The organism is Arthrobacter sp. SD76 (genome assembly GCF_049726125.1).
Lineage (GTDB): Bacteria > Actinomycetota > Actinomycetes > Actinomycetales > Micrococcaceae > Arthrobacter > Arthrobacter nitrophenolicus.
In genome coordinates this window covers 452867-911966 of sequence record NZ_JBNBLR010000001.1, presented here as the reverse complement: position 1 = coordinate 911966, position 459100 = coordinate 452867, and the positions used below count along the sequence as shown (strand labels likewise).

Here is a 459100-nt window from a genome sequence, read left to right as displayed (position 1 = left end):
GCAGCGTTGATCACGACGGCGATGACGTGGCCGGCCGAAGTGGCGGCTGTCGCCTGGTCCACGCTCTTGGAGTTCCTGCCCACATCTACAGGCTGGTACCCGGCCACTGCATAAAGAAGTGACTAAGGTCCCCCGGCTGCCCCCTTATAAAAAATGCGGGGTCAGGTCCCTCCCCGGTAATGGGATAGGACCTGACCCCGCGCGGGAGCGTGGAAGAACTAGCGGGTGCTGCCGGCGAGGAGGCCGCGGCTGCGCAGGAGCCGCTTCTCGATGGGGGCGAACACCAGCAGTTCGATGAGGATTCCGACGCCGAGGATCAGCAGGATCGCGGACATCACCACTGACATGTCGGACAGCACGCGGCCCTGGTCCAGCAGCGAGCCCAGGCCGAAGCCGATGGTGCCGCCCACGGCGATGATTTCAGCGGCCATGAGTGATCGCCACGAGAAGGCCCAGCCCTGTTTCAGCCCGCCGAGGTATCCGGGAAGGGCGGCCGGGAGGATGACCTGCAGTGCCATCTGCAGCCGTGACGCTCCCAGGACGGTGCCGACGCGGCGGTACTGCGGCGGGATCTGGTCCACCCCGGAGATGAGACCGTTGATGATGGACGGGATGGCGCCCATGAACACCACGAAGTAGACGGTGGCGTCCGTCAGGCCGAACCAGATGATGGCCGCAGGCACCCAGGCCACGGACGGCAGCACCTGCAGGCCGGAGATCAGCGGACCGAAAGCCCGGCGCAGCGGAGCGACCTGGGCCAGCAGCAGGCCCACTGGTGTGGCAATGGCGACGGAGATGATGAAGCCCACCACGCCGCGCTGCAGCGAGGTCCACATGGCCTCCTGCAGCTTGCCTTCATTCCACAGAAGGCCCATCTGCCCCATAACGTCCAGCGGCCCGGGGACCAGGTCGCGGCGCTTGACCCCAAGGGACACATAGAACTGCCAGATGAGCACCAGGACCACCAGGGCAGCGACGGGCAGCAGGATCCGGCTCCAGTCGATCCGGTGCTTGCGCTCGGCGTCGGACTGCAGCGAGTCCAGCCCGGACTCAAGCTCCCGCAGGTCCTCATTCCCGGTGGAAGTCCGGGTCAAAGCGGCATGCACGTGCTCGCGGGTTTCGACAGGCTCAACCACCGGTTCTGACTCAGCAAGAGGCGTGGGGTTACTTGGCATGGCGGCGAATCTCCTCCCGCAGCCGGGCGGTGATGACCCCGGTCAGCTGGCCGGCGAGCCCGGCGTCGGTTCGGTGTTCCTCGGTGACGGCCCATTCCTGGACCACGCGGCCGGGGCGGGAGGACAGCAGCAGTACGCGCTGGCCCAGCCGCACGGCTTCACGGACGTTGTGGGTGACGAAGACGATGGTCCGCCCGGTTTCCTTCCAGATGCGTTCCAGTTCGTCATGGAGGAGGTCGCGGGTGATCGCATCGAGGGCGGCGAACGGCTCATCCATGAGCAGCAACTGCCGGTCCTGGGCGAGCGAGCGGGCCAGGGACACGCGCTGGCGCATGCCGCCGGACAGTTCGTGCGGGCGCTTGTCGCCCGCGGCGCCGAGGTGCACCAGCTCCAGGAGTTCCTGGGCCTTGGCACGCCGCTCGGCCTTGCCTACGCCGCGCAGCTTCAGCGCCAGCTCGATGTTCTCCCGGGCCGTGAGCCAGGGAAAGAGTGCTGCGTCCTGGAACATGAAGGCGGCACCGTCGCTGGGTACTTCCAGGGCTCCCGACGACGGCGCCTCCAGTCCCGCGATGATGTTCAGCAGGGTGGACTTGCCGCAGCCGGAGGCACCGAGGAGGGCAACGAACTCGCCCTTTTCGATGTTGGCGTTGACGTCGTCCAGTACCGGGGCGCCGTCGCCGAAGCGCTTGCCCAGGTGTTCCAGTACGACTGGCATGGTGCCGTCCTTAGGTAGTGGGTTAGTCAGTCCTGGCCGAGGCCGGCCGCGGAAATCTTGCTGGTGCCGGCGACTTCATTGAGTGCCTGGAGGTCGAAAAGCCCGCTGATCTCTGCCTGTCTGGTGGTGCCGGCGTCCACGCCGTCCTGCAGGAGCCGGGGGTAGGCACCCGCCAGCGGGTCAAGCGTGAAGGTGATGTTGGCCAGGGACCGGGCCAGGACGTCGTCGGCCAGCGCGGCGCCGGCGGATTCCTCCAGCGCTGAGTTGATAACCGCTGCTTTCTGGTCCGCGGGGGCTTCGTTCAGCCACGCCACCGACTTCGCGTGGCCTGCGAGGAGGGCCTTCACGGTGTCCGGGTGCTCGGCCGCGAACTTCTGGTTCACGATCAGGATGGTGGTGGGGAACTCGCCCGGTTTGCCGGTCCCGGTGCCGTCCCACAGGTCCTTCTCGTCCACCAGCACCTTGGCTCCGGCCTGGAGCACCAGGCGTGACGCCCACGGCTCGGGCAGCCACGCGCCGTCGAGCTTTCCGTCCTGGAACAGCTTGAGCGTCTGGGCGTTGTCCGTGGGGTTGATGGCCACGTCGCCGCTGCCGTCCACGTTGGTCTTGTAGCCTTGGGAGGTGAGCCAGGCGCGGAGGGCCACGTCCTGGGTGCCGCCAAGCTGCGGGGACGCGATGGTCCTGCCCTTGAGGTCGGTGGCCGAGGTGATCTCCGGCTTGACCACCAGCTGGGCGCCGCCTGCCGCGGCCCCGGCGATGACCCGGACGGATTCGCCCTGGCTCTTGACGAACGAGTTGATGGCGGGGTTGGGGCCGATGTAGGCGGCGTCGATGGCACCGGCGTTCAGCGCCTCGATGGCCGCCGGGCCCGCGTTGAAAGTCTCGGTGTTCAGGGTGGTGCTGCCCAGCGAGTCGGCGAGGAAGCCTTCTTTGATCCCCACCAGCGCCGGGGCGTGGGTGACGTTGCCGAAGTACCCGAGCTTCAGTTCGGCTGCGGGGGTGGGGGCAACGGCTTGCGCCTCGGTGTTGCGCGAAACGGTGGACGCGACCACGGCTCCGACGGCGATGAGCAGGACCAGTCCGATGGCCAGGGCGGCCTCGATGGCACGCTTGCGCTTGGGTACCGCGCTTTCGCCTGCCACGATGCGGGTCATCCCGGGCTTGGAACTAGTCATTGTTTCACCATAGGGAGTGACATATTCGCGTTCAATGAAGCCTAAACGGGGGGTCACGCACGTTCATCTAGCGTCACATTCGGACGCGGTGGCACCGGGATTGCGCGGTTCAGTTGCCCTTCACGTTGACCAGCTGCCGCAGCTTGTGCCGCACCGTCACGAGGTCCGCGGCGTCCTGCATCACTTGGTCGATCGGCTTGTACGCGGCGGGAATTTCATCGATGAATGCCTCCGACGCGCGGAATTCGATGCCGCGCATGGCCCGCTTGAGTTCCGCCAGGGTGAATGCCTTGCGGGCGGCGTTGCGCGAGTACTCCCGGCCCGCCCCGTGCGGGGACGAGTTCAGGGACGCCGGGTTGCCCAGGCCTTCCACCACGTACGACGCCGTGCCCATGGATCCGGGAATGAGTCCGGGATCGCCGGGCTCGGCTTTGATGGCGCCCTTCCGGGAGACCCAGACCGGCTTGCCGTAATGCGTCTCCTGCTGGGTGAAGTTGTGGTGGCAGTTGATCCGCTCGCGCTCCTGCACCCGGCCGCCCACCCAGTGGCCGAACTGCGCACTCACGCGGTCCATCATTTCCTCGCGGTTCAGGAGTGCGAAGTGCTGGGCCCAGCGCAGTTCGGCTATGTACCTGTCGAACTGGGGCGTCCCCTCGTCAAGGTACGCGAGGTCCGGGTCCGGCAGGTAGACCTGCTTCTTCCGGCTGACATGCTGTGCCACGCCGATGTGGTGCTGGGCGATCTTGTTGCCGATGCCGCGGGAACCAGAGTGAAGGAACAGCCAGACGTCCTGGTTTTCATCGGCACAGATTTCGATGAAGTGGTTCCCGGAGCCCAGGGAACCCAGCTGCAGCTCCCACTTCTCGACGTACTGCGCCGGGTTGAAGCCGGCCTTCGCAGCCAGTCCCTTGAGCTCGGCAATCCGGGGTTCCGCAGTGGGAAGCACCTTCTTGTTGTTGTGCCCGGCGGAGAGCGGGATGACGCGCTCGATGTCCTCCCGGATCCGCTTGAGGTCCTTCGGAAGGTCCTTGACCGAGTACTGGGTGCGGACGGCAATCATGCCGCAGCCGATATCCACCCCTACCGCAGCCGGAATGATCGCGCGCAGCGTGGGAATGACCGAACCAACGGTGGCGCCCTTGCCCAGGTGCGCGTCGGGCATCAGCGCCAGGTGCGGGTAGATGAACGGCAGGCCGGCTGTCTTCACGGCCTGCTCGCGGGTTTGGCTGTCCAGGATGGAGGCCCAGTTCAGAAGCTTCGGGCTGATGGTTTCCATGCTCCGCCTCCCACTGCACGGCCCAGGACTAACGTAAGTCCTAGGCTAACCCGCACGTTAGAAGGAGATGCAGCATGGTGGACGTCCAGACCGAGATTGTCATCAACCGGCCACGCGCCGAAGTTGCCGAATACGCGGCCAACCCGGACAACGCGCCGAGCTGGTACGTGAACATCCATAAGTCGCAGCGGCTGACCGCGGGCCCCATCGGCACGGGCTCCAGGGTGGCGTTCACCGCCAAGTTCCTGGGGCGGGAGCTGAACTACACCTACGAGTTCGTGGAGTACGTCCCCGGCGAGAAGCTGGTGATGCGGACCGCGCAGGGGCCCTTCCCGATGCAGACCACCTACACATGGACGGACCACGCCGGCGGGACCCGGATGACGCTCGGCAACACCGGCAAGCCCTCCGGGTTTTCCAAGCTGGCCGGGCTGGTCATGGAGCCGATGATCCGCCGCGAGACCCGGAAGGACCTGGAACGGCTCAAGTCGATCCTCGAGGGGCAATCCGCATAACCGGCCCGGCACCGCATAACCGTTGCTGGGCAGCACCGGTTATGCGGGCAGTGGCCGGTTATACGAACAACACGAAGGCCCCGTTCCGGATAACTCCAGCGCGGGGCCTTCATGCGCAAACTTAGATGCTGTAGCGCTCGTCCTCGTGGTCGCCCGGGTGGTCCTTGACCAGGCCGGCGGCAAGTGTATTGCCGTCCAGCGGGTCGATCACCAGGAACGCACCGGTGCGGCGGTGGTGCAGGTAGTTCTCGAGCGGCAGCGGCGCGGCGAGCCGGAGCTGGGCGTGGCCGATGTCGTTCAGTTCCAGGGTGGATGCCGGCTCCAGCTTGAAGGACGCGAGGTCCAGCTTTCCGGAGACGTTGCGGACCAGTGCCTGCACCGTGCGGGTGCCGTGCTTGACCAGCACCTTCTGGCCCTCGCGTAGCGGCTTCGGGGACAGCCAGCACAGCGCTGCGTAGAGGTCTGCGGACGCTTCGCGGACGGTGCCGGCGGCAGCGATGGTGTCACCGCGGGCGACGTCGAACTCCTCCGCCAGGCGGATGGCGACGGACTGCGGGGCGGCGGCTTCCTCCAGCGAGGAGCCGGCGAAGTCGATGCCCACCACGGTGGTGGTGCGCGGGTCCTGGCCGGGTGTCAGCACGGAAACCTTGTCCCCCACCTTGACCGAGCCCTCGGTGATCTGGCCCGCGTAGGCGCGGTAGTCGCGGTAAGCCTCGACGTCCAGGCCGGCGGCAACGGCGTCGGAGCCAGGGCGCCCTGCGGCCGGATGACCAGCTGCACCGGGAAGCGGAAGCTCTCCAGGTGGCTTTCCAGTTCGTCCGCAGCGGGCAGGGTCTCCAGGACCTCCAGCAGCGCCGGGCCGGTGTACCAGGGGGTGCGCTCGGACCGGTCCACCACATTGTCGCCGTCGAGGGCGGACACGGGGATGACCAGCAGGTCGCTGATTCCGTCGGAGCCGAGGCCGAGTTCGCGGCCAACCTGCTGCACGTCCGCTTCAATGTCGCGGAACACGGACTCGCTGAAGTCCACCAGGTCGATCTTGTTCACGGCCACGATCACGTGTGCCACGCGCAGCAGCTGCAGCACGGACAGGTGCCGGCGGGTCTGCTCCAGGACGCCCTTCCGGGCGTCGATGAGTACGACGACGGCATCCGCGGTGGATGCGCCCGTCACCGTGTTCTTGGTGTACTGCACGTGCCCGGGGCAGTCGGCCAGGATGAAGCTGCGGCGGTCGGTGGCGAAGTAGCGGTAGGCCACGTCGATGGTGATGCCCTGCTCGCGCTCGGCGCGCAGGCCGTCGGTCAGCAGGGCGAGGTCGATCCCGCCCTTGTCCCCGCCGAAGCCGCGGTCCGCTGAAGTGCGGGCAACGGCGTCGAGCTGGTCAGCCAGGATGGCCTTGGAGTCATGCAGCAGGCGGCCCACCAGGGTGGACTTGCCGTCGTCGACCGATCCCGCGGTGGCGAACCGGAAAAGCGTGGTGGGCAGGGCCGTTTCGAGGTCGGCGGCCAGGGTGTCGGTGCTCATTTAGAAGTACCCGTCCTTCTTGCGGTCTTCCATGGCTGCCTCGGAGATGCGGTCATCTGCGCGGGTGGCGCCACGTTCGGTCAGGGTGGAGGCGGCGACTTCGACCACGACGTCGGCCACGGTGAAGGCGTTGGACTCGACGGCGCCAGTGCAGGACATGTCGCCCACCGTGCGGTAGCGGACGGTCTTGGTGATGACTTCCTCGTGCGGCAGCGGCTGGGAGACCTCGCCCACTGCGCGCCACATGCCGTCGCGGGCGAAGACCTCGCGCTCGTGGGCGTAGTACAGGCCGGGAAGCTCAATGTTCTCACGCTCGATGTAGCGCCAGATGTCCAGCTCGGTCCAGTTGCTGATGGGGAACGCACGGACGTGCTGGCCCACGGTGTGGCGGCCGTTGTACAGGTTCCACAGCTCGGGGCGCTGGTTGCGGGGGTCCCACTGGCCGAACTCATCACGGAGGCTCAGGATGCGCTCCTTGGCGCGGGCCTTGTCCTCGTCACGGCGGCCGCCGCCGAAGACGGCGTCGAACTTGTTCTGCTGGATCGCGTCCAGCAGCGGAACGGTCTGCAGCGGGTTGCGGGTGCCGTCGGCGCGCTCAGCGAGCTCGCCGCGGTCAATGAACTCCTGGACGGAGCCCACAACGAGCTTCAGGCCCAGGCGCTCCACGGTGCGGTCGCGGAAATCGATGACCTCGGGGAAGTTGTGCCCGGTGTCCACGTGCAGCACGGGGAACGGAACCTTGCCGGGCCAGAATGCCTTGGTGGCCAGGTGCAGCATCACCACGGAGTCCTTGCCGCCGGAGAACAGCAGCGCGGGCTTCTCGAACTCGGCAACAACCTCGCGGATGATGTGGATGGCCTCGGATTCGAGGGTGTCCAGGCTGGAGAGGCGCGTGGAAACGGCGGCGTCAGTCACCTGGGTGGTCTCCTCGGTCAGTGAAGTGCTCATACGTGTAGTCCGCATTCTGTCTTGTTGGTTCCTGCCCAGCGGCCGGCGCGGGGGTCCTCGCCGGGAGCCACCTTGCGGGTGCAGGGCTGGCATCCGATGGACGGGTAGCCCTGGGACAGGAGCGGGTTGACGGGCAGGAGGTTGTCGTCGGAGTACTGGACCAGCTGGTCGAACGTCCAGGCGGCCATCGGGTTGACCTTGACCAGGCCGTTCTTCTCATCCCAGGTCACCAGCGGGGTGTTGGTGCGGGTGGGGGCCTCGTCGCGGCGGACACCGGTGAACCAGAGTTCGTACTTGGCCAGGGTGCGCTGCAGCGGGGCCACCTTGCGGAGCGCGCAGCACTGGGCCGCGTCGCGGGCGAACAGGTCCTTGCCCAGGAGGCGGTCCTGCTGCTCCACGGTGTTCTCCGGGAGGACGTCCACCACGTTGACGCGGAGGTTCGCTGCCACCTCGTCACGCGTGGCGTAGGTTTCCGGGAAGTGGTAGCCGGTCTCCAGGAACAGGACGTCGACGCCGGGCATCTGGTCCGCGACGAGGGCGGGCAGGACGGCGTCGGCCATGGAGCAGGCTACGGCGACGGCGGGCAGGTCGAAGTTGCGCTCCACCCAGGCGATCACGTCGCGGGCGGGGGCGTCCCAGCCGAGCTCGGCGGCACCGGCTTCGGCGATGGCCTTCAGCTCTTCCTTGGAACGGAGCTTCGGGGTTTCGGCGGCCTTGGTTTCGACAAGGTCAACCACCGCCGCTTCCGCTTCGGCCGGTGCGGCCACCGGATCTACACCAAGTGCATGCTTACTCATTACTGAAGTGCCTCCTCGTCTGCTGCGTGGGCCCACTCTGCGAAGGTCTGGCCTTCGGAGCGCTGGGCCACGAACGTACGGACAACGCGCTCCACGTAGTCCGGCAGGTCGTCGACGTACACCTTCAGGCCGCGGACGGTCCGGCCCAGGCCGGCTTCCTCGCGGTTGTTGTTGGCCAGCCCGCCGCCCAGGTGGACCTGGAAGCCCGGGGAAGGATCGCCGTCGGGCGTGGGAAGCATCATGCCCTTGAGGCCGATGTCCGCCGTCTGGATGCGGGCGCAGGAATTGGGGCAGCCGTTGATGTGCAGGGACAGTGCCTGCGGCAGTTCACCGGACTCGGCGAGGTCCGCCAGGCGGCGCTCCAGCTCGGCAACCGCGGTGGCGGCGGTGTGCTTGGTCTCCACGATGGCCAGCTTGCAGTACTCGATGCCGGTGCAGGCGATGGTGCCGCGGCGGAACACGGACGGGCGGGCGGACAGGCCCAGGGCGTCCAGCTCGGCCACCAGCGGCTCCACATGGTCCTTCTCGACGTCCAGGACAACGAGCTTCTGGTGCGGGGTGGTGCGCAGCCGGTAGGAACCGCGGGCCTCGAGGGTGTCCGCGAGCTTGACCAGCGCAGCGCCGGACAGGCGGCCGGCCACGGGGGTGGCGCCGATGAAGAACTTGCCGTCCTTCTGCTCGTGCACGCCCACGTGGTCGCCGGGTGTGGTGGGCTTGGGCGCGGCCGGACCGTCAGCCAGCTTGTAGCCGAGGTATTCGTCCTCCAGGATCTGGCGGAACTTCTCCGGACCCCAGTCGGCCATCAGGAACTTCAGGCGGGCCTTGGTGCGCATGCGCCGGTAGCCGTAGTCACGGAAGATGCTGGTGACGCCGAGCCACACGTCGGCGGCCTGCTCGGGCTTCACGAAGGCGCCCAGGCGCTTGCCGAGCATCGGGTTGGTGGACAGCGCGCCGCCGGCCCACAGGTCGTAGCCGACGCCCAGCTCGGGGTGGCGGACGCCCACCAGCGCGAAGTCGTTGATCTCGTGGACCACGTCCTGGCTGGGATGGCCCGTGATGGCGGACTTGTACTTGCGCGGCAGGTTGGACAGCAGCGGGTTGCCGATGAACCGCTCCCCCAGCTCCTCGATCAGCGGCGTGGGTCGATGATCTCGTCCTTGGCGATGCCGGCCACGGGCGAACCGAGGATGACGCGGGGCACGTCGCCGCAGGCCTCGGTGGTGGACAGGCCAACAGCCTCCAGCCGGTTCCAGATCTCGGGGATGTCCTCCACGCGGATCCAGTGCAGCTGGATGTTCTGGCGGTCGGTGAGGTCGGCGGAATCGCGGGCGAAGTCCACGGAGATCTGGCCGATGACGCGGAGCTGCTCGGTGGTGAGCGCGCCGCCGTCGATCCTCACACGAAGCATGAAGTACTTGTCTTCGAGCTCGTGCGGTTCAAGGGTTGCGGTCTTGCCGCCGTCGATCCCGGGCTTGCGCTGGGTGTAGAGGCCCCACCAGCGGAAGCGGCCGTGCAGGTCCTGGCCGGGGATGGCGTCGAAGCCTTCCTTGGCGTAGATGGTCTCGATACGCTCGCGCACGTTGAGGCCGTCGTCTTCCTGTTTCCAGGTTTCGTTGGCGTTCAGGGGCGTTTTGCCGTCAACTTTCCACTGCCCGTGCGGCTTTGCAGCGGGACGGGCAGGGCGGGCGGGGCGCTTGGTGGCAGCGGAGTCCGCGGACGCTCCGGCTAGAGCTGTATCAGTCATGCATCGACTGTAGGTCCCGCCGGAATGGCGTCACAAAGGCCCGGAAACGCTAAGTCACCTAGGGAAATATTTCGTCACGAAACGCCGGACGGCCTTGAAGAAGCCATCCTGCTGTGCATCGGCCGGCGCCGTTTCCTGGCGGTCAACGGGCTCTTCCGCGGGCACGCCGGCAGGTGCCGCGGCGGCTGCTTCCAGGGCTTTCGCGACGGCGGCGTCGTACCGTTCCAGGGCGATCTCGGCGAGCACGGGGGACGGCAGCAGCGGCTCGGTCACCAGGTCGGCCCCGGCCTTGGCCAGCTGGTCGTGGAAGAAGCCAGGTGCCAGGAGGTAGGAGGCAATCACCACCCGCCCGCCGACGTCGACTCCTCCCGCGGACTCCCCCGCCCCGGCACCTCCTGCCAGCTCCTCGCGAAGCATGGCGACGGCGTCGGGCACGGACGGCTTGGCGGAGGCACCATAGGCGGCCACCATGCGGTTGGACCGCAGCTGCCGCAACTGCCCCAGCAGCTCTTCCACGCTCTTGGCCGCGTTCGGGTTGGACGAGCCGGCTGCGGCGAGGACCACCACGTCGTTGTCCGTGACGCCAGCCTCGCGCAGCCGCTGGTCAAGCAGCGCGGCGAGGCGCGGATCCGGCCCCAGGGGTGCGGCGGCCGCACTTCCGGGCCGGCTCTTCACGGCCCGCGCAATGTCTACCTTCACGTGATAGCCCACACTGAGCAGCAGGGGCACTACGACGGCGGACTCCCCCGCCGGAAGCCCCGCCACCACATCCACCAGGTCGGGCTGCTGGACGTCCACGTACGCTTCCCGAACGTCCAGGCCGGGGCGGAGTTCGGCAATGGCGGCACGCAGCGCGTTGACCTCGGCCGCTCCCTGTGCGTTGGACGTCCCATGGGCGCAGGCGATCATGATGGGGCTGTTCATAGGGGCTAGCGTAACGTTGGAGCCGCCCTGTCCGAACCTCTTTGAATTGCCGGGACGCTCCATGACATTCGCTTTTGACATCGCCCTGGTCTGGCTGGACCTGGCGGGTGTCTTTTTCTTTGCGGTCTCGGGGTCCCTGCTGGCGGCGCGGAAGCGGTTCGACATCCTGGGCTCGCTCCTCCTGGCCTCGCTCGTGGCCCTGGGCGGCGGCGTCATCCGCGACATCATCCTCAACACCGTTCCGGCGGCCTTCACCAACCCCGCCTACCTGGTCCCGCCGCTGCTGGCCACGGTCCTCGTGTATTTCCTCTTCTCGAGCGTCCAGCGCTTCACCTCGCTGCTGGTCCTGTTCGATGCCGGCGGGCTGGCGCTGTTCTGCATCACGGGGACGCTGAAGGCGCTCTCCTTCGGCATGAACCCGTACGCGGCAGTCCTGCTTGGCGTGGCCACCGCTGTGGGCGGCGGGCTGCTGCGGGACATCACCGCGAACGAGGTGCCCCAGCTGTTCAACGCCCGGGAACTGTACGCGCTGCCGGCGTTCAGCGGGGCGGCCCTGACCTCCCTGCTGTGGGTCTCGGGCTTGTTCAACACGGGACCGCCGTCCTTGTGGCGGCTGTGGTTTTTGCCTTCCGGGTGGTGGCGTGGCGCCGGTACTGGTATGTTCCGCTGGCTGTCCGGGGGTGGCACCGCAACGGCTCCGACGGCGGCGAATCACGGGGCGGCGATTAGCTAGGATATGAGCATGACTGACATGTTCCTCGAGAAGTTCCGCGCGCTTGTTCCGAAGTATCTCGAGGATGAATGGCAGGAAGCGGACGGGCTGTCCGAGGAGGAGCTGGACAAGGCCCTGGCCGAGCACCAGTTCCAGATCCCGCTGGTGCTGCGCGAGTTCTACCTGGCGCTGGGCGGCTGCGAGGACCTCATGGAGGCCTACCACTACTTCTGGGACCCGGACGAGCTCGAAGTGGACGACGAGGGATTCCTCATGTTCCTCGAGGATGAGGACGAGGAGTACACCTGGGGCTTCCGCGTGGGCGACCTCAGCGTCCCGGATCCCATCGTCTACCGCCGGAACAATGCCCGCGGCCAGTGGAAGTCCGAAGAGGGCACGTTCTCGGAGTTCGTGTTCGACATGTTCGAGTGGGCCTTCGAGGACGACGAGCACGAGGACTAGGGCTTTCAACTCTTTTGGCGCCCACTCCCCGCGGCGATGCTGGGGCACTTTGACACGGACACGCCGTGCTCCGGCCTGGTTCCCCGTTTGTGCCTGCCAAAGTGCCCCACGACGGCGGCACTCAGCAGGGATTGAAGGCTCCCCGCCGGCTCTGCTCCAGCACGGCCAGTACCTGGGCCACCATGCGCTCGGGGTGATGGACGACGTCGGCGTACCCGAACCGAAGGCAGAGGAGTCCACCGATAACGGTGGCATTGTTGCGTGCCCGGTCTTTCTTGACCTGCTTGGGCTCCAGGTGCGTGACGCCGTCCGTCTCCACCACCAGGCACTCCTCAATCAGGAAGTCCACTTCGCCCACGCCGGGAACCTGGACATGCCGCCGGACATGCAGGCCAGCCCTCCGGAAGTGGTAGTTGGCCAGCACCTCCAGGAGCGAGTCCGCGCGTGGAATCACGTAATCCAGGACGGCCCTGGCGCGCGCGTTGCGGTTGCCGGGAAGCTTGCGCCGCAGGAAGTCCAGGGTGACATCGCCCTGCTGAAGTGGGGTTTGCACCAAGACCAGCGCCTCGATCTCAGGCAAGCAGTGCAGGGCATGGATCAGGACATCGGCCAAACCCGCAACCGGCAGCAGCGGGTGGACCCGGTGAAGGAGGCGGCCGTGGGTCAGTGTTCCCGGAATTGTCTTCTTGTGGCCCGGACTCAGATGCGCCACCTCAGCCTCCCGCAGGGCCCACAGCCCATAAATCGGCGCCGCCGACAGGCAGGTCAGCCGTGCATTGTGCCGCAGCGCCAGCCCGAGTACTCCTCCTTCATCCGGCAGGCTGTAGACGCCGCGGCGGACCCGGGTGATCTGGTTGGCCTCGAGTGCTTTCGCCAGCCGTGTTCTGGAATATCCGGCCGTCGCGAGGGCGGCTGTGCGGGCGGCGCCACTCCGGTGGCGGAGGAAAGTGTCAATGTCCATGAATCCACGGTGGCCGGACCACCGGTTCGCGGGCAGTCCGGAGCTGCCGTAAGTGGACAAGCACCGGTCAAGGGGCACATTGACACGGACACACCGGGATATTGGATCCCGGGTCCAAATCACGGGCTGAATGTGCCCCATGACGGGCGGCAGGAGCGCCGAAAACACTGTGACACCGGCCGTAAATTATCGCTTGCCTTTTGTGACAGATCTGTCATAGACTGTTTCCGGATCCGCTAAACGCCTCCGGCGGGTCTGATGCGAACGGAGAGATAGTCCCGGTTCACAGCAATGCAAGTTGCCGCGGACCGGGCTATCCCGTTTAACCGGCGCTACCGGATTGTGGGTCGGCAGCGCCGGAAAAGCAGAAGCCCGGCGCCTGGGGGAGCCGGGCTTCTGCCATCGAAACTGGCTGGTGCGGGACCTAGCTGGCGCGGTCCACCACGGCCAGCGCAAAGTTGCTCAGCGACTCCTTGACCACGCCCTCGGGCAGCGGCGCCAGCGCGGCGATCGCCTCGTTCGCCCATTTCCGGGCCACCACCCAGGACTCGGCCGTCACGGGGTGCGCGCGCAGCCCGGCAACGGCCTCGGCCAGCGCCTCGTCCGAGCTCAGGTCCCCGTCCACCAGCTTCAGAAGTTCGACGGCGGACTGGTCGCCGTCCTCGGCAGCCTTGCGCAGGAGCAGCACGGGCAGGGTGGGAACACCTTCGCGGAGGTCCGTTCCGGGCGATTTGCCGGACTTGACCTTGACCCCGGTGACGTCGATGACATCGTCGGCGAGCTGGAAGGCCACGCCCACCTTCTCGCCGTATTCCACCAGCACGGCTTCGTACGCGGGATCGGCCTGGGCAAAGATGGCGCCGAGCTGGCCGGACGCCGCTACCAGCGAGCCGGTCTTGTCAGCGATCACCGATAGGTAGTGCTCCACCGGGTCCTCGTCCGGCCGCGGGCCCACGGTTTCATGCAGCTGCCCCAGGCAGAGCCGCTCGAAGGTGCGGGCCTGGATGCCCAGTGCTCGCGAGCCCAGCTCGGACACCAGGATGGAGGCGCGGGCGAAGATCAGGTCGCCGGTGAGGACCGCCACGGAGTTGCCCCATACCTCGTGGGCCGTGGGGGCACCGCGGCGGAACGGCGCGGAGTCCATGACGTCGTCGTGGTACAGCGTTGCCAGGTGGGTCAGTTCCACCACGACGGCGGCCTGCACCACCGCAGGCAGGGACGCGTCGCCCAGGTGGGCGCACAGCAGGGTGAGCAGCGGCCGGATGCGCTTGCCGCCCGCCTCCACCAGGTGGCGCGACGTCGCGTCAGCCAGCGGGTCCGAGTTGGCGATGGCCTCGCGGAGCTTCTTCTCCACCTTGGCCAGGTTGTTGGTGATGGCCGGGCCCAGTTCTGCATCTTCGGCGATGGCGGCGAATCCCGCGGGGAGCTGGAGTCCGGTGGCAATGGCGCTGGTGTTGAGGCTTGGTTCAGCGTCGGTCATGCCGTGTCCGGCGTGGGTCCAGCTGTGCTCTGCGGGTTTGGTCACGGGTTAACCCTAACTTTTTGTTGCGGATACCGCTGATTGGATGCTGCCGGGGTGGGCGATGTATTGGATGTGGCCGGGACAAGCGACTCGAGGACCCGGATCACCCGGTCCTCGAAGCCCTTCGCGGACGGGTCCGTCAGGTTGGCCAGCAGCCGCACCACGAACCGCATCAGCACCGGGATGGGCATGCCGGTGCGCAGTGCGAGCGTCATGACCGCAGGCTTGCCGATCAGCGCGGCGAACACCCGGCCCAGGGTGAAGTGGGAGCCCCACTGGCCCCTCACATAGTCCGCGTAGCGCGCCAGGTGCGCGTCGGCGTCGTACGTTCCGCCCGAGGAGGCAAGGCGGGCGGAGGCGTCGATGATGAACTCGGCGGCGAAGCGTGCGGACTCCATCGCGTAGGAGATGCCCTCGCCGTTGAACGGCGAGACCATGCCGCCGGCGTCACCCAGGAGGAGCAGGCCGGGTGAGTAATGCGGGGTGCGGTTGAAGCCCATGGGCAGGGCGGCGCCGCGGATCTCGCCCACCTGGTTTTCGGGCGTGAAGCCCCAGTCGGCGGGCATGCCGGCGGTCCATTCGCGCAGGACCTGCTTGTAGTCGAGCTTGCCGAATTCCTTCGAGGAGTTCAGGATGCCGAGGCCCACGTTGGAGGTCCCGTCGCCGACGCCGAACACCCAGCCGTAGCCGGGCAGCAGCTTGCCGTCCCGGCCGGGAAGCTCCAGCCAGCCTTCCATCCAGTCGTCGTCCGTGCGCGGGGAGGTGAAGTAGGTGCGGACCGCCACGCCAAGCGGCCGGTCGTCACGCTTCCGGATGCCGAGGGACACAGCGGTGCGCGTGGAGTTGCCGTCCGCAGCGAGTACGACGTCGGCAGGAAAGTCGCGCGTCTCCCCCGTCTTGCGTCCGGACTCGTCCAAAAGCGCTGCGCGGACACCGGTCACGCGGCCGTCTTCCGCATGCAGGGCATCAGTGACGCTGTGCCGCTCGAGGATGGTGGCACCCGCGGCCTGGGCGTGGCGGGCCAGTTCCTCGTCGAAGCCCAGCCGGGTGCGGATCAGGCCGTACTGCGGGAAGTCGGACACCTCCGGCCACGGCAGCTCGATGGTCCGGCCGCCGGCGATCAACCGCAGGCCCTTGTTCCGGCGCCAGCCGTCGTTCTCTGGGTGCGACAGGCCAAGCTTTTGGATCTCCCGGACGGCGCGCGGGGTCAGCCCGTCACCGCAGACCTTCTCCCGTGGAAACGACGTCTTTTCCAGGACCGTGACCTCGAGCCCGGCCCTGGCGAGGTAATACGCAGCGGTGGATCCGGCCGGACCCGCACCGACAATCAGTACCTTCACGCCGGTCAGCGGGTGATGTTGCGGCGGAGCTTGGCCACCGGGCCCTTGTGCGCGGCGATGGCGGCAGCAGCGCCGTCGGGCGTCCTGTCGGCCGCCTTGAAGGCGCGGTGCACCGCCACGATCCCGCCCGTGAGGTTGCGGTAGGTGACGTTTTCCCAGCCGGCGTCCTGCAGCCACGCTGCCAGGTGGTCCTGGTCCGGCCAGGCGCGGATGGACTCGGCAAGGTAGACGTAGGCGTCAGGGTTGGAGGCAACCTTCACCGCAATGGCCGGAAGCGCGCGCATGAGGTACTCGGTGTACATGGTGCGCCAGAGCGGAACCACGGGCTGGGAGAACTCGGCGATGACCAGGCGGCCGCCGGGCTTGGTGACGCGGAGCATCTCCTGCAGTGCCTTCTTGGGTTCGTTCACGTTGCGGAGACCAAACGAAATGGTGGTGGCGTCAAACGTGTTGTCAGCGAACGGCAGGTTGGTGGCGTCGCCGGCGATGAAGTTGATGTCCGGGCGGCGGCGCTTGCCCACCTTGAGCATTCCGAGGGAGAAGTCACAAGCGACGACGTCTATGCCTGCATCGGCATATGGCTCGCTGGATGTGCCGGTTCCGGCGGCCAGGTCCAGGACGCGCTGGCCCTTGGACACTTCCATCGCTTCCACCACAACCTTGCGCCAGCGGCGGGTCTGCCCCATGGACAGGACATCGTTGACAACGTCGTACTTCGGTGCGACGTCGTCAAACATGGTGGCTACTTCGTCCGGACGCTTATCCAAGGATGCTCGGTTCACCATGTCATTGTCTCAAATGTTCGGCTGGCCCCGGACCACCGGCCCTGTGACTCCCGGCCTCTTCCCCCGATGCCCTATGATCTGTCCCCCGAAGCCGGCTTTGCGGTCGGGAGTAGTGTTGTCTCATCATGACGAGCACGATCCGCACCCTGACAGTCCCCCTGGATGGCACCGCATTCCCCGGGGGGCTGCCTTCGTTTCTGGTGCGGGACGATGTCCTTTGCTGGACCCGCCGCGAGGCCGGCCTGGCGGGCTTCGGCGAGATTGCCCGCTTCACGGCCACCGGCCCGGAACGGTTCCTCGAGGCCGACATCTGGTGGCGGCACCTGGTGATTGAAGCCGACGTCACCGACCACGTGGAGTTGCCCGGCACCGGCCCGGTGGCCTTCGGGTCCTTCGCCTTCTCCAAGACCTCCGCGCACGAGTCCCGGCTGATCGTGCCGGAAGTCGTGGTGGGCGTCCGGGACAGCCAGGTCTGGGTCACCCAGCTGACGCTCGGCGACGGCGAGCTCACCGAACAGAGCGCCCTCGCCGCCCTGGACCGCTGGCTCGGCAGCGACTCCGCGGACACCCCGGCAGCCTTCGCTACCGTCACGACGGCGGCAGCGGACTCCGCCACGGAAGCGCAGCAGGGCGCCGTTCCCGGCCGGGCGGGCGCCGCCGTCGTCCGTCCCCTCCCCCTGGCAGCAGGCGCAACACTCCACACCGGGTCCCTCAGCGAGGAAGCCTGGATGGAGGCGGTAACCGCAGGGGTTGCCGAAATCCGCACCGGGGCGCTGGAGAAACTGGTGCTTGCCCGCGACGTGGTGGCCACCATCCCCACCGGCGTGAACGCGGCAAAGGTGCTGCGCGAACTGGCCGCGCGGTACCGCGAATGCTGGACCTATGGGGTGGACGGACTGGTGGGCGCCACACCGGAGATGCTCATCCAGGTGGAGGGCCGGACAGCCCAGGCGCGCGTGCTGGCCGGAACGCTGGACCGGCGCGACGCGCACGGCGAGGACGGCCTCCCGATGGACTACGCCACGCGGGTGCTGGCCGGATCCGAGAAGCAGCGGCACGAGCACGAGATTGCCATCCAGTCACTCACCACACAGCTGGCGCCGTTCTCGGAGGCCATGAACGCGCACGATGAGCCCTTCATCCTTGAGCTGCCCAACGTCTGGCACCTGGCCTCCGACGTCAAGGCCGAACTCACCGAGGTGGAAGGCCACGTCCCTACCTGCCTGGCGCTGATCAACGCACTGCACCCCACCGCGGCCGTGTGTGGAACACCCACGCAGGTGGCCGGCGCGCTGATCCGCAAGCTGGAGCACCTGGACCGCGGCCCGTACGCAGGTCCGGTGGGCTGGCTGGATGCGGCAGGGAACGGCGAGTGGGGCATTGCCCTCCGCGGGGCTGTGATCGAGGGGCCGGAGACAGTCCGGCTGTACGCCGGCTGCGGCATCGTGGACGGATCCCAGCCCGAGGCGGAGCTGGCTGAAACGTGGGCCAAGTTCCGCCCGATGCTGGAGTCGCTCGGCATCAGCAGCTGAGCTGCCCATCCGAGCCCGAGTCTGGAATAGCAGACAACTTCGTGCCCGATACGCTTGATTTCTTGTGTGGTTTAGTTATCCAATAGTGAAACTAAGTTTCCTGTGATGCACATCTCATAATCGGCGCTACACTATGAACCGATTTAGAACCGCATACCCCTGCAACAAAAGGTAAAGAAACATGCAGCTCAAGTCCCTGGCCACGGCCAAGATCACCGCCAAGGCAGCAGCAGTCTTCGCCGTCGGCGCCCTTACCCTCACGGCGTGCGGTGGCGGCAGTTCCACGCCAGCCGCGTCCGAAGGCGGCATCCAGCTGATCAACGCAGGCAAGCTCACGGTCTGCTCCGACATCCCCTACGAGCCGTTCGAGTTCGAAAAGGACGGCCAGACGGTCGGCTACGACATCGACATCGCCAAGGAAGTTGCCAAGGACCTCGGCGCAGAACTCAGCATCGTGGACAGCTCCTTCGAAGCAATCGAAACCGGCACCGCCCTGACCCAGTGCGACCTGGGCATCTCCTCGATCTCCATCACGGACACCCGCAAGTCCGTCATGGACTTCTCCACCCCGTACCTCGACGACGACCTGGCCCTGTTGCCAGCGAGGACTCGGGCATCAGCAGCCTGGACGACGCCAAGGGCAAGAAGGTGGGCGTGCAGCAGGCCACCACCGGCGCCGACTACGCGCAGGAACAGGGCCTTGAGGCGCAGCAGTTCGAGGACACCGGCCTCCTGGTCCAGGCCCTCCAGGCCGGCACCATCGATGCTGCCCTGGGCAACCAGTCAGTCCTTGGCTACGCCATCAAGGACGACCCCAAGTTCAAGAGCGTTGAGGATTTTGCCACCGGCGAGCAGCTGGGCATCTCCGTGAAGAAGGGCAACACCGCGATGCTGGAGAAGGTCAACGGCACGCTTGAGCGCCTGGAAGAGGACGGCTCGCTGGAGAAGTTCAAGACCACCTGGTTCGGCGAAACCGCCAAGTAGCCAGAGCGCGGGCCTGGGGCATCCCTGGCCTCTACGCCCTCGCGGCCCTGAGAACCACGCAGTTGGGGCCCCGGACACGCTGTTCTGCAGTCCGGGGCCCCAGCCACGCATAATGAATGTGAGCACCCCATGGCAATGACCGCACGTCAACGCGCCAGAGTAAGCCTGTACGTCCAGGCCGGAATCTTTGTAGTGGCCATCGCCGCCCTGATCCTGGCCACCGACTGGGAAACCATCGGCAACAGCGTCTTCAACTTCGCCAAAATCGGCCCGATGTTCCCGGGCATCTTCGTCACCGGCCTGGTCAACACCCTGATCTATACGTTCCTGGGCTTCATCGTGGGCCTGTCCGGCGGCTTGCTGCTGGCCCTGATGAAGCTATCCAGCTTCCCCTCTACCGCTGGATCGCCACCGGCTACATCGAATTCTTCCGCGGCATCCCGGCCCTGCTGGTGTTCATCGCCTTCGGCTACGGCGTCCCCCTGGCCTTCGGCGTCTCGTGGAACGTCACCGTGATCGTGATGATCTCGCTGGGCATGGTGGCCTCGGCCTACATCGCCGAGACCCTGCGCGCCGGCCTGCAGGCTGTGCCCAAGGGACAGATGGAAGCCGCCCGGTCGCTGGGCATGCCGCAGTGGCGGGCCATGGTGACCATCGTGATTCCACAGGCGTTCAAGATCGTCCTGCCGCCGCTGACCAACGAAATCATCCTGCTGACAAAGGACTCCTCGCTGATCTACGTCCTGGGCCTGACCGCCTCGCAGTACGAGCTCACCAAGTTCGGCCGCGACGGCATCTCCAGCCTGGGCGCCGGCCTGACGCCGCTCCTGGTCGCAGGCGCCTTCTACCTGGTCATCACCATCCCCCTGAGCCTCCTGGCCCGGAAGTTCGAAAGCCGCTCCGCGCGGACCAAGCGATAGGCAGGGAAGCCATGAACGACGTCGTACATCCCGCCGGCAGCACCGGCACCATCCACGCGGCAGGCGTATCCATCAAGGACCTGCGCAAGGCCTACGGCTCCAACGAGGTCCTCAAGGGGATCAGCCTGGACGTGGCACCGGGCGAGGTGGTGTGCCTGATCGGCCCCTCGGGGTCCGGCAAGTCCACCCTGCTCCGCTGCGTCAACCTGCTGGAGCAGCCCAACCAGGGCAGCATCCACGTGGGCGGCTTCGAAGCCACCGATCCGGACGTGGACATCGACAAGATGCGCCGCAAGGTGGGCATGGTGTTCCAGCAGTTCAACCTGTTCCCGCACCTGGACGCCAAGAAAAACTGCTCCATCGCCCAGACCAAGGTCCTCAAGCGCTCCCAGGCGGAGGCGGACAAGGTGTCCATGCACAACCTGGAGCGCGTGGGCCTGGGGCACCTGGCTGACCGTTTCCCGGACCAGCTCTCCGGCGGCCAGCAGCAGCGCGTGGCGATCGCCCGTGCGCTGAGCATGAACCCCGAGCTGATGCTCTTCGACGAGCCCACGTCCGCCCTGGACCCCGAGACGGTGGGCGATGTCCTCTCCGTCATGCGGAACCTGGCCAAGGAGGGCATGACCATGCTGGTGGTCACGCACGAGATGGGCTTTGCCCGCGAAGTGGCCGACCGCGTGGTCTTCATGGACGGCGGCGTGGTGGTGGAGGAAGGTGCGGCCGAGCAGGTCATCAGCGCCCCCACCCAGCCGCGCACCAAGGAGTTCCTGCGCCGCGTGCTCGATCCCACGCACATCGAAATCGAAGAGTAGGCCCTCCCCGCTTTTCGCCACGCACAGTCCCCGGCGCTACGGATTTCCGCAGCGCCGGGGATTTTGTGCGTCACGGGGCAATCTGCGCTTCGCTTCCGGGCGGAGCGTACGACGGCGGCACGCGCCTTTCGTGGGGCCATTTACTTCCGCGGTGCCCGGGCACACAATAGGTCCCACCACAGCCCTGGCTCAGCAGCGCGCTGCCCGTCCGGCCGCCGTCCCCACCCGGCGGCGCATCCAGGAGCGCAGACATGAATTTCCAGTCCCCACGACCTCCGGCGGCAGTCTCCGAACGCGCCGCGCGGCTGGCATCGGTGCCTTCGTTCCAGCGGGTCGACTCCTTCATCCGGCGGTACCTCAACCCGGGGAAGGACCAGCGCACCGTCTGCGACTTCACGTTTGGTAACCCCCACCAAATGCCGCCGGACCGCTACGTCAACACCCTGCGGGACGCCCTCGTTCCCCGCGATGACCAGTGGTTCGCCTACAAAACGAACGTGGAGTCGGCGCAGGAGGCGGCCGCGCAGTCACTTGGGCGGCTGCTGGACGTGCCCTTCAGGACAGAGGACATTTTCCTCACCACCGGCGGGTTCGCCGCGATCGCCCTTGCCTTGAAGACCGTGGCGGATCCCGGCGACGAGGTGGTCTACAGCCTGCCGCCATGGTTCCTGTACGAGCCGCTGATCCTCGAAGCCGGCCTGGTGCCGGTGAAGGTGAAGGTCAGCACCGCCACGTTCGACCTGGATCTCGCCGCCGTCGAAGCGGCCATCACGGAGCGGACGCGGGTGGTCATCGTCAATTCGCCCAACAATCCCACCGGCCGGATCTATCCCCCCGAGCTGCTGCGCCGGCTCGCCGACCTGCTTGAGAATGTGTCGGCAAGGATCGGGCGGCGCATCTACCTGATCTCGGACGAGGCCTACAACCGCATTGTGTTCGACGGCGCGCGCTTCCACAGCCCCGCGGAATACTACCCGTACACGCTGCTGGCCTACTCCTACGGCAAGACCCACCTCTCCCCGGGCCAGCGGGTGGGCTACCTGGCCCTGCCGCCGGCCATGCCGCATCGGGAGGAGATGGCACCGGCCATCAGCGGCCTGCAGGTGGCGATGGGCTGGGTCTACCCCAACGCGCTGCTGCAGCACGCGCTTCCCGAGCTGGAGAAGTTCTCCATCGACGTCGGCCAGCTGGAGCGGCGCAGGAACCGCCTGGTGGACGCGCTCGGCAGCATGGGCTACCGCATGCAGCCGCCGGAGGGCACGTTCTACCTGTTCGTCAATTCCCCAGGTCCGGATGACGAAGCCTTCACCGAGTCCCTCGCCCGCCGCGACGTCTTCGTTTTCCCGGGCACGCTGTTCGAGACGCCCGGGTTCTTCCGGATATCACTGACAGCCAACGAGGACATGGTCGAGCGGAGCCTGCCCACATTCGAAGCAGCGATCAAGGAAAGCAGGAGCGGAACATGAGCGGACGGACGTACCCTCCGGGGGTCCCGTGCTGGATCGACACCACCCAGCCGGAAATCGACGCGGCAGCAACCTTCTATGCCGGACTCTTCGGCTGGACGTTCAGGGAGGCAGCCCCGGGCGGCGGGACGGACCGCTACCTGGTGGCCCAGCTGGACGGCGCGGACGTGGCAGGGATCGCCAGCGGCCGCGAAGATCCAACGGCGTGGAGCACCTACATCGCGGTCGGGGACGCGGACGCCGAGGTGGACCGGCTGGTCGCTGCCGGCGCCGTGCTGCGGTCGCCGGTAACGGATGCGGGCGAGGACGGCCGCAGTGCGGCGCTGGCAGACCCGGAGGGCGTGGAATTCCGCCTCTGGCAGCCGAAGCGGCAGGGCGGGGCGCAGTCCGTCAACCAGCCCGGGACGTGGAACTTCAGTGACCTCCACACATGCAACCCGGAGGCGGCTATCGGCTTCTACCAGGGCGCGTTCGGCTGGCAGGTGGACAAGGTGGGCTTCGGGGCGGACGACGCCGACTTCGGGCTGATGGTCCGCGTGCCCGGATACGGCGAGCTCCTTGAAAGGACAGTCGATCCGGAGATCAGGGCACGGCAGTCCGAATTCGCGGCTCCACCCGGCTTCGCGGACGCCGTCGCCTGGATCGTGCCCATTGCAGCCGACCGGACACCGCACTGGCACGTCACGTTCGCTGTGGCCGACCGGGACCGGACGGCCCTCGACGCCGAACGGCTCGGCGCCCAGGTTCTCCGGCAGGACGATACGGGGTGGACGCGCGAGGCCCTGATCCGGGACCCGCAGGGGGCTGTCTTCACCGCAAGCCAGTTCACGCCGCCAACGGGCTGACCGGCCCGGCAGGAAAACCTACGGGACCAGTACTCCGACCACAGCGGCGGCCACGGCCTCCTTGATCCGCGCGTGCAGCTGCCGCAGGGAATGACGGTCGGTGCGGACTTCCACGATGGTGCGTCCGGACACCGGCCGGGCGAGCGCCTCGGCGAGTCCCGCCGTCGTGCCCACCGCCGAATGGCGGACGCCGTACGCGGCGGCGAGTGCCGCGATGTCCACCGAGTGCGGGGTGCCGAAGAGGCGTTCGACGGCGTCTCCGTACTTTCCGCCTTCCTCCACCGCGCCGTGCTCGAGCAGCCCGAAGATGGCGCCGCCGGCATCGTTGAGCACCACCATCCGCAGATCCGGCTGCTCCTCCCCGGCCCCGAGGAGGAGGCCGCCGGCGTCGTGCAGGAAGGTGACGTCGCCGAGCAGGACAGTGGTTTCCTGCCGCCCGCCCAGTGCAATGCCCGTGGCGGTGGAGATGGTGCCGTCGATCCCGGCAAGGCCCCGGTTGGCGTACACGGTGGCGGACGGCTCCGGCGCGGGCAGGCCGGCGAGGTCCACGTCGCGGATGCCGTTCGACGAGCCCAGCAGCAACTGCCCGCGCGCGTGCCGCCACACCAGCGCACCGACCGAAGGACCGGTGGCTGCTGCCTCCGCCGCCAGGACACCGTCCAGGGCGTGCTGCGCGGCGGATCCGGCGAGCAGCCAGGCATCCAGCCAGGCGGAGGTGCCGCGGCCGGCGAAGTCGGCGAGGTCGGACAGGTTCTCCAGCGGCAGTTCGGTGCGCCGGCCGGGCTCGTACCAGGCCACCGGGACGGGCTGGTACAGGGCGGACTGGACGTCGGGCCGGGCCAGCAGGGCAGCGACCGGGCGGGAGAGGGTGGGCCGGCCGAACAGCACCACGCGTTCAATGGGCTGCCCGGAATCCGGCCCGAAATGTTCCAGCAGCAGCCGGTACGGGCCCACGGCATTCGGGCCAAACCGGGAGTTGGACGATGGCTCGGCGAGCAGCGGGAGGTTGTGGGCGCGGGCGAAGGCTTCGGCCACGGGACCGGCGTCGTGCCCGGCCAGGACCACTGTGCGCCGTTCCGGCAACTCATCAGCCACCGGGGGCAGGTTCATGACCAGCGGCTCTGTCCCGATCCGGTAGCGCTGCCGCTCCACCGCCGTCGGGAGCCCTTCGTCCGGGGATGGCACCAGCGGATCCCGGAACGCGAGGTTAAGCTGCACCGGCCCGGGCGGGATCTCGGCGAAGGCGCCGGTGGCCGCGGAAAGCCCGGTCTGGATGGCACGTTCGGGGTCGCTGCCCGCGGGGACGTCCGCCGCGAACCGGACCTGTTCGCCGAAGAGGTCCGGCTGGACGGTGGTCTGGTTGGCGCCCGTTCCACGGAGTTCGTCCGGCCTGTCAGCGGACAGGACGATCAGCGGGACGGCGGCGTGGTTGGCTTCCATCACCGCAGGCAGCAGGTTTCCGACGGCGGTCCCGGACGTGGTCAGGACGGCGGCCGGGGAACCGGTGGACAGGGCAAGGCCCAGGGCCGTGAACCCGGCGGCGCGCTCGTCGATCCTGACCAGCAATTCCACCCGGCCGGCCGCGGACGCCTCGGCCAGCGCATACGCCATGGGGGCCGACCGGGAACCGGGCGAAACCACCACGTGCCGCACCCCGCCGTCGAGCAGGATTCCGACGGCGATCCGCGCCGCCGCGAGGGCGGTGAGCTCAGGGGCGGTGTCCGTAGCGTCGGGGGCAGCGTCTGGGCAGAGTCGTTCAGCGAAGTCACCAAACCAGTCTGCCACCCCTCCCTCCCTGCGTTGCCCTATCACTTATGGTTCCCAAACAGAGCTTTTAGGGACCAATAGTGATAGGGCAACGGGTGGGCTAGGCGCGGATGGGGAAGACCTGGATCACGGACGGACGCGGGGCGCGCGCCTGGCCGGGAGCCGGCGTCGTGCCTGCCGCAACGTAGTCCGGGAAGAAGGACACCTGGTTCTCGAAGGTGCCGTCCTCGCCCGGGTGCTGCACGGCGACGAACACGCTGCGCTCCTCGTCATGGATGATGGGGCCGCAGGTCTCGGCGTCGCGCGGGACGGCGAGGAACTGCTCGACCTTGCCGCGCTCGGCGCCCTCCAGCGTGACCTTGAACAGGCCGTCCGCCCGGCCGATGCCGGAGGGGGCGCCGTCGGTCGAGATCCAGAGGTTGCCGACGGAGTCGAACGCCAGGTTGTCCGGGCAGGAGATGGGCGAGACCTTGTCCACCGGGAAGCCGGAGAAGTAGGTGACGTCGCCCTGGGCCGGATCGCCGCAGACCATCAGCAGGTTCCAGGTAAAGGCTGTGGAGGTCTGGTCGCCGGTTTCGGTGATCTCCACAATGTGGCCGTCGCGGTTCTGGTTGCGCGGGTTGACCTCGTTGGCGCCCTCGTTCGTGCCGGTTCCGCGGTTGGAGTTGTTGGTGCAGGCCACGTAGACCTTGCCCGTGTGCAGGCTCGGCTGCACGTCCTCGGCGCGGTCCATCTTGGTGGGGCCCACCTTGTCGGCGGCCAGGCGGGTGTACACCAGGACCTCTTCCACGGACATGCCCGGCACGGCGGACTTGCCGTCAAGCACCAGCGGGAGCCACTCGCCGGTGCCGTCGAAGGCGCCGTCGGAAGGGACTGCGCCGGTGCCGGTGATTTCGGCGGCGGGCGAGTTACCGGTGAACTTCGCCACGTAGAGGCTGCCGGCGGACAGGAGGGTCATGTTGTGCTTGCGGTCGCCCTCGCGGTACTTGTCCTTGGACACGAACTTGTACAGGTAGTCGAAGCGCTCGTCATCGCCGGAGTAGGCCACCACGTGCCCGGACTTGGCGATGATGACGTTGGCGCCCTCGTGCTTGAACCGGCCCAGCATGGAGTGCTTCTTCGGGGTGGAGGTGGGGTCGAACGGGTCCACCTCCACGATCCAGCCGAAGCGGTTGGCTTCGTTCTCGTAGCCGGGGTTGCGGGTGTCCCAGCGCGGTTCGTCCAGTTCCCACTGGCGGGCGGTGGGCTTGGACGTGATGCCGTAGCGCTTGTCGCCGGCGGACGTGCCGTTGCCCACGAAGTAGCCCTGGAAGTTTTCCTCACCGGACAGGATGGTGCCCCACGGGGTGGTGCCGCCGGCGCAGTTGCCCAGGGTGCCCTTGATGAAGCGGCCAGCGGGGTCTTCAACAGTCTTGACCAGGGCGGAGCCGGCGGCGGGACCCGTGAGCTCGTACACCGTCGAGTTCAGGAAGCGGCGATTCAGTTCCGCACCCTTGACGTAGGTCCACGGCTTGTTCTTGTTCTGGCGCTCCAGCTCCACCACGGACAGGCCGTGTGCGGCTGCCCCCACAGCGCGCACCTGGTCTGCCGGCATGGTGGGCGGGAACATGATGGCGTCGTTGGTGTACTCGTGGTTCGAGAACAGCACCGCGCGGCGGCCCTTGCTGCCCGGGATCTCCAGAATGTCCGTGTAGTCGTTGTTGTAGCCGAACTGCCTCTCCTGCGCCGCCGCCGTCTGGTTGGCCAGGTCGAACTCCGGCGCGTCCTTGAACATCGGGTCGCCCCAGCGGATGATCGGCTGCCACGTGAAGCCGTCCGGAACGGTGACGGCGTCAACCATCGCGTCGATGGACGGGATGGCGGTGAACTGGAGCTTGGACTTGCCGAAGCCTTCCTTGGCTGCCTTGGACAGTCCGGCCGCGGAGGCGGAATCGGCGGAGCTCACCGCTGAACCGAGGACGACGGCGAGCGCACCGGCGGCGCCGAAGCCCAGGGCGGCGCGGCGGGACATGGTGGCGGAGGCAATGTCGCGGAAGTAGCTGTTGGAGCTGGTGTTGCAGACGTCGCCGGCGCAGGCGTTGTCGCACTTCAGGGCGCAGGTGACGGCACTACGCTTGCCCTTGGTATGGCCGAGCATCGGCAGCAGCGTGAATTTGCGGGTGGGCGTTTCAGACATGAGGGTGCCTTCCAAAATGTTCCTCTGGGGTCCGTGCCACCCTGTCAGGTGCTTTCTACGGGGAAACGTCAGACAGGTGAAGCCAGGGTTAACCGCATGTGACCTGCAGGAATGTTGCTCGAGTGGGAGAGCGTCCCGGGGGAAGCCGCGGGTAGTGGAGAGCGTCTCAGGCGGCGAGGACGGCGTGGACCCGGCGCAGCCGGGCCAGCCACCACTCCCGCCGCTCCGCGGAGGCCGCGTACCGCTCCAGCAGCCCGGGATCGGCCGCAACGTCGCGCACGCGGATGGCGCCGTCGTCGGCCGTCAGGGGGTCCAAGGGTGACGTCGGACTCGAACAGGGACACCGTCCCGAGTCCGCACGCATACGGCAGTTCGGGCAGTGCGGCGGCCAGAGCGAGGCCGGCGCGGATGCCCACCGAGGTGTCCAGTGCGGAGCTGACGACGGCGGGCAGGCCGGCCTGCGCCACGATGTCCAGGGCGCGCCGCACTCCCCCGAGCGGCGCCACTTTGACCACCACGAGGTCGGCGGCGCCGGCACGGGCCACGCGGAGCGGGTCGTCCTCCTTGCGGACGCTTTCGTCGGCGGCGATCAGCACAGGGGTGCCGGCGGCCCGCAACTGCGCGCGCACTTCCGCGAGGCCCTCGATGGTGGGCACCGGCTGTTCCGCGTATTCGAGCCCGACGGCGGACAGCCGGGTGAGTGCCTCGACGGCCGTGGGCACGTCCCATCCGCCGTTGGCGTCCACGCGCAGGGCCGCATCCGGCAGGGCGGCCCGGACGGCGGCGAGGCGGGCAACGTCGTCGTCGAGGGTATGGCCCTGCTCGGCCACCTTGACCTTGACGGCGTCCACCCGCCCGAACCGGGCCAGCACCTCCGGCACCCGGTCCGCCGGAACAGCAGGTACGGTGGCGTTCACCGGGATGGACGTCCGCAGCGGCGCGGGGAACCCGAGCCAGGCGGCTTCGACGGCGGAGGCAAGCCAGCGGGAGGCCTCGGCGTCGCCGTACTCGGGGAACGGACAGAACTCACCCCACCCGGCCGGGCCCTGCAGCAGCAGCGATTCACGCTCCAGGATGCCCCGGAACTTCACCCGCATGGGCAGGCTGACCACGTGTGCGCCGGCCACAAGGTCCTCCAGCGGGGGCAGGTCCGGCAGGGGCGCGGCGGTGGCAGGCATGGCATTTACCCTACCGGCGCTGCGGACCCTGACGCAGGACGGCGGCCAGGTGAGAGGTCTTCAAAACATATCAATATGGATATACGATTGCTTCATGGCACGCGCAGCTACCACAGAGGACGCCTTCAATGCGGTGGCCGAACCCCGGCGCCGCGAAATCCTTGACGCCCTGGCTGCCGGCGAGCACACGGTGGGCGAACTCGTGGACCGGCTTGACCTTGCCCAGCCGCACGTTTCCCGGCACCTCCGGGTCCTCCGCGAAGTGGGCGCCGTACACGTGCGGGACGAAGGCAGGCAGCGCATCTACTCGCTCAACGCAGAGGCCCTGAAGCCCATCTACGCGTGGGTGGCCGGCTATGAGCACCTCTGGGCGGAGCGGTTCGACCTGCTCGAGGACGTGCTCGACGAAATGAAACACCAGGACAGCTAGAAAAGGAGCAGGGCAGTGGCACAGACAGGCAGCAGCACCATGGACGTCACGTTCCCCAGCGACGAGGAAATCCTGATCACCCGCAAGGTCAACGCACCCAGGCACCTGGTCTACCGCGCCTGGACCACGCCCGAGCTGGTCAGGAAGTGGTGGCCGGGCCGCCGGGGCGAGATGACGGTGGCGGACATGGACTTCCGGGTGGGCGGCACCTGGCGGTATGTCATGGTGGCCCACGGCGGCTTCGAGGTCGCCTTCCACGGCACGTACCGGGAGATCGTCCCGAACGAGCGGATTGTGCACACCGAGGTGATGGAGATGCCGGAGACGTCGCCGGACGGCGAGGAGGGCGCCGTGGTGAACACGGTCACCTTCGAGGAGGCCGACGGCGGCGGCACCACGGTCAGCATCCGCACCAATGCGGGCAGCAGGGAGATCCGCGACATGATTGCCCAGTCCGGCATGGAGGGCGGCGTCCGCGAACAGTTCGAGATCATCGAGAAGCTGGCAGCGGCTTCCGACTGATCCCGGCTGCCCCGTCGGCGACAGAGGAGCGGGCCTGCTCCAGCGCGGCGGCACGCCCGGAAGCCCAAGCACTCTCCCAGCTTTCTGTGACACCCTTAAGCCGATGACAATTTCACGGCAGGCAGGCACCAGGACAGCATCCCGACCAGCTCCGGGCTCGGGTTTCCTGTTCGTGCTGGCCACCCTGGCCTGCGTGGCCGGGCTGCTTGCCACCTACTACTACTTTGTCCAGACCACCACTGGACAGTTCATTGACGAGTCAGCGCTGGTGGAGGCCGTGGAGATCCATGGCCCGGCGGGCAAGGCGAGCACCAGGTTCCTGGACCTGCTGCCCACCATCTCGCTGGTGATGGCCGCCGTCGTGGTGCTGTTCGTGACGGTGATCCGCAAGCGCTGGGCAGAGGCCGGGATTGCCGTGGCGGCCTGCGTCGGCGCCAACGTGGCCACCCAGGTGCTCAAGGCCCTGCTGCCGGCCCGGCCGGATCAGGGCGTCGTGACGCTGGACATCAACTCGCTGCCGTCCGGGCACACCACGCTGGCGGCGTCGGCGGCGGCCGCGGTGTTCCTGATGGCATCCCCGCGCTGGCGGCCGATGGCGGGCTTCGTGGGCGGCACGTTCGCCATCGCATCCGGGGTTTCGACGCTGATCAACCAGTGGCACCGGCCCGCGGACGTTGTGGCGGCGTTCCTGCTGGTGGGCGCGTTCATGATCCCTGCCGGCTGGCTGATCGTCCGGCGGGGCGCCTGGAACGCCTGGGACGGCTTCGGCGGACATATCGGTTCGGCCCGGATCTGGCTGACGCTGCCGGTGCTGCTGGGACTGGCATCGGCCGCCGTCGCCATGTACTCGCTGATCCGCATCGCGCCGAGCCCCTGGCAGGAGGCCAGCACCACCAACTACTTCTGGGCCGGGATCTCGCTGATTGTGATTGCCGGGTACCTGGCCACGGTAGCCACCACCTCGCTGTTCGCCTTCGCGGCACGACGGCGGGGCTCCCCAGTCCGCTAGAAGGAACCTTTAGAGCACCAGGCCGCGGTCCAGGCTGGCCGCCCGGCCGATGCGACGGTGCCACGCGGCATCGGACACTCCTGCAGGGAATTTGACCGTTTCTTGATGACCTTGGGGGCTCTTTATTGATCCGCCCATTGGATAGTTGCTGTTGCCAGGCCGAAAGGCCCGGCCGGATGGCTCTCCTGCAAGCCATCACTCTCCTGGCGGCGTCTTGAAGTGGGCGCCGCCAGGTACCCGACCTCCGGCCCGCACCTTTTGCGCCCCGGACCCGTTTTCCTCACAGCGCGCCGCCATGCAGCTCCGCCGTGACCCCCATTTCGCTGGAACGCTGCGCACTCGCTGTATCGGAACAGCGATCCTGCAGGGAACCGTCGAATTGGCGGCGGCCCCCTTACGCAGCTGGTCCCCATTTCAACGCGGACCCTTAACGCAAACCAGCTCGGCAGGAGCTGGCGCCGCTATGTGGGGGGGACATAGCGGCGCCTGCTTCCGCCGAGCTGGCGCGGTGCCTACAGCCGCGGTACCTGCAGCCGCGGTACCTACAGCGACGTGGAGACGCAGGTGACCTTGTTGCTGTTGTTGCCTTGTTCCAGGTCCAGCACCGCCGTGGCGCTACCCGTCGACTGGTCGCTGTAGGTGGCGGTCACGCGGATGGTCAGCCGTGCCGTGGACCGGTTCGCGACCACGATCGGCGACGTGATGTCCAGGGTGACGGTGCTGGACGCTCCCAGCGTCACGGCCTGGTTGTACGAGGGACCGTAGCTGCCGTCGGCCTGCAGGGCCGCGTACGTAAGGGATACAGGAGTTTTCGTCCCGGTGGCGGTCAGGGTGGCGTGGGTCCGGTTGTTGTTGTTGGTGCACGTGAAGGCGGTGAGGACATCGCCCGGCCAGGTTGCTGCGGCACTCACGGTCATGGTCGCCGTCGCGCTTTGCTGCCACAGGGCCGACGCCGACGCGCCGCCCACGCCCAGCGTCACCGTCAGTGCGAAGGCGCCGACGGCGGCCCCGGCACCCGGGAGGTCCCGGAACTTGCCCATCAGGACGCCCCAGCCATGCGGGAGTTGCGTGACTTGCGTACTGACGTGAAGACCGTGACGGCGCCGTAGCCGATGAGTCCGATCGCTGCGACGACGGTCCAGGTGCCGCGGTCGGAGTTGCCCAGCGCGTTGGCCACGAAGCCGACGTACGGGACTGCGTAGAACAGCTTGCCCTTGACCTGGATTTCCCGGACGGGTTCAGGATCGTTGGCGCCGTTGTTGTCGCCCCGCGTGATGAGCGTCTTCTCGCCCTGCTGCGTGGCGCCGAAACCGACCACCCGGTGCGTCTCCACCTCAGGCCGTCCCGAGTACAGCTGGAACGTCACCACGTCGCCGTACTGGATCTGGTCAAAGTCGACCGGCTTCATCACCAGGAACGTGCCCGGCGGGAACTTGGGCGCCATGGAGTTGGTGAGCACGGTGTACGTCTGCGAACCCGTTGCCACCGGCAGCACGATCAGGACCAGCGCGGCGAACAACGTGATCATCATGGCGGACATGCTGGCGATACGTCCGACGGCGGCCCAGGCACCGGAGCGCTCGCCCCGGCCGGTTGCCGTTTTCGACGGCGGCTGTTCCGTCTGGGGCGCGTCCTGCCCGTGCGGGGTGTGGCCGACGATGGGGCGTTCTGTCAGGTCAGCAGCCACCGGGCACCCCGCACAACTGACGGGCGGTGAGCGGAAGGGTGATGTTCACTGCTTGTCCTTTCACGGTGGTGGGGGCGGCCGGGCTGAGGCTGGCCTGGAAGCAGAAGACGGTGGATCCGCCTTTGGCGACGGGCTGCGAAACGAGTCCGGCAGAACCCACCGGCGCGTAACTGCCGGTGGCGTTGCATTCCGCGGCGGTGGCTGCCGCCTTGGCGCTGACTGTCACGTACTGGGCAAGGCTTCCGCCGGACACATTCGCCACTGCCGGCTGCCCCGCCGTGACGGTGGTGTTGAAGGTCCCGCCGGCGTTGGTGTTGTTGGTGACTGTCACTCCCCCGTACACCGACGTTCCGGGCGAGAGGGTGGCCGCCGGGTTGATGGCCAGGTTTGCCGACTGCCCGTTGGCCAGCGTCATGTTCGTGACCTGCCCGGACGGAACCGCGCTGAGCGCCACATCGAACGACGCCGAGGCAACAGTCCCGGGGGCGGCCGACGCGCTGGCGCTCCAGAGGGCGTACGTGCCCTGCACCGTCAACAGTCCCAGGAGCACTGCCGCGGCGATGAGTGCCGCCGCCTGCAGTGAGCGCTTGGTGCGCATCGGTCTTCCTCCTGGTCCTGTTCCTTGGTCCGACGGGCGGGTGGCCGTTCAGCCACCCGCCGCGGCAGGTTAGGGGGCCACCGTTGGCGCAACCAGCCCGGAACCGGCAACTACCTGCTCCAGCTGGAAGGCCACGTCGTTGAAGTTGTAGGTCTTGGTAACGTCGCCGCGGCCGGACGTAGTGGACAGGAACTCGAAAGTGATGGTCGCGGTGACCGTCTGTGCGGATCCCGTGGGCTTCAGCGGGTTGGAGACGGGGGTGGTGCCGACCGTCAGCGCAGGACCGGTCACGGAAACGTTGGCGGGAATGAAACCGTTGGTGGCTGTGATGCCGGTTGTGCCAATGTTCGCAGCCATCTTGTCGCCTACCAGGGTCACCGTCAGGTCCTGGGTGTAGGTGAGCTTGTCACCCGGAACTACCTTGTAGGCAGCGATGTCGATGGTCGCACCGGCGCGGTCCTTCCACACCCCAGCGGTGGTGGCGTTGACCACGTTCAGGTCGCCGGCCACGATGGTGCCGGGAGTCTGCGTAGCTTCGGCGTTCCAGGCCGCCAGAGTTCCGCCGCCGCCCAGCAGCAGTGCTGCACCTACGGCGATGGCTGCGGTGCCCTTGACCAGAGTGCTGTTCTTCATGACATGTCCCCTCAGACTTTGATGTGCGTGTTGTCTAGCTGGGGACCACTTTGCACGGCCAAACTCAGGAACTAAGGGGTGAAAGCGTCAAAGAAGGCTCAAGTTATCTGAAAAATTGAAATGGCCCCTGACCTGCGCTTTTATCCCTTGGCCGGTCCTGGATGGCCCGGTTCATAAAGGTCGATGATCGGCAGGTGCCCGTCCGTGCGGATGGCGTCGCCGCCGCCGTTGCGGTGGTGGTAGCCGGTGGAGTAGTTGAGGATGACGTGGACCGACTCCACGGCACGGGCGGCCCGGAGCGTCCCGATGATGAAGTCCCGTTCCTCGTCCGTGCGGTCGGCGATCTTGTGCGTGATCTGGAACGTGAAGAGGGACAGTCCAACGCTCCGGTCGTAGGTGCCGGCACCCACGAAATCCACCGGGATTCCGCCGGGCAGCATCCACCCCTCGGGGCATTTCCAGAACCGGACGTGGTGGCGCTTGCGCGGGTTGCCGTCGATCTCGCGCTGGAACGCCAGGTCCTGCCGGTTGCCGAACACATACAAAGAACTGACCGGCGCTTGCGGGTAGCTCCGCCCCAGAACCGTGGACGTCAGGGTGCGCCAGGCCGTGGCCGGCGTGATGGGGTCCGCCTCCACCCATCCTGCGGACAGCATCGCCCGGCGCAGTTCGTCCCCGGTCCCCACCACCGCCAGGTTCACGGGGTCGCCCAGCACGCCGTCGCCGGTCCTGGTCCGGCCGATGAAGTAGTCCGGAATGTAGAGGCTGCTAAGGATCTTGTGGATGCGCGGCAGCAGGGCGTACGCCAGGATCAGCCACACCGGCAGGAACACCCACGCCTGCTCCGGGCCGCGGGACAGCCGCGACAGCAGGAAGAACCACACGGCCCATCCGACGGCGACTGTCACCAGCAGGTACAGGAGCCGCTGCAGCACCGCCAGCGCGGTGGCCCACCGGCTCTGCCGCCGCTCGCTGGAACTCTCCGGACGCGAATGGTCAGGCTCCTGCGGGGCCGGCCGCCCGGCGTCGTAATTCCTCTCCAAAGAGCTCACGGCTCGTCGGGGGTCAACTGCTCCACGATGATGCGGGCCGTCTCCGGATCCCCCAGGATGCGGAAGTGCCCGGCCGTGGGCAGTTCGATGTTGGTGGCACCCGGCAGGATGCTGCCCTCCGGGATGTGTGGGTCGAACGGGCCGTAGATGGACGTGATCCGGCTGTTGATGGTTTCCTCGCGGGCCAGTTCCAGGGTCAGCGCGTTGCGCGGCGAGAAGATCCGCAGGCTCGGCAGCAGCATGTACCGCGCGTAGGTGGAGCCGGAAAAGGGCGTGCACACCGCGATCATCCGGGAGATCCGCTGCTCCGGGTCCAGGTTGAGCATGGCGTACTTCCCGATCAGCCCGCCCTTGCTGTGCGCCACGATGGCCGCGTCCCGCAGCCCGGCCTCCTCGATGTGCTGCGCCACCATCCTGGCCGCCGCCGGCACCTTCAGCTTGTTTCGCTGCAGCACTGTGACCACGTGGACGGGATGGCCGGCGTCGTGGATGGACTGGATGAGGGGCAGCATGAACTGCCAGTTCTCGTATACGCCCGGGATGATGACCACAGGACTGCGGTGCCCCTGGTGGAACGAGCCCGGCTGCACGCGGGACAGCATGCCCTCAACCTGGCATATGGCTGCGTACGCGTAGTCCTGCAGCCACCACAGGCCCTTCTGCAGCGCACTGATCCGAGTGGGAATCCCCGTTTCACCCATCTGTCGAGGATAACCGCCCCACCCGTTGCTCTATCACTTATGGTCCCTAAACCAGCGTTTTAGCGACCAGAAGTGATAGAGCATGTCAGTAGTTGCGGCGGTGCTTCAGGCGGGGAATCACGACGGCGAACACAGCCGCCGCTGCGAACCCCAGGACGCCGGTGGCCGAGATCCCCGCGCCCAGCGAGGCCAGGGCCGTCACCCCGGACAGGAGCACCGGCCCGCCGGTGGAGCCAGCGTCCGCCATGAAGCGCCACAGCCCCAGGAACTGGCCCCGGCCGCGGTCGGGCGAGAAGTCGGCACCGAGGGTCATCACCAGCCCGGAGCTGATGCCGTTGCCGAACCCGATCAGCAGCGCCGCCAGCAGCAGCCCCACGAAGGATCCGGTGAGCGGGATCAGGAGCAGCGCCATGCCCATCAGCAGGGTGGACGGGACGGCGACGAACTGCCGGCCCCTGCGGTCCATGAGCTTGCCCGCCGGGTAGAACACCAGCATGTCGATGGCCCCGGACAATCCGTAGATCAGCGAGGCGGAGGTGGCGTCCAGGCCCAGGTGGTCCGCCCACAGCGGGATGACCACCTGCCGGGAGGAACGCAGCGCGCTCAGCAGCAGGATCCCGACGCCCAGCGACAGGAAGACCCCCGCATGGGACACCGCCACACTGCGGAGCGTGGGCTGGGGGCCGGCCGTCCCGCCGTCGTGCATGTCCGCCGCGGCCAGGTCCGGAATGGTGAGGGACAGCAGCGCCGCGGCCGCCATCGCCACCAGGCCCACCCAGTACGCGCCGCCGATGCCGGCGAACTGCATCACGGCCGCGCCCAGGAACGGGCCGATGAACACGCCGATCCGGTTGACCCCGCCCAGGGTGGACAGCGCCCGGGCGCGGAACTCCACCGGCACCGCCTCGGTGAGGTACTTCTGCCGCGCCAGGCCAAAGACGCTGCCGGCCATTCCGACGACGGCCATCGCCGCTGCGAGCAGCCACAGCCCGTTGGGAACCACGTAGGACAGCCCGCCCGCGGCCATGGCCAGGCCGGCGGCGACGGCGGCGCCCACGATGGACCACCGCTCACCGAACTTGAGGGTCACCAGGGATGCGGGCAGGTTGAAGAGCCACGAACCGAGCCCCATCAGCGTGACGATGAGGGCCGCGACGGCAACAGAGGCGCCGAGGTCCCGGGCCGTCAACGCCACTACCGGAAGGATGGCGCCCTGCCCGATCCCGAAGAGCAGCGTGGGCCCGAAGGCGGCCACCGCGATGCGTCGAAGGCTGAAGGGCTGGGGGTCGTCCGGGGAAGTCATCAGATTTATCCTATGGCCGCGCCCCGGACGGGTTGTCAGCGGTGGTCGGCGCCCCTCATGCGGACGGCCACCACCACGCCTGAGGCAGCGGTGAGGCCGGCCACCACGGCGATGGCGGCCGGGATGCCAAGGGCGTCAGCAACAATGCCGGAGAGCAGTGCGCCGGCGGCAAAGCCGCTGTCCCGCCACAGCCGGTACACCCCTATGGAGCGCGCCCGCCACGATGGATGGGCCACATCGCCGATGGCCGCGAGCAGCGTGGGATAGACCATGGCAGTACCGATTCCGAGCAGGACGGCAGCGGCGAGCCAGGTTTCGAAACCCGTCCCTGCAGCCACCATGGCCAGGGCCGCGGCCTGCACCAGCATGCCGCCCGTGATCAGCGGCTTTCGCCCGTACCTGTCGGACAGTGCGCCGGTGACGAGCTGCGCGGCTCCCCACACGGCCGGGTAGGCAGCCGCAAGCAGGCCCACTTTGTCCACGCTGAGGCCCCCGGCGAAGAAGAAGACGGGGAAGAGGCCCAGGCCAGCCCGTCGTTGAGGTTGTTGACCATCCCCGCCTGGCTGACAGCGGACAGCGACCTGTCACGGAAACTGGTGAGGATGAAGACCTCCCGGCTGCCCAGCCCGGCATGGCGGGCGTCCCGCGGCCGGTGGGTTGCGGCTTCGGCGGCGGCGTGGTGGTGGGTTTCGCGGACTGCCAGGACGGAGAGGCCCAGGCCGACGGCGATGAAGGCGGCACCGAGGAGGAAAGGCCCCGGGCGCAGCCCGTGCATTGCGGCGATGTAGCCGGTGGCCAGGGCGGTGCCGGCCACGCCAAGATAGCCGGCCGCTTCGTTGAGGCCCATGGCCAGGCCGCGGCGTTCGGGCCCGACGAGATCCATCTTCATCATGACGGTGGTGGACCAGGTCAGGCCCTGGCTGATGCCCAGGATGACGTTGGCAGCAACAATCCACCCCCACGAATCACCGAAGATCAGCAGCAGGGGAACCGGCAGGGCTATGAGCCAGCCTGCCACGAGGACAGGCTTGCGTCCGAACCGGTCGGACAGGGTGCCGGCGAGGTAGTTCGTGGCGGCTTTCGCCACCCCGAACGCAAGGATGTAGGTCAGTGCCGACGAATACAGGCCCACGTTGAAGACCTGGCTTGCCAGCAGGGGCAGGACGGTCCGTTCCTGGCCCAGGGTCCGCCCACCAGGGCGTTGACCGCGACGAGGAGCAGGAATTGGGCAAGGTTCTGGCGCAGGCCAAGTACGACGCCGGGACCTCCTGCCGCGTCGGAGCCGGGTGGGGTGCCCCGCATGTCACGCTCCATTCGGTTGTTGGCGAACGTCCCTGGATGGAAGGTGCCCGGGCAGGCGGGGACCTGCCCGGGCGGGAAGCCCGTGCGGGAGGGGGGACCCGCCGGGCAGTTTTCGGGTCAGTTCGCCGTGACGGCGTTCTGCTCTTCCTGCTGCCAGGCGCTCCACGCGGCATAGCTGCCATCCAGTTCGGCGACGTCGTAGCCGGCCCTGCGCAGCGCGCTTGCGGCTACGGAATTCCGCACACCGCTTTGGCAGTACGTCACGATGGTGCCTTCGGCCGGGAGCTTGTTCAGGTGCCACATGACACGGCCGCCGCTGAGCTGGTAGGACCCGGGAATGTTGCCGGCGATGTGTTCGCTGCGGTTGCGGACATCGAGCACCATGGCGGCGTCGACGTTGCCCAGGTCTTCAGGCCGGACCAGTTTTGGAACGAAGGTGGGCAGGCCCTCGATGCCCGTGACGTACCCGGCCACCTTGTCGATGCCCACGCGAACCAGGTGGTCCCACATGTCCTGCGCCGCTTCCTGGTCGGGCCAGGAGCACCAGCGGATTCTTGTCGGTTTCGGGGTTGACCACCCAGGCGCCGTAGCTCGCCACGGATTTGCCTGCCGGAACGTTCAGTGACCGGACCACAGTTCCCTTGTGGACCTCCTGGTTGGGCGGGTGTCGATAAAGGTGACGAGGTCCTGGTCGAGGTCCCGGGCGACGTCCGACGTCTCCAGCTGCGGGAGCGGGGCGCGTTCGCCCAGCACAGCAGGACCTTCACGGTTCTCACGCTTCATGCGGCCAAAGTAGGCGTGCGCGTCGGGCTGGCCGTCCAGGAGTTCGGCAATGAAACCGCCCTCGTCGTTGGCGGCAAGGTAGGGACCCCACCACGAATAGAGCCGTTCATAGCCCACCGTGGAGGACGGGATGGCACCGAGCGCCTTGCCGCAGGCACTGCCCGAACCGTGGGCTGGGTGGACCTGGACGTAGTCCGGCAGGGTCAGGAACCTGTCCCGCAGGCTGGCGAAGAGTTGCCTCGCTCCCTCGAAGCGGGTGTCCACTCCCCCGGCGGCTTCATCCAGCAGGTCCGGACGGCCCAGGTCGCCGGAGAAGACAAAGTCTCCGGAGAGCAGGTAGCCCGGCTGGTCGCTGAACGCGCCGTCGGTGACCAGGAACGAGAGGTGCTCAGGGGTGTGGCCGGGGGTGTGCACTGCCTCGATGGTGATGTTGCCGATGCTGATTTTGTCCCCGTCGTAGAGCCGCTGTGCATCGAATCCGTACTGCCAGTCAGGCCCGCCCTCGCCGGAGACGTAGATCTTTGCGCCGGTCGCGGCGGCAAGCTCACGGGTGCCGGAGAGGTAGTCGGCGTGGATGTGGGTCTCGGTGACGGCCACGATCTTCATGCCGTTCTTCTCGGCGAGGTCCTGGTAGACGGCAATGTCCCGCCGGCCATCAATGACCACGGCGGTGCCGTTGGCCTGGCAGCCGATCAGGTAGCTGGCCTGGGCGAGGTCGTCGTCGTAGATACGTTCAAAAAGCATGGGGTCCTCCTGGGACGTTGCGACTGGGGGCCATGTGGCCAGGTTCGGGTGTGGGTGCCGGCAGCGGCAGGACCGGATCCGGTCAGCTGGCCTGCTTGGCGGCTTTGGCACGCAGGGCATCCAGGTCCAGGTTCTTCACAGCCTGGATGACCTCTTCCAGGGCTGCTGCGTTGAGCGCCCCCGGCTGGGAGAAGACGAGGGTCTTGTCCTTGAAGGCCATCAGCGTGGGGATTGAGGTGATCCGCGCTGCCGCAGCCAGGGATTGTTCCGCTTCGGTATCCACCTTGGCGAAGGTGATCTCCGGGTGCCGTGCGGCGGCCGCGGCATAGGTAGGGGCGAACATGCGGCAGGGGCCGCACCAGCCGGCCCAGAAGTCAACGAACACGATGTTGTTGTTCTCCAGGGTCCCAGCGAAGGTCTCTTGAGTGATATCGATGGTTGCCATGACTAAATTTTATACCCCCCTGGGTATCGAGTAAAGCTGGATGGGACAGGACGGGTTCCTCCGGCAGGGAGGAGCCAACTGGCGCGGTCAGACGGTGGGAAGCCCGGCGCGGGTCCACGCAATCATGCCGCCGGCCATGGTGTCGGCGTTGAAGCCGGCGCGGTTGAGGGCGTCGGCCACTGCGGCGCTGCGGTTTCCGCTGCGGCACACCACGATGACGGGTGCGGCCGGGTCGAGTTCAGGCAGGCGGGCTTGAAGCTGGCCCATGGGAATGTGCAGGACTCCCGGCACCATGCCTTCGGTGACTTCGAAGTCCTCGCGGACATCGAGGATCCGGGCCTGGTTCAGGCGCCGGTTCGTCTCGGCAACGGTGATCTCAGCCATGGTTCTTCTCCTTCTCTTGTTGTTGAATGTCAGGCCGGCGAAGGCCGGCTGCTGCTTCGCCGCCTGTTCCTGCCGATGGTGCGGAGCGGGCAGGAGTTGACGAAAAGCCAGCAAATGCCCGCACCTGCAAGCGTCAGGGCGACGACGGCAGCGATGATGATCGGGCGCAGTTCCCCGGGAGCCTGCTGGGTGAGGACGAATGTGCCCATCGCCAGGACGAACCAGCCGAACGCCTTGCGGAGCGCATCCTCCGGAATGCGGCCCGCAATCCGTGAACCGACAAGGGTTCCCGCGATTGCGGCTGCGGTAACAGCCAGGACCAGGCCCCAATCCAGCTGGACCGAGGTGAGGTAGCCGGCCAGCCCGGCGAAGGACTTCATGGCGATGACCACCAGCGACGTGCCGACGGCGGCAGCCATGGGCAGGCCGCCCAGCAGCGCCAGGGCCGGGACCACCAGGAACCCGCCACCGGCGCCCACCAGTCCCGTGATGAGCCCGACCACCGCGCCGTCCAGCAGGACCCTGCCAAGCGGCAGTTCGTGCTTAGCAGGCGCCGCGCCGCCGTCGTCCTTCTTCTTCCTCCCCCGGAGCATGGCGATGGATGTGGCCACCATCATGACGGCGAAGGCAATAAGCAGGATCTGGCCCGGGATGTGGCCCCCAGCAGACCCCCGACAAAGGCACCCGCCATGCCGGCCGCGCCGAAGAGCAGGCCGGTCCGCCACCGTACCCGGCCCCTGCGCGCATGGCTGACCACACTGACCGCCGAGGTGACACCGACGACGAACAGGGAGGCTGCGATTGCCTCCTTGGGCCCGAACCCGGCCACGTAGACCAGGATGGGGACCGTCAGGATGGAACCGCCGCCGCCCAGGACGCCGAGCGACAGGCCGATGACCAGGGACAGCGCCAGGACAAGGATCACGGCGGAACTCACGACGCCTTGGCCTCAGCTCCGGCTTCGGAACTGACGGGCAGCTGCAGGATGGCGCTCTCACGGGTGGGCTCCTTGGCGGCCCTGTTCCACGGCATCGCGGAAAGGGCCGTGCCCATGGCACAGGTGTTGGTGGCTGCGGAGAACGTCAGTCCGGCCCCGATCGCCCCGGCGAGCATCCGGACTTTAGGGGAAACGAACCTGCCGCCGGCCAGGCCCAGGACAACGAGGGAGCCGGCAACAGGCGGACCTGCCGCTCCAGGTCCCACCGTGCCCTGCCGCGGACAACGTCGCCGCCGGCGGCAGCAAAACCCGGGACACCGCCGGTGAGCACGAAAGCCGTGCCGATACCCGCTTCACCAAGCCGCTGGCGCGCCTGCTCGGCCCTTACGCCGGACTGGCAAACCAGCACGACGCGGCTGCCGAGCCGTTGCGCCAGTTCATCGGTGTGCTCCGAGAGCAACGGCAGCGGCACGTTGTAGGAGCCGCGGATGTGCATAGATTCGAACTCCGCGGCGGAGCGGACGTCGAGCACCGTCAGGTCCTGGTGCCGGCAAGCCAGCTGCGGAGTGTTTCGGCGCCAGGGAGGTGACGGCGGTTGAACGGTTGGAAGAGGAGGTCATGGGAGTCCTTTCGGCAGCGGAAGTGGATACCCCACCGAGTATTACGGATACCCCCGGGGGTAGTCAAACACACCCCTGGGGTATAAGCTGGTGCGGACACTTCCCGGATTGGAGATCCCCATGCAACTTGATGCCACTGAACTGACGCCCGTGGTCAACCGCCTGAAGCGGGCCCAAGGCCAGCTCGCAGCCGTCACTCGGATGCTTGAGGAAGGCCGGGACTGCAAGGACATCGTCACGCAGCTGGCGGCGGTGTCCAAGGCACTGGACCGGGCCGGTTTCGCGATCATCGCCAGCGGGCTGGAGCAGTGCATCGTCCGCAAGGATGCCAGCATGGACACCAAGGATCTGGAAAAACTCTTCCTGTCGCTTGCCTGATCTCCCGCCATCTTTCCTGCCCACCAGACTGAGGAGGAGCAATGACCTATACCCACACCGTGACCGTCCCGTTCTCCTGGGAAGAGGCCGTGGAGCGCATGCGCACGGCCCTTGCCGGCCAGGGTTTCGGGATTCTGTCCGAGATCAACGTCCGCAACACTTTCGAGGCGAAACTTGGCACCGAAGCCGCCGAGGCCCTGGGCCCCGATGTCATCCTGGGCGCCTGCAACCCGCAGTTGGCCAGCAAGGCCCTTGCGGCGGAACCAGACCTCGGTGCGCTGCTGCCCTGTAATGTCGTGGTCCGCCGCGGCACGAATGACACCGTGACCACAGTCCAGGCAATCGATCCGCAAACCATGGTCCGGCTCAGTGACAGCGCCGCCGTGCGCGACGGTGCCAACGATGCCGACGCCAGGCTCCGGGCGGCCCTGGCAGAGCTCTCCGCCACTGCCCCGGCAGGCTGACCGGCCGCGCCCCGAAAACCACGCGAAATCGCTCAAATTCGGGGGTCACAAACGGCCCACACAGGAGTAGCGTTCGCCTTATGGGGCGCTGATCCGCGCCCATAGCCAAGGGGAGGTCATTCGATGGGTGAAGTGTGGATCCGAACGCTCGGCAACGGGCTGGTCCGGGCAGACAGAGTCACCGAAATTTCATCCACGCGCGGGTCGTTGCATGAGGACCAGGGGTATTCCTTGAAGGTCATCGTGGACGGCAAGGGCCACGTCCTGATCGACGACGCCGATCTGCAGGGCAGCATGGCCGAGCGGCTGGAGTACGCCCGGCACATGGAGGACGCCCTGCTGCTCGCCATCGATGAAGCCCGCGACAGCGACGCCTCCGTGGTGATCTCCTATGAGCCCGAACGCGAGCGCTGGTCGTCGGCCGCCGTCTCCGAATTAACCGGCAGCCTTCCCCAAGTGGTCGTCTGACCCGGCGCGGGCTCCCGCAACGCCGGAACAGCCGGCGCCTGGACATCCTGGACTGCCGTCCGCGCCGGCAGTCCGCTGATGCTGGTGCGCGTGAAGCACAGCGCCCAGAGCGCAGCAACCAGCACCACCACCAGGACCCACGGCAGGTCCGGCCACGCGAGCATGAACGGCACGGCCACTGCCACCACCGTCACGATCAGCAGGTACCACGCCACGGACCACCACGGGCTGGCCGGGCCGTTGCGGGCGGGGTCGCTTGATTGCCGGACGGACGGCTTCCGCCTGCGTTGGAGCCGGTTGTGCAGCACGCCCCACACCGGCCCGTTCAACAGCCCCACCAGCACGCCGGCGAACACGGCCGTGGTCACCGCCAGCACGCCCCAGCTCTGCCAGTGCCCCCAGTGGTAGGAAGGGCCGGAGCACACCCAGGAGGACCACCACGGGTCCTGGCCGGCCCCGGGCGGGCCGCACTGCACCAGGTTCCGCGCCCACCCCTGCGAGCCCAGCCAGGCCAGTGCAGCCGGGGCGCTGAGCGCTGCGGTGAGCACCGAGAGAAGCCGCGTCACCCCCAGGCTCTTGACCATGACGCGGTGCGGACGGAGGCGCCGGTCGCCGTCGAGCCCCCGCAAGGCGAGGCCGTGCGGGTCGGAGGGCGGGTCCAGGATCAGCCGGGCCAGCGGATCCAGCACCTCCACCCTGTTGCTGGAGTAGACGATGTGGTCGTAGATCAGCGCGGAACGGTTGTAGACCGGGTGCTCCTCGGGGCCGGGGCCGCCGTCGCCCGCGGTGTCCCGGGCGTAGATCTTGCCGAAAACGGGCAGCGGGCCGTTGGCGTGCGTTGAAATGGGGCCGGCCGGCACGAAGTCGAACTTGCCCCACACATTGATCCAGCGGGGCCGGTCCGGGTTCGCCAGCCAGTCGGTCACCGGGTCCTCCCCCGTTCCGCCGCCCCACTGCGCGTACCCCAGCAGGTCGAGCCCGCTGCCCACACTGACGAAGTTCGTGGCCCGCGCCTGGTTCTGAAACAGGACCTGCCCGGTGATCGCTGCGCCCTGGCTGTGCGCCACCACCGTCACCTGGGTGCCGCCGTCGTGGTCCCAGCGCTGCAGGGTGTCCACCACCCGCTGCCGCATCGCGGCGGCCTGGAGGGGCTTGCGCTTCCACACCTGCGGGTCGCCCAGGAACTCGGCGAACAGGGAGACGATCTTGCCGATCCACCGGCCGGGCCCGGGAATCCAGGCCAGGACGATGGTCAGCAGCAGCACCACCAGCACGGCCAGCAGGATAAAGAACCCGGCAAGCGCTGCCAGCGCGGTCAGGAGCGCCTGCCTCAGGCGGGCGCCCAGCCAGGCGAGGCTGGCGCGCCGCCTACCGGGATAGAGGTTCCACCTGATCAGCTGCAGGGACCTCTTGTAGACCCGCAGTGCGGTGCGCAGCGCCCAGGAGTACGTGGACGCGGCCGACGCCGGCTCGAAGTCCCTGCCCCAGGATGCCTCGGTCATGAGCACCGTGAGGTAGTCCGGCTTAATGCCTGCACAGCCGCGCAGCACCTTCACCCAGACCTCGGGTGCATCGCCTACGGCGTTGGCTTTGGTGATCACCAGGTGCGGGTGCGGGGCGTCCGGCACCATGTCCAGGGAAAGGTCGTGAAGGCTGAGCATCAGCGGCTGGGCCCACTCCTGCAGCGTCCCGCCTTTCAGTGCCCGGCCCATGCCGTGGACAAACACCACCGCGTGGTCCGGGCGGCTGCGCGGACTACCCAAGCTGCCGTTTTCTGTTGTCGCGTCCCCCAGGCCGTCGCTTGCGCGCTTGCCCATGGGCTAATGATGGACCTGCTCCCGGCCGGAAGGAAGCTTCGAGGGGCTGGCATGGCGGCACTTCCGGAACCCCGTCACGAAAGAACAGACGATGTAATAAACATCTCCATGTTGCGTGCGTCACATCCTGCCCCTACTCTGGTTGAGGCTGATGCAAACGGCCATAGCAAGAAGCTGCAGCGTCGCAGCCAATGCCGGGGAAGGCTTTACATTTTGAACTCAAAGCTCAACATTGTTGTCCGTATCGATCTCGACCACGCACGAGCCAAGGTGATTGCAAAGGGGCATATCACCGTCCATAGCGTCAACGCCCTCTATGTGGTGGCAAAACGGGCCAACTCCCTGCGGGAAGGCCTGGATCTGGAACTGGATATCTCACACGCCCGCGTGGATGATGCGGCACTGGAGATGCTCCGGACCTCATCGGAAACACATCATCTTCCAACCAAAATCGATCCGCAGCAGGCACCGTGCACCATCAGCGTGCTGGCGCCGCGCAGGAAGGCCGCCGTTCCGGCTGCCGCAATGGCCGCATAGGCCAACTCCAAGGCAACTCCCAGCGCCCAGTATGGGGCCCAGAGCCTGCCACCTTAACCTTCGATTTACAGTCTTTCGCCCTGCCCTCCAGCACGGTTGTACCCGCCTATCCGGGTAGCCGTACCGGGCAGGGCGGAATAGTCTTTTCCTCTCGTGATGTCCGGCCGCCGTCGTTCAGGCACTGACGGTCAGGCACTGACCGGCCGGCCGCCCAGGTTGGCCTGCAGCCATTCCTCCAGGAGCGGCGCCGGCAGCGGGCGGGCGAAAAGAAACCCCTGGGCAAGGTCGCAGCCCATGGCCCTCAGCGCCTGCTCCTGCCCGGACGTTTCCACACCTTCGGCAACGGCACGGATGCCCACGGCGTGGGCCAGGTCGATGCAGCTGCCCACGATGGCGGCGTCACCGGAATCCGAGCCGAGTCCCGTGATGAAAGACCTGTCGATCTTCAGTTCGTTGATGGGGAACTTCTTCAGGTACGTCAGGCTCGAATATCCGGTTCCAAAGTCGTCAACAGCCAGCCCGACGCCCAGGTTTTTCAGGGCGGTCAGCGACTCAAGCGCGGCCGCGGGATCGGACATGAGTGCCGTTTCCGTAATTTCCAGCTGCAGGAGCGCCGGATCCAGCGTCCACAGCTGAAGGGCACCCTTCACCGTGTCCACCAGTTCGGGATCGTTCAGCTGCCGGGCGGAAAGGTTGACGGCGAATTCCAGGCGCGCGTTCCGGGGGTCCTGCCGCAGGGCCGCCGCCTGTTTCAGCGTCTCGTTCAGCACCCAGGCACCCAGGGGGCGCACCAGCCCCGATTCCTCAGCCATCGTGATGAATTCCGACGGCGGCAGCAGGCCGCGCGTGGGGTGCTGCCACCGGACCAGGGCCTCCACGCCGCTGGCGGTGCCGGTCCGCAGGTCGATCTGCGGCTGGTAATGGACCCGGAGGGCGCCGTCCCTGATGCCGCGGCGCAGTTCGCCCAGCGCGCGGAGCCGGTCCACGGTGGGATCAGTTTCGGCGGGCTCGTGCAGCTCCCACCGGCCGCGCCCGCGCTCCTTGGCCCGGTACATGGCGATGTCCGCCCGGCGGATCAGGTCTTCCAGCGTTTCCTCCGCATTGTCCGCCACCGCAATCCCGATGCTCGCGGAGGTCACAATTTCCAGGCCCTCAATCTGCATCGGCGCGCGCAGGACATCCAGCAGGCCGGCGGCCAATGCCACTGCCGCCGGGGTGTCGACGGCGGTCCGCGCCACCAGGAATTCGTCACCGGAGAGCCGGGCAACGGTGCCCGTTCCCGGGACCGCGGCCCGCAGCCGGTCCGCCACGGCCATCAAGAGCTCGTCCCCTGCCGAGTGCCCCAGGCTGTCGTTGACGGCCTTGAAGTGGTCCAGGTCGAGGAACAGGACGGCCAGTGTCACCTTGCCGCTGCCGTCCAGGAGCGGCTCGAGCGCCATCCTTAGCCCTGCGCGGTTGGGCAGCCCGGTCAGGGAATCATGCAGGGCGAGCCGCTGCAGTTCCTTCTCCGCCTGGCCCCGCCGGACTTCGGATTCCTCTGCGGCCCGGAGGGCGGCGACCAGCTCCTTTTCGAACATCCTGCGTTCATGGGCGCTGAAGATGATGACGCGGACACTGCCGGGTTCCTGCCCGGAGCCGGGGACCCGCTGCGCCGAGAGCAGCGCGGCGCGGCGTTCCCCGCCGGCGTCGATGATCTCCACTGCGATCTCCGAGACCGAGCCGTTGATGCCGAGCTGGGGAATGCAGTGGGTTGAGTAGAGGATCTGGTCACCGACCGGCATGAGGTCCTGCAGCCTGCGGCCGAGAAGCTCGGGCCGCGCGAAACCTGTCCACCGCACAAAGGTGTCATTGACCGCTGTGATGCTGCCGCCGTCGTCCGTTACCAGGTATCCGCACGGGGCCTGATGGAACAGGGCTTCAAAGTCATCCGGCGGTTTGTCATGGCCCGCGGGCGGGCCGGGGGCGTCGGTCACGGGCGGGAATCAAGGTAGTTCAGGATGGCCCGGGCGGTGTCCCCGGGCGCGCTGACGTGCGGGCAGTGGCCCGTTGCCTGCAGTTGCACCAAGGTGCTCTGCTCAAGGTGCCGGTGCACGTAGTCGCCCACCTCCTGCGGCGCGAGCAGATCATCGGAGCGCTGGAGGATCAGGCACTCACAGCCCGCCTTGTCCAGCACGGGCCGGCTGTCGGAGAGGAAGGTGACCCGGGCGAAGTGCCTCGCGATCGAGGGGTTGGTACGGCAGAAGCTGCTCCGGAGTTCCTCCGCAAGCTCGGGTGCGTCCGGGTTGCCCATGGCCATCGGCGCGAGGGCTTCGGCCCAGGCCACGTAGTTGCTGTCCAGCGAGGCGAGCAGGCCCTCGATGTCCTCCTCCGAGAACCCGCCCACGTAACCGTCTGCGGCGTCGTTGGTGTAGCGGGGCGACGGGGCCACCAGGACCAGCCGGGCGAACCGGTCAGGTTCCCGGACGGCAGCGATCAGCGCGATCATGGCGCTCACGCTGTGGGCCACCAGGATGACGTCCTTCAGGTCCAGGACGGCACAGATTTCCAGCAGGTCCTCGGCGTAGCCGTCCAGGGTCCCGTATTTGCCGCGGTCATAGGCGTCCACATCGGAACGGCCCGCACCCACGTGGTCGAAGAGCACCAGCCGGTAGTCATCCGCAAAGTACGGCAGCAGCCGCCGCCACATGTCCTGGTCGCAGCCGTACCCGTGGGCGAACATCATCACGGGCCCGTCTGCGCGGCCGGCCTCTGTGACATTGTTCCGGCGGACCACCAGCGAAGCTGCCTCGGTTGCTGCTGTGACCATCTGTACCGACCCCCGGGGTTAGTAAGCAGGGTGATTTTCCTATCTCAGATAGTAGCGGCGGGAGAAAGCGAAACGCTCACAATTGCGGAAAGGTTGCAGCCCCCGCCCGGGATAAAGCTAGACGTGAATACATTGCAGGCTGTACAGTCACTTCCGTGAAAACCCTGACCCATGCACCGGTCCTGGCGCGCTTCGGCTATGCGGTGTCCGATCCCACCCGGGCCCGGATCCTGCTGGCCCTGGCCGACGGCCCGGGCTACCCTTCCGACCTTGCCGAAGCTTTGGGTGTCTCCCGCCAGAGCATGTCCAACCACCTGACCTGCCTGCGCGGCTGCGGCCTGGTGGTGGCGGTCCCGGACGGGCGACGGACCAGGTATGAACTGGCAGACGGCCGGCTGGGCCATGCCATCCGCGACCTGCTGGGCGTGGTGCTGGCGGTTGATCCGGCCTGCTGCGCCCCGGACGGGACGTGCACGGCATGAGCGGCCTCCAGCTGTCACCGGCTCCCGCCCGGCGGGCGGTCCTCACCCGGCGCATCCGGATCCTCGCGGCGGGCACCATCACCTACAACGTTATCGAAGCCGCCGTTGCGCTCTGGGCCGGCGGGGTCGCGGGCTCGGCGGCGCTGATCGGGTTCGGGCTGGACTCCGTGATCGAGGTGGCATCCGCTGTCGCGCTGTCTTGGCAGTTCGCCTCGAAGGACCCAGAACGCCGCGAGCACCTGACCCTGCGGATCATCGCCCTCTCCTTCTTCGCCCTCGCCGCCTTCGTCTCCTTTGACGCCGTCCGGGCCCTGCTCAGCGGCGAACCGGCCGAACATTCGACGCCGGGCCTCGTCATCGCCGCGCTGAGCCTGGCCGTGATGCCGGTGCTGTCGTGGCTGCAGCGCCGGGCCGGCCGCGAACTGGGATCGAGGACGGCTGTTGCCGATTCCAAGCAGACGCTGCTGTGCACCTACCTCTCGGCCGTCCTCCTGGTGGGCCTGGTTGTTAACAGCACCCTGGGCTGGTGGTGGGCCGATTCCGTGGCGGCCCTGGCCATCGCGGGCATCGCCGTGCGGGAGGGCATCAATGCCTGGCGGGGCGATGCCTGCTGCGCCGGCTGCGCCTGACCTGCCTTCCCTTCCCCACACACGCCCTCTCACATATCGCGCCTTCCACCCATACGCCCTCTCACATATCGCGCCTTCCATCCAGACGCCCGCTCACTTGCCGCGCGCCGTCGGCAATCATTCGCCGCCGTCGATATTCAGGCGGCACCGAGCCGGAGGCGGTAGTTCAGCAGCACGATGCCGGAGGGATAGGGCCGGCACTCCGCAAGTTCCAGCCTTGTCCATCGCGCAATACTGCCGAAGAACGGGACGCCGCCACCCAGGATGACCGGGATGACGGCAACCCCCAGTTCGTCCAACAGTCCGGCATCGATGAACCCGGTGACAAGCTGGCCGCCGCCATAGACACAAATATCCTTCTCGGCCGGAAGGGACGCCTTGAGCCGGGCCACCAAAACGGCCAGGTCGCCGCTGAACAGGAGCGTGTTCTTTGGCGTGGCAAGGGTTTCGTCGTGGGTGACCACGTAGGTGGGGACGGACGAACCTCCAACACCCATGCCGGCCACTTCACGGTAGGTGTTGGCGCCCATCACGTAGGCGCCGGTGCGCTGCTCCGTGGCCGCGAAGCCGTAGTCCTCAGCCTTCGACATAGCGTCATTCAGCCAGGACAGGTCCCCACTGACGGAGCGGATGTAGCCGTCGAGGCTGGCTGCCATCCCGCCGAACACGATGGTCACACCTGGACGTTAAGCACTGCTTCATTTCCGGTCAAGAGGACAAACATTGCGGCGCCCTTAAGGGAAGCGCGTTCACCTTCATCCCTGCGACTGGAATGAAGGTGAGCGGGCGTCCCGGGTTTACGCGCCAAAGGTGAGAGGGGGTCAGCCGGTGACGCCGGTCAGCTCGTTCGGGGTGTCCTCCAACGTGCCCGTGCCCGTGACCTTGCCGGACTCGACATCCACGGCGTGGATGGTGTTGGTGGCCGGGTCCGAGATGAAAGCGGTGTGGCCGTTCACGTAGATGGTGGGCCGCGGGTCCTGCCACTCCAGCGGCTCCTCCCAGGCGGGGATCACCGGGAAGCTGTTGGTGACCTTGGCGGTGTCGGGGTCGATTACGTGCAGGGCGCCGTCGGTGCCGAGCACCAGGGCCTCGCCGTGCGGTCCGCGTGCCAGGGAACGGAAGCTGTAGCTGGTGCCGAGGTCAACCAGCGTCAGGGACTTGGCTTCGGTGTTGATCAGCGAGATCTGCTCCGGCCGTTCCAGCTCCGCGTCCTTGTCCTGCTTGTAGTCGCCGAGGGTCACAACGGACTCGTCGGAGCCTGCCTGTTGCCGATCCGGCCGTATTCGGTGGGGCTGTCCAGCTTGGTGATGGCGCCGTCGGCGTAGATCAGGACGCCGGTCTGGCAGCCGATGACCACGGCCTCGCCCGCCGCGGTGGCCTCGCCGTGCACGCCCGGGCAGTCCTCGTTCCGTGCGATTTCCTTGCCGTCCTCGTCCAGCACCACGATGCCGGGACGTTCCTCGTCGTTCCCGAGCGTGAGGACCAACTCGCCGTTGGAGAGTTCGACGGCGACCCCGTGGTGGGCTTCTTCCGCCCGGTGGGTTTCCACCTCGGGCTGCCCCGCGGCAAGGTCGTCGGATTCGAAGACGGTCACTTCCCCGGCACCGTCGCTGAACAGGATGGTCTTGCCCTCGTGCCGGACCACGTGGCCGGGCTTGCTGGTGGGGAACGCGGTGTCCGTCATGGCCGGGTCCTGGGCGTAGTGCTTTCCGCCGTCGGACCAAACGCCGGTGTCCAGGACCTCGAAGCCCTTCGCGGTGGAGATGATGACGTGGCGCCCGTCCCCGGCCGGGTTGATCCGGTTGAAGCCCTCGAGGGCGAAGTCGCCAAGCACCTCGAAGGTTTCGGGTCCAGCGACTTGGACGCCGCCGTCGTACGTGGTGACAATCCGCGGGGTGGCCGCATCAACGGTGGCAGCGGAGGCGGTGGAGGCGACGTTTCCGGCCGGGGTGGCGCCGGCGCAGCCGGTGAGCATCAGGCCGGCAGCGGCGAGTGCAGCAAGCAGGCGGACGGGCGGGGTGCGGTGTTGCATGGAGTTTCCTTCTTGTCAGGGGTGCGGGTGGAACTTACGACAATGCTTGGGTGATGCTTTCGGTGTTGGCGCGCATCATGTCCAGGTAGGTGGCGCCGGCGGACCCTTCAGCCCCCAGCGATTCGGTGAACAGCGGGACCACGGCGATGTCCTGGCCCGCTTCGGCGGCGAGCACCTGGGCCAGCCGCTCGGGCTGGGAGGAGTCGGCGAAGATGGCCACCACCCCGGCTGAGCGTATTTTGGAGGTGAGGTCGTTGAGGTCCGCGGAGCTGGGCGAGGCGAGCGTGGTGCCGCTGGGGATGACCGCGCCGATCACTTCAAACCCGAAGCGCGCAGCCAGGTAGCCGAACACGTGGTGGTTGGTGATGAGCTTCCGCCTGGCAGGCTCGATTGCGGCGAAGCTGGCCTCCATGGACGCCTCAAGCTCGCCGAGCTGCTGCACATAGGAGCCTGTCTGGGCCCGCATGGCGTCCGGGTCCACGCCGTCGACATGTTCCAGCACGCTCCCGGCGATCGCCTCGGCGGCCTCCGCCACCCGGGCGGGATCGGTCCAGAAGTGCGGGTCCTGCGCGTCCCCGCCGCCGTCGTCGTCGCCGTGGGTGAACGCCAGGGGTTCGACGGCGTCCATCGCCGCCACCGTCGGCACACCTTCCGCGGCGGCTGCCTCCACGTGGTTGAGGATTCCTTCCTCCAGCCCGCCGCCGTTGTGGACGATCAGGTCCGCGTTCTCGATCACCGCGGCCTGCCTGGCCGAGATGCCGAAGGAGTGCGGGTCGGCGTTGGATTCCATGAGCACCACCACCTCGGCCTGGTCCCCACCAGGTTCCGGGTGACGTCGCCCAAGATGTTGGTGGTGACCACCACGGTGGGCCGTTCGGCGGCGACGGCGGAGCATCCGCTGAGCGCCAGGCCCAGCACCACCAGTGCGCCGGCCAGCCGCGCCAGCCGTGCCGGGACGCCGCGCCTCACAGCCCGGTCTCCAGCATCAGGTCCGCGGCGGGCACCTCGAAGGTCCGCGCAACCCGGAGCCCGTCCGCGTAATCAATCTCATGGACAACGCGGCGGGCGGGGTCGCTGACGTAGGCGCGCGAGGCGTCGATCCGCAGCTGCGGAACCGCGTCCCCGGCAGGCGCCCCGAGCAGCGGAACCTGGGCTCCCACTTCTCCAGTGGCGGGGTTCAGCGCGAGGAGCGACCCGTCGGCGCCGGCGGCCAGCACCCGCTTCCCGTCGCCCACGGCCGACGCCGCAACCACGGGGACCGGGGTGGGAACGTGGGTCCAGGTCCGCTTGGACACGTCCAGATGCCAGGCGCCGTCCTCCCCCGCCGCCCCGGCAAGTTCGTTCGAGCCGGGACGGTGCGCGAGTCCCGCTGCCGGCGGATGGCCCGCGCCGCCGTCGGGGTAGGGGATCTTTTCGGCGGCGAAGGCACCGTCGTCCCCGGTGACCAGCAGGGCGCCGTCGGTGCAGGCGAACACCACACCCACGCGGGTGGTGGCGTGGCCGGACAGGCCGGGGCAGTCCTGCGCGGCCAGGACGGTGTGGTCCTCCGCGTCGCGGACCTCCACCCCGCCGGCCGCGGCAGGCACGGCGGCGGAAGCGACGGATGCCAGGAAGTGCCCCTCGTACGGCACCACGAGTCCCCCATGCGGGGTGCTGGTGATCCTCACGGACTCCTGCACGTTGCCGGCGTCGAGGTCCTTGTGCCTGAACACGGACGCGTAGCCGCCGGATGTGGAGAAGACGGCGATGGCCTTCCCGTCCCCGGCCACAGCGCCGGCGGCCGGCACCGCCGCAGTCCCCACCAGGCCGGGTTCGGCGCTGTAGTAGTGCTTGTGCTCGCCGTGGTCCACGGTCCAGGCACCGGTGTCGAACACCTGGACGCCGCCCGCCGTGGTGAGCAGGGCGTAGCGGCCGTCCTGGTAGGCGGCGCCAATGGGGCCGGAGGTGCCGGCGTCGGACGTGTCACCGGTGAGGAGGGAGAGCAGCTGCCCCTCCCCTGTCTCCGTGTTGAAGGTGAGCAGGCCGGTCTGCGGCTCTGGGTTCTCCTGGGCTCCGGCGACGTAGCCGTGCGGCGTGGCGGTTTCGTCCCGCTGCGGTTCGGCGGCGGGTGCGGCGCAGGCGGACAGGAGCAGCGGAAAGCCAAGCAGGAGGGCGGACAGTCTAGGCGTGGTGCGGGGCACGGGGAAGCGGTTCCATTTCTAGCGAGGGGACGGGTTCGACGGCGGGGGCGGGCCCGGTGCCGGGCTTGCGGCGGACTGCGCCGCGGGCCAGGGCGGAGATGAAGTAGGACAGGGCGGCCACCAGGGCGATGGTTGCGCCGGCGGCTGTGGATGCGTACCAGGAGATCCAGAGGCCGGCCGCCACGCTGGCGGCGCCAATGAGGGAGCCGAGGATCATGACGGTCCTGATGGACGTTGCCCAGACCAGCGCGGCGGCGGGCGGGGCGATGAGCAGCCCGAACACCAGGAGCGTTCCCACCACCTGGAAGGACGACGCGACGGCCAGGGTGACAAGGCAGAGCAGCACGAAGTGGGTCAGCCGGGGACGGAGCCCCAGGCTGGCAGCCTTCTGCGGGTTGAACGCCGCCGCCAGGAAGGCCCGGTGGAACACGGCCGCGAGGGCCAGGACCACGAGTCCGACGGCGGCGAGCACCATGATGTCGCCTGTCTCGACGGCCAGGACGTCGCCGAACAAAGTCCCGGTAAGGTCCACGGCGAACGAGCCGGAGGCGGACACGATGATCACCCCGGCGGAGAGCATGATGACGAACAGCAGCCCGATGGCGGTGTCCTGCGAGACGCGCCGGTTCCGGGTGATCGCGGAGACGCCGGCCGCCGTCGCCGCCGCGCTCAGGGCTGCGCCCACCATCAGGTTTCCACCCACCAGCGCCGCGATGGCGATGCCGGGCAGCAGTCCATGGGACATTGCATCGCCCAGGAACGCCATGCCGCGCACCACCACCCAGGTTCCGACGACGGCGCACACCACCGCCACCAGGGCCCCGCCCAGCAGGGCGCGCTGCACGAATGAGGCATTCAGGGGATCAAGTAACCATTCCATCGCGGTTCATCGTACAGTATTAAATGAGACTCATTCGCAACAAGGAAAGGCGGCGCCGTGCAGACGCTGACGCTCACCGGGGTGGGGTTTGCGTACCCCGACAGGCAGGTGCTGGAGGACGTGTCACTGGCCCTCGCACCGGGGACGCACACGGTTCTGACCGGCCGGAACGGGTCCGGGAAGTCCACCCTGCTGGCCCTGGCGGCGGGGGTCCTCAAGCCTGCGCGGGGCACGGTGCAGGCCGCCGCCCGCCCGGCCTTCGTCATCCAGCACACCCGGACGCCGGAGACCATGCCGTGCACCGTCCGCCAGGCCGTGGAGATGGGGCGGTGGCCGCACCGGCGCGGACTGCTTCCCCTGCGGCGGACGGACCGGCTGAAGGTTTCCGAGGCCATGGAACGGATGGAGATCGCGGACCTGGCAGGCCGGCAGCTGCAGGAGCTCTCCGGCGGGCAGCGGCAGCGGACCCTCATTGCGCAGGGGCTGGCGCAGGAGTCCGGCATCCTCATCCTGGACGAGCCGACCGCCGGCCTGGACAGCAGGGCGCACGGGCTGATCCGCGCGGCCGTGCAGGATGAGCTGCGGCGCGGGGTGACCGTGCTGGAATCGAGCCATGACGCCGGGGACATCAGCCGGGCGGACCGGGTGGTGATGCTCGACGGCGGCCGGGTCACCGCAGCCTCGCAGGCGGACCAACGGCATTAACGAAAACATCCGCCGGCGCCCCGGGGGAGGCACCGGCGGACGTTTCGAGACCTCGGGATGCTTTCCCGTTGACTGTCCCCCCAGCCCGGCTGGCCGGGCAGTGCCGCATCCTGCTGCACGGCGTGAAAATACTGTCGCCCCCGCTCCTCAAGAAACGGTCAAGGTGGGCGCAAGGTTTTGCGAGTCTTCTGAACCGCCCACCCGTGTTTTACCTGTTCAGGGCGGTTTAGGGGCATCGATTAGGGGGAGCCCGGGATTGTTTCGGCCGCCTTGTGCAATGACACTGTACGAATTGGAAATCGGCGGTGTCAGTAGTAGGCCCGGGAGCAAAATTGATGGACTTTCAATTTTTTCGTCAGAACATGCGCGGCAGTGGCTCCAGGACTCCCTGGCGACAGGTGAGGCCGGGAGCCCATCGTTTGGCTGGTCATCGCCGGCGCCGGGTACCGGATCTGCGGTTCAACGCATTGCTGGCAGCGCTCCTGGTTGTCTTGGGCAGCGTCCTGATGGCACCCCTGCCGGCGACCGCTGAACCGGGGGATGTGGGGGTTGAAGGCCCCTCCCATGCGGGAACAGGAACGCCCACCGGTACCAAACGGGCCAGCAGTTCCTTGTGGTTCAACGACGGCACCTGGTGGGGGAACCTGTGGAACACTGCCACGTCGGACTTCGAGATCTTCCGGTTCAACCCGGCGACGAACTCGTGGGCCAGTACCGGAGTGATGACAGAAACGCGGGCAAATACGCACCATGACGTGCTGTGGGACGGGACAACCCTGTACGTGGCCAGCTACCGGTTCGTCAACGACGGGCTGCCGGCCGAGCCGGGCTTTCCCACGAACATGCGCCGCTACAGCTACGACCCGGGCGCAGATCAGTACACGCTGCTGGGCTCCACCCAAATCAACAACTCCAAAGTTGAACTCCTGACCATCGACAAGGATTCGACCGGACGGGTATGGGCCACCTGGCAGGAGGGAAACCGGATCTACCTCAACGTCACGGGCACAGACGGCGCCACATGGGGACCCCCTTCGCGCACCCGGCGGCGCTAAGCAACGTCTCCGTGGACGACACGTCAGCCCTGATCGCGTTCGACGGAAACAAGATGGGCCTCATGTGGAGCCGCCAGGTGGGGGACGCCACCGACGGCGTCTACTGGAGCTACCACGTGGATGGAGCGGCAAATTCAGCCTGGACGGATCCGGTCGCAGCCGTTTCCGGGCTGCGCAGCGGTGACGACCACATCTACCTGAAATGGCTGGATGCCTCCGCGGGCGGAAAAGTGTTTGCAGCCATCAAGACGTCCAACACGTCCGCGTCCCAGCCGTTGATCCAGCTGCTGTCGTTGACCGGCACGACGTGGAGCGCGCACACCATAGCGACGGTATCCGAATGTCCCAACCGGGTGATCGTGCTGATCGATGAATACGCACAGAAGATCCGCACCTTCGCCACCTACCCGAAGCCCGCCGGCACCCTGAACGCCGGGGTGTGCTCCACCACGGGCGGCGCGATCTACGAGAAGTCCACGCCGCTGGACACCATCAGCTTCACTACTGAGAAGACGGCCCGCATCGTGGATGCAGACCAGTATGTGCACAACGTGACGTCAACCAAGCAGAACGTCAACAGTGCGGCCTGGGGCACGGCCAACAGCGGCCTGCTGGTGCTCGCCGATGGCAATGCCACAAGCCAGTACTGGCACTACTATGACCCCACCGGGGGCGGCGGCGGCACCACCGACACCGCGCCCCCGACCGTGACGGCGACGGCTCCCGTTGCCGGTGCCACCGGAGTGGCGGTGACGGCGAACGTGACGGGGACGTTCTCGGAGGCCATGGACACGGCGACGATTACGTCGGGCACGTTCACCTTGGCCGCGGGCACGACGCCGGTGCCTGCCACCGTGACGTACAACAGCACGGCCAGGTCCGCGACCTTGGACCCGGGTGCGGATCTGGCGGCGGGAACGGTGTATACGGCGACGATCAAGGGTGGCACCAGCGGGGTGAAGGACGCCGCCGGCAACGCGCTGGCAGCTGACAGGACGTGGACCTTCACCACGGCAGCAGCCCAGCCCGTGCAGTCCCCCATCGCAGCCAAGGCGGAGTCACTGAACGGCGCCCTTGGAGCAGCCACCACCCCAGAGGTGTACGGCCTCAAGGACAACGGCGGGTACCAGTGTTTTGAACGCGGCTGCATCATGTACTCGCCGGCATCAGGGGCCCACGTCACCTTGGGCGCGATCCGCGCGAAGTGGGCGTCTGCAGGATTCGAAAACGGCCCGCTCGGCTACCCGGTCACCGACGAAATCGGCGGCCTCAAGGACGGTGGAGTCTTCCAGAACTACCAGGGCGGCGCGATCATTTTCTCGCCGGCAACCGGTGCCAACATCTCCATGGGGCCAATCCGTGAGAAGTGGGCGTCCACAGGATTCGAAAACGGCGCGCTGGGCTACCCGGTCAGCGACGTCGTGGGCGGCCTCAGGGACGGCGGGGCCTTCCAGAACTACCAGCGCGGCGCCATCATCTACTCGCCGGCAACAGGGGCCCACATTTCCATCGGGGCAATCCGCGAGAAGTGGGCGTCCACAGGGTTCGAAAACGGCAGGCTCGGCTACCCGGTCACCGACGAAATTGGCGGCCTCAAGGACGGCGGGGTCTTCCAGAACTACGAACGGGGCGCCATCATCTACTCGCCGGCAACCGGTGCCCACATCTCTATCGGAGCAATCCGCGACCGGTGGGCGGCCACGGGCTTCGAAAACGGCAGGCTCGGCTACCCGGTCACCGACGATATTGGTGGGCTCAAGAACGGCGGTGTCTTCCAGAACTACCAGGGCGGCGCCATCATCTGGTCTGCTGCGACCGGGGCCCAGATCTCCGTAGGGGCCATCCGCACCATCTGGGCGTCCACAGGGTACGAGTCAGGCCGCCTCGGTTACCCCACAAGCGGTGAGTACGCCACAGGCAATGACGGAAGCGTTGCCCAGGACTACCAGGGAGGCGTCATTCACGTCGGCCCGAACGGTTACTACATCACCTGGCGGTAACCCGCCGGGGGCACGGAGGGGTCCCGCAAGTTAATAATTTCAAGGTGGCACGCTGAATTAAGATAGCCTTACCTTGCTAAATTATCTTGCGGGAAACCCGCCCCCCTGAAAGTAGAGCTCCCCTCCGTGCCCATTCGACGCCTGATCGCAGCCACCGCAAGCCTTGCCGCCGTCGCGGCCGCCCTGACGGGCTGCGGCATCATCGGAGGGCAGCCGGCCGATCTCCAAATTTACTCCGCCCGCCACTACGACCTTGAGGGCGCGTTCGGTGAGTTCACCGACGAGACCGGCATTTCCGTGGAGTTCATCACCGGCGACGACGCAGAGCTCCTGGAACGCCTCAAGGCCGAGGGCGAGGACAGCCCGGCGGACGTATTCATGACCGTGGACGCGGGCAACCTGTGGAACGCCGCCCGCCAGGACGAACTCGCCGCCGTCGACTCCGCCGCGCTCAATGAGGCCGTCCCCGAGGACCTGCGCGATCCGCAGGGCCGGTGGTTCGGCCTGGCCATGCGCGCCCGCACCGTCACGTACAACCCCGGCAACGTGGATCCCGCCGAGTTTGACGCTGTGGACACCTACGCCGGACTGGCCGACCCCAAGTGGAAGGGGCGGCTGTGCATGCGCGACGCCACCTCTTCCTACACCCAGTCGCTGGTGGCCAGCCTGATCGACCTGCACGGCCGCGAAAAGGCCCTGGAGATCGCCAAGGGCTGGGTGGCCAACGAGGTGCAGATCATGAGCAACGACGTCCTGCTGCTGGAAGCCATCGACGCCGGCACCTGCGACGTGGGCATCAACAACCACTACTACCTGGCCCGCACGCTGGAGGAGAAGCCGGACTTCAAGGTGGACCTCTACTGGGCCAGCCAGCAGGGCGCAGGCACCCACGTGAACATCTCCGGCGCCGGACTCGTCGCCGGCTCGGACAACGCCGGGGACGCGCAGCGGCTCATCGAATGGCTCGCCACCAAGGGACAGAACGCGTTCGTGGACGCCAACCACGAGTTCCCGGTCAACCCGGCGGCCAAGCCCGAACCGGTCATTGCAGGATTCGGCGAGTTCAAACGGATGCCGCTGAATGCCGAAGCCTATGGCGACCTCAACGCCGAGGCCGTCGACCTGCTCGCCGAGGCCGGATACAAATGACCGAAACGGCGGTCCTCGCGCAGGCGGGGACGCCGAAGCGCCGTCCCGGCCGGACGGCCGGTGCCGGACGCCCGGCGTGGTCCGCCCTGGTTGCCGTTGTGGCCGCCGTCGTGGCCACGCCCGTCCTGGCGGTGGTCTTCGACGGCCTGGGCAGCCTGGGCAGCACGGCGCCGCCGCGCGGGCTTGCCGGCATGGTGGCCACCACCCTGCTCCTGATGGGCGGCGTGGCAGCGGGATCGCTGCTGGTGGGCGGCGGCCTGGCCTGGCTGGTGACCGCCTACCGTTTCCCGCTGCGGAATGTCTTCGTCTGGCTGCTGGTCCTGCCGCTGGCCGTGCCCGCCTACATCCTGGGCTTCGTGTTCCTCTCCGTCTTCGACGTGTCCGGGCCGGTGCAGTCGGCCCTGCGCGGTTTCCTGGGCGCGGACATCTGGGCGCCCGAAGTCCGCTCCCTTCCGGGCGCGGTGCTGGTGATGTCCCTGTCCCTCTACCCCTACGTCTACCTGCTGGCCCGCACGGCGCTCCTCGAGCACTCCCCCGGCACCTATGATGCGGCCCGCACCCTCGGCGCCGGACAGGGCCGGACCCTGCGCAAGGTCCTGCTCCCGCTGGCCCGGCCGTCGCTGGCCGCCGGCATGTCCCTGGTGATGATGGAGACGCTGACGGACTTCGCCACAGTGCAGTACTTCAACGTCCAGACCGTCTCCGTGGGCGTCTACCTGGTCTGGAAGGGCACCTTCAACTTCCATGCCGCCACGCAGCTGGCGGTCCTGGTCCTGCTGTTCGCCGTCGCGGTCCTGGCGGCCGAGCGGGCGCTGCGCGGCCGGGCGCGCTACCACCGGCAGGGCGGCCGCGGGCAGGGCCTGCAGCCCAAGCGGCTCCAGGGCGGACGCGGCTGGGCAGCCACTGCCGTCTGCACGGTGGCAGTCAGCACCGGTTTCCTGATCCCCGTCATCCAGCTCCTGCGCCTGGGCCGTGGGCGGAGCGGCCAAAAACCCGGGCTTCCTGGCCGATCCCCGTTTTGGCGAATACATCATCAACACGCTCCTGGTCGCCGCGGTCACAGCCGCAGCCTGCGTTCTCCTGGCCATGACCGTGGGACACGGGGTGCGCCTGAACGGCGGACGCTTCGCCTCCGCCGCGGCACAGGTAACCACGTTCGGGTACGCCGTCCCCGGTGCCGTGGTCGGCATTGGCGTGCTGATCTCCTTCGCCACGCTGGACACGGCCCTGGAGAGCGCCGGTGTTCCCGGCGGCACCGGCCTGCTCGTCACCGGCTCGGTCCTCGGAATCCTCTACGCCTACGTGATCCGTTTCCTCGCCCCCGCCTACCAGGCCGTGGACGCCAGCTTCACGAAGATCCCGGCAACCATCACCGCCTCCGCGCTCAGCCTCGGCGCCGGCCCCCGCCGCATCCTTGCGCGCGTGCACGTCCCGCTGGCCCGGTCAGGAATCGCCGTGGCCCTGATGCTGGTGGCGATCGACGCCGTCAAAGAACTTCCCATCGTGCTGCTCCTGCGTCCCTTCGGCTTCACTACGGCCTCCGTCTGGGTCTACGAGCTGGCGCGGGAAAACTTCTGGGAGAAGGCCTCGCTGCCCGCGCTGGTCATTGTCGCGGCCGCCGTCCTCCCCGTCCTCGTCCTAGTCAGGCAGGCCCGCCGGGCTGAGACCGACCGAAAGGCCCGTCCATGACCATCCGTGCGAGTATCAGGGCGCACCGGGCACCGCGTCCGCAGCACGACGGCGGTGCTCCCGCCGCCCTGGTGTTTGAAGGCGTCACCAAGCACTACGGCTCGGCCGTGGGCGTGGAATCCCTGGACCTGGCAATCCCGGCCGGCGAACTGGTGACCCTGATCGGCCCGTCCGGCTGCGGCAAGTCCACCACGCTCCGCCTCGCCGCCGGACTCGAGCGCCCCAACGCGGGCATCATCCGGGTTGCCGGTGACGTGGTGGCGGACCGACGCCGGTTTGTCTACCCGGAGCAGCGCCGGGTGGGCCTGGTGTTCCAGGACTACGCCCTGTTCCCGCACATGACGGTGGCCGGGAACGTCGAGTTCGGCCTGGACCGGCTGGGCCGTGGCGAGCGCCGGGCCCGGACGGGTGAAGTACTTGACCTGGTCCGGCTCTCCCATCTGGCGGACCGCTACCCGCACGAACTTTCCGGCGGCGAGCAGCAGCGTGTGGCGCTGGCCCGCGCCCTGGCCCCGCGGCCCGCCGTCGTACTCCTCGACGAACCCTTCTCCAGCCTGGACGAATCCCTCCGCGCGCAGGTGCGGCGGGACACCGTGGCAACGCTGAAGGAGGCCGGCACCACCGGCGTCCTGGTGACCCACGACCAGACCGAGGCCCTGTCCGTGGGGACCCGGGTGGTGGTCATGCGCGGCGGCGTCATCGAGCAGGCGGACACGCCGGAGAAAGTCTTCGAGCAGCCGGCCACCCGCTTCGTCGCCTCGTTCATGGGCGACGCCGACTTCCTCCCGGCCAAGGTGCACCGGGCCCTGCTGACCTGCGAGATCGGCGTCGTCTCAACCGTTCCCGGGTGGGCCGACGCCGACGTCGACGTTGACGTGGTGCTGCGGCCGCACGAGGTGGCGCTGCTCCCGGACCCGGCGTCCTCCGCCCGGGTGTCCGCCGTCGAATACCACGGCGCGTTCGTGCTGCACTACGTCACGCTGGCCTCCGGGCGGACCCTGCGGTCCTGGCAGCCGCACAGCGTCCGCCATCCCGTGGGTACACCCGTCGCCGTGACGGTGGCACCGGGCACCACGCCCACGCTGCTGCTCGGTGACAAAGCCATCACCTCCCCGCCTCCCGGCAGTTCCCTCAAGCAGCGCTCCTCCGAGCCTGCAGCTTAGTTAGGCCCTTTCCATGTCCCTTCACCCCAGCCGGGCTGCGCGATGACCACGCAGCCCGAACTCGCCCGGGTCGCGTTCACCGACCTCGCCCGGCACGGCGACCGCCCGGCGGTCCTCACCGCTGACGGCACCGTCACGTACCGCGAGCTCGCGGCCCTGGTGGACCGGACTGCCGCCAGGCTGGGAACCGAGCGCCGGCTGGTGGTGCTGGCAGCCGGCAACAGCCTGGACTCACTGGTGGGCTACCTTGCCGCGCTCTCCGGCGGACATCCGCTCCTGCTCGCCCCGGCGGACAAACCCGAGGCCCTGGCCTCCCTGGTCAGCGCCTATGACCCCGACGCGCTGCTGTGGCCCGGCGGCGGCGACGGCACCCCCATGCTGCAGGAGCGGCGGCCAGGCACCCGGCATGACCTGCACCCGGATCTGGCGCTGCTGCTCAGCACCTCGGGGTCGACGGGCTCGCCGAAACTCGTCCGGCTCTCGCACACCAACCTGTCGGCGAACGCGGAGGCGATCGCCGAGTACCTGCACATCGGCCCGGACGACCGTGCCGCCACCACGCTCCCCCTGCACTACTGCTACGGCCTGTCCGTGGTCAACAGCCACCTTGTCCGCGGGGCCGGGCTGGTCCTCACAGACCTTTCCGTGGTGGATCCCTGTTTCTGGGACCTCTTCCGGGACCAGGGCGCCACCTCCTTCGCGGCGGTCCCCTACACCTTCGACCTGCTGGAGCGGGTGAGGTTCGCGGACAAGGACCTGCCGCGGCTGCGGTACGTTACCCAGGCCGGCGGCCGGCTGGCGCCCGAGAAGGTCCGGACCTGGGCCGAGACCGGGCAGCGCCGCGGCTGGGACCTGTTCGTCATGTACGGTGCCACCGAGGCCACCGCCCGGATGGCGTACCTGCCACCGGACCTGGCAGCGGACCATGCGGAAACCATCGGCGTCCCGGTGCCGGGCGGCACGTTCCGAATCGACCCGTGGAGGACCTGGCGGACGGGGAACTGGTGTACACCGGCCCCAACGTCATGCTCGGGTACGCCGAGTCCCCTGCGGACCTGGCTTTGGGCAGGGAGATCCATGAGCTGCGGACCGGCGACCTGGCCCGCCAGCAGGAGAACGGCCTCTACCAGGTGGTGGGCCGGCGCAGCCGGTTCGTGAAGATCGTGGGCCTGCGCGTGGACCTGGGGCAGGTGGAGCGGATCCTCGCGGGCATGGGCATCACCGCGGCCGCGGCCGGCACCGATGACCTGCTCGTCGCCGCCGTCGAAGGCGGGCACGACGGCGGCATGCTCGCCAAAGTCCTGGCCGGCAGCCTGGGGCTGCCGCGCGCCGCCGTCGTGGTCCACGCCGTAGAGCAGCTCCCGCGCCTGGCAACCGGCAAGATCGACTACCCGGCGGTCCGCTCCCTGGCCGCCCCGGAGGCTACCCCTGTCCCGGACAGCGACTCCGGCGCCGCCGCGGCTGTTCCCGGGGCGGCTGTTCCCGGAGCTGCGCCCGGGGGCCACGCTGGCATCCGGCAGATTTTCATGGACGCCCTGGAGTGCGACAGCGTGGCGGATGACGACACGTTCGTCTCCCTCGACGGCGATTCGCTCTCCTACGTGGCGGTCTCCGTCCGGCTGGAAGGCGTGCTGGGGAAGCTGCCCTCCGACTGGCACCTGCTGCCCGTCAAGGAGCTGGAACGCCGGCGCCCGGCCCGGAAGAAGCGCTTCTTCTCGTTCCTGGAGACCTCCCTGGTGGTGCGCGCGGCGGCGATCGTGTGCGTGGTGGCCACGCATGTGGAGCTGTTCACCTTCCAGACCGCGCACCTGCTGTTCGCTGTGGCCGGGTACAACTTCGCCCGGTTCCAGCTGGCCGAGGAGCGCGTTCCGCGGCTGCGGCGCCAGTTCCGCGGGCTGGCCCGGATTGTGGTGCCGTCCGTGCTGTTCATCGCCGTGGCGTACCTGCTGACGGACCACTACACCGTGGCGAACATCTTCCTGCTCAACGCCATAGTGGGCCCGGAGCAGGTGACCACCCAGTGGCACTTCTGGTTCGTGGAACTGCTGGTGTACATCCTGCTGGCGGTGGGCGCTCTCATGGCCAGCCCCTGGGTGGACAGGTGGGAGCGCCGGGCGCCGTTCCTCTTCGCGCTGGGCCTGGTTGGCGTTGCGCTGCTGAGCCGGTACGACCTGGTGGATCCCGGCCTGCCCAAGCCCCCGCCCGTGTTCTGGATCTTCGCGCTGGGCTGGGCGTTGGCACGCGCCCGCACCAACCTCCACCGGCTGACGGTTTCCCTGATCACCGTGCTGGCCCTGCCCGGGTTTTTCAACAGCACGGTGCGGGAGGTCACCGTCGCCGCAGGGATCCTGCTGCTTGCGTGGGTGCCGGCGCTGCCGGTGCCGGCCCTGCTCCGCCGGGTAACCGGGTGGCTGGCCGCGGCGTCGCTCTATATCTACCTCACCCACTGGCTGGTCTACCCGGTGCTGCTTCCGGTCAGCCAAGTACTGGCGGTGGCGGGGTCCCTGGTGTTCGGGGTGGGCTACTGGGCGCTGTGCCGGTGGGCCCCCGGGGCCTGGACCGCGGTGAAGACCCGGCGGAAGCGGGCCAGACCAGCCCTCGCCCGGACCGGCCCCTGACGCCCGCTCACATCTTGCGGGTTCCGCGCCATCCCGCTCTCACTTTGCCGGCGGTTCGTGCAGGCCAAAGGCCGACCCCTGATCGTCCCGGCAGAGCTTGAACCTGCCGTACTCGGCGACGGTGCTCTCGCTCTCGCCCAGGTCCGTCTCGTCTACGGAGCCGCCAAGGTCCCGCACCCGTGCCAGCGCCTCCTCCAGGTTGTCCACCCTGAAGAACAGGTAGGGCGAGGCGCCCCGGTCACCGCCATGGATGCCCCCTGGGATTCCGGCCGTTCCGATGGAGAAGCCGGCGCCGGACGGTCCCGGGCTCAGGGTCCAGCCAAAGAGTTCACCGTAGAAGCGCTTCCCCCGTTCGGCGTCCTCCACGCCGAGTTCAAAAAACACAGGTTCACCGGACATGCTGCCTCCTCTGTTGACGTGCTGGAGCAAGAACCCTAGTCCTTTTCCTGGTGGCCGGACAGCGGCGGGAGAAGCTCCGGCGGAAGCGGGGCACATTGACACGGACACGCCGGGTTTAGAGCACCCAACACCCCGGCAGGCCGCCAATGTGCCCCACGACGGAGGAAAGAGTACGACGGCGGCCGGCGCCTCGGCGTCGTACCCTCGCCGGAAAGATGGAGCCTCAGCCCTCGGCGGGTTCGCTGGACGCCTTGGCCTCCGCGGCCGCCTCTGCATACTCGGCCGAGACCCGACGGTAGACCGGGGTGAGGAACGCCAGCACCGCCGCGATGACCATGATGATCCCGGCCACCAGGAACACTAGGGCGATGCCCCGGGACGTGCCCTCGCCCAGCAGCGGCGCCAGCTGGGCCGCGCCTTCCGTGGACCTGGCATACGGGATGATCCAGAACTGCGCGATCGGCGCGATCAGGAACGCCGTGACGGGCGCGGCGGCCGACTCGAACGCCATGGCAAAGCCGAACACCCGGCCCTGCTTGGGCAGCGGCACCACCTGCTGGATGACCGTCTGCTCGGCGGCCTCCACCACGGGCACCAGGGTCAGGTACAGCCAGATGCCCACAACGTAGAGCCAGGCCCACTCGCGCAGCGTGAACACCGCGCCGAGGAACCCCATGGCCACGACGGCGAGGAGCAGGGTCCGCAGCGGGTTGGCGCCGAGCCCGAACTTCCCGATCAGGGCGCCGCCTACCAGGAACCCGCTGGATCCCACTGCCAAGAAGATGCCCCACAGTTCCACCGGGAACATTTCCAGGCCGTACGGGTCCATCAGGGCCATGTAAACGCCGCCGATGAAGTTGTTGAACGTGGAGAACAGGATCAGCGCGAACAGCCCGCCGATGGCCAGGACGGCGGCGAGCGCACCCCGAAGGTCGAAGCCGCCCTGGGCGTCCGTGGCGGCCGCCCGCACTTCCTCGGGCATGTGCAGGGTAAGCAGGTGCCCGAAGGCCAGGGCGGTGAGGACAATGGCGACGGCGATGGTCCAGCCCATGCCCAGCAGCCCCACGGACAGCCCGGAGAGCACCGAGGTAACAAGGAACATCAGCCCCTGCACCATGCCCACCAGCCCGTTCGCGTTGGCCCGCCGGTCGGGTTCGATGAGGATGGTGACGGTTGTGGACAGGGCGATGTTCCGCAGGTTCTCCACCACGGCGCCCACCAGGATGATCATGGTGAAGAGCCAGAACCACGGCTGCGTCAGGTCCAGCAGCTGCGCTTCGGGTGTCAGCAGGAACATCACGCCGGACAGCATGAACATCAGCAGCGTGAAGACGGCGGCGAAGCGCATCACGGCCAGCTTGCGGTACCGGTCCACGAACGTGCCGAAGCTGATGCTGGAGAGCGCGATCAGCAGCATGTAGGCGCCGCCCACAACACCGGTGGCGATCACGTTGCGGGTCTCCAGGTACACCCAGAACGTCAGGGCGAACCACAGGTAGCTGGTGGTGATGTTGGCGACCCCGGTGTTGACGCAGGATCCCCAGGAAGGTACGGTAACGCTGCTTCGGAGTCCGCACGGAGGTGTCGACGGCGCCGGGGTCGGCGAGGCGCGCCGCCTCGCCTTCCTCATCCACCGCCTGGGCCATGGCCGGGTCGTCCGAAAAGTTTGCCCCGCCGCCGGGAGTAACTGCAGCACGACCCCCGGCCGGCTCCTGCTCAGTCATGCGTTCCAGTGTAGTGAGAAGCGTCCGGCGGCACACGGGTCAAAGATCCCATTTATGGACACATCCGGACTTGCTGGGAGTCCAGGAGGACTTTGGACCCTGTCCCGTCGGTCAGCGGCAGGCGATCCTTGCTCCAGACCCACATGCCAGTTACGCTCCCCGGTGCGGGAGCTGGGAGCGAGATCGCATGGAACAGCTCATTCCATGGCTCATATTCTGCATCGCCATTTTGGCGCTTTGTCTTTTTGAGGCCCAACGCAGCCCGGATCTTTACCGGGGTTTTCTTCATCATCATGGCCATAGCCGTCAACGTCGTGTTGAGTTTCGCCGCCCCAGACCAATTCGTGAAGCTCGGGACGGACTCGCCACTGATTCCCCTTTATAACTGGTTCTTCCAGATGGTTGTTGCCCCGGCGCCCCAGGTTGTGGGGATCGTGGCCGCAGCGGGCGAGACCGTAATCGGACTGCTGATACTCAGTGGGGGCAGACGGGCAAAAGTGGGCCTGATCGCCGCCATCGTCTTCCTGGTCGCCATCACGCCTTTGGGAATCTGGACCCTGCCAAACCTGGTTTTTGCCGCCGGCCTGGTACTGCTGCTGAGGAAAGACCACCCACGGAATGTGCTGCATGCCCTCCGTCCGTCCCGCGGCCGCCCGCCAGCGGAAACCCGGTCCACTGAACCTCGGTGAAATGCCGCCTCGTCATTCTTCATCGGGGCGCTGAAAGGATGGAATGGTGACTGCAAGGCGACGTGTGGTTATCGGCTTGCTGGGCCTTGCCACCGCTGTTCTCTACGGAAGGGTCTGGCGCCCCTGGCAGCTGACCTGGGGCGCAACCCGCGAGGAGGTGGCCCGGGACTTGCCCGGGGATGGCCTGGTTCGATCCCCGACGTTCAATGCCACACGGGCAATCTCGATCGGCGCGCCGCCTGAACAGGTGTGGCCTTGGCTCGTCCAGGTTGGAGCAGGGCGGGCCGGCTGGTACAGCTATGACCTGCTGGACAACCTTGGACGCCATAGCGCGGACCGGATCCTCCCCGAGTGGCAGGATCTCGCGCCGGGCGACATCGTGCCAATGAGCCCCGACGGCAAACACGGCATCGAGGTCTACTCGGTCGACCGCCCCCGCTCCATGGTGTGGGGAACGCCCGGCGACACTTCCTGGGCCTGGTGCCTGGAGCCCCAGGCGGACGGCACTACGAGACTGCTCACGCGGATCCGTTCCCGTCCCCGGTTGACACCCGTGTCCATTGCCTTCTCCGCACTGTTGGAGGTTGGCGACTTCTGGATGATCCGCAAGATGCTCGTCGGCCTGCGCGGGCGGGCAGAGAACGCCGCATCATCCGCCACCATTAAGGCGGACGTGCAGGTACCTATCCAAAGGGAGCTTGCATAGGAGTATTGGGACCCGGCCGGCCGGAAAACTCGAGTACCTACTACTCGTGTCCTGCGTACCGCGGGCCCGTAGCGTCCTTCCTAGGCCTGGGGGCAGTCAGCGGTTCTTCTTCGTGACGGGGAGGAGGGCCACTCGCTCCTGGCGAAGGGACAACTGCCAATGCAGGACGAAAACCTCCCCCGGCCCCTCCTTGATCCGTCCGTGCTCGAACGGCTGCGCGCCGAACTTGACGACGATGAAAGCATCTGGCGGTTCTTCGTGGAGAACTACATCAAGGAACTGCCTGTCAGGACAGAGCGCCTGCGCCTGACGCTAACCACCGGTGACCTGCGGGGAGCGGTGGATGCGGTACTCAGCCTGAAGACGTCCAGCCAGATGGTGGGCGCCGAACGCCTGGCCGGCCTGGCGCTGAACCTGGAAGGGGAGCTGCGGCAGGACTCCTCCCGGGCCGATCCCGGTGTTGAACTCCCCCACCTGGCGGCAGCCCATCTGCGCCGAATCATGCAGTGCAGCAAACAGACCCGGTATGCCCTCCGTGCGCAGTTGTGACATGGACGGCAGGAGGCACCGGGCGGGCATAGGATTTTCCCTATGAGGATTGCCGTTGCAGGGGGAACCGGTACCGTTGGGCGCCACGTGGTGGAGCTCGCCAGGGAGCGAGGCCATGACGTGGCCAGCCTCAGCCGCGCGGAGGGCGTGGACCTGGTCAGCGGCCGGGGGCTGGATGAAGCCCTTCGGGGCGTGGACACGCTAATTGATGTGTCCGGGATCAACAGCACGGCCACCAAAAAGGCCGTGGACTTTTTCACCAACGCGTCGCAGAACCTGCTGGCCGCCGAGAAGAAGGCCGGCGTGCAACACCAGGTAGTGCTCTCGATCGTAGGCATCGACAAGGCCACCTCGGGCCTGTACGCGGGCAAGCTGGTCCAGGAGGACATCGTCCGGCACGGCGGCGTGCCGTGGACCCTGCTGCGGTCCACCCAGTTCCACGAGTTCGTGCCGCTCGTGGTTAAGACGGCGTCCGCCGGTCCTGTGGTGCTGGTGCCCAAAATGTTCACCCAGCCGGTGGCCGCCCGCGAGGTGGCCGAGGCCCTCGTGGCGGCGGCGGAGCACGGGCCGCAGGGACGCATCACGGACCTGGGCGGCCCGCGGCTGGAGGAGCTCGACGGCCTGGTCCGCGCCTTCCTGGACAGGACGGGGCAGCGGAAAAGGGTGGTGGAGGTCCCGTTTCCCGGCCCCATGGGAAAGGCCATGCGCAGCGGTGCGCTGATCCCGGCGCCGGGTGCCGCCGTCGGACGCCAGACCTTCGTGGAGTGGCTGGAAGCAAGTAGCGGCAAGTACCGGCAGGAAAAGTAGAGTACCCGCTACTCGTGCCCCCTCCCGGGGCATCCCCCTAGATTCGACTAAAGCCTGCTGCGGCGGGCATGACCTGACGTCGATTGGGGAAGAAGAATGGCCGTACAGCCGGTATCCGGAGGCAAACGGACGGGACACGCCGGCCTGCTGTTGGACCTGGTGACCGGCGCCGAGACGGACCTTGACTCAGTGCAGCGGCTGGTCGAGTCCGCGGCGGCGGCGCTCAGCGGTCCGGCCGGCATGGCCTGCGCGGCCACCCTGCACCGGGCAGGGACGCCACCGGTGACGGCCGGGAGCACGGTCACGGCGGAGTGCCTGGCATCCTCCGAAGAACGGTACGGTGACGGTCCGATGATGCAGGCCGACGCCGGGCCGGTGCAGGTGGCGGCGGACGGTTCCTCCCAGCGGTGGGACGCATACCGACGGCGGCTGGTGGCGTCCGGCTACGGCGCGGCACTGGCGGTGCCGCTTGATGTGGGGACGCGCATTCCTGCACCCTGGTGTTCCTGGGCCGGAAGGTTTTGATTTCACGCCGGAGCTGGTCAGCGAGGCCACTTGGTTTGCCGGGGTGGCCTCGCAGAGCATGCAGCTGGCCCTGGAAGTGCGCAGCATCCGGTCAGCCGGGGACAACCTGAAAACGGTGCTGGAAAGCCGCACCTCAATCGACGTGGCCTGCGGGGTGGTCATGGCGCAGACGCGCTGTTCCTACACGGAGGCATTCAGCAAGCTTGCGGGAGTGTCCCGGCAGCGGAACCTTAAGGTCCGGACCGTCGCCGAGAACATCCTCAAAGCCCTGGCCGGCGGCACCCCGGCAGCCCGGTTCGAGCCCCCGGCGCTGGCCTAGGCATACTGCCCAGGGCTAGCGGGTCAGCACGAAAATGGCGATGGCCAGGCCGACCACCAATACAGCGTTCACCACGACGTAGGGTTGGACGCCCCGCTTGGCCTCTGTGGCCATCCTGCGGCGCCCGTGCTTGCGATTGATTACTTCAGCCATGCCCCGAATCTATGCAAGCCCCCGGCGCCGGCACCCGCGTAATCCCTACTCGTTTTACTAAACCCCACTACGTGCTTTCCGGATCCGGCGGGGTTTTCCCCTCCTACATACCGATCGCCGGGGTGGCCCGGAAGGCGTTGACGGCCTTGTCCAGGACAACCTGGGTGTCGCTTCCGGAATCAAGGATTGTGTTCCGGGCTGATGCGGAGTCGACCATGACGGTGGTGACGGCGAGGCCTTCCGTGGCCTCGGTGGTGAGCAGGGCGTCCACCTGGGCCGCGAAGCAGGAATCACTCGATTTCGCGGAGACGTCCATGGCCACCACATGGTTGTTGGAGACAAAGTTGCCCGTCCCCGCCGCCAGCCGGATGATCACAGGTGTGCCGCCCGCCGGCCGGATGCTCTCCGAATCGATGACCTCGGAGAAGTGGTTGCCCACCACGGAGTTGTTGCTGCCGCTGATGCTGAGGAGCCCGGTCAGGTCGTCCAGCCCGTTGTCCACTCCCAGGAAGGGCGTCCAGGGCTCATGGTCGCGGAGGAAGTGGTTCGTGGCCACCAGGTTTTCGGAGCTGTTGTCCTCGAGGAGCACCATCCCCGGGTAGAAGGAATGCAGGCGGTTGTTGGTGACGCTTGACCGGGTGACGCCTTTGAAGTGGACGCTGCTTGCACCCCGGGGGAAGACGTTGTTCGCGGTGACCAGGAGCCCGCCGTGGTTCTCGGCGTAGATCGAGTGGCCCTTGAAGCCGGCGCCCACCAGGTTGTCCGTGATCTTTGAGGCCTGTCCCCAACCCCGCAGTTCGATGCAGCTTCCGCATTCGGCGATGAAGTTGTCGTGGATGGACAGCGCGTCCGCGTGGTAGATGGTGAGGGCGTGCTCCAGGTAAACGAACCCCATGCCGGTGATGCGGAATGAGTCGTTGGCACTGGCGGCGTAGATGCCGGTCTTGCCGTTGACGTAGGTGTTTTCCGCCTGCAGTCCGGAGCCGTCCGGGACGAAGTGCAGCCCGTCGATGCAGAAGTTGGAGAATTCCACCGAACTGATCCGCGGGCTTCCGTTCCGCTCGACATAAAACGCGGCGCCCTTGGCTTCCTCCCCGTCCCCGGCAGCGGGAAGGTCCACGATGACCCGGCTTCCGCCCGGCCACAGCTCGTGCAGGTCCGGCCACTCGTCTTCGGGCACGTTGAAGCGGATGCTCGACGACGTGAAGCCGTGTCCCGAGCCCTCGATCCGGAGGAAGCTGACGTCGATCAGCACCTGGGTGCGAAGGTGGTAATCCCCCGGCGGAAGGTAGATCACAGCGCCCGGCTTGCCGCCGTCGTTCACATCGGTGGCAGCCTGCCGTTCCTTGATGTCGGCGATGATGCTGTTGATCACTTCGCCCACGTCCTTGGCCGGGTTGCCGACCGGCCACGTGGTCACGTCGTAGTAGTTGTTGCTTGGCATGGGCTCTTCCCTTTGTGTCCTGGTTCTCATGGTGCCACTGTTTGATGCTCCGGGAGCTCGGCCTGCAGCTCCTCTGCCGTCGGCGGGTTGGCGCCGGGGCGGCTGACGGTGATGGCCGCTGCCCGGGAGGCCATCCGTCCCAGCGACTCCAGCACTGAGGGCGCCAGCCCGTCCGCCCCGCGCATGAGGAGTCCGTAGACCAGGGCGGACATGTAGGAGTCGCCGGCGCCGATGGTGTCCGCGACGTCGGTCGTGACCGGGGGGACCTCCACCTGCGCGCCCGCCGTGGTGAGCAGCGATCCTTCCGCTCCCCTGGTGACGGCGACGAGCCCGGCCCCGAGGTCCAGGATGCGCTGTGGGATGTCCGCCAGGGACAGCTTCGGGTAGAGCCACAGGGCGTCCTCGTCGCTGAGTTTGACCACCTCGGTGAAGGGGACGAGTTCCTCGAAGATGGTCTTTGCCTCGAAGTGGCTGCCGAGCAGGGCAGGGCGGATGTTGGGGTCGTAGGTGACCATGCACCGCCGGTGCGACTGCTCCAGAAGCTCCCTTACCGCAGCCGCCCCCGGCGCCAGGAAGGTGGCGATGGAGCCGGTGTGCAGGACTTTGGGCAGCGTGGCCGGGGCGATCCGCGGCAGATCCCAGCGGATGTCGAAGTCATAGTACGCGGACCGGTCGGACGCCAGGGTCGCCGTCGCCGTGGCGGTCCGGCCGGGCCCTTTGGAACCGGGCAGGAGTTCGACGCCGGCGCTGCGCAGGTGCTGCTCGATGGCCGCGCCCCGCGGGTCGTCGCCGATCGAGGTCAGCAACGCGGTGGCCGCGCCCAGCCGCCCGAGCCCGTAGGCCACGTTGGCCGGTGACCCGCCGGGGTGCTCCACAGTGCCCGCGGACGTGACAACGATGTCCACGAGGGCTTCACCGACTACTACGACGTCAGGGCCCGGCTGGGGTCATCGTTCGTGTGCATTTTTCGGGACCTTTCTTGAATTGCCCAACCTGCCGTCAGTTGAGGGTTGAGACCGTGAGTTTCTGGATTGTTGCCGGGCCTCCCGCGGCCGCCAGCCAGTTCGCCTGGCTTTCCGCGCCGGGGAAGACGAGGTCTGTCAGGACCACCGCGCCGCCCTGCGCGAAGACCTCCACCGAGCAATGGTCGACGACGATCTGCAGCTTGAGCACGCCGTCCTCAAGGACCAGCGGGGCTGACTCCGCGGAGGAGAACTTTTCGTGGAAACCCGTGTCCCCTGACCGGCTGCGGTCAAGGACGAGCCGGCCGGTGGCGGCGTGGTAGCCCAGCACCGTGCCCGTGCTTCCGTCCTCGCTGGCGAAGAGGTGGAAGGCCACGTGTTCGGCGCTCCCGGGCAGGATCTCCGCCTCGATGACCTGCGCGCTGCCCGGTGCCGCAGCCGGCAGCAGGAGGACCGAGTCCTGCAGGTCGGACGGTTCCCTGATGATCTGCTTCACGGGAGCAAGGGCAGGCGGCTCCTGTCCGGCAGGGTGGCCGGGCAGGACGGGCTGCTGGACCAGGCGCGCCGAGCCGTTGGCTGCGATGAGGCGCACTTCGCGGGCGAGGGTCATGGAGGACCGCCAGGGGCGGTGGGCAACTGGTTGGCGTAGTCCCAGTTGTTCATCCAGCCGATGATGATCCGCCGCCCACCGGGGACGTTGCTGAAGGAGACGGAGGCATAGCAGTCGCGTCCCCAGTCCAGCCACAGGCATTGCTGCAGGGCGGCAGCGGCCGCGGCGGAGTCACCCAGGGCGCTCACCCCGGCCGGCGCTGCCACTGAAGAGGCGTCCGGTATGAACCGCGCGCCGTCGAACTGGCCCACGAAGTACTGGCCGCCGGACCCCCCGGCCACCGCGCCCGGATTGACGTTGACGATCAGGACCCATTTGACGTTGTCCGGGTCCCCGTCCACGGTCAGGGGAAGAGATCGGGGCATTCCCATTCGCCCTGGTCTGCGTTCATGGGGCCAAGTCGCTGAGGAAGTCCCAGGTCTTGAGGTCGTCCGAACGGTAGAAGACCACCTTCTGGTGCTGAGCTTCGACGGCCACCATGATCCAGCAGGTGCCCTGCCCGCCCTCGTAGCGGAAGACTTTGGGGTCGCGGAAGTGCGGGGAGTTCCGGGCGAGGACAGGGTTGTTGCCGTACTTGTGCCACGTCATGCCGGCGTCGGTGCTGTAGGCCAGGGACTGCGCCTGCGTGCCGTGGTGCTCGGAGGCTGCCTTGTAGGCGCTGGTGTAGATGGCCACGAGGGCCGGTGCGTCCGCGGTGCCGAAGCCGGACGTGTTTCCGTGGTCCACCACCACGGAACCGGAGAAGATGTCCTCGCTTTCGTCGCAGGCAATGGCGACGGGGTGTTCGGTCCAGTGGAGCAGGTCCCTGGAGGTGGCGTGGCCCAGGACATGTTGCCCCACACGTTGCCGTAGGGGTTGTTCTGGAAGAAGAGGTGGTAGAGCCCGTCGTGGAAGACCAAGCCGTTGGGGTCGTTCAGCCAGGTGTCCCGGGCCGTGAAGTGGACGGCGGGACGGAACCTGGCGGTACCGGCCGGAGGCGTTTCCGGGCGTGCGGCATCAAGGAAGGTGGACATGTTTGGTGCGGTCCTCTGGGAAAGTGGAAGGGGCTGGCTGCTAGGGCCGGGGAGCCGCGATGGAATCGCGGCGCACCAGCGGGCAGCCCAGGATGGTCGGGTGGAGTGCCATGAGGGTCAGGTCTGTCTTCCCTTCGACGGCGTCAATCAGGTGCTCGGTGGCCCAGGCACCCATCTCGTAGTGGGGCAGGGCCACGGTGGTGAGGCCCGGGTGGAGGTTGGCGGCGATCAGTTCCTGGTCATCGAAGCCGACCACTGAAAGGTCGCCCGGGATGCTGAGTCCCAGCTCGGCGGCGGCGCGGTAGGCTCCCATCGCCATCCGGTCGTTGTAGCAGAAGAGCCCGGTGGGCCGGTCCTCACGTGCCAGGATCCGCCGGGCCGCCTCGTAGCCGCCATGCACCTCGGAGACCTCGGACTCGACAGGTGCCGCATCGCCGTCGAGCCCTGCTTCGGTCAGCATGGCCCGGAAGGCCTGGAGCCGCTCGCGGGTGGCCGGGACGTCGTCGGTGTTATTGATGAAGCCCACCCTGGTGTGGCCCGCTTCGAGGAGCGCGCCGACGGCGGCCCGTGCACCGCCGTCCTCGTCCGGGATCACGGCGGTGATGTTTCCGCCTTTGGCCACCGAGTCCACCAGCACGGAGGGCACGCTGCCCAGGTTGGCCGGCAGCTCCACGTTGCGGTGGTACATGGTGGCGTAGAGGATGCCGTCCACCCGGCGTTCCAGGAGGGCGTCGACGTCGGCCCGCCGGGATTCGAGGCTGGCCGAGCCGGAGGTGTTGATGATCATAAGGCCGTAACCCCGGGCCTTGGCGGCCTCGTCGGCGCCCAGGATAATGCGGCCGGCGTGGGCGTGGTGGCGATATCCTCGCTCACCAGGCCCAGCATGCCGGTCCGCTGCGTGCGCAGCGCCTGGGCCAGGCGGTTCGGGACCGTAGCCGAGCTGCTCGGCGGCGGACTTGACCTTGTCCCTGGTCTCGGGGCTGATCCGGGCGTAGGAAACCTCGTTGAGCACGTGGGAGACAGTTGTCACGGAAACGCCGGCGGCGACGGCCACGTCTTTGATGCCGATGTTCTTGTTGGTCATCTGTGTCCCACGTCCTTATGGATTGTCCGGTATGAGTAGGCTACCGACGAATGCCGGCGGCCCTGGCTAGCCCTTGACCGCGCCGAGCGTCATGCCCGCCACGATCTTGCGCTGCAGGAGAAGGGTCAGCAGGATGACCGGGATGGAGTAGACGGCGGCCAGCGCCGTCATGGATCCCCAGTCCAGGCCGAACTGGGTCTGGAAGTTCGCGATCACCACGGGCGTTGTCTGCGAGCGGATGGCGGTCATCAGGAGGGCGAAGAGGAACTCGTTCCAGGACGCCAGGAAGGCGAAGATCGCCGTGACGGCGATGCCGCCGGAGACCACCGGGATAACAACCCGCCAGAGGGCGCCGAGCCTGCTGCAGCCGTCCACGGTTGCCGCCTCCTCCAGGTCCTTCGGGACCGCTTCGAAGAAGCTGGACATCAGCCAGATGGAGAGCGGCAGGGAGATGGTGGTGTGCGCGATGGACAGTGCGATGGGGGTATCGGCCAGGCCCACGGACCCCATCATGGAGGCCAGCGGAATGCCGATCGCCACCGGCGGGACCATGCGGGTCACCAGGGCGGCCATGATGAAGATCCGGCCGCTCAGGGTCTTGTACCGGGTGATGCCGTAGGCGGCGGGCACCGCCAGGACCAGGGAGAGCACGGTGCTGATGATCGCCGTCTGGATGCTATTGATGAACGACGCCGGCACACCGCTGCGGCCCAGCGCGTTGACGTAGTTCTCCAGCGTCCACTCCCGCGGAAGGATGGTGGGCGGCACGGCGATGGTGTCGATCGGGGTCTTGAAGGACGTGAACAGCAGGTACAGGAACGGGAATCCGTAGAGCACCATGGCTGCCGCGAGGAGGATCCACAGCAGCGTGCGGGTGCTCCGCCGGCCGGCCTCCAGCCCTTCCCGGTTGACGCTGCGGCGCTTGCGGGGAGGGACGACGGCGGCTGCCGCGGAAGGTGCCGCGGATGCCGTTGCCGGGTGCCGCCGTCGTGCTTTGTTCGTTCAGCGAGGCGCATCAGGTGTCCTTTCCTGGCCGCCAGATGGTGGACACCGCGACGAACGCGACGGCCAGCATCGCCAGCAGGTAGATGGTGCCCATGGCGCTGGCCAGGCCGGGATCGCCGAAGCGGATCATGGTCCGGTAAATCAGCAGGCTCATGGTTTCCGAGGCGGACTGCGGGCCGCCGTTGGTCTGGATGAGGATGGTGTCAAAGGCCCTGGCCGCGTCGATGCCGCGCACCACCAGCGCGACGGCGATGACGGGGCGGAGCAGCGGAAGGATGATCCGGAACAGCAGGGCCGGGGCGCGGGCACCGTCCAGCCGCGCGGCTTCGATGAGGTCGCCGGGGATGTTCTGCAGTCCGGCGAAAAGCACCAGGCACATGAACGAGGTGGTCAGCCAGATGTCGGGGATGGCCACCGAGTACAGCACGATGCCGGGGTCTGACAGCCAGCCGATCTGGTTGGGGTTGCCCAGGATGCCGGCCTGGTGCAGGAGGGTTCCGATGAGGCCGAAGTTGTCGATCATCAGGAACTTCCAGAGCAGGCCTGCAACGATCGGGGCGATCATAAGCGGGTACATGAACACGGTCCGCCAGATCTGGGAGCTGCGGCCCAGCATGGTGAACAGCAGTGCCATGCCCAGGCCGAGGGCGAACTCGAGGGTCACCACCACCAGGGTGTAGGCCAGGGTCCGCCAGCCCGCTCCCGTAAAGGCCTCTGATGCGAAGGCGCGGAAGTAGTTGTCCAGGCCCACGAAGTCGCGGGGGCCGCCGGCGATCGGGGAGATTTTGTAGAAGCTGTCCGCCACCAGGCGGAACAGCGGGAAGGCCACGAATCTTGCCAGGAACAGCGCCGCTGGTGTCATCAGGAACAATGCGAAGCGGCGGTCGGAGATGCGCACGGTTTTCTCTTCCGCTGGTTGGGGCCGCGGCCGGCACCGGTACACAGGTGCCGGCCGCGGTGGTCTTACTTGAGGAGGTCCTCGATCTGCTTCTTGGCGTCGGCGAGGAGGGTGGCGGAGTCACCGCCGGCAACGGCCTTCTGCAGCATCGGCACCAGGACGGTGTCCACAATCTGCTGCCACTTCTCGGTGGCAGGGCGGGTGGCGGTGGCTTCCCCGTTGAGGGTTTCGATCAGCGGCTTGAAGCTCTCGTAGCCTTCCTTGTCCTGGTACTTCTCGAACGCGGAGATGCGGGAGGCCAGGCCCAGGCTGGATTCGATGCCCTTGTCGTTGTAGTCGTAGGCGCACTTCACGAACTTCTTGGCCGCCTCGGTGTTCTTGGTGGCCTTCGGCACCGTGAGGTACCAGGGGCCGGGAACGCCGCCGACGCCGGCGGATCCGGCGATCATGGGGGCTGTGCCCACCTTGCCCGCCACCGGGGAGTCCTTGGGGATCTGCCGGTAGGCGTGGGCCCAGAACCGGGTCATGGCGGTCTGGCCCTGGTTGAACAGGTTCTGCGCTGCGGCCCAGTCCACCTGGGCTGCGCCGGAGGGAGCGTACTTGGCCAGGCCCACGTAGAAGTCCAGGGCTTCCTTGTGCGCGGCGTTGTCGATGACCACCTTGTCGCCGTCCAGGACCATGGGCGAGCCGGCCTGCAGGACGTGGGCCAGCCATTCGGTTTCCACGCCGCCCTTGACGTCCGTGCCGTACATGCCGTCCTTGGTGAAGAACTGGGAGATGTCCTGGTACTGCTCCCAGGTGGTGGGGGCAGCCAGTTCATAGCCGTACTTGGCCTGGAAGTCGGCCTTGTTCTTGGCGTCCTCGAACAGGTCCTTGCGGTACAGGATGATTTCGGCGTTGGTCCAGGCGGGCAGGCCCACGAAGTGCCCGTCCACGTTGGCTTCCTTGACCAGGGCCGGGAAGATGTCCTTCTTGGCCTCGTCCGTGAAGATCTCGTCAATGGGCTGGAGGGCGTCCTTGAAGCTGGGCAGCCACACGGAGTCCAGGGCGGCCACGTCGAAGGAGACATTGCCGGAGGAGAATTCGCTGGAAAGGCGGTTGAACATGCCGTCGTAGGGCAGTTCGACGAAGTTGGCGCTGACGCCTGTTTCGGTCTTGCACTGTTCGGCAACGCCGGTCAGCTCGGCGTGGCCGCCGGCTTCGACCAGGACGTTGACGGTGTTGGTGCCGGCGCTTCCGGTAGACGTGGCCGGGCCTCCTGCGCCGCACGCCGAGGCGGACAGTGCGACGGCGGTGCAGATGCCGCCGACGGCGAGCCTGCTGATGAATGTACGAGTGGACATCGCTGTCGACTCACTTTCTCTTGAACGGAATGGTGAGAGTGACTCGGTCTGAAAAATCGTTTTGCCAAAACGACTTGGCACTCACCATAGGACGAGAATCGAAGAAGTGTCAAGGCTCACACCTTTTGTTGGCTGGGCCGCAACGGCAGGTTTTCGACCCGCTCATTGGTCCTCGACGCGCATCGGCCTTCAGGAGGCCGGAATTTTGGGTGCGCCCGTGCACATGCGAGTCATTGCCGCAACCGTCCTGCCCGGACAAAAAGAAATCCCCCTGCATAATGCAAGGGGACCGGCAGCGCCTTCTGGGCACAGCATTCACTGCGAGCAGACCACCGGACATGGGGAAAGCCCCTCCTAGGAGGGGCTTTCTACGTAGTGGTCAATTGTCATTCGGTATAGGTCAGCGGTGATGCACTCCCCCTTCCCGGACGCCCCCGGCGTCCATCCGGACTATGACAGAAACGATGTTAATAAGCCCGTCCCGGCGCGTAAAGGGGTTTGGGCGAGAAACTTCACCGGATGTTCGCCGTCGCGAATCCTCCCGTTACCCGGCCAGGCACGCGAGGCATTCACGTACGACGGTGGCGCGCGCCGCCGTCGTACGTCCCACCCCGCCCTTCACGCTGGGTCCCGCGAAGGAAACGGTCAGTGGCGGGCTTTTGCGCGGATCACTCCGGCTGCCAGGAGACCGGCAGCCCCGAGTGAGGCCAGCATGCTGCCAAGGGCTACAACGTATTCAGTAAGCGTCATTGCTTCCACTCCCCTTCGAACCCGAACTGCCTGATGGGCCCAAGCTACGCCGGGCACGTCAAGGAAGCCCGAAGGATCGCCGAGGCTTGGGTCAAGATCTCTGCAGGTGCGCGGCAGCCCATCCGGAACGGGCCGTGTCCCCGAATCCCTTGGGAGCACCGCAAGAGGTGCCGCCCCCAGCAGCTGTGAAAGGACACCATGATGCCTGACCTGCAAGCCCTCGCCCTCGTCTGCACCCTCACCCCCTCGCCGGAACCGTCCAGCAGTGAACTGATGGCCCGGCACATCCTGGACGAATTCGAGCACCAGGGCGTCCAGGTGTCCTCGCTGCGGGTGGTGGACCACATCGTGAAGCGCGGGGTCCAAGTTGATATGGGCGACGGGGACGAGTGGCCGCAGCTGCGGGAGCGGATCCTCGCGGCGGACATCATCCTGCTGGCCACGCCCATCTGGATGGGCCACCCGGCCAGCGTGGCCCAGCAGGTCCTGGAACGGCTGGACGCGGACCTGTCCGAGACGGACGACCAGGGCCGGCCGGTCATGTACGGCAAAGTGGCGACCGTCGCCGTCGTCGGGAACGAGGACGGCACGCACAAAAGCATCGCGGACATAATGCAGGGCCTGAACGACGTCGGCTTCAGCATCCCGGCGCAGGGCGGCACCTACTGGGTGGGCGAAGCCATGCAGACGGTGGACTTCAAGGACCTGGACAAGGTGCCGGACGCCGTCGCCACCGCCAACACAGCCCTCGCCCGCAACGCCTCGCACCTTGCCTGGCTGCTGCGGCGGCAGGAGTATCCGGCCACGTAGGCTGCCCGGACTCGCGGCACTGGGTGTTTCGGCCAAAGCTGCGCAGATCCTGTGCCGGTTTGGTCAGGAGGGCTCCCGGGGATCCGGACACTTAACAAGGGGGTCTTTCCGTCCGGCCCTTGTCCTCTGCAGCGGCCGCACTCCTTCCACCGGGCCGGCCGCTGCCGGATCCCGTTGGAGGGTTTATGAAGCTACTCAGAACACTGGTCTCCGTGCTGGCCCTGCTGTCGGGCGGCACGGCATGGATTGCGACGCCGGTCCACGCCGCCACCGCCATCGTCACCCTGAGCCCGGACACCGGCCCCGCCGGCACCTCCGTGACCGTGACCGGCACGGGCTTCCCGAAGAAGAGTTCGGGAACCATCAGCGCCGGCACCGCCACCGCCGCGTTCAAAACCAGCGCGTCCGGCTACTTCACCGCGGAGCTGGTCATGCCGCCGACCGACGAGCCTGCGCTTGCTGTCCGCGCCACCTCGGGCGCGGCGAGCGCCGCCGCTACGTTCACCTACACCTACAGCTCCCCCTCCGTCACGGAGGAGGACCCGACCTGGCGCCGGCCCCCGCCCCGGCTCCCGCGGCTCCGGCCCCGGCGCCCGCCGTCCTGCGGTTCGGCGTGGGCACCCCGGGAGGCCCGCTCGCCTCCGCGGAACTCGACGCCGTGACAGCCCTGGCGGGCGAGGCGCCGTCGATCATCCTGTCCTACAAGGACTTCAACCAGGCCGCGCCGATCAGCGAGCTCGAGGCCGTCCGCGCCCGCGGCGCGCAGACGCTGCTCACCTGGGAACCGTGGACGTGGGGCGGCGGCACCGAGCAGCCCGCCTACTCGCTGGACCGGATTGCCGCCGGCGACTTCGACCCCTACCTCCGGCAGTGGGGCCAGGCCCTGGCCGGCTGGGGGCATCCGGTGATGCTCCGGTTCGGGCATGAAATGAACGGCAACTGGTACCCGTGGTCCGAACAGATCAACGGCAACGGCAGCGGCGACTACGTCGCGGCCTGGCGCCACGTCCACGACGTGGTCGCGTCCACCGGCGCCACCAACATCACCTGGGTGTGGAACCCCAACGTCCCCTACTGGGGCTCTATCCCGCTGTCCGGCCTCTACCCGGGGAATGCGTATGTGGATGCGGTGGCCCTGGACGGCTACAACTGGGGCACCTCCGCCTCCTGGAGCAGCTGGCAGTCACCATCCCAGCTCTTCGGCGACGGCCTCGCCCAGCTGCGGACCCTGGCACCGGGCAAGCAGATCCTGATCGCCGAGACGGCCTCCGCCGAGCAGGGCGGCTCCAAGGCCGACTGGAACACCGCGCTCATCAGCTACCTCGCGGCCCAGCCGGACATCACCGCCATCACCTGGTTCCACTTCAACAAGGAAACCGACTGGCGGATCAACAGCAGCACGGCGTCCGCGCAGGCATTCGCCGCGGCCCTCGCCGCCCGGCCCAGGTAGCACCCGCGGTGACGGACGACTGGGGCACGCGCCCGCCGTCGTACGTCGCCCCACCCGTCGGCCAGCTTGTGAAAACCTGATCAAGCCTTGACCGTTTCTTGATGGCAAGTGCGCCGCTCCTTGAGGATGACGGTCCAAAGTAATCCCTGAGAGGCGGCGGCGCATGGGGGTGCAGCTGGAGCTGGGTCCAGTAGTACCGCAGCCTTGAGTCGGGAAACCGACGGTTTCAGCGCTTGGCGGTGTTGAGTAACCAGCACCGCCAAGCGGATCCCCGCCGCCCCGGTATCAGACCGGGTTGTTGGCCTCCGGATCGTCCTCTTCCCCGTAATCTGTGGCCGATGCCAGGCCTGCCACCTGCTGGCCGGCGTTCGTCAGTCCCGGCGTGAAGTGCCTGTCTTCGGCGGGTCCGGGCTCATCGCCAGACGCCCCCGCCACGTCGTTCCGCAGGTGCTCGTCATCGGGAAGGTCTTCGGTGCGTGCTGCTTCATCGCTCATTCCTACAGCGAACCATCCAGGTGGCGGGAGGGCAACGGGATGGTTCGCTGCCTTCGGCAAATAAGTGAGTGTTGACTCCCCATGACGGGGCAGGCAGAAGCTTTGGGGATGCCGCGAGAACCCGAAGCGCTCCTGGCCCTGACAGACCGGCTCGCCGAGCGCTTTCCTGAACAGCATCGCTCGGTCATCGAGCAGGTGGTTGCCGAGGAGCACGCCCTGTTCGACGACGGGCCCATCCGGGACTACGTACCCGTCCTGGTGGAACGGGCCGCCAAGCTGCGCCTCAGCCATTTGCGGCCGTTGTCCGGCGGGAAGCCAAGCGATAGCATGCTCGCGGGGAGAGGGCCTGGTCTCACAACGAGTTAGGGGCCCATCATGACCGACTTCTTCACCATGCAGCCCGGCGAGACCGCCGCTCCCCTTCCCCCGGGGCCGGTCCTGTGCGGCGGGTCAGCGGCGATGCGGCGGATTCACCGGTTCTTCCTGTGGGCTTACAGCGAGGCGCCGGGACTGGTCCGCTCCGTCGACGCCGGAGACACCGCCCGTGCAGCGTATGTGGGCGAGGTGCTGGGCAACTTCGACAAGGTGCTGCACATCCACCACGAGGGCGAGGACCTGCTGATGTATCCGCAGCTGGAGCAACGGGCCCCGGCATGCGTGCTGCATGTGGCGCAGATGCTCGAGCAGCACCGGCAGGTCACCCAGCGGCTGGAGGCCATCGAGCCGCTGCGCCTGCGCTGGATGGGGACGGCGGACGCTGCAGCGGGCAACGAGCTCGTTTCCCTCTATGAGGACCTGGCCGCCGTCCTGAATGTGCACCTGCGGCGCGAGGTCACCGAGGTGATGCCCGTCGCCGACCGGGTGATGACCGAGGAAGAAAGCAAGGCCATCGGGCAGCACGGGGTCAAGCAGTTCGACAAGAAGTTCATGGTTGCCTACCTGGGGATGGTGCTGGCCACGAACCCTCCCGCGGACCGGAAGGAACTGTTCAACGAAATCCCCGCACCGGTCCGCCTTGCGTACAAAATCGTGGGGCGCCGGATGTACCGGAAGCAGTATGCAACGCTCTTCCCGGGACGGCCCATCCCCGAGACGCTTTAGCCGCACAGGCTCCCGGCCGTCCCTCTACCCCAGCTTGAATCTTGAGGAATTCTTGACGGTTTCTGGCCCTGTTCTTGAGTTGTGGAGTGCAAAGTGATGCCTAAAGGGCTGGTCTGCGAGACCAGCAGCCCTTTCGATTACTTGAGCAACAGACTGGGGCCGGTGACGGAGGCGGCGGATCAGCGTGGATCCGCAAAAAAAGTCACCGGTCCCCTCATCTTTGAGCACCCCGCCCGCGACGCCTTTGCAAAAGTAGGGGGTACCCGGTCCTCAACCCTCTACCCGTAGCAGGATTCCGGCGGCTTCCTGCCAGTCTCGCGGTCCGCCGTCCAGGACGCTGATGCTGCGTCGTCCAGCGGCCGCAAGGATACTGGCCGCGGTCATGGCCCTTTCGCCATGGCTGCACATGACGACGACGGGCCCGTCGGGCACCTCATTGAGGCGACCCACCAGGCTGCCAAGCTCGATGTTCCAGGCGCCGGGAACATGGCCGGCGGCGAATTCGGATGCCTGCCGCACGTCCACGACCGGCACAGCAGGAGGCGCTAGGCTCGGAGGAACAAGGTTGGGATCCGATGCAGCCGGAGCCAGACCGGCGGCGCGCCAGGCCGCCATGCCGCCGGAGAGTTCCCCGGCGAGACTGTCGAAACCGACCTTGGCCGCCGCCCACACAATCTCCGCCGGGTCCTGCCGTGGATCCCGGACGATGATGACGGGCTTGTCCGGGTTGGTAAGCCAGCCCAGCCAGGTGGCGAAGGCCGGCCGCAGGTGGCTGGAGATGGCACCGGGGATGTGACCGGACGCGAACTCGGTGGCGGCGCGGACGTCCACCACCTGTGCACCCTGGGCCTGCATGTGCCGCACGCTGCCGGCCGTGAGACCCCTCAGGGGCGGAGCCGTCCGGAGGACAGCTGGGCCATCCCGGTTGACGGCGGCGAGACGGAGAAAGTACCCCGGAAAAGTCCCAAGCGTCCCGAGCAGCAGCTGCACGAATTCGTCCTCGCCGCCCGCCTGCAGCAGCGGATTGGTGGCGCGCTCCTTCCCTATCGTGGTCACGCGCTCCCGTCCCCCGGCTGCCGAGCAGAACGAGCCGGCACCGTGCGTGGGCCAGACCGGCGTCTCATCCGGAAGTTCCATGAGCCGCTGCAGCGAGTGATACTGGGCCCGGGCCAGGGGAACTGTCTGGTCAGGGCTTACCAGGTCGGTCCGTCCGGCAGTGCCCACCATCAACGACCCGCCAGTGAAGACGCCGGCGACGGCCCCGCCGTCCAGGACAAGGTAGGACAGGTGTTCCGGGGAGTGGCCGGGCGTGGCCAGCGCTTGCAGTGCCAGGCCGCCCAGGTGGACCGTCTCGCCGTCATGCAGTTCGCGGACCGGGAAACCGCGCGGCCGGACGTCGGGGGCCAGGACCTCCGCGCCGTCAACTTCCGCCAGTTCCCTGACTCCGGAGATGAAGTCTGCATGAAGATGGGTTTCCGCAGCGTAGGCGATCTCAAGCCCCAGCTGCCGGGTGCGGGCGCGCACTTCACGGACGTCGCGCTCAGGATCCAGCACGAGGGCACGGCCGTCACCGAGATCGAGGATGAAGGCGGAATTTCCCAGGCCCTTGTCAACGACCGGAACGACGTCCAGTTTGCCCATGACTGCCTTCTCCATGGTCCAGCGTTTCAGGCCCCGTTCCCGTGGCTACGGGTAGATTGGCCGCGGCCCATTCGGGATATCCGGCTTCCAGCCGGGCGGCTGGGATCCGTGCCCCTGGAGCATGCGCACGGCCTCGTCAGCGAACACGCAATAGGGGCCACGACAGTACGCCACCACCGTCTGCCCGGCAGGGATTTCATCCAGCCGTGCCGCCAGCTTCTTCACTGGAATGGAGACGGCACCGGCGATGTGGCCGGCGCGGAACTCCGGTTCCGGCCGCACATCGAGCACCACAACGTCACCGGAAGCCATCCGTTCGCCGAGCTCGTCCTGGGTGAGGGTGTCCAGGGCCGAGCGGTCCCCCAAGTAGGAGGCGGCAAGCCTGTCGAGTTCGCTCACATGCTCGGCCGCAACCCGGCGGACTGCGGCCCAGAGGTCTACTACGGCCGGGCTGCTGAGCCGGTAATGGATCCGGGTCCCTTCGCGGCGGCTGGCGACGAGCCCCGAGCGGAGGAGGTTCTGCAAATGCTGGGAAGTATTGGCAACACTCTGGCCGATTTCACCGGCGATTTCGTCCACGGAGCGCTCACCCTGCGCCAGGACGTCCACGATTTCCGCCCGCCGTCCGCTTCCCAGGACCTTGGCGACCGATGCGAAAGCGTCAAAGAGGGCATCTTTTGCTTTCCTGTTGCCCATGAGCGGCGCTGCCTCCAAATTCAAGTAGATGCTTGACAACGTACACCGACCGGGTGTCAAATTCAAGTATTCAAGCTATCGCTTGAATATGCTTATCCCCAAGAGGCGAGCAGGAAGGAAGCACCAGCGATGACTGAGACAGCAACCCAGCGCAACGGCATAGATGCGGACGGGCTCCTCGCCACTATCGACGCCGTGAAGCAGGACCCCGCCCTGGGCAGTTTCACCTTCAAAGCCATAAGCGCGTGGCGCGGAGGGACCCGCAACAGCGGGCGCATCCGTGGATTCATCCAAGCAGGACAGCCGGACGGGAGCAGGAGTGAGGATTTTGTGCTGGAGGGGGACGAACCTCCGGTTCTCCTGGGCAGCAACGCCGGCCCCAACGCCGTCGAGCTTCTCCTCCAGGCACTTGGCTTCTGCTATGCCGTGGGCTATGCCGCGAACGCCGCAGCGCAGGGCATCGAGCTGACCGCGCTGGAATTCGACGTGGAAGGTGACCTGGACGTGCGGTCTTTCCTGGGGCTTGAAGGCCCGCGTCCCGGATTTACGGCAATCCGCGCCACAGCCCGGGTGTCCAGTCCCAACGCCACGCCCGAACAGCTGCAGGCCCTCTGCCGGTACGTCCAGAAAACCTCGCCCGTCAGGGACTGCCTGGCCAACCCTGTCCCCGTCGAGACCGCACTGGAAATCCGATGACCACCCAGGCCGCATCCGACACGGCGGCAGCAGTAAACCGCGGGGAGCTGGAGGCAAAGGTCAAGGAAGTCTACCGGGCAGTAGCACTGCACCCTGAGGGCCGGTACCACTTCAGGATGGGACGCGAACTGGCCCGGGAGCTGGGGTATCCGGACGAACTGCTGGACAAGGTGCCGGCCGGGGCACTCGAATCCTTTGCCGGCGTCGGGTACTTCTTTGGGCTGGCGGCCCTGGCGCCGGGGAAGCCGTGCTGGACCTGGGCTCCGGCTCGGGGACCGACGTCTTCGCCGCAGCTTCGGCTGTGGGCACGGGCGGAAAAGTGGTGGGCCTGGACATGACGGAAGAGCAGATGGAGAAAGCGGAGCGTCTCCGGCGGGAAGCCGGGCTGCCGCAGGTCACCTTCTCACGCGGCTATATCGAGGACCTCCCGTTCCCGGACAACTCTTTCGACTGCATCATCTCCAACGGCGTGGTCAACCTGTCGGCGGATAAGCCCGCCGTGTTCCGGGAAGCGGCCCGCGTACTGCGCCCAGGTGGCCGCCTGGCGCTGGCCGACATCGTCACCGAGAGGCCGTTGACTCCCGAGATTGTCTGCAACGCCGACCTGTGGGCGGCATGCGTCGGCGGCGCGGCGCAAGCCGGTTCCTACCGCAGTGCCATAGCCGACGCCGGATTCACCATCGAGCAACAGGAACGGAACAATTACGGGTTCCTTTCCGGCAGGGCACGTGCCGCCACAACCACCTACGGAGTCATGTCCCTGTCATTCCTGGCCCGGCTGTCGGAATAGCCGGCGGGTCACCTGCTGAACACCGCCGCGGGCTCCCGTTCCGTCCGGAGCGCGGGTGAGGAAGGTACGACGGCGGGCTCCAGCCTTTCGTTTGCCCAGCGCCGGAGCGGACGCTCCACCAGGCGGAAGGACGCCCAGGCGAACAGCACGGTCAGGGCTGCCGAGAGCGCGATGCGGAGCGGCAGCTCCGGAACCAGGGGCATCAGCAGCAGGTACACGGGGATGTGCCAGAGGTACATCCCGTAGGAGAGGTCACGGCCGGGGCCGGCAAGCCAAGGGTGGCTGAGGAACCGTGCCATGAACCCGGCGGGCTGCAGGACAAGGGCGCCGAGCAGCACAGCTGTCAGCAGGGAGAGCACCGTGGGGCCAAGGGTCCAGAAGGCGCTGAACCACAGGCCCGGCGTGTGCGGTTCCTCCAGCAGAAACAGGGCGGCCAGCAGGATGAGGGCGGCTGGCAGTGCGGCCCGGCGGGACACCGCCTGCAGGGAAACGTGGGCCCGCGAACCCGGCCGAATGCACGTCAGCAGCAGGGCCAGCGCACACCCGATCAGCAGTTCGTCGGCCCTGGTGTCCGGTCCGTTGTACAGCCGGCCCAGCGGCGCGCCGGCCATGACCAGGACGAACCGCTCCAGCAGGAAGGCCGCAGCCAGGCCGGCGGTGGCCCACGCAACGATGCGGACCCGCCAGAACCGCAGCATCACCAGCAGGAGCAGCGGCCACACGAGGTAGAACTGTTCCTCCACGGCGAGGGTCCAGGTGGGGCCGAGGGTTTCGCCGGTGATGGAGTTGCCGAACACGCCGAAGTGCGCCAGGTTCATGACGTAGCCTGCCGCCGGCAGGATGAACTCGGCCTGCCCGCCCCAGCCCGATTCGGGAAAGACAAAGCCCACCGCGAGGATCACCGCGCACAGGGCCAGCAGCGCCGGCCAGAGCCGGGCCAGCCGCTTCGCGTAGAAGACACCCAGCCGCAGCCCGCCCGTTGCCTGCCACTCCTTCATGATCAGCAGGGTGATCACGAAGCCGCTCAGGGTGAAGAAGACGTCCACCCCGATAAATCCGCCGGGCATCTGTTCGGTCGCCGTATGAAAAAAAGAAGACGCCCGCCACCGCGATGGTGCGGAGCCCGTCCAGGGCATGCTTGCGCCCCGAAATCAGCCCGCCTTCCGGGCTTGAGGGACGTTCCAGAACTGACGAATTTCCGCTGCTAGACCTAAAAACCACTAAGCAAGCATATATAACGTTTCGGTAACCGCGCTGAATGAAGTCTGGGCGCAGGCTGGGAATCGACCCCCGAACGCACGACGGCGGCGCGTCTGGCCGCCGTCGCTGCTCCTTGGGCCGGGGGTGATTCTGCGGCCGGTTCCCGCGCCTTAAGGGTTGACGTAACCTGCCGCGCAGGCTGCGTCCGCGGCCGGGGTGCCGTAAACGTAGAGCGCAATGTTTTCGCCCGCCCGGCCCTGGTGCACCAGCACGTGGAGCGGATGCGTCCGGTTCGCCGCTTGCGCGATGTCCACATTTGGGTTGTGGTCGAAGACGGCGTCCGGGAGGTCGACTCTCTCCTCCCCTGCGCCTTCCGCCATCACCACGCATTCGCCGTTGCCCACTACCTTGGCGTGGGTGTGGTCCGCGACCGCGGCGCCGGAGGAAGCAAGAAGCAGCAGCGCTGCCGCAGCTGACGCCGCCCCTACCGTACCGAGTGTCCTGGTGGTTTTCATGGCCATTCCTTTCGACGTGACAGGCACCATCGTGGCCACAGGAGACCCGCCCGTCAATGGGCAACCACTGCGACTGCGGACAGAGACCCGAAGCAGGGCTTTTCGCCTGCCCTCACTCAGAGTTGTTGGGTGAGGGCGGCCCAGGACTCGAGGAACTTCTCGGCAATGTGGGCGTGGCCGGCGGAGTTCGGGTGGGCGCCGTCGAAGTCGAACCCCGGGCTGTTGGCAGGAGTGAACCAGCCGGCGTCGATGGCGTCCACGAACGGGGCGCCGGCGGCCTCTGCTCCGGCGCGGACTGCGGTGTTCGTGGCGCGGAGCTCCTCCCCCAGCGGCTGGGGTGCCGACGGTCCCAGCACCACCACCTGGACCCGGGCCAGAACCGGCGCGCCGCCAAAACGGTCTGGGTGGTGGCGGCCTTGACCTCCTCGGCGTTGGGGAGCTGCGCGTCGTTCTGGCCGCCCTGCAGGATAAGGACGTTGGGGACGAAGGACGGGGTGGCGGCGATCTGCTGCAGCCGGAGTTCGTACTCGCCGCCCAGTTCATCCTGCGCGCCTCCGCCCAGGCGAACCCGGTGCCGCCCACGCCGTCGATGTTGGTGGGATACCCCAGCGCATTGGCAACGGGTAGGCCCACCCCTGGTCCGGCGAATCAGCGCCGTCACCGGCCGTGTAGGAGTCGCCAAGGATCAGGACCACAGGTTCGGCCGGCAGCTCGATTCCAGCCGGCGGGGCAGTTGCAGTTGCCGTGGACGCGGGAGTGGCCGTGGCGGTGGGAACCGCCGGAGCGCTCGGGGAAGCAGTGGCTGCGGGTGTGGCCACCTGGACGCTGGCGGGAAGGGGCTCCGCGGCCCCGCCCAGTCCACCCGGGTTCATCAGCGCAAGCGCCGCCACCCCGAAGGCAAGGACCGCCAGCACCGCGAGTGCAGCGTACTTCATCCAGTCCTGCATGCGCCCGCCGTTTCTCATCACGCGGCACATCCTACCGGTCCGGCGCCGCCGCCCCCGTGAGGGCGGCCGCCGGGACAGTAACGGAGCAGTAACGGTGGAGTAACGCCCGTCTGATCGACTGGTTCCTGTGTTCCCTCGCGTGTGAGGACGGTGATTGATGGGGCAGCCGTGGAGTTCCCTCCGGGTGGCAGGTGTGGCACTGGACGTCCCGGAACAGCTGGCCCCCTCCCAGGAACGCGCCATCGAGGGCGGCGCCGCCGTGCTTGAAGGCGCGGGCATCAGGCTGACCGTCGACGCGAGCCCCTTCGCTGACCCCCTCACCCGCTACACGGCCAAGCCCGGCTACGAGCACTGGCAGGAAAACGTGGGCAGCGCCACCGCGGACTTCGTCTCGTTCGAGGAGGAGGGAATCCGCACCGTTGCCGCCAACTTCCCCGGCCGCGCCACCGCCGTCGTCCATCTGTCCCCCGGCGCGGAACGGGACACCGCACTGCAGATCCTGCGAAGTATCCGAACAGATCAAGGAGAGTCCAATGACTGAAGAGCAGTACCGCGCGGCCCCGTACCTGGCCGCCGTCGAAAACACCGCCCCGGGGAACGCAGTCCGGGATTCAGCAAGGTCCAAAGCTACCTTGAGCGGTTCGGCTACCTGGGTGAAGCAACGCCCCGGGAGCTCGGTGTCCTGGACGACCCCACCGAAGGGGCCCTGAAGAATTTCCAGGAATTCTTCCACCTGCCCGTCACCGGTGTCTTCGACGACGCCACCCGCGACGTCATGATGCAGGCACGCTGCGGCCTTCCGGACATGCGCGGCGGTGAACTCGCCTTCGCCACCCAGTGCGCGTGGAACGACCGGACCCTGACCTACGCGTTTGATACCGGGACCGACGACGTTGCGGGCACCGCCGATTTCGACGCCATCCGGCGCGCCATCCAGACTTGGCAGAACGTGGGCGGACTGACCTTCACCGAGGTGGCCCTCGGCTCCAGCCCGGACATCCGCATCGGCTGGCGGCCTGCAGCGGACCCGGACCACTCGATGGTGGGCGGGGTCCTGGCGCACGCCGACTTCCCGCCCGGCTGCAGCGTGGTCACCAACACCCTGCCCAAACCGGTCCACTTCGATGACAGCGAGCACGTCTGGAGCGTGGGTGCCGCGGCGAGCGCGTTCGATATCGAGACGGTGGCGCTGCACGAGTTCGGCCACATCGTGGGGCTGGCGCACTCCAGCGTGGCCAACGCCGTGATGGCCCCCACCGTGTCCTCCAACTTCACCAAACGGGCCCTCACCCAGGACGACATCGACGGGTTCCGGGCCCTGTACCGGCAGCCCCGCAGGCCTGGTCCGGCTGGGACTCCCTGGGCGGCGTCATCACCTCGGACATCTCCGTAGGCAACAACAAGGACGGCCGGCTGGAGGCCTTTGCCCGCGGGACCGACGGCGCCGTGTGGCACCGCTGGCAGATCGCGCCCAACGGGAACTGGGCCGGCTGGAACTCCCTGGGCGGGGTCATCACCACCGAGATCGCCGTGGGCAGCAACCAGGACGGCCGGCTGGAAATCTTCGCCCGCGGCACGGACAACGCCCTCTGGCACCGCTGGCAGACAACCCCCAACGGCAACTGGGCGGGCTGGAACTCGCTGGGCGGCGTCATCACCGGGCCGCCGGCCACCGGCCGCAACGCGGACGGCCGGCTGGAGGTTTTCGCCCGCGGGACCGACGGCGCCGTCTGGCACCGCTGGCAGACCGCCCCGAACGGCAACTGGTCCGGCTGGAACTCCCTGGGCGGCGTGATCACCTCGGAGATCGCGGTGGGCAAGAACAAGGACGGCCGGCTCGAGGTCTTCGCCCGCGGCACGGACAACGCCCTGTGGCACCGATGGCAGACAGCACCCAACGGCAACTGGTCCGGCTGGCATTCGCTCGGCGGCATCCTCACGTCCAACATCACCATCGGCAGCAACAAGGACGGCCGGCTGGAGGCGTTCGTCCGCGGTACGGACAACGCGCTCTGGCACATGTGGCAGACGGCGCCGAACAGCGGCTGGTCCGGCTGGCATTCCCTGGGCGGCATCCTCACCTCCGATATCGCGGTGGGCAAGAACGCGAGCGGCCGGCTGGAGGCCTTCGTCCGCGGCACCGATAACGCGCTCTGGCACATGTGGCAGACCGCGCCCAACAGCGGCTGGTCCGGCTGGCATTCCCTGGGCGGCATCCTCACCTCGAACATCACGGTGGGCAGCAACGCCGACGGCCGCCTGGAGGTCTTTGTCCGCGGCACGGACAACGCCATGTGGCACAGGTGGCAGAACATGCCGTTCCTCACGGAAGAGTCCACCGCGGCCGCGGCGATGGCGGGCGGCACGGACATATCGTCCGACGGCGGCGCTCCCCAGAGCATCGAGATGCCGCTTGGTGCCATGGCCGGCAGCGTGACAACCAACGGCCACAAGGGTGCCGCGGCCCAGGAGATGCCCGCGGGGACGATGGACGGCGCGGAGAAGGAGCCCGCGACTGCCGAGGATTCCGGAGGCGGCCAGGAGACCGCCGGCGAGGGCACGTCGGAACAGGAGAAGCCGGATCAGGGGAAGTCAGATCAGGAGGCCTCGTCCGGGAAGATGCCGGCTGGAGGCATGCCGGCAGGCGTCTGACAGGCACCAAGGCGGGACGTACGACGGCGGCGCGCGGCCGCCGTCGTACGCTTGCCTTGCGGGTTTCCGCAGACTTCGTCTGGAGGCCCTTTTCCCGGCGCCTCCCGTCCGTATCATTCAAGGATGCAGCCCGGCTCAAGATCGCACAGGTTGTCGTTGGCTCTCCCCCGAGGGGAGGACTGGTAATGCTCAAAAGGACCGAAGCCCAGGCCATCGCGGCCGCGGTGGACCGGCTCGCCGAGCGGTTCCCCGATGAGCCCCGCTCCGTCGTCGAGGACGTGGTGGCCGAGGAATACAGCCTCCTGGACGGCTGCCGGGTGCGGGACTACGTCGCGATCCTGGTGGAACGCGGCGCCAGGCGCCGGCTGGTCCGCCGGCAGCTCAGCGCAGACTTCGCTAGTGCTCCCGGCGGGTCTCCTGGAGCCGCTTGATGAACCAGCGCGACTGCTCCGGGCCGTAGGGCAGGACGGGGATCGCCTTGGTGGCGTCGCTTGGGGTGTCGCGGATGGACTGGCGCGCCTGGCGGACGGCGGTGGTCATGGTGTCCGCCATGGTCTTCACGAACTGGTCGCTGCACGGCTTCCCGTGCCCGGGAATCAGGAACTCGTAGCGGTGGCGCAGCGCTGAAATGTGCCGCAGCGCGTCCGCCCACTCCTCCGGATAGGAGTCCTCGAAGGACGGGTGCGCTCCCTGCTCCACCAGGTCGCCCACGAACAGGGTGGTGGGGGTGCCCACCAGGAGGTCGCCGTCGGTGTGGCCGCGGCCCAGGTAGAAGAGCGTGGCGGTGAGGCCGCCCAGGTCCACCAGCACGGGCTGGTCCTTCACGATCGCGTTGGGGACCACCAGTTCCACGTTTGCGCCCTCACCGGTGGACATCTCCGGTTCCAGGGTCCCCACGAAGCGACGCTGCACGTCCCCGCGCTCATCGATCTCGGCGGCGCAGTTCTGGTGCGCCCAGAACTCCGTGACGCCGGCCTCGGCGAACACCGCGTTGCCGAAGAAATGGTCGTAATGCGCGTGGGTGTTGACGACGACGAGCGGCAGCTGGGTCTTTTCCCGCACCGCGTCCAGGATCTCCCTGCCCTGCCGGGGGCCGCAGCCGGTGTCGATCACCATGGCCCGTTCGGATCCCACGATCAGTCCGGTGTTCAGCAGCGATCCTTCGGTGACCAGCACATAGTTGTCCGCGCCGACTTCGAGCCATTCCGACATTGTTTCTCCGTACCTCCGGCAAAGCAGTGTTCGTTCGTCTGGCTCCCGATTGTACCCAGCACTTCCTGAAGTTCCCGGGAAGCGCACCTACCGGAAGGTGAGGACAAGCTTGGGTGCGGTTGTGCTGCCAGCCTCCTTCGAGTTCAGTGCCAGCCCGTCGGTGCTGCCGGTATCCACGCCCAGGGTGAGCTGCTGGCCAAGCTCGCCGGCCAGGTCCGCAGTTGTCAGCGGGATGCTGTAGCCGGTGTTCACCGCCGTGGGGCCGAGGGTGCCGAGGCTGCCGGTGCCGAGCGCAGGGCGGTTGGTGTAGGTGATCCCGCTTTCGGTCCAGCTGTCGTCCGCCACCAGCTTGACGTTCTGCTTGCCGCCCGACGCATTGTCCCCAATGCTCAGCTGCAGCGCCGCGCTCTCCAGCGTCCTGCCGGCGTAGGCTGAGAGGTCGAACTTCAGGTACACAGCCTCCACCGGGCTGTTGTCCACCCACATGACGGATTTCTTGCTGTAGTTCGTCCCGTGCCGCGGCTGGACACGTAGCTGTCGGCGGTGGCGGTGAGCGTGACGGTGTCCGGGCCGGGGCCGGCCGCGGGAGCAGTGGTGAAGGTCCAGGTGTGGTCCGATGCCAGCGCGTTGCCGGCGGTATCCTTCACCCCTGCCGCGCCGCCTCTGATGGTTGCCGTGTAGGCCGTGTCCGGCGCCAGGTCCGAGTCCGGGTCCAGCGTGGCAACGCTGCCGGTGCCGCTGTACGTCACAGCGGCCGGCACCGCCGTCGTCCCCGCTGCCAGCGTGAACGTGTCCGCGGTGACCGTGGACGCATCCAACGTTTCCGAGAACTGTCCGGTCACGTTCGCCGTCACTGCCACATCGGCAGCGCCGGCGGCAGGGGACGTCGCCGTCACGGCCGGGGCGGTGGTATCGCCGGTGCCACCGCCGCCGCCCGTGCCGGCGGGTGGCTCGTAGAAGTGCCAGTACCGGCTGGTGGCGGTAACCCCGGCGAGCACCAGCAGGCCGCTGTTGGCCGTGCCCCGCGCCTCGCTGTTGAGGTTCTGCTTGGTGGAGGTCACGTCGTGGGCGTACTGGTCGGCATCCATGATGCGGTTGGTCTTCGTGGTGGTGAAGCTGATGTTGTCCAGCGGTGTGGACTTCTCGTAGATGGCGCCGCCCGAGCTGGCACAGGTGCCGGCGTTGGTGGTGCCGGCCGGCTTCGGATAGGTGGCGAACGTCCGCAGTTGCTGGGCGGTCTCGTCAATCAGGAGCATCACCCGGTTGGGGCACTCGGCCACGGTGGCGATCGTGTGCGCTGTCCAGTTGGTGCCGTTGAGCGCCAGCAGCTGGATCAGCGGCTGCGTGGATGACGTGAACGAGGTCTTGATGGCGGCGAACACGCGGTCGCCCGAGGAGTCCAGCCACTTCAGGTTCATATGGTCGTCACCGCTGCGCAGGCCGGACACCGCCGCTTGAGGATCGGACCAGTCAGTTTCCGGCGCGCCGTCCACGTGGAAGCTCCAGTACATGCCGTCGGTAGCGTCATCCTTCTGCCGGCTCCACATGACACCGACCTTCCCGTCGAACGCGATCAGGGCCGAGTTGTCATCGACAGACACGTCGCCCAGCGTCGAAGGATGCGCGAACGGGGTGCCCCAGGTGGCGCCGTCCGTTGCCGTGGCGTTCAGGTAGATCCTGTTCCCCTGCTGCCAGGTGGCCCAGACCCGGCCGGTGGAGTCCTTGTCGATGGTCAACGTCTCCACGCGCTGGTTGTTGATCTGCGTGGCACCCAGCAGGGTGTACTTCTTGACTCCTGCGTCATAGCTGTAGCGCCGCATGGTGGTGGGATAGTTCGGTTCGGCCGGGACGCCATCGTTGACGAACCGGTAGCTCGCCACGTAGAGCGTGGTCCCGTCCCACAGCACGTCATGGTGCGTGTTCGACCGCGGATCGGTGGCCACACCCGTGTCCACCCAGGTGCTCGTGGCGGAATCGAACCGGAAGATGTGGAAATCGGACGTGGCGGTGTCCCAGAGGTTTCCCCACCAGGTGCCGTCGTTGAACCACAGTGAGCTCGTGGCCCGCTTGGTGCCCGTGGGCGTCCCCGTCCCAAGGTGCGACGGGCCCTCAACCCCAATGTCGCCGTCGGCCGCGGAGGCCCCCACCGGCACCGCGAGGACACCGGTTATGCCAAGGAGCAGCACTGCCAGCACTGCATGGAGCCGGAGGTACCGGCGGCGGTCCAGGTTCACATCAAGCACAATCCACCCTCTTCAGCTAGAGCGTGCCCCCTGCCCACACTGATGCCCCACCGTACCAACGGGGCTTCCGGCCGATCACCAGTAGCGCCTACTCGCTTACCGGGCGGCCGCTACCTGCCGGGCAGGGTCTGATACCCGGGTGGACCGCTGCTAGTTCCTGGCCCAGATGGCCACCCAGTCAACGTAGACGTGGCCGGCAGTTTCGGGTGCCGGGCAGCCGGTCAGGCAGGATTCGGTCTGCAGGATGTAGCGCATGGGCGTGTCCGGGACCATGGACGTTGCCACGCCGATGGATTTGCCGTCCAGGAAGAATTCGATGCGGCCGGGAGTCCACTCGGTGGTTGCCACATGCCAGTCGGTGAACGGAACGCTGGGACGGAAGACGTCGAACGTGTGGTTGCCGTCCGGGCCGATGCCGTGCAGGGCGGCGTAGATGACCTTGGACAGGTCCCCTTCCGGGAAGTCGACTTCGCCGTCCTGCGGCCACTGCTTGCTGACCGGCCAGAGCAGCCAGGCCACCTTGAAACCGGGGAGGGAATCGGCCTTGAAGCGCACGGAGTAGCGCCCGTACAGCTGGCTGTTGTAGGGCGGCTGGGTGGCTCCGCCAACTACCGGCGAGGGGGCCGCGCCCATGGAAACACCGTTTTCGGAGTGCAGGAACATGTCCAGGACGCCGTCGTGGACACTCAGGACCTTCGACGGGTAATACCCGGACGTCCGCGCATCCTTGGGCTGCGTTTTGCCATGGGTGTCCGGCGTGCCGTCTTTGTAGGTCTCGTGCCATCTCGAGCCGTAGATGCCGGGAAAACCGCCAAGGGGCACATCCCCGTCCGTGAAGTCCTCCACGAAGACCTGCCGCCACCCATCCAGGTCACCTACCGGGACGGACTGGTAGAAGGCCGGAAACTCGGGCTTCGGAGCCGGCTCGGAGCCGCTGCCGTTGGCTGGCGCCGGGGAGTTGGTTTCGGCCGTGGCCGCCGGGGTGCTCGCCTCGACACTCGGCTCAGCACTTGGCTGCGGGGAACTTGGCTCGGACGTTGGCTCCTGGGAAGGAGCATCCGTGGTGGGCCGGGCAGACTCAGTCACCAGGGTCACGGGCTCGCCGCCCTGCCCTTCGGCGGTCTGTGCCCGCGGGGCATTGGCCGCAACGCTGAGCGTGCCGATGGTCAGCGCCAGGGAAACGACCATGAGGACGACGCCGCCGGTCCGGGCACGGTTCTTGACCGGTTTCGCGGGCAGCGCTTCTTCCTCAGGCACGAGGTGCCGCGGTGTCCCCTGCCCGCCCATCCAGGCAAAGCGGGAGTTGCGCGGGCTGTCTGCCATGGTGTCCTCCCAGCATGGTCCGGCCGGGGACTGCGGGCAAGAACGGAGCGCCCCGGCCTTATCCCCTTTGGTTCAGCGTAAGAGGGGCGCCGCAGCAGGTCACGAGTACCGAGTACTCATATTTGGGATTCACCTCTCGTGCAGGTACTTGGTCTTCCGCCATGTGGGAGAACCCCGGAGCGGTCAGGAATGGCCGCTGTTACACTCTGCTCATGATCGGGCTTCCCTTCGCGGGAGACGGGCTGGTGCACGCTGGCTTATTGGGGCTGGGAATCCTTGCAGCCCTGCTGTTTTACGCCTACGAAAAGCGCCGCAGAGGCCTTACCGATCCCCGGCTGTGGCCCATCGCAGGTTTCGCCATCGCCTTCGGCGCCATCGGCTCGCGTTTGCTGACGTGGGATTTTTCCCGGCAGATGTCCCTCGTTGACTGGTGGGGCAACGGCGACCGCAGCATCCTGGCCGGACTGGTGGGCGCATGGTTCGGCGTCCATCTGGGCAAGCGGCTGACAGGTTACCGCCAGTCCACCGGGGATTTGCTGGCGCCAACTGTCGCCCTGGCATTGATCATTGGGCGCGTCGGGTGCCTCCTCACGGAATTGCCCGGCACCCCGACCGGGGGGATGTGGGGGCTGATGCTTACTCCCACGCAGGCTGCAATGTTGGGTGGAGTTCCCGGGGTGGGGCTGCACCCTTCCTTTGCCTACGAGATCGTGTTCCATGCGGCCGCGTTCGCTCTCATGTGGCGGTACCGGGACCGCCTGCCCCAGTCCGGCGACCTCTTCATCTGCTACGTAACCTCCTATGCCCTGTTCCGCTTCGGCGTCGAATTCGTCCGCGGCAACGAGGTGCTCTGGCTGGGAATGAGCCGTCCCCAGTGGTTCCTCCTGGTGGTTCTTCCCCTGCTGCTCTGGCGGACGCTGCGGGTCTTTGGGAAACCGCTCCGCCCGAAGTTGGAGGAAGCAGCACCATGAGCGAGGGCTACCCGCCACGCCAGGAAGAGAAGGAGGATGAGCCCCCTGAACCGGCCCTCGGCCCCATGGGGTTGGGAATCCTGCTGGGGGCTACTGCCCTGTATGTCTTCTATCTCTTTGCGCTCTCCTCCATGCATTTCCTCGCCGGGCCTGCAGCGTTGATTCCAATCGGCGTCTACCTCTTGGTAGCAGTTGTTCTGGCGGTCCGGCCGCGCACGTCCCGGCTTGGTGCGGGGCTGCTGATTGGCCTGGGAATCTTCACCCTGCTCGGGGGTGGGATCTGTGTCGGACTCCTCGCGCAGATGAGGCCCTTGAGATGAACCCCGTCACCGTTGATATCCCCCTGCTGCTCCGGCGGACGCTGCGGGTCTTCGGGAAAGCACTCCGCCCGAAGTTGGAGGAGAATGCGGCATGAGCGAGAACTACGTATCGTCCCAGGAAGAGGAGAAGTCCCCTGACCCAAGGCGCGGGCTCTTCATGCTGCTCGGAATTCTGTTGGGGACTCCTGCCCTTTATGCCCTTTATTTCGGGACAACAGCCGGCATCGCCCCGGATCAGGGGTATAAAACCCCTCTCGCCGGACCTGCGGCGTTGATTCCCATCGGCGTCTACCTGGCGATAGCCGGCGTTTTGGCAATCCGTCCGCGCACGTCCGGTTTTGGTGCTGGCCTGCTGATTGGTTTGGGGATCTTCGTCCTGCTCGGCGGCGGGGTCTGCGTCCTGTCCCTCTCGCAGATGAGCGGCCGGATATGAACCCGTCCTCTTCCCGGCAGGCGCTGCCCGGTCCCGGCCAGCCTCTTCGCGGGGACCGCATCCACCGGTACGTCACCGCCTTCTGTCCCCGCTGCCACGAGGCCAACCCACCGCTCGCGCAGGTCCGGCGCCTCTCCGGTGCGCTGCTGATCCGCGATGGCCGGGTATGGCTTGAACGCGGCTGCCCGGACCATGGACTCGTCAGGACGCTCTACGACGAGTCCCCGGAAATCCTGCGCTACCTGGAGAGGTGGCAGGCCCCGACCAAGCAGCACATCCCGGACCAGGCCGGCAACTACCGCCAGATACCCGAGGCCTACGCCTACGGGCTGCCCGCCATGCAGACGCAGCACACGTGCATCCTCTTGCAGGACATCATCGAACATTGCAACCTGCGCTGCCCCACCTGCTTCACCGCCTCCGGACCCCAGCTGCAGGGAGTGGCACCGCTCAGCGAGGTCCTTGCCAATATCGACACCCGGCTTGCCCGCGAAAACGGGCGGCTGGACGTGCTGATGCTCTCCGGCGGTGAGCCGACGCTGTACCCTCATCTGGCTGAACTCCTGGATGAGCTCGTCGCCCGGCCGATCGTCCGGATCATGGTGAACAGCAACGGCATGCTCATTGCCACCGACGACGAACTCCTCGCGCTACTGGCTGAACACCGGGACCGGGTGGAGGTGTACCTCCAATACGACGGCCCGTCCAAGGAAGCATCCATCCACCACCGGGGCGGCGACCTGACCCGCTTCAAAGACATGGCCATCGCGCGCCTGTCCGAGGCCGGCGTGTTCACCACCCTGACCATGACGGCGGCCCTCGGCGTCAACGACGGCGAGGTGGGCGCCGTCGTCATGCGGGCCTTGGAAACCCCGTTCGTAGGCGGGGTCGCGCTGCAGCCGGTGTTCGGTTCCGGGCGCGGCCACGGCATCGATCCTTTGGACCGGCTCACGCACACTGGCGTGCTGGACCGGCTCGCGGAGCAGACGAACGGAGTGGTGTCCTGGCACGACCTGACGGCACTCCCCTGCTCACATCCGCACTGCGCCTCGGTGGGCTACATGCTGAAGGATGACGCAGGGGTCTGGCGTTCTCTGACAGCCCTTATCGGGCACGACCAGCTGCTCGCCTGGCTGGAACTCAATCCCGACACCATCGCCAACCGCATCGCCGACAGCGCCATCCCCCTCGAGCTGCGCAACCTCATGAAGACCTCCCTCCTGGATCTTCTCAGTGAGCAGTCCTCGCTGTCCCACCCGCGGACAATGGACCTCTGGAAGAACATCTGCACCCAGTGCGACCTGGGCATCGGCACCCTCACCACCCTGGCTGCCGGCAAGCTACCAGGGCAGCAGCAGCGGTTGCGCCGGCTCCTCGGCGAACGGATCACCCGGATCATGGTCAAGCCCTTCATGGACATCTCGACCATGATCGAGGAACGGCTCACCCAATGCTGCGTCCACGTGGGCACAAAGAGCGACGCCGGCGATCACCAGTGTGCCCCGTTCTGCGCTGTCCAGGCCTGGCCCGCCCTGGCCAGGCAGCGGATGAGCACAGCCACGGGCACGCGGCTCCTCCCGGTCCGCCAGGTCTGAGCCACGGATAAGGAGGAATGATGAGTTCCGCTTCCGACGCACGGCGGATTGCCGCGGGGCCATCGCCGTCGCATCTTGTGCGCTCCAAGCATTCAGCCCGGCATGGACACCGGCCTGACCCCGACGCCGATCCGCAGTCACCGCCGCCCTTCGATCCGCTGCGGCTCTGCATCTTCGCGACCATTGCCCTGCTGGGCTGGGTAGCCGGCCCGGTGGCCCTGGCCGTGTTCGCCGCCGTCGGATTCGCAGGCTATTGGAAGGCCCGACGGCGGGGCCTTACGAAGTCGAAGTGCTACCTCCGCGATACCAGGCTGGTCCTGGCCTACCTGGGTGCCCTCCTGGCAGCGGGGCTATGGGGGATCTACTCGCTGGCGGCCCAACTGCTCGGCTCCTAGCGCCTCCTGGATTCACGTTCCGCGCGGTCCATGCGCAGACGACGGCGGCAGATGCCGCCGTCGTCCATCATGGGGTTACTGCGCCTTCGGTCGGAGCGGGACCAGCCATCCTGCCCATTCCCGGGCGGAGCTGAAGCTCCACGTTTTCGCCCCGCTTGCCCCTGCCGCCGCCTGGACACCGTCGGCAACCTCGAACCGGCGGGCGCCGGCCTCCACTGCCTGGACCATTCCGGCCGGCGAGTTGAGGGTGACCGAGCTCGAATTGACGCTCATGCATCCGACGAGCATCGCGTTCGCGGTGGTGGTGGTGACTGACGGGACGGTTCCGGAGGATGCTGCCCCGCCGGCCGCAGTGGTGGCGGTAGCGTCAGGCCCTGAAGCACCGGAGTACCTCGCAATGGCACCGCCGCTCGTCGTCGACGTCGTAGTCCACGAATAGCCCGTCGGCTCGGAAGCGGTGGCCACCTTGTAGTAGCCGTAGACCTTCGGATTGGCGACGCTGGTCACCGATGCTATCCGCGTCCACCCGGCAGGGGCACCCGTCAAGGAGATGGAGCCGCCGTTCAGGGCCACACAACTGACCAGCACATCGCCTGGGGCGGTGTTGGCCGGTTTGGGAATCGTGAGCGTGCTGCTTGATGTGGTGTTCGTTGCTTGGCTGACGGATTCGCGAACGATAGTTCCGGTGCCGCCCGGTGCGCTGGTGGTGACGTTCCAGGTCTGCGCGGCCGCCGTCGCGTCGGTATTGCCGGCTGAGTCCGTGGCCCAGACATTGAAGGTGTGGGACCCCACTGCCAGCCCCGTGTAGTTCTGGGCGAGGTGCAGGCGGCGCGCGGCGCGCCGTCGAGGCTGCATTGGAATGTCGAATTGGCTTCATTAGAGCTGAAGGCGAAGGAGGCGCTGGTCGACGTTGTTGATGCGGGCGGCCCGGATGTAATGGTCGTTTCTGGGGCGGTGGTGTCCCCCGACGGCGGTGCAGTGCTCACTGTCCACGTGTAGCTGGCAGGCGTCTGATCAACTCCGTTCTGGTCAGACGCCCGGACCTGGAAGGTGTGGGCACCATCGGCCAGACCCGTGTACGAGACCGGGCTGGTGCAGTTGGTAAAGGCTGCGGAGTCGAGCGAGCATCCGAAGGTGGCGCTGGCCGACGTCGAGGTGAAGCTGAACTGGGCCGAGGAGGAACTCGAAGGGTTGGCCGGCTGGCTGGTGATGGTGGTGTCAGGCGCAGTCGGGGTGGGCGTGGGGGTCCCGCCCCGATCTTCCGGGGATCGAAGGCCGTATCAACGACCAAGGCCGGTGAATATGCGGCAGCGATGGACTGCCATGGAACCACTTTGAAGTTCTGGTTTCCAGTGTCGTTGGAATGGTCCTGCGTTACAAAGAAGCCCTGCGGGAAAGGTCCACCTACTCCAAAGTTGGTGACGTCTATGCCGTCCATGCCTGTAACAGCATCGATCCCATTTCCGGCAGGGATGGCGAAGGATCCCAAGGGCCTATTGTCATCTCGGGTATAGACGTGGAACCGGTGGGATCCTTGGCTCACGGCCAGCAGGTAACCGGTGCCACCGCTGCCGTAGTAGATGGCGATGCCCTTGATGTCCTGAACTATGTCGCCGCCATTCTCGATGGTGCTGACAACCTTCGTGCCGGTGGTCGGATCCCCGGGTTCGGCGCCGTAACGCCAGATCCCGCCGACGTCCTCCTGCGCCAGATAGATCCGCTTCATCTCGTCATCAGCAACCAGGCCCTCCGTGTGTGCCGGGCCGCTCACTGTCCAACTGCGTACGAGTTTGCCGGTGACTGACCCCGTCGAACCATTAAGTTCCCACTGCTCAACTTTTCCGATGTCGGTGACATACGCGTAGTACTTACCCGTGTCCGGAGAGACATAGAAGGAGAACCCGCGGGGAGTGCCGATGTTGGCCGTGGGCAGGAAGCTTCCGACCTTCGTCAAAGAGCGGTCTGATTCGTTGACCTTGTAGAAGTCAAGGCTTCTTTCCCGGTTCGATACACCTACCAGGCCAACTTTGCTGCTGCCGAGCGGGAAGTTGTAGCGGACATCCACGTTGTTCATGCGTCCGTCGGGGTAGTAGAACAGTTCCTTTCCGGACAGGTCGTAGACCACAAGGCCGCGTCCGTCCCGGCTCTTGTCCGTGCCGATGATGGTGCTCTTCGACGGATCGGTGGGGTGAATCCAGATGGCCGGGTCATCCGCGGCGTCTCCCGATCCGTGCATTGGCGCCGTTTCAACAGTCGCCAGCACCTGGGCGACGGCGGCCGTTGCCGCCGGAGTGGTTAGCCCCATAATGAGGCCTGCCACCGCCAGGACAGCAGCACACCTGGATTTGAGTGTCATTTTTCCTCCAACGCTGGATGCCGCACGTCCCGGGCGGTGGTTGGACATTAGCCCTCTGATTTGGGCAGTGGGAAGGACTGGGTAGGAAGTAGGGGGCACGAACATGGAAATAGGGGGATCTGCGGGCCCTCCCGCCGAAGCGGTTAAGGCGCAGTTAAGCGGCAAGCAGGACGCTTAGAACGCAAAGGAAAAGCCAGCCGGAAGTCACTCATAAGCCGGCATAGTCCAGGGAAAAGGCCGCCCTCAACAGGCGGCACCGCACGAAAGGAGCAGTACGTTGTCCGCACTAATTGGAGATCATCGAGCAACCGGGCACGAGACCGGGCCACTGTCTGCGCACGACGTGCGGTTCGCCCGGAAACACAGGGGAAGGCGGGCCGCTGCCTTCGCGCTGGCTGCCGCCGCTTCGCTGTCGACGGCGGTGCTGTCCGCCGGACCTGCCCAGGCCGTTTCCGCGCATGGCTGGGTTGACTCCCAGGCCGTCTCGGTTGTGCTGCCGTTCACCGCTGCGGAAATCAGCGCCCTGCAGGAGCTTGGCGACTTCCTCGGCGCCAACTCAAGAATCACGGCTGACCGCTACGCCTCGGGCAACGCCTACCGGAGCTGACATCGGATGGTCCAGGGAATCTGGGCTTGGCGGGACAGGGTCGCGTACATGCGGACCTGTCCCGCTCCCATGACGTCGAACCACTATAAAAGTAGTGACACTCCACTACATAAGTAGTAATCTGGCCCCGTGGCCACACACTCATCGGGATCCAGTCCGGAAGCGCCGGCCCCCGGCGCCGGCGGGTCCTGCCAGATTTCCCCACGGAGGCCAGCCATGACCGATTTCTTCACCATGCATCCCGGCGAAACCGCGGCGCCCCTGCCGCCGGGGCCGGTCCTGTCCACTGCGTCCACCGGCATGCAGCGGGTCCACCGCTTCCTGCTCTGGGCCTACGACGAGGCGCCCGGCCTGGTGCGTTCCACCGGCCCCGGAGACACCGCCCGCGCCGCCTACGTGGGAAAAATGCTCAGCAACTTCCACAAGGTGCTCCTCGTCCACCAGGACGGCGAGGACCTGCTGATGTACCCAAAGCTGGGCGAACGGGCACCGGCGAGCGCACCGCACGTAGGGCAGATGCTCAGCCACCACAAACAGATCAGGGACCACCTGGAGGCCATCGATCCCATCCTGAAGCAGTGGATGCAGACGGCGGATGCAGAGACCAGGACCGAACTCATCCGGCGCTACGAGGACCTGCAGCCGGTCCTCAACGAGCACCTGCGCCGCGAGGTCACCGAGGTGATGCCCGTCGTCGACCGGGTGATGACCGAAAAGGAACTGATGGCACTCCCCAAGCACGGCGTGGAGCAGTACGACAAGAAGTTCCTGGTCTCCTTCCTCGGCATGGTCCTGGCCACGAACCCGCCGGAAGACCGGAGGAGGATCTTCTTCGACGAGATCCCCGCCCCAATCCGCCTTGCCTACCGGCTGGTGGGACGCAGGATGTACCGGAAGCAATACGCGGCGCTCTTTCCCGGGCGCCCCATCCCCGAGACACTGTAGGCCGACGACGGCGGCCCGCGCCCGCCGTCGTACCTTCCGCGGCCGGCGGGACGGACCGCCGTAACGCCGGGGTAACGCGTCGTCCGGTCCACTGGGTCTTCCGGAAAAGCTGTCGAGGGGGCGGAGTACAGGCACGGGCTGGAGCGGCTGGTTCAACCTAGGTGAACCTGCGGGCGGTTAAGGACGCACTGTAGGAACCAAATGTTCGACGGCGGCACGCGGCCGCCGTCGGGAAGGTAAGGGGTAGGAATTATGAGGACTTTACAGACCCCGCAGGCATCGGCGGGCTCTCCTGCAGGGCGCATCGGGGCAGTGGCCGCCGCGGTCATTGGCCTGCTGGCCGGCCCGGCGGCCATTCCGGCGGCGGCCTACGACGACGGGCCGCTGGACTACGTGGCCTTCGGGGATTCATACACGGCCGGCATTGGGGCGGGAGTTCCTCGCCTATCGCTGCTCTACCCCATTGATCCTGCGGACCCTAAGCCGTGTTACCAGGCGTCACCGGGTTATGTGGATGTGCTGGACGCACTGGACGACATTGACCTGGCCGTCAACGCGGCCTGTGCCGGCGCTACCGCTGCTGCGACCACGGCTGTGGCACCCACGGTACCGGAGCAGATTACAGTGGCGTCCGACGCCGGTGATCTGGATTCAGAAACAGACCTCGTCACCATCACTGCCGGCGCCAATGACGTCAATTTCATCAACGCACTCCTGGCCTGCTTGACGCGCAGCGAGGCGGAATGCAGGACTGCAGTTGGTGCCGCCGAGGCCCTTGCCCAAAGCGTGTTGCCAGCTGTGCTGGCCCAGGATTACGGAGCTATTCAGACCAAGGCACCCAACGCCACGATCGCGGCGCTGGGATATCCGTACTTGTTCGCTCCGGAGTTTGCCGGTGGCGCACTCGTCGAGAACATCGAAATCTTCAACGCCGGTACCGATACCCTCAACAAGATCATCAGGGACGCCGCCAAGTCCTCCGGCGCCGTCTACGTCGAAATTACTGACGACTTCGCTGGTCACGGCATTGGTGCGGAGGATCCCTGGATCAACTTCAATCCAGCAGACCCCCCTGTTCGGCAGCAACTTCCACCCAACTGCCGAAGGTTATGCCAAGGGATATGCCGCAGCAGTCGTGGAGGAAGTGGAGATCGGCGAGTTGGCGCACTGACGGGTCAGGGCAAACCCTTCCCCTGAAAAGTCAGGAAGCCTCCGCTTAGCGTTCGACGCTTAACAAATGCATCAGCAAGGCCCGCCGCGGGTTGCCCGGATTGTCGAGGACATGGAATTCCAGTTGGCGGCGGGCCTCCGCTTCGCCGCTGGCCGTGTCTGAGAGGATCTCATCAATAATTTCCTGCGCCTGTTGCTCCAGGAGGACCACTTCCTGATCAGCTTCAGAAAACACCGTGCTGTTATTCATATTCAGCCTTGTCATGTCCGAGCAGGCCCTTATCAGGCCTGCATCCCAGGGCTCCCCAGCCCACTCCAGAATGTTCGGACATTACAAGGCGTCTGGGAGATGCCCGGACAATGACACGCAAATTCCCGGACAAGAATTTTCTGGAAGATGGCACTCAGTTTTTCGATTTTCGATTCGCAAACTGTCCAGCGCGGCCGAAATACGGGTAGCGCCAGCAATTTTCAATAGCGGCATAAATTTTGCGCAGCGAAATCGACCGGACCGCTGGATAACATGGCGTGCCCGAGGCTTTGATCAGCGGACCTTCGCCTTGGTCACGGTGATCGTGATCGGGTCCGTGACCGCGTCGGGGCTGAGCCCGTTCGTGGCGGTCACACTGAACGTGAACCTGCCGGCCTTGGTCGGTGTTCCGGACAAGACTCCTGTGGTGGTATCCAGGGTTAGGCCTGGGGCAAGGCACCGGAGGCAACATGGAAGGTCGGGGCCGGGGCACCTGTAGCGGCGAATGTGTAGCTGTAGGCGGCACGCGTGTTCGACTTGGTCGGCGGTGTGGCCGCGGTGAACACGGGAGCTGCATCCACAGTGATGACCGACACCGTGTTGGAAGCCGTGTTGACGACATAAACCCTCGACCCGTTCGGGGCAACAGCAACGCTGGTCGGAGACGCCCCGACCGTGATGGTGGAAGTCACCGCGCCGGAGACCACGTCGATGACAGACACCGTGTTGGAACCGGAGTTGGTGACGTAGGCTGTCAACCCGTCCGGGGCAATCGCCACACTGTCCGGGGCCCACCCGACCGGGATGGTGGAGGACACAGTTCTGGTTGCCACGTCGATGACCGACACCGTGTCGCCCTCGTTGTTGGCGACGTAGGCTTTGGACCCGTCCGGCGTGAACGCAACGCCGGTCGGAGAAGACCCGACGGGAATGCTGGAGGTCATCTGGCTCGTGCCCACATCGACCACCGACACCATGTTGGAATCCTGCCCGTTGGTGACGTAGGCCGTTGAACCGTCCGGGGTGAACGCAACGGCGTTCGGAAGCGGCCCAACCGGGATGGCGGAGGTCATCGTTCCCAGGGCTACATCGATGACCGACAGCGTGTAGGTACCAGCGCTGGTGACATAAGCCTTCGACCCATCCGGCGTGAATGCAACGGCAGTCGGAGTCTCTCCCATCGAAATCGAGGAGGTCACCGTGCCCGACGCCACATCAATGACCGACACCGTGTCAGAACCGGTGCTGGTCACATAGGCCTTCGACCCGTTCGGGGTTACCGCAACACCGATGGGAAACGGCGCGACCGGGATCGTGGAGGCCGCCGCGCCTGAGGCAACGTCGATGACGGACACCGTGTCGGATTCGGCGTTGGTGACGTAGGCCTTCGACCCGTCCGGCGTGAAGGCGACGTCTCGAGGGCTCGACCCAACCGGGATGGTCGAGGTCACCGTTGTTGCAGCGGTTGCGGGGAGATTGCCGGCCAGCATGAGCGCCGCAACAATTGTTCCGACGACGGCCGCACGCCGCCTGCGCGGGCCGGCTTGCCTAACTTGAGCCGCAGGTCGGACCGAGTGTCGCCGGGACCGTGTCTTTAGTAGCTGCATCAGATTTCCCCTTTTAACGGCGGGCCGAAACGACGGCTTTCGCCGGAGTTTATAGACCGGGAAATCTACGGTCACCGTTGGTTGGTACCTGTCTTTTGCGACGGCGCTACCTGTTGCGGTGGCGGCTAAGCAGAAGGCGTGGGCAGACGCTCTAGCCGATGATGGGCCGTTCTTCGGGGAGGCGGTAGAGGCGCGGGCGGGCTGAGAGCGCCAGGGCTGATGCCACTGCTACGGTGCCGATGCGTCCCGTGAACATGAGTGCCATGAGAACCCACTCGGCGGCCGGCGGGAGGTTGTAGGTGATGCCGGTGCTCAGACCCACCGTGCCGAAGGCGGAGATGGATTCGAAGAGGACCTTTTCCAGGCTGTAGTCGGTAAACATCAGCAGCAGCATGGTTCCGGCGACGACGGCGGCTATCCCGAGGAGAGCCACGGACAGGGCCTGGCGCTGGGATGACGAACTGACGGACCGGTGTGCGATGGTCACCTGGTCGCGGCCGCGGACTTCGTTCCAGATGGCGAAGCCGAGCACCAGGAAGGTTGTGATCTTGATGCCGCCTGCGGTGCCGGCGCTGCCGCCGCCGATGAACATCAGGATGTTGGTGACCATGAGTGTTTCCGGTGCTGCGACGCCGTAATCGATGCTGTTGAACCCGGCGGTGCGGGGAAATACACCCCCTGCGAAGGAGCCGAGGATTTTGCCGGTGAGGGACAGCTGGCCAAGGGTTTCGTTCCTGTTCCATTCGAAGGCGCCGAACAGCAGCGTTCCGGCGAGCAGGAGCAAGAGCGTTCCGTAAATAGTGAGGCGCAGGTGGATGGTCCAGTTCCTGGGGTGGACGTCACCGCGGGTGAGCTGGATAATCACCGGGAACCCAAGTCCGCCGGCGATGATGGCCAGGCAGATAGGTGTGATGATCCAGGGGTCTTCGGCGAAGCCGATGAGGTTGCTGCTGTAGAGGGAGAAGCCGGCGTTGTTGAACGCGGACACGGCGTGGAACGCACCGTGCCACAGTGCGGTAGCGGGATTCGAGTCATAGGCGATCCAGAACCGGATGGTCAGGACCAGGGCCGATGCGGCTTCGAAGGTCAGCATGATCTTCGCTACCCGGGTGAGCACGGCCCTGACGTCGCCGAGGTTCAGGGTGTGTGTTTCCGACTGGGCGACGAGCTGGCCGCGCAGCCCGATGTTCTTGCGGACCAGCAGCGCGAGCAGGGTTGCCAGGGTCATGATGCCGAAGCCGCCCACCTGGATGAGCCCGAGGATGATGCCCTGGCCCAGCGGGGTCCAGAACGTTGCCGTGTCCACGGTGATCAGGCCCGTTACGCAGACCGCCGAGACAGAGGTGAACAGGGCGTCCATGAACACATCTGCCGACTGGTCGGTCCGGGCCGCCGGGAGCATCAGCAGTGCCGCGCCAATGATGATGACCAGCAGGAACGCCACGGGAACGGCCCTGACGGGATGGGACATTAGCCGGCGGAAGACGTTGTCCTTCCCGGGCTTGCCGTTCCTGGCTTCCCGCAGCATCTTCTGCACGGTGGCCACACTGGCAGGGTCCAGCCCCGGGTTTCGAGTTTCCGACGGCGGGGGGCCGCCTTTGCGCAGGCTCATCCCACGTGGATGCCCGGACGGCGGTCCGGGTCCGGCTCGTTCTTGCGGATGATTTCGCGGACCACCGGGGCGGTGTCGCCGCGGCCCAGGAGCAGGTACCGCATCAGGTGGGCGAGGGGGTTTCCTTCCGACCATTCGAAGTAGGCGTGCGGCCGGACACCGGTGGCATCCCGCAGGGCCAGGAGGATCGCGGCGATGGCGTTGGGGGCGGCCGGGCTCTGGGCGCGGAGCACCCGGTGGCCTCCCACTTCCATGCCGTGCACTTCGAGGGTGTCGCTGAATTCGGAGGGGTCTGTGATGTTCACTTCGAGGAAGATGACATCGGCAGTCCCGGGCACCGGATTCATCTCGCGCTGGGCGGCTTCCTTGCCCGCGTATTCTGAGGCGCTGCGCGCTTCCGGGCGGTGGGCGATGAGGTTGATCCGGCCGTCGAAATCCAAGGTGTCGCTGATGAAGCGGCGGGCAACGCCGTCGAACACTATGCGGTCGACGCGCAGCTCGGTGGTGCGGCTGACGCGGGAGACAAGGGAGACGGCGATGATGCCGAGGATGAAGAAAGCGGAGATGGTGATGCCGTCAGGTTTGGCCACCACGTTTGCTGCCAGGGCGTAGAGCATCACCAGAGTCAGGACCGTGAAGGCAACGGCTGCTGCGCGGTGTTTGCGGCGGATGGCGGAGATGGTGACGGCGATGGCTCCGGAGACCATCATGGCCAGGATGCCGGTGGCGTAGGCGCCGGCCTGGGCGTTGACGTCGGCGTTGAAGCCGATGGTGATCAGGACGCTGATGGCCGTGTACACGAGCACCACCGGGCGGACGGCGCGGGACCAGTCCGGAGCCATGCCGTAGGACGGCAGGTAGCGGGGGACGATGTTGATGAGTCCGGCCATTGCGGAAGCACCGGCGAACCAGAGGATCAGGATGGAGCTGACGTCGTAGACGGATCCGAAGCCGTTGCCGAGGTGCTCGTGGGCCAGGTAGGCCAGGGCCCTGCCGTTCGCCTCGCCGCCTGCCTGGAACTCCCCGGCGGGGATCAGCACGGTGGTGACGAAGCTGCTGCCGAGCAGGTAGACGCTCATGATCACGGCCGCCGTCGTCAAAAGCCTGCGGGTGTTTTTGACCCTGCTGGCCAGCTTTTCGTCCGGTGTGGATCCTTGGGACGCCACGAGGGGCATCATGCTGACGCCGGTCTCAAAACCGGACAGGCCCAGGACCAGCAGGGGAAACGCCATCAGCGCCGGCCCAACGACCCCGCTCAAGCCGCCGCCGGACGACGTGAGCGCGTCGGTCCACCCGGTGAGCGCACCGGGTGTGGCGAGGATTTCGACGATTCCGGCGCCGATGATGATGGCGTTCATGCCGAGGAAGACGGCCACGAGGGGGATGGCGATGGCTACCGCTTCCGAGAACCCCAGCAGGAACACCCCGCCCAGGATCAGGAGCAGGACAACGGTGATCGCCACGGCCTGCCCATCCAGGAAGGGCGGCAGGTAGGGATTTTCGAGCAGGTGCACCGTGGCGTCAGCCGCTGAAAGGGTGATGGTGACGATCCACGACGTCGCGACGAACCCGAGCAGGACCAGCACGAAGATCTTTCCGCGCCAGAAGGGCAGGAGCCGTTCCAGCATCGCCACGGACCCCTGCCCGTGCGGGCTTTCCGTGGCCACCCGCCGGTACATGGGCAGCATCCCGAGCAGCGTCAGGGCCACGATCAGCAGCGTGGCCAGTGGGGACAGCGCGCCCGCGGCCAGGGCTGCGATGCCGGGGAGGTAGGACAGGGTGGAGAAGTAGTCCACCCCGGTCAGGCACATGACCTTCCACCAGCTCTGCTGGGATGCGTGGGTGTCCGAGGTTTCCGGGCCAACAGGCTGGTTCACCCGGTGTTCGAGCAGCCACCGGACCAGCGGACTGCCGGGTGCGGATTTTCGTTCCGGGTTGGGAACGGTGGCAGGGATGGAAAACCGGGCGGAAGCCGTCAAGGACGTGTCTTTCTATACTGCCTGCGACGGGCACAAACAGCCCCGTTTCAGGCGCGACGCTGTGCTGATAACCACCGGAGCGTAGCACCGCGTTCATCCCGTATTCCGGGCGTTTCCGCGGATCTTAATGCTTTCTTAACGCCCTCCCGCTGAGCCCTCCAGGGGCAGCTATTCCCGGAAGCGGTATCCCAGTCCGGCCTCGGTCAGCAGGTGCCGGGGATTCGCCGGATCGGCTTCGAGCTTGCGCCGCAACTGTGCGAGGTAGACCCGCAGGTAGCCTGTTTCCTCGGCGTAGGCCGGGCCCCAAACCTGCCGGAGGATTTCCTCGTGCGTGACCAGGGCGCCGCTGTTCCTGACCAGCAGCTCCAGGATGTTCCACTCTGTGGGGGTCAGACGGACGGGAACTCCGCGCCGCGTCACCTGCTTGGCGGGGAGGTCGACAGTGAAGCCCTCGGTTTCGATCACCGGAGCATCCCCGGATGATCCCCTCCGCAGTGCCGCCCGCAGACGGGCCAGGAGCTCATCCATCCCGAAGGGCTTGGTGACGTAGTCGTCAGCGCCGGCGTCCAGCGCCTGGATCTTGTCATCGGAACCGTGCCGGGCTGACAGGACCACAATCGGGACGTCGTTCCAGCGCCGGAGCCTGCGGATCACTTCAACCCCGTCCAGGTCAGGAAGCCCAAGGTCCAGGATAATGACGTCCACCGGATGCTGTGCTGCGCGCTCCAGAGCATCGTTCCCGGTCAGCGCGGTCACCGTCGAGCAGCCCGGGCGGTCAGGTTGATCTGGAGGGCACGGAGGATCTGAACCTCGTCGTCAACGATCAGAACTGTGGCCACGCTGTCCTTTCGTGCCGGATGAAGGCGCTACGCCCGTGGAGAGCGGCAACCGGACCACCATCGTCAGGCCCCCGCCAGGTGTGGGCTCGGCCAGCAGGACCCCGCCCATGGCCTCAGTGAACCCCTTCGCCACGGCAAGGCCAAGACCGATCCCCGTTCCCGGCGTCGTGTCATCGGCGCGCTGGAAGGGCCGGAACATTGCCAGGACCTCATCAGCCGGGATGCCCGCGCCGCGATCGACGACGGTCAGTTCGCTGGCAGGAACGTCCCCAATTCTTGCACTTCCGGCACCGCCAACAGTTCCGGAGATCACCACATCGGACCCGGGGGCGTACTTCAGGGCGTTTTCCACCAGGTTGGCGATCACCCTCTCCAGCATTCCGGGGTCGGCATCGACAGGGGGCATGTTGTCCGGCAACAGCACGCGGAGCCGCGCGGAGTCCGTGCCGCGGAGCGCTTCACCCACGGCGTCTGCCCAATAGACCGGACGGATCAGGGGTGCCACGGAGTCAGCCGTGATCCTGGACATGTCCAACAGGTTGCTCACCAGGCGGTCCAGCCTGTCTGCCCCTGACTCCACGGTGGCCAGAAGTTCCTCCTGCTCCTCCGCGCTGAAGGTAATGGTCTTGTCCCTAAGGCTGCTGGAAGCGAGCTTGATGCCGGCCAGAGGAGTGCGGAGATCGTGGGACACGGCCCGCAGAATCGACGTCCGCATGGTGTTGCCTTCGGCAAGACGAAGGTTTTCACGCTGGCTCGCCGTGAGCTCTTCGCGCTGGACCATGGCCAGCAGGTGGGCGCCGAAAGCGGTCAGCAGCCGGCGCTCATCATCAGTGAGGTCCCTTCCGGTAAGTGTCATGATCCGGTCCCGGTCCAGCGGCTCCACAACGTCAGCCGCCGAAACGTCACCCGGCTGCGGTGCACCAGAGGATTCCTGAAGCTCCCACACCACGGTCCCGCCCGGGTCGGTTTCCCGTTTGGCCCACAGGCCGGCCCCCACCACCTGGAAATGTTCCCGGACCTTGTCCAGGAAAGCAGGGATGCTGTTTCCCTCGGCCACGGCCCTCCGGCTCAGATCGCTGAGGACCGCTGCTTCCGCTCCTGCCAGGCGGGCTTCCTTGCTGAGCTTGGCCGAGCGGTCCACCACCAGTGACACGGCCACCGCCACCGCCACAAAAATGAACAGCGCCAGGACATTTTCGGGATCAATCACCGTCAGCGACCCCACCGGGTGGACGCTGAAGTAGTTCACGATCAGCCCCGCGATGACGGCCGCCAGCACGGCAGGCCAGAGCCCCCCGAGCAGCGCAACACCCACAATGCCGGTGAGGTGTACCAGCATGTCCGTCGACAGCTGGTCGTGGGGAAGGAGGTCCAGGAGGAACTGCAGGAGCGGCGGGAGCCCCAGAGCGAGGATGAATGCCGGGATCTCCCGGCGCCGTCCCAGCCGCGGGCGCCTGCGCCCCCTGCGCTCCCTGCCAAAGATGCGCCGATTACCCCGTGCCATGCCTCTATTGTTCCCCGCGCGGAAGCTCGACCCCCCCCCCCCGCGGCGCTGAGTTTTGGGCAGATATGGCGACTTGCGGGCTGTTGAGGTCGCTTTATCTGCCCAAAAACTCCTGCCGGAGGACCAATTCCTGATCACCTTAGAAAACACCATGCTGTTCAGACGGACGGAGCCGGGCGTCAGGGCCCTGCCCCGTCAGCACGACGGCGGCACTCTCGATTTTCGCTACGCAAACAATGTGGCGCGGCCGAAATACGGGTGTCGCCAGCCATTCTGAGGATCGAGAAAAAACTGGCGCGTCGAAATCGTGGAAGCACCGTGGTGAAGTCACAGATCAAACGGCAAGGCACGACGGCGGCGCGCACCGCCGTCGTACCTCCTCCTTCTGGCCGGGCCGGCACGCAGGGTGTCCGCGGCTTCGGGCTTATCGGACCTTCGCCGGGCGGCGCCCAAAGGGGAAATGGGCAGTTCACAACGCAGGCATTAGGGGATGACTCATCCGCAAATTAGGTATAGGGGTTTTCACCTAATTCTTGAGGCTGGACATAGATGAGTACGTGCTTCTGGTCTAGCCTTTGCCTAACTGGAATTTGAGCGTCGTTATTTCTGGGTCGACGCTCGTACAATCCAGGCCAGCGAGGGGCAAGAAGTGATGTTCTGGCGTAAATGTTTAGCGGCTGCGTCATCGATTCTGGTTGGGGTCGCAATTACTACCCCGATGCCGGCAAACGCCGCAGCAACCACCTCGTTAATCATGGACACCTACGTCCAGGCGGACAAGGCGACCAGCAACTTTGGGACCAGCGTCCGCCTGTCCACTGAGGGCCGAGCGAACATCTGGCGGAACTCCCTCCTGCGTTTCAACGTGCAAGTGCCAGCCGGAGAGCATGTCGTATCGGCAAAACTGCGGCTGCACTCGGAGTCATCCACATCCTCCACCGAGTTCGTAGATGCTTTTACGACGTCCAGCGCTTGGACCGAGCGGGGAGTCACTTGGAACAACGCACCGGCACGCGGGACGTGGCTGGGGAAGATTGGAGGGTTCGCTGCCGGCTCTTGGGTTGAATGGGACGTGACCAAGGGCGTCGCTGCAAAAGGTGGCGAGCAGAATTTCAAGCTGGAAAGCAACGCCCAGAAGTGGGTCGGGTTCAAATCCAGGGAATCGTCGAGTTCGGCCCTGCGCCCAAAGCTGGTGGTCACCACCGCGCCTGACACTGTAGCTACTGAGGCGGCAGTAATTAAGGGGTGGGGCACGCCCATAGCTGGCGACGAATTCAATTACACCGGTGCTCCAGATGCCACGAAGTGGAATGTGTACAACAGCCCGGGCCACGCGGGCAACGGCATCCGGAGTCCCCAGCAGGTGACGGTGGACGGTTCCAAGATGGTCATCAATGGAACCGCGGACGGCACAACTGCCGGCATGGGAGCGAAGTTCGCAAACCAGAAGTACGGGCGATGGGAAGTCCGTGCTGCCGGCTCCGGTGACAATGAATACCACATGGTGTCCATCCTGTGGCCGGATAGTGAGAATTGGCCTTGTGACGGCGAAGTGGACTACGCGGAGACGACGGGCGATTGGAACGTCATTAAGCTTCTTCCACCACTACGGGTGCTCGAACTCGCAGACGTGGGCCTCCAGGCCTCTCGACGTTACCCAGTTCCACAACTACGCCGTTGACTGGTCCCCAACTGGGATCGTCGGCTACGTCGACGGAGTCGAGTGGTTCCGCGACACGGACCCGGCACACCAGCCTCCCGGTTCCATGCACCAGACTCTGCAACTTGACTGGTTCCCGGACAGCACTGCGGACGGCGTTGGCGAGATGCGTGTTGATTGGATTTGGGTGTACGCAGCGGCTTGAACGGCCTAGACCCCAAGGAGTAGCCTGCACACGGGGCTGCCGTCGCGAGGAACACGTGGCAGCAGGCAAAGTCGGCATATATTTTTATCAATTCTGAACGTCTTCGTCGGGCGCTGGCGGGTCGCCCCAAAACTCCCGGCCCTACCCTCAAAATGCGTGAGATTAGAGCGCCATATTGCAAGCGATAGCGCTGTCGCTGTTCAAAAACTTCCCATGATTTAGTCCGTAATATTTGCCCGCGCCGTAGCGCTGACGGCATTGTTCGCCTAACTTGGGAGTCTGGCTAAAGCAGATGGTCGGGCTGGGGTTATCAATTGGTCTCCTGAATTGAAAGGCACCAAAATGAGAACCAAGAATGCCATTGCCATTTGCGCTGTCCTGGCCGCTAGCTCCATTGGCCTTGCAGCACCGGCGAGTGCGGACCCCACGGGAACTGGCTGCCCTGAGGGCTTTGATTTGCTACCTGTGAAAAAGATCATCAAGGAGTACGCGGCGCCCGGATTCGACAAAGCAATTAAGAGTGAGGACCGGAACGAAGACGGTCTCCTCTGCATCAAGATTCTGCCTCCCGCTGTTGACTTCTATGATCCCACCTTCTTCTACCAGGACAATGATTTCCCAGTCACAGCGTAACTTTAAAGGTTGATTTAGCTGCTTATGGAAAGGGAGAAGACGGCGGCATGCACCGCCGTCTTATCCCTTTGAATCCGAAATGCCTTGTTGATCTAAAGATGCAGAATTCGGGCCAAAAGTCATTGATACCTGGCCAGGAAATCCACACGACAGCCGTGGACGTTGCCGCCACTAGTGAGCGAGCGTTCGGAAGGGGCGGTGGTTGAGCCGGTCGAAACCCGCGGAGGTTTCGACAGGCTCAACCACCGGTTTCCGCAACTACAGGTCCGCGAGGAGGGACGTGGGGTTTTCCATCGCGTCCGCCACGAAGCGGAGGAAGCCGGCAGCCGTGCCGCCGTCGCAGACGCGGTGGTCGAACGTCAGCGTCAGCTCGGTGACCTTGCGGACCGCCAGCTCACCGTTGACCACCCAGGGCTTGTCGATGATCCGGCCGACGCCGAGGATGCCCACTTCCGGATGGTTGATGATCGCCGCGGACCCGTCCACACCGAACACACCGTAGTTGTTCAGCGTGAAGGTGCCGCTGCCCAGCTCGGTGGGGGTCGCCTTGCCTTGGCGTGCGACGTCGGTCAGCCGGCGGATCTCCGCGTCCAGTTCGCGCGCACTCAGCTTTTCGGCGCCACGGACGGAGGGGACCACCAGGCCCCGGTCGGTCTGGGCCGCGATGCCGAGGTTGATCCCGTTGAACGCGACGATCTCCTGTGACCCGTCCTCCGCGGTTTCGATCCGGGTGTTCAGCTCGGGGTACTTTTTTAGCCCGGCTGTGACAAAACGGGCGATGAACGCGAGCAGGCCCGGGACGTCCGAGCCACCGGCCTTCATTCCCTCGCGCAGTTCGAGCAGCGCGGTGGCATCCACATCCACCCACACCGTTGCCTCGGGAATCTCCGAGCGGCTGCGGGCCATGTTGGCGGCAACCGCCTTGCGGACGCCGCGGACCGGTGTACGGGAGGAGACGGGCAGACCGGTGCGGGCGTCACGGCCCTGGGTTTCGACAGGCTCAACCACCGGACGAGGCTTGGTTTCGACAGGCTCAACCACCGGAGCGTTGGTTGAGCTTGTCGAAACCTCAGGCTTGGTTTCGACAGGCTCAACCGCCGGGGCATGGATCGCCTTTTCCACGTCGCGGCGCATGATCAGCCCGCTGTCGCCGGAGCCATGAAGCTCGCCGAGATCCACGCCGTGTTCCTTGGCCATCCGGCGGACCAGCGGGGAGATCACAGCGCCGAGCTTCCCGGGCACGCGGGTGCGCAGGAGTGAGAGGTCGTCCTCTTTGGTTTCGACAGGCTCAACCAACGCCGTTGAGGACCTCCGGGCGCGGGTGCGGCGGGCGGTGCCGTGGCCGCCCGGCGTTCCGTAGCCGATCAGGACATTCCCGGAGCCGGCCTTCTCCTCTTCGCGGTAGGACTGGGCGACTTCGGTTTCTTTGGTTTCGACAGGCTTGGTTTCGACAGGCTCAACCACCGGGTCGCCGAGTTCGGTTTCGGCAGGCTTGGTTTCGGGCTCGGCAGGTTCCGGGGTTTCGACAGGCTCAACCACCGAGATGAGGGGGCGGCCGACGTCGATGGTCTCCCCCGGCTGCCCGTGCAGCTCGGCTACAACCCCGGCGTAAGGTGACGGCACCTCCACCGTGGACTTGGCCGTCTCCACCTCCGCGATCGGCTGGTCCACCGCGATGGTGTCCCCCACGGCAACGTGCCAGGACACCAGTTCGGCCTCGGTCAGGCCCTCGCCCAGGTCCGGCAGCAGAAATACTTTCGGAGTGCTCATGGAATCAGTCCTCCCACTGAAGATCGTCGACGGCGTCGAGGATGCGGTCCACGCCGGGCAGGTAGTACTTCTCGAGTTTTGGGGCCGGGTACGGAATGTCGAACCCGGTGACGCGGCGGATGGGGGCGGCCAGGTGGTGGAAGCAGCGCTCCTGCACCCGGGCCACGATCTCGGAGGACACGGACGCGAAGCCGTGTGCCTCGGCGATCACCACGGCGCGGCCGGTCTTCCGCACGGACTCACACACAGTAACGTCGTCGAACGGGACAAGGGTCCGCACGTCGATAACCTCCAGCGAGCGCCCCTCCAGCGCGGCAGCCTCGGCCGCAGCCAGAGCAGTGGGAACGGAGGGTCCGTACGCGATCAGCGTCGCGTCGGTGCCGGGACGCGCGACGGCGGCCCGCCCCTCAGACACAAGGCCCGCCGTCGTGCCTTCCTCATAGGAAGCGCGCAGGGACGCAGGTCCACCAGGTCCTTCGACCAGTACAGCTTCTTGGGCTCCATGAACATGACGGGATCGTCCGAGTCGATGGCCTCGCGGAGCATCCGGTACCCGTCCGCCACGGTGGCCGGGGTGTAGACCTTCAGGCCGGCGGTGTGGGCGTAGTAGGACTCGGAGGAGTCGCAGTGGTGCTCCACTCCCCCGATGCCGCCGCCGTAGGGAACCCGGATCACCATGGGCAGCTTCACGGCACCGCGGGTGCGGTTGTGCATCTTGGCCACGTGGCTGACGATCTGCTCGAACGCCGGGTAGGCGAACGCGTCGAACTGCATCTCCACCACCGGGCGCATCCCGTTGATGGCCATGCCCACGGCCATGCCCACGATCCCGGACTCGGCCAGTGGCGTGTCGAAGCAGCGCTGCTCGCCGAACGTTCTGGTGAGCCCGTCGGTGATGCGGAAGACCCCGCCCAGGGTGCCCACGTCCTCGCCGAAGACCAGGACGGAGGAGTCGGCGGACATGGCGTCCACCAGGGCGGTGTTGAGGGCCTTGGCCATGGTGACCGGCTGCGGGCCGGCGGCTTCGGCGGTGGCCGCGGCGGAGGCGGCGGCCCGGGCGGTGGCGGCGGACACGTTGCCGTTGGCCTCGGACGAGGTGGTGACGGTGGGGCTCACTTGGCTGCCTCCTGTGATGATGCTGCGGCGTCGCGGGCGATTTCGTCGGCGAGCAGGGCGGACTGTTCCTTCAGCTGCGGCGTTTGCCGAGCGAAGACGTGGCGGAAGAGTTCCTGCGGGTCCACGGGCACGTCCTCGCTGAGGCCCTCGCGGAGCTGCGCGGCCACGGCCTCGGCCTTTTCGGCGATCCGGGTCTCGCCCGCGGAGTCCAGCAGGCCCCGGTCCGTCAGGTAGGTCCGCATCCGGTTCACCGGGTCCTTGGCCCGCCACTCGGCAACCTCGGCGCTTTCCCGGTAGCGGGTGTCGTCGTCGGCGTTGGTGTGGGCCTGCATGCGGTAGGTGTTGGCTTCCACCAGCAGGGGGCCGGAGCCTTCGCGGGCAAGTTTCACGGCGCGGTCCAGGACGGCGAGCAGCGCGACGACGTCGTTCCCGTCCACGCGTTCGCCCGCCATGCCGTAGCCCACGGCCTTGTGCGCGAGCGACGGCGCCACGGACTGGTGTGCCAGCGGCACCGAGATGGCGTACTTGTTGTTCTGGACGAAGAAGATGACGGGCAGGTGGAAGACGGCGGCGAAGTTAAGGGCCTCGTGGAAGTCGCCCTCGCTGGTGGCGCCGTCGCCGCACATGGCCAGCACCACGGTGTCCTCGCCGCGGAGCTTGGCGGCGTGCGCGACGCCGACGGCGTGCAGCAGCTGGGTGGTGAGCGGGGTGCACTGGATGCCCACGTGGTGCTTGAGGGGGTCAAACCCGCCGTGCCAGTCGCCCCGGAAGATGGTCATCACCTGCACGGGTCCACGCCGCGGGTCATCACGGCGACGGCGTCCCGGTAGGTGGGGAACATCCAGTCGCCCTTGGAGAGGCACAGGGCGGCCGCCACCTGGCAGGCCTCCTGGCCGTGGCTGGACGGGTACACGGCCATGCGGCCCTGCCGGACCAGGGCGGAGTTCTGGTCGTTGACCCGGCGTCCGACGACGAGCTGCTCGTACGCTGCCAGCAGTTCCTCATCGCCGGGCAGGGGGTATTCGTGGCCGGGTTCGGTGCCCTGCTCACCTTCCGCGATGAGCCGGCCGTCCGGGGCCACCATCTGGATCTGGTGCCGGGCCGGGAGCATGTAGTCCTCGGCCGTGATGCCGAACTTCTTCACGGCTTCGGTGAGCGCGTCCTCGTGCTGGACTGCGCCAGCCTCGCTGGTGCTTGTTGCGTCCCGTGCCGTGTGGTCTGCGGAGATCGTCATTGGTCCGTTCCTTCTGTTGCCACTATTCCTTCCCAGTATTGACCTGCGGAAGGTTTCGTATCCAGCACCTGCGGAAATCGTGGAGAAGCTGTACGAATCGGGTCCAGCTGGGAGACGAATCGTAAGTGTGACGCGCATTACGCGCCGAACCGGTGGACAGATTGGCGGGGTTGGATGCGCTGCCCGCTACCAAATGGGCTCGACCTGCCCTGCGGCAGTTGCCCTCTCTTGAGGGCGATATAAGGTGCAGCGGGACAGCGCGGCCGCCTTCGCCTTTGCGGGGCAACCACCATTTAATAGGGACTGATTAAAGTTGGGAATCTGCCTACACTCCATGACCCAGGTGGCGGACAACGTCCACATTTAAGGGCACACGCCCATACCGCCATATGCCGAACCTGGGTTACATTCCGGGCCTCCAGGGCCTGCGACGCAGACGGCGGCGCCGGTGTGGAATTTGCGAAGCCCCGAAGTGCTAGGGGGAGGTCACGGTGAGGATGAGTTTGGGCCTGTTCTCAGGGGTGGTGTTCTCGCTGGAAGCAAAGTCCAACCCGTCGCCGCTGGAGGAGTCCAACGCCAGTGACAGCTGCTGGCCCAATTCCGCTGCCACTGCATCCGTGTCGAGGGTGACGCTGTAGGTAGCAGCGCTGGTTGGACCGGTCAACGTCCCTACCAGGGCGCCGGGTAGCGGGCGGGAGTTGTAGCGAATCGCGCTCTCGGTCCAGTTGTCGTCCGAGAGCTTGACCCTCTGGCTGCCAGAGGAGCCGTTAGTTGCCCGGAGCTGCAGCTTGGCCGCCGTGATCGTCTTACCCGCGTGAAGGCCAAGGTCGAACTTCAGGTAGCTGATCTTGATGGGGCTGCCATCCACCTCCAGCACCGTGGCTGAACCATAATCGGTCGTGGTGGCGCCACTGGACACATAACTGTCCTCGAGCGCCTCGACGGTGATCGTCTCGGTTGTTCCGCCGCCACCGCCGGTAGCGGCGGCGGTGGCGAAGCTCCACGTCTTGGCCGTGGCCAGGGCGTTACCGTTGGCGTCCTTCACTCCTGTGCTAATGGACGCGGTGTAGGTTGTGGAAGCGGCAAGGTCCGCGGTCGGGTCCAGGGTGACGGTCCTGCTGGGGGCGTCATAGGTCACAGTGGCCGTCACAGCAGCCCCGGCCGCGTTCCTCAGCGCCACGGTGGTGGCGTTGATCGTGGCCGCGTCCATCGCCTCGGAGAAGGTCCCCGTCACATTGGTGTTCACCGCCACCCCGGCCGCCCCATCCTCCGGCGACACAGCGGTCACCGTCGGCGCGGTGTTATCCCCGCCGCCCGAACCCTCCCCGCCGAGGGTGAGGATGAGTTTGGGCCTGTTCTCAGGGGTGGTGTTCTCGCTGGAAGCAAAGTCCAACCCGTCGCCGCTGGAGGAGTCCAACGCCAGTGACAGCTGCTGGCCCAATTCCGCTGCCACTGCATCCGTGTCGAGGGTGACGCTGTAGGTAGCAGCGCTGGTTGGACCGGTCAACGTCCCTACCAGGGCGCCGGGTAGCGGGCGGGAGTTGTAGCGAATCGCGCTCTCGGTCCAGTTGTCGTCCGAGAGCTTGACCCTCTGGCTGCCAGACGAGCCGTTAGTTGCCCGGAGCTGCAGCTTGGCCGCCGTGATCGTCTTACCCGCGTGAAGGCCAAGGTCGAACTTCAGGTAGCTGATCTTGATGGGGCTGCCATCCACCTCCAGCACCGTGGCTGAACCATAATCGGTCGTGGTGGCGCCACTGGACACATAACTGTCCTCGAGCGCCTCGACGGTGATCGTCTCGGTTGTTCCGCCGCCACCGCCGGTAGCGGCGGCGGTGGCGAAGCTCCACGTCTTGGCCGTGGCCAGGGCGTTACCGTTGGCGTCCTTCACTCCTGTGCTAATGGACGCGGTGTAGGTTGTGGAAGCGGCAAGGTCCGCGGTCGGGTCCAGGGTGACGGTCCTGCTGGGGGCGTCATAGGTCACAGTGGCCGTCACAGCAGCCCCGGCCGCGCTCCTCAGCGCCACGGTGGTGGCGTTGATCGTGGCCGCGTCCATCGCCTCGGAGAAGGTCCCCGTCACATTGGTGTTCACCGCCACCCCGGCCGCCCCATCCTCCGGCGACACAGCGGTCACCGTCGGCGCGGTGTTATCCCCGCCGCCAGGGGGTTGTTCCACCACCGAGAGCTATGTGGGCGTGCCAGTAGCGGGAGTTGGTCCTTGAGGCTGCCAGCACTACCAGACCGGTTTGGCTGTTGACGTTTTGTTTTGTTGAGGTGGGGTCGTTGATGTCTTTGTCGGTGGTGCTGCTGATGATGGGGGTGCCGGCGCCGGGCGCGAAGGAAGGGTTGGTTGTTGAGGTTGTCTTGTAATAGATGGTGCCGCCCTCCTCGGGCGCGACCGCGAACATCCAGATCTTACTGGCCCCCGTGGCCATCTCTTCGATCATGACCATGGGCCGGGTGTGTTCGTCCTCGACGACGCCGTACTGCGCACTGGTCCATTGGCCCTTGCTGTCGCGTACCAGGAGGGCCACAAAGGTCTGGCCGACGTTCTGGTGGGCTGTCTTGATCGCTGCGTAGAGGCGGCCGCTGCCGTCGCTGGTGAGCTGCTTGAGGTTTAGATGGTCGTTCGCGCAGCCGCCGCTGCAGTTGACTCCGCCGCCGTAGGCAACTTCTGTCTGCCAGGAGTTCACTGGCTGGCCGTCCTGGTGGACGGCAAAGTAGAACCGCTTATGCCCTGTCCGCTGGTTGCTCCACATGATGCCGATCTTGTCGCCCTGGAAGGACGTGACTGCAGAGATGTCGTCGTGGTGCACCTGGGCGTTGGTCGTCGGCAGGACGAATGGAGTGCCCCACTCCGTGTCGCTGGTTGTTGAGTGGTTGACGTAGACGCGGTTGCTGTTGTCGGACGCAACGAGGGTGTAGGTGATCCAGAGTTTGCCGGTGGAGTCTTTGGCAACCGTGATCGATTCAGTGCTTCCGTTGTGAAGGGTGACGGGGAATCCAGCGTCCCGTGAGTAGGTCTTCGCCACCGGGTCGTAGCTGAACCGGTGAAGTGCTGCGGACCCGGACGTCACCGCGGTCTGGGATGGTGGCGAGCTCCATTCCGAGAGCACAGTGGTGCCGGAGACGACGTAGAGTTTGTTGCCCGTTGCGTCCCAGAGCGCGTCGCCGCGTGCGCTCACCCGCGTGTCGACGACCGTTGTTGTTTCCTGCCACTGCTGCGTTGTGCCGTCGAGCTTGTGGATTTTCGTCGCATTTGCTGACGCGCTCCATAGCAGCCCCCACCAGCTGCCGTCCTGGAACCAGAGCTTGCTTTGGGCCTTGTCCGCAGTCGGCGTTCTCACCCCGTCGCCTGCATATGATGGCCCGGGCACTCCGAGATCGGCCGCCTGGGCAGGGACGGGGAGCGCGACAACGGCGGCCGCGGCGAGAAGCAAAGCGGTGAAAAGACGGAACAAACGCATAATTGTGCCCTCGGAGTCATGTCTGTGGAGGGCATCGACCGAGGAAAGGATGAGCCCGCGCGGCCTGTGCCCTAGCACGCCTATTTCCAGTTACGCAACGGTAGGCCGGTGCGAAAGACCACACAACAGTCCTCAGTACCTGATTTCTATAACCCCTGTACCTACCTAGCCGAGCGGCCACCTAACCCCTTCAAACCCCTTGGCGGCTCAAGCATTGCCAGTGGGCGATGCAATCCGGCGCCCGCCTGCATCATCACCCCGGGCGTCGCGGCCTCCATCACCTACGCGGCCGATGGCGCCGCGTGTAACCAGACAGTGCGGATCGACACGACGGCGCGCGCCGCACCCGGACTGGATGTCCCGGGCACAGCCCCCTTCCCGGGATCAACGGCCTACAGGTTTTGGCCGCTACCGAAACGTCCGTCTTGGCTGGATGCCCACGTGGTGCCTGAGGGGGTCGAACCCGCCGTGCCAGTCGCCGCGGAAGATGGTCATCACCTGCACGGGTCCACGCCGCGGGTCATCACGGCGACGGCGTCGCGGTAGGTGGGGAACATCCAGTCGCCGTCGGACAGGCACAGGGCGGCCGCCACCTGGCAGGCCTCCTGGCCGTGGCTGGACGGGTACACGGCCATGCGGCCCTGCCGGACCAGGGCGGAGTTCTGGTCGTTGACGCGGCGTCCGACGACGAGCTGCTCGTACGCTGCCAGCAGTTCCTCTTCGCCGGGCAGGGGGTATTCGTGGCCGGGTTCGGTGCCCTGCTCACCTTCCGCGATGAGCCGGCCGTCCGGGTCCACCATCTGGATCTGGTGCCGGGCCGGGAGCATGTAGTCCTCGGCCGTGATGCCGAACTTCTTCACGGCCTCGGTGAGCGCGTCCTCGTGCGGCATGCCTGCCTGGCCGGCGGTTGTTGCATCCCGAGCCGTGTGGTCTGCGGAGATCGTCATTGGTCCGTTCCTTCTGTTGCCACTATTCCTTCCCAGTATTGACCTGCGGAAGGTTTCGTATCCAGCACCTGCGAAAACCGTGGAGAAGCTGCACGAATCGAGCCCAGCTGGGAGACGAATCGTAAGTGTGATGTGCATTACGCGCCGAACCGATGGACGAAATGCCAGGCATGCCGGGCGGGAACAACCCGCAGCGCCCGGCGCGCCGGTGCCGGGGAATGGGTTTGACGGTTTGAGAAGAGGCCTTGACCTCTCCCTGCACGGGGAGCACACTCTGATGAGCCCGATTGACGAAAAGCGTCTATCGGCCAATATTCGGGTATCTTTTCCACTCATCACAGGGAGAAGATTCCGCACAGGCGACTGGTCTCCCCTACACGGGGATCTCCTGGTGCGGCCGAGACGCGGAGGGGACACTGCGGTCCCCTCCGTCTCACATCATTCATGCATAGGGAAATTACAAAGGGCGGGGATCTGTAATGGACATTAAGCAGCTGTGGGACCGGCTCGACCAGAGACGCGGCATTGGCTGGTGGACAATCCCGGCTGCCGCATCCTCCCCCGGACCGTTGCGGCAGAGATCAAAAAGGCCACCGGAGCCGAGTTCGAACAGGACCGGCACGGCGAAAGCCTCCTTTCCCCAGCGACTGCGACTTCATCCGGAGGGCAGCGGAACTCCACGACGCCCGGCGGCGCTGAGTCGTCTAGACGTGATCCCGGTTCGCTGCGCCTGGGTCAGACGCGTACCAGGGCGGCGCCCACTACGGCTGCGGTGAGGACCAGGAGGACGGCGAGCACGGCGTAGCCCTGCCATTTGGGGCGGCCCTTATGGGGGTTGATGTCGACGTACGGCATGTCAGGCGCGGTCCTTGCGTCGCGCGGCGGGAACAGTGGCCCGCATGGCGCGCCGCTTGAGCCTGAGCAGCTGGTGCACGGCGAAAAAAAGGAACGAGCAGGGTGCCCAGCAGCAGGCTCAGGGCTAGGGCGTACTCGGATATAGCCACACCAGTCTCCATCGGTCAGAGTGATCTACGATCACCCAGACCTAAGCACGTGACAAGGGCAATGACAAGTCACGTCGACAGCACCGCACCGCCGGCAGGTGTTACCTCCGCAACGCCATCGCCACAACAGCTACCGTCGCGACGGCCAGGGCAGCCAGCAGAAAATAGGAAAGTACCCTTATTTTCCGCTGCCTCAGCTCCCGCCGCGACTGCCGCACGCTGTAAGTTCCCCATATCTCCCCATGCCGCGATGCTACAAAACACACCCTCAAGGTTTGATCAAGTCACGCCCAGTATTACGAATCATCAGTGTCCATCAGGGCCCGGAAGCCGCCCCGCTGTTCCCGCTGCCAAGGGTCCCCGGTGCGCTCTGCCGGCGGCCCAAGTATATGGTCGTGGCCGGGCTCGCTGAGCCTGTCCTCGCGCAGGGCAATGGAGGGACTTTTCGTATCCGGTGCGCGCCTGAATCGTGGAGAAGCTGCTCCGGCCTGCCTAAGCTGGGAGACGATTTGCAAATGTGGGCCGGATGACGAGTAGGGGCCGTGGAGAAAATGCCAGCAAAAGAAACCCGGACGGAGCCGGTGCCGCTGGACGACATCGACCGCAGCATCATTGCCGAGCTCACCCGGGACGGCCGGATGTCCGTGACCCAGGTGGCCGAGAACGTCCACATCTCCCGGGCACACGCCTACACCCGCATCGCCCGGCTGACCGGCGAAGGGGTGCTGTCCCGGTTCACAGCCGTGGTGGACCCGATCAAGGCGGGGCTGAAGTCCTCCGCCTACGTGACCCTGAAGCTGAAGCAGGACGCTTGGCGGGAACTGCGCGACCAGCTGGGTGCCATCCCCGAGGTGCACCACATTGCCCTGGTGGGCGGCGACTTCGACGTGATCCTGCTGGTCCGAGCCGTGGACAACATCGACCTGCGCCGGGTCATCTTCGACCAGCTGCAGTCCATGCCGGGCGTGCTGGACACCCAGACGTTCCTGGTGTTCGAGGACGTGGATACGCGATGAGTGTGGGTCGTCGCCCCCTCCCGTGGCAGGACTGGGCGTGAAGACGGAGAGTCACTTTCTGCCAATTATGTCCCCAAGGAGCGGGCGCGTCTGTCTGTGGCGGCATCCGACTCCGCGGCGCTGATGAAGAAGCTTGCCGACTACGTTTGCACAGGAACGGGGGGACCTTGCCGTGATTCAGGCGGCGGACGCCCTGCCTGATGACAACGCAGTATCCGGTGAGATCGGGTGCTTCCCAGCAACTACGTCGATGCCACGGACACCGTGATGTCCCTCGGCTCCCCGTCTTACGCGACGCTCAACCCGCGCAAGGTTATGCGCTTTCACCGCGGCGCCCGCATCAACGTGTCGAGCCGCACGGGGCGCACGGCCATCATCAAGGTAAAACCTCCGGGCTGCCAGATCATCAACCCTAACGTCGCCGGCAATACTTCCTTCGGGAACGGAACGGGCATCGCCGTCGGCGGCGACGTCGCCACCTTCGGAGGGCGATGGGACCGCGTCTGCAACCGCGCTCGAATCGATAACCCGATCATCTCCAACATGGAAACCGGCATCGAGTTCAGCAGCATCGACGGCGGACCCGGCGTCGGCGGCTCAGGATTGGCATCAAAGATCAGCATGCCGGTCAGGGCGTGGTTAGTCTGGAGGGCCAACACCATGAACATATCCGAGTGCCGGGGATGCGGGGCATGTAGATTTCACCCTGCGCTGCCGCGTCGATGCTCAGTGCGGTGTTGCTGGGGATCGTGTTCGGCCCGAAGGTTGTCCGCTTTGTGACGTTGTTCTTGCTCAGCGAGGACGCTTCCATGCGGGCAAAGGCCGTTGAGAGTACGGCGCCCGCTGCTGGAAATCAGCAGGTCGTCAATGTCAAGGCCAACGGACCCGACAATCCGTACTGCGTAAGCCTCATTCAGGAGCTGAACACGAGTGGTGCCCGTGAAGCGCGTGTTATGTGCGGGCACGGTGTATCTCATTGATGCGCCCCCATCAGCGGGCCTGTCCGCCACTGACGTGCCGGTATAGTTTCGACAATGACGACCTTCTTCTCGTACGCCCCTGCGTGGGTACTCGCCGCGTATTGGATTGCGGTGGCAGTGACGTTTGCTTACACCGCTTGGAAGGTCGCCGCCCGGAAGTACCTCTTCAGCCCGTACACAATTGTGGTCTACACCTTCGCGTTCGCGCTGCTGGTCGTAGCACCCTACCAGTACAACGATCAGGCGTGGTTCGTACTCAGCCCTACCCTGTCGGCCGGGCCGTTCTCGCCGTATCTTGACCTGAGCATCGGCGTGAATTCTTTCGGGTTCTCGTTGATCGTCGCCATGCTCTGGTTCGTGGAAAGCCGGAAGTCGGAGCGGCGAACTCCGCCACTGGTGTCCAGACCCCCGTTCATCGCGATAACCACTGTATCGACCGCGCTGTTCATCGGTGTGCTCGCCTTCGCGGGCTGTCTGATTGTGGTGGGCGCCATCCCGCTGTTCGGCAGCCGTACGGTGTTCAATGATTACGAGAGCCTGCGCCCGGTCTACAACTTCGTGAACTACCTGATCCTGTTCACCACGTCAGTACTCGTTGTGTGGAGCTTCATGGCTAGATCCCGACGATACGCGCTCTTGATCATCGCGGGGCTCGTCTGCATGCTCTTCACAGGCGGTCGTACGTCCTTACTTTCTGTTGCTCAGCTCGTGATCCTCATGTGGGTATACCGCCGTTACCAGAACCGGGCGGGAAATGGGACGGGGCTTATTCTCGGAAGCCTAGTGCTGCTCGGAGTAGCTGGCTTGTTCCTCGCTTCCTTCAGGGCGGGCGGCGAGTTCCAACTAAGCGGAGTCGTTGACGACTTCCTGTACGGCAACACATTCTCTGACGTGCGCGACGGCGCGTATGTCGCCGCGGGCTGGGATCAGCGGATGGCCGGTGAGCAGCTTGGCGGGAACACCTATCTGGCCGGACTCATGTCCTTCATACCCTCATCGTTGTCCGAATTCCGTGGGACGTGGTCCTGGGAGATCTTCACGACGTCCAACTTGTTCGGGTGGGAAGACCATTATGGCTTCCGCGGCGGCTGGTCGCTTGAGATGTTCATGAACTTCGGGCCGGCTGGGGTTATCGTCGCTGCTCTCGCATGTGGCTGGTTGCTGGGCCGGCTGGAGGCAATGTTCCACTCCGGCGTGATCAGCGCGCAGGGTAACTGGTACCCTAACGCATACCTCTGGAGCTGGCTCGGCTACGGCGTGTTCACAGTGCTGATTGCGTCTAGCGCAACCTACAACCTGTACTCGCTGCTCGGCATCATCGCCTTGCTCAAGGTGATGACGATGCTTCGCGAGGGCCTCCACCGGTCGCTCGGTATTCACGGGCGCCCAGGCTTCGATCTGACGATTCCGATGGCGGGCAACAGCACGCGTTAGATGCCCTAGCCCTTTCGTCGTGGCCAGACGGAGATAGGTGGCCTGCTCCTCACCCCGGCGCCAGACTCGAGTATCGCCGATGCCAAACGAGTGCCACCCTGGCCGACAAGACACGTAACTTCCACGGTGGTTGTGCAAGCTCAGGCCAAATAGCTTCTGAACATGGCCAAAGAGATCGGCATCGGGGATCAGTCGGCATCGCCCGAAGTAAAGCGACGGGGGCTCCTTATATCGGGGACCGTGATAACTGCGCTAACGGGCGCTTCCGCATTTTCAGCTATGTCTGCCGACAGCGCGCATGCTGCCCCTGGGGGCGATAAGACGTCTCCCAACACGTATATCCCGACGGCTGAAAAGGCGAAACCCTCGGGCGTTGCAACCTTGGACGCGAACGCCAAGATTCTCCCCGAACAACTTCCTAACCTTTCTGACACGTATGCCAGTCAGTTGAAGATCACGAACACGACTACGGCGGCCGACATTACGGCCTGGCTGGCGTCAGCGAGCGCGTTGGGGGTCAAGCGGTCGGTTGGTGACGCGACCATCACAGGCCCGGTGGTGCTTTCCTCGAACCTGAACTGGGACGCTACCGGCACCACTCTGACCCTGGCGGCCGACGCTGCCCAGTCGATGGTGACCAACGACTGGGCCAACGGCAACAGCAACATCAAGATCACCGGGCTCACGCTCAACGCCAGCCGGACCACGGATAGTGATCCAAGGCCCCCGGCAAGCTGGCACGCGATACACCTCAAGAAGATCACTGGTCTGACCTTGGACAACGTCACTGTGCTGTGGCCACTTGCATTTGGAGGGCTGATCACCGACAGCACGGACATCTACCTGACGAACTACCGGACCCACAGCGAGCACATCAACCAAGACGGCATCCACTTCTTCGACTGCCAGGACGTGACCATCGACGGCATCCACGGGGTAGCAGGCGATGACCTATTGGGCATCTCGGCCCAGTATAGGGACGTCCGGAACTTCACCGTCTCCAACGTGATCGGAACGTCCAAGCACGCCTCCTTGGTCCGCATAAACCAGACAAATCGCTCCGTAGCTGCCGCCGAATCTCGGACCATCGAGAACATGGCATTCACCGGACTAGTCGGCTATGACTGCGCCAACAAGGGCTTCACGATCAACGACGTGCACAGCTCATCCAAGGTGAGCAACATCCGGGTGACGGACTCGACATTCATTCGCACAGCCCGCAGTGGCGTGGATATCGTTCGCGCTCAGGATTCCGAGTTCGATGTGACCCTTATTGATTGCGGCACCGGACTTGGAGTTACGGACTTCTTCACCCTGCACCCGTTCTACGCTGTGACTCTGGTCCGCTCCCGAGTGCACGTCCGCGTGATAAACGTCAAGGGTGGGTACAACGGAATCCACATCGCTGGCGGCAACAGCCTCATCATCAACCCGGAAATCCAGTACCCTACCGCTGGGCTGACGAACGCGCAGAACTGCGTGTTTCTGGGCAGCATCACCGACAGCCTCGTGGCGGACGGCTACACCGATGGTGGAGGGCGCTCCGTACAGCTCGGCAGCTCAACGCTATCCACGCAGCGCACCCGTGTACGCGGTCTGCTCATTCGCAACAACACCGGCTTCAGCATTGCCGAGGGCAGCATCTCGGACAACAACCTCATTGAGGGAAACCTGATCCGAAACGGAGGCGTCAGCAAAGCCGGAGCGAGCACCCGGGTGCGCCGGAATGATGGGGTCTACGTCACCGAGAACGAGGGGGTCGCCACCATCGCATCCGGCGGCACGAGCATCACCGTCAACCACGGCCTGAACGCCACACCCGTGGTAGTCATGCTCACCGGGCGCGGCCCCGAAACCGCTGACGCCTACGTAAACACCATCTCGTCGTCCCAGTTCCAGATCATGGTTCCGACCGCGGTTACGGCCAACCGAGACGTGATGTGGGAAGCGCGAGCCTAACCGTTTAGAGCGGTAACGGTTCAACGGCGTTTCCAGTTGTCAGGCCAGGGCGTGACAAATAATGACCGGAGAAGTTATCTGTTCGGTCTACAACTTGAGCGCCGAGGCGACCAGCGGCCCGAGATTAGAAGAGTAACTACTAGTCAGATGGCTTTTGTCAGCATAAACCGGAGTGGTACCTACGAAACCGGGACAATAATTGCCGGAACAGAACCAGTCACGAGTGCGGATCACTTCAATATTCTCGTCTGGCATTGCCTCCGCGGCGCCTCTCACGACGCTAGACAGTTCGTCATAACCATTGTCCGGCGAGGCAACGCAATCAGCGGGCTTGCTCACCCTCGTGACGCATTCCTACAAGCCCTTGCCACCCGGCGGTGGGTCCAGCATCACTATGCGGCCCGCCGCTCCGGTCAAACTGGCCAGCGTTGCAGCGGTGCCCGTCTGCCACTCAGTAACAGCTGCCATACTTTCGGCCTTTGACGCCAACCTTCGGCTAGCGTCGACAGAGTCAGAGAGGATGAGTAGATCAGGTTTGGACGACTTCACCTGTTCAAATGCCCATTGTCGGAACGGATCGCAACGCGGGTGCTCATAATTATCGCTGCGCATCACGGTCACCGTGGTAGCCGGAAACAGTTGCATTGTATAGACAGCCACTTATGCCGGAAAGGGAGTGGAGACTTCCAAGCTGAATAAGACCGAAGCGGCGACAACGTATGAGGCAAAGGCGCGGCGACATCAGCGTTCGCCCCCGCGCTGCAAAAGATCGCTGCGGGCACCAACGATGTGAACATTCTCATCGTCGGTGACTCGACCACCGCCAAGTACACCGGCCTAGACCAGACCGGCGTCCAGGTGGATACTTGGGGAGAGCGCCTGCCCGCCGCCCAGTACCCCACGCACACCATCTCCAGGCGCTAGTACAACGACGGCACATCGACCTATGACGCTGCCGAAACAATCGCAGGCACCGGGGCGCGGACAATCCACCTGTGGATGGGCGCGGTAGCTGGCAAGGACACCGGCTACCCCCTCATCAAATGGTCTTCGCTGCTGGTGACCCCGGCTACGTCCGGCGTGGACCTGATGATCATCGCGCACGGGCACAACAAAAAACAGCATTGCACTCAACATGGGCATCGACGCGGGCACGGACCCGAAACTCCGCGACCGCTACGTCGCCAACGTGTGTGCGCAGCGTTCTACGCAGACGGGCGCACCATCGCTAACACCCTCGTTACGGCGGACGGCCTACACCCGTCCAACGCTGGAGCCGTCGTCTGGCTGTACGCCATGATGAAACCCCTGTTCTTGAAGAACACCGCCGCGCGGCCGCTCAGCCCCGCGCTCCCCGCGTTCCTTGAGACGCGCCGCAACTTCCTGACCAACCCCAACGACGTCACCGCCACACCGGAATCAGACATCGCCACCTTCAAGGAAACCAAGGCGTTCTCCGCGCAGCTCGTCAAAACCACGGCAGGCTCGACGGCCAAGCTGGTCCAGAACATCACCGCGCAGGCGAAGCTCATGGCGGGCAAGGACGTGACATTTGCCGTGCGGATGTACAGCCCGACCGGGACACCGCAAACCGCAACGCAAATCTCGCTCAACGATGGCCCGCAGCTGATCATCTCGGACCAGTGGAAGCCCATCAACGATGTGTGGTTCTGGAAGATCATGAGGATCCGGTGCCGTGCTGCTATGACGGTTCTGACCTGCAACATTCAGCTCGATTCGAGCGGGACAGGCAGCAACGAAACGATCTACGCTGACCGCGCCTCACTGGCCATCGGGAAGTACCCGGCTGACTCGTTCTAGCGGATAGCCTTCGACCGCTCGTCTTCGTCCTCCGCATCCGCATCCGAATCGGGAATGCGGGGGATTCCGTCTGACCCAGATGCCAGCACTGACGGTAGCAGCGAGGATGAGTGCGAAGACGGCGAAGGTTAGAGGTTCCATGCTCATGAGTCCTCGGTGCCCTGGCTGCTAAGGGCAGCGACGGCGTCCGTAAAGACGGGTACCAGCAAGGCCGCGTACTGTTTCGTCGTGTGGACAGTGTCGCGCTTAACCGGGGTATTGCCGACAAATGAAGGGCAATAACCGGACGAGCAGAACCAGCTGCGGGTGTCAATCATCTTGGCGCCCGCAGCTTCGGCGGCGGACTGCATGGCCGCAGCCGTTTCCACGAAGTTCGAGTTGACCTCGTACATGCAGTCACGCGGCGTGCTGGTTCTGGTTGCACACTCGGCGGGCGACTTCCCACCCGGCGGTGCGGTTACAATGACGAGCTTGGAGCCGCTAGGCTTCAGAGCTTCGAGCAGCCGGGCAGTGCCCATCAACCATTCCTGCTGAGCCTCCGTGCCCCGTGCATTGGAAACGAGGGAGCCGAAAACACCGGAGGTGTTTGTAATGAAGACAATCGCCGGCTTAGTCCGATTGATTTCCTCGATTGCCGCCGCCTTGAAGGCGGCGCAATCAGCCATGAATCCCGGGCGGTCGTCTAGAATTTCCAAGTCCAGCGTGACGCAACCGGCCTTTGTCATGCCGCGCACGTTGTAGTCGGTGCCCATTGCGGCGCGAACGGTTGGCAGCAGGGTGATGCCGGTTGAGTCGCCGAGGACTACAGCGGTTTGTGGCTTCTCGGTGCCGAATACGCACCCGCCCGCGGCAATGTCGGTGTTGCCACAGCCGGCGTCCTCATCAGGTTTACCTTCCGCGAGGATGTTGTCGAACGAGGGCGATAGTTCTGGCCACGCCGGCGCGGCAAGGGCTGCATCGATTTGTGCTGTAAGGCGCGTGGCGTTTGTTTCCTCTGCGGGGGTTGAGGGCTTCAGCGTTCCGAATGTGACCGGGACCGGTGAGGCTTCAACTGCTGCTGTCTTCTGAAGCGCGAGCGGCAGCACGATTGCCAATGCTATTGCGAGCGTTCCGAGGCCAAGGTACTGCCAGCGCTCCATGTTCGGCGCGCTCTTCCGCTTCCCGGGACGGACGCCAAGTGCCGCCCTTGTACATAGCCATCAGTCGCTTCTGTGCCGGCTTCTCCACGAACTCAAAGGACGCGACGGCGAGGAAGCACATCAGTAGAACCATCACGACGTAAAACGTGATGTCCTCGGTGGGCCAAAGGGCGCCGCCGATGATGATCACGGGGAAGTGCCAGAGGTAAAGCGAGTATGAGGCGTTTCCGATGTACTCGGAAACGCGGTTCGTGAGGAACTGGAATCCACGGATCGGGCCACCGGTCCCGGCAAGGATGACTATGGCGGTGGAGACAACCGGGAGTGCGGCCCACGGTGCCGGGAACGTGAAGGACTTGGCGATGATCGCAATGCTCGCGGCTATGCCAGCGATGCCCGCCCATCCCAGCGTGGACCGGAGTGCATAAGGAATGTGCTTGAACAATGGGTTGAGGACTGCGAGCAGCGCGCCGACGGCAAGCTCCCATGTGCGGGAGGGCGTGGAGAAGTACGCCCACGACGCATTGTTTGCAGTTTCCGCCAAAGCCCACGCGAAGGACAGTCCCACAATTGCAGCCAGGACCGCAGCCAGGGTGACGCGGCGTGCACCGATGGATGCTCCAAGGCGGGCAGCGAGCCCCAGGACCAGAACAAGCACCAGAGGCCACAGGAAGTAGAACTGCTCCTCTACGCCCAGGGACCAGTAGTGCTGCAACGGCGACACCGGCGCGTCCTCAGCCCAGTAGTCCGTTCCTGTCATGGCAAAGCGCCAGTTAGCTGAGAAGAGGAACGCCCACAGCCCGTCTTGCATTATGCTGTTGGCGCGCTCCGCGAAGAACGCGATGTAGCTGACAGTCACTGTGGCAACGATGGTGAGGATGCCAGCGGGCAGGATGCGTGCCACCCGGCGGAAGTAGAAGTCCTTGAAAGAGAGGTGGCCGGTCGTCTCGTGCTCTCGTATTAGGCCGAGGGTAATCACGAAGCCCGAGATGACAAAAAAGATGTCAACGCCGACGAAGCCGCCGCCAGGGAATCCGATCAGGTGATTGGCGACAACTGCCAAGACTGCGATGGCACGAAGCCCTTGGACGTCCAGGCGCTTTGCGTGGGGCTGTTTCCGGGTCGGAGACGAAGAGCGGTTTTTGGTCAGCGTCAATTGCGCCATGATTCCCCCATGTTGGATCTAAGACTGGGCTAATTCTACGGCCCCGTTAGAGGCAAGTAAGACCGCGCGTTGACTCATTGGAAAGGTCCGCGTGGCGGGATACGTTGCCTCATTGGAAAAGGTCCGGGAAGATCCGGGCGCGGACATCCTTGAGGGATGGGACTGACGATGAGCCACCGCAGGGCCGTCATGGTGGTCAAGGCCCGGGCGTATGCCCGCGGGAGCCGGACGGAGAAGGTGCGGATCCTGGATGAGCTTGTGGAGCTGACAGGCTGGAACCGGGACTATACGCGGCGGGCTTTGAGGCAGGCGTTGGAACTGCGCCCGGTGCGTGCGCGTCCGCCGCGGCCTCCGGTTTATGGTCAGCGGGTGATCGAGGCGCTGGTGGTCTGCTGGGCGGTGCTGCGGGCTCCTGCCGGCAAGAGGCTGGCGCCGATGTTGCCGGTGCTCGTGCCCTTGCTGCGCCGGGACGGGGAACTGGAACTGACGGACGCGGAGGCGGTGCTGCTGATGCGGATGAGCGCGGCGACGATTGACCGGAAGCTTGCTCCGGAGCGGGCAAAACTGGTGCTGCGGGGCCGGTCGCATACCAAGCCCGGGTCGTTGCTGAAGTCCCAGATCCCGGTAAGGACGTGGGCGGACTGGGTTGACGCGGCGCCCGGGTTCGTGGAGATCGACCTGGTCGGGCATGACGGCGGGATGGCCTCCGGACAGTTCTGCTTTACCCTGACGGTGACTGATATCGCGACCGGATGGACGGTGAACCGGTCGGTTCCGAACAAGGCCCAGAAGTGGGTGTTCGCAGCCCTGCAGTACGCCTTGGGGCGGTTCCCGTTTCCGATTCTTGGGATTGACTCTGACAACGGGTCCGAGTTCATCAACGACTACCTGCTGGAGTACTGCCATGCCCGGCAAATCACCTTCACCCGTTCCCGGCCGGGAAACAAGAACGATGGCGCCCATGTGGAACAGAAGAACTGGGCGCGTGTGCGTGAGCTGGTGGGTTACTACCGTTACGACACAGCCGCTGAGCTGGAGAAACTCAACGCCATCTGGGAACTCGATGCGCTGTTCACCAACTACTTGTTGCCCCAGCAGAAGCTGCTTTCAAAAGAACGCCACGGGGCCAAGGTGGTCAAGAAACATGATGCCGCCCTCACGCCGCATCAGCGCGCCGCCCGCCATCCGGGCGTCGGCAAACGCCCCGTCATCACCATGGACGCGCAGTTCAAACGCCTCAAACCCGCGGCACTGTCACGGCAAATCCTAGGCCTGACCGGACAGCTTGAAGCGCTTGCCCAAGCGAAAGCCGCTCCCCGCGACTACAAGATCAACATCTGGTTCAACTCGTATCCGAAACGGACCTTTCCGGTGAGGCAACGAAATAGTCGCCCCCGACCTATTGACGTGAGGCAACAGGGACCGGTTAAGTTCCGTATATTTGCCCGGCCGGGTGCAATCAACCTTCCGATACTGCCGAGGCAGTCAATTCTCCAGACAGCCACAATCCGCTCAGGCGCCCGGCACTTTACCGCAACTGCAGGACAGTTGACGTCCCTCATTCAAATGTTCGAAAACGTGGTTATCTCCCAAACGGCCTGGGTGTTGGCGCCGTGTCTACCATAGGCCTTACAACGAACGCCGGGCCGACGTCCTCCACTTAGTTGCTCCTCAAACATGACAGGACGCTGAGTAGAACTACCGGTACCCGTCGACGATCGCCGCAGCGATTTCCTTGTAGGCCCGCCGGGTTTCCGGCTTGAGCACGTCGAGGGTGACCAGGTCGCCGTCCGCCACCCCGCGGTCGTGCGGGACGGCGATCAGTTCACGGCAGATCCCGGCGAGGTGTTCCTCGATGGCGTCCTTGTCCACGCGCGAGGACACCTCGTCCTTGTCAGTGATCACTACGATGGCATTGCGTGCCAGATCCTCGTATCCGTGGCTGGCCAGCCAGTGCAGGGTGCTGCGGGCGCGCTTGGCACCGCTCACCGCGTAGCCGGCAGCAATGACCAGGTTGTCGGCTGACTGCAGGATGCCGCTCATCGCGTTGTGCGTGACCCCAGTACCGCAGTCGGTCAACGCAACAGAGTAGTAGCTGGAGACGAGCTTGCGGATCCGCAGGTATTCCTCGGCGGTCAAAGAGTCAGAAACCTCCGGGTCCTGCTCCCCCGCTATCAGGTGCAGCCGGCCGGCATGGTGCATGTACTGCGCCAAGGCGGTCAGCGAATCCACGGACTCGATGTTCTTGAGAAGATCTGTAATCGTACGGGGGCTGGACTGCTGGTAGATGCCCTCCCCCAGTGCACGCTCTACCAAGTCCCCCGAATCCGGGTTGGCGTCGATCGCGCAGGGGGCGTCGCCCCGGTACTCCGCCAGAGTCAGGCCAACACCTACTGTCGTCGAGGTTTTCCCGATGCCACCTTTAAGGCTCAGTACGGCAGTGTTATAGCTGCCATGCAGCTGCCGGGAGATGCGCCGGGCTAGTTCGTCTTCCTGGCGCTGCTTCGCACCGGGGCCAAGGTTCCAGGCACCGCCCGAGAGCTTGTAGAGGGCACCGCGGAATCCGCCGACAGGGCGCGGCTTTTGTTCCTTGACGAACAGCCCTGGCGAGCTGATGAAGTCCGGCATGGGACTGTCCGCAATGGTATCAGCAACAGTGGGCCGGCTGCGCCGGAAGGCCGGGGCGTCCGAGGGAGCATCTGCCGGCATCGGGGGCACATGCCGGGCAGTGTCGGGCTGCCGGGAGGAAGTGCTGTCGGGAGTCGCTGGCTCTGCAGATGACGGCGCCCGCGTGGGGGCGGGCACGGGAGTGGGCTGCTTGGCTTCATCGGCTGCGGCTGCCGCCTCGGCCCAAGAGGTCCGGGGCGTGGCCGGCAAGCCGGCATCAAGCTGGCTGGAGGTGTCGGGTGTTATGGCTGGCATGGTTCCTGTCCGGACATCCGTCAGTTCATCGTCGGTGCGACGAAGGTCGCGGCGACGGCGCTGCGGCTGGCCTGCATCCTCTGCATGGGCGCGTGCGTTCTGATCCGCCGGATCGGGCATGTCTGTCCCCCAGGACGTTCGGCTTAGGTTCTGCGGCACTGATTCAAACAGTAAGTCTAGGGGGTCTCGATCCTGGGCAGGTCAGAGGCGCAAAAGTGCAGCAGCCACGACGGCGGCTGTGAGGATCAACAGAACGGTTAGGACCGCATAGCCCTGCCACTTAGGGCGACCTTTGTGGGGATTGATATCAACGTACGGCATGGCTAGCGGCGGTCACCTCGTAGTGCGGGGGTGGAAACGGTGATCCGTACGGCTCGCCGCTTAAGCCGCAGCACTTGGTACAGGACAACGAAGGGAACCAGCAGGGAGCCCAGCAGCGCACACAGCGCCAAGGCGTACTCGGAAAAAGCCACAATAGCCTCCATTGGTCATAGTGATCCCCATCGCCATGACCTAAGCATGTGACTGAGTGAATGACAAGTCACGTCAATAGCAGGAGCAACGCTTGCGGCATCTACCATTTCAGAGCCATCAACACGACAACCACTGTTGTGGCTGTCAAAGCAAAAAGCAGAAAGCAGGGAAGTACCCTTATTTTCCGATGTTCCAGCTCCCATCGTGAACACGACCGGGCGTACGCGGCCCCCAATCGCCCCATGCCGAACGCTACAAGACAAAACCTTGAGATCTGATCAAATTGATAGCTTTTGTTACGCAGCAACTACCAGGCAGATACCAACGTGGTGACGGCCATGATCGTGCGCAGAACTTCCAGCATCCTGTTCAGCACCAGAGCGATCACAGATAGGAGTGCGCCCGCTCCAAACTCCCCCCGCACACGACCCGCCAGGGCGAAACGACGTGGGACTGTTCTTCCACAGCCACGACCAAAGGCGAAACGGGCACACGGCAGTCTCCGCTTACAGTCCGTGCTGAGCCAACTTAGGTCGCCTGCTGAGTCTCCCCCCCCCCCTCATCCGGATTCTGGGACGTTGTCCGGCCCAGTTTCGCAACCGTGGCCGTAGGTCCCATGTCAGGCGCACCATATTCCTGTACTGGTGTAATGGGAAATACAAGTACTCGTCAGCTATAACCATTTCTTAGGGGTTATATTCTCCGCCCTAGGCGATTGTGCGTACAGGCCATTCCGGAGTGCTGGAATTACGATTGCCCTCTCTACACTCGGATCGGGCAATACAGCGTAGTGACGCACATCTGCAACATCAGCCGCAATGACGTAAGGGTAGTCCTCAATAGGACAGCGGCGGGTTACCATGCATGCTGTTCGCCCGTCGGCAGGGCTTCGCCATGCTAAGGGACGCCATTCCTTCTCGCAGGAGAAACCATGTTGGGCGGAGGGGCCGGCGGCCCGGAGCGCTCCGTCAATCAAGCGCTTCCCGGCGCTCGGGCACTTTGCTGATAGGTACAATACTGTGGACCGCACGAATATTGCCGTTCTGGTGGCGAGCCAAAGGCAAGCCCCCCAGACGAGAGGCCAGGGGGACCCGTTTTGGACCTACGCGACTATGTCCAGGTATTACGTCGTTGTTGGATTTTGATTTCTGCCTGCACTGCCGCCGGTCTTCTCATCGCCGGCAGCGCGGTGCTGCTTACCAAACCCTCATACACTGCTAGCACTCGGCTTTTTGTTGCGATACAGAGCTCAGGAAGTGTTCAGGAACTCCAGCAAGGAAACATTTTCACGCAGGCAAGGGTTCAGTCGTATGTCAAGACTGTCAGCACGCCTGTAGTCCTGCAGCCAGTGATCGATTCACTAGGCCTGGATGCGACGCCAGAACATCTGGCTGCCAGGATCAAGGCCAGCAATGACGTGAATACTGTGATTATCAATATCGCCGCTACTGACTCGTCGCCCGTTCGAGCGGCAGCTATTGCCCAAGCCACTGGAGAAAGTCTCGTGCGCGCAGTGGAAACCCTCGAGAAACCAAGAACAGGCGGCGAGTCACCCGTACGACTTTCTGTAGTAGCACCCGCTACCGCGCCTTCCGTTCCTTCGGCCCCGAACACCCGACTCATACTAATTTTGGGGCTGCTCCTGGGACTGGTGGCGGGGGTTGCTGCTGCAATGCTTCGCGCGCTCCTCGACACGAAAGTCCGAGGCGAAGCGGATTTGCGCCGCGTTACTGACGCACCTGTTCTTGGTGGCGTTGCGTTCGACTCCGACGCGAATGAGCGCCCCCTCTTGACGCAGATTTCGGCGCACAGCGCGAGGGCGGAGTCATTCCGGCAACTCCGCACCAACCTGCAGTTTGCTAACGTTGCCGGTGCGGCCAAGTCAGTACTTGTAACATCATCTCTTCCAGGGGAAGGCAAGAGCACCACGGCAACAAATCTGGCCATCGCTTTGGCGCAGGGAGGACAAAGCGTTTGCCTCGTCGACGCTGACCTGAGGCGACCAATGGTGAATGACTATTTAGGTCTGGATCGCAATGCCGGACTGACAACTACCCTTATAGGTGCCGCAGACGTGAATGACCTGTTGCAACCCTGGGGTGAAGACAATCTCTACGTTCTAACCTCAGGATCCATTCCCCCGAATCCGAGTGAGTTACTGGGCTCCGCTCAAATGCACGGCCTTCTCGACATGCTGGAGCAAGCGTTCGATGTCGTTGTAATCGATGCACCGCCTCTGCTCCCAGTTACTGACGCCGCAGTACTAGCCCAGCGGGTGGGAGGTGTCATTGTTGTCGCAGGTGTTCAAAAGGTGAAGCGTCAAGACTTGGAAAGGTCCCTGAAGGCTTTGGACATGGTCGGCGTACAAGTTCTTGGCATCGTCATGAATCGCCTCCCCATCAAGGGGCCGGACGCATACTCTTACACTTACTATTCTAATGAAACAACTAAAGCAGACAGCGCGCCAAAATCGAGCCGGCGGAACCGAGACAACGCCAAAGCCCCTGCTTACTCCGAGTTGTCGCTCGAAAATCTTCCGGCAGATTCTTCAACGACACGAGTACCTGCGAATTACCCAGGCCCTACCGCGAATCAACTACAAGCGAACACTAGGAGCTATTGAGCCTACAATGTCCGCTGAATAGTGAAAATTGGCTTTGACGATAATTAATGGCGTCAAGTATCAACGCTAAACGCTGCTCAGCCTAACCACTCTGCGTTAGCGAAGAAAGTTTGCAATGAGACGAATGGGTAAACCTCGCAATCGAAAGTGTCATCGACGAAGCAAAGATACTTATTTAACTGCCGCGGTTCATCAAAAGACCCACCGTCACGCCTTCAGCTTGTACTGGCGGTGATATTTATTCCCGCTAAAATACCGCGGTTAAGTCGAAACGTTTCTCGACGTTTCTATAAGCATTTCCAACTCTTGCTAAATAATTAGCTATCTCGTATTTATACATTGACCTAATGGGGGACTTGCATGAAAATAACCATGCCTGCGCGAATTCTAGACCGTAATGTTGGGGGGAACACAACATACGCCCGAAATATAGCCCGCGGACTTTACGAACGCGGCGTAGAAGTCAATCGCATACCAGTCGGAAAACATCCCGTCCATACAGCCATTCTTGAGACGCTAGAGGCGCTTCGTCCACCTACCCGAGACCGGGTGATACATTTCGTAGCCGATACTGGGCCAGTCGTTGCAACGAAGGGCCCTTCCTTGGTGACCGTACATGGGGTAGCAAGCCGGTGGATATCAACAGCTAGGACCAGTCGGCAGGAATACGTTTGGCGAAAGCGCGTGGCAGCAGCTATCAGAAATACCAACAAAGTAATCACGGTATCTGAATCCAGCGCTGACGACATTTCAGCCGTTTTCAACGTGCCTCGGGATCGCATTACGGTAATCCATCACGGTATCGACGGCACCGCCTTCAATACGGCGACTGCGCTTTCCGATGAACTTGCTCAGAAGCTTCCCAATGAGTTTGCCCTGTATTTGGGCAATGTGGAGCCGCGAAAGAATTTAGTAGAACTCGTTGAAGCTATCAATGCTAATGCGACCTCAAGCACTGCTATTCCGCTTGTGATTGCCGGTCGTCAAGCCTGGAATTATCACGAGAGCATGCGCGTCATTTCCGATTCGCCAAACGTAATTTATCTCGGCTTCGTAAACGACGAGGATAGGCGCGCACTAATGCAAAAGTGTCGCATCTTCGTATTCCCGAGTCTCTATGAAGGTTTTGGCTTCCCCATACTTGAAGCGATGGCAGCCGGCGCCCCCGTTTTGACTACCGATAAAGGTTCACTGGCCGAAGTTTGTGGGCCCGCGAATATCATCAAGGGAACCGACCGTCATAGCATTCAACATGCTCTGTCTTCAGCACTGGTAGACCAAAAATGGCTGGATAGAGCGCCCGCTGAAGGTCGGGCTTGGGCGGGCCGTTTTAGCTGGGACAAGAGCGTGAATGCCCACATGGACGCTTACAGGGAGCTCCTCAGATGATTCGTGTTTTGGTTGCAAATGCCTATAGCTCTGAAAACAGCGGAGATGGTCTGTTGGTCGATGAGACTCTGGATCTAATCCATGAGGCATTTGGCGACGACGTTCAAGTAACGCTCCTTGCTTCGTATCCGGAGTCTTTCAATCATCTGGGTATTCCAGTCATACGCAGCAAGCCGAACCCGACAGGTTATGACCCGGCATATAGGGCCCTGCTGAGGTCAAAGTTCAGGGACTTTGACCTGATTGTGGGAGTGGGCGGTGGATATTTAAGAGCAGGATCGTGTACCGAGCTTGTGAAGACTGGACTGGTAATGGGACCGCAGCTTTTTCAGGCTGCCCTCAGTTCTACCCCGTCCGTTTACCTTCCCCAGAGTATCGGTCCTGCCCGGCTCGGGAGCCGGCGCCTCCTTTCGGCTCTGCTCAAACGACTATCAACAGTTTGGGTGCGAGACGAGAGGAGCCTGGAGGAGTACGCGTTGGCAGGCGTACAGCGCTCACCGGACTTAGCCATCCTTGGCATGAATCGTGCAGTTCTGCCTTTCGACTCCGATGCTCCGATAGTTCTCACCGTTCGTAGCCATCGTGGTGGTGTTCCACAGGCCGTATACCCACTTCGCGCGCAACTGGGAGTAATCGACAGTTTCATTCAGAGTACCGTTGGTGGAAATAACGATACGAAGGCCGTTGAATCCCTTCTGCCTAGAAAAGTGCTGGAATCGAAAGCACTCATGACTGGAGCATCGTCCGCTAGAGTAGTCGTTGCTATGCGACTGCACGCTGCTCTAATGGCTCTGCGTGCGGGCCACTACGTCATCCACCTTTCTTACGAGCGAAAAGGGTTTGGCGCCTTTGCAGATTTGGGCCTCGAGGAATACGTCTTCAACGTCCATGATTTTGATCCAAATCGCGTGGCTAAACTTGCTCAAGATCTGGCGGCGAATGAAGAACGCCGCGACGATTATGATCTGGCCATAAAGGATGCGTTCAGCGCTGTTAATTCGCATCGTTCGAAAATTGTATCTTCACTGCGGAATGCCGTTGGACAAAGAGTACGATGAAGAGCCCCTTTGAAGCCAGGGAGACTGCGACAAACCTAGGTAGGCACGGCTCTAGGAAAAATAGAGCGAGCCCGTCGAAGAGGGGTCGTCTTATTCTGGGTTTCATCGATCAAGGAATAGTCAGCGCAAACGGGCTGCTCACCTTTGTTGTTGCTGCGCAATTTCTGGCCCCAGTGGATCTTGGTTTCTTTTCCTTTGGCCTAGCTACGTGTCTCCTGGTAGTTAGCCTCTGTCGGGCAATATGTGGGGAACCACTTTTAGTCCGGTCGGTTGGCGCCTATACTGGCCGGCCATCGATTGGTCGTGATACTCGATCGATGTTGGGCCTGACCGTGATCATCGCCCTCGTATCAGCTATCGTGTGCGCATCGGCAGCTTACTTGAGCGGCTCATCCAGTGGACCACTATGGGCGGCAGCCATCGCAGCGCCTGTTTAGTGCTCCAAGACTCCCTTAGATACTGCTTTATAGCTCAGCAGCGAACGCGATCACTAATTGCGAATGATGCAATTACCTTGCTTTCCGGCTCTACGAGTATTGCTGTTGCTGGATTCATCAGCCGTGACAGCTCGCTGATGCTTGCATTTTGGGGACTGGCATCCCTCGGGGTGGGAATCATAACGTTGTTCTGGACGGCTACAGTCCCATCACTTCGGAATGCATTTCCTTGGTTGAAATCTACGTGGAAGAGCAGCTCAGCTTACTTTACCGAAAACGCAATGGGAGCCCTTGCTGGATACACGATTGTCGTTATTTTAGCCTTGTTTGTGGCGCCGGAAGAGGTTGCAGCATTTCGCGCCACCCTTGTAGTGTACGGAGTTGCAAATCTGGTTATTCATTTCCTGCGCACTCAAATTCTCCGCGAACTGCACTTAGACATGATTAGTTCAATGGGCGGCCTAACCCGCACCTCTGGCAAGCTGGTTATACCGGTAGCCATTACGATTTCATGCATGCTCGGGGCTCTCATGCTGCTGCCGCAAGACTTGGGAGAGCTACTCCTCCAGGACACTTGGCTTCTAGTAGCCGCACTCTTGCTTCCTGGAGCTCTAAACCGGTTCGCCGCTGGCTTGTCAATAGTTCCAACAATAACTCTGCGTATTCAAGGAATTGCTTGGAAGGCAACCATCATAAAGATGGTGATCCTTGCAGTCTCACTGGTAATAGGTCCGCTTGGTGCTCTCTATGCTGGAGCTGCCGGCGCCTTGCTGGCCGATTCGATATCTTATGCATTGACCGCGATTTTGCTGTTTGCTCTATCCCTACGAGAGGCCAAACGAGCTAAAGCGGCCAAGGATAAGCCTTCGCGCTAACCTCGGATTAGCTGATTGTATAGCGACCCTCACTGTCCCGCGAGATGATTACCGCAATTGGATCCCCTCGCTCGAGTGTGCTTGTCTTCCCTGACTTTCGGAAGATGACACCCAGCAGCTCCGACTGTTTTCCTCAGTTGACGAGGCAGGCCCTGTCCAGCCGTTAGCTTTCCCGACCATGCGCTCCGAGGTACACGGGCGGAACAGTCGCACGGGACTGTGCAGTTACTGGAGTCTGGCGGGGGCTTGGGACTTGCAACGGCGCTGGTCGACGGAGCCGCTCTTCGCTGTGTGTGGTCGGGTCACTAGGGACCCAAAACCCTTCAATTCAATTTGCCAGGGCATATAACTCTTCAAGGGTCTGTCGCTGTTGCTTATCATTGCAGTCCGCTAAAGCTTCATTCACTGCCATTGCCACCTGATCCCTGTATTCTGGGATATCGAGCTTCTGCCAGAAGTCCAGCAGGTCGGACGGCGAGCTGATCCTTAGGGGCATATCTACGCCCTCGAACGCAGGAATGTCCCTCACGACAATGGCGAGGCCCGTAAGTGCTGCTTCCAACACCGCTATCGGAAAGCCTTCCCATCTGGCTGTATGGATATAGACATCCGCTTGGGCAAGATTTTTCAGCGTGTCACTTCGAGAGAGCCATCCGGTTGTGGGGATGCCGGCTTCCTGGAGTAATGCTTCCTTCTCTGCATCTCCTCCTCCGATCCAAAGCGGGTCAATGGCAAACCCGCCCAGCCGCAAGGCATCCACACAATCCCTAAAAAACTGCGGATCCTTTTGTGGTCCCAATCGTCCAGCTCCGACTACACGCAGGGCTGAAGACTTGTCTCGTACCGAGGCGCTCTTGCCGATGTCTCCAGTAGGCACATTAGTCAGAAAAATACTCCTGCTTGAGCTCAGCGGCCATTTGGAAAGGGACTGTTCTCTTCTTGAGCAAGCGGCAAAGATGGTCGTATTAAAGGCCAAAAGCCACTCAGCTACCCAGAAGGTTGATCGGCGAAACAGGCCAACGTCTCTTCTCTCGAAGCCATAGCAGTGGGGAGTGTAGATGATCGGTCGCCTGTCAGTCTTGCGAACAGCAAGACGGGCATAGAGGCCACCAAAACTGGAGTGGGCATGGATTATTGCCTTCGGAAACTGCTTCGCGTGGCGCCGGATACAGGCCACCCTGGTTAGATGGCCCCCATCCATCTTGATCACCTGAGCGAAGCCCGCCATTAAGGACTGATCAACAGGAGCATCTTCTCTTGGGGCATAAATCAGGTGATGCTCCGCACGCGGGTAGTTCCGACCGTAGTCCCTGATCGCACTCGCTACCCCGCCACCATAGCTTTCCGTGACATGGATCACTACCTGTTTTTTGGCTTGCAACTGTTCCCCCAGCCTACGGCTCTTTCGCCCTCTATGGTTTGCAAACAACCTTATCAACATTGCTTCTCGTCGGGGTGTGCGGACGACAACACGATGAGTCGATCTAACGCGCATGACGTCGGTACGTCACGCTTTTACAATCCATTTTGCGACAGAAGTAATTTGCATGCCGTGGCCCGGATAGGCGACGATTATGCGCGTGGTGTCACGACATGCTTGACACTGCACAACGTGTCTGCAGGATGACCATCCGGCACGTAAGCGATAGGGCTCAACGGGGACTGAGCGCCGAGCTATACAACTCCTAACGCCCCGATGATGAAATGAGGGTCTTTGAGTCAGGGCACGGATTGGCGGATTCGATCGTCCAGGCTTCTGGGTGTGGTGGATGCCCTTGTTCTTACCTGGGCGGTTGTAGGCGCTTTTGTCATTCGTTTTGGGGCCGAGGCCAACGTAATGACCGGAAATGAAGCCGCTTACGGCTGGGGGTCCGCAGTACTCATTGCAGTCTGGTGGATCATGCTAGGCGCTTGGAACAGTCGACAAAGCAGAATACTGGGTTCAGGTGCCGATGAGTACAAGCGAGTTGCCGCAGCTTCGTTATGGCTCTTCGGACTCATCGCGATCTTCTCCTACGTATTACGAATAGACACTGCCCGAGGCTATGTGGGAATCGCTCTTCCCGCCGGCCTTCTTGGCCTGTTATTAGCGCGCTGGCTGGTGCGTCAGCACCTGAATGTCGACCGGAACAGCGGCAACAGTATGTATAGGTTGATGCTGCTGGGCGGACCAGGCGCCGTGGCTCACTTAGCAAATTCTCTCAATGGCTCAAAGCAGTCAGGGTATCTTCCGGTCGCTGCTTACACCCCGGGCTCAGAGTCTTCTTCGCAGGTGGATGGGGAGTTCTCCCTACCGGTGCTCGGCAATAGCACGGACCCGAAGCTGATTCTTGAAGCGATCGACAGCTGTAAGGCAGATGCTGTTGCAATTTCAGCAGGAGTGCAGCTCCATCCGCAGGTGCTCCGTCATCTGGGGTGGGAACTGGCATCTAAGAATGTCAGCCTCATCATGGCTCCAGCTTTGACTGATATCGCGGGCCCGCGCATCCACACGCAGCAAGTTGCCGGGCTCCCCTTGATTCACGTGACGACGCCGACCCTTCAAGGCGGGCAAAGGGTAGCCAAGCGACTCTTTGACGTTGCAGTTTCGTGCGTCCTCATCCTTTTGGCATCTCCCTTGATGCTGGTGGTTGCATTGCTTGTCAAACTCGATAGCCCGGGCCCCATTCTGTTCAAACAGGAGCGTGTCGGAATCGAGGGCAAATTATTCAAGATGCTCAAGTTTCGTTCGATGGCGGTCGATGCTGAACAGCGTCTCGCTGAATTGCAGAACGCGAACGAAGGTAGCGGTTTGCTGTTCAAGATGAGGGATGATCCGCGAGTGACGAGGGTGGGGCGAGTCATTCGGAAACTCAGTATCGATGAACTCCCGCAGTTGTTCAACATATTCGGCGGGTCTATGAGCCTGGTGGGGCCGAGACCTCCACTGCCACGAGAAGTCGCTGCCTACGAGCGCGACGTCCGTCGCAGACTGCTTGTGAAGCCAGGACTCACTGGGCTGTGGCAGGTGAGTGGTAGATCCAACTTGTCTTGGCAGGATTCAGTCCGACTCGATTTGTACTACGTCGAAAATTGGTCATTGACCGGAGACTTGGTCATCCTGCTGCGGACGGTCAGGGTTGTCTTGAACAGCACAGGGGCTTATTGAACTGCAGGCATTAGCCTCCCACCCTTTAACTAGCCCGTGATCATGACCTTCCGAGCTGGCAGACCATTGCCAGCCAGAGGGCACTGCCGACGTAGGCGACAAGCGCGCCACTTCACAGCGGAACCATCGAAAGTAAGGAAGTGAGCCGAATGTCCATCAGGCGAAGCGGCGGTAGGCTTTGGAAGATCTCCACACCCATCGTTGTTTTTTTTTGTGTTGATAGCGGCATCGGCAGCTTGGCTGCAAAATAGAGCTGGCGTAATTAGAGACGAACTCACGGCAGCAACAGACTTGATGGAACAACTTAAGGACGATGTTGCATCGAAAGACGCGCAAGCTGCATCGTCCGCTGCAGGTGAGCTACGAGCTCACACCGCTGCAGCCAGAGAGGCTGCAAACGATCCCTTATGGACCCTGGCAACAGCCATCCCAGGGATCGGCGCCAACTTCGGCGCCATATCGGAGGTTACTCGGTCTGCAGAGGATGTAGCTGTACTTGGTGTCTCTCCGCTGGTAGACATCTTTTCCACTCTCAAGTGGGAAAAGCTCGTACCTGGCAGCTCTGGGGCGGACCTCGAAGCTATCAAACAGGCTGCACCAAGAATCGCCTCAGCCGCGCATGCTGTGCGAGAGTCCACAAACCGACTGGATGCAATTCCGGTTGAAGGACTGCTGCCGCAAGTATCGGAACCTCTCATCAAAGCACGAGAAGAACTCGCGGCTACAGTCGGTCCTCTGAATGCAGCAGCCAGCACGACGTCACTGGTCCCAGCAATGATGGGAAGCGAAGCCCCTCGCAACTACCTCCTGATGATTCAAAATAATGCCGAAGTTCGTTCATCGGGTGGGATACCTGGGCATTGGCAATTTTGACCTTGGAGGGCGGGAAGATGTCTCTGACCGCTCAAAGCAGTGCTGCGGATGTGGGAAACATGTCACCAACTCTTGCTGTTGATCCTGAGCAAACACAGATCTATACGGGCCGACTTGGTAAATACATGCAAGACGTGAACCTGACGCCAGATTTTCCGACGGCTGCCAGCACCGCACAGGCAATGTGGGAACGAAAGACAGGACAACGCGTCCAGGGTGTGCTGTCCATCGACCCAGTCGTCCTGAGCTACCTTCTATCAGCAACTGGGCCGCTAACCCTGAATGATTCGGAACTAGCAACTGGAGTGGGACTTCCACCCGAACTCACCAGTGAAAATGTCGTCTCCACGCTGCTCTCCGATGCATACGTAAAAATTAAGCGGCCAGAAGATCAAGACAAATACTTCGCCGGAGTTGCTAGGGAAATTTTTGCGTCCCTCTCCGAAGGCCGAGGCGATGCGTTGAAGCTCGTTGACGGCATTGTCAAGGGTGTTGGCGAGGGGCGCGTTCTCGTTTGGTCAGATAGCTCTTCTGAACAGGCCATCCTCGCCAAGTACCCGATCGGGGGTTCCATAACTGGGCCCAGCGTCGCCCCCGCACAGTTTGGGGTTTACTTCAACGACGGAACGGGGGCGAAAATGGACTATTACGTAAAGCGGACTGTGCAACTTCTTGGCACATGTTCCAAGGACGGCTATGCGCAAACCATGGTACGGGTCACCAGCACAAATACAGCCCCGCTTGACGCCGCAACCTCCTTGCCGGCGTATGTAACAGGGGACGGAGTCTTCGGAGTACCTCCTGGAACAGTTCAAACCAACCTGGTGGCCTATGGACCTGCCCAAGCTCATATCCAAACCGTTGATGTTAACGGACAGAAGACGAACTTCGCACCACACAAACATGGTGACAGGCCCGTAGCGGTATTAGCTACGCGATTGGCTCCAGGTGAGACCACGACCGTGGACTTCACGTTTGACAAAATCGTGCAGCATACCGAACCTAACGTGGTTGTCACACCCACTCTTCAATCTGTAAATGAGGTCATACTGCCGTCCAAAACGGCGACCTGCAGCTAGTTTCATGGCCAACCCGTTAACACTATGTAAACCGACTGGATTGAGATTGCCCACAGCGAAGAACAGATGGTACGGTCTTTTTTGGGATACATATCCGTAGTTCTGCACAGGGTCTCGTGCGGAGGGGAATACTCCCCAAAATCGGGTACATCAAAAACTTAAACGTCTCCGGGGGGACACATGAAGAAAACACTCGCAGCACTAGCACTTGCCGGTTCTATCGCACTCGTAGGCGCGGCTCCTTCAATGGCAGCAACCTACCCCGCCCTTCCGCCGCAGGCCGCCGTTTCTGACGGCGTCGTCGGCCCGGGTGAAGACTTCATCTTCAGCGGCCAGGGCTTCCTTGCCGGCGAAACTCTTACCATTACCGTCACCCCGGGCCAGGCGCCGGCTTCGGACGGCGCGAGCATCGCTGGCGGCGCAGCTGTGGCAGCCAAAATCAACCTGTACCTCGCCCCGAGCACTCTCAGCACCACGGCTGACGCCCAGGGTCGCTTCTCGCTGCCCATCGCGATCAGCGAAGCAGGTACGTACTCCATCACGGCAACAGGCAATACCTCTGGCGTCACCGTGGGTCCCGTTACCGTAACTGTTGCGGCTTCCCTGGCTAACACCGGTGGTGCGCCGCTTGCAAACACTGGCGGCAGCTCGGCCACTGGCTTGGCCAACACGGGTGCCGACTCCGGCCTGGTTCTGTGGACCCTGGTTGGTGCCGGCGCACTGGCTGCTGGTGCAACTTCCGTAGTGGTTGTTCGGCGCCGGGCCAAGGCAGAGGCTGCTGCCTAACAGCATCACTCGCCAACACCGAAGAAGGTGGGTGGTCTCCGGAAAGGAGACCACCCACCTTCTTGGTTTAAGGTTTCGACAAGCTCAACCACCGGGCTCGACAAGTTCAACCACACGGGCCCGAAAGATCAACCACCGGGCTCGACAAGCTCAACCACCGCAGTTCTAGGGGCAGATGAGACTTCTCCACAATCGTCGCTTCTGGCGAATCACACTCGGCGTCATGCTCATTCCCTTAGCTTTCATAGCCTATTGGCCTAGCCCGGTAGATCAACCCATTCAGGGACAGCTCGCCAGCATCCTGGGTTTCCTTCATCGTCATGGAATGCCCAACTGGTTCAGTTACATGTTCATTGAGGCCTCTGCCAATGTGGCGTTATTTGTGCCGCTTGGATTCGCCGGTGCCTTCGCGTTTCCGGAAAAACGATTGTGGCAGCTGGGGGCTTTCGGGTTGCTTATTTCCTGCTGCATGGAGCTCGGCCAGCTTCTGTTTCTCCACAACCGCTTTTCAAGCCCCGTGGACCTGGTGACAAACACGTCAGGAGCAGTCATCGGCGCCCTGCTGGCTGCTGTGGCGGTTAAAGCCTGGAGGCCCGGCGCCTCTCGGCAGCGGACCTCCAGTAGGTTGAACGGGCCGGCGCTAGTTTACAAAGCCCTTCATCCAGGTCTTCAGATCCTCACCGAACTCAACGCGCTCAGATGCCAGCGTGATGACGGCCTTGAGGTAGCTCAGTTTGTCTCCAGTATCGAAACGGCGGCCCTTGAAGACCACACCGTACACGCCGGAGCCTTCGCCCTCGCCGGCAGCAAGTGTCTGCAGGGCATCGGTCAGCTGGATTTCGTTGCCACGGCCGGGCGGGGTGTTCTCGAGAACGCCGAACACGGACGGATGCAGCACGTAACGGCCGATCACGGCCAGGTTGGACGGCGCCTCGCCCACGGCCGGCTTCTCCACCAGGCTGTTCACGCGGACATAGTCCTCGCCCTCAATGGCTGTTATGTCCGCACAGCCGTAGGCACTGATCTGTGAGGGATCCACCTCGATCAGGGCGATCACCGAACCACCGGTCTTCTGCTGCACCTCCATCATGGTGCTCAGCAGGGTCTCGGCCTCGTCAATGAGGTCATCGCCTAGCAGGACGGCAAATGGCTCGTTGCCCACATGCTGCTTAGCGCACAGGACCGCGTGGCCCAGGCCCTTGGCCTCGCCCTGGCGGACATAGTGGATAGGACCCAATTCCGAAGCGTATTGGATAGACTCCAGGCGCTCCTTGTCGCCCTTCTCCTCCAGCACACGTTCCAGGCCAGGAGCACGGTCGAAGTGGTCCTCCAGGGCACGCTTGCTGCGGCCCGTAATCATCAGGACGTCGTTGAGGCCCGCGTTGACAGCCTCCTCCACCACGTACTGGATGGCCGGACGGTCAACCACCGGCAACATTTCCTTCGGCATCGCCTTAGTGGCGGGCAGGAAGCGAGTTCCCAGTCCGGCAGCAGGAATGACGGCTTTGGTAACAGCTTTCCCCATAGTCATAGGTGAACCTTACAAATTTCGCGGACGGAAAGGCAATTTTGAGGGGTTTCGACAGGCTTGGTTTCGACAAGCTCAACCTCCGGAGGCTTGGTTTCGACGGGCTTGGTTTCGACAGGCTCAACCGCCGGAAGCTGGGTTTCGCCAGGCTTGTTTCGACAAGCTCAACCACCAGCTCTGAGGTCCTTGGCGACTTGAGGAAGGGCGCGGAGGAAACGAGCCCATCTTGCCCGGTGCTGCGTGACCTGCCCGCGCCACGACATGTCCGCATAGATGTTTCTGCCTAGGAAGGCCTGCGGCTGCGGGAAGGCTGCACGCCACAGCAGCCCGGGTTTGGCCCGCCACGGGGCCTGGACAAGGGCTACGAGCCGGGCGCTGCCCGGTTCCCTGGCCAGCAGGCGGTTGCGCCATTCTATGGACGCCTGCGGCCACGCCACAGTGCGCGGATCCTCAAGGAGGCCCTCCAGGAAGGGCCGTACCGCCGCGAGGGAGCCTGTGGCTGCGGCGATCTCCATAAGGCCGGGGACTAGGGCCTGGCGCTGGACCAGTTCTGCCAGGTACGCAAGTTCCTGCCGGCAGGCAGGCAGGTGTGGCGACCTGAGCGCATGCAGTGCCAGGATCTGGATTGCGAGAGCAGGCGACGGAACCCGTATTGTCTGCCCTGCCAGGTCAAACTCTCCCGTGTGAGCCCACATCGCCTCGAAACACTCAGCGGGATCAGCCTCCATCCCAGGAAACCGGAAGTGGACGTCAACGCAGCACGGCCACTCCGGGTGATGAAGGGTGACAGCGTGTTTGGGAAACGTGGTCGTGTCCGGGTCCACAGGGCGCTGGCGCCAGCCACGCTCACGCAAGCCCTGAAGCACGGCCTCGAGGCCGGCAGGGTCCACGAAAACATCCACATCAGCTGATGTTTTGGGCTGCCGAAGCCCTTGCAGCACACTGGCTGGTCCCTTGATGAAGAAGGCGCGGACGCCCAAGCTGTCCGCCACGCGTGCCACCAATGCATGAGCCAGCAGAACCCCCTCGGGGACGCTGAGTTGGGCCTTGTCTGTTTGGTCTGCCACGGACACCGCTTAGCCCTTTGCCCGGCGTCCGCTCAGGGCAGCTTCCACGGCGCTTTCCGCTGGCGTATCCAGCACGGGGCGCGCGGCCTGGGGAGCAGCTGCAGGCATTGCGGCAGGAGTGGAGGTGTACGTGCCGTAGTAGGAGTACGCGTCCGTCCCCCGGGTCGGCACGTAGTTCAGGACAGCACCCAGCACGCGGCCCTTGACCTTGTCCAGGTTCCCCAGGGACTGGGCCAGCTGCTCCTGCGTGGTCCTGCCGGTCCGGATCACCACGATGGCGCCGTCTGCCACGCGTGAGAGGACGGCGGCGTCCGTCACCGGAAGGAGCGGCGGGGCGTCGATCAGGACAACGGCATTTTCGGCGAGGGTATTGAGCATGGTTTTCATGGCCCGAGACCCGAGCAGCTCGCTGGGATTCGGGGGTATGCGGCCCGAGCCAAGGACTGACAGGTTGGGCAGGGCGCCCCACGGCTGCAGGACATCGTCAAGCTCCGCGGTGCCGGTCAGGACATCCGTGACGCCCGCGCCCGGAACCAGGTTGAAAACGTCCACCAGCGTGGGCCGGCGGAGGTCGCCGTCGACCACCACCACGTTCTCGCCGGCCGCCGCCATGGTGACGGCGAGATTGGCGGTGACGGTGGACTTGCCTTCTGCCTGGACGGAGCTGGTCACTACGATGATCCGGGGCGGCTGGTCGACGTCCAGGAAGCTGAGGTTGGTGCGGAGCTCGCGCAGGGCCTCGGCCATCGCTCCCCCGGCGTCGTGGATCTGTTCGGCGGTGCCGGTGTCCAGGACGCTGCTCCTGCCCTCAAGTCGACGGTCCGCGGGAAGGGTGCCGATGGCGGGGACCCCGAACAGCCGCTCGATCTCGGACGCCTGGCGGATGCGGCGGTCGAGGTGCCGGCGGACCACCGCGTAGGCCATGCCGAGCGCCAGGCCCACCAGTGCGCCCAACCCCAGATTCAGCTTGGTGTTGGGGGACGAGGGGCTGGTGGGGAGGACGGCCTTGCCCAGCGGGAGCACCCGGACAGCCGTAGCCGTGGCACCCGCCGGCGTCCCGGCGTCGGGCGTTGCCGCGGTCCCGGACTCGACGGCCGCTTGGGCCGGCGGCACTGTCTCAATCGCTTCCACCTGGGCGGCGAGGCCGTTGACCCATGCATCGGCTACGCGCTGCGCCGTGGCCGGATCAGTCGACTGAGCCGTTACCCGGATCTCCGCGGTGTCCAGCGGAACCTTCACCGTGACGCTGCCAAGGAGCGCGTCAGCCGTGGTCTCCAGCCCCAGGGTGGCGATGACGCGGTCCGCCACAAGCCGCGACTTCGCCACCGACTCATAGTTCTTGACCTTGGCCTTGGCCAGGCTGTCGCCAGCCAGGGAAAGGCTGACGTTGTCGGAGCCGGGCGTCACCACGATGCCGCTGGAGTCCGACGAGTAGATCTTGGGCTGCAGCACCGTCCAGCCAAGCGCCGAGAGCGTGGCCAGCAGGGTGAGGGCGACAATCCCCTTCCAGTACGCCCGGACCACGCGGAGGTAGTCCGTCAGGTCCAGGCCGGGAGGCGCTTCCGCGGCGGCGGCTGGTGTGGTCATGGTGGTTTCCTTACTTTTCCAAAACTGATTCGGCGGCGAGCTGCTGTGCGGCCCGTTCGACGGCGGCCGGGTAGCCTTCCGGCGTGCCGTGTACCCTGGCAACGGCTTCCATCAGGTCCTCCAGCGGGACCGGGGCGGCGGCTGCTTCCCAGATGGCCGGGCCGATCCCGCTGAGCCGCACCACGTGGTTCTCCAGCATCACCAGGAGGTCGCCCCCGACGGCCACGGCATCCTGGGCTGGTGCGCGCCGGAAGGCGTCCTGCGGGATGTCTTCTGTGCCGGCACTTTCGGTCACTTTGGCTTCCCATTCCGGCTCCGGCCGCGGCTGTTCGCGGAACAACGGTTCCAGAACCGCCGGCAGGTCTTCAGCTTCCGAGTAGGTCACCTGCCACACTCCCCCGACGTCGTCGATCAGGTGGCAGAGCGACTGCAGCGGCGCCCCGATCTTGGCCTGCGAGGACGTCTCCGGGAGCAGGGCGAGCACGGCGTCGGCCAGCGGGACTTTTTTCAGTACCGGGGCCATCGGGACGCCGCCTTGGACCCGGTCAAGCAGCACGATGGACTGGATGAAGGGCATGGCAATGACCGGCAGGAGCCCCAGCTCGTCCGGCCCCACCTGCCGCTTGTACGGACTGCGGCCGTGCTTCACGGACAGCGGCTTGGGGTACGGCACCACGGAGCCGTCATGGGCGATGGCCACTGTCTCATCCGTGACGTACCCGTAGCTCTTGGCCAGCACGGACGCCGCGGTGGTCTTGCCCGATCCCGACTTGGCCACCAGCGCCACCACGGCGCCCGTCAGAGGATCCGCGACACCGCACGCATGCAACATCGTCAGCTCGCCCGCGTTGGCCAGGATCGCGGCCAGCGTGAGCCTGGTGGTGAGGGTCTCGGCCAGCTCCTCAAAGGAAGCTGCCTGCAGGTGGAACGTGCCGCCGTCGTGCGTCACGGACCGGTGGGCAACGGACGCCGTGAACGGCAGGTCAGCGGTGGGTTCCTCGGGGAGCGGCGGCAGCATGCGCTGGCGGACGCTGGCGCAGCGTGACCACGCCGCGCTCATGCCCTCCCGCTGCTGCCGGGTGACAGCACGGCCCCACCGCACACCGAACTGCACGCCCAGGACGTCCACGCACAGCAGGTCGCTGCCTTTCGCCAGCTCCTCGAACAGCCGCTTCTCCCAGGAGACCAGCGCATTCCGCACCGTGCTCCCGGGGAAAAAGCTGCTAGTGGCCACTGCCGGGCGCAGCCTCGATCAGGCGCTGTGCCTCCAGGCTGGCCAGGAAGTCTTCCACCTGGGAGTGCATCTGCCCTGTCCGGTCCTCGAAGGTGGCCTCAAGCTCCGCGAGGATGGACTGCTCTGTCCGCTGGCCGTCGATCAGGTCCCAGATGACCGCTGCCGGGCCTTCCAGGACCACGGGCTGGGTTGCGTCCACATGGAGCAGGGCCACCCGGCTCCGGCGTTCGCTGCATACTTCGGCCACCAGGCCGCCACGTTTCCAGACCATCAGTAATTGACCGTGATGGTGCCGGTCAGGACCCGGTCCGTGTTGTCGGGAAGACGCAGGGTGATCGTCAAAGTGTAGGTGTAGGTGGTCTTGCTCGGCCCTGATCCCGTAAGCCGCTGGTACTGGTAGGTCATGGGGAAGTTCAGCGTCTGGCCGGCCGTCATGCCGCCGGCGTAGACGAAGGTGGCGTTGTACTCGAACGTGTTCGTGTATGGCACTGCAGCCGGTGTCAGCGTTGCAGTGGACAGGGCTTGAAGCCCTGCGCCCGCAATTACTGTTCCCACCGGCTTGATGTTTACGGTGCCGCTGATCACGCCCGTGAAGGCACTGCCGGCATTGGTGACCTGAAACCCCGTGGGGCCGGTTCCGGTGTGGTTGGTTCCTGATCCGGTGCCGGTTGAGCTCACAAACGAGATGGCCGATCCCGTGCCCACCAGCGCTGTGGTCGCGCTGATGCCGGACGCTGCTGCCGCCGGCGCGGCGATTGCTGTTGCGATGACAGGCAGGGACCAGGCGACACCTGCGACTACCCTGCGGCGGCTCACACCGCTTTCGTTGGCAACGACTTCTTCCTGCAAGATCTCAGACAAATAAGCCCCCAGAGTAGTTTTTGAGCATGGTCAGCTGCCTCTAGCCGACGCTGTGCTTTTTTGCCGGCGAACTCCGGCCTCTTCTACTCTTTCCAACGGGGATAAAGATCCCTGCAAGTGGGACTCAAGCTTCAGTCAAGATCTCCTTTCGGTTACATCAATAATTTGCCTGCAATATGCGACATTCTCGACCTAAAATTCGATTCATCGAAGCCATCACGGCTGAGAGTGACAATCTGTCTCAGGTCGCGTCAAAGGGGAACACGATGAGCACCGGAATAACACCACCACCAGCACCCAGTCAGCCGCCGGTCGGCGAAAGTCAGAAAAAGCCGCTCTGGAAAAAGAAGCGTTTTATCATTCCGGCGGCAATCATTGTGTTTTTCATCATTGTTGGTGCGTGCAGCGGCGGCAATCGGCAATCGAGCACAACCGTTGATTCCGCGCCGACATCTACCGCAGCGCCGACACCGGCAGACGCTGCTTCCCAACCGCCTACCGAGCAACCGCCCGCCGAGCAACCACCCGCAGCCAACGAGCCCAACGGGACCCCGGCACAGCTTCAGGCCTTGGCGGCTGCGAAGGGATACCTTAGCTCCGGCATCGGATTCTCTCAGGCTTCTCTCACCGCACAGCTAACCTCTAGCTTCGGAAATAAGTTTGCGCAGGCGGATGCCGAGTGGGCCGTGGCAAATTCTGGCGCCGACTGGAACGATCAGGCGCTCAAAGCAGCGAAGGGTTATCTGACCTCGGGAATTGGCTTTTCCGAGGCCTCGCTTACCAAGCAGCTGACCTCAAGCGCCGGCAACCAGTTCACGCCAGAGCAGGCCGCCTACGCAGTAGCAAACTCGGGTGCCGACTGGAATGAGCAAGCCGTCAGAGCCGCAAAGGGATATATGGACTCAGGTATGGGCTTTTCCCGCGAAAGGCTGATCGATCAGCTGACCAGCCCTTTCGGCAACCAATTCACGCCGGAACAGGCTGAATACGCCGCCACCCAAGTGGGGCTCTAGTACGGAGACGTATATGCGAGAGCTGGGCGCTGCGGGGGAACTATGTCAGGTTTCCGGCGGCGCCCAGCTCGCTCTTGAGTCGTCTCTGTTGTGACGAAGGGGCCGAGCCTATACTCGTGGTACCGAAAATCGCTGCATTGCAGGGACGGGATCGTTGGAAAGGTCGCGGTCAGCCGTGGTCGGAAACCCATTCAGGAACAGCCACCGCTCCCACAAAAGTGAGGCTAAAGAGGGCCCTCAGCGGACATCCTGGTTGAAGCGCGAGGACGCCGCCATCGCCCACGGCCACAGCAGCCTCTTCTTCCTGGCACACGACAATCCACCCCCTCCCTCTGCTACGTGCATTCAGGGACACGAGCTTTTGCCGGGGAAACCACCTGCAGCCACGGCCACCCAGTCGGTTGACCTTGCAGGGCGATAGCCGCCGGGCCTTCTAGTTCCAGACCAGAAGGCTGGGTCGCAACCGCCTACCACCACCGGCGTAACGCCCAACCCTCGGAAGCGCCATCCCCGCCATAAGCGTCTTTACCGCAGCGCAGGCATCGTTTGTAGAGGTCCCCGTCGTCGGTATGTTCACCATGCCATTGATGGTGGATATTGAACTTGCACAGCATTGCAGCGAGCACGGTCCTCTCCCATCCGCCGGCGGCCGCTCAGCCCGACAACCAACAGCGCTATAAAGCCAATGATGGCCCTCTTGCAGGCTAGGGAGAAGAGACGGAAATAGCGGTTATCCCTTAAAGACCGGTTCGCGCTTCTCCTGGAACGCCCGGAACCCTTCGGCATAGTCCTCGGTCTTGCAGAGCCGTGCCTGCTCGGCATTTTCCTCCTGCATGGCCTCCCACAGGCCCAGGCGCTGGTCCCGGATGTGCGCCACCAGCTCCTTGCTGGCCACGAACGCGCCGGTGGCACCGGAGGCCACCCGGGCCACGATCTCCCGGGTGCTGTCCAGCAGCGTGTCCGCAGGCATGGCCCGGCTGAACATTCCCTGGGCAACAGCCTCGGCGCCGGAGATCAGGTCCGCCGTGTAGATCAGGTCCAGCGTCCGGTGCATGCCCAGCCGCTCGGTGAAGTACCAGTGCCCGCCCGAGTCCAGCGTGGCGCCCAGCTTCGCGAACGGGGAGCCGAACTTCGCGTTCTCCGCCACGTACACCACGTCCGTGGCCAGCACCAGCCCCAGCCCCACGCCCAGGCACGCGCCCTGCACCGCAGCGAACGTCGGTGCCGGGAAGTCCGCCATCTTCTTCAGCAGCGGCTCCACCAGCCCGCCCAAGTACGCGGCGGCGTCGTCGCTCTCCGGCGTCACGTGCTGGATGTCGCGGCCCGCGCAGAAGGCGCGTCCCTCCCCCCGCAGCAGCAGCGCCCGCACCTCACCGCGCTCGGCGGCGGCAGCAGCGTCGTCGTACGCCTGGCGCAGCTCGTTGAGCGCATGCTCGTCCAGCGAGTTCAGCTTCTGCGGGGCGTTCAGGACAACTTCGGCCACGCCGTTGCTGATGGAGAGGGAGATCATGGGTCCTTCTTTCTGGGTTTCGACAGGCTGGGTTTCGACAGGCTCAACCACCGGGTTTCGACGGCTCGGTTTCGACGGTTTCGACAAGCTCAACCACCGGGTCTTGGTTTCGACAGGCTCAACCACCGGCCGTTAGACGTCGAAGTCGACGGTGACTTCCTTGCTGGTGGGGTGGCTCTGGCAGGTCAGGACGTACCCCTTGTCCAGCTCATCCTGCTCCAGCGCGTAGTTTTCGTCCATGGTCACGCTGCCGGTGACCACCTTGGCCCGGCACGTGCCGCACACTCCCCCGGCGCACGCGAACGGCACATCCGGCCGGACCCGCAGCGCTGCGTTGAGGATCGACTCGCGGGCGTGCGTGGGGCTGGCCACCTCGCCTTGCAAGCCGTCCAGCTTGAACGTGATCTTGTACGTCTCCTTGGACTCGTCCACCAGCACGGGACGGCCGGCGTGGCCCTCCGGGCGGTCCGGCTTGCCGGGGGTGAACAGCTCGAACCGGACGTTCTCCGGCTTCACGCCGCGCTCGGCCAGGGTGTCCCGGCACAGCTGCACCAGCTCGAACGGCCCGCACAGGAACCACTCATCCACGTCGTCCGCGTGGATGGCGGTGCCCAGCAGCTGCTGCAGCTTCTCGGCATCGATCCGGCCGCTCAGCAGCGGCGCGATCCGCTGCTCGCGGGACAGCACGTGGTGGATGGCCAGCCGCTGCGGGTACTTGTCCTTCAGGTCCGCCAGCTCCTCCAGGAACATCACGTCCATGGCGGCTTTGTTGGCGTAGATCAGGTCGAACCTGGTGTCCGGGTTCGCGGCCAGCAGCGTCCGGGCGATCGCGATCACCGGGGTAATCCCCGAGCCGGCCGCGATGGCCACGAACGTGCCCGGCTCGCCCGCCAGGTCCTCCGGGTGGTTCATGGAGTTCATGACGTTCTGCTCCACGGCCACACCGTCCCGGCCGTGCTTGGACACGAACGCGCCCATGGGGCTCATCACGTCCAGGGTGTCCCCGGCCTTCAGCTCGGCGTTGGCCCACGTGGAAAACAGCCCGCCCAGGTCCTTCTTGATGGCCACCCGGATCTCGCTGGTGCCGTCCCCGAAGCTGCGCGGCTCGGCGCAGATGGAGTAGCTGCGGCGGATTTCCTTCGGCTCGCCGGTCTCGTCCGGCAGCGTGGTGCGCAGCGCCACGTACTGGCCGGGCAGGTAATCGAACTGGCCGGCGAGCTCCGCCGGCACGTGGAAGGAGACCTCGATGGCGTCATCGGTCAGCCGGCGCACCTCCTTCACCACAAGGGCGTGGAAGGACGGACGACGGCGGCCGGTCACCTGAGCCTCTTCGGCGGCGGTCTGGCGGACAACAGGCATGGGGCTTCCTTACAGGACTTTGAAGTAGTCGAACGGTTCCTTGCAGTCATTGCAGACGTACAGCGCCTTGCAGGACGTGGAACCAAAGCGGGTGAGTTCCCGGGTGTTCAGGCTGGAGCACTGCGGGCACTTGACGGCCATCTTCAGTTTGATGGGGCCCTGGTGGCCGGCCTTGCCGGTGGGCGGGGCAATGCCGTACTCCCGGAGCTTGGCCTTGCCGGCCTCGGTCATCCAGTCCGTGGTCCAGGCCGGGGCCAGGACCAGGTCAACCTCGACGTCGGTGTACCCCTCCTTGGCGAACGCGGCCTTGAGGTCGTCACGGATGGCGTCCATGGCCGGGCAGCCCGAGTACGTGGGGGTGATGGTGACCCGCACCTTCGGCGCGGTGCCCGCGGAGGCGGTGCCGGCGTCGTACGCTGCGTTCTGTTCCTGCGTCACCTTCACGTCCCGAAGGATGCCCAGGTCCTCGATGGTGAGCACCGGGATCTCCGGGTCGCACACCGTGGCGGCGATCTCCCACGCCTTCTGCCGCGGGGTCCGGGTCCGGGTTTCGAAGTCCGAGATGTACATGGCCGCAGTCACCAGCTGGCTCCGGGATGCTCGCGGGCCAGCACCTGCATCTCCGCAAGGATGTAGCCCAGGTGCTCCGAGTGCTTGCCGTGCCGGCCGCCGCCGGGGGCCGCCGGAACGTCCGGCACCTCCAGCTCGGCCTCGCGCAGGACCTCGCCGGTCAGCCGGTCGAAGTCCTCCCGCAGGCTGGACGGAGCGACGGCGGCGCCCGCCTCCGCGAGCCGTTGCGTCAGGTCGTCGTCCTGGAACAGCTCGTTGACGTACGGCCACATCAGGCGCAGGCCGTGGATCATCCTGGTTCTTGATTCGTCCGTGCCGCCAGCCAGGCGGAGGATCCACTGGGCGCTGTGGTCCCGGTGGTAGTCCACTTCCTTCACGGCCTTGGCGGCGATGGCGGCAAGTGTCTCGTCTGTGGAATCCGTCAGGCGGCGGTACAGCTCGAATTGGTAGTAGCTCACCACGAACTGGCGCGCGATGGTGGCCGCGAAGTCGCCGTTGGGCTGCTCGAACAGCTGCACGGAGCGGAACTCGTGCTCGCGGCGGAAGTAGGCCAGGTCATCCTCTGACTTTGTGCTGCCGTCCTGGTTGGTCAGCCCGCCGCCGGCGTAGCTGAGGAAACTGCGGGCATGGCCCAGCTGGTCCAGGGCGATGTTGCCCAGTGCCACGTCCTCCTCCAGCTCGGGGGCACGGGAGATCCAGTGGCCCAGGCGCTGGGCGAGGATCAGGGCGTCGTCACCGAGCCGCAGCGCGTACTCGGCGATGTCCCCGCTGGGTTTGGCCAGGCCGGTCTTGACTTCCAGAGCGATGTCCTCGGGGCGGAGGGCATTGCCGGGGGTGATCCTGGTGGCTGACGCGTTGCTGTCGCCGCCTGCGACGCCGGTGGAGATGTCGCCGTGGCCTGTTGTTTCCGTTGCTTCGGTGTTGGTTCCGGGGGTGCTCACAGGTGCTTCACCCCTTCGCTCTTGGTGTAGTATGTGGCGTGCCGGTAGTCCTTGCCCTGCGGGCTTTCGAAGAAGGCGCCCTTGGAGTCGGGGTCGCTGGAGGCGATGGCTTCAGCCGGGACAACCCAGATGGAGACGCCCTCGTTGCGGCGGGTGTAGAGGTCGCGTGCGTTGCGCAGCGCCATGGCGGCGTCCGGCGCGTGCAGGGACCCGGCGTGGACGTGGCTCAGGCCGCGGCTGGACCGGACGAAGACCTCCCAAAGGCCCCAGGCGGAGCGGTCGTGGTGTGAGCTGGTCGAAACCTCGTTGGTTGAGCCTGTCGAAACCTCGTTGGTTGAGCTTGTCGAAACCTTCGGGGCTTCGCGCTTGATCTCTGCGGCCGAGCTGGCCGGCTCTTCCGGGTTGCCGTGGGGGCTCATGCTGCGTATTCCTTCTGCTTTGCTGACTGTTTTGCTCGCTGTTTGCCCGCATAGGCGGCGGCTGCTTCCCTTACCCAGGCGCCGTCGTCGTGCGCTGCCCTCCGGCGCTCCAGGCGCTGGGCATTGCAGGGGCCGCGGCCGGCGAGGACCTCGTGGAACTCGTCCCAGTCCAGGGGCCCGTGCTCCCACTTCTTGGTGTCCTCGTTGAAGCGGATCTGGTCATCGGGGAGGGTGAGGCCCAGGACCCTGACCTGCTCCACCATCATGCCGACGAAGCGGCTGCGGAGTTCGTCGTTGCTGAAGCGCTTGATGTTCCAGGCCATGGACTGCTTGGAGTTGGGGGAATCGTCGTCCGGCGGGCCGAACATCATCAGGGCCGGGGCGTACCAGCGGTTCACGGCATCCTGGGCCATCTGCTTCTGCTCCGGCGTTCCGTTGGAGAGTTCGAGGAGGATCTCGAAGCCCTGGCGCTGGTGGAAGGACTCCTCCTTGCAGATGCGGACCATGGCGCGGCCGTAGGGTCCGTAGGAGGCCCGGCACAGCGGGACCTGGTTGCAGATGGCTGCGCCGTCCACCAGCCAGCCGATGGCACCCATGTCCGCCCAGGTGAGCGCCGGGTAGTTGAAGATGCTGGAGTAGCGGGCCTTGCCGGCGATGAGGGCGTCCATCATCTCGTCCCTTGTTTGGCCAAGGGTTTCCGCGGCGCTGTAGAGGTACAGTCCGTGGCCGGCCTCGTCCTGGACCTTGGCCATGAGGATGGCCTTGCGCTTGAGGCTGGGGGCGCGGGAGATCCAGTTGGCTTCGGGCTGCATGCCGATGATCTCGGAGTGCGCGTGCTGGGAAATCTGGCGCAGGAGGGTCTTACGGTAGGCCGCCGGCATCCAGTCCTTGGGCTCGATGCGTGAGTCCTCGGCCATGACGCGGTCGAAGTGGGCCTGGGCCTCCGCTTCTGCCGCTTCGCTGGTTCCGGCTGTTGGCTCAGCGGGCACTGACTGCAGGTTCTGCGCTGCCATGGTTGCTCCTATGCAATGACCTTCTGGGACGTGCGGAATTATTTACCGACCGTTCGTTCAGGATATGCGGAAGCGTTTAGGGCCGTCAAGCGCCGCCCTCCCCCAGCGACGCCCTCTCACTCCCTGCGGCTTTCCCGGCGACGGCCTCTCACCTCCTGCGGCCATCCTGGCAACGCCCGCTCACCCATCACGGCCCGTCTTCCGACCCCCGATCCCCTATGGCGGCCACTCCCTCGACGCGCAAATCCAATTTCGACGCGCATCTGCCAATTCGCACGCCAAATTCCAGTCGCGCCAGGGCACATGCGAGTCTTGGCGGCAGGTGCGCGTCGTCAGCGTCCCGACGGCTGGCGACGCAACCCGCTCCCGTGGTGGGCCTGGGCTGGATGGCGAGCGCCGCCGTCGTACGCTCCACCCTCCGGCTCACCCCTCACCCTCGACGCGCACCTCCACTTTCGACGCGCATCGGCCGATCCGCGTACCAAATTCCAGCCGCGCCAGCGCACATGCGCGTCGGGAATGCGGGGGCGCGTCGGGAATGCGGGTGCGCGTCGTCAACGAAGACCGGGACTGCATGCGGATGAACCGGGCTCAACGTCCGGCGAAAAACTGAGCCGCCAGCTTTTTCGGCGCCCGCGCTGCCCAGGCTTCGACGATGATCTCGGCCAGTTCGTCGCGCGCGATCTCGCCCAGCCGTGACTCCTGCACCAGGACAGCGTTGTAGCCGTCGAAATGCGGAACGGTGAAGAAGGGCACGGACGGGTCCTCCACCAGGGCTGCCTTCGCGGCGTCATCCGGGACGACGATGACCAGCAGGTCTTGATAGGGCTCGCCGGTCTCCGGGTCCACGGCCGTTTTATGCGGCGCCCGGTACATGACAAAACCGCGCCCTTTCGGCCCGCGGGGAACCTTGTACGTTGGGCGGTCACCCAGGACGTCCCGAGTTCAACCTCCGGCAGGCCGCTGCAAATGGCGTCAATATCACCTGGTACGGCCATGCGATCCATGGCGACAAGGTAGCCCCGCTTGTGATGAGGGGCAATACCGGCAGGTACGGCTGGCAGGCGCGTGCCGCCGACGTACGCTCCGCCCCCCCCCCCTGCCCCCAACACTCGACGCGCAAATCCAATTTCGACGCGCATCTGCCGATCCGCGTACCAAATTCCAGTCGCGCCAGTGCACATGCGCGTCGGGAATGCGGGTGCGCGTCGCCAGCAGTTCTCCACATAGCGGCGCCAACCCCTCCCGTGCACCGTCCAAGGCTGGCAGGTTCGGAATATGCCAGACCTTCCGCCGCTTTTCCTGTCCCGCGACCGCATCCTGCGCGGCCTGAGCTCCAACGAGATTGCCAAGCGGGTGAAGTCCGGCGGCCTCGTCCGGGTCCGGCATGGCGTCTACGTGGACGGGGAAGCGTGGCGGGCCATGAAGCCGTGGCAGCAGTACCGGCTGCGGGTCCAGGCCGCCGGGGAAACGTTCGAGAAGCCCACGATTTTCGCGCGGCACTCCGCCGCGAGCATCTGGGACGTGCCCACCATCGGGGACCATCCGGTGGAAGCGCTCACTTTGAAGAACGACGGCGGCCGGTCGCGTGCCGGAGTCAGCCGCCACTATGCGGCGCGGGCGGGCCTGAACGTGGTCCGGCGTGAGGGCCTCCTGGTCACCGATAGGATCCGCACCGTGTTGGACCTCGCCGCATTCACGCCGTTTACCCACGCCGTGGCGCCAGTGGATCACGTGCTTCGGCCGGACAGGGGCCGCGGGCTGCCGGCCCTGACCAAGGCTGAACTGGAGGCTGGGATTGGATCGATCTACTCCGCTGCTGCGTGCCGAAGGATCCGGGCGGTTCTCGGGTTTGCCGATCCGGCCTCGGGCTCGGCCGGGGAGTCGTTGAGCCGGGCCTTCATCCACGCCGCCGGGTTCGAGGCCCCTGTCCTTCAGCAGCAGTTCTCCGATGCCTCCGGACTGCTGGGTTACACCGACTTCTACTGGAAGAGGTCCAGGGTGGTGGGCGAGTTTGATGGCGAGGAGAAGTACGTCAAGCCCGAGTTCCTCAAGGGCCGGACGCCGTCGCAGGCCGTGGTGGAGGAGAAGAACCGGGAGAACCGGATCCGGGCCCTGGGCAACAATGTGGTGCGGTGGGACTGGGCGGAGCTCATGGAACCCGGGAAGCTGGAACGCAAGCTCGCGGCGGCCGGCGTGCCCCGCCGTCGTCCCCGGTCCGCGGTTCTCGACACGCAAACGCGGCTGTGACGCGCAGAATCCCCAGCGCCCCGCATATTCACGCATCGACAATGAACCTCCGCAGCGGCCAGTGAGCGGGGTTCAGTCGCCGTTTCCCTTCCCGGGGTTGCTCGGCTTACCGTCTTTTGCCTTGACGACGTGGGAGGAGCCGGCGTTGTTATCCGCGTCCGTCGCGGGCTGCTCCTCCTGCTGGTCGGCACTGTTGTCGTCAGCGTATTCGGCGGCGGGAGCCTGTGGCTCGATGATGACCGGCAATGGTTCTGCGATGGGGACAGCGTCCGGACTGTTGAGAGATGAGGAATCGGCGCCGGCGGGAACCGCTTGAACCGTTGATCCGCCAGTGGCGGCGGCGATGGTATCAAGGTCGAGCCGGACCATGCGGATGGCGGTGGTTATGCCCTTGTATTGCGCGAACGTCAGGCCACCGGCGGCCGCTTCGTCAGCCACATCCCGCTCAAGCCGGTCCAGGTGACGAAGGGCGGCCTCCAGGTCGTTGGTGAGCACTGCCTGGGCCAACTGGCTGAGGGCCTCCCGGGATACCGCGGACGGCGCGAGGGCGGCTTCAAGCTGGTCCAGGTGAAAGTCCACCGGATTGTTGTGCACCGGCTGTATTGGGGCAGCCGGTTCTGTCTGTTCAAGAGGCTGGTTTGAGCCGGCACCGCCGAACGTGGCGGTGGTGGCCACCCCGAGGATAACCGCTGCAGCGCACGCCCCTGCTGTTGCCCGGGCACGCCTGCCCAGTATTCTCCGCCGCGGACGGACTGCCTTCGGCAGGTGCGGCGGCAGGTCCGGCTGTGGCCCAGGAACAGGCGAAAGCACCTGCACAGCGCCGGCAGGGGCCGCGGCCGCTTCAGGCTGGCTCGGCCTCACGGCCAACTGCCGCAGAACAGCCGCAGCTTCTGCCGCGGTGGGCCGGTTCGCGGGAGTCCTCGCCGTCATGGCAGCCAGCAGGGCCTTCCACTCTGGACCGATATCGTCGGGAATGACGGCGTCCCTGTTGAGGCGTGCCACGCCTGACTCGATTTGGCTTCCCGGGAACTCAACGTGCCGGGTAAAGCATTCCAGAAGCACCAGTCCCAGCGAGTAGACGTCGCTGGCCCCACCCACACTCTCCCCGAGGGCCTGTTCCGGGCTCAGGTAGGCGGCAGTGCCCACCGTGCGGCCCGTCCCGGTCAGATGCTCTTCCTCCATCACCCGGGCGATGCCAAAGTCAGCTAGTTTGGCCCGCCACGGGGAATCCGGCTCGCTGGGCCGCTGCTTGTAAAGAAGCACGTTACCCGGCTTAATGTCCCGGTGGATCACGCCGCGGCCGTGTACATAGTCCAGTGCAAAGGCAAGATCCGAGCCCATGCTGGCGATGCTGGCTGCCTCGATAGGCTCCTCGCGGAGGAACTGGCGTAGGTCCGGGCCGGACACGTACTCCATCACCACAAAGCTGCGTTCCATCGCCGCATCGGTGCCGGCATCAAACAGCGTCACCAAACCGGGGTGGATCAGGGAGGCAAGAATCCGGATCTCAGCCTCCTGCCGGGCAAGCAGTTCGGGTTCGCCGGCCTCCTTGACGAAGATCTTGACCGCCACTTCCCTGCCCAGGAACTCGTCGAACGACCGGTACACGCCCGCAGCTGCTCCGCGGCCGACCAGCTCCTGGAGCCGGTAACGGCCCCCGAGCAGCTGGCCCGTTGTGCTTTGCTCCGGCATGGCTCATATTCCCTTCAGATCACGAGGCTTGACGCTCAACGCCATCCGGGTAGCTGGGATGCGGCAAGGCCCGGCCTGCAGCGCATTGCATTAATGAAACAGTAAGGTTGCTTAGCATTACATCACACAGCCGCTGCAAGCACTACCGCCGGGTAGGGCCGACGGAACCGCCCACGGAAGCCGGCGTGCCCCGCCGTCGTCCGCGGTCCGAGGTTCTCGACAGGCAACCACGTCTGTGACGCACAAAATCCCCCGCGCACCGGATATTCGCGCGTCGAAAATGAGTGTGCGCAGCGGCCAGTGATAAGCGCAGCGCAGACCGGTGGGGCTTCCGGGGATCGCGGCCGCCCAGCTGCCGGGCTACCTGCCCGCGAGGCGTCCTAGTTCTGTGTATTCCCCGGCAGTGAGCGCGAGGATGGAGCCGTGGCTGGCGCCCGGGGGCATGGCCGCCGGTACCGGGTCCAGGTGTCCGATGCGGGCGAATCGCTGGTGAAGGCGGTGTAGCGGCGGTGGCCGAATTCGTCGATGAACAGGAACCATGAATCGGGTCCCGGTCCGCGGACGATGATGGGACCCTCGCCGTGCACGAGTTCGTTCTTGCCGATCCCGGTGGCGACCACGGAGTACTGCGTACTGTCCAGGTTGTCCGAACGCTCGGCGGTGATGAACTTGGCGTCCGGGGAGGATGAATCCGCGGAGAGTTCGTCCTTGCTGAAGCGGTAAAAGTAGCCGTCTGTCTGGACGACGGTGGAGTCGATGACCGACCAGCCGCGGTCGATCCAGACACGTGCGGGCGTGAAGCTCTTGAAGTCCGTGGTGTTGGCGCAGAGCATCCGGTGGTATGAACCTCCGTCACCGGAAGCCGGGTTGAGCGTGGAGGCCCAGTACACCAGGTACGTCCCGCTTGCGGCGTCGTAAGCAGCTTCCGGTGCCCAGGCGTTTCCCGCGTCCGCCGGGGCGACTTCCACGAGCCGGGGGTCGGTCCAGGACACCAGGTCTTCGCTTTCCCAGACCACGATGGAACGGCTTCCTGCCCGGATGCAGTCCTCCCAGGCGGTGGCCGGGTTCCTCCTGGCGATGCAGAGGTCCGTGGCCAGGAGGTAGTACCGGGCACTCTCACCGGGGAGGCCGGCCGCGCGGAGCAGGAACGGGTCCCTGACGCCCTCCTCCCCCACCGTGGAATGCAGGACCGGCCTGCCGCCGTTGAGGACCTGCCAGTCCAGTGGCTGGGGACCCGCGCTCAACGCGAAACGCACCTGTTCGCCGTCGGACTCGGCCGCTGAGGTGAAGTAGGCGAAGAGGTAGCCGGCCGGGTCTTCGGTCATCCCTTGACGCTTCCGCTGACGAGCCCGCTGACGATGTGCCGCTGCATGAAGATAAAGAACACCACCATCGGGATCAGGACGATGACGGTCAGGGTCATGAAGGACGGCCAATCGGTGGTGAACTGCCCCACCGCCGAGTAGACCTGCAGGACCAGTGTTTGTTTCTCTTCCGAGCTGATGAACACGTTCGGCGTGATGAAGTCGTTCCAGACCCACATGGTCTGGAATACCCCGACGGTGACCAGGATGGGCCGGATAAGGGGCAGGACGATCATCCAGTAGATGCGGAAGGGCCCGGCACCGTCGATCCTGGCAGCCTCCAGGACCTCTGCCGGGATGGTCCGCATGTAGCCGAGGATCAGGTAGTAGCAGAAGATGGAGCCGCAGCTGTAGATCACGATCAGCCCTTCGAGGGAATCCACCAGTCGTACGCCGACGAGCATCCGGTACAGCGGGACGAGGGTGGCCTGGCCGGGGATGATGAACGCGGCGATGAGGACTGCCCCGATGATCTGGGAGGTCCGGCTGCGTCCGGTGATCTGGCCGAACGCGGCGAGCGATCCGATGGCGAGCATCAGGAAGATCGAGATGGCCGTGACGTACACCGTGTTCATCAGGCTTTGGAGGATCTGGGTGCCTTCGAAGACCTTGATGTAGTTGTCCAGGACCCAGGTTGTGGGGAGCGCCAGCGGGCTGTTGGTGGTCTCCTGCTGGGTCTTGAACGTGTTGACGACGATGTAATAGAAGGGGACGCTCATGAGGCCGGCAAGCGCGATCATGAGCACGGACGTCAGGGCGTGCCGGGTCTTGGTCATGAGTATTTCCTTTGCAGTGCGTTCGAGAGGGCCATTTGGCCCAGCACGACGAGGCCGACGACGATCAGGAAGAGGACGGCGAGGGCTGAAGCGGCCCCGACGCGGGACTGGGCGATGCCGTCCTCGATCAGTGACTGGGTGAGGGTCCTGGTGGAGAAGCCCGGGCCGCCGCGGGTGAGGGTGAACGGCAGGTCGAAGACTTTCAGTCCGTTGGTCATCAGCAGCAGCTGGCTGACGGCCATGGCCGGGATCAGCAGGGGAAGCGTGATGTAGCGGAAGCTCTGCCAGCTGCTGGCGCCGTCGATCTTGGACACTTCGTAGTAGTCGGCGGGGATGGCCTGCAGGTATGCCAGATACAGCACCGCGTGCCAGCCCGTGAGCGCCCAGATAGTGACAGCCACGGTGGAGAGCTGGGCAAGCGTGCTGTCCGAGAGCCACGGGATAGGACCGAGTCCGGTGAGCGAGCGGATGATGCTGTTCAGGACGCCGGAGCCGAGCGGGTTGAGGATGAAGCCCCAGTACCAGGCCCAGGATGGCGACGCTGGGAACAGCGGGGAAGAAGAACGCCGAGCGGACGAGGTTGCGGCCGAAGAACTTCCGGTTCAGGGTCAGTGCCAGCGGGATGGCCGTCACCGTGACCAGGATGGTGGTGGAGACCGCGTAGAAGATGGTGTAGCCGAGCGCCGAGAGCATCGACGGGTCCTTGAAGAGCTCGGCATAGTTGTCGAAGCCAACGAACGCGGGGTTGCTGACGTAGCCGTCGAAGTCGGTGAAGCTGTAGTACAGCGACTGGGACATCGGAATCACGTAGAGCACCACGAAGACCACTGCGATGGGGGCCATGAAGACCCACGAGGTGACGGAGAGCCGGTGCGGCCGTTTCCGCGTAAGCGTCCTGTTGCTGCTCGTTTGCGGCTGCAGTGGCTGCAGGTCGGGGGTTGTGGAGAGTGCCAAGGTAAAGCTGCCTTTCTGGGGAAGAGGGGCCGACGGCGGTGCTGCCGCCGCCGGCCCTTCGGAGTGCTACTTGCCTTGGAGCGACGCCAGCTTCGCGTCGAGTGCCGATGCGACCTTTTCAGGAGTGGTCTGGCCCTGGATGAGCTGCTGGAGCAGGGAGACGGTCTCGCTGTTCAGGGCTGCCGAGTTCGTGGGCCAGGTGACCTGGGGAAGGTAGAACTTGCCATCGCGCACTGCCGGCACCATCGAGGACAGGGCAGGATCGAGTTCGGGCGTGAAATCCTTTGTGGTGGTGATTGCTGCGTTCTGCTTCTGGTAGAGCTCGACGCCGGTCTTGCTCTGCAGGAACTCCACCAGCTTTTCGGCCGCGTCCGGGTTCTTGGCCTTGGCGTTGACCGCGTATCCGGGTGAGACGGCGCCCGCCCAGTACGTGCCGGAGTCACCGGGGACCGGCATGAACTCCAGCTTCATGTCCGGCGCTGCCTTCTGGATGCTGCCCAGCGCCCACGAGCCGGTGCCGATCATCGCCACGGAGCCCCGCTGGAACTCGGAGGTGATCTGGTCCCCGGTCAGGCCGGCCACGGACGGCGAGACGAGATCCTGCCTGAACAACTCGGACCAGTCCTTCAGCGGCTCGGTCCAGGTTTTGGCGAAGGAGGTCTTCCCGGCCCAGATATCGACATCCATCGTGCCTCCGCTGGCTTCGTTCTGGAGCCCGACAAGGGCCGCCAGGCTCACCGGCATGCCGTCGCCGCTCTCGTAGAACGGGGTGATGCCTGCATCCTTGAGCTTCTTGCACAGCGCCAGGAAGTCGTCCCAGGTCTCCGGCGGATTCGTGAACCCGACCTTGGCCAGAAGGTCCTTGTTGTAGAGGATGCCGCCGCCCCAGGAGGCGGTTGCCGCGCCGTACACCTTTCCATCCTTGGTGTAGGTGGCCTTGGCGGCATCAGCAATGTTGCCGATCCAGGGCTCGCCGCTGAGGTCCTTGGCGAACCCGCCTTCCATGATTTCCGTCTTGTTCTCGGCGGTGATGATGAAAACATCGGCCGCGGTCCCGCTGTTGATACGGGTCTGGAGGGTGGAGATGTATCCCTGCACGGGGGTGCCGTAAGAGACCTTGAGGTCGATCGTGGGGTTCTGTTTCTTGAACTCGTCCAGGACCGGCTTCATGCTTGCCTCGTTGTCCCAGGAGTAGAAGCTGACCGTGTTGTCCGATCCGGACCCCCCGGAGGAACCGCACCCCGTCAGGGCGGCCGCGGCTGCGACCACGGCGCCGAGGACTGTCAGGCGCAGGGAGGTTTTGCGACGGCGCTGCGGGCTGTTTGTGTGGTTAAGCATGGCAGGTGCCTTTCTAGTGCTATTTTGATGCGTTTTCGGATTGAGTGCGATAGCCGGCCAGATCCCTCACGATGGGTTCGCGGGAGGGAATGACCTTTTGGAGCAGGCCGTCGTCGGTGTGGACCAACGGATCGATTGCCAGTTCCCGGCGGTAGCCGGTCCCGCCGGGGATGGCAAAGCGGTGGTAGGCGATGAGCCATTCGTCGGTGTGCGGGATCCTGACGATGGAGTGGTGCCCGGTTGCCCGGATACCCCGTTGGGGAGCCTTCTCCAGGAGCACGCCCCGGTCCGTCCATGGTCCGAACGGGCTTGTGGAGGTGGCATAGCGGACCCGGTAGTCCTCGTCGCGGGTGTCGTTTTCCGACCAGGAGAGGTAGTAGACATCCCCCCGCCGGTGGAGGTTGACCGCCTCGCGGAAACCGGTGGGAATCCAGGACACCACGCCGGAAGGGTTGAAGGAGACCATGTCCTCGTTCAGCGGCACCGTGTGGGCCACGCTGTTGCCCCAGCAAAGGTAGGCGGCGCCGTCGTCGTCGATAAAAATGTTCGGATCGATGGCCCGGCCGGGGTAGTCCCCCTCAGCGACCAGCGGCCTTCCCAGGTCCGTGAACGGCCCGGTCGGGGACGAAGCCACGGCCACGCCGATGTTCTCCCGCTCCGCGGTGTAGTAGAGGAAATAGCGCCCGTCCCGTTCCGCGACGGCGGGAGCCCACGCATGTGCCTCCGCCCAGCGAGTATTTTCCGGTAGCGAGAAAACGACCCCGTGATCGGTCCATTCGGTCAGGTCCGTGGACGAAAAGGCCCGGAAGGACGTGGCCCCCCATTCATTGCTGCCGTCGGTGGTGGGATACAGGAAGTACCTGTCGCCGAAGACGCAGAGGTGCGGGTCCGCGTAATAGCCCTCAATGAGGGCCGGGACGGCGGGGTCCCCGTTGAAGTGGTCCAAAAGATTCTCCTTAGAATATTTATCGATACAAGGTTTGTGGATCGATACAAGGCTTTGGCGTACGCTGAGCTGAAGACAGGCCGGATTGCTACGGGAAGAAGGAAGACGATGGCAACCATCCAGGACGTGGCCAAGGCAGCCGGGGTTTCGCCGATGACCGTTTCGAATGTCCTCAACGACCACCCCCACGTGAAGAGCAGCACCCGCGCCAAGGTGGTCAAGGCGATGGAAGAGCTGGACTACCGCGTCAACCATGCCGCCCGGAACCTGCGCTCCGGCCGGACCTTCACCATCGGGCTCGCTGTCGCTGAATTCGACCGCCCCTACTGGGGGCAGTTCGCGGCCCGCGTCATTGAGGAGGCCGCCGCGCACAACCTCCGCGTCCTGGTGGAACAGACCGGCCGCAGCAAGGAAAACGAAATCAGCGCCCTGGCACTGTCCCGCAACCGGATGTACGACGGACTGATCCTGAGCACCGTGGGCCTGAGCGCCAGCGATGCCAACATGCTGCGGGTCGACTACCCGATCGTGATCCTCGGCGAACGCATTTTCTCCGGTCCCGTGGACCACGTTGCGATGGCCAACGTGGAGGGGGCGGAGGCAGCCACCGCGCATCTGATTGAGCGCGGCTGCCGCAGGATCGCCGCCGTCATGGGCCCCATGGGAGCCGACCCGGACGCGTCCTCGCTCCGGTTCGCCGGCTACCGGCAGGCCCTGGCAGCCGCAGGAATTGACACCGACCCCGCGCTGCACATCACCATCAATGAATGGACATTGAAGGGCGGGCATGAAGCCGTTAGCCGCCTCGTCGGTTCCGGCGTCCAGTTCGACGGCCTGTTCTGCGCTACGGACACCGTGGCCCTTGGCGCTCTCCGTGCCCTCCACGAGGCCAAGCTCCGCGTTCCGGAGGACGTCAAAGTCATTGGCTTCGACAACCTCACGGAGGGCCAGTACAGCACCCCCACCCTTTCCACCGTTGACCCGGACAGCGCCGAAATGGCCCGGATGGCGGTAAAACTGCTGGTGCAGCGGATTTCCGGCGGCTCGGCCAAGCGGGAGCCGACGGAGTTCGTGAGCTCCGTCCGCATTGTTGAACGGGAATCCACCGCCGCCCTGTGATGCACGGGCGTACGGGAACGAGTCCCGGTACATGCCCTGAAGCTGCTGCATCTTTCACCTCCGTCCGCACTGACGTTACGTTTACTGAAAAACTTGTATCGATACATATCTTGCGTGATCCACGCCACTGCTGTCAAGGGCGGTACGGCGCATCTTCCGATGACCTGCCGACACGCAAATGCGCCCTCGACCCGCATATTCCCTGACGCGGCCATATCTGGGGTGCGAAGGGAAATCTGCGAGTCGGAAATGAAGGAACGCGTCGCCAGCGCTCGCTCCGGACAGCCTCCCCTTCGACGCACGCTCAGTTATGGCCGTTCTCCCGCCCCCGCTCACTGGAGGTACGCAGCAAAGGCGAGGGCCGACGTCGTCCCTTCCGATGCCCTGCCGACACGCAAATGCGCCCTCGACCCGCATATTCCGTGACGCGGCCATATATGGGGTGCGAAGGGGAATCCGCGAGTCGGAAATGAAGGAACGCGTCGCCAGCGCCGGGGGGAGGCGGCGGCGGCCTACTCGCCTAGCTTGACGTTGTTGGTGGCTGGAGGCGCCGAACGCGAGGGTAAGTCCCGGGCCGTGGCCGATCCCGTCGGGGTGGAAGTGCCGGTTGGCGTTGCGCTTCCGGTGGCCGTTGACGTTGCTGTTGAAGTTGTTGTGGCCGTGGCCGTTGGACCGGGTGTAGGTGCGACGGTTCTCTTGGCGGGCGCGGCCGTGCTTGTTGCCGGTTCGAGCGGGACCGTAATCCGTTTGGTCGAGGCACCGGTGTCGCCGGGCTTGGAAACCGCAACATTGAGCGTGGCCGCCTTCGCCCCTGCAGCCAGCCACTCGCCGCGCACAATGCATTTCTGACCCGGCTTTACACCCGCCATGCAGGTATCCTCAATGATCCTGAACAGCGTCTTGTTCAATCCCACGTCCGGGACGATCTCCCCGCCGGTGTCATTCACGATCTCGAAGGACTCAACGGCGCCGACACCCGCACCCGCGCGGCCTGCGTCGGGTTCGACAATCCACTGGTTTTCCCCGATATTGACCCGGTTGGTCACCGCCACGGCGGAAGAGCCACCGTTGGGGCTGCCATTTCCCGACGGCCCGCCACAGGCACACAGGACCGCCATGGCCGCACCTGCCAGACCTCGGATCGCACCGTGCCGCATCCGCCTATCCTTCCCCTGGTTCAAATTCCACCCGGTATTCCGGGCTTTCCTCAAGAACGATGGCCACACCCCGGCCGCGCGACCAGTCGGCGGGCAACAGGAAGTACTTGTCGGAACTGAGCGTTACGAACTTGAGGCCCGTGTACTTGAAGCCGTACTTGGCTCCGGGGGCGGTGACCTTCTCCTCGCGCACCGAACTTCCGAGGGCCAGCGAGTGCAGGCTGTAGACCGTCACCGAGGGGCGCTTGTGCAGGTCCCGCGCATAGTCCCGGGACCTGCCGGTTCCCAGGGCACCGGCATACGAGGAACAGGCCCAGAACAACGCGAGCACCACCAGCAGGACCACCGACACGTAGCCGAGCTTCTCCCACATAGGCAGCCGCCTGCCCCGCTGGCCGGCGAATGCAACCCGCCGCAGCACCCAGAAGGCGTACGCACTGACGGCGATGCCACCGCCCAGCGCGGCCGGTTCGAAGAGGAACGGGACGGCGAAGGGAAGCTCTTCGAACATGGTCCAGACCCCGAGGGCCGTGACGGAGATTCCGGCCAGGAGCACAGTGCCCGCACCGATTTGAACGAAGCCAAGGCCGGCGCCGCGCCGGATGATGCTCGCCGTCAGGGCGTGGATGGCAACGCAGACGATGGTGATGAGCAGGATGAAGATGGCGGGAACGATCAGGGCATCGGCGCTTCGAAGCAGGTAGTCGACGGTGGAGTACTCAAGGACGCTCTGGTCGATTCCGAAGTAGGCCGTGCGGGTGGACGTCATGGTCCAGCCGAACCAGAAGGCGAGCGCGGTGGCAATGGTGGTCAGCGGCGCGATAATTGCGAACCACTGCAGGACCGAATGGCTCAGATCGGCGCCGCTGGTGCCGGCGGTACGCCGCGCCGGAGCGGAACGGATCCGGCGCGACGCCGGCACACGGAAGCCGCGGCTGAAGCCGGACCGCAGTTCAGCCCTGCGCACTTTGCCCGGATCCACTGGCTGCCTCCTCAGCCCGCCAGCCGGTTTCCGTGTGATTTCCCGGCCGGCATCACTATCAAAAGCTCCTTCCCATCTGGTCACAGCACGCGTTACTCCGGCGTTACCGGTGGCCCGCGTGAGGAGCCACATTTTCGGCGCGTATATTCCCTGACGCGTCCATATACCGTGCGCACCACGAAATCTGCGAGTCGCAAATGTGCACTGCCGGCCAGTTCGTCTCGTCCGATTTCGTCCCGCCGCGGCTCCTGTGCCAGGACGGCGTTGGAGGGCTGACTGAGGGTGGCGCGGGACGCCGTCGAACGTTCTTCCTTTGGAACCGACGCGCAAATCCGCTTTCGACTCGCATCTTCCCCTTCGCACCCCATTTTTGGGGTGCGTCGGGGCACATCTGAGTCGTGTAGGAATATGCGCGTCGAGGGGGCTACGCCTGCGCAGCTGACGTACCGGACCCGACGCGTAAACCCGAAGCAGTAGCGGTCCGGCGATCCCGCGATCGCGCCCTGCTTCCGGCGCACGGCGCAGCGGGCTAGCCTGAGTCATGGCCAGCGGAGGGCCCAGCCAGGCAGTGCAGCTGCAGGCGGGGCTTCAGACTGAACTGCGCGCGCTGCCCGGGCTGCTGAAGGCCATGGGCATGCTGGCCATGACGCATGAGGAAGTGCACCAGGCCACCGAGCACCTCCTGGCCGAGAACCCCGTATTGGAGCGGGCGGACGGGCATCCCTGCCCGGGTGCGGCCGGCACGTCGCGTCCGGGTCCTGCTCCCGCTGCCGGGGACATAGCACCACATCGCGGTTCGACGACGGTGTGGAGCAAGGCGTGGACCCCTTCGGCACCCTGCAGTCCGCTGCGCGGCTGGAGGTCCGGGCGGATTGCCGGGACGCCTTGGACCTGGTGCTGGCGCACCTGACCCGGCGCGGAATTCTCGACGCCGGCCCTGCCGAGATTGCCGGCCTGCACGGACTGGAACCGGGCCAGGTCGGGAGGCGCTCCGGGCCATCCGCGCCGCGGGTCCACCCGGGATCGCGGCTGCCAGCGTCACCGAACTCCTGGCCGCACAGGCCGCCGCCCTGGCCGGCCAGGGGCAGGCGCCCCACTGGCTCCCCCGCCTGGTCCGTGAGCACCTGGGCGACCTGGCCGCGGGAAGCACCGCCGCCGTCGCACGCGCCATGGGGCTGACGGAAGCGCAGGTCCTGGCCGGGCTGGCACTGGTCCGGGAGCGGCTGCGGCCGTTCGCCGCTGCAGACACAGAGCCGGAGGCCGCAGCGGTTCCGCCGGCGGACGTCTTTCTGTATCGCCAGCCGGACGGCACGCTGGAGGTGGAGGTGCCGGCGAGCGCCTGGTTCGGCCTCACCGTGGTGGACCTGTCCGCGGGCCTGCCTGCGTCCGCCCAGGCGAAGCAATGGCTGGCGGAGCACGAACTCGCCGCCCAGCGGCACCTCTACCAGATCGACCGCCGCGCCAGCGCCCTGCTGCGCATCACCGAGTGCGCGGTGGCCCACCAGAAAGCCTTCCTGGACCACGGCGCCGGGCACCACCAGCCGCTGACGCGCACCGCCGTGGCGCAGGAAATCGGGCTGCATCCTTCCACCGTCAGCAGGGCAGTCAGCGGCAAACGGCTGCGCATGCCCACCGGCGCCGTCACGGACCTGTCCTGCCTCTTCGGCAAGGCCACGGCTGCGCGGGCCGCGCTGCAGGATTTGCTGACGACGGCGGCGCCCGGCTTGTCTTCCGACGAGCACCTGCGCGAGGCGCTGGCCGGAAACGGCTTCGCGGTTGCCCGGCGGACCGTGAACAAGTACCGCCGGTCGCTGCAGCCGGGCAACTGAACAGGTCGCCCGCACGGCCGGGAGCAGCGAACCGCAGTTCGCCGCCGCGAAATCTTATTCGGTTCCGGCTTCGCCGAACCCCCAGTTCCCGCTCCCGGACGCCCCGGAACACGTTGGCACGAATTGTGCAGTAGGAGGGTATGCGGTGTTCCGCGAGGGTGCCGCGCCAGGGCACCCGCAAGACTCCGGGAAGGACAAACTCATGCACGACATCGATAGGGCACTGTTCGAGGGGCAGGACGAGGGCACCTGGGCGAGGTGATGGATGAAGAGTCCGGCTACGCCTTCGAAGAGGAACAATCTCCGTTCCAGGGCGAGGACTCCTACGAGGCCGGCGGGCTCTGGGGCGAGGCTGACAGCCAGGAGACTGAAGAACTCGCCCTCGCCGCCGAGCTGCTGGCCGTCACCGACGAAGGCGAGCTGGACCAGTTCCTGGGGAGCCTGGCCAAGCGGGCGTTCTCCGCGGCAAAGGACTTCGCCGGATCAGCGGCCGGCAAAGCCGTGGGCAACATCCTGAAGTCCGCAGCCCGGAAGGCCCTGCCGCAGCTCGGCCAGGCTGTGGGCAACTGCCTTGTCCCGGGAGCGGGCGGCCAGGCCGGCCAGCAGGTGGGCAAATGGCTGGGCAGCAAGTTCGAGTCCGGACTCCAGCTTGAGGGCCTCTCGCCGGAGGACCGCGACCTGGAAACCGCCCGGGCATTCGTCCGGTTCGCCACCTCCACTGCCCAGCGGGCGGCCGCCATGCCCCGGAGCATTCCCGCTCCCTTGGCGGCACAGAAAGCAGCCACCGCCGCAGCCCGGCAGCATCTGCCCGGCCTTCTCGAAAACTCCGGTGCATCCGGCCCCGGGGGTGCCAACAGCGGCCGCTGGATCCGCCGGGGCCGCAACATCGTGATCCTCAACGCCCGCTAACCCGCGAAAAACCAAGCAAAGGACAGTGACATGAGCACCAACTACTACGAAACCGAGTCCCCTTCCCCTGGGCGCAGGAGGAAGAAGAAGGAGAGTTCAGCGGCTATGAAGGCGAGCAGGACAATGAGGAGAACCTCGAGTCCGAGCTCGCCATGGAGCTGCTGAGCATCAGCTCGGAGGAGGAACTGGACCAGTTCCTGGGCAAGCTCGCCCGGAGCGTGGTGCGGAACGCCTCAAAATTCGTCAAGTCACCGATCGGCAGGGCCCTTGGCGGGGCGCTGAAATCGGTGGCCAAGAAGGCGCTGCCGATCGTGGGAGGTGCCATCGGCTCCTTCGTGGCGCCCGGCGTCGGGACTGCCATCGGAAGCAAGCTCGGCTCACTGGCCGGCGGCCTGCTGGAGGTTGAAGAGGCCGAGTCCATGGACGAGGCGGAAGCCGAGGAAGAGGCCGCCCGGCGGTATATCCGGTTTGCCCGGGCGTCCTACCGCAACGCCGCCCGCACCCCCGTGTCCGTCCCGCCGGGAGCCGCGGCCCGCGCCGCGGCCACCGCAGCGGCCCGCCGGTACGCCCCCTCGCTGCTGCGCGCCCGCCAGGCATCACGCCGGCGCTACCGCGGCGGGACCCGGATCTACGGCGACCAGTACGCCGGCGCCGTCTGGGGTGCACCCGACGAGGGCTGGGACAGCCAGTCCGACGGCGGCAACGGTGGCGCGAACGGCCGCGCCGACGAGGGCCGGTGGATCCGCCGCGACGGCCGCGTCATCCTCCTGGGCGTGTGACCGGCCCGCGGGGAGGCGGAAGGAAGGCGAATCCGGTGGACACGAACACCATCAGTACCGGGCTCATCGAGAGCGAGGCCACCGGCCTGCTGGCCCGGCTGGACCAGATCAAGCCCTTCGTCATGCACGAAACCATGGTCCTCGCCGCCGCCCTGCCCCGGGACGCCCAGCTGCTGATTGAACGCTTCCTCCACACCGGCCGCAACGAACTCCGCGGGCAGCTCGCCCACTTCCTGGACTGGCTGGAGACTGACGGCCGGGAGTCCTCCCCCGCCGAGCAGCAGCGCCGGTTTGTCCTCATCCGGCTCCAGTTCAACGTGATCCTGGCCCAGTTCGACCTGTTCACCGAAGTGGTTACCCAGCGCAGTGAGCACGCCACGGGCGTCTGGCTGTCCGGGCTGGACATCGTGGCGCAGGATGCGTTGCGGCTTGAAACGGCCGACGACGGCGACACCCGCCTGGTGGTTTACCTCGCCAGGGGTGCCGGTGCTGCCATCCGGCGGGCGAAGACGCGCCTGCCCGGCGGTAAGCCGAACCCGGTGGGGATCATCCGGCTTCCGCGGGAGCGCATGATCGGCAGCGGAATCGCCTCCAGCCTGGTCCACGAGGTGGGCCACCAGGGGTCCGCCCAGCTCGACCTGGTGGCGTCCCTCCGGGCGGAGATCGAGCGGCGCACTGCCCGGGACCCGGACGGCGGGTGGGACGTCTGGTCCCAATGGATCAGCGAGATCGTGGCCGACATGTGGTCCGTGGCCACGGTTGGCATCACCTCCACCATCGGGCTCCTGGCCGTGGTCAGCCTCCCCCGGTATTTCGTGTTCCGGCCCGGCGGCACCGACCCGCATCCCATGCCCTACCTGCGGGTGCTGATCTCCGCCGCCATCGGCAACGCGCTTTACCCCCACCCGCAGTGGCGCGAGCTGGCGGCCGTGTGGCGGGCGATGTACCCGCTGGCCGGGCTGCCGGCAGGGCACGCCGCGTGGATCAGGAACTGCGAATCCCGGATCGGGGACCTCGTGGACCTGCTCCTGCACCACCGGGTTCCACTGGCCGGCGGCCGGGAACTCGGCACCATCTGGCCGGTACGGGAGCGGCAGCCGGAAAGGCTGCTGCGCCTCTACGAAACCTGGGGCGGCGACTTCGGGGTCATGGCCCGCCAGCGGCCGGCCCTGGTATTCGCAGTCCTGGGCCAGGCCAAGGCGGCCGGGCGCATCTCGCCGGCCGACGAAAGCTCCCGGCTGTCCTCCCTGCTTACAGCGTGGGCCGTCAGGGGCAGCCTGGACGTCCTCGACTCTCCCGCTCCCGCCGGGAGCCGCACGATGCACAACTTCACCCCAACAGCACTACCAAGGAGATAGCCATGGAATTCACCCGACGGCCGGTTACGCCGGTGTATGCCGGACAGGAAGTTGCCCTGCGTTTTGAACTGCGGGACTCGGAGCCGGCAGGACAATTCGAGTTTCAGATCATCAACACCCGTGGCGGGCAGCCCATCCCGATCGATGGCGGCAAGGGCGGCGTGGTCGCCCGGAACCTGAGCTCGGGTGAGGAGTTTGAGCGGATGGTCTCCATCCCGGAACCCGGCGAATACCAGGTCCAGTTCCGTGCAGTCCACCGGGTGGAAGCGGGCAAGAAGGCGGAGGCGGGCAAGGACAACTGGGAAGTCCTGGACACCTTCACGGCCAGGCGCAAGGAAGCCCCTCCGATTGTCCGGGTTGCCCTGGAACCCAACGCGCGGCCCGGCAGCGAGCATGCGCACCTGTGGAACTTCATCCAGAACGTCACCAGGAACCTCCGGTTCGAGCGCTTTGCCGGATTCGCCCGGCACCGGGCCGGCAGGTTGACGGAGTTCCCGGGCTACGGGTCGTTGAGCTACGAGCGGCTGCACGAGCTGGCAACGGAGTTCGTCACTGAATCGTCCCTGGGCAATTCGTTCAGTCCGCCGGACTGGGACCCGGAGAAGGGCCGGGACGCCGCCATCAACGGCTCCTACGTCAGCGAGGAACGGAAGACGCAGGCGGATCCGTTCCCGCCGGACTTCCCGCAGGGCCAGGACTATCCCTTGCGGCTGGTACCTTTCGCTGAGCTGATCTACGTCTACTGGCTTGAAGAGGGCATGCTGTTCCAGAGCCTGAACCGGGTCCTTGCCCGTTTCCAGAACCGGCGGGTTGTGACCGGCGGGGATCCGCTGTCCAGGCTGGCGGTCAGCCCGCTCCTGCCGTTGCGCGGGATCCTGTGGGGACTCGCGGAAGCCGAAAAGGACCGGCTCTCCCTGCGGCGCCGGGCTGCCGAGTACGAATACCAGTACGGCCTGCAGCTGATCGGCCGGGCCATACCTCCGGCGCAGATGCTGGTGGAGCGCAGGACCCAATTCCTCAGCGCCTTCCACAGCCTGCTCCACGACTGCCATCACTTCTACAAGGAGCACAACGACAAGACCGTGGATGCGGACGCGTTCCCGCTGCTCAGCAGCCTGCGGGAGCTTCACCTGGTGCTGGCCACCGGGGCGAACAACCAGTACGCCGACATGTCGGTGACGGCCCGGATCGAAACCATGGAGGTGCAGTGGATGCTGGCCCAGCCTGAAATGCGCGAGTTCCTGGGTGGACGCACCATGGTGCCCTATGACGAGGACTGGATGGACCGGGTGGATGCCATGAAGCAGCTCCAGGGCTGGTCCGACGCGAGCATCACGCATTTCTACGACCTCGCGGTCCATGGTGAACAGTTGCTGCTTTCCGTCCGCCACGGACGCTGGAATGAATCCGACATGGATGGCGATGACGCAGAGAACTGGGCCATCAAGTGGAAGCCGTCGATCCAGCGGTACGTCCACGCCTACCGGGCAGTGACCGGGGTTGATCTCAGCGAGCGTGTGGACACCACCATGCCCTCCACGTTGCTGCAGCGCCGGCTGGCCCGGAAGCTTGTCCGGTACTGAGCATGTGTGCAGCATCCGGCAGGCCGGACTTCACCTCCGCGCTGTTCCTGGGCCAGCACCATCCCAGTGCCGGGCTCCGCCCGTGGAACGAGTTCACCACGGGCGTCCCGGCGGTGCTGCGGGAACTCCCGGCGGCGAAAGAACTTGCCTCAACCGTAGCCAGGCGGCAGCAGGCAGAGGCAGGCCTGGTGGCCCGCTCAGCCCTGCACGGGATGATGGATGTCCTGCAGGCTCTCCCGCGTCCCGGGGACCTGCTTTTGGTGGACGGGGGCGCCTACCCCCTGACCCAATGGGCGTGCAACGCCGCCGCGGCCCGGGGCGTGCGGGTGGTGACGTTCCCGCATTTCCGTCCTCCCGCCGTCGTGCCTTCCACGAGGTCTTCGCCTTCCACCCGCACCTGGCTGGTGACGGACGGCTGGTGCCAGGGGTGCGGCCGGCCCGCGCCCCTCGGCCTGATGAGGGCGGCCGTTGAAGGGACGGGCGGGCAGGTGGTGGTGGATGATTCCCTGGCGTTCGGGGTACTGGGGCAACGGGATTCCGACGGCGGTTTCGGGGACGGGACGGGCACGGCACGATGGCAGGGGCTGACCCATGACGGCGTGGTGTGGCTCGGTTCGCTGGCCAAGGCGTACGGCACGCCGGTCACGGTGATCACCGGGGACCGGGGCGCCATCAGCAGGGTGGCCCGCCGGGGCGGGAACCGGCTGCACAGCAGCCCACCCTCGGCAGCGGATCTGGGCGCCGGCCTCAGCGCCCTCCGCAACGCCCGCATCCCTGGGCTGCGGGACCGGCTGTGGCGGCTGACGCGCTGGCTGCGGCAGGCCCTCCGCAACCTCGGTCTGATCCCGCACGGGCTGCCGTTTCCCGTTGTGGGAGTCCACGTTGACCCGCCGCTGCTGGCACGCGAGTGGAGGGCCGGCCTGGCGGCGCGCGGACTGCAGGTCCTGGTCCAGCTGCCGCGCTGCCGGCCGGGCGCACTGCTGTCAGCGGTGGTGCGGGCGGACCACTCGCAGGCGGACCTGGACCGGCTGGTGCGGGGACTTGCCCTGGTTGCCCGGGACAGGCGGGCGGCCTGATGATCGTGGATTCACATGTCCATGTGGGCACCGCCGGTGTTCCGCTGGGCCCCGCAGACCCGGAGACCTCCTTCGCTGTGTGGCGGAGCCGGGCCGCCGCCGTCGGAATTTCCCGCGCTGTCCTGATGGCGGCGCCGGTGGGTTCCTACGCGGCTGCCAACCGGGCCGTTGCACGGCTGGCACAGCGGGAACCGTCCAACTGGCTTTGGTACGTGTTCGTCAATGCCGTTGCGGACCGCGGCCATGTTGGTGCCGTGGTAGCTGCGGCCCATACGCAGGGGGCCTGCGGCATCAAAGTGCACTGGTCTGACGGAATGGCCACGGACGAAGTGGCACTGGCCGCGTCCCGTTTCGGGATGCCCGTGCTCTTCGACCCGCGGGGCGACGTCCAGGTTGTCGCCCGGCTGGCGGCCCCGGCACCCCGGGGTGCCCTGGATCGTGCCGCACCTGTCCTCCTTCGCGGACGACTGGCGTGCACAGCAGCGGCTCATTGATGTCCTGGTTCGCGAGCCCAACGTCTTCGCGGACACGTCAGGCGTGCGGTACTACGACCTGCTGGAAGAAGCCATTGCCCGCGCCGGTGCCCGGAAGGTGCTGTACGGCAGCGACGGGCCGTACCTGCATCCGGCGCCGGAGCTCGCCAAGATCCTCGCCCTGGCCTGGCGCCGAAGACCGGGACCTCGTCCTGGCCGGCAACGTGCTCCGGCTGACCGGCCCGGCGCGGAAGGCCGGCCGCCACGTCATCCCTTCCATCTCCAGGAGGAACACAGCATGGGTCTGACCGGATCACCCGTTACCGCGGCCGGGCTTGCCGAGATCAAGCCCCACAACGACGCCGCCATCAGGAAGGGCCTGTACCAGCTGCGCGCCTACCTGCTGCAGAGCAAGGCCGCACGCGTCGCGGGCACCAGGCCGGCGCGCCGCCGTCCACGGCAGCGAAGCGGCCGGCCTGGATCGCGGGCAGCGAGCCTGAACGGGCCTCCGTGTGGCTGGTGACATATTCGCCCTGGTCGCAGAAGGGCCCACCCACGCACGTGCGCGTGTTCGCCCACGAACTGAAAGCCGCAGAGCTGCTGAAGAAGGGTCCCCTGCCCGCGCTGGACCGTCTCCTGGTTTCGCGCCGCGAACTTCCCAAAATCGAACTGCCGAAGGTGATGCCCTTCCCCACCCATCGAAGCATGGCCTGTTCGGGCTGGCGGTGGAGCCGCTGGTGCGCGACAGATTCGCCGGCGCCTTCCAGCGGCCCCTGGCCGGGCGCCAGCGGGTCCGCAGGAAAGGGCCGGACGTCCTGTGGCGTGAGCTTGGGGACCTCTTCCGCGAACTTGCCGACGAAACAGGGGACGGCTATTGGCGCGAGGTAGCGGACGCGTTGCCCGGGGCCTAGCTGCCGCTGCCGGCCTTCCTGGCCTGCCGCTGCTGGATGGCACGGTCAGTGAGCCCGAGCATGGCGGCCGCTGCGTGCACGTTTCCCCCGCTGCGTTCAACTGCCACGTCCACCGCCACCTCCACCGCGCGGTCCTTGATCTCGCGCAGGCCCAGGCCCATGTCCACGGCCCAGGCCACCGCTGACCGGAGCGGGTCGGCCGCGCTGATCGCGGCGGCAGCCGTTGCAGCGGGCGTGACGACGGCGGGACGGTCTTCGCGGGGCAGGTCACCGGGGGTGATGGCCCCGGGGCCCACGTGGCGGGCCGCGATGCGGAAGGCCAGCTGCCTGAGGTCGCGGAGGTTCCCTGGATAGCTGCGGCGGAGCAGGACGTCCTGGACGGCAGGGTCCACGTCCGGATCCGTCCGCGTCGCGGTGGCTTCCCGGCAGAAACGGGCGAACAGGCACGGAATGTCCTCCAGCCGTTCCCGCAGCGGCGGCATGGTGACCACCGACGCTGCGATCCGGTGGTAGAGGTCCGTGCGGAAGTTCCCTCCGGCAACCTCCATGGCCAGGTTACGGTTGGTTGCACAGATCAGGCGGAACTTGCTCTGCAGCCACCGGTCGCCGCCAACCCGTTTGTAGGTTCCTTCCTGCACCACGCGCAGGAGCTCGGGTTGCAGGTCCAACGGCAGTTCGCCCACCTCGTCAAGGAACAGGGATCCCTGGTCGGCGCCGGAACAGGCGCCGGTCCGCACGCTTACGGCACCGGTGAAGGCACCGCGCTCGTGGCCGAACAGCTCGCTGCCCATCAGGGTGGGAACGATGGTGGTGCAGTCAAAGACCACCAGGTTGCCGTGCCGGCGGCTGACGGCGTGGGCAACCCGGGCAGCCAACTCCTTGCCCGTCCCCGTCTCGCCCTGGATCAGGATAGGGCCGCGCCCAAACCGTGCAGCCACCACCAGGTCCCGGAGCGCCGATTTCAGGGCGTGGCTTTGCCCTGCGAACTGCTCCCGGACCTCTACCGAGTCCAGAACCGCTTCAACCTCCTCCACACGTTGCAGCCACGCTGATACGGCTGCCACCTGGCCGAGCCATGCCACGCACTCCGCGGCGCCAGCCTCCAGCACGGGCCATGGCTTCAGCCTTCCGTCCGGGGGGCCGATCACCACCACCCGGCTGCAGCCGTATCCGGCAGCCGCTAGGGCAGCCCTCACGTCATGGGAATCGGATGCCGCAAAAATAATGCCGGCCGGACCGGTGCCGGTGGTCTCCGCCACCTCGAGGTTCACCATTCCGGCACGCAGCGCGGCAACGGCTTCCTGAACCCAGTCCTGCCGGCCAGTCAGGTCCATCACCCACGGCATAGCATCCCCCCCGCAAAGTCCGGCTGCGCGTTCCGTCCAACCCGAGGAAGCTGACCACGTGCGGCGTTACTGCCCCGTTACTCCCGACGGTGATGACAGCCGCGGGTGCAATCGGCAGAATATTTCCGGTTTGATGCAGTGCGTCTCCTCGCGGCCCAGTCCACGGTAGTTTCGGAAATATATTGCGAAGAATGAGATTCCGGGCCACACTTGGCAGAGGTGTGGGGTAAAACCAGCAGTATATTGCGGGAAAGGTGAACGGATGGGGGACGCTGCGGACATCGGGGCCAGCATCCGGCGTGCGCGCAAAGAAGCCGGCATCACCCAGGAGACCCTGGCGGACCTTATTGGCACCTCCGCGCGGACGGTGCACGCCATCGAGACAGGGAGGGGAAACCCGTCCCTGGCCACGGTTGCCGCGGCCGCCAATGCCGTGGGGCTTCACCTCAAGGCAGTCGATGCCTGACGATCTGCGCTACCTCAAGTTCGTCCGCAGCGCCGATGTGTACAAGGGCGGGCGCCTGGCCGGGCATTTGAACCGCACGGACCGGGGCAGCGTGGTGTTCTCCTACACACCTGGCTACCTGGAGGCCGGGGGCAAGCCTGTGGCCACCACACTCCCCCTCGCCTCCGGACCGGTGGAAGCTCCCAGCGGAGCACTTCCGGCGTTCTTCTCCGGGCTCCTGCCGAAGGCCACCGCCTGACCGCCCTCAAGGACGCCGTGAAGACGAGCTTCGGCGATGAACTCAGCCTGCTGCTGGCGGTCGGGGCCGACGTACCCGGTGATGTCCAGGTTGTCCCGGAGGGGGCGCCGGCGGCAGATCCTCCGGCCCTGGCGGACACCTCCCGTCCGGAGGACCTGGACTTTGCCGCCCTTGCCCACGCGGTGGATACCCACGGGCTGCCCGGGTCCAGGCGAAAGCCAGCGCCTCGATGCTGACCACCCCGCTCACGCTGGCCCACCACCGCTACCTGCTCAAACTCGATCCACCCCGGCACCCGAACCTGGTGGTGAACGAAGCCGCCCACCTGGCCGGGGCAAAGCGGCTCAAGATCCCCGTTGCCAGACACAGCGTGGTCACCGACCGGAACGGCCTTCCCGGACTGCTTGTTGAACGCTTCGACCGCGGCCAGGACAATGGCCTGGTCCGCCTTGCCCTGGAGGACGCAGCCCAGGTCCTGAACCTGCCGCCGGCGTCCAAGTACGCGGTCAGCTCCGAGGAAGTGGCGGTGGCGCTGGGCGGCCTGTGCAGGGCAAAGGCTGTAGCAGCCAGGAACCTGTACCTGCAGTTCGTCTTCGCCTGGCTGACGGGCAACGGTGACCTGCATGCCAAGAACGCCGCAATCCTCGAGGGCAGGAACGGGGGCTGGATGGTGGCTCCGATGTACGACATCCCCTGCACGCTGCTCTACGGTGACGACTCCATGGCCCTGCCCCTCGCCGGAAAGGTCAAGAACCTCAAGGCCCGGCATTGGCGGGACTTCGCCGCCGGCATCGGCCTGCCGGAAAGGGCAGCAGCAGCCGCCAACAAGGTGGCCCTGTCCGCAGCTTCGGCGATCGACCTGGAAGCCCTCCCGTTTACCGGCTCGCCCTTGCGCGGGACGCTGCGGGAACTGCGGTTCCGCCGGGGAGAGCTGGCCGGGAGCGCCTAAAGCCACGCCTCCCCTTTACCGGAAGTCGGCGGCGCTTTCCTTGGCAACCTCCAGCAGTGTCGTCTGGAACGCGACTTCAGCGGCCGCCCGCACCCTGTCATGGCGGTGCGCCAGAAGCACCCGCCGGGCCGGCGCGCTCGAGCCCAGGGACACGATGCTGACGCCGGGATGCTTGTTCACCACGGCCGTCCGCGGGGCAAGGGCTACGCCCAGTCCCACACTGACCATGGCCTGGGCCTCCTGGTAGTCGTTGGCGTGGAAGGAGATCCGGGGGACGAACCCCGCTGCCTGCGCACTTCGGTGCAGGACTTCGAGCACAGGGTGCTCCTCTTCCCGGACGATCCATTCCTCCTTGGCCAGGTCCGCCATGTCCACCTGCTTGCGGCGGGCCAGCCGGTGGTCCTTGCCGACGATCAGGGCGGTGGCGTCCTCGAAGACAGTCGTGAGCGCGAAGCTTTCCGGGTTGAGCCTGTTCCACTCGTAGTCCCACAGCAGGGACATCCCCACCTGGCCGTTCTCCAGCATCTCGATGAGCTCGTTGAAGCGGCTGCTCCGGACGTGCAGGTCGATGGCCGGGTACTGCGCCTTGAATCTGCTGATGACCAGCGGCAGGAACGAGCCTCCCAGGGTGGGGAAGGTTCCCATGGTGAGGCTGCCCCGGTTGAGGCCCGCGATCTCGGCGAGGTCCGCCTCCGCCGCCGCCATCTGCCGCAGGATCTTCCGGGTGTGCGCCGTCAGGACGTGGCCGGCGTCGGTGGGCACCATTCCCCGGGCCTGGCGCTGCAGGAGCGGCTGGCCCACTTCCGCCTCCAGCCGGCGCAGCTGCTGGGAAACTCCAGACGGAGAGTACACGTGCTTGTCTGCCGCTGCGGTGATGGACCCGAGCTCCACCACGTCCAGCAGCAGTTCAAGCCTTCTGATGTTCAGCATCCGGCGGTTCCTCCTTGAAGTATTCGTTACACCCCCGTGCTGATTCTATACAAAGTATTCATTCGGACCGCCGTTCTGCGGTGGTTTCGGCCCCCCACTTTCCCGCGCAGCGGAAAACGCCGCCGCTTTAGGCGCTCAACATCGCCTTTTGATTGAAGTAAAAGTGAATGCAGGTGTACTTTTTGGCGTTTGTAATTCATCTAGGACGGGCATCACACTGGGTTAGGCCAGCACGGCTGAAGGCCCAATCCGGGGCCGCGGGAAAGGTGAAAGCAAACATGTTCAAGATCCCAGCTACGTGGATGCGGGGAGGAACCAGCAAATGCTGGGTCTTCGAATGGGACAGCCTCCAGGTTCCGGGCAAGACCGTGGACGAGGTGCTCCTGCGCCTCTTCGGCAGCCCCGACAACCGCCAGATTGACGGTGTAGGAGGCGGCACGTCCACCACCAGCAAGGCCGTCATCCTGTCCCGGTCCGTCAGCGAGGACGCCGACGTCGACTACACCTTCGCACAGGTGGGCATCGACGAGCAGCGGGTTGACTGGGGGAGCAACTGCGGAAACTGCTCCGCCGTCGTCGCGCCGTATGCGATTGAACGCGGCTGGGTTGCCGCCGGTCCGGAAACCACCGCCGTGCGCACCCTGAACACCAACACGAACCAGCTCATCCTGCAGAAGGTGGATACCCCCGGCGGCGAACTGGGGCACTCCGGCACCCAGATGATTCCCGGCGTCCCTTTCCCCGGCATGCCGGTCGGCATGGGCTTCTTCGACCCCGCCGGACGGACCACCGGCCGGCTCTTTCCCACCGGAGATCCGATGGACAAGGTCACCTTCGACGGCCGACAGGTGCCCGCCACCTTCATTGACGCCGGCGCCCCCGTCGTCATCGTCGAGGCCGAAGCGGTCGGCCTGACCGGGCACGAAACCGCGGCCGAGATCGACACCCGCACGGAACTGCTGGTGCACCTGGACGACATGCGCCGGGACGCCGCAGTGCAGATGGGGCTCGCGGAAACCAGGGCAGACGCGGAGCGCGCCATCCCCAAGCTTGCCCTCGTCGCCAAGGCGGACGACGCCGATGAAGCCGACCTCGTGGTCCGGATGCTCTCCATGGGACGCCTCCACCCGGCCCTCGCGATCACCGGAAGCGTGGCCCTCACCATGGCCTCGCAGCATCCGGGAACCGTGGCGTCCAACCTCATCACCACGGACGTCTCAACCGGTGTCACCATGCGGACCCCAGCTGGCCTGGTCCAGACCTGGGCCGAGAACCGGGAAGGCACACCGGTTGTCGGCGCCCTCCGCAGTGCCCGCCGGCTGGCCGACGCTGAACTCTTGCTGCCGGACACCTGGTAAGCACCTCCACCCCCACACTCCGGCCGGCGCTCTGACAAACGGCCGCCCCCCAACGAAGGACACCTCAATGACGAGTCAAAAGACCTCCCTGGAACCTCCCGGGGACATGATGGACCCGGCAACCACCGAACTTCCCGAACCGCCGAAGCACTCCCGGCGTACTGTCCTCTCCTCGGTGGCCGCCCTCGCCGCCCTCGGCCTCGCCACCACTGTCCTGGGCGAAGGCCTGCTCAACCCGCCATCCAGTACCGAAGATGGTGACTTCAGCGGCGAAACCCTCGAGTTCCTCATCCCGCTGGCATCCGGCGGCGGAACGGACACCTGGGCCCGCTTCATCGGCACAGAGCTGACCAACTATGTCCAGGACGCCCCGGGTTCGCGCCCGTCAACGAACCCGGCGGCGAAGGTATCTCCGGCACCAACAAGTTCGCCCGTTCCGCCAAGGCCGACGGCACCGAGGTCCTGGTGGGGACCGCATCGACCGTGGTGCCCTGGGTCCTGGGACGCACTGCAGTGAAGTACTCCTTCGAAAACCTGCAGCCCGTCGTCGTCAACGGCACCGGCGGTGTCATCTACGCGCGCACCGAAGCAGGCGTCAACGGGGTCAAGGACCTCATCAACCGGGACAAGCCCCTCGAGTTCGGCGGAATCAGCGCAACAGGCCTGGACATCACCACGTTGGTGGCCTTCGACCTCCTCGAAGCCGACGTCACCTCCACCTTCGGTTTCGAAGGCCGCGGCCCGGTCAACCTGGCGCTGCAGCGCGGCGAAATCGACCTGGACTACCAGACCACGTCCGCCTACGCCTCCGCCGTCGAAGGCATTGCCAAGGAGGGCAAGGCCACCGTGCTGATGTCCTTCGGCCAGCTGGACGGGTCCGGCGAGGTGATCCGGGACCCCAACTTCCCGGACGTCCCCACGGTCCCCGAGGCCTACGAACAGCTGCACGGCACAAAGCCCTCAGGCGAAAAGTTCGAAGCCTACAAGACCCTCCTGGGCCTGACCTACACGTACCAGAAGGGCCTCTGGGTCCCGGAAAAGACACCCGAAAAAGCCGTGACGCTGCTCCGCGAATCAAGCGAAAAGCTCGGCGCCGACAAGGACTTCCAGGCCAAAGCGGCCAAGGTCCTCGGCGGATACCCCCTGGTGGCCGATGCCGACATGGCAGACCGCGTCAGGGCCGCATACATCGTCAGCAGCTCCGTCAGGTCCTATGTCAAGGACCTGCTCGAGAGCAAATACAACATCCACGTTGAATAAGGACCACCATGCTTGATTCCGCTATGGCAGCGCTGGCATCACTTGCTGATCCGTCCCTGCTGCTGATGCTCCTGATCGGCGTTGTCGCCGGCCTCGTCATGGGCCTCATCCCGGGACTGGGCGGCACCGGCGCCGTCGCGATCCTCCTGCCCATCACCTTCGGCATGGAACCGCCCAGGCGCTGGCGCTCCTGATCGGCGCCCTCGCCGTCGTCCATACCTCCGACACCGTCTCGGCCGTGCTGCTCGGCGCACCGGGCTCGGCCTCCGCCAGCGTCACCATGCTTGACGGCTACTCCATGGCGAGGAAGGGCCAGGCCGCCAGGGCACTGACACTGGCCTTCCTGTCCTCCATGGCAGGCGGCATCATCGGCGCCATCGGCCTGACCCTGGCCATTCCGCTGGCCCGGCCGCTCGTCCTGTCCTTCGCCAGCCCCGAACTGTTTATGCTGACGGTCCTGGGCGTCGCGCTCGCTGCCGTCCTGTCCCGCGGCAACATCATCAAAGGCATCTCCGCCGGCCTGCTCGGCCTGGTCCTCGGCATGGTGGGCACCTCGCCCACCACGGCGGAGGAGCGCTTTACCTTTGGCAGCCTGTTCCTCGGCGACGGACTCTCGCTCGTCGCCGTGGCCCTGGGCATCTTCGGCCTGGCTGAGATTGCCTCCCGCGCCAGCCAGCGGCGCGGGCAGAAGGAAAACATCACGCTCGGCGGCGGCTGGGGCCGGGGAATCAAGGAATGGCTGTCCCACTGGACCCAGGTCATCCGCGGCGCACTGATCGGCATCTGGGCCGGCGTCCTGCCCGGCGTCGGCGCCACTGCGGGAACATGGCTGGCCTACGGCCAGGCCGTGGCCACCGCCAAGGACAAGCGCAAGTTCGGCAAGGGCGACCCCCGCGGCATCGTCGGCCCGGAAAGCGCCAACAACTCCGTGGAAGCCGGCGACCTTATCCCCACCCTGCTGTTCGGCATCCCCGGCGGCGTCCCGTCGGCGATGCTCCTGGGCATGCTCCTCACCTACGGCATCCAGCCGGGCCCGTCCATCATCACCGAGCACCTGGACCTGATGTACCTCATCGTGTGGTCCTTCGCCATCGCCTCGATCCTCGGCGCCCTGTTCTGCTTCCTCAGCGTCAAGCAGCTCGCCAAGCTCACCAAGGTTCCCTTCGCCGTCCTCGCGGCAGGCCTCGTCGCCGTGATGCTGCTCGGTTCCTTCCAGGAGGGCGGCCAGCTCGGCGACCTGTGGGTGATGATCATCCTCGGCGTCTTCGGCTGGCTGCTGAAGTCCACCGGCTTCCCGCGGGCACCGTTCCTGATCGGCTTCGTCCTGGCCATCCCGCTGGAACGCTACTACTTCCTCACGGACAGCCTCTACAACGGCCTGGACTGGATGGCCCGTCCCGGCGTGCTCGTCTTCCTCGCCATCCTGGTGCTGCCCATGATCTGGGCCTTCATCAAGTTCATCCGCGCCCGCCGCAACACCAACCTCGACGACGGGCACCGCGACGAGCGCCCCGAAGACGACGAGAGCCCCCTGAAGAACTCGACCTGGTCCCTTGCAGCGGCGGGCATCTTCGCCGTCGCCTTCGCCGCCGCGCTGATCGCTTCCCAGTCGTTCTCGCCGGAAGCGCGCCTGGTGCCGCAGCTGGTGAGTATCGGCGGCCTGGTCTTCTCGGGCATCCTGCTCTTCACGGAGATCAGGACCAGGCTCCGCGCCAGGACCGCCGGAGCAGGATGGACGCTTGACGCAGGGTTCGCCATGAAGACCTTCCTGTGGATGACAGCCTTCCTCGCCCTCACCGCAGGGTTCGGCTACCTCGTCGCCGTCACAGTCTTCATCCCGGCGTTCCTGCTGATCGTCGCCAGGGCCCGCCTCAAGGTGGCCATCATCTACACGGTGGCGCTCTACGTGGTGCTGCTCGCGCTGCCGTCACTGCTCCCCATCGACCTGCCGCAGGGCTGGCTCAACACCCTCATCTAGCAGCCCTGACCAACTACCGGAAAGAAGCAAGACCATGACGGTTCTCGTTGCCTACGCCCCTGCCCCTGAAGGCCGGGAAGCCCTGACCCAGGGCATCGCCGAAGCGGTCCTTCGGAAAGCGGACCTCCTGATCGTCAACGTCGGCCGCGGCCACCATGACCTCGAACCGCAAGAGATGAAGGACATCGAAAGCCAGCTGCAGGCTGCCGGACGCGGACTGACGGTTGAATCATCTGTCCTCTCCGACCCCGGGGACGCCGTCATCCAGATTGCGCAGGACAGGGACGTGGACATGATCGTCGTCGGCCTGCGGCACCGCTCGATGGTGGGCAAGCTCATCCTGGGCAGCACGGTCCAGCGGATCCTGCTGGATGCCACCTGCCCGGTCCTCGCGGTCCGCGCGGACCGGCTCAACTAACAGTCCGGACCGTTCGACGGCGGTCCTCACCGGCAGCCGGCACCCACCGGCAGGCGTGTCCCCACCCCGCATTCCATCGCAACAGGAACCCCGAAGGACGGGCGCGGGAGAAGGGCACGCCGCTGAAGGAGGCAGGCGGACCCATGGTCCTCCTGCCTCCTTCCCCCACGTCCAAAACGTCAGCAATAAAAGGAATCACCTTGCCCACCACCCGACTCCAGCCAGGCACCGCCAGGCAACCCGCGACGCCGCAGCCGGTCCCCAACTGGTGCACCCTGTCCAGGAAGGACGAAGTGGAGATCCGGCAGAACGGCCGGACCATCGCCACCGGCCGCATCGACCTGCTCGCTTTCGACGGCAGCATGCTGTGGATCCACCGGGACCAGGGAAAGGGCCGGGCCCTCTTCCTGCACAGCGACGGCGTCACAGTATGCCGGCGTACACCCCAAGCCACGAGGAGTGACTCTTGACCAACACAGCGGAACGCACCATAGACACCGCACCCGCGACCAAGGACGAGGCCGAGGACGCGACCAAGGAGCAGGGCACCGGGCGGCGCCGCCGTATGCTACTGGTGGCAGTGGCCGGTGTCCTGATTTTGGGCCTGGCCGCGCTCGTGCTGGGCGGGAACCTCTTCGGCCCGGCCGCCGCCACCGAACCGGAGCCGACCTTGACCGCCACACAAATCATCCCGCTCGCCATCCTCGTGGTGATGTTCGTCGTCGCCACCAAGTGGCCCCTGAACATTGGCGTCATGGGGCTGGTGGCCTCGTTCGGCGTCGGGTACTTCCTGCTCGGCATGAACGACAAGGAAATCCTGGCGGAGTTCCCCGCGAGCATCGTCCTGACCATTATCGGCGTCACCTACTTCTTCAGCATGGCGCAGCGGAACGGAACCATCGACGTCGTCGTTCAGTCCTGCGTGCGCCTGGTCCGGGGCAAGACCATGGTGCTGCCCTGGGTGTTCTTCCTGCTCGCCGCGGCCCTGACGGCCCTCGGCACCTTCTCGCCGGCCGCCGTCGCGCTGCTCGCACCCGCGGCCATCGGCTTCGCCTACGAGTCCCGCATCCACCCCGTGGTGATGGGCGCGTTCATCATCAACGGCGCCCACGCCGGCGGTTTCTCCCCGCTGTCCGTGGCGGGCGTGCTGGTGCACAACATCGCCGAAGAGAACGGCTTCCCCATCTCGCAGGGAGCGCTCTTCGCCGCCAGCTTCGCCATCAACCTGATCCTGTCCGTGCTCACCATCGTCGCCTTTGCCCTGCTGGGCCGGCTCCGCGAGGGATCCGCCGGGCAGCACGCCGACCTGGACACCTCGGCGCCCATCCGGCCCCACGGCCAGCAGATCCTGACCCTCGTGCTGATCGCCGCCATGCTCGTCTGCACGCTGGGGTTCCACATGCCCATCGGCTTCGTGGCGCTCTCCGCCGGGCTGGTGCTGGCACTGATCAACATCAAGGAACACCAGACCTTCATCGGCGGGATTTCATGGTCCACGGTCCTGCTGGTGGCCGGCATGATCACCTACGTCTCGCTGCTGCAGCACGTCGGGGTCATCGACACGCTCGCCGAGATGGCACTGGCCCTGGGCGCACCGCTGCTGATCGCCCTGGTGCTCTGCTTCGTCATCGGCATCGGGTCCGCCTTTGCGTCCTCCACCGCCCTGCTGACCGCGTTCATCCCGATGGCCGGTCCGCTGCTAGCCACCAGTTCGCTCAGCGCGTCCGGGACGGTCGCGGCGCTGGCCGTCGCCGCCACGGTCGTGGACGTCTCGCCTTTCTCCACCGACGGGGCCCTGGTGGTAGCCAACGCCCGCGAAGACGACCGCCAGCGCGTCTACCGCCAGCTGATGATCTACGCCGGCGCCGTCGTGCTGGCCGGGCCTGTCCTAGCGTGGGCCCTGCTGGTGCCTACGGGCATCATGTAGGCCGGGCCGGGGAGCCCTGCTTTTCGGCCAGGTCGTCCGCCACGCGGCGCAGATCCTGGACCCAGCCGGTTGACCGGTTGGTTCCACTCACACCGGCCTCAAAATTGGCCAGCGCCTGCGCCATGAGGTCAAGCGCTTCGGACACGTTCATCTTGACCGCGGTATAGCCTTCGTCGGAGCGGGGGTCCGACGACGCGGAGAGCAGCAGCTCCGCGCCGGATTTGATGACCAGTGAGGCTTCGTATTCGTTCACGCTGATACCCCGCATCTTCGAAATGTTCGACGGTTTGGACAGGTGCTCCGCCAGCCCAACCATACCCCCGGGGCACGAATGGGCGAACCGAAAAACGAGTAGCCACCACTCGTGTATCCGCCATGCCTGCCGCGTACCGTCGGAAAAGGGTTGAGCCAGCAGCCCGTAAGTGGGTTGTGGGCTGTCAGGGAGCACATGTGGCATTGGAGCTGAGGAAACACAGGGTGCACCATCCCGCGGCGCCCGGCGACGGCGGCGGCGACGCCGCGAGGCCCCGCTGGCAGGCGGTGCCGTACCGGACGAGGCATACTACGCCGGCCGGAGTCCTGCTGGATCTGCGGGCAGAAAGCTCCACTGCATCCCTGGACCTGCTCCTCGTGGCGGCGTCATCAACCCTGCAGGAGATGGTGGCCTCCCCGTTCGACTGCGCCATGACCCTGCCGCGGCGACGTGGAACCCAGCAGGCGGTGGGATCCAACGCGAGCGCGCTGGGACTGGCCTGGGAGGAGCAGGAATACCGGGACGGTCCCGTGTCCCGGGCTCTTGCCGGAAGGGTGGCAATCATCGCCAACGGCTACCTCCCGCATCCCGACTGGCCTGACTACTGGCGCGTCCTGGAAAACGCCGGCTACCGCTCATTGCTCTCCGTACCGGTGCCGCTGGGGTCCGGACGATTCGCCGCGCTCACCCTGCTCTCCGCCCGGGACAACGTGTTCACGGCAGCAGTCACCGCCGCCGCCACGGCGTTCGGGAAGAGAGCAGGCAACAGCTATGCGGTCGCCGAGGAGTTCCGGGCCGCCCGCTCATCCGCCGCCCAGTTGACGTCGGCCCTGGAAAGCCGCCCCATCATCGACGCGGCCTGCGGCGTGATCATGGCGCAGAACAAGTGCTCCTACGAGGCCGCCTTCGAGATCCTGGCCAAGGCCTCAAGCCACAGGAACATCAAAGTCCGGCTGGTGGCGGAAGGCATCCTGCAGAACGTTTCCGGCACGCATAAGCGTTCATGACGCGCATGCTCCCTGCCGCGACCGGAATTCAAGCCGCGGCAGGGCATATGCGCAGCGGAAAAGGCCCCGGCAGTGCAGCTCAGCTCAAGAAACGCACAATAAATCCCGGAGCTGGAGATAACCCCTTCCCATCTGGCGTGCGGCTTTCTAGGGTGGCCATCACAAGCCCCTTCAGGAGGACCTGAGGGGCAGTGCATGCCGCAACCAGTACGCCAAGAGGAACAGCTGATGGACCGGGTAAGCCCAAGTATGCAGCCCGCAAGGAAGCAGCCAGCAGCGCGCGCCACGGACAGGCCAGCCGCGCCCTATCAAGCCCCAAACCGTAAGGCGATCAGCCGCGAACACCAGTTGCGGCAGCTCATCAACGACCTCGCGGACCTTGCAGCCAAACACCGCCCGCCACACCAGCAGAAGCCGGCCAGCGCGTAAGCGGGACATGCCTGCGCAAAAGGACCCGGAGCATGCTGGTCCCGGGCAGTTCGCGCCTTGGGGGCTAGGATGCCAGCATGGGACTGATCATCACACTGCTTATCATCTGGCTCGTTCTGTCCATCCTGGGCTTCATCATCGAGGGCCTGCTGTGGCTGGCCTTCATCGGCCTGGTGCTGTTCGCCGCCACCGTCGTTTGGGGCTGGGTGAAGCGCAGGGCCCGCACGTAAGGCCCGGTCCTGGCCGGCTGCGAAAACTGCAGCGGCCAGGGCTTCGGGCCTTTGTTATGGGCGCATCTGCCTTCCACCGGGTCAACCGCCGCGAAAACTCCAATGGGCGGCTACAGGGTGCTCAAGAATGCTCCGGTTTTACACGTCCCGGCGTTCGGCGCTGCCCCGGCCCAGCAGAAGCCCGGCCGCGAGCATGACCAGGCCCAGTACCGCATGCAGCCAGTTGTCCGCGGTGTTCACGGGGATGAAGTTGGCCGTGGACGCCTGGTCGATCAGAAGCCCGTAGAGCCAGAGCACCAGATAGACGGCGCCGCCACCGATCAGGAAATACCTGGACTGCGTTGCAGTCCTGCCCATGATCAGGCCGGCTGCACCGAACAGGAGGTGGACGATGTTGTGCAGGATCGACACCTGGAAGACGCCCAGGAGCATGGCCCCGGATTCATGGCCCGCGAAGGTCATTTCCGAGTAGCTCGTTGTGATCCCGGGGATGAACCCGAGGATACCAACGAGGGCAAAAACGGCCCCCGCCGTGAGGGCGGTGATCTCGATAGCCGTGCGATGGTGATGGGCACCTATGCCCGGATGTGCTGATGACGCAGACATGCTTAGCTCCCTCGAAATATTGCGTTTGAATTGGGCTTCAGGTCAGAAGCGGCCCCGCCGTTGCATCTGCGGCATAAGGGTGTAGTTCAAGCTTCAACCCGTAGAGATCCGGATCTCAGAGGCTTTAGTCCCCTCTTTCTGCTGCAACCACCGGAGGGGTCTTTTGTCCCTGTCGCCCCTGCCGGACACGGTATGTACTTGTCAGACACCGCGCGGTTCCTTCAGCCGCAACACCCCCGAGGGCCGCGTCCCGTACCCCGGTGCAAGGAGCAGGCATGAGGGAACAGCATCCGCCAACGCTGAGGTTCCTCGGCGCAACCGATACCGTCACGGGTTCCCGCTACCTGATCCATTCCCAGAACAGCCGGATCCTGGTGGACTGCGGGCTTTTCCAGGGCTACAAACGGCTCCGCGACCGCAACCGCATGCCGCTCCAGCTCAATCCCGGGAGCCTCGATGCAGTGGTCCTCACGCATGCCCACCTGGACCACACCGGTTACATCCCGGCCCTGGTGCGGGACGGCTTCCACGGCCCGGTCTACGCGACGGCCGGGACAACGGAACTGTGCAAACTGCTGCTTCCGGACAGCGGATACCTCCAGGAGGAGGAAGCCCGTTATGCAGACCACCGGGCATCCTCGATGCACCATCCCGCTGTGCCCCTCTACACCGCCGAAGACGCCGTCCGGTCGCTCAACAGCTTCAAAGCGCAGGACTTCGATGCACCGTTCAAGATTGCCGGTGGCATCGAAGTGACTTTCGTTCCGGCCGGCCACATCCTTGGCGCCGCCCAGGTGCGCCTGCGGCTGGGAAGCCGGACCATCCACTTCACCGGAGACCTCGGCCGCGCGCGTGACCCCCTCATGTATCCGCCCCGTGGTTTGGAACCGGCCAACGTCCTGGTAACCGAGTCCACTTACGGCAACCGGGTCCACCCGGCGGGAAACCCGGAAGCCGAGCTGGGTGAGATCATCACCCGGGTCGCCAAGCGGCAGGGCGTCATCATGATCGCAGCGTTTGCAGTGGGGCGGGCCGAGACGGTCCTGCTGCACCTGTCCCGCCTGCTGGCCAAAGGCGCCATCCCCTCCATCCCCGTGTACCTGAACAGCCCGATGGCCATCGACGCGTCCGACATGTACCAGCGCCACAGGGAGGAACACCGGCTCAAGCAGCATGAGTTCGAGGCCATGTACAAAGTAGCCAAGCCCGTCCGCAGCCCCGACGACTCCAAGCTCCTCAATCTCCGCGGCGGGCCCATGATCATCATCTCCGCCAGCGGGATGCTGACCGGAGGACGGATCCTGCACCACCTCGCCGCCTACGGACCCGACCGCCGCAACGCCATCATTCTCAGCGGATACCAGGCCGGCGGACCAGGGGCGCGTCCCTGGCCGCCGGGGAAAGGCACGTCCGCGTCTACGGCCAGGAGGTCAGGATCGAGGCAGAGGTCATCCAGATGGAAGGGCTCTCAGCCCACGCGGATTCCAACGAGCTGGTCCAATGGATGAAGTCCGCCCCCGAGGCCCCGGCCATGACTTACGTGACCCACGGGGAGCCGGACGCCTCCGATGCCCTCCGGCTGCGCCTCAAGCACGAACTCGGATGGCGTGCGCGCGTCCCGGAGCATCAGGAGACCATTTCCCTGGACAATCCGCGCTGACGGAGGAACCCCCCACGGCCCACCGTCCCAGGCCCCGGCCGGCCCCCCCAATCCGCACCGGCCGGGGCCTGGTGCCATACTGGTCGGCGGGTGTCAGGGCCGCCGCTGGTCGAAGCAGAACCCGCACACGCAGCGGTAGGTGAGCAGTCCGCCGTCGTCCGTCCCGTCCGGTACACCGGCGGAACCCGGGTGGCCCACTATCTGCATCTCCTCCCCGCAGTGCATGTGCGTGGCAAGCATCCGCCGCACCTGCGGGTCTTCCGGATGCCTTGCCTGGCCCGCCGTTTTTAGCTGTGCCATGACCGCTTCCTTTCAGCCCAGCGAAGCGAGGAGGTCGGCGCAGGCCTGCTCGCAGCGCCGGCACGCTTCGGCGCATACCTCGCAGTGCTTGTGCTTGGCGGCATGCTGTCCGCACTCCTCCGCACAGGCCTTGCAGGCAGTCCGGCAAGCCGCCAGCACAGCCCGGGTGATCTCGGGGGCGGTGCCGGTCTGCCGGCTCAGGATCTTTCCCGTGGCCACGCAGATATCCACGCAGTCAAGGTTGGTGCGGATGCACTTGGTCAGCTCGGCCACCATCTCCTCGCTGAGGCAGGCGTCCGCGCACGCAGTGCACGTCTGGGCGCACTCAAAGCACGCCTGGATACATTCGGTAAGTTTGGCTTTATCGACGTTTCCCGCACCTTGGGGGTGGACGTCCAGCATCGATTGAACATGAGTCATTGGTCTGTCTTTCCAGGTGTAGCCGGTAGTGATTTCGGTGCAACAGCGGCAGTGTTTATGTCCGACTGACCGAAAGCTGGATGACCGTAAGCGCCGGCAGATCCGGCTCGGACGGCACAGGGGAAAGAACCTCGCCGCCTTCTTCCCGCAGGAGCAGGGAGGGCCCATCCACAGCGCCCGTCCTCAACGGCGCCGGCTCGCCGCGCGGGGCCTGCCGGCGTTCACAGCAGTCCCGCTCCATGGACTCGGGGTCCAGCAGCGCGCTGGCATAGTGCGTCACGGGTACAACCGGAGAGTCCGACGACGGCGGGGCACCAGGGCCGGGAAAGGTTGCCTGCAGCGGCGGTACCTCAGTGGGCGGCGCGCCGGAATCAGCAGGCTGGGCGGGTCCCGCCAGCAAAGTGGCGGGCGCAGTCAGGAAAGGTCCATGCCCCACAAGGGCGTAGCGGGTGCCGTGCGTGTAGGAGGCCGCCCCCGCCACAAGGAGGACCAGGAGGATGCATACGAAAAGGCTCCGCGCCGATACAAGGCAGCGAAGGATCCCCTCCGGAGTGCAGTTGAGCGTGGCCATCGACCACTTCCTGGTGGACACCTTAAACGGCCTAGCTTCGTATCCGCGTGGGACAGGTCACACCTGCATTACTTTTCCACCCCGGCCCGGGCAGCGGCAGTTTGACACCCGGCTTGCTCCGGCAGGCGGCGCTGTCCGCCCCTTCCGGGAGCCCGGGCCGTTACAGGGGCATCAAGAATGCCGCAGGGCTATCACGAGTGCGTAACTTCGCTTTGTCAGGACCTGCCCGATGCCTAGCCTGAATAGTAAAGGCCTGCGTGGTAGGGCAGGCCCAAGAAGGCGAAGTGCAATGCCATTGTCCGATGAAGAGCGCCGGCGGCTCGAAGAGCTGGAAAACCTTCTCAGCGCCCAGGATCCCTCCCTGGCCCGGAACCTGCAGGAAGGGAAGCAGGACAACCAGGTCCCCCGCCGGATGGTCTTTGCCACCCTGGCCTTCTTAGCGGGCCTGGTGCTTGTCCTCGTGGGGGGTGGCAACGCAGGTTCTCGTCATCGGCGCCGCCGGCTTCCTGCTCGAATGCGCAGCAGCATACTGGTTCCTGGAAGCGCAGGCCGCCCAGCCCCGGAGCCCGATGTTCCCGTCCCGCTTCTTCAAGCCGAAGCACTGACTGACCAAACAAACGGTCTTTGACTTAGTACCCGGCCAGGTCCCGCTCCCGGATCAGGCGGCCGGCTGCCGCGGCCAGGGCGATCGCGATGGCGGCCATCAGCACGGCGCCGGCCGGATCGAACGCCTCGGCAGGCATCGCGGACGAATGCCGGAACGGGCTCAGGTCCTGCATCCACACCGGCAGCCCCAGCAGTTCCCCGAACTGCCCGAGCACCAGTCCCACGGCCAGGAATCCCCAGCCGACGGCGCTGCTCCACCGGGACGCGAGCGCGAACACCAGCACCGTCACCGCCGGAAAAACCAGCGCCGCAGGAACATGGGCCAGCGCCGCCGCAAAGACGGTGCCCGCGCCGCTGCCCCCGGCCTGGGAGACGGTGAGCACCGCTGCAGCCGCGGCTCCCGCGGCCGCCGCGACCGCCGTCGTCGTGATGACTGCGACGGCGAGCGCCCCGGCCAGCCAGCGCAGGCGCGACGCCGGCACGGCCAGGAGCATCTCGGCCCGCCCCTCGGCTTCTTCCGCCCTCAGCCGCAGGACCGCCTGGATTCCCGCGGCGGCCGCCAGCACACCGACGATGCCGAGCATGGCCGTGGTGAACAAGTCCACCATTGCTTCCTCGCCAGGAACAGGCGGCCCATCAGCTCCATCAGGGCAGGGTTCCCGGCCAACGCGTCCCGGACCACCGGTCCCAGCCCGCCGGCCACGGCGCCCATCACGGCGGCGGTGAAGCACCAGCTTGCCAGGCTTCCGCGCTGCAGCCGCCACGCAAGCCCGGGCAGCGACACCAGGCCACGGCGGGCACGCTCCGGGCCCGACTCGTTGGCAGCGACGTAGCTGGCGCCCAGGTCCCGCCCCCTGCGGAGCGCCACGGCAGCCCCGCCCAGGATCACGGCGGCGCCGGCCAGGACCAGCAGCGGCAGCGGATAGGCCTCGGTGAAGGGCCGGATGCGCTGGCCCCAGCCGATCGGCGAGAGGAGGGAGGGCCAGGCGGCGGTGACCTGCAGGGTTGACAGCTCGGCGGTTCCGAGGGCGTCGCCGGCGCCCCGGAGCAAATAGGCGGCACCCACCAGCGCCGCAGCCGTGCCGCTGGCGGTGCGGGCGGACGGCATCACCTGGGCCACGAGGGCCGCGGTGCCCACGAAGAACAGGCCCACGGCGCCCACCGCCGCCCCGGCCAGGAAGGAACCGTCGACCGGCAGGCCGGCCCCAATGAAACCGCCGGCCACGGCCAGGGCGAGGACCACGTTGGCGAAGGTGCCAAGCAGCAGGGTGGCCTGCAGCGGCGCGGACCGGGTTACGCCCGTGGAGCCGACGAGTTCGAAGCGGCCCTGGTCCTCATCCGCCCGCGTGTGCCGGACTACCAGGAACGCGCCCATCAGCCCGGCCAGCACCGCGGTGAAGGAAAACCCCTGGAAGAAGGTGACCGCGCCGAAGCTGATGCCGTCCGGGAGGCCGCGCAGGAACAGGAACGCCGGGCTGGCTGCTGCCACGGCAACCAGGGCGGCCCGCTCGGTATCCGCAGCGAACTGGGTGGTGATGGCCGTGGCGGCTGCGTACCCCAGCCCGGCGATGCCGAGTATCCACGCCGCAAGGACTGCGCGGTCGCGGCGTGCCTGGAGCAGTGCCAGGCGCAGGACGGCGCGCATCAGAGCACCTGGCCCTGCTGGGCCTGGGTCTGTTCGGCCGGGGTCTGTTCGGCTTGGGCCTGCTGGGCCTGAACCTGCTGGGCCTGGGTCTGCTGCCCGTCCGGCTGGTCGCTGTAGTGCCGCAGGAACAGCTCCTCGAGGGAGGGCGGCGCGGCAGTAATGCCGGTGACGCCCGCCGACGCGAGCGCGTCCAGCACGGCGCCGAGGTGGGTGGCATCGGCGTCGAACTCGATGGCGTCCCCGTCAACGCGGACGTTGTGGAAGCCCTGCAGGGCCGCCAGCACGTCCGGCTGCACGGTGGCGGTAATCCGGAAGCGGGTCCGGGTCAGGTGCCGGAGCTCGGCCAGGGTCCCCGACTCCACGGCAATTCCGGACCTGATGATGGTCACCCGGTCACACAGCTGTTCCACCTCGGCCAGGATGTGGCTGGACAGCAGCACGGTGGCCCCCTCCGCGGTGACCCGCCGGACGTGCCGGCGGAAGACGGCGTCCATCACCGGGTCCAGCCCCGAACTTGGCTCATCCAGCAGGTACAGCTTGGCGCGGCGGGAAAACGCGGCGATCAGCGCCGCCTTTTGCCTGTTCCCCTTGGAATAGGTGCGGGCCTTCCGCCGCGGATCGAAATCGAATTCCTCGATCAGCTGCCGGCGCAGGGTTTCGTCGGCACCGCCGCGGAGCCCTGCCAGCAGGTCGATCACCTCGCCGCCGGACAGGTTGGGCCAGAACGTCACGTCCCCGGGAACGTAGGCGACCTCCCGGTGTGCCCGGACCGGCTCGGCCCAGGGGTCAATGCCGAACACCCTGGCCGTTCCCGAAGTAGGCCGGATCAGCCCCAGGAGGATCCTCAGGGTGGTGGACTTTCCCGCGCCGTTCGGCCCAGGAAGCCGTGGACCTCGCCGGGCATGACGGTCAGGTCCAGGCCCGCCAGCGCGGCGGTCCTGCCGAAGTTCTTCACCAGGCGGGAAGTGTGGACAACGGGGGTTGATTCTGTGTGTATGGCCGGTCCGTTCCGTGGTCTTGTCACTCACGCACAGGCGGCTGCCATGCACGTGCCGCAGGCGGGGACGTCTGCGGGCCGACCAGGCTTCCCGGCTCTCCGGTCCACATCATACAAGCGGCGGATATGCCGCGGTAGAGGCTTTGGACCACGGGCATTGGCCCGGATACGACGGGTTCCGCCGCCCGGTGCTAACGTGACGCCTATGCATCTGAAGGCCTACCAGCGCGGTCCCACCCCACCGCGGCGGAGGCGGAAACCAAGCCTTGTCCTTGCCGGCTACAGCCGCTCCGTCGCAGCCTTCCAGAACCAGCAGTTCTCCACCCTCCAGAGGCTCGTGCGCCGCCTGCTGCCGCGGCACCCCGCCCAGCTGATCGTCCTGGGATTCGCGCTGGCCATCGGCGTTGGGACAGCGCTTCTGATGCTGCCCGTGGCACGGAACGGCGACGGCGGCGCCTCCCTCTTGGAGGCCCTGTTCACCGCCACCTCGGCCGTCTGCGTGACCGGGCTGATCACCGTGGACACGCCGGTGTTCTGGAGCGGCTTCGGGCAGGTGGTGATCCTGGTCCTGATCCAGGTGGGCGGCTTCGGCGTGATGTCCTTCGGCACGTTGCTGGGTGTCCTGACCGCCCGGCGGCTGGGCCTGCGCTCCAAAATGCTGGCGGCAGCCGAAACCAAGAGCACCGGTTTCGGTGACGTCCGCCGGGTCCTGCTGGGCGTCTTCATCATCACCATGCTCGTTGAAGTCACGCTGGCCCTGGTGCTGATGCTGCGGTTCCTGCTGGGCTACGGCTACTCCCCCGGCGAGGCACTGTGGCACGGGGTGTTCCACTCGATCTCCGCCTTCAACAACGCCGGGTTTGCCCTGTATTCGGACAACCTCATCGGGTTCGTCAGCGATCCCTGGGTGTGCCTGCCCATCGCCGCTGCCGTGATCATCGGCGGGCTTGGCTTTCCCGTCCTGTTCGAACTTCGCCGCGAGTTCCGCACGCCCAAGTTCTGGAGCATGCACACCAAGCTGGTGCTGCTGGGCAGCGCCACCCTCCTGGCCGGCGGCACCGTGTTCCTGACGGCCGCGGAGTGGACCAACCCCGCCACGCTGGGTGCGCTGCCTCCCGGCGAACGGGTCCTGGGCGGGTTCTTCCAGTCCACCATCACCCGCACCGCAGGTTTCAACAGCATCGACATCAGCCAGATGCACCCGGTGTCCTGGCTGGGCATGGACATCCTGATGTTCATCGGCGGCGGCCCCGCCGGCACGGCGGGCGGCCTGAAGATCACCACCTTCGCCGTCCTGTTCTTCATCATGGCCACCGAACTGCGCGGCGGCACGGCTGTGAACATCTTCGGCAAGCGCCTCTCCCGGGCCGTCCACCGCCAGGCCATCACGGTGGTCCTGCTGGCCATCGCCCTCATCACGGCGTCCACCATGTTCCTGATGCTCATCACCGACTTCGGCCAGGAACAGATCCTCTTCGAGGTGGTTTCCGCCTTCGCCACAGTGGGGCTCTCCACCGGCATCACGGCGGGAATGCCTCCGGCCGGCCAGGTGGTGCTGATCCTGCTCATGTTCATCGGCCGCCTGGGCCCCGTTACGCTCGGCACCGCCCTGGCTCTCCGCAGCCGCCCCATCATGTACGAATACCCGAAGGAAAGGCCCCTCATTGGCTAAGGACATGTTTTCCCGGCGAGCCGGACGCGCCGCACAGGCCGACTCCGTGGCAGTGATCGGGCTGGGCCGGTTCGGCGGGTCGCTGGCCCTGGAACTGGAGGCACAGGGCACGGAGGTGCTGGGCATCGACAGCAACGAGGAGATCGTCCAGTCCTACAACGGCCTCCTCACGCACGTGGTCCGCGCCGACTCCACTAAGGAGGCCGTGCTCCGCCAGCTGTCCGTGCACGAATTCGACCGGGTGGTGGTGGGCATCGGCACCGACCTTGAGGCCAGCATCCTGACCACCTCCCGGCTGCTCACGTTCAAGCGTCCGCAGATCTGGGCCAAGGCCATCAGCGAACCGCACGCCGAAATCCTGGCCCAGCTCGGCGTCGAGAACGTGATCCGGCCCGAGCACGACATGGGTAAGCGGGTGGCGCACCTGGTCCGCGGCTCCATCCTGGACTACGTGGAGTTCGAGGACGACTTTGTGATGATCCGCACCCAGCCGCCGCTGGTGGCCCGGGACCGGCCGCTGGGCGTCCTGGGACTGCGCGACCAGTACGGGATCACCATCGTGGCCGTGAAGAGGCCCGCCGGGGCCTGGACGCACACCACTGCGCAGACGGTCCTGTACGACGACGACCAGATCATCGTGCAGGGTCCCAAGAACCTGGCGGAGGGGTTCAGCCAGCACACCTAGGCACCTCCTCTAAGCTGGCAGCATGCGTGACCTTGCCGCCCTGGTGCCCACCCTCGTGGCCCTCGCCATCCTGGTGGCACTCACGGTGGGCATCCTGTGGGCCTCGCGGACGCCGTCGTACGCTGCTCCCGCCGCCGCCATCCTCCGCGGGGCGGCCCAGCTGGCGCTCATCAGCCTGGTCCTGGGCGGCATCATCACCGATCCGCTGTGGGTTGCGGCGGCTCTCCTGGTCATGTTCACCGTGGCCGCGGCGACTGCCACCCGCAGGCTGGGATGGTCGTGGCAGCGGTTCGCCGTGGTGTCCGCCACGATGGCGGCCGGCGTCCTGGTGACCCTCGGCGTGGTGTTCGGCACCGGCGCCATCGAGTTCGCGCCGCGCTACGTCCTGGCCGTTGGCGGCATCGTGATCGGCAACTGCATGACCATCGCCGTCCTAGCGGGCCGCCGGTTCTATGAGGCCGTGCGGGAGCAGTGGGACGAGGTGGAGGGCTGGCTGGCACTCGGCGCAACGCCCGGCCGGGCCACCCTCAGGCAGGCCCGCGAGTCCGTGCACGCGGCACTGATCCCCTCCACGGACCAGACCAAGACCACCGGCCTGGTAACCCTGCCCGGTGCCTTCGTCGGTGCCATCTTCGGCGGCGCCTCGCCCCTTGAAGCCGGCCGGTTCCAGGTGGTGGTGCTGGCGTCCATCCTGGCAGCCGGGTCGCTGACCGCCGTCGCACTGATGCGCTCCCTCCGCGCCGTGAAGGTCCGCCCCGGGGCGCTCACCTAAGTCCTCCCCCGGCCGGTGTTGCGTGGGGGCTGTTGCGGCGGCGGTATTCAGCGTTACTATGTACCAGTAGTTAGTAACACTGAGTAGCCGAAGGTGGCCGATAAAAATGGGCAAGCAGATGACCGAGATGCTGAAGGGCACCCTGGAGGGCATCGTGCTGGCCATCCTGGCCGCGCAACCGGCCTATGGCTACGAAATCACGGCGCGGCTGCGCGAGCAGGGCTTCTCCGACATCGCCGAAGGCACCGTGTACGCGCTGCTGATCAGGATCGAGCAGCGCCGCCTGGTCGATGTGGAAAAGGTCCCGTCCGAGAAGGGCCCGCCGCGCAAGGTCTACTCACTGAACACGCAGGGCAAGCAGGAACTCGAAGAGTTCTGGAGGACATGGAGCTTCCTCGCGGAACGTATTGAACAGCTCCACCACGGAGGAAACTGACATGGCCGCCAAGTGGATTGAAGCACTCACCGGACCGCTCGAGCAGAAGAAGCAGTACAAGCAGGCCAAGGCCCGCATGGATGCGCTGCCCGAGCCCTACCTCACAGCGGCGAACGCCTACAACCGCTACCTCATGTACTACGGCGGCGTCACCGAGGGCGACACGATCGTCCAGATGTTCTCCGACCTCGCCGACCTCTGGGAGCGCGCCGCCGCGGACGGCACGCCCGTTGGCGACATCGTGGGAGACGATCCCGTGGAATTCGCCGAATCGTTCGCCCAGGCCTACGGCGGCAAGCGCTGGATCGACAAGGAACGCACCCGCCTCATCGAGGCAGTTGAGGACGCGAAGAGGAAGGAAGCCAGGCCATGACCGCCGCGCGGGCCCTGGACCCGCCATCCGGGTGCAGGGCATCGAGAAGTCGTTCAAGGACCTGCAGGTGCTGCGCGGCGTTGGTTTCGAGGTGAAAGCCGGGAGCATCTTCGCGCTCCTCGGCTCCAACGGCGCCGGAAAGACCACGCTGGTGCGGATCCTTTCCACGCTGCTCAGGCCCGACGCCGGCACCGCCTCGGTCAACGGGTTCGACGTCGGCACGGAGCCGGCCGGGGTGCGCGGCTCCATCAGCCTGACCGGCCAGTTCGCCGCGGTGGACGAGGTGCTCACCGGGCGGGAGAACCTGGTGCTGGTGGCCAGGCTGCGGCACGTGAAAGACCCCGGCGCGGTGGCTGACAGCCTGCTGGCCCGCTTCGACCTTGCGGAGGCCGGGAACCGCAGGGCGGCCACGTACTCCGGCGGCATGCGGCGCCGGCTGGACATTGCCATGAGCCTGATCGGCGACCCGCCGGTCATCTTCCTCGACGAACCCACCACCGGGCTGGACCCGCAGGCGCGGATCGAGGTGTGGCAGACCATCCGGCAGCTCGCCGACGGGGGCACCACCGTGCTCCTCACCACCCAGTACCTGGACGAGGCGGAACAGCTGGCGGACCGGATCGCCATCCTGCACCAGGGCACCATCATCCAGAACGGCACCCTGGCCGAGCTCAAGCAGCTCCTCCCGCCCGCGAAGGTGGAGTACGTGGAGAAGCAGCCCTCCCTTGAGGACGTCTTCCTCGCCCTCGTCGGTGACACGCGAAAGGAACCACGATGACCATCCACGTCCTTGCCGACACCGGCGTCCTGACCGGCCGCTCCCTGCGCCACATCCTGCGCAGCCCGGACACGATCATCACGACGGCGGTCACCCCCATCGCGCTGATGCTGCTGTTCGTGTACGTGTTTGGCGGCGCGATCAGCACCGGTTCCCCGGACGCGTACGTCAACTACATGCTTCCGGGCATCCTGCTCATCACCATCGCCTCGGGGGTGGCGTACACCGCGTACCGGCTCTTCCTGGACCTGCAGGGCGGGATCTTCGAACGGTTCCAGTCCATGCCGATCGCGCGCTCCAGTGTCCTGTGGGCGCACGTGCTGACCTCGCTGGCGGCCAACCTGGCCTCCGTGGCTGTCGTCGTCGCCGTCGCCCTGGCCATGGGGTTCCGCACCGGAGCCTCCCCCGCCGCCTGGCTCGCCGTCGCCGGGATCCTGGTGCTGTTCACCCTGGCGCTGACCTGGATCGCGGTGCTGGCCGGACTCTCGGCCAAGACCGTGGACGGCGCCAGCGCCTTCAGCTACCCGCTGATCTTCCTGCCGTTCATCAGCTCCGCATTCGTGCCCACGGACTCGATGCCCGGCCCGGTGGCCTGGTTCGCCGAGAACCAGCCGGTCACGTCCATCGTGGACACCATCAGGGCCCTGTTCGCCCAGGAGCCTGTGGGCACCGGGATCTGGATAGCCATGGCCTGGCTCGCCGGCATCCTGGTGGCCGGCTATGCCTTCGCAATCGCCGCCTACCGGCGCAAGGCCGCCTGATACGGGGGCGCCCGCGGTGCCCCCTGGGCTGGCCCCCGCCGGCACAGGACTTCGGACTCTATCTTCCGGCCGGACGGGGCCAAGAATCAGGGTAGGGATGGAGAAGAAAGGCACCGGCCATGATGTGGGGCTACGGACAAGGCATGGGGTGGATGTGGCTGTGGAGCCTCCTTCTGCTCATCGGAATCGCGCTCCTTGTGTGGCTGGTGGTGCTGGTCTCCACCGGAGGAGTCCGCAGCCGCCACGGACAGCCCGGGCAGGACGGCCGGTACTTCCCCGCCGGGCGGGACACTGCACGCCAGATCCTGGATGAGCGCTTCGCCAGGGGTGAACTGACCGCGGACGAGTACCGCGAACGGCTCAGGATACTCAACGAAGGCCGCTAATGCGTCCCCTCAGCCGCCGGCAGGCGCTGTTCCTGGGCGGGCTGGGCGTTGCGGGCACTGCCGCCGGCGGCGTTGGGCTGGCCTGGACTTTGGCCGGCAGGGATGCGCCGGTTCCGGGAAGCAGCCCGGTCCAGCAGAACCAGGAGTCCAGCTCGGCCGGGCAGCTGCAGGTGGAGCTGGAAGCCGCTCCCGCGCTGGTGCAGCTGGCCGGCCGGCAGGTTTCAGCACTGGCCTACAACGGAAGCGTCCCCGGGCCCACACTGCGCGTACGGGCAGCAGACACGTTGAAAATCAGGCTCGTCAACAACCTGGACCAGGTCACCAACCTGCACCTGCACGGCCTCCACGTCTCCCCCGAAGGCAACGCGGACAACGTCTTCGTCCCGGTGGAACCCGGCAGCGCCTTCGACTACGAATACCGGCTCCCCGCGGACCATCCGCCGGGCGTGTACTGGTACCACCCACACCACCACGGCACCGTGGCGGACCAGCTCTTCGCCGGCCTCTGCGGGGCAATCATTGTCGAGGACCCCGTACCCGTCGAAGCAAGCGCTGAACGCATCCTGGTGGTAACGGACACCGCCGTGGATTCCGCCGGCACCATCAGCGCGGTGTCGCCCATGGAACGGATGATGGGCCGCGAGGGCGGACTGGTCCTGGTCAACGGCCAAAGCAATCCGCAATTCACGGCCCGTCCCGGACAACGGGAAAGGTGGCGGATCGTCAACGCCTGCGTGGCCCGCTATCTCCGGCTGCGGCTGGACGGGCAGCAGTTGCAACTCCTGGGCATCGACTTTGGCGGGCCGCAGGATCCGGAGGCAGTGGAAGAGCTGCTGCTGGCACCCGGAAACCGGGCCGACCTCCTGGTGACCGCACAGCCCGGCAACGCCGTCCTGCGCGCCTACCGGTACAACCGGGGCAGCATGCCCGGCATGATGGGTCCCGGATTCGGCCAGCGCGCTCCGCAGGAGGTGCCGGACAGCATCGCCCTGGCCACGCTCCAGGTGTCCGGGGAGCCAGCTGCCCCGCCAGCTGCCGCCGTCGCACCGCAGGGGCTCGGTGACCTGCGGCAATCCGTGGTGGCCGCCCACCGCCAGCTCACCATGGCCATGGGCATGGGAATGGGCATGGGCGGCGGCATGGGGGGTTTCACCATCAACGGCAGGGAGTTTGATGCAGCCAGGACAGACACGGTGGTCACTGCCGGGAGCGTGGAGGAATGGACCATCGTCAACGCAAGCCCCATGGACCACCCCTTCCACCTGCACGTCTGGCCCATGCAGGTCATTGAGGAGGGCGGGCGCGACCCCGGAACACCCCGCTGGCGGGACGTGGTGAACGTTCCGGCCAACGGGCGCGTGAAGGTCAGGGTGGCTTTCGAGGATTTCCGCGGCCGCTCCGTGTATCACTGCCACATCCTTGACCACGAGGACCTCGGCATGATGGGCGTGATCGACGTACGCTAGGGCCTGCGAGGGGGTCCAGCCGGCATGAAAGCAATTGTCGTTGGGGCTGGCATAGCCGGCCTGGTCACAGCCCGGCAGCTGGGGCTAGCCGGCTGGGACGTGGCGCTGCTGGAAAAATCGGATGGTCCGCGTCCCGACGGCTACATGATGGATTTCTTCGGCCCGGGCGTGGACGCGGCGGAGCGGATCGGCCTCTACCCGCGGCTCGCTGCGGCGGCGTACCGCCCTGACGCGGTGGAGTATGTGGACACGAGGGGACGCCGCACCTGCAGCCTGGACTACGGGCAGTTTTCCCGCCTGGCCGGCGGCAACGTCCTGAGCCTCCTTCGCCCGGACATGGAGCGGGCAGCACTGGCTGCCCTGGCGGACGTCCCCGCCGGAAGGGTGCGGATCCGTTACCGGGCGAGGCTGGCCGGGGCATGGAATGACGACGACGGCGGCGTCCGTGCCGCCGTCGTCGGCCCCACCGGCGAGGTGCTCACCGGGGACGTACTGGTGGGTGCCGACGGCATCCATTCCGAAGTCCGCGCCCGTATCTTCGGCCCCGAACGTAACTACCTGCGCCCCCTGGGCATGCGCGCGGCGGCGTTCATTGCCGAGGACCCGAAGCTGGCCAGCCGGTTCCGGAACCGGTTCGTCCTGACGGACAGCATCGGCCGGATGGCCGGGATCTACAGCCTCCGGACCGGCGAGGTGGCTGCCTTCATGGTCTACCGGGACGCCGGGGAACGGGCTCCGGCCCGGGCTCCCCGGATGCACGCGATCGGCTCTGCGAGGAATTCGCCGGCCTTGGCGTCACTGTGGACCGCCTGCTCGAGCTCTGCCCTGAATATCCCTACGACGACGTGGTTGCACAGACCATCATGCCGGTGTGGCACAGGGGCGCCACGGTCCTGGTCGGTGACGCCGGCGGGGCGGTCTCGCTCCTCGCCGGGCAGGGCGGTTCACTCGCTATTGCCGGCGGTGCATTGCTCGGGGACCTGCTCGGCCCCGCCTCCTCGCCGGATGGTGTCAGCGCAGCCCTCGGCGTGTTTGAAGAGCGGTGGCGGCCGCAGGTGGAGGCGGCCCAAAAGGCGGGGCGCCGTGCGGCGCGGTCGTTCCTCCCGGCGAACCGGGTCCAGCGCCTGGCCCGCCGGTGGGTCATCCGCGCAACCCATCTGCCCGGCGTCGACCGGCTCGTGGCCCGGCAAATCCTGGGCCAGACCGTGAAGTGACTGCGGGCCTTGGCCGGGACAGGAGCCGCTAGAACCCGGTGGGCTCGGTTTCCAGTTCCGGCTCGCTGGGCCGGTGTTCGTGGTGGAGCGGGCGCAGCGCGGTTGTCTTTGGGAACCAGATCAGCGCGTCGTACCTCTGTCCCATGACGGTGGGCACGTAGTTTCCCCGCTCCCGTTGCGGGTTGTACACCACCCCGATGGCCCGGTGCCCCCGCCAGTTGGACAGCCAGGGCCCGGACCGGTGCGAACCGAAGACCAGCGTTGCCGGCCCTCCCAGCGCTTGGTTGAGCAGCTCCTCGTGGCTTCCGTGCACCGCTTCCGGGACGTCCATGGCCTGCTCCGGTGACCCCCATTCGCGAGCGGCTGTGACGGTCCCCGTGAACGAGGAGAAGCCGACCAGGACAGAAGAACCCGGATGCCGCTCACGCACCAGCTGGCCGACGTTGAGCATGCCGTCGTCGGCCATGTCGGTGGCTCGGGCATCGCCAACATGGGTGTTGTGCGCCCAGACCAACCCCTTGGAATCAGGGCCGTGGTGGCGGGCGAGCCGGTCGATGGTGTCGCTCATGTGGTAGTCGCGGATGTTCCAGGACTGGCGGTCGCCGCGGACCATGGTCCGGTAGTAGCGTTCGGCGTTGGCGGCCACGACGGCGTTCTGTACGGCGTCGAATGCAGAGGGATCTTCATGCAACCGCCCCAGGGTCCGCCGGTGCACCTCAGCGAGGAGCGCCACCACGTCCGCCTCGCAGGACTGCGGCACCAGGCGGTTGCTCCAGGCGTACCGCTGCGGGTCCTCGCGGAAGGGCATGAAGCATTGCCAGGCCCGCAGTGCCGCGGGCAGCGAGTCGGCGGCGTTCGCGTCCAGCCAGTTGAAGATTTCGCGGAGGGAATCCCACAGGGAGTAGACATCGAGCCCGTAGAAGCCCGTGCGCCGGTGCCCGGGCAGGTTGAGGTTCCATTCGCGGAGCCAGGTGAGGAAGCCAGCCACCTCGTGGTTGGCCCACATCCACGTGGGCCAGCGCTCGAAGCCTGCCAGCAACTGGCGGGCGTCGAGCTCCTGGTCCGCTTCCCCGCGGACCCAGCGGTTGATGCGCCAGCAGTCCGGCCAGTCGCCCTCCACCCCGATCCAGGTGAACCCGTGTTCCTCGATGAGCCTGCGGCTGAGCAGGGCCCGCCAGCGGTAGTACTCGCGGGTGCCGTGGGACGCTTCGCCGAGGCACACGAACCGGGCGGACGCGGACAGGCTGACCAGCCCGTCCAAATCGCCGATGCCAGTCAACGGCCGCGCCAGGGCTTGGATTTCCGCCAGCTCCGGTCCCCTGCCCGAATCCTCGTGGACGGCGTTCATCGCTGCACCTCCCGCGCAACATTCGTTTCCCGTGACGGGAGCAGGTACTGGCTGAACCATCCGGCAGCCAGCTCGGCCGCCTTGGCCAGTGTTCCGGGCTCCTCGAAAAGATGCGTCGCCCCCGGAACGATCTCCAGCCGGGTGGTGGCCCGCATCAGGGACTGGGCCTCGCGGTTGAGGGCAAGCACCTGGGGATCGGCTCCGCCGACAATCAGCAGGGTGGGGGCCCGCACGGCGGCGAGCCGTGCGCCGGCAAGGTCGGGACGCCCGCCCCTGGACACCACTGCCGCTATGTTGGCGTCCAGTTCGGCGGCTGCCCAGAGCGCCGCGCCGGCTCCCGTGCTCGCCCCGAAGTAGCCGATCCGGCCGCGCCAGCCGTCCTGCCGTGATTCCACCCAGCGGGTGGCGGACCCCAGCCGGCGTGCCAGCAGGGCAATATCGAACACATTGCTCCGGTCCACTTCCTCGGCCGGGGTGAGCAGGTCAATCAGCAGCGTGCCCAGCCCGGCATCATGGAGGACTGACGCCACGAACCGGTTGCGCGGACTGTGCCGGCTGCTTCCGCTGCCATGGGCGAAAATGACCATGCCTTCACACCCGGGAGGCCGGTACAGGTTGCCGGGCAGCCGCACTGCTCCGGCCGGGATCTCCACCTCTTCCTCCGCTCCTTCACCCTGCAGAATGCCCTCCTCGGCGGCGGTTTCGCGGATCAGCCGCAGGCGGCGTTCGGCGTCGTTGAGCAGCCGGACCACTTCGTCGTCCTCCGTGGCCGAGAAATCGTAGTAGTAGTAGCCCACCGCCTGGAAGTTCCGCGGCGTGGCCAGGCAGACGACGTCGTCCGCCTCCTTCAGCGACGGGATGGCACGCGCCGGGGCCACGGGGACGGCCAGGACCACCCGGGCCGCCCCGAGCTGCCGGGCAATGTGGCACGCAACCCGGGCGGTGGAGCCGGTGGCGATGCCGTCGTCCACCACCACGGCGGTGCGGCCGCGCAGGTCCGTGGGCGGGCGCCCCTGCCGGTAGCGGGCCGTGCGGTCCTCCAGCACCTGGCGTTCATTCTTTTCGACGGCGGCCAGGTCCTCTTCCGTGACGCGGGCCAGGGAGCGGACACGTTCATCCAGGACCCGGGCACCGCCCTCGCCGATGGCACCCATGGCCACTTCCGGCTGGAACGGAACGCCCAGTTTCCGGACCATAATCACATCCAGCGGGGCGTCGAGGGCTTTGGCCACCTCGAACGCCACCGGAACTCCGCCGCGGGGCAGGCCCAGCACCACCACGTCCCGGCCCCGCAGGCCGGCCAGCCGCTGCCCAAGCCGCCGGCCGGCGTCGGCCCTGTCCAGGAACTCGAACATCGCATGGTCCTCTCAGGGGGTCTCTTCCCCGTGCACGGGAGCCGCCTCCGGAGTCCACCACATGCGGAGGACAAAGTGGGCGTCGGCAGTGCTTTTGGCAATCATCGCCCCGGCGTCCCCGGCAAGTTTCACGCCGAATTCGATCTCCACCTGCTCAGGGGTGAGTTCCGCCATGGCCTCCAGCGCGGCATGGGCGGCAGGGCGGACACTGGCGAGCGCATCTTCCAGGCGCCGGCCCACATCCAGGATTCCCTGTTCGTTGCGGGCCGGGTGGTCCACGCCGTAGCTGTTGTCGTCAGCCTCGACGAGGATGGTCCCGGACCCGACTTCATACCGCAGCACTTCAGTCATGGCGGATCACCTTCCTGCTAGTGCGACATGCGCATGTTGTGATGGACCTCAATGCTGGGCCGGATGGCAACCGCAGTGACCACCAGGGCCACAGCCCCTGCGATCCATGACGTCCAGGCTGCCCCCGTTGCGGAGGTGTAGGACCCCAGCCACGGCGAGAGGACCAGGACGGCGGCCAGGACGGCCTGCACGTACTCCATTGCCGGGGTTCCGGGCATGGCCAGGTTGATGATGCCGCTGACCGCCAGGAGCGCGCCAAGCACGAGCATCAGGGTGGTGGACATGCCTTCCTGCCGTGTGAACAGGACCGCGGCGGCGGTGAAGAGTCCGGCGGCGACGGCCACGTAGTCCTGCCACCGATACCACTTTTTCACTGATTTTCCTTTCTGTTCGGGACGGGGAAAGCCTGATGCTGTCCCCGCCCCGCGGGCGCTGGGCCCGCAATTCCAGTCAACTCCTGGGCGGCACCGCCATCTAGGGCAGAAAGACCCGGCTTACGGAGGGATGCTGGATGCCAAGTTCCGCGGGCCGGGGTCAGAGCTGCTGGCCGATGAGGGAACCGATGCCAAAGGTGATGGCGGTCGCGGCAACTCCGCCGGCGACGGTGCGCAGGGCAGCCCGCTTCCACGGGGCACGGCCCAGCCGCGCGGCGAGCGATCCCGTGATCGCCAGGGCAATCACGACGGATCCCATGGTGACCGGCACGGCGATGGGCCGCGGAGAGGACAGGATGGTGATCAACGGGATGAGGGCGCCGAGGACAAAGGAAGCGGTTGATGACCATGCTGCATGCCAGGGGCTGGTCAGCCGGCCGGGTTCGATCCCCAGTTCGTACCGGGCGTGCGCCGTCAGGGCACCCTGGGCCATCAGTTGCTCCGCCACCTGGCGGGCGAGGGGCGGGTCAATACCCTGGGCGGAGAACAGCTCGGCCAGGTGCGAGGTCTCGTAGGCGGGATCGGTGTCAAGCTCCCGCTGTTCGTGCGCCAGTTCGGCCTTCTGGGAGTCCCGCTGGCTGGAAACCGACAGGTACTCCCCCACCCCCATGGAAAGCGCGCCGGCGATCACTGCCGCCACGCCCGCCGCCACCAGGGCGCTGGTATCCACGGCGGCTCCGGCCACCCCCACCACCATCCCGGCAGTAGAGACGATCCCGTCATTGGCGCCCATCACCGAGGCCCGCAGCCAGTTCAGCCGGGAGGCTATGGCTGCGCTCTGGGACTTCCCGCCCGCACCTGCGTCCGCTGGATCCTGCTTCCTGGAGATCCACATGATGTTCCTCCCTGCCAGGGCCGCGCGGTGGCGGCACCGGACCCTCCCATGGCACCATGCCCGTTCCCCGAAATCCACACCCTGGGGTCCCCAGCCGCGCGGACTGCTCCGCACAGAAGCCCGGACTCCGGGCTCCTGAAAAAGGCGCAGCGGTTATGGACCTGCCCGGCCCTCCGGCGCACACTGATAGTGCCGGGCCGCCCAAGGGCAACCGCGGGGCCGGCGGCACGGTCCGGCGCCGCGCCCGGACGCGTCCCCGAGGAGCATCATCACCACCATGAGCACGCCGGGCACGGAGGTTCCGGGCACGGGCACTGACGGGCACGGGCACTGACAGGCGCCCCGGCCATGAACCCCGACCTGCTCGCGGCGGCTGCGGCGCTGCCGGCCGCCGTCGTCGCAGGTTTTGCTGTCCGCCGCTGGCTGCTATTCGTGACGGTGGTGGACTCGGTGTCCATGGCACCCGCGCTGAACCCCGGCCAGCGCGTGCTCACCCGTCGCCTCCGGAACCCGGCCCGCATCCGCCGCGGAGACATCGTGGTGGTCTCCTCGCCGGAACTGGGCCGGACCGTGGTCAAGCGCGTCCTGGGGCTGCCCGGGGAGCGGGTGGTGATCGAACCCGCCGGCAGCATCCGCCTCAACGGAAGCCCGGTGCCCGAACCCTACGTGGCATACCCCGGCGGCCCGGGCGGGACGTTCCAGGTCCCGCCGGGACATGTGCTGCTGCTCGGGGACAACCGCGCCTGCTCCACCGACAGCCGGCACTGGAACCAGCCATACGTCCCTTTGGCCGCCGTCCGTGGAACAGTCATGCACCGCAGGGTTCCCTAGCCGCCGCCCGCCGCGACGCCCACCGTGCAGTTGGCGGCGTCCTCCACCACATCCTCGAGGTCGCCGGTGCGGTGCATGACCTCCAGCTGCCGGATGGCGCCGGTGCCCACATGCAGCAGGTTGTCCGTCAGCTCCTCCACGCGCTGCAGGTCCCCGCTGTCCTCCAGCGCCGGGCGGATAAAGTTCAGCAGGGAATTGACGACGGCGAGCGCGGGCCCCGGCCTGCTGGTCACCGGATCCAGGAGTTCCCCGCGCAGTCCCCAGCGGCTGGCCTTCCATCCCGCCAGCCGCAGCAGCGCCGTCGGCACCGGGACGGGCTCGACGCCGTCCCGCCACTCCCGCGCAGCCGTTTCCACCAGCCCCCGGGCGATCCCGGCGAGCAGCACAGTATTCTCCGGCCGCAGGCAGACATCGGCGAGCCGGACCTCCACCGTGGGGTAGTGCCGCGAGAGCCTGGCATCGAAGTAGACCATCCCCTCGTCCATCGCGACGCCGGTGGCCACCATGTCGTGTACCAGCTGGTAGTAGGCGTCCGGTGTCCCCAGGATTTCCAGCGGCCCGGCGGACGGCCAGCGGTTCCACACCTGCGACCGGTAGCTGGCGTAGCCGGTGTCCTCCCCGTGCCAGAACGGCGAGTTGGCACTGAGCGCGGTCAGCACCGGCAGCCAGTTCCGGATCCGGTCCAGGACCGCCACGCCCTCCTCCGGCGATTCGATTGCCACATGGATGTGGCAGCCGCAGGTGAGCTGTTCCCGCGCTGTCAGCCCGTACTCCTCCGCCATGGCCGCGAAGCGCCGCAGCTTCACCGGATGCGGGTCGCAGGGCAGCGGGGACGTTCCGAGTGCGGCTACCCGCACCCCCACGTCCTCCCCCGCCTGGTGCGCAATGGCCCGCCCGGCCACGATGTCCGCCTCAAGCGCGGCCATGGTGGAATGCGGCGGCGTGACCACCTCGATCATCTCCTGCTGGAATTCGGCTGTGAGCACCGGGCCGGCACTGGACTCGAACGGCCGCACATACAGGTCCAGGAGCGCCCCCGCCATGGGCACGGCGTCGCCGCTGCCCGGATCCACCAGGAGGAGTTCCTCCTCGATGCCGAAGGTCCTGACGTTCCCACCGCTGCCTGTACCCGCGCCGCCGGTGCCGTCACTCGGGAATGTGTCCATCGCCGTCGTCCTTTGCTCGTTGCATCCTTGCAAGCTCGTCCCAGAAGCAGGCCAGCGTCACGGCGCCGTTCTCGAGGACGTCCAGGCTGGCGCTTTCGTCGCTGTCATGCCAGTGGTCCTCCACAAGCCCGGTGCCGAAGAACAGCACCGGGGCGCGGAGCACGCGGGCCAGCAGCTCCGCCGGTCCGCCGCCCGCGTTGCCCATCCGGCCGACCGCGCCGGCACGGAAGCCCCGCGCCATGGCCCGTTCCAGCGCTGAAACGGCGGGGTGGTCCGGGGTGCGGTACGGCTCCTGGGCCGTGTCCAGGTCCACCGTCAGCCGGTGGTGGAAGGCGCCGCTGATGGTTGCATCCACCCACTGCTGCAGCAGGTCCGCCAACTTCTCCACCCGCTGGCCCGGGACAGTGCGGAACGTCAGGTCAGCGGCGGCAACAGCCGGCACCGCGCCGCGGGAGACTTCGCCGGGATCGCCGGCCACGAGGGCCGTGACCTCGACGGCGGGCCGCAGCCACAGCCGCTCCAGCACCGTGTATCCCTCCTCGCCGGTGATGGCGCCGGTTTCGGACCGGCTGAGCCAGTCCTCGTCGGTGTAGGGAAGGTCCGCGATGGCCTGCCGCAGGTCCCCGGGGAGCGGCTCGACGTCGTCGTAGAACCCCGGGATCGCAATCCGGCCGTCCTCGCCATGCAGCCGGGCCAGGAGCCGACTCAGTTCAAACACCGGGTTGGGGGCGTTGCCGGAAACGGCGCCGCTGTGGACGTCGCGCTCCGGGCCGAACACCTCCAGGTCCGCCTTGAGGATCCCGCGCAGGCCAACGCACAGGGCCGAGTGGTCTTCGCGCCACAGCTGGGTATCGGAGAAAAGGACGACGTCGGCCCGGAGCCTTTCCGCCTGCTCCTCCAGGAGCGCGGCCAGGTGGGGAGCTTGCCTCCTCCTCGCCCTCGACGAGGAACTTCAGGTTGACGGCGGGCGTTGGGCCGGCCTGGGGGGACGTGGAGTGGGAGGGCGTTTCGGTTTTGGCCGCCGTAAGTGAGCGGGCGTTGGGGGTTTGACCGCCGGAAGTGGGAGGGCGTTGGTGGAGATGGGCGCGGATCCCCTCGAGGTGTGCCAGGACCTGGCCCTTGGCGTCCGAACTGCCCCGGCCGTACAGCCTGCCCTCGCGCACCACCGGCTGGAACGGTGCCGTTTGGTTCCAGTTCTCCGGCTTGACGGCGCGGACGTCGTGATGGCTGTAGACCAGGACGGTAGGCGCACCGGAGGCAGCGCACCATTCCGCATAAACCGCGTGCGACTCCCCCGTGGGCTGCACCTCGACAACAGGGAAGCCGATGTCCCGGAACGCGGCGGCCAGCCAGTTGGCCGAGCGGAGCAGGTCCTTCGCGTGCCCGGGTTCCCCCACTATTCCCGGGACCTGTACCCACTCGGCCAACTGACGCTTCAGGTCCCCCCTGCGGGAGCGGGCATAGGCGTGCAGGTCCGGGCCGCCGTCGTCCGTTGGGGCAGCGGCGGCAGGGCTGTCCTGCCTCTCCATGCAGGCTCCTCAGGTCAGGTGCGCGGCTGGGCCGGATTGGTGGGGACCCCCTGCGACGGCGGGTTGACCGGCGGACCGGGCACCGACGTGGGCTGCGGTGCGGCCGGGGCTCCGGTGGCAGCTTCCGGGCTGGGTACCTGCGGCCCGCCCGGTTCCGCGCCGCCCTGCAGGTCCTTGTGTTCAGGGACGCTGTGCCCGGGGACTTTGTGCTCGGGAATACGCTTCATCTGCTCTTCTCCCTATCTCCTCGTTACCCGTATGCGGCCCGACTGCCGGCCCCAGGCGGCGGACGGAACTGCTGACGGACTCTGCTTGCCGCCGAAGAGAACAACATAATAAGCACCCTTATTAATCTGCCGAAAGGGTCAGCCGCCCCCTGTTTCCGCGGCAGGAGGCCCTGCGCGGGCCGGATGCGTCCGGAAGGGGAATTAGCGAACACTATTGGGTCTTTTTGATTGGTTCTGACGGGCTTACGGTGGACCCACGAGGGCCGCCTATCCGGGGCGGCCGGCCAAGGAGGACTTTCCATGACAACGCACGTCGCGGACTGCAGCGTAACGAACTGTTCCTTTAACGACCACACCAACTGCAACGCGGCCGCCATCACCGTGGGCGGCGCCGAAAACCACGCACACTGCGCCACGTTCATTGAAACCGGAATGCACGGCGGCCTGCCCAAGGTCCTGGCCGACGTCGGAGCCTGCCAGCGCAGCGAATGCGTCCACAACGACCACCTGATGTGCAAGGCGCCTGAGGTGCACGTGGGTCCGGGCCGTGACAACGCCGACTGCCTGACGTACTCGCACGCATAGCCCGCACATCTGAAGGATCCGGAGCACCCGGGACGGCAACGCCCCCGGGTGCTCCGTTATGTCCGGGCCCGGCACCTCACCGCCGCACCGGCACGCGCTGCCTTGCCGCCGTCGTACGCGCTGAACCGCTGGCGCTACCGAAATTCCGTGCCGCTGCGCAGGCTCCCTGGCGCTGCCCAAATATCAGGCGCGTCAGGTCACGTGCGGGTCGCGGGCGAATATGCGCGTCATCAGAAGGGGGAGAGAGCCAGCAGCACTCCCCCTGCGGCGCCCACGAGCACCACCAGCCACGGCGGCGCCTTCCACGCGATAAGCAGGACGAAGCAGACCAGGGCCAGGCAGAACGGGCCGGCACCGGTGATGGCCGTGGTGAACACCGGGTTGTAGAGGGCTGCAGCAGGATCCCCACCACTGCCGCGTTCGCGCCGCGCATCAGCGCCTGCGCCTGCGGCCGGGTCCGGAACCTGTCCCAGAAGGGAAGCACGCCGACAAGGAGGAGGAAGCCCGGCAGGAAGATTCCGGCCAGCGCGACGGCGGCACCCGCCACGCCGCCCGGTCCGGCCCCGGACAGGGTCCCCAGGTAGGCAGCGAACGTGAACAGCGGACCCGGGACGGCCTGCGCAGCGCCATATCCTGCCAGGAACTGCTCCGGGGTGACCCAGCCGGGGGTGACCACGCCGGCCTGGAGCAGGGGCAGGACCACGTGCCCGCCGCCGAACACCAGCGCACCTGCACGGTAAAACGCGTCAAAGAGGGCGAGGCCGGCCGATCCGGCGGCCAGGGACAGCAGCGGCAGCCCGGCCAGCAGCACCAGGAACAGGACCAGGCACACGGCGCCGGCCGCCCTGCTCACCGGGAAGCGCATGGCACCCGTCACGACGCCGGTGCCGGCCCGGCAGAAAAACAGGCCCGCCAGCGCACCGACGCCGATCGCCAGCACCTGCCCCAGCGGACCCGCCAGCAGGATCACGGCCAAGGCAGCCACCACCGCAATCGACGCCCGTTCCCGGTCCGGCGTCAGGGCCTTCGCCATCCCCCAGACAGCCTGCGCCACGATGGCCACAGCCACGATTTTCAGCCCGTCAAGGATTCCCGAACCGAGCACGCCCTGGAAGAGGGAGGCGCCTGCGGCGAACGCCACCAGCAGCGCGGCCGACGGCAGCGTGAAAGCAAGGAACGCGGCGAGGGCGCCGAGCGGCCCGGCCCGGTGCAGCCCCAGGCCGATCCCACCTGGCTGGACGCGGGGCCGGGGAGGAACTGGCAGAGGGCCACAAGATCGGCGTATTCCTTGTCATCCACCCACCGGCGGCGTTCCACCAGCTCGTCCCGGAAGTAGCCCAGGTGCGCGATGGGTCCGCCGAAAGACGTAAAACCCAGCTTCAGGAAGACCCGGAAAACCTCCCCCGCCGAGCCCACCGAGCCGCGTGCGGTAACCGTTTCCGTCACAGGTCCGCCACGAGCCCGGCAACCCGCTCCAGCGCGCCCGGAACCACCGAGTAGTAGGCCCACGTGCCCCGCTTTTCGCGGTGCAGCAGTCCGGCGTCCACCAGGATCTTCAAATGGTGCGAGACAGTCGGCTGGCCCAGGCTGAGCGGTTCCGTCAGGTCGCAGACGCAGCGCTCCCCCGCCTCGCCGGCCTTCACCAGCGAGAGCAGCCGCACGCGGTTGGGGTCCGCGAGCGCTTTGAAAACCAGCGCGGCTTGCTTGGCCTCCTCCGCTCCGAGGGCTGCACCCGCGGGCGGCGGGCAGCAGGAAGGATCCGTCTCAGTGACGGACGAGGTCAATGGCAGCACAGCGGTCATGGACACCATTATGCCGCCATATCGACATTCATCAATATGGCGGCATAACGGTTTTGGGGCTGGAACCGGATACGGGGGGTTACGTATCTGCCGGTTCCTCGCGGTGGGGGATCACCACGTTGTCTGCCGCCTGGCCGGCGGCGGGAAAAAGGGCCAGGAGGAGTCCGAGTCCGACGGCGGCGCCCGCCAGTTGCGCCAGCACGAACCCGGGCACCGAGCCGGGTGCGATGCCCGCGAAGGTGTCGCTGAAGATCCGGCCCACGGTGACGGCCGGGTTGGCGAAGGCGGTGGAGGAGGTGAACCAGTAGGCGGCGCCGATGTACGCGCCCACGGCCGGGGCGGCCAACACTCCCCGCGAGGTCCGGGCCAGGGCGAAGATCAGCAGGATGAGCCCGGCGGTGGCCACCACCTCACCCAGGACGTGGCCGCCGGTGAGGCGGTCCTTGGCGGAGATGGAGGTCCCGACGTCGAACATTGCGTTGGCCAGGACGCTTCCCCCGACAGCCCCGGCCACCTGGGCGGCAACGTATGCGCCGACTTCCGGCAGCGTCAGGCCGGTGCCGCTGCGCCGGCCGAGCGCCCAGTCGGCCAGGGACACCACAGGGTTGAAGTGCGCGCCGCTGACCGGCCCCAGCACCAGGATGAGCACCGTCAGGCCCAGAACCGTGGCGGTGCTGTTCTGGAGCAGCTGCAGGCCGACGTCGTTGGGGAAAGCTGCTGGGCGGCGATCCCGGAGCCGACAACGACGGCCACCAGCAGGCCGGTGCCAAGCAGCTCGGCTAGGGCGCGGCGCCAGAGGGGAGGCTGGGAAATATGCATGCAACCAGCTTGACCCACCCGGAATACCTCAGTCAAACTTGAGTCAATGGAAACTGAACTAAGTGCCGCGTTCCGCCAGCGGCTGGCCAGGCATGCAGCCCTGGCCGACGCCGGCCGGCTGCGCATCGTGGACCTGCTGACGCTGGGCGACCGCTCGCCGTCGGAATTGCAGGCGGAGCTGGGAATGCCGTCCAACCTGCTGGCCCACCACCTCCGCATCCTTGAGGACGCCGGGCTGGCGGCGCGGCACCGCTCGGAGGCGGACCGGCGGCGGAGCTACATCCGCCTGGTGGCCGGGTCGCTTGAGGACCTGGTTCCCGGCAGCGGGCACCAGGCGCGGCGCGTCCTTTTCGTGTGCACCCGCAACAGCGCACGCTCCCAGCTCGCGGCGGCCCTCTGGCGCCAGGCCAGCGGTATTCCCGCGACATCGGCGGGGACGCATCCCGCAGACCGGATTTCCCGCGGCGCCCTGGAAGTCGCCGCCCGCCACGGACTGGACCTGGCCGACGCCGTACCGCAGCAACTGGACCAGGTCATGGGAGAAGGGGATTTCGTGGTGACCGTCTGCGACAACGCCCACGAAGAGGTTCCGGGCCTGCAGGGGGTGCACTGGTCCATCCCCGACCCCGTCAGGCAGGGCACGGCCGAGGCTTTCGAGGAGGCATACGGACAGATCTCCCACCGCATCAGCGACCTCGTACCCCGCCTCACCGCCGCCTGACACCAATACATTGACAACCATCAATATTTAGCGCCATACTCCCCATATCGATCATCATCAATCTTTCGGGACTGAGAGGTCGGGCGGGAGCACCACCACCCACCGCGGCACCTCCCGCCGTACGTCATCACTAGGAGAACAGCGTGACCACCGAGACAGCCAAGAAGCCCTCCGTCCTTTTCGTCTGCGTCCACAACGCAGGCCGTTCCCAGATGGCCGCAGCCTTCCTGACGTCCCTGTCCAAGGGTGCCGTGGAGGTCCGCTCCGCAGGGTCCCAGCCCGCCGAAAAGATCAACCCCGCCGCCGTCGAAGCCATGGCCGAGGTGGGCATTGACATGTCCGCGGAGGTTCCCAAAGTCCTCACCACCGAGGCCGTCAAGGACTCGGACGTGGTGATCACCATGGGCTGCGGCGACGAGTGCCCGTACTTCCCCGGCAAGCGCTACGAGGACTGGGTGCTGGAGGATCCGGCCGGCAAGGGCGTAGAATCCTGTCCGCCCCATCCGGGACGAAATCAGGACCCGCATCGAAGCCCTCATCACCGAACTGGTGCCCGCGCAGCACCCGGACGCCCAGTAACTCCAGGAGACCTCCATGACGAACGAACAGCTGATCATCATCGGTTCCGGCCCCGCGGGGTACACCGCAGCCATCTACGCCGCACGCGCAGGCCTGGCACCGCTGGTGCTGGCCGGCTCGGTCACCGCGGGCGGCGCCCTGATGAACACCACCGAGGTGGAGAACTTCCCGGGCTTCCCCGCCGGCATCCAGGGCCCGGAACTGATGGAAGGCCTGCAGGAACAGGCAGAGAAATTCGGCGCCAAAGTGGTGTTCGACGACGCCACCTCGGTTGATCTCAAAGGCCACCTGAAGACCGTGGTCACCGGCGGCGGCGAGACCCACCAGGCCCCGGCCGTCATCCTGGCCACCGGCTCGGCGTACAAGGAACTCGGCCTGCCGGAGGAGAAGAAGTTCAGCGGCCACGGGGTCTCCTGGTGCGCTACCTGCGACGGGTTCTTCTTCCGTGACCAGGACATCATCGTGGTGGGCGGCGGTGACTCCGCCATGGAGGAAGCCACGTTCCTGACCCGGTTCGGAAAGTCCGTGACCGTCGTCGTACGCCGTGAGGAACTGCGGGCCTCCCGCATCATGGCGCAGCGGGCCAAGGACAACCCCAAGATCAGCTTCGCCTGGAACTCCGCCGTCACAGCCATCCACGGCAACGGCAAGGTCACCGGCGTGACGCTCACGGACACCCGTTCCGGCGAAACCCGGCACCAGGCGGCCACCGGCATCTTCGTGGCCATCGGGCACGTGCCGCGGACGGAACTCGTGGCCGGCCAGGTGGACCTGGACGCGGACGGCTACATCAAGGTGGACTCCCCCACCACGGTCACCAACCTGTCCGGCGTGTTCGCCTGCGGCGACGCCGTGGACCACCGCTACCGGCAGGCCATCACCGCCGCCGGGACCGGCTGCGCCGCCGCCCTGGACGCCGAACGCTACCTGGCAGCCCTGGACGACGCGGACAGCATCGCCACGGCGCTGGTCGAAGAACCTACCCACAGCTGACAACCCGGGCAGGAAGGGGGTGAGCTGGATGAACACGAATTGCTGCGGCGACAACGGTTGCTGCGACGACGAGGATCAGGACTGCTGCTAGCCCTTCCGCACCACCAACACATCGATGAGAGGACACGCCATGGAAAAGACCAGCCTTCCGGTAGCCGTGATCGGCGCCGGGCCGGTGGGACTCGCCGCCGCAGCGCACCTGCTGGAGCGCGGCCTGGAGCCGCTGGTTTTCGAGGCGGGTCCGACGGCGGGCGCAGCCATTGAGGAATGGCGCCACATCCGCCTGTTCTCGCCCTGGCGGTTCAACATCGACGCCGCCGCCGTCCGGCTGCTGGAGGCATCCGGCTGGGAAGCACCCCGGCCCACCGCCCTGCCGTACGGCGGCGAGCTCATCGACAACTACCTCGCTCCCCTGGCCGCGCTGCCGGCCCTGGCCACCCGGCTGGAGACCGGCGCCCGGGTACTGGCCGTGACCCGGCAGGGCATGGACAAGACCCACGTCCGCAACCGGGACACCACCCCCTTCACCGTCCGGGTCCTGCACTCCGACGGCGAAACCCGCGACCACACCGTGGCTGCGGTGATCGACGCCTCCGGCACCTGGTCCACCCGCAACCCGCTGGGCACGTCCGGGCTGCCGGCGATCGGCGAGGAGGCGGCCGCGGCCCGCATCTCCTCCCCGCTGCCCGACGTCGCGGGCCGGGACCGCGAAGCCTTCGCGGGCAAACGCGTCCTGGTGGTCGGCGCCGGACACTCCGCCGCCAACACCCTGCTCAACCTTGCCGCACTGGCCAAGGAGGCACCCGAAACCCGGATCCTGTGGGCCATCCGGGCGCCTCACCGTCCAAGACCTACGGCGGCGGGGACGCTGACGGGCTGCCCGCCCGCGGCCAGCTCGGCGCCCGGCTCCGCCGCCTGGTGGAGGCGGGAAAGATCGAACTGCACACCGGTTTCGGCATCAGCTCCTTCAAATCCCTGGACTCCGGGGTCACCGTCGGCGCCGTGGACGGCCGCACCCTGGAGGCCGACGTCGTGGTGCCCTGCACCGGCTTCCGGCCGGACCTGGACATGCTGCGCGAGCTCCGCCTCAACCTGGACCCCGCCGTCGAGGCGCCCATGGAACTTGGCCCGCTGATCGATCCCGAATTCCACTCCTGCGGCACGGTGCCGCCGCACGGTGCCAGGCTGCTGGCCCACCCGGACAAGGACTTCTACATTGTGGGCATGAAGTCCTACGGAAGGGCTCCCACCTTCCTGCTGGCCACGGGCTACGAGCAGGTCCGCTCCGTTGCCGCCGCCCTGGCCGGGGACCGCGAGGCCGCCGACACCGTCCAGCTCGAACTTCCGGAAACCGGCGTCTGCTCCACCGATGCCGGCACCAGCTGTGACGTTCCCGCCACCCGGCCAGCAGCCGGCGCGGTTGAGGCCGGCGGTGAGTCCGGCTGCGGCGCTGCCCCGGAACCCGTCCTGGTCGGCTTTCCCACCGGCCTGGCCCACGGCCGCTCCGCCGAAAACTGACAACTTAAAAACCGCAAAGGAAACCCATGACTGACGCCTCTCCCGCCACCGACGGGGACAAGAAGCCCGCCGTCCTGTTCGTCTGCAGCAAGAACGGCGGCAAGTCCCAGCTTGCGGCCGGGCTGATGCGCCAGCTCACCGGCAGCACCGTGGACGTATACTCGGCCGGCACCAAGCCCGCCAAGGACCTCAACCCGCTCGCTGTTGAATCACTGGCCCAGCTCGGCATCCCCGTTGAGGGCGAGTACCCGAAACCCGTCAGCGAGGAGGTCCTCGAGGCTGCGGACGTGGTGGTGGTCCTGGGCACCGAGGCAAAGCTTGAACCGCGTGAGGGCACCCGATTCGAACTCTGGGAGACCGACGAGCCCTCTGAACGCGGCATTGAAGGCATGGAACGCATGCGCCTGGTGCGGGACGACATCCGGGCACGGGTCCAGAAGCTGCACCAGGACCTCATCACTTCCTGACGGACCGGCGCAATGGACAACCAGGACCGGTCCGGCGGGTCCGCGGGGCCCGCCATCCTGGCCGTGCCCTGGGAATGCCCGGAACACCTGGTCCTGACGGCGGCGGAATTTGCGGCCGCCATGGACCTCCACCTCGTCTGCGCCTTCGTTGACCCGGCAAGCTACCTGGTGGAGTGGGCCGGGTCGCCGGAACTTCCCGGAGCCTCGCTGGACCCTGCCGTCAACGATGAGGCGGCCTACCCTTCACGGGAACTCCTTGGGCGCCTGCAGGAAATCCTTGCAAGGGCGGAGGACGTGAGCTGGTCTTTCCGGGTCCTCAACGGCGCCGTTGCCCCGGCCCTGATGCGGCTCGGCGACAGCCTTGGCGCTTCCATGTTCATCGTGGGAGGTCGGCGCCCGGGGATCCTGTCCCGGTTCGAGCGGGTCCTGGAGGGCTCAGTGGCGGAGGCCCTCGAGCACTCGCAGCGGCGGCCCGTCCTGGTGGTTCCCGCGGTGGGCCACTAGGCCAAAAAGCCGGGCACAGCACTGCGAAAAATGCTTGGTGGGCAATGCCCCTGTCAGTACACTTAGCTTATTCATCCGGCGGGCTGGGGACCAGCAGCGACGCTCCTCCGGAGGGAGCCTGTTAAGGCGCGAAGGCGGCACCCATGCACGGAAACCGGAAGCTCCCCCGCAGCATTCGCGAGGAAGTCGCCCATCTGGAGCTACAACTGCAGGTCCTGGAAATCATCGACGAAATCCTCAGCGGAACCGCCGCCTGCGAGGCCGATGCCCGCAGCTCGCTGCGATGGTACGTCAGCGCCAATCCGGGCCAGCCGCAGCGCGCCCTGCTGATGCACATGATGAGCATCCAGCGCTCCGATCACACCTGACACAGAAAAAACACCCTGCTGAAACACCACGGCAACCTCGCCACGGCAAGCTGTGCCTACGGGGATACAACAGCAGGAGGCAGCCCATTATGGAGGCACAAGGAGTACGTACGGACCAGCTCCGCATCGGAGACAACATCGAGGCCTGGCACCGCGGCAGACTGTTCCACCGCGGCCGGGTGACCGGCGTGGTGCCGGCACTGGAACTGTTCTGGATCCTGGACGCGAGGACCGGCACCCGCAAGCTGCTGGACCCTGAGGCCCTGGAGATCAGGCATGTGGATGAGCCCGTGGAGCAGCCGGCCCGGCCGGCGAAGCTGGAACCCGCATAACGTCCGGGCGGCAGGTTTACTGGGCCCGGTCCTGGTAGACGTCCGGAATGCCGTCCTGGTCCGCGTCCACTTTCTCCAGTTCCTCTGCCTGCCGGTACTGCCGGTTCCTGGTCCGCAGCACCAGGGTGGCCAGCAGGGCGGCGAGCAGTGAGGCGCCGAGGATGCCCACCTTTGCGTGGTCATCGTGGAGGCTGCCGTGGCCGAAGCTGAGCTCGGCCACCAGCAGGGACACCGTGAAACCGATGCCGGCCAGCAGCGCCACGCCGAAGATGTCGATCCATTTGAAGGAGCTGTCCAGGGTTGCCCTGGTGGCTTTGGTGAGGATCCACGTGGTGCCCAGGATGCCGATCGGCTTGCCGAGCACCAGGCCCAGGATGATGCCGAGCGCCACCGGGTCGGCCAGGGCAGAGACCAGTCCGTCCCAGCCGCCCACCGCGACGCCGGCGGAGAAGAACGCGAAAATGGGGACGGCGATGCCCGCGGAAATGGGCCGGAAGCGGTGCTCGAAGATCTCCGCCAGCCCGGGCCCGGCCTCCGGACCGCCCCCGGCCTGCGAGCGGATGACCGGCACGGCAAAGCCCAGCAGGACACCGGCCACAGTGGCGTGGATGCCCGAAGCATGGACGAGCGCCCACGTGACCATGCCCAGGGGCAGCAGGATCAGCCACGCGGCTGACGCTTTGCGGCCGAAGAAGTGCCGGTACTTCTGCGCCAGGAAGGTGTAGAGGGCCAGCGGCACCAGGGCCAGCAGCAGCGGCGTCACCTGGATGTCGGTGGAGTAGAAGAACGCGATGATGCTGATGGCGATCAGATCATCCACCACGGCCAGGGTCAGCAGGAAGATCCGCAGCGCGCTGGGCAGGTGGGAGCCGATAATGGCCAGCACGGCAACGGCGAAGGCGATGTCCGTGGCGGTGGGGATGGCCCAGCCGCGCAGGGTCTCCGGGCTGGTGAGGTTGACGACGGCGTAGATCACCGCCGGGACAACCACGCCGCCGGCCGCGGCAGCCACCGGGACGATCGATTTGCTGATCTGCCGCAGGTCGCCGGCCACGAATTCGCGCTTGAGTTCCAGGCCCACCAGGAAGAAGAAGATGGCGAGCAGTCCGTCGGCAGCCCAGGCGCCGAGGCTCAGCTCCAGGTGCCAGGGCTCGTAGCCGATCTTGAAGTCGCGGAGCGCGAAATAGCTGTCGGAAGCCGGCGAGTTCGCCCAGACGAGGGCGATGATTGCCGCTGCGACCAGCAGGGCGCCACCGACGGTTTCCTTGCGGAGGATTTCCCCGATCCGCAGGGCCTCGGAGTAGGAGCCCCGGGCAAAGACCGTGCCCCGGGGCGCGGCGGGCGGCGGTGTTGATGGCGGGGTGGAGTTCATGAAGGAGTCCTAACGTTTGGGCTCGACAAAATTACTGCCGACCAGACTTCCCGGCGCACCTTCGATCCATTCTAGGGGCGCTAGCGCCGACGCCCAAAAGTGTTGTGTCCTGCGGTGCTATCCCGCCCGGCGCCGGGACGCCCCCGGCCGGCCCTCGGCGGCGATGGCCCTGACGGCGTGGTCGAGGTAGTTCCGTGCCTCGGCGGAATTGGCCAGCTTCACGAGCTCCGCCGCCACCACCACCAGTTTGACGTTCCGGTGGCTACTGGTGCTGACCAGCATCTGGAAAGCGTCGTCGGCACCCATTTTCAGCTGGCCCATCAGGATGCCTCGGGCCTGGTCCACCACGCTGCGGGTGGAAGTGGCACCGGCGACGGCGTCGCGTGCGGTCTGTTCCGTTTCGCGCTGCAGGGTGGTGGTGAGGTCCACCATGACCCCCTCCATAACGGAGACAGCGCCTTCCTCGTCCCGGATGCCCTCGCCGGAGGTCAGCACCCGCCGGGTCCGCCCCTTGGCGTCAATAATCCGGTGGTACATGCAGAAGTAGCCGCCTGTTTGCAGGACCTGGTCCACGATGGCCTGGCACCGGGGCCTGTCCTCCGGATGTTTGTGGGAGTACAGCAGCTCCAGGGTAGGCACCACGTCGCCCCGCCGGTACCCGTGCAGCTGGTACATGCCGTCGGACCAGGTGACTTTCCATCCGGCCACATCCACATGGAAGGTCCCGGCGACGCATTCATTGCCGCCCAGGGCGCTCGAATAGGTGTAAGGGCCGGTCAGGTCCGTCATCACAGGGGCCACCTCCATGTAGCATCCAGCACCCGCGGCGCAACAGATCATCCGGGGCACTAGTACCAGTATGGCCGCGGCGGACTCCGACGGGTAGGCCATAGGTCCCGCCTACCCGAAGAGGGGTGGGGCCGGCAGCCCTCTCCCACCCCTTGACGAAGATACCCCCTGGGGGTATGCTCAACGTGTTGTCAGTGAAGTGGTATGTCCCGGCGGTTCCAGCGCCTTCACAGCCGTTCAACCCCAGCACCCTGCTTACCGAGGATTCATCCTTCGTCAAGGAACGGAACTGACATGAACATCGAACACCGCACAGCGCTCCCCCTGGCATCCGCCGCCGGCTGCAGCTGCTGCTCCCCCGCAGGCCACGCACCCAAGACCGCAGCCGCCGTCGCGCATTCCCCTGCGGCCTCGGGCCGGCGCGAGTTCGCGCTTGAAGGACTCACCTGCGGGCACTGCGTCAAGACTGTTGAAACGGCGGTAGCCGCCCTGGACGGCGTTGATTCGGCCTCCGTTGACCTGGTTCCCGGCGGGCGTTCCCGCCTCACGGTCGCCGGTTCCGCCTCCGAAGAGGCCGTCCGCACGGCCGTCACCACCGCCGGGTATTCCCTGGCCGCACACTGACCTTTGCGCTTCTGCTGGCACCGCCCGGCGCAGTACCAGTCCTCCAAGGAGGAAACCATGCAGGACATGCACCAACCAACGCACCACCACGACGACGGCAGCCAGGCAGGCGGCACGCTCACCCGCCACACCGCTCCCCATGCGGGCCACCACCAGCCGGCGCACCAGCACCACGGCGACGACGACCACGCCGTCCACACCTCCGGCCAGCACGCCGGGCACAGCACCGCCATGTTCAAGAACCGGTTCTGGCTTACCCTGGCGCTGTCCGTTCCGGTGGTCTACTTCAGCCCCATGGTGGGCCACATCCTGGGCTACATGGCGCCCATGTTCCCCGGTTCCACCTGGATCCCGCCCGTCCTGGGCACCGTCATTTTCCTGTACGGCGGGCAGCCGTTCCTCAAGGGCGGGCTCCAGGAACTGAAGGACCGGCGGCCGGGCATGATGCTCCTGATCGCCATGGCCATTACGGTAGCCTTCGCGGCCTCGTGGATCACCAGCCTGGGCCTGGGCGGCTTCGACCTGGACTTCTGGTGGGAGCTCGCGCTGCTGGTGGCCATCATGCTCCTGGGCCACTGGATCGAGATGCGCGCCCTTGGCTCCGCGCAGGGTGCGCTGGATGCCCTTGCGGCCCTGCTGCCCGACGAGGCCGAGCGCGTCACGGACGGCGGCACCGAGACGGTGCCGGTCTCCGAACTCCGCCCTGACGACCTGGTCCTGGTCCGGCCCGGCGCCCGGATGCCCGCCGACGGCACCGTGGTGGACGGGCAGGCCGAGTTCGACGAATCCATGATCACGGGCGAGTCCAAGACAGTTCCCCGCAGCCCCGGAGCCCCGGTGGTGGCAGGAACCGTCGCCACGGACAGCAGCGTCCGCGTGCGGGTCACGGCCGTGGGCGACGATACGGCGCTGGCAGGAATCCAGCGGCTCGTGGCCGAAGCCCAGGCTTCGTCCTCGCGTGCACAGGCGCTGGCGGACCGCGCGGCAGCGTTCCTCTTCTACTTCGCCACCGCGGCCGGCGTCCTGACGTTCATCGCCTGGACGCTGCTGGGCAGTGTTCCGGAGGCCGTCACCCGGACCGTGACAGTGCTGGTGATCGCCTGCCCCCATGCCCTGGGCCTCGCCATTCCGCTGGTCATCGCCATTTCCACCGAGCAGGCCGCCCGGGCCGGCGTGCTGATCAAGAACCGGATGGCCCTGGAACGCATGCGGACCGTTGACGTTGTCCTCTTCGACAAGACCGGCACCCTCACCACCGGTGAACCCGAGCTGATGGATGTGGCAGTGGCCGAGGGCGTCGATCCTGACGAGTTGCTGGCCCTGGCCGCGGCCGTCGAATCGGACAGCGAGCACCCCGTGGCGCGGGCCATCGTGCGCGCGGCCCGGGACCGGAACCTGGTGGTGCCGGCCGCCGGCTCGTTCACTTCCCTGACCGGGCGGGGCGTGCGGGCCACCCTGGACGGACGGACGCTGCACGTGGGCGGACCCGCGCTCCTGCGCGAGCTTGCCGCCGTCGAACCCCCTGCCCTGGCCGCGGTGACCCGCGGCTGGATGGACCGCGGCGCGGCAGTCCTGCACGTGCTCGACGGCGGCCGCATCCTGGGCGCAGTCAGCCTGGAGGACGCGGTGCGTCCGGAGTCCCGGCAGGCCGTGGCGGCGCTGCAGAACCGGGGCGTCAAGGTAGCAATGGTCACCGGCGACGCGCGGCAGGTGGCGCGGGCCGTGGCGGCGGACCTCAGGATCGATGAGGTGTTCGCCGAGGTCCTACCCGCCGACAAGGACAAGAAGGTGGCCGAGCTCCAGGCCCGCGGGCTGAAGGTGGCCATGGTGGGCGACGGCGTCAACGATTCCCCGGCGCTGGCCCGTGCCGAGGTGGGCATCGCGATCGGCGCCGGCACCGACGTGGCCATGGAGTCCGCCGGGGTGGTCCTGGCCGGAAACGATCCCCGGGCCGTCCTGTCCATGGTGGACCTCTCGCGGGCGAGCTACCGCAAGATGTGGCAGAACCTGGTGTGGGCGACGGGCTACAACATCCTGTCCGTGCCCCTGGCCGCCGGGGTCCTGGCGTTCGCCGGCGTTGTCCTCTCGCCCGCGGCGGGTGCCGTGCTGATGTCCGCGTCCACTATTGTGGTGGCGCTGAACGCCCAGTTGCTGCGGCGCCTGAAACTGAACCCGTCCGAGGTACGTTGACGTTGAGGGTACGTTGAAAGGTGTGGTCCGCGTGAGGGGAGGGAACAGCATGCAGGCAGGCATCCGCACCGCCGTCGTGGCTGCCCTCCGCCCGGCCGCGTTGGCTGCCGCGGTCCTGGCCCTGCTGGCCGGCATCCTGGGGATGCACGTGCTGACCGCAGGCCATTCGGCCCACGCGACGCCGGCCTCCACGGCCGCTGAGCACGCCGGCCATACCGGTGCCGCGCACGACGGCGGCACCCACCCACGTGCCGGGGATCCCGCCGTCGGACATTCCCATGACGGCCACAAGGGGCAGGGCGCCCAGCCCGCGGACGAGTCCTTCACCGCCTCGGGTTCCTGCAGCTCCGGCTGCCCCGGGGCGGAGGAAGCCGGAGCGGCCTGCGTCCCGCTGGTGCCGGCGGGATCGCCGGCCGTCGCACCTCCCCCGGCCACCTCGGCAGCTCCGCTGTATCTGGCGTCGGGAGCCCGGTCCACCGCCTACAGCTACATCCCTTCAGGTCCCACGCCCTGCGAACTGTCCATCAGCCGGACGTAAACCGGCGCCGCGGCGTGCCGCTGCACGCACCGTTTCGGCCCAGTTCCACTGACCTACCTGAAGGACAATCTTCATGAACAGCAAGATCAAGACCCTCTCCCTCGCCGCTGCCCTGGCAGCCTCGCTCGGCCTTGCCGGCTGCGCGGCCGGCTCCGGAAGCTCCGGCGGAAACACCATGCCCATGGATCACGGCAGCTCCGCGCCGATGTCCAGCATGATGCCGGACGCCAGCGCCGACCATAACCAGGCGGACATCGCGTTCTCACAGATGATGATTCCGCACCACGCCCAGGCCGTGGAGATGAGTGACATCATCCTGGCCAAGCAGGACGTCCCGGCCGAGGTCACGGCCCTGGCCACCAGGATCAAGGAGGCCCAGGCGCCGAGATCGAGACCATGACCGGCTGGCTGGAAAGCTGGAACGTGCCCACCATGATGTCCGACCACTCCGGGCACGGCATGAGCGGCATGGTGGACGCCGAAGGCATCGAGAAATTCAAGGCTGCCGAGGGGACCGACGCCGTCCGGCTCTTCCTCGAACACATGATTAAGCACCACGAGGGCGCCGTCGACATGGCCCAGCAGGAAATCGGTGCGGGCAAGAACCCGGCGTCCATCCAGCTGGCCCGCGACATCATCGCCGCCCAGGAAGCCGAGATCACCGAGATGAAGGAGCTGCTCGGCAAACTCTGACCCTCCCCGGCAACGCTCTCCACTTACCGCACCCCATCGGCCAACGCTCTCCACTTTCCTTAAGGAAGTGAGAGAGCGTGCCTTCGAGAATGGCGTCAGGTGAGAGAACGTTGGCCTGGCCGGCGGCGCCTGGCTTTGGGTGCCGCCGGCTCCACATGCTCGGGGCGGATCCCGACGCCGACGAACCGGGCGGTCACGCGCCGCAGCACCGGCGAGGCGAGCCGGAGGACAGGAGGCAGCCAGCGCGGCGCAACCCGGCTGCCGCTGGTAGCCCTGGCAAGCACCCGGTGCCCGGCGCGCTGGAGCCGCTGCATGATCTTGACCGGCATCTCGCGCCGGCGCTGGAGGGCGGCCAGCTTCTCCGGCGGCGCGGTGCCGGCGGCAAGGTCTCCGGCAATGGCGTTGACCAGTGCCACCGCATCCTGGATGGCGAAGTTCACGCCCACGCCGAACATCGGGGACATCGCATGCGCGGCGTCGCCGATGGCAATGAACCCGGGGCGGTGCCAGCGCCGCAGCCTGTTGATCCGGACGGACAGGAGCTTGACCTGATCCCAGTCCTGCAGCGTGCCGACAACGGTCTTGAGGAAGGGCGCGGCGTATGTGATCCGGTCCCGGAGCGCACCGAGCCCCGCCTTCTCCAGCCCGTCGAACCCGCCCTTTTCGATGACCATGCCCGACTGGTACCTGTCGCCGCGGTCTATCGTGAGGACCATGCCACGTGACGAGACGTAGGCGAGCGTCACCGGCGGCGGGTCGGGCGGCTTGGGCAGGCCGAACCAGAGCACATCGATGGGCACACCGTACTCGTCGGGGACCAGTCCCGCCGCCGCCCGGAGGACCGAGGCGCGCCCGTCGGCGGCGACGGTGAGCGTCGCGCGGAACTCCCGTCCGCCGTCGGGCCCTGTTGCCCGGACGCCCCGCACCTGGTCCTGCTCCACGATGAGTCCGGTGGCCTCGGTCTCCATGTGCAGTTCGAAGGTGGGGAACGCCGCAGCCTCGCCGGCCAGGAAGTTGAGGAAGTCCCACTGCGGGGCGAGGACCAGGAAGTTGTCCGGGCCGCGAAGGCTGTGGAAGTCGACGAGGGTGAAGCGCTGGCCATCCACCACCACGTCCATCGTGGACAGCCGGGTCAGCGGCAGCTGCAGGAACTTTTCCCGAAGGCCAAGTTCCCCCAGCAGGGTCACGGTTGAGGGGTGGACGGTGTCGCCGCGGAAGTCGCGGAAGAAGTCGCCGTGCTTCTCCAGCACGGCCACCTTCAGGCCGGCCCGTGCGAGCAGGTAGCCGAGCACCATGCCGGCCGGTCCGCCGCCGGCGATCACGCAATCATGTTCCGACGTCTCCGCAGTCACGTCGCCCCCCTCTCCGTTTCCCGGGCTGCTTCCATGGTGGCGGCAGCGGGCCGGGATGGGTAGTGCGGGTCCCGGGGTGTTGCGTGTTAAGTTGAAAGGCACGGGCTGAACGTCCGTCCACCAGCTGGGAAGAGGGACATCTCCTTGGACACATCCGCACCAGTACGAATCCTCACCGTCTGCACCGGCAACATCTGCCGCTCCCCCGTGGCCGAACGGCTGCTGCAGGCAGGGCTCGACCAGGTGCTGCCCGGCGGTTTCGAGGTGGCCAGCGCCGGAACCCGGGCCATGGTGGGCGACCCCATCCAGCCCCTCTCCGCGGACATCGTGCGGACCTTCGGCGGCGACCCGGAGGGCTTTGCGGCCCGCCAGCTCACCCCGAAAATCCTCCGCGGCGTCGACCTGGTGCTCACCATGACCTCCGGCCACCGCGGGGAGGTGCTGCAGCTGGACGCGTCCCTGTTGAAGCGGACCTTCACCATCCGCGAGTTCGCCCGCATGCTCGACGTGCTGGACGAGCGGGACGCCTCCTCCCAGCCGCCCTCCCCGGGTTCAGACATGCCCGACGGCGGCGATCCCTTGGCTGCCAACACCGCCTTCTGGCGCGGCCTGCCGGCCCGTGCGGCCGGGGTGCGCCACCTCTCGCTCCCCGCGGACGCCGCCGAGAACGACGTCATCGACCCCTACCGCCGCGCCCCCGAGGTGTACCGGCAGATGGAGGACGAACTGGCCCCGGCCATCGTCTCCATCCTCCGCCACGCACGCCTGCACGCCCCCGACCGCCGGAAGGCTGCCAACACGCTGTAACCGCAGCTGCGTGCCTCTGTGCGGTTTTCCTGTGATTCCCCCGATGTGCCGCCATGCTTCCCGGTGCTAGATTCCCGCAATGGAAAGTGCCCGGATCACGGTGCCGTTGCGGGACCCGGTCCGGGAACTGGCAGATGACAGTTTGGACAAGTTTGTAGCCAGCAGGGGGCTGGCGGGCGGACACTAAACCCACCAATCACAATGAGGTGGAGGCAGCATGAGCACTCCAGGCGGTTCCGGCCCTTCCGGGGCGGCAGGTTCCGGAGCGGATCCGGCAGGCCACGGCATGGTGGCGCACGGGCGGCGGCGCTGGATCGCGGCGCTGCTGGCGCTGGTGCTCGTCGCCGCGGCCGTGGTGGCGGTGATCAGCCTGAACCGCGCCGGCCAGGAAGCGCAGCCCGCGGCGACCCAAACCGAGTCGCCGAGCCCCACGCCCACTCCCACGCCAACCCCCACGGAGACAACGCCGGCGGCGCCACCGCCTCCCCCGCCGCCACCACCCATCCCTGAACTTCCGGCCACGCCCATGAACGTGCTGGTAATCGGCAGCGACAGCCGCGCCAGTGCCCGGGAGGCGGCTGACCACACGGCCAGGACCGGCGAAGCGATCGACCACCGCGCCGACACCCTGATGGTGGTCCATGTCCCCGCGGACCGCCGGACGCTTTACATCGTGTCCATCAACCGCGACACCTGGGTGGACATCCCGGGCTTCGGGGGCGCCAAGATCAACGCCGCCCTCCAGTACGGGGGCATCGACATGCAGACCTCCACCGTGCAGTCGCTGCTGGGGATCACCATCGACCACACGCTCATGCTTGACTTCCACGGCTTCCGCGGCCTCATTGACGGGCTGGGCGGGATCGACGTCAACGTGCCCATCGCGTTCCAGTCCACCCACGACACCCAGCATGTCTTCGCTGCCGGGGTGAACCACCTGGACGGGCAGTCGGCCCTGGAGTTCGCCCGCGAGCGCTACGCGTTTTCGGACGGCGACTTCCAGCGGGTCCGCAACCAGCAGATCCTGCTCCGCGCCATCCTGGCCCGCCTGACGGGCGGCGGGGCGCTGAATGATGTCAACGCCGTGCGCGGGCTGGTGGATTTCGCCGCCTGCTGCCTCACCGTGGACCGCGGTTTCGACCCCGTACAGGTGGCCATGCTGGCGTACAGCCTCCGCAACCTGGACCCCAACGCGATCGGCACCATGACCATGCCCACCGCCGGGTCCGGGTTCGTGGCCGGCCAGTCGGTGCTGTTCCCGGACTACGGGGCCATCGCCGCGGTGGGGGCCGCCCTGCGCGAGGGCAGGATCGCCGAGTTCGCCAGGCCCTAGGCCAGAGCCGCCCGCTTCCCTGCGCAGTGAACTCGGGTTTTACCGCGCAGGGACTGCCCCGGCGCAGTGAGCCCGGGCTTCACCGCGAGGATCCGCCCACGCTGTTAAGCCCCGGCTCACCGCAAGTTCACCCGTGTGAAAAGGTCTGTGCGCCGGGTGGCGGAAACCTGAGGGCATGACTTCCGCTTCCCGCACTGAGATTTCCCGCCGCATCATCGTCAAGGGCTCCGTCCTGGCCGCCGCCCTGGCTTCCGTGCCTGCCGCCGCGTACGCAGCACCCACCCGGTCCGGCGTCGCACTGGTCCGCAACCGGCTCACCCTGCCCAGCGGCATCGCCACCGGCGACGTCACCTCGGATTCGGCCGTCCTGTGGTCCCGCGCGTCGGGTGCCGGCCGGATGACGGCGGTGCTGCGCGCAGTGGACGACGCCGGCGCGATCCTGCGCGGGCGCGGCGCCTTTGAGCGCACCCTCCGCGGGCCACGGGCGACCCAGGCGTCCGACTTCACCACCAAGATCCATGCCGGGAACCTGCCGTCCAACACGCGGTTCGCGCTGGAGATCAGCTTCGAGGACGACGCCGGCGCGGCCAGTGAGACGGTCCGCGGCAGCTTCCGCACGGCTCCGGACGCCGGGACGTACAACGGCACGGGCCGCACCGGCGGCACGAGCAACGGAGGCGAGGTGCCGGCGTCGTCCGCGCAGAGCTTCGTCTGGACCGGCGACACGGCCGGGCAGGGCTGGGGCATCAACGAGGAGATCGGCGGGATGCGCGGCTACCGGGCCATGCACCAGACCCGGCCGGACTTCTTCATCCACTCCGGCGACACCGTGTACGCGGACGGCCCGATCGCCGAAACCGTGGTGGAGAAGGACGGGCAGGTGTGGCGGAACCTGGTGACCGAGGAGGTGTCCAAGGTGGCTGAGACGCTGACCGAGTTCCGCGGCCGGCACCGGTACAACTCGCTGGACGCGAACATGCGGGCCCTGTTCGCGGACGTGCCCGTGATCGCCCAATGGGACGACCACGAGACCACCAACAACTGGTACCCGGGGAGATCCTGGAGGACCCCCGCTACACGGTGCGCGACGTCAACACGCTCGCCGCCCGTGGCCGGCAGGCGTGGCAGGAGAACATGCCCATCGCGGACAGTGCCGCGCTGTGGCGGCCGGGAACGTTCGACGACGGCGGCCAGTACCAGCCCGCGCGCATCTACCGGAAGATCTCCCGCGGACCGCAGCTGGACATCTTCTGCCTGGACATGCGGACCTTCAAGTCCCCGAACACCGACGGCAAGGAAACTTACACCACCAGCATCCTGGGCCAGGAGCAGGTGGACTGGCTGATCCGGGAGGTCTCGGCGTCGAAGGCCACCTGGAAGGTGATCGCGGCGGACATGCCCCTGGGCGTCATCGTGCCGGACGGTCCGGTCAACCAGGAAAGCGTTGCCAACCGCGAGGCCGGCGCTCCGCTGGGCCGCGAACTGGAGATCGCAGGGGTCCTTAGCGCGTTCAAACGGAACCGGGTGAAGAACACCGTGTGGCTGACCGCAGACGTGCACTACTGTGCCGCGCACCACTACTCCCCCGAGCGGGCGGCATTCACCGACTTCGACCCGTTCTGGGAGTTCGTCGCCGGGCCCATCGCCGCCGGGTCTTTCGGTCCCAATGCGATGGACGGCACGTTCGGGCCCGAGGTGGTGTTCTCCAAGGCGGGCCGCTTCCCGGGTGAGTCACCGCGCGACGGCGAGAACCAGTTCTTCGGGCATGTCCAGCTGGATACCGACGCCTTCACCGTGAGCCTGCGGAACGCCAACGGTGCCACGGTGTTCTCGAAGGTGCTGACGCCGGAGCGGTAGGTCTGTCTTTCAGCGGCGGCGGGAACCACGGGAGCCTGCCGCCGCCGCCGTCGCATCCCGCCTCCGTCCCGGGAATTCTTAGCGGAGGTCGGGGAGGCGCCTGTCCAGGTATTTCCCAGTGAAGACCAGCGCGGCAGTCAGCACGAGGATGGACGCGAAGTACGTGAGCGCGCCTGTCACGCCGAAGCTGACCCCCGCCACACCGCGGAGCACCAGGTACAGCCCCAGCAGCCCAATCACGAGTCCGGCGGCAAGCCGCCCAACGCGGGCACCGAGGGACATAGAGGTTCCCGCAGGGAAGGAGGCCGCATAATCACGCGGCTGACCGAAGGCCTCCTCGCCGCTTTCACCGCTTACAGCAAGGTGGCTGTGGACTTCCTGCAATGTGCTGCTGACCATGTCTTCGCTATGTTTCCGCTGGCGCAACTCATAGGCCAGAGCCTTCAGGTATTCCTGTGATGACATCTAGTGAGCCTTCTTTGCTTGGAGGAGTTTGTTGATGATTGAGGTGAAGGCATCCCAGTCCGATGAGGATTCCTGAAGCCGTTGCCGCCCCTTATCGGTCAGTGAATAAAACTTCTTCCCCGGACCCGCCTCGCCTTCCCGCCACTCTGAGCTGACCAACCCATCAAGTTCGAGGCGATTCAGGGCGGGATAGATCGTGCCACCGCTGAGCCCATCAATGCCGGATCCCTTCAAGACTTGGATGACCTGATATCCGTAAGCCTCGCCGCTGGTGGCCACGGCCTGAAGGAGGCAGACAGGAAGCGCGGCCCGGACCCAGTCGCTGGGCCAACGCTTTTCTGGATTCATAGCTAGATAGTCTCACAGACTAGGTAGTCACACAACCGTCTGGAAGCTGTGCTTTCCCTATCGGCCGGCCGCCGTCGTCCGGTTATTTTCCCTGCCCGGTGGGTACGCCGCTGGTAGTGTTCCTGCATTCGGCACGGCACGCGGACGGGGTGATCTTTTTGAACGACGACGGACTGACACAGGCAGTACAGGAGGCCGGGGCGGTGGAACTGCTGCTGGTCCGGCACGGCGAGAGCGAAGGCAACGTGGCTGCCACGGAAGCCCGGCTTGCGGGGGCGGAGGTCATTGACGTGCCCGCCCGCGATGCTGACGTGAACCTGTCCGGCACAGGTCAGGAACAGGCCAAGGCCCTGGGAATCGCGCTGGCCCGGATCGCCCAGGAGTTCCGGCCGGACGCTGTGGTGTCCTCCCCCTACGCCCGGGCCCGGCAGACGGCGGAGATCGCCGTCGAGGCTGCGGGCTGGCCGGCGGAGGTGCGCACGGATGAAAGGCTGCGCGACCGTGAACTAGGCATCCTGGACCGGCTGACCCGGCTCGGCGTGGAGAAGCGCTACCCGGATGAGGTGGAGCGCCGCTCCTGGCTCGGCAAGCTCTACTACCGGCCGCCAGGGGGTGAGTCCTGGGCGGACGTGGCCCTCCGGCTCCGCTCGGTCCTCAATGAGCTAAACAACCTGGGCAACGGGCACCGCGTGATGCTGGTCTGCCACGACGCCGTGATCATGCTGTTCCGCTACGTGCTTGAGGGCATGTCCGAGCAGGAACTCCTGGACCTTGCCGCGGACACGGCCATCCTGAACGCGTCGATCACCCGGTATGTGCGTCCCTCCGGCGCGGGGCCATGGACACTGGAGAGCTTCAACGTGGCCGACCACCTCGCCGAGCAGGGCGTGGAAGTTACCGAGCATGCAGGGGACACAAGTGTCCACCCGCGGTGACGGCGCCGGCCCCGTGCTGGTCACGCCGTCGCTGCTGCGCGACTGGCCGCTGCCGGCTCCGGGCGAGGACAAGTATTCGCGCGGCTCGGTGCTGGTGGTCGGCGGTGCGCGGGCTACTCCCGGCGCTGCCCTGCTGGCCGGAACCGCAGCCCTGCGCGCCGGCGCCGGGAAGCTGACGCTCGCCGTCGCCGAATCCGTGGCGGTGCAGGTGGGGGTGGCGCTGCCGGAGTGCGGGGCCATCGCCCTGCCCGAGACTGCCGAAGGATCGGTGAAAGCCGACGGGCTGGACCGGATCTCGGCCTACCTTGACCGGGCGGACGCCATCCTGGTGGGCCCGGGCCTGGACAATCCGGACCTGGCTGAAGAGCTGCTGCGGGCCCTGCTGGAGCGGGAGTCCGCCGATGGCGGGCCGAAAGACGGGGAGGGCGCCGCCGTCGTGCTTGACGCCTTCGCCCTGGGCGGCCTGACCAAGATTGAAGAGCAGCTGGAGCCGTGGCGGGACGGCTGATCCTGACCCCGAATCCGAAGGAAGCGGAGATCCTGCTGGGCCGCGACATCGGGGACCTGGAAAGCGACGTGGCCGCGGTTGCCCAGCAGTTCGACGCCGTGGTGAGCTGCCAGGGCATCGTCGCCCAGCCGCCGAGCCCGGGGGCGAACGGGAACCGGAGCTGTGGAAGATCACCACCGGGTACGGCGGGCTGGGGACTTCCGGCAGCGGGGACGTGCTGGCCGGGGCGATTGCCGGCCTCAGGGCGCGCGGGACCAGCGGCGCCCAGGCCGCCTGCTGGGGAACGCACCTTCACGCCGCGGCTGCCGACCGGCTGGCCAGCAGGATGGGCCCGCTCGGGTTCCTGGCCCGGGAACTCGCCGACGAACTGCCCGCGCTGATGCTGGAACTGAACACCTGAACGCGGGGTCACATCCCGCCCGATTCCAGCTGATTATTGGGCGCTAAATGACCCCGCGTTGGGATCAGATAGCCCGGGCAAAGTGATGGCCCCCTGCTTGGAAGCTCGGGGGCCATCGTATCGGAGGGGATCACTCGCAACTGCCGATGCGCTACCGGCGCTGTGGCGTCCCTTAACGGCAAACCGCCCAAAACTGGCAGATACAACGCGTTCGGATCCTCCCGGTAACCCTGTTCTAGCACCGGCAGGCGGACCAGGACAAGGCATCCCCGCCGGTAACTTTGGACGACCCCGGCCGGAGCCGGGGGCCACCGTATCGGGAAGTACGGGTTGACGCTGCCGATGCGCTGTCTGGCGCTGTGGCGTGCACTTGGCGACCCGCCCCATCCTGGCAGTCAACAGAGAACCCGACGTCCCGATCCTTGGAGGGAACTAGGCCGCGATCTCCTGCTTTGCCCCCTTCGTCTCGATCTCGATCTTCCGCGGCTGGGCCTTCTCGGCGACAGGAATCCGCAGCGTCAGGACACCGGCATCGTAGCTTGCCTTGATCTTGTCGACATCCAGGGTGTCCCCGAGGATCAGCTGGCGGCTGAAGACGCCGCGCGGCCTCTCGGAGGCGATCAGTTCGGTGTCCTTGCCCGCAACGTCAGGCCGTTCAGCCCGCACCGTCAGGACATTCCGTTCCACATCCAGATCCACTGAATCCACCGCGACGCCGGGCAGATCGAAGGCCACGACAAATTCCTTGTCCTCCCGCCAAGCGTCCATCGGCATGGCTGCCGGACGCGCTGCCGTTCCGAGGACCTGCTGGGCCAGCCTGTCCAGCTCGCGGAACGGATCGGTTCGCATCAACATGGCTTCCCTCCTCGTAAGAGTTGGTCCAACACTATTCTTGAGTACCAGCCGATCTGTATTGGCTGATATAGATTTTTTAGCACTGCAGAGGGAGATCCGCAAGCGGTCCGGAAGGGAATTTTCCAAACTTTTTGGGGCCTGTCCGGGGCATGGAAAAGGGGCCTTCCGCAGTGGGCGGAAGGCCCCTTTCGGGTGGTCCCTGCTAACTCCGGGTGGGGTCCGGGCGGAGCGGGGCCGGCCCCGGATCGGGCACCGGCAGCGGGCCTGGAGACGGCGGCGCCGGGAACGGGTTGGGAGATGGATGTCCGGGCTGGGGCTGGGTGGGGTCCGGCGGTGTGGGCTCGGGCCGGGTTCCGGCGGGAACGGCTCGGGTTCGTGCACTGGCGGGATGGTCATAAACTTCCCCTCTCACGCGTGGCTGATGTGCCTGGCGTGATCAGGATACGCCTGCCGCCTGAAGGTCACTAGGCCCCCTCACGGCCAGTTGCCCCATCAGCTACGGCTGCTAATACCCTCTTTTAGGGACCATAAGTGACAGGGCATCACGGCGGCGGATGGCGGGTTCAGTCCCCAACGCGCCCACCAGCCGCAGCCAGTCCCGCAGCTGGTGCACATCCGCTGCCGCGCACCGGAAGCCGATGTGTCCGTCCGGCCGTACGGCCACCAGCCCTGAACCGGGGTGGCTGGTGAGCCGGTGCACGTGGAGCAGCGGGGCCTGCCGGGCGTCCGCAGCGGTGACTGCGGCCGCAACGTCCGGGCCGGCGTCGCGCTCCAGGAAGATATGGATGCCGGGCACGGCGGTCAGCCCGTGCAGGCGGACCTTCCGGCCGTCCACTGTCGCGGGCCCGTCCGGCAGCCGGTCCCCCGGCCTCGGCCAGCTGCCGGCCCGCGGTGTGCCGTCCACGGAAATGGGACTGCGCCGGTACCGGACGAAGGGCTGCGCCAGCAGCCTGATCCCTTTCGAGGTGAGCCAGCGCCGGCGGAGCACCAGCGGAAGTAGCGGCGCACAGAGCGGCAGCAGTGCGCGGATGGCCCGGGCGGCAGGATGCGGTGACGCCTCCCCGAAGAAGATGACGTGCGTCAGGGCAAGCACCCGCCTCGCGGCGAGCCGGCGTTCCTGCCCATAGGACCCGAGCAGCTCGGGCAGTTGCCGTCCGGCCTGGGCGACGAACCCCAGCCGCCAGCCGAGGCTGAGCGCGTCCAGGATTCCGTTGTTCATGCCCTGGCCGCCGGCGGGAGAATGCGCGTGCGCGGCGTCGCCGGCCAGGAAGACGGTGGTGCTGCCGAACGTGCCGGCAATGCGGTGCTGCAGCGGGACCTGGGCGGACCAGCGCACCTCCCTCACCGCGGCCTCCAGTCCGGACGCACGGACCAGGCGCACCACCTCCTCCGCCGGAACGGGCGGTCCGAGCTGCCCGTAGTGCGCGCCCGGCTGCGGTGCTGCCGGCCTTGTGGCCAGCATCCGCCACGAGGCGCCCTCGCCCAGCGCAAACAGGAAGGCCAGCCCGGCCGTCCCGACGGCGGCGTGCAGCAGCCCCGGGTCCAGGGACCCGTCCAGCTCCAGGTCGGCCAGGACCGCCTCCACCGGGTACGGCCCGCCCCGCCAGCGGGCCCCCAGGACGCCGCGGACGGTGCTGGACTGCCCGTCACACCCGGCCAGGAACCGGCACCGGTGCTGCTCCAGCCCGCGGGCGGTGTGGAGCTCCGCACGGAGAAGTCCGTCCGCAGCTTCCGGTTCCAGCCTGCGGAACTCGACGCCCCAGTCCACGGGGACCCCACGTTTCCGAAGCGCCTGCCAGAGCACGTCCTCGACGTCGGCCTGCCGGACCAGGGTCAGGTGCGGAAAGGCGGTGTCCGGAAGGTCGGCGCGGCCGAGCCTGGCGGCCACCACCTTGCGGCCCAGGTGGATGCGGGCTTCCGGAGCCGTATCCGCCCGGTCCAGCAGCTCGTCGGTGACGCCCAGGGGCGGAGGCCTTCAAGCGCCCGGGCATGGAGCATCATCGCCCGGGACGGGCGGATCCGATCCGCGCGGCGGTCAACCACGCGGACCGTGGCGCCATGCGCGTGGGCCTGCAGGGCTGCGGTGAGGCCGGCGGGACCGGCCCCTACCACCAAGACGTCGGTGGCCGCCGTCGTACCTGCCCCCGCTGTCACGCCTGGCTGAGAAGCCGCCACCAGGCCCGGTCACCTTCCGCCGCCGCCATCCGGGCAGGATCGGCGAGCACCTCGTCCCGGCGCAGGCCGGGCAGCACCTTGTAGCTGATGGACCCGGGAACACTCACAAGCTCGAGGACGCGCCACAGGGCAGCCGCATAGTCGTGGGCCCGCGCCGCACCGTCCCATTCATAGAGGCCGCGGTAGGCGCCATTGGTATCGTGCGCGCACCACAGCTTGGACACGAACCCCGGGAACCCGACGAAGAGCGGGGTGTTGAGCAGGCTTTCAGCCTCGAAGAACCGGTGCGCCTTGCCCCGCACCAGCCGGAGCTTGAAGGCGACCACCAGGACGCAGGGCTCGGCGGGTGAGATCCGGTCGACGGCGGTCTCCCGGTAGACCCGTGCCGTGCTGCCGTCCGCGAAGCGGAGCACCCGGCCCACGTTGTTCCTGGGCAGATGCACCTGGCTCCGGGCCAGCATCACGCAGGTTTTTCCCACGCAGCGGGCCACCGCCCGCCACGCTGCGGCCCGCGGTGCGGGCCCTGAATCAAAGGACATGGTTGTCTCCCTTTCGCGGACTGGCGCTGTCCTTCCACCCTGCCGGGAAACGCACGCCCGATCCCAGAGTCTTTGGCCCCTTCCAGCCGGCTTGGGAAGGCACGACGGCGGTTCTCCCCCGGTAGCGAACGCGCCCTGCCCTTGGCGGGGACGGTGGCTATATTGAAGGCATGACCTCCACTCCGCTGCAGGATTCCGCCACCACGCCCGCGTCCGCCGCCACCCCGCCCGTGGCCAAGAAGGTCCCCCTGGAGCGGACACACCACGGGGACACCTTCGTGGACAACTACGAGTGGCTGCGGGACAAGGAGTCCGCCGAGGTGGTGGAGCACCTGAAGGCCGAGAACGCCTACCAGGAAGCGGTGACGGCGCACCAGGAGCCGCTGCGCGAGGCCATCTTCCAGGAGATCAAGGGCCGCACGCAGGAAACCGACCTCTCCGTTCCGCACCGCAAGGACGGCTGGTGGTACTACAGCCGCTCCGTGGAGGGCAAGGAATACGGCATCCAGTGCCGGGTCAAGGCCGCCGACACCGGGGACAGGACCGCCGACTGGACCCCGCCTGCCGTAGAGCCCGGCGTCGCGATCCCCGGCGAGGAAGTCCTGCTGGACGGCAACGTCGAGGCCGAGGGCAAGCCGTTCTTCTCCGTGGGCGGCTCGGCCGTGACCGTGGACGGCAACCTCTACGCCTACGCCGTGGACAACTCCGGCGACGAGCGCTTCACCCTTCGGATCAAGGACCTCCGCACGGGCGAACTCCTGCCTGACGTCATCGAGAACGTCTTCTACGGCGTCTCGTTCTCCCCCGACGGCGCGCGCATCTTCTACACCGTGGTGGACGATTCCTGGCGCCCGCACCAGGTGAAGGCGCACGTGCTGGGCACGCCCGTCACCGAGGACGTGGTGATCTACCAGGAGGACGACGCCGCCATGTGGCTGGGCTTTGAGCTCTCCGCAGACCGGCGCTACCTGGTGCTCGGCATCGGCTGCTCCGAATACAGCGAGACCCGGCTGCTCCGCTTCGACGACCCCTCCGAAACCGTCCGGACAGTGATCTCACGCAACGAGCGGGTCCTCTACGAGGCCGAGCCGTTCCTGCTGGACGGCCCGGACGGGCAAAAGACCGAGCGGATCCTCCTCACCCACAACCGCGGTGCCATCAACTCCATGGTCTCGCTGGCGGACCCGGCCGAGCTGGAGAAGCCGCTGGCCCAGCAGCAGTGGCAGACCGTCGTCGAACATTCCGACGACGTCCGGGTGAACGGCGCGGGCGTCACCGCCACGCACCTGATCGTATCCATCCGGAAAGACACTATTGAGCGGGTGCAGGTGATGGGCCTGGCCGGGCTGGGCACGCCGGCGCAGCAGGCCCCGGTGGAGCCGGCCTTCGACGAGGAGCTCTACACAGCGGGCGTCAGCGGATCGGACTATGAGGCCCCCGTCATCCGGCTGGGTTACACCTCCTACTTCACGCCGTCGCGCGTCTACGACTTCGTGCTGCCCACCCCGGAGCGGCCCGCCGGCGAGCTGCTGCTGCGGAAGGAAAGCCCGGTGCTGGGCGGCTACGACGGCAGCAACTACGTGGCCACCCGGGAATGGGCGACGGCGGCGGACGGCACCCGGATCCCGCTCTCCGTGCTGCGGCACAAGAGCATCAAGCAGGATTCGACGGCGGCGGGCCTGGTGTACGGGTACGGGTCCTACGAGCTGAGCATGGACCCGGGCTTCGGCATTGCGCGCCTTTCGCTGTTGGACCGCGGCGTGGTGTTCGTGATCGCGCACATCCGCGGCGGCGGCGAGCTGGGCCGGCACTGGTACGAGGACGGGAAGAAGCTCACCAAGAAGAACACCTTCACCGACTTCATCGCCGCCACCGACTGGCTGGCCGGCTCGGGCTGGGTGGACCCGGCGCGGATCGCGGCGCTGGGCGGATCCGCCGGCGGCCTGCTGATGGGCGCGGTGGCAAACATGGCGCCGGAAAAGTACGCCGCCATCGTGGCGCAGGTGCCGTTCGTGGACCCGCTCACCAGCATCCTGGATCCGGACCTGCCGCTGTCCGCCCTTGAGTGGGAGGAGTGGGGCAACCCGATCACGGACCCGCAGGCGTACGAGTACATGAAGTCCTACTCCCCGTACGAGAACGTGCGGGAGGTGGCCTACCCGAAAATCGCCGCGGTGACGTCCTTCAACGACACCCGGGTGCTGTACGTGGAGCCGGCCAAGTGGGTGCAGGAGCTGCGAAACCGGACCGCCGGATCCGAGCCCATCCTCATGAAGATCGAGATGGATGGCGGCCACGGCGGCGCCTCCGGCCGGTACGTGCAGTGGCGCGAGCGGGCGTGGGACTACGCGTTCATCGCCGATTCCCTCGGCGCCACCGAACTGCTGCCCGGGGCGGGCCTGAAGTAGCATCGACTGCTCCGTAACTGCCGTTTGGGAGGACCAAAAGGGCAGTTACGGAGCACTCGATGGGGCTGCGATCAGGTCTGCGGGTGCTCCGCCAGCCACCGGGCAAGGTTCTTGAGGTTGCCACGGAGTGACCAGCCCAGGATCCTGCTCACCAGCGGGTCGGGCAGCTTGTCGAGGAATCCCAGCCCTGATCTGACCTCGATACGTTCACTAAGGCGCGTGCCGCCGTCGGCCGGTTCCAGGTTGAATGCCACAGTGAGGTCGCGCTTCCCTTCCAGCGAGCGGGACACCAGCCGCCGGGGCGGGTCGAATTCCGTGTACTCGACGGTCCAGTCGGACCGCATGCCCATATAACTGTTCGAGCCCCACCCCCGCGTTCCCAGCCCCACGGGGCCGTCGCCACCTGCCCGGACGCGGTAACGAACCGGTCATAGGCCGCGAGGTTCTCGAACTTCGACAGGAAATCAAAGACCTCCTGTGGAGGCCGGGCAACGACGATGTTTTCTTCCACTACAGGCACGGGGTTCTCCTCTGAGGGACGCCTGTTGCCGGCGGCCCGGCCGGTAGGAATGCAGGCACAGCGACAGCTTGGACCTGCCTCCAGTTCCTGTCAACGGCCGCTGCAGGGCGGTCTGTCGGATGCATGCACCGCCCTGTGGCGGCGGCCCGGCCGGAACGCTACCTTATGAAGGTAACCGTGCTTACCATTAGCGTCCGGCCACCGGCGCCCTGGAGCGCCAGCCTCCGCCAGATCCACCGAAGGAGAACACATGTCATTGAGCAAGGGAACATCCGTGGAGTGGAACACATCGCAGGGCAAGACGCACGGCAAGATCATCGAGAAGAAAACCAGCGACTTCGAGCTGGACGGCCACACGCACCGCGCCAGCGAGGACGAGCCGCAGTACGTGGTGGAATCGGCCAAGACAGGTGCCCGGGCTGCACACAAGGCCTCCGCCCTGACGGAGAAGAAGTAGCGCCGTGGCCGGGCAGCACGAGGTAGTGATCATCGGCGGCGGCAACGCCGGCGTGTCCCTGGCGGCGCGCCTGGAGCGCTACGGCGTCAAGGACGTGGCACTCATCGAGCCGAAGGACCACCACCTTTACCAGCCGCTGTTCTCGCACATCGCCGGGGGCCGGGCGTCGGCCAAGGAGGCGGTCCGCACCCAGGAGTCTGTGACCCCGAACGGTGTCACCTGGATCCGGGACAGCGCCGTGGACGTGGACGCCAACGCCAACACCGTCACGCTGGCGAACGGGTCAACCGTGGCCTACGGGCAGCTGGTGGTGTGCCCGGGCCTGCAGTACGACTGGGACGCGGTGCCCGGACTGGCCGAGGCCGTCCACTCCCCGCACGGCGCCTCGCACTACGAGTTCGAACTGGCGCCCAAGGCCTGGACGCTCCTCAGCGGGCTGACCTCCGGGACCGCGGTGTTCACCATGCCGGCGGGGCCCATCAAGTGCGGCGGTGCCAGCCAGAAGCCCATGTACCTGGCCTGCGACTACTGGCAGGAGCAGGGCGTCCTGGACAAGATCCGCGTGGTGATGGTCCAGCCCTACCCCACCGTCTTCGGCGTGCCGGAGGTGGACCGGGAGCTGGACCGCAAGATCGCCGAGTACGGGATCGAGCTCTGGACCAACAGCGAACTGGTCTCGGTGGACGCCGCCGGCCAGACGGCCAACATCCGCAATATCGAGACCGGTGAGCAGGAGTCCCTGCACTACGACGTCCTCAACGCCGTTCCGCCGCAGTCGGCGCCCGACTGGTTGAAAGCCACCGACCTGCCGGCGGCCGGGGACAAGGGCGGATTCGTGGAGGTGGACCGGCAGACGTTGCGGCACATCCGGTACCCCAACGTGTGGGCGCTGGGGGACGCCGCCGGCACCACCAACTCCAAGTCCGGAGGTTCGCTGCGCAAGCAGACCAAGGTGCTGGCGAAGAACCTGGTGGCGGCGCGGAAGGGGAAGCCGCTGACCCGGAAGTACAACGGCTACTCGGTATGCCCGTTCACCGTCTCACGCGACACTGTGGTGTTCGCCGAGTTCGACGACCGGTACCGGCCCATGCCCACCATCCCCCGGGTGCCCACGTGGAACGAAAGCAAGCTGTCCTGGGTGGTGGACCGGGACATGTTCCCGCAGATCTACTGGAACCTGATCCTCAAGGGCCGGGCGTAGGTGAGAGAGCGTCCCGGGAAAACCCACGATAAGTGAGAGAGCGTCCCGGGAACCCCATCGAGTGCTCCAATAATGCCGTTTTGGGCGCCGAAAACGGCACTTACGAAGCAACCGATGAGGAGACGACGGCGGCCGTCGCCTCCGCGATGGCGCGCTCCTCGTCCGTGGGAACCACCAGGACGGGGATGGCCGACTGCGGCGTGGAAATGACGCGCGGTTCCTTGGACCGCTCGGCGTTCAGGCCGCCGTCGAGCTCCACTCCCAGGGCTCCCAGCCTGTCCGCCACCAGCGCGCGGAACTGGTGGGAGTTCTCGCCGATGCCGGCCGTGAACACGAGGGCCTTGGCTCCGCCCACCGCCACATGGTAGCCGCCGATGTACTTGGCCAGCCGGTAGGAGGTGACCGCGAGCGCCGTCGTTGCCCGCGCGTCACCGTCTTCCGAGGCCTCAACGACGGAGCGCATGTCGTTGTTGCCTGCCAGGCCCTTGAGCCCGGATTCGCGGTTCAGCATGGTGTCGATGTCCTCCGGGGTCCAGCCGGCCCGGCCCAGGAACACCAGGATGGAGGGGTCCAGGTCGCCGGAGCGGGTGCCCATCACCAGGCCCTCCAGCGGGGTGAAGCCCATGGAGGTGTCCACGGACCGGCCGCCCTGGATGGCCGTGACGGAGGCGCCGTTGCCCAGGTGGGCGATGACGCCGTCGAACTCCTCCACCGGGATGTCCAGCAAAGCAGCGGCGCGGCGCGTGACGTACTCGTGCGAGGTGCCGTGGAAGCCGTAGCGGCGGATGCCGTGGTTGGTGTAGAGCTCGTCCGGGACGGCGTACCGCCAGGCGTGCTCGGGAAGGGTGCGGTGGAAGGCAGTATCGAATACGGCCACCTGAGGCATGTCCGGCCACTTCTTGGTGATGGCCCGGATGCCCAGGACGTTGGCGGGGTTGTGCAGCGGCGCCAGCGGGTTGAGCCGCTCGATGGCGCGGGTGATCTCGTTGTCGATCAGCACCGGCTCGGCGAACCGCTCGCCGCCGTGGACCACCCGGTGGCCCACGGCCCCCAGCTGCAGGTCGCCCAGTTCCTGGTGGATGGCGGCGTCCACCTGCTCTAGGGCTGCTGCATGGTCCCGCGGGCCCACGATCTCGCCGTCGCCCTCTCCCCCGTTGCCCATCCCGATCTTTTCGATCAGGCCCTCCGTGAGGACGGTTCCGGCCGCGACGTCACGCACCTGGTACTTGAGCGAGGACGAGCCGGAGTTGATGACGAGGACGAGCATGCGGGGCCTCCTGAGCCTTTGCGCCAGCGGTTCAGTCCCCACTATATGTGGGCCGGTTCCGGGAGCGGATTCCTTGCGGATCGGGCCTGGCTGTGCCTACAGTCGGCGGACAGGCTGGACCACGCCGAGAGGACATTCCAATGACGAACGAGCCCACTTCGATCGACGAGAACGACCCCACCAACACCGGATCCAGCAGCACCGCGCCGCTCCACACCGGCGCCGGTTCCGGCACCAAGGACCCCACCGGCGTCGAGGGCGCCAATCCCGCACTGGACGATACTGGCAACCCCAAGGCCGGCGAGACGGGCGAGGCGCCGCAGCCGCCCGAGAACCCGGAGAGCCTGGACCTGACGCCGCAGGGCCTGTCGGATGAGCCCGCCAAGGAAGAGGACAAGGAAAGCCTGGCCAAGCCGGACAACAGCTGACCACAGCGGAAAGGACGACGTCGGCACCCATGGTGGGTGCCGGCGTCGTCCTTCGTTAATAAACGCCTACGTCCGCTGGGGCTGCCGCTGTCCGGCCAGGTAGTCGAACAGCTGGCGGAGGCCGAAGGACCATTCCGGCAGCTCCTCGCAGGCTCCAACCCGGTTGACCAGGGTGCCGAGGTGCCTGCAGCTGATGCTCACCACGTCGCCGTGCTTGTGGGTGAAGCCCTGCCCGGTTCGTCCCGGTCCTGCGTGGGCGCGAACAGGGTGCCGGTGAACAGTGCGAAGCCGTCCGGATACTGGTGATGCCGTCCGTAGGTCGCCGAGACGAGTTCCTCGAAGGGGCGGCTGATCCGGGCAACACTGTTCCGTCCTTCGAGCCGGAAGCCGTCCGGGCCCTCCACCCGCAGCAGGATCTCCTCCGCGCGCAGCGTCTCCAGGGTGAACGTCCCATCAAACAGCCGGATCAGCGGGCCGAGTGCGCTGGAGCCGTTGTTGTCCTTGGCCTTGCCCAGCAGCAGGGCGCTGCGGCCTTCGACGTCGCGGAGGTTTACGTCGTTGCCGAGCGTCGCCCCCACCACCTGGCCACGGGACGTGGCAATCAGCACCAGTTCGGGCTCGGGATTGTTCCAGGCGGAGAAGGCCGGGATGCCGATTCCGGCGCCGAGCCCCACGGATGAGAGGACCGGCGCCTTGGTGAAGACCTCCGGGTCCGGCCCGATGCCCACCTCCAGGTACTGGGACCACAGCCCCTCGGCCATCAGGATGCGTTTGGCCTCGGCCGCTTCCGGGGAGCCCGGCCGGATCCCGTGGATGCTTCCGCCGAGGGCCTTCCCGACGAGTTCCCGCATGCCGGCTGCGCGGCCGGCATCACCCGCGCAGCGTTCTTCGATCACCCGCTCGATCATGCTGTCCACGAACGTCACGCCGCAGGCTTTGATGACCTGCAGGTCAACGGGCGCCAGCAGGTGCGGCCGGGCGGTGTCCCCGGCGAGGGAAGCGCCGACGACGTCGTCCGTCGACCAGCGCGGTTCGGCCAGGTCCGGGTCCGGCAGCGCAGCACGGACGGCTGCGGCGGGATCCGGCAGTTCCAGCAGTTCCGAGACGGTTCCGGCCAGGCGGTGCAGGTCGTAGACCGTGCCGCCGCTGACGGCAACCGGGCGCGGCCCGCCGGATTCAACGTCCCAGACCCGGCCGATCAGGAGTGCCTGCGCGGCATCCTCAGGCAGGACGGAGGCGGCGGAAATATTCACTGCAGGCCCTCCCCGCTCGACGTGCGGGAACCGGACCCGCCGGACGGGTGGTGCCAGACGCCGTCGACCCTTTGCGGGACGCGCCATGGATTGCCGTCCTGCAGGGGCTCGGGCAGCCGCGCCGCCGGGAAGGACTGGTACGCCACGGGCCGGAGGAAGCGGCGGATGGCCGCCGTCCCCACCGACGTGGTGGCCGACGTGGTGGCCGGGTACGGCCCGCCGTGGTGCTGGGCGTAGCTGACGGTGACGCCGGTGGGCCAGCCGTTCCAGAGGACCCGGCCGCTGATGTCCGCCAGCCGGGCAGCCAGCGCCGCGACGTCGTCGTCCTCCTCGGCCTGCAGCGTGGTAGTCAGCTGCCCTTCCAGCAGCCCGGCCAGTCCGGGAAGCTCCGCCTGGTCCTGGTACTCCACCACCAGGCTGGCCGGACCGAACATCTCCTGCCGGAGCAGGCCGGGATTCTTCCGGACCTCCGCGGCGGTGGTGAGCAGGACCGTGGGGGACGGCTCCTCGGCGAAGTCACCCGCCAGCAGGACGTCAACCCCGCCACTGCCCCGAAGTCCGGCAACGGCATCGGCGTAGCCTGCGTGCAGCCGCTCGCTGAGCAGCCGGGCGGGCGTGAAGGCCGAGAGCTCCTGTTCCAGCTGGCCGCGGATCTCCGCCGCATGCCCGGCAGGAACGAACAGCAGCCCGGGCTTGGTGCAGAACTGGCCCATGCCCAGCGTGAAGGACGCGGCGTAGCCGGCAAGGATTTCCGTGCGCCGCGACGCCCATGCCTTTGGCGTGGCAAAGACGGCGTTGATGCCGCCCAGCTCACCGAAGAATGGAATGGGCTCGGGCCGCGCGGCGATGCGGTTGAGCAGCGCCCGGCCGCCTGCTGTGGAACCGGTGAAGCCGACAGCCTTGACCAGCGGGTGGTCCACAAGTGCCTCCCCCGCCTGGCGGCCCGTCACCAGGGCGAACAGGCCCGACGGCGCGCCGGCACCATCCAGCGCGTCGGTCACGGTCCGGGCGGTGCGCGCTGCCAGCTCCGCGTGGGCGTCATGCGCCTTGTGGACGACGGCGCAGCCGGCCGCCAGGGCCGAGGCGCTGTCGCCGCCCATCACACTGAAGGCGAAGGGGAAGTTCGAGGCACCGAACACACCCACGACGCCGAGCGGCACGTTGTACCGCCGCAGGTCCGGCCGCGGTCCCATGCCCCAGGCGGGGTCGGCATGGTCAATGGTGGCGTCAAAGTGCTCGCCGAGCCGGATTTCTGCTGCGAAGAGGCGCAACTGGAAGACGGTGCGCTTCAGTTCACCCTCCAGCCGGGCAACAGCAAGGTGCGTCTCCCGGGCGGCGATTTCAACCAGCCCGGCGCTGTCCTGCTCAAGGCCCGCGGCGATGGCCTCAAGCCAGCCGGCGCGCCGGGCCGGGTCCGCCTGCCGGCCCTGCTCGAAGGCGCGCTGGGCCGCCTCCACCGCCTCGTTCAACTGGGCCACGGCGGTTGCCGGCTGCAGCGTGCCGGCGGACAGTCCGGCGGCGCTCATCGCCCGGTTCCCGCAGCGGCCAGGGACGCGCCGGTAACGGCGGCGCGGTTGCCCACTTCCTGCCAGCCGGCCCCGTCCGGGAATTCCCAGCGGGCCCGGGAGGCAGTGAGCATTTCAGCTCCCGTGCCGGGCATGACCGGGGCGGCGTAGCGCCCGCCGACGATCCGGACCGGTTCGGCGAAGTGCTCATGCAGGTGGTCCACGAATTCGATCATGCGGTTCTCCTGCTGCGGCCCACCACGGCGTAGTCGAAGAAGGAGAAGTGCTGGACCAGCTCGCACAGGCCAACCCCGCCTGCGTGGGGGCACACCGGTACGCCGAACTTGGCTGCCAACAGCAGGATGGCGATGTTCTCGCTGACGCCGCCCACGCGGGTCGAGTCGAGCTGGAGCACATCAATGGCGCCGGCCTGGAGCAGCTGCTTGAAGATAATCCGGCTGGCAACCGCCTCGCCCGTGGCCACCCGTACCGGGGCAACGCCCTTGCGGATGTCGGCGTGGCCGAGGATGTCGTCGGTGCTGGTGGGCTCCTCGATCCAGTACGGGTTGAACTCCGCCAGCTGGTTGACCCATTCAATGGCTTCGGATACTTCCCAGCGCTGGTTGGCGTCGATGGCGATAGGGAGGTCTCCCACCGCTTCCCGGGCCAGCGCCATGCGGCGGCGGTCGTCGTTGATGTCCCCGCCCACCTTGAGCTTGATCATCGAGAAGCCGTCGGCCGCGGCCTCCTTGCTCAGCCGTACGAGCTTTTCATCGCTGTAGCCGAGCCAGCCCGGCGACGTGGTGTAGGCGGGGAAGCCGTCAGCCTTAAGCGCGGCAATCCGCTCCTCTTTGCCACCCTGGCCGGCGCGCAGGATGTCCAGCGCCTCCTCCGGGCTCAGGGCGTCCCGGATATGCGTGAAGTCGACCACGCTGACCAGCTCTTCAGGGGTCATTTCGCTGAGCAGGAGCCACAGCGGCTTGTTCTCGCGGCGGGCACGGATGTCCCAGAGCGCACTGACCAGGGCGCCGCAGGCCATCTGGGTGACGCCCTTTTCCGGGCCGAGCCAGCGGAGCTGGGAGTCGTGGATGAGGAGCTTGGAGGCGCCGCCAAGGTCGTAGATCAGTTCGTCGATGTCGCGGCCCACGAGCAGGCGGGCGTAGGCGTCGATGGCTGCGGTGATGATTTCGTTGCCGCGCCCGCAGCTGAAGACGAAGCCGTGGCCCTCGTCGCCCGCATCGGTGCGGATGACCACATAGGCGGCAGAGTAGTCCGGATCAACGTTGACCGCGTCGGACCCGTCAAGCTCCAGGGACGTGGGGAAACGGACGTCCTGGGTCTTGATGGAGGTGATGGAAGGCATGGATCTCAACTTTCATGGAAGAACTGGAGAGGGAAAGATTCGATTCCTATACGAATTACTAAAATCATATAGGACAAGTGACCCAGGTCAAGTCCCCACCTGCCCGGTCGGCTTCCGGAGGCACCAAAAAGCCCCGGCCACTGGGGGCCGGGGCTGGAATTCTGGACCTACGTGATGATGCGCTTCCGGGGCGGGCCACTGTCTTCGAGCGGCGCAAGCTCGCCCTGGAAAGCCTGGGCGAACCTGTCGAAGGAGTTGCGGATGTGGGTGGTCATGGCAGCCTCGGCCCGCTCCGGATCGCAGGCTTCGATTGCCTCGCGGACGGCCGTATGTTCGGCCACCGTGATGGCGCCGTCCACATCGGCGGGGTACAGGCGGAAGGTGTGCAGGTGGCAATGGGTCTGGGCGAAGGCATGTCGGACCACGGGATTTCCGGACGCGGCGAGGATGGTGTCGTGGAACCGGGTGTCATGGGCCACCAGGTCCTGGCGCAGGTCCCCGCTGGACTCCATGACATCCCGGAAAGCCTCAAGCTCCTTCTTCAGGGCAGGAGCCGGATTGGCCAGCCTGTCCACTGCAGCAGCCCGGGCCGCCCAGGGCTCGACGAGGAGGCGGAACTCAAACAGCGAGCGCAATTCGGGCAGATCCAGCAGTGGTGTGGTGCTGTATCCCCGCCCGGGGTTGTAGACCACCAGATTGTCGCCCTCCAGTCGCTGCAGGACCTCGCGGACCGGAGTCTGGGACACTCCCAGGCTGCGCGCCACGGCGTCGATGTTGATGCGCGCCCCCGGGGCGAGGTCGCCTTCCAGGATGGAGGCCCGCATGGCCGAGTAGACGTCGGAGACGGCAGCCTTGCCGCGGGGCATGTCGGACGCTGGACGTGGGGGCACGCAATTACCTCTTGAATTCGCTGTGGGCTTGGCACCCCGACGGGCGGGAGCCACTTGGGAATCATAAGCCACGCGCCGGGGCGGACCGGCGCGAAGAACAAATTCCCATCAGGACTTGATCCCCATCACAATTTCTATATGATTAACCAGATTCCTATACGATTTCGCTGAGCAGATCGGCACCCTCCCCATCCCCCTGTGCGTAATGCACCGAAGCCATGTATACGTCGAAGGAGACCGCATGACTACGCTCGGAAGTAAATCGTCCATCAACACCTCCACACCCCCCTCCCGCCTGATGACCCGGAAGCGCTGGGCCATCATCTGGCTTGCCTTCGTGGGCCTCAGCATCAACTACCTGGACCGCTCCAGCCTCAGCGTCGCCCTGCCTTTCATGGGCGAGGACTTCGAACTCACCGCCACCCAGCAGGGCCTGATCTTCGCCGCGTTCTTCTGGGCCTACGACTTCTGCCAGCTTGCTGCCGGCTGGTACGTGGACAAGGTGGGACCGCGCCGGTCCTTCTCGCTGGCCGCGCTGTGGTGGTCCGTCTTCACCATGGTGACCGCCGCCGCCTCCAACTTCTGGTCCCTCTTCGCCGCGCGCTTCCTGCTGGGGGTTGGCGAAAGCCCCGCCCCCAGCACCGCAGCGAAGGTAGTTGCCACCTGGTTCCCCGTCCGCGAACGCGCCTTCGCCACCAGCATCTGGGACTCGGGCTCACGCGTGGGTGCCGTCATTGCCCTGCCAATCGTCACCCTCATCGTTGCCTTCACCTCATGGCACGCGGTGTTCATCATCATCGGCCTTGCGGGAATCATCTGGGCCGCGGTGTGGTGGAAGGTCTACCGCAGCCCGGAGGAGCACCCGGGCGCAAACGCTGCCGAGGTCAGCTACATCCAGGAAGGCGGCGCCCGCGGTGCGGCCAGCGATGACGAAGGTGCAGCTAAGCTCCCCTGGCGCTCCCTGTTCAAGTACCGCACTATCCTGAGCATGATGTTCGGCTTCTTCTGCCTGAACAGCGCCATCTACTTCTTCATCACGTTCTTCCCGAGCTACCTGGTCAAGGAACGCGGCTTCGACCTGCTCAAGCTGGGCTTCTTCGGCGCCATCCCGGGCATCTGCGCTGTCCTGTTCGGCTGGCTGGGCGGCTACCTGGCAGACCGTGCCGTCCGGGCCGGAGCCCCGGTCAGCAAGGTCCGCAAGATCGCCATCGCCGGAGGCCTCGCCGGCGGCTCGGTCATCATGTTCGCCGCCCTGGTGCCGGAGGCCTGGATGGCCCTGGCACTGCTGTCCCTCGCCTACTCCAGCCTCACCGTCGCCGCCACCGGCATCTGGTCGCTGCCGGCCGACGTCGCGCCAAGCTCGCGCCACGTCGGTTCCATCGGCGGGCTGCAGAACTTCGCGTCCAACCTCGCCGGCATCTTCACCCCGATCCTGATCGGCGTCCTGGTGGACCAGACCGGATCCTTCGTGGCACCGCTGGCAGTGATCGGCTTCGTCTCGCTGATCGGTGCAGCGAACTACCTGTTCGTCATCGGCAAGATCGAGCCCCTGAAGGTCAAGGCCGAGGCCTAGCCCTGCCGGGCCCCCACACACCGCGACGGCGGCACCCACCCCGGGTGCCGCCGTCGTCGTTGCCGCTGCCGGTGGTTGAGCCTGTCGAAAACTTCGAACGCGGTTTCGACAGGCTCAACCACCGTCACGCCTGCGCCTGGATGGCGGTAATGGCCACCGTGTTCACGATGTCCTCCACTGTGCAGCCGCGGGAGAGGTCGTTGACCGGCTTCCGCAGCCCCTGCAGGACCGGCCCGACGGCGACGGCCCCCGAGCTCTGCTGCACCGCCTTGTACGTGTTGTTACCGGTGTTGAGGTCCGGGAAGATAAACACGGTGGCCTGCCCGGCGACGGAGGAGCCAGGCATCTTGGACTCGGCGATCGAGGCGTCCACGGCGGCGTCGTACTGGATGGGCCCCTCGACGGCGAGGTCCGGCCGGCGCTGGCGCACCAGCTCGGTGGCCTGCCGCACCTCGTCCACCGCCTCGCCGGAGCCCGATCCGCCGGTGGAGTAGGAGAGCATCGCCACCCGGGGCTCCACTCCGAACTGCGCCGCGGTTTCCGCCGAGGCCAGTGCGATGTCCGCCAGCTGCTCCACGTTGGGGTCCGGGTTCACGGCGCAGTCGCCGTACACCAGCACGCGGTCCGGCATGAGCATCAGGAACACCGAGGACACGATCTTCACACCGGGGCGCGTCTTCACGAACTCCAGCGCCGGCCGGATGGTGTGTGCCGTGGTGTGCACCGCCCCGGACACCATGCCGTCCACCACGCCCAGCTGGACCATCATGGTGCCGAAATAGCTCACGTCCTGCATGATCTCCAGGGCCTTGGCAAGGTCCACGCCCTTATGCGCACGGAGCTCGGCGTACTTTTCGGCGAACTTCTGGCGCAGGTCCGAGGTTGCCGGGTCCACCACGTTGATCCCTGAAAGGTCGATGCCCCGGGCCGCAGCCAGCTCACGGACGTCCGACTCCGGGCCCAGGACGGTCAGGTCGCAGACGTCGCGGCGGTGCAGGATCTCGGCGGCGCGCAGGATCCGCACATCCGTGCCCTCCGGCAGCACCACGTGCCGGCGCTGTGAACGGGCCCGCTCGATGAGGTCATGCAGGAACCGTAGCGGGGTCATCCGTTCAGGCCGCGGCAGGTGCAGGCGCTCCACCAGTTCGGTCTCGTCCACCCGGCGCGACCACAGGCCCACGGCCGAGGCCACCTTGCGCCGGTGCCCGGACCAGATCTCGCTCCGGACCTCAGAGACCCGCTTGGCGGTGGTGTAGGTGTCCTCCCGGGAGGCGAACACCGGGAAGGGCGCCTGCGCCAGGAGCGGGTAGATGTTGGCATCCGGTGCCAGGCCGCCGGTGAGGATCAGTGCGGACGCCACCGGGAATTCGGGCGAGAAGGACGAAGCCAGGCATGCCACCATCACGTCCGCCCGGTCCCCCGGCACGATCACCAGGGCGCCCTCATCCAGGACATTGAGGAAGTTGCCCACGTTCATGGCCGCCACCTTGATGTCCTTCACGTCCCGCTCCATGTCCGGGCGGCCGGCGATCTGTCGCACGCCCAGCGCCGTGGCCACTTCGCCGGTGGTGGGCCTCGCGATTTCCTCCAGCTCGGGCAGGACGTACACGGGCCGGCCGGATGCGCCCACCTTCACCTCCGCGGCAATGGCGTCCACCAGGTCCGGGTCCGCGCGGTTCACCAGAATGGCCAGCAGCGCGCACTTCTCCGCGGACAGCTCCTTCCGGGCAACCTCGACGGCGGCCGCCGCCTCCGCCACGGTCCGCCCCTTGGCGCCCACCACGGCCACCACCGGGGCGGCAAGGTTGTTGGCCAGGCGGGCATTGAGGTCGAACTCGACGGCGGCGTCCTGGCCGGTCAGGTCCGTCCCCTCCACGATCACCACGTCGCAGTGCCGCGAGATGTCGGCGAAGATCTCCACGCACCGGGAGTCGATCTCCTCGCGGTTGCCCTCGGCCAGCAGGCTGCGGACTTCCTGGAATGTCAGGCCGCCGCGGCAGCGCTCGTCCTCCAGCGCGAACCGGGACTTCATCAGGGCCACCATTGGGTCGTCCTGGGCGGTGGGGCCCGTCACCACGGGCTTGAAGAAGCCGATCCTGTCCGCATGCCGGTGCAGGGTGTCCGCCAGGCCCAGGGCCACGAGGGATTTGCCCGATCCTGGAGTGGTTGCGCTGACGTAGATGCCTTTGGCCATGGTCCGCCCTTTGCTGGTCTGCTTTCGCCGGTCCCTCCATCCTTGCATCTTTCGACTGAGGGCACCCTGCGCGCCCCGGGGACCCGACTAGGTAGCAGTAGTTGTCGTTATGGGCCCCCAAAACGACAACTACTGCTACCTAGTTGGGTTCGGCGCTTCCCCGCCGCGCCGCGGACGACGGCGTGTCCCGGCTTCGGAGGTCTCGCCGCCCGGGAGTAACCGGGCTGGAGCGCACGCCCCGCCCTTGACACCGGACCCCCTCATGGGATTACCTAATGAACATTCGGTAAATAAAGCTGGAGGCAATGACGCATGGCTGAAACAACACTTTCCGGGCCACCCCACCCCATCCTGGAAAACGACTATGCCTCCGAGTGGATGGGCATCGAGGTCCTCTCGCTCAGCGACGGCCACGCCACCATCCGGATGACCCTCCGGCAGGAAATGCTCAACGGGTTCGGCATGGCCCACGGCGGAATGATCTTCGCCTTCGGTGACACCGCCTTCGCGCTCGCCTGCAACCCGATCAACCCGGCGCCCGGCGAGGAGAACACCATTACCGTGGCCTCCGGCGTGGACATCAATTTCCTCAAGCCCGCGTTCCGCGGCCAGGTGCTGACCGCCGTCGCGGACCGCCGTTCCAGCGCCGGCCGCAGCGGCCTGTACGACATCCAGATCTTCGCCGCCGACGCGGACCAGCCCGAATCCCCACCTCCGGCACCCCCGGCGAGCTCGTTGCAGAGTTCCGCGGACGCAGCCGCACCATCCCCAAGAAGTAGGAAACGATGACCCTGCATGCCCCCGAAACGCCCGCCGCAGCAACCGCCCAGCCGGCGGATGCCGTCCTTGACCGCGAGGAGACCATCTCCCGTGACGAACTCGAGGCCCTCCAGCTCAGCCGCCTGCAGCACACCGTCGCCTACGCCTACGAGCGGGTGCCGCTGTACAAGCGCAAGTTCGACGACGCCGGAATCCACCCGTCAGACCTCCGTGAACTGGCCGACCTGGGCAACTTCCCCTTCACCACCAAGGAGGACCTGCGTCAGGAGTACCCCTTCGGGATGTTCGCCGTGCCGCAGCACGAGGTGGCCCGCGTGCACGCCAGCTCCGGAACCACCGGCCGGCCCACGGTGGTGGGCTACACCAAGCAGGACCTGGCCGACTGGGCCAAGCTGGTGGCCCGCTGCTTCCGCGCATCCGGCATCCGCCCCGGGATGAAGGTCCACAACGCCTACGGCTACGGCCTGTTCACCGGCGGCCTGGGCGCGCACGCCGGCGCGGAGGCGCTGGGCTGCACCGTCATCCCCATGTCCGGCGGCCAGACCGAACGGCAGATCCAGCTCATCCAGGACTTCAAGCCGGACGCCATCCTCTGCACCCCCACCTACCTGCTGACCATCGCAGACGCCATGGCGCACATGGGCATCGACCCCACCTCCACGTCCCTGAAGTACGCCGTGCTCGGCGCCGAGCCGTGGACCCAGGAGATGCGGCACGAACTCGAAGTCACCATGGACATCAAGGCGTGCGATATCTACGGACTGTCCGAGGTGATGGGCCCGGGCGTGGCCGGCGAGGCCGTGGAGACCCAGGACGGCAGCCACATCTGGGAGGACCACTTCCGCCCGGAAATCATCGACCCCTTCAATCCCGTCCCCGGCAAGGAAAACGTGCTGGGCGACGGCGAACACGGCGAACTGGTCTTCACCTCGCTCACCAAGGAGGCGCTGCCCATCATCCGGTACCGCACCAAGGACCTCACCCGCCTCCTGCCCGGCACCGCCCGCCCCGCGCACCGCCGGATGGGACGCATCACCGGCCGCAGCGACGACATGATCATCCTCCGCGGCGTAAACCTCTTCCGTCCCAGATCGAGGAGATCGCGCTGCGCATCCCCGAACTCAGCCCGCACTTCCAGCTCGAGCTCACCCGGCCCGAGGGGCAGCGGATGGACCAGCTGACCGTGAAGATCGAGCGGCGGGACAACGTCACCACCGAGCAGAGCACGACGGCGGCACGCACCCTGAAGGAGCAGATCAAGATCCACGTGGGTTCTTCCTGCACGGTGGCCGTAGTGGAGCCGGGCTCGCTGGAGCGGTCCAACGGCAAGCTCCGCCGCATCTACGACCTGCGCCCGAAGGGATAGCAGCACCGGCGGTGCCGGGCTGGCCCGCCCGGCGCCCGCCCGGACCAACCGACCGTTCGTGAGAAACTAGCACCTATGCCCAGCCAGACAACCAGCACCGCCGACACCTCCAGCCCCGCCGGCACCAAGCGCGGCCGGCCCGGCTACGACCAGCAGTCAGTGCTGCGGATCGCCGTGGATGTCTTCAACCGGCACGGCTACGACGCCACGTCGATGGGGATCCTGGCCGAGAACCTGGGCATCTCGAAGTCGGCCATCTACCATCACGTGCCGTCCAAGGGCGACCTCCTCAAGCTCGCCCTGGACCACGCCCTGGGCGGGCTGGAGTCGATCCTCGAGGAGCCGGAAGCGACGTCCGGCGCGGCCGATGCACGGCTGGAGTTCGTCCTGCGCCAGACCGTGGCGGTACTGGTGGACCGGCTGCCGTTCGTGACGCTGCTGCTGCGCCTGCGCGGCAACACCGAAATTGAGCGGGATGCGCTGGAAAGGCGGCGCACCTTCGACCACAAGGTGGCGGCCCTGATTTCGGCGGCCCGGGACGAAGGCTCGCTGCGCACCGACATCGACCCCGGACCGTCACCCGCCTCCTGTTCGGCATGATCAATTCCATCGTGGAGTGGTACAAACCCGGCGGTTCGCTGTCGCCGGAGCGCCTGGCCAACGACGTCATCACCATGGCGTTCGACGGGCTGCACGGCCACTCCTAGCCGGCCTCGGACTATTCCCGCAGTGAGGGCGGGTAAATGCTAAGCGTGCTTGGTATTTGGGTTGCTCCCCGGCTACGGTGGTAGAAAGCCGCCGTCCGCAGGGGAGGTAGTCAATGAGACCAGCCATCCATCCGGGGCCCCGCCACCGGGGTCCGGGCACTCCGCGGCGTCCCGGCCCGCTCAGGACCGCCGCCGCCGCACTCGCGCTGAGCGCCGCCGTCGTGCTTTCCGCCTGCACAGGAGGCTCGCCTCCTCCCCCGGCGCCAACCGCCGACTCCGGCAACACCCCCGCGGCCAGCCCGGCCGGTTCCGCACCCGCTCCCGTAGCGGAGGACGCGGCGGGCGGCATCCCGCAACTCGTGGAGAACCTGGCGCCGTCGGTGGTGACCATCTTTACCGAGGGCGGGCTGGGCAGCGGCGTGGTGTACTCCGAGGACGGCCTGGTCCTGACCAACGAGCACGTGATCCGCGGCAATACGAGGGTTGAGGTGGCCTTCGCGGACGGCCAGCGGGTGGAGGGCACCGTCCGGGCCACGGACCCGTCACAGACTTGGCGCTGGTCCAGGCGGACCGCACGGGCCTGCCCAAGCCGGTGTACCAGACCACGCTGCCCAAGGTGGGCGAGGGCGCCGTAGTGCTCGGCTCTCCGCTCGGCTTCGAGAACACCGCCACCGCCGGCATCATCTCCGGGCTCCACCGCTCGATTCCCGGGTCCGCGTCCAACAGCCTGTCCCTGGTGGACCTGATCCAGACGGATGCCCCATCAGCCCCGGCAACTCCGGCGGCGCCGTGATCAACATGCGCGGCGAAATCATCGGCATCAGCGAGGCCTATATCCCGCCGTCCGCAGGCGCCGTGGCCCTCGGTTTCGCCATCCCAGCCGCCACCGCCGTGGAAGTGGCCGAGGAACTCCTGGCTGACGGCACCGCCGAACACGCCTACGTGGGCCTCACCCCCGGCGAGCTGACGGCACAGATTGCCGAGCAGCTGGGCATCGAGCAGGTCTCCGGCGTGCTGGTGCTGGCCGTGTCCGAGGACGGCCCGGCCGGACGCGCCGGGATCCGACCCGGGGATGTCCTGGAGTCGATGGAGGGCGTGGAACTGACCGCGCCGGAGAAGCTCCTGTCCGAACTGCGCGGCCGCAATCCGGGCGACACCGTGAATTTCTCCGTCAAGCGCGGCGACGAGACCCGGGACGTCAAGGTGGACCTCGCCGAACGTCCCAGAGATAGCACCACCCGATAGGAAGGAATGGAAATGAGCAACTCCAAAGAAGAACCCGAGGCAGGCTTCATCGTTCCCGACCCCTCGAAGGTCCGTGAGGACATTCCCGGCGACGCCGGCGACGAGGCGAACGTGATCCGCTTCAGCGAGGAGCAGGCGCTCATCGAGGAGCAGTCCCACGGGATCCGCCCGGACACGTACAGCGTTCCTTCCGGCGGCCCCACCATGGAGGAGGCCCGCGGCAACATGGACCTCTCCGACCAGAGCGAAAGCGGGCACGGCACGGGCCGCGAGGACGACAGCAGCGACGACGCCCTGCACGGCGGCGCCGAATCCTGACGTTTCCCCGCAAAACCCAACCACCGGTGGTTGAGCCTGCCGAAACCCTGCCACCGGTGGTTGAGCCTGCCGAAACCCTGCTGTTGTTTTAGAGCTGGTACTCCATCCTGTTGCCCAGGTTCTCGTGGACGCAGAGGATGTTGTGCTCTGTGTCCATGAACCATGCGCTCTTCTCGGAGCCCGTGGTGCAGATGTGGTTCTCCGTCTTCAGGTTGGGCAGGTCGTAGTCCTGGAACTGCACGCCCATGGACTCCATCTCGCGGACTGTCTGCTCGATGTCCGTGACCTCGAAGCTGAGGGCCGTGTGTTCCGAGTGCTTGCCGTCCCTGACCGGCATCAACTGCAGCATGGCGCCGCCGTCAATGCCGAGTATTTCGCTTCCATCGTCTGTCATACCGCGGTGCGGAGTCCAAGTTTCTCGGTGTAGAAACTGTGGGCGCGGGCTGCATCATCGACTGGCAGGATGGTTGTGGCTGATTTCATTCTTAGGGTCATGTGGCCACCTCCTACGGGCAGAATTTTACGCCCCCACCCCAATAAAAGCCCTCGATGCGCTATCACTTATGGTCCCCAAACGGGCTAATTGGGGACCACAAGTGATAGAGCAACCGGGGGTTACTTTTCGACGAGGGTGAGGACGTCGTAGGTGGCCACGATCTCGTCGTTCTGGTTGGTCAGGACAGCATCCCAGGCCACCTCGCCGTACTCGTCGGTTTCGCGCGGGGTGATCTTCTTGGCGGTGAGGGTGACCCGGATGGAGTCCCCGGCCGCCACCGGGGTAATGAAGCGCAGGTTCTCCAGGCCGTAGTTGGCCAGCACCGGACCCGGGGCGGGCTCCACAAACAGTCCCGCGGCCCAGCTGAGCAGCAGGTAGCCGTGGGCCACGATCCCCGGGAAGAACGGGTTGGCTTCGGCGGCTTCCTGGTTGGTGTGGGCGTAGAAGGTGTCGCCGGTGCTGTTGGCGAAGGCGGTGATGTCCTCCAGGGTGACCTGCCGCAGATCGGACCGGACGGCGTCGCCGATCCGCAGCGTCTCCAGCCGCTTCCGGAACGGGTGGGTCCCTTCGGTTTCCACCGTGAAGTTGCGGTCCGCCCCGGCATGCCAGATGCCGGTGACCGCGGTCAGCATGTTCGGTGAGCCCTGGATGGCGGTGCGCTGCATGTGGTGCATGACGGAGCGGATGCCGCCCAGCTCCTCGCCGCCGCCGGCGCGTCCGGGTCCGCCGTGGACCAGGTGCGGCACAGGCGAGCCGTGGCCGGTGGACGACCGCGCGTCCTCACGGTTGAGCATCAGCACGCGGCCATGGTGCGCGGCGATGCCGGTCACCAGTTCCCGCGCCACGGCGGGATCATTGGTGCAGACAGTGGCCACCAGGGAACCGCTGCCCCGGGCGGCGAGGCGGACGGCGTCGGCCAGGTCCTTGTAGCCGATCACCGACGAAACGGGGCCGAAGGCCTCCAGGGAGTGCAGCGCCTCCGCCTCCGCATCGTTCCAGCTGAGCACGATGGGAGACATGAAGGCGCCTTCCTCCACCACCGCGGAGGTGCCGTCAGCAGTGGTGACCGACGGCGAATCCAGCGTTCCGTACGCAAGCTCGCCGCCGGCGTCAAGCATGGCCTGCACGGCTGCACGCACGTCCTGAAGCTGCTCAACCGAGGCCAGGGCGCCCATAGTGACGCCCTCGCCCCGCGGATCGCCGAGCACCACGCGCTCCTGGACCCGCTTGCCGATGGCGGACACGACGGCGGGCACCAGCGCCTCCGGGACGATGGTCCGGCGGATGGCGGTGCACTTCTGGCCCGCCTTGACGGTCATCTCGGTGACCACGGACTTCACGAAGGCATCGAATTCCGGGTGCCCTCGACGGCGTCAGGCCCGAGGATGGCCGCGTTCAGGGAATCGGTCTCGGACGTGAACCGGACCCCGCCCTGGACCACGTTCGGGTGGGACTTCAGGGACAAGGCGGTGGAGGCCGAGCCGGTGAAGGAGACGTAGTCGCGGTAATCCAGCACGTCCAGCAGACCGCGGACCGAGCCGGAGATCAGCTGCAGCGAGCCCTTGGGCAGGATGTTGGATTCCACGATGGCCTTGACCACCGCTGCGGCAACATAGCCGGTGGGGGTGGCGGGCTTGACGATGGTGGGAACCCCGGCGATGAAGGCGGGGGCGAACTTTTCGAGCATGCCCCAGACGGGGAAGTTGAAGGCATTGATCTGGACCGCGACGCCGGGAATGCGGGTGTAGATGTGCTCGCCGGCGAAGGAGCCGTCCTTGGACAGCACCTCCATGGGCCCGTCCACCACCACCTGCGAGTTGGGCAGCTCGCGCCGGCCCTTGGAGCCGAAAGTGAAGAGGACGCCGATGCCGCCGTCGATGTCCACCATGGAGTCGATCTTGGTGGCGCCGGTCTGGAAGGAGAAGTTGTAGAAGTGCTCGCGCCGGGCGTGCAGGTACTGCGCGAGCTCCTTGAGCTTCAGGGCGCGCTGGTGGAAGGTGAGCTTGCCCAGTTCCTCCTGGCCGGTGCTGCGGCCGTAGTCCACCACGGCCTGCAGGTCCAGCCCCTCGGTGCTCACCTTGGCCAGGATCTCCCCGGTGCTCGCATCACGGACGGGAACCGCGGAGGCCGAGGTGCCGGCGTCGGGGGTCCACCAGGCATCCTGGATGAAGCTGGGCACTGTCTCCACGGTGTCGACCGTGGCCTGGGGAGCTGTGGCTGTGGTGGTCATCGTTGACGGGTCCTTCCAACAAGGGGCAGAAAGGCGGCCAATGATTACTGACCGTCCGTTCGGTAATATAAGAACCATACATGAATGTGCCGTCCGGCAACACCGAAGGAGACTCCCATGAGCACCCCCGTTCCGAATTCCGCCGAGACGCAGGACCACTCCCCCACAGGGCACGAGCTGTGGAAGATCACCCTCGGCGAGCTGGACGAGAAGATGGGGGTCAAGATCGTGGAGGAGTCGGTGGAGCGCGTGGTGGCCACCATGCCGGTGGAGGGCAACAGGCAGTCGTTCGGCCTGCTGCATGGCGGCGCCTCGCTGGCCGTGGGCGAGGCGGTGGGCTCCTGGGCCGCCGTGATCCACGCCAGCACGATGGGCAAGACGGCGGTGGGCGTCGATGTGTCCGCCACGCATCACCGGTCCGCCCGGGAAGGCGTGGTCACCATCACGGCCACACCCATCCACTTGGGCGGCACCCTCACCACGCACGAGGTGCTGATCACCAACGAGATCGGCCAGCGGCTCTGCACGCTGCGCATCACCAACCTGCTGATGCGGCGGCACAAGCAGTAGCCAGAAAAACTTCTCCTGCAGTGCATCCAAAGACGGTACTTCCCGGGTATTAAGCGCGTAAGCACAAACAGCCCGGCTACCGGGCATCCTTGAAGGAGTTTGATATGCGCAAAATGGGTTACGCCGCCGGAGCACTTTCCCTGGCCGCCTCGCTGGCCTTCGCCGCCCCGCCCAGGCCGGCGGATGGCACCAGGATGACGACGACGCCCTGTTGTCCGTCCTCCATGGTGTTCCCGGCCTGACGGTGGACGTGTGGGTGAACGGGAACCTCACGCTTGATGACTTCACTCCCGGCACCCTGGCCGGGCCGCTGGAGCTGCCCGCCGGCGATTACCAGATCGCCGTGACTGCCGCTGACGCCACCTCCGCCGCGAACCCGGTGATCGGACCTGTGGATGTGCAGCTCGACGAAGGCGGCAACTACACGGCCGTGGCCCACCTCAGCGCCGCGGGCGCCCCCCACGGCCTCGCTGTTCGAAAACAGCACCAAGGGCCTCCGGAATGACCGGAAGGGCAAGCTGACGGTCAGGCACGTGGCCGCGGCTCCCGCCGTCGACGTGCTGGCGAACGGCGAACCCGTCATCCAGGGCCTCACCAACCCCAATGAAGCCGTGCTGAAGCTCAGGGCCGGCACGATTTCAGCTGCGGTAGCCGCGGCAGGAACCACAACCCCGGTGATCGGCCCTGCTGACATCACCGTTACAGGCGGGACGAACACCATCGTCTACGCCTGGGGAAGCCTCGCCGACGGCACCCTGGGCGTTGCCGTTCAGGTGGTCGACGGCGAAGACAGGTGGCACGGCCACCGCTGACCGCGGGCACAGTCCCGGCCCGAGTGGCCGGCAGAAAGGGCGGGGGCGCAGCAACGCGGCCCCGCCCTTTCGTAGTTAGGGGACCCGGCGCCGGTTCCGCCGGCGGACCAGGACTGTCAGGAGGATGCCGGCGGCAAGCGCCGCGAACGCTGCGCCTGCCCCCGGCAGGAGTGCGCTGGCGCCGGTGTAGGCGAGCCCGCCGGTGGAGCCGGCGGTGTACGGGCCCGATGTATCGGCCAGGCCGGCGGGTGGTGTCCCGGCCGGGGAAGGTACGACGGCGGCGCCTCCACCCGTGGGATTCGCCGGCGGGACAGCGGCCGGGCCAGCCGGGGCCGGGCTGGCGGGGACAGATCCGGTAGGCGCGGGGGCAGGCACCGTTGCTGCCGGTTCGGCCGGCACCGGAGGCGCGGGCGGTTCTTCCGGAGCCGGTGGCGCGGGTGGCTCTTCCGGGGCACGCCCAAACTCGAACCTGCTGGTGCCCGAGACGCTGAAACCGTTGACCGTCTCGGCCGTGAACTGCAGCTTTCCGCTGCCCCCGGGGTGCTTTCAGGAGCCGTGAAGCTCCAGTTCCCGGCGTCGTCCACCGGGACCTCGAAGGGATCTCCGCCGTCCAGGGTGATCCGGACTGTTGACCCGGCGGCCACCGCGGAGGCCGGTGCCGCCGGAACAGTGCCTGTGACCTGCTGCCCCGGTTCGAAGGTGCCCCCAGGCTCGGGGCTGGTGACGGCAGGCTTGTTGAGGAAGAGTTCCAGCTGGTAGCCGGGCAGGACAGCCAGGCCCTCGCTGAGGGTCGCCGCGATGGCCATGTTCTGGACGACGTTGCCGTTTTCATCCGGAGTGTCGCCGGCAGCGTGCGTCCCCACGGCGTAGTTGCCGCTGACGTAGGGGCCGCCGGAGTCACCTCCGCTGGACTGCACGGCGTAGGACAGGAAACCGCGGAAGGCCCGCAGGTCGGTGGGGTCCATCGCGTAGGCGGGACCGGGGACTACGAAGATCCCCACCGCGTCGATGGTGCCGCAGGACCAGAATGACGTCCGCCCTGAGCGGCACACCGGCATTCCCAGCACCGGGTCCGCGCCGCCGATGATCTTGACGTCCGGCTCGGGCTGGGAGGGGTCCCCCAGGTGCTGGCTGCCGGCAGCGGGTCCACATCGGCGCGCAGGGACTCGATGACGGAGATGTCGGTGCCCACATTCCCGGGGTCGGTCAGAGCCGTGCCGCCCGGACCAGTGGGGGTGGCGGGGTCCAGGACCCTCGAGTTGCCCGGGCCGCCGTACTGGCTGAAGCCAAATTCGCCCAGCAGGCCGGCGGGCTCACCGAGGAACTGCAGGGTGGCGGTCCTTGCCGCACCGTCGGACGCGCAGTGTCCGGCGGAGAGGACAGCAGGCAGGCCTGCTGGGTTGAAGGCGGAGAAGCCCGTGGAGCAGATCCAGCCGGTGTCGGCAATGTAGCCGACCCCGCCGGGAACATCGGCTTCGGGCGCGAGGGAGGCGCCGCCGTCGAGCTCCACGTTGGCGTACTTGGCTACGAACTCGGCGGGCGACACCTTCCCGCCGCCGGCCGGAACGGATGCCGTGCCGGTCTTCCCGGTGGACTCGGGCGTGTTGACGCCGCCGGTCCGGATCACGAATTTTCCGCCGGACGCCAGCACAGCCTGCAGGCCTTCCGGGCCGACCTCACGCACGTAGGCCTGGAAAAGCTGTTCGGTGCTGACCGCCAGTTCCGCACCCTCGCCCGGGGCAGTGGAAGCACCAGGATCCGCAAGCCGGGCCTCCGGTGCCGGCGCCTCCAGCACAAGTTCCGGGACCGACGCCGCGAGCCCCGCCACTTGTGCCAGCAGCTCCGCGCCGGACCCGGTCACCACGATCCGGCCGTCTTCCAGCCTGATGCCCTGATAGCCCGGGACGTCGCGGAGCTGAACGGCGGCAGTAGCAGCCCGGGAACCAAGCTCACCGGCCGCGGCGAACTGCTCCTGCGTGAGTCCGAGGTCGCGCTGCACCGCTTCGGCGAGCGCCGCCTCTGAAAGGCCCTTTCCGCCGTCGGATATTTCGACGCTGGGGGCATCAGCGGCCTGGTCCTCGGCCCAGGCGGGGGCGGCGGCGTATGCGGAGGACGCCAGCATCCCGGCGACGGCGCCAAGGGACAGGAACCGGCGCAGATGGACCGGCCTCATCGGGCCACCCCCGCCCCGCACAGGGACAGCACGGCGTCGAGTTCGCCGGTGCTGAGGCCGTGCCGGAGGAGGTAGGCCCGGGCGTCCAGGGCGCGGACGAACTCCACCACGGCGGCCCCGCGCCGCTCGAGCAGCGGTGCCAGCTCGGCGTCGTCCAGGTAGCGTTCCCGGTCATGCGGCGGACCGTGGGTCCGGTAGCGCTCGTTGATGCCGCGGGCGGCGCGTCGGTAGCCCTCGGCGATGTCCTGGTCCGGGTCACCCGCCAGGTCCTGGACCATGGCGGCCACCATGCCGCTGCGGTCGCGGCCGGCGGCGCAGTGCAGGATCACGTCGCCGCGCTCCGCCCCCGCCGCGAGAGCCCGGAAGACGCCCACCAGTTTCTCCGGGAAGATGCGGGAGTTGTCCAGGTAGTAGGCGGGATCGTTCAGGTAGGGGCCGCAGAGTTCGGTGAAGCGGGGGTGGCCGGGTTCCTCGGTGGGTGCCGCGAGGACTGCCATGCCGTGCCATGCGGCGTCCGACACCACGGGATCGGTGTCCCGCCGGCGCGCCTCCGCGGCATTGCGAAGGTCGACGACGGTGCGGATGCCGTCGTCGTACGCCTGCTGCCAGCCCGTTTCCGTGAGCCATTCGCGGCGTCCCATCCGGTAAACGCCGCCGGCCACGTGCCACGCGTTGACGGCACCATCCCAGTCCATGGACCTGCCCGTTTTCGTCACCCGGCCAGCTAATCACACCAGTCACAGGAGACGCACGTCACGATTGGGGAGATTTAGGGGAATTGCGGGGGCCGGACCCTAATGACGGTTGCCCCTGCCAGGCGTAACGTACACCTACACGCTTGTGCCTTAGGCGGTTCAAAGGAGAACGCAATGGGAATTGCACCAGTACGACGGCGTCAATCAGCTTTTGCGGCCGGCCTCGCCACCCTGGCCATGGCCCTGGGCTTCACGGCCATCCCCGCTGACGCTGCACCCCCGCCCAATGTTGACTACGTTGCTCTGGGTGATTCATATACAGCTGGCACAGGCGCGGGAGTGGCGGAACGGCCGGCAGGCGTTGACTGCTGGCAGAGCAGCCCCGGATATGTGGATGTGGTCGGAAGGACCGGACGCGTGGAGCTGGTGGACAACGCCGCTTGCCACGGCGCTGTTCTCTCTGTTGCCAGCCCCACGTGGGACCCTGTGATTTACACGCCCACTGTTCAGGAACAGATCCAATCCCTGGTGACCTCCGGGGCCCTTTCGGCTGATACGGAGCTGGTGTCCATTACGGCAGGCGCGAACGACCTCGGATTCGCTTACGTCCTTGGAGTCTGCGCTTTCTCTTCCGAGGAAGCCTGCCGGGCGGCTGTGGCTCAAGCAACCTCGCCGCAAGCGTTAGCGTTCCTGACCACCAGCTTGACCCAGACGTATGCAGCAATTCACCAGGCTGCTCCCAACGCAAGGATTATGGTCCTCGGATATCCTTTGCTCTTTGAGCCGTCCAGTGCTTTTGCTCCCATTCCCGTGACCAACCAAATACTCATGAACCAGGCGACCGTACGGGTGAATACCGCAATCGCGGCCGCTGTGAGTACTTCAAACACGCTCTATCTCGCCAATGCGCAATATGTTGATGTGACCGATGAGTTTGCAGGGCACGCCGTGAACTCAACCGACCCCTAGCTCCAACTCTCCCTGACCGACTTCACTGCCGATTACAACTTCCACCCGACCCCGGACGGGCATCGCGCCTATGCTTCAGCGTTGCTGTCTTCGGTGAAGCTGGGCCAACTGGTCCGGCCGTAGCCAAGACCTCACCCCCGCCGGGCGAGCCTGTGCTCCAGCCCGGCGGGGATTAACGTCATTCGCCAGGGTGCGCCGCCCCAACCGTCCGCCCCACTGTGCGAAACCCCGCGTTGCCCATTGATGAGTCCGGCGTGTTCGAGGACCGGGCAGAGTTCCTGTACCGGTTGCAGTAGGAGTCGTGGCACAGGTACGAGCCTCCCCGCATGACCCGGACCTGGCCGCTGTCCGGTCCGCGCGGGTCGGTGGCAGGAGACACGCGGTAGTAGCCGGGGCTCCACCAGTCGGCACACCATTCCCAGACATTCCCAATGGTTTGCCACAGCCCATAAGCGTTCGGTTCAAAGCTGCGTACGGGTGCTGTGGTGAGGAATCCATCCTGGCGAGTGTTTTCGGCCGGAAACGGTCCCTGCCAGATGTTCATCCGCCAGGATTCGCCGGCCCGCGGCTTGGTGGTGGGCAGCGGGAAAGACGCGTCACCGTGCGGGTCATCTCCCCAGGGGAACCTTGCACCATCGAGCCCGCCACGCGATGCAGCCTCCCACTGCGCTTCCGTCGGAAGAGCCCGGCCGGCCCACTGGCAGTACGCCACCGCGTCATTCCAGCTGACATGGACCACCGGGTGGTCCCCGAGCCCGTCGATACCGGAGTGGCGTCCCCCCGGGTGTCGCCAGTCCGCACCCTTCACGCCCCGCCACCAGGGCGTCCCGGCGGAGAGCCCATAATGTCTTCCTCCGGTGCCGCCACAGCAAGATGGAAGACCGCGGAGAAGCCCCAAGCCTCGGCTTCGGTGCGGTAGCCGGTCGCCTCGACGAACCGCGCAAAGTCGTTGTTCGTCACGCTCGTCGCGTCGATTGAAAATGACTCCAGGGTTACCTGGTGGACGGGCGTTTCGCCGTCGCCCCGGTTCTCGTCCCCTTGCGAATCCCCCATCCCGAATGTCAGGGCGGGGACAATTGCCTGCTCAATCCGGTGGCGGCCTAGCCCTGCATCGGCCAGGGCAGGCTCCGGCAGGGGTTTGTCCGACGTGCCCGTGAACACTGCGCGGCCTGCCGGCGCGCAACACCCGGCACCTGGGTTCTCCTCGTTCATCCTTTTCACTTTCCCACATCGCTCCCGGGCATCACCGGCTGCAGCCGGTGATGCCCGGGTAATGCTGCGTCAGCTGGATGCCCGGATACCGGCGACGTATGCCTCGACCTGCGCGAAGAGTTCAGCATCGTAAGGCCCCCACACCGGGTGCGGGGTGTCCTCTCCGCGGTACGGTTCGTCCGCGTACCGCTTCTGGTAGTCAGCGAGCTTCCGCTCCATATCGCTCTTGATCCCGGCGTATGCGGGATCGTCGGCAACGTTGCGCACCTCGGTGGGGTCGTTCCGCAGGTCGTAGAGCTCCCATTCAGGCTCGAACTGCCGTTCCGATGCCCCGGGCACTCCAAGGCCGGCGCCGTAGTAGTAGATGAGCTTGTAATCCCGGGTGCGAATGCCGTAGTGGGCGGGCGCTGCGTGGATGGGATCATCGTGTTCCCAATACCGGTAGTAGGCGGCGTCGGGCCAATCCTCGATGCTCTCCCCGCGCAGCAGCGGCAGAAAACTCCGCCCCTGCGAGGTGGGGAGCTCGTTCGCTGCGTCGATGCCGCAGGCATCCAGGAACGTCGCGGCGAAGTCCACGTTGGTGATGATCGCTTCGCTGCGGCTGCCGGCTTCGATCTGGGCCGGCCAGCGGATGAGCATGGGCATCTGCAGGGACTGGTCGAACATGAGCCGCTTGTCGAACCAGCCGTGGTCCCCGAGGAAGAATCCCTGGTCGGAGGTGTAGACCACCAGCGTGTTCTCTGCGAGCCCCTTGGCCTCCAGGTGGTCGAGCATCCGCCCCACGTTGTCGTCGATTGACTGGATGCACTGAAGGTAGTCGCGCATGTAGATCTGGTATTTCCACCGCATCCGTTCTTCACGGTTTCCCTCACCCCGCAGGTGCTCCGGCACCTCCATTTTGATGTCGTCGGCACCCATGTCGTCAGCGATGGTCATGTGCACGCCGCGTACGGCCTTGCTCCGTGTCTCATAGTCATCGAAGAAGGTCTCAGGCTCGGGAATCGTCCCGTCAGCATAGAGGTGCTTGTGTTTCTCGTCAGGCACCCAGGGCCGGTGCGGGGCCTTGTGGTGCACCAGGAGGCAGAACGGCTCATCCTCGCCCCGCTCGTCGATCCAGTCCAGCGACAGATCGGTGACAATGTCGGTCGCGTAGCCCTTTTCGATGGTGCGGCCGGACGGATCAATCATTTCGGGGTCCATATAGTCGCCCTGGCCGGGAAAGACCTTCCACGCGTCGAAGCCGCGCGGCTCCGAGACTTCCTGCTCACCGAGGTGCCACTTGCCGAACAATGCCGTGCGGTAGCCGTTGTTGCGCAGCACATCGATGAACGTTGGGACGCGGTAATCCATCTCCGTCCAGATGGACGACACGCCGTTGACGTGGGAGTAGGTGCCGGTAAGGATCGAAGCCCGTGACGGGGAGCAGATGGAGTTCGTGCAGAAGACGGCGTCCATCCGCATGCCACCCTCGGCGATCCGGTCGAGGTGCGGCGTCTTGTTGACCCGGCTGCCATACGCCGAAATGGCATGGGCGGCATGGTCGTCGGACATGATGAAAATGATGTTGGTGCGTGGCATGGTGCCTGCTTCCTTGCTTTTACGTCTCATCGGCTGCTGTTGCCGGCGCCGATGTCTCGGAATTCGTGGACTGCCCGGCGTCGATCACCGGTGGCAGGAGAAGGTGTTCGTGGACGGGGGACGTGCTGGTCTCGCCCATGATCAGGCGTGCGCATTCCCGGCCGGCGCCTTCAAGAGGAAGACGCGAGTAGACCAGGTTCGGCCAGAGCCCTGTGGTAAGCGTGCCGGCGGCAAGTCCCGCCACCGTATAGCGCGGGTCCCGGCGCTGCGCCACCCGGTATACGGCCTCCACATCCGCGCCCCAGGAGCACAGAAGGGTGGTGTGCCCGGGGTCGGCTCCGTCGGTCCCGAGGGCCTGCTCCACCCGGCCGGCGAGTTCGTGCACGTACGAAGCCTGCTGGTCCGGGTTCTCCTCGAGGCGTTTGAGGTGTTCTGCCGTGATTCCGGTGGAAACCACCCGCAGTGCGACCTCGGGGCGTTGACCCAGCGCCGAAAACACGGCCTGCTCGCGGATCCTCTCCGCACGGGACACCAGATCCGGGCGAAGGTAATAGACGGTGCGCGTCCCCCTCCGTTCAAGTTCCGCCATGAGCAGTTCGACGCCGGCCCGGTAGTCAAAATCGACCGTCGAGTATGGGCGCTCCTCTCCGAAGGCCCCGCAGTCGAGTGCCACGAAGGGGACGCTGTGCTTGGCAACGAGCTCCGCAAGCTCGCCTGGCACCTCATGGTCGTCGTGGCCCACGAAGATGAGGCCGTCGAGTTGGTAACCCCGGACCGCGGCCACCCACTGTGACGCCGGGCCCTTATGAAGGAGGGCAAGGTGAAGGCCTTGCTCGGTCAGTCCCTCGACGAGCCCCTGCACAATGGCCGCGTACCGCGGCGTGGTGACCGGTTTGTCCAGGAGCACGCCGATGGTACGGCTGGTGCCGGCCTGCAGTGATCGGGCGAGGCCGTTGGGAACGTAGCCGATGTCCCTGGCGATCTGCCGGATTTTCGCCTTCGTGGTGCCGCTCAGGGGAAGGGTGCTCTGCTCATTCAGGGCGTAGGACACCGTTGACACGGACACGCCTGCACGGCGGGCGATGTCCTTGAGCGTTGGTCGGGCTCCGGCAGTCATGCTATTGGCCCCGCCGTGCTTTCAGCTCTTCCACGTTGGCAGCCACCCGTTTGCGGTTGAGCGGGTAGATGAAGAGCAGCAGGAGAGCGGCAACGGCGTAGAGGACGCCGGGCACGAGTGTGGATACGAGGTAGATCCCGTTGATGGTCTCCTCGGTCTGAGTGGGCGAGCCGGCCTGGAAGCCGACCGCCGTCAGTGCCACGCCCGCGAGGCCACCGGCCAGGGCCAGTCCTACCTTGCGCGCCCAGGTGTTGACCGCATAGACGGTGCCGTCGTCACGCTCACCGCTGCGCACCTCCTCGTGATCGATGACATCGCCGATTAGCGCCCAAACGAGCAGCGAGTAGGTACCCATACCGAAACCGGCAAGCACTGTCAGGACGATGAAGACCCATGGCGAGGTGACGTGCGTAAGGGCCAGGAACATGTAAACAGCGGCAGAGAAGAGCATGCCCGTGACGATGATTTCCTTCTTGCCGAAACGGCGGGCGAGCCACGCCGCGACCGGCGCCAGCACAAGGCCTGGCAGGTAGTTCGCCAGTTGGGCAGGACCGGAAAGCGCACCGTTGTTGAAGTAGTTCAGCCACAGGTACGCCGCCATGGACATCGTGAGCAGCGACGCAAGCATGAGGATCAGGTTTCCGGCCATGAGCCCCAGCAGCGCCCTGTTTCCGGCCAGGGAACGCAGGAGTTTCAGGAAGCTGCGCTTTTCCTGCACGGGTACTGCCTGCACGCGTTCACGCACCTGGGTGTAGCAAATGGCATAGAACGCGAGCGCGGCGATGGAGAACCCCACACCTGTCATGAAGAAGGAACCGGGAAGGACCTGCGAAACCCCGTCAACGGTCGCGTAGATCAGAAGTGGGGGAACAAGGGCCACGAACAGGCCCGCGACGTTTGCTCCGAAAGCGCGGAACACTGAGAGGGAAGCCCGCTCCCCCGGGTTCGGACTCATGACGGATGCCAGCGAACCGTAGGAAATGTTGACCATCGTGTAGAAGACGGAACCCCACAGCAGGTAGGTGACAGCAGCGTACGTAAGTTTCAGGCCGTAGTCCCAGTCAGCAATGAAGGGTGCATAAAGGAGCGCACTTACAACGACGAGGGGCAAGGCAGCCCTGCCGATCCAGGCACGGAAGCGGCCGGCAGGCGACGGGCGGTGCCGGTCCAGGAAACGCCCCCAACCCACATCCGTGAAAGCATCGATGAGCCTGGCCGCGAGGAACAGGATGCCGACGTGCGCGGGTTGGAGTCCTGCCACGTTCGTGTAGAACACGAGCAGGTAGGAGGATGCGAGCAGGAAGGTGAAGTCATTCCCAAGGTCGCCGAAAAGGTAGCCGATTTGTCGCGCCACCCGAAGGGGCGCATCACGGATTGGAATGAAACGGGTGCGGCGGCGGTGCCGATTGATTCGTTCATGAGACTCCTCGTTGAGTGCGGGATAAAGGTACCCTAAGGAGTTCAAACGATTGAAGCCACCCTTCAATCGTTTGAATATTTCACCCTGCCCAAACCCAACAGCTGGGCATCGAAGGACTGCCCCCCATCAACCTTTGCGGCTACCCCCGCCGGGCGAGCCTGTGCTCCAGCCCGGCGCGGACCATGGGCCATTCGTGCTCAAGGATCGAGAAGACCACGGTGTCCCGCAGGATGCCGTCGCGGGTGCGGGAGTGGTTCCGCAGCACGCCGTCCTGCTTGGCCCCCAGCCGGGCGATCGCCTCGCGCGACTGGTGGTTGAGCCAGTGCGTGCGGAACTCGACGGCCGGGCAGCCGATGGTCTCGAACGCGTGCCGGAGCAGCAGCAGCTTGGAGTCCGGGTTGGTGCCCGTGCCCTGGACTGACGCCGCGTTCCAGGTGGAGCCGATCTCCACCCGGGGCGTGCCGGCGTCGATATTCATATAGGTGGTCATCCCGATGATCCGGCCGGGGCCTCCGGTGGCGGGGTCGATCAGCCGCGTGGTGAACGGCAGCATCGAGCCCTCGTCCTGCAGCGCCAGGCGGCGCTGAATCTCTGCGGCCATTTCATCCGGCGCCGGCACCGAGGTGTACCAGAGCTTCCACAGCTCACCGTCGGCTGCCGCAGCAACCAGGCCGTCGTGGTGCTCCCCGGCCAGCGGCTCCAGGATTACATGGCGGCCGGTCAGGGTCAGGGGTTCTAGGAAAGTCACTGCACCAGCCTAGGCCCCGCCACCGGGGCCGGTTACGCTGGGACAGCACCAGGACGGCGAGCAAGGGAGTTGACGTGTCAGGAACAAATCCGGACCCGGAGGACGACAAGATCACAGGCCTGGAGCCCGGCGGCGGCGTGCCCCCGGGAGAAACCCCGCCCGGTGAAGCCTCCACCGCCGGCCCGCAGGGGCACGACGAGCACGGGACCAGGAAGAGCACACAGTTCCTGTGGATCGCGATCATCGGGATCGTGGTCCTGCTGTCGTTGCTCTACTTCATCGGCTACATCGTCGGGTTCTTCGACTAGGCGGCCGCTTAAGGCGCGGTCCTAGCTGGGCCAGTCGAAGAAGCCCTTGCCTGCCTTACGCCCCAGTTCGCCGCGGGCCACCTTGTCCTTGAGGATCTGCGGCGGCGCGAAGCGCTCCCCCAAAGTCGAGTGCAGGTATTCGGCAATCCCCAGCCGGACATCCAGCCCCACAATGTCGGTGGTCCGAAGCGGCCCGGTGGGGTGTTTGTAGCCAAGGACCATCGCGGCATCGATGTCCTCTGGCGAAGCAACGCCCTCTTCCACCATGCGCATCGCCTCCAGTGCGATCGCGACCCCCAGCCGGGACGATGCGAAGCCAGGGGCGTCATTGACGACGACGGCGGTTTTGCCGAGTGCCTCCACCCACCCCTTCGCCGCCTGCGCGAGTCCGGGTGACGTGCGCTCCCCCAGCACCACTTCAATGAGGGTGGACGCCGGGACCGGGTTGAAGAAATGCAGGCCCAGGAAGTTCTCCGGCCGCTTCAGCTCGCCGGCAAGCCCGTTGACGGACAGGGACGAGGTGTTCGAGGCGAGGTACGCGTCGTCGGCCAGCCGCTCCTCGATGCCGCGCAGGGCAGTGACCTTCAGGTCCCAGTCCTCCGGCACGGCCTCCACCACCAGCTGCCGGCCGGTGAAGGCGTCGTAGTCCACGCCCACAGCCAGCCGGGACACCATCTCGTCCAGGTTGGCGTCAGTGGCGCCGCGTTCAATGCTTTTGGCCGCGGCCGCCTCGATCCGCTCGCGGGCTGCCTCGGCGGACGGCTCGTCGCGCTCGATCACCAGCACGTCGGCGCCCTTGACCAGGAAGGCGTGCGCGATCCCGGCGCCCATGCGGCCGCCGCCCAGGACACCGACGTGTGCGGGGAGTCCGGGAGCAAGTTTGGGGTTGGTCATTGGTCCTTCTTTCCGGTTTCGCTGCCCGCTTCCAGGCCGGATTCCCTGCCGGCCTTCCTGGCGGCGTTCCTGTCCAGGAACTTCTGCATCCGCTCGAACTTCGCCTCGGACTCGAACAGGATCCCCTGGGCCAGCTGGTCGATCAGGGGGTGGGCCTCGGCCGGGGCATGGAACACGGACTTGGTGATGCGGACCGCCAGCGGATCCTGCCGCCCGATGCCGTCCGCAAGCTGGTGGGCAGCGTCCAGCAGGCCGTCCGGCTCATGGATTCCGGTGATGAGGTTGACCGCCAGCGCCTCCTCGGCGCCAAGGACCCGGCCGGCCAGCAGGATCTGCTTGGCCACCGGCTCCCCCACCAGCTCTTTAAGCCGCCAGCTGGCGCCGGCAGCGGCGAGGATCCCCAGCCCGGTCTCGGGATTGCCGATCCGCACCGCAGGCGTGCCGATCCGGAAATCGGCTGCGTACGCGAGTTCGGCCCCGCCGCCAAGGCAGTATCCGTCCAGGGCCGCGATCGCCGGCATGGGCAGCTTCGCGATCCGGACGAAGATGGTGGAGTTGATGCCCTGCAGGGCGTCGTCCCGCCGGCGCTCCCGCAGCTGTGCGATGTCCGCCCCGGAGGCGAAGACGCCGTCCGTGCCGGCAATGATCAGGATTTTCGGGTTCTGTTCCAGCGCGGTGCAGACGGTGTGCAGTTCGTCCACCATCTGCTGGTCGATGGCGTTCCGCACCTCGGGCCTGTTGAGCAGCACCACTACCCGGTCACTGCGTTCCTCCACCAGGAGGGCGTGGAACTTTTCAGCAGCCAGGTCCACGGCGCCCGGCATCAGACTTTCTCCAGCAGCATTGCCGTGCCCTGGCCCACGCCGATGCACATTGTGGCGAGGCCAACCCTCGCATCCTCGCGTTCCATCCGGCCCAGCAGGGTGATCGCAATCCTGGCCCCGCTGGAACCGAGCGGGTGCCCGAGGGCTATCGCGCCGCCGTCGTTGTTGACGATGTCCGGATCGAGGCCCAGCCGGCGGATGCAGGCAAGGGACTGGGTGGCAAAGGCTTCGTTAAGTTCGACGGCGGCAAGGTCGCCGACGCTGAGGCCGCTGCGCTTCAGGACTTTCTGGGTTGCGGGGACCGGGCCGATGCCCATGATCTCCGGCTCGCAGCCGGCCGAGGCACCGTCGATGATGCGTGCCCGGGGTGTCAGTCCCAGCCGTTCGATGGCGGCCTCCGAGGCCACGATGATCGCTGAGGCGCCGTCGTTGAGGGATGGGAGTTGCCGGCGGTGACCACCGTGCCGCCGTGTGCCACCGGCTTCAACCCGGCGAGGACATCCATGGTGGTTCCCCGCCGCGGTCCTTCATCGGTGTCCACCACGGTCTCGGATTTACGGGTCTTGACAGTGACGGGGACGATCTCGTCCTTGAACCGGCCGGCTTCAATGGCGGCGAGGGACCGTTCGTGCGAGCGGACGGCAAAGGCGTCGGCGTCCTCGCGGGAGATGCTGTCCACCCTGGCCACCTCTTCCGCGGTTTCCGGCATGGAGTACGTCATCTTGCCGTCACGGGACAGGACACCGTGCTGGAAATGCGGGTTCGTGAAACGCCAGCCGATGGAGGTGTCGAAGATCTGGCCCGGTTTGGCGAAGGCGGCGGTGGGCTTCTCCTGCACCCACGGTGCCCGGCTCATGGATTCCACGCCGCCGGCGATGACAATGTCCGCGGCACCGGCCTTGATCATGTGGCTGGCCTGGATGATGGCACTCAGGCCGGAGGCGCACAGCCTGTTGACCGTGATCCCCGGGATATGAAGCGGCAGCCCGGCCAGCAGCGTGGCCATCCGGGCCACGTTCCGGTTTTCTTCGCCCGCGCCGTTCGCGTTGCCCAGGATGACCTCGTCAATGCTGTCCGGGTCCAGGCCCGCCCGGTGGACGGCTTCCCGGACCACCAGGGCAGCAAGGTCGTCGGGGCGGACGGACGAGAGCGCGCCGCCGTATTTGCCCACCGGCGTTCTGACCCCGCCAACAAGGAAAGCCTGCGGACCTGCGGTTGCAGCCATGGAAACACCCTTCATGCGATAAACAGCACTGTCATCGGCATCCGGCATCGCGGAATCCTCCACTTACCGACCGTTCGTTCTGTAAATAGTACACGGGAGGGCTGCGGTTGCGTACCTCCGGAGTTTTTGTCCACATCTGGCGACTTCAACGGCGCGCAGGTCGCCATGCGTGGACAAAAACTTGAGCTAGAGGACAATGATGCCCAGGTGCGCGGCGAGGAGCGGTGCCAGGAGCGCCAGCTGGTAGTCGTCGACGACCAGGCCGGCCACGCTGCCGAGTCCACTGATGCCCCTGAAGTCGGTGCCCCGGAGGTCGAAGTCCTGGAGCCTGGCGCCGGTGACATCGAGGGTGCCGATGGTGCAGTCCTTCAGGGCCACCCGGGCGGCGGTGGCCGAGCCGAGGTCCAGCTCGTTGATGATGCAGCCGGTGATGAGGACGTCCGTGAGTTTTGCGCCCCGCAGGTTGAGGAAGTCCAGCTTGCCGCCGTCGATGCGGACCGACTGCCAGCCGCTTTCGTACAGTTCCGCGGAGCCCAGCCGGGGATTGTGGAGTTCGACGTCGCGCCAGGTGCTCCGCGCCGCCCGGAACACGGGGGCGTACAGTTCGTGCAGGGTGCAGTCGCGGAAGCCGGCGCCGCGCAGCTGCGCGTCGTTGAACGACGCGCCCTGGAACTCGCACTCGGCAAAGTCCGCCCCGGTCAGGTCCAGGCCGTCCGCCACCGCACGGCTGTAGCGGACGCCGTCGTACTTGCCGCCCCGCACGAACTCCGGAGCAGCCTCGTCGACCAGGTCCGCCAGCACCACCCCCGAAAGCCGGGGCGCGGAAACCTCCTGGCCCGGCTTCTTCCGGGCCGCAGGCCGGGCACCCGCCACTACAGGGACTCTGCCTTCGCTGCGATCTCCGCCAGGTCCTTGGCAAAGGCTTTGCGCGTGGCCGCCAGTCCCATTTTTCCGAAAAGTGCCATCATGATGCGGGTCGCGGCAGTGGGCTTGGCAATCTCTGCCCCGAACGTGACCGTGAGGTCAGTTCCGCCGTCCCGTGGGGCAAGGTTGAAGCGCGTGCTGTAGTCCGCCCCGCCCTGGACGGCCTTCACCGTGGTGCTGCGCGGGGGGTCCACCTGGTCCACCCACATCTCCACGGTTTCCGACCGGCCGAACATTTTCCGGGTCTCCTTCCACCGGGTTCCCTCGCCGTACGGGCCGTCCGTGAGGAGCTGGACCGCCTCCACGCCGGACAGCGTTGCCGCCGAGCCGGGGATGTCCGTGATGACGGACCACACCTTCTCCGGAGCGGCCTGGATGTGCTGGGTGAGGGTGGTGGTTTGTTCCATGGTTCCGAGCCTAGCCCCGGGCACTGACAGTCAACAGGCACCCGCTCGTGCACGCAGGGCTTGAAATAGTAAGCATGCTTCGTGTTAGGGTGAGGAGGTCAGGTTGATCGGCGAAACGAAAGGAGTCCATCATGGGCCTCGGAGACAAGATCGGTAATGCAGCAGAAGACATGGGCGGCAAGGCCAAGGAAGCTGCGGGCAACGCAACTGACAATGACCGCCTGAGGGCCGAAGGCCAGAAGGACCAGGTCAAGGCTGACGCCAAGAAGGTTGGCGAAAGCGTCAAGGACGAGTTCAAGCGCGACTAGTTCCTTGCTGGCGCAGCCGCAGCGAACGGCGGCTGCAGCAGCCAGAAACGGCGGCGGATCCCCACGGATCCGCCGCCGTTCTGCTTGTCCGGGAAGTTGCTTGTCACCAGCCGCTGCGGGTGGGGGTGTGCCCCTGCCGGGAGTCCCCGGGCATGGTCATCTCGGCCCGCAGCCCGAGCAGCCGGATGGGGCGGTCCGGTTCAATCTTGGCCACCAGGTCCAGCGCCCGGGCGAGCACTTCCGCGGGATCGGAGGTCTCCGGGATCTTCCGGGCATAGGTCTTGGTGATGAACGGGGCGTAGCGGACCTTGAGCGTCAGTCCGACCACCGGCCGGCCCTCGGCCGCCACGTCCTCGAGGACGTGCCCGGCCAGTTCACGGATGGCGGCGTCAACCTGCCCGGGCCCGGTGAGGTCCTGCTGGAAGGTGGTTTCCCGGCTGTGCCCGCGCGCCACCCAGGGTGTGTCGTCGACTTCGCGGGCGCCGTCGCCGCGGCCCAGCTGCGCGTACCAGGGGCCCATCTTCGGGCCGAACTCGGGGACCAGGTCATCGGGGTTGGACGCTGCCAGCTGGGCGACCGTTTCGATCCCGAGTTTGGCCAGGCGGCGCGAGACCTTGGTGCCCACACCCCATAAGTCGATGGTGGGCCGGCCGCCCATGACGTCGAGCCAGTTGTCCTCGGTGAGGCGGAAGATCCCGGCGGGCTTGCCGAAGGTCGTGGCCACCTTGGCGCGGACCAGCGTGTCACCGATGCCCACGCTGCAGTGCAGCCGGGTCTCCGCCAGGACCGCCTGCTGCAGCTGCCGGGCATAGCTGTCCGGGTCCCCGGTGCGCACACCCACAAACGCTTCATCCCAGCCCAGCACCTGGACAGTAGCGTCCGGCTGTGCGCGCAGCACCGCCATGACTTTCCCGGACGCTTCAAGGTAGGCGTCCTGGTCCACGGGCAGGATCACGGCGTCGGGGACTTTCCGGGCGGCAATGCGCAGCGGCATTCCGGATCCGACGCCGTACGCCCTGGCCTCGTAGGACGCCGTGGACACCACCGCCCGTTCAGTGGGATCGCCGCGGCCGCCCACGATGAGCGGCTTGCCCGCCAGTTCCGGCCGGCGGAGCACTTCGACGGCGGCGATGAACTGGTCGAGGTCAACGTGCAGCACCCAGGGTTCTCCCACACGCCACAGTCTGCCCCCGCCCGGCGTTCGGCACCACCATTTCCCGCATCCACTGCTCCGTAGATGCCCTTTTGGGGTCCCAAAAGGGCAGTTACGGAGCACTGGATGAGCGGAACACGCCGACGCCGGGGCCCGCCCTCCCCAGGGGCGTCCCGCCGTCGTGCGTTGCTCAGGAACGCCTAGGTGTAGAGCGCGTTCTTGGGTTCGTTGTTCTTGACCTTCTGCCAGCCGAGCCAGAGGACCACCGCGAAGAACGGGATGGTGGCCAGGGTCCACAGGCCCAGGTAGAACACCTCACCGGTCTTGCTGGTCATGGTGTCGAAGCCGATCAGCACGGTGATGGCCAGCAGGCCGAGAAGGCCGGCCCAGCTGGTCCACGGCGAACCGGGCATCGGTAGGCTGGAGGTGACGCCCTTGCGGTGGCGGAGCACGATCTGGCTGGCGAAGATGGCACCCCAGGTGAAGATCACGCCGATCGAGGCGGTGTTCAGAGCCAGGTCGAACGCGTGCGAGCCGCCCAGCCAGATGTTCAGCAGGATGCCCACCAGGTAGAACGCGGCGATGGCCAGGATGGCTGCGTACGGGACGTGCCGCTTGGACATCCGGGTGAGCCACTGCGGGGCGTGCCCGTTGTTGGCCATGGTGCGGAAGACGCGGCCGATCGAGTACAGGCCGGAGTTGCAGGAGGACAGGGCGGCGGTGATGACGATCATGTTCATCACGTCACCCACCCAGCCGAGGCCCATCTGGCCGAAGACCGTCACGAACGGGGAGGTTCCGGCCTTGTACTGGTCCGAAGGCAGCAGCATGGCCAACAGGGTCACGGAACCGACGTAGAACACCACGATGCGGAGCACGACGGCGCGGATCGCCTTGGGCACTTCGCGTTCCGGGTTCTGCATCTCGCCGGCGGTTATGCCGACCAGCTCGATGCCGTTGTAGGCGAAGATCACGGCGTTCAGGACCAGGACCATCACCAGGGCGCCCTTGGGGAACATGCCGCCTTCGGCAGCGAAGAGGTTGGCCACGGAGGCGTTGCCGTCGCCCACCTGCGCGTTGGTGACCACCATGAAGGTGCCGACCACCAGGAAGATCAGGATGGCGCCCACCTTGAGGCAGGAGGCCCAGAATTCGAATTCGCCGAATGCCTTGACGCTGAGCAGGTTCACTGCCACCAGGAGCGCCAGCGCGGCAATGGCGGAGGCCTCCACCGGGACGTTGGGGAAGAAGAACTGGAAGTAGAGGCCGATGGCGATGAGTTCGGCGATGCCGGTCATGCCCCAGTTGATGAAGTACATCCAGCCGGACAGGAACGCGCCCTTCCTGCCGAACATCTCACCGGCGTAGCTGACAAACGAGCCGGAGGTCTGGCGGTACATGATGAGTTCGCCCAGTGCCCGCATCAGCAGGTAGGCGATGACGCCGGCAATGGCGTACGAGAAGATCAGGGCCGGGCCGGTGGAGGCGAGGCGGCCGCCGGCGCCCATGAAGAGGCCGACGCCGATGGCGCCGCCCATCGCGATCATGGTGACGTGGCGCCTGCCCAGCGTCTTGCTGTAGCCCTCGGCGCTGAGGGAGGGATCGACGGCGGTGGATGGTGCCGTGCGGTTCTGGAGATCTGTGGGGGTACTTTGAGGCACAACTGTTCCTTGTGGGTTGGGGGTTGGCCGCATCCGGAATACGAAGTAATCCAGCTCACAAATTCGGCTTTCTGCTCCTGCAGCAACTTTTTATGAGCCTAAATCCTCGTAAAGCCGAAGCTTCGCGCGGCTTGTCCATCCTACAAGATGCCAGGGGGTGCTACGTGACGTGGGCTACACAGGCTCCGTCTCCAGGACCAGATTCTGCTGCCCGTCCAGGCTGACCCGGTAGCTCTGCAGCGGGTCCATGCCCGTGGTGGAGCAGCCGGTGGCAAGATCGAAGGCGTGCTGGTGCAGCGGGCACATCACCACCTGCCGGTCGATGGTGCCGTCCGCGATGGGTCCTCCCCGGTGCGGGCAGACGGCCGAGACCGCGCGCACGGAACCGTCCCGCAGCCGGAAGACCGCCACCTGCATTCCGTCGACGCCGAAGGCCCGGCCCTCCCCGACCGGGATCTGGTCCACGGGGCCGAGGTTGTGGCTGCGCGCCTGCGTGCCGCTCATCGGACCGGCACCTGCGGCAGGACCGTCAGCGGCAGCGAGGTCCGGAACTGGCCCGGCGTCTGGGGGTCGTCGCGTTCCCGCCACGGATCCGCGTAGCCCTCCACCGAAGCCTGCATGGCCTCGTCCAGGCTGCCGGCGATCCCCTCCGAGTCCTCGACGATCACGGCCCGCAGGTGTTCGATGCCTACGCGCGGCACGAACGAGTACGTCCGCTCCAGCCAGTTGGCGTGCTCGCGGTAGTACTGCATAAACCGGCCGGCCAGGACCATGACCTCGTCCTGGCTGTCAACGGTGGCCAGGAGGTCCCCCTTGCGGATGTGGGCTCCCGCCGCTCCTCCAATGTAGATTTCCCAGCGGCCGCCCTCGACGGCCACCACGCCCACGTCTTTCACCAGGGATCCGCGCAGTTGCGGGGGCAGCCGGAGACAGCCAGCTTCAGCTTCGCCGGCGACTCCAGCCCCTGGAACCGGGACTCTATCCTGATGCCCAGGGCCGTGGAATCCCCGGTGCCGTAGCGGCAGAAGTCCTTCCCAACACAGGTCTTCACGGTGCGGAAGCTCTTGCCGTAGGCGTACCCGGACGGCATGTCCAGGTCGGCCCAGACCTGCGGCAGGTCCTCCTTGCGGATGCCCAGCAGGTCGATCCGCTGCCCGCCCGTGAGCTTGATGAGCGGCACGTTGTGTTTCTCCGCAACGTCGGCGATACGCCGCAACTGCTCGACGCTGGTCACGCCGCCCTTCATCTGCGGCACCACGGAGAAAGTTCCGTCGCGCTGGATGTTGGCATGGACCCGGTCGTTGATGAACCGGGCATCACGTTCATCGATGTACGCGCCGGCCCACATCATCTTGAGCAGCGAGGCCAGGCCCATCTTGGACTTCGCGTCCTCCTGTCCGCCCGGCGCCAGGGCCTGGAACACCTGGGAGACGGACCGCAGCCCCCGCCTCCTGATTTCGGCCATGAGCGCAGGTTTATCCAGCGGGATGCCAGGAACGTAGTAGTTGGCGGCGGGGTCCTCCTCCACAGCTCCCCCGGCAGCCCATTCCACCAGTTGGCTTACCAGCAGCTTGCAGGAGCCGCAGCCCTTGCCGGCGCGCGTGGCGTCCATGGCTCCGGCCACCGTGGTGCAGCCGCCCTTCACGGCTTGCACCAGCGCGTCCTTGCTGACGCCGTTGCAGTTGCAGACCTGGGCGCCGCCGTCGAGCTCCTCCACGCCGGTCTCCCCGCCCGGCGTTCCAAGGTCGAACATCAGGCCCAGCCGCTCCTCCGGCAGCGGCAGCCCTCTGCCGTACGCCTGCGCGAGGTAGGCGACCTTGCGGCTGTCGCCCAGGAGCGTGGCCCCCACCATCTTGTTGTCCCGGACCACAATCGACTTGAACACCCCGCGGCTGGGCTCGGAGAAAACGATGTGTTCGTCCGTGTCCAGTTCCGGCCCGTGCAGGCCCATCGAGGCCACTTCCACCCCCGCCACCTTCAGCTTGGTGGCCGTGCGGGTCCCCAGGTACGCCGACGACGTGTCGGCGCCCGTCACGTGGTTGGCCAGCACCACCGCCTGCTCCCAGAGCGGGGCCACCAGGCCGTACACCTCCCCGCGGTGCTGGACGCATTCCCCCACGGCGTAGATGTCGTCCTCATCCTGGACCCGGAGCGAATCGTCCACCACGATGGCCCGCTCCACCGGCAGGCCGCTGAGCACCGCCAGGTCCACGTTGGGCGTATTCCGGCCGCCATCACCACCATGTCGCACTCAAGGTCGGGCCTGTCGCGCAGCCGGACCCCGGTGACCCTGTCGGTTCCCAGCACGGCGGTGGTCCGGCAGCCGGTAAGCACGCCGATGCCCAGGGCCTCCACGCTGCGGCGGAGCACCGCCCCGCCGTCGGGCCCCATCTGGGCGCTCATGAGGTGCCCGCCGGAATGGACCACGTCCACGGACACGCCGTGGCGGCGGAGCCCGGACGCCGCCTCAAGCCCCAGCAGTCCCCCGCCGATCACCACGGCATGCCGGGTATGGCCGGCCCGCGCGTGGGCCAGCATGTTCCGCGTGTCATCGATGGTGCGGAACCCGAAAATGCCCTGTTTGAGGGACTCTGCGGGTGTGTACAACCCGTCCATTGGCGGCAGGTGCGAACGGCTCCCGGTGGCGATCACCAGCGTGTCGTACGGGGTCACCCTGCCGTCGCTGGAGTGCACGTTCTTGGCGAAGCGGTCAATCCTGTCCACCCGGACCCGGCGTGCAGCGTGATGCCGTTCTCCTGGTACCAGGACAGGGGGGTTCAGGAGGATCCCGGCGTCGGTCTCGTCCCCGGAGAGGACGTGGCTGAGCATGATCCGGTTGTAGTTCCCGTAGGGCTCGTCCCCGAACATCGTGATGGTGAACACGTCCGCGCCGCCGCGCGCCAGGATCTCCTCCACTGCCCGGGCCCCTGCCATCCCGTTGCCGATGACCACCAGCTGCCGGCGCTGTTTCCGGGCGGACCGCAGGGTCCGGGGGTTGACCAGGACGGTGGCCATCAGTGCTCCACCATGCCCAGGTCCACCACCACGGTTCCGGTCACACCCTCCGGCGCGGCCACGTGCAGTTCAATGGCAGTGCCGCCTTCGATGTCCTCCACCACCCGCAGGGGAACGTGGACATCACTCTTCGCGCCGATGGGGAAGTAGCGCATGGGGACCCCGTTGCGCATGAGCACCACCGCGATCAGTTCCGGACTGGAATTGCCGCCGCGGAAGTACAGCGTCTGGTTGACCACGCCATCCGGGACGTAGTGCAGGAGCTCGCTGTGGATGGGCACGGGCTTTTCCATTCCGGCGCCCTGGAAGGAGTAGATGCCCTGCAGGAAGAGATTCTGGGTCAGCACGGGCGGGATCCTTTCGGCAGCACAACAACTGGCACTGCCCATCCTGCGCCGCCGATGTTTCAGCTCGCCGGTTCCGCCGTAAAGATCCCTTTACGCCAACCTCACCGTTTTCGGGGGTGCCCGCCTCAGGACCCCAGGTGGTACGGCAGCACCGGGCCGCGTGCCGCCGTCGTAAGCCCTTTAGACGGTTCCCTGCACATCAGATGGCGGGAAACGTCGAGCCGGCAGGGAATCGTCGAAACGGCGAGACTAGCCAGCGGGCAAGCACCGCAGGACGCGGGAATCACACCGCCAGTGCAGCCGCTTTCCGGCGCCGGGCCTTAGCCAGCCGGGTCCCGATCAGGCCCTGCCGCGGGCTGAAAAGGTAGACGGCGCCGAACACCACGCCCTGGGTCAGCACCACCATGGCCCCGGACGCGGTGTCCAGGTAGTAGCTGATGTAGATGCCCGCCACGGAGCAGAGCGCCGAGATGGTGGGCGCGATGACCAGCATCCGGGAAAACCGGTCTGTCAGCAGGTAGGCGGTGGCGCCGGGGATGATGAGCATGGCCACCACCAGCACCACGCCCACGGTCTGCAGCGCCACCACTGACGTCAGCGCGAGCAGGCCGAGCAGCAGCGCGCCGAGCCGGCGGGGCGAGAGCCCGATGGCATGCGCGTGGGTGGGGTCGAAGGCGTACAGGGTGAGGTCGCGGCGCTTGAGGATGAGGATGGCGAAGGCCACCACGCCGAGCACCAGGACCTGGATGAGGTCCGGGATGCTGACACCGAGGAGGTTGCCGAAGATGATGTGGTTGAGGTCGGTCTGGCTGGGGGTGACCGAGATCAGCACCAGGCCCAGTGCGAACAGCGAGGAGAACACGATGCCGATTGCGGCGTCTTCCTTCACCCGGCTGGTGTTGCGGACCACCCCGATCAGGGTGACCGCCACCAGCGCGAACACCAGCGCACCCAGTGCAAACGGCGCACCCACGATGTAGGCGAGCACGACGCCGGGAAGCACCGCGTGCGAGACGGCGTCGCCCATGAGGGACCAGCCGATCAGGACCAGCCAGCAGCTGAGCACGGCGCAGACGACGGCGGCGAGCGCGGTGGTGATGATGGCCCGGACCATGAAGTCGTAGGACAGGGGTTCGAGGAGGAGTTCCATCAGGCGGTCCGTTCCTTCCGTGCATGCACGTCCTGCTCAGGCAGGTCGCGGTTCAGGACGTCCAGGCCGAAAGCCATTGCCAGGTTTTCCGGCTGCAGCACCTGCTCCGGCGGCCCGTGCATGAGCACCCGGTGCATCAGCAGCACGGCCTCGTCGCACAGCTGGGGCAGGGCGTGCAGGTCGTGGGTGGAGATCAGGATGGTGCAGCCATCAGACGCGAGCTCGCGAAGGAGCCGGGTGATGGTGGCCTCGGAGCGTTTGTCGACGCCCGCGAAGGGTTCGTCCAGGAGCATGGTGGTGGCCCCCTGCGCTATCCCGCGGGCCACAAACGCGCGTTTCTTCTGGCCGCCGGACAGCTGGCCGATCTGCCGCCCGGCGTACTCGCCCAGTTCCACCCGGTCCAGTGCCTCGTCGACGGCGGCGCGGTCGGCTTTGGACGCGCGGCGAGTGAAGCCCTGGTGCCCGTACCGGCCCATCATCACCACGTCGCGGACTGACAGCGGAAACTGCCAGTCCACGTCCTCGCTCTGCGGCACATACCCGATCCCGCCTTCCCGGCGGGCCCGCCCGGGGGACTGCCCGTTGATCCGGACCGTGCCGGCATCGGGCTTGATCATGCCCATGATCGCCTTGAACAGCGTGGACTTGCCGGAGCCGTTCATGCCCACCAGGCCGCAGATCCGGGCGGGATCCAGGGTGAGGGAGGCGGCATCGAGCGCCAGGACCTCGCCGTAGTGGACGGTCACGTTGTCAACGAGGATGGCGGGCGTGCTCATGACCCGGCTCCGGTGAGGGCCTTGGTGATGACGTCGGCGTCGTGCCTGATGAGGTCCAGGTAGGTGGGCACGGGACCGTCCGCTTCGGAGAGCGAGTCCACGTAGAGGGTGCCGCCGAACTTCGCGCCGGTGGCACCGACCACCTGCTGCATGGGGGCGTCCGAGACGGTGGATTCGCAGAACACCGCGGGAACGTTGTTGACCTTGACGTACTCGATGGCCCGGGTGATCTGCTGCGGGGTGGCCTGCTGCTCGGCGTTGACGGCCCAGATATAGAGCTCCTTCAGCCCGGCATCGCGGGCCAGGTAGGAGAAGGCGCCCTCGCAGGTGACCAGGGCGCGCTGCGCTTCCGGCACTCCGGCCAGGCGGGTGGTCATCTGGTCCTGCACGGCCTGGAGTTCGGCCTTGTAGGCGTCACCGTTGGCTTTGAAGGCCTCGGCGTTGTCCGGGTCCAGTTCCGAGAAGGCCTTCACCATGTTGTCCACGTAGACCTGGACGTTCAACGGCGACATCCACGCATGCGGGTTCGGTTTGCCCTGGTAGGCGTCCTCGCTGATGTTCATCGGTTCCACGCCCTCGCTGACCACGGCGTGCGGCACGTCCAGCCCCTCCACGAACTGGGCGAACCACGCTTCCAGGTTCAGCCCGTTGTCCAGGATGAGGTCGGCTTTGGACGCTTTCCGGATGTCCCCCGGAGTCGGCTCGTAGCCGTGGATCTCGGCGCCCGCCTTGGTGATGGATTCCACGGTGAGCTTGTCCCCCGCAACGTTCCGGGCGACGTCGGCCAGCACGGTGAAGGTGGTCAGGACCACCTTCTTGCCGTCGTCGCCGTTGCCGGCGGCGCCGCCTCCGCAGGCCGTGAGCAGGAGGGAAAGCACGACGGCGGCAAGCGCCGCGGCGCGAAGGCGGGTCCGCTGCTGGGCACTGGTCCGGGCGGCTACTTTGGCGCACCGAAACGTAAATTTAGGCATACCGAACATTTTACGCGAAGCGGGTTTGCGCGGGCAACGCAGCTTCGCCTTCCCCGGACTAGGCTGAAACCATGGCAACCGCCCACCGCATCCCGCCCGCTCCGCAGCCCCAGCTCTACCGGTTCACTCCCCTGGACTTCACCACGCTGGCCATGTACGTGGCCATCGCGGGGTTCTTTGCCGTGGCCGGTGAACTCCTGGCGCCCTTCCTGCGGCAGGTCGGCCCCAGCCCGGCGGCAGCGTCGTACGCGGTGAACCTGCTGTTCTACGGCTCCGTGGGGATCCTCGCGCTGCTCGCTGCCCGGAAGGTGGTGGCCCGGGACCTGCTGGTGCTCGGCACCCGGCCCTGGTTCACGCTGCTGATGATCCCCGCAGCGGTGATCGCCATGATGATCCTGACGGCCATCGTGGTGGCGGCCGGCGGCGACGTGCAGACCTCGGCGAACCAGGCAGGGCTGCAGGAGCTCATGCAGCAGGTGCCGGCCTGGCTGATGGTGCCGGTCATCGTGGTGGCCGGACCGTTCGTGGAGGAGTACATCTTCCGCCACCTGCTGATCGGCAAGCTCAGCAGGCGCGTTAACATCTGGATCTGCTGCGCACTGTCCGTGGTCCTGTTCGCCGCGCTGCACATCGTGGGCAGGAGGCGATCACCCTGACGGCGCTGCTGCCCTACCTGGCGATGGGCGCCACCCTGGTGTTCGTCTACGTCTGGACCGGGAAGAACCTGATGTTCTCCTACTTCGTCCACGCCGCCAAGAACCTGCTCGCCGTCGTCTTCATCTACGCCATCCCGCCGGAACTGTATGAACAGCTCCAGCAGGGAGTTCCGGCCTAGGCGCCGGTACTGACCGCCAGGACCGCGCTCCTGGCACCCCATTGCGGACCCGGCGGGCAACCGGGTTCTGCATCCGCCAGGCCTGATTACTAGACTTGGACGGTGAGCAACCAGATCCCTGCCCCGGTGTCCGACGTCTTCGATCCCACCCGCTGGCGCGTGGTGTCCGGTTTTGAGGACTTCCAGGACATGACCTACCACCGCCAGGTGGAGCGGGATTCCGACGGCGGCTGGGTGCGTGACCTGCCCACGGTCCGGATCGCTTTCAACCGGCCCGAGGTCCGCAACGCGTTCCGGCCCGGCACCGTCGATGAGCTCTACCGGGCCATGGACCACGCACGGATGACCCCGGACGTGGCCACCGTGCTGCTCACCGGCAACGGCCCCTCCCCCAAGGACGGCGGCCACTCGTTCTGCTCCGGCGGGGACCAGCGGATCAGGGGCCGGGACGGTTATAGATACGCCGACGGCGAGACCCAGGAAACCATCGACCCCGCCAGGGCCGGCCGGCTCCACATCCTGGAAGTCCAGCGGCTGATGCGGACCATGCCCAAGGTGGTCATCGCCGTCGTCAACGGCTGGGCTGCCGGCGGCGGGCACTCGCTGCACGTGGTGGCTGACCTCACCATCGCGTCGCGCCAGCACGGCAAGTTCAAGCAGACCGACGCCACCGTGGGAAGCTTCGACGCCGGCTACGGCTCGGCGCTGCTGGCCCGCCAGATCGGGCAGAAGGCTGCCCGGGAGATCTTCTTCCTGGCCCGCGAATATTCCGCTGAGGACATGGTCCGGATGGGCGCCGTGAACGAGGCCGTGGACCACGAACGCCTCGAGGAGGTGGCCCTGGAGTACGCCGCGGACATCGCCCGCCAATCGCCGCAGGCCATCCGGATGCTGAAGTTCGCCTTCAACCTTGCCGACGACGGCCTGGCCGGCCAGCAGGTCTTCGCCGGTGAAGCCACCCGGCTGGCCTACATGACGGACGAGGCGGTGGAGGGCAAGGAAGCCTTCCTGCAAAAACGCGACCCCGACTGGTCCTCCTTCCCGCACTACTTCTAAGGCAGGAGCGGCACATGAACGCGCTCAGCATTGAGCCGGCCCTGAAGGCCCTCGCGGCCGCCCTCCATGGCGAGGGCCCCGCCGTCGAACTTTCCCTCGCCGGGACGGCTCCCTGGTGGTCGGCCACATTGAAACGCCCGGCTGCGACGATGCCGTGGCCGTGGTCCGCACCTCCGGATCCACCGGAACGCCCAAGGCCACGGTCCTCACCGTGGAATCCCTTGCCGCATCCTCCATGGCCACGGCACTGGCGCTGAAGGGGGAAGGGCAGTGGCTGCTGGCCCTCCCGGTGCAGTACGTGGCAGGCATCCAGGTCCTGGTACGGTCGCTGTTCGCCGGCACGCGCCCGTGGGTCATGGACATGTCCGGCGGGTTCACGCCGGAGGCTTTCACCGCCGCGGCACAGGAACTGACGGACAAGATCCGCTTCACCTCACTGGTCCCCACCCAGCTGCAGCGGCTCCTTAATGACCCGTCAGCCGAAACCCTCGCGGTGCTCCGCCGGTTCAACGCCGTCCTCCTGGGCGGGGCCCCGGCGCCCGACTCGCTGCTGGACGCTGCCCGGGACGCCGGCGTGCGCGTTGTCACCACCTACGGCTCCGCGGAATCCTCCGGCGGCTGCATCTACAACGGCTACCCCTTGGAAGGCGTCTCGGTCCGGGTGGACGGGGACGGCCGGATCCTGCTGGGCGGCGACACCATCGCCGCCGGCTACCTCGAGGCCCCGGACAGGAGTCCGGCACGTTCTTCGAAGAGGACGGCGTGCGCTGGTACCGCACCAATGACCTCGGCAGCATCGACGACGACGGCCGGCTCACCGTGCTGGGCAGGATGGACGACGTGATCATCACCGGCGGCGTGAAAGTGTCCGCGCTGCACGTGCAGGAGGAACTGGAAAAGTCCGACGGCGTGACGGCCGCGTTCGTGGCCGGCGTCCCTTCCGCAGAGTCGGGGCCAGGCCGTGGCCGCGTATGTTGCGCTGGCGGGCGACGCTGCCGCCCCGGGCGCCGCCGGCTCCGCCGCACCGGGGGAACACGCCGTCGTGCTTGAACAGGAATGGCACCGCAGGCTGGGGGTGCTGGCGCCCAAAACGGTCCTGGCCGCCTCCGCCCTGAGGATGCTGCCCAACGGCAAGCCCGACCGGCTGGCCATGACCGCCGAACTCAGCGCCCTGCACCAGGGAAAGTAGAGTGGACCTGCACCAAAGCGGCGAGCGCGTGCTTTCCGCCCCGCCGGTCTCCCGATTCAATACGAGGTACTAAACGTGGCCACAGCCGCACAATGGATCCAAGGCGCGCGACTGCGAACCCTGCCTGCCGCGATAGCGCCGGTACTCATCGGTTCCGCCGCAGCCTACGAGATGGATTCGTTCCTCCTGTTCAACGCCATCCTCGCCGCGCTGGTGGCCCTGCTGCTGCAGGTGGGCGTGAACTTCGCCAACGACTACTCCGACGGCATCCGCGGGACGGACGATGACCGGGTGGGCCCGCTGCGGCTGGTCGGCTCCGGCGCGGCCAAGCCGGAGCACGTCAAGCGCGCCGCGTTCGGGACCTTTGCCGCGGCGATGGTGTTCGGGCTGGTGCTGGTGGTCATCACCCAGAGCTGGTGGCTGATCCTGGTGGGCCTGGGCTGCGTCATGGCTGCCTGGGGCTACACGGGCGGCAAGAACCCCTACGGCTACATGGGCCTGGGCGACGTGTTCGTGTTCGTGTTCTTCGGCCTGGTGGCCACGCTCGGCACCACCTACACCCAGGCGGGGCAGATCAACCTGCCCGCCATCATCGGCGCCATCGGCACCGGGCTCATCGCCACCGCCCTGCTGATGGCCAACAACGTCCGGGACATCCCCACTGACATGCAGGTGGGAAGAAGACCCTGGCCGTGCGGCTGGGCGACAAGCATGCCCGGGAAAGCTACGTGCTGATGCTGGCCGTGGCCATCCTGTTGGTGGTCATCCTGGCTCCGGCGCGGCCATGGATGCTGATTGTGCTGCTGCTGATCCCGGCCTGCCTGATGCCGTCCTGGCTGATGATCAACGGCCGCAAGCGCAAGAGCCTGATCCCGGTGCTGAAGCAGACCGGCCTCATCAACCTCGGCTATAGCCTGCTGTTCTCACTGGGCCTGGTACTCAGCCACGGGTTCTAGCCCTGGCTGCGGGGCTTGTGGTCCTTGGCGTCATTGCTGATGGCAATGTCCGGGTTGGCGTCCAGGAGCGCGTCCTCGGCGTTGGCGTCCTGGACTTCACTGGCCGAACGGAGCGGCTTGGCCTTGCCGGAGAACCGCCGCTGCAGGGCGGCGGCAGCCTCATCACGCTGCTTCTGGAAGAACAGGTAGCTGACGGCGAAGGCGATCAGGGCGGCACAGATCACGGACATCAGGGCACCCAGCTGCAGGAGCGTGAAGAGCACGAACAGCGGTGCGAAGAGGGCGAGTCGGATCAGGGAATATTTCAAAAAGGCCACATTCAAGTTTAGCCGTCTCCCGCCCGGGCTCCCCGCGGCCCTGCGGGCGATAGACTTGGAGGCATGCTCCTCCGTGTGGCTTTGGCCGTGGCAGTCCTCGTCATCTTCGTGTATGGCCTCGTGGACGTGATCCGCACGGATGGCCGGCTCACGCGTGGAATCTCCAAACCCGCATGGATCGTGGTGATGATCGTCCTTCCCGTCCTGGGCGCCATCCTCTGGCTGCTCATCGGGCGTCCGCGCGGGTCTGCCCCGCAGCAGCAGAACTACCGCCACCCCACCGCCCCGGACGATGATCCCGATTTCCTTCGCAACCTTGAGGTCCGCCGCCGCAACGAGGCCGAGGCTGCCCGGCTGAAGAAGCTCAAGGACGAGCTGGATGCCAAGGCGAAGGACGACGGCGGCAAGGACAAACACGAAACCGACGAACGCGATACCGACGGACGGAAGTAGGACCTATGGCTCGCCAATCTGACGGAGAAGAACGGCCCGGGATCAACACATCCGGGACCGCTTATCCGCCAGAAGGGCCAGCCACTCCACCGTCCGCTGCACCCGCCGGCCAGCCCCCGGCACCGCCTCCCACTCCCCATGCGCCGCCGCCGCGGCCGGGGCTGTCCTATTCCGCGCCTGCTCCGATCGCCGTCATCCCGCCGGCCCCGGGCACCATCAGGCATGGCCGCACGCTGTGGCTTGCCAGTTTCCTGGCGGGCCTCGCCGTCCTGGTGGGCTCGTTCCTCACCCGCGACGGGCACCTGGAACGGCTGCGCGGAGTGGTGGAGCAGATGGCGCCGGGCGGTGACGCCGAGGCCGTCACCACCGCTACCGGGATCGTTTTTTGGGGAAGCGGAGGAGCCCTGCTGCTGGCGATCCTCCTTGAGGCGGCCATGCTGGGCGTGGTGCTGGGCCGGCAGGGCTGGGCCAGGTGGGCCCTGATCCCGCTGCTCGCCGGCCACGCGCTGGTGATGATCGTGGCCGTCGCGTTCCTCGTTCCCGACGGCGACGGCGCCAGCTACGTGCTGCTCCTCTGGGGCGCCGAACTGCTCCTGGCACTGGCCGGGCTGGTGATGTTCTTCCTGCCCTCGGCGAACGCCTGGCTGAAGTCGAGCCGCGCCGGCTGACCGCCGGCCGCTCAGGCGGACGGCCGCCCGCTCAGGTGGACCGCTGCCCGCTCAGGCGGAGGGCCGGAGCCGCTGGCGCTGCAGGGCCGATGCTTCCGCCAGCACTCCTTCACAGCTGCGGATGACAACCCTGCAGGCCTCCAGCGCGGCACGGTCCGTCAGCGGGTTCTCGGCCACCGAGCGCCACCGGAGCAGGAACCGGCGGGCCTCGTCCGCCAGGTCGTCCGGGCTGGCGTCCTCGCCCAGCCCCAGCCGGACGTGTGGCGCGGCGCCCCACCCCCCGATCAGGCTTTCCGCCTCCGCTGCCAGTTCCGGGCGGAGGGGCACTCCCGTGGTCCGCAGCGTGGCAAGCAGCCGCAGTTCCCGGAATTCGTGGGCATTGGCCTGCAGGCGTTCCAGCGCTGCAGCCAGCTGTCCGGCGTCCGGGCGGGGTGAAGAGCGCAGCAGGGACTCCACCCCCACCAGGGCGGTCCGGGCCTTCAACGCCTCCGCGCGCGCCTGGAACTGCCGGTTGAGCAGCTCCAGCAGCGGATCCAGGCCGCTGCGCCGGGCGAGTTCGTGGGCCAGCGGGGTGGGTTCGTCGAACCCGTTGCGGAGCAGGACCACTGCCAGCCGGATGCCGAACAGGCCGTACCTGGACAGCAGGGACGCCCGGGCCTCCGGTGTCAGGCCGTCCGGTCCGACGGACCTGGCGAACCTGTCGGCAGAGAGCAGCATCTTTTCGCGGTCGGCACGCTCCAGGCCGGCCAGCAGCTGCAGGGCGGCAAAGTCCTGCTGGCGCATGGTGCGGGCGCTCTGGGCAAGGAGGCCGGCCACCGGGACAACGCCCAGGGCCAGCTTCCGCAGGTTGTGGTCCCGCCGGTAGCGCTCGGCGATTTCCCCGGCCGAGAGCAGCGAATCGATGCGCCCTGCGCCTACTTCATCCGCGCGGGACAGGACCGCGAGCGCATTGACGGTGCCGGAGCGGCCTGCCTCGGTGTCGCGGAAGGATTCGAGGAACCGGAGGTCGGAGGCGTGCATGTGGCGCATCAGGTAGATGATGGCGTCCGCTTCCGACGGCGTGTCCCCCGGGTCAGGAAGCTCGTGGACCGGGCAGACACGTCCTCGGAAAGGGAGGCGATGCCCGGAGTGTCGATCAGGGTCATGCTCCGCAGCGTGGGCGACGGCCACTCCACGTCCAGCCGTTCCACATCCTTAGCCTGCACGTCTCCGAGGACGAACACCAGGCGGCCGTCCACGCGCTTGAGCGGCAGGATGCGGGGTTCCCCATCCCGGGGGTGGAGGGTGATGCGGGGCGTGTGGCCGTACCGGTACCACGTGACGATCCGGGTGCACTCGCCCGTGTCCGTGGGCGCGATTTCCTCGCCGATGATGGCGTTCAGGAGCGTGGACTTGCCCGCCTTCACCATGCCGGCGATGGCTATGCGCAGGGGCTCCGCCAGCCTGCGGGCGTAGTTGTGCAGCGCCCCGGCCGCCACCGGGTCATCATCGTAGACTTTCAGGGCCTCCTGGACCAGGCCGGCAGCTCCGTCGATGGTTGAACCGGTCATACTGCGCCAACAGACGTGAGTTTCTGGACTCCTGCCACTTCGGCGGCCACCACCTCGGCCGCCCGGTGGAGGGCATCCACCTTCTTGAGTTCGGCCTTGATGTCCCTGATGCGGACGTCCTTCTCCAGCGCGTAGGTGGTGGCAGCCTTCTGCGCCGCGCTCACGGAATCGGTCAGGGAGCGGTGGTGTTCTTCGGCGATCTCGGTGAAGTGGTCGCGGATGGACCGCTGCACCAGCCGAAGCCGGTCCTTGAGCTGCTTGCCCACCTGGAAGGTGACGTCGTCGATCTGCCGCCTGACCAGCGCCTTCGCTTCGCCCTGCCGTCGCTTGAGCCGCGCTTCCTTGTCCTCCCGGTACGCTTTGCGGCCCAGCAGCAGGCCGGCGCCAACGGAGAGCGGATTGATCAGGGCCATCCCGAAGATGCCGGTCAGGAGGCCGAACATCAGCACGCCGCCGTAGGAGCCGCGCATGCCGATCAGCACTTTTTGCATCGGGTTGATGCGGCCGTCCTCCATGTCCGGCATCGCGTCCACGGGATCCAGGGCATCGCCTGAGTCGGACACACGCATGACCGGCAGCGACACTTCCTCGGCGGCGAAGTGCTCGGCAACCTGTGCTGCCAGCCACTGGGCCCGCTCGCTGGTCCAGACAAAGGTGTCTGAAATGGCGGCGGCGGCGCATTCCTCCAGCCACCTGGAAAACTCGTTCCAGCTCGGCCCCGGGTCCCCCTGGTCGATGGCAGCCTCTGCTTCCCGCTGGATGCGGCGGAGCCGGTCCCTCAGGTCGTATTCCATGTCCGCGATGAGGTCGCTGATGCCGTCATTGAGGGTGATCTGCCAGCGCGCCGAGCGTTTGCGGAGTTCGTCCGCCTCGGTCCTGGCCAGTTCCAGTTCGGCGATCATCCGGGGCGTGCCCTCGGGGTTTTCGAGTGCTTCAAGCTCCGACTGCAGTGAGAGCCGCAGGTTTTCCGTCACGGAGAGCAGGTCCTGGCTGACGGAACGGCGCTGCAGGCGCTGGGCCTTGCCCACAATCTCGTTCCGGAGGTGCGTGATGAGGACGGGAAAGCCGGATTCGGTGTTCAGCTCGCTGTCCTGCAGCCGCGCGGCCTCCAGCCGCAGGTCCGAGGACACTGGAAACAACGGGATATCCGGGGCCACCCTGGCCAGATGGGCCCGGTCCGTTTCCTCCACCCGCCGCCAGTCCGGGTAGAGATCCGTCTTGGACAGGACACCCACAACGCTGGGGGTGATCCGCATCGCCTGGCGGAGGAAGCGCAGCTCAGGTTCGGTGTACTCCTGGGACGCATCGGACACCAGGAGCATGGCATCGGCGGTGGGCAATGCGGTCAGGGTTGTGAGGGTGTGGGAAGAGCCCATCCCGCCGACGCCTGGAGAGTCAATGACGGTGAGTCCGCCGGTCAGGATCTTGCGGGGCAGGCAGACCTCCGCGGCCACGAGCTTCTTGCTGTTTCCCGGGTTGCCCTGCTCGGAGACATACGCCGGCAGGTCTGCGAGCGGGATCGGCTGCCGTTCCATGCTGGCCTCGTCAGCACCGTCGTTGTCGGCCTTGGGTACCAGGATGGAGGCCGATGCAGGGTCGCCGTACCGGACCACGGTGGGGACGGAGGTGGCAATATCATCGTCCACGGGACAAGCGGGGGCATTGACCAGTGCATTGATGAGTTTGCTCTTGCCCTGCTTGAACTCGCCCACAACGATGACGCGGATGCTCGGGTCCTTGAGCCTGCCCAGGGTCTGGTCCAGGCGCTTCCGGAGGTCCGCCCGGTCACCGGTGCCGACCAGTTGGAGGCCGTGCTCCACCAGTTTAATGAGCTGCGCCGCCGTCGCCGGGGTAGTGGGTTTTGCCGGTCCTGCTTCTGCCACAGCGTGTCCTTTTCCTCGAGCCCCGATTTGGAATGTGGGATGGGGTGGGAAGAGCCCGGCAGGTGTTCTGGGTTCACCTGCCGGGCTGCATCCCGCGTTTTTGCTACAGCGTTGCCTCCTAGAGCGTTACGTCGTCTCCTGCCACGTTCACGTCCTCGACGTCGATGTCAGTGTCGATCTCGGTGGTGTTGGTGGTCTCCTCCGAGTAGCTGAGTTCGTTGTCGGCGACAATGATGTTGTCCTCAAGGACCGCAGTCTGCGAGTTGTCCTGGAAGGAGTCCTCGACCTCGACGTCAACATCGGTGGAGTTGTCCTGGAACGAGTCCTCGATATCCACCTCGGTGGTGTTGGTTTCCGTGGTGGAGTTGTCGTTGAAGGAATCCTCCAGCTCCACGTCGATGTCGGTGTTGGTGGAGTGGTCCTCGTTGAAGGAGTCCTCGACCTCTACGCTCTCGTCGTTGAAGGAATCGTCGATGTCAACCGAGTTGTCCGTGGAGTTATCGGAGTTGTCGGAGTTGTCGTTGTACGAGTCCTCCGTCGAGTCGTTGTAGGAGTCGTTCGTGGAGTGGTCGGAGTTGTCCGAGTTGTCGTTGAACGAGTCGTCAACATCGACGTCCAGGTCGGTGTTGAAGGAGTCGTCGATGTCCGTCTCCTCGTTGCCGATGTTGACGTCGCCGCCGGCGTGGATCGAGTTGTCCGTGGAGTTGTCGGTCGAGTTGTCCGTGTTGTAGGAATCCTCGATGTTGTTCGAATCCTTCACGTAGGCGTCGTCGCCGGCAGCAACGGCGCGGTCGCCGGAGGCGATGACGGAATCGTTGTCGAACCACTGCTTGACGTCGCCGTCGGCCCAGATGTTCTGGTTGACGGACTGGTCAACAATGTTGTCCCGGTCATCCACGGTTGAGGTGTACGAGTAGTTGTTCACCACGTGGTGCAGCTGCTGGACAGCGTGTGCGTGGTCGTCGCCGCCGTGGTTGCCGCCGCCACCGTGCCCGCCGCCGTGTCCACCGCCACCGTGGTTGCCGCCGCCGCCGTGGTTGCCGCCGTCGTTGTGGCCGGTCCAGGAGGTGTTTCCGCCGGTGTTGTAATCGCGGTCGAACCGGGAGTTGACCGTAATGGGTGCGTAGTCCAGGACCACCGGCATCGCGGCGTCAACATCTGCCGAGCAAACATGGCCCAGGCCATGGTCTTCCAGGACCTTCTCCGGATCATCCAGGAAGTCCTGCGCGGCCTGGCGGTCGCCGAAGAGGTGCATCAGGAACTGTACGAGGTCGTTTGCGAGTGTCATTTGATGGTCCCTGGTTTCTCTGAGTTGAGGTTCGCCTGGCGTCGTTGCCGGGCTTGGATCAAACGTATGGTCCGGGTACAGGACCGGGCATCCGGCTGTTTCCCCCTCCCGGCGGTCCCCGGCTGGGGAACCGCCGCAGCCCCCGTTAGGGGCATTAGGGGCTTACTCCAGAGGGGGATTCTCCGAGTTCAGGGCAACGCGCAGCCGGGCCAGCAGGTCTGACCGGTTCTCCGCTCCCAGGCGCCGGCGCATGCGGGCAATATGGTGTTCGGCCGTGCGCGGGGAGATGTAGATCGCTTCACCGATCTCCCGGTAAGTCTTGCCCTCGAGCACCAGCCGGGCCACTTCCTTTTCCCGTTCGCTGAGCCCAGTCCCGTCCGGATGCATCCCGTTGCCCGTCTCGGCAGGGCCGGTACCGGAATCCACCGAACCGGGAGCGCCGCCGCCGTTGGAACTGCCCTGCGGGTGAAGGTCGCGGGCGCAGGACAGCAGCCGCACCATGTCCCTGCGGTCGTCGGCTTTCGCGGCGGCGTGCCCGGCCAGCCGGGCACCTTCCCAGGGCATTCCCACCCTGCCCAGGCTCCGGGCTGCCGCCTCAACCTCGGCGGGACTGAACCTGTTGGCCAGCACGGACACCCATGCCTTGCCGGCGGTGGCAAGCACTGCCGCCAGATGGCTGTGGTTCGCCGCCCGGGCCAATGCTGCCGCGTGGGGGGCCAGGTCCGAGGGGCTCTCACTGAGCATGGCCGCCTGGACGGCAGCCCAGTGGAACGGCACTGCCCACAGGGGCGGATCACCCAGTCGGCCGAGCAGCCGGTTCGCCTCGTCGAAATAATGCACCACCCGGCGGGTTTCCCGGATCCGGGCAGCGGCGATCATCAGTTCGCCCCACGGCAGCAGGCTGTAAAGATCCACGGATGTGTGCAGCATCGCCTCGCGTGCCCGTTCCCAGGCCTTGAGGAGCTCGGGAACGTCGCCGTTGCGGCGTGCGAGGCCAACTTCCAGTGCCGAGCACAGGAATTCGTCCCGCGGCACCAGCGGCCAGTGGTTCGTTTTGGAGGCCTCGTTGATGGCGAGCCGGGCGTCCTCGAGTTTGTCCTGCATCATCGCCGACCAGGCCTGCAGCAGGAAGAGCCGGGGCTTGGCCGCGTTGCCGCCCTGGCCCGCCGCAGCCGCGGAGCGGCAGACGGTTTCGGCGAGGTGTGGCTCGCCGCTGTGCATGGCCACCAGTGCGGCCAGCGCGGCGGGTGTCTCCGGCATGGGAAGCGCCGTGCCGGCTGCGTTGAGCATGTCCGAGGCATGGATCAGGAGGGGAAGTCCCTGGTGCGGATCAGCCGCCAGGGACTCCAGGAGGCCCTTGCCGGTCTGGGCCAGCGTGGTTGCCAGGAGCGTGGGCGAGGCCGGCGGCGCGTCCGCACGGAACAATGCCTCGGCACCGGCACGGTTGCCGCAGCCGAGCAGTGCGACGGCGGCGAGGGGCGCCGATTGCCCCACCCGGGAGGCACCCAGCCAGCTGTAGATATCGGCGCCACGGGCCAGCATCCCGCGCTGGGCCCAGACGGCGGCGGCGACATCGGCGCCACGGCGCACATCCGGTGGGTCCTCCTCGACCAGGAGGGTGTCGATAATCCGGGTGGCGGTGTCCAGGTCGCCGTCGCCCGCTGCGGCCTGGGCCCGCCTGGCCGCGGTGGCAATCTCGTCGGCCCCTGCCAGCAGCGCTTCACCGTACAGCTGGTATGCCAGTCCTGGATCGTGGTCCAAGGCCTTGTTGGCGGCGTGCTCCAACTCCAGTGCCACCCGGGTATCGGCAAGGCCGCCCCGGGCCAGTTCCCGCGCCACCTCACCCAGCGGCTGCCCGGCAGCGGCGTAGGCGGAAACCAGTTCGCGCTGGAGCGCGTGGACTTTCGCGGTGGGAGCGACCGTCAGCAACGCGTGCTGCGCCGGTCCCACAACAGTGCCCTCGGCTGTGAGCAGGCCTGCGGACTCGGCCCGTTGCACCAGGACGTCCAGGCTGTCCACCTCGCCGCCGTCGATCCTGCGCTGCAGGGCGGCCGGCAGCGGCCCCGGCAGGGTAAAGCCAACGGACAACGCCAGCAGCAGCTCCCGCACGGCCGCGGTCTCGCCCTTGAGCTGCCTGGCCATCTGTTCCGCGGCGTGGGCCGGCTGTCCCTGGTGGTTCGGCTCCGCAGGAAGGTAGGCCGGTTCTTCGACTCCAGTGTGATCGCCCATCATGCTAGGCCACCGGTTCCGTGCTTGTGGCCGGCTCTGACGGAGCGGGCTCGGAGGGCGGTGGTGGGGCAACTGTTTCAGAAGGCGTCGGCTCGACGGGCACCGGATCCACCGGAGTGGGCTCCGGCGTCGGCTCCACGGGCACCGGATCCACCGGTGTGGGGTCAGGCGTCGGCTCGACCGGTGTCGGTTCCACCGGAGTGGGGTCAGGCGTCGGCTCGACAGGCGTCGGATCCGGCGTTGGGTCCACGATCACGGGCGGGGTGGTGGTGCCGGGCGCGGTCGGCTCTGTTGTGCCTGGCGCCGGTTCATTCGTCCCCGAACCTGTCGTTGGGGTGCCGGTGGGCTCGGTGGTGCCGCCCGGCGTCGTGCTTCCGGTCCCGGAGCCGGTGCCAGCAGCGGCGGCAGTGGTGCCGGCCTCGGAGCCCGCGGCGCTTCCAGTGGAGGATGCGCTCTTCTCGGCGGTGGCGCTGGCCGACGGACGGCTGGTTGGTGATGCCTCGACGTCGAGGCCGGCACTTTGCGAGGGTGCCGGCTTCTTTACTCCCGCCTCAATGCCCGCCAGTGGTTCCGCAGCATCGCCGGCGGCCCCCGCAGCGGCTCCCCCGGTTCCGACACCGGCGCCGGACCCGCCGTCGGATTTCGCCCCGGGTGCGGCTTCTGCGCCTGGCTGGAAGACGGATGCCAGACTGTTCAGTCCCTCCGGGCTTTGGGCGGCGGTGGCCGTCAGGACGGTGAGCATGGCGGCGGCGGCCGCGATGGCGGTCAGCCGTACGGTCGGTTTCGGAGCATGCGCCCCGCCATGGTGTCCGTGCCCGGGACCGTGGGCGGCAGCGGCACCCGCCGCCGGACCCTTCCGGGACCAACTTGCTGGCCGAACGGGCATATGGCCGCCTTCGGCGGCAGGATCCGCAGCAGCGGCTTCGGCGTCCTGCTCCGCGGCCGCGGGAGCAGCCTCGGGCTGCGCGAGCACGGCGGACACGGCGGCCCCGAGGCAGATGGAGGATTTGGGATCGGCATCGACGGCGATGGGCCGGTCAAGCTGTTCGGAGATCAGCTGCGCCACCAGCGGGATCCGGGAGGAACCGCCGATCAGCAGGACGGCGGTGAGGTCTGCAGGTTCAAGCTCCAGCTGCGCCAGTGACTGCTCCAGGGCATCCACGGTATCGCGGACCGGTTCCTCGATCAGGGCCTCGAACTCGGAGCGGACCAGGCGGACCTGCTGCTGGTGGCCGGGCAGGAGCACGGAGATGCTGGCCTCACTGTCCGAGGAGAGGGCTTCCTTGGCTTCCACGCATTCGCGCCGCAGCCGGGCAAGCGCCGCGAGCACGTTGGGATCGTCGGTGTCGAGTCCGGCCAGGGTTTCGCCGGTGTTCGCGGCCACGAAGCGGAACACAGCGGCGTCGAAGTCGGCACCGCCCAGGTCCTCAATGCCTTCCGGCCGTCCCAGCACCTCGAACCGGTTGCTGCCGGTCTTGCGGAGGACGGCGGTATCGAAGGTCCCGCCGCCGAGGTCGTAGACGGCCACCGTGCTGCCGTCCTCCACCCGCACCTGCGAGGCGTAATGCAGCGCAGCCGCCTCTGGCTCGGTCAGCAGGGTGACGTTTGGCAGGCCGTGGGCGGCAAGGGCGTCCCGGACCACCGACGTGCGGTGGCTGCCCCAGGCGGCGGGGTGGGTCAGGATGGTTTCCGACGGCGGTTCCCCCTCCCGCTCCGCTGCGCGGTCCGCCACCCAGCGGGCCATGGTGGCGAAGACGTCTTCGGGCGGCAGGGACAATGTGCCCACGGAGATCGGCACGGAATCGCCGATCCGGCGCTTGAACTCCCGCACCACCCGGCCGGGGGAATCGAGGCCCCGGCGCTCGGCGGCCTCGCCCACCAGGATGGGGCCCTCCTCCGGGTAGTACACCACGGATGGCACGGCAGAGCCGCGAAGACCCAGCGGAAGGCACTCCGGAACGGGCTTGATCCCCTGCTGAAAACGGACAACGGCGGCTGCCGTGAAACTGGTCCCGACATCAATGGCGAGAACGTAGCTCATGGGGTACCTCAGGCAAACTTGCGTTTCGCCTGCAAACTTCATCACGGGCGAACGTCACCAACGTAGCATCACCGGCGGACCGGGAACACCCCTATTGCTACATCGATTTGTTATTTGCCCGGGCCGCTTCCGGCGTTCCGGAGTATCCCCTGCTCAGAGGCCCGAGTAGGAGTGGAGGCCGTTGAAGAACTGGTTCACGATGGTGAAGTTGAAGATCACGCACAGGTAGCCCACGATCGAGAGCCAGGCTGCCCTGTTGCCGGTCCAGCCGCGGGTGGCCCGGGCGTGCAGGTAGCCGGCGTATACCACCCAGATGACGAAGGTCCAGACTTCCTTGGTATCCCAGCCCCAGAACCGTCCCCAGGCCTTTTCGGCCCAGATTGCACCGAACATCAGCGTGAAGGTCCAGCCGATGAAGGCGATGGCGTTGATCCGGTAGGACAGGTTCTCCAGGCTGAGCGCCGAGGGCACCAGGCGCATGAAGCCGAGCTTGTCAGCCCCGCCTGAAGCCACCGTCTTCTGCCGGTGGGACTGCACCAGCTGCAGGGCGGACATGGCGAAGGTCAGCGTGAACAGCGCGGAGGAGAGCACTGCGATGGAGACGTGGATGATCAGCCAGTAGCTCTGGAGGGCGGGAACCAGGTGCCCCACCGGGGTCCAGTAGGCCACGGAGGCAGCCACCAGCATGATGATGGCCAGGCCCACCACGAAGGTCCCCAGGAACCGGAGGTCCCGCCGGACCAGCACCAGGAGGAACACGGCAATCGCCACGAACGCGCCGGTGGTCAGGAACTCGTACATGTTGCCCCACGGCACGCGCCCGGCGCCGAGCGCACGGGTCACCACGCCCGCGCCGTGGATCAGCGCACCCAGGACGGTCAGGGCCACGGCGACCCTGGCGGGTGCACGGCGCTCCGCTGCGTACTTCATGTCGGCGTCGGCCGTGACCACTCCCCCGGCACGGGCGGCTTTGGCCGTGGACGACGACGGCCGCTCGGCCCGGCCCGCCGGCCCGCCCAGGCGGGCGTCATCAGGGCGGGATCCGGCAGCTGCGGACCCTGCCCCGGCTGCCACCGGGACCTTGACGGCTTCTTCAGCCTGGGCGGCCTTGAGGTCGATGGCCCGCAGCGCCTTGCTGCTCTTGGCAAGGTCCCAGGCGAAGGCAATGAAGGCAACCGTGTAGGTGCCCGCCGCCAGCAGCATGAAGAGCTCGCTGTACTGGCCCATGGTCTCGTTGATTCCGAACGGCATTACTGGTCCTTTTCGGGCCCGGAGGGGCCTGCTGGGGTGGTTACGGAGGAGGTTTCTGCGGCTGCGTCCCCTGGCAGCCGCCATTCGGTGGAGAACAACTTGCGGAGGGTGGCGGCCTCGGCGGCCAGGCGGTGGTCCTCGCCGCGGGCCAGGAGCCCGTATTCAACCATGGTCCGGCCGTCTTCATGTGTTCCGGTGCGTACCCACGCCCGGCGGCGGTTGACGTACAGGGAGAGGATCAGGCCGGCAACGGCGAGCAGCGCAAAGATCAGCGCGTACAGCTGGCCGGGATTGTGGTGGATGTCCACGCCGATGTAGCGCTTCACGCCGTCGAAACTGATGCTGCCCTTGCCGTCGGGCAGGGTGTAGGACGTGCCGGGCGCCAGGGTGATGCCGCCGGCGTCAAGGTTCCGGGCGTTCAGCGGCGTCAGGTCCTCCACGTCCAGCTCGAAGACGTTCTGCGGAGCGCCGTCGTCCAGGCCAAGGTCTCCGAAGTAGGAGTTCAGGGTCAGCTGCGGGTTGAAGAGCTCCGGGTCGCCGCTGAAGGACACGCCCTCGTCCGTGACGAACGCGGTGGGGAGGAAGAAGCCTGCGAAGCCCAGCTGGTCGGGCTTGGCGTCGGGGACCTTGATGACCACGGACGAGTAGTAGTTGTCCCCCTGCAGCTTGGCCACCACGGGCCCCTGCATGGCGATGTTGCCCTCCCCGTCGCGGATGGTCACCACGGGCGCGTAGCCGTTGCCGGTGAGGTAGATGCTGGTGCCGCCCAGGGTGACGGGGTCGTTCACCTTCAGGGTCTCCTGCCTGGCGGGCGCGTCCGGGTTTTCCCTGGTGGTCACGGCGGCGGCGAAGTCGATGGGTTGGCCGAACTTGCCCTGGGACTCCCGGTCGAAGGTGATGTCGAACTTGTCCAGCTGGATGGAGTACGGCTGCAGCTGGCTGGACTGGAAGTTGGTGCCCGGGTTGAACTGGTCGTAGCCCACCAGGGTGTTGACGAAGGTGTCGCCCTCCACGAGGATCCGCTGGCCGCTGTAGCCGAACAGTCCTCCAATTGCCACCGAAACCAGCACGCCGATCAGGGAGGTGTGGAAGACGAGGTTGCCCACTTCCTTCAGGAAGCCGCGTTCGGCACCCAAAGACGGCCGCGCGCCGTCGTCGTCCCTCACTTCAACGCGGTAGCCGCGCTTCCGGAGCACCCCGGCGGCACCATGGATGGCGTCCGACGCCGGGATCCCCGCGGAGGCGGGAATGACCAGTGTGCCGTACTCGGGCAGGCGGGAGAGGCGCTTGGGGGTGCGCGGCGGCTGGGAGCGCATCGCCTTGTAGTGGGCGATGGCGCGGGGCACCACGCAGCCGATGAGGGAGATGAACAGCAGCAGGTAGATGGCCGAGAACCAGGCCGAGGAATACACGTCATAGAGCTGCAGGGAGTCCAGCAGCTTGCCGTAATCCGGGTTGTCCTTGATGTACTGGGTCACCACGGCCGGGTTGGCCGGGCGCTGCGGGAAGAGCGAGCCCGGGACCGCGGCAACGGCCAGGAGCAGCAGCAGGAACAGGGCCGTCCGCATGCTGGTCAGCTGGGTCCACGCCCAGCGCAGCATTTCCTTGGGGCCCAGGGCGGGCAGCGCGGCGCCGGCCTTGGCCTCCAGCACTTTGGCGCCGGGCTCGTTGCCGCCGGCCTCGGCTGGGGACTTCTTCTCTACGTTCACACGCTCGCTCATCAGATTGGCAACTTCACGTCGGTTTGGAACCAGTACTGCAGCTCGGTCACCCAGGCTCCCCACACCCCGGTGGCCATCAGCAGGCCCAGGACCACCAGGATGCCGCCGCCGATGCGCTGGATGGCCAGGCGGTGCTTGCGGAAGAACGCCATCACGCCCATCCCGCGGCGCAGGGCAAGGGCGATCAGCAGGAACGGGATGCCAAGCCCCAGGCTGTAGACGAAGGCGAGGAACGCGCCCTTGGCGGCGGAGGAACCGCCGGAGAGGCTCAACAGCTGCACGGCCGAGTAGGTGGGGCCGATGCAGGGCGCCCAGCCCAGCCCGAAGGTCAGGCCCAGCAGCGGCGCGCCCCACAGGCCTGCCGGCGGCTTGGCATGGATCTTCGCATCGCGCTGCAGCCAGCTGAAACCGCCCATGAACACCACGCCCATGACGATCACCAGGAGCCCGAGCAGCTGGGTGATCCAGGCGTTCTGGGAGCCCGTTATGAGGGTTCCCAGCTGCCCGAAGGCACCGCCCAGGAGCACGAAGATCACGGAAAAGCCCAGGACGAACAGCCCGATGCCCACCAGCATGCGGCCGCGCTTCTGCTTCTGCAGATCCACGCCGCTGAGCCCCGTGACGTAGCCCAGGTAGCCGGGGACCAGGGGCAGGACGCAGGGCGAAAGAAAGGAAACCAGTCCCGCGAGCAGGGCCACGGGAATAGCCAGGAGCAGCGAACCGCTCAGGATGGCTTCGGCGAAGGGACTGTTCACGGGTCCGCTACTCTGCCACGGCTGCGGTGATGAGGGCCTTGAGGGTGCCCTTCTGGATCTCCCCCAGGACGCGGGAGGCCACGCGCCCCTCCTTGTCCAGCACCAGCGTTGTGGGTACGGCCCCCGGCGGGACCAGCCCGGACACGGCGAGCAGGACGCCGCCGTCCTTGTCGTCGAAGCTCGGGTAGGTCAGGTTGAACGTCTTGTCGAACGCCTCGGCGGTGGCCTTCTCGTCGCGGAGGTTGACGCCGAAGAACTGCACGCCCTGGTCCTTGAACTCCTGGTGGAGTTCCTCCAGGATTGGCGCTTCAACCCGGCACGGGGCGCAGGCGGCGAACCAGAAGTTCAGCACGGTCACCTTGCCCTGGAAGTCAGCCGGGGCTACTGCCGTGCCGTTGAAGAGCGTGCCGTTGATCTGGACGGCCGCCTTGCGGTCCGCCGCGGCGAACTCCGTGACGGAACCGTCCCCGGCCACATAGTTCTTGTTGTCCCCGGCCTTCGCCTGCTGCGCCAGCGCGTCCTCCTGGGCGCACCCGGACAGGCCCACGGTCAGCGCGGTCAGCGCCAGGCCGCCGGCAGCGAGGACACTGCGGCGGGAACTGACGGGTCCTTTGCCTGCCGGGGTGTTCCGGAAATTGCTGTCAGTCACTACTAGGCTCCAGGGGTGCTGGCGGCACCGGGAAGAAGGGACGCCGCTGGTTCGCTGTACTGCACGCGCAGGAGCGTGCCGTCGTCGTCGAACACCAGCGACGTGATGGACGTCAAAGTGCATTCGCGTTTCCGCGGGTCATGCCACAGCGGCTTGCCCTCGGCGTTGAGGCGGGTTGCCCAGATGGGAAGCTGGTGGCTGACCATGATTGCCTCGGGGCCGGCCGCGCCAAAATCGCCGTCCGCCAGTTCAATGGCACGTAGCCGGGCTTCCTGGACCGCCGCCATCACCCGCGAGGCCTGCTGCTTGTACGGCTCGCCCCACGAGGGGCGCAGGGGGTTGACCAGCCGGGGCCAGTGCCTGGGACGGCGCAGCTCGGCCTTGGTGACCTTCATGCCCTCGAAATAGTTCTCTGCCTCGATGATCCGTTCATCGGTGTGGATCTGCAGGCGCAGCGCCTCGGCCGTGGGCGCCGCGGTTTCCTGGGCCCGGTCCAGCGGCGAAGCGGCCAGGTAGGTGATCCGGGCACCGTTTTCCGCACGCTGCCGGAAGTGCTCGGCGAGCATGCAGGCCATCTGCCGCCCCAGTTCGGAGAGGTGGAATTCGGGCAGCCTTCCATACAGGACGCCGTCCGGATTATGGACTTCGCCATGGCGGAGCAGATGGACAGTGGCTTGGGGCATGTTTACCAGTTTCTCAAAGATGGCGTGCGATCCGAAATCATCCACAGGTGCTTTCTACAAAGAGTAGAACTGAAGTTTTTGAAGAAATGTTCCGAGACCGGGAACAAAAGATGCAAATGCATGTTTATACTGGATGCAGCAAGATAGTTGAGGCTTCAACAGATGAAGGTTCAACGCAACCGATATCCGGCACGCACGAATCAAGGAGCATCATCATGGCACTTCCCGCAGACATCACCACCGGCACCTGGACCCTCGACAACTCCCACAGCGAGATCGGTTTCACTGTCCGCCACGCCGGCATCAGCAAGGTCCGCGGCCAGTTCACCGAAGCCGCCGCCACCCTGGAGCTGGCGGAGGAGGTGGCCGACTCCAAGATCGCGGCCACCATCAACACCGCCAGCTTCGACTCCGGCGATGCCAACCGCGACGGCCACGTCAAGGGCGAGGATTTCTTCGACGTGGAGAAGTTCCCGGAAATCTCCTTCGTCTCCAACGGCCTGGTGGCCAAGGGCAACAGCTACGAACTGAACGGCGACCTCACCATCAAGGGCGTTACCCGCCCCGTCACCCTGGAGACCGAGTTCAACGGCGTGGCCGTTGACCCGTTCGGCAACACACGCGCCGGCGTTTCCGCCGAGACCACCATCAGCCGCAAGGACTTCGGCCTCACCTGGAACGCCGTCCTGGAAACCGGCGGCGTCCTGGTCAGCGACAAGGTTGCCATCAACCTGGAACTGGCGTTCATCGCTCCCGCAGCGTAAGCAGTCACTGGAAACCTCCGGCACCGGCACACAGTCCGGCGCCGGAGGTTTTCCGTCTTAATGGTGTTGGTCGTACCGGACCGCGCAGTGAAACCCTCGCCCGTTGCGCGGGAGCAGTCCCTGCGCACCGGGCCTCGCCGTGACACCGCCGGGCGGGACTACAGTGAACGCCATGAGCAACTCTTCCCGCCTGCCGCAGAACGGCCTGGGTGCGCTGTTCTCTGCTGCCGGCCGGCCCACTGAAATAAAGGTCTCGTTCTGGATCTGGTTCATCGGCGGGATCCTTGCCCTGATGGGCGGGCTCCTGGGGGTGCTGGCGTCCCTGGTGCTTTTTTGCGGCCGCGCCCGCGGCCGCCGCAGCCGTCGTCGCACTGATGCTGCTGGCCGCCGCCGTCGGGGCCGCGCAAATGGTCTTCGCGGTCAGGATGAAGGCCGGCCGCAAGTGGGCGCGGGTGGCCCTGACGGTGCTTGCCGGGATCACCCTGGTCCTTGCCGGAGTTAATACGTCGTCGGGCATGGGCAAAGTGCCGGAAACTGGACGGCCTTCCTGGTCAGCCTGGCGGCAACGGTGCTGATGTGGCTGCCGAATGCCCAGGCCCTGTTTGCCGCCGCCCCGGCGCGGAATACCTCCGCAGAATGACCCACAAGGCGGCAGCCCGGGGGTACGGTGGACTTAAGCCTTGCTGGGGGTTCGGCGCAGGACCGCTCCCGGCAGCCTCCCTGGAATCCGACCTGCAGAAGGACCGCTCATGAGCACTCCTCCAGTCCCGCCGCCCGTACCCAACGATGACCAGTCCGGAAACCAGCCCGGCAGCCAGCCCCGCTACGGCGAAAACGCTCCGCAGTACGGCCAGCCGTACGGGCAGAACCCGCCGCAGTACGGGCAGAACGCGCCGCAATATGGTTCCCAGCCGCCGTCGGCCCCGCAGTACGGACAAAACGCACCGCAGTACGGGCAGAACCCGCCGCAGGCTCCCGGCTACGGCCAGCAGCCTTTCGGCCAGTCCTCCTACGGCCAGTCCCCGTACGCGCAGTACCCGTCCGAGCAGCCCCAACCTGCCGGCGCCAACGGCGTCCCCCAGCTCGTCAACATCTCCTTCTGGCTGCTGATCGCCTCCGCCGTGATTTTCGTGGTCTCCCTGCTGACGGGCCTGACACAGCTGGATGACCCGATGTTCCGCCAGACCTTCGAGGACCAGATGGAAGCCGGCGGCGCCACGGGCGTCACATACGAGGACATCAAGGGCATCATCGCCGGCACCCTGGTGGTGTTCGCCATCATCGGCGCAGGCTTGTACCTGCTGGTGGCCTTCTTCGTCCGCAAGGGCAAGAACTGGGCACGCATCCTGGGCACGGTGTTCGCGGCCCTGTCCATCTTCGGGCTGTTCGGTCCGCCCACCATCGGCACCCTGGGCACCCTGCTGGGAATCGCCGCCATCGTGCTGCTGTACCTGCCCGCTGCCGCACCCTATTTCCGGAAGCAGCAGCCGTTCGCCAACCCGTACGGCGGCGGCTTCGGCAACCCCTACGGCCGGTAACACCCGCTGACGAAAGCGGCCCGGGATGCGCACTGCATCCCGGGCCGCTCTTCTTGGTCCCGGCTGCCAGCATCGAAGCGGGAACTCGATTCCCGGCCCGGAGGCGTGCCGGCGACGCGGGTGCTCACCGTCGACGCGGGTGCTCATTTTCGCGGCCCGAATTTGGGTGTCGCCCGGACATCTGAGCGTCACCGTGGAATGTGCGCGTCCTAAGGGCAGGCCCGGGGGCCGGCCTCAGGCGGTCTGCCCCGGGGCCTGGGCCCGCTGTGCGTGGTAGGCCAGGATCTGCAGTTCGGTGGCCATGTCCACCTTGCGCAGGTTGACCCCTTCCGGAACCTGGAGCATCACGGGGGCGAAGCTGAGCACGCTGTGGACACCGGCGGCCACCACCCGGTCGCACACGCCCTGGGCCACGGCCGCCGGGAGAGCCAGCACCACCATGTTGGCGCCGGTGCGGTGCAGGACGGTTTCCAGGTCCGCAACATCGCTGACGCGCAGCCACCCCACCTCGTTGCCCACCACCATCTGGTCGGCGTCAAAAATGGCCACGACGTCGAAGCCGCGGGACTCGAATCCGCCGTACCGGGCCAGGGCCTTGCCCAGGTTGCCCGCGCCCACAATGGCCACTTTCCAGTCGTGGGTAAGCCCCAGGGCGGCGGCAATGTGGCGGCTGAGGTACTGCACCTCGTATCCCACTCCGCGGGTGCCGTAGGACCCCACATGGGACAGGTCCTTGCGCAGCGTGGAGGAGCTTACCCCTGAGGCTTCGGCGAGGGACTCGGAGGAGACACGCTCCACCCCGTCGGCAAGCAGGGTGTTGAGGGCGCGCAGGTAGAGCGTCAGCCGGGCTACGGCCGCGGGCGGAATCTGTTTGGCCGGGGTGCCCGTGGCGTCCGGAAGATCCGGCACAGCCTGGGGAGTCGAGTCCAGCGAAGTCACCAGCCCCTCCCTTGAGTCGCGTTGTGACTCCACTCTAGAGCCCTCCCGCCGGTGCCCACAAAGCAGGTGCAATCAACCGCAATGCATCCCCGTTACTGTGCCATCGCGCGCTGGAGCACGCGTTCCAGGTGGGCCTCGTTGATCTTCCAGAAGTCGCGCTGCACCCCGTCCACCAGCACCACCGGAATCTCCTCCGCGTAGCGTTCCCGCAGTTCAGGCTGTTCGTCAACCAGCTCTTCCGTCCACTCAAGGCCCAGGGAGGCAGTAACCCGCGCAACGGCGTCGCGCGCATCTTCACAGAGGTGGCAGTTGGCTTTGGTGAGGAGGACGACGCGGGGGATGGCCATGGCTTAACCGTAGCCCCGTTCGCGGTGCCGGGCACGCCGAAGCCTTCGTCCCACTGGATTGACTAGACTCGAGTCCATGCCCGAGGAGAAGTACGTCGCCGTAGTCACCAAACCGGTTGCTGCGCCGCAGCCGGGCGAGGCGGCCTTCTTCGACGTCGACAATACGCTCATGCGCGGCGCCAGCCTGTTCCATGTGGCGCGGAAGATGCATCAGCGCGGCGCCTTCACGCTGCGGCAGGCAGCGGGGATGGCGTGGAAGCAGTTTATGTTCCTGGCGCGCGGGGAGAACATGGACGACGTCCATGCCGTCCGCGATTCGGCCCTCAATCTGGCGGTGGGCATCAGCGTCGACGACATCAAGGCATTGGGCGAAGAGGTCTATGACGAGATGATCGCCTCGCGGATCTGGCCCGGCGCAAAGGCTTTGGCTGAGCAGCACCTGCGGGTGGGCCGCCGCGTCTGGCTGGTCACCGCCACCCCCATTGAGGTGGCAACGGTCATATCCACCCGCCTGGGCCTCACCGGCGCGCTGGGCACCGTGGGGGAAATTTCGGAGGGCCTGTACACCGGCCGACTGGTGGGCGACATCCTGCACGGGTCCGCCAAGGCCGTTGCCGTCCAGGCCATCGCCGACGCCGAGGACCTGGACCTCAAGCGCTGCTGGGCCTACAGCGACTCCTACAACGACATCCCGCTGCTCTCGCTGGTGGGCCACCCCGTTGCGATCAACCCGGACGCCCGGCTCCGCCGGCATGCCCGGGACCACAACTGGCCGGTCTATGATTTCCGGGCCGGCCGCCGCGCGGCAACATTCGGACTCAAGGCAGCCACGGCCGGCGGGGCGGTCTACGGCCTGTGGAAGGGCTTCGCCCGGATCCGCGGCCCGCGCATCTAGGGCTCCGGACAAAAGAAATGCCCGCCGCCTGGAAGGCGACGGGCATTTTCACGCTGTGCGAAGTATTGCTACTTCTTGTTGCGGCGCTGGTGACGGGTCTTGCGAAGCAGCTTGCGGTGCTTCTTCTTGGCCATACGCTTGCGACGCTTCTTGATTACTGAACCCACGAAAGTTCCTTACAAACTAGATGCAGTACCTGTCTGCTGGAACGGGTCCGTGGACGAAGCTACGAACTGAACAACTGACAGATTCTTACAATGACGTAAATCGTTCCTTAACAGGGTACCGCCTATCGGGGGCGGCCTTTGACAGGCCTCCTCAGGCGGTCTCGGTGTGGCCCTCCACCACAGCACCTTTGAGGTACTGTTCGACGGCGTTCTCGGGGACCCGGTAGGAGCGGCCAAAGCGCACCGCGGGCATTTCACCGGAGTGCACCAGGCGGTACACAGTCATTTTGGAGACGCGCATGACCTGGGCTACTTCAGCCACGGTGAGGAACTTCGCGTTGGAGAAGTTCTGTTCCGACATTTCCCTATTCCTTTGCTGACGGATGGACAACAGTGACCCCAGGTACATGCCAATGCGGTGTTCCGATGCTGAGCCATCCACCAACCACCTACCTAGATACTCTAGATGCTCATGTGGCCGATGTGAAAGTAGTGCGCTCCCCTATTTCACCGCCCGGCGCTTCCGGGCAGACGCTGCCAGCTGGTCCAGGACCGAGGCTGTGACGTCCCACTCCATGCAGGCGTCGGTGACGCTCTGGCCGTAGACCAGCTCGTCCCGGCCGGCCGCGTGTTCGGCAACGTCCAGGTTCTGGGCTCCGCCCACCAGGAAGCTTTCCAGCATGACGCCCGCGATGGCCTGGGCGGAGGTGCCGCCGTCCTCGAGCTGGGCACCGATTTCGAACGCCACCTCCGCCTGCCGGTGGTGGCTCTTGCCGCTGTTGGCGTGGCTGGCATCCACGATCAGCCGCGGGTTCAGCTGCTTGCCGGCCAGCTTCGCCGAGGCGGCTTCGACGTCGGCTGCGGAGTAGTTGGGGCCCTTCCGGCCGCCGCGCAGGATCACATGCGTGTCCGGGTTCCCGGCCGTGGCCACCAGCGCCGCCCGGCCTTCGCCGTCGATCCCCAGGAAGGCCTGCGCCGCCGCGGACGCACCGCAGGCATCGATGGCCACCTGGAGGTCGCCGTCGGTCCCGTTCTTGAAGCCGATGGGCATGGACAGGCCGGACGCGAGCTGGCGGTGGATCTGGCTTTCCGTGGTCCGCGCACCGATGGCGCCCCAGGAAATCAGGTCCGCCATGTATTGCGGGCTGATGGGCTCGAGGAATTCGGTGGCGGTGGGCAGCCCCAGGGCAGTGACCTGCTGCAGGAAGTGCCGGGCGGTCCGCAGGCCGGTGACCATGTCGTGGCTGCCGTCCAGCCGGGGATCGTTGATCAGGCCCTTCCAGCCCACGGTGGTGCGGGGCTTTTCGAAGTAGGTCCGCATGACGATCAGCAGGTCTTCCTTGTGCTTCTCGGCCTGGCTGACCAGCCGGCGGGCGTACTCGAGCCCGGCCTTGGGGTCGTGGATGGAGCAGGGGCCGACGATGACCAGCAGGCGGTCGTCCACGCCGTCCATGATGGCGCGGACTTCATCGCGTCCGCGTTCGACGACGTCCGCCACCCGGGCGTCCAGGGGCAGTTCTGCGATGAGTTCGGACGGGGTGGGCAGCGCAGTGAATTCGCTGACCCGCAGGTTCGAGGTGGATTTTGCGGCTGCTGCTGTTGCGGTGCTCATGTTCGGGTCCTGTTCCAGATGGGAAGCGGGCCCAGTTCAGAACCCGCCGGAGAAACGGCGAAGGGCAGAGAATAATCTCTGCCCTGTTGGCTCTGAAGGTTGTTGGATGCGTGTCAGTTAGACGCGGGCCCCTCCAGAGCCAACGAAAAATACGCATACCAACGGTTAGTCATGGGAAAGACCATAACCCCGCCGGACAGGAGTGCAAAATCGGTTGCGTCACATTCTCCGGCGGCTATCGCGATTCCTGCAGGCCGGCCACCAGTTCCGCGTGCCTTTTGTCCGTCAGCCGGTACCAGTACATTGCTGCCGCAGCTGCCAGGGTCAGGGATCCGGGCAGCAGGCCGGCGGCGGCCCGGATGGCCAGGAGGGCGGTGCCGGACTGCACCGCCGCCGCTGATGCATAGCCGCCCCAGGCCAGCGAGAAGGCCACCACTCCTCCGCCGAAGCCCATGCCCAGCTTGCGGGTTGCCGCCAGGAGCGCATAGTTGATGCCCTGCACGCGCACGCCGGTCTTCCATTCGCCGTACTCCACGGTGTCCGCGATCAGCGCCCAGGTCACGATGCCCACCGACGCCGACGACAGCATGGCCAGCACGATGCCGGCGACGGCCAGCCATGGCAGGGTGGCCGGAACAGGAAGACCAGCACGCCGCCCAGCGCCCCGGTGCAGCCGCCCGCTGTGTAGACCGCCCTCTTGCCCCACCGCGCCACGATGCGCGGCATCACGACGGCGAGCACCAGGGTGATGGCCACCTGCGCGGCCGCCATGACCGGAAACAGGTCCACCCTGGACAGGACATCGCGGAGGTAGAAGAACTGGGCGGCACCGGTGGCGCTGGCGCCGGTGACGAACAGGACCGAGCTGATGCAGAGGACCACCAGCGGGGAGTTGGCTTTCAGCGCATCCACACTTTGGCGCAGCGTAATGGTAGGGACACTGCCGGCGATCCGTTCCCGGCAGGCGATCCCGGTGAACACGTACAGCCCTGACCCCACGGCCGCGAAAACCAGCGTCATGACCGTGAAGATCTGCTGCATGTCCCCGCCGGCGCCGAGCAGCGGGGCGATGAAGAAGCCGAGGGTTGCCCCCACCGACAGCCCGCCGATGGTCCGGGCACCCGCCAGCCGGGCCCGTTCCCTCGGATCCTGGGTCATTGCCCCCACCAGGCAGCCGTAGGGCACGTTCACCAGGCTGTAGGCCAGGCACACCAGGCCGTACGTGCAGTAGGCATACAGCAGCTTCACCGAAGGATCCGCGTCAGGGACGTGGAACACGGCCGCACTGAGCAGGAGCGGGATGAAGCCGAACATCAGGTAGGGCCGGAACTTGCCCCACCGCCTGCTGTGCACGCGGTCCACGATGCGTCCGGCCGCAATGTCGGTGAAGGCGTTGAACACCCGCGCCACCACAAGCAAGGTCCCTGCTGCCGCCGCCCCGATGCCCGCGACATCCGTGTAGTAGACCAGCAGGAACATGTTTGCGGTGCTGATGATCATGCTGTTGGCGGCATCGCCGGCCCCGTAGCCCACAATGCCGAGCCTGCTGAGTTGTTTCATGTGTCCCTATCCCTGCGGCCAGAAACCGTTTTCTCACAGCCGCAGAATGGAACTTACCCGAAAATCGTCCGCAGAAACAGGAGCCACGGATCCGTGGCTCCTGTTTGCCGGGGGATCGCTACAGCCTGGTGAGCTGCGGGGCGAAGACCTGGAGCGGGCTGCCGGCCGCCACCAGGGCGCGCAGTTCGGCCAGGCCGCCGGTCACAGCGCCGGCCGCCCGCGCTTGGACCAGGACGTTGCCCAGGGCGGTGGCCTCCACCGGTCCGGCCACCACTTTCCGGCCCGTCACATCGGCCGTGAGCTGGCAGAGCAACTGGTTCTGCGAGCCGCCGCCCACCACGTGCACCACCTCCACGGAACGGTCCGCGAGCTTCTCGGCGTCGCGGATGGTCCTGGCATAGCCGTTGGCGAGGCTGTCCATGATGCAGCGGGTGATGGCTGCCGGATCGTCGATCAGCACGTCCCCGGTCCGGCGGACAGCTGCCCGGATCCGCTCCGGCATGTTGTCCGGGGCGATGAAGTACGGATCGTCCGGGTTGATCTGCGGCCCGCCCGGCGGCAGCGCCGCGGCAGCCTGGAGCAGCGCGGAAAGCTCAGGACGGAACCCTTCCGCGGCCCATGTCCGCTGGCATTCGCTGAGCAGCCAGAGGCCACCCATGTTGCGGAGGTACCGGATGGTGCCGTCCACGCCGCGTTCATTGGTAAAGTTCGCCTCGCGGCTTGCTTCGGTGAGCACCGGATGCTTGAGCTCGAGCCCCACCAGGGACCAGGTGCCCGAGGAGATGTAGGCGAAGTCCTCCCCGTCCTTGTCCGCTGCCGCGGGGACGGCGGCGACGGCGGACGCGGTGTCATGCGAGCCGACCGCCACCACCTTCGTGTCTCGAGGCAGCCCGACGGCGGACGCGACGTCCGGCAGCAGGGCTCCGAAGGTTTCGCCGGGCTGGATCAGCGGAGGGAACAGGTCCTTCCGCAGTCCCAGGGCGGCGAAGAATTCCGTGGCCCACTCCCCCGCTACGGCGTCGAACAGCCCGGTGGTGGAGGCATTGGTGGCCTCGGTCCGCCGGACCCCGGTGAGGAGGAACGCGATCAGGTCCGGGATGAGCAGCGCCTGCAGCCCGTCCAGGTTCTTCTCGGTGGCGAGCTGGTAGATGGTGTTGAACTGCAGGAACTGCAGCCCGGTGGTGGCGTAGAGCCGGGCGGGGTCGAGTTTGCGGTGGACCGGCTCGACGGCGGCGCGGCTGCGGTCGTCGCGGTAGCTGAACGGCTGGGCCGCGAGCTCGCCGGCGGCGTTGACCAGCCCGTAGTCCACGGCCCAGGTGTCGATGCCGATGCTGGCGATTCTTTCGCCCTGCACCGCGGCGGTGGTGGCCGCTGCCCGGAGCCCTTCAAGCACCTCCGCGAAGAGGGCGTCGAAGTCCCAGCGGAGGCCGCCGTCGATTTCCACCACGCCGTTGGGGAAGCGGTGGACCACCTCGAGCTGCACCCCGTCGCTGCCCACCCGGCCCAGGATGACCCGGCCGGAGGAGGCGCCGATGTCGACGGCGGCGAACACGCCGCCGTCGACCGTCGAAGCGTGCCCGTTCATCGCAGGAAGGCTGCGGCCACTCCGGCGTCCACGGGGATGTGCAGGCCGGTGGTGTGGGACAGTTCGTTGCTGGTGAGCACTGCGGCGGCGTTGGCCACGTGCTCGGGCAGGACCTCGCGCTTGAGCAGGGTGCGCTGGGCGTAGTACTCGCCCAGCTTCTCCTCGTCCACGCCATAGACCGCGGCGCGCTTGGCGCCCCAGCCGCCGGCAAAGATCCCGGAGCCGCGGACCACGCCGTCGGGGTTGATGCCGTTGACGCGGATGCCGTGCTCACCCAGTTCTGCAGCGAGCAGGCGCACCTGGTGGGCCTGGTCTGCCTTGGTGGCGGAGTAGGCGATGTTGTTGGGACCGGCGAACACGGAGTTCTTGGAGGAGATGTAGATGATGTCCCCGCCCAGCCCCTGCGCGATCATGACCTTGGCGGCGGCCTTGGCCACCAGGAAGGAGCCCTTGGCCATGACGTTGTGCTGCAGGTCCCAGTCCTTTTCGGTGGTTTCCAGCAGCGGCTTGGAAATGGACAGGCCGGCATTGTTGACCACCAGGTCCACGCCGCCGAAGGCCAGGACGGCGGCGTCGATGGCTGCCGCAACCTGGGCTTCGTCGGTCACGTCGGCCTGGACGCCGACGGCGACATCCGGGCCGCCGAGTTCCTCGGCCACCTTCTGCGCGTTCTCAAGGTTGAGGTCGGCGATCACCACGCAGGCGCCTTCCGCGGCGAGGCGGGTGGCGATGGCCTTGCCGATGCCCGACGCCGCACCTGTCACCAAAGCGATGCGGGTGGCGTGCGACTTGGGCTTGGGCATCCGGGCCAGCTTGGCTTCCTCCAGCGCCCAGTACTCGATCCGGAACTTCTCGGATTCCTCGATCGGGGCATAGGTGGAAATGGCTTCGGCCCCACGCATCACGTTGATGGCGTTGATGTAGAACTCACCCGCGACCCGGGCGGTCTGCTTGTTGGCGCCGAAGGAGAACATGCCCACGCCGGGGACCAGCACGATGGCCGGGTCCGCGCCACGCAGCGCCGGGCTGTCCTGGTCCGCGTGGCGGTCGTAGTAGGCCTGGTAGTCCTCGCGGTAGTCGGCGTGCAGCTCGTGCAGCCGGGCGATGGAGTCCTCGATGGAGGCGTCGGCGGGCAGGTCCAGGATCAGCGGCTTGACCTTGGTGCGCAGGAAGTGGTCCGGGCAGGAGGTGCCCAGAGCGCCCAGGCGCGGGTGCTCGGCAGCTTCGAGGAAGTCCAGGACGACGGCGTCATCGCTGAAGTGCCCCAGCTGCGGCTTGTCCGTGGAGGCCAGGCCGCGGATCACGGGTGCCAGGGCCGCGGCCTTGGCACGGCGCTCCGCCTCCGGGAGCGCCCCGTAGCCGGGCAGCTTGGGCCCGAAGGGCTCGGCCTTGCCGTTCTCTTTGATGTACTTCTCGGCCTGCTCGATGATCCAGAGCGAATTCTGCTCGGCTTCCTCGCTGGTGGCGCCCCAGGCCGTGATGCCATGGCCGCCCAGGATGGTGCCGATGGCCTGCGGGTTGGCGTCCTTGATGGCTGCAATGTCCAGGCCCAGCTGGAATCCGGGGCGGCGCCAGGGCACCCACACCACCTTGTTGCCGAAGATCTTGGTGGTCAGCGCTTCGCCGTCCACCGCCGTCGCAATGGCAATGCCGGAGTCCGGGTGCAGGTGGTCCACGTGCGCGGCGTCCACCAGCCCGTGCATGGCGGTATCGATTGAGGGGGCGGCGCCGCCCTTGCCGTGCAGGCAGTAATCGAAGGCCGCCACCATCTCGTCCTCGCGGTCAACACCGGGGTAGACGTTCTTCAGGGCGTTCAGCCGGTCCAGCCTCAGCACCGCGAGGTTTTCGGCCTTCAGCGTGCCCAGGTCCCCGCCGGAGCCCTTGACCCAGAGCAGCTGGACGTCCTCGCCCGTGACCGGGTCCTTCTCAGTGCCCTTGGCGGAGGTGTTGCCGCCGGCAAAGTTGGTGTTCCGCTTGTCCGCGCCCAGGCGGTTGGAGCGTGAAATCAGGTCTTCAACAGTCTTGTTCATGCTTCTTATGCGCCCCATCCGGCTTGCTGGCCGCCCACGCGGTCCTCGTTGATCTTTTTCTGGTAGCCGCTGGCCTTGAACGCGGCCAGCGGGTCCGCGGGCAGGCCGCGGGATTCACGCCACTCGGCCAGGACCGGGCGGACGTCGGTGTAGAACGCGTCGTTGAACACAGCGTTCGCTGCCAGGACATCCCCGGCGCGCTGGGCCTCCGTCAGGGCTGCGGTGTCCACCAGCAGGGCGCGGGCGGTCATTTCCTGGACGTTCAGCACCGAGCGGATCTGGCCCGGAATCTTCTCCTCCAGGTTGTGGCACTGGTCCAGCATCAGAGCCACGCCGGAGTCCTTGCCGTAGCCGCCGCCACGGATCACCTCGTGCATGATGCGGAAGAGCTGGAACGGGTCCGCGGCACCCACAATCAGGTCGTCGTCGGCGTAGAAGCGGGAGTTGAAGTCGAAGGAACCCAGCTTGCCCAGGCGCAGCAGCTGCATCACGATGAACTCGATGTTGGTGCCCGGGGCGTGGTGGCCGGTGTCCAGGCAGACAAACGCCTTCTCGCCCAGCGCGAGGGTCTGGGCGTACGAAGTGCCCCAGTCCGGAACATCGGTGTGGTAGAAAGCCGGCTCGAAGAACTTGTACTCCAGCACCAGCCGCTGCTCATCGCCCAGGGCTGCGTAGATCTCCTGCAGCGACTCGGCGAGACGGTCCTGGCGGCCGCGCATGTCGTCCTGGCCCGGGTAATTGGTGCCGTCCGCCAGCCAGATCTTCAGGTCCTTCGAGCCGGTGGCGTGCATGATCTCGATGCAGTCCAGGTGGTGCTCGATGGCCCGGCGGCGGACCGCCTCGTTGGAAGAGGTCAGCGACCCGAACTTGTACTCGTCATCCTGGAACGTATTGGAGTTGATCGTGCCCAGGCCCACGCCCAGGCCGGCCGCGTATTCCTTCAAAGCGGCGTAGTCGTCCACCTTGTCCCACGGGATGTGCAGTGCCACCGTGGGCGCCAGGCCCGTCAGCTCGTGGACCTTCGCGGCATCAGCCAGCTTCTCCTGCACGGTCCGCGGCGTGCCGGGCGTGCCGAACACCTTGAACCGCGTGCCCGAGTTTCCATAGGCCCACGAGGGGACCTCGATGGCAAGCTCCCCGAGCCTGCCCAGCGCCGTTGCTACGTCATTCATGATGGTTCTTTCCGGTGTCTTGTTCTGTGGTCTGTTGGGGTGCAGCTGTGGGGCTGCGGGTTGGGGCGGTTCAGGAAGCGGGTGTTCCTGCTGCCGCGAGCTGGCTGTCAAGGTTGAAGACTTCCTCCAGGACCTGGAACCCCTCATCGGGCGCCTGGCCGGAGTTTTCGAACAGCGTTGCCATTTCCGCCTGCCAGCGGGCGTTGATGTCGGTGAGGGCCATGCGCGCCCGGGCGGCGTCGAAGTCGTCGCACTCCACGTAGCCCACCAGGAGCCCGTCCTCCCCCAGGAACAGGGAGTAGTTGTTCCAGCCGGCATCCTTCAGGGCACGGAGCATCTCCGGCCACACGGCGGCGTGGCGCCGCTTGTATTCGTCGATCAATTCCGGCTTGATCGAAGAGCGGAAGCACACCCTCATCTGGAACTCTCCTGAACTCGCACAACTTTGAATCGTTTCATTGTTACGATTCAAAGTACTCTTGATCCTGAGTAGGTGTCAAGCATTCCGGTTCGGCCATTCGTGGACCGGAAGGCAGCGCACGCGGACCACCAGCACGGAGAATCATGAACCGCTCAGCCAGCATCAAGGACGTCGCCACGCACGCCAGCGTGGCGGTGGGAACCGTCTCGAATGTGCTGAACTACCCGGACCGGGTGTCGCAGCGCACCAAGGAACGCGTACTGAAGGCCATTGACGAGCTTGGGTTCATCCGGAATGACGCCGCCCGGCAGCTCCGGGCCGGCCACAGCCGCACCGTGGGCCTCATTGTCCTGGACGTCGGCAACCCCTTCTTCACCTCGGTGGTCAGGGCGGCCGAGGACGCCGCGGCCCTCCACGGCAGCGCGGTACTCCTGGGCGACAGCGGCCACGACGCCGGCCGGGAGGCCAACTACATCGACCTGTTCCAGGAGCAGCGGGTCCAGGGCCTGCTGATCTCCCCCGTGGGCGATGTGACCGAGCGGCTGGACCTGCTGCGGGAGCGCGGCGTGCCCACCGTTCTGGTGGACCGCCTCGCCGACGAGTCGAAGTTCAGTTCCGTTGCGGTGGACGACGACGCCGGCGGGTACCTGGCAGCACGGCACCTGCTGGACACCGGCCGCCGTCGCCTGGCCTTCGTGGGTGGTGCCACCTCCATCCGCCAGGTGGCCGACCGCCTGCAGGGCGCCGAGCGAGCGGTGAAGGAGGAGCCGGGCGCGACGCTTGAGGTGCTGACCTCGGAGGGCATGACCGTCCTGGCGGGCCGCAGCGTGGGCAACATGCTGGTTGAACGCGGCAGGGACGCTCTGCCGGAGGGCATCTTCTGCGCGAACGACCTCCTGGCCCTGGGTGTCATGCAGTCGCTGACCATGACCCACACGTTCCGGATTCCCGAGGACGTTGCGCTGATCGGCTATGACGACATCGACTTCGCCGTCTCCGCCGTGGTTCCGCTCTCCTCCATCCGGCAGCCCACCGAAGCGCTGGGCGTACCGCCATTGAGCTGCTGACCGAAGAGGTGGAGTCGCAGAACCCCACGCACCGCTCCGTGGTGTTCACACCGGAGCTGGTGGTGCGGCAAAGCACAGCGTCACCCGCCGCCGGGTAAGGCGCCGCACGTCCGAAGGGGCCGGGCAGCAGGAACCTTCGGAGGCGGGCATCACAAGGCGCTCAGGCCCGGGCCGCCGTCGTAAGCCGTGCGCCGTGCGGCCGCGCCGGAGAGGCGGCACCGGGGCCAAAGCCCAGGCGCGCCAACTGCCGGGCAACTTCCCCAGCCACCAGGGAGGCGCCCTTCTGTGAAAAGTGGGTGTTGTCCGTGAGGCCGTCCGGCCAGTGGGCGTGCTCGCCCGGGCCGAAGTGGCAGAACAGGCTGATGGATGCGCCGCGGCCCAGCCCCACGTACAGGCTTCGCGTCCAGCTGTTGAGGTCGATCAGGGCGACCCCCAGCCCCCGGGCAATCTCCCGGACCACCTCCGGATAGTCCTCCAGGCTTTCCTCAAGGACAGCGTCCGACGCCGGCCCGTCCAGGAAGTGCCGCCGCTCCACGGAGGTGCACAGCACCGGAGCCGCGCCCCTTTCCCGCACCTCGGCCACCATGGTGCGCAGGTTGGCGGCGTAGCCGGTGCGGGCCGCCAGGTGCGGCTTTTTCTGGTCGTTGTGGCCGAACTGGATGAGCACCAGGTCGCCTTCGCCGGCCTCGGCCAACAGGCTGTCCCACAATCCCTCGTCCCGGAAGGACTCGGTGCTGGCCCCGCCCTTGGCGAAGTTGTGCACGGCTGCCCAGGTGTGCGTGAGTGGCGCAAGGCGCCCTCCCCATCCGCTCATGGGGAATTCTTGCGTGGGGCAGTTGGCGACGGTTGAGTCTCCGGCGAGCAGGATTTTCATGGTGTCTTTCTGGTCTGACCCCGTTGCCCTATCAGTACTGGTTCCTATATCCCCTCTTTGGGGACCAAAAGTGATAGCGCAAGTTCGCGGTTGGTGCGGGTAATCGGTTTCTGCAGAATCTAGACCAGCCGGCGAAGGTCGGTCAATCAACATTTTGAATCGTTACACTACTGGACGCGAGCCAGGAGGATGCCGCACACTTGAAGGCGGAAAGCGCTTGCCGCAATCCCAGCATCGAAAGCCAACGAGCCATGCCCCCGGCGGAATGGAGAACCATGGGAACGCCAGTTGGCACCCGCGCGCCGGACGCACCGGAAGGAACTCCGGCCTCCGGAGTACTGCCTTCCACCGCCGCTGCCGGCCAGGAAGGGGCACCCGCCCGTGTTGCCCTGGTAGGTGTCCACGGCTTTGGCACCCACCACCTCCGCAACCTTGAACGCCTCCAGATGGCGGGCGCCGTCGACCTCGTGGCCGTGGCGGACCCGCAGCCGCCGGCACCCGGGTCCGTGCCGGCGTCGGCCGTTGTCTTTCCGGGGCTCAGTGAACTGCTGGCGGACACACGGAACCTGGACGTGATCATCGTTGCAACGCCCATCCAGACCCATGCCCCGCTGGCACTCGCCGCCCTGGCCACGGAAGCCGACCTCTATCTGGAAAAGCCGCCGGTGGCCACGCTCGCTGACTACTACACCCTCCTCGACGCCGCAGCCACCTCCGGCAGGAGCGTCCAGATAGGGTTCCAAAGCCTCGGCTCACACGCCCTGCGTGCCATCGAAGAGCTGGTGGCAGCCGGCACGATCGGCACCCTGCAGGGCATCTCGGCCACCGGCCGCTGGGTGCGCGACAGGGCGTACTACAAGCGGTCGCGCTGGGCGGGAAAGCGCAGCATCAACGGCGTGGACGTGGTAGACGGCGTGGCCACCAATCCCCTGGCCCATGCTGTGGCAACCGCCCTGCGGATTGCCGGGGCCCGCACCACGGCGGATGTGGCGTCCGTGGAAACTGAGCTGTACCGCGCCAACGACATCGAATCGGACGACACCTCGGTGATCCGGATCCGCACCGCATCCGGCCTGCCCATCACCTGCGCGCTCACCATCTGTGCCACCGAGTCCGTGGAGCCGTACGTGACGCTCCAGGGATCCGAAGGAACCGCGGTTTTCCACTACACCGAGGACCGCCTCGCCATCGAAACGGTGTCCGGGCGCACAGAGGAAACCTACGGCCGGGACGACCTCACCGAGAACCTGCTGGCGCACCGTAACCGCGGCGTTCCCCTGCTCAGCTCGGCCGTGGACAGCGGCGCCTTCATGCTGGTCCTGGAAGCCATCCGCACCGCACCGGAACCGGCCCCCATCGACGGCGCCTACGTCCGGTGGGAGGGTAACGGCGAAGCAGCCCACGCGGTAGTGACGGGCATCGAAGACGCGCTGGAACGCGCCGGCCGGCAGCATGCCACCTTCAGCGAACTCGGCCTGCCGTGGGCCGGGTCCTCCCCCACCCCATTCGCCCTTCCTGCGTCCTAATGGTTCCCTCCCGGCGGGCTAAACCGCCGGGACCATCAGGACGCAGCCCGCCCGATAACCCCGGAGCCAGCACCGGCGGAAGGCCTGGGGTGCAGCCTTACGCCGCGCGGGAGCGCCTGGCATGAAGCCACAGCAGCAGGCCCACGACGGCGGCGGACAGCATGCCCAGCCCGCCCGTCACCACCAGACCGGCGCGCACTCCGAACTGTTCCGTCAGCCAGCCGGCGAGGAGCCCGCCCATGGCATGCCCGCCGAGGAGCAGCGGCAGGTACAGCGCCATGACCCGGCCGCGGATGGCCGGGCCGGCCTCGAGCTGGACCGCGGTGGCGGCGCTGGTGAGGAAAAGGAGCGTCATGAGGCCCACCACCACCAGCATGGCCGTGAAGAGCAGGAGGTTGGGCATCAGGGCAGCCAGCAGCTGGGACAGCCCGAAAAGACCGGCCGACGCCACAATGCCCTTGCGTCCCATGTTCTTCAGCCGGGCAGCGAGCAGGGCACCGGCGAGGGCACCGACGGCGCTGACGGTATTGAACAGGCCAAAGCCCTCCACACCGTTGTGCCAGACCCGGTCCGCGAAGGCTGCCAGGACCACGGGCCCGTTCATGCCGAAGGCACCCAGGAGCCCGGCCAGCAGGATCAGGAGCAGCAGGCGCGGCCGGTCCCGGACGTAGCGGAAGCCCGCGAGCAGCTGCCCGCGGCCCCGCTGGGCGGGAGTGCCGGGATGAAGTTCCGAGGCCCGCATGCCGATGATCAGCCCCAGCACCAGCACGCCGGTCAGGGCGTTGGCAGCGAAGGCAGCGGCCGGGCCGGCCTGGGCGATGAGCACGCCGCTAAGGGCAGGTCCGGCCATGGCGCCAAGCTGCGCCAGCGCGTTGTTCAGGCCGATGGCAGGCCGGAGGGCGGCGTCGCCCACCACCTCGTTCACGAACACCTGCCGCGCGGGCTGGTCGATGGCGGCGGTGATCCCCAGCGCAACGCAGCTTGCGTATACAGCCCAGACGGTGATGGCTCCGCTGGCCACCCAGGCTGCCAGGCCCAGGGCGAGCAGCACGATCACGGACTGGCAGACCATCATGATCCGGCGCTTGGGGAAGAGGTCCACAACCAGCCCGGCGAGGGGTCCCACCACCAGCATGGGCAGGAACTGCAGGGCGACGGCGACGCCCACGGCCGCGGGGCTCGCGGTCAGCTGGAGCACCAGCCAGTCCTGGGCCAGCCGCTGCATCCAGACGCCGACGCTTCCCGCCAGCTGCATGCCCAGGAAGAGCCGGTAGTTGTGCTGCTTCAGCGGGTGGTACCAGCGGGCGGCACTTTCAGGCGGGCGGGTGGACTGTTCGGAACGCTGGCGCTCGGAAGGCACGTCGGGGACTCAACTCAATATCTGGGAAGACGGGGAAATAGTTCCGGCGCCGGCGGGGAGCCGGCGCCGGAAGGGCGTTGGAGGGGGCCGTCAGGCCCGGTGTGAGCGGAGTTTCACTGCGGCGGCGGCGAGGATCAGTGTGCCGGGAACCACGACGAACAGTGCCACCAGCATCCAGACGAAGACCACGGCGCCGAAGAGGGCCGCGGCCAGCAGGAGCGAACCGGTCCAGTCCTGGAGGGACAGCGCCTTTCCGGTTTCCAGCGCGGAGCGCCAGGCGCCTCCCGCGTCGGTGCCCGCGCCGGAGGTGTCCGACCAGGCGGCGGTGGTGCGCAGCAGCAGGATTGCACCGCAGCCGGCCAGGAGCAGGGTTGCCGGCAGGACCACTTCCCGGCCGGGCAGCTGGCCCACCCAGGCCAGCAGCAGGTTAAGGACAATCACGACGGCGGCTGCCGCGGTGAGCAGGCCGAGCTTCCAACTTCCGGGCAGGGCAGCGCGGAAGGTGCCCCAGAGGCCGCGGACGGAATCGTCGCGGCCGGCGAGGTGCCGTTCCAGGTGGGCGATCCCCGCCGCGTAGGCGGCGGGGATGGTGACCAGCGGAAGGGACAGCGCCAGCACCAGCAGCCCTGCCAGGAGGGTCTCGGAGAACAGGGCGAACCGGTTCACCGGAATGGGCTGGTGGTGGCTGGATGCGGGGGTGGTGCTGTCCATGATGCTCATTCCTGTCTCCGTCAGCCCTTGAGGCCCTGGGTGGAAACGCCTTCAACAATGTACCGCTGGAAGATCAGGAAGAAGATCAGGACCGGGAGTAGGGCCAGGACGGACATCGCGATCATGGCACCGTAGTCCGAGGACTGGGTCTGGTCCACGAAGAGCCGCAGGGCCAGCGGCAACGGGTACTTTTCCGGGGTGTTCAGGTAGAGCAGCGGCCCCAGGAAGTCGTTCCAGCTCCAGATGAAGGAGAAGATCGAGGTGGAGATCAGGGCCGGCTTCATCAGCGGGAGCATGATGGAGGTGAAGATCCGGACGTGTCCGGCGCCGTCGATCCGTGCCGCCTCGTCCAGTTCGGCGGGCAGGTTCCGCATGAACTGGACCATCAGGAAGACGAAGAACGCGTCCGCGGCCAGGAACTTGCCGATCAGCAGCGGGATGTAGGTGTCCACCAGGCCCAGCTGCTGGAAGATGATGTACTGCGGAATGATCACCACGTGGAACGGCAGCAGCAGGGTGGCGATCATCATGCCGAAGAAGATGCCGCGGCCGGGGAACTTGATCCGGGCGAATGCGTAGGCCGAGACCGATGCGGACAGGATGGTGCCCACCACGGCGCCCAGTGCCAGGACCAGGGAGTTGGTGAAGAACTGGAGGGTGGACACACCGCCGATGCCGTCCATGGCCGTGACGAAGTTGTCGAAGCTGAAGTTGCTGGACCACAGCGACGTGTTCGCGCCGCCGATCTCGGAGTTCGGCTTGAACGAGGAGGCGATCATCCACAGGCCGGGGTAGAGCACCACCGCGGTGAGGAGCAGCGCGACCGCATGGAAGGCCAGGCTCTTGGCCCGCTTCGCGCCCGCTGACTCCGATTTCGGGTTGTAGACCGGGGCGGAGGCGTCCGGGGCGGACTGCGTGGGGGTTGCCATGGTTGTCATTTTGCATCACCGCTGTAGTGGACCCAGGACTTGGACGTGCGGAAGAAGATCAGGGTAATGATGCCCACCACGATCACCAGGAGCCAGGCCATTGCCGAGGCGTAGCCCATCCGGAAGTCGCTGAAGCCGCGCAGGTACAGGTAGAGGGTGTAGAAGAGGGTGGAGCCGGCGGGGCCGCCTTCACCGTTGGAAATGATGTAGGCCGAGGCGAAGATCTGGAACGCGTGGATGGTTTCCATCAGGAGGTTGAAGAAGATCACCGGGGAGAGCATGGGCCAGGTGATGTTGAAGAACTTCCGCACCGGACCCGCGCCGTCCATCGACGCCGCTTCGTAGAGTTCGTTCGGGATCTGCTTCAGGCCGGCCAGGAAGATCACCATCGGGGCGCCGAACTGCCAGACGGTCAGGAGGATGAACATCGGCATGGTCATGGACGGGTTGCCCACCCAGCCGCCGAGGTTGATGCCGAAGAACGACAGGCCCTGGTCCACCGGACCGGAGTCGCCGAACATGGCCTTCCAGACGATGGCGATGGACACGGACGCGCCGATCAGGGAGGGTGCGTAGAACGCGGAACGGTAGAAGCCCTGGCCGCGGCGCTTGCTGTTCAGCAGCATGGCCACCGCCAGCGCGGCCGCGAGCTTCAGCGGGGTACCGAAGACCACGTAACCCACGGTCACGCCCACCGACTGCAGGAACCGTTCGTCCTGGAACAGGGTGGTGTAGTTGTCCAGGCCGATCCACTTGGGCGGCTCGAACAGGTTGTAGTTGGTGAAGGACAGGTACAGCGAGGAGATCATCGGCCCAACGGTGAGGGCAATGAACCCCAGCAGCCAGGGCAGCAGGAAGGTGTAGCCGGCGCGGGCGTCCGCCCCGCGCTGCTTCGACTTGCGAAGCTGCGCGGGGCGGACGTCGTCGAACGCCTGCTCAGGGTTGGGCTTTGAGTCACGAGTTCAATCCGTCAGTCATGAAGCGAGAATCAGGCGGGTGCCTGGATCAGGCGTTCTGCTTGATAAGGTCTTCGGCTTCCTTGAACCAGGCATCGGTGGCCCCGTTGATGTCCAGCTTGCCGTAGTTCAGGTCGGAGGCGATGCGCTTGAAGGAGGCTTCAAGCGTGCCGAAGCCGACGATGGGCGGCTCGGGAGCGTCCTTGAGGTACTTCTCGATGGACTTTTCGTAATCGACAACCAGCTTATCGGTGCCCTCGAAGGTGGTGCCGTCGCGCTGGGTCTTGGATGCGGGCACGCCGCGGGAGGTCTTGAAGATCTGGCCGACCTCGGGGTCGTTGACCATGAAGTCGATGAAGCGGGCAGCGGCGTCCTTGAACTTGGTCTTGGCGCTGGCCACCATCAGCATGGAGGGCTTGAGGAACAGGCCCAGGTTGTCCGGGTCGTCGGAGGGGACCGGGCAAGCTTGAGCTCCTTGGCGCCGCTGTCCGCGAGGTAGCCTGCCATGAAGTTGTCCCAGGTGACCTCTGTGGCGGTGACGTTGGAGCCGAACGGCGACTTCGGTGCCAGCTGGGTGACGCGCTCTTCCGAAACGATGGCGCCGGTGCCGCGAAGGTCGGCGGTGAGGTTCCACCACTTCTTCAGGTCGTCCTTGGTGAAGCCGAGCTTGCCGTCTTCGGTGAAGGCCTGGATGTTGTTCTGGCGCAGCCAGATGTTGAACATCCACCAGACGCCGGTGTAGTCGGTGCCGCCGAAGATCGCACCGTTGCTCTTGGTGCCCACTTCAGTGAGGAACTCGTTGAACTCCTTGTAGGTCCAGCTGCCGTCCGGCTCGGCGATGCCCAGGGAGGCGAGCTTGGCGGGGTCGTAGTAGACGGCGAAGGCATTGGTGCTGGTGGGGATGCCGTAGGTCTTACCCTTGATCTGGCCCGAGGGCAGGAGGGACTTCTCGAAGGCGTCCGTGTTGATGTTGACCGTGCCCAGGTCAAGAAGCTGGTTGCGCTGGCCGTAGTCGCGCAGGTAGGACAGGTCCCACTGCATGACGTCCGGCAGGCCGCCGCCGGCAGCTTCGGTGGCGCGCTTCTGCCAGTAGCCGGCGAAGTCGGTGAAGTTGCCGTTGACCTTGATGTCCGGGTTCTTCTCCTCGAACAGGGCGATGGCCTTGCGGGTGCGCTCGGCGCGGTCATCGTTGCCCCACCAGGTGTAGTTGATGGTGACGGGGTTTTCGGCGGAACCGGTCTGTCCCGAGGTGCTGGACCCGGTACCGCACGCGGCCAGAACGCCGGCAGATGCAGTGCCGACTGCGACGGTGGTGAGGAAATGCCTTCTGTTGATCACGGGAGCCTCCTTGCTCAATGTGTGCAATCCCTGATCTCATCTACAACGTGAGTAGTGAGCTGGCTTACACGGCTTCTGAAACGATACAATATAGCCATTCCCGAGTTTGGGCAAGCGTTTTCCAAACATCTGATGTTCCTCCCGGTTCCATCCCCGCAGCAGACATAGGAGTCCCATGACAATCCCGGCTATTTCCAGCCCGGCCAGCGTTTGGAACAACATCGAAGGCCTCGCCTTCGGCGGCGACTACAACCCGGAGCAGTGGCCCGTCAGCGTCCGGCTGGAGGATCTGGAACTGATGCAGGAAGCCGGCGTGAACTTCCTCAGCGTCGGAATTTTCTCCTGGGCACTGCTGGAGCCTGTTGAAGGACAGTACGATTTCGGCTGGCTCGACGAGGTGCTGGACAACCTCGCCGGCATCGGGGTCAAGGTGGCCCTGGCCACCGCCACCGCTGCACCGCCCGCGTGGCTGGTCCGCAAGCATCCGGAGATCCTGCCGGTCACGGCTGACGGAACGGTGCTGGGACCGGGCTCGCGGCGGCACTACACGCCGTCGTCGGCCGTTTACCGCCGCTACGCGAAGGCCATCACCCGGGCGCTGGCAGAGCGGTACAAGGACCACCCTGCCCTGGCGCTGTGGCACGTGGACAACGAGCTGGGCTGCCACGTTTCCGAGTTCCACGGCGAGGAGGACGCGGCAGCATTCCGCGGCTGGCTGGAGCGCCGTTACGGCAGCATCGAGGCGCTGAACGCGGCGTGGGGCACGGCATTCTGGAGCCAGAACTACGCATCGTTCGAGGAGATCCTGCCTCCCGGCGTCGCACCCAGCACACTGAACCCCGGCCAGCAGCTGGACTTCCAGCGGTTCAACTCCTGGGCCCTGATGGACTACTACCGCGACCTCGTGGCCGTCCTGCGCAACGTGACCCCCCACGTTCCGTGCACCACCAACCTGATGGCTTCGAGCGCCACCAAGGCCATGGACTACTTCGACTGGGCCAAGGACCTGGACGTCATTGCCAACGACCACTACCTGGTGGCCGCGGATCCGGAACGCCATGTCGAACTCGCGTTCAGCGCGGACCTCACCCGTGGAATCGCAGGCGGCGACCCGTGGATCCTGATGGAACATTCGACGTCGGCCGTCAACTGGCAGCCGCGCAACCAGCCGAAGATGCCCGGCGAAATGCTGCGCAACTCCCTCGCCCACGTGGCCCGCGGCGCGGATGCCGTGATGTTCTTCCAGTGGCGGCAGAGCTTCGCCGGATCGGAGAAGTTCCACTCCGCCATGGTGCCGCACGGCGGGCGGGACACGCGCGTCTGGCGCGAGGTGGTGGACCTGGGCGCCGCCCTCAAGCTCCTTGAGCCGGTCCGCGGTTCACGGGTGGAGTCACGGGCCGCCATTGTCTTCGACTACGAGGCCTGGTGGGCCAGCGAGATCGATTCGAAGCCCAGCATCGACGTCCGGTACTTGGACCTGCTGCGCGCCTTCCACCGCTCGCTGTACCTGCGCGGCGTCGCTGTTGACATGGTGCACCCGTCGGCGCCTCTGGAGGATTACGACCTGGTGCTCGTCTGCACGCTGTACTCGGTGACCGATGAGGCCGCCGCCAATATAGCCGCGGCGGCTGAGTCCGGTGCCACGGTTCTGGTCAGCTACTTCAGCGGGATCGTGGACGAGAAGGACCACGTGCGGCTGGGCGGCTACCCGGGCGCCTTCCGGGAACTGTTGGGCGTGCGGGTGGAGGAGTTCCATCCCCTGCTCGAGGGTTCCCGGCTCAAGCTGAGCGACGGGTCCGTCTCCTCAGTGTGGAGCGAGCACGTGCACGCGGTGGACGCCGAAACGGTCCAGACCTTTACCGAATACCCCCTGGAGGGCGTCCCGTCCCTGACCCGGCGGGCGGTGGGCAGGGGCGCTGCCTGGTACCTGGCAACTTTCCCGACCCGGACGGCATCGAGGCTGTGGTGGACCGGCTCCTTGCCGATTCGGGCGTCGCACCCGCCGCCGTGGCCGACCCCGGCGTTGAAGTGGTGCGGCGCCGCGCTGCCGGTGGCGGGAGCTTCCTGTTCGCCATCAACCACACCCGCTCCGGCGCGTCTGTGCAGGCTTCGGGAAGGGACCTGCTGACAGGTGACGCCTTCTCGGGAATTGTGCCTGCCGGCGGAGTGGCGGTGATCGCCGAGGAGGCCTAAGGCTTCTTCTACCGGTCTGGCAGACCGCGACGGCGGCGCCTATCTGGCGCCGTCGTCGCACCATATCCAGGGGTACTTCCCGGTTTCCACATAGCAAGCTGGCGCCTCTCTTTTGTCACACCCTGCTGGAAGACTTTGTTCATGGAAGCGGTTGGAGCGTTGGCAGGGATGTGGTCGGGGCGCGGTGGTGTCCCGACGATCGCCGATGCCTTGGCGGTTCTGGCTGCTGTGCCTGTCGCCCCTGAGGGGCCGGGGATGATTGACCAGTTGCGGCAGCTGGAGGATGTGAAGTCCCTGGCCGCTGCCCGGCAGGCCGAGATCACTGTCGCCTTTGATGGGTTCCAGCGGCGGGTCCAGGCCGCGGCCGGTGTCCCGGCCGAGGAGCAGGGCGCCGGGGTGGCTGCCCAGATTGCGCTGGCGCGGCGGGAATCCCCCGCCAAGGGCGGACGGCTTTTGGGTACGGCGAAAGCCTTGACGGGGATGCCGCGGACGTTCGCCGCGTTCCGGTCCGGGCAGCTGAACGAGTGGCGCACCACTTTGGTCGTGAAGGAGACAGCCTGCCTGACCGTGGAGGACCGAATGGCGGTGGACGAGGAACTCGCCGCGGACACCGCCGCCCTGGACGGTGCCGGGGACCGCGCCATCATCACCGCCGTCCGCGCGGCAGCGTACCGGCGTGACCCCCGGTCTGTCGCACGCAGGGCGGCGCATGCGGTGACGGAGCGGACGGTGTCGTTGCGGCCGGCGCCGGATGCGATGACGTACCTGACCGCGCTGATGCCCGTCGCCCAGGGTGTGGCCGCCTACGCCGTGCTGGTCCGGGAGGCCGATGGCGCCCGGGCGGGAGGGGATGAACGGTCCCGGGGGCAGGTCATGGCCGACACCCTGGTCGAACGCGTCACCGGCACCCGGGCCGGGATCACGGGTATCGACCTCCAGGTCGTGATGACGGACCGGGCCCTGTTCCAGGGCGACAGCGAACCGGCCAGGATCCCCGGCTACGGCATCATCCCCGCCGAAACCGCCCGCACCCTCCTCCTTGATCCCGAACGCACCGGTACCGAAGTCCATGACAGGCAGGACCTGGCCCTCTGGATCCGCCGGCTCTACACCGCACCCGGAACGGGCGAGCTTGTCGCGATGGACTCCCGGGCGCGGCTCTTCCCGGCCGGGCTCAAACGGTTCCTCCAGGTCCGGGACGACACCTGCCGCACGCCCTACTGCGACGCGCCGATCCGCCACCACGACCACATTCTCAGCTGGGCCAACGGCGGAACCACCACCGCAGGCAACGGCCGTGGGCTTTGCGAGGCCTGCAACCACACCAAGGAAACCCCCGGCTGGTCGGCAAAACCACTCCCGCTGCCCGGCCTCCGGCACACAGTCGAAATGCGCACCCCCACCGGCCACACCTACCACTCCACCGCACCGCCCTTGCCGGGAACACCCTGGTCAGCTGTGGATCTGTGGGCCATCCATACTCGCAGCCCTGGATCACTACCGCCTCCTGCGGCGGTGAAGAACGGGTCCAGGTGCTGGGGCGGGTCATCCAGCCGGCGTGACCTTGACCTATCAAGCATGCCTCAGCCTTAAACGGCGCCGTCCCGGGAGGAACCCGTGGTTCCTGCCGGGACGGCGCCGCCACCCGCCGTCGGACGCTGTGGGCGGAGGAGGCTTCCACCCAACTGTCCGGAGCCGTGTTGGCGGTGTGGGGTCTAGCTGCTGATGGCCGACTTCATTTCGTCATGGGCCTTCTTGCCTGCTTCTTCCGGGGACAGCCGTTCGAAGAGGACTTCCGAGGTGTACCGCTTGATGATCTCCTGGATGGACCCTGCGCCCTTCGGCGGCGGTGCCGGAGCCTCGCCAAGTTCGTCCTTGATCTGGTCGATGAACTTGACCACCTTGACGTCGGCGGCGGTCAGCTTGGGCTCGATGGCTGCCCGGACTTCGGAGTTCGGGTAGACACCGCGGTCGGCCAGGAGGGTTTCGCCGGCCTTGACATCGTTTGCCAGGAAGTTGATGAACTTGGCCACTTCCTCAGGGTGCTTGGTGCGTGAAGAGGCTGACCAGAACTGGGATGCCTTGTACCAGAGCCCGGCATCGGCGGCGTCACCGGTCTTGGTGGGGAACCGGAGGATCTTCAGGTCGCCACCGGAAGCCTTCTCCAGTGCGGGTGCCTGGTTGGACCACCAGAAGGCCAGGGCGTTCTTGCCCGTTGCCAGTCCGCTCTGGTCAAGCGGCGCGGCTTCGGCCTCAACCACCTCGGATGCGGTCGGCACCGCCTTGTTCTCGCTCAACTGCTTCAGGTTGGCCCACCAGCCGGCGATATCGGCGGGCTCAAAGCCCAGCTTTCCATCAGATGTGTAGAGGGACTTTCCGTCCTGGCGGAGCCAGACACCCAGCGAGGCCTCGTCGGTGCCGTAGGCTGCAGCACCGTAGGTGCCCTTGGGCGACTTCTCCGTGATTTCGGCGGCGATGCGGCCGAAGTCCTCCCAGGTCCAGGTGGAGTCATCCGGCAGCGGAACGCCGGCGGCCTCGAAGACAGCCGGGTTGGCCAGGATGGTGGCGGCATTGATGCCGGCGGCAATGCCCGTCAGTCCGTCTTCGCTCTTGCCGGCGTTCAGGGCGGCTTCATCTAGCTTGGAGGTGTCAATGTCGTACTTCGACAGGTCCAGGAGGGCGCCGCGGCTTGAGTACTCGGTGATGTACTTCTCGTCCATCTGGATGATGTCCGGGGCGTCATTGGCGGCCACCTGGGTAGCCAGCTTGTCCCAGTAGCCGCTCCAGTCGCCGAACTCCGGCTTGATCTTGATGTTCGGGTTCTCGGCCTCGAACTTCTTGATGGCTTCCTGGGTCAGCTGGGCGCGCTTGTCGCCACCCCACCACGAGAAGCGCAGCTCAACAGGGCCGTCGTCACTTTGCGCACTTCCTCCGCCGCCACATGCACTGAGGGCCATGACGACGGCGGCGGCCGCGGCCACCACGCCGATCTTGCGGATGCGGCGGGCTGCGCCGGAGGATGAATTTTCTGCCTGCCTCTCAGCAGATGCAGAACGGGGAAAAACGGCACTTGGTACTCCGATCTTCGTTGATCTTGATGCTGGGGATTTGTGTGGGAATCGGTTCCGCTCTGCAGGATACGAGGGAACTGCATCCGGCGCCGGGAAAACGCTTTCTGCATCTAATGCTACAAGTGTACGACTTGTAATACAAGACATTGGATGGGGAGTTTTCGAAAGTCCGCCGGGACGGCCGAACGGCCCGCCACGGGGACGGGCCGTTCAAATGTGATGCCGGCGCCGGGTGCAGAACCACGGGTTATGGGGTTCTGCGGCAGGGCGGGGCCTACTTGATGCCGGTGGTGGCGATGCCCTTGATGAGGAACCGCTGGCCGAACAGGAACACCAGGAAGACCGGCAGGAGGGACACGATGGACATGGCGAACAGCGATCCCCAGCTGGTGGCGGACTGGGCGTCCACGAACGCACGCAGGGCCACCGGCACCGTGAACATATCCGGGTCCGTGAGGTAGATCAGGGCGCCGAAGAAGTCGTTCCAGGTCCAGATGAACGTGAAGATGGTGGTGGTGGCCAGTGCGGGCACCATCAGCGGCAGGATGACCCGCAGGAAGATGCGCGGGTGGCCGGCACCGTCGATCCGGGCGGCCTCATCGAGTTCGCGGGGAATACCGCGGATGAACTGGACCATCAGGAAGACGAAGAACGCGTCCGTGGCGAGCAGCTTGGGCACCAGCAGCGGCCAGAAAGTGTTCACCCAGCCAATCTGCGAGAACAGGATGTACTGCGGAACGATCACCACGTGGAAGGGAAGCATGATGGTCAGCAGCATGATGCCGAAGAACAGCTTCTTCCCCGTGAACTGCAGCCGGGCAAAGGCGTAGGCGGCCATGGAGCAGGAAATCAGGTTGCCCAGGATCGAGCCGATCACCACGATGGCCGAGTTGATCATGTAGTGCCCGAACGGGTGGGTCAGGGCGGACCAGCCGTCCGTGTAGTTGCTCATTTCCAGGCTGTTCAGCCACAGGCCCGGCTCCCGGAAGATCATCTCGTTGGGACGGAGCGAGGAGACCACCATCCAGAGGAGTGGGTAGATCATCAGGCCGCCGGCGAGGATCAGGATGCCGTGCTTCATCAGCGACTTGCCGCGCTGGGCCCGGCTGAAGGCCAGGGTCCCGCGGGATTCACGGGGCTTGCGGTGGTTCGTAGGCTTACCGGCGTTCCCGGACTTCTTGTCCGAGGCGGGCAGCGTCTCCAGGTTAGTCGTCATAGAAAACCCAATACTTAGAAGCGATGAAGTTGATGGCGGTGAAAACACCGATGATGACCAGCAGGAACCATGCCATGGCCGACGCGTAGCCCATATCGAACTGGCCGAAGCCCTTTTGGTAGAGGTACAGCGTGAAGAACATCGTGGAGTCCGAAGGACCGCCGTTGCCGCCGGAGACGATGAACGCCTGCGTAAACGACTGGAACGAACCGATGATCTGCAAAACCAGGTTGAAGAAGATGATGGGGCTCAGCATCGGCATGGTAATCCGCCAGAACTGCTGGAGCGTGGTGGCCCCGTCCACCCTGGCGGCCTCGTAGTACATGTGCGGGATCTGCCTCAGGCCGGCCAGGAAGATGATCATGGGGGCGCCGAACGTCCAGACGTGAAGCAGGATGATCGATCCCAGCGCGGTGCTGGGATCCGAGATCCACCCCGGCCCTGGATGCCGAACATCGCCAGGACCTGGTTCACCAGGCCGGTGGTGCCGAAGATCTGCTTCCAGAGGATGGCCACAGCCACCGAACCGCCCAGCAGGGACGGCAGGTAGAACACCGAGCGGTAGAACGGCAGTCCGCGCAGGCCCTTGTCCAGGACCAGGGCGATCAGCAGTGCGACGGCGAGCTGCAGCGGAACGCCGATAAAGACGTAGGTGAACGTCACACCGAGCGAGTTGTGCAGCCGCGCATCGGTCAGCATCCGGGTGAAGTTGTCCAGCCCGGTCCATTCCGGCGGCTGAAGCAGGTTGTAGTCCGTGAAGGACAGGTAAAGGGACATCAGCATGGGGCCGATAGTGATGGCTACCAGGCCAACCAGCCACGGCAGCAGGAAGATGTACGCGGCCTTGTTGTCGCGGCCGTTCGCCTTCTTCTCCTCGGCAGTGGCTTTGCCCTTCCGCCGGGACAGCGAACTCAGTTCACTGATGGCGCTCACTGCAGGCGCCCCGTCGGGTACAGGCCTGCTACGGCCGGCTGAAGTGCCGGACGCAGGGCCCTGGGTATGTGCTTCGCGGCCATGTGGTCTCCTTTGGTCATCGTGGCCTCCACGTTCTTGTCATCGCAGTGCGATGGTTGCGGGCACCTGTGGCGCCGGTTGTGAGGCGAACCCGCAGGATCTGCGGAATGCGCTTGCCGTGCGCCGCCCGAGGTGCTGGATGAAAAGCGGCTCGCTACCAAAGTAAACGGTTTCTTGACTGATGTATAGCCCTTTGCTAATTTTTGAGAAAGCGTTTTCTGTAATCGGCATCACTCAACTCTAGAACAGTCGCTCTGGAACACCAGCAAGGGGGCAGGACCATGAAGTTCGTTCGCAAAAGGTCAGTACTAGGAGTGGCGGCAGCCACCGCCAGCCTGGCCCTGGCCCTGACCGGCTGCGGCAGCAGCCCCCAGGCCGGAAAGGTGGGCACCGAAGAGGACCCGGTGACCATCCGCTTCGCCTGGTGGGGCAACGACTCCCGTGCCAAAACGACACTCGAGGTCATCAAGGACTTCGAGGCCGCCAATCCCACCATCAAAGTCCAGGGCGAGAACACCGAGTTCAGCTCCTACTGGGACAAGATGGCCACCCAGATTGCCGGGGGAACCACTCCTGACGTCTTCGCCATGAGCGGTTCCTACCCGAGCGAGTACGCCTCCCGCGGCGTGCTGCTTGACCTGGACACAGTAAAGGACCAGCTCGACACGTCGAAGTTCGCTGAAGGAACGGTGGACCTGGGCAAAATCGACGGCAAGCAGTACACCATCACCGCGGGCGTGAATGCCATGTCCATGGTGCTGGACCCCACTGTTTTCGAGGCAGCCGGCGTCCCCCTGCCGGATGATGAAACCTGGACCTGGGACGATTACGTCGACATCGCTGCGGAGATCACCGCAAAGTCTCCCGCCGGCACGTTCGGCACCACGCCGATGTCCAACGACTCCTTCGTTGCCGTCTGGGCCCGCCAAAACGGCGAGGAGCTCTACACGGAGGACGGAAAGAAGATGGGCATCAGTGAGGACACGCTCACCAAATGGTTCGAGCTCAATAAGAAACTGATGGACACCGGCGGAGCGCCCTCGGCTTCGCAGACGGTGGAGGACGGCTCGGCCCAACCCGAGATGACCCTCATGGGCCAGGGCAAGCAGGCCATGAAGATTTCCTGGAGCAACCAGATGACCTCCTACTCCGGCGCTCCGCTGATGATGGTGAAGCTTCCCGGCGAAAGCAAGGCTCCCGGCACCTGGCTCCGCTCTTCCATGGAATACGCCATCTCCGCGAAGTCGCCGCAGTCCAAGGAAGCCGCGCTCTTCATCAACTACCTGGTCAACAACATGGACGCTGCCAGCAAGATCAAGAGTGACCGCGGCATGCCCGCCAACACCGAGCTGAAGGCCGGCATCACGCCCCTGCTGAAGGAAACCCAGCAGAAGGAAGCCGCCTACCTGGACCGGATCGCCGAGATGAAGATCGATCCGCCGAAGCCGTTCCCTGCGGGATCCTCCGCCACCATGGAAGTATTGAACCGTTACAACACCGATGTCCTTTTCGGGAAGGTTTCCGCGCGGGACGCCGCCAAGGGCGTTATCAACGAGGTCAACTCGAACCTGGGCTGACCATCCCGGCAGCACCGGCACAATCAGGAAGGAGGCAGGCCAGTGGAGACCGCTGCACGCCCCAGCGCCATCGGCGGGTTCGAGGACTGGCCTGCCTACATCCGCGAACAGCCACGCTTCGCCGCTGCGACGCCCGGCCGCCAGGAGCTTGCTGACGCGTTGGGAGTTCCAGGCACGTCCGGCACGCCCCGTGTGACGGTGGAGTGGGAGAAAACGTACGACGGCGTCACCACCTCCCAGCTCAGCTGGCAGTTGGGGTTCGGGCCGAGAACCACGGGCTGGCTGGTGAGGCCTGCCGGCGAACCCAGCGAACTGCCCGGAGTCCTGGCGCTCCATTGCCATGGCGGCAACAAATTCGGCGGGGCCGACCGGCTGGTCGAACTGCCGGACAACCACCCGTCCGCTGCCGCTGCCCGGGCGGGGCATTATGACGGCCGTGCCCTGGCAACAGAGACCGCCCGGAAGGGATTCGCCGTCCTGGCGCACGACACCTTCGCCTGGGGCAGCCGCCGCTTAACCTCTCCACCCCGCCCTGGCGGACCGCCGCCGCGCTCGAGGCGTGGCGGGCGCAACGGCGGCAGGACGGCGTCGTGCCTTCGGCAGCGGATGATTACAACGCCGCGGCGGGATTCCACGAGGAAACGGTGGCCAAGACCGCAGGGTTGCTCGGTACCAGCCTGGCCGGCATGGTGGCCCACGATGACCTCGCTGCGCTGGACGTCCTCGCGGACCTTCCCGGCGTGGACCCGCATCGGTTGGGCTGCCTCGGTTTCTCCGGCGGCGGCGGACGGTCCCTGGCCCTCGCCGCACTCAGCCCCAGGATCAAGGCGTCGGTGGTGACCTGCATGATGACGACGTTCGAGTCGCTCCTGCCGGCCTACCTGGACGCCCACTCCTGGCTGCTGCAGACGCCCGGACTGTGGAAGCTTGGCGACTGGCCCGAACTCACAGCCCGCTCGGACGCCTCGTTCCTGGTGCAGTACGCGCTGGCCGACGAGCTCTTCCCCGAAGAGGGAATGCGCGAAGCCCACCGGATATTGGAGCGGCTGCACGCTGCAAGCGAGGGCACCAGAACCCCGTACACGGGCAGCTTCTGGCCCGGCGGGCATGTGTTTTCTGCCGCCATGCAGGAAGAAGCCACAGAGTTCCTGGCCTCGACTCTCGCCCTCAAGACATACGCCTAATCCCTGAACACCCAGCCTGCAAGGATCCTTGATGACTCAACACTCCGCCACTGCCGAACACGGCCACAGCATTCCGGGTGCCGCGCCTGTTCCGGCTGCGGTTCCGCGCATCGCCCTGGTGGGCGTCCACGGCTTTGGCGAGCGGCACCTGGCCAACCTCGCCCGGCTGGAAGAGGCCGGCGTCCTGGAACTTGTGGCGGTGGCTGATCCCAACCCTCCGGCACCTGGCCGGCTCAAGGACTCGGTAGCCGTCTTTCCCGACCTGGACAGGCTGCTCGCCGCCCAATCCGCTGCCAACGCGCCTGCCGACGTCGTCATCCTTGCCACCCCCATCCAGACGCACGCGCCGCTGGCACTTGCCGCCTTGGGCGCAGGCATGGACGTCTACGTGGAAAAGCCGCCGGTTTCCTCGCTGGCCCAGTTCCAGGAGGTAACCGCCGCAGCGGACGCCGCAGGGCGGCTGGTCCAGGTGGGTTTCCAGAGCCTCGGCTCGCAGGCCCTTTCTGCCATCCGCAGCCTGGTGGAGTCTGGTGGCATCGGCGACGTCCTGGGCTTCAGCGCCAAGGGCCAGTGGGTCCGGACCAAGGCATACTTCAGGCGCTCCCGCTGGGCAGGAAAGCGGAGCCTGGACGGCACCGACGTGGTGGACGGCGTGGCCACCAACGCACTCGCCCATGCCGTCGCCACGGCACTGCACCTGGCCGGCGCACACACGATGGCGGATGTCGCCGCCGTGGAAACAGACCTGTACCGGGCCCACGACACCGAGAGCGATGACACCTCGGTGATCCGCGTCCGCACCGCGCAGGGAGCTACCCTCCTCTGTGGTCTGACCCTCTGCGCACCGGAACAGCTGGATCCCTCGGTGACCGTGCACGGCACCCTGGGCGAGGTGACCCTGTTCTACACACGGGACGAGGTGGTCATCAGCACCCCCGACGGCGAGCGCCGGGAGGCCTACGGCCGCACGGACCTGCTGGAAAACCTCCTCGCGGCCCGGTCCACGGGCGCGCCGCTGCTCTGCTCGCTGCAGGATACCGGTGCGTTCACCACTGTCCTGGAAGCCATCCGCACCTCCCCCGCGCCGCAGGCCATCGGGCCGGACCACATCACCTGGGAAGGTGCGGGCGAGGACGCGCACCCCGTGGTGCACGGCATCGCGGACCTTATCGGGCGTGCATCCAAGGCGCAGGCCACGTTTGCCGAGCTCGGGGTGCCCTGGGCCCGCCGGCTTCCGCCGGTCCGGAGCCTGACCGTTGACGGCACGGCCGTGGCGGATTACCAGGACGGCAGCCACATCCTCGCGGTGTCCTCCCCCCGCCCCTACCTGCACCCGGTCCGCACGTTCGGCGGCACCGTGGTGACGGACCACCAGCCGCTGGACCACGTGTGGCACCTGGGCGTCGGGGTGGCGCTGCAGGATGTGGACGGCGTCAACTTCTGGGGCGGCCGCACCTATACCCGGGAGGCGGGCCAGTACGTCTGGCGGCCGGACCATGGCAGCATCGCCGTCACCGAAACGCCGGTTGAAGAGACCGCCGCTGTTTCCGGCAGCCCGGGCAGGCTGCGGGAACGCCTCAGCTGGAACGGCCCGGACGGCGCCCCGGTCCTGGCCGAGGACCGCACGTGGACCTGGGCCGGCGTCGGCCCCTCCGTCTGGAGCCTTTCCCTTGAGTTCGCCCTGTCCCCCGCCGGGAGCAAGCCGGTCAGCCTGGGCAGCCCCGGATCCAACGGCCGCCACGAGGGCGGCTACGGCGGCTTCTTCTGGCGGCTGCCGGAATGCCGGGACGCCACTGTATGGACGCCCGCCGGCAGCGGCGAAGCCGGAGTGCATGGCAGCGTGACCCGCTGGCTCGCCTGGGCAGGAAAGTTCGACGGCGGGAAGGACGCCACCCTGGTTTTCGTGGCGCCCCACGACGCCACGGACCCATGGTTCGTCCGCGTGGACGGCTACCCGGGCGTGGGCCAGTCACTGGCCTGGGACGCACCTGTCATCGCTGAACCCGGCAAACCGGTACGCCGGAAAATCACCGTCTTTGTGGCCGACGGCATCCTGGCCACATCCGATATCGACGCTTTGATCAACCAGGGGGACCCCGCATGACCCAGACAACCGCCGCAGCCGCCCCGCCGGCAGTCCCGGCATCCGCCACCGGCCAGGCCGGTTTCACGGCCGCCCGCGACGCCCGGGTTGCGCCCGCCTCCGCCGCAGACCGGGAGGTCAAGCGCCGCCGGGTGCTGGACATCCTGGATGCCGCCAGCCGGGATTCGCTGCTGCTGACCACGCACACGGCCCTTACCTGGTACCTGGACGGCAGCCGCGTCCACATCAGCCTTGCCGGCGACCCCATCGCCGCGGTGCTGGTGGACCGGACGGGCGACCACCTGGTGACCTTCAACAACGAGGCGGCGCGCATTGCGGCCGAGGAACTCCCGGCGGGCGTCTCCCTGCACACCGTCCCCTGGTACGGGAACCTGCACGAGGCTGCCGCCGCCGTCGGAACGTCCGCAGCAGCCGGGCAGCAGCCACTGGCCGAGGCTGAGGTCGCGGCCGAACTGCGGGCCGCGCGCCAGCAGCTGCTGCCGGGCGAAAGTGCCCGGTATGCCCGGCTCAGCGCTGAGCTGGCGGCGATCATGACCGATGTGCTGTCCGCAGCCCGGCCGGACACCACCGAATTCGGGCTGGTTTCACAACTGGCGGAGCGTGTGGTGGCCGCGGGGGCCGAGCCGCTGGTCCTGCTGTGCAACGGCAGTTCCCGGAGCGATTTCCGCCACCCGCTGGCCACGCACTCCCCCCTCGGCCGGCGCGCCATGGCCGTGGTCTGCGCCCGCCGCGACGGGCTGGTAGCCAACATCACCCGCTGGGTGCGGTTCGACGCCGGCAGCGCCGAAGAGCGCGACGCAGAGGCCCGGATCGCCGCGGTGGAGGCGGACATCTTCGATGCCACGGTCCCCGGCGCGCGGCTGGACCGGATCTTCACCGAAATCAAGGCCGCGTACGTCCACCACGGCTTCGGAATGGACCAGTGGGAACAGCACCACCAGGGCGGACCGGCCGGGTACGCCGGACGTGACCCCCGCGTCACGTCGTCCGCCACCGACACCGTGGTCCTGGGCCAGACCTTCACCTGGAACCCGTCCGGTCCCCGGGTGAAGATCGAGGACACCGTGCAGCTCACCGAATCCGGGCTGCAGGTCCTGACAGTCGACCCCCGCTGGCCTTCGACGGCGGTCAACGGGCTGCAGCGCCCCGTGACGCTCCAGCTGTAACAAAGGTGCAGGCAAGAACCCCGGAGCCGAACGGCTCCGGGGTTCTTCTCTGCCTGACGCCCGCTATCGACGCGCAAATCCACTGTCGACCCGCGCGTATTCTGGCGCACCCCGTATTTGGGCGCGTCAGGGAATCTCCGCATCGGAGGAAAATTTGCGCGTCGCCAGCGAAAAACGCTCCCTCAGTTGTTACCGGAGCCGCGGTAACAACTGAGGGAGCGTTTGTGCTCGTCCCGTATTAGGTGAGAGAGCGTTTTACGGAAGCACCAGCTCCCCGTCCACGCGGCGCGGGATGCGCAGCGGGTTCTCCTCGTGCAGGGCGGGGTGCAGCACGGATTCCGGAGCATCCTGGTAGGCGACAGGGCGCTGGAACCGGCGGACCGCCGTCGCGCCCACCGAGGTGAACAGCGATGTGGTGGCCGGGTACGGGCCGCCGTGCTGCTGGGCCCAGTTCACTGCTACGCCGGTGGGCCAGCCGTCGAACAGGACCCGGCCGGCAAGTTCGGAGAGCTGCTCCACCAGGGCGACGACGTCCTCGCCAGGCTGGGCGTGCAGGGTGGCCGTGAGGCTGCCGGGCACCTTGGCCAGCACCGCGGACAGCTCGGCCTGGTCCGTGTATTCGATCAGCATGGTGGTGGGGCCGAAGCACTCCTCCAGGAGCTGTTCTGGCCGTTCCAGCACCGCGGCCGCGGTGGTGGAGAAGACCACGGGCGCGGCACCGTTGGCGGCGGCGTCCTGGTCCACGCTGCCGCTGACCACCTCAACCCCGGGCACGGACGCGAAGCTCCGCAGACCGTCGGGGTAGGCCTCGGCGATCCTGCTGGTCAGCATGCCGGCGGCGGGCTTGTCCTTGCTGGCCTCGGCCACTTCCCGGGCAAAGGTTGAACCGGCCGGGATGAAGACCAGGCCGGGCTTGGTGCAGAACTGGCCGGCACCGAGGGTGAAGGAAGCGGCCAGTCCGGCGGCGAGCCGGCCGCTGCGTTCGGCCAGTGCTGCCGGGGTGATTACCACCGGGTTGAGGCTCCCCAGTTCCCCGTAGAACGGGATCGGATCGGGACGGGAGGTGGCCAGGTCGAAGAGGGCCCGTCCGCCCGGGATGGACCCGGTGAAGCCCACCGCCTTGATGGCCGGGTCCTGGACCAGGGCGGTGCCCACTTCCCGGCCGCTGACCAGCGCGAACAGGCCTTCGGGCGCACCCGCGGCACGCAGCGCCCCGGCCACGATCTCCGCTGTGCGCTCCGACAGCCGCAGGTGGCCCGAGTGGGCCTTGACGATGACGGAGCAGCCCACCGCAAGCGCGGAGGCGGTGTCGCCGCCGGCCACCGAGAAGGCGAACGGGAAGTTGGAGGCCGAGAAGACGGCCACCGGCCCGATGGGACGCAGGATGCGGCGAAGGTCCGGCCTCGGCGGGGTGGCAGCCGGGTCGGCGTGGTCGATGACGGCTTCCAGGTAGGAGCCCTCCGTGATGACCCGGGCGAAGAGCCGCAGCTGCCCGGTGGTCCGGGCGACCTCGCCGGTCAGGCGGGTGCTGCCCAGGCTGGTCTCCTCGTCTGCGATCTCCACCAGTTCGGCGGCGTTGGCGTCCAGCGCATCAGCGACGGCGGTGAGCCAGCTTGCCCGTTCGGCATCGGAGGCCGCGGCGGAGATCTTGGCTGCTGCCGTGGCAGCCGTGGTGAGTTCGGACAGGGAAAGCGTTGCAGTTGTCACGTCGGATACCTGTTCGTCGTATGGTTCATGGTTACAGCCCGTCCCGGAACCGGAAGCCGAGCCCCGGCTGGCCGGAAAGCGCCACGCGGCTGTCGCGGAAGCGCACCGGCGAGGGCCCGTCCAGGATGCCCAGTTGCTCGAATGATGCTTCCTCGACGTCCTCCACCAGGGTGGGTCGGCCAGGGTGAGCGCCAACTGCCCGGAGAGCTCCGGAAGCAGGTGGGGCATCACCCGGATGCTGTTGGTCCGGGCCAGTTCAACAATCCGGCGGAACGGGGTGATCCCGCCGACCCGGATGATGTTGGGCTGGATGATGTCCACCGCCTCCGCCTCTATGAAATCGCGGAAGCGGTAGATGGTGTGCAGGTTTTCGCCGAGGGCAATCGGAACCGGGGAATGCTTCCGGAGCCGGCGGTAGGCCCACAGGTCGTCGGCGCGAATGGGCTCCTCCAGCCATTCGAGGCCGAATTCGGACAGGACATCCAGGGCCGGAAGGTGGTGGGCAGGTCCCAGCGCTGGTTCGCGTCGATCATGAGTTTGCGGTGCGGGCCCAGGACGGCGCGGACAGCCTGCACCCGTTCGTAGTCTTCGCGGAGGTCCGGCTTGCCCACCTTGATCTTGACCGCATGGTGCCCGGCAGCCACCCACCGTTCCGCCTGGGCAACCAGCTCGTCCAGCGTGTAGTGCAGGTTCACCCCGGACCCGTAGACCTCGGCGGACTCCTGCCGCTGGCCGATCAGGCCGGTGACGGTGGTTCCCGCCTGCCGGGCCTGCAGGTCCCACAGGGCCAGGTCGGCGCCGGCCATGGCGATGGTGGTGAGCCCTCCCCCGCCGGCTTCGTGCAGGCGCTTCCAGAGTGCATCCCAGACGGCCTCCGGCTGCGCGGGCAGCCCTGTGACGAACGGGGCGATGTCGTACTCCAGCAGCGCCTTGACCGCCTGCGGCCCAATGGTGGGCGTCCAGGAAAAACCATGCCCCGCACCGCCGTCGTCCGTCTGGATCTCGGTGACGATCACGTGGTTTTCGGGCGCCTCGGCACCCCAGTGCCGCCGCAGGGGCACCGTGAGGAGCCTGCTGCTGAGCCCGGTGATCCGCGGAATCGTACGGACGGCCTCGGTTGCGGGGGCACTCATCAGCGTCCGGCCAGCTCGTAGCCCCTGGCGAGGATGGCCTTGAGCTCCAGTTCCTGGTCCTCGGTGGGGTCCACCAGCGGCGGGCGGACGGAGCCGACAGGAAGGCCGCCCAGCCGCAGCCCCGCCTTGATCAGTGACACGCCGAAGCCAGGGGTCTGGTCGCGGAGGCGGACCAGGGGCGCGTAGAAACCTTCGAGCAGGGCGTTGCGGCGTTCCTCGTCCCCGGAAACATAGGCGTCGTAGTAGGCCTTGGCGATTTCCGGGGCCATGGCGAAGGCAGCGGAGGAGTACAGCGGGATGCCGAGGCCGCGGTAGGCGCCCTGGGTCAGTTCGGCGGTGAGCAGGCCGTTGAAGAAGGCGAAATCTTCCCGGCCGGCGGCCTTGACGGCGGAGACGATCTCCTGCGCCAGGCCAACGTCGCCCAGGCCGTCCTTGAAGCCGATGACCTTGGGGTTTGCTGCCAGCCGTGCCATGGAGGCGGCGGTGAACTTGGCGTTGCCGCGGTGGTAGACGATGACGGGCAGGCTGCTGGCCGCCGCCACGGCTTCGATGTAGGCAACGAGCCCGTCGGTAGGACCGGTCACCAGGTAGGGCGGCAGCACCAGGAGGGCATCGGCCCCGGCTTCCTCGGCCGCGCGGGCGGCGGCGAGGGCGTGGCCCAGCGGTCCGCCGGCTCCGGCGACAACCGGAACCTGACCGGCCACAACCTCGACGGCGGCCGCCACCACGGTGCGGACCTCGTCGATGCTGAGGGCATGGAACTCCCCGGTGCCGCAGGCGGGGAACACGCCGCCGGGGCCATAGGGCAGCCGGGAGCTGATGTGCTCCTTGAGCAGTTCCGTGTCCACGGCGCCTTCGGGCGTGAACGGGGTGACGGGGAAGAAGAGTACGCCGTCGAAATTCATGATGTCTCCTTGGCTCCAGTGCCGGCAGTCACCAGCGTGGAGGTCTCGTCGTTGAGGGTGGGATGGGACTTGAGTTCTGAGCGCCAGCTCCGCTTGGGCTGCCAGCCCAGGAGCGCCTGGGCCTTGGCGATGGAGAAGGCGGGGCTGGTTCCGGTGAGGCCCGCGCTGAGCGCCTCGCTGCCGGGCAGGAAGCGGGGCATGAGGTCCGCCAGGGGCGCCGTTGCCAGTGCATCCGCGGCCCCCACGAAGAAGGTTTCCCCGTTCGGAATGGTCTCCATCTTCTGCAGCAGCAGGTCCAGGAAGTCCGCCACGTCACGGGCGTCCACGTAGTTGAACAGGGCCGGGGCGGACAGGGCTGGATCGGCCAGCCGTTCGGCCAGCGTGTGGCCCTGCTGCGTGGGCGCTCCCTCCCATTCCTCGGGTGAAATCACGAAGCAGGGACGGAAGGCCGCGTAGCGGATCCTCTCCCCCTGCGCCGCGGCGAACATCTGCGCCGTCTGTTCCGCGATCAGCTTGGACAGCGCGTAGGCGTTCCACGGTTTCGCCGGTGTCCGTTCGTCGAGCGGGAACGACGGCGGAAGCCAGCCGGCGGGTGAGCCGTAGCCCAGGACGGTGGGGCTGCTGGCGGTGACGATCTTCGGCACCCCGATTTCCGTCGCCGCGCTGATGACGGCGAAGGCGAGCCGGGTGTTCGTGCTGAAAATGACGTCCTCCGGCGCGCTGAAAGGTACGGCGATGGCTGCCAGGTGGATGACGGCGTCGGGCTTGGTTTCCCGGAGCAGGCGCTGGGCCTCACCGGGTGCCAGGAGGTCCGCGGTTTCCTGGACGGCGCCGGCCGGCAGCTGGCCGGCGGGCACGGCGTCGCGGTCCACGGAGATGACGTGGTGGCCGGCTTCGGCGAGCCCCGCCACCACGCTGCGTCCCAGCCGGCCGGAGCCGCCGGTCACAAAGATCCTGCTCATGGTTGTTTCCTAACGTTCAGGGCAGGGGCTAGGCGCCGCGGCGGAGGTCGACGCCGAGGTCCAGGTCCTCGATGCGTACGGGCAGGGATGACTCAAGGGACCGGTTGCCGGCGATGCCCACCGACACGGAGCGCAGACCGTCCAGGTAGCCCGAGGGCCGGCCCAGCGGGTCCTCGCCCGGGCCATTGAAGAGGTCTGAAAGCAGGAGTTCGTCACCGCCGCCATGGCCGCCTTCGCCGTTGACGATCGGCACCTCGTAGGCTGCTTCCCAGTGGCGCTGGACCAGCAGTCGTTCGCCGTTGCGGCGGATTGCGTCGTCTTCCTCGATGGGGGTGGCGCTGGGGTCCACGACGGTCTTCTTGTCCGTGCTGGACGTGACGGCGGCGCGTTCCACCACCTCGAGCTCGGCGCGGCCTTCGGTGCCATTGACCGCTACCCGGTAGCCCTCCCAGGGGCTGTGGGCGTTCAGCGAGTAGCTCAGGCGCGGGCCGCCCTGGTACTCGACCACCAGGGCGAGGTTGTCCTCGATAGTGATGCCGCCGGTGAACACGTCCTGGTCGCGGCGGTAGCCGTCGTAGTGCTCGTTGTCCAGGAAGAGGGCCTTCAGCCGCTCGTCCTCACGCAGGTCAAGCGTGAACGGATCCTTCTCGGCGGCGGCCGGCGCATCGGCATCGGGGGTGCCGCGATCCGGGCGGGGGCCCAGGCCGCGCTCCGCCGCGTTCTTGTCGCCATAGAACTTCAGGCCGCCCGAGGCGAAGACCCGCTCGGGAACGTCGTCGATCCACCAGTTGACGAGGTCGAAGTGGTGCGAGGCTTTGTGGATCAGCAGGCCGCCGGAGTTTTTCTTCTCGCGGTGCCAGCGGCGGAAGTAGTCCGCCCCGTGGACGGTGTCCAGGACCCAGCTGAAGTCGATGGAGGTGACCTTGCCGATCACGCCGCTCTGGATGATCTCCTTGAGGGCGCTGTTGCGCGGCGAGTAGCGGTAGTTGAAGGTGACCACCACGTTGCGGCCGGTCTCCTGCACGGCCTGGGTGATGCGGCGGCAGCCCTCGGCGTCGATTGTGAGGGGCTTTTCGACGACGACGTCGGCGCCCGCCCGGAGCGCTTCCACGATGTAGTCGGCATGGGTGTAGTCCGGCGTTGTCACCACCACGCGGTCGATGGCGTTGGCCTGGATGAAGGCAGTGAGGTCGGCGGGATCGAACGATGCGACCGGGCCCGGCGCACCCAGTTCCTGGATGAGCTTCTGGTAGAACTCCACCCGGCCGGGGTTCACGTCGGAGAAGGCCACCAGCTCCGCCGTCGAGGCGTAGTTGCCAAAGATGGCGCGGATGTACATTTCCGAACGCCCACCGGTGCCGATCAGGGCGATGCGGGCCCTGCCGCCGTTGCCCGGAGCGGCGGCTGCGGAGGTGGCGGTGCCGGCGGCAGCACCGGCACTGGAGACCGTGGCTGCTGAACTCGACTCGGCTGTGTTGACCATGGGGGTCCCTTTCGAAGGCTCAAGACGCGGCCGTTCTGGCGGCCGTTCCGTGGAGGTGGCCGGCGGACTGCTGCACCGGCCTGAGAAAGCGTTTTCTCGGTTCGCTATATGATTTGTATCAACAGCAGCAGGTATCCGTCAACCATTCTGGCTGCTGGAAGAAAGCGTTTTCTACTGCCGTACCGCGCGGCAGCCCGTGACCGCCGGGAAAATCGGCGGGAAAACACGGGAAAAGGATAGAAATCGGTTTCCCGCTGCGTTATATGCTGTCATTCAGGACACCGCCACCAGACGGCCGGGCACTGCGGCCATTCGCCGCAGAACGGCCCAGGGCCAACAGGCCTGTGGCGCTAAGGAAGGGTCGCTATGGTCAGGAAGTCTGCATCCGGCAGGATCGGCATCGCGGATGTCGCTGCGAAGGCGGGCGTTTCGCATGCCACGGTGTCCCGCGTCATGAACGGCAACTTCACGGTGGATCCGGACATCGCCGCCCGCGTCCGGGCCGCTGCCACCGAGCTGAAGTACCAGCCCAACCCGGTCGGCCGAAGCCTGGCCCTGGGCAAGACCGACACCATCGGGATCGTGGTTCCGGACCTCGCCAACCCCACCTTCCAGGCCATCCTGCGCGGACTCAGCCGGGCCGCCGCCCAGGACGGATACCGCGTCCTCATCGCCGATTCCTTCGAGGTCTCCAGCGAGGAGGCCATCCTGGCCGGTGAAGCCCGCCGTCGTTGTGACGGCCTGGTCCTCTGCGCACCCCGCATGACGGACGCCGAACTGGAGGAGATCGCCCCGTCGCTGCATCCCCTGGTCCTCATCAACCGCACCACCGCAACGGCCGGGGTTCCCAGCCTGGTGGTCGACTACGGCCAGGGCGTCCAGGACATCGCCGAACACCTGGTGGAACTCGGACACACCCGCCTGGCGTTCCTTGCCGGGCCGCCCCGCAGCGCGTCGAACGGCTTGCGGCTCCAGGGCCTGGAGTCCTTCAAGGCCGCCCATCCGGACGTGGAAGTCATCATGCTCGAGGGCGGCTCGGACTTCGATACGGGACACGGGGCCGTGGACGCCGTCCTGGACAGCGGCGCCACCGGAATCCTGGCGTTCAACGACCTCGTTGCCATGGGCCTGATGAGCGGCCTGCATGAACGGGGGCTCGACGTTCCGAACGATATCTCCGTCACCGGCTTCGACGATATCCCCTTCGCCAAATACACGACGCCGGCCCTCACCACCGCCGCGGTTCCCATCACCGAACTGGGCGAGCAGGCGTGGCAGCAGCTGCGCGCGCTCATCCGCAAGGAGCAGAGCGACACCCCGGGCAGCCGGTACCAGCCCCGGCTGGAAGTGCGCGCCAGCACCGGCCCCGCCAAGGCCGCCCGCAGCGCAGTCCACGGCTAAGCGACCCTACGGGCGCAGCCCGGCTTCCTTGTAGTACCCCTCGATATGTGCGGCCACCAGCTTGGCCGCCAGCGCGCCGTCGTTGTTCCGGATGGCCGCCAGGATGCCTTGGTGCTCGTCCCTAAGCCGGGACACCGTGGCGGCCCAATCCGGAAGGTTGGACGTCAGTTCTGCCGCGTACCCCTGGATTGACTCCCGGAGCGAACCCATCATGGCGCTGACCACCGCGTTGCCCGCCGCATCCGCAAGGGCGAGGTGGAAACGCACGTCAAGTGCCAGGAAGTCCGCCACCGGAAGGTCTTCTGCGGCCATGCCCTCAAGCAGCGCCGCGGCCTCGTCCAGTTCGGGCGCGTCCGGCCGCGCCTTCGCCACCGCCCAGGACTCCAGCAGCACGCGGGTCTCCACGATATCCGCCACCGGCAGGTGCTGGGTGGCCACGTGGAGCCGCAGTGCGGAGCCGAGTGCCGCCGTCGGATCGGAAATGACCACCGTCCCGGCCTCCGGCCCGGAGCCGACGCCTGCCCGCACCACTCCCAACGCTTCCAGGATCCTGATGGCTTCCCGGACGGAGGTCCGCGACACCCGAAGCTGTTCGGCAAGGCTGCGCTCGGCCGGCAGCCGGCCGCCGACGGCCAGCCTGCCCGCGGAGAGCTCATTCTCGATCCAGGACAGGACAAGCTGGTGGGTACGCATGCACCCATGGTAGTTGATGTGGTTGGACCACATGGCCTACAGTGTGGTTAGACCACAGAAGGTTCCGGAACCGGACCTGCCGGCCCAATGGAGGACGCCATGACCCACACCATCCAGCCCAACAACCCGGAGACAACGCCCGCGCCGGATGCCACGGACGTCCCCGCCGCGCCGGCACAGACTTCCCCGGCGCCGTCGTCCGCCATTCCCGCTGCCCTGAAGCGCCGCATCCCCAAGTACGCGGACCTCGCGCCCCTCATGCAGTTCAAGAAGCCGGAGTTCAGCAAGGAAGCCCGGCTCAAGCGCGCCAGCACCATCTGGGAACTCCGGGACATCGCCAAGCGCCGCACGCCGCAGGCACCGTTCGACTACACGGACGGCGCGGCCGAAGAAGAAATCACGCTGCGCCGCGCCCGCCAGGCGTTCCTGGACATCGAGTTCCGCCCCGGCATCCTCCGCAACGTTTCCGCCATCGACCTCAGCACCGGGATCCTGGGCAAGCCGTCGCGGCTGCCCGTGGGCATCGCCCCCACCGGCTTCACCCGCATGATGCAGTCCGAGGGCGAGTACGCCGGTTCGCAGGCAGCCGAAGCGGCAGGCATCCCCTACACCCTCTCCACCATGGGCACGGCCTCCATCGAGGACGTGGCAGCCGCCGCCCCGAACGGCCGCAACTGGTTCCAGCTGTACCTGTGGACGGACCGTGACCGCTCCCTGGAACTGATCGAACGCGCCGCCAGGGCCGGCAACGACACCCTGATGGTCACGGTCGACACCGCCGTGGCCGGCGCCCGCCTCCGCGACGTCCGCAACGGCATGACCATTCCGCCGGCGCTGACCCTCAAGACCGTCCTGGATGCGTCCTACCGCCCGGCCTGGTGGTTCAACTTCCTGACCCACGAGCCGCTGACCTTCGCCTCGCTGTCCCGCTACACCGGCACGGTGGCCGACCTGATCAACTCGATGTTCGACCCCACCCTGACGTTCGAGGACCTTGACTGGCTGCGCGAAACCTGGAAGGGCAAGCTGGTGGTCAAGGGCATCCAGACCGTTGAGGACGCCCGGCGCGTGGTGGACCACGGCGCCGACGGCATTGTCCTGTCCAACCACGGCGGCCGCCAGCTGGACCGCGCGCCCATTCCTTTCCACCTGCTCCCGGAGGTCAAGCAGGCCTTCACGGCTGACAACACGGACGCGGCCATCATGCTGGACACCGGCATCATGAGCGGCGCGGACATCGTCGCCGCCCTGGCTCTGGGCGCCGACTTCACCCTGATCGGCCGCGCCTACCTCTATGGCCTGATGGCCGGCGGCCGTGCCGGCGTTGACCGCACCCTGCAGATCCTCGAGAAGGACATGGCCCGCACCATGGCGCTGCTGGGTGTCAGCCGGATCTCCGAGCTCACGCCGGACCACGTGCGGCTGCTGGGGAAGTAGGGGCCGAGCCGGTGGTTGAGCCTGTCGAAACCCGGGTTTCGACAGGCTCAACCACCGGTTAACCACTTCTTCCGCCCGAACTTGGGGAGGTTTGCCAGCAGGTCGGCCGCGCGGGTGGCCGCACGGCCCACGGTGCGTCCGATCTGCTGGGGAACGCTGTCATCGCTGAGCGGGGTGGCGGTACCGCCAGGGATGACGACGGCGGGACTCAGTTCCGCGCCGTCGGGCGCCAGAACGCCTTCGGAGACGGCGCCCGCGGCGACGGCTTCGGGCGTTTCCCCGCCGGCGGCTGCTGCTTCGCGGGGAGCGGCGGGCTGCGCCGCGGCCTTTCCGGACGTGCCGGCCGCTGCCGGGGACCCGACGTCGAACGTTTCAAGCCAGCTGGCGATACCCTCGAGGGGCTTGCGGTTCAGCGCGTAGTACCGCTTTTGGCCCTGGGCGCGCATGCTGACCAGCTGGGCTTCGCGCAGGACCTTCAGGTGCTTGGAAATGGTGGGCTGGCTTGCTGCCAGTTCCTCCACCAGTTCCCCCACGGCCTTGTCCCCGGAACGAAGGGACACCAGAATGTCCCGCCGGGTCGATTCCGCAATGACGGCAAATACGTCGTCTGTCACCATGCCTCCCACCCTAGCGACATATACGCCGAAAGGCATCAACTATTTCGGCCCCGCAGCGGCCTATTGCCCGCAGCCCCTGCCGGTGCTAGAACACAGCATGGACGTCCTGCGCCGGCACCTGTTCAACATCATCGCCTTCGTGTTCCTGGCCCTCTTCGTGGCGGTCTGGGGCACCGTTCTGCTCCGCGTCGGGTTCTGGGTGCCGGACGGGCGGACAGTGGCTCCGCCCCTGAACGGCGCCTTGGTGACGGCGGCGGGTGTCCTGGCGACGTCGCTGAGTTCATTGACCGCATCCGCGCTGGGGTTCACCATCGCCGAGGTCCGCCAGGCCGAGGCGTCCGGACCCGCCGGCCGTGCCGCGGCGCAACGCACCATGCCGTTCGACCCTGCAGAAGTGGCAGCCAGGCTCTCCGGCCGGATCATCGCGGCCATAGTCGTCTACCTGGCGGTGGGGCTGCTGGTCCTGCTTCTGTGGCTGGGCAAGGGAACGGCCTCCACGGACCTGATCGGTGCGTTCGCCTTGTCCCTGCTGGGATGGCTGATCGGCGCGGCGGGAGTGGTCTTCCAGACCGAAAAGACCACCGCCTGATGCAGGCCTAGTCGAACCAGGGATCCAGGCCGTGCAGCGGAAACACTGCCTTGCGGGTGGCCATCACGGTGCGGTCCACGGCGTCGTTGGGGTCGAAACCCACCTCCCAGGACCGCCACCAGAGCTCCACGTCGTCGCCCATCAGCGCGGGGGTCGCTGCCCCGAACTTGTCCTCCACGTAGTCCCGCCAATCCTGGGGTACGGCGGCTCGCAGGGGACGGGCCGCCCCGCCGCGATGGCCACCAGGTGGCTCCACGACCGGGGAACCACATCCAGGACGTTGTACCCGCCGCCGCCGGTGGCAATCCAGCGGCCTCCGCAGAAGCGTTCGGCGAGTTGCCCGACGGCGCTGGCCGCCTCCCGCTGGCCGTCCACGCTGAGATTGAGGTGCGTCAGCGGATCCGTGCGGTGGGAGTCGCAGCCGTGCTGGCTGACGATCACCTCCGGCCCGAAGGCGGCCACGAGCTGCGGAACCACCGCGTAGAAGGCCCGGAGCCAGCCGGCGTCGCCGGTTCCCGCGGGCAGGGAGAGGTTTACCGCTGTCCCCTCCGCCTGGGGCCCGCCGATTTCGTTGGCGAACCCGGTTCCCGGAAACAGGGTGAGGCCGGACTCGTGCAGTGAGAGCGTCAGCACCCGGGGGTCATTCCAGAAGATGCTTTCCGTCCCGTCTCCGTGGTGCGCATCGACGTCGATATATGCCACCTTGCGGATGCCGCCGTCGAGCAGCCTTTGCACGGCGAGCGCGGCATCGTTGTAGATGCAGAAGCCGCTGGCACGGTCGCGGGCGGCATGGTGCATGCCCCCGCCGAAGTTGACGGCGTGCAGCGCTGAACCGTCCAGGATCTGGGCGGCACACAGCAGGGAGCCGCCGGCCAGCCGGGCGGCCGCCTCATGCATGCCCGCGAACGCCGGATCGTCCTCGGTGCCCAGGCCCCGCGCCTCGTCCGGTTCCGAAGGGTTGGCGCTGACCCGCCGCACGGCCGCCACGAATTCGGGCGAGTGCACCAGCTCAAGTTCGGGGTCGCTGGCCACCTCGGGAGCTTCCACCGAAACGTGGTCCAAGTCGAACAGGCCAAGGCTCTGCGCCAGGCGGGCGGTGAGATCCATTCGCTCCGGCGCCATCGGGTGGCCCGGGCCGAAGTTGTAGGCGGTCATGTCAGGACCCCACGCCACCACCGTTGGCGGGGCGGGCTTGCTGAGACCGGGCAGGTATGTCATCAATCACAGGCTACCCGAGCACGGGGCCCGTCCAGCCCGGCCATTACGCGGGCATTAGTGGTTTACTACTGGGGAAGCAGATTCAACCGAGGAAAAGCCACACATGACGCAAAGCCAGTCGAGGCCGCGGAACCCGGCCAGCTGGCACCCCGCGCAGGAGCGGGAGGGCCTCTGGATACTGACGCGGCTGCGCGACTTCGTCGACGACATCGCCAACACCTCCCCGGCCCGGCTTGCCCTGACGGTATTCGCTGCCGTGTGCCTGGTGTTCACTTTCATTCTCTCCCTGCCGGTCTCCTCTGCCTCCGGAACAGCCACCCCGCTCCACCAGGCGATGTTCACAGCCGTCTCTGCGGTGTGCGTCACCGGCCTCACCGTGGTCTCAACGGCTGTCCACTGGTCCTTCTTCGGCCAGCTGGTCATCCTCATCGGTGTGTTTATTGGCGGTTTGGGAACCCTGACCCTGGCCTCGCTCCTGGCGTTGATGGTGAGCAAGCGCCTTGGGGTCCGGGGCAAGATCATTGCAGCGGAATCCATGAACAACGCAGGGCGACTGGGTGAGGTAGGTACCCTGCTGCGGATCGTCATCACAACGTCCGTGGTGATTGAAGGAATCCTGGCCCTGGTCCTGATCCCCCGGTTCCTGGTCCTGGGGGAGCCGTTCTGGCAGGCTGTCTGGCACGGGATTTTTTACGCCATCTCCTCCTTCAACAATGCAGGCTTCACTCCGCACTCGGACGGCATCGTGCCCTACGAAACCGACCTGTGGATCCTGTTCCCCTGATGCTCGGTGTCTTCCTGGGCAGCCTGGGCTTTCCCGTGGTCATGGTCCTGCAGCAGAACGGGCTGAACTGGAAAAAGTGGAACCTGCACACCAAACTCACCATCCAGGTCTCATTCATCCTCTTGGTGGCGGGCACCGTCCTGTGGGCCGTGATGGAATGGGACAACCTGCGGACCATCGGGACGATGGACATGGGCGACAAGGTCACGCATTCTTTATTCGCGTCCGTCATGATGCGGTCCGGGGGCTTCAACCTGGTGGACCAGAACCAGATGGAATCCACCACCATGCTGCTCACGGACGCACTCATGTTTGCCGGCGGCGGCTCCGCGTCAACGGCCGGCGGCATCAAGGTGACCACCATTGCCGTGATGTTCCTGGCCATCGTCGCAGAAGCCCGCGGTGACAGGGATGTCAAAGTCTATGGCAGGACCATCCCTGAGGGCAGCATGCGGGTGGCCATCTCCGTGATTGTCGCCGGGGCAACCCTGGTGTCGGTTTCGGCGTTCCTGCTGCTCCACATCAGCGGTGCCTCCCTGGACCGGGTGCTGTTCGAAACGATCTCCGCCTTCGCCACCGTGGGGCTGAGTACAAACCTCAGCGCCGAAGTGGCGCCGGAGGGCGTCTACGTCCTGACGGCCCTCATGTTCGCCGGCCGTGTGGGCACCGTGACCCTCGCCGCCGCCCTGGCGCTGCGCCAGCGCAGCCAGCTGTACCACTATCCCGAAGAGAGGCCGATCATTGGCGAGTTCCCCAGACGCCCCACGGCGCCCCGCCCACAATGCCCCCGTGCTGGTGATCGGACTGGGCCGGTTTGGTTCATCCACGGCAGAGCAGCTGGTCAAGCAGGGCAGGGAAGTGCTCGCGATCGAGCGGGACAGGACCCTGGTGCAGAAGTTCGCGCCCCTCCTCACCCACGTGGTGGAAGCAGACGCCACGAACATCGACGCCCTCCGCCAGCTCGGCGCGCAGGAATTCAGCTCCGCGGTGGTGGGCGTCGGCACGTCCATCGAGTCCTCGGTACTGATCACCGTTAACCTGGTGGACCTGGGCATCGAGCACCTGTGGGTCAAGGCGATCACGCCGTCGCACGGCAAGATCCTCACCCGCATCGGTGCCAACCACGTGATTTACCCCGAGGCCGACGCCGGCGTCCGTGCCGCACACCTGTTTCGGGGCGCATGCTGGACTTCATCGAGTTCGACGACGACTTCGCCATCGTGAAGATGTACCCGCCGCGCGAGACCGTCGGCTTCACCCTGGACGAGTCCAAGGTGCGGTCCAAGTACGGTGTGACGATCGTGGCGGGAAGTCCCCGGGCGAGGACTTCACCTATGCACGCCCGGAAACCAAGGTGTCCTCCCGCGACATGCTGATCGTGTCCGGGCATGTGGACCTGCTGGAACGGTTCGCCGCCCGCCCCTAGCCCTGCCGAGAGTTTTCGTCCAGATACGGTGACTTCCGGGCCGGGAAAGCCGCCATATCTGGACAAAAACTACTGGCTAGCCGAGCTGGCGGGTGATCTCCGCTGCCCGGTCAGCCGCCGCGCGGGCGCCTGCGGCGATGATGGAGGGCATGCCCCGCTCGTCGAACGTGGCGATGGCCCGTTCCGTGGTGCCCTTGGGACTGGTGACGGCTTTGCGGAGGGCGGACGGATCGGCGCCCGGCTCTGCGAGCATGAGCCCGGCCCCGGCGACCGTTTCGCGGGCCAGGAGCAGGGACAGTTCGCGGTCCAGGCCCAGTTCCTCGCCGGCCGCGGCCATCGCCTCAGCAAGGTAGAACGCGTAGGCGGGACCTGAGCCGCTAATGGCCGAAAGGGCGTCCACCTGCTCTTCAGGGACCTCGACGACGGTTCCGGCGCACTGCAGGATGTCCTTCACCTTTTGCAGCTGTTCCGGGCTGCAGTTGGTTCCCGGGGACACGGACACCACGCCGCGGCCCAGCTTGGCCGGGGTGTTGGGCATGGTCCGGATGACCGGCTGGCCTGCAGGGAGGGCGGCCTCGAGCTGGGCGATGGACACGGCCGCCGCTACGCTCACCACCACGGTGTCCGGGGCCAGGGCACCGCTGATTTCCCGGGCAAGGTCGGTAATTCCGACCGGCTTTACCCCGAGGATCACCACTCCGGACCCCTTGGTGGCCTGCTTGTTGTTGTCCGGCTCCTCGTCGCCGGCGATGGCCGTGATCCCGTGGTACCGCTCGGCCAGTTCCGCGGCCCGCTCGGCGCGCCGGACGGTGGCGACGATGTCCGCCGGATCCGTCCCCGCTTCCAGCAAACCACTCAGGATGGCTTCGTTCATGGACCCACAGCCAAGGAAGGCGATTCGGTTGCTCATGGCTCCATCATTGCAGTTAGGCATGGTGCGTGCCGATTCCTTACGCACCCGCATTGCAACGCACTATTCACAGGTTGCTCCCATGTTCACTGCAGGTAGCTCACATCTGGCACCCCTACTGTAGTAATTACCTCATTGAGGGTGCGAGTGATGCGGCAGGCATGGGGATGCCTGCCAGGACACCGGCGGCCGGCAACAGGTTTTCCCCCATTTTTCCTGTTGCCGGCCCCGGTGTTTCCGCTTTTAAGCAGCAGCCTTTGGTGCCGGCTCCCCCGAGCCGGGTCACTGGATGGCGGCGACCCCAGCAGCCTGGGGCGGCGTAATGTGCGGCGCAGGCTCGAGCGGCCCGTCAAACACCAGCTGGTCGAGCCGCCGGAGGATGAGGCCCTCGCGCAGGGCCCAGGGACAGATCCGCAGCTTCTTGAACTTAAACAGTTCCAGTGCGGCCTCGGCAACCAGCGCGCCGGCCAGCAGCTGGTGGGCACGCGCTTCCGAGACGCCCGGCAGGTGCAGACGGTCCTCGGCCTTCATAGCGGAGATGCGCTGGGCCCAGATGCCCAGGTCCGTGGCGTTGAGCTCGCGTTTGACGTAAGGACCGGCGTCGCTGGGGGCTGCCCCGGCAATCCGGGCAAGGGACCGGAAAGTTTTCGACGTGCCGGCAACCACGTTGGCCCTGCCCAGCCCGTCGAACTCACGGACAGCCGGCTTCAGCGTGGCCCGGATATAGCGCCGGAGTTCCTTGACGCTTTTGGCAGTGGGCGGATCATCGGGGAGCCAATCCCGGGTGAGCCTGCTGGCGCCGAGCGGCACCGAAGTGGCCAGCTCGGGCAGCTCATCCTGGCCGAAGGCCATTTCAAAGGACCCGCCGCCGATATCCAGGTTCAGGATGGGCCCGGCGCCCCAGCCGTGCCAGCGCCGGACGGCGAAGAACGTCATGGACGCCTCTTCGCTGCCGCTGAGCTCCTGCAGCGTCACCGTTGTTTCATGCTTGACCCGGGCCAGCACGTCCGGCCCGTTGGTGGCTTCACGGATGGCCGAGGTACAGAACGCCAGCAGGTCCTCGGCCTTATGCCGGGCTGCGAACTCCCAGGCTTCCAGGACAAACTCCGTGAGTTCGTGCTGCCCGGCGTCGCTGATGCTGCCGTCCGGTTCAAGGTACTGGACCAGGGACAGGGGTCGCTTGTGCGAGGCAAAAGGAACCGGCCGCGCGCCAGGGTGGGCATCCACCAGCAGAAGATGGACAGTGTTGGACCCGATATCGAGGACGCCTAGCCGCATGGTGACATTATTCACCGGCGCAGGCGCCGTATTCCAACTCGGCGCGCAGCCCGTTGACCTGCTTAGTTGCCTGCGGGGTTCTCCGGAGCGCCGTCCGGAAGTTCATCCGCACGCTTGAAGTCGCGCTTGATGTTGGCCACGCCCTCCGGGTTGATTTCGAAGCCGTAGGCAGCGCCGGGATTTATCACCATGCCCAGCTCCTCACCGATGTTGGCGATGATCGCTGCCCCCTGGGTGCCCAGCACGTTCGGCGCGGCGTCCAGGTACGGCCGGTCCACCCGGCTCGGGTGCGAGAAGACAGCCAGTACGGGGTCACCCTCGGCGTTGGCCAGGACCAGCGGCTCCACCTGGGAGTCTTCGCCCTCCACCGTGTCCGAGCTGATGATGTAGACCTCGCTGTTAAGGAAGGACAGGATGACGTCCACGGGGCTTGCGTCCGGCTGTCCGCCTTTGGCGAGCTGCTCCTCGAGGTCGTTCAGCGGAGTGGGATCGGCAATTGCAGGCTGTTCAGTCATCCCCCTACCCGATCACGTTCGGGTGGGCCCGCGCAATTCCCGCTGGTGGTTGGACCACGGCCCAACCACCAGCGTGACCTACTTCTTGGCTGTGGCCTTCTTCTTGGCCGGTGCCTTGCGCGTGGCGGTGCGCTTGACCGGCCCCTTGGCACGTTTCTCGGCGAGGAGCTCCACCGCCTGTTCCCGCGTCAGTTCCTCCAGGGAGGTGGCGCGCGGAACAGTGATGTTGGTGATGCCGTCGGTGATGTACGGGCCGAAGCGGCCCTCTTTCACCACAATGTTCTTCTCGGACACCGGGTCCGGGCCGAACTCCGCAAGCGGCGGCACGGCCGCACGGGCACCGCGCTGCTTCGGCTGGGAGTAGATCTCCAGTGCCTGCTCCAGCGTGATGGTGAAAATTTCCTCTTCCGAGCCGATGGACCGGGAGTCCGTGCCCTTCTTCAGGTACGGGCCGAAACGGCCGTTCTGCACGGTGATGGGGTTGCCCTCAGCGTCCTCGCCCAGCACCCGCGGCAGGCTCATGAGCTGCAGGGCTTCGTCCAAAGTCACCGACTCCACCGTCATGGACTTGAAGAGCGAACCGGTGCGCGGCTTGGCCTTGACCGGCTTCTTGGGCGGCTTGGGCTTGCCGTTCTTGTAGTACTCGACGGGCTGTGCGGCGATCTGTTCCTCGGTCATCTCGGGGATGATCTCGGTGACATACGCGCCGTAGCGGCCGTTCTTGGCCACGATGGTGTGACCGGTGTGCGGATCGGTGCCGAGCACGCGTTCCTCGGGGGCGGCGGTCTCCATCAGCTCGATGGCCTTGGCCGCGGTAAGTTCATCCGGGGCAAGGTCCTCCGGCACGTTCGCGCGCGCCGATTCCACGATCTCTCCCGTCTTGGGGTCGACGGTAGCGGCGGAGCTCTCCAGGCAGGGTCCGAACTTGCCCACCCGAAGGGTGATCTCGTCGGTAATGGGAATGGAGTTGATTTCCCGGGCGTCGATCTCGCCCAGGTTGTTGACGATGCTCAGCAGGCCGGGTCCGAATCCTCGCCGAAGTAGAAATGGCGCAGCCAGGAGGCGCCCACGGCCTGGCCGTTTGCGATCTTGTCCAGGTCGCCTTCCATGTCGGCCGTGAATTCGTAGTCCACGTAGTCGCTGAAGTGCTGCTCCAGCAGGCGGATGACGGAGAACGCGATCCAACTGGGCACCAGGGCGGAGCCCTGCTTCCGGACGTAGCCGCGGTCCTGGATGGTGGAGATGGTGGACGCGTAGGTGGACGGCCGGCCGATGCCCTTTTTTTTCCAGCTCGGCGGTCAGGGACGCTTCGGTGTACCGCGGCGGCGGGGATGTCTCGTGGCCCACGGCCACGATCTCCGAGGCCGTGAGGGCGTCGTCCTTGGCCACGTTGGGCAGCCGACGGCCTTCGTCGGAGTCGTCGTCGCCGCGGGTCTCGTCCTTGCCCTCTTCATAGGCGGCCAGGAAGCCGGGGAAGGTGATGACGGTGCCGGAAGCGGAAAATTCTGCGTCCCGGCCGTCCGAAGCCACCGCACCGAGGCGGATGGTGGCGGTCGAGCCCTTGGCGTCGGCCATCTGGGAGGCGACGGTCCGCTTCCAGATCAGTTCGTAGAGCCGGAATTCGTCGCCGGACAACTGCTTGGCCACCTGGGCCGGGGTTCGGAACGAGTCGCCGGCGGGACGGATGGCCTCGTGGGCTTCCTGCGCGTTCGCGGCCTTGTTGGAGTAGACCCGGGGCGAGCCCGGAATGTATTCGGGGCCGTACAGCTCCGACGCCTGCCGGCGGGCGGCCGTGATGGCCTCGTCGCTCAGCGCGGAGGAGTCCGTACGCATATAGGTGATGTAGCCGTTTTCATACAGCCGCTGCGCGATCTGCATGGTGCTTTTGGAGGAGAACCGCAGCTTGCGGCCCGCTTCCTGCTGCAGCGTGGAGGTGGTGAACGGTGCGGCGGGGCGCCGGGTGTACGGCTTGGTGTCCACCGACCGGACGCGGAAGTCCGCGTCCTGCAGGCCGGCGGCCAGGGACGCCGCCAGTTCCTCGTTGAGGTGGGCGACGTTCTTGGAGACGAGGACGCCGTCGTCGTTGAAGTCGCGGCCGGTGGCGACCTTCGCGCCGTCCACGGCGGCGAGCTTGGCCTTGAAGGAGCCGGAGTCGGCGCCGAACTGGCCGGTCAGGTCCCAGTAGGACGCGGCCTTGAACGCCATGCGTTCGCGTTCGCGGTCCACCACCATGCGGGTGACCACGGACTGCACGCGGCCGGCGGACAGGCCGCGGGCCACCTTGCGCCACAGGACGGGCGAGATCTCGTAGCCGTAAAGGCGGTCCAGGATGCGCCGGGTTTCCTGGGCGTCCACCAGTGCGGAGTCGACGTCGCGCAGGTTCCCCATGGCGCGCTGGATGGCTTCCTTGGTGATTTCGCCGAACGTCATCCGGTACACCGGGACCTTGGGCTTGAGCACTTCCAGCAGGTGCCACGCGATGGCTTCGCCCTCGCGGTCCCCATCGGTTGCGAGGTAGAGTTCGTCGGCGTCTTTGAGCGCCGCCTTCAGTTCGGTGACCTTTTTCTTCTTGTCCGCGGACACCACGTAGTAGGGCTTGAAGTCGTGCTCGATGTCGACGGCGAACTTGCCTACCGAGGTTTTCTTCAGCTCTGCGGGGAGCTCCGAAGGCTGCGGCAGGTCGCGGATGTGACCGATGGAGGCCTCGACAATGAAGCCCTCGCCCAGGTACTTGGCGATGGTCTTGCTCTTGGCCGGAGACTCCACAATCACGAGTTTCTTGCCGGTTTTGGCCTTGCTTGGCACGGTGCTCCTACAGAAAAAGGTTGCTGGGGCAGATGAGCCCATATTGGCCTAGTTCACCATATTTTGGACAATTGTGCGCATTCGGTGTGGAAAACCCTGTGGCGCACAAAGGCTGCGGAAGGCTCAGGCGCGGGCCGGAACAGGAAGCCGTCGCGGACCAGGTTTTCCACGTCTGCCAGCAGCGTGCTGCGGAAGCTGCCGGCATCGAATCCCGCGCCGTCGCCGTCCATGCCGCCGCCGAGGAGCGCCTCCAGGGCGCCGGCGATCTGCCCGGCGGTCAGGTCGCCGTCGCAGGCCGAAACGAACCCGGCAAGCTCGGTGCTGAGCAGGTTGGTCCGCCGCAGCCCTGCCCCTGGCGCAGCAGGATCACGCCGGGATGCTCCGCGCCGGGCCGCTGGTGCCGTTCTTCGGTGACGTCTTCGGCCACCAGCAGGTGCGTGTCCTCGAGCGTGTTGGCGGCGAGCCAGTCGCAGCGTTCGACGGCGGCGTCCAGGTGGGGGCCGATGGGCTGCTCGATGGGGTAGGTGATTTCCTCGAAGCGGCTCACGGTCGGTTCTCCGCCGGGGAGGGGACGGCGCAGCCAGACCATGCCGAAGCCGATCCCTTCCACGTTCCGGGACTCGAAGTCGGTGAGGTAGGCGGCGTAGGCATCCCGGTAATGTTCCCGGTCACGGCCTTCGGACGCGTCCTGCAGCCAGGTTTCGGCGTACTGCTCCGGGGCGACCTGCTCGCGCTGGATGAACCACGCGTCCGTGCCGGGCCTGACCCAACTGCGGGGCCGCTCGTGCCACTCCGCCCCGGCGGGCACCTCCCAGTTGCCGAGCATCTGTGCGGTGCCGCCCGGCGCCAGGACCCGGGAAGATCGGCCACCAGCGAGGAGACGATGTCATCGCCCGGCAGACCCCCGTCGCGGTACGTGAACTGTCCCGCGGCTTCCTCGCCGGCGCGGCGGGGCGTGATGACGAAAGGCGGGTTGGAGACCACCAGGTCGAACTCCTCGCCGGCCACGGGTTCCAGGAGCGATCCCAGGCGGAGGCTCACGCGGTCCTCGAACCGGTCCGGGTCCACGGAAAGGGCCTCGGCGTTGAGGAGGATGTTGAAGCGGGTGAAGGCGAGGGCGCGTTCTGAAATGTCCGTGGCCGTCACGTGCTCGCAGTGGTGCAGCAGGTGGAACGCCTGGATCCGCACCCCGTACCAAGATCAAGGGCCCGCCGTGTGTGGCGGCGGACGGTGGTCTGCACCAGGGTGGTGGAAGCCTGCCCGATGCCCAGGACGTGGTCATGCCGGAGGACCCCCTCCTGCTGGTGGGCCGCGAGGTCGCTGGCCACCCACAGCTCGGCGCCGCCGCTGCCATCCTCATTTGCGTCCCAGCCGTAGGGCCGCAGGTCAGCCTTTGCCGCCAGCAGCGTAGTGCCGGGCACGGGCTGCACCAGCCCCAGTTCCAGGAGGCCCTCGCTGCCGACGCCCGGCAGGGCCGCGTCCAGCACGCCCCGTTCCTGCGGTTCGGCCAGGAGCCACAGCCGGACGACGGCGGCCAGCGGCCGGGCGCTTTCGTCCCGCCGGACCGCGTGTTCGGTGGCCAGGAGGGCCGGGATGATCTGGTCCCTGTTGAGCGCGGCAGAGGCTGCTGGCCCGAGGAGCTGCGCGACGCCGTCGAGCGTGTAGCCGGTCCGGCGCAGGTCTGCTGCCAGGGCTGACAGCAGCTGGGGACGGTCGCTGCGGGGGGCGTCGGGGATGCTGCCGGCGGAAAACTGGTATGGGGATCTAGGCACCGGTCAAGTTTAGTCCGGCGGTCCTGGACGGGGCGCCGTACTGGCCTGTCCTGTCCGCGGGGTAGCGTTGAAGCATGCCTTCTCCGCTGCCCCTCCTTCCGCGTGCCCGCCGCCGGGCTGCCGTCCGCCGCCGCCCGCTGAAGTCCGCAGGGCAGCTGCTGGCTGCCGTCATGCCCGCCGCGGCCCTCGCCCTGGCGGCCTGCTCCCCGGTGGTCTCAATCGAGAACGCGGATGTGCCGGAATGGCAGGCCACTGCCCTGCCGTCCCCCGCGGAAGCCGTGCTGGCGGACGCCGGGAAGATCCTGAACCGGGACCACATCGTGCAGGAAGCGTCCAGCGTTCCGGCCGGACGCTACACCCTCACGGCCACGTGCGAAGGCGGCGGGAAAGCCTTCTTCGCGCTGTCGCTTAACGGCACCCAGGTGGTGGACGCCGGGGCGGCCTGCAACGGCAGCCGGGAAGTCACCAGGATCACGCTGCCCGGGCCCGGCAAGGTGGAGATCAGCACCTCCAGCGTGGATGCACCCCTCATCTACGCCTACCACCTGGTGCCTGCCGAATAGCGGTCCTCCCGGTATGGCCCGCCGGGCCCTGCGGGCTTAAAGTCGGACTATGCCCACCGTGCGGAGATTCTCCGCGCCCCTTTCCGGAGGGACAGCACGGGCACCGCTGGCGCGGAAGCCGGCGGCCGCCGTCGTCCTGGGCCTTGTGCTGGCAGCCGGGATGGCGTTGGGCGGCTGTGAATATACGTACGACGACGGCGGGGGCTGGTCCGGCGTCCCCGCGGAACCTACCGCTGCTCCCGCTCCCGTTTTCACCCGCGACGCGCTGCGGCGCGACCCCGTGCCTGAAGGGGAACTGGAGACGTGGGTGGAGCGGACCCTGCCCGATACTCCGCAGCCGGTAGTCCATGCAGGGGCTGGGCTCCTTGCCGCGGCGGAAGTGCGGACGGAAACCACCCCGGTGCTGGAAACCGGCACCTATGCACTGGCCCTGGCCTGCCGGAGCCAGCGGCGGGTCAATTTCGTTGTCCGCAGTGACGCGCTGACGCTGGTGGACCTGGGCCTGAGATGCGGGGTCAACCGGGAGAACGTCATCTACCTCTCGGCAGAGACGTCGTTGAGCATCACGGTGGAGGCCAGGACCGGAGCCAACTTTGCCTACCGGGTGCGGCGGCTTTGAGGGTGGCTTTCGGGCTGCCACCGGATGCTGCCTAGGCCGCGCAGCCCTCGGGGCAGCGCAGCGTGTCGGGGCTCGCGGCGCACTCCGCGCAATACAGCGTCAGGGTGCGGCAGCTGGGGTTGGAGCAGTTCTCGAACTTGCTGGTGGGCGCCGAGCAGCGCGCGCATTCGCCGATGGTCTTGGCCTCCTCGCTGAACTCGAGGTGCATGCGCTTGTCGAAGACGTAGAGCGAGCCTTCCCAGAGGCCCTGGTCCTTGAAGGTTTCGCCGTACCGGACGATGCCGCCGTCCAGCTGGTAGACCTCCTTGAAGCCCCGGTTCACCATCAGGCTAGAAAGCACCTCGCAGCGGATGCCGCCGGTGCAGTAGGTCACCACGGGTTTGTCCTTCAGGGAGTCGTACTTGCCTGAGTCCAGTTCCTTGATGAAGTCATGGGTGGTGGCGACGTCCGGGACCACAGCGTCCTTGAACCGGCCGATCTGGGCTTCAAAGGCGTTCCGGCCGTCGAAGAAGACCACCTCTTCGCCGTCCTGTTTCCGGGCGTCCACCAGCTGGTGCAGTTCCTCGGGCTTGAGGTGCTTGCCGCCGCCCACCACACCGTTCTGGTCCACCTTGAGCTCGCCGGGCGCGCCGAAGGAGACGATCTCGTCGCGGACCTTGACGCTGAGCCTCGGAAAGTCCTCCGCGCCGCCGTCGGACCATTTAACGTCGATGCCGTGAAAGCCCTTGTATTCGCGCGTTGTCTTGACGTACTGCTTTACAGCGCCGATCTCGCCGCCCACGGTGGCATTGATGCCGTCCTTGGAGATGATGATGCGCCCGGTGAGGCCCAGCTTTTCGCAGAGAGCACGCTGCCAGAGACGCACGGCGTCCGGGTCAGCGATGGGGGTAAAGCCGTAGAAGAGCACGATTCGGTTCAAAGCCACGTATTTAAGGGTACCGGCTGGGGTCCGGGCACCTGCCCGCCCGGGCTGGCCCATGCACCCGGACCTCCTCCATCACAATTGCGTAAGCACCCTGTTGCTGGAGTTCCGGCTGGAATAGTGTTCATGCCATGAGTCCGGAAACCATGATTGAAGACATCACTGGCCTTCTTGAAGTGTGGGTGGCGGGCTGGGCCGGCTGCCGCGGGTACCAGACATCCAAAGAGGGCCGTTTCCCCGCTGCACTCCGGGCGGACACGAGCGGCGAATGGGAATACTTCGCGTCCGACCCCACTGACGGCGAATTCGCCGCCCTGGCTGCCAAGACGGCAGAGGTTCCGCCCCGTGTCCTGACGATCCTCACCAACGACATCCCCCGCTACGCAGCCCTGGCCGGCAGGCACGGGCTGAACGTCACCTCGGACACCCAGACCATGATGATTGTGGACATGGAGACGCAGGACGCCGAGGACCCCTGGCTTTCCGACGACGACCTGACCTTCTCGGCATCCGAGCAGAACGGGGTCCACTACGCCGAGGTACGCTCCGGCGAAGCCCTGGCCGCGAGCGGCCGGGTATACGTGGTGGGTGACACCGCCGTGTTCGACAAGATCATCACGGAACCGGGGTTCCAGCGCCGCGGGCTGGGCAGTTTCATCATGCGGGCCCTCGCCGCGCAGGCATTCGAGCATGACGTCACCGCGGGGCTGCTGCTGGCCTCCGTCGACGGCCAGAAGCTCTATTCGCATTTGGGCTGGAGCACGGTCTCCCGCGTGCTGATGCTGTCTGCCTCCCACGACGGTTCCGATCTGTCCCTGAGCTGACCGTTCCCTTTCGTTGTCCCGCAGCCCGGTTCGCCCTTGGGGGAACCGGGCTGCGGCCTTCCACGTGGGTGAAACAATGTTGGGGTGAACCCCCATGACTCCCTGATTCCCATGCTGGGCCGTGGCCCGGATCCGGAACAGCTCCGTCATGTCCGCACCCTGCCGGCGCGTGCGGCGGTCCACGCACCGTGGCCGGCCTGGGTCCATCCGGACCTGGTGGACGCCTACGCTTCGCTGGGCATCCGGGAGCCCTACCGGCACCAGGTGGAGGCTGCCGACATCGCACACGACGGCGGCCATGTGGTGGTGGCCACCGGCACCGCTTCAGGAAAATCACTCGCGTACCAGCTGCCCGCGCTGGATGCCATCCACCGGTCTGAATTGCGCGTCCTCGCTGATCCGGGCAAGATCCACGACGACGGCGCCGTCACCCTGTACCTCTCCCCCACCAAGGCTCTGGCCGCCGACCAGCTGAACGCCATCCGTGCCCTGAAGCTTCCCACCGTCCGGGCCGAGACATACGACGGCGACACCGACCCCGCCTCCCGGCGCTGGATCCGCGACCATGCAAACTTCATCCTGGCCAACCCTGACATGCTCCATTTCGGCATCCTCCCCAACCATGCCTGGTGGGCCGGGTTCTTCCGCCGGCTGCGCTACGTGATCGTCGACGAAGCCCACAGCTACCGGGGCGTGTTCGGGTCCCACGTGGCAAACCTGATGCGGCGGCTGCGGCGGATCTGCGCGTATTACGGAGCCGGCACCTCCTTCCCGGAGCCGGTGTTCATCGCGGCCTCCGCCACGGCTTCGGACCCCGATGCCTCCTTCTCCCGGCTGATCGGCGCCCCGGTGCAGGCCGTTTCCAGCGACTGCTCACCCCACGGGGCCACCACTGTCGCCTTCTGGGAGCCGGCGCTGAGCGACGTCAGGGGCGAGAACGGTGCGAAGGAACGGCGGACTGCCGTGGCCGAAACAGCTGACCTGCTCGCCAACCTGGTGTCCGCCCAGGTGCGGACCATCGCCTTCATCAAATCGCGCCGCGGCGCGGAAAGCATCTCCACCATCACCAAACGCCTCCTGGAGGAGGTGGATCCGAGCCTCCCGCAGCGGGTGGCGGCCTACCGCTCCGGGTACCTCCCGGAGGAACGCCGCGCCGTGGAACGGGCCCTCCGCTCCGGCCAGCTCCTGGGCGTGTCCAGCACCTCCGCCCTGGAACTGGGGATCGACATTTCCGGCCTGGACGCTGTCCTGGTGGCGGGCTGGCCCGGCACCCGGGCCTCCCTGTTCCAGCAGATCGGGCGTGCCGGCAGGGCTGGGCAGGAGGCCATCGCCGCCTTTGTGGCCAGCGACGATCCCCTGGACACCTTCCTGGTGAACCACCCGGAAGCGATCTTCGATGTGTCCGTGGAGGCCACGGTCTTTGATCCCTCCAATCCCTATGTGCTGGGCCCGCACCTGTGCGCTGCGGCCGCCGAACTCCCCCTTGGTCCCGGCGAACTGGACCTTTTCGGCGGAACGGCAGAGGCGCTCCTGGACAAGCTCGTGGCGCAGGGCTACCTCCGCCGCAGGCCCGCGGGCTGGTTCTGGACCCACGCCCAGAGCGCCGCGGCGATGGTCAACCTGCGGGCCGACGGCGGCGGGCCGGTGAGCATCGTGGACGCGGACACCGGTTCCCTGCTGGGCACCATGGACTCGCCGCAGACCCACTACCAGGCGCACAACGGCGCGGTCTACATCCACCAGGGCGACAGCTACGTGGTGGAGGACCTGAACGAGGAGGACCACTGCGTGGTGGTGCGCCGGGCCAACCCGGACTACTACACCACTGCCCGGGACGTCACCCAGATCGAGGTGCTGGAGACCCGGCGCACCATGCAATGGGGTGACATCACCGTCCACTTCGGCGACGTCAAGGTCACCACGCAGGTGGTGTCCTTCCAGCGCAAGGCCCTGATTTCAAACGAGATCCTGGGCGAGGAACCACTGGACCTCGGAGCCCGGGACCTCTTCACCAAGGCCGTGTGGTTCGTGGTGGACAACAGGTCGCTCACCGCCGTCGGCCTCATCGAAGCCCAGTTCCCCGGCGCGCTGCACGCCGCCGAGCACGCCGCGATCGGGCTCCTGCCGCTGGTGGCGTCGAGCGACCGGTGGGACATCGGGGGCGTCTCCACTGCCCTGCATGCCGACACCGGGGTGCCCACCATTTTTGTCTATGACGGTCACCCCGGCGGGGCCGGCTTTGCCGAACGGGGTTTTGACAAGGCAAAAGTGTGGCTGGCGGCCACCCGGGATGCGATCAAGGCCTGCGAGTGCGACTCCGGCTGTCCGTCCTGCGTGCAGTCCCCCAAGTGCGGGAACAAGAACAACCCTCTGGACAAGGACGCCGCGGTCACCCTGCTGGACGTTCTGCTGAGGGACGCCACGGAACACCCGGATATCACCGGGCGGCCGGACGGCACAGGACAGTCGGACGTCACAGGACGGCGGGCGGCTGCAGGGCAACAAGAAGCCACCGGGGAGCAGGGCATCGGCGAACCAAGCGCCGGCTCACGGCGGGCCTAGGGAACTCCACCGGGTGGAGGTCCTGCCCGGGCATGGCCGCTGGCCGGACCCAATACGGACCCGTCCAGCCGTGTCCGGACCTCGAGTGTCTGGCCAGGCCCCGCCACGCAGCTGACCACCACCGCCGAGTGGCGGGCAGCCACCGTTGCTGCCACTTCGCAAGGCTGGCCATCGGCGAGGCCGCGGAGCGCATCTGCGCCGGCCAGGGCAGCGAGGTCGGCGGCCGAAGCTGCCCTGCTGCCCAGCACCGCCGATTGGGCCAGCAGCATCACCATGGCCGCGATGAGCAGGACCACCAGCGCCAGGCCAGCGGCAAGAACCGTGCCGGAGCCCCGCTCGGCCTGGTCGCCAGGTGGCGGAGCCAGCGGAGCAATGAGGCCGCTGCCGCGCCGCCCGGAGGCACTCCGGTAGCCAGGCACGGGTCCGCTGCGCCGGTGAACTCCGATCATCTGTTGCCCCTCCCGTCCGTCAGCCCGACGGCCGTGGCTGCTGCGGGCGCTTCGCTGCGGGTGGTGGCGCGGGCCGTCAGAATCCAAGGAATCGAGGAGCCCAGCGGCCCGCCCACGCGGTCCGTGACCGTGATGCTGTACCAGCCGCCTTCCGCTGCGACCGTAGCTGCTGCAGTGCCGCCGGCCAGTGTCCTGACGGTTCTCTCGACCCTGGCGGGATCCTCGCCCCTCGCCAGGGCCCGCGCACCGGCCCGCGCCCCCTCCTCGATCCGCAACTGGGTTGCCCCGGCCGCAGCCCCCGCCAGCAGCATGGCCAACAGGGCAAGCACCGCGGGAAGCACCACGGCGAACTCGGCGGTGACCGCGCCGCGTGCCGCGTTCGACGTGCCGCTTCCGCGTCCGGGTCCAGCATTCCGGCGTCCCGTCAGGCCGGCACCCCGGCCTCGCCGGCCGAAGGGAACGGTCCGGGGTGTACGGCGCTGAAGCGCGGCCGGTGCAGCGGTCACGGCAGTGCCAGTGCGGTGCGGATCAGGGTCAGCAGGAAGCCGCGGACCTCGTCGCTGCGGAGGATGAAGACAAGGAGGCCGGCCAAGCCAACCGCAGCAAGGGTGGCGATGGCGTATTCGGCGGTGGCCATGCCTGCCTCCGAACCCATCAGCCGGACAGTGCGGCTGTGCTTTTGGGCCAGGCGTGCACCCGGGTAGAGCTCCACAACGTTGGCCGGCAGCGTGCTGCCGGTGGTCGACCCTGCTTTGCCGGACCAGTTGTGTTCCCGGCCCGGAGCGGCCGGGCTGGACAGCGCCGGGCTGGACAGCGCCGGGCGGGCAGGTCCGGCGTAGTAACTGCGGTGGTGGTTCATGGACATGTGGTGTTTCCTTTCGTGGGGCCGGTGATGTTGCCGGCTGTCTTGACTCTTCCGGTCCCCAACAGGACCGGTAAGTGCGCGGGCGGCCTAAGTGGAAAAGGCCGGTTTCCGGGCCGGTGTGGAGGAAAGGACGTAGCTAACTGCCGGATGGCACCAGGGCCAGCAAGACGGGAACCACGCCCAGGCAGATGAAGGCCGGAAGGGAGCACAGGCCCAGCGGGACCACGAGCTTTACGCCCAACGAGGCGGCGCGCTTCTCTGCTGCCCGGAATCTCTCCCGGCGCAGCCTTGCGGCCTGGGCATAGAGAATGGCCGACGACGGCGCGCCGGTCAGGGCCGCGAAGCCGAGGGCGTCGCGCAATTCCAGGATCTCGGGGAGCCGGACGGCTGAGCTGTGCCAGGCGGTCTCCCAGTCGGCGCCGATGGACAGGGCGGAGACCACCGGTCGGAGCGCCGCGCGGTACCGGATTGAGGCCGAGGCTGCCACGAGTTCCAGTGACCGCCCGATGCCGGAGCCTGCGTCCAGCATCGCCGCCACCAGTTCGAGCATCATGGCGGTATCGCGCAGGCCCGTCCCACCCCGTGTGCGTGTGGTTTCTCCTTGACCCGCGGACAGGGCAGCCGGGTCCGGTCCGGTGATGCGCAGGTGACGAAGCCGTTTCCTCGCCGTCCACCTGCCGGAGCAGATGAGGCAGGCGGCACCTGCAAGTGCCAGGAAGACGGCGGCGGCCAGCGGGCCGTTTCCGCTCATGGCACTCCCGCCCCGGCGGCGGCCGACACCAGGCGCGCCGACCACACCCGGCCGGCGGCAGTGAGCACTAGTCCGGCTGCCAGCGCTGCCAGGCCCAGGGGTGTTCCCAGCAGAACGGCAACTGGATCCACGCCCAGCGCCACTCCCAGGCCCAACCCCATCAGCGGCAGCCATGTCAGCAGGGTGACGGTGGCCTTCGGCCCTGCCAGTGCCGTCTGCCGGGCAGCATCGGCGTCATCCTCCACTTCAAGCTGGGCCGCAAATCGGGTGAGCACATCGGCGAGGGGGCATCCGCTGGCTTCCGCGATGTCGAGACAGGCCGCCAGCTCGGACCAGATCCGTGCTTCGCGGTTCCGGACCGCCGGCGTCGCATCCAATGTCCTGCGGATTGCCTCGGATACGGGCGTCCCGCCTGCTGCTGCAGCCCTGGCAGAGGCAAGCACTGCCACGGAACCCGCCGACAATCCGGCGCCGGGCGGGCCTTCCTGCCGGCTGGCGGCAGAGCGACTGGCGGCAGAGCGGTTGGCGACTGAATTCCCGTCCGGGGACCGCGCGGGGTGCAGCCGGAACGGATTGGCCGGAGAGTGCCCCGGGTGACCGCCGCCTTCCGCCCCGTACAGCACCCACAGTTCGTCCCACAGCCGGCCGGGCGTCCGGCCGCCTTTCAACAGGGCTGCGAGTTGCTGGACCACCAGGGTCAGGGCCGCGGCTGCGGGCATGCTTCCTCTTCCTGCCGAACCCCGCCGCTTCCGCCCAATCCATGGCCGTCTCAGTCCGGCCCCGGGGAAAGGGACAGCCCGGCTGTGTCCTGCCGCGCGGCGCAGCCTGGCCGGTGCCCCGTGTGGCGGCTTCAGCAGCAGGACGGCTGCAAGGACGAGGACGGCGGCCAGGAGCAGGATCATCACGGATCCCCCGCCTGGACACCCAGGCGTGCGGCAAGCGCCGGCCACGCGGGACCGGGTGCGCGGGCGGCGGCTTCGAGCGCGGGAACGACCGCCAGCCCGTCCGGGCCGTCGCCAATGACGCCGATACAGGAGACTTCCCGTCCCCGGGAAGTCCGCTCAACGTGGATGACGACGTCAAGGGCGCTTGCTGCCTGGAGCCTCACTGCATCCGGGCCCAGTCCGGCCAGGGCGCCGAGCGCCGTCAGCCTTGCAGGCACTGCGGTTGCGGTGTTCGCATGGATGGTGCCGCCCCCGCCGCTGTGGCCGGTGTTCATGGCCGTGAGGAGCTCGCGTACCTCCGCCCCGCGGCATTCGCCGACCACCAGCCGGTCCGGGCGCATGCGCAGTGCCTGCCGAACCAGTTCGCCGAGGTCCACCTCGCCACCGCCTTCCAGGTTTCCGTGCCGCGACTCGAGCGACACCACGTGCGGATGGCGTGGATTGAGTTCGGCCGCATCCTCGATCAGGACCAGCCTCTCCTCCGGCCGGCACAGCCCCAGCAGGGTCGACAGCAGGGTGGTCTTGCCCGATCCGGTGGCACCGCTGACCAGGAAGCTCAACCTGTGCTCCACCACTTTTTCGAGGACATCCTGCAGCCGCGGACTGAACATTCCGGCCGCGCCAAGTTCGGCCATGGTGAAGACCCGTTCCCGGCGGATCCGGACGCTGATCAGGGTCCCTGCCGTGGAGACCGGAGGGAGGACGGCGTGGACGCGGTAGCCCCCGGCCAGGCGCACATCCACGCAGGGTGAGCCGTCGTCCAGCCGCCGTCCGCCGGCTGCCACCAGCCTGCAGGCCAGTGCCCGCAGCTGGGATTCGCTGTCGAAAACGATGGCCGTGCGCTCGATGCCCCGGCCCCGGTCCACCCACACGGAATCCGGCGCGTTCACGAAGATGTCCGTGGTGGCGGGATCGCGCGTGAGTTCCTGAAGCGGACCCAGGCCGTTCAGCTCCGCACTGATCCGTTCGGCCGCGGCCAGGGCGCCGGCGGTGCCCAGGAGCTTTCCGGTGGCCTGCACGGCGGCTGCCACCCGCGACGGCGTGACCGCACCTGCCTCGGCCATCATCGATTCGCGCACGGATTCCAGCAGCCCGGCGTCGACCCGGCGCCGGCTGTCCTGTCCGCGGTTGTCGCGCCGCCGGGCAGGCACCGCGGCCGGCGGGGCTGCCGGATATCCGGCCGGGTCCGGTCCGGGCACGACCGGGCCAGGCACCAGCGGACCGGGGTGCTGCCTCATACGAGTTCCTCCACAAACATGTCATCACCCAGTGCGTCCAGGACGGATGCGGCGAAGTGCCGGATGCTGCGCCGCTTGCCCAGGTCAAGGAGCCTGCCCGCTTCGACGGCGGCGGCCACCCCGCGCAGTTCCGGCACCCGCCCCTGGACGGGAAGCCCGATGGCGTCGGCGAGCAGTGGACCGTCCAGCGCGGAACCGGGCTTCCCGCGGACCAGGAGGGCAGCCTCCACCGGCGGGAACTCCTGGAGCAGCCGCGCCGCCGCTACGGCAGCTTTGAGCTGCGCGGGAACCACCACCAGGATCCGGTCGCGATCCCACGTGAAGGCCTGGAGCGGCTCTGTCCGCCGGCCGATATCCACCACCACCAGTTCGTAGCCCCGCCGGGCAGCGTCCAGTACACCCACCGTGGTGGACGCAGCTACCGGAACGGGCTGGTCCCTGCTGGCGGGCCATGACAGGAAGGAGAACCCGCCTGCCACGGGCAGGGAGTCCGAAAGCTGCACGGGGTCGATGCTGCCCCGGGCATCGGACAGGTCCGGCCAGCGCAGGCCCGGGTGTTCCTCGGCAGCGAGGGCGAGCTCCACTCCTCCACCCCAGGGATCTCCGTCCACCAGTAGCACGCGGACCCCCAGGCCGGCGGCGGCCTGCGCGATCCAGACGGCGGCCGTGGTGGCTCCGGCGCCGCCGCACCCGCCCGTCACGCCGAGCACCAGTCCGCCGGGAGCAGGCGAACGAGACCTGCTGAGATGGTCGGCCAGCCACGCCGCGGCGTCCGGAAGCACCGCCACCCGTTCAGCGCCCAGGGCTGCGGCGAGGTGCCACAGGCTGTCGCCTTCGCCGTCAAGCCCCACCAGCACTGCGGGCGCCCGGCGCCGCGGCGGGAGTTCGCGGATATCGCTGCCCACCAGGACCGCGCCCGCCCCTTCCCAGTACCGGCCGCTTTCGGCGGCGTCGGCAACGACGCGCAGGTGCGCGCCGGCGGCCGCCACGATACGCTCCACCTCGGACCGGAGGAGCGTGGACGACGTCACCAGGAGCACCTCGTCGGCACCGGCCGGCAGCCATGCTCCGGCGGCGTCGTTTCCCGGGCCGGTTCCAGTACCTGCGCCCCCGGCCGCCACCTCGCCGGAGGACCGCGCGGAACCGCCGGCACTGCCTGGATCCGCGTGGGAAGGGGTCAACTGGTGCCTGCTCATGGAGCCACTCTCCACCGGCGGCGGGAAGCAGGTAAGGCACCGCGGCCGCTATGTGGAAAAGCCGGGCCGGATGGTGCCCGCACCGGACCAGCCCATGGATCAGGGCACAATTGGAGCATGTACCTGCTGCTCGCCGCCCACCCCCACGGCGCGGCCCTTCAGGAACTGACCCAGGCGGGCGGGCCCCAGCCGGCCAACCCCGAAGCGCGCATCATCGCCCGGGAAGACCTTGCCGCCGTCGTGCGCCGGCTTGAAAATGACCGAAAGGGCGGGCAGCCGCCGCGCTGGATCTGGCACCGCACGCAGGACTGGTACCCCGGCCTGCTGGCGTCCGGCGTGGAACTGGAGCGCTGCTACGACCTCACTCTCTGCGGAAATATCCTCGCCTTCTCCCAGTTCACCGCCCATACGGAGTACGCCCGCACGGCGGACAGGACCCCGGCCGAGGACCCGGTCCTCCCGCCCAAAACACTCCTGCCGCCCCGCCCGCCGGCGGACCAGGGCGCCCTGTTCGATGAGCCGGACACGGCGCCAACACCCCGGCACACTCCCGCTGAGCTCCGCACCGAGTACGCCGCGCAGCAGGCTGCCCTCGCCGCGGTGGGCCCGGAGGGAAACCAGCGCAACCGGCTTCAGCTGCTGCTCGCCGCAGAGTCCGCCGCCGCGATGATCGCCGCCGAAATGCAGCACGCCGGCGTTCCCTGGCGCGAGGACCTGCACGAAAAGATCCTCGCCGACCATCTCGGGCCGCGCCCGCCATTAGGCCACCGCCCGGCCCGGCTGGAGGCCCTGGCCGCTGAACTGCGCAACCTGCTGAACGCGCCCGCCCTGAACCCGGACTCCCCGCAGGACCTGATCCGGGCCCTGCACCGCAACGGCATCGAGGTGAAAAGCACACGAAAGTGGGAGCTGCGGGAGTCCGGCCATCCGGCCATAGAGCCCCTGCTGGAGTACAAGAAACTCTCCCGGCTCCACACCGCCAACGGCTGGGCCTGGCTTGATGCCTGGGTGGCGGGCGGCAGGTTCCGGCCCGAGTATGTGGTGGGCGGCGTGGTCTCCGGGCGCTGGGCGTCGCGCGGCGGCGGTGCCCTGCAGATCCCGCGCCAGGTCCGCGGCGCCGTGCATGCCGATCCAGGCCACAAACTGATCGTGGCGGACGCGTCCCAGCTGGAGCCCCGTGTCCTGGTGGCGCTGGCGCAGGACTCCGTGATGGCCGAGGCCGCGCGCGACCAGGACCTGTACGCAGCCATCGCCGCCAAGGGCTTCGGCGGCGACCGCGCGAAGGCGAAGATGGCCCTGCTCGGCGCCATGTACGGGGCCACCTCGGGGGAAGCCGGCAGGCTTATGCCCAGCTGGCCCGGACGTATCCGCGCGCCGTGGACTTCGTGGAACGTGCGGCGCGGACCGGGGAAACCGGCGGAACGGTCACCACCAGGCTGGGCCGCAGCAGCCCGCCGCCGTCGGAGCGCTGGTTCCACAGCCAGCGGTCCACCACCGCCGAGGAGCAGCGGCGCGCGGAATCCATTGCCAGGTCGCGGGGCCGGTTCACCCGGAATTTCGTGGTCCAGGGCTCTGCCGCTGACTGGGCAGCCTGCTGGCTCGCGGAATTACGACGCCGGCTGCGAGGCCTCCGCGCGGACGGTACCCCGGGTGCCGAACTGGTCTTCTTCCTCCATGACGAAGTGATGGTCCATGCTCCTGTGGAGCGGGTGGCTGCCTGCACCAAGGCCATCGAGGACGCTGCCAACGCTGCCAAGGAACTGCTGTTCGGCCGCATCCCGGTGGAGTTTCCCGTCAGCATGGCCGTGGTGGACTCCTACGACCACGCCAAGTGAGGAAACCACAGATACCCATATGTCAGGGAATGTAACCTACCCGGCAGCAGCTCGACGGGCAGCGTGACGGACGTTACAGTTCATAGCGGCGACTGAGGCAGACCGGTCGGGACGGCTGATGCAACGACGCATACCAGGGGAGGTCCGACATATGGCGGGCAGATTCGAAATTCATCGGGTAGGAGACGAGTCATACCGGCTGCGGCTCACAGACGCGGAAGGCAACATCGTTGCCGTGTCACCCAACTTCAAGTCGCTCAACATGCTGCTTGAAGGCATCAAGGCGATGCGGGAAAACGCGGCGACAGGCATCGTGGTGGACCTGAGGCAGCAGCAGGCCTGAAGCACCACCCACCGGGCTCCCCGGCTTCTGCCGGGACCCGCCACGACCGGGCAGCCGCGCTCAAAGGCGCGCGTGGCTTCCCTATTCTTTTGGATCCCTTTAGACGGCCAGCCTGTGAAGGCGGGTGCGGTCCCACGGGACGGACCAGCCCAGCTGGTCGAAGAGCCCGCTCAGGACAATTCCGGTGAAGCCCCATACCAGGACACCGTTAACGGTGAATCCGGGGCTTTCGAACGTGCGCCCCGCCCGGTGCACCGTGGCCATGACGCGGTTGTCGGGATCCAACAGGTCCCGCACGGGCACCCGGAAGACCTGGGCTGACTCGGCGTAATCCACCACCCGGACCGGCGAGGGCGAGTGCCACCAGCCCAGCACCGGGGTCACCAGGAAGTTGCTGTGGGCCAGGCCGAGCTGCTGGAGCGTGCCCAGGACCTCGACGCCGCCTGCGTCGAGCCCGGTTTCCTCCTCGGCTTCGCGGAGGGCTGCCTCCACCGGCGACTCGCCGGCGTCGATGCTGCCGCCGGGAAAAGCGACCTGCCCCGGGTGCGAGCCCAGTGTGTGGGCCCGTTCCAGGAGCAGCACGTCGAGGTCGGCGGGGGCAAGCGGCTTGCCCGAGGCGGCGGGGACGTCATCCAGTGCGCCGAAAAGCATCAGTACTGCGGCTTTTCGCGCCAGATCCTCGTCCACGGTAAGGGCTGCCCAGCGGGGATCCGGGGTGGCGTCGAATCCGGATTCGGACCGGCGCACCAGTTGAATCAGGTCATCCCGGGCACTCACGGCGTCCTCTTACGGGATGCCATCCTGATCTCCGCGGCCCGGTCCGTGTTGGCCAGCAGTTCAGCCAGCAGGGCCTCGCCGCCCGGCGCCAGTTCGTATTTCAGGAGCTTGGCCGCCTTGGCCGGGTCAGTTTCCCCCAGTCCATAACTGGGACACCAGTTGGCCACCGGGCAGGCCCCGCAGGCCGGTTTCCGGGAATGGCACACCCGGCGGCCGTGGAACACCACCCGGTGCGAAAGCATGGTCCAGTCCCTCGGCTCGAACAACTCGGCAACGTCGGCCTCGATCTGGACAGGATCCTCCGACTGGGTCCAGCCGAACCTGCGGGCCAGCCGGCCGAAGTGGGTGTCTACCGTGATGCCCGGGATGCCGAACGCGTTTCCGAGCACCACGTTGGCGGTCTTGCGGCCCACGCCGGGCAGGGTGACCAGGTCCTCGATCCGGCCGGGCACAACGCCGTCGTACTCATCCACCAGCCGGGTGGCCAGCGCCAGGAGGTTCCGTGACTTCGCCCGGAAGAAGCCGGTGGGCTTGATGATTTCCTCGAGCGTGGCCGGGTCCGCCTCCGCCATGGCCCGCGCGTCAGGGTAGCGGTCGAAAAGCAGCGGCGTGATCTGGTTGACCGTGACGTCGGTGGTCTGGGCCGAAAGGACGGTGGCGACCAGCAGCTCAAACGGGTTGGTGAAATCGAGCTCCGCGTGCGCGTAGGGGTACTTCTCGGCCAGTGCCCTGTTGATGCGCCGTGCCCGCCGCTTCAGCGCGAGCAGCGACTCCGACGAAACCACCGGCATCCCGGCGGCCTGGCCGGCGGGCGCCGGCTTTCCGCCGGCCTTGGCGGCGCGGGGCACGGCCACGGGACCTAGCCGCGCTCGATGTTGGTGAGGTCCCGCAGGACGCCCAGCCGCCCGTCAGTGTGCTGGACCAGGAATTCGTGGCCGCGGTCTTCAAGGGCAAGGACCCAGCCGCCTGGCTCAATGACGAAGGCCGGCGCGCCGGTTCGCGGATCGTAGGCGGTGCGGTGCTGGGCGACGGCGAACCAGAACGCCTCGTGGATGGGCTGCTCGTCCAGTTCGTCGTGCCGGCTCGACGGGTCCACTGTTGCCCCGATCGGTTCCTCCGAGCGGATCTGCTGGTGCACAGCCGTTGCTGCGGGCGGCTCCCAGGTCCTCCGGGCCGCGGAGGCAGCAGCGCCGGACGCAACCGGCTGCGCACCGGCGTCGTGATGTCCGCCGGGCACACCGCCGGTGACAGACGACCCGGAACCGGCGGGCACCTGCCCGAACCGGGTCTCCTCGGCCGATGCCGCAGCGGGACGCACGACGTCGGCCGCCTGGGTGGGCGGGCCGGCGTCGATGTCAGGAGCGTGGTCGGCGACTTCGGGAGCCGTGGACACGGGCGTGCCTGCCGCGGGGGCGCCTGCCGGCGCGGGACCGGTGGCGGGCACGGCCGCGGTGGCCGGGGAATGGTGCGCGGAAACAGACGGGACGGCGGCGGTTGCGGGCGCGTGGTCGGTGGCAGGCGCGTGGTCGGTTGACCGCGGCGGGACAGCCGAGGATCCGGCACCCGCGCCGCCGAAGAGCTTGCCGCCGGCGGCACCGAGCAGCTTCCCCGGGCCGGGCTTGGCAGCGGACTCCGGCCTGGGTTCCTTGGGTGCACGCGGCTTCTGGACCGGGACAGCGGCTTCACGGGCCACCACGTGGGCCGGCGCTTCGGCGCGGCCCTGGAAATCACCCTTGAGATACGGCAGGAAGCGGCCCAGCACGGTTGCCGCGAAGAGGACCAGGGAGCCGATCAGGCCCACAAGCAGGCTTGGCACATAGGCGCCTGCGACGGACAGGAAGAAGAAGGCGACGGCGAAGCAGGCCACCACGGAGCCGAACTGGTCGATGGACAGGGAACCGACGCGGATCCTGGTGGCGGGCGCGAGCCGGCGCGCGGCGAAGAGGGCGCTGGCGATCAGGGGAAGGATGATCCCGAGCCCCAGGAAGAACAGGTTGTTCAGGTTCCACAGGTTGTACCGGCCGCCGAAGATGGGCAGCAGGGAGGCGATGAACAGGATGAGGGTGCCGGCGAAGACGGCCAGGTCCCGCACGGTGAACGGCCCCAGCACTGCCTGGTTGGCATCCTTGGAAAGGCTTGCGCGGCTGCCCTTGCCAGCGGCCGCCGGCTGCGGGCCGGCTCCGGTGGCGGGCCCTTCGGCACCGGCGGCTGCCGCGGTGTCGGGGCCTGTTTTCTGGCCGTAGCTCTGCTGGTTCATCTGTTCTCCTTAGCGTGGCGGTACCGGGGCGAGGCCCCGGTACCGTCCCGTCGTAACACCGGATCCGCTGCTGCCCGGCACTGGTAGCGCCCGGCCGCAGCGGCCCGAAGTGAAGTCACAATTCCATTTCAGCCTAGTCAACAGCCGGGCTGATCACTAGCTGAGGGGGGACGCCCGGGACGTTCGAAAGACCGTGCGGCAGACCATTCACCGCTTAATAAATGCCGCTCGCGGGCTGGCTTGTGACACGGCACACATACCGGCGCGGGCAAGCATTAGTCTTGATTCCGGAACAGCTCTTTGCGGTATGTCCGTGACGGGCCGGTGCCCGATGCCGTGTACGGGGCGGAGCCCGGCCGGCGGTCATGCCGCCAGCGAAGATCGATGAATGATGAGGTTCACATGTCCCAGGACACTTCAAGCTCCACGGCCACCGTTCCTGCCGGCCCCGCAGGACAGGAAGCCCAGCATGGTGACGCGTTCGAAAACCTGCTCCATGAGACGCGGGCCTTTCCGCCGTCGCCGGAGTTCGCGGCCAACGCGGTTGTGACCGCTGAGGAGTACCGGGAGGCCGACGCCGACCGGCCGGCTTTCTGGGCGAAGCAGGCACGGGAGCTGCTCACCTGGAGCAGGGACTTCGACCAGGCGCTGGACTGGTCAAACCCGCCCTTCGCCAAATGGTTCGTGGGCGGGGAAGTCAACGCCGCGTACAACGCGCTGGACCGGCACGTCGAAGCGGGCCGGGGCGACAGGGTTGCCATCCACTTCGAAGGCGAACCGGGCGACACCCGCTCCTACACTTATGCCGAGCTGACCGAGGAGGTTAAGAAGGCCGCGAACGCCTTCGAGTCCCTCGGCGTGGCCAAGGGCGACCGGGTGGCCGTGTACCTGCCGATGATCCCCGAGGCCGTCATCACCCTCCTGGCGTGCGCCCGGATCGGGGCCGTGCATTCGGTGGTGTTCGGCGGGTTCTCCGCCGACGCGTTGCGGTCCCGGATCGATGACGCCGAGGCCAAGCTCGTTGTCACCGCCGACGGCACTTACCGCCGGGGCAAGCCCAGCGCGTTGAAGCCGGCGGTGGACGAGGCACTGTCCAAGGCCGGGCACACCGTGCAGAACGTGGTGGTGGTCAAGCGCAACGGCCAGGACGTGGACTGGACCGAGGGCCGGGACCACTGGTGGGCGGACACCGTGGACGCCGCCTCGAACGAGCACACCGCCGTCGGGCATGATTCCGAGCACCCGCTGTTCATCCTCTACACCTCCGGGACCACCGGCAAGCCCAAGGGCATTCTGCACACCACCGGCGGGTACCTCACCCAGACCGCCTACACGCACAAGGCCGTGTTCGACCTGCACCCGGACACGGACGTGTACTGGTGCACCGCCGACGTCGGCTGGGTCACCGGCCACTCCTACGTCACCTACGCCCCGCTCATCAACGGCGCCACCCAGGTCATGTACGAGGGCACCCCGGACTCCCCGCACCAGGGCCGCTGGTGGGAGATCGTGGAAAAGTACAAGGTCTCCATCCTCTACACCGCCCCCACCGCGATCCGCACCTTCATGAAGTGGGGCCGGGAGATCCCGGACAAGTACGACCTGAGCTCCCTGCGCGTCCTCGGTTCCGTGGGTGAACCCATCAACCCCGAGGCGTGGATGTGGTACCGGGAGGTCATCGGCGGCGGCAAGGCACCGATCGTGGACACCTGGTGGCAGACCGAAACCGGCGCCCAGATGATCGCCCCGCTGCCCGGTGTCACCGCCGCCAAGCCCGGCTCCGCGCAGGTCCCGCTGCCCGGCATCGCCGTGGACGTCGTCGATGAAATGGGCGAATCCGTGCCCAACGGGCACGGCGGATTCCTTGTGATCCGCGAACCCTGGCCCGCGATGCTCCGCGGCATCTGGGGCGACCCCGAACGGTTCAAGGACACCTACTGGTCCCGCTTCGAGACCATGTACTTCGCCGGCGACGGCGCCAAAAAAGACGAAGACGGCGACGTCTGGCTCCTCGGCCGCGTGGACGATGTCATGAACGTCTCCGGGCACCGGCTCTCCACCACGGAGATCGAGTCCGCCTTGGTCTCCCACCCCGCCGTGGCCGAAGCCGCCGTCGTGGGCGCCGCCGACGAAACCACCGGCCAGGCCGTGGTGGCGTTCGTCATCCTCCGCGGCGACGCCGTGGACACCGGCGAGGACATCGTGACCGAACTCCGCAACCACGTCGGCAAGGAAATCGGGCCCATCGCCAAGCCGAAGAACATCCTGGTGGTCCCGGAACTGCCCAAGACCCGCTCCGGCAAAATCATGCGCCGGCTCCTTCAGGACGTCGCCGAAGGCCGCGACCCCGGCGACGCCACCACCCTCTCGGACCCCACGATCATGCAGCAGATCGCGGCGAGCCTCCGCAAGTAGGACGACGGCGGCGGCGCTTCCCCGCAGCGGGGAGGCGCCGCCGCCGTATGCTGGGAGCAGACCAGTCCCCCTGCCCCGAAGGATTCGCCCAGATGCTTCCCGCTGCACGTCACCAGGCAATCGTGGACGCCGTCCAGCGCGAACGGGTGGTTCGGGTGTCGGACCTTGCCCAGCAGCTTGGCGTGTCCCTCATGACCGTGCGGCGCGATATTGAGCAGCTGGAGGAGGGTGGCAAGCTGGAGCGCATCCACGGCGGTGCCAAGCTGCCGGGCGATGCCAGCGCGTACGAGCCCGGTTTCGAACAGAAGTCCACGCAGCTGACCGCTGAGAAGCGGGCCATCGCCGTGGAGGCCGCAGGACTGGTGCAGGAAGGCATGGCGGTGGGCCTGAGCGCAGGTACCACCACCTGGGCGCTGGCCAAGGAACTCGCCGGCGGCCCCCGGATCACGGTGGTGACCAATTCCGTGCGGATCGCCGACCTGTTCCACCACGCGGCCTCCTCGGGTTCGGCGCGCTACGCGTCCACGGTGATCCTGATCGGCGGCGAGCGCACGCCCTCGGATGCCCTGGTGGGTCCCATCGCCACCGGCGCGCTGAAACAGCTGCACCTGGACATCCTTTTCCTGGGCGTCCACGGCATGGACGCCCAGGCCGGGTTCACCACGCCCAACCTTCTCGAAGCGGAGACGGACCGCGCTTTCGTGGCCGCAGCCCGCAGGACAGTGGTCCTGGCCGACCACACCAAGTGGGGCATGCTGGGCATCAGCTCCATCGCCGCACTCGACGACGTGGATGAGGTCATCAGCGATGCGGGCCTGGGTGCCGATGCCCGCCGCATCCTGGGTGAGACCACCAAGCTTCGGGTCGTCGTTCCCGCCTAGCGGCTGGTCCTTGACCCGAGCGCTCCGCCCGGCCGTCAGGCCGAGCCACGCCACATGATGGTGGTGTCCAGGAGACCAGGGGTGCCCGGAAGCCCGTTAAGCTGCCGCAAGTACGAGTTCTGCAGCCGTACTCCCCAGGAGATCCGCGGGTTGGCGGACCGTGGAGAGCTGCGGCCTGCACCGCAGGGCCCAGCTGCTGTCATCGAACCCGACAATGCCGACGTCTTCCGGCACCCGCCTGCCGGCTTCCTGCAGGGCCGTCATGGCGCCCGCGGCCACGGCGTCCGAGGCGGCAAAAACGCCATCAATGGCAGGCTCCCGGCGGAGCAGTTCCTGCATACCCTCCAACCCGGCGGCATAGGTGTACAGCGGGTACTCAACAACCAGTGCGGGGTCGAACTTCCCGCCCATCGCCGCCCGGAACCCCGCAAGCCGGTCCTGGCCGGAATCGCGGTCCAGTGCACTGGCGATCATGCCCACCCGCTGCCGCCCCGTGCCCAGCAGCCTGCCGGTGATGTTGCGTGCGGCTTCCTCGTTGTTGATGGCAGCGTACGGCAGGTCAGGTGTCCCGTCCGGATGGCCCACGAAGGCCGCCGGCAGCCCAATCTCGGCAACCGCGGCAGCGATAGGGTCAGAGGCGCGGGCAGAAATGATGACCGCCCCGTCAACAAGTCCGCCGCGGAGGTAATCCGCCACACGGCGGCTGTCCCGGTCGGAATCGATGATGAGGGAAACCAACTGATAGTCCGCCTTGGAAAGAACCTCATTGGCCCCCAGCAGGATCGACCCGATATTCGGGTCCTCAAAAGGCAGGGAGTGCGGCTCGTGGATGATCAGGCCAATGGCCCGGGACTCCTGCTTAACCAGGTTCCGGGCGGCGCTGTTGCGGACGTAACCCACTTGCGCGATCGCTTCCTCCACCGCCTGCCGGGCCTCTTCGGAGACGTACTTTTCGCCGTTGACCACCCGCGAGACAGTCCCCCTTGAAAGCCCCGCGGCGCGCGCCACATCGTTGATGGTGGCACGGCGGGCACGGGTGCGGGTCAAGGACATATTTGTACTGTAGCGGAGCGGAGGCACCCGTGTTCCGCAACTCAGCCATTGACACCGGCCACCCTCCGGGATAGCCTGTGAACGTTCCCAGATTGCGCAGCTCACAGTTATGCGCGGTCTTCTGGGAACGTTCACAGAGATACAGACAACAGCGTCCAGGACCCTGAGGCACATCCTCGGCTTGCACGCTGCTGCGAGTCGAAGGAGCAGGGTTGGGTCCCAGCAGAACGCCGGTCACGGAACTGTCCGGCAACGGAAAATTTGTCTACGGCTGCGATTACAACCCGGAGCAGTGGGACAGGACCGTGTGGGAGGAAGACGTCCGGCTGATGAAGCAGGCCGGCGTGAACCTGGTGGCCGTCAATATCTTCGGCTGGGCAGAACTTGAAAGCTCCCCCGGAACATACTCGTTTGAGCGTCTGGACGAGATCCTGGGCCTGCTCCACGCCAGCGGCATCGGTGTCAACCTTGGCACCGGCACGTCCTCCACCCCCGCCTGGCTGACCACCCTCCACCCGGAAATCCTTCCCGAGTCAGCCTCGGGAGTCCGCGCATGGCCCGGCGGACGCCAGGCGTGGTGCCCCAGTTCACCGCGGTACAGGGAACACGCCCTCCGGCTGGTGGGCGAAGTGGTCCGCCGCTACGGAGACCACCCTGCAGTCCGGCTGTGGCACGTCTCCAATGAGCTGGGGTGCCATAACGCACTTTGCTACTGCGATGTCTCCGCCGCCGCCTTCCGCAGCTGGCTCACAGCCCGGTACGGCACCCTGGATGCGCTCAACAGCGCCTGGGGCACCACCTTCTGGTCCCAGCGGTACTCGGCCTGGGAGCAGGTCCTGCCGCCGCGGACCACCGTCTCCACCAACAACCCGACCCAGATGCTCGATTTCCACCGCTTCAGCTCCGACGAACTCCTTGGCTACTACCAGGCCGAGGCTGACCTCCTCAGGCAGCACAGCAGTATTCCGGTCACCACCAACTTCATGGTCACCGCGCACATCCGCAGCCAGGACTACTGGTCCTGGGCGCCGCATATGGACGTCATCGCGAATGACCACTACCTGGACCACCGGCTTGACGATCCCACGGCCGAGCTGGCCTTTGCTGCCGACGCTACCCGCGGCCTTAGCCAGGGACAGCCGTGGCTGCTGATGGAACACTCCACCTCGGCCGTGAACTGGCAGCCCCGCAACATCGCCAAGGAACCCGGGGAAATGCTCCGCAATTCGCTGGCGCATGTCGCCCGGGGAGCCGACGGGCTCTGCTTTTTCCAGTGGCGGGCTTCAGTGCAGGGCAGTGAAAAATTCCACTCCGCGATGCTTCCCCATGCAGGGACAGACTCCCGCATCTGGCGTGAGGTGGTGGAACTGGGCGGCATCCTCGAAACACTGGCTGAGGTGGCCGGGACCACCGTGAAGGCGGAGGCCGCCCTAGTGTTCAGCTGGGAGGCATGGTGGGCCTGATGACCAGGAATCCCACCCGTCCTCGGACGTGAAGTACCTCGACCAGGTCCACGGCATGCACAAGGCACTGCGGGAAGCCGGCATCACGGTGGACGTGGTGGCCCCCGGCGCCGACCTCTCGGGCTACAAGCTCGCCGTCGTGCCCGGCCTCTACCTCGTCCGCGACACCGAGTCCGCCGCACTGGCCGACTACGTGCGGAACGGCGGAACCGCCGTCGTCACCTGTTTCAGCGGCATTGTCGATGAAAACGAAAAGGTGCTCACCGGCGGCTACCCCGGAGCATTCCGGAACCTGCTCGGCATCCGCGCCGAGGAGTTCTACCCGCTGCCCCCCGGGCAGACCAGGGCCTGGACAACGGCACCACGGCCTCCCTCTGGACCGAAGCCATGCGCCTTGAAGGCGCCGAAGCAAAGCTGTCCTTCGCCGAGGGACACCTGGCCGGCTCCCCTGCCGTCACCCGCAACCGCCATGGCGCCGGCCACGCCTGGTACATCGGAACGGTACTCACCGCCACCGCACTGCGCGAGATGGTCAGCGAGGCGGCGGCAGATGCAGGACTGGAGGCCCTGGCCTGTCCCGAAGGCCTTGAGGTTGTGGTCCGGTCCGGAACGGACAACAGCTACCTGTTCCTGATCAATCACTCGACAGACGAGCACAAACATCCGGCGCGCGGCTACGAACTCCTTGTGGGCGAAGAAGTCTCGTCCGCCGTCGTCGTTCCCGCGGGCGCTGTGCGCGTTGTCCGCACCTCCAACCCAACACCCCCAACCGGCCCAAGCACCGGCCAAAAGGATAAATGAAAGTGACCAGTACAAACACTGCTCCGGCAACGGCCCAGGGGGCGCCGAAGACCCGGAAACCCAGGACCGCATCACCGCACCGCCGGGCCATCCTCCTGTTCGTGGCGCCGTTCGGCGTCCTGTTCCTTGCCTTCTATGCCGTTCCCATCATCTTCGCCGTGGTGCAGTCGCTGCTCACGGTGGAGCGCAAAGGGACCTTCGGCCCTCCGCAGCAGGTATTCGGCGGGTTCGTCCAGTACCAGCAGGTGTTCCAGAACAGCGAATTCTGGCAGGCGGTAGGACGCGTGCTCCTCTTCGGCGTGGTCCAGGTGCCCATCATGCTCGGGCTCGCCCTGATCTTCGCCCTGCTGCTTGACTCACCCCTGCTGAAGGGAAAGAAGTTCTTCCGGCTCGCCTTCTTCGCGCCCTACGCCGTCCCCGGTGTCATCGCCGCCATCATGTGGGGCTTCCTGTACTCCCCCTCGCTCTCCCCCTTCGAAGCCATTACCTCCGGAGTGAACTTCCTGTCAGCCGAACTGGTGCTCTGGGCCGTGGCGAACATCGTCACCTGGGTCTATGTCGGCTACAACATGCTGATCATCTATTCGTCCCTGCTGGCGATCCCCACGGAGATCTATGAGGCGGCACGCCTGGACGGTGCCAGCAACCTGCAGATCGCCTGGCGGATCAAGATCCCGCTGGTGGTCCCCGCCATTATCCTCACCGGCGTGTTCTCGATCATCGGCACACTGCAACTGCTGGCCGAGCCCCAGACGCTGCGCAGCTTCAGCTCGGCGATCAGCAGCACGTTCACCCCGAACCTCGCGGTGTACACCACCGCATCGGTACCGAACTACAACCTCGCAGCAGCGTTCTCCGTGGTGCTGGCGCTGGCGACGTTCGTTCTTTCCTTCGTCTTCCTGAAGGCGACCCAGCGGAAGGTTTCCCAGTGACTGCAACAACGGCGATCACAACTGCCGGCGGGTCCGCGCCGGCTACAAGTACCGGCCGCGGACCACGGCAAAGCATCATGTCCCGCAGCGCCGCGATGCTCATCATGGGCGTCTTCACCCTGTACTTCCTGATTCCCATCTGGTGGCTGCTGGTGTCCTCCACCAAGACCGGCGGGCAGATCACCGGCACGGCACCGCTGTGGTTCACCATGGACTCCATCCCCACGTTCTTCGCGAACCTGGGGAGCCTCTTCACCTACGGTGACGGCGTCTTCGGCCGCTGGCTTGCCAACAGCGCACTCTACGCAGGGCTGGGCGCGCTCGTCGGCACCGTCATCGCCGCCATGTGCGGGTACGCCCTGGCAAAGTACGAGTTCCGCGGCCGGGAGGCGATCTTCAACATCGTCCTCAGCGGGGTGCTTGTTCCCGCAACGGCCCTGGCACTGCCGCTGTTCCTGATCTTCAGCGAAGTGAAACTCACCAATACCCTGTGGGCGGTCTTCCTGCCCAGCCTGGTCAGCCCCTTCGGCGTCTACCTTGCCCGCATCTATGCCGCGGCGAGTGTTCCCGCGGAACTGCTGGAGGCGGCCCGCCTCGATGGTTCATCGGAAGTCCGGACCTTTTTCACCGTATCCACCCGCCTGATGGCTCCGGCGCTCGTGACCATCTTCCTTTTCCAGTTCGTCGCAATCTGGAATAACTTCTTCCTGCCCCTGATCATGCTCCGCGACCAGACACTGTTCCCGGTCACGCTTGGACTGTACGCGTGGAACAGCCAGATCAGCCAGATACCCGAGCTCCGCGTCCTGGTGATCGTCGGCGCACTCGTTTCGATCCTCCCCCTGATCGCCACGTTCCTTGGGCTTCAACGCTTCTGGAGCAGCGGGCTGGGCGCCGGAAGCGTCAAATAGCCACTCCCCCCCATCCACATCGTCCCGCGGCGCCCGCCGCGGTACACCACCCCATTGATAGGAAAAGAAATGCGCGCGCATTACGGAAAAGCCACTGCAGCCTTTGCCATTGTTTCAGCGCTGGCCCTCGCCGGCTGCTCCGGCGGCGGGGGCACGACGGACGCCGAGGCCACCGGATCCTGCGAACCGGCTTCCGGTCCCGTTGAACTGACCTTCACCACCTGGGTTCCCGGCATGGAGAAGGTAGTCGACCTGTGGAACAAGGAAAACGAAAACATCCAGGTCAAGGTGCAGACAGGCCCCAACGGCAACTCCGGCACCTACCAGAACTTCTTCAACCAGCTGCAGGCAGGCAACGCACCTGACCTCGGCCAGATTGAATACGATGCCCTGCCCAACTTCCGCGTTCAGGACGGCCTGGAAAACATCGCCGCCTGCGAGGGAGTGGCCGATGCCAAGGACAAGTTCGTTGACTGGACCTGGGCCAGGTCACCTTCGGTGAGGAAGACTCCGTCTACGCAATCCCGCAGGACAGCGGTCCCATGGCGATGTTCTACCGGGCAGACCTGTTCAAGGAGGCCGGCATCGAGGTGCCCACAACCTGGACGAGTACGCCGCCGCCGCTGAGCAGATCAAAGCCCGCGGCTCCTACATCACCAACTTTCCCCGCAGCGACGTCAACTGGTTCGCCGGTAACGTCTGGCAGGCCGGCGGGCAGTGGTTCTCATCCGACAACGACCAGTGGGACGTCAACCTGACCGGCCAGGAGTCCGAGAAGGTGGCCAACTACTGGCAGGACCTGCTGGACAAGGGCCAGGTGTCAACACTTCCCTCGTTCTCGGATGAGTGGAACGCCTCCTTCAACGAGGGCCAGCAGTGGACCTGGGTTTCCGCCGTCTGGGGCGCGTCAACCCTGGCCAGCGGCGCCCCGGATACCGCCGGCAAGTGGGCCGTTGCCCCCATGCCCCAGTGGGAAGACGGCGGCAAGGCCGCAGGCAACTGGGGCGGCTCCTCCACTGCTGTCCTTAAGGGCTCCGAACACCCCTACGAGGCAGCGAAGTTTGCCTTGTGGCTGAACACCGATCCTGAAGCCCTGGCCCTGGCCAACGAATTGGGCGGCCTTTACCCGGCGGCCAAGTCGGCTACGGAACTTGACGCCTTCACCAGCGGCGTTGACTACTTCGGCGGCCAGAAGATCTATGACGTGTTTGCCGAGGCGTCCTCCAATGTGGATCCCAACTTCACTTGGGGCCCGACCATGACCCAGACCTACACGGATGTCTCTGACGGATTCGGCAAGGCGTCCGGCGGCGAGGGCACGCTCCTGGATGCCCTCAAGAACGGCGAGAAGAAGACCATCGAATCCCTGAAGTCTCAGGCAATCCCGGTCAAGGAATAATTTCCCGCCTGTAACCGGCCGGCACCAACAAAGACAATCCACCACTTCCGCTGCCTGCGGAGGTGGTGGATTGCTTTAACGAGGGCTGCGCCGCTCAGGGGCAGCCGCAGGACTGCCGCACCAGAAGCTTCGTGGGAAAGATCCGGTGCCGGGGCTTTTCGCCGCGCCTGGCGCCCACGAGCGCCGCAACGGCCGCCTCCGCCATGGCGGCAACAGGCTGTTCCACCGTAGTCAGCGGCGGCCACGAGTATTCCGATTCAATGGAACCGTCAAAGGACACCACGGCAATGTCACCGGGGACAGCCACTCCTGCCTCATGGATTGCCCGCAAAAGACCCACCGCCTGCGTATCGGAGGTGGCAAAGATTGCCGTCGGCCGGTTCACGGACGCCAGCAGGCGCTGCCCGGCAAGGTAGCCTCCGGGCCAGGTGAATCCGTTGTAGGCAATGGGCCCTTCCTGCAGTCCAGCCTCCTGCAACGCCTGGCGCCAGCCCACCTCACGGCCGTCGAGGCTGCCGGACACGTTGGTACCCATTGCCAGGCCGATGTTGGTATGGCCATGGCCGATGAGGTGTTCCACCGCAATCCGGGCGCCCGCTGCAAGATCCACACCGATGCTGTTGAAGCCCGGCGCATCATGTTCCTGGTTCAGGAGTACGGCCGGAATCTCAGCCGTCTCGAGTGCTTCAAGATCCGGGTCGAAGAGGACACTGGCCAGCAGCACGCCATCCACCTGCCTGGCGGCCAGGTTACGGATGTTCCTCCGTTCCTTGGCCAGGTTCCCGTCCGAGTTGCTAAGAACAGGGCATAGCCCAAGGCTGCGGCGGCGTCCTCCACGGCATGGGCAAAGAGCGAGAAGAACGGGTTGGTGTTGTCCGGGATGATCAGGCCAAGCGTCTCGCTGGACCCCAGCTTGAGCGCGCGCGCCGCCGCGTTGGGCCGGTAGCCAAGGACCCGGATGGCGTCCTGCACCTTGGCTTCCGTTGCGGGGGCCACTTTTTTGGGTCCGCCGTTGACGACGTAACTGACGACGGCGGTGCTGACGCCGGCGTACCGCGCCACGTCCTTGCGCGTCACGGGGCCGCCGCGCGGTGCCTGTACTGCCGGGGAAGTCATGCTGTCCATGCTAACTACAGGTACCCGGCGCATCGCCGAAGTCACGGATGGGGAGCCGTTCGCCGTTCCGCAGGGCCGACTGGTGGGCCACGATGCCGGGCATGGTGAAGCGGGCTGCCACCCAGGCATTGACGGGCGGCAGGGTTCCCTTGTTGACGGCCGTGACGAAGTCGTCGACCAGGAAATGGTGGCTGCCCTCGTGTCCGTTGGGGGCGCCGCGGAATCAGCCGGCAGGCGGCTGCTGTCGTGGACCGGAGCCAGGCCGAGACGAACGCGTCCCGCAGCAATGGAGCCACGTTCGCCAACGAGGGGTCATCGAGGGGAATGCTGGGCCGGGTCTGCATCTGGTCCGAAATGTCGTGGACGTCCTGCTTGTCCTGCCAGACGGTTACCCTGGCCAGCTGTTCCAGGCTTGCTTCGGTGCCGAAGAAGCGGAAGCGGGATTCGCGGATGTGCGAGGGGTACCCGACGCGCCGCATTTCGTTGGTGCGCATGACCCCGCCGTCGCTCATTTCGAACAGGGCGGTGGCGTTGGAGAAGTCGTTTCCGAACATGCTGACGCCCTTGTCAAAGACGCCGTCGTTCCTGTCGTCCTGAACCCCCACGCAGCTCACGCTGACGGCGTGGGCTGCAATGGCTCCCAGCACTCCGCCCACCGCATGGGTGGGGTAGAGCATGGGCGGGTAGCTGGCAGTTTCCTTCCAGCGTTCGCCGCCGCTGTACCGGTAGGCGTCGTAGAAGCCCAGGTCCATGTCGTGGACATAGTCACCCTCGGTGTAGAAGATCCGGCCGAACCTGCCGGCGGCGTGCTGGCTGCGGGCGTAGACGGTTGCGGGGTTGTAGTAGCTGGTCTCCCCCATCATGTAGACGTTTCCCGTCTCGCGGACGGCATCGATGATGCGGCTGATCTCCTCTTCGGTCACGGCCATGGGCACTGCGGAGTAGACATGCTTGCCGGCCCGGAGTGCCCGTTCCACCAGCGGCCCATGGGTCCAGCGCTGGGTGAAGATGCCCACCGCATCGACGTCGGAAGCCAGCAGCTCATCGAAGTCCCGCAGGACACCGGCCAGGCCCAGCTGGTCCGCTGCCCCGGCCGCCCGCTCGGGCAGCTGGTCCACCACGTACACGCTGCTGACTCCGGGGTGCAGGTTGAACAGGTGCGCGAACTGCCCGCCGAACTGGCCGGCTCCCACGATGCCTATCGAGAACGTCATTGTCAGCCTTTCGCCATGCGCCTGGATCCGGGCGGGAGGTCCGCGCCACGGACGGGCACGGCTCCGTAAGCGTTTCCCGCCCCTCATGGCAGTGTTTCACCCCCATCTACTCGAGTCAATATCGAACCGGTGGATGAAAGCTAGAAGCTGGCGAGAGAAAAACACCTCTTGCGGACCTCGTATCTACTCGTGTAGATTTGCTCCCAGGTTGTTACACACATCACATCTCAGGAAGGGGCGACGATGACCACCCTTACCAGGAACCCCGGTTCACGGGAGCACGGCCTGACACGCACGCTCCGCCGCAGGACCGGGCACAGCGACGTGAAGATCGCCCTGTTCTTCATCGCACCGGCATTGATCGGGTTTGTTTTCTTCTACCTGGTCCCCACCATCCGCGGGATCTACCTCAGCTTCACCGAATACAACATCCTGGGCGATCCGGAATGGATCGGCATGGAGAACTACCAGGCCATTGCCAAGGACCCGCTGTTCTGGAACTCGCTCGCCGTCACCGGCCAGTACGTCCTGCTGAACATCGCCCTGCAGACGGCGCTGGCCCTCGGCCTGGCACTGCTGATGCACAACGTGGCCAAGTCCACGCTGATCCGCGGCGCGCTGCTGCTGCCGTACCTGATGTCCAACGTCATCGCGGCCCTGCTCTGGTTCTGGATGCTCGACTACCAGATCGGCGTGGTGAACCAGTTCATCGAATGGACCGGCATGTCCCGCATCGCATTCTTCGGCAGCGAGGAGTGGGCCATCCCCACCCAGGCCCTGATCAACACCTGGCGCCACATGGGGTACACCGCGCTGCTGATCTTCGCCGGCCTCCAGGCCATCCCCGGGCACGTCTACGAGGTGGCCAAACTGGACGGCGCGTCAGCATGGCAGACGTTCCGCAAGATCACCATCCCGCTGCTGCGCCCGGTGCTGGTCCTGGTGCTGGTGGTGACCGTGATCGGTTCCTTCCAGGTCTTCGACACGGTGGCCGTGACCACCCAAGGCGGGCCGGTCAACGCCACCCGCGTCATCCAGTACTACATCTACCAGCGCGCCTTCACGGAATCCGACTTCGGCTACGGATCCGCCATCGCCGTCATTCTTTTCCTCATCCTCGCCCTCGTGGCCTTCATCCAGATGAAGTTCCTCAAGGGCAACGAGTCGGACCTGGACTAAGGAGTCCCGCATGACCACCACCGCAAGCCGCGCCCCGCTGGCCAAGCCGGCCCGCCGCCGTCGTCCGTTCAATCCCCGCCGCGCCGGCGCCTGGGCACTCCTGATCCTTGCCATCGCCGTCTCGGTACTCCCCTTCCTCTGGGTCCTGCGCACCGCACTGTCCACCAACAGTGCCCTGGCTTCGGCCTCTGCCAGCCTGCTGCCGGCGGACTTCACGTTCGGCGCCTTCCTGCGGGTCTTCGGGCTGCAGACACCGGCCGAGGCCGTGGCAGAGGGCGGCTCCGGCGCCGCCATTGATTTCTGGCTTTACCTCCGCAACTCGCTCATCTTCTCTTCGATCACCACAGCCGGTGCCGTCTTCTTCAGCGCGATGGCCGCCTACGCCTTCGCCCGGCTCCGCTGGAAAGGCCGGAACGCCGTCTTCAGCCTGTTCCTGGGCACCATGCTGGTCCCGCCGATCTTCACGGCGCTGCCCAACTTCCTGCTCATCAAGAACCTGGACCTGCTCAACACCATGCTCGGAATGGTCCTGCCCTACGTGTTCATGACTCCCTTTGCCATCTTCTTCCTGCGCCAGTTCTTCCTGAACATGTCCCGCGAGGTGGAAGAGGCGGCAATGCTCGACGGCGCCAAGCACCTTCGCATCTTCTTCCAGATCGTGCTGCCGAACGCCGCAGCCCCCATCGCCACCCTTGCCCTGCTCACGTTCATCGGACAGTGGAACGAATACTTCTGGCCGCTGCTGGTGGGCTCCCAGGACGACGTCCGCGTCCTCCAGGTGGGACTGGGCGTCTTCAAATCGCAATCCCCGCAGGGCGCCCCCGACTGGTCCGGCCTGATGGCCGCCACCCTCATCTCGGCGCTGCCCGTCCTGATCCTCTTCGCCGCCTTCGGCAAAAAGATCGTCAACTCCATCGGCTTCTCCGGCATCAAGTAATCCCCGCACCCATCCCCCGATTTGAGGGCACGCCATGGCGGCCTGCCCGCAAAGCACCCCCGAAAGGACCTGTCATGAAAAAGAATGCACTCGGCACCCTCGCTGCTGCCGCTGCCGCAGTCCTGGCCCTCTCCGCCTGCGGAAACGGCGGCTCCGCCGAATCCGCCAAGGGCGAGATCAGCTACTGGCTGTGGGACGCCAACCAGCTTCCGGCCTACCAGCAGTGCGCGGACGACTTCACCAAGGCCAACCCGGACATTACGGTCAAGATCACCCAGCGCGGCTGGGACGACTACTGGTCCACCCTCACCAACGGCTTCGTGGGCGGCACCGCACCGGACGTCTTCACCAACCACCTGGGCCGCTACGGTGAACTGGCCGAGAACAAGCAGCTGCTGGCCATCGACGACGCCGTGGAGAAGGACGGTGTGGACCTCAGCGCCTACAACGAGGGCCTCGCCGAGCTGTGGGTGGGCCAGGACGGGAAGCGTTACGGCCTGCCCAAGGACTGGGACACCATCGGACTCTTCTACAACAAGGCCATGCTCGCTGCCGCCGGCATCACCGAGGAGCAGATGAAGGAGCTCACCTGGAACCCCGAGGACGGCGGAACCTACGAAAAGGTGATCGCGCACCTGACCGTGGACAAGAACGGCAAGCGCGGTGACGAGCCCGGCTTCGACAAGAACAACGTTGACGTCTACGGCCTTGGCCTCAACGGCGGCGGTGACTCCTCCGGCCAGACCGAGTGGAGCTACCTCACCAACACCACCGGCTGGTCCCACACGGACAAGAACCCATGGGGCACCAAGTACAACTACGACGATCCCAAGTTCCAGGAGAGCATGGACTGGTTCGCCGGACTCGCGGACAAGGGCTACATGCCCAAGCTCGAAACCACCGTCGGCGCCAGCATGGCCGACACCTTCGCTGCCGGCAAGTCCGCCATCAACGCGCACGGTTCCTGGATGATCGGGCAGTACACCGGTTACAAGGGCATCGAGGTGGGCATCGCGCCCACTCCCGTGGGCCCCGAAGGCGACCGCGCCTCCATGTTCAACGGCCTCGCAGACTCCATCTGGGCCGGCACCAAGAAGAAGGACGCCTCCATCAAGTGGGTTGAGTACCTCGCCTCCGCCGAGTGCCAGGACGTGGTAGCTTCCCAGGCCGTAGTGTTCCCGGCCCTGAAGGCCTCCTCCGACAAGGCCGCCGAAGCCTTCGCTGCAAAGGGCGTCGACGTGTCCGCGTTCACCGAGCACGTCAAGAACAAGACCACGTTCCTGTACCCCATCACGGACAACACGGCCAAGGTCAAGGGCATCATGGAACCCGCCATGGACGCCGTGGTCTCCGGCAAGGCGCCGGCCAGCTCCCTGACCGCCGCGAATGAGCAGGTCAACGCCCTGTTCAAGTAACACTCCCCAGCCGTGGCTGCGTATGTGGTCGCAGCCACCCGGCCGGGTGCCGCCGTTCCTTCCTCGCGACGGCGGCGCCCGGCCCCCTTCTCCAGACTTTTACCAGGCGTCCCCCTGGACGCCGCAGCACAGCAACGAAAGAGATTTCCCTTATGGATCCCCTGCACCTCCGTTCCGCCGGCACCAGCCTGGTGATCAGCTTCGACAGCGGGGAGGCTGAGGTCATCCACTGGGGCGCGGACCTGGGCGCCACGCTTCCGGACCTGGCCATCCTCACCGCACCCGTCCCGCACTCGGCCATCGACGCCCGCGTCCCCGCCGGCCTGCTGCCCAGGCCTCCTCATCCTGGCGCGGCCGGCCGGGGCTGCGCGGCCACCGGATCACCGACGGCGCCGCCGGACTCGACTTCTCCTCCCGCCTCCGCACCACGTCCGTGACGGCTGACGGCACCAGCGCCACGATCATCCAGGCCGACGCCGACACGGGCATCAGCGTCGAATCCTCGCTGACGCTTCACGACGGCGGCCTGCTGGAACTGCGCCACACCGTCACCAATGACGGCACTGCCCCCTTCCAGGTGGACGAACTGGCAACCGTCCTGCCCGTGGCGCCGGACGCCGTCGAACTCCTGGACCTGACCGGCCGCTGGTGCCGGGAACGGCACCCGCAGCGCCGGCCCATCCAGCAGGGCACCTGGGTACGCACCGGCCGGCACGGCCGGACCGGACACGATTCCTCCCTCCTGTTTGCCGCCGGAACGGCCGGCTTCGGCAACCGTCACGGAAAAGTGTGGGCCACGCACCTGGCCTGGAGCGGCAACCACGAACAGTTCGCCGACACCCTCGGCGACGGCCGCACCATGATCGGCGGCTCCGAGCTCCTGGGCCCGGCAGAGGTCATCCTCGCGCCTGGCGGCAGCTACACCACCCCCGCCCTGTTCGCGGCCTACTCGGACCGCGGCCTGGACGGCATCACCGAGGCGTTCTACAGCTGGTTCCGGTCCCGGCCGCACCACGTGCTCCCTGCCGCCGCCACCGGCCTGCCCGCCGGCAAGGCGCGCCCCGTGGTGCTGAACACCTGGGAGGCTGTGTACTTCGACCACAACCTGGACACCCTGATCGAGCTGGCTGATTCCGCGGCTGACCTGGGCGTGGAGCGCTTCGTGCTCGACGACGGCTGGTTCCGCGGCCGCCGCAACGACAACGCCGGCCTGGGCGACTGGTACGTGGACGAGACCCTGTGGCCCAACGGTTTGACCCCGCTCATCGAGGCCGTGACGTCCCGCGGGATGGAGTTTGGCCTGTGGGTGGAACCGGAGATGGTGAACCTGGATTCGGACATCGCCCGGGCCCATCCCGACTGGATCGTGGGCCCGTCCGCCGTGGCGCACAAGGACGGCGGCCGGCTGCCCCTGGAGTGGCGCAACCAGCACGTCATCGACCTGGTAAACCCTGAGGCCTGGCAGTACATCTACGACCGCATCGACGCGCTCCTGGCCGGCAACAACATCAGCTACCTGAAGTGGGACCAGAACCGCGACCTGCTGGAGCACGGCCACGGGGGCCGGTCCTCGGTGCATGAGCAGACCCTGGCCGCCTACCGGCTGTTCGACGAGCTCCGCAAGGCGCATCCCGGCGTCGAAATTGAATCCTGCTCCTCCGGTGGGGCGCGCGTGGACCTGGGCATCCTGGAACGGACGGACCGGATCTGGGGGTCGGACTGCAACGACGCCCTGGAGCGGCAGACCATCCAGCGCTGGACTGGCGCCGTGGTCCCGCCGGAACTGGTGGGCAGCCACATCGGGCCCACCACATCCCACACCACCGCCCGCACCCATGACCTGTCCTTCCGCGCCATCACCGCGCTGTTCGGCCACTTCGGTATGGAGTGGGACGTCCGCGGCGTGCAGGGCAAGGACCGCGAGGAACTCCGGCGCCTGGTGGCGCTGTACAAGGAGCACCGGGACCTGATCCACAGCGGCCGCCGGGTACACGCGGACGTGGCCGACGACTCGCTGCTGCTGCACGGCGTGGTGGCCGGCGCCGCTGCCGCAGCCGGGACGACGGCGGCGCTGTTCGCCCTGGTGAGCACCCGCACGTCGGCAGCCGAGGAACCGGGGCGGATTGGCATTCCCGGCCTGGAACCGGAGCGGAACTACCGGGTGGAGGCCGTCTTCCCCACCGCTGGCGACGCCGACTACAGCCACACGTTCACGCAAACCCAGCCGCCGGCCTGGCTCGCCGGGGGCGCGACCGCCGGCGGCAAGTTCCTGGCCGAGGTGGGACTCCCGATGCCCATCCTCAACCCGGAACACGCGCTGCTGCTGAAGTTCACGGCGCTCTAGCCTCCGCGGCTGCCCCGCCGGTCCGGTGCCCTCCAGCACTGGCCGGAGGGGCAGCCTTCGTCCAATCCAAGGAAAGTCCATGCGCATTCTGGTCACCGGGGGCACCGGTTACATCGGTTCCCACACTGTTCTGTCCCTGCAGGAAGCCGGCCATGACGTGGTGGTCATCGACAACCTGGCCAACTCCAGCGAAGAGTCCCTGCGCCGGGTGGCCGAACTCAGCGGCAAGGCCACCGAGTTCCACCACGTGGACCTGGTGGACGAAGCCGCCGTCGAACGCGTCTTCGCCGCCAGCGCCATCGACGCCGTCATCCACTTCGCCGGCCTCAAAGCCGTCGGCGAATCAGTCCAGGAACCGCTGAAGTACTACTACAACAACCTGGTCGGCACCCTGAACCTGATCCGCGTCATGGACCGGCACGACGTCCGCTCCATCGTCTTCAGCTCCTCCGCCACCGTCTACGGCGAACACAACCCCATCCCCTACGTCGAAAAAATGGAAATCGGCGCCAACAACCCCTACGGCCGCACCAAAGAACAAATCGAAGACATCCTCTCCGACCTCGGCGCCGCAGACCCCCGCTGGCACATAGCACTGCTGCGCTACTTCAACCCCGTCGGCGCCCACCCCTCCGGCCGGATCGGCGAAGACCCCCAGGGCATCCCCAACAACCTCGTCCCGTTCATCGCCCAGGTCGCCGTCGGCCGGCGCGAAAAACTTCTGGTCTTCGGCGGCGACTACGACACCCCGGACGGGACCTGCCTGCGCGACTACATCCACGTCGTCGACCTCGCCCAAGGCCACGTCGCAGCCCTGGACCACGTCACAGCCCGCGCCGGCGTCTTCCGCTGGAACCTCGGCTCCGGCAAAGGCTCCTCCGTCCTGGAAGTCCTGCACTCCTTCGAAAAAGCAGTCGGCAAACCCATCCCCTACGAAATCACCGCCCGCCGCGCCGGAGACCTGTCCGCCTTCTGGGCAGACGCCACCTCCGCCCTCGCCGACCTCAGCTGGTCCACCACCAAAACCATCGACGAAATGTGCGAAGACCACTGGCGCTGGCAAAAAAAACAACCCCAACGGCTACAACAACTGATCGCCAGCGGGTGGTTGAGCCCGTCGAAGCCCTGCCCTCCTGCGTAAGAATGCACGCCCTGTACTTGGCGGGCGATCAGATTGGCACCCATGACTGAAGCTTCCTCCGCCGATATCGGCCGCGGCACCATCCTGGTAATCAACGGCCCCAACCTCAACCTGCTGGGCACGCGGGAGCCGGAAAAGTCCGGCACCTCCACCCTTGCCGACGTGGAGGACCTGGCTGCGTCGGCCGCAAAGGCCCACGGCTTCGTGGTGGAGTGCGTGCAGTCAAACCATGAGGGCGTCCTGCTGGACACCGTCCACGCCGCCCGCGGAAACGCCGCCGGCATCGTCATCAACGCCGGCGCCTTCACGCACACGTCCGTGGCGCTTCGCGACGCCCTCGCCGCCGTGCAGCTTCCGGCCGTCGAGGTGCACATCACCAACGTGCACCAGCGCGAGGAATTCCGGCACCACTCCTACCTGTCCCCCGTGTGCTCCGCCGTGATTGTCGGAGCAGGTGTCACCGGGTACCGGCTGGCCATCGACTACCTGGCCGAGGTCCTCTAGCCGGTCGGCTCCGGCGGGCCGTCATTTCTGGATGCACTGCCCCGACGAAACGGGTGCAGTCAGCGCGGGGGCCTGCGCAGCCACCGGGTTGAGGTCGTCCATGGTGATGGCGAACCCCATGTCCGTGTCCGACGTTGCCTTGGCGAAGATGACGCCGGCCACCGCACCCCCGGTAGTGAGCAGCGGTCCACCGGAGTTGCCCGGCTGCACGTCGCCGGCCAGCCGGTAGATCTCCTCAGGCGTGGCGTTGCCGCCGTAGATGTCAGGGACCAGCACGGTGGTGATGTCCTGCACGGTGGCCGGTTTGGACTGGAACGGTCCACCGTGGGGGTAGCCAGCGAACGCGGCCGGGCTACCGCCGGGAAGGTCGGCGCTCAGGGGCAGCGGCTGCGCCGGCAGGTCCTCCACGGCCAGCACGGCGATGTCATGCTTGGTGTCAAAGTAGACAACCCGCCCCGGCATGGCGCCGCCGTCGGGCATTTCCACCACCGGCTGCGACACGCCCGCCACCACGTGCGCGTTGGTGACCACCCGGTCCTCGGAGACCACAAAGCCCGAGCCGGTCTGGTTCTGGCCGCATTCGTAGGCGGTCCCGGCGATCCGAAGGACGGATTCTGCCGCCCGGTTGAGGGCAGGCGTGTCAGTGCTCGCGTTGGGCACCGGGACGGCGGGCCCCTGTTCCAGCCCCTCGATGAGGGTGGGAATCCCGTTGCCGATCACCGCGGAGCGCAGCTCCGCCATGGCGGCCTTGACCGGCGTGGGGGTCAGCCCGTCGATGAAGCGGATGACCTTGGACTCGGCCAGCTGCTGGGACACCAGCGGGACACCCAGCGAACTGATGCTGAACGCCAACATGGACATGACCAGCGCTGACACCACGACATTCACGGCGCCGCCAACCACCCGGTCCACGGCGCGCAGCGGCCGGATCCGCATGGCACCCCGGATCTGCCGCCCCACCATGGTTCCCAAGCCGTGTCCCAGGACCACAAGGACGACGGCGGCCGCCACGATGGCTGTGAGCCGCCAGCCGGAGTCCTCAACAAAGCCGCTGACGAGGGGTACGGCGAAGAATGCGGCGACGGCGCCGGCGGCGAAACCGGCGATGCCGCCTGCCGTGACCAGGAAGCCGTTACGCAGGCCGTAGACCAGGTAGGACAGCAGCGCCAGGATCAGGATCAGGTCCAGGACAGTCAAGCCGACCACGAAGGGCTCCTTATAAACAGTTGAAACCTCATTCTAATGGCGCACCCTGACAATCTTCTGGGGGCGGCTGCGGACGCAATGAGCCCGTCATCACGGCGGATCGGGTGCCAAGTTCGTCACAGAACCTTGAAAATTCTGAAACAATGGCAAAAGCGCCACAGCCGATACTTTTACTCAGGAGATTTCATGGACATCGAGGTACTGCGCCGAGCACCACTTTTCGCCACGCTTGACGACGACGCATTCCGGCTGCTGACGGACGAGCTCACCGAGGTGGATCTCTCCCGCGGCGCCTCGGTCTTCCGCGAGGGCGACCAGGGTGACCAGCTCTACTTCATCGTCTCCGGCAAGGTAAAGCTCGGCCGCACCTCCCCCGACGGCCGCGAATCCCTCCTCGCGATCCTGGGCCCGGGCGAACTGTTCGGCGAAATGGCCCTGTTCGACCCCTCCCCGCGCACCGCCACGGCCACCGCCGTCTCCGAAACGCGGCTGGCAGGCCTGAAGAACGAGAGCCTGAACAACCTGCTGCGCACCCGTCCCGAGGTTTCGGCCCAGCTGTTGCAGGCCCTGGCCCGCCGCCTGCGCCGCACCAACGACTCCCTCTCCGACCTCGTCTTCTCCGACGTTCCGGGCCGTGTTGCCAAGGCCCTGCTGGACCTGGCTGACCGCTTTGGCCGCCCCGCCACCGACGGCGTCCTGGTAGCCCACGAACTCACGCAGGAAGAGCTGGCCCAGCTGGTGGGCGCCTCCCGCGAAACCGTCAACAAGGCCCTCGCAGAATTCGTCCAGCGCGGCTGGCTCCGCCTGGAAGCCCGCGCCGTCGTCATCCTGGACATGCAGCGCCTCCGCCAGCGCTCCCGCTAGGCAAAACCAGTCAAAAGGCCGCCCTCCCCGGGGCGGCCTTTTCGCTTTTCCGGTGGTTGAGCCCCGTCGAAACCCAACAGCCCGGTGGTTGAGCCTGCAGTTGGCCCTTTCCACATATGACGACTCAACACTTTCGGGAAGAAAAAACCGGAAGAAGAATCGACACATGCCATTCGCCTACATGCTGAGCTGTTCCGACGGTTCTTACTACGTGGGCAGTACAACGAATCTGGAACTCCGACTCGCGCAACACCAAACAGGGGACGGTGCGGCCTATACGCGGCGCAGAAGGCCTGTGAAGCTTGTCTGGTTCGAGGAGTTCAGCCGTGTGGACCAGGCCTTCGCCCGGGAGAAACAAGTGCAGGGTTGGAGCCACAGGAAACGGGAGGCATTGATCACCGGAGATCACCACGCCTTACCAACCCTATCCAAGGGCCCCAGCAGCCGGCGCCCCAGGTAGGGTTTCGACAAGCTCAACCACCGAATTAAAATTGATGCCAGAGGTGCATGGCGGTGTCCGTGGCTGTGGTTGTCCTTTTGATCCTGCTTGGCCTGGCAGCCTTGGCTGCCATCGCTGGAACTTTTGCGCTTGTTATCCGTGACGGACGAGGCGAAATTCCGCCGGAACCCCCAGCCAAACCGTGGACTGCGGGGACACTCCCAAGCGTCCCCTACTCGCTGCTCCGGAAGATCTAGCGTTCGCGCTGAGGATCGCCAGGTGTGGTCTTGGCGGCTTCCACTTCGAGCAGCATTTTGCCGTCTTCCACCACCAGCGTGGGCTGGTACACGTGGGCCTTGCGCTTGTAGCTGAGGTAGGCGATGCAGCCGTTGGCCGTGGCCATTTTCTCGAGCATGATCTCGGATCCCGGCACCATCAGTTCGCCGAGGGTGCGGCCCACCGTGTTTTCCTGGCCCACTTCTTCACCGAGGATGGTGCTGTTCCGCTCCTCGATGGCCTTGGCCGCGTTCACCCACCGGCCCCAGACGCCCTTGCCCTCCAGCAGCGTGGGCTCCTGGCCAAGGGGCACCGTGGCGGCGAAGTAGCGGGTGTCGAACCTGCGGTGGGCAAAGTCTGGGCTGCGCCAGTTGACGAGGGACTTCAGCAGGTCCGTCCGGAGGGAGAGCCCGCGCTTGTCCAGGACCTGCGCGAGCGTCTTTTCCTGCTCGGCCACGGCGATCCTGGCGCGCATCCATTCCGGGGTGGAGGTGGCTTCGACAGTGCTCGCATTGTCCGGGCCGGCCAGCAGCACGCCGGTCTCCTCGAAAAGTTCGCGGATGGCGCCCACCACGTGCCGGCGGGCCAGCCCGACGTCGTCCGTCCCCATCTGCTCGGCCCAATACTGCGGTGACGGGCCCAGCCAGCTGATGGGATCGTCGTCGGCGGCGTCCAGGGAACCGCCGGGGAACGCAAGGACCCCCAGCGGCGAGGAACCCGGCCGGTAGGCCAGCCAGGTTTCCAGGCCGGTGGGGAGATCCCGCAGCAGGACAACGGAGGAGGCAAAGCGCGCTGCGCGCGGGTGCGTTCGCCGTGTTCGAGCCAGCTTTGCGCTGCCCCTTCAAGATCCTGGGGAAGTGCAAAGAGGCGTCGGGCGAGCTGTGGCAAGGGAAGCGACCGGTCCTAGCTGAATTCGGCGATCAGTTCGACTTCAACCGGCGAGTCGAGCGGAAGGACGGCAACGCCGACGGCGGAACGGGCGTGCTGGCCTGCGTCACCAAGGACGCGGCCCAGCAGTTCCGACGCGCCATTGATGACGGCCGGCTGCCCGGTGAAGGACGGGTCCGAGGAGACGAAGCCCACAACCTTGACGATGCGCGTGATCCGGTCCAGGTCGCCGATCACGCTCTTGACGGCGGCCAGTGCGTTCACGGCACACACGGCGGCGTAGCGCTGGGCGTCCTCGGGGGACACGGTGGGCTCATCCGCGGCACCCTCGGTGCCCGCCGAAACCTTGCCGGTAGCTTCGAGTTTGCCGTTAATAAAGGGCAGCTGCCCGGAGGTGTAAACGTGGTTGCCGGAGATGACGGCCGGGACGTAGGCGGCCACGGGGGCGGCCACCTGGGGAAGTGTCAATCCGAGTTCTGCGAGGCGCTGCTCGACGGCGGAAACGGGCTGTGTAGCCGCGCCGGACCGGGCTTCTGCGGGGGTGCTCATGCTACTGCTTCTCCCTCTTCAGGTAGGCAACAAGGCCGTTGCCGTCGGGGCCGGGGACAACCTGGACGAGCTCCCAGCCGTCCTCTCCCCCACTGGTCCAGGATCTGCTTTGTGGCGTGAATAATGAGCGGAATCGTCGCGTACTCCCATTTGGTCATGAGAGAAAGACTAGTCCTTGCCGGTAAAGTGGAAAACATGGCGACTCGTAAGAACCCCTTATTCGATACTGCCACCACCCTCGGAAAGATCCTAGTTTTCCTTGGCGTGAGTGCGGTTTGCGGTGTCCTGGTAGCCGGCCTGCTTGTCCCGGCGGCCGCCGTTTCGGGCAGCGCAGCAAGCGGTTCCATCGAGTTCTTCGACACCCTTCCGGCGGAGCTCAAGGTTGACCCGCCAAACCAGACCACCAGGATCCTGGCGGCCGACGGCAGCGAGATCGCCAACGTCTACACAGAGAACCGCACCAAGGTTGCCCTGGACCAGATTTCACCGTTCGTGAAGGAAGCTGTCATCGCCGTCGAGGACAGCCGTTTTTATGAGCACGGCGGCGTGGACACCACCGGCATCCTTCGCGCGCTGGTCAGCACCGCGCGCGGCAACCGCCAAGGTGCCTCCACCATCACGCAGCAGTACGTGAACAACGTCCTGAACGCGAACCTCGCGGCCGAGGGCAACGAGGACCAGATCAAGCTCAACGGCGTGAACAAGGGCGTGGGCGACAAGCTCCGCGAAATGAAGCTCGCCATTGCCCTGGAAAAGGAATTCAGCAAGGAACAGATCCTTGAGGGCTACCTGAACATCGTGTTCTTCAACCGGGACGCCTACGGCATCGAGGCTGCCTCCCGGTTCTTCTTCAGCACCTCCGCCAAGGACCTCACGCTCCCCCAGGCCGCACTGCTGGCCGGGCTCGTGAACAGCCCCTCCGCTTTCGATCCCATCAACAACCCGGAGAGCTCCAAGCAGCGCCGCGACCTGGTGCTGGGACTCATGCTGGACCAGGGCAAGATCACCCAGGCGGACTACGACGCCGCGGTGGCTACCCCCGTGGAAACCAAGGTGACCCCGGCCCGCCAGGGCTGTGCCTACGCGTCCACGGCCCCGTACTTCTGTGACTACGTCCTGCACCTGCTGGAGAACAACCCGGCCTACGGCGCGGACCTCAAGGAGCGCCAGCGCCTCATCTACGGCGGCGGCCTGACCATCACCACCACCCTGGACCCGACAGCGCAGGCAGCAGCCCAGGAACAGGTCAACGCGTCCGCCGGCGCCAACCCGGACAAGTGGGGTGCTGCCATGGTTTCGGTGCAGCCCAACTCCGGCAAGATCATTTCGATGGCGCAGAACACCACCTTCCTGCCTGCCGAGGGCTCTTTCGACTCGCAGGTGAACTTCAACGTGGACAAGCTGGACAAGGACGGCAACGACCTCAACGGCCTCGGCGGCGCGCAGCCGGGCTCCACCATGAAGCCCTTCACATTTGCCGAGTGGCTCAACGAGGGCAAGTCGATGAACACCGTGGTGAATTCGGCGCAGCGCGTCTACCCGCTGAGCTTCCCTTGGCGCCACACCTGCGGCAAGGTCACCGGCGGCTACAGCACCGCGCAGAAGAACCAGGGCCTCGGCACAGCAGATGACCTGCAGAACGCCGAGCCGCAGTGGTACCGCCCGCTGTCCGTCCTTGAGGGCCTCTACAACTCCATCAACACCGTGACCTTCGCGTCGGCCGCCCAGCTGGACTTCTGCGGCATCCAAAAGATCGTGGACGCCACCGGCCTGCACGGCGGCCTCCCGGCTGAGGGGGATCCCAACCCGAAGATCAACATGTCACTCCTCGGCAACCTGCTGGGCTCCACCCAGACCTCCCCGCTGACAATGGCCAGCGCCTTCGCCACTTTCGCGAACGACGGCAAGTTCTGTGAGGCCATCGCCATCACCTCCGTCACCGACGCAACGGGCAAGCAGCTGCCGGCCCAGTCCACCAGCTGCCGCGATGCGATCAAGCCCGAGGTGGCGCGCGGCGTGAACTACGCGCTGCAGGAAGTCCTCAACCGCGGTTCCGGTTCGCTGATCCAGCCCCGGATCTCCACCCGGACCAGCTTCCCGATCGGCGCCAAGACCGGTACGTCCAACAACAACGGATCCACCTGGGTTGTCGGCCACACCACCGGGCTTGCCACTGCCGCCTGGTTCGGTGACGCCCTCGGTGCCCAGGACCGCCCGGGCCAGAACATCACGGTGAACGGGAAGTTCTACCAGGGCATTGACGGCTACATGATCGCGGGGCCGATGTTCTCCAACTTCATGTCCCGCATCGCACCCGCCTACGGCACCGAGCCGTTCCCGGCGCCGCCGAGCAACCTGCTCAACGGTTCCACCCGCAGCACCACGCCCGCCACCACGGCTCCCCAGGCGAGCCAGGCGCCGGCGCCCACCACGCAGCCGACGCAGCAGCCCGCGCCCCAGCCCACGGGCAACGGGAATGGGAACACCGATGACAATGGCAAGCCATGACCCTGAATGACCTGGCCGGCCGCGCCCGTACTATCGGGCGCGGCTTTGCCGTCACTGCCGGAGCCGGAGCGGCCGCCGGGCTGGCCGCCGCCGGGTACGGGCTGTGGGAAAAGAACCAGTTCGTGCTGCGGGAAGAGACGCTGCAGATCCTGCCTCCCGGCCGGAACCCGTTCCGCATCCTCCACCTCAGCGATATCCATTTCGTCCCCGGGCAGAAGAAGAAGGCCGCCTGGCTGGAGTCGCTGGCCGGACTAGAGCCGGACCTGGTGGTCAACACCGGAGACAACCTGAGCCACGCCAAGGCGGTGGATCCGCTCCTGGCGGCCCTGCGCCCGCTGCTTGAGTTTCCCGGCGTCTTCGTGCCCGGCTCCAACGACTACTTCGCGCCCAGCCTGAAGAACCCGGCCTCCTACCTGCTGGGCCCGTCCAAGGTTAAGCCCAAGCCCAAGCCCATCGCCCTGGACTGGCCGCGGCTGCGGTCGGGCTTCGGGATGGCCGGCTGGATCGACCTGACCAACCGCCACCAGTCGGTGGTCCTCAACGGCATGCGCTTCGATTTCTCCGGCGTGGACGATCCCCACCTGAACCGCGAACGCTACGCGGGCTGGCCCCGGGGAACCATCAACCAGGACTCCAACGACCACCTCAAGGTCGCCGTGATCCATGCCCCCTACCAGCGCGTGCTTGACCACTTCACCGAAAGCGGGGCGGACCTCCTGCTCGCCGGCCACACCCACGGCGGCCAGCTCTGCATCCCCGGCTACGGGGCGCTGGTGTCCAACTGCGACCTCCCCACCTGGCGCGCGAAGGGCCTGAACGACTGGTCCAGCAACGGAAGCACGACGCCGGTCAACGTCTCGGGCGGCATCGGCACCTCCCGCTTCGCCCCGGTCCGGATCGCCTGCAAACCCGAGGCAGTCCTGCTGACGCTGACCTCCCCTTCCTGAGCCGAGTTGCGGGAGGGCTGCCGGGCCGCCATCGATCACAGACTGTAATAAGTAAGCAAGCGTGCCATCGGGCTGCAAAACCCTGTGAATCGTCTCAGGCCATGGCATAAGGTAGTTGCTAAGGGAAACTACCTTCGATTCAGAGCTTGAGAAGCGGGCATGGCCAGGCAAACTCCATTCTTTCGATCCATCAGCCGTCTCTACCCCCATGTCCGCCCCATCATTCCCCGGCTGCTGCTGGGCCTTCTCTGCGCCCTCCTGGCCAGCGTGGTTGCCCTGGCCATTCCGCAGGTCCTGCGGGTCCTGATCAACGAATCCCTGAAGCCCGGCGGCGCCACGGAAGCAGTCTGGGTTTCCGCCGGCCTCATCCTGGTCCTCGGTGTGGCGGAGGCAGGCCTGGTGGCGCTCCGCCGCCAGTTCGTCATCAACCCGGCCACCACCGTGGAAACCCGGATGCGCGTGTCCCTCTACGGCCACCTGCAGGACCTCACCGTGTCCTTCCACGACCGCTGGGGCTCAGGCCAGCTGCTGTCCCGCGCCATGACGGACCTGAACTTCCTGCGCCGGTGGATGGCATTCGGAGCCATCATGCTGGTGGTCACCACCCTGACCGTCATCATCGGCATTTCCGTCATGTTCGCCATGAGCTGGCAGCTGGCCCTGATCTTCCTGGCGGCCGCGGTGCCCATCATGGCCTACAGCTTCCGGTTCCGGACCCGCTTCAGCAAAGTCGCCCGCCGCAGCCAGGACCAGGCCGGCGACCTCGCCACCACGGTGGAGGAATCGGTCCACGGCATCCGCGTGCTCAAGGCCTTCGGCCGGAGCCGCGAAGCATTGGAAAACTTCAATGAGCAGGCCGAGGAACTCCGCCAGACCGAAATCCAGAAGGCCCGGCACCAGGCGACCTTCACCATGGTGGTCACGCTGCTGCCGGAGCTCGCCCTGGGCGCCGGACTGGTGGTGGGCGTGATGCTCTGCGCCGGCGGCCAGCTGGACATCGGCGCGCTGGTGGCGTTCTTCGCAACCGCCGCCGTCATCGCCTCCCCCGTGGAGTTCTCCGGCATGCTGCTCGCAATGGCACTCACGGCCAAGACCGCCGTCGACCGCCATTACGAGGTGATGGACTCGGAGAACACCATCACCAGTCCGCCCGAACCGCGCGTGCCGGACAGACTGGAGGGTGCACTTCGCTTCAACAGCGCATCTTTCGCCTTCGACGACGCCCCGGACAAGCCCATCCTCAAGGACATCAACCTCGAGGTCCGGCCCGGCGAAACCATGGCCCTGGTGGGGATCACGGGCAGCGGCAAGAGCGCCCTGATCCAACTGGTGCCCCGGCTGTACGACGTCACCGCCGGCGCCATCACCATCGACGACGTGGACCTGCGCGCGTTCGACGTCGCGGAACTCCGGCGCATCGTGGGCGTGGCGTTCGAGGACACCACGCTGTTCTCCAGCTCCGTCAGGGACAACGTGCTGCTGGGCGCACGGGAGCGGACCGACAGTGTCCTTGACGAAGCGCTGGACGTGGCGCAGGCGCATTTCGCGTACTCCCTCCCGGAGGGCGTGGACACCCTGATCGGCGAGGAGGGCCTCAGCCTCTCCGGCGGCCAGCGGCAGCGGATAGCACTGGCCCGCGCCATCGCCGCGCGGCCGCGGATCCTGGTCCTGGACGACCCCCTGTCCGCGCTGGACGTCCACACCGAGGAACTGGTGGAAACCCGCCTGCGGGAGGTCCTTAAGGACACCACCACCCTGATCGTGGCGCATCGGCCGTCCACCGTGGCGCTCGCCGACCGGGTGGCGCTGCTGGAGGAGGGCCGCATCACCGCCGTCGGAACACACACGGAACTGCTGGCAGGCAACCACCACTACCGGTACGTCATCGCCAGCCTGGACCAGGAACCCAGGGACCTGGACTCGGAACTGTCGGACCTCGAGGACCATGCAGAGGAAGCCATCCGATGAGCACCGCCACCTTCGGCACAGCCAACGAGGACAACGCCAACCTCAGCAAGAGCGACAGCAGGGCCGTGCGGCGCCGGTCGCTCGCCCTGCTGCGCTCCCTGATCCGCCCGGTCCGGGTACGGTTCTGGCTGACAATTGCCACGGTGGTCCTCTCGCAGGCGGCCCGCGTGGCGGGCCCGGCACTCATCGCCTTCGGCATTGACCACGCGCTGCCCGCACTGCGTGCCGGGGACAACCTTCCCCTGGTGCTCACCGGCGTCGCGTATCTCCTGGCGGCCATCGCGACGGCGGGACTCACCGCTTTGTACGTCACCTCCACGGCGAAGCTCAGCCAGTCGATGCTGCTGGACCTGCGCGTTCGGGTCTTCCGGCACACGCAGCGGCTGAGCCTGGAGTTCCACGAGAGGTACACCTCCGGACGGATCATCGCGCGGCAGACCTCCGACCTTGAGGCCCTCCGCGAACTCCTCGATTCCGGGGTGAGCTCGCTGGCTTCGGGCCTGCTGTTCATGGTGTTCACCGCCGTCACCGTTTTCGCCCTGGACTGGCGCAGCGGGCTCTTGGTGCTTGCCGCCGGCGTGCCCATGTTCTTCCTGGCCCGCTGGTACCAGAAGCACTCGCAGATCGCGTTCAGGCAGTCCCGGGTGGTGTCCGCACGGCTGATCGTGCACTTTGTGGAAACCATGACCGGCATCCGTGCCGTCAAGGCGTTCCGGAAGGAACGGGAGAACGCCGAACAGTACGGGCAGCTCGCCGAGGACTACCGGCAGGCCACCGTCCGCTCCATCAACCTCAACGGCGTCTTCCAGCCCGGGCTGGTGCTGATCGGCAACGTCTGCGTGGCAGTGGTCCTGCTCTTCGGCGGCTTCCGGGTCCTCGGTGGAGACCTCGCCGTGGGCGTGCTGCTGGCACTGATCCTGTCCACCAAGCGCTTCTTCCAGCCGGTGGACCAGATGGCCATGTTCTACAACTCGTTCCAGAGCGCACAGGCTGCCCTCGAGAAGGTCTCGGGCCTGCTCGAAGAAGTGCCAACGGTCCGCCCGCCCAGGAATCCCGTGGCGCTCAAGGACGCCACCGGCGAGATCGACTTCAGGGATGTGGAGTTCCGCTATGGTGACGGCCCGGTCATCGTCCCCAGGATGAACCTGCATATTCCTGCGGGGCAGACCGTTGCCCTGGTGGGCCAGACGGGCGCCGGGAAGTCCACCCTGGCCAAGCTGATTGCCCGCTTCTACGACGTCACATCGGGCTCGCTGACCCTCGACGGCGTGGATTTGCGGAGCCTCAGCACTACGGACCTGCGGCGGAACATCGTGATGGTCACCCAGGAGGCCTTCCTCTTCAGCGGCTCCGTGGCGGACAACATCGCGCTCGGCCGGCCGGAAGCCACCCGCGCGGAGATCGAGGAAGCGGCCAAGGCGGTGGGCGCCCACGCGTTCATCATGGCCCTTCCCGAGGGCTACGACACCGATGTCAACAAGCGCGGCGGGCGTGTGTCCTCCGGGCAGCGCCAACTGATCAGCTTTGCCAGGGCTTTCCTGGCAAAGCCGGCGGTGCTGATCCTGGATGAGGCTACCTCGTCACTGGACATCCCCTCCGAGCGGCTGGTGCAGAACGGGCTGGCCCGGCTGCTCGCCGGTACCGGATCCGCCGGAAGGACGGCGCTGATCATTGCGCACCGGCTCTCCACCGTCGAGACGGCGGACCGGGTCCTGGTGGTTCACGACGGCCGCATCGTGGAGGACGGCAGCCCCGCCGACCTGATCGGCGGCGGGGGCAGGTTTGCCGAACTTCACGGAGCCTGGAAAGAGTCATTGGTCTAGCCACGGGAGTTCCGCCGGCCCGGATTTCACATCGGGGCCGGGCATCAGCTATCCTTGTAAAGTTGCTTTTGCAGCGGATCGGGATGTAGCGCAGCTTGGTAGCGCGCTTCGTTCGGGACGAAGAGGTCGCAGGTTCAAATCCTGTCATCCCGACCAAAAAGAAAAAAGAGGGTCTTCTCAGAAGGCCCTCTTTTTCGTTTCGTTACCTAGCACAATATTCCCGGTATGCAAGTCAAACAGCCCCTACGGCGGGCGGACACCGGATCGTCACTTCGCGCCAAAGGTAAAGCCCCGGAGCCTGGGCTCCGGGGCTTTACCTCGCCTCCTTGGAAAGGAGGTTCCTACATGGGGTTGGGCCAGTTTCCGGTGTACGTGGTGTACGAGGTGTCGCTGGTATCAGTGCTGGTGTCAGTGCTCTTGTCGCCCTTCTTGTCCTTGGTGGACATGGGATTGGGCCAGTTGCCGGTGGCAACAGCAGTACCGGAATTATCCGCCAGAGAACCCGCAGACAGTACGGCCGGAGCCGCGGCAGAAAATGCGAGGGCGCCCGCCAGAAGGGCGGCCGTGACCAATTTCTTGAACATGTTGGTTCCTCAATACGAGTCGGATTCGTTACAAAGTCAGCACTGCCCTTGTTGACATACATTGTAAAATGTTTTCCACAGGCGCTGTCAAGCGCTATTTGTGAGCTGTCCGGAACAAGGAGGAAGTCCCGTGGGCAACGGATTCGGGGAGAAGCTCCGGGCGGAACGCTTGGAGCGTGGCCTCACGCAAGCCGAGCTGGGTAAGGACCTCTACTCCCCCAGCTACATTTCACTGCTCGAAACCGGCCGGCGGGAGCCAACGGCCGAGGTCATCGAGGAGCTTGCCCGCCGGCTGGAGCTGGCCCCCAAGGCGCTGGAGGCCTGGAGCCAGCCGATCTCCGCCAGCGACGCCGAATACGTCCTGGCGGGCTTGTACGCCAGGCAGGCGTGGGACCTCCGGGACTATCCGCTGGCGGCCAGTCACGCGGCCACCGCCGCGCAGCTCGCGCTCGAAGGACGGAACACGAGCGCCTGGTGGAACATGACGTACATGCAGGCCGAGTGCCTGATGAGGCATGACGACCTCGCCGAGTGCCAGCGGATCGTGGAAAGGCTCATCGAGCACCCCATGGCACGGGAATCGGTGGGCCTGGGCGTCCGCGCCCACCAGATGCTCGCGGCAGTCCTGCAGCGGCGCGGGCAGTTGCCGGCCGCCGTCGAGGAAGCAATGGAGGCGGTCAAGCTGTCCGAGCAGCTGCCGAAGAACTCCACCATTATCACCGGCGCCCTCCGGGTCCTGATCGGGGCGCTGGCGGAAAGCGGCAGGCTTGAAGAGGCATGGAAGTACTGCCAGAAGCTTCACGAGCAGGTGGATGAAGAGGCCATGACGCAGCTTGCCGGCGAAGTGGCGTGGGTCATCGGCAACGTGGCGTTCATGCGCCACGACTATGTGGAAGGCGTCCGGCACCACGAGCGGGCGGCAAAACTGCTGTCCCCGCCAACGACATCGAGATGTGGGCCCGCTTCAACAAGGCATCCGCCGCCGTCAGGCTGCAGGCCGGCATCGTCGAGCCGGAGACCCTGTCTTCCATTGAACGCGCGGAGCTCGCCTTCTCGATCGTCAGCGGGACCAAGAGCGATGCGCTGGAGGTCGCTTTCATCCGTGCCCGGTGGCTGTACCTTACCGGGGACATCGTTGCCGCCGTCGAAAAACTCCGCGAGATCCATGCCGAACGCGCTGCCCTGGCCAAGCACACCGCCGGCGAAGTGTCGCTTCTGCTCGGCAAGTCCCTCAAGGCTGCCGGCGAGCCCGACGAAGCCCTGGTGCACCTCGAAGAGGCGCAGAAGGCCTTCAGTGCCGCGGGCGCCGGGGACCGCGTCCAGCAGGCGCTGGACGCGATCCTGGAAATCCGGCTGGCCCAGAAGCGTGCCGGGTCAACCCCCAAACCCGCAAAGCAGGCCGGTTAGCCGCGTAGTCTGCCGCAGCAGCAGGGGCTGCGTCAGGCGAAGGTCTTGCCGGTGATCTTCTCGTACGCCTCAACGTAGCGGCTGCGGGTGCGTTCAACCACCTCAGCGGGAAGCGCCGGCGGAGGGGTGTCGGAGGACTTGTCCCATCCGGATTCGGCAGAGGTCAGCCAGTCCCGGACGTACTGCTTGTCGTAGGACGGCTGCGCCTGTCCGGGCTTGTAGGTGGCGGCATCCCAGAACCGTGAGGAATCCGGCGTCAGCACCTCGTCGCCCAACGTGATTGAACCCGAGACGGCGTCGTACCCGAACTCCACCTTGGTATCGGCGAGGATGATGCCCCGTTCGCGGGCGATCCGTTCCGCCGTCGTGTAGATCTTCAGGGTCAGCTCGCTGAGCCTGCCCGCGATGTCGTCACCCACCAGGGCCACCACCTCGTCATAGGTGATGTTCTCGTCATGCTCGCCGACTTCAGCCTTGGCCGAGGGTGTGAAGATGGCATGCTTCAGCCTGGACCCGTCCACCAGCCCCTCGGGCAGCGGAATGCCGCAGACAGTGCCGGCGGCCCGGTATTCCTGCAGCCCGGACCCGGTGAGGTAGCCGCGCGCGATGCATTCCACCGGGAACATGTCCAGCTTCTTGCAGATCATGGCGCGGCCCTCGACCTCCGCCGGCACGCCGCCCTCAACGGTCGAGGCCAGCACGTGGTGCTCCACGCCCAGCTGGTCGAACCACCACAGGCTCAGCTGGGTGAGGATGCGGCCCTTGTCCGGAATCTCGCTGGACAGCACGTGGTCGTAGGCGCTGATCCGGTCGCTGGCAACCACCAGCACGCACTCCTGGCCCACCTGCTGGATGATGGATTCGTCAGCGGGCTCGTAGAGGTCCCTGACCTTGCCGGAATAGACGTGTTTCCAGCCCGGCAGGTCCAGGGTGCCGGCGTTGAAGCCGCGGGGTGCGGGGGTGTCCGTCATGTCAGGCCTTCGCTTTCGTCACGGGCAGGGAACCGGTGGCGCCGTAGGGGACGGTGATATCCCCGCGGGCTGCTTTCCCTGCAATGTCAGTGCGGTACTGCGAGCCTTCAAGCTGCACCAGCTCCACGCCGTCGTACGCCCGTTCGCGGGCCTCCACCAGGTCGCTGCCCAGTGCGACGACGGCGAGTACCCGGCCGCCGGCAGAGATGACCTTGCCCTGGTCGTCAAGCGCGGTTCCGGCGTGGATGACGTGCACGCCCTCCAGCTCCTCCGCCTTCTTGAGCCCGCGGATGCGGTCGCCGGTGCGCGGCGTGTCCGGGTAGTTTTCCGAGGCCACGACGACGGCGACGGCGGTTTCCTTCGCCCAGCGCAGCTCCTCCGCCTTGTCCAGTTCGCCCTTGGCGGCTGCCAGGAGCAGGGAACCGAGCGGCGTCTTCAGGCGGGCTAGGACGGCCTGGGTTTCCGGATCGCCGAACCGGACGTTGAACTCGATGACGCGGGTGCCGCGTGACGTCAGGGCGAGTCCCACGAACAGGACGCCCACGAAGGGGGTACCGCGGCGGGCCATCTCGTTGACCGTGGGCTGGGCAACCCGCTCGAGGACTTCCTCCACCAGGCCTTCGGGGGCCCATTCCAGGGGCGTGTACGCTCCCATGCCGCCGGTGTTGGGGCCTTCGTCGTTGTCGAAAATCCGCTTGAAGTCCTGGGCCGGGGACAGCGCCACGGTGTTGTGGCCGTCGCAGAGCACGAAAAGGGATACTTCGGGCCCGTCCAGGAACTCCTCGATAACCACCGAACCGCCGGCGTCGAAGCAGGACTGCGCGTGGGCGAGGGCCTCGTCGCGGTTCCTGGTGACCACCACGCCCTTGCCGGCCGCAAGCCCGTCGTCCTTGACCACGTACGGGGCCCCGAACGTATCGAGCGCCGAGGCCGCTTCCTCAGCGTTGGAGGCCACCATGGCCATGGCTGTCGGAACGCCGGCTTCGGCCATGACCTCCTTGGCGAATGCCTTCGAGGCCTCCAGCTGCGCGGCTGCCTTGCTGGGCCCGAACACGGGGATCCCGGCGTCGCGCACGGCATCCGAGACGCCCGCGGCGAGCGGGGCTTCGGGGCCAACCACCACCAGGTCAACGGCGAGCTTTGTTGCGAGCGCGGCCACGGCGTCGGGATCGTTGCCGTTGATGTTGTACGTGGGGACCAGCTTGCTGATGCCTGCGTTGCCGGGGGCTGCGTGGACCTCGGACACGTTGGGGTCTGCGAGCAGGGAGCGGACAATGGCGTGTTCGCGGCCTCCGGGGCCGATGACGAGTACCTTCACAGTCACCAAGGGTACTTTGTGGACCCTGCCCGCTCCTAAGCTGTGACCGGTTCCGGACGCCGCGACAAGTCCGCCGCCTGCACTGCTCCGAACAACTGCCATGACGAAGCTTCGGAACTGGCTCGAAGGCCCACCCGCACTGTCCGCGCTGGCAGGGGTGGTGGCGGCCGCCGTCGTCCTTGCCGTGGCGGAGCTGGTCGGGGCATCTTCACCGCCCGGGCAGCACCGCTGCTCGCCCTGGGCTCAACATTCATCGACTTCACGCCGCCCTGGCTCAAGGATTTCGCCATTGCCACGTTCGGCACCAACGACAAGGCCGCCCTGTTCGTAGGCATGGGGCTGACCATCGCTTTGCTCGCCTGCGTCCTGGGCGTGGTTGCCTACCGGCGGTGGGCCTTGGGCGTGCTGGGCGTCCTGTTCATGGGTGCGGTGATTGTGGCAAGCGTGGTGACCCGCGCCGGCGTCGAACCAATCGATGCGGTGCCCAGCGTGCTCGGAACGCTCGCTGGTCTGGTGGTGCTGCGGCGGCTGCTGGCCCCGCTGCATGGCATGAAACAGTGGCCGGAGGCACCGGCCGATGCTGCCCCAGGCAATCCGGCAACCAGCCGCCGCCGGTTCTTCGCGGCGGCGGGCATCACCGCCGCGGCCGCCGGCATCGCCGCAACGGGAGGGCGCCTTCTCGGTGCCGCCCGCAGCAACATCGCCAAGGCCCGGGAGGCCCTTCAGCTGCCGGCCCCGGCCAAAGCCGCACCCGCCGTTCCCGCCGGCGTACAGTCAGCCGCGGCCGGCGTACCGCCCTGGATAACCCCCAACAACGAGTTCTACCGCATCGACACCGCCCTCAGCGTGCCGGAGATCAACGCCGAGGACTGGGAGCTCCGGGTCCACGGGCTGGTGGAGGAGGAAGTCCGCCTCACCTTCCAGGATCTGCTCGACGCCGACCTGATCGAGTCCCACGTGACCCTCACCTGCGTGTCCAATCCGGTGGGCGGCAACCTGGCGGGCAATGCGAAGTGGCTGGGCCTGCCCATCCGGGAGGTGCTGCGCCGGGCCCGGCCCAAGGACGGCGCCGACATGGTGCTTTCCACCTCCATCGACGGCTTCAGCGCCTCCACGCCGCTGGAGGTCCTGCAGGACGACCGTGACGCCATGCTGGCCATCGGAATGAACGGCGAGCCGCTGCCGCTGGAGCACGGCTATCCCGTGCGGATGGTGGTCCCGGGCCTGTACGGCTTCGTGTCCGCCACCAAATGGGTGGTTGACCTGGAAGTGACCCGCTTCGCTGACAGCAAGGCGTACTGGACCGAGCGCGGCTGGTCCGAGCGCGGTCCCATCAAGACAATGGCGCGGGTGGACGTGCCTAAGTCATTCGCCAAGGTTCCGGCCGGAAAGGTCGCGGTGGGCGGCACGGCCTGGGCCCAGACCCGGGGCATCACCAAGGTGGAGATCCAGATCGACAATGCGGACTGGGTGGAGGTGGAGCTGTCCACCGAGGCGTCACTGGTGACCTGGCGCCAGTGGTCCTACGAGTGGGATGCCGCGCCGGGCGCCCACTACATCAAGGTCCGGGCCACGGACGGCACCGGCGAGGTGCAGACGGACCAGCGGGCCGATCCCGTGCCCGACGGGGCATCCGGCTGGCAGTCCGTGATGGTCACCGTGGAGTAGCCCCTTCCGCCATATTCGTGCGGGCGGCCCCTAGACTGGCAGCATGCCGCACAATCCGCACGCCACCTTCACCGTGGACTCCGCCGTCGAACTGGCCGTGATCGAACGCAGCGGCTTCGTGGAGTCCCGGCACATCGGCTCAGCCGTCCTCTTGTCCGCCGACGGATCGGTGGTCACCGAGCTTGGCGACATCAACACGCCCATCTACGCCAGGTCCGCCCTGAAGCCGTTCCAGGCCCTGGCGGCCATGCAGTCCGGCGTCCCGCTGCGCGGAGCCCAGGTGGCGATCGCCTGCGGCAGCCACACCGGTTCGCTGGACCACATGGACGTGGTGGCCGGAATGCTGAAGGCCGCGGGTGTCCGCGAGGACCAGCTCCAGTGCCCGGAGGCGTGGCCGCAGGACGAGACCGCCCGGAACTGGCTGGTGCGCTCGGAAAAGGGCAAGTCGCGGCTGGCGTACAACTGTTCGGGCAAGCACGCCGCGTTCCTCTGGGCCTGCACGGAAAACGGCTGGGACACCCACAGCTACCTCGAGCCCAACCATCCGCTGCAGCAGCGGGTCCGCACCGTGATCGAGGAATACACGGGCGAGAAGATCGCCCACCTGGGCATCGACGGCTGCGGCGCCCCGGTGGCGGCGGTATCCCTGACGGGCGTGGCCCGGGCTACTCGCAGCTGGCCAAGGCTCCCGGCGACCAGGGATACAGCGCCCGCGCCGCCACCATTGCAACCTCCATGCTGGATTACCCGTGGGCGGTCCAGGGCGTGGGCGAGGCCAACACGCTGGTGATGGACGAGCTGGGGATCATTGCCAAGATCGGGGCCGAAGGGGTCCTGGCCATGGCCACCGCGCAGGGCGTGTCCGTGGCGGTCAAGATCCTGGACGGAAACGTCAGGGCCACCTCGCTGGTGGCCCTGACGCTCCTTGCCGCGGCAGGCGCCGTCGATATTCCGGGCGTGGCCAGTGTCCTGGAGCGGGTGGTGGACCCCGTGCTCGGCGGCGGACGGCCGGTGGGCAAGATCCGGCTCGGACCCGCCGTATCAGCGCTGCTGGACTGACACAACCCGCCGGAAGGAAGACCTGAAGCATGGCCGTAGCCCGTCGTCGTATTGATGCCCAGGAAGGCAAGGCAGCATTGAAGGCCTGGCTGGAAGCCGGCCAGGCGCCGTCGGGCACTGCCCTGCCGCGGTCCGTCCTCGCCACGGCCGTCAGGTACTCGTTGGAGGAGTTGACGGCGCGGGCCCCCGGGAACTCGGTGGAGGTCCGCGTGCCCCCGTTTGGTGTTACGCAGTGCGTGGAAGGGCCGCGGCACACGCGCGGCACCCCGCCCAACGTCATTGAGTGCGACGCCGCCACCTGGCTGGCGATGGCCACGGGACAGTTGGGCTGGGCGGAGGCCGTCGCTGCAGGCAAGGTGGCGGCATCCGGCCTCCGCGCGGACCTGTCCGCCCTGTTGCCGCTCTAGGAAGGTCGGTCAGCCGCGGCCGATGAAGGGCATGCCCGCGGCGGTGACCACCACTGAACCCACGCTGGCTGTTGGCGGCATGTTGGCCATCATCAGCACGGCCCGGGCCGCGTCCGCCACCGGAAACGTCGGTTCCACCCGCCGGCTGCCGTCCGCCTGGAGTGTCCCCGAACCGACACCGATGGTGTCCATGATCTCCGTGGCCGTGTTGCCTATGTCGATCTGGCCGCAGGTAATGCCGAAACCGCGCCCGTCCAGTTCAATGCTCTTGGTCAGGCCCGTCATCGCATGCTTGGTCACGGTGTACGCCACGGTGCGGGGCCGGGGCGAATGCGCGGAGATGGAGCCGTTGTTGATGATCCGCCCGCCCTGCGGCTCCTGGGCCTTCATGGTCCTGACGGCGGCGGCCGCGCACAGCATGGACCCGGTGAGGTTCACGGCCACCGTGGCGTTCCAGTCGTCCACGCTGATCTCATCCACGCTGGCCGCCGGACCGAACACGCCGGCGTTGTTGAACAGGACGTCCACCCGGCCCCATTGCTGCAGCGCGGCCTCGAAAAGGCGCTCGACGTCGTCGGGCCGGGTGACGTCGCACGGCACCACCAGCGCGTCCGGGCTGCCGTCCGCCGTTTCCTTCAGCTGCGCCTCCCGGCGGCCGGCAAGGGCCACCCGGTATCCGTCCGCCAGCATCTGCCGGGCCACCTCACGGCCGATGCCGGAGCCGGCCCCCGTAACGACGGCGACCCTGCCGGCGGGACGTGCAGTGTTCACGCTGTTCTCCTGGAATGTAGCTAGAGGGACGCCGGGACGGCGGTGCTGTTCAGCGGCCAGCCTACGACGGTCTTGGGCCGCGGCGCAGCGTAGGTCCGCACTTTGGAGGTGGACAGGCCCAGCCGGACCAGGGATTCGGCGATGGTCACTGCGGAGGCAACGCCGTCCACCACGGGCACCCCGGCGCGCTGCCGGATCTGCTCGTCCAGCCCGGCCATCCCGCCGCAGCCGAGCACGATCACTTCCGCCTTGTCCTGCGTGACCGCCAGGAGGGCCTCGTTGATGATGGCTTCCACCGCCCGTTCCGGTTCCTCCTCGAGTTCCAGGACGGCCATGCCGCTGGCTCGCACTGACGCGCAGCGGGAGTCCAGGCCGGCGAGCTTGAGCCGGTCCTCGATCAGGGGAACGGTGCGGTCCAGCGTGGTGACCACGGAGTACTCGTGCCCCAGGAACATGGCGGTGCTGGCCGCTGCTTCGGTGATGTCCACCACTGGGACGTCCAGCAGTTCCTGCAGTCCTTCCCGCCCGTGCTCCCCATACCCTGCCTGGATCACGGCGTCGTACGGTTCCGGGTAGGAGGTGATGGCGTCCATGACGGCGATCGCTGCAAGGTAGCTTTCGAAGTTGCCTTCGCAGGAATCGGCGCCGAACCGCGGAGTGATTCCCACGATCTCGGTGCCGGGGGCCGCAACGCTGCGGGCCGAGGCGGCGATGGAGTCGGTCATCGAGGCGGTGGTGTTCACGTTGGCTACGAGGATGCGCATGGGATTCCTTAGTGGGTGCTGGCGACGGCGATGGCCTCGCCGTCGCGGTCTTCGAGCGGCTGGGAGCGGTCGGCGATGAAGAAGTACACCGCTGCCGCAATCCCTGCGGCGAAGAACCAGGCGAAGGGTGCAGCTGAGGCCAGCGCCGGCACGAAGGCGATAAGGAGGGCGACGGCGGCCGCGGGCACCATGGCGGTGATCGCGCGGGGGTTGACGCCGTTCCGGTAGAAGTAGGCCCCCTCCGGCGAGGCCGTGTACAGCTCGGGAACGTTGACTTTGCCGCGGCGGATCAGCCAGTAGTCCGCCATCACAACGCCGAACAGCGGGCCGAGCAGGGCGCCGAGCCCACCCAGGAAGTACACGATGACCAGCGGGTTGTTGTAGAGGTTCCACGGCAGGATGACCAGGCCGATCACGGCGCTGACGATAGCTGCTTTGCGGAAGTTCAGGTGCTTGGGAAACAGGTTGGTCAGGGCGTAGACGGGCGCCACGAAATTGGCCATCAGGTTCACCGCGATGGTGAGGATCAGCAGTGCCAGGCAGGCCAGCACCAGGAACAGGGTATTGGGGATGGTCTGGACAATGTCGGACGGGCTCTCGATGATGGTGCCGTTGATCTTGAACTGCCCGCCGGCCATGACGACGACGATGGCGCCGAACACCAGCATGTTGATGGGGATGCCCCAGAAGTTGCCGCGCACCACGGCCTTCTTGGAGACGGCCGAGCGGGTGAAGTCGCAGAAGTTCAGGACGAACGTGCCGTAGATGGATACCCAGAGCGAGCCGCCCGCGAAGATGGTGAGCCACATCTCGGGCCCCTCGAGGGCGTTGTTCGAGGACCAGGCGATGGCGCCGCCCGCCTCAACAAAGATCCAGACGGCGATGGCCGCCATGGTGGCCAGGATGACTGGACCGGCGAAGGCCTCGTACTTGCGGATCATCTCCATCCCGAAGCTGACGATCACCAGCTGGACCACCCACAGGACCAGGAACGCCATCCAGCCCAGCGTTGAAAGGCCCAGGACCGAATCCTTATCCAGTTCCGCCAGGGCGGGGAACATGGCCACGAGCATGACACGGAAGACCACGGAGGCCAGGTAGGTCTGGATGCCGAACCAGGCCACGGCGACCGCGCCGCGCAGGAGGGCGGCGATCTGCGCGCCCCTGATCCCGAAGCTGATGCGGCTCATGACGGGAAACGGAACGCCTGTCTTGACCCCCATGAAGCCGGAGAGGTTAAGGAGGCCGAACAACAGGGCCGCCCCGATGCCCAGTGCCAGCAGGATCTGCCAGCCGCCGAGGCCCAGCGCGAACAGGCCTATGGCAAAGGCGTAGTTGCCGAGGCTGTGCACATCGTTGGCCCAGAGCGTGAAGATGCTGTAGCCGGACCAGCTGCGCCCGGCGCGCTTGGTAGGGGCGAGATCGATGTTGTAGAGCGTTGGGCTGATGGCCTGCCCGGACGCTGCACTGGCCGATTCGCAGAAGGCTTCAACGCTGACGGAGGGGTGGGCGGAGGCAACTGACGGCGCTGTCAGGTCCGAAGCCGCGTCAACGCCCGCCGGTGGAGGGGTCTGCATAAGAATCTCAATTCTGGGAGGATCCGCGGTGGTGAGGCCGGCTTTGGAAGCCGTTTCTGTTATTCCACTCTGCGGAATCAAGATATTGAATGGTGAAATCAAGGGTATGACTTGGATCACCTTCGGTCAAGGTGTGCAGGCGGGGCCGCCAGTCACAATCGGTCCGCAGGGACCTTGTCCCCGCCCTGCGCACGGAGCGATGTTGATATCTCCTTCACCGCACCGCTAATCTCGTACTGCAAGAATGTTTTCTCACAATACGAAAACATGAGCCATTCGACGATGAAATGAGGCTCCCGTGGCTGCAGGAGAAGATACCTCCCATATCCTCAGCGGGTTGACTAACCAGCTGCCTGATCGTGATCCGGAAGAGACTGCCGAGTGGGTTGAGTCCCTGGACGCGCTGATCAGGGAACAGGGTACCGAGCGTGCCCAATACATCATGCGGAGCCTGCTGCAGCGCGCGGGCGCGCAGAGCGTCGGGGTGCCGATGGTGACCACCACCGATTACGTGAACACCATCCCGGTGGACCAGGAAGCACCGTTCCCGGGCAACGAGGAATACGAGCGCCGGTACCGGGCGTACATGCGCTGGAACGCAGCGGTCATGGTGCACCGGGCGCAGCGGCCGGACATCGCCGTGGGCGGGCACATCTCCACCTACGCCGGCGCGGCCACCCTGTACGAGGTCGGGTTCAACCACTTCTTCCGCGGCAAGGACCACCCCGGCGGCGGGGACCAGGTCTTCTTCCAGGGCCACGCGTCCCCGGGCATGTACGCCCGCGCGTTCATGGAAGGCCGGCTCTCCGAGGAGGACCTGGACGGGTTCCGGCAGGAAAAGTCCCGCGAGGGCCACGCCCTGTCCTCCTACCCGCACCCAAGGTTGATGCCCTCGTTCTGGGAATTCCCCACCGTGTCCATGGGCATCGGGCCGATGAACGCGATCTACCAGGCCCAGTCCAACCGGTACCTGCACAACCGGGGCCTGAAAGACACCTCCGACCAGCAGGTCTGGGCGTTCCTGGGCGACGGCGAAATGGACGAGCCCGATCCCGCGGCCTGCTCCAGCTCGCCGCGAACGAGAACCTGGACAACCTGAACTTCGTCATTAACTGCAACCTCCAGCGCCTGGACGGGCCGGTGCGCGGCAACGGCAAGATCATGCAGGAACTCGAAGCGTTCTTCCGCGGCGCGGGCTGGAACGTGATCAAGGTCGTCTGGGGCCGGGAATGGACGACCTGCTCACCCGCGACACCGACGGGTCGCTGGTGAAGATCATGAACGAAACCCCCGACGGGGACTACCAGACCTACAAGGCCGAGTCCGGCGGGTTCGTCCGCGAACACTTCTTCGGCAAGGACCCCCGCACCAAGGACCTCGTCGCGGACCTCACCGACGACCAGATCTGGAACCTCAAACGCGGCGGCCACGACTACCGCAAGGTCTACGCCGCGTACAAGGCAGCCACCGATTTCAAGGGCAAACCCACCGTCATCCTCGCCAAAACCGTCAAGGGCTACGGACTCGGACCCCACTTCGAAGGCCGCAACGCCACCCACCAGATGAAAAAACTCACGCTCCAGGATTTGAAGGAATTCCGGGATTACCTGCGCATTCCCATCTCCGATGCCCGCCTCGAGGAGGACCCGTACCGGCCTCCCTACTTCCACCCAGGGGCGGACGCACCCGAGATCGCCTACCTGCTGGACCGCCGCCGGGAACTGGGCGGCTTCACTCCGGAACGGCGTTCGCACCACCAGGCTGTTGACCTGCCGGATCCCAAGTCCTATGAGGTGGCCAGGCGCGGCTCGGGCAAGCAGCAGGCAGCCACCACCATGGCGTTCGTCAGGCTCCTGAAGGACCTGCTCCGTGACAAGAAGTTCGGCCACCGGCTGGTGCCCATCGTTCCCGACGAATCCCGCACGTTCGGCATGGATGCCTTCTTCCCGACCGCGAAGATCTACAACCCGGGCGGCCAGAACTACCTGTCCGTGGACCGCGACCTGGTCCTGGCCTACAAGGAATCCCCCGCCGGCCAGCTGATCCACCCCGGCATCAACGAAGCCGGCGCCGTGGCAGCCTTCACCGCCGCCGGCACCGCCTACGCCACCCACGGCGTACCCCTGGTCCCGGTCTACGTGTTCTACTCCATGTTCGGCTTCCAGCGCACCGGCGACGCCTTCTGGGCAGCCGCGGACCAGATGACCCGCGGCTTCATCATCGGCGCCACCGCAGGCCGGACCACCCTCACCGGCGAAGGCCTCCAGCACGCCGACGGCCACTCCCCCCTGCTCGCCTCCACCAACCCGGCCGTGGTCACCTACGACCCCGCCTACGGCTACGAAATGGGCCACATCATCCGCGACGGCCTCGAGCGGATGTACGGCCCGGACAGCACGGACAAGAACCTCATGTACTACCTCACCGTGTACAACGAGCCCATCGTCCAGCCCGCCGAACCCGAGGAACTCGACGTCGAGGGCGTCATCAAGGGCATCTACCGCCTGTCCTCCTCCGACGTAAAGGGACCAAAAACCCAGCTCCTGGCCTCCGGCGTCTCCGTCCCTGGGCCCTCGAAGCCCAGCGGATCCTCGCCGAAGACTGGTCCGTCTCCGCCGACGTCTGGTCCGTCACCTCCTGGAACGAACTCCGCCGCGACGGCCTCGCCGCCGAAGAGGAAGCCTTCCTCAACCCGGGCGAACCGGCCAGGATCCCCTTTGTGGCGCAGCAACTGGCGGATGCACAGGGTCCGGTGGTCGCCGTCTCGGACTACATGAAAGCCGTGCCGGACCAGATCCGGCAGTTCCTGCCGCACCAGTTCGCTTCGCTGGGCGCCGACGGCTTCGGCTTCTCGGACACCCGCGCCGCCGCCCGCCGCTTCTTCAAGAACGACACCCACTCCATCGTGGTCAAGGCCCTGCAGATGCTGGCGGCAAGGGGCGAAGTGGAGGAGGCGGCGCCGTCGTACGCGATGGACCGCTACAAGCTGCTGGACGTGAACGCCGGAACCACCGGCGGGGCCGGCGGCGAGGCCTGATTTCTGCACAGACCGGCGGCCGGGTCAGTTTCCGGGGGAGACTACCCGGCTGCCTTTGTTTGGTTAGGGTTCACGTATGGAGAAGACGGGGCAGACAGCGATCTGCAACGGCAGGCAACGGGCATCGTCCTGGCCGCCGGGGCGGGGACCCGGCTCGGCCTGGGCCCCAAGGCATTGCTCCCCTACCGCGGCCGGCCGCTGGTGGAGACGATCGCGGGAAACCTCCTCGACGGCGGCTGCCGCGAGGTGGTGGTGGTCCTCGGAGCGGGCGCACCGGACGTCGCGGCCGCGGCCGTGCTGGACCGCTACCGGGTCATCGTCAACCTGGACTGGCGCACGGGCATGGGTAGCTCGTTCCTGCTCGGTGACATGGAAGCGGACCCCGGGACCACCTGCTCATCGCCCTCGTGGACCAGCCCGGCCTGACCCCGGCAACGGTGGGCAGGCTTCTCGCCTCCCACCGGCCCGGCCGGATCACCGCGGCCGCCTACCGCCCCAGGCAGGCGCCCGACGCCGTCCTGCCGCCCGCGCTGCGCCGCGGCCATCCCCTGCTCATCGACGCCTCGCTGCGGAAGGCGGTCAGCGCCACGGTGACCGGCGACGCCGGTGCGCGCGCCTTCCTGGGGTCGCATCCTGAACTGGTGGACGAGGTGGACTGCAGCGACCAGTCCACCGGCGAGGACGTGGACACCCAGGACCAGCTGGGCCTACTTCGCTAGCAGTTCCTGCAGGCCCTGCCGGAAGCCGGTCCGGCCGCCGTGGGACGGATGCCGGACCTTGGGCACGTCAAGGCCGGCCTGCAGCAGGCTGCGGTGCGCCACATTGCCCACCGCCACGAGCCTGCGGATGGCGAACAGCTCAACCAGCGCCTGCCAGAACGTCGTCCCCAAGGCTGTTTCAGCCGGTCGTGGCGTCCGGTTGGTCCCAGGCTGCCCGGGCAGGTGCGGATGCCAGGGGAAGGCGCTCCACAGCAGGGGAAGGAACTCGAGTTCGGCCAGGACCTGCCACATCACGGTTGCCGTCGGCTCGGCCGGGACACCCGCGGCATCGGGCGGCAGGACGTATCCCCTGCCCGCGCCGAACAGGCCGAAGCTGTTGGGAGGCCCCTCAAACATGGTCCGGTTGGTGAACGGGACCCCGGTGATGCGCATGCCCCGGAAGCCGGGCGCCTCGCCTACCAGCAGCACCTCCGGCGACCGGTCAAGCATCTCCGAGAGGTACAGCCGCAGGTTCGCCCGGCGGACGGCGTTCTCCGGCATTGAGTAGTCGAAGAAGTTGGTGCATGCCGGCCCGGGTTCCACCGCAGCCAGCCGGCCGATGAAGGCGTCGAGGTCTGCAGCGGAACCCATTGGTGACCGGCTACCAGCGCGGGTGGATGGCCTCGCGGAAGTAGTGGTCGTAGATCCAGTGGACGCCGCCGTCGAACTCCTCACTGATGGCCACTGACGCGGCGGCGGCGTTCGCCGCCGCCTGCTCCACGTTCCGGGCACCGGGAATTACCGTGGTGACGCCGTCCTGCGCGGCGATCCAGGCGATCGCCGCCTGCGCGGTGGTGGCGCCCGCGGGGACCAGCTGCTCGAATTCCGCCACGGCCTTCAGCCCCAGCTCGTAGTCCACGCCGGAGAAGGTTTCCCCGACGTCGAAGGACTCGCCGTTGCGGTTGTAGTTCCGGTGGTCGTCCGCGGCGAACGAGGTTTCCTTGGAGTACTTGCCGGACAGCAGGCCGGAGGCCAGCGGCACCCGGGCGATGATGCCAACGTTCGCGGCCTTCGCGGCAGGAAGTACTTCGTCCAGCGGCTTGAGCCGGAAGGCGTTCAGGATGATCTGGACCGAGGCCGTGCCGTCGTGCCGGATCGCTTCGAGGGCTTCGTCCGTCCGTTCCACGCTGACGCCGTAGTCGCTGATGGCGCCCTCGGCCTTCAGGGTGTCCAGTGCGTCGTAGACTTCGGCGTTGCTGTAGACGGGAGTAGGCGGGCAGTGCAGCTGGACCAGGTCCAGGGTGTCGGTGCCGAGGTTGGTCCGGGAGCGGTCCACCCACTGGCGGAAGTTGGCGAGGGTGTAGTTTTCCGGCCGCTGGTCCACCCGGCGGCCCATCTTGGTGGCCACGGTGATGTCCAGCCCGGGGTTGTCCGCGAGGAACTTGCCGATGGCCTGCTCGCTGCGCCCGTCCCCGTAGACGTCCGCGGTGTCGAAGATGGTGACGCCCGCCTCCACGGAAGCCGCCAGGATGGCCTGCGCCTGGGCCGGGTCCACGTTGCCCCAGTCAGCCCCAAGCTGCCACGTGCCCAGCCCCACGACGGACACATTCCGCCCGGTCTTGCCTAAAATCCGCTGTTCCATCCCTCGACTATATGCAACGCGGGGCCACATCCGGCCCAAAGACGTCGCCCGGGCAGGCATTTTGTGACCCCGCGACGCCTCAGGACAGCACCCGCTCCGCGGGGACCAGCCCCGCCTCCTTCAGCCCCAGGTAGATCCGGTCCCGGGCGATGGGCAGGGACGCGAACCGTACGCCGGTGGCGTTGCGGATGCCGTTGGCCAGGGCGGGTGCCACCGGGTTGAAGGGGCTTTCGCTCATGGATTTCGCGCCGAGCGGGCCCAGGGAATCGTTGGTTTCGGCGAAGTACACCTCGCTGCGCGGCACGTCCGCAAACGTGGGAATGTGGTACTGCCGCAGGATGTCCGTGGTGACCTTGCCGGCGTCATCCACCACCACTTCCTCGTACAGCGCGGCGCCGATGGCCTGGGCAACACCGCCCTCGATCTGGCCCCGGCACTGGCGCGGGTTGACCACCACGCCGGCGTCGGCCGCCTGCACACTCTGCAGGATCTTCAGCTCGCCGGTCCCGCGGTTCACCGCCACCCGGAAGCCATGGACGTTGAAGGCCACCGAACGCGGGGTCCCGCCCCAGCGGCCCTCGGCGGCAAGTTCGACGCCGGCTTCCGCGGCCGCCTGCGCCAGTTCCGCCAGTGCCAGGGGCGTCCCGTCGATCACCACCGCGTCCCCGTCCAGGACGCACGCGGCGGCCTGGGTCTGCCGGACGCCGGCCGCGAAAGCCCGGATGCGGACGGCCAGTTCCTCGGCCGCCGCCAGGGTGGCCTTCCCTGCCACGACCGTGCCCGCCGAACCGAACGCACCGGTATCGTGCTCGATCAGGTCCGTGTCCGACTGCCGTACCGCCACCCTGGAGGCGACAGTGGACAGCGCGGTGGCGGCGAGCTGGGCGTGGACGGTGGTGGTGCCGTTGCCGAATTCGGCGGTCCCGACGTCGGCCTGGTACGTCCCGTCCGGCAGGAGCCGGAGCTTGGAGTGGGCAAAGTGGCCGCGCGGCGGGACGGTGTCGATCATGGACAGCGCCGCACCTTCCCCGGTCAGCCAGTCCGGGCCCAGCTCGTCCAGGCCGGCGGCCCGGTAGCGTTCCCGGCCCCGGTCCAGCGCGTCGCGGACCAGGTCGAGGCACTGGTCCAGGCCGTAGCTGCCGTAGTGGACGTCCTCCTCCGGTTCCGGCTGGGTGGACAGCATGTGGTCGCCCTCGCGGACCATGTTCCGGCGGCGGAACTCCAGCGGGTCCATCCCGATGCCCGCGGCCAGTTCATCCATGGCGCTTTCGATGGCGAAGATCATCTGGCTCAGCCCGTACCCGCGGAACGCGCCGGCCGGCACGGTGTTGGTGTACATGGCGTGCGCGTCCACTTTTTTTGTTGGCGCACTTATACACGGCCAGGGACTCGCCGCATCCGTGGAACATGACACCGGGGCCGTGGTTGCCGTAGGCGCCGGTGTTGGTGAGGACGTCCAGTTCCAGGGCGGTCAGGTCGCCCGCCGAGGTGGCGCCGGCCTTGAGCTTGATGGTGAAGGGGTGGCGGGTGGTGGTGGCGGTGAACTGCTCGGTGCGGGTCAGTTCCAGCTGGACCGGCCGCTGCAGCTTCAGGGCTGCCAGCGCCACGAGGTCTTCCACCAGCACCTCCTGCTTGCCGCCGAACCCGCCGCCAACGCGGCCGGCCACCACGTGGACCTTGTCCTCCTCCAGCCCGAACACCCGGCACAGCGTGCGGCGTACCAGGAAGGGGACCTGGCTGGACGTGCGCACCTGGAGCCGGCCGTCTTCGTCCACCGAGGCGATGGCGGCATGCGTTTCCAGTGCGACGTGCTGGACGCGCTGGGTGCGGTAGGTCTGCTCGTGGACGAAGTCGGCGGCAGCGAATCCCTCTGCCACGCTGCCCAGTTCGGAGTGGAGTTCAGCCACCACGTTGCGGTCCGGCCGGGAGATCCGGGCAGCGGTGCCGTCCTTGTCGCCGTGCACCAGCGGCGCGCCGGGTTCCAGGGCGTCCTGCGGCGAAAAGACCGCCGGCAGTTCCCGGTATTCCACCTGCAGGGCGCGGACGCCCGCTTCGGCGGCGGCAACGGATTCGGCGACGACGGCGGCCACCCGCTGCCCGATGAACCGCACCACATCATCCAGCACGCGCGTATCGTCCGGGTCGTCGGTGAACAGCTCGTGCTGCGCGGTGGAGAACGCCTGGGCCGGGGCATCCTCGGAGGTGAAGACTGCCACGACACCCGGTACCTGCAGGGCCGCGTCCTTGTTGATGGAGATGACCCGCGCATGCGCGTGCGGCGAGCGGAGGATCTTCATGTGCAGCAGGGCCCGCTGCTGGTCCGCCGGGATGTCCAGGGTGTAGCGGGCGGCGCCGGTGACCACGGCCCGGCTGGCGGGGGCCGGGACGTCGTCGCCCAGCCGTCCGGGTTCGGGATCGGGCTGGCCTTCCCCGGCGATGCCGGAGCCCGGTCCGTGCGGATCGGGGTGGCCGGCGTGGCCGCAGACTGCATCTCCAATGGCCCGGTATCCGGTGCACCGGCAGAGGTTGCCCTTGAGGTTCCGGGGCAGGTTGTCCCGTTGTTCGTCGTCGAACGTGGCGGCGGTCATCACCATGCCGGCGGTGCAGAAGCCGCACTGGAAGCCCTGCCGTTCAAGGAATTGCTGCTGGACGGGGTGGAGTTCGCCGCCGGACGTGGCGGCCAGGCCCTCGATGGTGGTGACGGCGTGTCCTTCTGCCCGCACGGCGGGATAGATGCAGCTGTGCACCGGGGTGCCGTCCACGTGGACGGTGCATGCACCGCAGTCGCCGCCGTCGCAGCCCTTCTTCACGCCGAGGGCGCCCTGCTCGCGCAGGAAGGTCCGGAGGCACTGCCCCGGGCGGGGTGCGGCGTCCGCCGATGTTCCGTTGATCTCGATGGCCATGTTCAGGCCCCTTTCGAAAGTGCGTCGCGGCCGGCCAGCGGTGGAAGTGCCCGGGGCGGCCAGAAGTCTCCGGAGGCCTGCAGCCCGGCTGCCCCTTCCGGGGCGGCGAGTTCGGCACGGATTTCCTCGGCGAGCCGGTAGGTCATGTCCCGGCGCCAGGCCGGCAATCCGTGGATGTCGTCGTGGTAGAGCTCCTGCGGTATCCCGTCATCGAGTGCCGCGGCCAGCTGGTCCTGTTCCGGGAGCCCGTCGAAGCGCAGCTGCACGGGCCGCTTGGTGGCGGCCGTGACGGTGAGGACCAGCGAGGTCCCGCCGTCGAGCCGGCCAATGAGGAGCACCCCGGACCTGCCGAGGTTGCTCAGCGAGAGGCGGCGGAACGCCACCCGGGACGCAAGGGCCGACGCCGGGAGGTGGATGCTGCGCAGCAGTTCGCCGGGTGCCAGGCAGTTCTTCATGTCGCCGGTGACGAAGTCCGCCACGGGAACGGTGCGGCTGGCGCCGCCGGGTCCCAGGATGGTGGCCACCCCGTCCAGTCCTGCGCAGAGCGAGATCATGGGCCCGGCCGGCAACGAGGTGCAGAGGTTGCCGCCCACCGTGGACGTGTTCCAGACCTTGAAGGAGGCCACGAACGAATCGCAGCACGGCCGGACCAGGTCCAGCCCGGGCCAGGGGCGGCCCGCGGCTTCTGTTGACTCCGGAAGCCGGTACAGCTCGGCAACGGTGCATGTCGCGGCGAGGTCGATGCCGTCACCGGACACAGTGACGGGCGTCCAGCCGGCGGTGCCGAGGTCGAGGAGGCGGCGCAGTGGCCGGGGGCCGAAGGCGAGGCTGCCGTAGGAGAACAGGACGGTTCCGCCGGCCAGCCAGGCGTCGCCGTCGCGCCATTCTGCGGGGTCGGTGGTGGGAACCACCGCCTCAATGGTGTTCATGTCCATGCGATCTCCTGTGGGGTGGCGGTGCGGGGCTGCCCGGGTGCGGGCAGCCGGTGGATGGGACCGGAGCTGTCCCGCAGCGGGATGCAGCGGGCGGCGCGGTTGCGGGATGCGAGAAGCTCGGCGGTGATGGACACCGCCACTTCCGCCGGGGTGACCGCGCCGAGGTCAAGCCCGATGGGCGAGTGAAGTTCGGCGATCCGTTCGGGCCGGACGCCGGCGGCAAGCAGGTGGTCCACCCGCTGCAGGTGGCTGCGGCGGGAACCCATCGCACCCACGTAGGCGAGGTCCAGGGCCAGCGCCGTTTCCAGCAGCGGAAGGTCGAATTTGGGGTCGTGGGAAAGCACGGCAACCACGGTGCGGTTGTCCAGCCGTCCGGCCGACGATTCCTCGGCCAGGTAGCGGTGCGGCCAGTCCGTCACCACTTCATCGGCCGCCGCGAACCGCGGCTGGGAGGTGAAGGCGGGGCGGGCATCCACGAGGGTCACGTGGTAGCCGAGAAGCCTGGCAGCCGGGACCAGGGCGGCGCCGAAGTCGTTGGCGCCGAACACCAGCATCCGCGGCGGGGCGAGGCGGGCTTCCACCAGGATGGCGGCTGCGTCGCCGTCCGGGGCGTGGTCCGGGTTCCAGTCCGGCGGGCAACCGCCGGGCGGGTCCACCGTGACGACGCCGGTCCCGCCGCTGCGGACGAGGGCCTCGACGCGGAGGCGGGACCCGCTGTCCACGCCCGCCGGATCCAGGGCGGAACCGTGAATCGCTGCCGGATCGGGCACCACGACGGCGGCGCCTCCCCCGGCTGCCCAGCCGGCGCACCAGGGCCACGGGTTCGTCCGCGCCGAAACCTGCGAGCAGGTGCAGGGCGGTCCGCAGCGGCGCGTCGTCGTCCGCGGGCACCGGTTCGACGTGGATGTCCAGCCGCCCGCCGCAGGTGAGTCCGGCGGCGAAGGCGTCGGCGGCACTGAAGCCGAACGCCTGGCGGCGGGTCCCGCCGTCGTCCATTGCGTCCTGGGCGAGCGCCACCACGGCGCCCTCCACGCAGCCGCCAGACAGGCTGCCCAGCACGCTCCCGGACTCCGTGACGATCATGGAGGTGCCCACGGGCCGCGGAACCGACCCGGTGGCGGAGACGATGGTTGCCACTGCGAACGGCTGGTGCGCGAGCCTGGGCAGCCAAGCGCTTAGGGAAGGGATCAGGTCAAGCATGGCGGCACTCCTTCTTCCGCGCGGCGGTGGTGTCCATTGTCGTTCCTGTCAGGTGGTTCTGAAAGCAGTGGTTCGGAAAAGCTGAGGACCGGGACATCCGCACCCGGGTAGCGGGTGCGGATGTCCCGAACGGCCGGGAAAGCGGCAGGTCAGCCGCCGAGCAGGACGTTGATGGGTCCGCGGGCGAAGTACACCAGGAACCCGGCGCTGACCGCCCACATCAGCGGGTGGATCTTCTTGGCCTTGCCGGATGCCGCGCCGATGATGGCCCAGCTGACGAAGCCGACGCCGATGCCGTTGGCGATGGAGTAGCTCAGCGGCATGGTCACGATGGTGAGGAACGCCGGCAGCGCCACGCTGAACTTGCTGAACTTGATCTCGCGGATCTGGGCCATCATCATGGCGCCCACCACCACCAGGGCAGCGGCGGCCACCTCAAGCGGAACCACGCTGGTGAGCGGGGTGAGGAACATCGAGCCGAGGAACAGCACGCCCGTGACCACCGATGCCAGGCCGGTGCGGGCGCCTTCGCCGATGCCGGCCGCGGAGTCGATGTAGACGGTGTTGGACGAGCCGGAGGTTGCACCGCCGGCCACCGCGCCGAAGCCTTCGACGATGAAGGCCGACTTGAGCCGCGGGAACGTCCCGTCCTTGTGGGCCACCCCGGCGCTCTTGGCCAGGCCGGTCATGGTGCCCATGGCGTCGAAGAAGTTGGTGAAGACCAGGGTGAACACCAGCATGGTGGCCGCGAGTCCGCCGATCCGGGCGAACGAGCCGAAGAGGTCGAACTGGCCCACCAGGCCCAGGTCCGGGGCGGATACCAGCTGCCCGGAGAGGACCGGGGTGTTCAGGTGCCAGCCGCCGGGGTTGGTGGCGCTGGCCGGGCCGATCTTGAAGACGGCTTCGACGACGGCGGCGAGCACGGTGGTGCCCACGATGCCGATGAGGAGCCCGCCCTGGACCTTGCGCGCCACCAGGATGCCCATGCTGAGCAGGCCGACGACGAACACGAGCGTGGGCACGGAGGTGATGGAGCCGCCGTCGCCCAGCTGCACGGGCGGCCCGCCGGCGGTGGGCCGGACAAAGCCGGAGTCCACGAAGCCGATGAAGGCGATGAACAGGCCGATGCCCACGGTGATGGCGGCCTTCAGTTCCTTGGGGACGGCCCGGAAGATGGCGGTACGGGCGCCGGTGACGCCGAAGAGCACGATCAGGATGCCGTTGATCACGACCAGGCCCATTGCCTCGGCCCAGGTGACTTCCTGGATCACGGAGACGGCCAGGAACGAGTTGATGCCGAGTCCTGCGGCGAGGCCGAACGGAAGGTTCGCCACCAGGCCGAACAGGATGGTCATGACGCCGGCGGTGAGGCCGGTGACCGCCCCGACCTGCGCTGCGGAGAGCCAGCCCCCGGCCACGTCGGTTGGGGCGTTGTCCGCGCTGAAGCCGCCCAGGATGAGGGGGTTCAGGATGACGATGTACGCCATGGTGAAGAACGTGACCAGGCCGCCGCGGAATTCACGCGCCAGCGTTGAGCCGCGCTGCGTGATGTGGAAGAAGCGGTCAAGGAGGGAGGTGGAGGCCGGCGGCTTGGGGAACGCGGTGCCGGCCGGGAGGTGTGGGGTGTTGGAGCCGAATGCTCCTCGTGGGAGGAATCCAGGATGGTCATGGTGAGCCGCCGGGCCTAGTAGTCGATCCTGGAGTCGAGCGTGTTCCAGGTATTGAACGGTTCCAGCGGGGCCGGTGCCTGGGGGTCGCCCAGTTCGAGCTTGGAAACCGGCATCAGGGAATCCCTGTCCTGGTTGTTGAAGTATTCGTAGAAGACGGCGTCGTCGAAGCCGACGGATGCGGCGTCGTGCCGGTCTGCGGCGTACACCACCCGCTCCACGCGGGCCCAGAGCGCCGATGCCAGGCACATGGGGCATGGCTCGCAGCTGGTGTAGAGGACGGCGCCGCTGAGGTCGAAGGTGCCGAGCTCGCGGCAGGCCGTGCGGATTGCGGTGACTTCGGCGTGGGCCGTGGGATCGTTGTCCGCGGTGACGCGGTTGACGCCGTCGAACGTTTTGCCGTCCGCGGTGACGATCATGGCGCCGAAGGGCCCGCCGCTGTTGAGGACGTTGGCCGTTGCCAGCCGGATGGATCTGGCCAGGAACTGCTCGGCCGTGACGGTGGTACTCATGATGCGACTTCCTTTTGCCGGGAAGCCCGGTGCCGCTTGCAGTACCAGTAGAACCAGGTGCGACGGTTACCAGGCTTCAGCATGTGCTGTGAAGGTTAAGTTGCGCCTGGTAGATAGCTTCCCGGAGACCGGGTGCCCGCCTTTGGCAGAATCGAGATTAGCACCGGTTTGTGGTCCGCGCCATAGTTTTCTGAAAACTTTATTCCGCAATGTGAAATCTATGTTTCCTGCGGTTCACTGCGGCGGAACCTGGCGCAGTCACAATCCGGCGGCGTTGACGGGCTTCGGGCGGCACCTACTCTGATCCCACCCGCACCGTCCGCCTCGAGCAGCCCGGCGCGGCCCCTGGATCAGCAGACAGGGCTTCACTGAGCTGGATTTACTGCAACTGCGCTCAGACAAGGACAGCCCATGAACCACCCCCCTGCCCACAGTTCCCGGCTCTGGATCCGGAATCCCCTGGCAGCCTTTACCGCGAACAGCCTCGACGCCTCGGGCGGACTGGTGGTCAGCGGCGGCGTGATCCAGGAAGTGCTGGCCGCGGGCCAGCAGCCGTGCGGGCCGGTCCAGGAGGTCTTCGACGCCGGCCGGCACGTCCTGCTGCCCGGCCTCATCAACACGCACCACCACTTCTACCAAACCCTCACGCGCGCCTGGGGCCCGGTGGCCAACGCCCCGCTCTTCCCCTGGCTGCAGAACCTGTACCCCGTCTGGGCACGGCTCACTCCCAGGGACCTTGAGCTCGCCGCCACGGTGGCCCTCGCGGAGCTGCTGCTCTCCGGCTGCACCACCGCCGCCGACCACCATTACCTCTTCCCTGCGGGGCTGGAGGATGCCATCGATATCGAGGTGGCGGCAGTCCGCCGGCTGGGGATGCGGGCAACGCTCACGCGCGGCTCCATGACCCTGGGGACGGACGACGGCGGCCTGCCGCCGCAGTCAACGGTGCAGGCCCCGGAGGTGGTGCTGGAGGACAGCGAGCGCCTGGTGGGCCGGTACCACGAGCGGGGGGAGGACGCGGTGATCCAGATCGGACTGGCCCCTTGCTCGCCCTTCTCGGTGACCAAGGAAATCATGGCCGAAAGTGCGGCGCTCGCGGAGCGCCTGGACGTCCGGCTGCACACCCACCTGGCCGAAACCCTCGACGAGGAGGACTTCTGCCGGGAGATGTTCGGGCTGCGGACCGTCGACTACCTGGACAGCGTCGGCTGGCTGACGGACCGCACCTGGCTGGGCCACGGCATCCACTTCAGCGACGCCGAGATCAGCAGGCTCGGGGCGGCCGGGACCGCCGTCGCGCACTGCCCCACCTCCAACATGCGCCTGGCCTCGGGCACGGCCCGCGTCCTGGAACTCGAGGACGCGGGTGTCCCGGTGGGGCTGGGTGTGGACGGCTCGGCGTCGAACGATGCCTCGAACATGATCCTGGAAGCCCGGCAGGCGCTGTACCTCCAGCGGCTCCTGTACGGCGCGGACGTCCCGGTGGAGCGGGCCCTAAGCTGGGCGACGCGCGGTTCAGCCGCAGTCCTGGGCCGGACGGGGCTGGGCCAGCTGGCTCCGGGGATGGAGGCGGACCTGGCCCTGTTCACCCTGGATGACCTGCGGTTCTCCGGCAGCCACGATCCCGTGGCCGCGCTGCTCCTGTGCGCCGCGGACCGGGCCGACCGCGTGATGGTGGGCGGGCAGTGGCGCGTGGTGGACGGGCAGATTCCGGGACTGGACATCGCCGGGCTCATCGCGGAGCACTCGGCTGCCGCCCGGCGCCTCGTCAACGGCTGACCCGACCAGCCGTTTCGACGGTTCCCTGCGCACACGATGATCGGCGACGTCGTCTCCGAAGGGAACCGTCGAAACGGGCCTATCCCGCGGGATCACATCGTTGCTAGCGTGGCCGCATGACTCCGTCAAAGACGCCGGCCGAGATCCTGGACATCGATGGTGAAGAGGTCCGCATCTCCAGCCCGGACAAGGTGGTGTTTCCGCAACCCGGCCTGACCAAGCTGGACCTGGTGCGGTACTACCTGGCGGTTGCCGACGGCGCGCTGCGGGGTGCGGGCGGCCGGCCGATGGTGCTCAAGCGGTTTCCCAAGGGCATCGGTGAGGAACCGTTCTTCCAGAAGCGCGTGCCGGAAAACCACCCTCCTTATATAGACACCACAACGCTGCACTACGCATCGGGGACGTCGGCGGAGGAAGCAGTCATCCGGAACGCGGCCGGCCTGGCCTGGGTCATCAACCTGGGCTGCCTGGACCTCAACCCGCATCCGGTCCGGGCGGAGGACCTGGAGCACCCCGACGAACTGCGGGTGGACCTGGACCCCATGCCGGGCGTGGACTGGTCGCAGATCGTGGACGTCGCCTATGTGGCACAGGAGGTGCTCGACGACGTCGGGCTGGCGGGATGGCCGAAGACCAGCGGATCGCGGGGCCTGCACATCCTGGTGCGGATCGCCCCGCAGTGGTCCTACAAGGACGTGCGGCTCGCCGCCGAGACCCTGGCCCGCGAAGTCGAGAACCGCGCGCCGGGGCTGGCCACGGCGCGGTGGTGGAAGGAAGAGCGCGGCGAAAGCGTGTTCGTGGATTTCAACCAGAACGCCAAGGACCGGACGGTGGCCTCCGCCTATTCGGTCCGGGCACTGCCGGATGCGCGGGTCTCCACCCCGCTGTCCTGGGATGAGGTCCGGTCGGCACGGCCGGAACAGTTCACGGTGCCCACCATCCTGGAGCGCTTCGCGGCCATCGGCGACCCGCACGCGGGCATCGACGACGCCGTTGGTTCCCTTGACGGGCTGCTGGCCCTCGCCAAGGAGCTGGGTCCCGCCGAGAAGGCACCGCGGGGAGCCAACGGCTCCGGCCGCCGGCAGTCAACAATGCCGCTGATCGAAGTGGCCCGGACCCGGACCAAGCCGGAGGCCCTGGCGGCGCTGGACGAATGGAAAACCCGGCACGCCGCCGTCGTCCCTTCCCTCACCCCGGCCGACGTGCTGGTGGACGGGATGCGCGGCTCAAGCTCGCTCTGGTACCGGGTGCGGGTGAACCTGCAGCACGTTCCCGAGGCGGAGCGGCCGCCGCAGGAAAAGCTCATCGCCGATTACGACCCCTGGGCCGGGAAGGAATGGCCCGGGCGTCCGGAATCCTGACGGCGTCAGCGGCGGTTGAAGCCGGGCAGCGCGTGGATCCAGCGCGAGAAACGGCTGGGCTCGTGGACCCGGTCCTCGGGCACGTAGAAATCCGGATCGATGCCGCCGCCGCGCGGGAGGTAGAACTCCTGCTCGGAAGGTTGGGCCGCGGGTGCCGGTGCTGTTGCGGTCTTGTCCTGCTGGTACATCCGGTCCTCCTCTGTTTCGTATCGCGGAAAGCAAATTCTGCTCTGTGAAAAGAGTACGGGCGTTGCCGCCGGGGCGTCAATGCCTCCGGCGACGGGCCGGGAGTCCGCCGGTCACAAAACGAATTTTGGCGTTGTGATGTACACCACCGGATTGCGGGGGTACGCTGGAAGGCAACTCGTGGCGCACGTCACGTAACCTGGGAGCAGCAGGCAGGGTCGTAATGAGCTGGCATCAATGGATGCCGGCTCTTTTTTGTTGGGTCGGCTCCACCGGAAACGCGCCAGAAACGCGCGCTTAATTTCAGTGATGGAACCTTGGTTCCACTTACCGGAGATTGGGAAATGACCATGAGCAGCAAGATCATCCTCGGCGAAAACCAGTACGGCAAGGCCGAAGTCCGCGTCGTCAAGATCACCCGCGACACCAACCGCCACGAGATCGAGGACCTGAACGTCACCTCGCAGCTGCGGGGAGACTTCACCGCGGCCCACCTGGAGGGCGACAACGCCCACGTGGTGGCCACGGACACCCAGAAGAACACCATCTACGCCTTCGCCCGCGACGGCGTCGGCTCCCCCGAGGCCTTCCTGCTGCGCCTTGGCGAGCACTTCACGTCCAGCTTCGACTGGGTCACCGGCGGCCGCTGGGAGGCCGAGTCCTACGCCTGGAACCGCATCCAGGCACACGGCAGCGAACACGACCACTCGTTCGTCCGCAACGGCCAGGAAGTCCGGACCGCAGTCCTGGTCCGCGACGGCGCCACCACCCACCTGGTCTCCGGGCTCAAGGACCTGACCGTCCTGAAGTCCACCCAGTCCGGCTTCGTCGGCTACCCGCGGGACCGCTACACCACCCTGCCGGAAACCACGGACCGCATCCTCGCCACGGACGTCTCCGCCCGCTGGCGCTTCAAGACCGGCACCGATTTCAGCACCCTTGACTTCAACAAGAGCTACGACGACGTCAAGGGGCTCCTGCTCGAAGGCTTCACCGAGAAGTACTCCCATGCCCTGCAGCAGACCCTGTTCGACATGGGCCAGAAGGTCCTGGAGGCCCACAGCGAGATCGACGAGATCAAGTTCTCCATGCCCAACAAGCACCACTTCCTGGTGGACCTCACCCCGTTCGGCCTGGACAACCCGAACGAGGTCTTCTACGCGGCGGACCGCCCGTACGGCCTGATCGAGGCCACCGTCCAGCGCGAGGATGCCGCCCCGGCCCCCGCAGCCTGGTCGGGCATCGCCGGCTTCTGCTAGACCCTGCATTTTCCGGTGGTTGAGCCGGTCGAAACCCGGTTTCGACAAGCTCAACCACCGGTGGTTGAGCCGGTCGAAACCCAAGACTTACCCCCGTTAGCCAGACACAGTTAGCCAGACGATGACGTCTGCCATGAACCCAGAAAGTCTGCCATGAACACCAAGAAGAAACTGGCCGCCGCGGCCGCCGGTAAAGGGGCCCAGCAGGCCCGGCCCGAGGACCAGCGGCTGTCGATCGGAAGCACCTTCGCCTACGGCTTCCAGCACGTCCTCACCATGTACGGCGGCATCATCGCCCCTCCCCTGATCATTGGCGCGGCGGCCGGCATGAGCTCGCAGGACATTGGCCTGCTCATTGCGGCCTGCCTGTTCGTCGGCGGCCTCGCCACCATGCTCCAGACCGTCGGTGTTCCGTTCTTCGGCTCGCAGCTGCCGCTGGTCCAGGGCGTCTCCTTCGCCGGGGTCTCCACCATGGTGGCCATCGTCCACGGCGGCGGCGGGATCCAGGCGGTGTTCGGATCGGTCATCGCCGCGTCGCTGATCGGCCTGCTGATCACGCCGCTGTTCTCGAAGATCATCCGGTTCTTCCCGCCGGTCGTCACGGGCACGGTCATCACCACTATCGGCCTCACGCTGATGCCGGTCGCGGCCAACTGGGCCATGGGCGGCAACAAGGCCGCCCCGAATTACGGCAGCATGGCCAACATCGGCCTCGCGGCAGCCACCATGGCCATCGTCCTGCTCCTCAGCAAGGTGGGCAGCGCCGCAATCTCCCGGCTGTCCATCCTGCTCGCCATGGTCCTGGGCACCCTCATCGCCTTCGTCTTTGGCATGGCCGACTTCTCCAAGGTGGGCCAGGGCGAAATCGTCGCCTTCCCCACCCCGTTTGCCTTCGGCCCGCCGGTCTTCGAGATCGCTGCCATCATTTCAATGCTGATCGTCATTCTGGTCACCCTGACCGAAACGTCCGCTGACATCATCGCCGTGGGCGAGATCGTGGGCACCAAGGTGGACTCCAAGCGGATCGGCGACGGCCTCCGGGCGGACATGCTCTCCAGCGCCATCTCCCCGCTGTTCAACTCCTTCACCCAGAGCGCCTTCGCCCAGAACGTCGGCCTGGTCGCCATCACGGGAGTGAAGAGCCGCTTCGTGGTCAGCGCCGGCGGCCTGATCCTGGTGATCCTCGGCCTGCTGCCCGTCCTCGGCCGGGTGGTCGCAGCGGTTCCCACCCCCGTCCTGGGCGGCGCCGGCGTCGTACTCTTCGGAACCGTGGCAGCCAGCGGCATCCGCACCCTGGCCAAGGTGGAGTACAAGAACAACATGAACCTGATCATCGTGGCGGCTTCCATCGGGTTCGGCATGATCCCCATTGCCGCCCCCGCCTTCTACGACCAGTTCCCGGCCTGGTTCGGCACCATCTTCCACTCCGGCATCAGCTCCGCCGCCGTGATGGCCATCCTGCTGAACCTGCTGTTCAACCACCTGAAGGCCGGCAACTCGGAGAACCAGTCCGTGTTCGTGGCCGGCACCGAGCGCGTGGTCCGCGAAGAGGACCTGAAGTGCCTGGCCGACGGCGACCGCTTCGAGGGCGGCAAGCTCATCGACTGCGACGGCAAGGAAGTCAAGATCGAGTCCTCCGCCAAGGCCTCCGACCACTGACCCCACAAGCAAGCGACGGCGGCCCGCACCTTTTCGCCAAAGGTGCGGGCCGCCGTCGAACGCTCCCCACCCGCCCCCTAACCTCGCAAGCTCGGCCAGGGAACCCTGCGGGCGTGGACCCATCAAATGGTCAGGAGCGGTTGAGCTCCGCGGAGATCGCTTCGGCCGCCTCGCGCAGGACGGGAACAGCCTTGTCGGCGAAGTGCTCGTCCACGCGTGACACCGGGCCGGAGACCGAAATGGCCGTGGGTGTGGGGGCATTGGGCACGGCCATGGCAAAGCAGCGCACGCCGAGCTCCTGCTCTTCCTCGTCAATGGAGTAGCCGCGCTCGCGGATGAGCTTCAGGTCAGCGAGGAGGTCGTCGATATCGCCGATGCTCTTGGACGTGGGCGTGGGCATGCCGGCACGGGCAACGATGCCGCGGACCACGTCGTCGTCGAGCTGGGCAAGGATGGCCTTTCCGACGCCGGTGGCGTGGGTATGCGCCCGGCGCCCCACCTCGGTGAACATGCGCATGGAATGCAGGGACGGCACCTGCGCCACGTAGATGACCATGTCCGAATCGAGCACCGCCATGTTGGAGGTCTCGCCGAGCCGGTCAACCAGGGTCTTGAGCTGCGGTCGGGCCAGGGCGCCGAGCTGCTTGTTGGCCCCCTCGCCCAGCCGGATCAGGCGCGGGCCCAGGGCATAGCGGCGGTTGGGCAGCTGCCGGATGTAGCCCAGGGACACGAGGGTGCGCAGGAGCCGGTGGATGGTGGGCAGCGGCAGGTCCGTGGACGAGGACAGCTCACTGAGCGTGACGTCGCCGCCGGCGTCGGTGATCAATTCCAGAAGTTCGAAGACGCGCTCAACGGACTGCACGCCTCCGGCGGCTTTCTCAGCCATAACCAAGTCTCCTGTGGCTCGGATTCCGACAAGTCTTATCCGCATCGTGAAAAGAGTTGCCCTAGTTGTTTCAAGATACAGCACGGGCCGCGCGGATGCGATCAGTCACAAACAGGGCTTGTCTTTCCACAAAGTAGATAATAATATCCATAATACGAAAACATTCGAGTTGATCAGCAGCCCGGACACGGCCCAACAGGAGGACATTCAATGGCGAACCCCAGCCCCGGAAATTCGATCACCCTGCGCGTGGAAGCACCGTCAAGCTTCAGCGCCACCAGCGAACTGGCCGCAGCCGTCGGAGCAGCGGGCGCCGCCATCACGGCACTGGACGTCAGCGAGTCGCACCACGAGACACTGGTTGTGGATGTCACCTGCAACACCACCGACGACGCGCATGCCGCGCGGGTCAAGGACGCCCTGAACGCGCTCGACGGCGTCACGGTCCAGCACGTCTCGGACCGCACCTTCCTGATGCACCTGGGCGGCAAGCTGGAGGTCGTCCCCAAGGTGGCCCTGCGCAACCGCGACGATCTTTCCCGCGCCTACACCCCCGGCGTCGCACGCGTCTGCCTCGCCATCGCCGAGGACCCGGCAGCGGCCCGCAACCTGACCGTCAAGCGCAACACCATCGCAGTCCTCACGGACGGTTCGGCCGTCCTGGGCCTGGGCAACATCGGCCCCGCCGCCGCCCTTCCCGTCATGGAGGGCAAGGCCGCGCTGTTCAAGCAGTTCGCCAACGTGGACGCCTGGCCGGTTTGCCTGGACACCCAGGACACCGAGGAAATCATCATGATCGCCAAGGCCATGGCGCCGGTCTACGGCGGCATCAACCTGGAGGACATCGCCGCTCCCCGCTGCTTCGAGATCGAGAACCGGCTCCGCGAGGAACTGGACATCCCGGTGTTCCACGACGACCAGCACGGCACCGCGATCGTCACCCAGGCCGCACTTGTCAACGCCCTGCGCGTGGTGGGCAAGAAGCTCTCCGAGGTGAAAATCGTGGTCTCGGGCGTCGGCGCCGCCGGCTCCGCCATCATCCAGCTCCTGAAGGCCCAGGGTGCTCAGCACATCATTGCCGCCGGCCGCTCGGGCGCCATCCACGCGGGCGAAAAAGTACGACGACGAACACCGCACCTGGATTGCCGCGAACACCAACCAGGACGGCTTCTCCGGCAGCCTCCACGACGCCCTCAAGGGAGCCGACGTGTTCATCGGCGTCAGCGCCCCGCACGTCATTGGCGAGGAGCAGGTGGCCTCCATGGCCGAGGACGCGATCGTCTTCGGCCATGGCCAACCCCACCCCGGAGATCGACCCCGTCATCGCGTCGAAGCACGCCGCCGTGGTGGCCACCGGCCGCAGCGACTTCCCGAACCAGATCAACAACGTCCTGGCCTTCCCGGGCTTCTTCCGGGGCCTGCTGGACGCCGGGGCAAGCGACATCACGCCGGAGATGCTGGTGGCCGCGGCCGAGGCAATCGCCAACCGGGTTGCTGACGACGAGCTCAATGCCAGCTACATTATCCCCAGCGTCTTCGATCCCCATGTGGCCGCCGACGTGGCTGCAGCAGTGGCAGCGGCCGCCCGTTCCGCCAACGTGGCAACCAAGGGCACGGATGCCGCAGAGGTTCCCGTGGCCGCCCTCGCCAACGCCTGACCGCCCGACTTCCAGCCATAGGAAAGGACCAGAAATGGCCATCACCGTCACAGATCCCCGGCCGATCAACCGCGCCGAGGAGATCCTCACCCCCAAGGCGCTGGCTTTCGTGGAGGAGCTTCACAAGCGCTTTGCCGGAACCCGCAACGAGCTGCTGGCCGCCCGCGCCGCCAAGCGGCAGCGCGTCGCCGAGACCGGAAAGCTGGACTTCCTGCCGGAAACCCAGACCGTGCGCGACGGCGACTGGAAGGTCGCGCCGGCACCGGCAGCCCTGCAGGACCGCCGGGTGGAAATGACCGGACCGGCGTCGCCGGCAAAGATGGCCATCAACGCCCTGAACTCCGGCGCCAAGGTGTGGCTCGCGGACCTTGAGGATGCCAGCACCCCCACCTGGGGCAACGTCATCGACGCCATCCTCAACCTCCGCGACGCCGCGCAGGGCACCCTGAGCTACACCTCCGATGAGGGCAAGGAGTACCGGCTCCGCACCGACGCGCCGCTCGCCGTCGTGGTGGCCCGCCCCCGCGGCTGGCACATGCAGGAAAAGCACCTGCTGATCGACGGCGAACCCGCGGTGGGTGCGCTGGTGGACTTCGGCCTGCACTTCTACCACGTTGCCAAGCAGCTGGTCCTCAACGGGCACGGGCCGTACGACGACCTGCCCAAGATGGAGAGCCACCTCGAGGCCCGGCTCTGGAATGACGTGTTCGTCTTCGCGCAGGACTTCCTGGGCCTGCACCAGGGCACCATCCGCGCCACTGTGCTGATCGAAACCATTCCGGCCGCCTTCGAGATGGACGAGATCCTCTACGAGCTCCGGGACCACGCCTCCGGCCTGAACGCCGGCCGCTGGGACTATCTGTTCAGCCTCATCAAGTACTTCCGTGACGCCGGCGAAGAGTTCGTCCTGCCGGACCGCGCCTCGGTGGCCATGACCGCGCCGTTCATGCGCGCCTACACTGAACTGCTGGTCAAGACCTGCCACAAGCGCGGCGCTTTCGCCATGGGCGGGATGGCGGCCGTCATTCCGAACCGCCGCCACCCGGAGGTGACCGAGGCCGCCTTCGCGAAGGTCCGGGCAGACAAGACCCGCGAGGCGAACGACGGGTTCGACGGCTCCTGGGTTGCCCACCCGGACCTGGTTCCCACCTGCCGCGAGGTCTTCGACTCGGTGCTGAGAAGCAAGCCCAACCAGCTGGACAAGCAGCGCCCGGAGGTCAACGTCACCGCAGAGCAACTGCTGGACGTCTCCTCCGCCGAAGGCCAGGTCACCGAGGCCGGCCTGCGGTTGAACCTCTACGTGGCCGTGGCCTACACCGCCGTCTGGCTCTCCGGCAACGGCGCAGTGGCCATCCACAACCTGATGGAGGATGCCGCCACCGCCGAAATCTCCCCGCTCCCAGGTGTGGCAGCAGATCCGGAACAAGTCGGTCCTGGCGGACACTGGCAACACCGTGACCAAGGAACTCGTGGAGCGGATCCTGGGCGAGGAGACCGAACGGCTCCGCACCGAATTCGGCGACGAGGCGTTCCGGCGCTACTACCAGCCGGCCAGCGAACTCATCGCGGACATCTGCCTCTCGGACGACTACACCGACTTCCTCACCACCCCCGCCTACGAACTGGTGGGCTGAGGCATGCCCGCAACACCCAAGCCCTCGCTCACCCCGGGGGACCTGGCGCACATCGACGGCCAGCTGGCCGCAACGGACCGGCTCCTGGAGCACAACTACCCCGGCGACGACGGCTCCCGGCAGCCCGTGCACACGGTGTACGTGCCCGCGGACCGCTTCACGCCGTCGCTCGCTGCCGAATGGGGCGCCGAAGCGAAGGCGGCCGTTGAGGCCCACGGCGGCTTCGGAAAGCTGGGGAGCCTGCTGGGCCAGGAGCCCGGCCTCGCCGAGGCCGTCGCCTCCCGGGTGGAGGCCAAGCTGGCCTCCGAACCCATCGAGGACCTGCGGCTCGACTTCGAGGACGGGTTCGGGGACAGGGGCGACGACGCCGAGGACGCCGCCGCGGTAACGGCGGCTTCCGCGGTGGCCGCCGCAGTGGCGGCCGGGTCCGCTCCCCCGTTCATCGGCATCCGGTTCAAGTGCTTCGAAGCGCCCACCCGGGCCCGCGGACTGCGCACCCTGGACCTGTTCGTCTCCGGCCTGGCCGCCGCCGGCGAGCTGCCCGAGGGGCTGGTCCTCACCCTGCCCAAGGTGACCACCGTGGCGCAGGTCCAGGCGATGGACTACGCCGTGTCCCGGCTGGAGCAGGTGCACGCGCTGCCCGCCGGCCGGCTGCGCTTCGAGGTCCAGGTGGAAACGCCCCAGCTCATCCTGGGACCGGAGGGCACGTCGCCGGTGGCGCAGCTGCCGCACGCCGTGCCCGGCCGGATCAGCGGCCTGCACTACGGCACCTACGACTATTCGGCGTCGCTGCAGATCTCCGCGGAGTACCAGTCCATGGAGCACCCCGTGGCGGACTTCGCCAAGGAGGTCATGCAGCTCGCGGTGGCCGGCACCGGCATCCGGCTTTCTGACGGCTCCACCAACATCATCCCCGTGGGCGACAACGTGGAAAACGCCTGGCAGCTGCACGGCCGGCTGGTCCGGCGGTCCCTGGAACGCGGCTACTACCAGGGCTGGGACCTGCACCCTGCCCAGCTGCCCAGCAGGTTTGCCGCGACGTACGCCTTCTACCGGCAGGGCCTTCCGGCCGCCGCGGCCCGGCTGCGGAACTATGTGGAGCAGACCGAAGGCGGGGTCATGGACGAACCCGCCACGGCCCGCGCCCTGGCAGCGTTTGTCCTGCGCGGCGTCCAGTGCGGCGCCGTGGGGGCCGACGAGGTCCAGGCGCTGGCCGGCGTCGGACTTTCCCGGCTCACCGCGCTGGCCCACCCGAGGCTCGCCACCACCTCCAACTCCTAAGCAAAGGAATCCCTTATGGGCAAGTACTACACACCCACCGGCGGGCTGCCGCCGCAGACCCACCTCACCACCGAGCGCGCCATCGTCACCGAGGCCTACACGGTGATCCCGAAGGGCGTGCTGACGGACATCGTCACCTCCAACCTGCCGGGCTTCAGCAACACCCGTTCGTGGATCATCGCCCGCCCCATCTCCGGGTTCGCCACCACGTTCTCGCAGCTGATCGTGGAGATCGGCCCGGGCGGCGGGGCACCGCGGGCCGAATTCGAGGAAGGCGTGGAGGGCGTCGTCTTTGTCACCAAGGGCAAGCTCAACCTGACGCTGGACGGCGAGCTGCACCAGCTTGAGGAGGGCGGCTACGCCTACCTGGCCGCGGGCGCGCAGTGGGGACTGGAGAACGTCTCGGACGACATCGTGTCCTTCCACTGGATCCGCAAGGCCTACGAGCGCCTGGAAGGGTACAAGGCCAAGTCCTTCGTCACCAACGAAAAGGACGTGGAGCCGACGTCGATGCCGGACACCAACGACGTCTGGAAAACCACCCGCTTCACCGATTCCAACGACCTGGCGCACGACATGCAGGTCAACATCGTGACGTTCCAGCCCGGCGGCGTGATCCCGTTCCCCGAAACCCACGTCATGGAACACGGCCTGTTCGTCCTCGAGGGCAAGGCCATGTACCTGCTGAACAACGACTGGGTGGAGGTGGAGGCAGGCGACTTCATGTGGCTCCGGGCCTTCTGCCCCAGGCCTGCTACGCCGGCGGCCCGGGCGAGTTCCGGTACCTGCTCTACAAGGACATGAACCGCCAGGTAAAGCTCACCTAGTCCCGCCTAACTGACTGGCAGTTGGGGGAAAATTGGTGGCATGGGTACGCGCCGGGGCGGCAGGGGGTGGCAGCGCACCGCCGCTGCCCTGTGCGCCGCCGTGCTCGTGGCCGCCGTCCCGGGCTGCATCGGCCCGCCGGAGCCGCCGGACCGGAACAAGCCCGCCGCCATCGCGCTGCTGGAGGCTTTCAGTTCCAGGATGGTCGACGACGGCGCCCCGGCAGTCCTCTTCGACGTCACCAGCGGCGGGGACACCTGGACCCACGCCGCCGGGGTCCGGACTTTGGCGGCGCGGGAGGCGGCAACGGCGGCCGACCCCGTCCACATCGGCACCATCACGGAGTCCATGGTGGCTGTCTCCGTGCTCAAGCTGGTGGAGGAGGGCAGGCTTGACCTGGACGGCCAGGCCAGCGACTACCTGCCCGAGTTCGGCGCCGTCCTGAAGCCGCCCGGCCCCGTCAGTGTCCGGCAGCTGCTGACACATGAATCCGGGCTTCCGGACTTCTCCCTCCCCCTGCTGGCGTCCGGACGCTGGGAGGAACTGGCGGGCCGGCCGCTTCCCCTCGAACAGCAGCTGGGCCTCGCCGCCACCGTTCCGTGGGACGGCAGGCTGGCGCGGATCTTCGACTACTCCCGCTCCAACTACGCGGCGCTTGCCCTGATTGTCGAGCGGCTCCGCGGCCAGGACATCGGGCGGGTCCTGGCCGCCGACATTGCCCGCCCCCTTGGACTGACGGCAACCACGCTTGGCGGCCCACCGCCCGCCGGCATGGTGCACGGTTACGTCACTATCGAGGGCACGCCCCAGGACGCGGCCGCCCCCGCCTGGCTGGCTGAGGCTCCTTCCAATGGAGCCGTGTCCACCGTGCAGGAAGTGAACAGGTTCTACGCCGCGCTGCTGCAGGGCAGGCTGCTGGACCCTGACACCGTGACCGCCATGAAGGGCGGCTACTCGCAGTACTACGGTTTTGCCCTGCGGCGCTGGAACAACACCTGCAACAACCGCTTCTACTACGGGCTTCCCGGGGATGTGGACGGCTACGGAACGGTCGCCATGACCAGCGAGGACGGCAGCAAGCAGCTGGCCATGACCGTGGCCTACCCGCCCGGACCGCCCACCCTCGGCGTGAACCCGCTGCTGTTCGAGATGCAGGAGGTGGCGCAGGAGGCCATGAACAGCCTCTGCTAGGCGCCCGGGTTCAGGACCACCTTGATGCAGCCGTCCTCCTTCTTCTGGAACTTTTCGTACAGGGCAGGGGCACCTTCCAGGCCTGAGCGGTGGGTGACCAGGTCCATGACGCCCAGCGGATCGGCGTCGTCCTCCACGAGCGGCAGCAGGTCATCGGTCCAGCGCCGGACGTTGCACTGACCCATGCGCACCTGGATCTGCTTGTCGAACAGGGTCAGCATCGGCATGGGGCTCGCCTGCCCGCCGTACACGCCACTGAGCGAGATGGTCCCGCCGCGGCGCACGGCGTCGATCGACGTGTGCAGGGCAGCCAGGCGGTCCACGCCGGCTGTCTCCATCGCCTTCTGGGCCAGCTTGTCCGGCAGCAGGCCCAGCGCCTGGTGCGCGAAGCCTGCCACCGGCGAGCCATGTGCTTCCATGCCGACGGCGTCCACCACCGCGTCAGGGCCACGGCCGGAGGTCATCTCCCGCAGATCGTCCGAAATGGTCTTCGTGTAGTCGAACACCTCCACCCCGTGCCGCGCCGCCATCTCCCGGCGCTCCGGGACGGGTCCACGCCCACCACGCGGAGGCCGTGGTGCACGCCGATCCGGCTGGCGAACTGGCCCACCGGCCCAGGCCGAACACAGCCAGGGTGCCGCCCGGCCGGACGTCCGCATACTCAACGGCCTGCCAGGCCGTGGGAAGATGTCGGAGAGGAACAGGTACCGCTCGTCGGGAAGCTCTGTTCCCACCTTCACGGGGCCGTAGTCCGCGTGCGGGACGCGCAGGTACTCGGCCTGCCCGCCGGGAACCGAGCCGTAGAGCTCCGAGTAGCCGAAGAGGGCCGCTCCTGAACCCTTCTCCTTCACCTGGGTGGTTTCACACTGGGACTGCAGGCCCTGTTCGCACATATAGCAGCGGCCGCAGGAGATATTGAAGGGCACCACCACGCGATCCCCGGGGCGAAGATTGGTGACGGCGCTGCCCACCTCTTCCACGATTCCCATCGGTTCGTGGCCGATCACATCGCCTTTGTGCATATAGGGGCCCAGCACCTCGTACAGGTGCAGGTCCGAGCCGCAGATCGCCGTCGAGGTAATGCGCACGATCGCATCGGTAGGCTCCTGGATCACCGGGTCCGGTACTTCCTCGACGCTTACCGAGCGTTTTCCTTGCCAGGTCAGTGCTTTCACAGTTTCCCTTTCTCTCCTGGTCTTCCCGAGGGGCGGAAGCCCGTCCTTCGACGCTAACGGCTTGGGCTGAAAAAAGTAAGCAGGCTGATTAAATACTTGTCGTCCCGGCCGGGGGCTTCTAGCGTAGGAAGGGCCAGCCCAAGCCCGTGCGAGTGAAAGAGGAACACCATGTCGCTGTACCAGCCGGAACCGGTCGAGATCTCCACGCGCATGCGCCCGGGCGAATGGACGGAAGAGAGCCTTGAGGCGCTGGTCGATTCCTACCGCACCAGGATCCTGGAGATGGGCGCCAGCGCGGCCGATATCGTAACGGACATTGACCGCAACGACGACGGTTCAGTAAAGGTCAACGTGTCCTGGGCCAAGCCCGCCGATGCCGGGGACGAGGATGCGGTCACGGGCGGGCAGACGGTCTGAGCGCCCTAGGACTCCTGCCGCAGCAGGCGGCCGATGGCGCTTGATCCAAGATTCTCCAGCAGGTCCCGTGGGCCCTCATAAACCTCCACAGCGCCGGCGTCACGCAGTTCTGCGGCGTTGATGCCGCCGCAGGTGACCCCCACCGGAGGGATGCCCAGGGCCGCGGCGGCCTTCATGTCCCAGACGGCGTCGCCCACGAAGACGGCATTCCGGGGCGCCACGCCGATCGTTTCAAGGGCCGCGACCAGGATGTCGGGGACGGCTTGCTGTTCTTTGCGTCGTTGGCGCTGGTGGCACCGTCGATGAAGGGGTCGGCGGCCAGGATGCCCTTCATGACCTGCAGGTCCTTGTTCCGCGCCGAGGAGGCGAGCGCAACAGCAAGCCCGTCCTCGTGGCAGCGGGCCAGCAGGTCCCTGGCGCCGTCGAAGGCCCGCAGCGACGGCCAGTGGGAGGCATACAGCGCGCCGTGGCTGGCCATCACGTCCTTGTCCGCCTCCCGGTCCCGGTCCTGCGGCAGGAGGTTGTCCACCAGGCGGTCCCGCCCATGCCCACGAAGTGGTGGATGGAGGCCATGGGGATGTCATACCCCTGCTGGCGAAAGGCTCCCCACCAGGAGATGGTGTGGATGTAGGACGAGTCGATCAGCGTCCCGTCGACGTCAAAGAGAACCCCCCGGCGCTGCCCGCCAGGGGGTGACGTGCGTGGCGGGACCATCAGCCCACCGCTGCCCGCTTGGCCTCCGGCGCCTTCTTGTGCCGGGCCGCGGATTCCTTGGGGGTGCTCACGGGCCGCACCCGGTCCCGGATCACAGTTCCGGCTCCATCGTGGCTTTTGTCCCTGATCAGGCCGGTGCCGGCGATTTCGCGGGCCATCGCAACACCCGCCGCGGCAGCCCGCTTGGTGGGAAAGGTCACCGAGATCGCCATCAGGTTCCCGGCCCCATCCAGCATCCGGACGCGGTAACCGCCGTCGGGCGCGTCCACGAGCTCAAAATACCCGGCCATAAAAAAATCAACTCCTCCGTCAGTCACGGCACTGTGCTTTTGGGAGCACTCCATGAGGTGTTAGTAAGTATACTTATCTATTCTGCGAAGGAGAAGCCGTACCCCTGCCGGCGCCGCCTCTGCGCCGTTCCGC

383 protein-coding genes, 1 tRNA gene and 80 pseudogenes (2 of these 464 cut by a window edge) are annotated in these 459100 nt (G+C 66.7%); 214 read left to right on the top strand and 250 right to left on the bottom strand.

All coding sequences use genetic code 11. The features are described from left to right. The 5 genes from ACPEE0_RS04520 to ACPEE0_RS04500 form a co-directional block, all read right to left on the bottom strand. Positions 1-62: the 5' end (the start) of a hypothetical protein gene (locus ACPEE0_RS04520; protein WP_424574045.1), read on the bottom strand. 376 nt of this gene lie to the left of the window's left edge; the window shows 62 of its 438 coding nt (coding positions 1-62); it begins with the start codon at positions 60-62; its stop codon lies beyond the left edge, outside the window. Positions 63-218: 156 nt separating this feature from the next. Beyond that, a complete protein-coding gene (locus tag ACPEE0_RS04515) occupies positions 219-1175 on the bottom strand; it encodes an ABC transporter permease (RefSeq protein WP_035753414.1) in 957 nt (318 codons plus the stop codon). Next, positions 1165-1890: an ABC transporter ATP-binding protein gene (locus ACPEE0_RS04510; protein ID WP_009358877.1), complete on the bottom strand. Its 726-nt coding sequence runs from the start codon at positions 1888-1890 to the stop codon at positions 1165-1167. Before ACPEE0_RS04510 ends, ACPEE0_RS04515 begins: the two co-directional genes overlap by 11 nt. A 26-nt stretch (positions 1891-1916) precedes the next feature. Continuing rightward, complete coding sequence (locus tag ACPEE0_RS04505; protein WP_407710457.1) at positions 1917-3044, bottom strand: ABC transporter substrate-binding protein; 1128 nt, start codon at positions 3042-3044, stop codon at positions 1917-1919. Positions 3045-3174: 130 nt separating this feature from the next. Then, a complete protein-coding gene (locus ACPEE0_RS04500; RefSeq protein ID WP_424574044.1) occupies positions 3175-4341 on the bottom strand; it encodes an RtcB family protein in 1167 nt (388 codons plus the stop codon). Between the two features lie 74 nt (positions 4342-4415). Here ACPEE0_RS04500 and ACPEE0_RS04495 point away from each other — a divergent pair, with 74 nt between their 5' ends. After that, on the top strand, positions 4416-4856 hold the full coding sequence (locus tag ACPEE0_RS04495) for an SRPBCC family protein (RefSeq protein WP_424574043.1): 441 nt from the start codon (positions 4416-4418) through the stop codon (positions 4854-4856). A 121-nt stretch (positions 4857-4977) separates the two neighbouring features. On the opposite strand, the pseudogene ACPEE0_RS04490 reads toward ACPEE0_RS04495, so the two are convergent. The 5 genes and pseudogenes from ACPEE0_RS04490 to ACPEE0_RS04470 form a co-directional block, all read right to left on the bottom strand. Continuing rightward, positions 4978-6380 (bottom strand): annotated as a pseudogene (locus ACPEE0_RS04490) (sulfate adenylyltransferase subunit 1). Further along, entirely contained in the window at positions 6381-7328 is a 948-nt protein-coding gene (cysD, locus tag ACPEE0_RS04485) for a sulfate adenylyltransferase subunit CysD (RefSeq protein WP_400611432.1), read from the bottom strand. It lies immediately after the preceding pseudogene. Continuing rightward, positions 7325-8125 (bottom strand): phosphoadenylyl-sulfate reductase, encoded by an 801-nt coding sequence (locus ACPEE0_RS04480; protein WP_424574042.1) that lies wholly within the window; start codon positions 8123-8125, stop codon positions 7325-7327. The genes cysD and ACPEE0_RS04480 overlap by 4 nt, the downstream gene beginning before the upstream one ends. Next, positions 8125-9869: pseudogene (locus tag ACPEE0_RS04475) on the bottom strand (nitrite/sulfite reductase). The gene ACPEE0_RS04480 and the pseudogene ACPEE0_RS04475 overlap by 1 nt, the downstream one beginning before the upstream one ends. Positions 9870-9923: 54 nt before the next feature. Next, positions 9924-10793, bottom strand: a complete 870-nt coding sequence (locus ACPEE0_RS04470; RefSeq protein ID WP_424574041.1) for a sirohydrochlorin chelatase — start codon at positions 10791-10793, stop codon at positions 9924-9926. A 61-nt stretch (positions 10794-10854) separates the two neighbouring features. Here ACPEE0_RS04470 and ACPEE0_RS04465 point away from each other — a divergent pair. Both ACPEE0_RS04465 and ACPEE0_RS04460 read left to right on the top strand, forming a co-directional pair. Further along, a pseudogene (locus tag ACPEE0_RS04465) lies at positions 10855-11522 on the top strand (trimeric intracellular cation channel family protein). Between the two features lie 13 nt (positions 11523-11535). Further along, entirely contained in the window at positions 11536-11967 is a 432-nt protein-coding gene (locus tag ACPEE0_RS04460; RefSeq protein WP_009358867.1) for an SMI1/KNR4 family protein, read from the top strand. Between the two features lie 121 nt (positions 11968-12088). Here the strand turns inward: ACPEE0_RS04460 and ACPEE0_RS04455 are convergent, their stop codons facing one another. The 4 genes from ACPEE0_RS04455 to ACPEE0_RS04440 all read right to left on the bottom strand — a co-directional run bounded on the left by ACPEE0_RS04455 (position 12089) and on the right by ACPEE0_RS04440 (position 16572). Then, the gene (locus tag ACPEE0_RS04455; RefSeq protein ID WP_424574040.1) at positions 12089-12928 is read right to left on the bottom strand and encodes a type IV toxin-antitoxin system AbiEi family antitoxin domain-containing protein; all 840 of its coding nucleotides are present in this window, start codon (positions 12926-12928) and stop codon (positions 12089-12091) included. A 424-nt stretch (positions 12929-13352) separates the two neighbouring features. Continuing rightward, positions 13353-14453, bottom strand: a complete 1101-nt coding sequence (locus ACPEE0_RS04450) for a polyprenyl synthetase family protein (RefSeq protein WP_035753408.1) — start codon at positions 14451-14453, stop codon at positions 13353-13355. Further along, the gene (locus ACPEE0_RS04445) at positions 14450-15790 is read right to left on the bottom strand and encodes a geranylgeranyl reductase family protein (protein ID WP_424574039.1); all 1341 of its coding nucleotides are present in this window, start codon (positions 15788-15790) and stop codon (positions 14450-14452) included. Before ACPEE0_RS04445 ends, ACPEE0_RS04450 begins: the two co-directional genes overlap by 4 nt. Positions 15791-15795: 5 nt before the next feature. After that, the gene (locus ACPEE0_RS04440) at positions 15796-16572 is read right to left on the bottom strand and encodes a demethylmenaquinone methyltransferase (protein ID WP_235046978.1); all 777 of its coding nucleotides are present in this window, start codon (positions 16570-16572) and stop codon (positions 15796-15798) included. A gap of 128 nt (positions 16573-16700) precedes the next feature. On the opposite strand from ACPEE0_RS04440, the gene ACPEE0_RS04435 reads away from it, so the two are divergent. The 6 genes and pseudogenes from ACPEE0_RS04435 (at position 16701) to ACPEE0_RS04410 (ending at position 23134) form a co-directional block, all read left to right on the top strand. Then, entirely contained in the window at positions 16701-18107 is a 1407-nt protein-coding gene (locus ACPEE0_RS04435) for an isochorismate synthase (RefSeq protein WP_424574038.1), read from the top strand. Positions 18108-18288: 181 nt separating this feature from the next. After that, positions 18289-19091 (top strand): annotated as a pseudogene (locus ACPEE0_RS04430) (ABC transporter substrate-binding protein). A 129-nt stretch (positions 19092-19220) separates the two neighbouring features. Beyond that, positions 19221-20011, top strand: a pseudogene (locus tag ACPEE0_RS04425) (amino acid ABC transporter permease). Positions 20012-20022: 11 nt separating this feature from the next. Next, entirely contained in the window at positions 20023-20823 is an 801-nt protein-coding gene (locus ACPEE0_RS04420; RefSeq protein WP_009358860.1) for an amino acid ABC transporter ATP-binding protein, read from the top strand. A 251-nt stretch (positions 20824-21074) separates the two neighbouring features. Next, on the top strand, positions 21075-22289 hold the full coding sequence (locus tag ACPEE0_RS04415; protein WP_424574037.1) for an aminotransferase class I/II-fold pyridoxal phosphate-dependent enzyme: 1215 nt from the start codon (positions 21075-21077) through the stop codon (positions 22287-22289). Next, positions 22286-23134, top strand: a complete 849-nt coding sequence (locus tag ACPEE0_RS04410) for a VOC family protein (protein WP_424574036.1) — start codon at positions 22286-22288, stop codon at positions 23132-23134. Before ACPEE0_RS04415 ends, ACPEE0_RS04410 begins: the two co-directional genes overlap by 4 nt. Before the next feature lie 18 nt (positions 23135-23152). Here ACPEE0_RS04410 and menD read toward each other — a convergent pair whose 3' ends face one another. The 3 genes and pseudogenes from menD to ACPEE0_RS04395 form a co-directional block, all read right to left on the bottom strand. Beyond that, entirely contained in the window at positions 23153-24817 is a 1665-nt protein-coding gene (gene menD, locus ACPEE0_RS04405) for a 2-succinyl-5-enolpyruvyl-6-hydroxy-3-cyclohexene-1-carboxylic-acid synthase (protein WP_424575240.1), read from the bottom strand. Between the two features lie 184 nt (positions 24818-25001). Continuing rightward, positions 25002-27077 (bottom strand): PhoX family protein, encoded by a 2076-nt coding sequence (locus tag ACPEE0_RS04400; protein ID WP_424574035.1) that lies wholly within the window; start codon positions 27075-27077, stop codon positions 25002-25004. A 166-nt stretch (positions 27078-27243) separates the two neighbouring features. Continuing rightward, positions 27244-28255: pseudogene (locus ACPEE0_RS04395) on the bottom strand (o-succinylbenzoate synthase). 94 nt (positions 28256-28349) lie between these two features. Here ACPEE0_RS04395 and ACPEE0_RS04390 point away from each other — a divergent pair. From ACPEE0_RS04390 to ACPEE0_RS04380, 3 genes are all read left to right on the top strand, one after another. After that, on the top strand, positions 28350-28685 hold the full coding sequence (locus ACPEE0_RS04390; protein ID WP_424574034.1) for an ArsR/SmtB family transcription factor: 336 nt from the start codon (positions 28350-28352) through the stop codon (positions 28683-28685). 15 nt (positions 28686-28700) lie between these two features. Then, entirely contained in the window at positions 28701-29207 is a 507-nt protein-coding gene (locus tag ACPEE0_RS04385) for an SRPBCC family protein (protein ID WP_424574033.1), read from the top strand. Positions 29208-29310: 103 nt separating this feature from the next. Then, the gene (locus ACPEE0_RS04380; protein ID WP_424574032.1) at positions 29311-30216 is read left to right on the top strand and encodes a phosphatase PAP2 family protein; all 906 of its coding nucleotides are present in this window, start codon (positions 29311-29313) and stop codon (positions 30214-30216) included. 542 nt (positions 30217-30758) lie between these two features. Here ACPEE0_RS04380 and ACPEE0_RS04375 read toward each other — a convergent pair. The 13 genes and pseudogenes from ACPEE0_RS04375 to ACPEE0_RS04315 all read right to left on the bottom strand — a co-directional run bounded on the left by ACPEE0_RS04375 (position 30759) and on the right by ACPEE0_RS04315 (position 41405). After that, positions 30759-31256: a hypothetical protein gene (locus ACPEE0_RS04375; RefSeq protein WP_424574031.1), complete on the bottom strand. Its 498-nt coding sequence runs from the start codon at positions 31254-31256 to the stop codon at positions 30759-30761. Next, positions 31256-31903, bottom strand: a complete 648-nt coding sequence (locus ACPEE0_RS04370) for a signal peptidase I (RefSeq protein WP_424574030.1) — start codon at positions 31901-31903, stop codon at positions 31256-31258. Before ACPEE0_RS04370 ends, ACPEE0_RS04375 begins: the two co-directional genes overlap by 1 nt. Continuing rightward, positions 31893-32501, bottom strand: coding sequence for a SipW-dependent-type signal peptide-containing protein (locus tag ACPEE0_RS04365; RefSeq protein WP_407709892.1), 609 nt, complete (start codon positions 32499-32501; stop codon positions 31893-31895). The genes ACPEE0_RS04370 and ACPEE0_RS04365 overlap by 11 nt, the downstream gene beginning before the upstream one ends. 69 nt (positions 32502-32570) lie before the next feature. Beyond that, on the bottom strand, positions 32571-33134 hold the full coding sequence (locus ACPEE0_RS04360; RefSeq protein WP_424574029.1) for an alternate-type signal peptide domain-containing protein: 564 nt from the start codon (positions 33132-33134) through the stop codon (positions 32571-32573). A gap of 140 nt (positions 33135-33274) precedes the next feature. Further along, on the bottom strand, positions 33275-34186 hold the full coding sequence (locus ACPEE0_RS04355; RefSeq protein WP_407709893.1) for an LssY C-terminal domain-containing protein: 912 nt from the start codon (positions 34184-34186) through the stop codon (positions 33275-33277). Beyond that, positions 34183-34887, bottom strand: a complete 705-nt coding sequence (locus tag ACPEE0_RS04350; protein WP_133345577.1) for an esterase/lipase family protein — start codon at positions 34885-34887, stop codon at positions 34183-34185. The genes ACPEE0_RS04355 and ACPEE0_RS04350 overlap by 4 nt, the downstream gene beginning before the upstream one ends. Positions 34888-34972: 85 nt before the next feature. Beyond that, positions 34973-36190: an MFS transporter gene (locus ACPEE0_RS04345; RefSeq protein ID WP_424574028.1), complete on the bottom strand. Its 1218-nt coding sequence runs from the start codon at positions 36188-36190 to the stop codon at positions 34973-34975. Between the two features lie 35 nt (positions 36191-36225). Next, positions 36226-37492, bottom strand: a pseudogene (locus tag ACPEE0_RS04340) (MFS transporter). Positions 37493-37609: 117 nt separating this feature from the next. Next, positions 37610-39019 (bottom strand): annotated as a pseudogene (locus ACPEE0_RS04335) (MBL fold metallo-hydrolase). 82 nt (positions 39020-39101) lie between these two features. After that, the gene (locus ACPEE0_RS04330) at positions 39102-39464 is read right to left on the bottom strand and encodes a thioredoxin family protein (RefSeq protein ID WP_009358930.1); all 363 of its coding nucleotides are present in this window, start codon (positions 39462-39464) and stop codon (positions 39102-39104) included. Positions 39465-39551: 87 nt separating this feature from the next. Beyond that, positions 39552-39848 carry a rhodanese-like domain-containing protein gene (locus ACPEE0_RS04325; RefSeq protein WP_424574027.1) on the bottom strand — a complete coding sequence of 99 codons (297 nt, stop codon included), beginning with the start codon at positions 39846-39848 and terminating at the stop codon, positions 39552-39554. A 29-nt stretch (positions 39849-39877) separates the two neighbouring features. Then, positions 39878-40785: pseudogene (locus ACPEE0_RS04320) on the bottom strand (sulfite exporter TauE/SafE family protein). Beyond that, positions 40782-41405, bottom strand: a pseudogene (locus tag ACPEE0_RS04315) (rhodanese-like domain-containing protein). Before ACPEE0_RS04315 ends, ACPEE0_RS04320 begins: the two co-directional pseudogenes overlap by 4 nt. A gap of 120 nt (positions 41406-41525) precedes the next feature. Here ACPEE0_RS04315 and ACPEE0_RS04310 point away from each other — a divergent pair. The 3 genes from ACPEE0_RS04310 to ACPEE0_RS04300 all read left to right on the top strand — a co-directional run bounded on the left by ACPEE0_RS04310 (position 41526) and on the right by ACPEE0_RS04300 (position 42715). Continuing rightward, positions 41526-41783 carry a metal-sensitive transcriptional regulator gene (locus ACPEE0_RS04310; RefSeq protein ID WP_009358934.1) on the top strand — a complete coding sequence of 86 codons (258 nt, stop codon included), beginning with the start codon at positions 41526-41528 and terminating at the stop codon, positions 41781-41783. Positions 41784-41824: 41 nt separating this feature from the next. Then, entirely contained in the window at positions 41825-42247 is a 423-nt protein-coding gene (locus ACPEE0_RS04305; RefSeq protein WP_424574026.1) for a DUF302 domain-containing protein, read from the top strand. A 123-nt stretch (positions 42248-42370) separates the two neighbouring features. Next, on the top strand, positions 42371-42715 hold the full coding sequence (locus ACPEE0_RS04300) for a hypothetical protein (protein ID WP_133345561.1): 345 nt from the start codon (positions 42371-42373) through the stop codon (positions 42713-42715). Here ACPEE0_RS04300 and ACPEE0_RS04295 read toward each other — a convergent pair. Beyond that, on the bottom strand, positions 42637-44532 hold the full coding sequence (locus ACPEE0_RS04295) for a hypothetical protein (RefSeq protein ID WP_424574025.1): 1896 nt from the start codon (positions 44530-44532) through the stop codon (positions 42637-42639). The genes ACPEE0_RS04300 and ACPEE0_RS04295 overlap by 79 nt on opposite strands. Before the next feature lie 213 nt (positions 44533-44745). Between ACPEE0_RS04295 and ACPEE0_RS04290 the strand changes: the two genes are divergently transcribed. Next, positions 44746-45069, top strand: coding sequence for a hypothetical protein (locus tag ACPEE0_RS04290; protein ID WP_009358937.1), 324 nt, complete (start codon positions 44746-44748; stop codon positions 45067-45069). 188 nt (positions 45070-45257) lie between these two features. Here ACPEE0_RS04290 and ACPEE0_RS04285 read toward each other — a convergent pair whose 3' ends face one another. Together ACPEE0_RS04285 and ACPEE0_RS04280 are read right to left on the bottom strand one after the other, a co-directional pair. Beyond that, positions 45258-47042 (bottom strand): sensor domain-containing protein, encoded by a 1785-nt coding sequence (locus tag ACPEE0_RS04285; protein WP_354175794.1) that lies wholly within the window; start codon positions 47040-47042, stop codon positions 45258-45260. Continuing rightward, on the bottom strand, positions 47039-47875 hold the full coding sequence (locus ACPEE0_RS04280; RefSeq protein ID WP_424574024.1) for an alpha/beta fold hydrolase: 837 nt from the start codon (positions 47873-47875) through the stop codon (positions 47039-47041). Before ACPEE0_RS04280 ends, ACPEE0_RS04285 begins: the two co-directional genes overlap by 4 nt. A gap of 155 nt (positions 47876-48030) precedes the next feature. Between ACPEE0_RS04280 and ACPEE0_RS04275 the strand changes: the two genes are divergently transcribed. Then, positions 48031-48357 (top strand): ArsR/SmtB family transcription factor, encoded by a 327-nt coding sequence (locus tag ACPEE0_RS04275; RefSeq protein WP_354175795.1) that lies wholly within the window; start codon positions 48031-48033, stop codon positions 48355-48357. Beyond that, positions 48354-48986 carry a cation diffusion facilitator family transporter gene (locus ACPEE0_RS04270; protein ID WP_424574023.1) on the top strand — a complete coding sequence of 211 codons (633 nt, stop codon included), beginning with the start codon at positions 48354-48356 and terminating at the stop codon, positions 48984-48986. Before ACPEE0_RS04275 ends, ACPEE0_RS04270 begins: the two co-directional genes overlap by 4 nt. Positions 48987-49123: 137 nt before the next feature. Here the strand turns inward: ACPEE0_RS04270 and ACPEE0_RS04265 are convergent, their stop codons facing one another. The 7 genes from ACPEE0_RS04265 to aztB form a co-directional block, all read right to left on the bottom strand. Beyond that, entirely contained in the window at positions 49124-49663 is a 540-nt protein-coding gene (locus ACPEE0_RS04265) for a dihydrofolate reductase family protein (RefSeq protein ID WP_424574022.1), read from the bottom strand. Positions 49664-49807: 144 nt separating this feature from the next. Then, complete coding sequence (locus tag ACPEE0_RS04260; RefSeq protein ID WP_424574021.1) at positions 49808-50227, bottom strand: hypothetical protein; 420 nt, start codon at positions 50225-50227, stop codon at positions 49808-49810. Then, entirely contained in the window at positions 50224-51018 is a 795-nt protein-coding gene (locus ACPEE0_RS04255; protein WP_424574020.1) for a hypothetical protein, read from the bottom strand. The genes ACPEE0_RS04260 and ACPEE0_RS04255 overlap by 4 nt, the downstream gene beginning before the upstream one ends. Before the next feature lie 34 nt (positions 51019-51052). Further along, positions 51053-51808: a metal ABC transporter solute-binding protein, Zn/Mn family gene (locus ACPEE0_RS04250; protein WP_424574019.1), complete on the bottom strand. Its 756-nt coding sequence runs from the start codon at positions 51806-51808 to the stop codon at positions 51053-51055. After that, on the bottom strand, positions 51751-51987 hold the full coding sequence (locus tag ACPEE0_RS04245; RefSeq protein WP_424574018.1) for a hypothetical protein: 237 nt from the start codon (positions 51985-51987) through the stop codon (positions 51751-51753). Before ACPEE0_RS04245 ends, ACPEE0_RS04250 begins: the two co-directional genes overlap by 58 nt. Continuing rightward, positions 51984-53198 carry a YncE family protein gene (locus ACPEE0_RS04240; RefSeq protein WP_424574017.1) on the bottom strand — a complete coding sequence of 405 codons (1215 nt, stop codon included), beginning with the start codon at positions 53196-53198 and terminating at the stop codon, positions 51984-51986. The genes ACPEE0_RS04245 and ACPEE0_RS04240 overlap by 4 nt, the downstream gene beginning before the upstream one ends. Then, positions 53179-54078 (bottom strand): zinc ABC transporter permease AztB, encoded by a 900-nt coding sequence (gene aztB, locus ACPEE0_RS04235; RefSeq protein ID WP_424574016.1) that lies wholly within the window; start codon positions 54076-54078, stop codon positions 53179-53181. The genes ACPEE0_RS04240 and aztB overlap by 20 nt, the downstream gene beginning before the upstream one ends. Positions 54079-54135: 57 nt before the next feature. Here aztB and aztA point away from each other — a divergent pair, with 57 nt between their 5' ends. The 9 genes and pseudogenes from aztA (at position 54136) to ACPEE0_RS04190 (ending at position 64457) form a co-directional block, all read left to right on the top strand. Then, positions 54136-54783, top strand: a complete 648-nt coding sequence (gene aztA / locus ACPEE0_RS04230) for a zinc ABC transporter ATP-binding protein AztA (protein WP_424574015.1) — start codon at positions 54136-54138, stop codon at positions 54781-54783. A 467-nt stretch (positions 54784-55250) separates the two neighbouring features. Then, the gene (locus tag ACPEE0_RS04225) at positions 55251-55838 is read left to right on the top strand and encodes a hypothetical protein (RefSeq protein ID WP_424574014.1); all 588 of its coding nucleotides are present in this window, start codon (positions 55251-55253) and stop codon (positions 55836-55838) included. Continuing rightward, positions 55805-57838, top strand: coding sequence for an Ig-like domain-containing protein (locus ACPEE0_RS04220; RefSeq protein ID WP_424574013.1), 2034 nt, complete (start codon positions 55805-55807; stop codon positions 57836-57838). The genes ACPEE0_RS04225 and ACPEE0_RS04220 overlap by 34 nt, the downstream gene beginning before the upstream one ends. A 126-nt stretch (positions 57839-57964) precedes the next feature. Beyond that, positions 57965-58987: an extracellular solute-binding protein gene (locus ACPEE0_RS04215; RefSeq protein WP_009358948.1), complete on the top strand. Its 1023-nt coding sequence runs from the start codon at positions 57965-57967 to the stop codon at positions 58985-58987. After that, positions 58984-59727: pseudogene (locus ACPEE0_RS04210) on the top strand (ABC transporter permease); the annotation flags it as partial. The gene ACPEE0_RS04215 and the pseudogene ACPEE0_RS04210, both read left to right, overlap by 4 nt. Positions 59728-59959: 232 nt before the next feature. After that, the gene (locus ACPEE0_RS04205; protein ID WP_424575327.1) at positions 59960-60676 is read left to right on the top strand and encodes an ABC transporter permease; all 717 of its coding nucleotides are present in this window, start codon (positions 59960-59962) and stop codon (positions 60674-60676) included. Next, positions 60673-61839: an ABC transporter ATP-binding protein gene (locus tag ACPEE0_RS04200; protein ID WP_424574012.1), complete on the top strand. Its 1167-nt coding sequence runs from the start codon at positions 60673-60675 to the stop codon at positions 61837-61839. The genes ACPEE0_RS04205 and ACPEE0_RS04200 overlap by 4 nt, the downstream gene beginning before the upstream one ends. Positions 61840-61881: 42 nt before the next feature. Further along, entirely contained in the window at positions 61882-62997 is a 1116-nt protein-coding gene (locus ACPEE0_RS04195; protein WP_424574011.1) for an AMP-binding protein, read from the top strand. Between the two features lie 53 nt (positions 62998-63050). Beyond that, positions 63051-64457: an acyltransferase family protein gene (locus tag ACPEE0_RS04190; protein ID WP_424575239.1), complete on the top strand. Its 1407-nt coding sequence runs from the start codon at positions 63051-63053 to the stop codon at positions 64455-64457. Positions 64458-64496: 39 nt separating this feature from the next. On the opposite strand, the gene ACPEE0_RS04185 is transcribed toward ACPEE0_RS04190, so the two are convergent. Together ACPEE0_RS04185 and ACPEE0_RS04180 are read right to left on the bottom strand one after the other, a co-directional pair. After that, the gene (locus ACPEE0_RS04185) at positions 64497-64856 is read right to left on the bottom strand and encodes a VOC family protein (RefSeq protein WP_009356360.1); all 360 of its coding nucleotides are present in this window, start codon (positions 64854-64856) and stop codon (positions 64497-64499) included. Between the two features lie 223 nt (positions 64857-65079). Further along, positions 65080-66502, bottom strand: a pseudogene (locus ACPEE0_RS04180) (MFS transporter). Positions 66503-66825: 323 nt separating this feature from the next. Between ACPEE0_RS04180 and ACPEE0_RS04175 the strand changes: the two are divergent. From ACPEE0_RS04175 to ACPEE0_RS04150, 6 genes are all read left to right on the top strand, one after another. Continuing rightward, entirely contained in the window at positions 66826-67269 is a 444-nt protein-coding gene (locus ACPEE0_RS04175) for a hypothetical protein (protein WP_424574010.1), read from the top strand. Positions 67270-67333: 64 nt separating this feature from the next. Beyond that, positions 67334-67975, top strand: coding sequence for a hypothetical protein (locus tag ACPEE0_RS04170; protein ID WP_424574009.1), 642 nt, complete (start codon positions 67334-67336; stop codon positions 67973-67975). A 159-nt stretch (positions 67976-68134) separates the two neighbouring features. Continuing rightward, positions 68135-68524, top strand: coding sequence for an Hpt domain-containing protein (locus ACPEE0_RS04165; protein WP_424574008.1), 390 nt, complete (start codon positions 68135-68137; stop codon positions 68522-68524). A gap of 42 nt (positions 68525-68566) precedes the next feature. Beyond that, positions 68567-69331 (top strand): SDR family oxidoreductase, encoded by a 765-nt coding sequence (locus ACPEE0_RS04160; protein ID WP_424574007.1) that lies wholly within the window; start codon positions 68567-68569, stop codon positions 69329-69331. A gap of 96 nt (positions 69332-69427) precedes the next feature. After that, on the top strand, positions 69428-69856 hold the full coding sequence (locus ACPEE0_RS04155) for a hypothetical protein (protein ID WP_424574006.1): 429 nt from the start codon (positions 69428-69430) through the stop codon (positions 69854-69856). Between the two features lie 43 nt (positions 69857-69899). Next, positions 69900-70175: an ANTAR domain-containing protein gene (locus ACPEE0_RS04150; RefSeq protein WP_424574005.1), complete on the top strand. Its 276-nt coding sequence runs from the start codon at positions 69900-69902 to the stop codon at positions 70173-70175. 15 nt (positions 70176-70190) lie between these two features. On the opposite strand, the gene ACPEE0_RS04145 is transcribed toward ACPEE0_RS04150, so the two are convergent. The 10 genes and pseudogenes from ACPEE0_RS04145 to ACPEE0_RS04100 all read right to left on the bottom strand — a co-directional run bounded on the left by ACPEE0_RS04145 (position 70191) and on the right by ACPEE0_RS04100 (position 78687). Continuing rightward, positions 70191-70328 carry a hypothetical protein gene (locus ACPEE0_RS04145; RefSeq protein ID WP_009356366.1) on the bottom strand — a complete coding sequence of 46 codons (138 nt, stop codon included), beginning with the start codon at positions 70326-70328 and terminating at the stop codon, positions 70191-70193. Between the two features lie 103 nt (positions 70329-70431). Continuing rightward, positions 70432-71772 (bottom strand): NosD domain-containing protein, encoded by a 1341-nt coding sequence (locus ACPEE0_RS04140; protein WP_424574004.1) that lies wholly within the window; start codon positions 71770-71772, stop codon positions 70432-70434. Positions 71773-71798: 26 nt separating this feature from the next. Next, the gene (locus ACPEE0_RS04135; RefSeq protein ID WP_424574003.1) at positions 71799-72677 is read right to left on the bottom strand and encodes a carbohydrate kinase family protein; all 879 of its coding nucleotides are present in this window, start codon (positions 72675-72677) and stop codon (positions 71799-71801) included. Positions 72678-72771: 94 nt separating this feature from the next. Continuing rightward, on the bottom strand, positions 72772-73344 hold the full coding sequence (locus tag ACPEE0_RS04130) for a GH32 C-terminal domain-containing protein (protein ID WP_424574002.1): 573 nt from the start codon (positions 73342-73344) through the stop codon (positions 72772-72774). Next, positions 73341-73709: a hypothetical protein gene (locus ACPEE0_RS04125; protein ID WP_424574001.1), complete on the bottom strand. Its 369-nt coding sequence runs from the start codon at positions 73707-73709 to the stop codon at positions 73341-73343. Before ACPEE0_RS04125 ends, ACPEE0_RS04130 begins: the two co-directional genes overlap by 4 nt. A 22-nt stretch (positions 73710-73731) precedes the next feature. Beyond that, positions 73732-74357 (bottom strand): annotated as a pseudogene (locus ACPEE0_RS04120) (glycoside hydrolase family 32 protein). A gap of 40 nt (positions 74358-74397) precedes the next feature. Next, positions 74398-75441: pseudogene (locus ACPEE0_RS04115) on the bottom strand (LacI family DNA-binding transcriptional regulator). 66 nt (positions 75442-75507) lie between these two features. Further along, positions 75508-76338: a carbohydrate ABC transporter permease gene (locus ACPEE0_RS04110; protein ID WP_424575238.1), complete on the bottom strand. Its 831-nt coding sequence runs from the start codon at positions 76336-76338 to the stop codon at positions 75508-75510. Positions 76339-76456: 118 nt separating this feature from the next. Continuing rightward, on the bottom strand, positions 76457-77344 hold the full coding sequence (locus tag ACPEE0_RS04105; RefSeq protein ID WP_424574000.1) for a carbohydrate ABC transporter permease: 888 nt from the start codon (positions 77342-77344) through the stop codon (positions 76457-76459). Positions 77345-77409: 65 nt separating this feature from the next. After that, positions 77410-78687, bottom strand: a complete 1278-nt coding sequence (locus ACPEE0_RS04100) for an ABC transporter substrate-binding protein (protein WP_424573999.1) — start codon at positions 78685-78687, stop codon at positions 77410-77412. 951 nt (positions 78688-79638) lie between these two features. Here ACPEE0_RS04100 and ACPEE0_RS04095 point away from each other — a divergent pair. The 3 genes from ACPEE0_RS04095 (at position 79639) to ACPEE0_RS04085 (ending at position 81697) form a co-directional block, all read left to right on the top strand. Then, entirely contained in the window at positions 79639-80247 is a 609-nt protein-coding gene (locus tag ACPEE0_RS04095; RefSeq protein ID WP_424573998.1) for a flavodoxin family protein, read from the top strand. Between the two features lie 185 nt (positions 80248-80432). Next, positions 80433-80909, top strand: a complete 477-nt coding sequence (locus ACPEE0_RS04090) for an IPT/TIG domain-containing protein (RefSeq protein WP_424573997.1) — start codon at positions 80433-80435, stop codon at positions 80907-80909. Next, on the top strand, positions 80861-81697 hold the full coding sequence (locus ACPEE0_RS04085; protein ID WP_424573996.1) for a glycoside hydrolase family 26 protein: 837 nt from the start codon (positions 80861-80863) through the stop codon (positions 81695-81697). Before ACPEE0_RS04090 ends, ACPEE0_RS04085 begins: the two co-directional genes overlap by 49 nt. 285 nt (positions 81698-81982) lie before the next feature. On the opposite strand, the gene ACPEE0_RS04080 is transcribed toward ACPEE0_RS04085, so the two are convergent. Beyond that, positions 81983-82192: a hypothetical protein gene (locus tag ACPEE0_RS04080; protein WP_424573995.1), complete on the bottom strand. Its 210-nt coding sequence runs from the start codon at positions 82190-82192 to the stop codon at positions 81983-81985. Between the two features lie 108 nt (positions 82193-82300). Here ACPEE0_RS04080 and ACPEE0_RS04075 point away from each other — a divergent pair, with 108 nt between their 5' ends. Together ACPEE0_RS04075 and ACPEE0_RS04070 are read left to right on the top strand one after the other, a co-directional pair. Continuing rightward, on the top strand, positions 82301-82558 hold the full coding sequence (locus tag ACPEE0_RS04075) for a three-helix bundle dimerization domain-containing protein (protein ID WP_424573994.1): 258 nt from the start codon (positions 82301-82303) through the stop codon (positions 82556-82558). Between the two features lie 9 nt (positions 82559-82567). Then, complete coding sequence (locus tag ACPEE0_RS04070; protein ID WP_424573993.1) at positions 82568-83293, top strand: hemerythrin domain-containing protein; 726 nt, start codon at positions 82568-82570, stop codon at positions 83291-83293. A 270-nt stretch (positions 83294-83563) separates the two neighbouring features. On the opposite strand, the gene ACPEE0_RS04065 is transcribed toward ACPEE0_RS04070, so the two are convergent. Both ACPEE0_RS04065 and ACPEE0_RS04060 read right to left on the bottom strand, forming a co-directional pair. Next, entirely contained in the window at positions 83564-84949 is a 1386-nt protein-coding gene (locus ACPEE0_RS04065) for an MBL fold metallo-hydrolase (RefSeq protein WP_424573992.1), read from the bottom strand. 30 nt (positions 84950-84979) lie between these two features. Beyond that, positions 84980-85654, bottom strand: coding sequence for an ArsR/SmtB family transcription factor (locus ACPEE0_RS04060; protein WP_424573991.1), 675 nt, complete (start codon positions 85652-85654; stop codon positions 84980-84982). A 105-nt stretch (positions 85655-85759) separates the two neighbouring features. Between ACPEE0_RS04060 and ACPEE0_RS04055 the strand changes: the two genes are divergently transcribed. From ACPEE0_RS04055 to ACPEE0_RS04045, 3 genes are read left to right on the top strand one after another with little or no spacing between them, the layout of a single operon-like run. Beyond that, the gene (locus ACPEE0_RS04055; RefSeq protein ID WP_424573990.1) at positions 85760-86326 is read left to right on the top strand and encodes an OsmC family protein; all 567 of its coding nucleotides are present in this window, start codon (positions 85760-85762) and stop codon (positions 86324-86326) included. Beyond that, positions 86323-86664 carry a hypothetical protein gene (locus ACPEE0_RS04050; RefSeq protein WP_424573989.1) on the top strand — a complete coding sequence of 114 codons (342 nt, stop codon included), beginning with the start codon at positions 86323-86325 and terminating at the stop codon, positions 86662-86664. Before ACPEE0_RS04055 ends, ACPEE0_RS04050 begins: the two co-directional genes overlap by 4 nt. Next, entirely contained in the window at positions 86574-87116 is a 543-nt protein-coding gene (locus tag ACPEE0_RS04045) for a methyltransferase domain-containing protein (RefSeq protein WP_424573988.1), read from the top strand. Before ACPEE0_RS04050 ends, ACPEE0_RS04045 begins: the two co-directional genes overlap by 91 nt. Before the next feature lie 8 nt (positions 87117-87124). Here the strand turns inward: ACPEE0_RS04045 and ACPEE0_RS04040 are convergent, their stop codons facing one another. From ACPEE0_RS04040 to ACPEE0_RS04025, 4 genes are all read right to left on the bottom strand, one after another. Next, positions 87125-88183 (bottom strand): acyltransferase family protein, encoded by a 1059-nt coding sequence (locus tag ACPEE0_RS04040; protein ID WP_424573987.1) that lies wholly within the window; start codon positions 88181-88183, stop codon positions 87125-87127. Between the two features lie 303 nt (positions 88184-88486). Then, complete coding sequence (locus ACPEE0_RS04035) at positions 88487-88831, bottom strand: hypothetical protein (protein WP_424573986.1); 345 nt, start codon at positions 88829-88831, stop codon at positions 88487-88489. Positions 88832-88947: 116 nt separating this feature from the next. Next, a complete protein-coding gene (locus ACPEE0_RS04030) occupies positions 88948-89193 on the bottom strand; it encodes an SGNH/GDSL hydrolase family protein (protein ID WP_424573985.1) in 246 nt (81 codons plus the stop codon). 177 nt (positions 89194-89370) lie between these two features. Next, positions 89371-89799, bottom strand: coding sequence for a hypothetical protein (locus ACPEE0_RS04025; protein WP_424573984.1), 429 nt, complete (start codon positions 89797-89799; stop codon positions 89371-89373). A gap of 136 nt (positions 89800-89935) precedes the next feature. On the opposite strand from ACPEE0_RS04025, the gene ACPEE0_RS04020 reads away from it, so the two are divergent. The 5 genes from ACPEE0_RS04020 (at position 89936) to ACPEE0_RS04000 (ending at position 92861) form a co-directional block, all read left to right on the top strand. Next, positions 89936-90319: a hypothetical protein gene (locus ACPEE0_RS04020; protein ID WP_424573983.1), complete on the top strand. Its 384-nt coding sequence runs from the start codon at positions 89936-89938 to the stop codon at positions 90317-90319. Continuing rightward, complete coding sequence (locus ACPEE0_RS04015) at positions 90312-90488, top strand: hypothetical protein (protein WP_424573982.1); 177 nt, start codon at positions 90312-90314, stop codon at positions 90486-90488. Before ACPEE0_RS04020 ends, ACPEE0_RS04015 begins: the two co-directional genes overlap by 8 nt. Further along, complete coding sequence (locus ACPEE0_RS04010) at positions 90428-91171, top strand: matrixin family metalloprotease (protein ID WP_424575237.1); 744 nt, start codon at positions 90428-90430, stop codon at positions 91169-91171. The genes ACPEE0_RS04015 and ACPEE0_RS04010 overlap by 61 nt, the downstream gene beginning before the upstream one ends. A gap of 53 nt (positions 91172-91224) precedes the next feature. Then, the gene (locus ACPEE0_RS04005) at positions 91225-92430 is read left to right on the top strand and encodes a hypothetical protein (RefSeq protein WP_424573981.1); all 1206 of its coding nucleotides are present in this window, start codon (positions 91225-91227) and stop codon (positions 92428-92430) included. A 185-nt stretch (positions 92431-92615) separates the two neighbouring features. Beyond that, positions 92616-92861 (top strand): three-helix bundle dimerization domain-containing protein, encoded by a 246-nt coding sequence (locus tag ACPEE0_RS04000; protein WP_424573980.1) that lies wholly within the window; start codon positions 92616-92618, stop codon positions 92859-92861. Here ACPEE0_RS04000 and ACPEE0_RS03995 read toward each other — a convergent pair. The 4 genes from ACPEE0_RS03995 to ACPEE0_RS03980 all read right to left on the bottom strand — a co-directional run bounded on the left by ACPEE0_RS03995 (position 92827) and on the right by ACPEE0_RS03980 (position 97208). Next, a complete protein-coding gene (locus ACPEE0_RS03995; RefSeq protein ID WP_424573979.1) occupies positions 92827-93642 on the bottom strand; it encodes an MBL fold metallo-hydrolase in 816 nt (271 codons plus the stop codon). The two genes, ACPEE0_RS04000 and ACPEE0_RS03995, sit on opposite strands and share 35 nt — an antisense overlap. 87 nt (positions 93643-93729) lie before the next feature. After that, complete coding sequence (locus ACPEE0_RS03990) at positions 93730-94128, bottom strand: DUF7594 domain-containing protein (protein ID WP_424573978.1); 399 nt, start codon at positions 94126-94128, stop codon at positions 93730-93732. After that, positions 94089-95885, bottom strand: a complete 1797-nt coding sequence (locus ACPEE0_RS03985) for an Ig-like domain-containing protein (RefSeq protein WP_424573977.1) — start codon at positions 95883-95885, stop codon at positions 94089-94091. Before ACPEE0_RS03985 ends, ACPEE0_RS03990 begins: the two co-directional genes overlap by 40 nt. 150 nt (positions 95886-96035) lie before the next feature. Beyond that, positions 96036-97208: a family 16 glycosylhydrolase gene (locus tag ACPEE0_RS03980; protein WP_424573976.1), complete on the bottom strand. Its 1173-nt coding sequence runs from the start codon at positions 97206-97208 to the stop codon at positions 96036-96038. Positions 97209-97420: 212 nt separating this feature from the next. On the opposite strand from ACPEE0_RS03980, the gene ACPEE0_RS03975 reads away from it, so the two are divergent. The 5 genes from ACPEE0_RS03975 (at position 97421) to ACPEE0_RS03955 (ending at position 100922) form a co-directional block, all read left to right on the top strand. Further along, positions 97421-98179 (top strand): prolipoprotein diacylglyceryl transferase, encoded by a 759-nt coding sequence (locus ACPEE0_RS03975; protein ID WP_424573975.1) that lies wholly within the window; start codon positions 97421-97423, stop codon positions 98177-98179. Continuing rightward, positions 98176-98499 (top strand): hypothetical protein, encoded by a 324-nt coding sequence (locus ACPEE0_RS03970; protein ID WP_424573974.1) that lies wholly within the window; start codon positions 98176-98178, stop codon positions 98497-98499. Before ACPEE0_RS03975 ends, ACPEE0_RS03970 begins: the two co-directional genes overlap by 4 nt. Before the next feature lie 91 nt (positions 98500-98590). Further along, on the top strand, positions 98591-98932 hold the full coding sequence (locus tag ACPEE0_RS03965) for a hypothetical protein (protein WP_424573973.1): 342 nt from the start codon (positions 98591-98593) through the stop codon (positions 98930-98932). Beyond that, positions 98929-100527, top strand: coding sequence for a radical SAM protein (locus ACPEE0_RS03960; RefSeq protein ID WP_424573972.1), 1599 nt, complete (start codon positions 98929-98931; stop codon positions 100525-100527). The genes ACPEE0_RS03965 and ACPEE0_RS03960 overlap by 4 nt, the downstream gene beginning before the upstream one ends. A gap of 17 nt (positions 100528-100544) precedes the next feature. Further along, entirely contained in the window at positions 100545-100922 is a 378-nt protein-coding gene (locus ACPEE0_RS03955; protein ID WP_424573971.1) for a hypothetical protein, read from the top strand. A gap of 75 nt (positions 100923-100997) precedes the next feature. On the opposite strand, the gene ACPEE0_RS03950 is transcribed toward ACPEE0_RS03955, so the two are convergent. Together ACPEE0_RS03950 and ACPEE0_RS03945 are read right to left on the bottom strand one after the other, a co-directional pair. Further along, positions 100998-101777 carry a hypothetical protein gene (locus ACPEE0_RS03950; RefSeq protein WP_424573970.1) on the bottom strand — a complete coding sequence of 260 codons (780 nt, stop codon included), beginning with the start codon at positions 101775-101777 and terminating at the stop codon, positions 100998-101000. A gap of 127 nt (positions 101778-101904) precedes the next feature. Continuing rightward, a complete protein-coding gene (locus ACPEE0_RS03945; protein ID WP_424573969.1) occupies positions 101905-103278 on the bottom strand; it encodes a phytase in 1374 nt (457 codons plus the stop codon). Positions 103279-103555: 277 nt separating this feature from the next. Between ACPEE0_RS03945 and ACPEE0_RS03940 the strand changes: the two genes are divergently transcribed. From ACPEE0_RS03940 to ACPEE0_RS03930, 3 genes are all read left to right on the top strand, one after another. Next, the gene (locus tag ACPEE0_RS03940) at positions 103556-103885 is read left to right on the top strand and encodes a hypothetical protein (RefSeq protein ID WP_424573968.1); all 330 of its coding nucleotides are present in this window, start codon (positions 103556-103558) and stop codon (positions 103883-103885) included. A 216-nt stretch (positions 103886-104101) separates the two neighbouring features. Further along, on the top strand, positions 104102-104830 hold the full coding sequence (locus ACPEE0_RS03935; RefSeq protein ID WP_424573967.1) for a hemerythrin domain-containing protein: 729 nt from the start codon (positions 104102-104104) through the stop codon (positions 104828-104830). A 252-nt stretch (positions 104831-105082) separates the two neighbouring features. Further along, positions 105083-106027 carry an SGNH/GDSL hydrolase family protein gene (locus ACPEE0_RS03930; RefSeq protein ID WP_424573966.1) on the top strand — a complete coding sequence of 315 codons (945 nt, stop codon included), beginning with the start codon at positions 105083-105085 and terminating at the stop codon, positions 106025-106027. Positions 106028-106046: 19 nt separating this feature from the next. Here the strand turns inward: ACPEE0_RS03930 and ACPEE0_RS03925 are convergent, their stop codons facing one another. From ACPEE0_RS03925 to ACPEE0_RS03895, 7 genes and pseudogenes are all read right to left on the bottom strand, one after another. Next, a complete protein-coding gene (locus tag ACPEE0_RS03925) occupies positions 106047-106250 on the bottom strand; it encodes a hypothetical protein (protein WP_009356410.1) in 204 nt (67 codons plus the stop codon). Positions 106251-106544: 294 nt separating this feature from the next. Then, the gene (locus tag ACPEE0_RS03920) at positions 106545-106667 is read right to left on the bottom strand and encodes a hypothetical protein (RefSeq protein ID WP_424573965.1); all 123 of its coding nucleotides are present in this window, start codon (positions 106665-106667) and stop codon (positions 106545-106547) included. A gap of 23 nt (positions 106668-106690) precedes the next feature. Further along, positions 106691-107740 (bottom strand): beta-propeller fold lactonase family protein, encoded by a 1050-nt coding sequence (locus ACPEE0_RS03915; protein ID WP_424573964.1) that lies wholly within the window; start codon positions 107738-107740, stop codon positions 106691-106693. Between the two features lie 268 nt (positions 107741-108008). Further along, entirely contained in the window at positions 108009-109385 is a 1377-nt protein-coding gene (locus ACPEE0_RS03910) for a TrkH family potassium uptake protein (protein ID WP_424575236.1), read from the bottom strand. Between the two features lie 80 nt (positions 109386-109465). Continuing rightward, entirely contained in the window at positions 109466-111448 is a 1983-nt protein-coding gene (locus ACPEE0_RS03905) for an amino acid transporter (protein ID WP_424573963.1), read from the bottom strand. Positions 111449-111616: 168 nt separating this feature from the next. Continuing rightward, positions 111617-112287: pseudogene (locus ACPEE0_RS03900) on the bottom strand (response regulator). Then, a complete protein-coding gene (locus ACPEE0_RS03895) occupies positions 112265-113791 on the bottom strand; it encodes a sensor histidine kinase (RefSeq protein ID WP_424573962.1) in 1527 nt (508 codons plus the stop codon). Before ACPEE0_RS03895 ends, ACPEE0_RS03900 begins: the two are co-directional and overlap by 23 nt. Before the next feature lie 652 nt (positions 113792-114443). On the opposite strand from ACPEE0_RS03895, the gene ACPEE0_RS03890 reads away from it, so the two are divergent. The 3 genes from ACPEE0_RS03890 to ACPEE0_RS03880 all read left to right on the top strand — a co-directional run bounded on the left by ACPEE0_RS03890 (position 114444) and on the right by ACPEE0_RS03880 (position 116289). After that, complete coding sequence (locus ACPEE0_RS03890; protein ID WP_424573961.1) at positions 114444-115472, top strand: DUF7594 domain-containing protein; 1029 nt, start codon at positions 114444-114446, stop codon at positions 115470-115472. Further along, entirely contained in the window at positions 115369-115656 is a 288-nt protein-coding gene (locus tag ACPEE0_RS03885; RefSeq protein WP_424575235.1) for a family 16 glycosylhydrolase, read from the top strand. Before ACPEE0_RS03890 ends, ACPEE0_RS03885 begins: the two co-directional genes overlap by 104 nt. Positions 115657-115998: 342 nt before the next feature. Continuing rightward, positions 115999-116289: a hypothetical protein gene (locus ACPEE0_RS03880; RefSeq protein WP_424573960.1), complete on the top strand. Its 291-nt coding sequence runs from the start codon at positions 115999-116001 to the stop codon at positions 116287-116289. Positions 116290-116547: 258 nt separating this feature from the next. On the opposite strand, the gene ACPEE0_RS03875 is transcribed toward ACPEE0_RS03880, so the two are convergent. The 6 genes and pseudogenes from ACPEE0_RS03875 to ACPEE0_RS03850 form a co-directional block, all read right to left on the bottom strand. Continuing rightward, a complete protein-coding gene (locus ACPEE0_RS03875) occupies positions 116548-118059 on the bottom strand; it encodes a dihydrolipoamide acetyltransferase family protein (protein WP_424573959.1) in 1512 nt (503 codons plus the stop codon). 4 nt (positions 118060-118063) lie between these two features. Continuing rightward, positions 118064-119175 (bottom strand): annotated as a pseudogene (locus ACPEE0_RS03870) (alpha-ketoacid dehydrogenase subunit beta). Further along, a pseudogene (gene pdhA / locus ACPEE0_RS03865) lies at positions 119172-120409 on the bottom strand (pyruvate dehydrogenase (acetyl-transferring) E1 component subunit alpha). Before pdhA ends, ACPEE0_RS03870 begins: the two co-directional pseudogenes overlap by 4 nt. 475 nt (positions 120410-120884) lie before the next feature. After that, positions 120885-122531, bottom strand: a complete 1647-nt coding sequence (locus ACPEE0_RS03860; RefSeq protein ID WP_424573958.1) for an Ig-like domain-containing protein — start codon at positions 122529-122531, stop codon at positions 120885-120887. 22 nt (positions 122532-122553) lie between these two features. Next, positions 122554-123753: a hypothetical protein gene (locus ACPEE0_RS03855; protein ID WP_424573957.1), complete on the bottom strand. Its 1200-nt coding sequence runs from the start codon at positions 123751-123753 to the stop codon at positions 122554-122556. A gap of 549 nt (positions 123754-124302) precedes the next feature. Next, positions 124303-124820 (bottom strand): annotated as a pseudogene (locus ACPEE0_RS03850) (thiamine pyrophosphate-dependent enzyme); the annotation flags it as partial. A 1555-nt stretch (positions 124821-126375) separates the two neighbouring features. On the opposite strand from ACPEE0_RS03850, the gene ACPEE0_RS03845 reads away from it, so the two are divergent. Next, positions 126376-126840: an Lrp/AsnC family transcriptional regulator gene (locus ACPEE0_RS03845; protein WP_035751762.1), complete on the top strand. Its 465-nt coding sequence runs from the start codon at positions 126376-126378 to the stop codon at positions 126838-126840. Positions 126841-127163: 323 nt separating this feature from the next. Here ACPEE0_RS03845 and ACPEE0_RS03840 read toward each other — a convergent pair whose 3' ends face one another. Next, complete coding sequence (locus tag ACPEE0_RS03840; protein ID WP_424573956.1) at positions 127164-127502, bottom strand: hypothetical protein; 339 nt, start codon at positions 127500-127502, stop codon at positions 127164-127166. Between the two features lie 372 nt (positions 127503-127874). Between ACPEE0_RS03840 and ACPEE0_RS03835 the strand changes: the two genes are divergently transcribed. Then, positions 127875-129254, top strand: a complete 1380-nt coding sequence (locus tag ACPEE0_RS03835; RefSeq protein ID WP_424573955.1) for an O-antigen polymerase — start codon at positions 127875-127877, stop codon at positions 129252-129254. Positions 129255-129416: 162 nt separating this feature from the next. Then, positions 129417-131213 carry a hypothetical protein gene (locus ACPEE0_RS03830; protein WP_424573954.1) on the top strand — a complete coding sequence of 599 codons (1797 nt, stop codon included), beginning with the start codon at positions 129417-129419 and terminating at the stop codon, positions 131211-131213. Positions 131214-131300: 87 nt separating this feature from the next. On the opposite strand, the gene ACPEE0_RS03825 is transcribed toward ACPEE0_RS03830, so the two are convergent. After that, positions 131301-131552, bottom strand: a complete 252-nt coding sequence (locus ACPEE0_RS03825) for an SGNH hydrolase domain-containing protein (RefSeq protein WP_424573953.1) — start codon at positions 131550-131552, stop codon at positions 131301-131303. 450 nt (positions 131553-132002) lie between these two features. Between ACPEE0_RS03825 and ACPEE0_RS03820 the strand changes: the two genes are divergently transcribed. Continuing rightward, positions 132003-132137 (top strand): hypothetical protein, encoded by a 135-nt coding sequence (locus ACPEE0_RS03820; protein WP_424573952.1) that lies wholly within the window; start codon positions 132003-132005, stop codon positions 132135-132137. Between the two features lie 75 nt (positions 132138-132212). Then, positions 132213-133034, top strand: coding sequence for a hypothetical protein (locus tag ACPEE0_RS03815; RefSeq protein WP_424573951.1), 822 nt, complete (start codon positions 132213-132215; stop codon positions 133032-133034). Between the two features lie 143 nt (positions 133035-133177). On the opposite strand, the gene ACPEE0_RS03810 is transcribed toward ACPEE0_RS03815, so the two are convergent. Both ACPEE0_RS03810 and ACPEE0_RS03805 read right to left on the bottom strand, forming a co-directional pair. Continuing rightward, positions 133178-134119, bottom strand: coding sequence for an SGNH hydrolase domain-containing protein (locus tag ACPEE0_RS03810; protein ID WP_424573950.1), 942 nt, complete (start codon positions 134117-134119; stop codon positions 133178-133180). Beyond that, on the bottom strand, positions 134082-135338 hold the full coding sequence (locus ACPEE0_RS03805; protein ID WP_424573949.1) for an acyltransferase family protein: 1257 nt from the start codon (positions 135336-135338) through the stop codon (positions 134082-134084). The genes ACPEE0_RS03810 and ACPEE0_RS03805 overlap by 38 nt, the downstream gene beginning before the upstream one ends. 189 nt (positions 135339-135527) lie before the next feature. Between ACPEE0_RS03805 and ACPEE0_RS03800 the strand changes: the two genes are divergently transcribed. Continuing rightward, positions 135528-136964 carry a DDE-type integrase/transposase/recombinase gene (locus tag ACPEE0_RS03800; RefSeq protein WP_424573948.1) on the top strand — a complete coding sequence of 479 codons (1437 nt, stop codon included), beginning with the start codon at positions 135528-135530 and terminating at the stop codon, positions 136962-136964. 72 nt (positions 136965-137036) lie between these two features. On the opposite strand, the gene ACPEE0_RS03795 is transcribed toward ACPEE0_RS03800, so the two are convergent. Beyond that, entirely contained in the window at positions 137037-138260 is a 1224-nt protein-coding gene (locus tag ACPEE0_RS03795) for a MinD/ParA family ATP-binding protein (protein ID WP_424573947.1), read from the bottom strand. Positions 138261-138583: 323 nt separating this feature from the next. Next, entirely contained in the window at positions 138584-138733 is a 150-nt protein-coding gene (locus tag ACPEE0_RS03790) for a hypothetical protein (protein ID WP_424573946.1), read from the bottom strand. A gap of 1097 nt (positions 138734-139830) precedes the next feature. Here ACPEE0_RS03790 and ACPEE0_RS03785 point away from each other — a divergent pair. The 4 genes from ACPEE0_RS03785 (at position 139831) to ACPEE0_RS03770 (ending at position 145116) form a co-directional block, all read left to right on the top strand. Next, the gene (locus tag ACPEE0_RS03785) at positions 139831-141357 is read left to right on the top strand and encodes a polysaccharide biosynthesis tyrosine autokinase (RefSeq protein ID WP_424573945.1); all 1527 of its coding nucleotides are present in this window, start codon (positions 139831-139833) and stop codon (positions 141355-141357) included. Between the two features lie 360 nt (positions 141358-141717). Beyond that, positions 141718-142746, top strand: coding sequence for a glycosyltransferase family 4 protein (locus ACPEE0_RS03780; protein ID WP_424573944.1), 1029 nt, complete (start codon positions 141718-141720; stop codon positions 142744-142746). Further along, entirely contained in the window at positions 142743-143804 is a 1062-nt protein-coding gene (locus ACPEE0_RS03775) for a polysaccharide pyruvyl transferase family protein (RefSeq protein WP_424573943.1), read from the top strand. The genes ACPEE0_RS03780 and ACPEE0_RS03775 overlap by 4 nt, the downstream gene beginning before the upstream one ends. A 514-nt stretch (positions 143805-144318) precedes the next feature. Then, positions 144319-145116, top strand: a complete 798-nt coding sequence (locus ACPEE0_RS03770) for a hypothetical protein (protein ID WP_424573942.1) — start codon at positions 144319-144321, stop codon at positions 145114-145116. A 328-nt stretch (positions 145117-145444) separates the two neighbouring features. On the opposite strand, the gene ACPEE0_RS03765 is transcribed toward ACPEE0_RS03770, so the two are convergent. Then, positions 145445-146476: a glycosyltransferase gene (locus ACPEE0_RS03765; RefSeq protein WP_424573941.1), complete on the bottom strand. Its 1032-nt coding sequence runs from the start codon at positions 146474-146476 to the stop codon at positions 145445-145447. Between the two features lie 402 nt (positions 146477-146878). Between ACPEE0_RS03765 and ACPEE0_RS03760 the strand changes: the two genes are divergently transcribed. The 4 genes and pseudogenes from ACPEE0_RS03760 to ACPEE0_RS03745 form a co-directional block, all read left to right on the top strand. After that, complete coding sequence (locus ACPEE0_RS03760) at positions 146879-148264, top strand: sugar transferase (RefSeq protein ID WP_424573940.1); 1386 nt, start codon at positions 146879-146881, stop codon at positions 148262-148264. A 294-nt stretch (positions 148265-148558) separates the two neighbouring features. Then, positions 148559-150216: pseudogene (locus ACPEE0_RS03755) on the top strand (DUF4012 domain-containing protein). Between the two features lie 180 nt (positions 150217-150396). Further along, positions 150397-151002 carry an LPXTG cell wall anchor domain-containing protein gene (locus tag ACPEE0_RS03750; protein WP_424573939.1) on the top strand — a complete coding sequence of 202 codons (606 nt, stop codon included), beginning with the start codon at positions 150397-150399 and terminating at the stop codon, positions 151000-151002. Between the two features lie 175 nt (positions 151003-151177). After that, positions 151178-151516: pseudogene (locus tag ACPEE0_RS03745) on the top strand (VanZ family protein); the annotation flags it as partial. Positions 151517-151642: 126 nt separating this feature from the next. Here ACPEE0_RS03745 and galU read toward each other — a convergent pair. The 6 genes from galU to ACPEE0_RS03715 all read right to left on the bottom strand — a co-directional run bounded on the left by galU (position 151643) and on the right by ACPEE0_RS03715 (position 157279). Then, entirely contained in the window at positions 151643-152533 is an 891-nt protein-coding gene (galU, locus tag ACPEE0_RS03740; protein WP_424573938.1) for a UTP--glucose-1-phosphate uridylyltransferase GalU, read from the bottom strand. Between the two features lie 161 nt (positions 152534-152694). Next, positions 152695-153597 carry a nucleotidyltransferase family protein gene (locus ACPEE0_RS03735; protein ID WP_424573937.1) on the bottom strand — a complete coding sequence of 301 codons (903 nt, stop codon included), beginning with the start codon at positions 153595-153597 and terminating at the stop codon, positions 152695-152697. Positions 153598-153606: 9 nt separating this feature from the next. Continuing rightward, a complete protein-coding gene (locus tag ACPEE0_RS03730; protein WP_424573936.1) occupies positions 153607-155184 on the bottom strand; it encodes a polysaccharide biosynthesis tyrosine autokinase in 1578 nt (525 codons plus the stop codon). A 10-nt stretch (positions 155185-155194) separates the two neighbouring features. After that, on the bottom strand, positions 155195-156418 hold the full coding sequence (locus ACPEE0_RS03725) for an ATP-binding protein (RefSeq protein WP_424573935.1): 1224 nt from the start codon (positions 156416-156418) through the stop codon (positions 155195-155197). Continuing rightward, the gene (locus ACPEE0_RS03720; RefSeq protein ID WP_424573934.1) at positions 156408-156689 is read right to left on the bottom strand and encodes a PqqD family protein; all 282 of its coding nucleotides are present in this window, start codon (positions 156687-156689) and stop codon (positions 156408-156410) included. The genes ACPEE0_RS03725 and ACPEE0_RS03720 overlap by 11 nt, the downstream gene beginning before the upstream one ends. Further along, on the bottom strand, positions 156689-157279 hold the full coding sequence (locus ACPEE0_RS03715) for a hypothetical protein (protein WP_424573933.1): 591 nt from the start codon (positions 157277-157279) through the stop codon (positions 156689-156691). The genes ACPEE0_RS03720 and ACPEE0_RS03715 overlap by 1 nt, the downstream gene beginning before the upstream one ends. 266 nt (positions 157280-157545) lie before the next feature. Here ACPEE0_RS03715 and ACPEE0_RS03710 point away from each other — a divergent pair, with 266 nt between their 5' ends. Next, positions 157546-158292, top strand: a complete 747-nt coding sequence (locus ACPEE0_RS03710) for an Ltp family lipoprotein (RefSeq protein ID WP_424573932.1) — start codon at positions 157546-157548, stop codon at positions 158290-158292. Between the two features lie 730 nt (positions 158293-159022). Here ACPEE0_RS03710 and ACPEE0_RS03705 read toward each other — a convergent pair. The 7 genes from ACPEE0_RS03705 to ACPEE0_RS03675 all read right to left on the bottom strand — a co-directional run bounded on the left by ACPEE0_RS03705 (position 159023) and on the right by ACPEE0_RS03675 (position 164953). Further along, positions 159023-159802 (bottom strand): enoyl-CoA hydratase/isomerase family protein, encoded by a 780-nt coding sequence (locus ACPEE0_RS03705; RefSeq protein ID WP_424573931.1) that lies wholly within the window; start codon positions 159800-159802, stop codon positions 159023-159025. 132 nt (positions 159803-159934) lie between these two features. Continuing rightward, the gene (paaE, locus tag ACPEE0_RS03700) at positions 159935-161161 is read right to left on the bottom strand and encodes a 1,2-phenylacetyl-CoA epoxidase subunit PaaE (protein WP_424573930.1); all 1227 of its coding nucleotides are present in this window, start codon (positions 161159-161161) and stop codon (positions 159935-159937) included. Positions 161162-161170: 9 nt separating this feature from the next. Beyond that, positions 161171-161731 carry a 1,2-phenylacetyl-CoA epoxidase subunit PaaD gene (paaD, locus tag ACPEE0_RS03695; RefSeq protein WP_424575234.1) on the bottom strand — a complete coding sequence of 187 codons (561 nt, stop codon included), beginning with the start codon at positions 161729-161731 and terminating at the stop codon, positions 161171-161173. Between the two features lie 8 nt (positions 161732-161739). After that, on the bottom strand, positions 161740-162672 hold the full coding sequence (gene paaC / locus ACPEE0_RS03690) for a 1,2-phenylacetyl-CoA epoxidase subunit PaaC (protein ID WP_424573929.1): 933 nt from the start codon (positions 162670-162672) through the stop codon (positions 161740-161742). Further along, positions 162669-163091 carry a 1,2-phenylacetyl-CoA epoxidase subunit PaaB gene (paaB, locus tag ACPEE0_RS03685; RefSeq protein WP_424573928.1) on the bottom strand — a complete coding sequence of 141 codons (423 nt, stop codon included), beginning with the start codon at positions 163089-163091 and terminating at the stop codon, positions 162669-162671. Before paaB ends, paaC begins: the two co-directional genes overlap by 4 nt. After that, positions 163088-164104 carry a 1,2-phenylacetyl-CoA epoxidase subunit PaaA gene (paaA, locus tag ACPEE0_RS03680; protein ID WP_424573927.1) on the bottom strand — a complete coding sequence of 339 codons (1017 nt, stop codon included), beginning with the start codon at positions 164102-164104 and terminating at the stop codon, positions 163088-163090. The genes paaB and paaA overlap by 4 nt, the downstream gene beginning before the upstream one ends. A 591-nt stretch (positions 164105-164695) precedes the next feature. After that, positions 164696-164953, bottom strand: a complete 258-nt coding sequence (locus ACPEE0_RS03675; protein ID WP_424573926.1) for a hypothetical protein — start codon at positions 164951-164953, stop codon at positions 164696-164698. A gap of 429 nt (positions 164954-165382) precedes the next feature. On the opposite strand from ACPEE0_RS03675, the gene ACPEE0_RS03670 reads away from it, so the two are divergent. Next, the gene (locus tag ACPEE0_RS03670) at positions 165383-166354 is read left to right on the top strand and encodes a hypothetical protein (RefSeq protein ID WP_424573925.1); all 972 of its coding nucleotides are present in this window, start codon (positions 165383-165385) and stop codon (positions 166352-166354) included. Positions 166355-166426: 72 nt separating this feature from the next. Here the strand turns inward: ACPEE0_RS03670 and ACPEE0_RS03665 are convergent, their stop codons facing one another. From ACPEE0_RS03665 to ACPEE0_RS03650, 4 genes are all read right to left on the bottom strand, one after another. Further along, entirely contained in the window at positions 166427-168046 is a 1620-nt protein-coding gene (locus ACPEE0_RS03665; protein ID WP_407709959.1) for a serine/threonine-protein kinase, read from the bottom strand. Positions 168047-168426: 380 nt separating this feature from the next. Beyond that, positions 168427-169371 carry a glycoside hydrolase family 43 protein gene (locus ACPEE0_RS03660; RefSeq protein ID WP_424573924.1) on the bottom strand — a complete coding sequence of 315 codons (945 nt, stop codon included), beginning with the start codon at positions 169369-169371 and terminating at the stop codon, positions 168427-168429. Next, positions 169368-170186 carry a carbohydrate ABC transporter permease gene (locus ACPEE0_RS03655; RefSeq protein ID WP_009356464.1) on the bottom strand — a complete coding sequence of 273 codons (819 nt, stop codon included), beginning with the start codon at positions 170184-170186 and terminating at the stop codon, positions 169368-169370. The genes ACPEE0_RS03660 and ACPEE0_RS03655 overlap by 4 nt, the downstream gene beginning before the upstream one ends. Beyond that, complete coding sequence (locus ACPEE0_RS03650; RefSeq protein ID WP_424575233.1) at positions 170183-170629, bottom strand: carbohydrate ABC transporter permease; 447 nt, start codon at positions 170627-170629, stop codon at positions 170183-170185. The genes ACPEE0_RS03655 and ACPEE0_RS03650 overlap by 4 nt, the downstream gene beginning before the upstream one ends. An 89-nt stretch (positions 170630-170718) precedes the next feature. Between ACPEE0_RS03650 and ACPEE0_RS03645 the strand changes: the two genes are divergently transcribed. Next, complete coding sequence (locus ACPEE0_RS03645) at positions 170719-170850, top strand: hypothetical protein (protein ID WP_424573923.1); 132 nt, start codon at positions 170719-170721, stop codon at positions 170848-170850. Between the two features lie 356 nt (positions 170851-171206). Here ACPEE0_RS03645 and ACPEE0_RS03640 read toward each other — a convergent pair whose 3' ends face one another. Beyond that, entirely contained in the window at positions 171207-172478 is a 1272-nt protein-coding gene (locus ACPEE0_RS03640) for an ABC transporter substrate-binding protein (RefSeq protein ID WP_424573922.1), read from the bottom strand. 19 nt (positions 172479-172497) lie between these two features. Next, complete coding sequence (locus ACPEE0_RS03635; protein WP_424573921.1) at positions 172498-173424, bottom strand: family 43 glycosylhydrolase; 927 nt, start codon at positions 173422-173424, stop codon at positions 172498-172500. A 108-nt stretch (positions 173425-173532) separates the two neighbouring features. On the opposite strand from ACPEE0_RS03635, the gene ACPEE0_RS03630 reads away from it, so the two are divergent. Next, positions 173533-174543: a LacI family DNA-binding transcriptional regulator gene (locus tag ACPEE0_RS03630; protein WP_424573920.1), complete on the top strand. Its 1011-nt coding sequence runs from the start codon at positions 173533-173535 to the stop codon at positions 174541-174543. Between the two features lie 512 nt (positions 174544-175055). Here the strand turns inward: ACPEE0_RS03630 and ACPEE0_RS03625 are convergent. Beyond that, on the bottom strand, positions 175056-175700 hold the full coding sequence (locus ACPEE0_RS03625; protein WP_009356469.1) for a hypothetical protein: 645 nt from the start codon (positions 175698-175700) through the stop codon (positions 175056-175058). 4 nt (positions 175701-175704) lie between these two features. Then, positions 175705-176682 (bottom strand): hypothetical protein, encoded by a 978-nt coding sequence (locus ACPEE0_RS03620; RefSeq protein WP_009356470.1) that lies wholly within the window; start codon positions 176680-176682, stop codon positions 175705-175707. 541 nt (positions 176683-177223) lie between these two features. On the opposite strand from ACPEE0_RS03620, the gene ACPEE0_RS03615 reads away from it, so the two are divergent. From ACPEE0_RS03615 to ACPEE0_RS03570, 10 genes are all read left to right on the top strand, one after another. Further along, entirely contained in the window at positions 177224-177592 is a 369-nt protein-coding gene (locus ACPEE0_RS03615) for a hypothetical protein (protein ID WP_424573919.1), read from the top strand. Next, the gene (locus tag ACPEE0_RS03610) at positions 177555-178511 is read left to right on the top strand and encodes a hypothetical protein (RefSeq protein WP_424573918.1); all 957 of its coding nucleotides are present in this window, start codon (positions 177555-177557) and stop codon (positions 178509-178511) included. The genes ACPEE0_RS03615 and ACPEE0_RS03610 overlap by 38 nt, the downstream gene beginning before the upstream one ends. Before the next feature lie 261 nt (positions 178512-178772). Then, complete coding sequence (locus ACPEE0_RS03605; RefSeq protein WP_424573917.1) at positions 178773-179420, top strand: hypothetical protein; 648 nt, start codon at positions 178773-178775, stop codon at positions 179418-179420. A gap of 152 nt (positions 179421-179572) precedes the next feature. After that, complete coding sequence (locus tag ACPEE0_RS03600; RefSeq protein ID WP_424573916.1) at positions 179573-180199, top strand: hypothetical protein; 627 nt, start codon at positions 179573-179575, stop codon at positions 180197-180199. A gap of 35 nt (positions 180200-180234) precedes the next feature. Continuing rightward, entirely contained in the window at positions 180235-181557 is a 1323-nt protein-coding gene (locus ACPEE0_RS03595; protein WP_424573915.1) for a hypothetical protein, read from the top strand. A gap of 2 nt (positions 181558-181559) precedes the next feature. After that, positions 181560-183140, top strand: a complete 1581-nt coding sequence (locus ACPEE0_RS03590) for a hypothetical protein (RefSeq protein ID WP_424573914.1) — start codon at positions 181560-181562, stop codon at positions 183138-183140. Positions 183141-183142: 2 nt separating this feature from the next. Continuing rightward, positions 183143-184216 carry a hypothetical protein gene (locus ACPEE0_RS03585; RefSeq protein WP_407709971.1) on the top strand — a complete coding sequence of 358 codons (1074 nt, stop codon included), beginning with the start codon at positions 183143-183145 and terminating at the stop codon, positions 184214-184216. After that, positions 184216-184710, top strand: a complete 495-nt coding sequence (locus ACPEE0_RS03580) for a hypothetical protein (protein WP_424573913.1) — start codon at positions 184216-184218, stop codon at positions 184708-184710. Before ACPEE0_RS03585 ends, ACPEE0_RS03580 begins: the two co-directional genes overlap by 1 nt. Next, positions 184655-185212: an amidohydrolase family protein gene (locus ACPEE0_RS03575; RefSeq protein WP_424573912.1), complete on the top strand. Its 558-nt coding sequence runs from the start codon at positions 184655-184657 to the stop codon at positions 185210-185212. The genes ACPEE0_RS03580 and ACPEE0_RS03575 overlap by 56 nt, the downstream gene beginning before the upstream one ends. Positions 185213-185426: 214 nt before the next feature. After that, positions 185427-185600, top strand: coding sequence for a hypothetical protein (locus ACPEE0_RS03570; RefSeq protein WP_424573911.1), 174 nt, complete (start codon positions 185427-185429; stop codon positions 185598-185600). Here the strand turns inward: ACPEE0_RS03570 and ACPEE0_RS03565 are convergent. After that, positions 185597-186934, bottom strand: coding sequence for a sigma-54-dependent transcriptional regulator (locus ACPEE0_RS03565; RefSeq protein WP_424575232.1), 1338 nt, complete (start codon positions 186932-186934; stop codon positions 185597-185599). The genes ACPEE0_RS03570 and ACPEE0_RS03565 overlap by 4 nt on opposite strands. 274 nt (positions 186935-187208) lie before the next feature. Here ACPEE0_RS03565 and ACPEE0_RS03560 point away from each other — a divergent pair, with 274 nt between their 5' ends. From ACPEE0_RS03560 to ACPEE0_RS03545, 4 genes are read left to right on the top strand one after another with little or no spacing between them, the layout of a single operon-like run. Next, positions 187209-187412: a helix-turn-helix transcriptional regulator gene (locus tag ACPEE0_RS03560; RefSeq protein ID WP_009359228.1), complete on the top strand. Its 204-nt coding sequence runs from the start codon at positions 187209-187211 to the stop codon at positions 187410-187412. Beyond that, positions 187405-187650: a HipA N-terminal domain-containing protein gene (locus ACPEE0_RS03555; protein WP_424573910.1), complete on the top strand. Its 246-nt coding sequence runs from the start codon at positions 187405-187407 to the stop codon at positions 187648-187650. Before ACPEE0_RS03560 ends, ACPEE0_RS03555 begins: the two co-directional genes overlap by 8 nt. 17 nt (positions 187651-187667) lie before the next feature. Next, positions 187668-187886, top strand: a complete 219-nt coding sequence (locus ACPEE0_RS03550) for a hypothetical protein (protein WP_424573909.1) — start codon at positions 187668-187670, stop codon at positions 187884-187886. Continuing rightward, entirely contained in the window at positions 187880-188599 is a 720-nt protein-coding gene (locus ACPEE0_RS03545) for a type II toxin-antitoxin system HipA family toxin (protein ID WP_424573908.1), read from the top strand. The genes ACPEE0_RS03550 and ACPEE0_RS03545 overlap by 7 nt, the downstream gene beginning before the upstream one ends. A 15-nt stretch (positions 188600-188614) precedes the next feature. On the opposite strand, the gene ACPEE0_RS03540 is transcribed toward ACPEE0_RS03545, so the two are convergent. Further along, on the bottom strand, positions 188615-189529 hold the full coding sequence (locus ACPEE0_RS03540; RefSeq protein ID WP_009359226.1) for a LysR family transcriptional regulator: 915 nt from the start codon (positions 189527-189529) through the stop codon (positions 188615-188617). 278 nt (positions 189530-189807) lie between these two features. On the opposite strand from ACPEE0_RS03540, the gene ACPEE0_RS03535 reads away from it, so the two are divergent. From ACPEE0_RS03535 to ACPEE0_RS03505, 7 genes and pseudogenes are all read left to right on the top strand, one after another. Then, positions 189808-190887: a PrpF domain-containing protein gene (locus ACPEE0_RS03535; RefSeq protein WP_424573907.1), complete on the top strand. Its 1080-nt coding sequence runs from the start codon at positions 189808-189810 to the stop codon at positions 190885-190887. A gap of 67 nt (positions 190888-190954) precedes the next feature. Then, positions 190955-191404, top strand: a complete 450-nt coding sequence (locus ACPEE0_RS03530) for a hypothetical protein (RefSeq protein ID WP_424573906.1) — start codon at positions 190955-190957, stop codon at positions 191402-191404. Beyond that, the gene (locus ACPEE0_RS03525; protein ID WP_424573905.1) at positions 191353-192147 is read left to right on the top strand and encodes a hypothetical protein; all 795 of its coding nucleotides are present in this window, start codon (positions 191353-191355) and stop codon (positions 192145-192147) included. Before ACPEE0_RS03530 ends, ACPEE0_RS03525 begins: the two co-directional genes overlap by 52 nt. 8 nt (positions 192148-192155) lie before the next feature. After that, a pseudogene (locus ACPEE0_RS03520) lies at positions 192156-194125 on the top strand (tripartite tricarboxylate transporter permease). Between the two features lie 34 nt (positions 194126-194159). Continuing rightward, positions 194160-194543, top strand: coding sequence for a universal stress protein (locus ACPEE0_RS03515; RefSeq protein WP_424573904.1), 384 nt, complete (start codon positions 194160-194162; stop codon positions 194541-194543). A gap of 200 nt (positions 194544-194743) precedes the next feature. Next, complete coding sequence (locus ACPEE0_RS03510; RefSeq protein ID WP_035753680.1) at positions 194744-195013, top strand: hypothetical protein; 270 nt, start codon at positions 194744-194746, stop codon at positions 195011-195013. Beyond that, positions 195010-196470 (top strand): SLC13 family permease, encoded by a 1461-nt coding sequence (locus ACPEE0_RS03505; protein ID WP_424573903.1) that lies wholly within the window; start codon positions 195010-195012, stop codon positions 196468-196470. The genes ACPEE0_RS03510 and ACPEE0_RS03505 overlap by 4 nt, the downstream gene beginning before the upstream one ends. On the opposite strand, the gene ACPEE0_RS03500 is transcribed toward ACPEE0_RS03505, so the two are convergent. Next, positions 196463-196723 (bottom strand): hypothetical protein, encoded by a 261-nt coding sequence (locus tag ACPEE0_RS03500; RefSeq protein ID WP_424573902.1) that lies wholly within the window; start codon positions 196721-196723, stop codon positions 196463-196465. The two genes, ACPEE0_RS03505 and ACPEE0_RS03500, sit on opposite strands and share 8 nt — an antisense overlap. A gap of 197 nt (positions 196724-196920) precedes the next feature. Here ACPEE0_RS03500 and ACPEE0_RS03495 point away from each other — a divergent pair, with 197 nt between their 5' ends. Together ACPEE0_RS03495 and ACPEE0_RS03490 are read left to right on the top strand one after the other, a co-directional pair. After that, the gene (locus ACPEE0_RS03495) at positions 196921-197730 is read left to right on the top strand and encodes an ANTAR domain-containing protein (protein ID WP_424573901.1); all 810 of its coding nucleotides are present in this window, start codon (positions 196921-196923) and stop codon (positions 197728-197730) included. 506 nt (positions 197731-198236) lie between these two features. Beyond that, the gene (locus ACPEE0_RS03490; protein WP_424573900.1) at positions 198237-198389 is read left to right on the top strand and encodes a hypothetical protein; all 153 of its coding nucleotides are present in this window, start codon (positions 198237-198239) and stop codon (positions 198387-198389) included. Positions 198390-198527: 138 nt separating this feature from the next. Here ACPEE0_RS03490 and ACPEE0_RS03485 read toward each other — a convergent pair whose 3' ends face one another. Beyond that, entirely contained in the window at positions 198528-198995 is a 468-nt protein-coding gene (locus tag ACPEE0_RS03485) for a DUF4383 domain-containing protein (protein WP_035753678.1), read from the bottom strand. 275 nt (positions 198996-199270) lie between these two features. Here ACPEE0_RS03485 and ACPEE0_RS03480 point away from each other — a divergent pair. Next, a pseudogene (locus tag ACPEE0_RS03480) lies at positions 199271-200655 on the top strand (MBL fold metallo-hydrolase RNA specificity domain-containing protein). A 93-nt stretch (positions 200656-200748) separates the two neighbouring features. Here ACPEE0_RS03480 and ACPEE0_RS03475 read toward each other — a convergent pair. From ACPEE0_RS03475 to ACPEE0_RS03465, 3 genes are read right to left on the bottom strand one after another with little or no spacing between them, the layout of a single operon-like run. After that, on the bottom strand, positions 200749-200955 hold the full coding sequence (locus ACPEE0_RS03475; RefSeq protein ID WP_009359215.1) for a hypothetical protein: 207 nt from the start codon (positions 200953-200955) through the stop codon (positions 200749-200751). A 12-nt stretch (positions 200956-200967) separates the two neighbouring features. Further along, entirely contained in the window at positions 200968-201375 is a 408-nt protein-coding gene (locus ACPEE0_RS03470) for a four-helix bundle copper-binding protein (protein WP_009359214.1), read from the bottom strand. A 55-nt stretch (positions 201376-201430) separates the two neighbouring features. Next, on the bottom strand, positions 201431-201946 hold the full coding sequence (locus tag ACPEE0_RS03465) for a hypothetical protein (protein ID WP_009359213.1): 516 nt from the start codon (positions 201944-201946) through the stop codon (positions 201431-201433). A 229-nt stretch (positions 201947-202175) separates the two neighbouring features. Here ACPEE0_RS03465 and ACPEE0_RS03460 point away from each other — a divergent pair. Together ACPEE0_RS03460 and ACPEE0_RS03455 are read left to right on the top strand one after the other, a co-directional pair. Further along, positions 202176-202352: pseudogene (locus ACPEE0_RS03460) on the top strand (DUF3040 domain-containing protein); the annotation flags it as partial. Positions 202353-202413: 61 nt separating this feature from the next. Beyond that, on the top strand, positions 202414-202551 hold the full coding sequence (locus ACPEE0_RS03455) for a hypothetical protein (RefSeq protein WP_424575326.1): 138 nt from the start codon (positions 202414-202416) through the stop codon (positions 202549-202551). Positions 202552-202575: 24 nt separating this feature from the next. Here ACPEE0_RS03455 and ACPEE0_RS03450 read toward each other — a convergent pair whose 3' ends face one another. From ACPEE0_RS03450 to ACPEE0_RS03440, 3 genes and pseudogenes are all read right to left on the bottom strand, one after another. Beyond that, complete coding sequence (locus ACPEE0_RS03450; RefSeq protein ID WP_424573899.1) at positions 202576-203160, bottom strand: hypothetical protein; 585 nt, start codon at positions 203158-203160, stop codon at positions 202576-202578. Next, positions 203076-204197: a hypothetical protein gene (locus ACPEE0_RS03445; protein WP_424573898.1), complete on the bottom strand. Its 1122-nt coding sequence runs from the start codon at positions 204195-204197 to the stop codon at positions 203076-203078. The genes ACPEE0_RS03450 and ACPEE0_RS03445 overlap by 85 nt, the downstream gene beginning before the upstream one ends. Next, a pseudogene (locus ACPEE0_RS03440) lies at positions 204197-205096 on the bottom strand (ATP-binding cassette domain-containing protein); the annotation flags it as partial. The gene ACPEE0_RS03445 and the pseudogene ACPEE0_RS03440, both read right to left, overlap by 1 nt. 303 nt (positions 205097-205399) lie before the next feature. Between ACPEE0_RS03440 and ACPEE0_RS03435 the strand changes: the two are divergent. From ACPEE0_RS03435 to ACPEE0_RS03385, 11 genes and pseudogenes are all read left to right on the top strand, one after another. Continuing rightward, the gene (locus ACPEE0_RS03435; protein ID WP_424575231.1) at positions 205400-206866 is read left to right on the top strand and encodes a TrkH family potassium uptake protein; all 1467 of its coding nucleotides are present in this window, start codon (positions 205400-205402) and stop codon (positions 206864-206866) included. 4 nt (positions 206867-206870) lie between these two features. After that, positions 206871-207551 carry a potassium channel family protein gene (locus tag ACPEE0_RS03430; RefSeq protein ID WP_424573897.1) on the top strand — a complete coding sequence of 227 codons (681 nt, stop codon included), beginning with the start codon at positions 206871-206873 and terminating at the stop codon, positions 207549-207551. A 22-nt stretch (positions 207552-207573) separates the two neighbouring features. Further along, a complete protein-coding gene (locus ACPEE0_RS03425; protein WP_424573896.1) occupies positions 207574-208323 on the top strand; it encodes an ABC transporter permease in 750 nt (249 codons plus the stop codon). A 106-nt stretch (positions 208324-208429) separates the two neighbouring features. Continuing rightward, positions 208430-208759 (top strand): PadR family transcriptional regulator, encoded by a 330-nt coding sequence (locus tag ACPEE0_RS03420; protein ID WP_009356581.1) that lies wholly within the window; start codon positions 208430-208432, stop codon positions 208757-208759. Between the two features lies 1 nt (position 208760). Next, the gene (locus ACPEE0_RS03415; protein ID WP_009356582.1) at positions 208761-209132 is read left to right on the top strand and encodes a DUF1048 domain-containing protein; all 372 of its coding nucleotides are present in this window, start codon (positions 208761-208763) and stop codon (positions 209130-209132) included. A gap of 31 nt (positions 209133-209163) precedes the next feature. After that, on the top strand, positions 209164-209910 hold the full coding sequence (locus tag ACPEE0_RS03410; RefSeq protein ID WP_424573895.1) for an ABC transporter ATP-binding protein: 747 nt from the start codon (positions 209164-209166) through the stop codon (positions 209908-209910). Further along, on the top strand, positions 209907-210671 hold the full coding sequence (locus tag ACPEE0_RS03405) for an ABC transporter permease (protein WP_424573894.1): 765 nt from the start codon (positions 209907-209909) through the stop codon (positions 210669-210671). Before ACPEE0_RS03410 ends, ACPEE0_RS03405 begins: the two co-directional genes overlap by 4 nt. Positions 210672-210790: 119 nt before the next feature. Further along, on the top strand, positions 210791-211057 hold the full coding sequence (locus ACPEE0_RS03400; protein ID WP_009356585.1) for an SHOCT domain-containing protein: 267 nt from the start codon (positions 210791-210793) through the stop codon (positions 211055-211057). After that, the gene (locus tag ACPEE0_RS03395; RefSeq protein WP_424573893.1) at positions 211057-212523 is read left to right on the top strand and encodes a multicopper oxidase family protein; all 1467 of its coding nucleotides are present in this window, start codon (positions 211057-211059) and stop codon (positions 212521-212523) included. The genes ACPEE0_RS03400 and ACPEE0_RS03395 overlap by 1 nt, the downstream gene beginning before the upstream one ends. Before the next feature lie 24 nt (positions 212524-212547). Beyond that, a pseudogene (locus tag ACPEE0_RS03390) lies at positions 212548-213000 on the top strand (FAD-dependent oxidoreductase); the annotation flags it as partial. Positions 213001-213323: 323 nt separating this feature from the next. Next, complete coding sequence (locus ACPEE0_RS03385) at positions 213324-213737, top strand: hypothetical protein (protein ID WP_424575325.1); 414 nt, start codon at positions 213324-213326, stop codon at positions 213735-213737. A 28-nt stretch (positions 213738-213765) separates the two neighbouring features. Here ACPEE0_RS03385 and ACPEE0_RS03380 read toward each other — a convergent pair whose 3' ends face one another. The 5 genes from ACPEE0_RS03380 to ACPEE0_RS03360 all read right to left on the bottom strand — a co-directional run bounded on the left by ACPEE0_RS03380 (position 213766) and on the right by ACPEE0_RS03360 (position 218060). Continuing rightward, complete coding sequence (locus ACPEE0_RS03380) at positions 213766-215085, bottom strand: erythromycin esterase family protein (RefSeq protein WP_424573892.1); 1320 nt, start codon at positions 215083-215085, stop codon at positions 213766-213768. Next, the gene (locus tag ACPEE0_RS03375) at positions 215082-216440 is read right to left on the bottom strand and encodes a phosphoribosyltransferase family protein (protein WP_407709990.1); all 1359 of its coding nucleotides are present in this window, start codon (positions 216438-216440) and stop codon (positions 215082-215084) included. Before ACPEE0_RS03375 ends, ACPEE0_RS03380 begins: the two co-directional genes overlap by 4 nt. A 12-nt stretch (positions 216441-216452) precedes the next feature. Further along, complete coding sequence (locus tag ACPEE0_RS03370; protein WP_407709991.1) at positions 216453-216791, bottom strand: CU044_2847 family protein; 339 nt, start codon at positions 216789-216791, stop codon at positions 216453-216455. A gap of 17 nt (positions 216792-216808) precedes the next feature. Further along, entirely contained in the window at positions 216809-217165 is a 357-nt protein-coding gene (locus ACPEE0_RS03365; protein ID WP_424573891.1) for an SPW repeat domain-containing protein, read from the bottom strand. A gap of 160 nt (positions 217166-217325) precedes the next feature. Continuing rightward, on the bottom strand, positions 217326-218060 hold the full coding sequence (locus ACPEE0_RS03360; RefSeq protein WP_424573890.1) for a VIT1/CCC1 transporter family protein: 735 nt from the start codon (positions 218058-218060) through the stop codon (positions 217326-217328). Between the two features lie 348 nt (positions 218061-218408). On the opposite strand from ACPEE0_RS03360, the gene lepB reads away from it, so the two are divergent. Beyond that, positions 218409-218891 carry a signal peptidase I gene (gene lepB / locus ACPEE0_RS03355; protein ID WP_009356593.1) on the top strand — a complete coding sequence of 161 codons (483 nt, stop codon included), beginning with the start codon at positions 218409-218411 and terminating at the stop codon, positions 218889-218891. On the opposite strand, the gene ACPEE0_RS03350 is transcribed toward lepB, so the two are convergent. Genes ACPEE0_RS03350 through ACPEE0_RS03335 form a run of 4 tightly spaced genes read right to left on the bottom strand, consistent with a single transcriptional unit; the run spans position 218888 to position 221813 of the window. Further along, the gene (locus ACPEE0_RS03350) at positions 218888-220057 is read right to left on the bottom strand and encodes a carboxylate-amine ligase (protein WP_009356594.1); all 1170 of its coding nucleotides are present in this window, start codon (positions 220055-220057) and stop codon (positions 218888-218890) included. The genes lepB and ACPEE0_RS03350 overlap by 4 nt on opposite strands. Continuing rightward, on the bottom strand, positions 220038-220835 hold the full coding sequence (locus tag ACPEE0_RS03345) for a M20/M25/M40 family metallo-hydrolase (RefSeq protein ID WP_235046756.1): 798 nt from the start codon (positions 220833-220835) through the stop codon (positions 220038-220040). The genes ACPEE0_RS03350 and ACPEE0_RS03345 overlap by 20 nt, the downstream gene beginning before the upstream one ends. After that, entirely contained in the window at positions 220768-221586 is an 819-nt protein-coding gene (locus tag ACPEE0_RS03340) for a M20/M25/M40 family metallo-hydrolase (protein ID WP_424573889.1), read from the bottom strand. Before ACPEE0_RS03340 ends, ACPEE0_RS03345 begins: the two co-directional genes overlap by 68 nt. A gap of 14 nt (positions 221587-221600) precedes the next feature. Beyond that, positions 221601-221813 carry a hypothetical protein gene (locus ACPEE0_RS03335; RefSeq protein ID WP_009356595.1) on the bottom strand — a complete coding sequence of 71 codons (213 nt, stop codon included), beginning with the start codon at positions 221811-221813 and terminating at the stop codon, positions 221601-221603. 300 nt (positions 221814-222113) lie between these two features. Between ACPEE0_RS03335 and ACPEE0_RS03330 the strand changes: the two genes are divergently transcribed. Next, positions 222114-222398 (top strand): DUF1540 domain-containing protein, encoded by a 285-nt coding sequence (locus tag ACPEE0_RS03330; RefSeq protein WP_009356596.1) that lies wholly within the window; start codon positions 222114-222116, stop codon positions 222396-222398. 230 nt (positions 222399-222628) lie between these two features. Here ACPEE0_RS03330 and chrA read toward each other — a convergent pair. The 3 genes and pseudogenes from chrA to ACPEE0_RS03315 all read right to left on the bottom strand — a co-directional run bounded on the left by chrA (position 222629) and on the right by ACPEE0_RS03315 (position 225019). Beyond that, positions 222629-223814, bottom strand: a pseudogene (gene chrA / locus ACPEE0_RS03325) (chromate efflux transporter). Between the two features lie 26 nt (positions 223815-223840). Beyond that, complete coding sequence (locus ACPEE0_RS03320) at positions 223841-224200, bottom strand: ArsR/SmtB family transcription factor (protein ID WP_035751871.1); 360 nt, start codon at positions 224198-224200, stop codon at positions 223841-223843. Positions 224201-224279: 79 nt separating this feature from the next. Continuing rightward, a pseudogene (locus ACPEE0_RS03315) lies at positions 224280-225019 on the bottom strand (aquaporin). Positions 225020-225065: 46 nt separating this feature from the next. Between ACPEE0_RS03315 and ACPEE0_RS03310 the strand changes: the two are divergent. From ACPEE0_RS03310 to ACPEE0_RS03275, 8 genes and pseudogenes are all read left to right on the top strand, one after another. Continuing rightward, positions 225066-225740 carry an ArsR family transcriptional regulator gene (locus tag ACPEE0_RS03310; RefSeq protein ID WP_424573888.1) on the top strand — a complete coding sequence of 225 codons (675 nt, stop codon included), beginning with the start codon at positions 225066-225068 and terminating at the stop codon, positions 225738-225740. 143 nt (positions 225741-225883) lie between these two features. Beyond that, positions 225884-226319 (top strand): annotated as a pseudogene (locus ACPEE0_RS03305) (arsenate reductase ArsC). A gap of 15 nt (positions 226320-226334) precedes the next feature. Continuing rightward, entirely contained in the window at positions 226335-227312 is a 978-nt protein-coding gene (gene trxB / locus ACPEE0_RS03300; RefSeq protein WP_133349101.1) for a thioredoxin-disulfide reductase, read from the top strand. A gap of 130 nt (positions 227313-227442) precedes the next feature. Further along, positions 227443-228830 (top strand): annotated as a pseudogene (locus ACPEE0_RS03295) (FAD-dependent oxidoreductase). Between the two features lie 26 nt (positions 228831-228856). Further along, positions 228857-229297 (top strand): low molecular weight phosphatase family protein, encoded by a 441-nt coding sequence (locus ACPEE0_RS03290; RefSeq protein WP_424573887.1) that lies wholly within the window; start codon positions 228857-228859, stop codon positions 229295-229297. Between the two features lie 12 nt (positions 229298-229309). Further along, entirely contained in the window at positions 229310-229801 is a 492-nt protein-coding gene (locus ACPEE0_RS03285; protein ID WP_424573886.1) for a universal stress protein, read from the top strand. 143 nt (positions 229802-229944) lie between these two features. After that, positions 229945-230169, top strand: coding sequence for a hypothetical protein (locus ACPEE0_RS03280; protein ID WP_009356606.1), 225 nt, complete (start codon positions 229945-229947; stop codon positions 230167-230169). An 89-nt stretch (positions 230170-230258) separates the two neighbouring features. Further along, positions 230259-230501, top strand: coding sequence for a hypothetical protein (locus tag ACPEE0_RS03275; protein WP_424573885.1), 243 nt, complete (start codon positions 230259-230261; stop codon positions 230499-230501). A 16-nt stretch (positions 230502-230517) separates the two neighbouring features. Here ACPEE0_RS03275 and nhaA read toward each other — a convergent pair whose 3' ends face one another. Both nhaA and ACPEE0_RS03265 read right to left on the bottom strand, forming a co-directional pair. Beyond that, positions 230518-231873 carry a Na+/H+ antiporter NhaA gene (gene nhaA, locus ACPEE0_RS03270; RefSeq protein ID WP_424573884.1) on the bottom strand — a complete coding sequence of 452 codons (1356 nt, stop codon included), beginning with the start codon at positions 231871-231873 and terminating at the stop codon, positions 230518-230520. A gap of 117 nt (positions 231874-231990) precedes the next feature. Then, complete coding sequence (locus tag ACPEE0_RS03265; protein WP_424573883.1) at positions 231991-232680, bottom strand: PAS and ANTAR domain-containing protein; 690 nt, start codon at positions 232678-232680, stop codon at positions 231991-231993. Between the two features lie 276 nt (positions 232681-232956). Between ACPEE0_RS03265 and ACPEE0_RS03260 the strand changes: the two genes are divergently transcribed. The 4 genes and pseudogenes from ACPEE0_RS03260 to ACPEE0_RS03245 all read left to right on the top strand — a co-directional run bounded on the left by ACPEE0_RS03260 (position 232957) and on the right by ACPEE0_RS03245 (position 236707). Next, positions 232957-233286, top strand: a complete 330-nt coding sequence (locus ACPEE0_RS03260) for a heavy-metal-associated domain-containing protein (RefSeq protein ID WP_407709997.1) — start codon at positions 232957-232959, stop codon at positions 233284-233286. Between the two features lie 57 nt (positions 233287-233343). Further along, complete coding sequence (locus ACPEE0_RS03255; protein WP_354175894.1) at positions 233344-235476, top strand: heavy metal translocating P-type ATPase; 2133 nt, start codon at positions 233344-233346, stop codon at positions 235474-235476. Positions 235477-235525: 49 nt separating this feature from the next. Then, the gene (locus tag ACPEE0_RS03250; RefSeq protein WP_009356610.1) at positions 235526-236014 is read left to right on the top strand and encodes a hypothetical protein; all 489 of its coding nucleotides are present in this window, start codon (positions 235526-235528) and stop codon (positions 236012-236014) included. Positions 236015-236087: 73 nt separating this feature from the next. Next, a pseudogene (locus tag ACPEE0_RS03245) lies at positions 236088-236707 on the top strand (DUF305 domain-containing protein). 95 nt (positions 236708-236802) lie between these two features. Here the strand turns inward: ACPEE0_RS03245 and ACPEE0_RS03240 are convergent. Further along, the gene (locus ACPEE0_RS03240; RefSeq protein ID WP_424573882.1) at positions 236803-238059 is read right to left on the bottom strand and encodes an FAD-dependent oxidoreductase; all 1257 of its coding nucleotides are present in this window, start codon (positions 238057-238059) and stop codon (positions 236803-236805) included. Between the two features lie 144 nt (positions 238060-238203). Here ACPEE0_RS03240 and ACPEE0_RS03235 point away from each other — a divergent pair, with 144 nt between their 5' ends. The 3 genes and pseudogenes from ACPEE0_RS03235 to ACPEE0_RS03225 all read left to right on the top strand — a co-directional run bounded on the left by ACPEE0_RS03235 (position 238204) and on the right by ACPEE0_RS03225 (position 242056). Continuing rightward, the gene (locus tag ACPEE0_RS03235) at positions 238204-238866 is read left to right on the top strand and encodes a low molecular weight phosphatase family protein (protein WP_424573881.1); all 663 of its coding nucleotides are present in this window, start codon (positions 238204-238206) and stop codon (positions 238864-238866) included. 217 nt (positions 238867-239083) lie between these two features. Continuing rightward, positions 239084-240199, top strand: a complete 1116-nt coding sequence (locus tag ACPEE0_RS03230; protein WP_009356614.1) for an LCP family protein — start codon at positions 239084-239086, stop codon at positions 240197-240199. A 175-nt stretch (positions 240200-240374) separates the two neighbouring features. Further along, positions 240375-242056 (top strand): annotated as a pseudogene (locus tag ACPEE0_RS03225) (alkaline phosphatase D family protein). 78 nt (positions 242057-242134) lie between these two features. On the opposite strand, the gene ACPEE0_RS03220 reads toward ACPEE0_RS03225, so the two are convergent. Both ACPEE0_RS03220 and ACPEE0_RS03215 read right to left on the bottom strand, forming a co-directional pair. Beyond that, a complete protein-coding gene (locus ACPEE0_RS03220; protein WP_354175896.1) occupies positions 242135-242521 on the bottom strand; it encodes a hypothetical protein in 387 nt (128 codons plus the stop codon). Then, on the bottom strand, positions 242522-242869 hold the full coding sequence (locus tag ACPEE0_RS03215; protein ID WP_009356617.1) for a PadR family transcriptional regulator: 348 nt from the start codon (positions 242867-242869) through the stop codon (positions 242522-242524). It abuts the gene before it with no gap. 149 nt (positions 242870-243018) lie between these two features. Here ACPEE0_RS03215 and ACPEE0_RS03210 point away from each other — a divergent pair, with 149 nt between their 5' ends. Together ACPEE0_RS03210 and ACPEE0_RS03205 are read left to right on the top strand one after the other, a co-directional pair. Then, the gene (locus ACPEE0_RS03210) at positions 243019-243804 is read left to right on the top strand and encodes a histidine phosphatase family protein (protein WP_035751843.1); all 786 of its coding nucleotides are present in this window, start codon (positions 243019-243021) and stop codon (positions 243802-243804) included. Continuing rightward, positions 243788-244712, top strand: a pseudogene (locus ACPEE0_RS03205) (NAD(P)H-hydrate dehydratase). Before ACPEE0_RS03210 ends, ACPEE0_RS03205 begins: the two are co-directional and overlap by 17 nt. Positions 244713-245144: 432 nt before the next feature. On the opposite strand, the gene ACPEE0_RS03200 reads toward ACPEE0_RS03205, so the two are convergent. From ACPEE0_RS03200 to ACPEE0_RS03185, 4 genes are all read right to left on the bottom strand, one after another. Next, a complete protein-coding gene (locus ACPEE0_RS03200; RefSeq protein ID WP_009356620.1) occupies positions 245145-245567 on the bottom strand; it encodes an Hsp20/alpha crystallin family protein in 423 nt (140 codons plus the stop codon). 505 nt (positions 245568-246072) lie between these two features. Next, positions 246073-247470, bottom strand: coding sequence for an FAD-dependent monooxygenase (locus tag ACPEE0_RS03195; protein ID WP_424575230.1), 1398 nt, complete (start codon positions 247468-247470; stop codon positions 246073-246075). Then, positions 247401-247679: an FAD-dependent monooxygenase gene (locus tag ACPEE0_RS03190; protein ID WP_424575229.1), complete on the bottom strand. Its 279-nt coding sequence runs from the start codon at positions 247677-247679 to the stop codon at positions 247401-247403. The genes ACPEE0_RS03195 and ACPEE0_RS03190 overlap by 70 nt, the downstream gene beginning before the upstream one ends. Before the next feature lie 38 nt (positions 247680-247717). Then, a complete protein-coding gene (locus tag ACPEE0_RS03185; RefSeq protein WP_009356622.1) occupies positions 247718-248281 on the bottom strand; it encodes a hypothetical protein in 564 nt (187 codons plus the stop codon). A 170-nt stretch (positions 248282-248451) separates the two neighbouring features. Here ACPEE0_RS03185 and ACPEE0_RS03180 point away from each other — a divergent pair, with 170 nt between their 5' ends. Next, positions 248452-250689 (top strand): S9 family peptidase, encoded by a 2238-nt coding sequence (locus ACPEE0_RS03180; RefSeq protein ID WP_009356623.1) that lies wholly within the window; start codon positions 248452-248454, stop codon positions 250687-250689. A 71-nt stretch (positions 250690-250760) separates the two neighbouring features. Here ACPEE0_RS03180 and ACPEE0_RS03175 read toward each other — a convergent pair whose 3' ends face one another. Next, positions 250761-251039, bottom strand: a complete 279-nt coding sequence (locus ACPEE0_RS03175) for an SRPBCC family protein (RefSeq protein ID WP_424573880.1) — start codon at positions 251037-251039, stop codon at positions 250761-250763. A gap of 420 nt (positions 251040-251459) precedes the next feature. Between ACPEE0_RS03175 and ACPEE0_RS03170 the strand changes: the two genes are divergently transcribed. Both ACPEE0_RS03170 and ACPEE0_RS03165 read left to right on the top strand, forming a co-directional pair. Beyond that, complete coding sequence (locus ACPEE0_RS03170; protein ID WP_009356625.1) at positions 251460-251666, top strand: DUF2945 domain-containing protein; 207 nt, start codon at positions 251460-251462, stop codon at positions 251664-251666. 4 nt (positions 251667-251670) lie between these two features. Beyond that, positions 251671-252867 (top strand): NAD(P)/FAD-dependent oxidoreductase, encoded by a 1197-nt coding sequence (locus ACPEE0_RS03165; RefSeq protein ID WP_354175901.1) that lies wholly within the window; start codon positions 251671-251673, stop codon positions 252865-252867. Between the two features lie 100 nt (positions 252868-252967). On the opposite strand, the gene ACPEE0_RS03160 is transcribed toward ACPEE0_RS03165, so the two are convergent. Further along, positions 252968-254134 carry an acetate kinase gene (locus tag ACPEE0_RS03160; RefSeq protein WP_009356626.1) on the bottom strand — a complete coding sequence of 389 codons (1167 nt, stop codon included), beginning with the start codon at positions 254132-254134 and terminating at the stop codon, positions 252968-252970. Positions 254135-254274: 140 nt separating this feature from the next. Between ACPEE0_RS03160 and ACPEE0_RS03155 the strand changes: the two genes are divergently transcribed. Further along, complete coding sequence (locus ACPEE0_RS03155) at positions 254275-254562, top strand: hypothetical protein (protein WP_009356627.1); 288 nt, start codon at positions 254275-254277, stop codon at positions 254560-254562. 66 nt (positions 254563-254628) lie between these two features. Here the strand turns inward: ACPEE0_RS03155 and ACPEE0_RS03150 are convergent. The 4 genes and pseudogenes from ACPEE0_RS03150 to ACPEE0_RS03135 all read right to left on the bottom strand — a co-directional run bounded on the left by ACPEE0_RS03150 (position 254629) and on the right by ACPEE0_RS03135 (position 259549). After that, a pseudogene (locus ACPEE0_RS03150) lies at positions 254629-255815 on the bottom strand (fumarylacetoacetate hydrolase family protein). Beyond that, on the bottom strand, positions 255812-257341 hold the full coding sequence (locus ACPEE0_RS03145; protein WP_424573879.1) for an aldehyde dehydrogenase (NADP(+)): 1530 nt from the start codon (positions 257339-257341) through the stop codon (positions 255812-255814). The pseudogene ACPEE0_RS03150 and the gene ACPEE0_RS03145 overlap by 4 nt, the downstream one beginning before the upstream one ends. After that, positions 257338-258683, bottom strand: a pseudogene (locus ACPEE0_RS03140) (L-fuconate dehydratase). The gene ACPEE0_RS03145 and the pseudogene ACPEE0_RS03140 overlap by 4 nt, the downstream one beginning before the upstream one ends. Before the next feature lie 167 nt (positions 258684-258850). Continuing rightward, positions 258851-259549, bottom strand: a complete 699-nt coding sequence (locus tag ACPEE0_RS03135) for a GntR family transcriptional regulator (RefSeq protein WP_424575228.1) — start codon at positions 259547-259549, stop codon at positions 258851-258853. A gap of 265 nt (positions 259550-259814) precedes the next feature. Between ACPEE0_RS03135 and ACPEE0_RS03130 the strand changes: the two genes are divergently transcribed. After that, positions 259815-261146: an MFS transporter gene (locus tag ACPEE0_RS03130; protein WP_354175904.1), complete on the top strand. Its 1332-nt coding sequence runs from the start codon at positions 259815-259817 to the stop codon at positions 261144-261146. Between the two features lie 124 nt (positions 261147-261270). Here ACPEE0_RS03130 and pta read toward each other — a convergent pair whose 3' ends face one another. Continuing rightward, a complete protein-coding gene (gene pta, locus ACPEE0_RS03125; RefSeq protein WP_424573878.1) occupies positions 261271-263340 on the bottom strand; it encodes a phosphate acetyltransferase in 2070 nt (689 codons plus the stop codon). A gap of 312 nt (positions 263341-263652) precedes the next feature. Here pta and ACPEE0_RS03120 point away from each other — a divergent pair. The 7 genes and pseudogenes from ACPEE0_RS03120 (at position 263653) to ACPEE0_RS03090 (ending at position 267756) form a co-directional block, all read left to right on the top strand. Beyond that, positions 263653-264119 (top strand): annotated as a pseudogene (locus ACPEE0_RS03120) (hotdog fold thioesterase). 6 nt (positions 264120-264125) lie between these two features. Next, positions 264126-265486, top strand: a pseudogene (gene paaK, locus ACPEE0_RS03115) (phenylacetate--CoA ligase PaaK). 75 nt (positions 265487-265561) lie between these two features. Beyond that, a pseudogene (locus ACPEE0_RS03110) lies at positions 265562-266193 on the top strand (TetR/AcrR family transcriptional regulator). 113 nt (positions 266194-266306) lie between these two features. After that, positions 266307-266828 carry a trypsin-like peptidase domain-containing protein gene (locus ACPEE0_RS03105; RefSeq protein ID WP_424573877.1) on the top strand — a complete coding sequence of 174 codons (522 nt, stop codon included), beginning with the start codon at positions 266307-266309 and terminating at the stop codon, positions 266826-266828. After that, the gene (locus tag ACPEE0_RS03100; RefSeq protein ID WP_424573876.1) at positions 266828-266986 is read left to right on the top strand and encodes a hypothetical protein; all 159 of its coding nucleotides are present in this window, start codon (positions 266828-266830) and stop codon (positions 266984-266986) included. Before ACPEE0_RS03105 ends, ACPEE0_RS03100 begins: the two co-directional genes overlap by 1 nt. Positions 266987-266991: 5 nt before the next feature. After that, positions 266992-267438, top strand: a complete 447-nt coding sequence (locus ACPEE0_RS03095; protein WP_424575227.1) for a S1C family serine protease — start codon at positions 266992-266994, stop codon at positions 267436-267438. Positions 267439-267450: 12 nt separating this feature from the next. After that, positions 267451-267756, top strand: coding sequence for a hypothetical protein (locus tag ACPEE0_RS03090; RefSeq protein WP_009356635.1), 306 nt, complete (start codon positions 267451-267453; stop codon positions 267754-267756). 88 nt (positions 267757-267844) lie between these two features. Here ACPEE0_RS03090 and ACPEE0_RS03085 read toward each other — a convergent pair. Further along, a pseudogene (locus ACPEE0_RS03085) lies at positions 267845-268251 on the bottom strand (VOC family protein). A gap of 120 nt (positions 268252-268371) precedes the next feature. Beyond that, positions 268372-270482, bottom strand: a pseudogene (paaZ, locus tag ACPEE0_RS03080) (phenylacetic acid degradation bifunctional protein PaaZ). Positions 270483-270599: 117 nt separating this feature from the next. On the opposite strand from paaZ, the gene ACPEE0_RS03075 reads away from it, so the two are divergent. From ACPEE0_RS03075 to ACPEE0_RS03060, 4 genes are all read left to right on the top strand, one after another. Beyond that, on the top strand, positions 270600-271052 hold the full coding sequence (locus ACPEE0_RS03075) for a PaaI family thioesterase (protein ID WP_424573875.1): 453 nt from the start codon (positions 270600-270602) through the stop codon (positions 271050-271052). 104 nt (positions 271053-271156) lie between these two features. Further along, positions 271157-271294 carry a hypothetical protein gene (locus tag ACPEE0_RS03070; protein ID WP_424573874.1) on the top strand — a complete coding sequence of 46 codons (138 nt, stop codon included), beginning with the start codon at positions 271157-271159 and terminating at the stop codon, positions 271292-271294. Positions 271295-271308: 14 nt separating this feature from the next. Next, positions 271309-271557, top strand: coding sequence for a DUF4397 domain-containing protein (locus ACPEE0_RS03065; protein WP_424573873.1), 249 nt, complete (start codon positions 271309-271311; stop codon positions 271555-271557). A gap of 28 nt (positions 271558-271585) precedes the next feature. After that, complete coding sequence (locus ACPEE0_RS03060; protein WP_424573872.1) at positions 271586-271864, top strand: DUF4397 domain-containing protein; 279 nt, start codon at positions 271586-271588, stop codon at positions 271862-271864. Positions 271865-271980: 116 nt separating this feature from the next. On the opposite strand, the gene ACPEE0_RS03055 is transcribed toward ACPEE0_RS03060, so the two are convergent. The 3 genes from ACPEE0_RS03055 to ACPEE0_RS03045 are packed head-to-tail and all read right to left on the bottom strand — an operon-like array spanning position 271981 to position 274732. Next, positions 271981-272865: a hypothetical protein gene (locus tag ACPEE0_RS03055; protein WP_424573871.1), complete on the bottom strand. Its 885-nt coding sequence runs from the start codon at positions 272863-272865 to the stop codon at positions 271981-271983. Further along, a complete protein-coding gene (locus ACPEE0_RS03050) occupies positions 272850-274037 on the bottom strand; it encodes a hypothetical protein (RefSeq protein ID WP_424573870.1) in 1188 nt (395 codons plus the stop codon). Before ACPEE0_RS03050 ends, ACPEE0_RS03055 begins: the two co-directional genes overlap by 16 nt. After that, a complete protein-coding gene (locus tag ACPEE0_RS03045) occupies positions 274034-274732 on the bottom strand; it encodes a tyrosine-protein phosphatase (protein WP_424575226.1) in 699 nt (232 codons plus the stop codon). The genes ACPEE0_RS03050 and ACPEE0_RS03045 overlap by 4 nt, the downstream gene beginning before the upstream one ends. Positions 274733-274906: 174 nt before the next feature. Here ACPEE0_RS03045 and ACPEE0_RS03040 point away from each other — a divergent pair, with 174 nt between their 5' ends. Continuing rightward, on the top strand, positions 274907-275701 hold the full coding sequence (locus tag ACPEE0_RS03040; protein WP_424573869.1) for an SGNH/GDSL hydrolase family protein: 795 nt from the start codon (positions 274907-274909) through the stop codon (positions 275699-275701). A 178-nt stretch (positions 275702-275879) separates the two neighbouring features. On the opposite strand, the pseudogene ACPEE0_RS03035 reads toward ACPEE0_RS03040, so the two are convergent. From ACPEE0_RS03035 to ACPEE0_RS03015, 5 genes and pseudogenes are all read right to left on the bottom strand, one after another. Next, positions 275880-276913, bottom strand: a pseudogene (locus ACPEE0_RS03035) (formylglycine-generating enzyme family protein). 69 nt (positions 276914-276982) lie between these two features. Continuing rightward, complete coding sequence (locus ACPEE0_RS03030; protein ID WP_424573868.1) at positions 276983-278491, bottom strand: sulfatase family protein; 1509 nt, start codon at positions 278489-278491, stop codon at positions 276983-276985. Between the two features lie 19 nt (positions 278492-278510). After that, entirely contained in the window at positions 278511-279608 is a 1098-nt protein-coding gene (locus ACPEE0_RS03025; protein WP_424573867.1) for a LacI family DNA-binding transcriptional regulator, read from the bottom strand. A 1-nt stretch (position 279609) separates the two neighbouring features. Then, positions 279610-280962 (bottom strand): MFS transporter, encoded by a 1353-nt coding sequence (locus ACPEE0_RS03020; protein ID WP_424573866.1) that lies wholly within the window; start codon positions 280960-280962, stop codon positions 279610-279612. A gap of 205 nt (positions 280963-281167) precedes the next feature. Next, positions 281168-281776, bottom strand: coding sequence for a GNAT family N-acetyltransferase (locus ACPEE0_RS03015; protein WP_009356645.1), 609 nt, complete (start codon positions 281774-281776; stop codon positions 281168-281170). 74 nt (positions 281777-281850) lie between these two features. Here ACPEE0_RS03015 and ACPEE0_RS03010 point away from each other — a divergent pair, with 74 nt between their 5' ends. Further along, a complete protein-coding gene (locus ACPEE0_RS03010; protein ID WP_009356646.1) occupies positions 281851-282084 on the top strand; it encodes a DUF6480 family protein in 234 nt (77 codons plus the stop codon). A 21-nt stretch (positions 282085-282105) separates the two neighbouring features. Here ACPEE0_RS03010 and ACPEE0_RS03005 read toward each other — a convergent pair whose 3' ends face one another. The 5 genes and pseudogenes from ACPEE0_RS03005 to ACPEE0_RS02985 all read right to left on the bottom strand — a co-directional run bounded on the left by ACPEE0_RS03005 (position 282106) and on the right by ACPEE0_RS02985 (position 286358). After that, positions 282106-282978: a 3-hydroxyacyl-CoA dehydrogenase family protein gene (locus tag ACPEE0_RS03005; protein WP_133349021.1), complete on the bottom strand. Its 873-nt coding sequence runs from the start codon at positions 282976-282978 to the stop codon at positions 282106-282108. After that, positions 282975-283802, bottom strand: coding sequence for an enoyl-CoA hydratase/isomerase family protein (locus ACPEE0_RS03000; RefSeq protein WP_424573865.1), 828 nt, complete (start codon positions 283800-283802; stop codon positions 282975-282977). The genes ACPEE0_RS03005 and ACPEE0_RS03000 overlap by 4 nt, the downstream gene beginning before the upstream one ends. Continuing rightward, positions 283802-285027, bottom strand: a pseudogene (locus ACPEE0_RS02995) (thiolase family protein). The gene ACPEE0_RS03000 and the pseudogene ACPEE0_RS02995 overlap by 1 nt, the downstream one beginning before the upstream one ends. 186 nt (positions 285028-285213) lie before the next feature. After that, positions 285214-285900 (bottom strand): pentapeptide repeat-containing protein, encoded by a 687-nt coding sequence (locus ACPEE0_RS02990; protein WP_424573864.1) that lies wholly within the window; start codon positions 285898-285900, stop codon positions 285214-285216. After that, positions 285900-286358 carry an SRPBCC family protein gene (locus ACPEE0_RS02985; RefSeq protein ID WP_424573863.1) on the bottom strand — a complete coding sequence of 153 codons (459 nt, stop codon included), beginning with the start codon at positions 286356-286358 and terminating at the stop codon, positions 285900-285902. Before ACPEE0_RS02985 ends, ACPEE0_RS02990 begins: the two co-directional genes overlap by 1 nt. 131 nt (positions 286359-286489) lie before the next feature. Here ACPEE0_RS02985 and ACPEE0_RS02980 point away from each other — a divergent pair, with 131 nt between their 5' ends. Beyond that, complete coding sequence (locus ACPEE0_RS02980; protein WP_009356651.1) at positions 286490-286666, top strand: CsbD family protein; 177 nt, start codon at positions 286490-286492, stop codon at positions 286664-286666. A gap of 103 nt (positions 286667-286769) precedes the next feature. Here ACPEE0_RS02980 and ACPEE0_RS02975 read toward each other — a convergent pair whose 3' ends face one another. From ACPEE0_RS02975 to ACPEE0_RS02930, 10 genes are all read right to left on the bottom strand, one after another. After that, positions 286770-287825, bottom strand: a complete 1056-nt coding sequence (locus tag ACPEE0_RS02975; protein ID WP_424573862.1) for a DNA polymerase IV — start codon at positions 287823-287825, stop codon at positions 286770-286772. Between the two features lie 194 nt (positions 287826-288019). Further along, the gene (locus ACPEE0_RS02970) at positions 288020-289480 is read right to left on the bottom strand and encodes an amino acid permease (RefSeq protein ID WP_424573861.1); all 1461 of its coding nucleotides are present in this window, start codon (positions 289478-289480) and stop codon (positions 288020-288022) included. 174 nt (positions 289481-289654) lie between these two features. Continuing rightward, on the bottom strand, positions 289655-289984 hold the full coding sequence (locus ACPEE0_RS02965) for a Rieske (2Fe-2S) protein (RefSeq protein ID WP_424573860.1): 330 nt from the start codon (positions 289982-289984) through the stop codon (positions 289655-289657). Next, complete coding sequence (locus ACPEE0_RS02960; RefSeq protein WP_424573859.1) at positions 289981-290376, bottom strand: hypothetical protein; 396 nt, start codon at positions 290374-290376, stop codon at positions 289981-289983. Before ACPEE0_RS02960 ends, ACPEE0_RS02965 begins: the two co-directional genes overlap by 4 nt. Beyond that, a complete protein-coding gene (locus tag ACPEE0_RS02955) occupies positions 290373-291431 on the bottom strand; it encodes a (2Fe-2S)-binding protein (RefSeq protein WP_424575225.1) in 1059 nt (352 codons plus the stop codon). Before ACPEE0_RS02955 ends, ACPEE0_RS02960 begins: the two co-directional genes overlap by 4 nt. Before the next feature lie 80 nt (positions 291432-291511). Next, a complete protein-coding gene (locus ACPEE0_RS02950; RefSeq protein ID WP_424573858.1) occupies positions 291512-292495 on the bottom strand; it encodes an NAD(P)/FAD-dependent oxidoreductase in 984 nt (327 codons plus the stop codon). After that, complete coding sequence (locus tag ACPEE0_RS02945) at positions 292495-292842, bottom strand: molybdopterin oxidoreductase (protein WP_133348983.1); 348 nt, start codon at positions 292840-292842, stop codon at positions 292495-292497. Before ACPEE0_RS02945 ends, ACPEE0_RS02950 begins: the two co-directional genes overlap by 1 nt. A 283-nt stretch (positions 292843-293125) precedes the next feature. Continuing rightward, entirely contained in the window at positions 293126-293992 is an 867-nt protein-coding gene (locus ACPEE0_RS02940) for a metal ABC transporter permease (protein ID WP_009356656.1), read from the bottom strand. Further along, the gene (locus tag ACPEE0_RS02935) at positions 293992-294768 is read right to left on the bottom strand and encodes a metal ABC transporter ATP-binding protein (protein WP_424573857.1); all 777 of its coding nucleotides are present in this window, start codon (positions 294766-294768) and stop codon (positions 293992-293994) included. The genes ACPEE0_RS02940 and ACPEE0_RS02935 overlap by 1 nt, the downstream gene beginning before the upstream one ends. Next, positions 294765-295739: a metal ABC transporter substrate-binding protein gene (locus ACPEE0_RS02930; RefSeq protein ID WP_407710006.1), complete on the bottom strand. Its 975-nt coding sequence runs from the start codon at positions 295737-295739 to the stop codon at positions 294765-294767. The genes ACPEE0_RS02935 and ACPEE0_RS02930 overlap by 4 nt, the downstream gene beginning before the upstream one ends. Before the next feature lie 71 nt (positions 295740-295810). On the opposite strand from ACPEE0_RS02930, the pseudogene ACPEE0_RS02925 reads away from it, so the two are divergent. The 4 genes and pseudogenes from ACPEE0_RS02925 (at position 295811) to ACPEE0_RS02910 (ending at position 299775) form a co-directional block, all read left to right on the top strand. Further along, a pseudogene (locus tag ACPEE0_RS02925) lies at positions 295811-296574 on the top strand (lysostaphin resistance A-like protein). Between the two features lie 102 nt (positions 296575-296676). Further along, positions 296677-297630, top strand: a complete 954-nt coding sequence (locus ACPEE0_RS02920) for a 1,4-dihydroxy-2-naphthoyl-CoA synthase (RefSeq protein ID WP_407710008.1) — start codon at positions 296677-296679, stop codon at positions 297628-297630. A 14-nt stretch (positions 297631-297644) separates the two neighbouring features. Then, positions 297645-298819: pseudogene (locus ACPEE0_RS02915) on the top strand (AMP-binding protein). A gap of 75 nt (positions 298820-298894) precedes the next feature. Further along, positions 298895-299775: pseudogene (locus ACPEE0_RS02910) on the top strand (1,4-dihydroxy-2-naphthoate polyprenyltransferase). Here the strand turns inward: ACPEE0_RS02910 and ACPEE0_RS02905 are convergent. Continuing rightward, the gene (locus ACPEE0_RS02905; RefSeq protein ID WP_009356662.1) at positions 299772-300092 is read right to left on the bottom strand and encodes a DUF4229 domain-containing protein; all 321 of its coding nucleotides are present in this window, start codon (positions 300090-300092) and stop codon (positions 299772-299774) included. The pseudogene ACPEE0_RS02910 and the gene ACPEE0_RS02905 overlap by 4 nt on opposite strands. A gap of 63 nt (positions 300093-300155) precedes the next feature. Here ACPEE0_RS02905 and ACPEE0_RS02900 point away from each other — a divergent pair, with 63 nt between their 5' ends. Both ACPEE0_RS02900 and ACPEE0_RS02895 read left to right on the top strand, forming a co-directional pair. Then, positions 300156-300545, top strand: coding sequence for a PLD nuclease N-terminal domain-containing protein (locus tag ACPEE0_RS02900; RefSeq protein ID WP_009356663.1), 390 nt, complete (start codon positions 300156-300158; stop codon positions 300543-300545). Positions 300546-300550: 5 nt separating this feature from the next. After that, a complete protein-coding gene (locus ACPEE0_RS02895; RefSeq protein ID WP_354175927.1) occupies positions 300551-301213 on the top strand; it encodes a hypothetical protein in 663 nt (220 codons plus the stop codon). 51 nt (positions 301214-301264) lie between these two features. Here the strand turns inward: ACPEE0_RS02895 and ACPEE0_RS02890 are convergent. The 10 genes and pseudogenes from ACPEE0_RS02890 to ACPEE0_RS02845 all read right to left on the bottom strand — a co-directional run bounded on the left by ACPEE0_RS02890 (position 301265) and on the right by ACPEE0_RS02845 (position 315263). After that, positions 301265-302763: pseudogene (locus ACPEE0_RS02890) on the bottom strand (dynamin family protein). Further along, positions 302760-304646 (bottom strand): dynamin family protein, encoded by a 1887-nt coding sequence (locus ACPEE0_RS02885; RefSeq protein WP_354175929.1) that lies wholly within the window; start codon positions 304644-304646, stop codon positions 302760-302762. Before ACPEE0_RS02885 ends, ACPEE0_RS02890 begins: the two are co-directional and overlap by 4 nt. A gap of 118 nt (positions 304647-304764) precedes the next feature. Continuing rightward, complete coding sequence (locus ACPEE0_RS02880) at positions 304765-305934, bottom strand: IniB N-terminal domain-containing protein (protein WP_424573856.1); 1170 nt, start codon at positions 305932-305934, stop codon at positions 304765-304767. Between the two features lie 162 nt (positions 305935-306096). Continuing rightward, entirely contained in the window at positions 306097-308166 is a 2070-nt protein-coding gene (locus ACPEE0_RS02875; RefSeq protein ID WP_424573855.1) for a LuxR C-terminal-related transcriptional regulator, read from the bottom strand. Between the two features lies 1 nt (position 308167). Then, entirely contained in the window at positions 308168-310204 is a 2037-nt protein-coding gene (locus ACPEE0_RS02870) for an Hsp70 family protein (protein ID WP_424573854.1), read from the bottom strand. 153 nt (positions 310205-310357) lie between these two features. Further along, positions 310358-311455 carry a c-type cytochrome biogenesis protein CcsB gene (gene ccsB / locus ACPEE0_RS02865; RefSeq protein WP_424573853.1) on the bottom strand — a complete coding sequence of 366 codons (1098 nt, stop codon included), beginning with the start codon at positions 311453-311455 and terminating at the stop codon, positions 310358-310360. Next, positions 311455-313176, bottom strand: coding sequence for a cytochrome c biogenesis protein ResB (gene resB, locus ACPEE0_RS02860; protein WP_424573852.1), 1722 nt, complete (start codon positions 313174-313176; stop codon positions 311455-311457). Before resB ends, ccsB begins: the two co-directional genes overlap by 1 nt. After that, entirely contained in the window at positions 313176-313931 is a 756-nt protein-coding gene (locus ACPEE0_RS02855) for a cytochrome c biogenesis CcdA family protein (protein WP_009356672.1), read from the bottom strand. Before ACPEE0_RS02855 ends, resB begins: the two co-directional genes overlap by 1 nt. A gap of 7 nt (positions 313932-313938) precedes the next feature. Continuing rightward, on the bottom strand, positions 313939-314580 hold the full coding sequence (locus tag ACPEE0_RS02850; protein WP_009356673.1) for a TlpA family protein disulfide reductase: 642 nt from the start codon (positions 314578-314580) through the stop codon (positions 313939-313941). A gap of 2 nt (positions 314581-314582) precedes the next feature. After that, a complete protein-coding gene (locus tag ACPEE0_RS02845) occupies positions 314583-315263 on the bottom strand; it encodes a histidine phosphatase family protein (RefSeq protein ID WP_424575224.1) in 681 nt (226 codons plus the stop codon). A 215-nt stretch (positions 315264-315478) separates the two neighbouring features. On the opposite strand from ACPEE0_RS02845, the gene ACPEE0_RS02840 reads away from it, so the two are divergent. The 3 genes from ACPEE0_RS02840 to ACPEE0_RS02830 all read left to right on the top strand — a co-directional run bounded on the left by ACPEE0_RS02840 (position 315479) and on the right by ACPEE0_RS02830 (position 317565). Continuing rightward, entirely contained in the window at positions 315479-316027 is a 549-nt protein-coding gene (locus ACPEE0_RS02840) for a YceI family protein (protein WP_424573851.1), read from the top strand. A 374-nt stretch (positions 316028-316401) separates the two neighbouring features. After that, entirely contained in the window at positions 316402-316602 is a 201-nt protein-coding gene (locus ACPEE0_RS02835; RefSeq protein ID WP_424573850.1) for a hypothetical protein, read from the top strand. Between the two features lie 174 nt (positions 316603-316776). Beyond that, positions 316777-317565, top strand: coding sequence for a hypothetical protein (locus ACPEE0_RS02830; protein ID WP_424573849.1), 789 nt, complete (start codon positions 316777-316779; stop codon positions 317563-317565). A gap of 234 nt (positions 317566-317799) precedes the next feature. Here ACPEE0_RS02830 and ACPEE0_RS02825 read toward each other — a convergent pair whose 3' ends face one another. Together ACPEE0_RS02825 and ACPEE0_RS02820 are read right to left on the bottom strand one after the other, a co-directional pair. Further along, entirely contained in the window at positions 317800-318504 is a 705-nt protein-coding gene (locus ACPEE0_RS02825; RefSeq protein ID WP_009356678.1) for a redox-sensing transcriptional repressor Rex, read from the bottom strand. Positions 318505-318596: 92 nt separating this feature from the next. Then, positions 318597-318851: a glutaredoxin family protein gene (locus tag ACPEE0_RS02820; protein WP_009356679.1), complete on the bottom strand. Its 255-nt coding sequence runs from the start codon at positions 318849-318851 to the stop codon at positions 318597-318599. 76 nt (positions 318852-318927) lie between these two features. Between ACPEE0_RS02820 and ACPEE0_RS02815 the strand changes: the two genes are divergently transcribed. Continuing rightward, positions 318928-319746, top strand: coding sequence for an HAD family hydrolase (locus ACPEE0_RS02815; RefSeq protein WP_424573848.1), 819 nt, complete (start codon positions 318928-318930; stop codon positions 319744-319746). A gap of 68 nt (positions 319747-319814) precedes the next feature. On the opposite strand, the gene ACPEE0_RS02810 is transcribed toward ACPEE0_RS02815, so the two are convergent. The 9 genes from ACPEE0_RS02810 to ACPEE0_RS02770 all read right to left on the bottom strand — a co-directional run bounded on the left by ACPEE0_RS02810 (position 319815) and on the right by ACPEE0_RS02770 (position 328290). Next, the gene (locus ACPEE0_RS02810; protein WP_003792170.1) at positions 319815-319913 is read right to left on the bottom strand and encodes a 30S ribosomal protein bS22; all 99 of its coding nucleotides are present in this window, start codon (positions 319911-319913) and stop codon (positions 319815-319817) included. Between the two features lie 151 nt (positions 319914-320064). After that, complete coding sequence (locus tag ACPEE0_RS02805; RefSeq protein WP_009356681.1) at positions 320065-320274, bottom strand: helix-turn-helix domain-containing protein; 210 nt, start codon at positions 320272-320274, stop codon at positions 320065-320067. Positions 320275-320415: 141 nt separating this feature from the next. After that, complete coding sequence (locus ACPEE0_RS02800) at positions 320416-321525, bottom strand: 3-deoxy-7-phosphoheptulonate synthase (RefSeq protein ID WP_009356682.1); 1110 nt, start codon at positions 321523-321525, stop codon at positions 320416-320418. Between the two features lie 235 nt (positions 321526-321760). Continuing rightward, the gene (locus tag ACPEE0_RS02795; protein ID WP_424575223.1) at positions 321761-322114 is read right to left on the bottom strand and encodes an MFS transporter; all 354 of its coding nucleotides are present in this window, start codon (positions 322112-322114) and stop codon (positions 321761-321763) included. Beyond that, positions 322084-323085 (bottom strand): glycoside-pentoside-hexuronide (GPH):cation symporter, encoded by a 1002-nt coding sequence (locus ACPEE0_RS02790; RefSeq protein WP_424573847.1) that lies wholly within the window; start codon positions 323083-323085, stop codon positions 322084-322086. Before ACPEE0_RS02790 ends, ACPEE0_RS02795 begins: the two co-directional genes overlap by 31 nt. Before the next feature lie 118 nt (positions 323086-323203). Beyond that, positions 323204-324670 (bottom strand): rhamnulokinase, encoded by a 1467-nt coding sequence (locus tag ACPEE0_RS02785; RefSeq protein WP_424573846.1) that lies wholly within the window; start codon positions 324668-324670, stop codon positions 323204-323206. Continuing rightward, positions 324667-326700: a bifunctional aldolase/short-chain dehydrogenase gene (locus ACPEE0_RS02780; RefSeq protein WP_424573845.1), complete on the bottom strand. Its 2034-nt coding sequence runs from the start codon at positions 326698-326700 to the stop codon at positions 324667-324669. Before ACPEE0_RS02780 ends, ACPEE0_RS02785 begins: the two co-directional genes overlap by 4 nt. 5 nt (positions 326701-326705) lie before the next feature. Next, a complete protein-coding gene (rhaI, locus tag ACPEE0_RS02775; protein WP_354175934.1) occupies positions 326706-327872 on the bottom strand; it encodes an L-rhamnose isomerase in 1167 nt (388 codons plus the stop codon). 70 nt (positions 327873-327942) lie between these two features. Beyond that, positions 327943-328290, bottom strand: coding sequence for an L-rhamnose mutarotase (locus ACPEE0_RS02770; protein ID WP_424573844.1), 348 nt, complete (start codon positions 328288-328290; stop codon positions 327943-327945). Between the two features lie 146 nt (positions 328291-328436). On the opposite strand from ACPEE0_RS02770, the pseudogene ACPEE0_RS02765 reads away from it, so the two are divergent. Further along, positions 328437-329458: pseudogene (locus ACPEE0_RS02765) on the top strand (LacI family DNA-binding transcriptional regulator). 62 nt (positions 329459-329520) lie between these two features. On the opposite strand, the gene ACPEE0_RS02760 reads toward ACPEE0_RS02765, so the two are convergent. Further along, positions 329521-330234 carry a rhamnogalacturonan acetylesterase gene (locus ACPEE0_RS02760; protein WP_424573843.1) on the bottom strand — a complete coding sequence of 238 codons (714 nt, stop codon included), beginning with the start codon at positions 330232-330234 and terminating at the stop codon, positions 329521-329523. A gap of 275 nt (positions 330235-330509) precedes the next feature. Here ACPEE0_RS02760 and ACPEE0_RS02755 point away from each other — a divergent pair, with 275 nt between their 5' ends. Then, complete coding sequence (locus ACPEE0_RS02755; protein WP_424573842.1) at positions 330510-331760, top strand: Gfo/Idh/MocA family protein; 1251 nt, start codon at positions 330510-330512, stop codon at positions 331758-331760. A 97-nt stretch (positions 331761-331857) separates the two neighbouring features. On the opposite strand, the gene ACPEE0_RS02750 is transcribed toward ACPEE0_RS02755, so the two are convergent. The 5 genes and pseudogenes from ACPEE0_RS02750 to ACPEE0_RS02730 all read right to left on the bottom strand — a co-directional run bounded on the left by ACPEE0_RS02750 (position 331858) and on the right by ACPEE0_RS02730 (position 337054). Beyond that, entirely contained in the window at positions 331858-333120 is a 1263-nt protein-coding gene (locus ACPEE0_RS02750; protein ID WP_424573841.1) for an MFS transporter, read from the bottom strand. Between the two features lie 90 nt (positions 333121-333210). Then, complete coding sequence (locus ACPEE0_RS02745) at positions 333211-333840, bottom strand: Poxvirus protein I5 (RefSeq protein ID WP_424573840.1); 630 nt, start codon at positions 333838-333840, stop codon at positions 333211-333213. An 11-nt stretch (positions 333841-333851) separates the two neighbouring features. Beyond that, the gene (locus ACPEE0_RS02740; RefSeq protein WP_009356690.1) at positions 333852-334769 is read right to left on the bottom strand and encodes a carbohydrate ABC transporter permease; all 918 of its coding nucleotides are present in this window, start codon (positions 334767-334769) and stop codon (positions 333852-333854) included. Continuing rightward, positions 334766-335718 (bottom strand): annotated as a pseudogene (locus tag ACPEE0_RS02735) (carbohydrate ABC transporter permease). Before ACPEE0_RS02735 ends, ACPEE0_RS02740 begins: the two are co-directional and overlap by 4 nt. A gap of 47 nt (positions 335719-335765) precedes the next feature. Then, positions 335766-337054: pseudogene (locus ACPEE0_RS02730) on the bottom strand (ABC transporter substrate-binding protein). 175 nt (positions 337055-337229) lie between these two features. On the opposite strand from ACPEE0_RS02730, the pseudogene ACPEE0_RS02725 reads away from it, so the two are divergent. Continuing rightward, positions 337230-339247, top strand: a pseudogene (locus tag ACPEE0_RS02725) (beta-galactosidase). Positions 339248-339388: 141 nt separating this feature from the next. Further along, positions 339389-340840, top strand: coding sequence for an HNH endonuclease (locus tag ACPEE0_RS02720; RefSeq protein WP_424573839.1), 1452 nt, complete (start codon positions 339389-339391; stop codon positions 340838-340840). Positions 340841-340962: 122 nt separating this feature from the next. Here the strand turns inward: ACPEE0_RS02720 and ACPEE0_RS02715 are convergent, their stop codons facing one another. From ACPEE0_RS02715 to ACPEE0_RS02705, 3 genes and pseudogenes are all read right to left on the bottom strand, one after another. After that, positions 340963-342204: an ABC transporter substrate-binding protein gene (locus tag ACPEE0_RS02715; RefSeq protein ID WP_424575222.1), complete on the bottom strand. Its 1242-nt coding sequence runs from the start codon at positions 342202-342204 to the stop codon at positions 340963-340965. Positions 342205-342592: 388 nt separating this feature from the next. Further along, a complete protein-coding gene (locus ACPEE0_RS02710) occupies positions 342593-343534 on the bottom strand; it encodes a carbohydrate ABC transporter permease (RefSeq protein ID WP_424573838.1) in 942 nt (313 codons plus the stop codon). Beyond that, positions 343524-344467 (bottom strand): annotated as a pseudogene (locus ACPEE0_RS02705) (carbohydrate ABC transporter permease). The gene ACPEE0_RS02710 and the pseudogene ACPEE0_RS02705 overlap by 11 nt, the downstream one beginning before the upstream one ends. 362 nt (positions 344468-344829) lie before the next feature. Between ACPEE0_RS02705 and ACPEE0_RS02700 the strand changes: the two are divergent. From ACPEE0_RS02700 to ACPEE0_RS02685, 4 genes are all read left to right on the top strand, one after another. Continuing rightward, positions 344830-346125 (top strand): ABC transporter substrate-binding protein, encoded by a 1296-nt coding sequence (locus ACPEE0_RS02700; protein WP_035753123.1) that lies wholly within the window; start codon positions 344830-344832, stop codon positions 346123-346125. A gap of 590 nt (positions 346126-346715) precedes the next feature. Beyond that, positions 346716-347309, top strand: a complete 594-nt coding sequence (locus tag ACPEE0_RS02695) for an acetylxylan esterase (protein ID WP_424573837.1) — start codon at positions 346716-346718, stop codon at positions 347307-347309. Between the two features lie 31 nt (positions 347310-347340). Further along, positions 347341-349413, top strand: a complete 2073-nt coding sequence (locus tag ACPEE0_RS02690) for a DUF6807 family protein (protein WP_424573836.1) — start codon at positions 347341-347343, stop codon at positions 349411-349413. After that, positions 349410-350579, top strand: a complete 1170-nt coding sequence (locus tag ACPEE0_RS02685) for a M24 family metallopeptidase (protein ID WP_424573835.1) — start codon at positions 349410-349412, stop codon at positions 350577-350579. Before ACPEE0_RS02690 ends, ACPEE0_RS02685 begins: the two co-directional genes overlap by 4 nt. 255 nt (positions 350580-350834) lie before the next feature. Here ACPEE0_RS02685 and ACPEE0_RS02680 read toward each other — a convergent pair. The 5 genes and pseudogenes from ACPEE0_RS02680 to ACPEE0_RS02660 form a co-directional block, all read right to left on the bottom strand. Then, positions 350835-353092 (bottom strand): annotated as a pseudogene (locus tag ACPEE0_RS02680) (aldehyde dehydrogenase family protein). Then, positions 353078-353419 (bottom strand): annotated as a pseudogene (locus ACPEE0_RS02675) (mandelate racemase/muconate lactonizing enzyme family protein); the annotation flags it as partial. The pseudogenes ACPEE0_RS02675 and ACPEE0_RS02680, both read right to left, overlap by 15 nt. After that, positions 353419-354324, bottom strand: coding sequence for a 5-dehydro-4-deoxyglucarate dehydratase (locus tag ACPEE0_RS02670; RefSeq protein WP_009358531.1), 906 nt, complete (start codon positions 354322-354324; stop codon positions 353419-353421). The pseudogene ACPEE0_RS02675 and the gene ACPEE0_RS02670, both read right to left, overlap by 1 nt. Continuing rightward, positions 354321-355286, bottom strand: a complete 966-nt coding sequence (locus ACPEE0_RS02665; RefSeq protein WP_424573834.1) for an NAD-dependent epimerase/dehydratase family protein — start codon at positions 355284-355286, stop codon at positions 354321-354323. The genes ACPEE0_RS02670 and ACPEE0_RS02665 overlap by 4 nt, the downstream gene beginning before the upstream one ends. 28 nt (positions 355287-355314) lie before the next feature. After that, the gene (locus ACPEE0_RS02660) at positions 355315-356769 is read right to left on the bottom strand and encodes a Gfo/Idh/MocA family protein (RefSeq protein ID WP_424573833.1); all 1455 of its coding nucleotides are present in this window, start codon (positions 356767-356769) and stop codon (positions 355315-355317) included. A 366-nt stretch (positions 356770-357135) separates the two neighbouring features. Here ACPEE0_RS02660 and ACPEE0_RS02655 point away from each other — a divergent pair, with 366 nt between their 5' ends. After that, positions 357136-358170 carry a LacI family DNA-binding transcriptional regulator gene (locus ACPEE0_RS02655; protein ID WP_424573832.1) on the top strand — a complete coding sequence of 345 codons (1035 nt, stop codon included), beginning with the start codon at positions 357136-357138 and terminating at the stop codon, positions 358168-358170. Between the two features lie 6 nt (positions 358171-358176). Here ACPEE0_RS02655 and ACPEE0_RS02650 read toward each other — a convergent pair whose 3' ends face one another. Further along, on the bottom strand, positions 358177-358863 hold the full coding sequence (locus ACPEE0_RS02650; protein WP_424573831.1) for a FadR/GntR family transcriptional regulator: 687 nt from the start codon (positions 358861-358863) through the stop codon (positions 358177-358179). A 99-nt stretch (positions 358864-358962) separates the two neighbouring features. On the opposite strand from ACPEE0_RS02650, the gene ACPEE0_RS02645 reads away from it, so the two are divergent. After that, positions 358963-360300, top strand: a complete 1338-nt coding sequence (locus tag ACPEE0_RS02645; protein ID WP_009358535.1) for an alpha-hydroxy acid oxidase — start codon at positions 358963-358965, stop codon at positions 360298-360300. 47 nt (positions 360301-360347) lie between these two features. Here ACPEE0_RS02645 and ACPEE0_RS02640 read toward each other — a convergent pair whose 3' ends face one another. Then, positions 360348-360917: an ArsR/SmtB family transcription factor gene (locus ACPEE0_RS02640; protein WP_424573830.1), complete on the bottom strand. Its 570-nt coding sequence runs from the start codon at positions 360915-360917 to the stop codon at positions 360348-360350. Between the two features lie 97 nt (positions 360918-361014). Here ACPEE0_RS02640 and ACPEE0_RS02635 point away from each other — a divergent pair, with 97 nt between their 5' ends. Further along, the gene (locus tag ACPEE0_RS02635) at positions 361015-361506 is read left to right on the top strand and encodes a hypothetical protein (protein WP_009358537.1); all 492 of its coding nucleotides are present in this window, start codon (positions 361015-361017) and stop codon (positions 361504-361506) included. A 7-nt stretch (positions 361507-361513) separates the two neighbouring features. Here ACPEE0_RS02635 and ACPEE0_RS02630 read toward each other — a convergent pair. Further along, positions 361514-362724, bottom strand: a pseudogene (locus tag ACPEE0_RS02630) (acetoin utilization protein AcuC). A gap of 103 nt (positions 362725-362827) precedes the next feature. On the opposite strand from ACPEE0_RS02630, the pseudogene ACPEE0_RS02625 reads away from it, so the two are divergent. Beyond that, positions 362828-364254: pseudogene (locus tag ACPEE0_RS02625) on the top strand (TrkH family potassium uptake protein); the annotation flags it as partial. A gap of 43 nt (positions 364255-364297) precedes the next feature. Further along, positions 364298-364934: pseudogene (locus ACPEE0_RS02620) on the top strand (potassium channel family protein). Positions 364935-365010: 76 nt separating this feature from the next. On the opposite strand, the gene proC reads toward ACPEE0_RS02620, so the two are convergent. The 5 genes and pseudogenes from proC to ACPEE0_RS02595 all read right to left on the bottom strand — a co-directional run bounded on the left by proC (position 365011) and on the right by ACPEE0_RS02595 (position 372214). Then, positions 365011-365844: a pyrroline-5-carboxylate reductase gene (proC, locus tag ACPEE0_RS02615; protein WP_407710022.1), complete on the bottom strand. Its 834-nt coding sequence runs from the start codon at positions 365842-365844 to the stop codon at positions 365011-365013. A 282-nt stretch (positions 365845-366126) separates the two neighbouring features. Next, positions 366127-367122 carry a Ppx/GppA phosphatase family protein gene (locus tag ACPEE0_RS02610; protein ID WP_407710023.1) on the bottom strand — a complete coding sequence of 332 codons (996 nt, stop codon included), beginning with the start codon at positions 367120-367122 and terminating at the stop codon, positions 366127-366129. Positions 367123-367184: 62 nt separating this feature from the next. Then, positions 367185-367637 carry an SseB family protein gene (locus ACPEE0_RS02605; protein ID WP_407710024.1) on the bottom strand — a complete coding sequence of 151 codons (453 nt, stop codon included), beginning with the start codon at positions 367635-367637 and terminating at the stop codon, positions 367185-367187. A gap of 78 nt (positions 367638-367715) precedes the next feature. Continuing rightward, a pseudogene (gene topA, locus ACPEE0_RS02600) lies at positions 367716-370442 on the bottom strand (type I DNA topoisomerase). A gap of 53 nt (positions 370443-370495) precedes the next feature. Next, a pseudogene (locus tag ACPEE0_RS02595) lies at positions 370496-372214 on the bottom strand (DUF7059 domain-containing protein). A gap of 74 nt (positions 372215-372288) precedes the next feature. Here ACPEE0_RS02595 and ACPEE0_RS02590 point away from each other — a divergent pair. After that, entirely contained in the window at positions 372289-372777 is a 489-nt protein-coding gene (locus ACPEE0_RS02590) for a hypothetical protein (protein ID WP_009358546.1), read from the top strand. A gap of 49 nt (positions 372778-372826) precedes the next feature. Beyond that, the gene (locus ACPEE0_RS02585) at positions 372827-373396 is read left to right on the top strand and encodes a hypothetical protein (RefSeq protein WP_009358547.1); all 570 of its coding nucleotides are present in this window, start codon (positions 372827-372829) and stop codon (positions 373394-373396) included. Between the two features lie 31 nt (positions 373397-373427). Here the strand turns inward: ACPEE0_RS02585 and ACPEE0_RS02580 are convergent, their stop codons facing one another. Then, on the bottom strand, positions 373428-374321 hold the full coding sequence (locus tag ACPEE0_RS02580; RefSeq protein WP_035753137.1) for a rhodanese-related sulfurtransferase: 894 nt from the start codon (positions 374319-374321) through the stop codon (positions 373428-373430). A gap of 128 nt (positions 374322-374449) precedes the next feature. On the opposite strand from ACPEE0_RS02580, the gene ACPEE0_RS02575 reads away from it, so the two are divergent. Beyond that, entirely contained in the window at positions 374450-375142 is a 693-nt protein-coding gene (locus ACPEE0_RS02575; protein WP_407710026.1) for a GNAT family N-acetyltransferase, read from the top strand. An 84-nt stretch (positions 375143-375226) separates the two neighbouring features. Next, on the top strand, positions 375227-377704 hold the full coding sequence (locus ACPEE0_RS02570; RefSeq protein ID WP_407710027.1) for a DEAD/DEAH box helicase: 2478 nt from the start codon (positions 375227-375229) through the stop codon (positions 377702-377704). Here the strand turns inward: ACPEE0_RS02570 and ACPEE0_RS02565 are convergent. The 7 genes from ACPEE0_RS02565 to ssd form a co-directional block, all read right to left on the bottom strand. Beyond that, the gene (locus ACPEE0_RS02565; RefSeq protein WP_407710028.1) at positions 377701-378153 is read right to left on the bottom strand and encodes an Rv3654c family TadE-like protein; all 453 of its coding nucleotides are present in this window, start codon (positions 378151-378153) and stop codon (positions 377701-377703) included. The genes ACPEE0_RS02570 and ACPEE0_RS02565 overlap by 4 nt on opposite strands. Continuing rightward, positions 378150-378659 carry a TadE family type IV pilus minor pilin gene (locus ACPEE0_RS02560; RefSeq protein ID WP_407710029.1) on the bottom strand — a complete coding sequence of 170 codons (510 nt, stop codon included), beginning with the start codon at positions 378657-378659 and terminating at the stop codon, positions 378150-378152. The genes ACPEE0_RS02565 and ACPEE0_RS02560 overlap by 4 nt, the downstream gene beginning before the upstream one ends. Continuing rightward, on the bottom strand, positions 378656-379018 hold the full coding sequence (locus ACPEE0_RS02555) for a DUF4244 domain-containing protein (protein WP_407710030.1): 363 nt from the start codon (positions 379016-379018) through the stop codon (positions 378656-378658). Before ACPEE0_RS02555 ends, ACPEE0_RS02560 begins: the two co-directional genes overlap by 4 nt. A gap of 136 nt (positions 379019-379154) precedes the next feature. Continuing rightward, positions 379155-379769, bottom strand: coding sequence for a type II secretion system F family protein (locus tag ACPEE0_RS02550; protein WP_407710031.1), 615 nt, complete (start codon positions 379767-379769; stop codon positions 379155-379157). After that, positions 379766-380671 carry a hypothetical protein gene (locus tag ACPEE0_RS02545; protein ID WP_407710465.1) on the bottom strand — a complete coding sequence of 302 codons (906 nt, stop codon included), beginning with the start codon at positions 380669-380671 and terminating at the stop codon, positions 379766-379768. Before ACPEE0_RS02545 ends, ACPEE0_RS02550 begins: the two co-directional genes overlap by 4 nt. Further along, positions 380671-381951 carry a TadA family conjugal transfer-associated ATPase gene (locus ACPEE0_RS02540; protein ID WP_407710032.1) on the bottom strand — a complete coding sequence of 427 codons (1281 nt, stop codon included), beginning with the start codon at positions 381949-381951 and terminating at the stop codon, positions 380671-380673. The genes ACPEE0_RS02545 and ACPEE0_RS02540 overlap by 1 nt, the downstream gene beginning before the upstream one ends. Continuing rightward, on the bottom strand, positions 381948-383147 hold the full coding sequence (ssd, locus tag ACPEE0_RS02535) for a septum site-determining protein Ssd (RefSeq protein WP_424573829.1): 1200 nt from the start codon (positions 383145-383147) through the stop codon (positions 381948-381950). The genes ACPEE0_RS02540 and ssd overlap by 4 nt, the downstream gene beginning before the upstream one ends. A 117-nt stretch (positions 383148-383264) precedes the next feature. On the opposite strand from ssd, the pseudogene ACPEE0_RS02530 reads away from it, so the two are divergent. Then, a pseudogene (locus ACPEE0_RS02530) lies at positions 383265-384982 on the top strand (bifunctional 3'-5' exonuclease/DNA polymerase). Between the two features lie 151 nt (positions 384983-385133). After that, positions 385134-385325, top strand: a complete 192-nt coding sequence (locus ACPEE0_RS02525) for a YegP family protein (protein ID WP_133348851.1) — start codon at positions 385134-385136, stop codon at positions 385323-385325. A gap of 99 nt (positions 385326-385424) precedes the next feature. Here ACPEE0_RS02525 and ACPEE0_RS02520 read toward each other — a convergent pair whose 3' ends face one another. From ACPEE0_RS02520 to ACPEE0_RS02510, 3 genes are all read right to left on the bottom strand, one after another. After that, positions 385425-386102 carry an NUDIX hydrolase gene (locus ACPEE0_RS02520; RefSeq protein ID WP_424573828.1) on the bottom strand — a complete coding sequence of 226 codons (678 nt, stop codon included), beginning with the start codon at positions 386100-386102 and terminating at the stop codon, positions 385425-385427. After that, entirely contained in the window at positions 386099-386893 is a 795-nt protein-coding gene (nth, locus tag ACPEE0_RS02515; RefSeq protein ID WP_424575221.1) for an endonuclease III, read from the bottom strand. The genes ACPEE0_RS02520 and nth overlap by 4 nt, the downstream gene beginning before the upstream one ends. A 68-nt stretch (positions 386894-386961) precedes the next feature. Beyond that, positions 386962-388359: a hypothetical protein gene (locus ACPEE0_RS02510; RefSeq protein WP_407710036.1), complete on the bottom strand. Its 1398-nt coding sequence runs from the start codon at positions 388357-388359 to the stop codon at positions 386962-386964. Between the two features lie 402 nt (positions 388360-388761). Between ACPEE0_RS02510 and acs the strand changes: the two genes are divergently transcribed. Further along, on the top strand, positions 388762-390774 hold the full coding sequence (acs, locus tag ACPEE0_RS02505) for an acetate--CoA ligase (RefSeq protein ID WP_424573827.1): 2013 nt from the start codon (positions 388762-388764) through the stop codon (positions 390772-390774). A 92-nt stretch (positions 390775-390866) separates the two neighbouring features. Beyond that, positions 390867-391655 carry a DeoR/GlpR family DNA-binding transcription regulator gene (locus ACPEE0_RS02500; protein WP_009359354.1) on the top strand — a complete coding sequence of 263 codons (789 nt, stop codon included), beginning with the start codon at positions 390867-390869 and terminating at the stop codon, positions 391653-391655. Positions 391656-391690: 35 nt separating this feature from the next. Here ACPEE0_RS02500 and ACPEE0_RS02495 read toward each other — a convergent pair. Continuing rightward, positions 391691-392708, bottom strand: a pseudogene (locus ACPEE0_RS02495) (LacI family DNA-binding transcriptional regulator). 212 nt (positions 392709-392920) lie between these two features. On the opposite strand from ACPEE0_RS02495, the pseudogene ACPEE0_RS02490 reads away from it, so the two are divergent. The 4 genes and pseudogenes from ACPEE0_RS02490 to ACPEE0_RS02475 all read left to right on the top strand — a co-directional run bounded on the left by ACPEE0_RS02490 (position 392921) and on the right by ACPEE0_RS02475 (position 398214). Next, positions 392921-394972 (top strand): annotated as a pseudogene (locus tag ACPEE0_RS02490) (beta-galactosidase). Further along, on the top strand, positions 394969-395904 hold the full coding sequence (locus ACPEE0_RS02485; RefSeq protein ID WP_133348839.1) for a carbohydrate ABC transporter permease: 936 nt from the start codon (positions 394969-394971) through the stop codon (positions 395902-395904). The pseudogene ACPEE0_RS02490 and the gene ACPEE0_RS02485 overlap by 4 nt, the downstream one beginning before the upstream one ends. Positions 395905-395981: 77 nt before the next feature. After that, entirely contained in the window at positions 395982-396815 is an 834-nt protein-coding gene (locus tag ACPEE0_RS02480; RefSeq protein ID WP_424575220.1) for a carbohydrate ABC transporter permease, read from the top strand. Between the two features lie 69 nt (positions 396816-396884). Beyond that, positions 396885-398214 (top strand): annotated as a pseudogene (locus ACPEE0_RS02475) (extracellular solute-binding protein). Between the two features lie 94 nt (positions 398215-398308). Here the strand turns inward: ACPEE0_RS02475 and ACPEE0_RS02470 are convergent. After that, a pseudogene (locus ACPEE0_RS02470) lies at positions 398309-399330 on the bottom strand (LacI family DNA-binding transcriptional regulator). A 10-nt stretch (positions 399331-399340) separates the two neighbouring features. After that, a pseudogene (locus tag ACPEE0_RS02465) lies at positions 399341-400544 on the bottom strand (Gfo/Idh/MocA family protein). Positions 400545-400787: 243 nt separating this feature from the next. Between ACPEE0_RS02465 and ACPEE0_RS02460 the strand changes: the two are divergent. From ACPEE0_RS02460 to aroQ, 6 genes and pseudogenes are all read left to right on the top strand, one after another. Next, positions 400788-401723 carry a carbohydrate ABC transporter permease gene (locus tag ACPEE0_RS02460; RefSeq protein ID WP_009359347.1) on the top strand — a complete coding sequence of 312 codons (936 nt, stop codon included), beginning with the start codon at positions 400788-400790 and terminating at the stop codon, positions 401721-401723. A gap of 10 nt (positions 401724-401733) precedes the next feature. Then, complete coding sequence (locus ACPEE0_RS02455) at positions 401734-402660, top strand: carbohydrate ABC transporter permease (RefSeq protein WP_009359346.1); 927 nt, start codon at positions 401734-401736, stop codon at positions 402658-402660. A gap of 74 nt (positions 402661-402734) precedes the next feature. Next, entirely contained in the window at positions 402735-404075 is a 1341-nt protein-coding gene (locus tag ACPEE0_RS02450; protein ID WP_424573826.1) for an ABC transporter substrate-binding protein, read from the top strand. 152 nt (positions 404076-404227) lie between these two features. Next, positions 404228-406419, top strand: a pseudogene (locus ACPEE0_RS02445) (alpha-galactosidase). Between the two features lie 79 nt (positions 406420-406498). Beyond that, a complete protein-coding gene (gene galE / locus ACPEE0_RS02440; protein ID WP_424573825.1) occupies positions 406499-407560 on the top strand; it encodes a UDP-glucose 4-epimerase GalE in 1062 nt (353 codons plus the stop codon). A 42-nt stretch (positions 407561-407602) separates the two neighbouring features. Then, entirely contained in the window at positions 407603-408064 is a 462-nt protein-coding gene (gene aroQ / locus ACPEE0_RS02435) for a type II 3-dehydroquinate dehydratase (RefSeq protein WP_424573824.1), read from the top strand. Between the two features lie 21 nt (positions 408065-408085). Here the strand turns inward: aroQ and ACPEE0_RS02430 are convergent, their stop codons facing one another. Continuing rightward, positions 408086-409270 carry a MarP family serine protease gene (locus tag ACPEE0_RS02430; RefSeq protein ID WP_424573823.1) on the bottom strand — a complete coding sequence of 395 codons (1185 nt, stop codon included), beginning with the start codon at positions 409268-409270 and terminating at the stop codon, positions 408086-408088. Between the two features lie 186 nt (positions 409271-409456). Here ACPEE0_RS02430 and ACPEE0_RS02425 point away from each other — a divergent pair, with 186 nt between their 5' ends. Next, positions 409457-410134: a Crp/Fnr family transcriptional regulator gene (locus ACPEE0_RS02425; RefSeq protein ID WP_009359192.1), complete on the top strand. Its 678-nt coding sequence runs from the start codon at positions 409457-409459 to the stop codon at positions 410132-410134. 166 nt (positions 410135-410300) lie between these two features. Beyond that, a complete protein-coding gene (locus ACPEE0_RS02420) occupies positions 410301-410594 on the top strand; it encodes a GIY-YIG nuclease family protein (protein WP_424573822.1) in 294 nt (97 codons plus the stop codon). A gap of 232 nt (positions 410595-410826) precedes the next feature. On the opposite strand, the pseudogene ACPEE0_RS02415 reads toward ACPEE0_RS02420, so the two are convergent. The 3 genes and pseudogenes from ACPEE0_RS02415 to ACPEE0_RS02405 all read right to left on the bottom strand — a co-directional run bounded on the left by ACPEE0_RS02415 (position 410827) and on the right by ACPEE0_RS02405 (position 412444). Continuing rightward, positions 410827-411737, bottom strand: a pseudogene (locus ACPEE0_RS02415) (NUDIX hydrolase). A gap of 15 nt (positions 411738-411752) precedes the next feature. Then, entirely contained in the window at positions 411753-412286 is a 534-nt protein-coding gene (locus ACPEE0_RS02410; RefSeq protein ID WP_407710044.1) for a RidA family protein, read from the bottom strand. A 1-nt stretch (position 412287) separates the two neighbouring features. After that, positions 412288-412444, bottom strand: a pseudogene (locus ACPEE0_RS02405) (DUF4177 domain-containing protein). A gap of 37 nt (positions 412445-412481) precedes the next feature. On the opposite strand from ACPEE0_RS02405, the gene ACPEE0_RS02400 reads away from it, so the two are divergent. The 5 genes from ACPEE0_RS02400 to ACPEE0_RS02380 all read left to right on the top strand — a co-directional run bounded on the left by ACPEE0_RS02400 (position 412482) and on the right by ACPEE0_RS02380 (position 419688). Then, positions 412482-414794: a transglycosylase domain-containing protein gene (locus tag ACPEE0_RS02400; protein WP_424573821.1), complete on the top strand. Its 2313-nt coding sequence runs from the start codon at positions 412482-412484 to the stop codon at positions 414792-414794. Continuing rightward, the gene (locus tag ACPEE0_RS02395) at positions 414791-415741 is read left to right on the top strand and encodes a metallophosphoesterase (RefSeq protein WP_424573820.1); all 951 of its coding nucleotides are present in this window, start codon (positions 414791-414793) and stop codon (positions 415739-415741) included. The genes ACPEE0_RS02400 and ACPEE0_RS02395 overlap by 4 nt, the downstream gene beginning before the upstream one ends. 159 nt (positions 415742-415900) lie before the next feature. After that, on the top strand, positions 415901-417709 hold the full coding sequence (locus ACPEE0_RS02390; RefSeq protein ID WP_424573819.1) for an ABC transporter ATP-binding protein: 1809 nt from the start codon (positions 415901-415903) through the stop codon (positions 417707-417709). Beyond that, a complete protein-coding gene (locus ACPEE0_RS02385; protein WP_424573818.1) occupies positions 417706-419532 on the top strand; it encodes an ABC transporter ATP-binding protein in 1827 nt (608 codons plus the stop codon). The genes ACPEE0_RS02390 and ACPEE0_RS02385 overlap by 4 nt, the downstream gene beginning before the upstream one ends. Positions 419533-419611: 79 nt before the next feature. Beyond that, a tRNA-Pro gene (locus tag ACPEE0_RS02380) sits at positions 419612-419688 on the top strand. A gap of 185 nt (positions 419689-419873) precedes the next feature. Here the strand turns inward: ACPEE0_RS02380 and ACPEE0_RS02375 are convergent. After that, entirely contained in the window at positions 419874-420116 is a 243-nt protein-coding gene (locus tag ACPEE0_RS02375; RefSeq protein ID WP_009359201.1) for a hypothetical protein, read from the bottom strand. A gap of 130 nt (positions 420117-420246) precedes the next feature. Here ACPEE0_RS02375 and ACPEE0_RS02370 point away from each other — a divergent pair. Next, positions 420247-421523: pseudogene (locus ACPEE0_RS02370) on the top strand (helix-turn-helix domain-containing protein). A gap of 32 nt (positions 421524-421555) precedes the next feature. Here ACPEE0_RS02370 and ACPEE0_RS02365 read toward each other — a convergent pair. Next, a complete protein-coding gene (locus tag ACPEE0_RS02365) occupies positions 421556-422494 on the bottom strand; it encodes a phosphoribosylaminoimidazolesuccinocarboxamide synthase (protein WP_009359202.1) in 939 nt (312 codons plus the stop codon). 1 nt (position 422495) lies between these two features. Next, positions 422496-423812: a phosphoribosylamine--glycine ligase gene (purD, locus tag ACPEE0_RS02360; protein ID WP_133349260.1), complete on the bottom strand. Its 1317-nt coding sequence runs from the start codon at positions 423810-423812 to the stop codon at positions 422496-422498. A gap of 100 nt (positions 423813-423912) precedes the next feature. Between purD and ACPEE0_RS02355 the strand changes: the two are divergent. The 3 genes and pseudogenes from ACPEE0_RS02355 to ACPEE0_RS02345 all read left to right on the top strand — a co-directional run bounded on the left by ACPEE0_RS02355 (position 423913) and on the right by ACPEE0_RS02345 (position 426946). After that, positions 423913-425480, top strand: a pseudogene (locus ACPEE0_RS02355) (molybdopterin-dependent oxidoreductase). Between the two features lie 43 nt (positions 425481-425523). Beyond that, positions 425524-426539 (top strand): annotated as a pseudogene (locus tag ACPEE0_RS02350) (asparaginase). A gap of 29 nt (positions 426540-426568) precedes the next feature. Beyond that, the gene (locus ACPEE0_RS02345; protein WP_009359207.1) at positions 426569-426946 is read left to right on the top strand and encodes a sterol carrier family protein; all 378 of its coding nucleotides are present in this window, start codon (positions 426569-426571) and stop codon (positions 426944-426946) included. A gap of 9 nt (positions 426947-426955) precedes the next feature. Here ACPEE0_RS02345 and ACPEE0_RS02340 read toward each other — a convergent pair whose 3' ends face one another. The 3 genes from ACPEE0_RS02340 to ACPEE0_RS02330 are packed head-to-tail and all read right to left on the bottom strand — an operon-like array spanning position 426956 to position 430058. Next, entirely contained in the window at positions 426956-427717 is a 762-nt protein-coding gene (locus ACPEE0_RS02340; RefSeq protein WP_424573817.1) for an SDR family oxidoreductase, read from the bottom strand. Between the two features lie 20 nt (positions 427718-427737). Then, positions 427738-428481 (bottom strand): aspartate/glutamate racemase family protein, encoded by a 744-nt coding sequence (locus tag ACPEE0_RS02335; protein WP_424573816.1) that lies wholly within the window; start codon positions 428479-428481, stop codon positions 427738-427740. Positions 428482-428489: 8 nt separating this feature from the next. Further along, positions 428490-430058, bottom strand: coding sequence for an NCS1 family nucleobase:cation symporter-1 (locus tag ACPEE0_RS02330; protein WP_424573815.1), 1569 nt, complete (start codon positions 430056-430058; stop codon positions 428490-428492). A gap of 298 nt (positions 430059-430356) precedes the next feature. On the opposite strand from ACPEE0_RS02330, the pseudogene aceE reads away from it, so the two are divergent. Both aceE and nboR read left to right on the top strand, forming a co-directional pair. Beyond that, positions 430357-433095: pseudogene (aceE, locus tag ACPEE0_RS02325) on the top strand (pyruvate dehydrogenase (acetyl-transferring), homodimeric type). Between the two features lie 123 nt (positions 433096-433218). Continuing rightward, a pseudogene (gene nboR / locus ACPEE0_RS02320) lies at positions 433219-433814 on the top strand (nicotine blue oxidoreductase). On the opposite strand, the gene ACPEE0_RS02315 reads toward nboR, so the two are convergent. From ACPEE0_RS02315 to ACPEE0_RS02285, 7 genes and pseudogenes are all read right to left on the bottom strand, one after another. Then, complete coding sequence (locus tag ACPEE0_RS02315; RefSeq protein ID WP_424573814.1) at positions 433803-434444, bottom strand: uracil-DNA glycosylase; 642 nt, start codon at positions 434442-434444, stop codon at positions 433803-433805. The pseudogene nboR and the gene ACPEE0_RS02315 sit on opposite strands and share 12 nt — an antisense overlap. 10 nt (positions 434445-434454) lie before the next feature. Further along, positions 434455-435435 carry an aldo/keto reductase gene (locus ACPEE0_RS02310; RefSeq protein WP_009358489.1) on the bottom strand — a complete coding sequence of 327 codons (981 nt, stop codon included), beginning with the start codon at positions 435433-435435 and terminating at the stop codon, positions 434455-434457. Between the two features lie 79 nt (positions 435436-435514). After that, positions 435515-438338 (bottom strand): annotated as a pseudogene (locus tag ACPEE0_RS02305) (molybdopterin-dependent oxidoreductase). A gap of 2 nt (positions 438339-438340) precedes the next feature. After that, entirely contained in the window at positions 438341-439273 is a 933-nt protein-coding gene (locus tag ACPEE0_RS02300) for an FAD binding domain-containing protein (RefSeq protein ID WP_407710057.1), read from the bottom strand. Then, positions 439264-440473: pseudogene (locus tag ACPEE0_RS02295) on the bottom strand (XdhC family protein). Before ACPEE0_RS02295 ends, ACPEE0_RS02300 begins: the two are co-directional and overlap by 10 nt. 149 nt (positions 440474-440622) lie before the next feature. Continuing rightward, a pseudogene (locus ACPEE0_RS02290) lies at positions 440623-442142 on the bottom strand (NCS2 family permease). Between the two features lie 15 nt (positions 442143-442157). Next, positions 442158-442652 carry a nucleoside deaminase gene (locus ACPEE0_RS02285; protein WP_009358494.1) on the bottom strand — a complete coding sequence of 165 codons (495 nt, stop codon included), beginning with the start codon at positions 442650-442652 and terminating at the stop codon, positions 442158-442160. A gap of 411 nt (positions 442653-443063) precedes the next feature. On the opposite strand from ACPEE0_RS02285, the gene ACPEE0_RS02280 reads away from it, so the two are divergent. Next, on the top strand, positions 443064-444431 hold the full coding sequence (locus ACPEE0_RS02280; RefSeq protein ID WP_407710060.1) for an 8-oxoguanine deaminase: 1368 nt from the start codon (positions 443064-443066) through the stop codon (positions 444429-444431). 116 nt (positions 444432-444547) lie between these two features. After that, a complete protein-coding gene (gene ligD, locus ACPEE0_RS02275) occupies positions 444548-445792 on the top strand; it encodes a non-homologous end-joining DNA ligase (RefSeq protein ID WP_009358495.1) in 1245 nt (414 codons plus the stop codon). Between the two features lie 5 nt (positions 445793-445797). Here ligD and ACPEE0_RS02270 read toward each other — a convergent pair whose 3' ends face one another. Continuing rightward, positions 445798-445980: a hypothetical protein gene (locus tag ACPEE0_RS02270; RefSeq protein WP_009358496.1), complete on the bottom strand. Its 183-nt coding sequence runs from the start codon at positions 445978-445980 to the stop codon at positions 445798-445800. A gap of 342 nt (positions 445981-446322) precedes the next feature. On the opposite strand from ACPEE0_RS02270, the gene pucL reads away from it, so the two are divergent. Then, the gene (gene pucL / locus ACPEE0_RS02265) at positions 446323-447237 is read left to right on the top strand and encodes a factor-independent urate hydroxylase (protein ID WP_205753942.1); all 915 of its coding nucleotides are present in this window, start codon (positions 446323-446325) and stop codon (positions 447235-447237) included. Positions 447238-447390: 153 nt separating this feature from the next. Beyond that, positions 447391-448896, top strand: a complete 1506-nt coding sequence (locus ACPEE0_RS02260; protein ID WP_424573813.1) for a nucleobase:cation symporter-2 family protein — start codon at positions 447391-447393, stop codon at positions 448894-448896. A gap of 130 nt (positions 448897-449026) precedes the next feature. On the opposite strand, the gene ACPEE0_RS02255 is transcribed toward ACPEE0_RS02260, so the two are convergent. Further along, entirely contained in the window at positions 449027-449782 is a 756-nt protein-coding gene (locus tag ACPEE0_RS02255) for an IclR family transcriptional regulator (RefSeq protein WP_009358498.1), read from the bottom strand. Positions 449783-449992: 210 nt separating this feature from the next. Between ACPEE0_RS02255 and ACPEE0_RS02250 the strand changes: the two are divergent. From ACPEE0_RS02250 to ACPEE0_RS02230, 5 genes and pseudogenes are all read left to right on the top strand, one after another. Further along, positions 449993-451440: pseudogene (locus ACPEE0_RS02250) on the top strand (NAD-dependent malic enzyme). A 34-nt stretch (positions 451441-451474) separates the two neighbouring features. Beyond that, positions 451475-453074 (top strand): annotated as a pseudogene (gene aceB / locus ACPEE0_RS02245) (malate synthase A). A gap of 3 nt (positions 453075-453077) precedes the next feature. Then, complete coding sequence (locus ACPEE0_RS02240; RefSeq protein WP_407710065.1) at positions 453078-454355, top strand: DUF6986 family protein; 1278 nt, start codon at positions 453078-453080, stop codon at positions 454353-454355. Positions 454356-454370: 15 nt separating this feature from the next. Next, positions 454371-455182, top strand: a pseudogene (locus ACPEE0_RS02235) (bifunctional allantoicase/(S)-ureidoglycine aminohydrolase). 40 nt (positions 455183-455222) lie between these two features. Then, a complete protein-coding gene (locus ACPEE0_RS02230) occupies positions 455223-456371 on the top strand; it encodes a serine hydrolase domain-containing protein (RefSeq protein ID WP_407710067.1) in 1149 nt (382 codons plus the stop codon). On the opposite strand, the pseudogene ACPEE0_RS02225 reads toward ACPEE0_RS02230, so the two are convergent. Then, positions 456368-457546, bottom strand: a pseudogene (locus ACPEE0_RS02225) (zinc-dependent alcohol dehydrogenase). The gene ACPEE0_RS02230 and the pseudogene ACPEE0_RS02225 sit on opposite strands and share 4 nt — an antisense overlap. 168 nt (positions 457547-457714) lie before the next feature. Between ACPEE0_RS02225 and ACPEE0_RS02220 the strand changes: the two are divergent. Continuing rightward, positions 457715-457963, top strand: coding sequence for a hypothetical protein (locus ACPEE0_RS02220; RefSeq protein WP_133348155.1), 249 nt, complete (start codon positions 457715-457717; stop codon positions 457961-457963). Between the two features lie 5 nt (positions 457964-457968). Here the strand turns inward: ACPEE0_RS02220 and ACPEE0_RS02215 are convergent. The 3 genes and pseudogenes from ACPEE0_RS02215 to ACPEE0_RS02205 form a co-directional block, all read right to left on the bottom strand. Continuing rightward, positions 457969-458677: pseudogene (locus ACPEE0_RS02215) on the bottom strand (HAD family hydrolase). Next, complete coding sequence (locus ACPEE0_RS02210; protein WP_133348152.1) at positions 458677-458967, bottom strand: DUF1508 domain-containing protein; 291 nt, start codon at positions 458965-458967, stop codon at positions 458677-458679. Before ACPEE0_RS02210 ends, ACPEE0_RS02215 begins: the two are co-directional and overlap by 1 nt. 73 nt (positions 458968-459040) lie before the next feature. Continuing rightward, a pseudogene (locus tag ACPEE0_RS02205) lies at positions 459041-459100 on the bottom strand (glycoside hydrolase family 15 protein) (it continues 1793 nt past the right edge of the window).

Bases quoted from the DNA above. Each gene is read 5' to 3' on its own strand.
- ACPEE0_RS03490 (WP_424573900.1), top strand. From the start codon at position 198,237: ATGGGACTGATCATCACACTGCTTATCATCTGGCTCGTTCTGTCCATC.
- ACPEE0_RS03800 (WP_424573948.1), top strand. From the start codon at position 135,528: ATGGTGGTCAAGGCCCGGGCGTATGCCCGCGGGAGCCGGACGGAGAAG.
- ACPEE0_RS03450 (WP_424573899.1), bottom strand. From the start codon at position 203,160: ATGGTGGACTTGTTCACCACGGCCATGCTCGGCATCGTCGGTGTGCTG.
- paaB (WP_424573928.1), bottom strand. From the start codon at position 163,091: ATGAGCCCCCACGGCAACCCGGAAGAGCCGGCCAGCTCGGCCGCAGAG.
- ACPEE0_RS02270 (WP_009358496.1), bottom strand. From the start codon at position 445,980: ATGTACCAGCAGGACAAGACCGCAACAGCACCGGCACCCGCGGCCCAA.
- ACPEE0_RS02555 (WP_407710030.1), bottom strand. From the start codon at position 379,018: ATGTCCATGAACCACCACCGCAGTTACTACGCCGGACCTGCCCGCCCG.
- ACPEE0_RS03930 (WP_424573966.1), top strand. From the start codon at position 105,083: ATGAGGACTTTACAGACCCCGCAGGCATCGGCGGGCTCTCCTGCAGGG.
- ACPEE0_RS02790 (WP_424573847.1), bottom strand. From the start codon at position 323,085: ATGAAACAACTCAGCAGGCTCGGCATTGTGGGCTACGGGGCCGGCGAT.
- ACPEE0_RS03030 (WP_424573868.1), bottom strand. From the start codon at position 278,491: ATGCCACGCACCAACATCATTTTCATCATGTCCGACGACCATGCCGCC.
- ACPEE0_RS03515 (WP_424573904.1), top strand. From the start codon at position 194,160: ATGACGGTTCTCGTTGCCTACGCCCCTGCCCCTGAAGGCCGGGAAGCC.
- ACPEE0_RS03350 (WP_009356594.1), bottom strand. From the start codon at position 220,057: ATGGACACATTCCCGAGTGACGGCACCGGCGGCGCGGGTACAGGCAGC.
- ACPEE0_RS02875 (WP_424573855.1), bottom strand. From the start codon at position 308,166: ATGATGGGCGATCACACTGGAGTCGAAGAACCGGCCTACCTTCCTGCG.
- ACPEE0_RS03995 (WP_424573979.1), bottom strand. From the start codon at position 93,642: ATGTCGGAATGGCTCGAAGTCGGCGCGGACAACTATGTGCTGGTCACC.
- ACPEE0_RS02700 (WP_035753123.1), top strand. From the start codon at position 344,830: ATGAAGTTCGTTCGCAAAAGGTCAGTACTAGGAGTGGCGGCAGCCACC.
- ACPEE0_RS03750 (WP_424573939.1), top strand. From the start codon at position 150,397: ATGAAGAAAACACTCGCAGCACTAGCACTTGCCGGTTCTATCGCACTC.
- ACPEE0_RS02980 (WP_009356651.1), top strand. From the start codon at position 286,490: ATGGGCCTCGGAGACAAGATCGGTAATGCAGCAGAAGACATGGGCGGC.
- ACPEE0_RS04455 (WP_424574040.1), bottom strand. From the start codon at position 12,928: ATGGACATTGACACTTTCCTCCGCCACCGGAGTGGCGCCGCCCGCACA.
- ACPEE0_RS03590 (WP_424573914.1), top strand. From the start codon at position 181,560: ATGGAATTCACCCGACGGCCGGTTACGCCGGTGTATGCCGGACAGGAA.
- ACPEE0_RS02565 (WP_407710028.1), bottom strand. From the start codon at position 378,153: ATGATCGGAGTTCACCGGCGCAGCGGACCCGTGCCTGGCTACCGGAGT.
- paaA (WP_424573927.1), bottom strand. From the start codon at position 164,104: ATGGCAGCGCAGAACCTGCAGTCAGTGCCCGCTGAGCCAACAGCCGGA.
- lepB (WP_009356593.1), top strand. From the start codon at position 218,409: ATGAACCCCGACCTGCTCGCGGCGGCTGCGGCGCTGCCGGCCGCCGTC.
- ACPEE0_RS03565 (WP_424575232.1), bottom strand. From the start codon at position 186,934: ATGGACCTGACTGGCCGGCAGGACTGGGTTCAGGAAGCCGTTGCCGCG.
- ACPEE0_RS04095 (WP_424573998.1), top strand. From the start codon at position 79,639: ATGCCTGACCTGCAAGCCCTCGCCCTCGTCTGCACCCTCACCCCCTCG.
- ACPEE0_RS03585 (WP_407709971.1), top strand. From the start codon at position 183,143: ATGTGTGCAGCATCCGGCAGGCCGGACTTCACCTCCGCGCTGTTCCTG.
- ACPEE0_RS04415 (WP_424574037.1), top strand. From the start codon at position 21,075: ATGAATTTCCAGTCCCCACGACCTCCGGCGGCAGTCTCCGAACGCGCC.
- ACPEE0_RS02950 (WP_424573858.1), bottom strand. From the start codon at position 292,495: ATGGCCACCGTCCTGGTCAACCCCCGGACCCTGCGGTCCGCCCGGAAA.
- ACPEE0_RS03405 (WP_424573894.1), top strand. From the start codon at position 209,907: ATGACCATCCACGTCCTTGCCGACACCGGCGTCCTGACCGGCCGCTCC.
- ACPEE0_RS03950 (WP_424573970.1), bottom strand. From the start codon at position 101,777: ATGCAGCCTCGACGGCGCGCCGCGCGCCGCCTGCACCTCGCCCAGAAC.
- ACPEE0_RS02640 (WP_424573830.1), bottom strand. From the start codon at position 360,917: ATGGTGACAGACGACGTATTTGCCGTCATTGCGGAATCGACCCGGCGG.
- ACPEE0_RS04360 (WP_424574029.1), bottom strand. From the start codon at position 33,134: ATGAAGAACAGCACTCTGGTCAAGGGCACCGCAGCCATCGCCGTAGGT.
- ACPEE0_RS04035 (WP_424573986.1), bottom strand. From the start codon at position 88,831: ATGAAAACCACCAGGACACTCGGTACGGTAGGGGCGGCGTCAGCTGCG.
- ccsB (WP_424573853.1), bottom strand. From the start codon at position 311,455: ATGCCGTTCGGAATCAACGAGACCATGGGCCAGTACAGCGAGCTCTTC.
- ACPEE0_RS02785 (WP_424573846.1), bottom strand. From the start codon at position 324,670: ATGAACGGGCACGCTTCGACGGTCGACGGCGGCGTGTTCGCCGCCGTC.
- ACPEE0_RS02965 (WP_424573860.1), bottom strand. From the start codon at position 289,984: ATGAGCGGCACGCAGGCGCGCAGCCACAACCTCGGCCCCGTGGACCAG.
- ACPEE0_RS03625 (WP_009356469.1), bottom strand. From the start codon at position 175,700: ATGCGGCACGGTGCGATCCGAGGTCTGGCAGGTGCGGCCATGGCGGTC.
- ACPEE0_RS04130 (WP_424574002.1), bottom strand. From the start codon at position 73,344: ATGACCCTCGCCCGCGAAGTGCGCCTCATCGCAGCCAACGGCTCGGCG.
- ACPEE0_RS04220 (WP_424574013.1), top strand. From the start codon at position 55,805: ATGGGGACCCCCTTCGCGCACCCGGCGGCGCTAAGCAACGTCTCCGTG.
- ACPEE0_RS02685 (WP_424573835.1), top strand. From the start codon at position 349,410: ATGACCCAGACAACCGCCGCAGCCGCCCCGCCGGCAGTCCCGGCATCC.
- ACPEE0_RS03415 (WP_009356582.1), top strand. From the start codon at position 208,761: ATGGCCGCCAAGTGGATTGAAGCACTCACCGGACCGCTCGAGCAGAAG.
- ACPEE0_RS03970 (WP_424573974.1), top strand. From the start codon at position 98,176: ATGAGCGAGGGCTACCCGCCACGCCAGGAAGAGAAGGAGGATGAGCCC.
- ACPEE0_RS02845 (WP_424575224.1), bottom strand. From the start codon at position 315,263: ATGCCCCAAGCCACTGTCCATCTGCTCCGCCATGGCGAAGTCCATAAT.
- ACPEE0_RS03340 (WP_424573889.1), bottom strand. From the start codon at position 221,586: ATGGAGAGGCAGGACAGCCCTGCCGCCGCTGCCCCAACGGACGACGGC.
- ACPEE0_RS04155 (WP_424574006.1), top strand. From the start codon at position 69,428: ATGGCCGTACAGCCGGTATCCGGAGGCAAACGGACGGGACACGCCGGC.
- ACPEE0_RS04345 (WP_424574028.1), bottom strand. From the start codon at position 36,190: ATGACTTCCCCGGACGACCCCCAGCCCTTCAGCCTTCGACGCATCGCG.
- ACPEE0_RS04195 (WP_424574011.1), top strand. From the start codon at position 61,882: ATGACCACGCAGCCCGAACTCGCCCGGGTCGCGTTCACCGACCTCGCC.
- ACPEE0_RS04080 (WP_424573995.1), bottom strand. From the start codon at position 82,192: ATGAGCGATGAAGCAGCACGCACCGAAGACCTTCCCGATGACGAGCAC.
- ACPEE0_RS03980 (WP_424573976.1), bottom strand. From the start codon at position 97,208: ATGGCAGACAGCCCGCGCAACTCCCGCTTTGCCTGGATGGGCGGGCAG.
- ACPEE0_RS02335 (WP_424573816.1), bottom strand. From the start codon at position 428,481: ATGCGCATCCTCGTAGCCAACGTGAACACCACCGCCTCGATGACCGAC.
- ACPEE0_RS03890 (WP_424573961.1), top strand. From the start codon at position 114,444: ATGTTCTGGCGTAAATGTTTAGCGGCTGCGTCATCGATTCTGGTTGGG.
- ACPEE0_RS03185 (WP_009356622.1), bottom strand. From the start codon at position 248,281: ATGTCCTTTGATTCAGGGCCCGCACCGCGGGCCGCAGCGTGGCGGGCG.
- trxB (WP_133349101.1), top strand. From the start codon at position 226,335: ATGACGAACGAACAGCTGATCATCATCGGTTCCGGCCCCGCGGGGTAC.
- ACPEE0_RS03360 (WP_424573890.1), bottom strand. From the start codon at position 218,060: ATGTGGATCTCCAGGAAGCAGGATCCAGCGGACGCAGGTGCGGGCGGG.
- pta (WP_424573878.1), bottom strand. From the start codon at position 263,340: ATGGCCAAAGGCATCTACGTCAGCGCAACCACTCCAGGATCGGGCAAA.
- ACPEE0_RS02670 (WP_009358531.1), bottom strand. From the start codon at position 354,324: ATGAATTTCGACGGCGTACTCTTCTTCCCCGTCACCCCGTTCACGCCC.
- ACPEE0_RS04435 (WP_424574038.1), top strand. From the start codon at position 16,701: ATGACGAGCACGATCCGCACCCTGACAGTCCCCCTGGATGGCACCGCA.
- ACPEE0_RS03975 (WP_424573975.1), top strand. From the start codon at position 97,421: ATGATCGGGCTTCCCTTCGCGGGAGACGGGCTGGTGCACGCTGGCTTA.
- ACPEE0_RS02485 (WP_133348839.1), top strand. From the start codon at position 394,969: ATGAAAGTGACCAGTACAAACACTGCTCCGGCAACGGCCCAGGGGGCG.
- ACPEE0_RS02665 (WP_424573834.1), bottom strand. From the start codon at position 355,286: ATGAGCAGGATCTTTGTGACCGGCGGCTCCGGCCGGCTGGGACGCAGC.
- ACPEE0_RS03445 (WP_424573898.1), bottom strand. From the start codon at position 204,197: ATGCGCGCCGTCCTGCGCCTGGCACTGCTCCAGGCACGCCGCGACCGC.
- ACPEE0_RS02715 (WP_424575222.1), bottom strand. From the start codon at position 342,204: ATGGCCCTCAGTGCATGTGGCGGCGGAGGAAGTGCGCAAAGTGACGAC.
- ACPEE0_RS03845 (WP_035751762.1), top strand. From the start codon at position 126,376: ATGCCAGCAAAAGAAACCCGGACGGAGCCGGTGCCGCTGGACGACATC.
- ACPEE0_RS03160 (WP_009356626.1), bottom strand. From the start codon at position 254,134: ATGCTCGTCCTCGTCATCAACTCCGGCTCGTCCTCGCTCAAGTACCAG.
- ACPEE0_RS02780 (WP_424573845.1), bottom strand. From the start codon at position 326,700: ATGAACAAGACTGTTGAAGACCTGATTTCACGCTCCAACCGCCTGGGC.
- ACPEE0_RS03025 (WP_424573867.1), bottom strand. From the start codon at position 279,608: ATGACTGCCGGAGCCCGACCAACGCTCAAGGACATCGCCCGCCGTGCA.
- ACPEE0_RS02285 (WP_009358494.1), bottom strand. From the start codon at position 442,652: ATGAGTACCACCGTCACGGCCGAGCAGTTCCTGGCCAGATCCATCCGG.
- ACPEE0_RS03420 (WP_009356581.1), top strand. From the start codon at position 208,430: ATGGGCAAGCAGATGACCGAGATGCTGAAGGGCACCCTGGAGGGCATC.
- ACPEE0_RS02900 (WP_009356663.1), top strand. From the start codon at position 300,156: ATGCTCCTCCGTGTGGCTTTGGCCGTGGCAGTCCTCGTCATCTTCGTG.
- ACPEE0_RS02610 (WP_407710023.1), bottom strand. From the start codon at position 367,122: ATGCGGCTAGGCGTCCTCGATATCGGGTCCAACACTGTCCATCTTCTG.
- ACPEE0_RS04390 (WP_424574034.1), top strand. From the start codon at position 28,350: ATGGCACGCGCAGCTACCACAGAGGACGCCTTCAATGCGGTGGCCGAA.
- ACPEE0_RS04270 (WP_424574023.1), top strand. From the start codon at position 48,354: ATGAGCGGCCTCCAGCTGTCACCGGCTCCCGCCCGGCGGGCGGTCCTC.
- ACPEE0_RS04350 (WP_133345577.1), bottom strand. From the start codon at position 34,887: ATGGGTGAAACGGGGATTCCCACTCGGATCAGTGCGCTGCAGAAGGGC.
- paaD (WP_424575234.1), bottom strand. From the start codon at position 161,731: ATGTACATCTCGGACTTCGAAACCCGGACCCGGACCCCGCGGCAGAAG.
- pucL (WP_205753942.1), top strand. From the start codon at position 446,323: ATGACCATGAGCAGCAAGATCATCCTCGGCGAAAACCAGTACGGCAAG.
- ACPEE0_RS03280 (WP_009356606.1), top strand. From the start codon at position 229,945: ATGCACGGAAACCGGAAGCTCCCCCGCAGCATTCGCGAGGAAGTCGCC.
- ACPEE0_RS03665 (WP_407709959.1), bottom strand. From the start codon at position 168,046: ATGCCGGAGCAAAGCACAACGGGCCAGCTGCTCGGGGGCCGTTACCGG.
- ACPEE0_RS02410 (WP_407710044.1), bottom strand. From the start codon at position 412,286: ATGAGCACCCCCGCAGAAGCCCGGTCCGGCGCGGCTACACAGCCCGTT.
- ACPEE0_RS03835 (WP_424573955.1), top strand. From the start codon at position 127,875: ATGACGACCTTCTTCTCGTACGCCCCTGCGTGGGTACTCGCCGCGTAT.
- ACPEE0_RS02315 (WP_424573814.1), bottom strand. From the start codon at position 434,444: ATGGGTTCCGCTGCAGACCTCGACGCCTTCATCGGCCGGCTGGCTGCG.
- ACPEE0_RS03095 (WP_424575227.1), top strand. From the start codon at position 266,992: ATGCGCGGCGAAATCATCGGCATCAGCGAGGCCTATATCCCGCCGTCC.
- ACPEE0_RS02830 (WP_424573849.1), top strand. From the start codon at position 316,777: ATGAGCACTCCTCCAGTCCCGCCGCCCGTACCCAACGATGACCAGTCC.
- ACPEE0_RS03535 (WP_424573907.1), top strand. From the start codon at position 189,808: ATGTTCAAGATCCCAGCTACGTGGATGCGGGGAGGAACCAGCAAATGC.
- ACPEE0_RS03670 (WP_424573925.1), top strand. From the start codon at position 165,383: ATGCCAGACCTTCCGCCGCTTTTCCTGTCCCGCGACCGCATCCTGCGC.
- ACPEE0_RS04040 (WP_424573987.1), bottom strand. From the start codon at position 88,183: ATGCCCGGCGGATTTATCGGGGTGGACGTCTTCTTCACCCTGAGCGGC.
- ACPEE0_RS03090 (WP_009356635.1), top strand. From the start codon at position 267,451: ATGAGCAACTCCAAAGAAGAACCCGAGGCAGGCTTCATCGTTCCCGAC.
- ACPEE0_RS04055 (WP_424573990.1), top strand. From the start codon at position 85,760: ATGACTGAGACAGCAACCCAGCGCAACGGCATAGATGCGGACGGGCTC.
- ACPEE0_RS04050 (WP_424573989.1), top strand. From the start codon at position 86,323: ATGACCACCCAGGCCGCATCCGACACGGCGGCAGCAGTAAACCGCGGG.
- ACPEE0_RS02645 (WP_009358535.1), top strand. From the start codon at position 358,963: ATGACCCACACCATCCAGCCCAACAACCCGGAGACAACGCCCGCGCCG.
- ACPEE0_RS03540 (WP_009359226.1), bottom strand. From the start codon at position 189,529: ATGCTGAACATCAGAAGGCTTGAACTGCTGCTGGACGTGGTGGAGCTC.
- ACPEE0_RS02930 (WP_407710006.1), bottom strand. From the start codon at position 295,739: ATGCCTAAATTTACGTTTCGGTGCGCCAAAGTAGCCGCCCGGACCAGT.
- ssd (WP_424573829.1), bottom strand. From the start codon at position 383,147: ATGAGCAGGCACCAGTTGACCCCTTCCCACGCGGATCCAGGCAGTGCC.
- ACPEE0_RS03370 (WP_407709991.1), bottom strand. From the start codon at position 216,791: ATGACTGAAGTGCTGCGGTATGAAGTCGGGTCCGGGACCATCCTCGTC.
- ACPEE0_RS02795 (WP_424575223.1), bottom strand. From the start codon at position 322,114: ATGCTGTCGTCGGCGTCGGTGGGCATCGTGACCTGGGCGCTGATCGCG.
- ACPEE0_RS03485 (WP_035753678.1), bottom strand. From the start codon at position 198,995: ATGTCTGCGTCATCAGCACATCCGGGCATAGGTGCCCATCACCATCGC.
- ACPEE0_RS04280 (WP_424574024.1), bottom strand. From the start codon at position 47,875: ATGGTCACAGCAGCAACCGAGGCAGCTTCGCTGGTGGTCCGCCGGAAC.
- ACPEE0_RS02935 (WP_424573857.1), bottom strand. From the start codon at position 294,768: ATGAGCACGCCCGCCATCCTCGTTGACAACGTGACCGTCCACTACGGC.
- ACPEE0_RS03830 (WP_424573954.1), top strand. From the start codon at position 129,417: ATGGCCAAAGAGATCGGCATCGGGGATCAGTCGGCATCGCCCGAAGTA.
- ACPEE0_RS02940 (WP_009356656.1), bottom strand. From the start codon at position 293,992: ATGGAACTCCTCCTCGAACCCCTGTCCTACGACTTCATGGTCCGGGCC.
- ACPEE0_RS03000 (WP_424573865.1), bottom strand. From the start codon at position 283,802: ATGCCGGGCGCCGTGGACCTGGCTGCTGAAAAGTTCCACGCCCTCCTG.
- galU (WP_424573938.1), bottom strand. From the start codon at position 152,533: ATGACTATGGGGAAAGCTGTTACCAAAGCCGTCATTCCTGCTGCCGGA.
- ACPEE0_RS02710 (WP_424573838.1), bottom strand. From the start codon at position 343,534: ATGACGACTAACCTGGAGACGCTGCCCGCCTCGGACAAGAAGTCCGGG.
- ACPEE0_RS03660 (WP_424573924.1), bottom strand. From the start codon at position 169,371: ATGACCGAAGACCCGGCCGGCTACCTCTTCGCCTACTTCACCTCAGCG.
- ACPEE0_RS02375 (WP_009359201.1), bottom strand. From the start codon at position 420,116: ATGTTCAAGAAATTGGTCACGGCCGCCCTTCTGGCGGGCGCCCTCGCA.
- ACPEE0_RS03605 (WP_424573917.1), top strand. From the start codon at position 178,773: ATGGATGAAGAGTCCGGCTACGCCTTCGAAGAGGAACAATCTCCGTTC.
- ACPEE0_RS03250 (WP_009356610.1), top strand. From the start codon at position 235,526: ATGCAGGCAGGCATCCGCACCGCCGTCGTGGCTGCCCTCCGCCCGGCC.
- ACPEE0_RS02240 (WP_407710065.1), top strand. From the start codon at position 453,078: ATGCCCGCAACACCCAAGCCCTCGCTCACCCCGGGGGACCTGGCGCAC.
- ACPEE0_RS02650 (WP_424573831.1), bottom strand. From the start codon at position 358,863: ATGCGTACCCACCAGCTTGTCCTGTCCTGGATCGAGAATGAGCTCTCC.
- ACPEE0_RS03310 (WP_424573888.1), top strand. From the start codon at position 225,066: ATGGAAACTGAACTAAGTGCCGCGTTCCGCCAGCGGCTGGCCAGGCAT.
- ACPEE0_RS04420 (WP_009358860.1), top strand. From the start codon at position 20,023: ATGAACGACGTCGTACATCCCGCCGGCAGCACCGGCACCATCCACGCG.
- ACPEE0_RS02740 (WP_009356690.1), bottom strand. From the start codon at position 334,769: ATGACAACCATGGCAACCCCCACGCAGTCCGCCCCGGACGCCTCCGCC.
- ACPEE0_RS03955 (WP_424573971.1), top strand. From the start codon at position 100,545: ATGATGAGTTCCGCTTCCGACGCACGGCGGATTGCCGCGGGGCCATCG.
- ACPEE0_RS04410 (WP_424574036.1), top strand. From the start codon at position 22,286: ATGAGCGGACGGACGTACCCTCCGGGGGTCCCGTGCTGGATCGACACC.
- ACPEE0_RS02575 (WP_407710026.1), top strand. From the start codon at position 374,450: ATGAGTCCGGAAACCATGATTGAAGACATCACTGGCCTTCTTGAAGTG.
- ACPEE0_RS03335 (WP_009356595.1), bottom strand. From the start codon at position 221,813: ATGAAGCGTATTCCCGAGCACAAAGTCCCCGGGCACAGCGTCCCTGAA.
- ACPEE0_RS03130 (WP_354175904.1), top strand. From the start codon at position 259,815: ATGACTACGCTCGGAAGTAAATCGTCCATCAACACCTCCACACCCCCC.
- ACPEE0_RS03710 (WP_424573932.1), top strand. From the start codon at position 157,546: ATGAGCACCGGAATAACACCACCACCAGCACCCAGTCAGCCGCCGGTC.
- ACPEE0_RS03075 (WP_424573875.1), top strand. From the start codon at position 270,600: ATGAGCACCCCCGTTCCGAATTCCGCCGAGACGCAGGACCACTCCCCC.
- ACPEE0_RS03395 (WP_424573893.1), top strand. From the start codon at position 211,057: ATGCGTCCCCTCAGCCGCCGGCAGGCGCTGTTCCTGGGCGGGCTGGGC.
- ACPEE0_RS03290 (WP_424573887.1), top strand. From the start codon at position 228,857: ATGACTGACGCCTCTCCCGCCACCGACGGGGACAAGAAGCCCGCCGTC.
- ACPEE0_RS03915 (WP_424573964.1), bottom strand. From the start codon at position 107,740: ATGCTGGCCGGCAATCTCCCCGCAACCGCTGCAACAACGGTGACCTCG.
- ACPEE0_RS02880 (WP_424573856.1), bottom strand. From the start codon at position 305,934: ATGACACTCGCAAACGACCTCGTACAGTTCCTGATGCACCTCTTCGGC.
- nth (WP_424575221.1), bottom strand. From the start codon at position 386,893: ATGCCGGTGGTTTCGTCGGAGTCGCTGCTCGCGCTGAAGCGGCGGGCA.
- ACPEE0_RS03220 (WP_354175896.1), bottom strand. From the start codon at position 242,521: ATGTCATCACAGGAATACCTGAAGGCTCTGGCCTATGAGTTGCGCCAG.
- ACPEE0_RS03135 (WP_424575228.1), bottom strand. From the start codon at position 259,549: ATGCCCCGCGGCAAGGCTGCCGTCTCCGACGTCTACTCGGCCATGCGG.
- ACPEE0_RS03645 (WP_424573923.1), top strand. From the start codon at position 170,719: ATGGCGACGCTGGGAACAGCGGGGAAGAAGAACGCCGAGCGGACGAGG.
- ACPEE0_RS02300 (WP_407710057.1), bottom strand. From the start codon at position 439,273: ATGGACATGAACACCATTGAGGCGGTGGTTCCCACCACCGACCCCGCA.
- ACPEE0_RS02815 (WP_424573848.1), top strand. From the start codon at position 318,928: ATGCCCGAGGAGAAGTACGTCGCCGTAGTCACCAAACCGGTTGCTGCG.
- ACPEE0_RS02590 (WP_009358546.1), top strand. From the start codon at position 372,289: ATGCCTTCTCCGCTGCCCCTCCTTCCGCGTGCCCGCCGCCGGGCTGCC.
- ACPEE0_RS02460 (WP_009359347.1), top strand. From the start codon at position 400,788: ATGACCACCCTTACCAGGAACCCCGGTTCACGGGAGCACGGCCTGACA.
- ACPEE0_RS02260 (WP_424573813.1), top strand. From the start codon at position 447,391: ATGAACACCAAGAAGAAACTGGCCGCCGCGGCCGCCGGTAAAGGGGCC.
- ACPEE0_RS02985 (WP_424573863.1), bottom strand. From the start codon at position 286,358: ATGGAACAAACCACCACCCTCACCCAGCACATCCAGGCCGCTCCGGAG.
- rhaI (WP_354175934.1), bottom strand. From the start codon at position 327,872: ATGAATGACGTAGCAACGGCGCTGGGCAGGCTCGGGGAGCTTGCCATC.
- ACPEE0_RS04310 (WP_009358934.1), top strand. From the start codon at position 41,526: ATGCAACTTGATGCCACTGAACTGACGCCCGTGGTCAACCGCCTGAAG.
- ACPEE0_RS02230 (WP_407710067.1), top strand. From the start codon at position 455,223: ATGGGTACGCGCCGGGGCGGCAGGGGGTGGCAGCGCACCGCCGCTGCC.
- ACPEE0_RS04070 (WP_424573993.1), top strand. From the start codon at position 82,568: ATGACCGACTTCTTCACCATGCAGCCCGGCGAGACCGCCGCTCCCCTT.
- ACPEE0_RS02310 (WP_009358489.1), bottom strand. From the start codon at position 435,435: ATGGAACAGCGGATTTTAGGCAAGACCGGGCGGAATGTGTCCGTCGTG.
- ACPEE0_RS03910 (WP_424575236.1), bottom strand. From the start codon at position 109,385: ATGCTGCGGGAAGCCAGGAACGGCAAGCCCGGGAAGGACAACGTCTTC.
- ACPEE0_RS03155 (WP_009356627.1), top strand. From the start codon at position 254,275: ATGACGAACGAGCCCACTTCGATCGACGAGAACGACCCCACCAACACC.
- ACPEE0_RS04305 (WP_424574026.1), top strand. From the start codon at position 41,825: ATGACCTATACCCACACCGTGACCGTCCCGTTCTCCTGGGAAGAGGCC.
- ACPEE0_RS04510 (WP_009358877.1), bottom strand. From the start codon at position 1,890: ATGCCAGTCGTACTGGAACACCTGGGCAAGCGCTTCGGCGACGGCGCC.
- ACPEE0_RS02420 (WP_424573822.1), top strand. From the start codon at position 410,301: ATGCCATTCGCCTACATGCTGAGCTGTTCCGACGGTTCTTACTACGTG.
- ACPEE0_RS04160 (WP_424574007.1), top strand. From the start codon at position 68,567: ATGAGGATTGCCGTTGCAGGGGGAACCGGTACCGTTGGGCGCCACGTG.
- ACPEE0_RS02510 (WP_407710036.1), bottom strand. From the start codon at position 388,359: ATGAACCAGCAGAGCTACGGCCAGAAAACAGGCCCCGACACCGCGGCA.
- ACPEE0_RS02605 (WP_407710024.1), bottom strand. From the start codon at position 367,637: ATGACTGAACAGCCTGCAATTGCCGATCCCACTCCGCTGAACGACCTC.
- ACPEE0_RS04375 (WP_424574031.1), bottom strand. From the start codon at position 31,256: ATGGGCAAGTTCCGGGACCTCCCGGGTGCCGGGGCCGCCGTCGGCGCC.
- ACPEE0_RS02210 (WP_133348152.1), bottom strand. From the start codon at position 458,967: ATGGCCGGGTATTTTGAGCTCGTGGACGCGCCCGACGGCGGTTACCGC.
- ACPEE0_RS02395 (WP_424573820.1), top strand. From the start codon at position 414,791: ATGACCCTGAATGACCTGGCCGGCCGCGCCCGTACTATCGGGCGCGGC.
- ACPEE0_RS03105 (WP_424573877.1), top strand. From the start codon at position 266,307: ATGAGACCAGCCATCCATCCGGGGCCCCGCCACCGGGGTCCGGGCACT.
- ACPEE0_RS02690 (WP_424573836.1), top strand. From the start codon at position 347,341: ATGACTCAACACTCCGCCACTGCCGAACACGGCCACAGCATTCCGGGT.
- ACPEE0_RS03320 (WP_035751871.1), bottom strand. From the start codon at position 224,200: ATGACCGCTGTGCTGCCATTGACCTCGTCCGTCACTGAGACGGATCCT.
- ACPEE0_RS04145 (WP_009356366.1), bottom strand. From the start codon at position 70,328: ATGGCTGAAGTAATCAATCGCAAGCACGGGCGCCGCAGGATGGCCACA.
- ACPEE0_RS03875 (WP_424573959.1), bottom strand. From the start codon at position 118,059: ATGAGCACTCCGAAAGTATTTCTGCTGCCGGACCTGGGCGAGGGCCTG.
- ACPEE0_RS04495 (WP_424574043.1), top strand. From the start codon at position 4,416: ATGGTGGACGTCCAGACCGAGATTGTCATCAACCGGCCACGCGCCGAA.
- ACPEE0_RS03380 (WP_424573892.1), bottom strand. From the start codon at position 215,085: ATGAACGCCGTCCACGAGGATTCGGGCAGGGGACCGGAGCTGGCGGAA.
- ACPEE0_RS02585 (WP_009358547.1), top strand. From the start codon at position 372,827: ATGCCCACCGTGCGGAGATTCTCCGCGCCCCTTTCCGGAGGGACAGCA.
- ACPEE0_RS03465 (WP_009359213.1), bottom strand. From the start codon at position 201,946: ATGGCCACGCTCAACTGCACTCCGGAGGGGATCCTTCGCTGCCTTGTA.
- ACPEE0_RS04185 (WP_009356360.1), bottom strand. From the start codon at position 64,856: ATGTCCGGTGAACCTGTGTTTTTTGAACTCGGCGTGGAGGACGCCGAA.
- ACPEE0_RS04140 (WP_424574004.1), bottom strand. From the start codon at position 71,772: ATGCCAAGCAACAACTACTACGACGTGACCACGTGGCCGGTCGGCAAC.
- resB (WP_424573852.1), bottom strand. From the start codon at position 313,176: ATGAGCGAGCGTGTGAACGTAGAGAAGAAGTCCCCAGCCGAGGCCGGC.
- ACPEE0_RS03555 (WP_424573910.1), top strand. From the start codon at position 187,405: ATGCCTGACGATCTGCGCTACCTCAAGTTCGTCCGCAGCGCCGATGTG.
- ACPEE0_RS04480 (WP_424574042.1), bottom strand. From the start codon at position 8,125: ATGAGTAAGCATGCACTTGGTGTAGATCCGGTGGCCGCACCGGCCGAA.
- ligD (WP_009358495.1), top strand. From the start codon at position 444,548: ATGACTCCGTCAAAGACGCCGGCCGAGATCCTGGACATCGATGGTGAA.
- ACPEE0_RS04015 (WP_424573982.1), top strand. From the start codon at position 90,312: ATGACTGAAGAGCAGTACCGCGCGGCCCCGTACCTGGCCGCCGTCGAA.
- ACPEE0_RS03840 (WP_424573956.1), bottom strand. From the start codon at position 127,502: ATGGTGTTGGCCCTCCAGACTAACCACGCCCTGACCGGCATGCTGATC.
- ACPEE0_RS02955 (WP_424575225.1), bottom strand. From the start codon at position 291,431: ATGGGCCTGCACGGGCCGGAACTGGACACGGACGAACACATCGTTTTC.
- ACPEE0_RS02540 (WP_407710032.1), bottom strand. From the start codon at position 381,951: ATGAGGCAGCACCCCGGTCCGCTGGTGCCTGGCCCGGTCGTGCCCGGA.
- ACPEE0_RS04100 (WP_424573999.1), bottom strand. From the start codon at position 78,687: ATGTCCACTCGTACATTCATCAGCAGGCTCGCCGTCGGCGGCATCTGC.
- ACPEE0_RS02255 (WP_009358498.1), bottom strand. From the start codon at position 449,782: ATGGCTGAGAAAGCCGCCGGAGGCGTGCAGTCCGTTGAGCGCGTCTTC.
- ACPEE0_RS02330 (WP_424573815.1), bottom strand. From the start codon at position 430,058: ATGCAGACCCCTCCACCGGCGGGCGTTGACGCGGCTTCGGACCTGACA.
- ACPEE0_RS02455 (WP_009359346.1), top strand. From the start codon at position 401,734: ATGACCACCACCGCAAGCCGCGCCCCGCTGGCCAAGCCGGCCCGCCGC.
- ACPEE0_RS02870 (WP_424573854.1), bottom strand. From the start codon at position 310,204: ATGAGCTACGTTCTCGCCATTGATGTCGGGACCAGTTTCACGGCAGCC.
- ACPEE0_RS02805 (WP_009356681.1), bottom strand. From the start codon at position 320,274: ATGTCGGAACAGAACTTCTCCAACGCGAAGTTCCTCACCGTGGCTGAA.
- ACPEE0_RS03580 (WP_424573913.1), top strand. From the start codon at position 184,216: ATGATCGTGGATTCACATGTCCATGTGGGCACCGCCGGTGTTCCGCTG.
- ACPEE0_RS03260 (WP_407709997.1), top strand. From the start codon at position 232,957: ATGAACATCGAACACCGCACAGCGCTCCCCCTGGCATCCGCCGCCGGC.
- ACPEE0_RS04125 (WP_424574001.1), bottom strand. From the start codon at position 73,709: ATGCCCCGATCTCTTCCCCTGACCGTGGACGGGGACCCGGACAACGTC.
- aroQ (WP_424573824.1), top strand. From the start codon at position 407,603: ATGACTGAAGCTTCCTCCGCCGATATCGGCCGCGGCACCATCCTGGTA.
- ACPEE0_RS03945 (WP_424573969.1), bottom strand. From the start codon at position 103,278: ATGACACTCAAATCCAGGTGTGCTGCTGTCCTGGCGGTGGCAGGCCTC.
- ACPEE0_RS03470 (WP_009359214.1), bottom strand. From the start codon at position 201,375: ATGACTCATGTTCAATCGATGCTGGACGTCCACCCCCAAGGTGCGGGA.
- ACPEE0_RS02220 (WP_133348155.1), top strand. From the start codon at position 457,715: ATGTCGCTGTACCAGCCGGAACCGGTCGAGATCTCCACGCGCATGCGC.
- ACPEE0_RS03720 (WP_424573934.1), bottom strand. From the start codon at position 156,689: ATGGTCTGGAAACGTGGCGGCCTGGTGGCCGAAGTATGCAGCGAACGC.
- ACPEE0_RS03640 (WP_424573922.1), bottom strand. From the start codon at position 172,478: ATGCTTAACCACACAAACAGCCCGCAGCGCCGTCGCAAAACCTCCCTG.
- aztB (WP_424574016.1), bottom strand. From the start codon at position 54,078: ATGGAATGGTTACTTGATCCCCTGAATGCCTCATTCGTGCAGCGCGCC.
- ACPEE0_RS03775 (WP_424573943.1), top strand. From the start codon at position 142,743: ATGATTCGTGTTTTGGTTGCAAATGCCTATAGCTCTGAAAACAGCGGA.
- ACPEE0_RS03430 (WP_424573897.1), top strand. From the start codon at position 206,871: ATGTTTTCCCGGCGAGCCGGACGCGCCGCACAGGCCGACTCCGTGGCA.
- ACPEE0_RS04500 (WP_424574044.1), bottom strand. From the start codon at position 4,341: ATGGAAACCATCAGCCCGAAGCTTCTGAACTGGGCCTCCATCCTGGAC.
- ACPEE0_RS04190 (WP_424575239.1), top strand. From the start codon at position 63,051: ATGGGCATCACCGCGGCCGCGGCCGGCACCGATGACCTGCTCGTCGCC.
- ACPEE0_RS04515 (WP_035753414.1), bottom strand. From the start codon at position 1,175: ATGCCAAGTAACCCCACGCCTCTTGCTGAGTCAGAACCGGTGGTTGAG.
- ACPEE0_RS04165 (WP_424574008.1), top strand. From the start codon at position 68,135: ATGCAGGACGAAAACCTCCCCCGGCCCCTCCTTGATCCGTCCGTGCTC.
- ACPEE0_RS03175 (WP_424573880.1), bottom strand. From the start codon at position 251,039: ATGGGCATGCGGTCCGACTGGACCGTCGAGTACACGGAATTCGACCCG.
- paaE (WP_424573930.1), bottom strand. From the start codon at position 161,161: ATGCCTGTTGTCCGCCAGACCGCCGCCGAAGAGGCTCAGGTGACCGGC.
- ACPEE0_RS03170 (WP_009356625.1), top strand. From the start codon at position 251,460: ATGTCATTGAGCAAGGGAACATCCGTGGAGTGGAACACATCGCAGGGC.
- ACPEE0_RS03560 (WP_009359228.1), top strand. From the start codon at position 187,209: ATGGGGGACGCTGCGGACATCGGGGCCAGCATCCGGCGTGCGCGCAAA.
- ACPEE0_RS02755 (WP_424573842.1), top strand. From the start codon at position 330,510: ATGGGAACGCCAGTTGGCACCCGCGCGCCGGACGCACCGGAAGGAACT.
- ACPEE0_RS03615 (WP_424573919.1), top strand. From the start codon at position 177,224: ATGGCCAGCGGAGGGCCCAGCCAGGCAGTGCAGCTGCAGGCGGGGCTT.
- ACPEE0_RS04090 (WP_424573997.1), top strand. From the start codon at position 80,433: ATGAAGCTACTCAGAACACTGGTCTCCGTGCTGGCCCTGCTGTCGGGC.
- ACPEE0_RS03215 (WP_009356617.1), bottom strand. From the start codon at position 242,869: ATGAATCCAGAAAAGCGTTGGCCCAGCGACTGGGTCCGGGCCGCGCTT.
- ACPEE0_RS04400 (WP_424574035.1), bottom strand. From the start codon at position 27,077: ATGTCTGAAACGCCCACCCGCAAATTCACGCTGCTGCCGATGCTCGGC.
- ACPEE0_RS02835 (WP_424573850.1), top strand. From the start codon at position 316,402: ATGCTGCTGGCCGCCGCCGTCGGGGCCGCGCAAATGGTCTTCGCGGTC.
- ACPEE0_RS02800 (WP_009356682.1), bottom strand. From the start codon at position 321,525: ATGAGCACCGCAACAGCAGCAGCCGCAAAATCCACCTCGAACCTGCGG.
- ACPEE0_RS03655 (WP_009356464.1), bottom strand. From the start codon at position 170,186: ATGACCAAGACCCGGCACGCCCTGACGTCCGTGCTCATGATCGCGCTT.
- ACPEE0_RS03475 (WP_009359215.1), bottom strand. From the start codon at position 200,955: ATGGCACAGCTAAAAACGGCGGGCCAGGCAAGGCATCCGGAAGACCCG.
- ACPEE0_RS02720 (WP_424573839.1), top strand. From the start codon at position 339,389: ATGGAAGCGGTTGGAGCGTTGGCAGGGATGTGGTCGGGGCGCGGTGGT.
- ACPEE0_RS02400 (WP_424573821.1), top strand. From the start codon at position 412,482: ATGGCGACTCGTAAGAACCCCTTATTCGATACTGCCACCACCCTCGGA.
- ACPEE0_RS04065 (WP_424573992.1), bottom strand. From the start codon at position 84,949: ATGGAGAAGGCAGTCATGGGCAAACTGGACGTCGTTCCGGTCGTTGAC.
- ACPEE0_RS02345 (WP_009359207.1), top strand. From the start codon at position 426,569: ATGGCCGTAGCCCGTCGTCGTATTGATGCCCAGGAAGGCAAGGCAGCA.
- ACPEE0_RS03285 (WP_424573886.1), top strand. From the start codon at position 229,310: ATGGACAACCAGGACCGGTCCGGCGGGTCCGCGGGGCCCGCCATCCTG.
- ACPEE0_RS02820 (WP_009356679.1), bottom strand. From the start codon at position 318,851: ATGGCCATCCCCCGCGTCGTCCTCCTCACCAAAGCCAACTGCCACCTC.
- ACPEE0_RS04075 (WP_424573994.1), top strand. From the start codon at position 82,301: ATGCCGCGAGAACCCGAAGCGCTCCTGGCCCTGACAGACCGGCTCGCC.
- ACPEE0_RS03045 (WP_424575226.1), bottom strand. From the start codon at position 274,732: ATGGACTGGGATGGTGCCGTCAACGCGTGGCACGTGGCCGGCGGCGTT.
- ACPEE0_RS02545 (WP_407710465.1), bottom strand. From the start codon at position 380,671: ATGATCCTGCTCCTGGCCGCCGTCCTCGTCCTTGCAGCCGTCCTGCTG.
- ACPEE0_RS02280 (WP_407710060.1), top strand. From the start codon at position 443,064: ATGAACCACCCCCCTGCCCACAGTTCCCGGCTCTGGATCCGGAATCCC.
- ACPEE0_RS04505 (WP_407710457.1), bottom strand. From the start codon at position 3,044: ATGACCCGCATCGTGGCAGGCGAAAGCGCGGTACCCAAGCGCAAGCGT.
- ACPEE0_RS04460 (WP_009358867.1), top strand. From the start codon at position 11,536: ATGACTGACATGTTCCTCGAGAAGTTCCGCGCGCTTGTTCCGAAGTAT.
- ACPEE0_RS04000 (WP_424573980.1), top strand. From the start codon at position 92,616: ATGCTCAAAAGGACCGAAGCCCAGGCCATCGCGGCCGCGGTGGACCGG.
- ACPEE0_RS03795 (WP_424573947.1), bottom strand. From the start codon at position 138,260: ATGCCAGCCATAACACCCGACACCTCCAGCCAGCTTGATGCCGGCTTG.
- ACPEE0_RS03780 (WP_424573944.1), top strand. From the start codon at position 141,718: ATGAAAATAACCATGCCTGCGCGAATTCTAGACCGTAATGTTGGGGGG.
- ACPEE0_RS04250 (WP_424574019.1), bottom strand. From the start codon at position 51,808: ATGGAATCCAACGCCGACCCGCACTCCTTCGGCATCTCGGCCAGGCAG.
- ACPEE0_RS03255 (WP_354175894.1), top strand. From the start codon at position 233,344: ATGCAGGACATGCACCAACCAACGCACCACCACGACGACGGCAGCCAG.
- ACPEE0_RS02770 (WP_424573844.1), bottom strand. From the start codon at position 328,290: ATGAGGGTGTGCTTCCGCTCTTCGATCAAGCCGGAATTGATCGACGAA.
- ACPEE0_RS03730 (WP_424573936.1), bottom strand. From the start codon at position 155,184: ATGACCACACCAGCCGCCGCCGCGGAAGCGCCTCCCGGCCTGGACCTG.
- ACPEE0_RS03425 (WP_424573896.1), top strand. From the start codon at position 207,574: ATGCGTGACCTTGCCGCCCTGGTGCCCACCCTCGTGGCCCTCGCCATC.
- ACPEE0_RS03180 (WP_009356623.1), top strand. From the start codon at position 248,452: ATGACCTCCACTCCGCTGCAGGATTCCGCCACCACGCCCGCGTCCGCC.
- ACPEE0_RS04255 (WP_424574020.1), bottom strand. From the start codon at position 51,018: ATGCAACACCGCACCCCGCCCGTCCGCCTGCTTGCTGCACTCGCCGCT.
- ACPEE0_RS04020 (WP_424573983.1), top strand. From the start codon at position 89,936: ATGGGGCAGCCGTGGAGTTCCCTCCGGGTGGCAGGTGTGGCACTGGAC.
- ACPEE0_RS03925 (WP_009356410.1), bottom strand. From the start codon at position 106,250: ATGAATAACAGCACGGTGTTTTCTGAAGCTGATCAGGAAGTGGTCCTC.
- ACPEE0_RS02500 (WP_009359354.1), top strand. From the start codon at position 390,867: ATGCTTCCCGCTGCACGTCACCAGGCAATCGTGGACGCCGTCCAGCGC.
- ACPEE0_RS04365 (WP_407709892.1), bottom strand. From the start codon at position 32,501: ATGCGCACCAAGCGCTCACTGCAGGCGGCGGCACTCATCGCCGCGGCA.
- ACPEE0_RS02365 (WP_009359202.1), bottom strand. From the start codon at position 422,494: ATGACGGACACCCCCGCACCCCGCGGCTTCAACGCCGGCACCCTGGAC.
- ACPEE0_RS03200 (WP_009356620.1), bottom strand. From the start codon at position 245,567: ATGTTGATGCGAACCGATCCGTTCCGCGAGCTGGACAGGCTGGCCCAG.
- ACPEE0_RS04470 (WP_424574041.1), bottom strand. From the start codon at position 10,793: ATGAACAGCCCCATCATGATCGCCTGCGCCCATGGGACGTCCAACGCA.
- ACPEE0_RS02635 (WP_009358537.1), top strand. From the start codon at position 361,015: ATGGACGTCCTGCGCCGGCACCTGTTCAACATCATCGCCTTCGTGTTC.
- ACPEE0_RS03705 (WP_424573931.1), bottom strand. From the start codon at position 159,802: ATGATCTCCCTCTCCATCAGCAACGGCGTGGCCGAAGTTGTCCTGAAC.
- ACPEE0_RS03805 (WP_424573949.1), bottom strand. From the start codon at position 135,338: ATGGCGCAATTGACGCTGACCAAAAACCGCTCTTCGTCTCCGACCCGG.
- ACPEE0_RS03040 (WP_424573869.1), top strand. From the start codon at position 274,907: ATGGGAATTGCACCAGTACGACGGCGTCAATCAGCTTTTGCGGCCGGC.
- ACPEE0_RS03545 (WP_424573908.1), top strand. From the start codon at position 187,880: ATGCTGACCACCCCGCTCACGCTGGCCCACCACCGCTACCTGCTCAAA.
- ACPEE0_RS03630 (WP_424573920.1), top strand. From the start codon at position 173,533: ATGGCAACCATCCAGGACGTGGCCAAGGCAGCCGGGGTTTCGCCGATG.
- ACPEE0_RS02760 (WP_424573843.1), bottom strand. From the start codon at position 330,234: ATGAAAATCCTGCTCGCCGGAGACTCAACCGTCGCCAACTGCCCCACG.
- ACPEE0_RS04300 (WP_133345561.1), top strand. From the start codon at position 42,371: ATGGGTGAAGTGTGGATCCGAACGCTCGGCAACGGGCTGGTCCGGGCA.
- ACPEE0_RS03330 (WP_009356596.1), top strand. From the start codon at position 222,114: ATGACAACGCACGTCGCGGACTGCAGCGTAACGAACTGTTCCTTTAAC.
- ACPEE0_RS03895 (WP_424573962.1), bottom strand. From the start codon at position 113,791: ATGGCACGGGGTAATCGGCGCATCTTTGGCAGGGAGCGCAGGGGGCGC.
- nhaA (WP_424573884.1), bottom strand. From the start codon at position 231,873: ATGAACTCCACCCCGCCATCAACACCGCCGCCCGCCGCGCCCCGGGGC.
- ACPEE0_RS02550 (WP_407710031.1), bottom strand. From the start codon at position 379,769: ATGAGCGGAAACGGCCCGCTGGCCGCCGCCGTCTTCCTGGCACTTGCA.
- ACPEE0_RS02745 (WP_424573840.1), bottom strand. From the start codon at position 333,840: ATGAGCATCATGGACAGCACCACCCCCGCATCCAGCCACCACCAGCCC.
- ACPEE0_RS02385 (WP_424573818.1), top strand. From the start codon at position 417,706: ATGAGCACCGCCACCTTCGGCACAGCCAACGAGGACAACGCCAACCTC.
- ACPEE0_RS03990 (WP_424573978.1), bottom strand. From the start codon at position 94,128: ATGTGGGTGGACAACAGCCCGGTGGAGGCTGTGTACCTGAAGTTCGAC.
- ACPEE0_RS04325 (WP_424574027.1), bottom strand. From the start codon at position 39,848: ATGGCTGAGATCACCGTTGCCGAGACGAACCGGCGCCTGAACCAGGCC.
- ACPEE0_RS03960 (WP_424573972.1), top strand. From the start codon at position 98,929: ATGAACCCGTCCTCTTCCCGGCAGGCGCTGCCCGGTCCCGGCCAGCCT.
- galE (WP_424573825.1), top strand. From the start codon at position 406,499: ATGCGCATTCTGGTCACCGGGGGCACCGGTTACATCGGTTCCCACACT.
- ACPEE0_RS03600 (WP_424573916.1), top strand. From the start codon at position 179,573: ATGGAGCTGCTGAGCATCAGCTCGGAGGAGGAACTGGACCAGTTCCTG.
- ACPEE0_RS03815 (WP_424573951.1), top strand. From the start codon at position 132,213: ATGGGCGCGGTAGCTGGCAAGGACACCGGCTACCCCCTCATCAAATGG.
- ACPEE0_RS04380 (WP_424574032.1), top strand. From the start codon at position 29,311: ATGACAATTTCACGGCAGGCAGGCACCAGGACAGCATCCCGACCAGCT.
- ACPEE0_RS03530 (WP_424573906.1), top strand. From the start codon at position 190,955: ATGACGAGTCAAAAGACCTCCCTGGAACCTCCCGGGGACATGATGGAC.
- ACPEE0_RS03050 (WP_424573870.1), bottom strand. From the start codon at position 274,037: ATGAGGCCGGTCCATCTGCGCCGGTTCCTGTCCCTTGGCGCCGTCGCC.
- ACPEE0_RS02655 (WP_424573832.1), top strand. From the start codon at position 357,136: ATGGTCAGGAAGTCTGCATCCGGCAGGATCGGCATCGCGGATGTCGCT.
- ACPEE0_RS02525 (WP_133348851.1), top strand. From the start codon at position 385,134: ATGGCGGGCAGATTCGAAATTCATCGGGTAGGAGACGAGTCATACCGG.
- ACPEE0_RS02660 (WP_424573833.1), bottom strand. From the start codon at position 356,769: ATGGTCAACACAGCCGAGTCGAGTTCAGCAGCCACGGTCTCCAGTGCC.
- ACPEE0_RS04295 (WP_424574025.1), bottom strand. From the start codon at position 44,532: ATGGGCAAGCGCGCAAGCGACGGCCTGGGGGACGCGACAACAGAAAAC.
- ACPEE0_RS02895 (WP_354175927.1), top strand. From the start codon at position 300,551: ATGGCTCGCCAATCTGACGGAGAAGAACGGCCCGGGATCAACACATCC.
- ACPEE0_RS04330 (WP_009358930.1), bottom strand. From the start codon at position 39,464: ATGGCAACCATCGATATCACTCAAGAGACCTTCGCTGGGACCCTGGAG.
- acs (WP_424573827.1), top strand. From the start codon at position 388,762: ATGTCCCAGGACACTTCAAGCTCCACGGCCACCGTTCCTGCCGGCCCC.
- ACPEE0_RS03145 (WP_424573879.1), bottom strand. From the start codon at position 257,341: ATGAGCGCCGCCGGACTGTCCGCCGGCACGCTGCAGCCGGCAACCGCC.
- ACPEE0_RS03070 (WP_424573874.1), top strand. From the start codon at position 271,157: ATGCGCAAAATGGGTTACGCCGCCGGAGCACTTTCCCTGGCCGCCTCG.
- ACPEE0_RS03435 (WP_424575231.1), top strand. From the start codon at position 205,400: ATGCATCTGAAGGCCTACCAGCGCGGTCCCACCCCACCGCGGCGGAGG.
- ACPEE0_RS03265 (WP_424573883.1), bottom strand. From the start codon at position 232,680: ATGGAGGTGGCCCCTGTGATGACGGACCTGACCGGCCCTTACACCTAT.
- proC (WP_407710022.1), bottom strand. From the start codon at position 365,844: ATGAGCAACCGAATCGCCTTCCTTGGCTGTGGGTCCATGAACGAAGCC.
- ACPEE0_RS03375 (WP_407709990.1), bottom strand. From the start codon at position 216,440: ATGTTCGAGTTCCTGGACAGGGCCGACGCCGGCCGGCGGCTTGGGCAG.
- ACPEE0_RS03880 (WP_424573960.1), top strand. From the start codon at position 115,999: ATGAGAACCAAGAATGCCATTGCCATTTGCGCTGTCCTGGCCGCTAGC.
- ACPEE0_RS02840 (WP_424573851.1), top strand. From the start codon at position 315,479: ATGGCACTTCCCGCAGACATCACCACCGGCACCTGGACCCTCGACAAC.
- ACPEE0_RS03005 (WP_133349021.1), bottom strand. From the start codon at position 282,978: ATGACCAACCCCAAACTTGCTCCCGGACTCCCCGCACACGTCGGTGTC.
- ACPEE0_RS03965 (WP_424573973.1), top strand. From the start codon at position 98,591: ATGAGCGAGAACTACGTATCGTCCCAGGAAGAGGAGAAGTCCCCTGAC.
- cysD (WP_400611432.1), bottom strand. From the start codon at position 7,328: ATGAGCACTTCACTGACCGAGGAGACCACCCAGGTGACTGACGCCGCC.
- ACPEE0_RS02480 (WP_424575220.1), top strand. From the start codon at position 395,982: ATGTCCCGCAGCGCCGCGATGCTCATCATGGGCGTCTTCACCCTGTAC.
- ACPEE0_RS02450 (WP_424573826.1), top strand. From the start codon at position 402,735: ATGAAAAAGAATGCACTCGGCACCCTCGCTGCTGCCGCTGCCGCAGTC.
- ACPEE0_RS02425 (WP_009359192.1), top strand. From the start codon at position 409,457: ATGGACATCGAGGTACTGCGCCGAGCACCACTTTTCGCCACGCTTGAC.
- ACPEE0_RS03230 (WP_009356614.1), top strand. From the start codon at position 239,084: ATGAGCACTCCAGGCGGTTCCGGCCCTTCCGGGGCGGCAGGTTCCGGA.
- ACPEE0_RS03935 (WP_424573967.1), top strand. From the start codon at position 104,102: ATGACCGATTTCTTCACCATGCATCCCGGCGAAACCGCGGCGCCCCTG.
- ACPEE0_RS02390 (WP_424573819.1), top strand. From the start codon at position 415,901: ATGGCCAGGCAAACTCCATTCTTTCGATCCATCAGCCGTCTCTACCCC.
- ACPEE0_RS04200 (WP_424574012.1), top strand. From the start codon at position 60,673: ATGACCATCCGTGCGAGTATCAGGGCGCACCGGGCACCGCGTCCGCAG.
- ACPEE0_RS03400 (WP_009356585.1), top strand. From the start codon at position 210,791: ATGATGTGGGGCTACGGACAAGGCATGGGGTGGATGTGGCTGTGGAGC.
- ACPEE0_RS03275 (WP_424573885.1), top strand. From the start codon at position 230,259: ATGGAGGCACAAGGAGTACGTACGGACCAGCTCCGCATCGGAGACAAC.